Annotated in this window: 410 protein-coding genes, 1 tRNA gene and 26 pseudogenes; 254 read left to right on the top strand and 183 right to left on the bottom strand. The window is 57.8% G+C overall.

Features of this window, described 5'->3' with window-relative positions:
* Window positions 1-178: 178 nt before the first annotated feature.
* A complete protein-coding gene (locus ACP7BS_RS10125) occupies window positions 179-2,080 on the bottom strand; it encodes a potassium transporter Kup (protein ID WP_426230594.1) in 1,902 nt (633 codons plus the stop codon).
* A gap of 358 nt (window positions 2,081-2,438) precedes the next feature.
* Between ACP7BS_RS10125 and ACP7BS_RS10120 the strand changes: the two genes are divergently transcribed.
* Together ACP7BS_RS10120 and ACP7BS_RS10115 are read left to right on the top strand one after the other, a co-directional pair.
* Window positions 2,439-2,678, top strand: a complete 240-nt coding sequence (locus tag ACP7BS_RS10120) for a helix-turn-helix domain-containing protein (RefSeq protein ID WP_426230592.1) — start codon at window positions 2,439-2,441, stop codon at window positions 2,676-2,678.
* Entirely contained in the window at window positions 2,671-3,924 is a 1,254-nt protein-coding gene (locus ACP7BS_RS10115) for a type II toxin-antitoxin system HipA family toxin (protein WP_426237899.1), read from the top strand. Before ACP7BS_RS10120 ends, ACP7BS_RS10115 begins: the two co-directional genes overlap by 8 nt.
* Window positions 3,925-4,689: 765 nt before the next feature.
* On the opposite strand, the gene ACP7BS_RS10110 is transcribed toward ACP7BS_RS10115, so the two are convergent.
* The 5 genes and pseudogenes from ACP7BS_RS10110 to ACP7BS_RS10090 all read right to left on the bottom strand — a co-directional run bounded on the left by ACP7BS_RS10110 (window position 4,690) and on the right by ACP7BS_RS10090 (window position 12,591).
* A complete protein-coding gene (locus ACP7BS_RS10110) occupies window positions 4,690-5,160 on the bottom strand; it encodes an acyl-CoA thioesterase (RefSeq protein ID WP_426230765.1) in 471 nt (156 codons plus the stop codon).
* Between the two features lie 164 nt (window positions 5,161-5,324).
* A pseudogene (locus ACP7BS_RS10105) lies at window positions 5,325-5,649 on the bottom strand (acyl-CoA thioesterase); the annotation flags it as partial.
* Window positions 5,650-5,846: 197 nt separating this feature from the next.
* On the bottom strand, window positions 5,847-7,988 hold the full coding sequence (scpA, locus tag ACP7BS_RS10100; protein WP_426237897.1) for a methylmalonyl-CoA mutase: 2,142 nt from the start codon (window positions 7,986-7,988) through the stop codon (window positions 5,847-5,849).
* Window positions 7,989-8,930: 942 nt separating this feature from the next.
* Window positions 8,931-10,952, bottom strand: a complete 2,022-nt coding sequence (locus ACP7BS_RS10095) for an acetyl-CoA carboxylase biotin carboxylase subunit (RefSeq protein ID WP_426237895.1) — start codon at window positions 10,950-10,952, stop codon at window positions 8,931-8,933.
* A gap of 106 nt (window positions 10,953-11,058) precedes the next feature.
* Window positions 11,059-12,591, bottom strand: a complete 1,533-nt coding sequence (locus tag ACP7BS_RS10090) for an acyl-CoA carboxylase subunit beta (RefSeq protein WP_426237893.1) — start codon at window positions 12,589-12,591, stop codon at window positions 11,059-11,061.
* 124 nt (window positions 12,592-12,715) lie between these two features.
* On the opposite strand from ACP7BS_RS10090, the gene ACP7BS_RS10085 reads away from it, so the two are divergent.
* The gene (locus ACP7BS_RS10085; protein WP_426237891.1) at window positions 12,716-14,134 is read left to right on the top strand and encodes a helix-turn-helix domain-containing protein; all 1,419 of its coding nucleotides are present in this window, start codon (window positions 12,716-12,718) and stop codon (window positions 14,132-14,134) included.
* Between the two features lie 232 nt (window positions 14,135-14,366).
* Here ACP7BS_RS10085 and ACP7BS_RS10080 read toward each other — a convergent pair whose 3' ends face one another.
* Window positions 14,367-15,317, bottom strand: a complete 951-nt coding sequence (locus ACP7BS_RS10080) for a LysR family transcriptional regulator (protein ID WP_426230580.1) — start codon at window positions 15,315-15,317, stop codon at window positions 14,367-14,369.
* A gap of 96 nt (window positions 15,318-15,413) precedes the next feature.
* Here ACP7BS_RS10080 and ACP7BS_RS10075 point away from each other — a divergent pair, with 96 nt between their 5' ends.
* The 11 genes and pseudogenes from ACP7BS_RS10075 to ACP7BS_RS10025 all read left to right on the top strand — a co-directional run bounded on the left by ACP7BS_RS10075 (window position 15,414) and on the right by ACP7BS_RS10025 (window position 26,325).
* Window positions 15,414-16,283, top strand: a complete 870-nt coding sequence (locus ACP7BS_RS10075) for a dioxygenase (protein WP_426230578.1) — start codon at window positions 15,414-15,416, stop codon at window positions 16,281-16,283.
* Window positions 16,280-17,338 carry a maleylacetate reductase gene (locus tag ACP7BS_RS10070; RefSeq protein WP_426237889.1) on the top strand — a complete coding sequence of 353 codons (1,059 nt, stop codon included), beginning with the start codon at window positions 16,280-16,282 and terminating at the stop codon, window positions 17,336-17,338. The genes ACP7BS_RS10075 and ACP7BS_RS10070 overlap by 4 nt, the downstream gene beginning before the upstream one ends.
* A 54-nt stretch (window positions 17,339-17,392) precedes the next feature.
* Window positions 17,393-18,673, top strand: a complete 1,281-nt coding sequence (locus tag ACP7BS_RS10065; RefSeq protein WP_426230574.1) for an ABC transporter substrate-binding protein — start codon at window positions 17,393-17,395, stop codon at window positions 18,671-18,673.
* A gap of 159 nt (window positions 18,674-18,832) precedes the next feature.
* A complete protein-coding gene (locus ACP7BS_RS10060) occupies window positions 18,833-19,552 on the top strand; it encodes an ABC transporter ATP-binding protein (RefSeq protein WP_426230572.1) in 720 nt (239 codons plus the stop codon).
* Entirely contained in the window at window positions 19,552-20,271 is a 720-nt protein-coding gene (locus ACP7BS_RS10055) for an ABC transporter ATP-binding protein (RefSeq protein WP_426230570.1), read from the top strand. Before ACP7BS_RS10060 ends, ACP7BS_RS10055 begins: the two co-directional genes overlap by 1 nt.
* A complete protein-coding gene (locus ACP7BS_RS10050; RefSeq protein WP_426230568.1) occupies window positions 20,258-21,121 on the top strand; it encodes a branched-chain amino acid ABC transporter permease in 864 nt (287 codons plus the stop codon). The genes ACP7BS_RS10055 and ACP7BS_RS10050 overlap by 14 nt, the downstream gene beginning before the upstream one ends.
* Window positions 21,122-21,130: 9 nt before the next feature.
* Window positions 21,131-22,216: a branched-chain amino acid ABC transporter permease gene (locus tag ACP7BS_RS10045; RefSeq protein ID WP_426237887.1), complete on the top strand. Its 1,086-nt coding sequence runs from the start codon at window positions 21,131-21,133 to the stop codon at window positions 22,214-22,216.
* A complete protein-coding gene (locus ACP7BS_RS10040; protein WP_426230565.1) occupies window positions 22,209-23,963 on the top strand; it encodes an FAD-dependent oxidoreductase in 1,755 nt (584 codons plus the stop codon). The genes ACP7BS_RS10045 and ACP7BS_RS10040 overlap by 8 nt, the downstream gene beginning before the upstream one ends.
* A gap of 7 nt (window positions 23,964-23,970) precedes the next feature.
* Window positions 23,971-24,864, top strand: a complete 894-nt coding sequence (locus ACP7BS_RS10035; protein WP_426230764.1) for an intradiol ring-cleavage dioxygenase — start codon at window positions 23,971-23,973, stop codon at window positions 24,862-24,864.
* A gap of 128 nt (window positions 24,865-24,992) precedes the next feature.
* A pseudogene (locus ACP7BS_RS10030) lies at window positions 24,993-25,259 on the top strand (carbohydrate ABC transporter permease); the annotation flags it as partial.
* A 19-nt stretch (window positions 25,260-25,278) separates the two neighbouring features.
* Window positions 25,279-26,325: an NAD(P)-dependent alcohol dehydrogenase gene (locus ACP7BS_RS10025; protein ID WP_426230563.1), complete on the top strand. Its 1,047-nt coding sequence runs from the start codon at window positions 25,279-25,281 to the stop codon at window positions 26,323-26,325.
* Between the two features lie 162 nt (window positions 26,326-26,487).
* Here the strand turns inward: ACP7BS_RS10025 and ACP7BS_RS10020 are convergent, their stop codons facing one another.
* Window positions 26,488-27,615, bottom strand: a complete 1,128-nt coding sequence (locus ACP7BS_RS10020) for a helix-turn-helix transcriptional regulator (protein ID WP_426230562.1) — start codon at window positions 27,613-27,615, stop codon at window positions 26,488-26,490.
* Between the two features lie 338 nt (window positions 27,616-27,953).
* Between ACP7BS_RS10020 and ACP7BS_RS10015 the strand changes: the two genes are divergently transcribed.
* Window positions 27,954-28,394, top strand: a complete 441-nt coding sequence (locus ACP7BS_RS10015; RefSeq protein ID WP_426230560.1) for a DUF1810 domain-containing protein — start codon at window positions 27,954-27,956, stop codon at window positions 28,392-28,394.
* A 1,309-nt stretch (window positions 28,395-29,703) separates the two neighbouring features.
* Here ACP7BS_RS10015 and ACP7BS_RS10010 read toward each other — a convergent pair.
* Together ACP7BS_RS10010 and ACP7BS_RS10005 are read right to left on the bottom strand one after the other, a co-directional pair.
* Window positions 29,704-29,979 (bottom strand): hypothetical protein, encoded by a 276-nt coding sequence (locus ACP7BS_RS10010; protein WP_426230559.1) that lies wholly within the window; start codon window positions 29,977-29,979, stop codon window positions 29,704-29,706.
* A gap of 155 nt (window positions 29,980-30,134) precedes the next feature.
* On the bottom strand, window positions 30,135-30,344 hold the full coding sequence (locus tag ACP7BS_RS10005) for a cold-shock protein (protein ID WP_027687039.1): 210 nt from the start codon (window positions 30,342-30,344) through the stop codon (window positions 30,135-30,137).
* A gap of 459 nt (window positions 30,345-30,803) precedes the next feature.
* On the opposite strand from ACP7BS_RS10005, the gene ACP7BS_RS10000 reads away from it, so the two are divergent.
* From ACP7BS_RS10000 to ACP7BS_RS09990, 3 genes are all read left to right on the top strand, one after another.
* Window positions 30,804-31,175 (top strand): response regulator, encoded by a 372-nt coding sequence (locus ACP7BS_RS10000; RefSeq protein WP_426237885.1) that lies wholly within the window; start codon window positions 30,804-30,806, stop codon window positions 31,173-31,175.
* 217 nt (window positions 31,176-31,392) lie between these two features.
* On the top strand, window positions 31,393-32,394 hold the full coding sequence (locus ACP7BS_RS09995) for a sensor histidine kinase (protein WP_426230763.1): 1,002 nt from the start codon (window positions 31,393-31,395) through the stop codon (window positions 32,392-32,394).
* 548 nt (window positions 32,395-32,942) lie between these two features.
* Entirely contained in the window at window positions 32,943-33,347 is a 405-nt protein-coding gene (locus tag ACP7BS_RS09990; RefSeq protein WP_426230557.1) for a host attachment family protein, read from the top strand.
* Between the two features lie 312 nt (window positions 33,348-33,659).
* Here ACP7BS_RS09990 and cysE read toward each other — a convergent pair whose 3' ends face one another.
* From cysE to ACP7BS_RS09970, 4 genes are all read right to left on the bottom strand, one after another.
* Window positions 33,660-34,502, bottom strand: a complete 843-nt coding sequence (gene cysE, locus ACP7BS_RS09985; RefSeq protein ID WP_426237883.1) for a serine O-acetyltransferase — start codon at window positions 34,500-34,502, stop codon at window positions 33,660-33,662.
* Between the two features lie 58 nt (window positions 34,503-34,560).
* Window positions 34,561-35,913, bottom strand: coding sequence for an LLM class flavin-dependent oxidoreductase (locus tag ACP7BS_RS09980; protein ID WP_426237882.1), 1,353 nt, complete (start codon window positions 35,911-35,913; stop codon window positions 34,561-34,563).
* 388 nt (window positions 35,914-36,301) lie between these two features.
* Window positions 36,302-36,730 (bottom strand): DMT family transporter, encoded by a 429-nt coding sequence (locus ACP7BS_RS09975; protein WP_426230552.1) that lies wholly within the window; start codon window positions 36,728-36,730, stop codon window positions 36,302-36,304.
* Window positions 36,727-37,209 carry a DMT family transporter gene (locus tag ACP7BS_RS09970; RefSeq protein ID WP_426237880.1) on the bottom strand — a complete coding sequence of 161 codons (483 nt, stop codon included), beginning with the start codon at window positions 37,207-37,209 and terminating at the stop codon, window positions 36,727-36,729. The genes ACP7BS_RS09975 and ACP7BS_RS09970 overlap by 4 nt, the downstream gene beginning before the upstream one ends.
* Before the next feature lie 440 nt (window positions 37,210-37,649).
* Between ACP7BS_RS09970 and ACP7BS_RS09965 the strand changes: the two genes are divergently transcribed.
* Both ACP7BS_RS09965 and ACP7BS_RS09960 read left to right on the top strand, forming a co-directional pair.
* Window positions 37,650-38,978, top strand: coding sequence for a DUF3300 domain-containing protein (locus ACP7BS_RS09965; RefSeq protein ID WP_426230549.1), 1,329 nt, complete (start codon window positions 37,650-37,652; stop codon window positions 38,976-38,978).
* Between the two features lie 23 nt (window positions 38,979-39,001).
* Window positions 39,002-39,955 carry a DUF2950 domain-containing protein gene (locus tag ACP7BS_RS09960; protein WP_426230548.1) on the top strand — a complete coding sequence of 318 codons (954 nt, stop codon included), beginning with the start codon at window positions 39,002-39,004 and terminating at the stop codon, window positions 39,953-39,955.
* A 140-nt stretch (window positions 39,956-40,095) separates the two neighbouring features.
* Here ACP7BS_RS09960 and ACP7BS_RS09955 read toward each other — a convergent pair whose 3' ends face one another.
* The gene (locus ACP7BS_RS09955; protein ID WP_426237878.1) at window positions 40,096-41,160 is read right to left on the bottom strand and encodes a LacI family DNA-binding transcriptional regulator; all 1,065 of its coding nucleotides are present in this window, start codon (window positions 41,158-41,160) and stop codon (window positions 40,096-40,098) included.
* A 241-nt stretch (window positions 41,161-41,401) separates the two neighbouring features.
* Here ACP7BS_RS09955 and ACP7BS_RS09950 point away from each other — a divergent pair, with 241 nt between their 5' ends.
* The 7 genes from ACP7BS_RS09950 (at window position 41,402) to ACP7BS_RS09920 (ending at window position 49,072) form a co-directional block, all read left to right on the top strand.
* Window positions 41,402-42,379, top strand: coding sequence for an autoinducer 2 ABC transporter substrate-binding protein (locus ACP7BS_RS09950; protein ID WP_426237877.1), 978 nt, complete (start codon window positions 41,402-41,404; stop codon window positions 42,377-42,379).
* Window positions 42,380-42,477: 98 nt separating this feature from the next.
* On the top strand, window positions 42,478-43,992 hold the full coding sequence (locus ACP7BS_RS09945; protein WP_426237875.1) for a sugar ABC transporter ATP-binding protein: 1,515 nt from the start codon (window positions 42,478-42,480) through the stop codon (window positions 43,990-43,992).
* Window positions 43,985-44,986: an ABC transporter permease gene (locus tag ACP7BS_RS09940; RefSeq protein ID WP_426230542.1), complete on the top strand. Its 1,002-nt coding sequence runs from the start codon at window positions 43,985-43,987 to the stop codon at window positions 44,984-44,986. The genes ACP7BS_RS09945 and ACP7BS_RS09940 overlap by 8 nt, the downstream gene beginning before the upstream one ends.
* Window positions 44,983-45,978: an ABC transporter permease gene (locus ACP7BS_RS09935; protein ID WP_426230540.1), complete on the top strand. Its 996-nt coding sequence runs from the start codon at window positions 44,983-44,985 to the stop codon at window positions 45,976-45,978. The genes ACP7BS_RS09940 and ACP7BS_RS09935 overlap by 4 nt, the downstream gene beginning before the upstream one ends.
* 4 nt (window positions 45,979-45,982) lie before the next feature.
* Window positions 45,983-46,831: a sugar phosphate isomerase/epimerase family protein gene (locus ACP7BS_RS09930; protein WP_426237873.1), complete on the top strand. Its 849-nt coding sequence runs from the start codon at window positions 45,983-45,985 to the stop codon at window positions 46,829-46,831.
* 37 nt (window positions 46,832-46,868) lie between these two features.
* On the top strand, window positions 46,869-48,374 hold the full coding sequence (locus ACP7BS_RS09925) for an FGGY-family carbohydrate kinase (RefSeq protein WP_426237871.1): 1,506 nt from the start codon (window positions 46,869-46,871) through the stop codon (window positions 48,372-48,374).
* Window positions 48,371-49,072 carry a class II aldolase/adducin family protein gene (locus tag ACP7BS_RS09920; protein ID WP_426237869.1) on the top strand — a complete coding sequence of 234 codons (702 nt, stop codon included), beginning with the start codon at window positions 48,371-48,373 and terminating at the stop codon, window positions 49,070-49,072. The genes ACP7BS_RS09925 and ACP7BS_RS09920 overlap by 4 nt, the downstream gene beginning before the upstream one ends.
* 175 nt (window positions 49,073-49,247) lie before the next feature.
* Here ACP7BS_RS09920 and ACP7BS_RS09915 read toward each other — a convergent pair whose 3' ends face one another.
* Window positions 49,248-49,457, bottom strand: a complete 210-nt coding sequence (locus tag ACP7BS_RS09915; RefSeq protein WP_426237867.1) for a hypothetical protein — start codon at window positions 49,455-49,457, stop codon at window positions 49,248-49,250.
* Between the two features lie 470 nt (window positions 49,458-49,927).
* On the opposite strand from ACP7BS_RS09915, the gene ACP7BS_RS09910 reads away from it, so the two are divergent.
* Window positions 49,928-50,140: a hypothetical protein gene (locus ACP7BS_RS09910; RefSeq protein WP_426230532.1), complete on the top strand. Its 213-nt coding sequence runs from the start codon at window positions 49,928-49,930 to the stop codon at window positions 50,138-50,140.
* Window positions 50,141-50,269: 129 nt separating this feature from the next.
* Here ACP7BS_RS09910 and ACP7BS_RS09905 read toward each other — a convergent pair whose 3' ends face one another.
* Window positions 50,270-51,133, bottom strand: coding sequence for an SDR family oxidoreductase (locus ACP7BS_RS09905; RefSeq protein WP_426237865.1), 864 nt, complete (start codon window positions 51,131-51,133; stop codon window positions 50,270-50,272).
* Between the two features lie 340 nt (window positions 51,134-51,473).
* Here ACP7BS_RS09905 and ACP7BS_RS09900 point away from each other — a divergent pair, with 340 nt between their 5' ends.
* Window positions 51,474-51,899: a DUF4112 domain-containing protein gene (locus tag ACP7BS_RS09900; RefSeq protein WP_426230530.1), complete on the top strand. Its 426-nt coding sequence runs from the start codon at window positions 51,474-51,476 to the stop codon at window positions 51,897-51,899.
* A gap of 175 nt (window positions 51,900-52,074) precedes the next feature.
* Here the strand turns inward: ACP7BS_RS09900 and ACP7BS_RS09895 are convergent, their stop codons facing one another.
* Window positions 52,075-53,163: an extracellular catalytic domain type 1 short-chain-length polyhydroxyalkanoate depolymerase gene (locus ACP7BS_RS09895; protein ID WP_426237863.1), complete on the bottom strand. Its 1,089-nt coding sequence runs from the start codon at window positions 53,161-53,163 to the stop codon at window positions 52,075-52,077.
* Window positions 53,164-53,539: 376 nt separating this feature from the next.
* Between ACP7BS_RS09895 and ACP7BS_RS09890 the strand changes: the two genes are divergently transcribed.
* Complete coding sequence (locus tag ACP7BS_RS09890; protein ID WP_426237861.1) at window positions 53,540-55,309, top strand: calcium-binding protein; 1,770 nt, start codon at window positions 53,540-53,542, stop codon at window positions 55,307-55,309.
* 226 nt (window positions 55,310-55,535) lie between these two features.
* On the opposite strand, the gene ACP7BS_RS09885 is transcribed toward ACP7BS_RS09890, so the two are convergent.
* Window positions 55,536-56,366 carry an N-acyl homoserine lactonase family protein gene (locus ACP7BS_RS09885; protein WP_426230527.1) on the bottom strand — a complete coding sequence of 277 codons (831 nt, stop codon included), beginning with the start codon at window positions 56,364-56,366 and terminating at the stop codon, window positions 55,536-55,538.
* A 136-nt stretch (window positions 56,367-56,502) separates the two neighbouring features.
* Between ACP7BS_RS09885 and ACP7BS_RS09880 the strand changes: the two genes are divergently transcribed.
* Window positions 56,503-57,378 (top strand): helix-turn-helix domain-containing protein, encoded by an 876-nt coding sequence (locus ACP7BS_RS09880; protein WP_426237859.1) that lies wholly within the window; start codon window positions 56,503-56,505, stop codon window positions 57,376-57,378.
* 8 nt (window positions 57,379-57,386) lie between these two features.
* Here the strand turns inward: ACP7BS_RS09880 and ACP7BS_RS09875 are convergent, their stop codons facing one another.
* From ACP7BS_RS09875 to ACP7BS_RS09865, 3 genes are all read right to left on the bottom strand, one after another.
* Complete coding sequence (locus ACP7BS_RS09875; RefSeq protein ID WP_426230524.1) at window positions 57,387-57,656, bottom strand: hypothetical protein; 270 nt, start codon at window positions 57,654-57,656, stop codon at window positions 57,387-57,389.
* Window positions 57,657-57,668: 12 nt separating this feature from the next.
* On the bottom strand, window positions 57,669-58,064 hold the full coding sequence (locus ACP7BS_RS09870; RefSeq protein WP_426230523.1) for a hypothetical protein: 396 nt from the start codon (window positions 58,062-58,064) through the stop codon (window positions 57,669-57,671).
* 78 nt (window positions 58,065-58,142) lie between these two features.
* Window positions 58,143-58,481, bottom strand: coding sequence for a hypothetical protein (locus tag ACP7BS_RS09865; protein WP_426230522.1), 339 nt, complete (start codon window positions 58,479-58,481; stop codon window positions 58,143-58,145).
* Between the two features lie 270 nt (window positions 58,482-58,751).
* Here ACP7BS_RS09865 and ACP7BS_RS09860 point away from each other — a divergent pair, with 270 nt between their 5' ends.
* The 5 genes from ACP7BS_RS09860 to ACP7BS_RS09840 all read left to right on the top strand — a co-directional run bounded on the left by ACP7BS_RS09860 (window position 58,752) and on the right by ACP7BS_RS09840 (window position 68,207).
* Entirely contained in the window at window positions 58,752-58,997 is a 246-nt protein-coding gene (locus ACP7BS_RS09860; RefSeq protein WP_426230521.1) for a hypothetical protein, read from the top strand.
* Entirely contained in the window at window positions 58,945-60,315 is a 1,371-nt protein-coding gene (locus ACP7BS_RS09855) for a glycosyltransferase (protein ID WP_426237857.1), read from the top strand. Before ACP7BS_RS09860 ends, ACP7BS_RS09855 begins: the two co-directional genes overlap by 53 nt.
* A 73-nt stretch (window positions 60,316-60,388) precedes the next feature.
* The gene (gene glf, locus ACP7BS_RS09850) at window positions 60,389-62,740 is read left to right on the top strand and encodes a UDP-galactopyranose mutase (protein WP_426237855.1); all 2,352 of its coding nucleotides are present in this window, start codon (window positions 60,389-60,391) and stop codon (window positions 62,738-62,740) included.
* The gene (locus ACP7BS_RS09845; protein ID WP_426237853.1) at window positions 62,737-65,967 is read left to right on the top strand and encodes a glycosyltransferase; all 3,231 of its coding nucleotides are present in this window, start codon (window positions 62,737-62,739) and stop codon (window positions 65,965-65,967) included. The genes glf and ACP7BS_RS09845 overlap by 4 nt, the downstream gene beginning before the upstream one ends.
* Window positions 65,964-68,207, top strand: a complete 2,244-nt coding sequence (locus ACP7BS_RS09840) for a glycosyltransferase (RefSeq protein ID WP_426237852.1) — start codon at window positions 65,964-65,966, stop codon at window positions 68,205-68,207. The genes ACP7BS_RS09845 and ACP7BS_RS09840 overlap by 4 nt, the downstream gene beginning before the upstream one ends.
* Window positions 68,208-68,565: 358 nt before the next feature.
* Here ACP7BS_RS09840 and minE read toward each other — a convergent pair whose 3' ends face one another.
* From minE to minC, 3 genes are read right to left on the bottom strand one after another with little or no spacing between them, the layout of a single operon-like run.
* A complete protein-coding gene (minE, locus tag ACP7BS_RS09835) occupies window positions 68,566-68,829 on the bottom strand; it encodes a cell division topological specificity factor MinE (RefSeq protein ID WP_426230517.1) in 264 nt (87 codons plus the stop codon).
* Window positions 68,826-69,641, bottom strand: a complete 816-nt coding sequence (gene minD / locus ACP7BS_RS09830; RefSeq protein ID WP_426230516.1) for a septum site-determining protein MinD — start codon at window positions 69,639-69,641, stop codon at window positions 68,826-68,828. The genes minE and minD overlap by 4 nt, the downstream gene beginning before the upstream one ends.
* A 34-nt stretch (window positions 69,642-69,675) precedes the next feature.
* Window positions 69,676-70,410, bottom strand: a complete 735-nt coding sequence (gene minC / locus ACP7BS_RS09825) for a septum site-determining protein MinC (protein WP_426238069.1) — start codon at window positions 70,408-70,410, stop codon at window positions 69,676-69,678.
* A 721-nt stretch (window positions 70,411-71,131) separates the two neighbouring features.
* On the opposite strand from minC, the gene ACP7BS_RS09820 reads away from it, so the two are divergent.
* The 5 genes from ACP7BS_RS09820 (at window position 71,132) to ACP7BS_RS09800 (ending at window position 77,904) form a co-directional block, all read left to right on the top strand.
* Window positions 71,132-72,346, top strand: coding sequence for a GTP-binding protein (locus ACP7BS_RS09820; RefSeq protein WP_426230515.1), 1,215 nt, complete (start codon window positions 71,132-71,134; stop codon window positions 72,344-72,346).
* A gap of 30 nt (window positions 72,347-72,376) precedes the next feature.
* Window positions 72,377-72,685, top strand: a complete 309-nt coding sequence (locus ACP7BS_RS09815) for a hypothetical protein (protein WP_426230514.1) — start codon at window positions 72,377-72,379, stop codon at window positions 72,683-72,685.
* Between the two features lie 31 nt (window positions 72,686-72,716).
* Window positions 72,717-74,861: a peptidase domain-containing ABC transporter gene (locus tag ACP7BS_RS09810; RefSeq protein ID WP_426230513.1), complete on the top strand. Its 2,145-nt coding sequence runs from the start codon at window positions 72,717-72,719 to the stop codon at window positions 74,859-74,861.
* Window positions 74,858-76,267, top strand: a complete 1,410-nt coding sequence (locus ACP7BS_RS09805; RefSeq protein WP_426230512.1) for an HlyD family type I secretion periplasmic adaptor subunit — start codon at window positions 74,858-74,860, stop codon at window positions 76,265-76,267. Before ACP7BS_RS09810 ends, ACP7BS_RS09805 begins: the two co-directional genes overlap by 4 nt.
* 221 nt (window positions 76,268-76,488) lie before the next feature.
* Window positions 76,489-77,904 (top strand): LLM class flavin-dependent oxidoreductase, encoded by a 1,416-nt coding sequence (locus tag ACP7BS_RS09800; RefSeq protein ID WP_426230511.1) that lies wholly within the window; start codon window positions 76,489-76,491, stop codon window positions 77,902-77,904.
* 252 nt (window positions 77,905-78,156) lie between these two features.
* Here the strand turns inward: ACP7BS_RS09800 and ACP7BS_RS09795 are convergent, their stop codons facing one another.
* On the bottom strand, window positions 78,157-79,179 hold the full coding sequence (locus ACP7BS_RS09795) for a LacI family DNA-binding transcriptional regulator (protein WP_426230760.1): 1,023 nt from the start codon (window positions 79,177-79,179) through the stop codon (window positions 78,157-78,159).
* A gap of 277 nt (window positions 79,180-79,456) precedes the next feature.
* On the opposite strand from ACP7BS_RS09795, the gene ACP7BS_RS09790 reads away from it, so the two are divergent.
* The 7 genes from ACP7BS_RS09790 to ACP7BS_RS09760 all read left to right on the top strand — a co-directional run bounded on the left by ACP7BS_RS09790 (window position 79,457) and on the right by ACP7BS_RS09760 (window position 86,680).
* Window positions 79,457-80,794, top strand: coding sequence for an ABC transporter substrate-binding protein (locus ACP7BS_RS09790; RefSeq protein ID WP_426237851.1), 1,338 nt, complete (start codon window positions 79,457-79,459; stop codon window positions 80,792-80,794).
* Between the two features lie 97 nt (window positions 80,795-80,891).
* Window positions 80,892-81,839 (top strand): carbohydrate ABC transporter permease, encoded by a 948-nt coding sequence (locus ACP7BS_RS09785; protein WP_426230509.1) that lies wholly within the window; start codon window positions 80,892-80,894, stop codon window positions 81,837-81,839.
* Entirely contained in the window at window positions 81,836-82,777 is a 942-nt protein-coding gene (locus ACP7BS_RS09780) for a carbohydrate ABC transporter permease (RefSeq protein ID WP_426237850.1), read from the top strand. Before ACP7BS_RS09785 ends, ACP7BS_RS09780 begins: the two co-directional genes overlap by 4 nt.
* Window positions 82,774-82,962: a hypothetical protein gene (locus tag ACP7BS_RS09775; protein ID WP_426237849.1), complete on the top strand. Its 189-nt coding sequence runs from the start codon at window positions 82,774-82,776 to the stop codon at window positions 82,960-82,962. The genes ACP7BS_RS09780 and ACP7BS_RS09775 overlap by 4 nt, the downstream gene beginning before the upstream one ends.
* A 2-nt stretch (window positions 82,963-82,964) precedes the next feature.
* Complete coding sequence (locus ACP7BS_RS09770) at window positions 82,965-84,062, top strand: ABC transporter ATP-binding protein (protein WP_426237848.1); 1,098 nt, start codon at window positions 82,965-82,967, stop codon at window positions 84,060-84,062.
* Entirely contained in the window at window positions 84,055-85,050 is a 996-nt protein-coding gene (locus ACP7BS_RS09765; RefSeq protein WP_426237846.1) for an ABC transporter ATP-binding protein, read from the top strand. Before ACP7BS_RS09770 ends, ACP7BS_RS09765 begins: the two co-directional genes overlap by 8 nt.
* 10 nt (window positions 85,051-85,060) lie before the next feature.
* Window positions 85,061-86,680, top strand: a complete 1,620-nt coding sequence (locus ACP7BS_RS09760; RefSeq protein WP_426230504.1) for a dihydroxyacetone kinase subunit DhaK — start codon at window positions 85,061-85,063, stop codon at window positions 86,678-86,680.
* 318 nt (window positions 86,681-86,998) lie between these two features.
* Here ACP7BS_RS09760 and ACP7BS_RS09755 read toward each other — a convergent pair whose 3' ends face one another.
* On the bottom strand, window positions 86,999-88,474 hold the full coding sequence (locus ACP7BS_RS09755; protein WP_426237844.1) for an amidohydrolase family protein: 1,476 nt from the start codon (window positions 88,472-88,474) through the stop codon (window positions 86,999-87,001).
* 168 nt (window positions 88,475-88,642) lie between these two features.
* On the opposite strand from ACP7BS_RS09755, the gene ACP7BS_RS09750 reads away from it, so the two are divergent.
* The 7 genes from ACP7BS_RS09750 (at window position 88,643) to ACP7BS_RS09720 (ending at window position 97,423) form a co-directional block, all read left to right on the top strand.
* Window positions 88,643-90,208 carry an ABC transporter substrate-binding protein gene (locus ACP7BS_RS09750; RefSeq protein WP_426237842.1) on the top strand — a complete coding sequence of 522 codons (1,566 nt, stop codon included), beginning with the start codon at window positions 88,643-88,645 and terminating at the stop codon, window positions 90,206-90,208.
* Window positions 90,209-90,832: 624 nt separating this feature from the next.
* Window positions 90,833-91,801 (top strand): ABC transporter permease, encoded by a 969-nt coding sequence (locus tag ACP7BS_RS09745; RefSeq protein ID WP_426230502.1) that lies wholly within the window; start codon window positions 90,833-90,835, stop codon window positions 91,799-91,801.
* A gap of 17 nt (window positions 91,802-91,818) precedes the next feature.
* Window positions 91,819-92,769 (top strand): ABC transporter permease, encoded by a 951-nt coding sequence (locus ACP7BS_RS09740; protein WP_426230501.1) that lies wholly within the window; start codon window positions 91,819-91,821, stop codon window positions 92,767-92,769.
* 5 nt (window positions 92,770-92,774) lie between these two features.
* Window positions 92,775-93,968, top strand: coding sequence for an amidohydrolase family protein (locus tag ACP7BS_RS09735; protein WP_426230500.1), 1,194 nt, complete (start codon window positions 92,775-92,777; stop codon window positions 93,966-93,968).
* Window positions 93,968-95,461: an amidohydrolase family protein gene (locus ACP7BS_RS09730; RefSeq protein WP_426230499.1), complete on the top strand. Its 1,494-nt coding sequence runs from the start codon at window positions 93,968-93,970 to the stop codon at window positions 95,459-95,461. The genes ACP7BS_RS09735 and ACP7BS_RS09730 overlap by 1 nt, the downstream gene beginning before the upstream one ends.
* Window positions 95,454-96,437 carry an ABC transporter ATP-binding protein gene (locus ACP7BS_RS09725; RefSeq protein ID WP_426237840.1) on the top strand — a complete coding sequence of 328 codons (984 nt, stop codon included), beginning with the start codon at window positions 95,454-95,456 and terminating at the stop codon, window positions 96,435-96,437. Before ACP7BS_RS09730 ends, ACP7BS_RS09725 begins: the two co-directional genes overlap by 8 nt.
* Window positions 96,434-97,423 carry an ABC transporter ATP-binding protein gene (locus ACP7BS_RS09720; RefSeq protein ID WP_426230495.1) on the top strand — a complete coding sequence of 330 codons (990 nt, stop codon included), beginning with the start codon at window positions 96,434-96,436 and terminating at the stop codon, window positions 97,421-97,423. The genes ACP7BS_RS09725 and ACP7BS_RS09720 overlap by 4 nt, the downstream gene beginning before the upstream one ends.
* Before the next feature lie 8 nt (window positions 97,424-97,431).
* Here ACP7BS_RS09720 and ACP7BS_RS09715 read toward each other — a convergent pair whose 3' ends face one another.
* On the bottom strand, window positions 97,432-98,109 hold the full coding sequence (locus ACP7BS_RS09715) for a GntR family transcriptional regulator (protein WP_426237838.1): 678 nt from the start codon (window positions 98,107-98,109) through the stop codon (window positions 97,432-97,434).
* A 131-nt stretch (window positions 98,110-98,240) separates the two neighbouring features.
* On the opposite strand from ACP7BS_RS09715, the gene ACP7BS_RS09710 reads away from it, so the two are divergent.
* Window positions 98,241-98,870, top strand: a complete 630-nt coding sequence (locus ACP7BS_RS09710) for a flavin reductase family protein (RefSeq protein ID WP_426237836.1) — start codon at window positions 98,241-98,243, stop codon at window positions 98,868-98,870.
* 23 nt (window positions 98,871-98,893) lie between these two features.
* Window positions 98,894-99,616 (top strand): aspartate/glutamate racemase family protein, encoded by a 723-nt coding sequence (locus tag ACP7BS_RS09705; RefSeq protein WP_426230492.1) that lies wholly within the window; start codon window positions 98,894-98,896, stop codon window positions 99,614-99,616.
* Between the two features lie 98 nt (window positions 99,617-99,714).
* On the opposite strand, the gene ACP7BS_RS09700 is transcribed toward ACP7BS_RS09705, so the two are convergent.
* Entirely contained in the window at window positions 99,715-99,942 is a 228-nt protein-coding gene (locus ACP7BS_RS09700) for a DUF6894 family protein (protein WP_426238067.1), read from the bottom strand.
* A 92-nt stretch (window positions 99,943-100,034) separates the two neighbouring features.
* Entirely contained in the window at window positions 100,035-100,271 is a 237-nt protein-coding gene (locus tag ACP7BS_RS09695; protein WP_426237834.1) for a DUF6894 family protein, read from the bottom strand.
* 310 nt (window positions 100,272-100,581) lie between these two features.
* Here ACP7BS_RS09695 and ACP7BS_RS09690 point away from each other — a divergent pair, with 310 nt between their 5' ends.
* From ACP7BS_RS09690 to ACP7BS_RS09650, 9 genes and pseudogenes are all read left to right on the top strand, one after another.
* Window positions 100,582-100,800 carry a hypothetical protein gene (locus ACP7BS_RS09690; protein WP_426237832.1) on the top strand — a complete coding sequence of 73 codons (219 nt, stop codon included), beginning with the start codon at window positions 100,582-100,584 and terminating at the stop codon, window positions 100,798-100,800.
* Between the two features lie 385 nt (window positions 100,801-101,185).
* Window positions 101,186-101,932, top strand: coding sequence for a GntR family transcriptional regulator (locus ACP7BS_RS09685; RefSeq protein WP_426237830.1), 747 nt, complete (start codon window positions 101,186-101,188; stop codon window positions 101,930-101,932).
* Window positions 101,933-102,070: 138 nt separating this feature from the next.
* Window positions 102,071-103,575: pseudogene (locus ACP7BS_RS09680) on the top strand (putative N-acetylmannosamine-6-phosphate 2-epimerase).
* A complete protein-coding gene (locus ACP7BS_RS09675) occupies window positions 103,572-104,900 on the top strand; it encodes an ABC transporter substrate-binding protein (protein ID WP_426237828.1) in 1,329 nt (442 codons plus the stop codon). Before ACP7BS_RS09680 ends, ACP7BS_RS09675 begins: the two are co-directional and overlap by 4 nt.
* A gap of 142 nt (window positions 104,901-105,042) precedes the next feature.
* Window positions 105,043-105,924: a carbohydrate ABC transporter permease gene (locus ACP7BS_RS09670; protein WP_426237826.1), complete on the top strand. Its 882-nt coding sequence runs from the start codon at window positions 105,043-105,045 to the stop codon at window positions 105,922-105,924.
* Window positions 105,921-106,742, top strand: coding sequence for a carbohydrate ABC transporter permease (locus ACP7BS_RS09665; RefSeq protein ID WP_426230486.1), 822 nt, complete (start codon window positions 105,921-105,923; stop codon window positions 106,740-106,742). The genes ACP7BS_RS09670 and ACP7BS_RS09665 overlap by 4 nt, the downstream gene beginning before the upstream one ends.
* 22 nt (window positions 106,743-106,764) lie before the next feature.
* Window positions 106,765-107,832 carry an ABC transporter ATP-binding protein gene (locus ACP7BS_RS09660; protein WP_426237824.1) on the top strand — a complete coding sequence of 356 codons (1,068 nt, stop codon included), beginning with the start codon at window positions 106,765-106,767 and terminating at the stop codon, window positions 107,830-107,832.
* A gap of 599 nt (window positions 107,833-108,431) precedes the next feature.
* Window positions 108,432-108,674, top strand: coding sequence for a type II toxin-antitoxin system ParD family antitoxin (locus ACP7BS_RS09655; RefSeq protein WP_426230484.1), 243 nt, complete (start codon window positions 108,432-108,434; stop codon window positions 108,672-108,674).
* Complete coding sequence (locus ACP7BS_RS09650) at window positions 108,671-108,964, top strand: type II toxin-antitoxin system RelE/ParE family toxin (protein WP_426237822.1); 294 nt, start codon at window positions 108,671-108,673, stop codon at window positions 108,962-108,964. The genes ACP7BS_RS09655 and ACP7BS_RS09650 overlap by 4 nt, the downstream gene beginning before the upstream one ends.
* A 124-nt stretch (window positions 108,965-109,088) precedes the next feature.
* On the opposite strand, the gene ACP7BS_RS09645 is transcribed toward ACP7BS_RS09650, so the two are convergent.
* From ACP7BS_RS09645 to ACP7BS_RS09620, 6 genes and pseudogenes are all read right to left on the bottom strand, one after another.
* Entirely contained in the window at window positions 109,089-110,159 is a 1,071-nt protein-coding gene (locus tag ACP7BS_RS09645) for a L,D-transpeptidase family protein (RefSeq protein ID WP_426237820.1), read from the bottom strand.
* Between the two features lie 379 nt (window positions 110,160-110,538).
* Window positions 110,539-111,474 carry a diguanylate cyclase gene (locus ACP7BS_RS09640; RefSeq protein WP_426237818.1) on the bottom strand — a complete coding sequence of 312 codons (936 nt, stop codon included), beginning with the start codon at window positions 111,472-111,474 and terminating at the stop codon, window positions 110,539-110,541.
* Entirely contained in the window at window positions 111,471-113,729 is a 2,259-nt protein-coding gene (locus tag ACP7BS_RS09635; protein WP_426230480.1) for a sensor domain-containing protein, read from the bottom strand. Before ACP7BS_RS09635 ends, ACP7BS_RS09640 begins: the two co-directional genes overlap by 4 nt.
* A gap of 971 nt (window positions 113,730-114,700) precedes the next feature.
* Window positions 114,701-116,144: pseudogene (locus ACP7BS_RS09630) on the bottom strand (CHAD domain-containing protein).
* A gap of 233 nt (window positions 116,145-116,377) precedes the next feature.
* A pseudogene (locus ACP7BS_RS09625) lies at window positions 116,378-116,727 on the bottom strand (hypothetical protein).
* Window positions 116,728-117,009: 282 nt separating this feature from the next.
* A complete protein-coding gene (locus tag ACP7BS_RS09620; RefSeq protein ID WP_426230478.1) occupies window positions 117,010-117,324 on the bottom strand; it encodes a hypothetical protein in 315 nt (104 codons plus the stop codon).
* A 554-nt stretch (window positions 117,325-117,878) separates the two neighbouring features.
* Here ACP7BS_RS09620 and ACP7BS_RS09615 point away from each other — a divergent pair.
* The gene (locus ACP7BS_RS09615) at window positions 117,879-118,043 is read left to right on the top strand and encodes a hypothetical protein (protein WP_426230477.1); all 165 of its coding nucleotides are present in this window, start codon (window positions 117,879-117,881) and stop codon (window positions 118,041-118,043) included.
* Window positions 118,044-118,110: 67 nt separating this feature from the next.
* On the opposite strand, the gene ACP7BS_RS09610 is transcribed toward ACP7BS_RS09615, so the two are convergent.
* The 16 genes from ACP7BS_RS09610 to ACP7BS_RS09535 form a co-directional block, all read right to left on the bottom strand.
* Entirely contained in the window at window positions 118,111-118,656 is a 546-nt protein-coding gene (locus ACP7BS_RS09610) for a YidB family protein (protein ID WP_426230476.1), read from the bottom strand.
* A 324-nt stretch (window positions 118,657-118,980) separates the two neighbouring features.
* Window positions 118,981-119,301: a hypothetical protein gene (locus tag ACP7BS_RS09605; RefSeq protein WP_426230475.1), complete on the bottom strand. Its 321-nt coding sequence runs from the start codon at window positions 119,299-119,301 to the stop codon at window positions 118,981-118,983.
* Window positions 119,298-120,803 (bottom strand): siroheme synthase CysG, encoded by a 1,506-nt coding sequence (gene cysG / locus ACP7BS_RS09600; RefSeq protein WP_426237816.1) that lies wholly within the window; start codon window positions 120,801-120,803, stop codon window positions 119,298-119,300. Before cysG ends, ACP7BS_RS09605 begins: the two co-directional genes overlap by 4 nt.
* Complete coding sequence (locus ACP7BS_RS09595) at window positions 120,775-123,432, bottom strand: molybdopterin-dependent oxidoreductase (RefSeq protein ID WP_426237814.1); 2,658 nt, start codon at window positions 123,430-123,432, stop codon at window positions 120,775-120,777. The genes cysG and ACP7BS_RS09595 overlap by 29 nt, the downstream gene beginning before the upstream one ends.
* A 212-nt stretch (window positions 123,433-123,644) precedes the next feature.
* Window positions 123,645-123,980, bottom strand: a complete 336-nt coding sequence (gene nirD, locus ACP7BS_RS09590) for a nitrite reductase small subunit NirD (protein ID WP_426230759.1) — start codon at window positions 123,978-123,980, stop codon at window positions 123,645-123,647.
* A gap of 5 nt (window positions 123,981-123,985) precedes the next feature.
* Complete coding sequence (gene nirB / locus ACP7BS_RS09585) at window positions 123,986-126,436, bottom strand: nitrite reductase large subunit NirB (protein WP_426230472.1); 2,451 nt, start codon at window positions 126,434-126,436, stop codon at window positions 123,986-123,988.
* Window positions 126,437-126,441: 5 nt separating this feature from the next.
* Entirely contained in the window at window positions 126,442-127,239 is a 798-nt protein-coding gene (locus ACP7BS_RS09580) for an ABC transporter ATP-binding protein (RefSeq protein WP_426237812.1), read from the bottom strand.
* An 11-nt stretch (window positions 127,240-127,250) separates the two neighbouring features.
* Window positions 127,251-128,144, bottom strand: a complete 894-nt coding sequence (gene ntrB, locus ACP7BS_RS09575) for a nitrate ABC transporter permease (RefSeq protein ID WP_426230470.1) — start codon at window positions 128,142-128,144, stop codon at window positions 127,251-127,253.
* Between the two features lie 63 nt (window positions 128,145-128,207).
* Window positions 128,208-129,506 carry a CmpA/NrtA family ABC transporter substrate-binding protein gene (locus tag ACP7BS_RS09570; protein WP_426237810.1) on the bottom strand — a complete coding sequence of 433 codons (1,299 nt, stop codon included), beginning with the start codon at window positions 129,504-129,506 and terminating at the stop codon, window positions 128,208-128,210.
* Between the two features lie 365 nt (window positions 129,507-129,871).
* On the bottom strand, window positions 129,872-131,173 hold the full coding sequence (locus tag ACP7BS_RS09565) for a CmpA/NrtA family ABC transporter substrate-binding protein (RefSeq protein ID WP_426237808.1): 1,302 nt from the start codon (window positions 131,171-131,173) through the stop codon (window positions 129,872-129,874).
* 46 nt (window positions 131,174-131,219) lie between these two features.
* Complete coding sequence (locus ACP7BS_RS09560; RefSeq protein ID WP_426230467.1) at window positions 131,220-131,810, bottom strand: ANTAR domain-containing response regulator; 591 nt, start codon at window positions 131,808-131,810, stop codon at window positions 131,220-131,222.
* Window positions 131,811-132,008: 198 nt separating this feature from the next.
* On the bottom strand, window positions 132,009-133,580 hold the full coding sequence (locus ACP7BS_RS09555) for a response regulator (RefSeq protein ID WP_426237806.1): 1,572 nt from the start codon (window positions 133,578-133,580) through the stop codon (window positions 132,009-132,011).
* A 7-nt stretch (window positions 133,581-133,587) separates the two neighbouring features.
* On the bottom strand, window positions 133,588-134,154 hold the full coding sequence (locus ACP7BS_RS09550) for a chemotaxis protein CheB (RefSeq protein ID WP_426237804.1): 567 nt from the start codon (window positions 134,152-134,154) through the stop codon (window positions 133,588-133,590).
* Window positions 134,151-134,990, bottom strand: a complete 840-nt coding sequence (locus ACP7BS_RS09545; protein ID WP_426237803.1) for a CheR family methyltransferase — start codon at window positions 134,988-134,990, stop codon at window positions 134,151-134,153. Before ACP7BS_RS09545 ends, ACP7BS_RS09550 begins: the two co-directional genes overlap by 4 nt.
* Window positions 134,987-138,418, bottom strand: coding sequence for a response regulator (locus tag ACP7BS_RS09540; RefSeq protein WP_426237801.1), 3,432 nt, complete (start codon window positions 138,416-138,418; stop codon window positions 134,987-134,989). Before ACP7BS_RS09540 ends, ACP7BS_RS09545 begins: the two co-directional genes overlap by 4 nt.
* Window positions 138,419-138,430: 12 nt before the next feature.
* The gene (locus ACP7BS_RS09535) at window positions 138,431-138,643 is read right to left on the bottom strand and encodes a hypothetical protein (protein ID WP_426237799.1); all 213 of its coding nucleotides are present in this window, start codon (window positions 138,641-138,643) and stop codon (window positions 138,431-138,433) included.
* A 198-nt stretch (window positions 138,644-138,841) separates the two neighbouring features.
* Between ACP7BS_RS09535 and ACP7BS_RS09530 the strand changes: the two genes are divergently transcribed.
* Together ACP7BS_RS09530 and ACP7BS_RS09525 are read left to right on the top strand one after the other, a co-directional pair.
* Window positions 138,842-140,284, top strand: coding sequence for an ATPase domain-containing protein (locus ACP7BS_RS09530; protein ID WP_426237797.1), 1,443 nt, complete (start codon window positions 138,842-138,844; stop codon window positions 140,282-140,284).
* Entirely contained in the window at window positions 140,281-141,321 is a 1,041-nt protein-coding gene (locus ACP7BS_RS09525) for a sensor histidine kinase (protein ID WP_426237796.1), read from the top strand. Before ACP7BS_RS09530 ends, ACP7BS_RS09525 begins: the two co-directional genes overlap by 4 nt.
* A gap of 309 nt (window positions 141,322-141,630) precedes the next feature.
* Here the strand turns inward: ACP7BS_RS09525 and ACP7BS_RS09520 are convergent, their stop codons facing one another.
* Both ACP7BS_RS09520 and ACP7BS_RS09515 read right to left on the bottom strand, forming a co-directional pair.
* The gene (locus tag ACP7BS_RS09520) at window positions 141,631-142,383 is read right to left on the bottom strand and encodes an alpha/beta hydrolase (protein WP_426237794.1); all 753 of its coding nucleotides are present in this window, start codon (window positions 142,381-142,383) and stop codon (window positions 141,631-141,633) included.
* Window positions 142,384-142,432: 49 nt separating this feature from the next.
* Window positions 142,433-144,211 carry a cytochrome c biogenesis protein DipZ gene (locus ACP7BS_RS09515; protein WP_426237792.1) on the bottom strand — a complete coding sequence of 593 codons (1,779 nt, stop codon included), beginning with the start codon at window positions 144,209-144,211 and terminating at the stop codon, window positions 142,433-142,435.
* 320 nt (window positions 144,212-144,531) lie between these two features.
* On the opposite strand from ACP7BS_RS09515, the gene ACP7BS_RS09510 reads away from it, so the two are divergent.
* The 6 genes from ACP7BS_RS09510 (at window position 144,532) to ACP7BS_RS09485 (ending at window position 149,700) form a co-directional block, all read left to right on the top strand.
* Window positions 144,532-145,575 (top strand): alpha/beta fold hydrolase, encoded by a 1,044-nt coding sequence (locus ACP7BS_RS09510; RefSeq protein WP_426230457.1) that lies wholly within the window; start codon window positions 144,532-144,534, stop codon window positions 145,573-145,575.
* Between the two features lie 98 nt (window positions 145,576-145,673).
* A complete protein-coding gene (locus ACP7BS_RS09505) occupies window positions 145,674-146,414 on the top strand; it encodes a response regulator (RefSeq protein ID WP_426230456.1) in 741 nt (246 codons plus the stop codon).
* Complete coding sequence (locus ACP7BS_RS09500) at window positions 146,411-147,730, top strand: sensor histidine kinase (RefSeq protein WP_426237790.1); 1,320 nt, start codon at window positions 146,411-146,413, stop codon at window positions 147,728-147,730. The genes ACP7BS_RS09505 and ACP7BS_RS09500 overlap by 4 nt, the downstream gene beginning before the upstream one ends.
* A 161-nt stretch (window positions 147,731-147,891) precedes the next feature.
* Window positions 147,892-148,308: an organic hydroperoxide resistance protein gene (locus ACP7BS_RS09495; protein ID WP_426230454.1), complete on the top strand. Its 417-nt coding sequence runs from the start codon at window positions 147,892-147,894 to the stop codon at window positions 148,306-148,308.
* Window positions 148,309-148,335: 27 nt separating this feature from the next.
* Window positions 148,336-148,461: a hypothetical protein gene (locus tag ACP7BS_RS09490; protein WP_426230453.1), complete on the top strand. Its 126-nt coding sequence runs from the start codon at window positions 148,336-148,338 to the stop codon at window positions 148,459-148,461.
* Between the two features lie 1,017 nt (window positions 148,462-149,478).
* Window positions 149,479-149,700: a DUF2798 domain-containing protein gene (locus tag ACP7BS_RS09485; RefSeq protein ID WP_426230452.1), complete on the top strand. Its 222-nt coding sequence runs from the start codon at window positions 149,479-149,481 to the stop codon at window positions 149,698-149,700.
* A gap of 192 nt (window positions 149,701-149,892) precedes the next feature.
* Here the strand turns inward: ACP7BS_RS09485 and ACP7BS_RS09480 are convergent.
* The 8 genes and pseudogenes from ACP7BS_RS09480 to ACP7BS_RS09445 all read right to left on the bottom strand — a co-directional run.
* Window positions 149,893-150,570: pseudogene (locus tag ACP7BS_RS09480) on the bottom strand (FAD-dependent oxidoreductase); the annotation flags it as partial.
* Window positions 150,571-150,733: 163 nt separating this feature from the next.
* On the bottom strand, window positions 150,734-150,970 hold the full coding sequence (locus tag ACP7BS_RS09475) for a tautomerase family protein (protein WP_426230451.1): 237 nt from the start codon (window positions 150,968-150,970) through the stop codon (window positions 150,734-150,736).
* Window positions 150,971-151,033: 63 nt separating this feature from the next.
* The gene (locus tag ACP7BS_RS09470) at window positions 151,034-151,747 is read right to left on the bottom strand and encodes an SDR family NAD(P)-dependent oxidoreductase (RefSeq protein WP_426230450.1); all 714 of its coding nucleotides are present in this window, start codon (window positions 151,745-151,747) and stop codon (window positions 151,034-151,036) included.
* Between the two features lie 131 nt (window positions 151,748-151,878).
* Window positions 151,879-153,194, bottom strand: a pseudogene (locus ACP7BS_RS09465) (epoxide hydrolase family protein).
* Between the two features lie 23 nt (window positions 153,195-153,217).
* Window positions 153,218-153,601, bottom strand: a complete 384-nt coding sequence (locus ACP7BS_RS09460; RefSeq protein WP_426238065.1) for a cupin domain-containing protein — start codon at window positions 153,599-153,601, stop codon at window positions 153,218-153,220.
* A gap of 80 nt (window positions 153,602-153,681) precedes the next feature.
* Complete coding sequence (locus ACP7BS_RS09455) at window positions 153,682-154,278, bottom strand: VOC family protein (protein WP_426238063.1); 597 nt, start codon at window positions 154,276-154,278, stop codon at window positions 153,682-153,684.
* 125 nt (window positions 154,279-154,403) lie between these two features.
* Entirely contained in the window at window positions 154,404-155,210 is an 807-nt protein-coding gene (locus tag ACP7BS_RS09450) for an SDR family NAD(P)-dependent oxidoreductase (RefSeq protein WP_426237788.1), read from the bottom strand.
* Between the two features lie 53 nt (window positions 155,211-155,263).
* Complete coding sequence (locus ACP7BS_RS09445) at window positions 155,264-156,358, bottom strand: enoyl-CoA hydratase/isomerase family protein (RefSeq protein ID WP_426237786.1); 1,095 nt, start codon at window positions 156,356-156,358, stop codon at window positions 155,264-155,266.
* Window positions 156,359-156,632: 274 nt separating this feature from the next.
* On the opposite strand from ACP7BS_RS09445, the gene ACP7BS_RS09440 reads away from it, so the two are divergent.
* Window positions 156,633-159,482, top strand: a complete 2,850-nt coding sequence (locus ACP7BS_RS09440) for an ATP-binding protein (protein ID WP_426237784.1) — start codon at window positions 156,633-156,635, stop codon at window positions 159,480-159,482.
* Between the two features lie 85 nt (window positions 159,483-159,567).
* A pseudogene (locus ACP7BS_RS09435) lies at window positions 159,568-160,086 on the top strand (prolyl oligopeptidase family serine peptidase); the annotation flags it as partial.
* A gap of 96 nt (window positions 160,087-160,182) precedes the next feature.
* Here the strand turns inward: ACP7BS_RS09435 and ACP7BS_RS09430 are convergent.
* Complete coding sequence (locus ACP7BS_RS09430) at window positions 160,183-160,374, bottom strand: hypothetical protein (protein ID WP_426238090.1); 192 nt, start codon at window positions 160,372-160,374, stop codon at window positions 160,183-160,185.
* On the opposite strand from ACP7BS_RS09430, the pseudogene ACP7BS_RS09425 reads away from it, so the two are divergent.
* Together ACP7BS_RS09425 and ACP7BS_RS09420 are read left to right on the top strand one after the other, a co-directional pair.
* Window positions 160,306-161,009: pseudogene (locus ACP7BS_RS09425) on the top strand (IS5 family transposase). The gene ACP7BS_RS09430 and the pseudogene ACP7BS_RS09425 overlap by 69 nt on opposite strands.
* 99 nt (window positions 161,010-161,108) lie before the next feature.
* Window positions 161,109-161,411, top strand: coding sequence for a hypothetical protein (locus tag ACP7BS_RS09420; protein ID WP_426237782.1), 303 nt, complete (start codon window positions 161,109-161,111; stop codon window positions 161,409-161,411).
* Window positions 161,412-161,486: 75 nt separating this feature from the next.
* On the opposite strand, the gene ACP7BS_RS09415 is transcribed toward ACP7BS_RS09420, so the two are convergent.
* Both ACP7BS_RS09415 and ACP7BS_RS09410 read right to left on the bottom strand, forming a co-directional pair.
* Window positions 161,487-162,317, bottom strand: a complete 831-nt coding sequence (locus ACP7BS_RS09415) for an NAD(P)-dependent oxidoreductase (RefSeq protein WP_426237780.1) — start codon at window positions 162,315-162,317, stop codon at window positions 161,487-161,489.
* On the bottom strand, window positions 162,314-163,237 hold the full coding sequence (locus ACP7BS_RS09410; RefSeq protein WP_426230444.1) for an SDR family NAD(P)-dependent oxidoreductase: 924 nt from the start codon (window positions 163,235-163,237) through the stop codon (window positions 162,314-162,316). The genes ACP7BS_RS09415 and ACP7BS_RS09410 overlap by 4 nt, the downstream gene beginning before the upstream one ends.
* A 105-nt stretch (window positions 163,238-163,342) precedes the next feature.
* Here ACP7BS_RS09410 and ACP7BS_RS09405 point away from each other — a divergent pair, with 105 nt between their 5' ends.
* Window positions 163,343-164,248: a LysR family transcriptional regulator gene (locus tag ACP7BS_RS09405; RefSeq protein WP_426237778.1), complete on the top strand. Its 906-nt coding sequence runs from the start codon at window positions 163,343-163,345 to the stop codon at window positions 164,246-164,248.
* A gap of 56 nt (window positions 164,249-164,304) precedes the next feature.
* On the opposite strand, the gene ACP7BS_RS09400 is transcribed toward ACP7BS_RS09405, so the two are convergent.
* A complete protein-coding gene (locus ACP7BS_RS09400) occupies window positions 164,305-164,703 on the bottom strand; it encodes a DUF305 domain-containing protein (protein ID WP_426230442.1) in 399 nt (132 codons plus the stop codon).
* Window positions 164,704-164,772: 69 nt separating this feature from the next.
* Complete coding sequence (locus ACP7BS_RS09395; RefSeq protein ID WP_426230441.1) at window positions 164,773-165,297, bottom strand: cytochrome P460 family protein; 525 nt, start codon at window positions 165,295-165,297, stop codon at window positions 164,773-164,775.
* 509 nt (window positions 165,298-165,806) lie between these two features.
* Between ACP7BS_RS09395 and ACP7BS_RS09390 the strand changes: the two genes are divergently transcribed.
* Together ACP7BS_RS09390 and ACP7BS_RS09385 are read left to right on the top strand one after the other, a co-directional pair.
* Entirely contained in the window at window positions 165,807-166,463 is a 657-nt protein-coding gene (locus ACP7BS_RS09390) for a response regulator transcription factor (RefSeq protein ID WP_426230756.1), read from the top strand.
* 77 nt (window positions 166,464-166,540) lie between these two features.
* Complete coding sequence (locus ACP7BS_RS09385; protein ID WP_426230440.1) at window positions 166,541-166,927, top strand: response regulator transcription factor; 387 nt, start codon at window positions 166,541-166,543, stop codon at window positions 166,925-166,927.
* A gap of 3 nt (window positions 166,928-166,930) precedes the next feature.
* Here the strand turns inward: ACP7BS_RS09385 and ACP7BS_RS09380 are convergent, their stop codons facing one another.
* Complete coding sequence (locus ACP7BS_RS09380) at window positions 166,931-167,413, bottom strand: winged helix-turn-helix transcriptional regulator (protein WP_426230439.1); 483 nt, start codon at window positions 167,411-167,413, stop codon at window positions 166,931-166,933.
* A gap of 115 nt (window positions 167,414-167,528) precedes the next feature.
* On the opposite strand from ACP7BS_RS09380, the gene ACP7BS_RS09375 reads away from it, so the two are divergent.
* Both ACP7BS_RS09375 and ACP7BS_RS09370 read left to right on the top strand, forming a co-directional pair.
* Window positions 167,529-168,866, top strand: a complete 1,338-nt coding sequence (locus tag ACP7BS_RS09375) for a glutamate-5-semialdehyde dehydrogenase (protein ID WP_426230438.1) — start codon at window positions 167,529-167,531, stop codon at window positions 168,864-168,866.
* A gap of 154 nt (window positions 168,867-169,020) precedes the next feature.
* Window positions 169,021-169,427 (top strand): annotated as a pseudogene (locus ACP7BS_RS09370) (DUF6130 family protein).
* 230 nt (window positions 169,428-169,657) lie between these two features.
* Here the strand turns inward: ACP7BS_RS09370 and ACP7BS_RS09365 are convergent.
* The 4 genes from ACP7BS_RS09365 to ACP7BS_RS09350 form a co-directional block, all read right to left on the bottom strand.
* Window positions 169,658-170,206 carry a carboxymuconolactone decarboxylase family protein gene (locus tag ACP7BS_RS09365; RefSeq protein WP_426230437.1) on the bottom strand — a complete coding sequence of 183 codons (549 nt, stop codon included), beginning with the start codon at window positions 170,204-170,206 and terminating at the stop codon, window positions 169,658-169,660.
* Between the two features lie 28 nt (window positions 170,207-170,234).
* Entirely contained in the window at window positions 170,235-171,182 is a 948-nt protein-coding gene (locus ACP7BS_RS09360) for a helix-turn-helix domain-containing protein (RefSeq protein WP_426237777.1), read from the bottom strand.
* 40 nt (window positions 171,183-171,222) lie between these two features.
* Complete coding sequence (locus ACP7BS_RS09355) at window positions 171,223-171,996, bottom strand: alpha/beta fold hydrolase (RefSeq protein ID WP_426230435.1); 774 nt, start codon at window positions 171,994-171,996, stop codon at window positions 171,223-171,225.
* 287 nt (window positions 171,997-172,283) lie between these two features.
* The gene (locus ACP7BS_RS09350; RefSeq protein ID WP_426230434.1) at window positions 172,284-173,105 is read right to left on the bottom strand and encodes a response regulator; all 822 of its coding nucleotides are present in this window, start codon (window positions 173,103-173,105) and stop codon (window positions 172,284-172,286) included.
* Between the two features lie 330 nt (window positions 173,106-173,435).
* On the opposite strand from ACP7BS_RS09350, the gene ACP7BS_RS09345 reads away from it, so the two are divergent.
* The 3 genes and pseudogenes from ACP7BS_RS09345 to ACP7BS_RS09335 all read left to right on the top strand — a co-directional run bounded on the left by ACP7BS_RS09345 (window position 173,436) and on the right by ACP7BS_RS09335 (window position 175,687).
* Complete coding sequence (locus ACP7BS_RS09345; RefSeq protein ID WP_426230433.1) at window positions 173,436-174,425, top strand: alpha/beta fold hydrolase; 990 nt, start codon at window positions 173,436-173,438, stop codon at window positions 174,423-174,425.
* Between the two features lie 170 nt (window positions 174,426-174,595).
* Window positions 174,596-175,222 carry a pyridoxamine 5'-phosphate oxidase family protein gene (locus ACP7BS_RS09340; RefSeq protein WP_426237775.1) on the top strand — a complete coding sequence of 209 codons (627 nt, stop codon included), beginning with the start codon at window positions 174,596-174,598 and terminating at the stop codon, window positions 175,220-175,222.
* 16 nt (window positions 175,223-175,238) lie between these two features.
* Window positions 175,239-175,687: pseudogene (locus ACP7BS_RS09335) on the top strand (DUF1348 family protein).
* Between the two features lie 273 nt (window positions 175,688-175,960).
* Here ACP7BS_RS09335 and ACP7BS_RS09330 read toward each other — a convergent pair.
* Window positions 175,961-178,258 (bottom strand): PAS domain S-box protein, encoded by a 2,298-nt coding sequence (locus tag ACP7BS_RS09330; protein WP_426237773.1) that lies wholly within the window; start codon window positions 178,256-178,258, stop codon window positions 175,961-175,963.
* Between the two features lie 328 nt (window positions 178,259-178,586).
* On the opposite strand from ACP7BS_RS09330, the gene ACP7BS_RS09325 reads away from it, so the two are divergent.
* Together ACP7BS_RS09325 and ACP7BS_RS09320 are read left to right on the top strand one after the other, a co-directional pair.
* Window positions 178,587-179,207, top strand: coding sequence for a glutathione S-transferase family protein (locus tag ACP7BS_RS09325; RefSeq protein WP_426237771.1), 621 nt, complete (start codon window positions 178,587-178,589; stop codon window positions 179,205-179,207).
* A 217-nt stretch (window positions 179,208-179,424) separates the two neighbouring features.
* On the top strand, window positions 179,425-181,041 hold the full coding sequence (locus tag ACP7BS_RS09320; protein WP_426237769.1) for a GAF domain-containing sensor histidine kinase: 1,617 nt from the start codon (window positions 179,425-179,427) through the stop codon (window positions 181,039-181,041).
* A 25-nt stretch (window positions 181,042-181,066) separates the two neighbouring features.
* Here the strand turns inward: ACP7BS_RS09320 and ACP7BS_RS09315 are convergent, their stop codons facing one another.
* A complete protein-coding gene (locus ACP7BS_RS09315; RefSeq protein WP_426237767.1) occupies window positions 181,067-182,056 on the bottom strand; it encodes an alpha/beta hydrolase fold domain-containing protein in 990 nt (329 codons plus the stop codon).
* 264 nt (window positions 182,057-182,320) lie between these two features.
* On the opposite strand from ACP7BS_RS09315, the gene ACP7BS_RS09310 reads away from it, so the two are divergent.
* On the top strand, window positions 182,321-183,199 hold the full coding sequence (locus ACP7BS_RS09310) for an MBL fold metallo-hydrolase (protein WP_426237765.1): 879 nt from the start codon (window positions 182,321-182,323) through the stop codon (window positions 183,197-183,199).
* 385 nt (window positions 183,200-183,584) lie between these two features.
* On the opposite strand, the pseudogene ACP7BS_RS09305 reads toward ACP7BS_RS09310, so the two are convergent.
* Both ACP7BS_RS09305 and ACP7BS_RS09300 read right to left on the bottom strand, forming a co-directional pair.
* Window positions 183,585-185,050 (bottom strand): annotated as a pseudogene (locus ACP7BS_RS09305) (MFS transporter).
* Window positions 185,051-185,347: 297 nt separating this feature from the next.
* Entirely contained in the window at window positions 185,348-185,485 is a 138-nt protein-coding gene (locus ACP7BS_RS09300) for a hypothetical protein (RefSeq protein ID WP_426237764.1), read from the bottom strand.
* Window positions 185,486-185,523: 38 nt separating this feature from the next.
* Between ACP7BS_RS09300 and ACP7BS_RS09295 the strand changes: the two are divergent.
* Window positions 185,524-185,856: pseudogene (locus ACP7BS_RS09295) on the top strand (hypothetical protein); the annotation flags it as partial.
* A 369-nt stretch (window positions 185,857-186,225) separates the two neighbouring features.
* Here ACP7BS_RS09295 and ACP7BS_RS09290 read toward each other — a convergent pair.
* The 3 genes from ACP7BS_RS09290 to ACP7BS_RS09280 all read right to left on the bottom strand — a co-directional run bounded on the left by ACP7BS_RS09290 (window position 186,226) and on the right by ACP7BS_RS09280 (window position 188,842).
* Window positions 186,226-186,381, bottom strand: coding sequence for a hypothetical protein (locus ACP7BS_RS09290; protein ID WP_426237762.1), 156 nt, complete (start codon window positions 186,379-186,381; stop codon window positions 186,226-186,228).
* 181 nt (window positions 186,382-186,562) lie between these two features.
* On the bottom strand, window positions 186,563-187,612 hold the full coding sequence (locus ACP7BS_RS09285) for a class I SAM-dependent methyltransferase (protein WP_426237760.1): 1,050 nt from the start codon (window positions 187,610-187,612) through the stop codon (window positions 186,563-186,565).
* A 171-nt stretch (window positions 187,613-187,783) separates the two neighbouring features.
* Window positions 187,784-188,842 (bottom strand): alpha/beta fold hydrolase, encoded by a 1,059-nt coding sequence (locus tag ACP7BS_RS09280; protein ID WP_426237758.1) that lies wholly within the window; start codon window positions 188,840-188,842, stop codon window positions 187,784-187,786.
* 433 nt (window positions 188,843-189,275) lie between these two features.
* On the opposite strand from ACP7BS_RS09280, the gene ACP7BS_RS09275 reads away from it, so the two are divergent.
* The 7 genes and pseudogenes from ACP7BS_RS09275 (at window position 189,276) to ACP7BS_RS09245 (ending at window position 196,072) form a co-directional block, all read left to right on the top strand.
* Window positions 189,276-190,277, top strand: coding sequence for a LacI family DNA-binding transcriptional regulator (locus tag ACP7BS_RS09275; RefSeq protein ID WP_426237756.1), 1,002 nt, complete (start codon window positions 189,276-189,278; stop codon window positions 190,275-190,277).
* Window positions 190,278-190,448: 171 nt separating this feature from the next.
* Entirely contained in the window at window positions 190,449-191,483 is a 1,035-nt protein-coding gene (locus tag ACP7BS_RS09270) for a sterol desaturase family protein (protein ID WP_426237754.1), read from the top strand.
* Complete coding sequence (locus ACP7BS_RS09265) at window positions 191,480-191,791, top strand: MocE family 2Fe-2S type ferredoxin (protein WP_426230421.1); 312 nt, start codon at window positions 191,480-191,482, stop codon at window positions 191,789-191,791. Before ACP7BS_RS09270 ends, ACP7BS_RS09265 begins: the two co-directional genes overlap by 4 nt.
* Window positions 191,792-191,866: 75 nt before the next feature.
* Window positions 191,867-192,811, top strand: a complete 945-nt coding sequence (locus tag ACP7BS_RS09260; protein ID WP_426238061.1) for a substrate-binding domain-containing protein — start codon at window positions 191,867-191,869, stop codon at window positions 192,809-192,811.
* A 54-nt stretch (window positions 192,812-192,865) separates the two neighbouring features.
* Complete coding sequence (locus ACP7BS_RS09255) at window positions 192,866-194,071, top strand: NAD(P)/FAD-dependent oxidoreductase (protein ID WP_426237752.1); 1,206 nt, start codon at window positions 192,866-192,868, stop codon at window positions 194,069-194,071.
* A complete protein-coding gene (locus ACP7BS_RS09250; RefSeq protein WP_426237750.1) occupies window positions 194,068-194,907 on the top strand; it encodes a sugar phosphate isomerase/epimerase family protein in 840 nt (279 codons plus the stop codon). The genes ACP7BS_RS09255 and ACP7BS_RS09250 overlap by 4 nt, the downstream gene beginning before the upstream one ends.
* A 58-nt stretch (window positions 194,908-194,965) precedes the next feature.
* Window positions 194,966-196,072, top strand: a pseudogene (locus ACP7BS_RS09245) (S-(hydroxymethyl)glutathione dehydrogenase/class III alcohol dehydrogenase).
* Between the two features lie 354 nt (window positions 196,073-196,426).
* Here the strand turns inward: ACP7BS_RS09245 and ACP7BS_RS09240 are convergent.
* From ACP7BS_RS09240 to ACP7BS_RS09210, 7 genes and pseudogenes are all read right to left on the bottom strand, one after another.
* Window positions 196,427-196,917 (bottom strand): annotated as a pseudogene (locus ACP7BS_RS09240) (BA14K family protein).
* 307 nt (window positions 196,918-197,224) lie between these two features.
* Complete coding sequence (locus ACP7BS_RS09235; RefSeq protein WP_426237748.1) at window positions 197,225-197,803, bottom strand: flavin reductase family protein; 579 nt, start codon at window positions 197,801-197,803, stop codon at window positions 197,225-197,227.
* 385 nt (window positions 197,804-198,188) lie between these two features.
* The gene (locus tag ACP7BS_RS09230; RefSeq protein ID WP_426237747.1) at window positions 198,189-199,838 is read right to left on the bottom strand and encodes an ATP-binding protein; all 1,650 of its coding nucleotides are present in this window, start codon (window positions 199,836-199,838) and stop codon (window positions 198,189-198,191) included.
* Window positions 199,835-200,632: an alpha/beta fold hydrolase gene (locus ACP7BS_RS09225; protein WP_426237745.1), complete on the bottom strand. Its 798-nt coding sequence runs from the start codon at window positions 200,630-200,632 to the stop codon at window positions 199,835-199,837. The genes ACP7BS_RS09230 and ACP7BS_RS09225 overlap by 4 nt, the downstream gene beginning before the upstream one ends.
* Window positions 200,633-200,789: 157 nt before the next feature.
* Window positions 200,790-201,041, bottom strand: a complete 252-nt coding sequence (locus tag ACP7BS_RS09220) for a hypothetical protein (RefSeq protein WP_426237744.1) — start codon at window positions 201,039-201,041, stop codon at window positions 200,790-200,792.
* Between the two features lie 504 nt (window positions 201,042-201,545).
* The gene (locus ACP7BS_RS09215; RefSeq protein WP_426237742.1) at window positions 201,546-202,064 is read right to left on the bottom strand and encodes a hypothetical protein; all 519 of its coding nucleotides are present in this window, start codon (window positions 202,062-202,064) and stop codon (window positions 201,546-201,548) included.
* Window positions 202,065-202,159: 95 nt separating this feature from the next.
* A complete protein-coding gene (locus ACP7BS_RS09210; RefSeq protein ID WP_426230411.1) occupies window positions 202,160-202,846 on the bottom strand; it encodes a TetR/AcrR family transcriptional regulator in 687 nt (228 codons plus the stop codon).
* 234 nt (window positions 202,847-203,080) lie between these two features.
* Here ACP7BS_RS09210 and ACP7BS_RS09205 point away from each other — a divergent pair, with 234 nt between their 5' ends.
* The 10 genes from ACP7BS_RS09205 (at window position 203,081) to ACP7BS_RS09160 (ending at window position 216,132) form a co-directional block, all read left to right on the top strand.
* Window positions 203,081-203,704 carry a malonic semialdehyde reductase gene (locus ACP7BS_RS09205; protein ID WP_426230410.1) on the top strand — a complete coding sequence of 208 codons (624 nt, stop codon included), beginning with the start codon at window positions 203,081-203,083 and terminating at the stop codon, window positions 203,702-203,704.
* 531 nt (window positions 203,705-204,235) lie between these two features.
* Window positions 204,236-205,300, top strand: coding sequence for an efflux RND transporter periplasmic adaptor subunit (locus ACP7BS_RS09200; RefSeq protein WP_426237740.1), 1,065 nt, complete (start codon window positions 204,236-204,238; stop codon window positions 205,298-205,300).
* A gap of 1 nt (window position 205,301) precedes the next feature.
* Window positions 205,302-206,399 (top strand): efflux RND transporter periplasmic adaptor subunit, encoded by a 1,098-nt coding sequence (locus ACP7BS_RS09195; RefSeq protein ID WP_426230408.1) that lies wholly within the window; start codon window positions 205,302-205,304, stop codon window positions 206,397-206,399.
* Window positions 206,396-209,449: an efflux RND transporter permease subunit gene (locus ACP7BS_RS09190; RefSeq protein ID WP_426237738.1), complete on the top strand. Its 3,054-nt coding sequence runs from the start codon at window positions 206,396-206,398 to the stop codon at window positions 209,447-209,449. Before ACP7BS_RS09195 ends, ACP7BS_RS09190 begins: the two co-directional genes overlap by 4 nt.
* Before the next feature lies 1 nt (window position 209,450).
* Window positions 209,451-210,734, top strand: a complete 1,284-nt coding sequence (locus ACP7BS_RS09185; RefSeq protein WP_426238059.1) for an alpha/beta hydrolase — start codon at window positions 209,451-209,453, stop codon at window positions 210,732-210,734.
* Between the two features lie 39 nt (window positions 210,735-210,773).
* Entirely contained in the window at window positions 210,774-211,385 is a 612-nt protein-coding gene (locus tag ACP7BS_RS09180; RefSeq protein ID WP_426237737.1) for a TetR/AcrR family transcriptional regulator, read from the top strand.
* A gap of 793 nt (window positions 211,386-212,178) precedes the next feature.
* Complete coding sequence (locus tag ACP7BS_RS09175) at window positions 212,179-213,162, top strand: ABC transporter substrate-binding protein (protein WP_426237735.1); 984 nt, start codon at window positions 212,179-212,181, stop codon at window positions 213,160-213,162.
* A 26-nt stretch (window positions 213,163-213,188) separates the two neighbouring features.
* Window positions 213,189-214,058 carry an ABC transporter permease gene (locus ACP7BS_RS09170; protein WP_426230403.1) on the top strand — a complete coding sequence of 290 codons (870 nt, stop codon included), beginning with the start codon at window positions 213,189-213,191 and terminating at the stop codon, window positions 214,056-214,058.
* Window positions 214,055-214,783, top strand: coding sequence for an ABC transporter ATP-binding protein (locus ACP7BS_RS09165; RefSeq protein ID WP_426230402.1), 729 nt, complete (start codon window positions 214,055-214,057; stop codon window positions 214,781-214,783). The genes ACP7BS_RS09170 and ACP7BS_RS09165 overlap by 4 nt, the downstream gene beginning before the upstream one ends.
* Before the next feature lie 11 nt (window positions 214,784-214,794).
* Complete coding sequence (locus ACP7BS_RS09160; RefSeq protein WP_426230401.1) at window positions 214,795-216,132, top strand: LLM class flavin-dependent oxidoreductase; 1,338 nt, start codon at window positions 214,795-214,797, stop codon at window positions 216,130-216,132.
* Between the two features lie 148 nt (window positions 216,133-216,280).
* Here ACP7BS_RS09160 and ACP7BS_RS09155 read toward each other — a convergent pair whose 3' ends face one another.
* Window positions 216,281-217,147, bottom strand: coding sequence for a transglutaminase-like domain-containing protein (locus ACP7BS_RS09155; RefSeq protein WP_426237733.1), 867 nt, complete (start codon window positions 217,145-217,147; stop codon window positions 216,281-216,283).
* A gap of 248 nt (window positions 217,148-217,395) precedes the next feature.
* Window positions 217,396-219,168, bottom strand: coding sequence for an adenylate/guanylate cyclase domain-containing protein (locus tag ACP7BS_RS09150; RefSeq protein ID WP_426237731.1), 1,773 nt, complete (start codon window positions 219,166-219,168; stop codon window positions 217,396-217,398).
* A 576-nt stretch (window positions 219,169-219,744) separates the two neighbouring features.
* On the opposite strand from ACP7BS_RS09150, the gene ACP7BS_RS09145 reads away from it, so the two are divergent.
* Window positions 219,745-220,275 (top strand): GNAT family N-acetyltransferase, encoded by a 531-nt coding sequence (locus ACP7BS_RS09145; protein WP_426230398.1) that lies wholly within the window; start codon window positions 219,745-219,747, stop codon window positions 220,273-220,275.
* A 510-nt stretch (window positions 220,276-220,785) separates the two neighbouring features.
* On the opposite strand, the pseudogene ACP7BS_RS09140 reads toward ACP7BS_RS09145, so the two are convergent.
* The 4 genes and pseudogenes from ACP7BS_RS09140 to ACP7BS_RS09125 all read right to left on the bottom strand — a co-directional run bounded on the left by ACP7BS_RS09140 (window position 220,786) and on the right by ACP7BS_RS09125 (window position 223,370).
* Window positions 220,786-221,202, bottom strand: a pseudogene (locus ACP7BS_RS09140) (cupin domain-containing protein).
* A gap of 47 nt (window positions 221,203-221,249) precedes the next feature.
* Window positions 221,250-222,227, bottom strand: a complete 978-nt coding sequence (locus tag ACP7BS_RS09135; RefSeq protein WP_426230397.1) for an NADP-dependent oxidoreductase — start codon at window positions 222,225-222,227, stop codon at window positions 221,250-221,252.
* Between the two features lie 259 nt (window positions 222,228-222,486).
* Complete coding sequence (locus tag ACP7BS_RS09130) at window positions 222,487-222,936, bottom strand: carboxymuconolactone decarboxylase family protein (RefSeq protein WP_426230396.1); 450 nt, start codon at window positions 222,934-222,936, stop codon at window positions 222,487-222,489.
* Between the two features lie 8 nt (window positions 222,937-222,944).
* Window positions 222,945-223,370, bottom strand: a complete 426-nt coding sequence (locus ACP7BS_RS09125; RefSeq protein WP_426230395.1) for a cupin domain-containing protein — start codon at window positions 223,368-223,370, stop codon at window positions 222,945-222,947.
* Window positions 223,371-223,471: 101 nt separating this feature from the next.
* Between ACP7BS_RS09125 and ACP7BS_RS09120 the strand changes: the two genes are divergently transcribed.
* Window positions 223,472-224,890: a PLP-dependent aminotransferase family protein gene (locus ACP7BS_RS09120; protein ID WP_426230394.1), complete on the top strand. Its 1,419-nt coding sequence runs from the start codon at window positions 223,472-223,474 to the stop codon at window positions 224,888-224,890.
* 874 nt (window positions 224,891-225,764) lie between these two features.
* On the top strand, window positions 225,765-226,724 hold the full coding sequence (locus tag ACP7BS_RS09115) for a GlxA family transcriptional regulator (RefSeq protein ID WP_426237729.1): 960 nt from the start codon (window positions 225,765-225,767) through the stop codon (window positions 226,722-226,724).
* A 9-nt stretch (window positions 226,725-226,733) separates the two neighbouring features.
* Here the strand turns inward: ACP7BS_RS09115 and ACP7BS_RS09110 are convergent, their stop codons facing one another.
* Both ACP7BS_RS09110 and ACP7BS_RS09105 read right to left on the bottom strand, forming a co-directional pair.
* On the bottom strand, window positions 226,734-227,384 hold the full coding sequence (locus tag ACP7BS_RS09110) for an HD domain-containing protein (RefSeq protein ID WP_426230392.1): 651 nt from the start codon (window positions 227,382-227,384) through the stop codon (window positions 226,734-226,736).
* A 331-nt stretch (window positions 227,385-227,715) separates the two neighbouring features.
* Window positions 227,716-228,675, bottom strand: coding sequence for a LysR family transcriptional regulator (locus ACP7BS_RS09105; protein ID WP_426230391.1), 960 nt, complete (start codon window positions 228,673-228,675; stop codon window positions 227,716-227,718).
* 129 nt (window positions 228,676-228,804) lie between these two features.
* Here ACP7BS_RS09105 and ACP7BS_RS09100 point away from each other — a divergent pair, with 129 nt between their 5' ends.
* From ACP7BS_RS09100 to ACP7BS_RS09085, 4 genes are read left to right on the top strand one after another with little or no spacing between them, the layout of a single operon-like run.
* On the top strand, window positions 228,805-229,524 hold the full coding sequence (locus tag ACP7BS_RS09100) for a nitroreductase (RefSeq protein ID WP_426237727.1): 720 nt from the start codon (window positions 228,805-228,807) through the stop codon (window positions 229,522-229,524).
* Window positions 229,521-230,069 carry a DUF4863 family protein gene (locus ACP7BS_RS09095; RefSeq protein WP_426237725.1) on the top strand — a complete coding sequence of 183 codons (549 nt, stop codon included), beginning with the start codon at window positions 229,521-229,523 and terminating at the stop codon, window positions 230,067-230,069. The genes ACP7BS_RS09100 and ACP7BS_RS09095 overlap by 4 nt, the downstream gene beginning before the upstream one ends.
* A 30-nt stretch (window positions 230,070-230,099) precedes the next feature.
* A complete protein-coding gene (locus tag ACP7BS_RS09090) occupies window positions 230,100-230,576 on the top strand; it encodes a carboxymuconolactone decarboxylase family protein (protein WP_426230388.1) in 477 nt (158 codons plus the stop codon).
* 21 nt (window positions 230,577-230,597) lie between these two features.
* Window positions 230,598-231,233, top strand: coding sequence for an HD domain-containing protein (locus ACP7BS_RS09085; protein ID WP_426230387.1), 636 nt, complete (start codon window positions 230,598-230,600; stop codon window positions 231,231-231,233).
* A gap of 1,299 nt (window positions 231,234-232,532) precedes the next feature.
* Here the strand turns inward: ACP7BS_RS09085 and ACP7BS_RS09080 are convergent.
* From ACP7BS_RS09080 to ACP7BS_RS09065, 4 genes are all read right to left on the bottom strand, one after another.
* A complete protein-coding gene (locus tag ACP7BS_RS09080; RefSeq protein ID WP_426237723.1) occupies window positions 232,533-233,024 on the bottom strand; it encodes a c-type cytochrome in 492 nt (163 codons plus the stop codon).
* Window positions 233,025-233,074: 50 nt separating this feature from the next.
* Complete coding sequence (locus tag ACP7BS_RS09075; RefSeq protein WP_426230386.1) at window positions 233,075-233,302, bottom strand: hypothetical protein; 228 nt, start codon at window positions 233,300-233,302, stop codon at window positions 233,075-233,077.
* A gap of 85 nt (window positions 233,303-233,387) precedes the next feature.
* Window positions 233,388-233,723: a DUF983 domain-containing protein gene (locus ACP7BS_RS09070; RefSeq protein WP_426230385.1), complete on the bottom strand. Its 336-nt coding sequence runs from the start codon at window positions 233,721-233,723 to the stop codon at window positions 233,388-233,390.
* Between the two features lie 148 nt (window positions 233,724-233,871).
* Entirely contained in the window at window positions 233,872-234,276 is a 405-nt protein-coding gene (locus ACP7BS_RS09065; RefSeq protein ID WP_426230384.1) for a DUF983 domain-containing protein, read from the bottom strand.
* A gap of 223 nt (window positions 234,277-234,499) precedes the next feature.
* Between ACP7BS_RS09065 and ACP7BS_RS09060 the strand changes: the two genes are divergently transcribed.
* Window positions 234,500-235,876, top strand: coding sequence for a PLP-dependent aminotransferase family protein (locus ACP7BS_RS09060; protein WP_426237721.1), 1,377 nt, complete (start codon window positions 234,500-234,502; stop codon window positions 235,874-235,876).
* Window positions 235,877-236,120: 244 nt separating this feature from the next.
* Here ACP7BS_RS09060 and ACP7BS_RS09055 read toward each other — a convergent pair whose 3' ends face one another.
* Together ACP7BS_RS09055 and ACP7BS_RS09050 are read right to left on the bottom strand one after the other, a co-directional pair.
* Window positions 236,121-237,011 carry a LysR substrate-binding domain-containing protein gene (locus ACP7BS_RS09055; protein WP_426237719.1) on the bottom strand — a complete coding sequence of 297 codons (891 nt, stop codon included), beginning with the start codon at window positions 237,009-237,011 and terminating at the stop codon, window positions 236,121-236,123.
* 30 nt (window positions 237,012-237,041) lie between these two features.
* The gene (locus tag ACP7BS_RS09050; RefSeq protein WP_426230381.1) at window positions 237,042-237,950 is read right to left on the bottom strand and encodes a LysR substrate-binding domain-containing protein; all 909 of its coding nucleotides are present in this window, start codon (window positions 237,948-237,950) and stop codon (window positions 237,042-237,044) included.
* Between the two features lie 109 nt (window positions 237,951-238,059).
* Between ACP7BS_RS09050 and ACP7BS_RS09045 the strand changes: the two genes are divergently transcribed.
* From ACP7BS_RS09045 to ACP7BS_RS09015, 7 genes and pseudogenes are all read left to right on the top strand, one after another.
* The gene (locus tag ACP7BS_RS09045; protein ID WP_426237717.1) at window positions 238,060-238,734 is read left to right on the top strand and encodes a cysteine hydrolase family protein; all 675 of its coding nucleotides are present in this window, start codon (window positions 238,060-238,062) and stop codon (window positions 238,732-238,734) included.
* Complete coding sequence (locus ACP7BS_RS09040) at window positions 238,731-239,033, top strand: GYD domain-containing protein (RefSeq protein WP_426230379.1); 303 nt, start codon at window positions 238,731-238,733, stop codon at window positions 239,031-239,033. Before ACP7BS_RS09045 ends, ACP7BS_RS09040 begins: the two co-directional genes overlap by 4 nt.
* A 52-nt stretch (window positions 239,034-239,085) precedes the next feature.
* Window positions 239,086-239,991 carry a transporter substrate-binding domain-containing protein gene (locus tag ACP7BS_RS09035; protein ID WP_426238058.1) on the top strand — a complete coding sequence of 302 codons (906 nt, stop codon included), beginning with the start codon at window positions 239,086-239,088 and terminating at the stop codon, window positions 239,989-239,991.
* A 17-nt stretch (window positions 239,992-240,008) separates the two neighbouring features.
* Window positions 240,009-240,686: an amino acid ABC transporter permease gene (locus ACP7BS_RS09030; RefSeq protein ID WP_426237715.1), complete on the top strand. Its 678-nt coding sequence runs from the start codon at window positions 240,009-240,011 to the stop codon at window positions 240,684-240,686.
* Window positions 240,687-240,711: 25 nt separating this feature from the next.
* Entirely contained in the window at window positions 240,712-241,488 is a 777-nt protein-coding gene (locus ACP7BS_RS09025) for an amino acid ABC transporter ATP-binding protein (RefSeq protein ID WP_426230376.1), read from the top strand.
* Between the two features lie 11 nt (window positions 241,489-241,499).
* Window positions 241,500-242,222, top strand: coding sequence for an MBL fold metallo-hydrolase (locus ACP7BS_RS09020; RefSeq protein ID WP_426230375.1), 723 nt, complete (start codon window positions 241,500-241,502; stop codon window positions 242,220-242,222).
* 223 nt (window positions 242,223-242,445) lie between these two features.
* Window positions 242,446-243,028: pseudogene (locus tag ACP7BS_RS09015) on the top strand (tyrosine-type recombinase/integrase).
* Window positions 243,029-243,158: 130 nt separating this feature from the next.
* Here the strand turns inward: ACP7BS_RS09015 and ACP7BS_RS09010 are convergent.
* On the bottom strand, window positions 243,159-244,049 hold the full coding sequence (locus ACP7BS_RS09010; protein WP_426230374.1) for an AraC family transcriptional regulator N-terminal domain-containing protein: 891 nt from the start codon (window positions 244,047-244,049) through the stop codon (window positions 243,159-243,161).
* Window positions 244,050-244,182: 133 nt separating this feature from the next.
* On the opposite strand from ACP7BS_RS09010, the gene ACP7BS_RS09005 reads away from it, so the two are divergent.
* The 3 genes from ACP7BS_RS09005 to ACP7BS_RS08995 are packed head-to-tail and all read left to right on the top strand — an operon-like array spanning window position 244,183 to window position 246,177.
* Window positions 244,183-244,950: an SDR family NAD(P)-dependent oxidoreductase gene (locus ACP7BS_RS09005; RefSeq protein WP_426230373.1), complete on the top strand. Its 768-nt coding sequence runs from the start codon at window positions 244,183-244,185 to the stop codon at window positions 244,948-244,950.
* 56 nt (window positions 244,951-245,006) lie between these two features.
* Entirely contained in the window at window positions 245,007-245,786 is a 780-nt protein-coding gene (locus ACP7BS_RS09000) for an alpha/beta fold hydrolase (RefSeq protein WP_426237714.1), read from the top strand.
* Window positions 245,743-246,177, top strand: coding sequence for a hypothetical protein (locus ACP7BS_RS08995; RefSeq protein WP_426238089.1), 435 nt, complete (start codon window positions 245,743-245,745; stop codon window positions 246,175-246,177). Before ACP7BS_RS09000 ends, ACP7BS_RS08995 begins: the two co-directional genes overlap by 44 nt.
* Window positions 246,178-246,243: 66 nt before the next feature.
* On the opposite strand, the gene ACP7BS_RS08990 is transcribed toward ACP7BS_RS08995, so the two are convergent.
* Together ACP7BS_RS08990 and ACP7BS_RS08985 are read right to left on the bottom strand one after the other, a co-directional pair.
* Complete coding sequence (locus ACP7BS_RS08990) at window positions 246,244-247,302, bottom strand: LLM class flavin-dependent oxidoreductase (RefSeq protein WP_426237713.1); 1,059 nt, start codon at window positions 247,300-247,302, stop codon at window positions 246,244-246,246.
* Window positions 247,303-247,487: 185 nt separating this feature from the next.
* Window positions 247,488-248,471 carry a LacI family DNA-binding transcriptional regulator gene (locus ACP7BS_RS08985; protein ID WP_426238056.1) on the bottom strand — a complete coding sequence of 328 codons (984 nt, stop codon included), beginning with the start codon at window positions 248,469-248,471 and terminating at the stop codon, window positions 247,488-247,490.
* Between the two features lie 329 nt (window positions 248,472-248,800).
* On the opposite strand from ACP7BS_RS08985, the gene ACP7BS_RS08980 reads away from it, so the two are divergent.
* The 11 genes from ACP7BS_RS08980 to ACP7BS_RS08930 all read left to right on the top strand — a co-directional run bounded on the left by ACP7BS_RS08980 (window position 248,801) and on the right by ACP7BS_RS08930 (window position 261,587).
* Window positions 248,801-249,865: an ABC transporter ATP-binding protein gene (locus ACP7BS_RS08980; protein WP_426230368.1), complete on the top strand. Its 1,065-nt coding sequence runs from the start codon at window positions 248,801-248,803 to the stop codon at window positions 249,863-249,865.
* Window positions 249,866-249,925: 60 nt separating this feature from the next.
* A complete protein-coding gene (locus ACP7BS_RS08975; protein WP_426237711.1) occupies window positions 249,926-251,161 on the top strand; it encodes an ABC transporter substrate-binding protein in 1,236 nt (411 codons plus the stop codon).
* A 145-nt stretch (window positions 251,162-251,306) separates the two neighbouring features.
* On the top strand, window positions 251,307-252,242 hold the full coding sequence (locus tag ACP7BS_RS08970; RefSeq protein WP_426230366.1) for a carbohydrate ABC transporter permease: 936 nt from the start codon (window positions 251,307-251,309) through the stop codon (window positions 252,240-252,242).
* 5 nt (window positions 252,243-252,247) lie between these two features.
* Window positions 252,248-253,102, top strand: coding sequence for a carbohydrate ABC transporter permease (locus ACP7BS_RS08965; protein ID WP_426230365.1), 855 nt, complete (start codon window positions 252,248-252,250; stop codon window positions 253,100-253,102).
* Window positions 253,099-254,844, top strand: coding sequence for an L-arabinonate dehydratase (araD, locus tag ACP7BS_RS08960; RefSeq protein ID WP_426237709.1), 1,746 nt, complete (start codon window positions 253,099-253,101; stop codon window positions 254,842-254,844). The genes ACP7BS_RS08965 and araD overlap by 4 nt, the downstream gene beginning before the upstream one ends.
* Before the next feature lie 10 nt (window positions 254,845-254,854).
* Window positions 254,855-255,658 (top strand): HpcH/HpaI aldolase family protein, encoded by an 804-nt coding sequence (locus ACP7BS_RS08955; RefSeq protein WP_426230363.1) that lies wholly within the window; start codon window positions 254,855-254,857, stop codon window positions 255,656-255,658.
* Window positions 255,659-255,668: 10 nt separating this feature from the next.
* Window positions 255,669-256,553: an SMP-30/gluconolactonase/LRE family protein gene (locus ACP7BS_RS08950; protein ID WP_426237707.1), complete on the top strand. Its 885-nt coding sequence runs from the start codon at window positions 255,669-255,671 to the stop codon at window positions 256,551-256,553.
* A 3-nt stretch (window positions 256,554-256,556) separates the two neighbouring features.
* Window positions 256,557-257,321: an SDR family NAD(P)-dependent oxidoreductase gene (locus ACP7BS_RS08945; protein ID WP_426237705.1), complete on the top strand. Its 765-nt coding sequence runs from the start codon at window positions 256,557-256,559 to the stop codon at window positions 257,319-257,321.
* A 32-nt stretch (window positions 257,322-257,353) separates the two neighbouring features.
* Window positions 257,354-259,345: an alpha-glucosidase gene (locus ACP7BS_RS08940; protein ID WP_426237703.1), complete on the top strand. Its 1,992-nt coding sequence runs from the start codon at window positions 257,354-257,356 to the stop codon at window positions 259,343-259,345.
* 2 nt (window positions 259,346-259,347) lie between these two features.
* Window positions 259,348-260,121 carry a TSUP family transporter gene (locus tag ACP7BS_RS08935; RefSeq protein ID WP_426237701.1) on the top strand — a complete coding sequence of 258 codons (774 nt, stop codon included), beginning with the start codon at window positions 259,348-259,350 and terminating at the stop codon, window positions 260,119-260,121.
* Entirely contained in the window at window positions 260,118-261,587 is a 1,470-nt protein-coding gene (locus ACP7BS_RS08930) for an NAD-dependent succinate-semialdehyde dehydrogenase (RefSeq protein ID WP_426237699.1), read from the top strand. Before ACP7BS_RS08935 ends, ACP7BS_RS08930 begins: the two co-directional genes overlap by 4 nt.
* A 48-nt stretch (window positions 261,588-261,635) precedes the next feature.
* On the opposite strand, the gene ACP7BS_RS08925 is transcribed toward ACP7BS_RS08930, so the two are convergent.
* The 4 genes from ACP7BS_RS08925 to ACP7BS_RS08910 form a co-directional block, all read right to left on the bottom strand.
* Entirely contained in the window at window positions 261,636-262,583 is a 948-nt protein-coding gene (locus ACP7BS_RS08925) for an aldose 1-epimerase (protein ID WP_426237697.1), read from the bottom strand.
* A gap of 7 nt (window positions 262,584-262,590) precedes the next feature.
* Window positions 262,591-263,541 carry an L-arabinose ABC transporter permease AraH gene (gene araH, locus ACP7BS_RS08920; RefSeq protein ID WP_426230356.1) on the bottom strand — a complete coding sequence of 317 codons (951 nt, stop codon included), beginning with the start codon at window positions 263,539-263,541 and terminating at the stop codon, window positions 262,591-262,593.
* A complete protein-coding gene (araG, locus tag ACP7BS_RS08915; RefSeq protein WP_426237695.1) occupies window positions 263,538-265,070 on the bottom strand; it encodes an L-arabinose ABC transporter ATP-binding protein AraG in 1,533 nt (510 codons plus the stop codon). Before araG ends, araH begins: the two co-directional genes overlap by 4 nt.
* A 67-nt stretch (window positions 265,071-265,137) precedes the next feature.
* Window positions 265,138-266,121, bottom strand: coding sequence for an arabinose ABC transporter substrate-binding protein (locus tag ACP7BS_RS08910; protein ID WP_426237693.1), 984 nt, complete (start codon window positions 266,119-266,121; stop codon window positions 265,138-265,140).
* A 205-nt stretch (window positions 266,122-266,326) separates the two neighbouring features.
* Between ACP7BS_RS08910 and ACP7BS_RS08905 the strand changes: the two genes are divergently transcribed.
* From ACP7BS_RS08905 to ACP7BS_RS08895, 3 genes are all read left to right on the top strand, one after another.
* Window positions 266,327-267,103: a FadR/GntR family transcriptional regulator gene (locus tag ACP7BS_RS08905; RefSeq protein ID WP_426237691.1), complete on the top strand. Its 777-nt coding sequence runs from the start codon at window positions 266,327-266,329 to the stop codon at window positions 267,101-267,103.
* A 72-nt stretch (window positions 267,104-267,175) separates the two neighbouring features.
* Window positions 267,176-268,324 (top strand): galactonate dehydratase, encoded by a 1,149-nt coding sequence (gene dgoD, locus ACP7BS_RS08900; protein WP_426237689.1) that lies wholly within the window; start codon window positions 267,176-267,178, stop codon window positions 268,322-268,324.
* Window positions 268,325-268,341: 17 nt separating this feature from the next.
* Entirely contained in the window at window positions 268,342-269,121 is a 780-nt protein-coding gene (locus tag ACP7BS_RS08895) for an SDR family oxidoreductase (protein ID WP_426237687.1), read from the top strand.
* A 510-nt stretch (window positions 269,122-269,631) separates the two neighbouring features.
* Here ACP7BS_RS08895 and ACP7BS_RS08890 read toward each other — a convergent pair.
* Both ACP7BS_RS08890 and ACP7BS_RS08885 read right to left on the bottom strand, forming a co-directional pair.
* Window positions 269,632-270,486 carry a Hint domain-containing protein gene (locus ACP7BS_RS08890; RefSeq protein ID WP_426237685.1) on the bottom strand — a complete coding sequence of 285 codons (855 nt, stop codon included), beginning with the start codon at window positions 270,484-270,486 and terminating at the stop codon, window positions 269,632-269,634.
* 481 nt (window positions 270,487-270,967) lie between these two features.
* Window positions 270,968-271,219, bottom strand: coding sequence for a hypothetical protein (locus ACP7BS_RS08885; RefSeq protein WP_060511140.1), 252 nt, complete (start codon window positions 271,217-271,219; stop codon window positions 270,968-270,970).
* Between the two features lie 487 nt (window positions 271,220-271,706).
* Between ACP7BS_RS08885 and ACP7BS_RS08880 the strand changes: the two genes are divergently transcribed.
* Window positions 271,707-272,150, top strand: coding sequence for a hypothetical protein (locus ACP7BS_RS08880; RefSeq protein ID WP_426237683.1), 444 nt, complete (start codon window positions 271,707-271,709; stop codon window positions 272,148-272,150).
* A gap of 66 nt (window positions 272,151-272,216) precedes the next feature.
* Here the strand turns inward: ACP7BS_RS08880 and ACP7BS_RS08875 are convergent, their stop codons facing one another.
* From ACP7BS_RS08875 to ACP7BS_RS08845, 7 genes are all read right to left on the bottom strand, one after another.
* Complete coding sequence (locus ACP7BS_RS08875) at window positions 272,217-272,402, bottom strand: hypothetical protein (RefSeq protein WP_426237681.1); 186 nt, start codon at window positions 272,400-272,402, stop codon at window positions 272,217-272,219.
* 441 nt (window positions 272,403-272,843) lie between these two features.
* Entirely contained in the window at window positions 272,844-273,236 is a 393-nt protein-coding gene (locus ACP7BS_RS08870) for a DUF1236 domain-containing protein (RefSeq protein ID WP_426230346.1), read from the bottom strand.
* Window positions 273,237-273,551: 315 nt separating this feature from the next.
* The gene (locus ACP7BS_RS08865) at window positions 273,552-274,199 is read right to left on the bottom strand and encodes a response regulator (protein WP_426230345.1); all 648 of its coding nucleotides are present in this window, start codon (window positions 274,197-274,199) and stop codon (window positions 273,552-273,554) included.
* A complete protein-coding gene (locus ACP7BS_RS08860) occupies window positions 274,196-275,596 on the bottom strand; it encodes a sensor histidine kinase (protein ID WP_426237680.1) in 1,401 nt (466 codons plus the stop codon). The genes ACP7BS_RS08865 and ACP7BS_RS08860 overlap by 4 nt, the downstream gene beginning before the upstream one ends.
* Window positions 275,597-276,270: 674 nt before the next feature.
* Window positions 276,271-276,519: a DUF982 domain-containing protein gene (locus ACP7BS_RS08855; RefSeq protein WP_426237678.1), complete on the bottom strand. Its 249-nt coding sequence runs from the start codon at window positions 276,517-276,519 to the stop codon at window positions 276,271-276,273.
* Between the two features lie 199 nt (window positions 276,520-276,718).
* A complete protein-coding gene (locus tag ACP7BS_RS08850; protein WP_426237676.1) occupies window positions 276,719-277,054 on the bottom strand; it encodes a hypothetical protein in 336 nt (111 codons plus the stop codon).
* A gap of 411 nt (window positions 277,055-277,465) precedes the next feature.
* Window positions 277,466-277,912: a BA14K family protein gene (locus ACP7BS_RS08845; protein WP_426230753.1), complete on the bottom strand. Its 447-nt coding sequence runs from the start codon at window positions 277,910-277,912 to the stop codon at window positions 277,466-277,468.
* A gap of 412 nt (window positions 277,913-278,324) precedes the next feature.
* Between ACP7BS_RS08845 and ACP7BS_RS08840 the strand changes: the two genes are divergently transcribed.
* From ACP7BS_RS08840 to ACP7BS_RS08830, 3 genes are all read left to right on the top strand, one after another.
* On the top strand, window positions 278,325-280,121 hold the full coding sequence (locus tag ACP7BS_RS08840; protein ID WP_426230341.1) for an acetate/propionate family kinase: 1,797 nt from the start codon (window positions 278,325-278,327) through the stop codon (window positions 280,119-280,121).
* Window positions 280,122-280,362: 241 nt separating this feature from the next.
* Window positions 280,363-282,774: a phosphoketolase family protein gene (locus ACP7BS_RS08835; RefSeq protein ID WP_426237675.1), complete on the top strand. Its 2,412-nt coding sequence runs from the start codon at window positions 280,363-280,365 to the stop codon at window positions 282,772-282,774.
* A 415-nt stretch (window positions 282,775-283,189) separates the two neighbouring features.
* A complete protein-coding gene (locus ACP7BS_RS08830; RefSeq protein ID WP_426237674.1) occupies window positions 283,190-284,584 on the top strand; it encodes an Ig-like domain-containing protein in 1,395 nt (464 codons plus the stop codon).
* 482 nt (window positions 284,585-285,066) lie between these two features.
* Here ACP7BS_RS08830 and ACP7BS_RS08825 read toward each other — a convergent pair whose 3' ends face one another.
* Together ACP7BS_RS08825 and ACP7BS_RS08820 are read right to left on the bottom strand one after the other, a co-directional pair.
* Window positions 285,067-285,801 carry a DUF2270 domain-containing protein gene (locus ACP7BS_RS08825; RefSeq protein WP_426237673.1) on the bottom strand — a complete coding sequence of 245 codons (735 nt, stop codon included), beginning with the start codon at window positions 285,799-285,801 and terminating at the stop codon, window positions 285,067-285,069.
* Window positions 285,802-285,887: 86 nt separating this feature from the next.
* Window positions 285,888-286,361, bottom strand: coding sequence for an SLC13 family permease (locus ACP7BS_RS08820; RefSeq protein ID WP_426237671.1), 474 nt, complete (start codon window positions 286,359-286,361; stop codon window positions 285,888-285,890).
* Between the two features lie 281 nt (window positions 286,362-286,642).
* Between ACP7BS_RS08820 and ACP7BS_RS08815 the strand changes: the two genes are divergently transcribed.
* Window positions 286,643-288,634 (top strand): AI-2E family transporter, encoded by a 1,992-nt coding sequence (locus tag ACP7BS_RS08815; RefSeq protein WP_426237669.1) that lies wholly within the window; start codon window positions 286,643-286,645, stop codon window positions 288,632-288,634.
* A gap of 378 nt (window positions 288,635-289,012) precedes the next feature.
* Here the strand turns inward: ACP7BS_RS08815 and ACP7BS_RS08810 are convergent, their stop codons facing one another.
* On the bottom strand, window positions 289,013-290,185 hold the full coding sequence (locus ACP7BS_RS08810; protein ID WP_426237667.1) for an FAD-dependent monooxygenase: 1,173 nt from the start codon (window positions 290,183-290,185) through the stop codon (window positions 289,013-289,015).
* A gap of 48 nt (window positions 290,186-290,233) precedes the next feature.
* On the opposite strand from ACP7BS_RS08810, the gene ACP7BS_RS08805 reads away from it, so the two are divergent.
* On the top strand, window positions 290,234-290,839 hold the full coding sequence (locus tag ACP7BS_RS08805) for a TetR family transcriptional regulator (protein ID WP_426237665.1): 606 nt from the start codon (window positions 290,234-290,236) through the stop codon (window positions 290,837-290,839).
* Window positions 290,840-291,334: 495 nt separating this feature from the next.
* Complete coding sequence (locus ACP7BS_RS08800) at window positions 291,335-292,195, top strand: Ku protein (RefSeq protein ID WP_426237663.1); 861 nt, start codon at window positions 291,335-291,337, stop codon at window positions 292,193-292,195.
* Window positions 292,196-292,207: 12 nt separating this feature from the next.
* On the opposite strand, the gene ACP7BS_RS08795 is transcribed toward ACP7BS_RS08800, so the two are convergent.
* From ACP7BS_RS08795 to ACP7BS_RS08785, 3 genes are all read right to left on the bottom strand, one after another.
* Window positions 292,208-293,008: a Ku protein gene (locus tag ACP7BS_RS08795; RefSeq protein ID WP_426237661.1), complete on the bottom strand. Its 801-nt coding sequence runs from the start codon at window positions 293,006-293,008 to the stop codon at window positions 292,208-292,210.
* Window positions 293,009-293,397: 389 nt separating this feature from the next.
* Window positions 293,398-293,667: a DUF2442 domain-containing protein gene (locus ACP7BS_RS08790; RefSeq protein ID WP_426237659.1), complete on the bottom strand. Its 270-nt coding sequence runs from the start codon at window positions 293,665-293,667 to the stop codon at window positions 293,398-293,400.
* Between the two features lie 26 nt (window positions 293,668-293,693).
* The gene (locus ACP7BS_RS08785) at window positions 293,694-293,891 is read right to left on the bottom strand and encodes a hypothetical protein (RefSeq protein WP_426237657.1); all 198 of its coding nucleotides are present in this window, start codon (window positions 293,889-293,891) and stop codon (window positions 293,694-293,696) included.
* A 787-nt stretch (window positions 293,892-294,678) separates the two neighbouring features.
* On the opposite strand from ACP7BS_RS08785, the gene ACP7BS_RS08780 reads away from it, so the two are divergent.
* The 7 genes from ACP7BS_RS08780 (at window position 294,679) to ACP7BS_RS08750 (ending at window position 298,316) form a co-directional block, all read left to right on the top strand.
* Entirely contained in the window at window positions 294,679-294,888 is a 210-nt protein-coding gene (locus ACP7BS_RS08780; protein WP_037062590.1) for a cold-shock protein, read from the top strand.
* Window positions 294,889-295,002: 114 nt separating this feature from the next.
* Entirely contained in the window at window positions 295,003-295,221 is a 219-nt protein-coding gene (locus ACP7BS_RS08775; protein WP_426237655.1) for a hypothetical protein, read from the top strand.
* Between the two features lie 290 nt (window positions 295,222-295,511).
* A complete protein-coding gene (locus tag ACP7BS_RS08770) occupies window positions 295,512-295,895 on the top strand; it encodes an HWE histidine kinase domain-containing protein (protein WP_426237653.1) in 384 nt (127 codons plus the stop codon).
* 370 nt (window positions 295,896-296,265) lie between these two features.
* Window positions 296,266-296,571, top strand: a complete 306-nt coding sequence (locus ACP7BS_RS08765; protein WP_426232113.1) for a hypothetical protein — start codon at window positions 296,266-296,268, stop codon at window positions 296,569-296,571.
* A 1,164-nt stretch (window positions 296,572-297,735) separates the two neighbouring features.
* Window positions 297,736-297,882, top strand: a complete 147-nt coding sequence (locus ACP7BS_RS08760; protein WP_426232112.1) for a hypothetical protein — start codon at window positions 297,736-297,738, stop codon at window positions 297,880-297,882.
* The gene (locus ACP7BS_RS08755; protein ID WP_426232111.1) at window positions 297,879-298,013 is read left to right on the top strand and encodes a hypothetical protein; all 135 of its coding nucleotides are present in this window, start codon (window positions 297,879-297,881) and stop codon (window positions 298,011-298,013) included. The genes ACP7BS_RS08760 and ACP7BS_RS08755 overlap by 4 nt, the downstream gene beginning before the upstream one ends.
* Before the next feature lie 27 nt (window positions 298,014-298,040).
* Entirely contained in the window at window positions 298,041-298,316 is a 276-nt protein-coding gene (locus ACP7BS_RS08750) for a hypothetical protein (protein WP_426232110.1), read from the top strand.
* 123 nt (window positions 298,317-298,439) lie between these two features.
* On the opposite strand, the gene ACP7BS_RS08745 is transcribed toward ACP7BS_RS08750, so the two are convergent.
* Together ACP7BS_RS08745 and ACP7BS_RS08740 are read right to left on the bottom strand one after the other, a co-directional pair.
* Window positions 298,440-298,512, bottom strand: a tRNA-Arg gene (locus tag ACP7BS_RS08745).
* 416 nt (window positions 298,513-298,928) lie between these two features.
* Complete coding sequence (locus tag ACP7BS_RS08740) at window positions 298,929-299,198, bottom strand: hypothetical protein (RefSeq protein WP_426237651.1); 270 nt, start codon at window positions 299,196-299,198, stop codon at window positions 298,929-298,931.
* Window positions 299,199-299,601: 403 nt separating this feature from the next.
* On the opposite strand from ACP7BS_RS08740, the gene ACP7BS_RS08735 reads away from it, so the two are divergent.
* Window positions 299,602-299,769 (top strand): hypothetical protein, encoded by a 168-nt coding sequence (locus tag ACP7BS_RS08735; protein ID WP_426232108.1) that lies wholly within the window; start codon window positions 299,602-299,604, stop codon window positions 299,767-299,769.
* 288 nt (window positions 299,770-300,057) lie between these two features.
* Here the strand turns inward: ACP7BS_RS08735 and ACP7BS_RS08730 are convergent, their stop codons facing one another.
* The 3 genes from ACP7BS_RS08730 to ACP7BS_RS08720 form a co-directional block, all read right to left on the bottom strand.
* The gene (locus tag ACP7BS_RS08730; RefSeq protein WP_426237649.1) at window positions 300,058-300,423 is read right to left on the bottom strand and encodes a response regulator; all 366 of its coding nucleotides are present in this window, start codon (window positions 300,421-300,423) and stop codon (window positions 300,058-300,060) included.
* 500 nt (window positions 300,424-300,923) lie between these two features.
* Complete coding sequence (locus ACP7BS_RS08725; RefSeq protein ID WP_426237647.1) at window positions 300,924-302,018, bottom strand: hypothetical protein; 1,095 nt, start codon at window positions 302,016-302,018, stop codon at window positions 300,924-300,926.
* A gap of 61 nt (window positions 302,019-302,079) precedes the next feature.
* Entirely contained in the window at window positions 302,080-302,694 is a 615-nt protein-coding gene (locus ACP7BS_RS08720; protein WP_426237645.1) for a hypothetical protein, read from the bottom strand.
* Window positions 302,695-303,172: 478 nt separating this feature from the next.
* Here ACP7BS_RS08720 and ACP7BS_RS08715 point away from each other — a divergent pair, with 478 nt between their 5' ends.
* The gene (locus tag ACP7BS_RS08715; protein ID WP_426237643.1) at window positions 303,173-304,984 is read left to right on the top strand and encodes a putative bifunctional diguanylate cyclase/phosphodiesterase; all 1,812 of its coding nucleotides are present in this window, start codon (window positions 303,173-303,175) and stop codon (window positions 304,982-304,984) included.
* A 680-nt stretch (window positions 304,985-305,664) separates the two neighbouring features.
* Here ACP7BS_RS08715 and ACP7BS_RS08710 read toward each other — a convergent pair.
* Window positions 305,665-305,865, bottom strand: coding sequence for a hypothetical protein (locus ACP7BS_RS08710; RefSeq protein ID WP_426232102.1), 201 nt, complete (start codon window positions 305,863-305,865; stop codon window positions 305,665-305,667).
* A 160-nt stretch (window positions 305,866-306,025) separates the two neighbouring features.
* On the opposite strand from ACP7BS_RS08710, the gene ACP7BS_RS08705 reads away from it, so the two are divergent.
* Window positions 306,026-306,451: a hypothetical protein gene (locus ACP7BS_RS08705; RefSeq protein ID WP_426238087.1), complete on the top strand. Its 426-nt coding sequence runs from the start codon at window positions 306,026-306,028 to the stop codon at window positions 306,449-306,451.
* Between the two features lie 59 nt (window positions 306,452-306,510).
* Here ACP7BS_RS08705 and ACP7BS_RS08700 read toward each other — a convergent pair.
* From ACP7BS_RS08700 to dinB, 3 genes and pseudogenes are all read right to left on the bottom strand, one after another.
* Window positions 306,511-306,747, bottom strand: a pseudogene (locus ACP7BS_RS08700) (transposase); the annotation flags it as partial.
* A gap of 38 nt (window positions 306,748-306,785) precedes the next feature.
* Window positions 306,786-307,571 (bottom strand): exonuclease domain-containing protein, encoded by a 786-nt coding sequence (locus ACP7BS_RS08695; protein ID WP_426237641.1) that lies wholly within the window; start codon window positions 307,569-307,571, stop codon window positions 306,786-306,788.
* A gap of 3 nt (window positions 307,572-307,574) precedes the next feature.
* Window positions 307,575-308,663: a DNA polymerase IV gene (gene dinB / locus ACP7BS_RS08690; protein WP_426232131.1), complete on the bottom strand. Its 1,089-nt coding sequence runs from the start codon at window positions 308,661-308,663 to the stop codon at window positions 307,575-307,577.
* 160 nt (window positions 308,664-308,823) lie between these two features.
* Between dinB and ACP7BS_RS08685 the strand changes: the two genes are divergently transcribed.
* Together ACP7BS_RS08685 and ligD (ACP7BS_RS08680) are read left to right on the top strand one after the other, a co-directional pair.
* Window positions 308,824-309,132 (top strand): hypothetical protein, encoded by a 309-nt coding sequence (locus tag ACP7BS_RS08685; protein ID WP_426232100.1) that lies wholly within the window; start codon window positions 308,824-308,826, stop codon window positions 309,130-309,132.
* A 60-nt stretch (window positions 309,133-309,192) separates the two neighbouring features.
* On the top strand, window positions 309,193-311,865 hold the full coding sequence (gene ligD, locus ACP7BS_RS08680; protein ID WP_426237639.1) for a DNA ligase D: 2,673 nt from the start codon (window positions 309,193-309,195) through the stop codon (window positions 311,863-311,865).
* Here ligD (ACP7BS_RS08680) and ligD (ACP7BS_RS08675) read toward each other — a convergent pair whose 3' ends face one another.
* Genes ligD (ACP7BS_RS08675) through ACP7BS_RS08665 form a run of 3 tightly spaced genes read right to left on the bottom strand, consistent with a single transcriptional unit; the run spans window position 311,866 to window position 314,612 of the window.
* Window positions 311,866-312,900 (bottom strand): non-homologous end-joining DNA ligase, encoded by a 1,035-nt coding sequence (gene ligD / locus ACP7BS_RS08675; protein WP_426237637.1) that lies wholly within the window; start codon window positions 312,898-312,900, stop codon window positions 311,866-311,868.
* Window positions 312,897-313,709: a Ku protein gene (locus ACP7BS_RS08670; protein ID WP_426232097.1), complete on the bottom strand. Its 813-nt coding sequence runs from the start codon at window positions 313,707-313,709 to the stop codon at window positions 312,897-312,899. Before ACP7BS_RS08670 ends, ligD (ACP7BS_RS08675) begins: the two co-directional genes overlap by 4 nt.
* A 12-nt stretch (window positions 313,710-313,721) precedes the next feature.
* A complete protein-coding gene (locus tag ACP7BS_RS08665; protein ID WP_426232130.1) occupies window positions 313,722-314,612 on the bottom strand; it encodes a Ku protein in 891 nt (296 codons plus the stop codon).
* Window positions 314,613-314,811: 199 nt separating this feature from the next.
* Between ACP7BS_RS08665 and ACP7BS_RS08660 the strand changes: the two genes are divergently transcribed.
* The 6 genes from ACP7BS_RS08660 (at window position 314,812) to ACP7BS_RS08635 (ending at window position 321,921) form a co-directional block, all read left to right on the top strand.
* Window positions 314,812-315,000 carry a hypothetical protein gene (locus ACP7BS_RS08660; RefSeq protein WP_426232096.1) on the top strand — a complete coding sequence of 63 codons (189 nt, stop codon included), beginning with the start codon at window positions 314,812-314,814 and terminating at the stop codon, window positions 314,998-315,000.
* Window positions 314,997-315,764: an exodeoxyribonuclease III gene (xth, locus tag ACP7BS_RS08655; protein ID WP_426237635.1), complete on the top strand. Its 768-nt coding sequence runs from the start codon at window positions 314,997-314,999 to the stop codon at window positions 315,762-315,764. Before ACP7BS_RS08660 ends, xth begins: the two co-directional genes overlap by 4 nt.
* A gap of 352 nt (window positions 315,765-316,116) precedes the next feature.
* On the top strand, window positions 316,117-316,869 hold the full coding sequence (locus ACP7BS_RS08650; protein WP_426232094.1) for an ImuA family protein: 753 nt from the start codon (window positions 316,117-316,119) through the stop codon (window positions 316,867-316,869).
* The gene (locus tag ACP7BS_RS08645) at window positions 316,790-318,301 is read left to right on the top strand and encodes a Y-family DNA polymerase (protein ID WP_426232093.1); all 1,512 of its coding nucleotides are present in this window, start codon (window positions 316,790-316,792) and stop codon (window positions 318,299-318,301) included. Before ACP7BS_RS08650 ends, ACP7BS_RS08645 begins: the two co-directional genes overlap by 80 nt.
* Window positions 318,298-321,558: an error-prone DNA polymerase gene (locus ACP7BS_RS08640; protein ID WP_426237633.1), complete on the top strand. Its 3,261-nt coding sequence runs from the start codon at window positions 318,298-318,300 to the stop codon at window positions 321,556-321,558. Before ACP7BS_RS08645 ends, ACP7BS_RS08640 begins: the two co-directional genes overlap by 4 nt.
* Window positions 321,559-321,606: 48 nt before the next feature.
* On the top strand, window positions 321,607-321,921 hold the full coding sequence (locus ACP7BS_RS08635) for a hypothetical protein (protein ID WP_426237631.1): 315 nt from the start codon (window positions 321,607-321,609) through the stop codon (window positions 321,919-321,921).
* Here ACP7BS_RS08635 and ACP7BS_RS08630 read toward each other — a convergent pair.
* The 3 genes from ACP7BS_RS08630 to ACP7BS_RS08620 form a co-directional block, all read right to left on the bottom strand.
* Window positions 321,888-322,214: a hypothetical protein gene (locus ACP7BS_RS08630; protein ID WP_426237629.1), complete on the bottom strand. Its 327-nt coding sequence runs from the start codon at window positions 322,212-322,214 to the stop codon at window positions 321,888-321,890. The genes ACP7BS_RS08635 and ACP7BS_RS08630 overlap by 34 nt on opposite strands.
* Entirely contained in the window at window positions 322,215-322,928 is a 714-nt protein-coding gene (locus ACP7BS_RS08625) for an SOS response-associated peptidase (RefSeq protein ID WP_426237627.1), read from the bottom strand.
* 321 nt (window positions 322,929-323,249) lie between these two features.
* The gene (locus tag ACP7BS_RS08620) at window positions 323,250-323,447 is read right to left on the bottom strand and encodes a hypothetical protein (RefSeq protein ID WP_426232088.1); all 198 of its coding nucleotides are present in this window, start codon (window positions 323,445-323,447) and stop codon (window positions 323,250-323,252) included.
* Between the two features lie 289 nt (window positions 323,448-323,736).
* Here ACP7BS_RS08620 and ACP7BS_RS08615 point away from each other — a divergent pair, with 289 nt between their 5' ends.
* The 5 genes from ACP7BS_RS08615 (at window position 323,737) to ACP7BS_RS08595 (ending at window position 326,080) form a co-directional block, all read left to right on the top strand.
* Window positions 323,737-324,225 carry a ferritin-like domain-containing protein gene (locus ACP7BS_RS08615; RefSeq protein WP_426237626.1) on the top strand — a complete coding sequence of 163 codons (489 nt, stop codon included), beginning with the start codon at window positions 323,737-323,739 and terminating at the stop codon, window positions 324,223-324,225.
* 54 nt (window positions 324,226-324,279) lie between these two features.
* On the top strand, window positions 324,280-324,570 hold the full coding sequence (locus tag ACP7BS_RS08610; protein WP_426237624.1) for a hypothetical protein: 291 nt from the start codon (window positions 324,280-324,282) through the stop codon (window positions 324,568-324,570).
* Window positions 324,567-324,881, top strand: coding sequence for a hypothetical protein (locus ACP7BS_RS08605; RefSeq protein WP_426237622.1), 315 nt, complete (start codon window positions 324,567-324,569; stop codon window positions 324,879-324,881). The genes ACP7BS_RS08610 and ACP7BS_RS08605 overlap by 4 nt, the downstream gene beginning before the upstream one ends.
* A gap of 172 nt (window positions 324,882-325,053) precedes the next feature.
* Window positions 325,054-325,539, top strand: a complete 486-nt coding sequence (locus tag ACP7BS_RS08600) for a hypothetical protein (protein WP_426232084.1) — start codon at window positions 325,054-325,056, stop codon at window positions 325,537-325,539.
* A 181-nt stretch (window positions 325,540-325,720) separates the two neighbouring features.
* Window positions 325,721-326,080 (top strand): response regulator, encoded by a 360-nt coding sequence (locus tag ACP7BS_RS08595; RefSeq protein WP_426237621.1) that lies wholly within the window; start codon window positions 325,721-325,723, stop codon window positions 326,078-326,080.
* Window positions 326,081-326,326: 246 nt separating this feature from the next.
* Here the strand turns inward: ACP7BS_RS08595 and ACP7BS_RS08590 are convergent, their stop codons facing one another.
* The 8 genes and pseudogenes from ACP7BS_RS08590 to ACP7BS_RS08555 all read right to left on the bottom strand — a co-directional run bounded on the left by ACP7BS_RS08590 (window position 326,327) and on the right by ACP7BS_RS08555 (window position 335,445).
* Entirely contained in the window at window positions 326,327-327,964 is a 1,638-nt protein-coding gene (locus tag ACP7BS_RS08590; protein ID WP_426237619.1) for a sensor histidine kinase, read from the bottom strand.
* 269 nt (window positions 327,965-328,233) lie between these two features.
* Entirely contained in the window at window positions 328,234-330,819 is a 2,586-nt protein-coding gene (locus tag ACP7BS_RS08585; RefSeq protein WP_426232129.1) for an ATP-binding protein, read from the bottom strand.
* Between the two features lie 183 nt (window positions 330,820-331,002).
* Complete coding sequence (locus ACP7BS_RS08580; RefSeq protein ID WP_426237617.1) at window positions 331,003-332,130, bottom strand: sensor histidine kinase; 1,128 nt, start codon at window positions 332,128-332,130, stop codon at window positions 331,003-331,005.
* Window positions 332,131-332,335: 205 nt separating this feature from the next.
* Window positions 332,336-332,488, bottom strand: a pseudogene (locus ACP7BS_RS08575) (YidB family protein); the annotation flags it as partial.
* A 53-nt stretch (window positions 332,489-332,541) separates the two neighbouring features.
* Window positions 332,542-333,507, bottom strand: a complete 966-nt coding sequence (locus ACP7BS_RS08570; RefSeq protein ID WP_426232080.1) for a magnesium and cobalt transport protein CorA — start codon at window positions 333,505-333,507, stop codon at window positions 332,542-332,544.
* A gap of 97 nt (window positions 333,508-333,604) precedes the next feature.
* A complete protein-coding gene (locus ACP7BS_RS08565; RefSeq protein ID WP_426232079.1) occupies window positions 333,605-334,564 on the bottom strand; it encodes a DUF808 domain-containing protein in 960 nt (319 codons plus the stop codon).
* Between the two features lie 113 nt (window positions 334,565-334,677).
* Window positions 334,678-335,073: a KUP/HAK/KT family potassium transporter gene (locus tag ACP7BS_RS08560; protein WP_426238054.1), complete on the bottom strand. Its 396-nt coding sequence runs from the start codon at window positions 335,071-335,073 to the stop codon at window positions 334,678-334,680.
* A gap of 129 nt (window positions 335,074-335,202) precedes the next feature.
* Window positions 335,203-335,445: a hypothetical protein gene (locus ACP7BS_RS08555; RefSeq protein WP_426232078.1), complete on the bottom strand. Its 243-nt coding sequence runs from the start codon at window positions 335,443-335,445 to the stop codon at window positions 335,203-335,205.
* Window positions 335,446-336,313: 868 nt separating this feature from the next.
* Here ACP7BS_RS08555 and ACP7BS_RS08550 point away from each other — a divergent pair.
* Together ACP7BS_RS08550 and ACP7BS_RS08545 are read left to right on the top strand one after the other, a co-directional pair.
* Window positions 336,314-337,117 carry a glycosyl hydrolase 53 family protein gene (locus ACP7BS_RS08550; RefSeq protein ID WP_426237615.1) on the top strand — a complete coding sequence of 268 codons (804 nt, stop codon included), beginning with the start codon at window positions 336,314-336,316 and terminating at the stop codon, window positions 337,115-337,117.
* Between the two features lie 42 nt (window positions 337,118-337,159).
* Window positions 337,160-338,032 carry a hypothetical protein gene (locus ACP7BS_RS08545; protein ID WP_426232076.1) on the top strand — a complete coding sequence of 291 codons (873 nt, stop codon included), beginning with the start codon at window positions 337,160-337,162 and terminating at the stop codon, window positions 338,030-338,032.
* A gap of 27 nt (window positions 338,033-338,059) precedes the next feature.
* Here the strand turns inward: ACP7BS_RS08545 and ACP7BS_RS08540 are convergent, their stop codons facing one another.
* Window positions 338,060-338,287 (bottom strand): hypothetical protein, encoded by a 228-nt coding sequence (locus ACP7BS_RS08540; protein WP_426232075.1) that lies wholly within the window; start codon window positions 338,285-338,287, stop codon window positions 338,060-338,062.
* A 376-nt stretch (window positions 338,288-338,663) separates the two neighbouring features.
* Here ACP7BS_RS08540 and ACP7BS_RS08535 point away from each other — a divergent pair, with 376 nt between their 5' ends.
* The 4 genes from ACP7BS_RS08535 (at window position 338,664) to ACP7BS_RS08520 (ending at window position 341,861) form a co-directional block, all read left to right on the top strand.
* Complete coding sequence (locus ACP7BS_RS08535) at window positions 338,664-338,984, top strand: PepSY domain-containing protein (RefSeq protein ID WP_426232074.1); 321 nt, start codon at window positions 338,664-338,666, stop codon at window positions 338,982-338,984.
* A 32-nt stretch (window positions 338,985-339,016) separates the two neighbouring features.
* Window positions 339,017-339,631 (top strand): general stress protein, encoded by a 615-nt coding sequence (locus ACP7BS_RS08530; RefSeq protein ID WP_426232073.1) that lies wholly within the window; start codon window positions 339,017-339,019, stop codon window positions 339,629-339,631.
* A gap of 558 nt (window positions 339,632-340,189) precedes the next feature.
* On the top strand, window positions 340,190-340,873 hold the full coding sequence (locus tag ACP7BS_RS08525) for a winged helix-turn-helix transcriptional regulator (RefSeq protein WP_426232072.1): 684 nt from the start codon (window positions 340,190-340,192) through the stop codon (window positions 340,871-340,873).
* 136 nt (window positions 340,874-341,009) lie between these two features.
* Window positions 341,010-341,861 (top strand): class I SAM-dependent methyltransferase, encoded by an 852-nt coding sequence (locus tag ACP7BS_RS08520; RefSeq protein ID WP_426232071.1) that lies wholly within the window; start codon window positions 341,010-341,012, stop codon window positions 341,859-341,861.
* 268 nt (window positions 341,862-342,129) lie between these two features.
* On the opposite strand, the gene ACP7BS_RS08515 is transcribed toward ACP7BS_RS08520, so the two are convergent.
* From ACP7BS_RS08515 to ACP7BS_RS08505, 3 genes are all read right to left on the bottom strand, one after another.
* Window positions 342,130-342,939, bottom strand: a complete 810-nt coding sequence (locus ACP7BS_RS08515) for a DUF1206 domain-containing protein (RefSeq protein WP_426237613.1) — start codon at window positions 342,937-342,939, stop codon at window positions 342,130-342,132.
* 148 nt (window positions 342,940-343,087) lie between these two features.
* On the bottom strand, window positions 343,088-344,068 hold the full coding sequence (locus tag ACP7BS_RS08510) for an alpha/beta hydrolase family protein (RefSeq protein WP_426237611.1): 981 nt from the start codon (window positions 344,066-344,068) through the stop codon (window positions 343,088-343,090).
* Between the two features lie 32 nt (window positions 344,069-344,100).
* A complete protein-coding gene (locus ACP7BS_RS08505; RefSeq protein ID WP_426232068.1) occupies window positions 344,101-344,859 on the bottom strand; it encodes an SDR family oxidoreductase in 759 nt (252 codons plus the stop codon).
* A gap of 98 nt (window positions 344,860-344,957) precedes the next feature.
* On the opposite strand from ACP7BS_RS08505, the gene ACP7BS_RS08500 reads away from it, so the two are divergent.
* Window positions 344,958-345,857, top strand: a complete 900-nt coding sequence (locus ACP7BS_RS08500) for a cupin domain-containing protein (RefSeq protein WP_426237609.1) — start codon at window positions 344,958-344,960, stop codon at window positions 345,855-345,857.
* A 47-nt stretch (window positions 345,858-345,904) separates the two neighbouring features.
* On the opposite strand, the gene ACP7BS_RS08495 is transcribed toward ACP7BS_RS08500, so the two are convergent.
* Window positions 345,905-346,795 (bottom strand): LysR family transcriptional regulator, encoded by an 891-nt coding sequence (locus tag ACP7BS_RS08495; protein ID WP_426237607.1) that lies wholly within the window; start codon window positions 346,793-346,795, stop codon window positions 345,905-345,907.
* Window positions 346,796-346,902: 107 nt separating this feature from the next.
* Between ACP7BS_RS08495 and ACP7BS_RS08490 the strand changes: the two genes are divergently transcribed.
* The 3 genes from ACP7BS_RS08490 to ACP7BS_RS08480 all read left to right on the top strand — a co-directional run bounded on the left by ACP7BS_RS08490 (window position 346,903) and on the right by ACP7BS_RS08480 (window position 349,023).
* Complete coding sequence (locus ACP7BS_RS08490; RefSeq protein WP_426237605.1) at window positions 346,903-347,772, top strand: SDR family oxidoreductase; 870 nt, start codon at window positions 346,903-346,905, stop codon at window positions 347,770-347,772.
* A gap of 39 nt (window positions 347,773-347,811) precedes the next feature.
* Entirely contained in the window at window positions 347,812-348,285 is a 474-nt protein-coding gene (locus ACP7BS_RS08485; RefSeq protein ID WP_426232064.1) for an SRPBCC family protein, read from the top strand.
* A 69-nt stretch (window positions 348,286-348,354) separates the two neighbouring features.
* Window positions 348,355-349,023 carry an NAD(P)-dependent oxidoreductase gene (locus ACP7BS_RS08480; protein WP_426237603.1) on the top strand — a complete coding sequence of 223 codons (669 nt, stop codon included), beginning with the start codon at window positions 348,355-348,357 and terminating at the stop codon, window positions 349,021-349,023.
* Window positions 349,024-349,239: 216 nt separating this feature from the next.
* Here the strand turns inward: ACP7BS_RS08480 and ACP7BS_RS08475 are convergent, their stop codons facing one another.
* The gene (locus tag ACP7BS_RS08475; RefSeq protein WP_426237601.1) at window positions 349,240-350,142 is read right to left on the bottom strand and encodes a LysR substrate-binding domain-containing protein; all 903 of its coding nucleotides are present in this window, start codon (window positions 350,140-350,142) and stop codon (window positions 349,240-349,242) included.
* Window positions 350,143-350,234: 92 nt separating this feature from the next.
* Between ACP7BS_RS08475 and ACP7BS_RS08470 the strand changes: the two genes are divergently transcribed.
* Window positions 350,235-351,251: an NADP-dependent oxidoreductase gene (locus tag ACP7BS_RS08470; RefSeq protein WP_426232061.1), complete on the top strand. Its 1,017-nt coding sequence runs from the start codon at window positions 350,235-350,237 to the stop codon at window positions 351,249-351,251.
* 58 nt (window positions 351,252-351,309) lie between these two features.
* A complete protein-coding gene (locus ACP7BS_RS08465) occupies window positions 351,310-351,609 on the top strand; it encodes a putative quinol monooxygenase (protein ID WP_426232060.1) in 300 nt (99 codons plus the stop codon).
* A 178-nt stretch (window positions 351,610-351,787) separates the two neighbouring features.
* On the opposite strand, the gene ACP7BS_RS08460 is transcribed toward ACP7BS_RS08465, so the two are convergent.
* On the bottom strand, window positions 351,788-352,678 hold the full coding sequence (locus tag ACP7BS_RS08460) for a LysR family transcriptional regulator (RefSeq protein WP_426237599.1): 891 nt from the start codon (window positions 352,676-352,678) through the stop codon (window positions 351,788-351,790).
* 196 nt (window positions 352,679-352,874) lie between these two features.
* On the opposite strand from ACP7BS_RS08460, the gene ACP7BS_RS08455 reads away from it, so the two are divergent.
* From ACP7BS_RS08455 to ACP7BS_RS08430, 6 genes are all read left to right on the top strand, one after another.
* Window positions 352,875-353,876, top strand: a complete 1,002-nt coding sequence (locus tag ACP7BS_RS08455; RefSeq protein WP_426237597.1) for a LacI family DNA-binding transcriptional regulator — start codon at window positions 352,875-352,877, stop codon at window positions 353,874-353,876.
* A 37-nt stretch (window positions 353,877-353,913) separates the two neighbouring features.
* Entirely contained in the window at window positions 353,914-355,239 is a 1,326-nt protein-coding gene (locus tag ACP7BS_RS08450) for an ABC transporter substrate-binding protein (protein ID WP_426237595.1), read from the top strand.
* Window positions 355,240-355,313: 74 nt separating this feature from the next.
* On the top strand, window positions 355,314-356,159 hold the full coding sequence (locus ACP7BS_RS08445; RefSeq protein WP_426237593.1) for a carbohydrate ABC transporter permease: 846 nt from the start codon (window positions 355,314-355,316) through the stop codon (window positions 356,157-356,159).
* Entirely contained in the window at window positions 356,156-356,989 is an 834-nt protein-coding gene (locus ACP7BS_RS08440; RefSeq protein ID WP_426232055.1) for a carbohydrate ABC transporter permease, read from the top strand. The genes ACP7BS_RS08445 and ACP7BS_RS08440 overlap by 4 nt, the downstream gene beginning before the upstream one ends.
* 29 nt (window positions 356,990-357,018) lie before the next feature.
* The gene (locus ACP7BS_RS08435) at window positions 357,019-359,172 is read left to right on the top strand and encodes an ADP-ribosylglycohydrolase family protein (RefSeq protein ID WP_426237591.1); all 2,154 of its coding nucleotides are present in this window, start codon (window positions 357,019-357,021) and stop codon (window positions 359,170-359,172) included.
* Window positions 359,159-360,229 (top strand): ABC transporter ATP-binding protein, encoded by a 1,071-nt coding sequence (locus ACP7BS_RS08430; protein ID WP_426232053.1) that lies wholly within the window; start codon window positions 359,159-359,161, stop codon window positions 360,227-360,229. Before ACP7BS_RS08435 ends, ACP7BS_RS08430 begins: the two co-directional genes overlap by 14 nt.
* Before the next feature lie 39 nt (window positions 360,230-360,268).
* Here the strand turns inward: ACP7BS_RS08430 and ACP7BS_RS08425 are convergent, their stop codons facing one another.
* Complete coding sequence (locus ACP7BS_RS08425) at window positions 360,269-361,264, bottom strand: LacI family DNA-binding transcriptional regulator (RefSeq protein WP_426237589.1); 996 nt, start codon at window positions 361,262-361,264, stop codon at window positions 360,269-360,271.
* Window positions 361,265-361,448: 184 nt separating this feature from the next.
* On the opposite strand from ACP7BS_RS08425, the gene ACP7BS_RS08420 reads away from it, so the two are divergent.
* The 4 genes from ACP7BS_RS08420 to ACP7BS_RS08405 all read left to right on the top strand — a co-directional run bounded on the left by ACP7BS_RS08420 (window position 361,449) and on the right by ACP7BS_RS08405 (window position 366,564).
* Entirely contained in the window at window positions 361,449-362,381 is a 933-nt protein-coding gene (locus ACP7BS_RS08420; protein WP_426232127.1) for a sugar ABC transporter substrate-binding protein, read from the top strand.
* A gap of 59 nt (window positions 362,382-362,440) precedes the next feature.
* On the top strand, window positions 362,441-364,015 hold the full coding sequence (locus tag ACP7BS_RS08415) for a sugar ABC transporter ATP-binding protein (protein ID WP_426237587.1): 1,575 nt from the start codon (window positions 362,441-362,443) through the stop codon (window positions 364,013-364,015).
* A 50-nt stretch (window positions 364,016-364,065) separates the two neighbouring features.
* Entirely contained in the window at window positions 364,066-365,028 is a 963-nt protein-coding gene (locus ACP7BS_RS08410) for an ABC transporter permease (RefSeq protein WP_426232050.1), read from the top strand.
* Window positions 365,029-365,463: 435 nt separating this feature from the next.
* A complete protein-coding gene (locus ACP7BS_RS08405; protein ID WP_426237585.1) occupies window positions 365,464-366,564 on the top strand; it encodes an aldo/keto reductase in 1,101 nt (366 codons plus the stop codon).
* A gap of 1,073 nt (window positions 366,565-367,637) precedes the next feature.
* On the opposite strand, the gene ACP7BS_RS08400 is transcribed toward ACP7BS_RS08405, so the two are convergent.
* The 5 genes and pseudogenes from ACP7BS_RS08400 to ACP7BS_RS08380 all read right to left on the bottom strand — a co-directional run bounded on the left by ACP7BS_RS08400 (window position 367,638) and on the right by ACP7BS_RS08380 (window position 372,148).
* A complete protein-coding gene (locus ACP7BS_RS08400) occupies window positions 367,638-369,182 on the bottom strand; it encodes a hypothetical protein (RefSeq protein ID WP_426237583.1) in 1,545 nt (514 codons plus the stop codon).
* A 150-nt stretch (window positions 369,183-369,332) separates the two neighbouring features.
* A complete protein-coding gene (locus tag ACP7BS_RS08395; RefSeq protein ID WP_426232047.1) occupies window positions 369,333-369,665 on the bottom strand; it encodes a hypothetical protein in 333 nt (110 codons plus the stop codon).
* A 598-nt stretch (window positions 369,666-370,263) separates the two neighbouring features.
* Window positions 370,264-370,628, bottom strand: a pseudogene (locus tag ACP7BS_RS08390) (CbbBc protein); the annotation flags it as partial.
* A 538-nt stretch (window positions 370,629-371,166) separates the two neighbouring features.
* Window positions 371,167-371,565: a DUF983 domain-containing protein gene (locus tag ACP7BS_RS08385; protein WP_426232046.1), complete on the bottom strand. Its 399-nt coding sequence runs from the start codon at window positions 371,563-371,565 to the stop codon at window positions 371,167-371,169.
* 118 nt (window positions 371,566-371,683) lie between these two features.
* Window positions 371,684-372,148 (bottom strand): DUF1348 family protein, encoded by a 465-nt coding sequence (locus ACP7BS_RS08380; RefSeq protein ID WP_426237582.1) that lies wholly within the window; start codon window positions 372,146-372,148, stop codon window positions 371,684-371,686.
* A gap of 366 nt (window positions 372,149-372,514) precedes the next feature.
* Here ACP7BS_RS08380 and ACP7BS_RS08375 point away from each other — a divergent pair, with 366 nt between their 5' ends.
* From ACP7BS_RS08375 to ACP7BS_RS08315, 13 genes are all read left to right on the top strand, one after another.
* A complete protein-coding gene (locus tag ACP7BS_RS08375) occupies window positions 372,515-373,039 on the top strand; it encodes a Dps family protein (RefSeq protein ID WP_426237580.1) in 525 nt (174 codons plus the stop codon).
* Between the two features lie 106 nt (window positions 373,040-373,145).
* Window positions 373,146-373,769: a response regulator transcription factor gene (locus ACP7BS_RS08370; RefSeq protein ID WP_426232044.1), complete on the top strand. Its 624-nt coding sequence runs from the start codon at window positions 373,146-373,148 to the stop codon at window positions 373,767-373,769.
* A gap of 219 nt (window positions 373,770-373,988) precedes the next feature.
* Window positions 373,989-375,008, top strand: a complete 1,020-nt coding sequence (locus ACP7BS_RS08365) for a flavin reductase (RefSeq protein WP_426237579.1) — start codon at window positions 373,989-373,991, stop codon at window positions 375,006-375,008.
* 3 nt (window positions 375,009-375,011) lie between these two features.
* Window positions 375,012-376,016 (top strand): agmatinase, encoded by a 1,005-nt coding sequence (gene speB, locus ACP7BS_RS08360; RefSeq protein WP_426232042.1) that lies wholly within the window; start codon window positions 375,012-375,014, stop codon window positions 376,014-376,016.
* Window positions 376,017-376,112: 96 nt separating this feature from the next.
* Window positions 376,113-377,624, top strand: coding sequence for an aldehyde dehydrogenase (locus tag ACP7BS_RS08355; RefSeq protein WP_426237577.1), 1,512 nt, complete (start codon window positions 376,113-376,115; stop codon window positions 377,622-377,624).
* A gap of 25 nt (window positions 377,625-377,649) precedes the next feature.
* Window positions 377,650-378,723, top strand: coding sequence for an LLM class flavin-dependent oxidoreductase (locus ACP7BS_RS08350; protein WP_426232040.1), 1,074 nt, complete (start codon window positions 377,650-377,652; stop codon window positions 378,721-378,723).
* On the top strand, window positions 378,720-379,514 hold the full coding sequence (locus ACP7BS_RS08345) for an alpha/beta fold hydrolase (protein ID WP_426237575.1): 795 nt from the start codon (window positions 378,720-378,722) through the stop codon (window positions 379,512-379,514). Before ACP7BS_RS08350 ends, ACP7BS_RS08345 begins: the two co-directional genes overlap by 4 nt.
* 5 nt (window positions 379,515-379,519) lie before the next feature.
* Window positions 379,520-379,924 carry a carboxymuconolactone decarboxylase family protein gene (locus ACP7BS_RS08340; protein ID WP_426232038.1) on the top strand — a complete coding sequence of 135 codons (405 nt, stop codon included), beginning with the start codon at window positions 379,520-379,522 and terminating at the stop codon, window positions 379,922-379,924.
* A gap of 28 nt (window positions 379,925-379,952) precedes the next feature.
* Window positions 379,953-380,228, top strand: coding sequence for an NIPSNAP family protein (locus ACP7BS_RS08335; protein WP_426232037.1), 276 nt, complete (start codon window positions 379,953-379,955; stop codon window positions 380,226-380,228).
* Window positions 380,229-380,298: 70 nt separating this feature from the next.
* Window positions 380,299-381,486: a quaternary amine ABC transporter ATP-binding protein gene (locus ACP7BS_RS08330; protein WP_426237573.1), complete on the top strand. Its 1,188-nt coding sequence runs from the start codon at window positions 380,299-380,301 to the stop codon at window positions 381,484-381,486.
* On the top strand, window positions 381,479-382,405 hold the full coding sequence (locus ACP7BS_RS08325; protein WP_426232035.1) for an ABC transporter permease: 927 nt from the start codon (window positions 381,479-381,481) through the stop codon (window positions 382,403-382,405). Before ACP7BS_RS08330 ends, ACP7BS_RS08325 begins: the two co-directional genes overlap by 8 nt.
* Window positions 382,406-382,443: 38 nt before the next feature.
* A complete protein-coding gene (gene proX, locus ACP7BS_RS08320) occupies window positions 382,444-383,472 on the top strand; it encodes a glycine betaine/L-proline ABC transporter substrate-binding protein ProX (RefSeq protein ID WP_426237571.1) in 1,029 nt (342 codons plus the stop codon).
* A 110-nt stretch (window positions 383,473-383,582) separates the two neighbouring features.
* Window positions 383,583-384,980: an aminotransferase gene (locus ACP7BS_RS08315; RefSeq protein WP_426232033.1), complete on the top strand. Its 1,398-nt coding sequence runs from the start codon at window positions 383,583-383,585 to the stop codon at window positions 384,978-384,980.
* Window positions 384,981-385,024: 44 nt separating this feature from the next.
* Here ACP7BS_RS08315 and ACP7BS_RS08310 read toward each other — a convergent pair whose 3' ends face one another.
* Window positions 385,025-386,809: a helix-turn-helix domain-containing protein gene (locus tag ACP7BS_RS08310; protein ID WP_426237569.1), complete on the bottom strand. Its 1,785-nt coding sequence runs from the start codon at window positions 386,807-386,809 to the stop codon at window positions 385,025-385,027.
* Between the two features lie 134 nt (window positions 386,810-386,943).
* Here ACP7BS_RS08310 and ACP7BS_RS08305 point away from each other — a divergent pair, with 134 nt between their 5' ends.
* The 3 genes from ACP7BS_RS08305 (at window position 386,944) to ACP7BS_RS08295 (ending at window position 389,974) form a co-directional block, all read left to right on the top strand.
* Complete coding sequence (locus ACP7BS_RS08305; RefSeq protein WP_426232031.1) at window positions 386,944-387,525, top strand: amino acid synthesis family protein; 582 nt, start codon at window positions 386,944-386,946, stop codon at window positions 387,523-387,525.
* A gap of 8 nt (window positions 387,526-387,533) precedes the next feature.
* A complete protein-coding gene (locus tag ACP7BS_RS08300; protein WP_426232126.1) occupies window positions 387,534-389,021 on the top strand; it encodes an aldehyde dehydrogenase family protein in 1,488 nt (495 codons plus the stop codon).
* A gap of 143 nt (window positions 389,022-389,164) precedes the next feature.
* Window positions 389,165-389,974 (top strand): hypothetical protein, encoded by an 810-nt coding sequence (locus ACP7BS_RS08295; RefSeq protein ID WP_426237567.1) that lies wholly within the window; start codon window positions 389,165-389,167, stop codon window positions 389,972-389,974.
* Window positions 389,975-390,128: 154 nt separating this feature from the next.
* On the opposite strand, the gene ACP7BS_RS08290 is transcribed toward ACP7BS_RS08295, so the two are convergent.
* The 5 genes from ACP7BS_RS08290 to ACP7BS_RS08270 all read right to left on the bottom strand — a co-directional run bounded on the left by ACP7BS_RS08290 (window position 390,129) and on the right by ACP7BS_RS08270 (window position 392,536).
* On the bottom strand, window positions 390,129-390,359 hold the full coding sequence (locus ACP7BS_RS08290; RefSeq protein WP_426237566.1) for a hypothetical protein: 231 nt from the start codon (window positions 390,357-390,359) through the stop codon (window positions 390,129-390,131).
* 138 nt (window positions 390,360-390,497) lie between these two features.
* Window positions 390,498-391,229, bottom strand: a complete 732-nt coding sequence (locus ACP7BS_RS08285; RefSeq protein WP_426232028.1) for an aquaporin — start codon at window positions 391,227-391,229, stop codon at window positions 390,498-390,500.
* The gene (locus ACP7BS_RS08280; protein WP_426232027.1) at window positions 391,211-391,543 is read right to left on the bottom strand and encodes a nitrile hydratase; all 333 of its coding nucleotides are present in this window, start codon (window positions 391,541-391,543) and stop codon (window positions 391,211-391,213) included. The genes ACP7BS_RS08285 and ACP7BS_RS08280 overlap by 19 nt, the downstream gene beginning before the upstream one ends.
* Window positions 391,536-392,201, bottom strand: coding sequence for a nitrile hydratase subunit alpha (gene nthA / locus ACP7BS_RS08275; RefSeq protein ID WP_426237564.1), 666 nt, complete (start codon window positions 392,199-392,201; stop codon window positions 391,536-391,538). Before nthA ends, ACP7BS_RS08280 begins: the two co-directional genes overlap by 8 nt.
* Entirely contained in the window at window positions 392,198-392,536 is a 339-nt protein-coding gene (locus tag ACP7BS_RS08270) for an SH3-like domain-containing protein (protein WP_426232025.1), read from the bottom strand. Before ACP7BS_RS08270 ends, nthA begins: the two co-directional genes overlap by 4 nt.
* 1,288 nt (window positions 392,537-393,824) lie before the next feature.
* On the opposite strand from ACP7BS_RS08270, the gene ACP7BS_RS08265 reads away from it, so the two are divergent.
* From ACP7BS_RS08265 to ACP7BS_RS08225, 9 genes are all read left to right on the top strand, one after another.
* Window positions 393,825-394,034: a CbtB domain-containing protein gene (locus ACP7BS_RS08265; RefSeq protein ID WP_426232024.1), complete on the top strand. Its 210-nt coding sequence runs from the start codon at window positions 393,825-393,827 to the stop codon at window positions 394,032-394,034.
* Between the two features lie 10 nt (window positions 394,035-394,044).
* Window positions 394,045-394,791, top strand: a complete 747-nt coding sequence (locus ACP7BS_RS08260; RefSeq protein WP_426237563.1) for a CbtA family protein — start codon at window positions 394,045-394,047, stop codon at window positions 394,789-394,791.
* A gap of 297 nt (window positions 394,792-395,088) precedes the next feature.
* Window positions 395,089-396,600, top strand: coding sequence for an ATP-binding protein (locus ACP7BS_RS08255; RefSeq protein WP_426237560.1), 1,512 nt, complete (start codon window positions 395,089-395,091; stop codon window positions 396,598-396,600).
* Window positions 396,601-396,714: 114 nt separating this feature from the next.
* Window positions 396,715-403,386 (top strand): AAA family ATPase, encoded by a 6,672-nt coding sequence (locus ACP7BS_RS08250; protein ID WP_426237558.1) that lies wholly within the window; start codon window positions 396,715-396,717, stop codon window positions 403,384-403,386.
* 104 nt (window positions 403,387-403,490) lie between these two features.
* The gene (locus tag ACP7BS_RS08245) at window positions 403,491-403,898 is read left to right on the top strand and encodes a carboxymuconolactone decarboxylase family protein (protein WP_426237556.1); all 408 of its coding nucleotides are present in this window, start codon (window positions 403,491-403,493) and stop codon (window positions 403,896-403,898) included.
* A 21-nt stretch (window positions 403,899-403,919) separates the two neighbouring features.
* Complete coding sequence (locus tag ACP7BS_RS08240; RefSeq protein ID WP_426237554.1) at window positions 403,920-405,542, top strand: Na+/H+ antiporter; 1,623 nt, start codon at window positions 403,920-403,922, stop codon at window positions 405,540-405,542.
* Window positions 405,543-405,749: 207 nt separating this feature from the next.
* Window positions 405,750-406,760, top strand: a complete 1,011-nt coding sequence (gene tehA / locus ACP7BS_RS08235) for a dicarboxylate transporter/tellurite-resistance protein TehA (protein ID WP_426232018.1) — start codon at window positions 405,750-405,752, stop codon at window positions 406,758-406,760.
* Window positions 406,761-406,820: 60 nt separating this feature from the next.
* Window positions 406,821-408,398, top strand: coding sequence for an aldehyde dehydrogenase (NADP(+)) (locus tag ACP7BS_RS08230; protein WP_426232017.1), 1,578 nt, complete (start codon window positions 406,821-406,823; stop codon window positions 408,396-408,398).
* A 133-nt stretch (window positions 408,399-408,531) separates the two neighbouring features.
* Window positions 408,532-408,834: a hypothetical protein gene (locus ACP7BS_RS08225; RefSeq protein WP_426232016.1), complete on the top strand. Its 303-nt coding sequence runs from the start codon at window positions 408,532-408,534 to the stop codon at window positions 408,832-408,834.
* A 249-nt stretch (window positions 408,835-409,083) separates the two neighbouring features.
* Here ACP7BS_RS08225 and ACP7BS_RS08220 read toward each other — a convergent pair.
* Window positions 409,084-409,224, bottom strand: a pseudogene (locus ACP7BS_RS08220) (cold-shock protein); the annotation flags it as partial.
* Between the two features lie 245 nt (window positions 409,225-409,469).
* On the opposite strand from ACP7BS_RS08220, the gene ACP7BS_RS08215 reads away from it, so the two are divergent.
* Window positions 409,470-409,751, top strand: a complete 282-nt coding sequence (locus ACP7BS_RS08215) for a hypothetical protein (protein WP_426237552.1) — start codon at window positions 409,470-409,472, stop codon at window positions 409,749-409,751.
* A 110-nt stretch (window positions 409,752-409,861) separates the two neighbouring features.
* Window positions 409,862-410,101: a helix-turn-helix domain-containing protein gene (locus ACP7BS_RS08210; RefSeq protein ID WP_426232014.1), complete on the top strand. Its 240-nt coding sequence runs from the start codon at window positions 409,862-409,864 to the stop codon at window positions 410,099-410,101.
* 156 nt (window positions 410,102-410,257) lie between these two features.
* On the opposite strand, the gene ACP7BS_RS08205 is transcribed toward ACP7BS_RS08210, so the two are convergent.
* A complete protein-coding gene (locus ACP7BS_RS08205) occupies window positions 410,258-410,746 on the bottom strand; it encodes a cytochrome P460 family protein (protein ID WP_426232125.1) in 489 nt (162 codons plus the stop codon).
* 271 nt (window positions 410,747-411,017) lie between these two features.
* Between ACP7BS_RS08205 and ACP7BS_RS08200 the strand changes: the two genes are divergently transcribed.
* Complete coding sequence (locus ACP7BS_RS08200; protein ID WP_426237550.1) at window positions 411,018-411,419, top strand: hypothetical protein; 402 nt, start codon at window positions 411,018-411,020, stop codon at window positions 411,417-411,419.
* 19 nt (window positions 411,420-411,438) lie between these two features.
* Here the strand turns inward: ACP7BS_RS08200 and ACP7BS_RS08195 are convergent, their stop codons facing one another.
* Together ACP7BS_RS08195 and ACP7BS_RS08190 are read right to left on the bottom strand one after the other, a co-directional pair.
* The gene (locus ACP7BS_RS08195) at window positions 411,439-411,702 is read right to left on the bottom strand and encodes a hypothetical protein (RefSeq protein ID WP_426237548.1); all 264 of its coding nucleotides are present in this window, start codon (window positions 411,700-411,702) and stop codon (window positions 411,439-411,441) included.
* Window positions 411,703-411,898: 196 nt separating this feature from the next.
* Window positions 411,899-413,263 carry a cyclic nucleotide-binding domain-containing protein gene (locus ACP7BS_RS08190; RefSeq protein WP_426237546.1) on the bottom strand — a complete coding sequence of 455 codons (1,365 nt, stop codon included), beginning with the start codon at window positions 413,261-413,263 and terminating at the stop codon, window positions 411,899-411,901.
* A 608-nt stretch (window positions 413,264-413,871) separates the two neighbouring features.
* Between ACP7BS_RS08190 and ACP7BS_RS08185 the strand changes: the two genes are divergently transcribed.
* From ACP7BS_RS08185 to ACP7BS_RS08120, 14 genes and pseudogenes are all read left to right on the top strand, one after another.
* Window positions 413,872-414,801, top strand: coding sequence for a hypothetical protein (locus ACP7BS_RS08185; protein ID WP_426237544.1), 930 nt, complete (start codon window positions 413,872-413,874; stop codon window positions 414,799-414,801).
* The gene (locus tag ACP7BS_RS08180; RefSeq protein ID WP_426237542.1) at window positions 414,779-415,036 is read left to right on the top strand and encodes a hypothetical protein; all 258 of its coding nucleotides are present in this window, start codon (window positions 414,779-414,781) and stop codon (window positions 415,034-415,036) included. The genes ACP7BS_RS08185 and ACP7BS_RS08180 overlap by 23 nt, the downstream gene beginning before the upstream one ends.
* Complete coding sequence (locus ACP7BS_RS08175; RefSeq protein WP_426238085.1) at window positions 415,033-415,314, top strand: hypothetical protein; 282 nt, start codon at window positions 415,033-415,035, stop codon at window positions 415,312-415,314. The genes ACP7BS_RS08180 and ACP7BS_RS08175 overlap by 4 nt, the downstream gene beginning before the upstream one ends.
* Window positions 415,242-415,634, top strand: a pseudogene (locus ACP7BS_RS08170) (radical SAM protein); the annotation flags it as partial. The gene ACP7BS_RS08175 and the pseudogene ACP7BS_RS08170, both read left to right, overlap by 73 nt.
* Window positions 415,635-415,812: 178 nt before the next feature.
* Window positions 415,813-416,394, top strand: a complete 582-nt coding sequence (locus tag ACP7BS_RS08165) for a hypothetical protein (RefSeq protein WP_426238083.1) — start codon at window positions 415,813-415,815, stop codon at window positions 416,392-416,394.
* Between the two features lie 98 nt (window positions 416,395-416,492).
* Window positions 416,493-416,924, top strand: coding sequence for a hypothetical protein (locus tag ACP7BS_RS08160; protein WP_426232007.1), 432 nt, complete (start codon window positions 416,493-416,495; stop codon window positions 416,922-416,924).
* 274 nt (window positions 416,925-417,198) lie between these two features.
* Window positions 417,199-417,477, top strand: a complete 279-nt coding sequence (locus tag ACP7BS_RS08155; RefSeq protein ID WP_426237540.1) for a hypothetical protein — start codon at window positions 417,199-417,201, stop codon at window positions 417,475-417,477.
* Window positions 417,478-417,777: 300 nt separating this feature from the next.
* Window positions 417,778-418,050 carry a peptidoglycan-binding protein gene (locus ACP7BS_RS08150; RefSeq protein WP_426237538.1) on the top strand — a complete coding sequence of 91 codons (273 nt, stop codon included), beginning with the start codon at window positions 417,778-417,780 and terminating at the stop codon, window positions 418,048-418,050.
* Between the two features lie 192 nt (window positions 418,051-418,242).
* Window positions 418,243-418,635, top strand: a complete 393-nt coding sequence (locus ACP7BS_RS08145) for a DUF305 domain-containing protein (RefSeq protein ID WP_426232004.1) — start codon at window positions 418,243-418,245, stop codon at window positions 418,633-418,635.
* Entirely contained in the window at window positions 418,632-420,005 is a 1,374-nt protein-coding gene (locus ACP7BS_RS08140; protein ID WP_426237535.1) for a YncE family protein, read from the top strand. The genes ACP7BS_RS08145 and ACP7BS_RS08140 overlap by 4 nt, the downstream gene beginning before the upstream one ends.
* Before the next feature lie 140 nt (window positions 420,006-420,145).
* A complete protein-coding gene (locus ACP7BS_RS08135) occupies window positions 420,146-420,742 on the top strand; it encodes an ATP-binding protein (RefSeq protein WP_426237533.1) in 597 nt (198 codons plus the stop codon).
* On the top strand, window positions 420,742-421,395 hold the full coding sequence (locus tag ACP7BS_RS08130) for a response regulator transcription factor (protein WP_426232001.1): 654 nt from the start codon (window positions 420,742-420,744) through the stop codon (window positions 421,393-421,395). Before ACP7BS_RS08135 ends, ACP7BS_RS08130 begins: the two co-directional genes overlap by 1 nt.
* Before the next feature lie 34 nt (window positions 421,396-421,429).
* On the top strand, window positions 421,430-421,807 hold the full coding sequence (locus ACP7BS_RS08125; protein ID WP_426237531.1) for a response regulator transcription factor: 378 nt from the start codon (window positions 421,430-421,432) through the stop codon (window positions 421,805-421,807).
* A 163-nt stretch (window positions 421,808-421,970) separates the two neighbouring features.
* Entirely contained in the window at window positions 421,971-422,369 is a 399-nt protein-coding gene (locus tag ACP7BS_RS08120) for a DUF6130 family protein (RefSeq protein WP_426231999.1), read from the top strand.
* 303 nt (window positions 422,370-422,672) lie between these two features.
* Here the strand turns inward: ACP7BS_RS08120 and ACP7BS_RS08115 are convergent.
* From ACP7BS_RS08115 to ACP7BS_RS08090, 6 genes and pseudogenes are all read right to left on the bottom strand, one after another.
* Window positions 422,673-425,844 (bottom strand): annotated as a pseudogene (locus ACP7BS_RS08115) (efflux RND transporter permease subunit).
* Window positions 425,841-426,992 (bottom strand): efflux RND transporter periplasmic adaptor subunit, encoded by a 1,152-nt coding sequence (locus tag ACP7BS_RS08110; protein WP_426237529.1) that lies wholly within the window; start codon window positions 426,990-426,992, stop codon window positions 425,841-425,843. The pseudogene ACP7BS_RS08115 and the gene ACP7BS_RS08110 overlap by 4 nt, the downstream one beginning before the upstream one ends.
* A 189-nt stretch (window positions 426,993-427,181) precedes the next feature.
* On the bottom strand, window positions 427,182-427,730 hold the full coding sequence (locus ACP7BS_RS08105; RefSeq protein ID WP_426237527.1) for a carboxymuconolactone decarboxylase family protein: 549 nt from the start codon (window positions 427,728-427,730) through the stop codon (window positions 427,182-427,184).
* A gap of 46 nt (window positions 427,731-427,776) precedes the next feature.
* Window positions 427,777-428,724 carry a helix-turn-helix domain-containing protein gene (locus ACP7BS_RS08100; RefSeq protein WP_426231997.1) on the bottom strand — a complete coding sequence of 316 codons (948 nt, stop codon included), beginning with the start codon at window positions 428,722-428,724 and terminating at the stop codon, window positions 427,777-427,779.
* Between the two features lie 40 nt (window positions 428,725-428,764).
* Entirely contained in the window at window positions 428,765-429,532 is a 768-nt protein-coding gene (locus ACP7BS_RS08095; RefSeq protein ID WP_426231996.1) for an alpha/beta fold hydrolase, read from the bottom strand.
* A 235-nt stretch (window positions 429,533-429,767) separates the two neighbouring features.
* Window positions 429,768-430,601: a response regulator gene (locus ACP7BS_RS08090; protein ID WP_426237525.1), complete on the bottom strand. Its 834-nt coding sequence runs from the start codon at window positions 430,599-430,601 to the stop codon at window positions 429,768-429,770.
* Window positions 430,602-431,125: 524 nt separating this feature from the next.
* Here ACP7BS_RS08090 and ACP7BS_RS08085 point away from each other — a divergent pair.
* The 6 genes and pseudogenes from ACP7BS_RS08085 (at window position 431,126) to ACP7BS_RS08060 (ending at window position 440,909) form a co-directional block, all read left to right on the top strand.
* Window positions 431,126-432,094, top strand: a complete 969-nt coding sequence (locus ACP7BS_RS08085; RefSeq protein WP_426237523.1) for an MBL fold metallo-hydrolase — start codon at window positions 431,126-431,128, stop codon at window positions 432,092-432,094.
* Between the two features lie 36 nt (window positions 432,095-432,130).
* Window positions 432,131-432,544 (top strand): DUF302 domain-containing protein, encoded by a 414-nt coding sequence (locus ACP7BS_RS08080; protein ID WP_426231993.1) that lies wholly within the window; start codon window positions 432,131-432,133, stop codon window positions 432,542-432,544.
* A gap of 135 nt (window positions 432,545-432,679) precedes the next feature.
* Window positions 432,680-433,300: pseudogene (locus ACP7BS_RS08075) on the top strand (glutathione S-transferase family protein).
* A gap of 260 nt (window positions 433,301-433,560) precedes the next feature.
* Window positions 433,561-434,391, top strand: a complete 831-nt coding sequence (locus ACP7BS_RS08070) for an alpha/beta fold hydrolase (protein WP_426238052.1) — start codon at window positions 433,561-433,563, stop codon at window positions 434,389-434,391.
* 205 nt (window positions 434,392-434,596) lie between these two features.
* Window positions 434,597-435,343: an SDR family oxidoreductase gene (locus ACP7BS_RS08065; RefSeq protein WP_426231991.1), complete on the top strand. Its 747-nt coding sequence runs from the start codon at window positions 434,597-434,599 to the stop codon at window positions 435,341-435,343.
* Window positions 435,344-435,434: 91 nt separating this feature from the next.
* Entirely contained in the window at window positions 435,435-440,909 is a 5,475-nt protein-coding gene (locus tag ACP7BS_RS08060) for an AAA family ATPase (RefSeq protein WP_426237521.1), read from the top strand.
* On the opposite strand, the gene ACP7BS_RS08055 is transcribed toward ACP7BS_RS08060, so the two are convergent.
* Window positions 440,866-441,378: a PAS domain-containing protein gene (locus ACP7BS_RS08055; protein ID WP_426237519.1), complete on the bottom strand. Its 513-nt coding sequence runs from the start codon at window positions 441,376-441,378 to the stop codon at window positions 440,866-440,868. The two genes, ACP7BS_RS08060 and ACP7BS_RS08055, sit on opposite strands and share 44 nt — an antisense overlap.
* 242 nt (window positions 441,379-441,620) lie before the next feature.
* On the opposite strand from ACP7BS_RS08055, the gene ACP7BS_RS08050 reads away from it, so the two are divergent.
* The 8 genes and pseudogenes from ACP7BS_RS08050 to ACP7BS_RS08015 all read left to right on the top strand — a co-directional run bounded on the left by ACP7BS_RS08050 (window position 441,621) and on the right by ACP7BS_RS08015 (window position 446,789).
* Window positions 441,621-441,959, top strand: a complete 339-nt coding sequence (locus ACP7BS_RS08050) for a DUF2934 domain-containing protein (protein ID WP_426231988.1) — start codon at window positions 441,621-441,623, stop codon at window positions 441,957-441,959.
* A 222-nt stretch (window positions 441,960-442,181) separates the two neighbouring features.
* Window positions 442,182-443,084 carry a LysR substrate-binding domain-containing protein gene (locus ACP7BS_RS08045; protein WP_426237517.1) on the top strand — a complete coding sequence of 301 codons (903 nt, stop codon included), beginning with the start codon at window positions 442,182-442,184 and terminating at the stop codon, window positions 443,082-443,084.
* 282 nt (window positions 443,085-443,366) lie between these two features.
* Complete coding sequence (locus ACP7BS_RS08040) at window positions 443,367-444,116, top strand: SDR family NAD(P)-dependent oxidoreductase (RefSeq protein WP_426237515.1); 750 nt, start codon at window positions 443,367-443,369, stop codon at window positions 444,114-444,116.
* A 279-nt stretch (window positions 444,117-444,395) separates the two neighbouring features.
* Window positions 444,396-444,614, top strand: a complete 219-nt coding sequence (locus ACP7BS_RS08035; RefSeq protein WP_426237513.1) for a winged helix-turn-helix transcriptional regulator — start codon at window positions 444,396-444,398, stop codon at window positions 444,612-444,614.
* Window positions 444,615-444,709: 95 nt separating this feature from the next.
* Window positions 444,710-445,054 (top strand): hypothetical protein, encoded by a 345-nt coding sequence (locus ACP7BS_RS08030; RefSeq protein ID WP_426237511.1) that lies wholly within the window; start codon window positions 444,710-444,712, stop codon window positions 445,052-445,054.
* A gap of 2 nt (window positions 445,055-445,056) precedes the next feature.
* Window positions 445,057-445,254 (top strand): annotated as a pseudogene (locus ACP7BS_RS08025) (class I SAM-dependent methyltransferase); the annotation flags it as partial.
* Between the two features lie 345 nt (window positions 445,255-445,599).
* Window positions 445,600-446,280: pseudogene (locus ACP7BS_RS08020) on the top strand (DUF599 domain-containing protein); the annotation flags it as partial.
* A gap of 77 nt (window positions 446,281-446,357) precedes the next feature.
* Window positions 446,358-446,789 (top strand): OsmC family protein, encoded by a 432-nt coding sequence (locus tag ACP7BS_RS08015; RefSeq protein ID WP_426237509.1) that lies wholly within the window; start codon window positions 446,358-446,360, stop codon window positions 446,787-446,789.
* 433 nt (window positions 446,790-447,222) lie between these two features.
* On the opposite strand, the gene ACP7BS_RS08010 is transcribed toward ACP7BS_RS08015, so the two are convergent.
* Window positions 447,223-448,119 carry a LysR family transcriptional regulator gene (locus ACP7BS_RS08010; protein ID WP_426231982.1) on the bottom strand — a complete coding sequence of 299 codons (897 nt, stop codon included), beginning with the start codon at window positions 448,117-448,119 and terminating at the stop codon, window positions 447,223-447,225.
* 121 nt (window positions 448,120-448,240) lie between these two features.
* On the opposite strand from ACP7BS_RS08010, the gene ACP7BS_RS08005 reads away from it, so the two are divergent.
* The 3 genes from ACP7BS_RS08005 to ACP7BS_RS07995 all read left to right on the top strand — a co-directional run bounded on the left by ACP7BS_RS08005 (window position 448,241) and on the right by ACP7BS_RS07995 (window position 450,428).
* Window positions 448,241-449,227 (top strand): MBL fold metallo-hydrolase, encoded by a 987-nt coding sequence (locus ACP7BS_RS08005; protein ID WP_426237507.1) that lies wholly within the window; start codon window positions 448,241-448,243, stop codon window positions 449,225-449,227.
* 110 nt (window positions 449,228-449,337) lie between these two features.
* Entirely contained in the window at window positions 449,338-449,952 is a 615-nt protein-coding gene (locus ACP7BS_RS08000; RefSeq protein WP_426237505.1) for a pyridoxamine 5'-phosphate oxidase family protein, read from the top strand.
* A 2-nt stretch (window positions 449,953-449,954) separates the two neighbouring features.
* A complete protein-coding gene (locus ACP7BS_RS07995) occupies window positions 449,955-450,428 on the top strand; it encodes a DUF1348 family protein (RefSeq protein WP_426237503.1) in 474 nt (157 codons plus the stop codon).
* Window positions 450,429-451,546: 1,118 nt separating this feature from the next.
* On the opposite strand, the gene ACP7BS_RS07990 is transcribed toward ACP7BS_RS07995, so the two are convergent.
* The 4 genes from ACP7BS_RS07990 to ACP7BS_RS07975 all read right to left on the bottom strand — a co-directional run bounded on the left by ACP7BS_RS07990 (window position 451,547) and on the right by ACP7BS_RS07975 (window position 453,806).
* The gene (locus tag ACP7BS_RS07990) at window positions 451,547-451,789 is read right to left on the bottom strand and encodes a hypothetical protein (protein ID WP_426237501.1); all 243 of its coding nucleotides are present in this window, start codon (window positions 451,787-451,789) and stop codon (window positions 451,547-451,549) included.
* Window positions 451,786-452,079 carry a hypothetical protein gene (locus tag ACP7BS_RS07985; RefSeq protein ID WP_426231978.1) on the bottom strand — a complete coding sequence of 98 codons (294 nt, stop codon included), beginning with the start codon at window positions 452,077-452,079 and terminating at the stop codon, window positions 451,786-451,788. Before ACP7BS_RS07985 ends, ACP7BS_RS07990 begins: the two co-directional genes overlap by 4 nt.
* A gap of 65 nt (window positions 452,080-452,144) precedes the next feature.
* Window positions 452,145-452,945 carry a Ku protein gene (locus ACP7BS_RS07980; protein ID WP_426237499.1) on the bottom strand — a complete coding sequence of 267 codons (801 nt, stop codon included), beginning with the start codon at window positions 452,943-452,945 and terminating at the stop codon, window positions 452,145-452,147.
* Between the two features lie 3 nt (window positions 452,946-452,948).
* Complete coding sequence (locus ACP7BS_RS07975; protein WP_426237497.1) at window positions 452,949-453,806, bottom strand: Ku protein; 858 nt, start codon at window positions 453,804-453,806, stop codon at window positions 452,949-452,951.
* A 169-nt stretch (window positions 453,807-453,975) separates the two neighbouring features.
* Between ACP7BS_RS07975 and ACP7BS_RS07970 the strand changes: the two genes are divergently transcribed.
* Both ACP7BS_RS07970 and ACP7BS_RS07965 read left to right on the top strand, forming a co-directional pair.
* A complete protein-coding gene (locus ACP7BS_RS07970) occupies window positions 453,976-454,305 on the top strand; it encodes a hypothetical protein (RefSeq protein WP_426231975.1) in 330 nt (109 codons plus the stop codon).
* On the top strand, window positions 454,302-454,532 hold the full coding sequence (locus ACP7BS_RS07965; RefSeq protein ID WP_426231974.1) for a hypothetical protein: 231 nt from the start codon (window positions 454,302-454,304) through the stop codon (window positions 454,530-454,532). Before ACP7BS_RS07970 ends, ACP7BS_RS07965 begins: the two co-directional genes overlap by 4 nt.
* A gap of 115 nt (window positions 454,533-454,647) precedes the next feature.
* On the opposite strand, the gene ACP7BS_RS07960 is transcribed toward ACP7BS_RS07965, so the two are convergent.
* Both ACP7BS_RS07960 and ACP7BS_RS07955 read right to left on the bottom strand, forming a co-directional pair.
* The gene (locus ACP7BS_RS07960) at window positions 454,648-454,932 is read right to left on the bottom strand and encodes a hypothetical protein (protein WP_426231973.1); all 285 of its coding nucleotides are present in this window, start codon (window positions 454,930-454,932) and stop codon (window positions 454,648-454,650) included.
* 581 nt (window positions 454,933-455,513) lie between these two features.
* A complete protein-coding gene (locus ACP7BS_RS07955) occupies window positions 455,514-455,699 on the bottom strand; it encodes a hypothetical protein (protein WP_426231971.1) in 186 nt (61 codons plus the stop codon).
* On the opposite strand from ACP7BS_RS07955, the gene ACP7BS_RS07950 reads away from it, so the two are divergent.
* On the top strand, window positions 455,698-455,952 hold the full coding sequence (locus ACP7BS_RS07950; protein ID WP_426237495.1) for a hypothetical protein: 255 nt from the start codon (window positions 455,698-455,700) through the stop codon (window positions 455,950-455,952). The genes ACP7BS_RS07955 and ACP7BS_RS07950 overlap by 2 nt on opposite strands.
* Window positions 455,953-456,265: 313 nt before the next feature.
* Here the strand turns inward: ACP7BS_RS07950 and ACP7BS_RS07945 are convergent, their stop codons facing one another.
* A complete protein-coding gene (locus ACP7BS_RS07945) occupies window positions 456,266-457,279 on the bottom strand; it encodes a LysR family transcriptional regulator (RefSeq protein WP_426237493.1) in 1,014 nt (337 codons plus the stop codon).
* Window positions 457,280-457,519 lie beyond the last annotated feature (240 nt).

Genomic DNA, 457,519 nt, shown 5'->3' with positions numbered 1-457,519 from the left:
TTGATTGTTCTGCCATGATGGGCCTGCACAGCGAGCACCCGAACCATCCTTCCCGCCGTCGGATGTTGAAATAGCCGCTGCGGTCGGGATGGCGGCGCAGTGTCCTGTCCCGAGGCCAAAACACTCTTTTTTGGAACTACGAAGGCATTCAACCTATGCCTTCCCAGCGGCGGCGCTCCTATATGGTAACGTGTTCGCCAATCTCCACCACCCTATTCGTCGGCAGATAGAAATAGTCGGACGGGTCGATAGCCGTCTCGGCCATCGCGATATACAGCCGGTCCTGCCAGCCAGGCAGTCCGGAATTGGGGTCGCTGACCAGCTTGCGCCGACCTAGATAGAACGATGTCGACATAATCTCGAACTTGAAGCCGGCTTTACGGCAAAGGCCCAGCGCTTTCGAGACATTCTGCGTCTCCATGAACCCGAATGTGAGCTCCAGCTTGCTGAAGCGCTCGGAAAGTTTGGTAATGACGAAGCGCTGTTCGTCGGGAACAACGGGAATGCCGGCCGTCTTGATTGTCAAAATGACATTTTGCGCGTGAAGCACGTGGTTGTGCTTGATGTTGTGAAGTAGCACGCCTGGCACCTTGTCGGGAACGCTCGTCAGGAAAACGGCCGTGCCGGGCACTGCTATGGGGGCGTGCTCCGACTTGCGTTCGATGGACGCGATGAACCTGTCGAGAGGAACATGGTTGCGTGCGGATTTGTCGCGCAACAGCAAAGAGCCCTTTCGCCATGTCCACATCATTACCATGATCGTGGCCGCAATCATCACCGGAACATAGCCGCCGTCGTGAATCTTGAGGAGGTTTGCTCCCAGGAATATGCATTCGAGCAGGAGAAGCGGAAGCAGAATCACCACTGACGTCAGTGCAGACCAGCCCCACAGTACTCGAACAAACTGGAAGGCCAGCAGCGTCGTGACCACCATGGCGCCCGTTACCGAAATGCCATAGGCGGTCGCGAGAGATTCAGAATCGCCGAAAACGAAGATGAGAAGGAGGACACCGGAAAGCAGAAGCGTATTCACGGCCGGGACGTAGATTTGACCCGTATTTGTTTCAGACGTGAAGCAAATTTCCAGGCGCGGCAGGAACCCTAGGTGAATTGCCTGACGGGCGAGCGAAAAGGCGCCAGTGATCACTGCCTGACTGGCGATGATTGTCGCAGCAGTCGCCAAAATCACCACGGGCAGCAACGCCCATTCCGGGAACATGAGATAGAACGGATTGCTTGCCGTGGATGGGTTAGAAAGCACCAAGGCCCCCTGGCCGAGATAGTTTAGTGCAAGAGCCGGAAAAACGATGATGAACCATGCCCATTGGATCGGCCGTCTGCCAAAATGGCCAAGGTCGGCGTAAAGTGCCTCAGCGCCGGTGACGGTCAGAAAGACCGCGCCAAGCACAACCAATCCGACGAAGCCTGCCTTCCACACGAACCAAAAGGCGTAGATGGGATTTAGCGCGTTTAGTATTGTGAGGTCGTCAGCAATATGCGCAATGCCACCGGCAGCCATGACCAGGAACCACAGCACCGTGATTGGACCGAAAAAATTGGAAACTGCCGCCGTTCCCCGGGATTGAACGGCGAACAACACGATCATGATCGTGGCAGAGATTGGCAATACGTAGTCGGCAAGTGTAGGCGTTACAAGCTTCAGACCCTCGACCGCAGATAATACCGAGAGGGCGGGGGTTATCATCGCATCACCGATAAAAAGCGCTGCGCCGATGATCCCCGCGAAAAACAGTATCGTCGTGTAACGGCTGGTCTTTTTCATGAGAAGGGCCAGCAGCGACAATGTGCCGCCTTCGCCATCATTGTCTGCTCTCAGCAAAAACAGGACATATTTGAACGTCACGATGATCGTCAGCGTCCAGATCATCAACGAGATGACGCCAATGACCTCGTCATGCGTCACGCCGTCGTGAGCAAACGGCCGCAGAGCTTCTCGGAACGCGTAAAGCGGGCTGGTGCCGATGTCGCCATAGACAACGCCCACCGATCCGAGAAAAAGGACAAGAAACTTTCGCGTGTCTGTTATGAGGCCAGGCGCCTGGCCGGCGGACGAGATCATGTTATCTCCAGGTCATTCAGAGCCATTTTGTGCGGCGCAATGCAGGCACATATGAAGCGTTCTGACTGGAACCGCAATAACTCCCTTGAAGTGGCTCCCGCTTGGTCGAAGAGGCGATGAAAGAAAGGGTCTCCAGGCGCCTCAATCCACTTTGATTTAACAAGCGTGATCCTTAAACATATCTTTTCACCGATATTGATCCTTTTACGCATCATAGTCCCGATTAACGATTGTAAAAGATATCTCTACGTATCATACTTCAGTAAATGAACCGTTTGGGGATCTTTTTGTGAAATCCGAGTCAGAAGCTTTGCTCGAGATCGGGCGCCTGTTGAGGACAACGCGCATCGCAGCGGCAATGACCCAGGAACAGGTCGCCGACATGGCCGGAATATCGCGCCCTCGATACCGCGACATAGAAACAGGGTCCGCGGCAGCGCGCACGACAACTCTGATCAATATCGCGCGCGCGCTCGGACTGGAGATGATGCTGATCCCCAAGGTAATGGTCCCAGCCGTCGAGGCGTTGATGCGCCCATATGACGATGACGATTTGCCCGCGTTTGTTTCCACAGCCGAAGATAACGATCATGGCTGAGATGTTTCAGGCTCCTAAAACCATATCATCGCTGGACGTGCTGCTCAATAATCGGAAGGTTGGCACGATAGTGAGGACACCTGGGGATTTCAACGCGTTCAGCTTTGACGAAACGTACCGCAAGACAGGCGGCTTCCCCGTTCTCAGCCTGTCCTTTCGGGCAGCAACAGGAGACTTACGCAAGAATCCCAAGCCTGTTGCTGGAGCCCTGCCGGCATTTTTTGCCAACCTTCTTCCCGAGGACAAATTGCGCGAGGCGATGGAGAAACATCATGCAGGCAATGTACGCACCGGAAATGATTTCGATCTGTTGGCTGCACTCGGGTCCGATCTGCCCGGTGCTGTCCGTGCCGTGCCGAGCGAGGGCACCATAACTTCTTTGAAAGAAGCCTCCAGCCCAAAGCCGAAAGCCCGGTTCTCGCTCGCAGGTGTTCAGATGAAGCTCTCTGTGATCAAAAATACCGGCAAGGGCGGTGGCTTGACCCTGCCAATGGGCGATGGGGAGGGAGCGTACATCGCCAAATTCCCATCGACCTCGTTTCCTGGGGTCTCCGAGAACGAATATGCCAATCTCGCTCTGGCCGAAGCGATCGGAATGGAAGTGCCGGAGCGTGAACTTGTTGCGGAGGCCGAGTTTGAGGGGATCCCGGAAGAATTCCGAACGCTGTCGGACGGCAAGGTACTTCTCGTCAGACGCTTTGACCGTGCTATCACGGGCGAGCGCATCCACATCGAGGATTTCGCTCAGGTATTCGGCATCTATCCCTCGCGCAAATATGACGGTGCCGCCTATCATGATATCGCCTCGGCACTTGGCATTGCCGTCTCTTCTGCCGCGTCGCTTGAATTCGTGCGCCGACTGGCTCTCGCGGTCATTACCGGTAATGGCGACATGCACCTAAAGAATTGGTCCCTGATCTACCGCGGCATCGGCAACAAGCCGGCGCTCGCGCCGGTGTATGATGTGCTCTCGACGATCCCCTATATTCCGGCCGATGCCATGGCACTGTCGCTGGCAGCTGAGCGCTCATTTAAGGCACTGACCGCGCAACGGTGGAAGGCTTTTGCCAATCGTGCGCGATTGCCGGAGCCGGCCGTTCTCAACGCGGTGGTCGACGTTACCGAACGCGTGAACCAGCATTGGTGGACCCTGCCCGAACGCACAGTCATTCCCGAGCAGGTGCTTGAGCGAATCGACGCCCATGTGAGCTTGATGACACCGATACTGGGAACCTGTGCCGGTTAGCATCAACGACGCGTTCAGCAGAGATCAGAGATGAATGCCGGCCTGAGGTCGCAAGGTCAAACCAGATGGGAGCAGAGGTCCCGTCCGCGCTATCCTGCCTATTGTCTTTGGATATGCAGATTTTGAGTCCCGGTGAAGCCGGCATTGCAAGACGTTCATGCCGCGGCGAAATATCGAACAAAGGTTAGGAGTGGTCGCGATGTTCCCGCTCCGAGAGAATTGCATACTCTTCCGCAAGGAAATTCAGCAACCTGCGCACCGAAGGTAACAGGCCGCGGCGGGAAATGTAGCATGGGTGGTGCGCTGGATAAGCCTGACGCCGAGATTGTCTTCCAGGTGCGTTATCCCGCAGCTCAGTCGCGAACGCGGCATGTCCAGCTTCTGGCGGCAGCAGAGAAACCATGCTGCTCGACGATTTCGACGAACAAGCTGAGATCGTTCAAGTCTGCCATGTCGTATCTAGCATACTGCCGATCTACGGCCGGCCTACACCAGATTTACGGTCCTTTCACAAAACCAACAACAGGACTTACGCGGGCCGTTGCCAATGACGAATTGCAACGGGCGTCCAAGAGAGCGTGTTGAGAGCAGTTGTCGGCACATATAGCAGCGCACCGACCCAATGGGTTGGTGACGGCTTTCCGGTTGTGATGACCGGTGGCGCGCAGCACCGGGTGGATGATGGTTCCCAACTGAACCGAGTGCCACGCGGCGTTGCAGGCCCAAGGGGCCGCAAGTTTCGTGGGAGCGGTTCAAAAACCATGCTCAGGAATTTCCGTCGCCTGAGCCAGAGCCTGCCGCCTGGAAGCGAGCCTCGAATTCGCGACGCAAGTTGCGCCTCACCTGCGCGGCCTGCTCGCGGCGTTTTCCGACTGCACTGTCCGGTTGATGCAGGGGGACAGTGGTCGGGCGCCCTTCGGCGTCGACGGCGACCATGGTGAAATAACAGGAATTGGTATGCCGGCGCTCGCCAGTCCGAATGTTTTCGGCTTCGACCCTGATGCCGACTTCCATGGACGTGCGACCGGCATAATTGATCGAGGCCCGAAACGTGACAAGTTCGCCGACATGGATGGGTTGACGGAAAACCACCTGATCGACCGACAGGGTCACGGCATATTCCTGCGAAAACCGCGACGCACAGGAAAAAGCCACCCGATCAAGCAGATTGAGGAGGGCACCGCCATGGACCTTGCCGCTAAAATTCGCCATGTCCGGCGTCATCAGGACAACCATCTCGAGCTGCGTCGTGTCGTGACCTGTTTCCAAAATCGCCTCCTGGTTGTGTTTGCCTTGTGATCGGATGCCACCGACGATGGCCCCGTAATTTCTGCGTTCATCGATCGAACGGGACTGTCATCCGTAAACGATGGGTCCTGGCTGACGGCATCCCCTGCTTCTGGAACGGCTGTCGGACGGCCGTTGTAGTCCAGCGCCACCATAACGAAAATGGCGTCGGTTACTTTGTCGATTCGGTCGGAGAGATATTGGCGAGCCCAGGCTTCCACCTTCAGATTCATCGAGGCGCGACCGACGGCAATGACCTCGGTGTAGATCCACAGCGTATCACCGATCTTGACCGGTAGCGCGAAGGCCATCTCCTGGACGGCGGCCGAGACCGCGACCCCGGGCACGCTCCGCCGCCCTTATGCCTCAGGAAACGTCCATCTGGGCCATGACCCATCCCCCGAAAATGTCGCCTGCGGCATTGGCGTCCGCCGGCATGGCCAATGTTCGCAGGGTCAGTTCGCCGTTTGGGTGTCTGGAAGGTGGCAGTCGTTCGAACTCCGGTCGTCACAATAAGGGAAAATTACAGGCAGCTGCGATACGTGCGCTACGCGCTGTACTTCCATTGCCGCAGGGAAGGGGCCGGCTGTGACCGCGCGCAATGACAGACCCGGGCTGCGTTCGAAACCGAATCCTCACGCATTGCGCAGCTTGCCTTCCATGAGGTCGAGCACGGCGCGGCCAGCCTCCATGACATTGGTGCCGGGACCGAAGACGGCAGCGACGCCATGGTCGAGCAGGAACTGGTAATCCTGGCGCGGCACGACCCCGCCGACGACGACGATCACATCGCCTCCGCCCTTGGCTTTCAGCGCCTCGATCAGTTGCGGTGCCAGCGTCTTGTGACCGGCGGCCAGCGACGACATGCCGATGACGTGTACCTTGGCATCGACCGCCATGCCGGCTGCTTCCTCCGGCGTCTGGAACAGCGGACCGGCCAAGACGTCGAAGCCGATATCGCCAAAGGCCGAGGCGATGATCTTGGCGCCGCGGTCATGGCCGTCCTGACCAAGCTTGGCGACCATGATCTTCGGCTTGCGGCCGGTGGTGCGGGAAAAGTCGGAGAGCCGGGCAGACAGCGTCGCCAGTTCTGGCTCGTCCTTATAGGCTTCGCCATAGATATCGCTGACGACTTCCGGCACGGCAGTGTGATCGCCAAAGACGATGCGCATCGCATCGGAAATTTCGCCGACGGTGGCGCGGGCGCGGGCCGCTCTCACGGCCGTTTCGAGGATATTTCCGTCGCCGGTACGGGCGACCTTGGTCAACGCTTCCAGTGCTGCCGTCACCTCGGCGGTGTCGCGGCGCTTGCGGGTCTCCTCGATGCGGCTGATCTGGGCGACGCGAACGGCGGCATTGTCGATATCGAGAATGTCGAGATCGTCCTCGGTCTCCAGCCGGTATTTGTTGACGCCGACGATGACCTCCTCGCCCTTGTCGACGGCAGCCTGGCGGCGGGTGGCGGCCTGCTCGATCAGCCGCTTCGGCAGGCCGTCGGCCACCGCCTTGGTCATGCCCCCCAGCGCTTCGACCTCTTCCATCAGCGCCCAGGCCTTGTTGGCAAGCTCCGCCGTCAGGCTCTCGACATAATAGGAACCGGCCAAGGGATCGACCACCCTGGTGACGCCGGTCTCGTGCCGCAGGATCAGCTGGGTGTTGCGGGCGATGCGCGAGGAGAATTCCGTCGGCAGCGCGATCGCCTCGTCGAAAGAATTGGTATGCAGCGACTGGGTGCCGCCGAGCACCGCCGACATCGCCTCGAAAGCGGTGCGGATGATGTTGTTGTAGGGGTCTTGTTCCTGCAAAGAGACGCCGGATGTCTGGCAATGGGTTCTGAGCATCAGCGAGGATTGCTTCTTCGGGTGGAAGCCTTCCATGATCCGCGTCCACAACAGCCGTGCGGCGCGCAGTTTGGCGGCCTCCATGAAGAAGTTCATGCCGATGGCAAAGAAGAACGACAGGCGGCCGGCGAATTCGTCGACGCTCAAGCCCTTGGCGATGGCGGCACGAACATATTCACGGCCGTCGGCGAGCGTGAAGGCCAGCTCCTGGACCAGTGTCGCGCCGGCCTCCTGCATGTGATAGCCGGAGATCGAGATCGAGTTGAATTTCGGCATTTCGCGGGCGGTGTAGTCGATGATGTCGGCAACGATCCGCATCGAGGGTTCCGGCGGATAGATATAGGTGTTACGGACCATGAATTCCTTGAGGATGTCGTTCTGGATCGTGCCGGAAAGCTGCGCGCGCGGCACGCCCTGCTCCTCGCCCGCGATGATGAACGCGGCGAGGATCGGGATGACGGCGCCGTTCATGGTCATCGATACCGAAATCTTTTCGAGCGGAATGCCGTCGAACAGAATCTTCATGTCCTCGACCGAATCGATCGCCACGCCGGCCTTGCCGACATCGCCGACGACGCGCGGATGATCCGAATCGTAACCGCGATGGGTGGCGAGATCGAAGGCGACCGAAACACCCTGCTGGCCGCTGGCCAGCGCCTTGCGGTAGAAGGCATTCGAGGCTTCGGCAGTGGAAAAGCCGGCATATTGCCGGATGGTCCAGGGGCGGCCTGCATACATGGTGGCGCGCGGACCGCGGGTGAACGGCGCAAGGCCGGGTAGCGAGCCGAGATGACCGGCGGCTTTGAGATCGGCCTCGGTATAGAGCGGCTTGACGGCAATGCCCTCCGGCGTCTGCCAGGTGAGACTGTCGGGCGAGGATTTGAGCTCGCGTTCGGCAAGCGCTGCCCAGTCGGCGAGGGTTTTTTTATCGGACATTGGAAAGTCTCCTTGCATCGATCGGACGTACACCCTCCCCTTGAGGGGGAGGGTCGGCGCGCAGTGCCGGGGTGGGGTGACGTTTGAAACGTCCCTGACCGTCACCCCCACCCGCCGCTTTGCGGCGACCTCCCCCCTCAAGGGGGAGGTAGAAACATGCCTCAACCGGCTTTGACCACGTGCGAAGCACTCGCCGTGGGTTTGCTGGAACGATACTCGGACGGGGCGCTGGAGGCTGCCGCGAGTGAGTAGAATAGATGGCACCCTTTAGCGCCCCGTTCAGCGGTTTTTGCCTGCGACCTGGGTCGCTATGAGGTGGCTCGCCAGAATGGTGTTCGTCTGACCTGATGGAGCCCGGCCGAACCAATTTATCGGCAACACTCCACACGGCCGCCGCCGGTGTCTCCGATCTCCCCGTCGCCGGGGTAGATCCGAGGATCAACCCGAGACGCAGCTGAGGAATCGGACGGACGTTCGGCACGTCCGGCGAAACCATTCCGTCTGCCGCCCTGTGTGCCGCACAGGCACGCCCGGCGCGCTCTTTCGGGCATCCGAAGCGCAAAGGCCGATCCGCAGCCTGTCCGCTTCTCCCCTGTCGCCGGAGGGAGACCATTTTCAGCAGACCCCCGATGTCAGGGTTTACGTCATCCCCTTGCACCAAGCGCCAGTCCCGCCTCACTGCCACGCCTGGCAGCGTATCCGATGACGGGGAACGAGTATGGCACGGGTGCTTTGGACGGGGAAAAAAAGCCATTCGGTTTTCTCTAAGATATCCGTTTTTCGAGAACGGGTAGAACTCCCTCCTACCCCTCACCAACAAACTCTAAGACTTAGCTAAAGCTAAGATCTTGATTTTGTATCCTCTCCCGCAAGGGGAGAGGTAGAACGCAAAGCTTCCTGCATCGTACCTCTCCGTCTGCAGGTGAGGGGTATTTATTGCCCCTATTCGAACTCCAGGATCAGCTCGTCCACGGCTAGGCTGGCGCCGACGGCGGCGGCCACCCGTTTGACCACGCCCCGCCGTTCGGCGCGCAAGATATTTTCCATCTTCATCGCTTCCACCGTCGCCAGTGCCTGGCCAGCTTCCACGGTCTCGCCCTGAACAACCGTGATGGTGGTGATGACGCCCGGCATCGGGCAGAGCAGCATTTTCGAGGTGTCCGGCGGCAGCTTCTTCGGCATCAGCCGGGCAAGCTCGGCAATGCGCGGGCTGCGCACATGGGCGGCGATATCGATGCCGCGCCAGCGCAGGCGGATGGCGGTGCCCGAAAGGTCGATCTTGACGCCCATGGCCGTGCCGTCGACATCGAACGTGGCGTGGCTGCGTCCGGGCGTCCAGTCGCCCGCAGCAGTAAAGACGCTGCCGTCGGCCAGCCTGACAGTGGCGCCGCCGGGGGATGTGTCGAGCGTCACGGCATGCTCCTGTCCGGCGAATGTGACGACCCAGTCCTTGCCGATTACCCGGCGATGATTGCCGATGGTGCCGGAAATCTGCACGGCGCGGTCCTGCAGCACCTGATGCACCAGCGTCGCGACGGCCGCCAGTTTCCGCGCCGATGCCGGATCAGGCTCGACACCGTGGAAACCATCCGGGAACTCCTCGGCGATGAAGGCCGTGGTGATGTTGCCGGAGCGGAACCGCTCGTGCTGCATCACGGCGGACAGGAAAGGAAGGTTATGGCCGATGCCCTCGACCTCGAAATCGTCGAGTGCCGCCGACATGGCGTCGATGGCCGTGAGCCGGGCGGGTGACCCGTCGTTTTCCGGTGCCCACGTGCAGAGCTTTGCCACCATCGGGTCGTAATACATCGAGATTTCGCCGCCCTCGAAGACGCCGGTATCGTTGCGCACGATGGTGCCATCGGCGGACTTGCCTTCGACCGGCGGCCGGTAGCGTGTGAGACGCCCGATCGAGGGCAGGAAGCTGCGATAGGGATCCTCGGCATAGAGCCGGCTTTCGATCGCCCAGCCATTCAGCTTGATCTCGTCCTGGCCGAAGGCCAGCTTTTCGCCGGAAGCGACGCGGATCATCTGCTCGACCAGATCGACGCCGGTGATCAGCTCGGTGACGGGATGCTCGACCTGCAGGCGGGTGTTCATCTCGAGGAAGTAGAAATTGCGCTCGCCATCGACGATGAATTCGACGGTACCGGCAGAATGATAGCCGACCGCCTTGGATAGCGCCACGGCCTGTTCGCCCATGGCGCGGCGGGTGGCCTCGTCGAGGAATGGTGACGGGGCTTCCTCGATGACCTTCTGGTTGCGCCGCTGGATCGAGCACTCACGCTCGCCGAGATAGAGCACGGTGCCGTGTTTGTCGCCCAGCACCTGGATTTCGATATGGCGCGGCTGGGTGACGAACTTTTCGATGAAGATGCGGTCGTCGCCGAACGAAGCCTTGGCCTCGTTCTTCGAGGACTGGAAACCCTCGCGGGCCTCAGCATCGTTCCAGGCGATGCGCATGCCCTTGCCGCCACCACCCGCAGACGCCTTGATCATCACGGGATAGCCGATGGAGGCCGAAATCGTCACTGCCTCCTCGGCACCGGCAATCAGGCCCATATGGCCGGGCACGGTGGAGACGCCGGCCTCTGCTGCCAGCTTTTTGGAGGTGATCTTGTCGCCCATCGCCTGGATGGCGCCGACCGGCGGGCCGATAAAGGCGACCCCCGCCTGTTCCAGCGCCTGCGCAAACATGGCGTTTTCCGAGAGAAAGCCATAGCCCGGATGCACCGCATCGGCGCCGGTCTTTTTGATCGCCTCGAGAATCTTGTCGATGACGATATAGGACTGGCTCGACGGCGACGGCCCGATGTGCACGGCCTCGTCGGCCATCTTCACATGCAGCGCATCGGCATCCGCATCGGAATAGACGGCAACGGTGGCGATGCCCATCTTCCGGGCCGTCTTGATCACCCGGCAGGCGATCTCGCCCCGATTGGCGATAAGGATTTTCTGGATCATTTGCTTCTCGATCTGTTCGATCTTGCTCTTGTTTCCGTCATCCCCGGTCAAGCCCGAGTACGGTTGGCCCGAGGATGACGATTGTGGGGTCAAACGCCTGCGAAGGCTATAGCGGTATCGTGTCGTGCTTGCGCCACAGTTGCTCCTGCCGTTTGCCGCGCAGTGATGCAAACGCCCTTGCGATCCTCCGCCGTGACGAGTGCGGCATGATCACCTCGTCGATAAAACCGCGTTCGGCGGCGACGAACGGATTGGCGAAGCGTTCCTCGTATTCCTTCGTCCGGGCAGCGATCTTTTCCGGGTCGCCGAGTTCGGAGCGGTAGAGGATTTCGGTCGCCCCCTTGGCGCCCATCACGGCGATTTCGGCGGTCGGCCAGGCATAGTTGACGTCGGCGCCGATATGCTTGGAGGCCATGACGTCGTAGGCGCCGCCATAGGCTTTTCGGGTGATCAGCGTCACCATCGGCACCGTCGCCTGTGAATAGGCGAACAGAAGCTTGGCGCCGTGCTTGATGACGCCGCCATATTCCTGCGCCACGCCGGGCAGGAAGCCGGGCACGTCGACCAGCGTCAGGATCGGGATCGAGAAGGCATCGCAAAAGCGCACGAAGCGGGCAGCCTTTCGCGATGAGTCGATATCCAGGCACCCGGCCAGCACCATCGGCTGGTTGGCGACGACGCCGACGCTCTGGCCTTCGAGCCGGATGAAGCCGGTGATGATGTTACGGGCAAAGGCTTCCTGAAGCTCGAAGAAATCGCCTTCGTCGGCGATCGCATGAATGAGCTCCTTCATGTCGTAGGGTTTTGCCGAGCTGTCGGGGATCAGCGTGTCGAGCCGGTTTTCAAGGCGGGCCGGATCGTCGTGGAACGGGCGGACCGGCGGTTTCTCGCGGTTGTTGAGCGGCAGAAAATCAAACAGCAGCCGGACCTGTTCCAAGGTCTCGATGTCGTTTTCATAGGCCGCGTCGGCGACCGAGGATTTCTTCGTATGGGTGCCGGCGCCGCCCAGCTCTTCGGCCGTGACGATCTCGTTGGTGACGGTCTTGACCACATCCGGGCCGGTGACGAACATGTAGGAACTGTCGCGCACCATGAAGATGAAGTCGGTCATCGCCGGCGAATAGACCGCACCGCCGGCACAAGGCCCCATGATCACGGAGATCTGCGGGATGACGCCGGAGGCCTCGGCATTGCGGCGGAACACTTCGGCATAACCGGCAAGCGAGGCGACGCCTTCCTGGATGCGGGCGCCGCCGGAATCGTTCAGGCCGATCACCGGCGCGCCGTTGCGCACGGCCATGTCCATGATCTTGCAGATTTTCTGCGCATGGGTTTCGGACAGCGAGCCGCCGAGCACGGTGAAATCCTGAGAAAAGACATAGACCTGGCGGCCGTTGATCGTGCCCCAGCCGGTAACGACGCCGTCGCCGGCCACCTTCTGTTCGGCCATGCCGAAATCGACGGCGCGGTGGGTGACGTACATGTCGTATTCTTCGAACGAGCCTTCGTCGAGCAGCACCTCGATGCGCTCGCGCGCCGTCAGCTTGCCCTTGGCATGCTGGGCATCGATGCGCTTCTGCCCGCCGCCAAGACGCGCTTCAGTGCGGCGCACACCGAGTTGGTCAAGTATTGAACGCATTCTCACTCCATCCAGCTGCTTCAACGTCACCGTTCATACGGCCTTGTCATGCTCTAGAAAACGGTTGATCGTGTGGCATTGCTTAATTTAGGTTGTTGCAAACCCTTTTTTGCGAAAGTGCAACATGGCGATGCGGAAGCTCTTTATCGGCCGAAAAATCCGGTCCCTGCGTGAAGCCCACACGGCCACCCAGAGCCAATTTGCGGACCGGATCGGCATTTCAACAAGCTATCTCAATCAGATCGAAAACAACCAAAGGCCGGTTTCGGCCTCCGTTCTGCTGGCCTTGGTCGACAAGTTTCAAATCGATCTGGGCGAGCTTTCGGCGGGCGAGGGCGATCGGCTGCTGTCGGCGCTCTCGGAAGCACTGACCGATCCCTTGTTCGAATCGTACAACCCCAATCTGCAGGAGCTCAAGCTCATTACCCAGAACGCCCCGTCTCTGGCGCATGCGCTGGTGCGGGCCCACCAAGCCTACAGGCGAAACAGCGAGCAGCTTGCGAGCCTCAATGACAGCATGGGACGATCGACACAGGCTGCGGAAGCGACGCCATACGAAGAAGTCCGGGACTTCTTTCATTTCGTCGACAACTATATTCACGACCTGGATGTGCAGGCCGAAGAGCTTTCGATCGAGCTGGGGCTGGCACACGACGATCGCCATGCCGCGCTCACCAGCTACCTTCAAAGGGTGCACAACGTCAAAATTGCCCGGGCAGAACCCGGACGGGACATTCTGCGCCATTTCGATCCGGCGACGCGGGTCCTGTCTCTCAACGCCTATATTCCAGCGACCAGCCGGGATTTCCAGTTGGCATTGCAGATCGCTCAATTGCAGGCCGCCGATACGGTCGATCGGGTGGTCAAGACGGGGAACTTCCGGACCAAGGAAGCCGCAGACATCTGTCGCATCGGCCTGCACAATTATTTTGCCGGCGCCCTGCTCTTTCCCTACCGGGCGTTCCAGGCTGCGGCGACGTTGCTGCGCCACGATCTCGAACTGCTTGCCTCGCGCTTCGGCGCCAGTTTGGAGCAGGTCTGCCACCGGCTCAGCACATTGCAGAGGCCAGTAGAGAAGGGTATCCCGGTGTTCTTTGCACGGGTCGACAGGGCGGGGAACATCACCAAGCGGCACAGCGCGACAAAACTGCAATTTGCCAGATTTGGAGCAGCCTGTCCGTTGTGGAATGTCCATCAGGCATTCGAAGCCCCCGGGCGGATCATCAGGCAACTGGCGGAAACACCGGACGGTGCGCGCTTTCTGTGCCTGGCGACCCAGATCACCAAGGGTGGCGGCGGCTTCAAGAGTTCCCAGCCTCAATACGCGATCGCATTTGGCTGCGAAATTTCCTATGCCCCGGCTTTCATCTATGCCGACGATCTGGATCTTTCGCAGCGTTCGAGCTTCGACCCGATCGGAATTTCCTGCCGTATCTGCGAGCGGACGCAATGTTTCCAACGGGCCGTCCCACCGCTCATGAGAAAACTCCATGTCGATCACGATATGCGCACGGTTCTCCCCTATCGCATCGAGGACAGTTGAAGCTGTCCGGACCGCGCCGCATCAGACAAGCCGATCCGTGATATGCAGGACCATAGTCTTTTTACCTATATTTTCGGCAGAGCGGGCAGCTCTCCCATCGCGGCCTGAACCACGCGCCAGCAAGGGCAGCTGTCACCACCAGGCTCGCCATGGCCGCTTTTCCGATCAGGCGACGGCACGCCAGACGGGTCTTAGGCCCCGCCAAGGCGAATTGGCAATTTTTCGCCGAGGACTACGATTCCCACACCACCGACTGCTCGTGCCGCTTGATCAGATGCTTGAGGTTATCGAAGCTGGTGCGGATATGACGGGCGAAATGATCGACTGCGGGTGCGCGGGCGGCGTCGGCCCGCTTGAGCAGGCCAAGGGCGCGTTCCGGATGCGGGATTGAGACGGGGAGGGCTGTAATCGACTTTTCGTTGCGCAAGCCAAACACGACACTGTGCGGCATGATCGTCAGCGCGTCGGCGGCCCTCATATAGTTGACGACGCTCATCAGAGAACCGCCGGAATAACGGATCTTGATTTCGGTTGCGCCGAATGAGAGCAGCATGCTGCGTAGGTCGGCGAGCAGCGGGCTGCCCGGGGGCGGCGCGACCCAGGGGAAATCGAGCAGGTGCGCCGGCTGCGGCTTGCGCTTCATGAGCAGGGGATGGGTGACGCGGCAGGCGATCACATTGCGGCCCGGGAGGATCTGCTGGAATTCAAGCCCGGAGCCTTCGTCGAGAATATCGGTCGGGCAGATGGCCAAATCGATCTGGTCGGCGTTGAGTGCTGCCCGCAGGTCCGGGAAATAGCCATAGGTCTGGTCGATACGCACGTCTGGATGCAGATTCTGGAACTCGGCGATCATGCCGGCAATCAACGCATCCATAAAGAACGGCGTGCCTCCAACCCGCACGACGCCGCTTTTGCCGACCCGAAAGCTTTCGACGACATCGGAAGCCTTGCGCGATGCAGACAGCATGGTCTGGCCGTGATCGGCCAAGGCTCTTCCCAGCGACGTCGGCTGCAGTGGTCTTCGGCCCTTGACGAACAGCGCCTCGCCGATCCGGGCTTCCAGCATGGATAGCGTCCGCGAGACAGCCGGTTGCGACAGGCCAAGCAGAGCCGCCCCCTCGGTGACGCCACCGGTTTTGACCACGGCAGCAAGCTGGACAAGATGGCGTTCATCTATCTTCATAGCGATATGGTATACTAATTTCGAATAAAATCATCAAAGACATATCGCATCCGGGTTAGATTGATCTTACCAGCTACGCCTTGGAGGAGACGCACGATGTTGGGTCCGACGGCGCTGAATTTCAGCGAGAGAACCTCGCACGACATTTTCGCGCAACGACTTTCGCAATCGAAAGATGACAGCCTGCCGAAAGTCTTGGCGGTGGCCGTGTCGCATCTGCATGCCTTGATCCGCGAATTGCGCCCAACCCCTTCGGACTGGCGCAAGGTGATCGCGTTTCTCACCGAGGTCGGCCACGCCAGCGACGATCGGCGCCAGGAATGGGTGCTACTGTCGGATCTGCTTGGTGCTTCGGCCCTGGTCGAGGAAATTAACTCGCGCCGGCCAAAAGCGGCGACGCCCAACACCGTGCGCGGCCCTTTTTTCCGCGCCGATATTCCGCAACTGGCCCTTGGCAGCACCATCTCGCTCGATGGTATCGGCGAAAGGCTGGACGTGTCCGGAGGCGTACGGGATCTCGATGGCAATCCCATTGCAGACGCGGAGATCATCACCTGGCAGGCCAACGCTCAAGGCCTGTACGAGAACCAGCAACCGGACCTGCAGCCGGAATTCAACCTGCGCGGACTGTTCCGCACGGATACGGAGGGACGTTTCCACTATCGAACCATCAAACCCTGCGGCTACGGCGTGCCGGACGATGGGCCTGTCGGCGAGCTTTTGCGGCAGGCGGGCTATCCGCTGCACCGCCCAGCGCACCTTCACTTCATGATCAAGGCACCGGGCTTCGAAACGATCGTCACGCATATCTATGACGGCAGCGATCCGCACCTGGCCGAGGATGCGATCTTCGGTGTCAAACCCGAGCTGGTGCACAGTTTCGAGCGACAGGGCAAGGGCGCACCGGCATGGAAGCTGGACCTGACCTTCGTGATGGTTCGCGCCAGACAGGGAACCGAAACATGAGCCGGGATTTCACCTATGGCGGCAGTCCAGCCCATATCGTCTTTGGCCAAGGCAAGAGCGCCACCGCCGCTGATTGGGTAAACAAACTTGGATGCAGCCGGGCGCTGGTCCTGTCGACGCCGCAACAGAAGGGGGATGCGGAAGCACTCGCCGCAAAGCTCGGACCGCTGGCTGCCGGCGTCTTTGCCGGTGCCGTCATGCATACGCCGGTCGATGTGACCGAAACGGCAATGAAGGTCGTGGCCGAGACCAGGGCGGATTGCGTCGTGGCGCTCGGCGGCGGATCGACCACCGGGCTCGGCAAGGCGATCGCCTACCGGACAGACATGCCGCAGATCGTCATTCCGACAACCTATGCCGGATCGGAAGTGACGGCGATCCTGGGTCAAACCGAAGGCGGGCGCAAAACCACCGTGCGGCATGAAAGCATCCTGCCGGAAGTGGTGATCTATGACCCGGCGCTGACGCTGGGCCTGCCGGTCGGCATGAGCGTCACGTCGGGCCTGAACGCCATGGCCCATGCGGTCGAGGCGCTCTATGCCCAGGATCGAAACCCGATTTCGACGCTGATGGCGGTCGAGGGGCTGCGCGCCTTCAAGACCAGCCTGCCGGGGATCATCGCGACGCCAGCGGCGCCGGATCTGCGCGGCGATGCGCTCTATGGTGCATGGCTTTGCGGCACGGTGCTCGGCACAGTCGGCATGGCGCTGCACCACAAGATCTGCCACACGCTCGGCGGCACGTTCGATACGCCGCATGCCGATACGCACGCGATCATGCTGGCGCACACGGCCGCCTACAACGCCGTTTCGGTGTCCGATCTGCTGGCGCCTGTCGCCGGGATCTTCGGCGGTTCGGTGGGCGGCGGACTGTGGGACTTTGCCAGGGAGATCGGCGCGCCGCTGGGCTTGCGGGATCTGGGGCTCACCGAGGCCGACCTCGACCGGGCGGCTGAGATCGCCACGGAAAATCCCTATTGGAATCCACGGCCGATCGACCGGAAATCCATTCGTGCCCTGCTGCAGGATGCCTGGGAGGGCAGGCGGCCGGAATAGACTGAACGCAGACACGTCAATCTCTGGGAGGAGAGGACAATGGGTGGAGGAAACATGTTTACGAGACGCGATTTTCTGAAGACGACGGCTGCAACCGGTGCACTGGCAGCGACATCCGGGCTTGCCGCCCCTGCGATCGCTCAAGGCGCGGCCATCAAGCTCGGCTATGTCAGTCCGCAGACTGGACCGCTTGCGGCGTTCGGCGAGGCCGACAAGTTCGTCATCGACAGCTTCCTGGCAGCCACCAAGTCGAAGGGCCTCAAATACGAGGTCGTCGTCAAGGACAGCCAGTCCAATCCGAACCGGGCGGCGGAGGTCGCCAAAGAACTGATCGTCGATGACGAGGTAAACCTCGTTCTGGTCGCCTCGACGCCGGAAACAACCAATCCGGTAGCGACCACCTGCGAGGCTGAGGAAATGCCGTGCATTTCTACGGTCGCCCCCTGGCAGCCATGGTTCATAGGCCAGCAGGGCAATCCGGGCGACCCGGCCTCGTGGAAACCATTCAACTACGCCTATCACTTTTTCTGGGGCCTGGAGGACGTCATCGCCGTCTTCACCAATATGTGGGCGCAGATCGAGACCAACAAAAAGGTCGGCGGGCTGTTCCCCAACGACGGCGACGGCAATGCCTGGGGCGACAAGACCGTTGGTTTCCCGCCTGTCCTGGAAAAGATGGGTTACGGCCTGGTAGATCCTGGGCGCTACCAGAACATGACCGACGATTTTTCCGCGCAGATCAACGCCTTCAAGTCCGGCCAGTGCGAGATCATCACCGGCGTCGTCATCCCGCCGGATTTCACCACCTTCTGGAACCAGGCCAAGCAGCAGGGCTTTGCGCCAAAAATCGCCTCGATCGGCAAGGCACTGCTCTTCCCCCAGACGGTGGAAGCGCTGGGCAATGCCGGACATAATCTCTCGTCGGAAGTCTGGTGGACCCCGAGCCATCCCTTCAAGTCGTCGCTGACGGGGGAGAGCGCTGCGCAGGTGGCGGCAGCCTTCACCAAGGCGACAAGCCGGCCCTGGACGCAGCCGATCGGCTTTGCCCATGCCCTGTTCGAACTGGCGGTGGACGTGATGAAGCGCGCTGGCGATCCGACCGACGGTGATGTCGTTGCGCAGGCGATCGCCGCCACCAAGCTCGATACGCTGGTCGGACCGATTGCGTGGGACGGCAAGGGTCTGCCGCCGTTTGCTGCCAAAAACATCGCCAAGACCCCGCTTGTCGGCGGCCAATGGCGGCTGAAGGACGGCGGCGGGTATGATCTTGTGATCACCGACAACAAGACGGCGCCGAACATTCCGGTCGGCGGAAAGATGGAAGCGATCGGGTGAGCGCATAGCCCTCATCCGGCTCTCCTTCGAACAAGAGGGCAGCCATCTTCTCCCCGCTTGCGGGGAGAAGCGACGAAGCGGCGCCTCCCCACTCCCATTTGATCTCCTGAGAAAAGCGGGAAGTGAGAGGCAATGCGGCAAACGGACTGGAACGGAACCATGGCTATTCTTGAACTTGAAGGGATCTCGAAGAAGTTCGGCGCGCTGACAGTCGCCGAGCAGATCTGCTTTGCCGTCAACGAAGGCGAGGCGTTGGGCATCATCGGGCCAAACGGCGCCGGCAAATCGACGCTGTTCAACTTGATCACCGGCAATATTTCCGCCGACAGCGGCAGCATCCGGTTTCTCGGCAGCGATGTGACGCGCACGCCGCCGATGGCGCGCTGTCTGTCCGGCATGGGCCGGACATTCCAGATCCCGCAGCCGTTCGAGAAACTGACGGTGTTTGAAAACCTGCTGGTGGCAGGGGCTTTCGGCTCGCGACAGACCGAGGCCGCCGTTTCGGACCGATGCGCCGAAATTCTCGTGGATACGGGGCTGATCGACAAGGCGAATGTGCTGGCCGGCGGCTTATCGCTTCTGCAGCGCAAGCGGCTGGAATTGGCCCGCGCGCTGGCAACTGAGCCGAAGCTGCTGCTGCTCGATGAAATTGCCGGCGGACTGACCGAAGGCGAATGCCGCTCGCTGGTCGCTACCATCCGCGCCATTCACGCCCGCGGCGTCGCCGTCATCTGGATCGAGCATGTGCTGCACGCATTGAATTCAGTCGTCGAACGTCTGCTGGTGCTGCATTTCGGCAAGGTCATCGGCATCGGCAAGCCCGACGATATCATGGCATCGCGCGATGTCCGCGAAATCTACCTGGGGATCGAGATCTGATGGCACTGATCGAGACTAAAGGGCTGACTGCCTCCTACGGCGATTTCCAGGCGCTGTTCGGCGTCGATATCATGGTCGGCGCCGGCGAAACCATCGCCATCATCGGTGCAAACGGCGCGGGCAAGACGACGCTGATGCGCTCGATCTCGGGCGTGCTTGCCAATGCACCGGCGTCGATCCTTTTTCGCGACGAGCCGATCGGAGCGCTGGCGGCGCCGGATATCCTCGCGTGCGGCATCGCGATGGTGCCGGAAGGGCGAAAACTCTTTCCGTCTCTCAGCGTCGAGGAAAACCTGCTGATCGGAAGGTATGGCCGAAGGATCGACGGGCCGTGGACGCTTGACAGTGTCTTCGCGCTCTTTCCGATCCTGAAGGAACGGCGCAACAACCCCTCCACGGCGCTCTCCGGCGGGCAGCAGCAAATGGTGGCGATCGGCCGCGCGCTTATGTCCAATCCGCAAGTGCTGCTCTGCGACGAGATCAGCCTCGGGCTGGCACCGGTTGTGGTGCGCGATATCTACGCGGCCTTTCCGCGCATCCGAGACACCGGCGCCTCGATCGTCATCGTCGAGCAGGATATTGCACAGGCACTGAGGGTGGCCGACCGTGTCTATTGCATGATGGAGGGGCGGGTGACGCTCTCCGGCCGTGCTGCCGATCTCAGCCGCGACGACATCCACAGGGCCTATTTTGGGACGGACCATCATGAATTGGCTTGATACCATTCTCCAGGGCGTACTGCTCGGCGGGCTTTATGCCCTGTTCGCGGCAGGCTTGAGCCTCGTCTTCGGCATCATGCGGCTGGTCAATCTCGCACATGGCGACCTGATCGTCCTTGCCGCCTTCCTCGTTTTGGTGCTGGTGACGACACTCGGGCTCAACCCGTTCATCGCCGCACTCGTCGCTATGCCGCTGATGTTCGCCATTGGCTGGGGCCTGCAGTATTTCCTGCTTAATCGCACCCTGGGCAAGGACATCCTGCCGCCACTTCTCGTTACCTTCGGCCTGTCGATCGTCATCCAGAATGGCTTGCTCGAGAGTTTTTCCGCCGATAGCCGCCGCATCTTCGCTGGCAGTCTGGAGAGCGCCTCGGTCAATCTCGGCCCCGTCACCGCTGGCATCATGCCTCTAATGACCTTCTTTTCGGCCGTTGCCGTCATCGTCTGTCTCAACCAGCTGATCTACCGTACCTCCGTTGGCCGGGCGTTCCGGGCGACGTCGGACGATCCGGTCACGGCCGGGCTGATGGGCATCCGGCCGCAGCGCATTTTCGCGATGGCAACAGGGCTTGCCATGGTCGTGGTGACGATAGCCGCACTCTATCTCGGCACGCGCGCCAACTTCGATCCGACCTCCGGACCCTCGCGGCTGATCTATGCCTTCGAGGCGGTGATCATCGGCGGGCTCGGCTCTCTTTGGGGCACGCTGGCCGGTGGCATCATCCTCGGCGTGGCGCAGACGGTGGGGGCGGCGATCAATCCCGAATGGCAGATCCTTGCCGGACATCTGGCATTCCTTGCCGTTCTTCTGTTCAAGCCGCGCGGCCTTTTCCCGCGCGCGGTCGATTGAGGTGCGACGATGACCATGGCCATTCCCTCCTTCACCGTCGAGACGCGAACTCGGACATCCGCATATTCGGCTATAGCTGTCGCCGCTCTCCTGGTGCTAGCCTTTGCCGCGCCCTTCATTGTGTCACGCGGCGTCATTCAGGACCTGTTCTTCATCCTCACCATGCTGGTGCTGGCGCAGAACTGGAACCTGCTCGCCGGTTATGCCGGGCTGATCTCGGTCGGTCAGCAGGTTTTCGTCGGTTTTGGCGCCTATACGATGTTCGGCGCCGTCACCCTCTTTGGCGCCGATCCGGTCGTGGCCATTCTGATCGCCGGGCTGTTTTCCGTCGCGCTTGCCATCCCGACCGCGTTCTTCACTTTCCGGCTTTATGGCCCCTATTTCGCCATCGGCACCTGGGTGGTGGCCGAAGTGGTGCGCTTGCTGCTGGCGCAATGGAAGGCGCTTGGCGGCGGCACAGGCACATCGCTGCCGCGCGATGCGACCCGCGACATGATGGGTGTCGCATGGATGCGTGATCTCTTCGGCATGAAGGCGTCACAGGCAGGCGACGCCCTGACCTATTGGCTGGCGCTGATCCTCGTCATTGCCACCATCGGCTTCATCTATGGACTGCTGCGCAGCAAGCAGGGTCTCGGGCTTGCCGCCGTCCGTGACAACGAACAGGCGGCCCGGGCCGTCGGTGTCGATGCGCGGCGGATGAAGACACTTGTCTATCTCGCAACCGCCTTCATCACAGGTGTCGCCGGGGCGCTGATCTACGTGCAGAAGGCGCGCATCTCTCCGGACGCCGCCTTCTCGGTTACCGACTGGACAGCCTATGTCATCTTCATCGTCGTGATCGGCGGCATTGGCACCATTGAAGGCCCGATCCTCGGCGTCATCATCTTCTTTCTCTTGCAGAATCTGCTCGCCGACTATGGCTCCTGGTATCTGCTGGTGCTGGGTCTGCTCGGCATCGCCATCATGCTTTTTGCACCGCGCGGCCTCTGGGGATTGTTCTCCACTCGCACCGGCATCCAGCTTTTCCCGGTTCGCCGCGTTCTCAAGGGCGGACCGCTCAATCTCACGCATAAGGGAGGGCCTCATGGCTGACATTACCACCGACATCCTCATCATCGGCACCGGCCCGGCGGGCTCTGCCACCGCCGCCCTGCTTTCCTCCTATGGGATCGAAAACCTGGTGATCAACCGCTACCGCTGGCTCGCCAGCACCCCGCGTGCCCACATCACCAACCAGCGTACCATGGAAGTGTTGCGCGATCTCGGACGCGACGTGGAGGACGAAGCCTATATGTTCGCCGCCGAACAGGATCTGATGGGCGAGAACGTCTTCTGCACCTCGCTCACCGGCGAGGAAATCGGCCGGATGAAGAGCTGGGGCAAACACCCGCTATCGCGCGCTGAGCACCAGCTGTCGTCACCGACCCATATGAACGACCTGCCGCAGACCTTCATGGAACCACTCCTGTTCAAGACGGCTTGCTCGCGCGGCAGCCAGCCGCGCATGTCGACGGAATATCTGAGCCATGTGCAGGATGAAGTGGGCGTGACGACGACCTGCCTCGACCGGTTGACCGGCAAGGCGTTCACCGTCCGCTCAAAATATCTTGTCGGCGCCGATGGCGGCAATTCCAAGGTAGCGGAACATGCGGGCCTGTCGTTCGAGGGCAAGATGGGTGTCGCCGGTTCGATGAACATCCTGTTCAAGGCGGACCTTTCGCGCCTCGTCGCCCACCGGCCGTCGGTGCTCTATTGGGTGTTGCAGCCTGGCGCCGATGTCGGCGGCATCGGCATGGGGCTGGTGCGCATGGTGCGGCCATGGGACGAGTGGCTGATCGTCTGGGGCTATGACATCAACCAGCCGGCCCCTGCAGTCGATGAAGCCCATGCGAAAAAGGTGGTGCGCGATCTCGTCGGCGACCCGGATCTCGAAATGACCATCAAGTCGGTCTCGACCTGGACCGTCAACAACATGTACGCAACCACGCTGTCCAACGGCCGCGTCTTCTGCATGGGCGATGCCATCCACCGCCATCCGCCGTCGAACGGGCTCGGTTCCAACACCTCGATCCAAGATGCCTTCAACCTCGCCTGGAAGCTGGCTTTCGTCCTCAAGGGGACCGCTGGCCCCAAACTGCTCGACAGCTATCAGGCCGAACGCGCCCCGGTCGCCAAGCAGATCGTTACCCGCGCCAACAAGTCGATCGAGGAGTTCGGCCCGATCTTCAAGGCACTCGGTCTCTTGGATTCCATCGACCCGGTGAAGATGCAGCAGAACATGGATGCCCGTTGCAATAACACGGTCGCCTCCGAAGAGCAGCGTGCGGCAATCCGCAAGGCCATTGCCGACAAGGTCTACGAGTTCGATTGTCACGGCGTCGAGATGAACCAGCGCTACCGCTCTGCTGCGGCGATCACCGACGGGCAGGAGGAGCCGGCCTTCACCAAGGATCCGGAGCTGCATTGCCAGCAGACGAGCTGGCCGGGCGCGCGGCTACCGCATGCCTGGGTGTTCTCTGTCACCGGCGAGAAGGTCTCGACGCTCGATCTCGCCGGCCATGGCAAATTCACGGTGCTGACCGGCATCGGCGGCCGGGGCTGGATCGATGCGGCCCGCAGCCTTGGCAAGGAGTTCGGGATCGATATCGCCGCCCATCTCATCGGGCCGCGCCAGCAGTGGCAGGATTTTACCGGTGACTGGGCCAATATCCGTGAAATCCGCGACGGTGGATTGCTGCTGGTCCGCCCGGATCATCACGTTGCCTGGCGCAGCGTGGCGATGGTCGATGATCCGGCCGCCGAACTGCGCCGCGTGCTGACCGCTGTTCTGGGGAAGTAGGACGATGATCGACGCACACGAAAACGGTTTCTTCACCGAACAGAACTCCGTCGAGGTCGTCACCGGCCGCAACAAGAACGCCCAGGATGCACGGCTGAAGCAGATCATGGAAGTGGTGACGCGCAAGCTGCATGAGGCGGTCAAGGAGATCGAGCCGACCCAGGACGAATGGATGCAGGCGATCCTGTTCCTGACACGCACCGGACAGATGTGCAACGAGTGGCGGCAGGAGTTCATCCTGCTGTCGGATTCGTTGGGTGTCTCGATGCTGGTGGACGCCATCAACAACCGCAAGCCATCGGGAGCATCCGAAAGCACGGTGCTTGGGCCATTCCATGTCGACGGCGCGCCGGAGCTGGAGATGGGCGCCAATATCTGCCTCGATGCCAAAGGCGAAGACATGGTGATCGGCGGCCGCATTCTCGACACGGCGGGGCAACCGATCAAGGACGCCGTGATCGACGTCTGGCAGGCCAATGACGAGGGCTTCTACGATGTGCAGCAGCAAGGCATCCAGCCCAACTTCAACCTGCGCGGCGTCTTCCGCACCGGCACCGACGGCCATTACTGGTTCCGTGCCGTGAAACCGAAATACTATCCAATCCCTAACGACGGCCCGGTCGGCCAGATGCTCGATCATCTTGGCCGCCACCCGAACCGGCCCGCCCACCTGCACTACATCATCAAGGCCGATGGCTTCGAAACGCTGATCACCCACATCTTCGATCCTGACGATCCCTATATCAATTCGGACGCGGTGTTCGGCGTCAAGGAAAGCCTGCTGGCCGACTTCAAGCGCACGCACGATCCGGATCGCGCCATTGCTTACCAATTCGGCGGGGACTTCTGGGAGGTCGAGCACGATTTTGTTCTCGCCCGTGTCGGCGAGAAGCGGAGCTAGAACGCGAAAGCCTGCCCGTTTCCCGAGGGCCGCCCAGGCAATCAATTGAGGCGGCACGGCAGCCGTCGGACCTGCTGCCTATCCCACTTTACACGTTACCGAATGGGCGGTCCGCTGGCCAATCCACCTTCCTCATCGCCCTGCCGATCACCTTGCTGGCGCTGATCGGGGCGGTCGCCTTCAGCTTTGTTTCGGTCTGGAACGGCTTCCTGATTGCGCTGATGCTGACCGCGTCCGAGACGCTTCCGATCGTGGCTTCGAAGCTCACCCAACTGGGGCGCAACGTGCCATGGGGCATTCTCAATGCCCCGGTCGTGCTATTGTCGATACCGCCTCTGTTCATCGGCGGTCTCAGCGGCATGCTCAACAGTATCTTCAAGCGCAAGACATCCTGAAAATTCAAAGGAATATACAATGAAAGCGTTGGTTCTCGAGCAAAAAGGCGTGCTCAAACTGCGGGAGATCGATCTTCCACTGGATGTAGGTGCCGATGACGTCAAGATCGCCATTCACACCGTCGGCGTCTGCGGCAGCGACGTGCACTACTATACGCATGGTGCCATCGGTCCCTATGTGCTGCGCCAACCCATGGTGCTTGGCCATGAGGCGGCCGGAACGATCGTCGAGATCGGCAGCAATGTCCGCGATCTGGCCGTCGGGGACCGCGTTTGCATGGAACCCGGCGTGCCGGATCTGTCCTCACGGGCGTCAAAGCTCGGCCTCTACAATGTCGATCCGGATGTCCGCTTCTGGGCGACGCCCCCGATCCACGGCATCCTAACGCCCTATGCCGTGCATCCGGCTGCCTTCACCTACAGGCTGCCGGACAATGTCTCCTTTGCGGAAGGTGCGATGGTCGAGCCTTTTGCCATCGGCATGCAGGCGGCGGCGCGGGCACGTATTGCGCCGGGGGATGTTGCCGCCGTCATCGGCTGCGGGCCGATCGGCATCATGGTGGCGCTGGCGGCTCTGGCCGGCGGCTGCAGCCGGGTGTTGATAGCGGATTTCAGTGCCGAAAAGCTTGCCATCGCTGGCCGATATCCAGGCATCGCGCCGGTCAATATCGCGGATCAATCCTTCGCGGACGTCGTGCAGCGGGAAACCGCAGGCTGGGGTGCGGATCTGGTGTTCGAGGCAAGCGGCAGCCCCAAGGCGTTCAACGGCATCTTCGATCTCGTCCGGCCCGGTGGCGCGGTCGTTCTGGTCGGATTGCCGGTCGAACCGGTCGCATTCGACGTGCCCGGTGCGATCTCCAAGGAGGTCCGGATCGAAACGGTATTCCGCTATGCCAACATCTTCGATCGGGCTTTGGCCCTGATCGCATCGGGAAAAGTGGACCTAAAGCCGCTGATTACCGGCACATTCGATTTCAAGGACAGTATCAAGGCGTTCGATCGCGCGGTGGCGGCCATTCCCTCCGACGTGAAACTGCAGATTCTGATGAATGATGGGGAGATTTGACGCCGCGCTTGAAGATAGTTCCGGTGGCGATGTGATTATCGGTGGCAAGACCGTCAACGACCTGCCGCATCTGTTTGACGCGCAGACTAGGCTCACGCTTTTGCAGAGATGAGGACACAGATGCGGCAATGTCTGGGGGACGGTTCGGCCCGCACTGCATCCTCAAGTGGCGTAGTGGGAGACCCGCATGACGCGGTTGAGGAGAGCCACGAGTTCGCCCTGGCGCGAAGTGGCTGTCTTCAGAAAGATATTGCGCAAGTGGGTGCGGGCGGTTTCATACGATACCCGGTGCTCAGACGCGTAATGTTGCAGGGAATGTCCCGACACGAGGACCGCTCCAAGTTCGGCTTCCTTTTGCGTCAGTTCGAACAACCCACGCAGGTGCTGCGAGAAGCCTGGTGCCACGCTTGGAGAAAGGTCTTGGACGAGGATAAGGGCCGCTCGCGCAACCGGCAGATCCGACGACATTTCCGAAACAAAGGGAACGATCGTCAAAGCCAGGCGCGGTAGTCCCGTGGCCAGGCATCGGATCAGGATGTCGCCACTCGTGCGCTGGTTTTGTCCACCGGCTCCACAAACAAGAGAGATCTCTTTTCGCAAGGCTTCCCCGCTCGCAGAGCCGGCGGCCGAAAGACGCCCGTGTGCCAGTACCAGATCATTCCCGGGTCGGGCAAGAAGTGTCTCGGCGCTGGCGTTCATGGTCAACACCCTGCCCAAGCCATCGACCACGATTTGACCCACCGCGCCGCCGCCGAGTGTCTCGTTCTTGTTCGCTATGTGGCCGAACCGGACATGAAATTCGGCTGCCCGGGCCATGACGGGGGCCAGTGCCCGAAAAAGGGATATGTCCCGGTCGTCAAAGTCCGGCTGTGATCCACCTCGCTGAACGGCTAGGACACCAAGGTTGCCGGCAACGGAGACCTTGCAGACGATGCTGCTATGGTCGCCTTGAGGCAGGTACCATTCGTTGAACAGCGCCGTCTTGCGGAATTCATGTTTTGGCATCACCGACTGGTCGGTGAATACAGTCAGTGAACCAACCTCGGTCAGATATGGCAGAAAGGGATTTTTGAGCTGCGGTTCAAGGAACGTCGCCTGGTAGTAAGGATCGCAGTCCCTGTGAAAGTGTTGCCAATCACCGTTGGAGCGTACGCGCGCAAAATGAACCTTCGAGCCGTTGGCGATCTTTCTCAGCCTCGCCATGGCCGGTTTCCATCTCCCGCCATCCAAAGCGGCCTGGTAGAAATCTTCAGCAAGCCGTGAAAGTTCGGCCTCTTTTGTATTCGGCATCCTAAAAACCTTCCCCTGTTTTTGCTTTCGCTAAATTTCCAGGCTGTCAGATACCATCATGACGCAACTTGATGAATTTTGGAAATCAGAGATGTCACGGCCCTGTCACGCCTCCGATGCCGGATCTCCGCTTGTGCGGTTACGACATCGTCCTCCAACGGTTACCCTAAGCGCGGTTTGTAATTCTGGCAGCCCGAGGCCTCCCCTTGGCGGCCTCGGAGCGCAATGCACTTGGATGTTTCCTTGATTCAATTCTCCGAGATACATTAGAAATGGTAGTATCTGCGGACCGCGCGCCGTAGCATTGCACAGCTCTTTATCGGGCTTGGAGTAAACCCATGAGCGACCCCTATCACCTCTTACGCTTCATCGAGGCACAGGCATCTGCCTATGACACAGCCCTTTGCGAATTGGAGAAGGGCCGCAAACAAAGCCACTGGATGTGGTTCATCTTCCCGCAGCTCGCTGGTCTGGGCCATTCTCCAACCGCGATCCGGTTTGCCATATCCGGGCTGGACGAGGCCCATGCATATCTCGCCCACCCGTTGCTCGGCGACCGTCTTGTCCACTGCACCCGCACGATTAACGCTGTGCGAAATCGGACTGCCCATGAGATATTCGGTTCTCCCGACGATGTGAAACTGCACTCGTCAATGACGCTGTTTCGGGAGACGGCCAACGATCCCGAGCCGTTCCGGACGGCGATCGAACTTTATTTTGGCGGCGAGGCCGATGCGCGGACGCTGGAACTCCTGGTAAAAGACAAAGCGCCTCCCTGAGTCGCTATATCGCAGCCGACATTGAGGGCGGGCGGGCCTACTTTCTAGCCCTACCGGATGGAAACCTCGTCGAACCAGAGAACAGGATGTCATCAGTCCGATATCACATAGCCTCTGTTACGGGCTGACGAATGTTCACCAAAGGCCGTGAAATCGGGGTGATGCGATCACATCTACGGGCCATCACCCGTTTCGATGGCTTGCCGCAGTGACTTCGTCGCGCGCCATGCTATCCGGTCTGCGAAGGGTGCTCTCCAGAAAAGGATCGAGCGCCCTTCGTGTTTGGTCCCCGAAATGCTGAGCGGGCGACCCGGTACTTGCGGCCAACCGCAGCAGACAACGCTAACTTGCGCCGGCCATATCATCCGTCACTCTTGAAACGATTAAGATGACAATGTCCCAAACAGCATCGGTTAGAACGCAACGTCCCGCTGGCGAACGCCGCGATGCGGACGATGAACGTTTGAACGACATAGTCGGAATCACTACTTTTTGACGAGGAATGCGGAGCAATACCTGAACTCCAGCTGGGATTCGAAATTTCGGACCCCATTTTCGCCAACGTGACACGCGGAAATTTCGGCGAGCGCTACGAGGCGATAAGGAGCCGTGCCGCGGCAGCAATCACTTTTGAGGCGGAGCATGGAAGGTGGAGCCTCCTTAGGCGTGAACATCCTTTCATGGAGATGCTAAATCGCTCCGGAGTTGTCGACCTGCGGTGCCCCGCTCCCTCAAAAGAGCTAACGGATGATTTTGCAAAGTTGACCACGAAAGTCTGAGGTTTTCCGAAAAAAACTCGGGTGACAAATCGTGTAAGTGTCTGTTTTCCATAAAGCCTGTTGGGAACGGTAGTCTGACGGGCGTCAGTTGCAGTCCAGCCGGGCATCCTTGGCCGCATCGAGAATGACCAGCATGTCGTCTTCAAGCAGGGCGTGGAAACGGAACGCCGTCTCAAGCGGTGTCGATCGGACGCCGAGACCGACCTCCGCCTTGAAGAACTGCCGGGTCGTATCGAAAAGATTGACGACTGCGATGGTGGTGCCGCAGACGCGACGCGAGCGAGCTCGTCAAAGTCCTCTTCGCGGGGCGTATCGAGAACATCGTAAGCGTGACGCGCTGCGGATCTGTCGGCCTCGATCGAATTGACGTTGGCGTGAGGAACACGTTCTCATATAGGGCGCGGGACCTAGATTTACCCCGCTTCGGCGGTGCGGGTCTGCAGCATCCCCGGAATGCGATTGAAGCCGGGCCTGAGAGCCTGCCGGCCTATGCGCGATCGGCAAGCGACGGCAAGGCGCCAGCGAGCCCGTCAGACCCGATCGTAGGTGAACGAGGTCAAGAGCGTCGTCACGAAATTGCTCGCCTTTTCCTTGACCAGAACTTCGGTCCATTCGTCCGTGCCGCGCAGCATCAGCCCAGTGTAGATGCTATCGACTGCTGCCTCTTCGATGCGTTTGATATGCGCACTGAAAGACGCCTCGTCTCCAGACTTGTACAGGTCCCGGACGACCATCCTCAGGATTTCCTGAATGGCGATCTGCCATGCGGTATTGATTGCTTGAAGCTCGTTGGCTTGGTCCGTCATCGAATCCTCCTGTCACAGCCGGCTGTATCGCCAGCCAGCGCGTACCGCACGGCGGTCAGGCACAAAAAAAAGGCCAGGCAATCTGCCTGACCTCGCTTGGTCGTTTGCTTTCAACAGTGCCAGTACATCCGTGGTCAAAGGAAAGCAGTAACCGATTATACGGCCTGCAGGTTGCAAGCAGACATCTTGCCCGACTTGTTGTCGCGCTCGAGGTCGAAGCCGATCTTCTGGCCTTCTACGATTTCGCGCATTCCAGCGCGCTCGACGGCAGAAATGTGAACGAAGGCATCAGCGCCGCCGTTGTCAGGCTGAATGAAGCCGAAGCCTTTGGTGGAATTGAACCATTTAACTGTGCCAGTGGTCATGATGAACCCTTTCATAGCAATATAAGTGACCGCGGCGCGAAAACGCTGCGGATGATGATAGCGATTGTTTTAAAGGGAGGGTTCGTTCAGGGCGCGGTGCTAATCGCGCAATAACCAAAGCTCAGCAAGAAAATATCGACGAACACAGACATACGCTGTTTATCGGAGCCCGTCAACTTTTAGTTTTCGCACAGGCCAAACTCCACGAACGGATGTGGCTCAAATGCTAGCGCTTCTCCCGTCTTCATAGTGGTTGCGGTGCATATTGCCGCACGCCAAGGCAATGCACCGGCATGTACTATTCTGCGTGACAACATCCTTCATTGAGCGCGGTGGTCCGGTTTCATCGAAACATCGCCGGACCGCCGGATCATTTTAAGGTCCCGCGCGTTACCCGTGTTCGTCCAGCTTATTAAAAAAAGACATACTGCGGCACAAAAGGGCATGGGATGGTGAGGGATGGCTTATAATGGGATCACGGTGCTTGTTGTCGAAGATGAGTTGCTCATCCGAATGGATATTGCCGCATTCTTGGAGGACGAGGGCTTCAAGGTGCACGAAGCATCGAATGCGGACGAAGCTATAGCTCTGCTGAATGCCAGCCCGGACATCAAGCTCATGTTTACCGACATTGACATGCCGGGCACAATGGATGGGTTAAAACTGGCAGCGGCGGTGCGCGATCGGTGGCCACCGGTGCAGATTATCGTAACATCAGGCCACCGGCAGTTGAGCGACGAACTGCTGCCAGTTCATGGCCGGTTCTTCAGCAAGCCGTACGATCACGCCCGCGTTATTAATGCCATCAGGGAGATGGTGGCGGCGGGTTAGAAGAAGCAACGCATAATAGACGCTCCCCTTCGAGAGCGCTGGACCAGCAGTCCAAGCCTCAGGCGGCCTCTCTCGCTTAGATCTGGAGTGAAGTCGCGAAAATGGCCGTTGTCGCACTCGTCTGAACACAGTCGATCTCGCTTTGAAATCGACGAGAAAGGATAGTCTTTTGGCTCCTGGGATAGTAAGTGAAACAAATATTCTTGGAGACGCCGCGATGCCATTCAGCGACCCACACCATCCTCTTTGGAAACCAGAGAACCTGCGTCGCGCCATCCATGCGGCGGGGGTGGCGCTTTGGTCATGGGACGTCACCAACGATCGTTTTGCAATGGACGAGCAGGCCTTCAAGCTGTGGGGTCTTGTCAAAAGCGGTGAAGTGAAATTCGAAGACCTCTCGGCCCACATTCATCCTTCCGACCGGGATCGCGTACGGGCTGCATTTACAGCGACGCGCGGGATCGTTGGCGCCTACGAGATCGATTTCCGCATTCTGGTGGCAGACGAAATTCGGTGGATTTCCGCACGCGGTCTGGGCGACGACGCCGCGCTCCACAACGGCCAGATGTTCGGGGTGTTCTTGGATGTCACCGGACGCAAGCAAGCTGAAGAGGGCAACGAACTGCTCGCCGGCGAGATGAGCCATCGGGTCAAGAACCTTTTGGCCATCGCCATGGGTCTCACCAATATCACCTCGCAATCGACCACCACCGCCAAGGAAATGGCGAAGGAGCTTACCGGACGACTGGCTGCCCTTGGCCGGGCGCATGATCTTGTACGCCCAATTCCGGGCGGGCAGGGGCACGCCACCTTGCTGGGCGACCTGTTGTCCGTCCTGCTGTCGCCCTATGAGGATCTGGGGGCGTTCAAAGGACGTATCAGGGTCGCCGTGCCCCGCATGGGCGTGGGCGAAGCCGCTGCAACCGCATTGGCACTGGTTTTCCACGAACTCGCGACCAATTCCATGAAGTATGGTGCGCTTTCCGTCGACACGGGGACGTTGGATCTTTCGGGCTCGACCGAGGACGACGAAGTGATGTTGACCTGGACGGAACGCGGCGGGCCTGCCGTTGAAGATCCAGACGGCGCGCAGGGCTATGGAAGCAGGCTGCTCAACCGAAGTGTCTCCGGACAGTTGGGAGGATCGATTGCATACGACTGGTCGCCCAAGGGTGTCGTGGTCGTTTTGAAGTTGAGTGGCGAGAGACTGGCCAAGTGAACGGACTACGGATTTTAACAAGGCATTCAATGGCCTGACCTTGTCGTCAGCAATTGGCGCTCCTATCTCATTTGCACCACACTGATGGAGCGGCGAGATGGCGGAACTTGTAGCTGATTTTGTGTTCGACGCGGCAGTCGAGATCATTCCTCCGAAACATTCTGGCGACCGGGCTCATACGCGTACTTGTATATGCTGCCAGCGCCCGAGCGAATTGATAGACGACGATGGTTGCGGCATCTGCGATGAGTGTCTGGCACCTGCCTCGTCGTGCACGCCGCTGCGCGCTGGCCGCTACGAAGGGTAAGCAGCCTTCAATAGATCGCCGCGGGGGCAACAGTTTGCACTGACCTGAGCTTGGCAGAGAAAACGCTGCAGGACCCACCTGTGCCAGTGCACGGCCCGGGTGAAAGCCGCCGGCGGTCGCATCATGCCGCTGAACGATCGAATTATCTCGGAACATTAGTCCGGCTGAAACGGTTGACGCAGAGCTGAAAAAATATTCGGCCGTCCCGCCAGCATAAAGCCGGCAAAACGTGGAGACCAAAATGAACCTTCCCGAGAACACCGTTATCGCCGTGGCAGACGGAGAAAAGTTTAGCCTGTTTCAAAACGAGGGCGACGCTTCCAATATCAAGCTCAGGGCAATGGCGGAGCCTGATATCGACAGCTCGAAAATATCCTCCGGTGGTCGCCATTCCAGCAGCGCGGCCAACCCGGATGACAGCCAGCAGGAGGAAGATGGCTTCGGCAGGGGCATTGCTGAAATGCTGAACAAGCAGGTTCTGGACGGCAAGATCAAAAACCTTGTCATCATCGCAGCGCCGCGGACACTCGGCGAACTTCGCAAGGGCTACCACAAATCCCTGTCCGAAATCCTTGTCGGCGAGATCGACAAGGACCTGACCGGCCATTCCATACAGGATATCGAAAAGGCACTGGCAGCTGCCTAGTCGATTTGCAGACAGGATTTGCCGGGTCGTTCCTGAGGTAAACTCTGCAATTCTCCCCCAGGCCTACTACGGCCTGGGGGAGAATCTCGATTCGCGAAGTGAGAAGCTTGAACTGGCAGGAACGGTGCAACCGCTCCGGAGCGACAGCAAGTTTACTACAGATGTCAGCGCGTTGCCGTCCGGGCAGTTCTGGGAAATAGCCGCAGTGCCGGATATCCGTGTCAGGCACGAAAAGTACCGCTGTCGAGATTGGCGCAGCTACTGGGTGCGGGAATCGCCGAGCGTTACCATAAACAAGTACTGCAGCCACGCTCAGATCACGTATTCCGGCTCCGGCAGGGCCTGATCCATGGTCACGCCCGGCAGAACGGAATGGCGCTGGCCGATTGGGCGGGCCGGGACGCCGACCACGGAGGTATAGGGCAGCACGTGCGATACCACGACGCTGCCGGCTCCGACCTTGGCGCCGGTCCCGATCTCGATATTGCCGAGAATATTGGCACCCGCGCCGATCAACGCGCCGCGCCGGATCTTCGGATGACGGTCTCCGGTGTCCTTGCCGGTACCGCCGAGCGTGACGTTCTGGAGAATGGACACATCATCCTCGACTACGGCCGTTTCGCCGATCACCAGGCCGTTCCCGTGGTCAAGCATGATGCCCTTGCCCATCTTGGCGGCGGGATGAATGTCGATACCGAAGACTTCGGAGATACGGCTCTGCATATGGCGGGCCAGATGAGGCCGATCGCCAAGCCAAAGCCCATGCGCCACGCGATGCGCCTGCAGGGCCGGAAATCCCTTGAAATAAAGAAATGGCGTCAGAATTTCAGTATTGCTCGGATCGCGATCTTTTACAGCCTCCAGATCAGCCGCCGCCGCGTGGAGCAGCTCCGGATCGGTCAGGAACGCCTGATGGATCAAAGACAGGAGCTCTTCCTGGTCCATATCGTGATTGGCGAGTTTCAATGCCAGCCGGTGGGCAAGCGCATAGGCGAAGCTGGAATGATAGAGCACGGCGGAGTTCATCGGCCGCACCAGCGCCGCGTCCTTTTTTGCCGCCGCCGTCGCCTCTTCGCATAAAGCTTCCCACAGCCGGTGCACGGCCGGCCAAGTGTCGGTCTTCAGCACCGTTAGGGTGGTTGGCTTGGTTGCCATGGTGAAGATCCTTTCCTGGGGGCATTCTTGATGGTGCGACAGGGTGGTTGGCAGGCCCTCAGCCCGGAGCCTGTGCGGCGCCTCTCTTATCGAAGAAACGGTTGGCCGGCCGGGGCAGTCCGAGATGTTCGCGCAGCGTCGTACCTTCATATTCGCGTCTGAACAGGCCGCGCCGTTGCAGTTCGGGTACCAACTTTTCGGCAACGTCGGTCAGCCCCTGTGGGAGATACGGGAATACCACGTTGAACCCGTCGCAACCGTTTTCGAAAAGCCAAGTCTCCATCTCGTCGGCGATGCTGGCTGGCGTTCCGACAAAGGAAAGGCCCGAATAGCCGCCGTAGCGCTGCGCGAGTTGCCGCACGGTCAGGCCCTCCCGCTCCGCCAGCTGCAGAACATGCGCGCGCCCGGTCTTGCTGGCGTTGGTATCGGGAATGTCGCGCGGCAATGGTGCGTCGGGATCGAAGCTTGAAGCATCGTGTCCAAGCGCGATGGACAGCGAGGCAATGGCGCTCTCGTAGTGCACCAGGCTGTCTAGATGGGCGCGTTTGGCCTTTGCCTCGTCAATGGTATCGCCGACGACCACGAAGGCACCCGGCAGCACTTTCAGATGATCGCGGTTGCGTCCGATCTTCTCCATGCGGCCTTTGACATCGGCATAGAAGCTCTTGCCCACCTCCAGATCCGGCGAAGAACCGAAGATCACCTCTGCCGTTTCGGCTGCAAGCTGGCGGCCCGGCTCGGATGCTCCGGCCTGGACGATCACCGGCCAACCCTGCGGCGGCCGGGCGATATTGAGCGGACCGCGCACTGAAAGGTAGTCGCCCTTGTGGTCGAGGACATGCAGTTTTTCCGGGTCGAAATAGAGCCCGGAAGCCGCATTGCGGATAAAAGCATCGTCGGCAAAACTGTCCCATAAACCGGTGACGACATCGTAGAATTCGCGGGCACGACGATAACGTTCCGCGTGCTCGACATGATCCTCAAGCCCGAAATTGAGGGCAGCATCCGGGTTCGATGTCGTGACGATGTTCCAGCCGGCGCGCCCCTCGCTGATATGGTCGAGTGAAGCGAAGCGGCGCGCGATATGATACGGCTCATCGAACGTCGTCGATGCCGTCGCCACGAGCCCAATCCGGCTGGTGGCTGTCGCCAATGCCGATAGCAGGGTGAAAGGTTCGAAAGATGTGACCGTATGGCTGCGCCGTAACGCATCGATCGGCATGTTGAGAACGGCGAGGTGATCAGCCATGAAGAAGGCGTCGAATTTCGCGCGTTCCAGCGTTTCCGCAAAAACCTTCAGATGACGGAAATTGAAGTTGGCATCCGGATACGCGCCGGGATAGCGCCAAGCGGCTGTGTGAAGGCTGACCGGCCGCATGAAGGCGCCGAGGTGAAGCTGGCGGGTTGGCATCGACTTTGTCTTTCGAATGAACGGTTATGCGTGGTGATGTGACGACGGCTTCCCGGAAGCAGGGCACCGGAGCACCCGCGGTCGCTTGGAGCCGTTCGTCAGACTGTCGCTGCCTTCACTTCAGTAATCCGTTCTGCCGCGCGCGCAGCCGACCATCCCTGTCCGGCCAAGGAGAGCGGTCCGGCGCCATGCTCCTGTGAAGGTGGGAGTAAAGTTATCGGATGCGCGCCATCAGTTTGATATGGTCCACATCAATTGTAGAGTAATTCTGTTTCTTAGATGGGGTCTTCGGGAAACAAATTTACCTTTTGCGACATGGTAGCGGAGCCTGATGGACCCGCCTCGCACGGATTGTCTTTTCGTCCGGCCATCGCCGCAGACCCGCTTGTCAACCCTTGGTCCGGCGTTGCGAGATGACCATACCGCTCATGATGAGGACGACCCCAAGGCTTGCCAGCCAGAATGCCGATGTCGCCGACTGCAGCAGGTTTATCGCCACCCCACCAGACATTTGACCTCCGATGATCATGAGAGCGGTATTCGTGGCGCCGATGCGCGTGATCAACCAGCTGCCGGAGGCAACGAAGACAACGCCGACAGGGCCGCCAAGATAGGCATACCACGGGGCCTCAAAGGCGCCGCCGGGTATGAGCCCGCCGATGGAAAGCCCGATAATCGTCAGAAACCCGAAGCCGACGGCGTGGTTCCAGAAGGATGCAATGAGGGGTGACGTGGACAAGCTGAGCCGCCCATTGAGTTGCCGGCTGAGACCGATGAGGATGCCGGCCATACAGGCGTAGAAAACGAACAGGGTCATATCGAACTCGAAAAAATGATGAGCGTGCTGCCTGAAAGAACAAGGGCGAGCGCGACGAAATCCCGCCCTGCCAACGGCCGTTTCGGCAAGCCGAACAGACCCCATTTGTCTGCGGAAAAGCTGAAGGCCAGCTGACCGGCAAGGCCAAGGGCCAGGGTGCCCGGAAGTCCGACCGGCGAATTGACGGTAAGAGAAGACAGGCTGACGGTCGCAGCGCCCGATATGCCTCCAAGATAAGCCCAGAAGGGCGCAGGGGGGTTCATCCCGCTTTTTCTCGCAATCCGGTAAAACACGGCAAGAAGCACAAGCGCTGCAACCGTTCCGGTCCCATGAGCAACCCAGGATGAAAAAAGCGGATTGCCGAATTGGGCGAGCTCGCCATTCAAATGCACCATCAAGCTCAGCAACCCACCCGTACCAAGCGCGATTGCGAAAACAAGCGGATTGGCCTGGATGGGCCGGCTCTCTAGGGTCTTCATGGTGCGTTCCGGGTTCGATCGTATCGGTGCCGGTAATGCAATGTTCCCGGATTGCTTTCAAGCCTTCGTCATCAGGTCTCCATCTGGAACACCCGAACTGGCAGATGGATCAGCCATCCGCGCGATTGAACAATGGTGGCACAACGTGGTCCTGGGTATCCAGCCGCGCCTCAAAGGGGCTGAATGAAGGACTTCACCAATGCCCGATATGGCATTGACACACGCCCGGAAAAGGAATTGCCTGACGGTTGGCAGCATCGGAGGATGCTTTTGAACATCCAGTGGCAGAGACACGTTTCGCTTTTCGCATTTCGGACACGATGTCAGCACCTGGATTTATCACGGGGGGAGCCTGGGGAACCGGATCGCCGTCCGAAAACGCAGCGTCGATCGAGGGCCATTGCGGCTTGATCGGCTGGAGCAGAATAGGAGCATTTGAGATGACCGGACGGTATCGACTGCTAATCGCCACGGGACTGTGCCTGTCTCTGGCCGGAATACCGATTGAACGCTTCGGATGGCCGTCGGCCTTCGCCCAGGATACCGCTGCAGCCGTTTCGGACGCCACGCAGGATGACACCCCGGCTCCGCTGACCGAGGACGAACTCGAGATCCTCGTCGCGCGGATCGCGCTTTATCCAGACGAACTTGTTGCACTGATTTCATCAGCCTCGCTCTATCCCTTGCAGATCGTTGAGGCGGCCCGCTTTCAAGGCCAGCTTAAAAAGAACGCCAAGCTAAAGCCGAAGTCGACATGGGATGGCAGTATCGTCTCGCTTTTGAACTATCCGCAGATCGTCACTATGATGAGCGATGATCTGGACTGGACGCAGTCGCTCGGAGATGCGCTGTCCTACCAGCAAAAGGACGTGCTGATCGCGATCCAGCAATTGCGCGACAAGGCTGTCGCCGATGGCATCATCAAGACCGATGACAAGATCAAGGTCAGCCAGGAAAACGACAACGTCGTTATCGTGGCGGCGAACCCGGAGAAGATCTACGTCCCGCAATATGAGCCCGAGATGCTCTACCAGCCGGGCTACGTCGCAGCGCCGATCGCCTATTATCCGGAACCCTATCCGAACTACTACTACCCGACCGCAACCTTTTTCGCGGGGGTAGTGACAGGAGCGGTTTGGGTCGCAGCCGTTGACTGGAACCGCTGGGGCGTCGCGGGGGGGCGCTGGAACGGCAATGTCGATATCGATTGCAACAACTGCTTCAACAACATCAACGGCAAGGTGAACATCAACGATCTTGATTGGAAGAACGTCGATCGCAGCAAGATCAAGTTCGACAAGAACCAGTTCAACAACATCGATCGAACGGCCTTCCGTAACAACATCCAGGCCGACGGCAACCGCAACAAGGGCAACATCATCGGCAATGACCGCCTGACGAACACCCGTAACAAGCCGGGCAACATCAGCGTCAACGACGTCCGCAAGAGCAAAATCGACGCCGACCGGATCAACCGGAACCGGCCGGAGAAGAAAGCGGCTCAAGCAGCTCAAAACCGCAGGCCGGAAGCCAAGGTCAACAAGGCCTCCGGAAAAATCAAGCCGCAGCCAAACGCCAAGCGCCCGGTGGCTAAGGCCAAGCCCGCAGCCCGGGTAGACAACCGAGCAAGGAGACCCCCCGCCCTTGGAAATGTGGACAGCGGCAGGCGCGCGCAGATCCAGTCCAACCGCGGCAGGCAGGCCATGAGTGGCGGCAACCGCGGCGGCGGCAATCGCCAGGTCCACCGTGGCGGTGGCCGTCGCCGCTGACCGCACAAACAAGGAAGACAGCCATGACAATGTCCTTCAGAAACGTGGTCCTGGGTCCGATATTTTCGGTGATCCTGCTCGGGCCGGCAGCCGTTTCGGCAGCGGCCGAACCATCGGACGCAGCATCCATTTCATCCTTTGCCTCTCCGACCGATCCACCCGTGTTCGATACACCTGAACAAGCTGTCGATGCATTGAAGGCCGCGCTCACGGCCGACGATTTCGACAGGTTCGCGGCGCTGCTCGGCCTTAACCCAGCCAAGTTGAAGGCGGGTGAGGGCGTTCTGGACACCTATGCGGAGATACGCGACGGCGCGAAGATCAAGTCAATCATCCAGGAGATCGATGGCCGGAAGATCGTCGAGATCGGCGAGAAGCTTTGGCCGCTGCCGTTCCCGGTCGTCAAGGGCAAGGACGGCAAGTGGTCGTTCGACACCTATGCCGGCTTCGAGGAGATAATCAACCGCCGCGTCGGCGAGAACGAACTGCAGACGATCGAAACGATGCGGGCCTATGTTGACGCACAGAAGGAATATGCCGCCGCCGACCACGACGGGGACGGCGTGCTGGAATACGCGCGAAAACTAATCAGCAGCCCGGGCAAGACCGACGGGTTATTCTGGTCGCCAGACCTCGGTGAGGGCGAAAGTCCGGCCGGCAATGCGCTCGACGGCAATGCCGCGCTCGATAAAGCCAAGGCCGGGGAAGGCTATTACGGCTACCGCTACAGGATCATCGAGAGCCAGGGACCGAACATCGCCGGTGGCAAGTTCGACTACGTGATCAACGGCAATATGATCGCCGGATTTGCCCTGATCGCCTGGCCGATCCGGTACGGCGAGACCGGCGTGCACACTTTCACGGTGAATGCGAACGGGACGGTGTACCAGGCCAACCTTGGTGAGAAAACGGAATCGATGGCGGCCGGCATTAAAACGTTCAATCCAGACGATCATTGGGAGGTCACCGCAGACTAAGATCCGTGCCATCAGGCCGGCGATCCGAGCACGGGGTCTTTTCGCAACGCGCATTCTTGCGTCCGCTCGGAATCCTCCAGGATGTTCACCAAGGGAGGTCCTTCCAACGATAAGGCACCGCTTTTTATGGCGGCGGCGGATCAGGCGTCGATGTCACGGATGGAATCGAGCGGCCCCTTGAGGGCCGTGCGGGGATGGACAAGTTCGGGCTGGATCAGGTGGATCTTCACGGCAGGACGAACTTCTTCGATGAGTTCGAAGGCTTTGGCCAGCATGCTTTCGCTGTCCTGTCGGATCATGATGACCGGGAAGGGCAGGAAAGAGCCGAAGGGATCGTAGTCATAGCAGCCGACGACGATGTCGGCGAAGGTCTCGTGCGGGTGCTGCGCCATGAAGCGCAGCAGGCCTTCGAAGTTAATTGAAGAGTTGATGAACAGTCCGCGCGGCAGTTTTCCTTCGCGCTCGTAGAAAGCCTCGAAAGCCTTCTGCGTCATGTTCGGCGAATAGCCGGTCGGCTGGATACAGGCGTCGCTGTCATGGCCGAGCAGTTCGGTCTTGATATCGCGAAAACCCTTGATGCGCTCGCGGCTGGCATGGTCGTTGCGCCCGCCGAACAGGAAAAGCTCCTCCGGCTCCAGCGGCATGGCAGCATCGTCGAACCGCTTGATGATTGCCTGCGTCAGCATTCGCGCGCCCTGGTAGTTGTCGCTGATCACCGACGGCGCCTTGGTCCCGGGAAGGTCGATATTGATGTGGCGAATGCCGGCGGCATCGCAGAGGTCATGAACGCTGTCGGGATCGGTGGCGCCGGCGATGAACAGTTCGTCGATCGAATAGGATATCAGCGTTGCGACTGTTGCCAGTTCTTCCTGCGGATCGCGCGAGGCGCTAACGACGACCGGGCATTTGCCGTGGCTGCGCACCTGCGCCTCGAAGGTCTGCGCCATCGAGGAGAAATAGCGGTTGTCGTGTACGGGTAGAAGCAGGCCGACTAGGCCGGAGCGGGAACTGCGCAGGCCTCTTGCCTGCAGGTTGGCGGTATACTGGTGCTGTTCGGCAAGGTTCTGGATCAGTTCTGCCGTGCTTTCCTTGATCCGCCGCTTGCGCCATGTGCCGTTGAGAACGGCGCTGACGGTCGAGGCAGAACAGCCGGACAGGACCGAAAGATCGTAGATCGTCGCCTTCTTTTTGCCCTGGTGCTTCATCCAATCCTCCGTTCATCTGCTTAGTGCCAATTTCCCCTTGACGAAAGTTTAAAACCAAAACATATTATTTGCACCATCGATTGTGCAAAAAGAAATATCGATTGTGCAGCGAGGTCCGCTTGAGGAGGCGGCAACGTGGAGGATGCGATTTCCAGCGCCGACCTGAGGTGAAATGACTGCGACCGCAATTGTCGCGGCCTGGTCCTGTTGCCTGCGCGGAAACGTTTGGAGGAGGAAGAGCATGAAAAAGTTTATGTTTGCAGCGCTTGCTGCATCGCTGTCGCTTGGCGTGTCGTTTGCAGCGCTGGCCGCTGACAAGGTGGGCGTCGTCGTCAAGATCGGTGGTATTCCTTGGTTCAACGCCATGGATGCAGGCATCAAGGAGCAGGGTGCCAAGCTCGGTCTCGATGCCTTCATGGTCGGTCCGACCAGCGCCGACCCGGCGCTGCAGGTGCGTGCTATCGAGGATCTCATCGCGCAAGGCGTCAAGGTCATCGGCGTCGTGCCGAACGATGCCAAGGTGCTTGAGCCGGTTCTTGCCAAGGCAAAAGCAGCCGGCATTTTCGTCATTACCCATGAATCGCCGAGCCAGAAAGGTGCGGACTGGAATTTCGAACTGGCCTCTTCGACCGGTTTCGGCGAAGCGCATGCCAAGCTTCTGGCCGAAAAGACGGGCGGCAAGGGCGAATATGCCGTCTTCGTCGGCTCACTGACCGTTCCCCTGCACAATGCCTGGGCCGATGCAGCAGTGGCCTATCTCAAGGCCAACTATCCCGACATGAAGCTCGTCGGCGAACGCTACGGCGTCGCCGAGGATGTCGACAAGAGCCGATCGACGGCGCTCGACCTGATCTCCGCTCATCCGGATCTGAAAGGCTTCCTTGCCTTCGGCAGCCAAGGTCCGATCGGGGCCGGCCGTGCCGTCGAAGAGCGCCGCAAGACCGGTGAAATCTTCGTGCTCGGTCCATTCTCGCCCGGCCAGGGCCAGAAATTGATCAAGTCCGGAGCAATCTCCGGCGGGTTCATGTGGAATCCAAAACAGGCCGGTGAAGTCTTCGTCACCATGGCCGATCGCCTGATCAAGGGCGAAAGCGTCAAGGAAGGCGACGACATTCCTGGTCTCGGCGTGATCAAGCCGGCCGGAAACGACATCATCGTCGATCAGCTTTTGCCGATCAACAAGGATACCGTGGACGAGCTTGCAGGCATGGGCCTGTAATTTTTCCAAAAAGGTTCTCCCGGGCTGCTGGGCTGACTTCGGTCGGCTCGGCGGTGCCCGGAAGTTCTAAAAGATCCGCATTTTCACAGGTTGATCCGATGACTGGACGCGAGAGCGCTAAGAGTGGCCAAAAGCCGCTTCTGTCCCTGCGCAACATCAACATGACGTTCGGTGGCGTCAGAGCCTTGAAGGATGTCAGCTTCGATGTTCTGCCGGGCGAGGTGCATTGCCTGGCCGGTGAAAACGGCTCGGGCAAGAGCACGCTGATCAAGATCATCACCGGCGTTTACCGCCCGCAGGATGGCGCGGTGATCGAGTTCGACGGGCAGACCTATTCGCATATGTCGCCGGTGACGGCGCAGAATTCCGGAATCCAGGTAATCTGGCAGGACCTGGCGCTGTTTCCGGAAATGACGGTTGCCGAAAACATTGCATTCCAGACGCTGCTCGGCCGCTGGCCGCGTTTCGTCAATTATAGCAGCATGCGAGAGAAGGCGATCAAGGCTCTGGCGCGGCTCGGCGTGACGCTCGACGTCGATCGGCCCCTCAAAGATTATGCCATCGCCCAGCGCCAGATCGTGGCGATCGCCCGCGCCCTGGTCGGCGAGGCAAAGCTCGTCTTCATGGATGAGCCGACGGCATCGCTGACCCAGTCGGAGACCGACCATCTTCTTGAAATCGTTCGCACGCTCTCTGCCTCCGGCGTCGCCGTCGTTTTCGTCAGCCACCGGCTGGCCGAGGTGCTGGAGATTTCCAGCCGGCTGACGGTGCTGCGCGACGGTGCGCTGGTCGGGGCTTATTCGACCGAAGGCATGACCCAGTCGCGCATTACCGAATTGATGACCGGCAAGACTTTCGACCAGACGGTGCGCGCCCGTAATGTCAGCGCCAATCCGGTGGTGCTGGAGGTGGAGGGGCTGTCCCGGACCGGCCAGTTCGAGGACATTTCCTTTACCGTGCGGCGGGGCGAGACACTCGGGATTACCGGATTGCTCGGGGCCGGGCGCACCGAACTGGCCCTGTCTCTGTTCGGCATGCTGAAACCGCGGTCCGGTACCGTCAAACTCGAAGGCAAGCCGGTTCATTTTTCGTCCAACCGCGACGCCATCGAGGCGGGGATCGCTTATCTCTCCGAGGACCGGCTGTCGCTTGGGCTGATCCAGCCGCAATCGATCGCCGACAATCTGGTCATTGCCTCGCTCGACAAGATCACCTCCGGTGGGCTGTTGTCCGACAGCCGCAAGCGCGATCTTGTCGCCCGTTGGATCGCCGATCTCGGTGTCAAGATCGGCAAGCAAGGCGATGCGATCTCTACTTTGTCTGGTGGTAACCAGCAGCGCATTGCCATCGCCAAATGGCTGGCGACCGATCCGAAGCTGCTCATCCTTGATGCGCCGACCGTCGGCGTCGATGTCGGCGCGCGGGCGGGCATTTTCGATATTGTCGCCAAGCTCGCCGAGACCGGTCTCGCGATCGTCCTGATCTCCGACGAGGTGCCGGAAGTCTATTTCAATGCCGACCGCGTGCTGCAAATGGCAAAAGGGCGGGTCGTCAACCAGTTCATGCCGGCGGACTGCTTGCTCGCGGATATAGAGGCAGCCGTCTATGCGTAAGGCCGTTCAATCCCATGCGACGGAATTCGCGCTGCTCGCCGTCATCGCGATCATCAGCATCATTCTGTCCGTCATCACCGACCGGTTTTTCTCGCTCGGCAACGCGTTCGATCTGCTCAATACCAGTTCGGTCAACATCATTTTCGCCGTCGGCCTACTGGTTGTGCTGATTGCCGGCGGCATCGACATTTCATTTGCGGTGGCCGCCTCCGTTGTCCAGTATATCGCAGCCCTCGCGCTCGGCTGGATGGACGGAGGAGGTTGGATCAGCGGACTTTTGATCGCCGGAGCACTCGGCGTGCTGCTAGGCGCCATCAACGCCTTCCTGATCCATAAATTCCGGATCATCTCGATCGTCGCGACCATCGCCACCTTCAATATCTATTTCGGCCTGTTGATGTTTTTCACCCGCGGGGTGTCGATCTACAATCTGCCGGACTGGCTGACGTCGCGCGTCGTGCTGTTCGAGCACGAAATGGCCGATGGCAGCTGGATCGAGATCACCCTGCCGGTGCTGGTCATGCTGATCTGCGTGGTCGCCACCTGGGTGTTCATCACCCGCACCACGACCGGGCGCCAGCTCTATGCCTTCGGTGACAATCCGGAGGGCGCGCGCCGTTTCGGCATCAACATCGGCGCGATGCAGTTCATTGCCTTTGGGTGGCTTGGCCTGATGGCCGGGATCGGCGGGCTGATCCAGGCGCATTATGCGCAGGAAGTGGTTCCGAATGCGCTTTACGGCCGCGAACTGGATGTGTTGGCGGCGGTAGTTCTGGGCGGTGCCCGGCTCGGCGGCGGCAAGGGATCGGTGCTCGGCTGCGTGCTCGGCGTGCTTTTGATCTCGATCACCCAGAACGGGCTCAATCTGGCGGGTGTTTCCCCCTATGCGTTCAAGATGATCGTCGGCGCCATCATCCTCGTCGCCATCACCCTGTCCAATACCAGCATCGAAAAACTGCTGCCGTTCATGCGCCAGGAGGAGGGCCGCAAATGACCGCAATCCTTAATCGCATCAGGACGGCGCTGGGGCCGGACATGGCCGGGCCGGGATTTGCGCTGATCGCCGTGCTGGTAGTTTTCAGTCTTGCCTCGCCGCAATTCTTCAGCTGGGCAACCTTCGGCTCCGTCGCTTTCCAGCTGCCGGAACTCGGTCTTTTGACCCTTGCGATGCTTTTGCCGGTGCTGACCGGTGGCCTCAACCTTGCCATCACCTTCACCGCCAATATTGCCGGACTGACGGTTGCCTGGGTGCTGCAGCAGAATGGCGGTGCCGATGCCGGCCCGTTCGCCTTCTTCCTCGGCTCCGTCCTTGGGATCGGCGTCGGGGCGTTGAGTGGCCTGGTCATGGGGCTGGTGATCGCCTATACCCGCGCCCACCCGATCCTTGTCTCTCTGTCGATGATGATCTTTCTGCGCGGGCTCGGCGAATTCTTGACGCGGGGCGGCGACGTCTCCGGGTTTCCAGCATTTCTGCAGCCGCTTGGCCATGGCAGCATTTTCGGCTTTCCAATCCCGCTCCTTGTCTTCTTCAGCTGCGTCTTGATCTGGCATCTTCTGCTGACGCGGATGAAGCTCGGTTTCAACACCTATATGATCGGCTCGAATATCGAGGCGGCGCGCTACTCCGGTGTCAATACCCGCAAGGTGCTGGTGCTTGTCTACGCGCTTTCAGGCGCGATGTGCGCGATTGCCGGCATCATTATGCTTGCCCGCTTCAACTCGGTGCGCGTCGGCCACGGCGAATCCTATCTGCTGATCACGGTGCTTGCCTGTTTCCTTGGCGGTGTCAATCCGTTCGGCGGTTTTGGCCGGGTCATTCCGGTGGCCGTGGCGCTGCTGGTCCTGCAGCTCCTGTCCTCCGGCCTCAACATTCTCGGTGCCAACCAGCACCTGGCGACAGCCGTCTGGGGCATCCTGCTCATCACGGTGATGATCCTGCGTTTTGCCGCAGGCCACTTCAAATCTCTCAAGCGAAAAAAAGGATAAAACCATGGAAGGTTTTGGCGTTCATACCAGCATGTGGACCATGACATGGGACCACGCAGGGGCGGAAAAGGCGATTGCCGCCGCCGTCAAATACGAGATGGATTTCATCGAGATCGCGCTTCTCGATGCGCCGGCCGTCGATGCCGGGCATAGCCGCAAGCTCTTGGAGAAACATAAGCTGCGTTCTGTCTGCTCGCTTGGCTTGCCGGAACATGCCTGGGCCTCGGTGCATCCCGAAAAGGCCGTCGAATATCTCAAGGTCGCGATCGACAAGACGGCGGACATGGGTGCCGAAGCCTTGTCCGGCGTCATCTTCGGCGGCATCGGCGAGCGCACCGGCGTTCCGCCGACCGAAAAGGAATATGACAACATCGCCCGCGCCCTGCAGGCGGCGGCGAAACATGCCAAGACCCGCGGCATTGAACTCGGCGTCGAGGCGGTCAACCGCTACGAGAACCACCTGATCAACACGGCCAAGCAGGCCGTCGACATGATCGAGCGCGTCGGCGCCGACAATGTCTTTGTGCATCTCGATACCTATCACATGAATATCGAGGAGAAGGGTGCCGGCAACGGCATTCTCGATGCCCGCGACCACATCAGATATATCCACCTCTCAGAAAGCGACCGGGGGACGCCCGGCTACGGCAACGTGCCGTGGGACGAAATCTATGCAGCGCTCGCCGCTATCGGCTTCAAGGGCGGTCTTGCCATGGAAAGCTTCATCAACATGCCGCCGCAGGTGGCCTATGGCCTTGCCGTCTGGCGGCCGGTCGCCAAGGACGAAGCCGAAGTGATGGGCAACGGCCTGCCGTTCCTGCGCAACAAGGCGCGGCAATACGGTTTGATATGACGATCGAGGCTGTTCGCGCAATCGCGAGGACAGCCGCATGGGTATGCGGGCGCGGGATACGGACATGGCGGACGGGCTACGAAACGATCGAAGGGATGGCTTGCAGCCGGCGACTGTCGCTGTCCTCGATGTTGGCAAGACCAATGTGAAGCTTAATGCCGTCACGGCATCCGGCACGATCCTTGAGACTTTGTCCATTCCCAATCCCGTGCTCCCGGACGGGCCGTGGCGTCATCATGATCTGGATGCGCTCGGTGACTGGGTGTTCGACAATCTCGCAGGTCTTGCCAAACGCCATCCGCTGACGACCTTCGTCTCATCGGGCCATGGCTCCGGGGGAGTTCTCGTGGGACCGGATCCCGATGCGGGCGATGGCACCGCCTTGCCGATGATCGACTACGAGCAGCCGCTTCCGGACGATATCCGCATGCGTTACTCGGCGTTGTCCGGTTCGTTTTTTGACAAGGGCAGTGCGATGATGCACGGCGCCACCCACCATGCCCGCCAGATGTTCTGGATGCAGCAGGCGGAGCCGCAAGGCTTTTCCCGGGCGCGCTGGTTTCTCGGCGTGCCGCAATACTGGGCCTGGCGTCTGTCGGGCGTGGCGGTGTCGGAGGCGACTGTGCTTGGCGCGCAGTCGCATCTGTGGAATGTGGTCGAACGGCGCTGGTCGCCGATTGTTCACTCGCAGCGGTGGAGAGACCTGCTGCCGCCGTTTGCCAAGGCGTGGGCAACGGTCGGGACGATCCGGCCGGTCCTGTCCGATCGCTATGGGTTGCCGGCCGGTATCAAGGTTCTTGCAGGCATTCATGACAGCAGCGCCAATTTCTATCGCTACCAGGCGGCCGGGTTCGATGAGGCGACCGTGGTTTCCACCGGCACCTGGATCGTTGCGCTCAGCGGAAAGACGCCGCTTGACCGGCTGAATGAACACCGGGGCATGACCTGCAACAGCGACGTCAACGGCAACCCTATCGGCGGCATCTTGACGATGGGTGGACGCGAATTCACCCATGTCGCCGGTGACGACGATCATCTCAACGCCGATGCCGCACTGGTCAGCCGGATGATCACGCAGGGCACCATGGCGCTGCCATCCTTTGGCGATGACGACGGCCTGTTTCCCGGCAGGGCCGGCGAGGGGCATATTGCCGGTCCGCCGCCTGCCGATGCGGCCGGGCGCAAGGCGTTGGCGGTTCTCTACACCGCGCTTTTGACGGTCGAATGCCTCGATGCGCTGGGAAGCGGCGGACGCGTCATCCTAGACGGCAGTTTCCTGCGCGATCCGCTCTATGCGGGGCTGGTGGCAGCCTTGCGGCCGCAGGGCGACACGGTTTCCAATCTCGACACCTATGGCGTTGCCTCCGGCACCGCGCTTCTTGCCAGCCACGGAACCCGGTCAGCGCGTGCGGCGATCGCACTCGAAAAGCCGCCGGTTTTCCAGCATCCATCCGCCGATCTGGCGGCTTATACCCGTCATTGGCGGGACAAGGCCAGTCAGGCCACTTATTTCAGCACGATATATGAAAGGTCCTCCCAATGAGCTCTCACCATACGGATATCGCGGCGCTACGCGGCGATATGGTCGAAACCTGCCGCAGGATGAATTCCAGCGGCATCAACCAGGGAACGGCAGGAAACCTGTCGGTGCGCACACAAAATGGTTTCCTCGTCACGCCGTCCTCGCTGGCCTATGACACGATGACCCCGGACGATCTGGTGGAGATGGATTTCGACGGCAGCTATACCGGCCGCCGTCCGTCGTCGGAATGGCGCTTCCATCGCGACATCCTGAAGAACCGGCCGGATATCAATGTCGTGCTGCATTGCCATTCGATCTATGCCACGACATTGGCCTGCCATCACAAGACGATACCGAGCTTTCACTACATGACAGGTGTTGCCGGCGGCACGACGGTACGCTGCGCTGAATACGCCACGTTCGGCACGCAGGCGCTGTCGGATCATGCGCTGGTGGCGTTGAAAGACCGGCTGGCCTGCCTCTTAGGCCAGCATGGTCAGATATCGCTTGGCAAGACATTGGAAGCCGCACTTTGGCTGGCGATCGAGATCGAGACCCTGTCGCGCATGTATGTGCAGGTCCTGACGCTCGGTGAGCCGCCGGTGCTGCCCGACGATGAAATGGCGCGGGTGATCGAACAGATGCGCAAGATGAGCTACGGCCATGCGCCGGATGCGGAAGGGGTCAGCGATGTTGCCCGGCAGCGAGCCGTATCCTGACCGGCATTGAAGCGTAGCCCTCGTTTTCGGGGCTTTGCTTGCCATAACGATCGGTCTTGGAGGTGGCACGACAGCCGTTTGCTCTGGCTCACTCCCAGGCAAGGCGGAATATAAAGTGTGGCGGGCAAACACTTCCAAAAGCGCCCACCAGATATCAGAGGCTCATCGCCCAAAGTCAGTGAGAATTGTTGCCGATGGGGATAGCGATCGGTCCCGTTGCCAATTGCCGTTCGTCGCTCCAGCCGAGCTGAAACATTTCCAGCAATTCTCCGGCGGCGGTATGAGCCGCAGCGCCGTCGGGGCTTATTCCGAGATATTTGCAGCGATGAATGAGTGCGCGTTTGAGCAGATCGATATCACTATCCGACAGAATACGATGGTCCATGCCGCCCCCTACCAAATGTTACAACAGTGTGTCGGCCCTTTAGAAAGGCTGCAATATGTTGAATCTAGCCTATAGCCAGACATCGTGTGTTTTCCACAGCAATCGCTTTGAAGAGATCCTCCGAGCGGACGATGGACGGTGAGCCGGCCCAGGCTTGGAGATTCCTGCGGACAATCCCTTAAGCACCATTATTTTGGCCGGGAGCGATCCTCGCGTCATGTCCCTGAGGGCCGGCTCGGTCCGGCTTTCCTGCCAAGGTCGTACCTAATTATTACGCTTATGGCCCATACGGGTGACGACATCAGCAACGACGTCGACGATGGTGGAGTTCTTCTTGAAGGATCCCGATCGCCGACGAGGGAAAATCAAGAGGCCTGCAAAGCGATTGCTTGGCCCATAGAGAAATTTAAATGCCGGGACAAACGAGCCTAGCTATTATTTTGGCAATAGTGCCGCAGGCGGAGGATGCCATGAACGCAACAAAGCCATCAAAGCTCAAGCTCGACGTCAGCTTCGTCAATGGAGTTTGGGAGGTTGTGATCTTCGCCGGCAATCACACCGAGCACAAATCGTTTCGCACAGAAGATGAAGCCAGGGAATATGGCGCTACCAGACTTGAGCGCCTTCGGTTGGCTAAGCCGAAATCAGAGGCGAATGGTTCCAAGGCCTCCTTATCTAGATGAGCACTTCGCATTGTCGTCTCGCCATCCCATCCAGCTTCATCTGATGGCCGTCTCCACGGCTATCAGGTTTTCCTGACCGCACGTCGGGTCAAGGCTGGTAACATGAGGGCGCCAATGTTGAATGGCAGCTCAAATCATGATCTCCCCGCCCGTGACTGGAATGACGGCACCGGTCATGTAGCTTCCTTCTTTTGACGCCAACAGGACGTAGGCTCCGGCAAGTTCGGCAGGTTGTCCAGCGCGGCCGATCAACGTTTTTTCACCGAACGATGCGGATTTCTCCGGCGGCATCGTCGAAGGGATCAATGGTGTCCAAATCGGCCCGGGCGCAACTGCGTTCGCACGTATGCCCTTCTCCGCGACCATTTCGGCAAGGCCAGCCGTGAAATTCGACACAGCACCCTTGGTGGCCGCATAGGCGAGCAGATGCGAGGAAGGTTGACGGGATTGGATTGATGTTGTGTTGATGATGGATGCACCGGCTTTCATGTGGGGGATTGCGGCTTTGCAAAGAAAGAAGGGCGCATAGATGTTGGTGCGGAATGTTTCGTCCCATTCATCCGCCGTGATTTCTGTAATGGAGGAATAGGTCCGCTGGAAGGCGGCATTGTTGACCAGAATGTCGATCCCGCCCAGCTCCCGCAAGGTTTGCTCGACGATTGCGTTGCAATGGCTCTCCGACGTGATGTCGCCAGGAACGACAATGGCTTTACTGCCCGCATCTTCGACCCATTTTGCCGTTTCTTCGGCGTCTTCATCCTCGCTCAAATAGGAAATGACGATATCGGCGCCTTCGCGAGCAAAGGCGATGGCCACGGCGCGTCCAATGCCGGAATCCGCGCCGGTAATCAGCGCAACATTTCCTTCAAGCTTGCCATTGCCTTTATAGCTTTTCTCGCCGTGATCGGGAACCGGTCTCATGAGCGAGGTCAGGCCGGGTGGAGATTGCTCTTGCTCGGGCTGAGGGGGCAGGGGGCGTTTCGGATCCGACATCTAAATCTCCTTTTGCTGATCGGAGAACGATGCAGATTACCGTTGGTTCCCTTTCACACACCACCGGATCTGTTTCCGTCACCGATGTTTCATCCGGTTCGGCGAAGCATTCCTCACCTGAAGAGGAACATTGCTCGAACTTTCTGGTTCTCCAGGAAGAGGAGAAACGCGATGATGGACCGCTTTGACCAGGAACACTGGTATAAAGCGGAAAAGCAAAAGTGAAGCGCATGGGAATTACCCCGGCGGATCAACCGGCGCTGGGAAACGTACCGACAGGCCCAGGTGAGATCCTGCTGCCTGAAAATAGTGAAACAGACGCAAGGGCCGTGACTTAAACATGACCAAAATCAATCACGACCAAACGATCATAATGCCACGCATCGTGCGTCTCGCCGCTATTGCCAGGGTGATGGATACGGCTATACAAATTCCAGGCACCGGTATCCGGGTCGGCGCGGATTCCATCCTCGGGCTGCTGCCGGGGATCGGCGACGCCGCCGGTGCGCTGATTGGCCTTTACATCGTCAACGAGGCCCGGGATCTCGGACTACCGAGGACGACGCTGGCCAGAATGGTGTATAATCTCGGCATCGACACGGTCTTTGGAGCCGTGCCTGTCGTTGGCGACGTCTTCGATGTCTATTTCAAATCCCACAAGCGAAATGTCCAACTCATCCTGGACCACTTTCAGGTCAAGGACGCAGATATCGCCAAGCATCGGGAAATCAGGCGCCGGCAATCTGAGCAAGGCCTGCCCATCTGATTTTTGAGCAGGTTCAAGTGGCTTATAGGTCGACTGCGCATAGGTTAACTGCGTCCCGACGTGCTCTTAAGATACAGGCAGCAAGTCCCCGGAATCCTCCCTGTCTGGGTTCGCCCTGTTATTCCGTCCAGAAGCTCACCACGCAGGTGGCGTCGATCGGAATAACCTCCGGGCGTTAGCGCATCAGTCCAGCCGAGCGCAGCGCACGTTCTATAACTGACGTGATAGCGTCAGTCCGTGCCGGTGGAGACGTTTGCGCAACATCGGCAGAACCCTCGTTACGGCCGTCGTTGGTGCTTGTTTCCATACGTTCGAAGGATGCTATCAGCCCCCAGGATCGCGCGATGTGCAAGGTCGATGAGAAGCCCACGTCGAGCATGAACGGAGCGGAGGTGCCGTAGCCCGTTTTTCCATCGATCGGGGTGCCGTGCGCCATTCCTGTAATCTGATAGAGTGTGATTGCATCCTCGCCACCGTGATCGCGCCACGTTGTGCACGTATGACCGCCGATTGACTCGGATGCAGCCGGTTTTGCGGCCGCGCCATGAACGCCGCGCCATTGTTCAACGGTCGCTGTCGCATTCGCCATCGCAACGGTCTGATCGCTGGAGCCATGCCAGATCGAAACGGTTGGCCAGGGCCCCTGGTGCGTCGATGCACTCTTCAGTCGCTCCTGCAAAACGGCAGTCCCTGGAAGACCATGCCCTCTCATCCGGTCGAATGCCTCCGGAACCGTTTCGGCGATGGCATACGGCAGACCTGCAATGATGGCCCCGCCTGCGAACAGATCCGGATAGCAGGCAAGCAGGACGTTGGCCATTGCGCCGCCCGCCGACAAGCCGGTGACGTAGACCCGTCTCTGGTCGATCGCGTGAGCCGCTATCATAGCAGCGATCATCTGCCGTATCGAAAGCGCCTCGCCGCTGTCTCTTGCGATATCGTCCCGATTGAACCAATTGAAACAAAGATTGGCATTGTTGGCGCGAGTTTGCTCCGGAAACAGCACCGCAAAACCGAAATCGTCGGCCAGCTTCGACCAACCGGACCCCGTGTCATAGCCAGCGGCGGTCTGTGTGCAACCATGGAGCACGACGACGAGTGCCGGCGCTTTCGGTAATTGAGACGGCACATGGCACCACCCGGAGAGCGCTCCGGGATTTGACCCAAATCCATCAAGTCGCTTCAGGCGCGAAGCGGGAGTTGGCCCAGCTTGCTTTCCCCGAAGCCGCGCAAGGCGCTCCAGCGTATCGGCCATCGATCTCATAAAATTCGCTCCGGCTTCCGACGTCTTATTGACGTATAATAAGGTAACGCGCGGACACAGATCTTGTTGCTGCGGTGCACAAATTTATTGTCGGCGCGACAGCTCCTCGATATCGGCGCGGCGGATGACCTTTTTTAACCCGCCGGACAACTTCCTTTTTCTCAAATACGATTTGCCCGGGCAACAGGTAAGCCTTTCGGCGGAGGGCACTTGAAATGTCGCGCATGAATTAGAAGGCGTGGACCTATGCTGTCCCTTTGCACAATATGGCAGGGTCGAAAACACGCTCCAGTGGATTCGAAGGCGGACACATGGCACGACCGCACTAACAGTCCAAGATCTTCGGCGTGCTTGCAACCATTGCAAGGGGGAGAAAATGGCATTTCTCGAACCGACGGAAACTCAAGTTGCGCAGTGGGCAGCGACTATTGTCCAAGGTACTGACAATCTGACCACGCTTGATTGGCTTGCGCGGACAGCACCCGTCAACGCTGTGATGATCGGCAGCAGCCGCAACGAGATTTTCAGTGCTGCGACCGAGGGGACATTGATCTTCGCGTTTGATGGTAACGATCGCTTGAACAACACCTTCAACCGGACGGCGCTGATTGCCGGCGGCGGCAATGATACCCTGGTCACGGATGTGCTCGTGCCGATAAACGGTGACAACGAAGTCGAAGGTCTTTCAGTCCAGTTCGGTGGTGCCGGTAAAGACAATATGAGCGCTATCGTGACGCTGCAAGGCGGGGTCACGACTGTGCTGGACCGGCAATTGCGCGCCGAGGTTCTGGCCGATGGCGGCGCCGGCAACGATACGATCAACGCAGTTGCCAAAGTGGCGCAACCGGTCTTTGCCAACGTGGCAGCCATAACCCATGTTCTTGGCGGCAGTGGTGACGACACGATCAAAGTCATCGCCAGCACACGAAACACCCTGGACGACAACTACGCCAAGAACGAGGTCGATGGGGGAGATGGAAACGACCACATCACCGCTCTCGCCGAAACCGAGTTTAACGGATCGACGGCCACTGCCATCAATATTCTAAGTGGTGGCGCCGGAAACGATATTCTTGAAGCCACGGCGAGAGGTGTCTCCAACTCCACGGAACTGGTGTCGAATTGGCTCAATGGTGGCGGCGGTGACGATGTGCTGCGTGCCTTTAGTTTCACAGATTCCAATTCCCGCTCCCCGGTCGGGATCAACAGCCTGTGGGGCGATGCGGGCAACGATACCTTGGAGGCGACGCAGACGACCGATGGTGAAAATGTGGTCACCAACGTCGTCAACCGGCTGGACGGCGGCACCGAAGACGATCATTTAAAGGCGGATGCCACGGCCCTTGGCGGCTTTGTCTCTGCCCTGAACGACTTGACTGGCGGCGACGGAAAAGATGTCCTGACGGCGCGCATAGTGGCCGATGCCCATGGCGGCCCCAGTTCTCTTGGCCTCAGCCTGTATAATGTGGTCAATCTACTCAGCGGCGGTATCGGCAACGACACGCTCGACGCCTTCCTGTCGATCATATCCGCGCCGTTCACCGCAGATGGTTCCCTCGCCGAGAACCGTTTGGATGGCGGTGCTGGCGATGATGTGCTGGTGGCAACGGTCGCCCCCGGCTCGTTTGGATCAAGCGTCCTCGCCGGCGGCGCTGGCAATGACCAACTCACCGTTTTCGGCGGTTCAGGCAATACCTTGAGCGGCGGAAATGGCAACGACAAACTGACCGGTGGGATCGGCAGCGACGATCTCAACGGTGGCGCTGGCAATGACATTATCAAGGGCCTAGCCGGCAACGATATCCTGACCGGCGGCGTCGGCAGTGACACATTTTTGTTCAACACGGTGGTGGATGCTGCAACCAACACTGATGTAATCACCGACTATAATGTGATCAACGATACGATTCAGCTGGAAAATGCAGTCTTCACCGCGCTAACCAGCACCGGTGTGCTTCAAGCCTCAGCGTTTGCGGCGAATGCAACCGGACTGGCCGGTGACACCTCCGACCGCGTCGTCTACGAAACCTGTACAGGCAAACTTTATTATGACGGGGACGGAAACGGCGGGTCCTATAGCGGGGTACATTTCGCGACGCTTACCGCGGGCCTGGCACTGACCGCGAATGATTTCGTCGTCATCTGAATGGGTCTTCAGCGATCCGCCACTGCGCCAGCCGCCGGCAAGAAAGACTATGGAGTGCGAAAAACGGAACTGCTTGCCTCAGCGGAGGTCAGGGTCGGTCTCAAGATCGAGCAATAAACCCGTATTTAAAACCGATTTCAGCTGAAGGAACCGAGAATGCTTAACCCATTCGCAACGCCTGGTAGCCAACCCGGCCAGCGCGTCGGCTGGCCGGGGTTTCGAATGTCTATTTGGCACTTTTCGGGAAAATCGGCAGCTTGGCGATATCGCGTGCATCGTGTTGAACGATGAGGGTGGCGTTGAGTGCCTTGGCAATGCCTGTCAGCCGCTCCATCGAAGCGAGTGTTTCCGCACGGTCGTGGTTGAAGGTTGGAACGCCCCGGCTCTCAAACTGCTCCTCGAAGTGCGCGACATCACCAGAGAGCACAACGGCACCGGTCTTTGCCAGGCGAACGAGAAGGCTCGTCTCGCCGGGTGTGTGACCAGGGGTGGACAGAATGGTGACGGTCCCGTCGCCGAAGACGTCACGATCGCCGGAGATGGCATCGATCTTCGAGGCGCCGTCGAGCCAGGGTTTGATGAATGCAGGATCGACAGCAAACGGAAGGGGATCAGCTTTGAACTGAGCGAGGTCCGCGGCGCCCATCAGCAAGGTCGCCTGTGGAAACGCCGCCGCCTGGCCGACATGGTCGAAATGGTTGTGGCTGATGCCGACCCGGCCGATCTGTCCGGCGTTCACACCGATCTCGGCGAGTTGGGCGGGAATATCCCGGGCAAGCGTTGGCGCCAGGACCGCGGTCGGATCCAGCTTCGCTCCCAGGAGGGCTGCCGGCAGTCCGGCGTCCCAAAGCATGTAGTCCTGATCATGTCGGATCAGGTAGCAGCTGTCGGTTAGAGTCCGCTTCTCCCCGGCATGATTGAAGGTATCGGAAAATAGCGAGAGGTCGCGGACCTCGATCTCGCCGCAATCAAGCCGCCAAAGTTCGACATCAGCGGAATGGGCGGTTGAGGCCATGGCGGCAAAGGCGCCGAATAGGATCGTGGCAGTTGTGTTCATGTCAGACTCCATTAACTGTACAGATAGGTTGTGACGTATCCTGCCGACGGCGGAGGCTCCGGTTCGATCGATTATGAGCCCGAAACGCTCGAGGATGCGGTTTTTTTCCGATTGGTCCTGCGGTATCGTTCCGGTCATGAACGTTCATGACAAACATGCTGATGACACCTATCTGCGTTCCATGCTGGTAGAGCGTTTGAGACCAATGATGGCTCCGAACGGAATCGCGGGGCGATACGCGCACGGCCGGCAGCTCTTTTCGTATTGCACGCTGGACCGGGAACGGCTGAAGGCGATTGAACTGCCTTGCCCTATCATTGGTATCCTGTTGCGCGGCCTGAAGGAGGTCTGGCTCGGCAATACGACCCATGTGTTCGAACCAGGCACCGTCTTCGTTTTGCCCGGACGGGTGCCGATGGATGTCGTCAATATACCGGCGGGACGGAGCGCGCCATATGAGTCCTTGCTGCTCGAAGTGCCGGCACTACCAGCGGGCATGGCACCACTTTTGGGAGACGAGAAGAAAAGCATGCGCAATGGCGACAGGCAGTTCCGCATCTCATTAGACCAGGATCTTGTAGATACGCTGGCTCACGCGGCCACGGCGATCGCCAGCGAAACACTGGGAGAAGCGGTCAAGGCAGTGCGGCTTACGGAAGTGCTGACAATCCTGCGGCCAATGCCCGCTGCCCGGCCTCTGTTTGAAGCGAGCGTGCCAGACGAGGTGGCCTGGTTGATCGGCAGCGCTCCATCAGAAGCTTGGACAGTGGAGCGCGTCGCCGCCCATCTTGGGCTTGGGGCCTCAACCCTTCGCCGAAGGCTTGCAGCCGAAGGCACGTCCTTCCGCACGATTGTGCTAAACGAGCGGCTTCGGGCAGGCCAAAGGGCCCTTGCCTCGGGAGCGTCCAGCTTTGCCGCCGCCGAGGCAGCCGGCTACTCTTCGCGTTCGCATTTTGCCCGTAGGTACAAAGAGAGCTTTGGCCAGCTACCAGGCGATCATCGCATCAAATGACAGCACACTTATCGCGTAGCTCCGTAGACAAAAGCAAGAAAGCCAATGATGATAGCCGATGTGAGCGGCTGCGCCCTGACGCGTTCGCGAACGTCTTCCATCGCCAAACGTCCCGCTCCAGATGCGGTTTCCCGCGCCGCCTCTTTCAAGCGTGCCACCTCCACCCGCAACGCTGTAAACTCTTCGTGGTCATCGGCCGTGCGGCCGGTTGCTGCGAGCGCTTCGTCTACGAGCGGCGCTGGCTCTACGTTCGGATCGGGTGTGAATTTATCGTCCATGCTGAAGACCTTCTACTGTGTTTTTTCGGTGCCCGCCGGGGCAGTGGATTGCGATTCGCCACCTGAACCGGATTCCGGCGTGGGATCCCTATCAGTCGGCGCAGGCTGCATTTTCTCTCCGGCAGGCGGCGTGTTATCGATGACAGTTTGATCCTTTGGCGTCACGACCGCGTTGATATCGCCCGTCGTGGTCTGCTTGCTGTCGGTGGCGGCGTCGTTGTCGATCGCCTCGCCGTAGCTGCCTGCCACCGCCCACGCTATCACCGCCAAAAGAAGGCCGCCGATCAACACCATCAATACCGGCCTTCCAAGCAGCCCCTGACGCGCCTGCACGGGAGTTGCCTGTACGACCTTTTCCGTTTGCGCACTTGAAACGGTATCGCCGCGTTCGTCTTTGTAAGTTGCCATCGTCATTCCTTTCTAAATACTGTGGCGCAACCGTTGACGGCGGCTAAATGTTCCGCACCCGGCCACGCACGAAGGCTGCTATTTCGCCGTAAAGAAGGTGAGCAGCACCTTGCCTTTTTCACCGACGAGGCAGACGAAACGATCGGCCTTCCCGGCGACACCCTTCCGCTCGATATAGGCCTCTCCGAGGATGACGGTCTTGATGGCAACGTCCTCGACATTTGTATCTGCTGCGCTTATGGCGAGACTTTCAGCATCGAAGACCAGCCCTGTGATCTCTGATGATTGGGCTTGTAGAGCGACCAGCCCGGTAGATCGACATGCCGTCACCGCCGGGTCCTCGGCCGTTTGTGCAAGTGCGGGTCCTACCATGAGCATGGACAACGCAGCTGCTGTCAGAAAGTTCTTCCTGGTCATTTTTTGTCCCTGCGGCGCTGAGGAAATTGGCGGGCCGCGCCGCCATCCTCAACGTTCCACGGGGCGGTCGGTTCCGTTCTCAATTTCGGTGTGCGAGAGCCTTAGGCGCGGGCGGGCGGAGACCGTGGAACAATTTGTTCGAGCGCCGGTTTCATGAGGCAAAACCTGCGCCCCGCGCGGCCAATGATGTGACGGTGAAGACGAGATCTTTCTTGGTGTTGAGTGTCCAACCGGTAAGCTTGCGCCCTTATCCAAGTTTCGAAAGGCGATATGATGATTGATCCTCCGAGCCAGCAGACGGGTCACCCAGAGCGGAAGGTAGAACTCGATCAAACCGTGGATTACGCAGTGCAGCTTCTCGTCGAAGAAGCACACCTTGTCGGCTGGACGCGCGTAGAGTTCCTCACTGCGATCGTCGAGGCCGCCACCAGCCGGATGGCCGCCATCGACGAGGAGCGCGAGCTTGATCAAACTGGATCGATCGGCTCTAAAGCCGATGAAATTCCCAGGCTGTGACCATCGCCAATTGCCCCGACGTCAAGTCGCCAGTTGCAAGCTTGCCAGCATTGCGATCCTCGGCTCCGGTCCTAGTGAAATTTACAAATCGCTGGCTGCCGATCGACGCGGTCGCGCTGGGTCGAAAGAGCGACAAGCGGGAGGTCCGAACCTTATCATGACGCACAGTACGAAACTCAGACGGCTTGTCGTCATCAGCGATTTTCAGGCAGGGGACACGTTTTCTGCAAGCGTGCCAACAATCGAAGAATTTTGCCATCAATGGGGGAGCGGTGCCCGCGGCCAGCCTGTCGATACTGTGAATGAGCGCCATGGTTTCGCAGTGGAGGGCGGATATATCGAGCGCCTGCCTCTGGCTTGCCTGAAAGCAGGCATCGTGGATGCGGTCGAGGTATGGACGCATTGGCGCGGAGATCACGCTCCACAGGCGGATCTGCGCGCCGCGCCGCGCCTCATCCGGCGCTCGTTTCAGATGAATGGCCCGGAAGAACCGATTTCTTCCAACGACATGATGGCTCACATCCTGACATTCGGGCCACCGGATATCCTTTGCGTCTGGGGACTTGGTGTTTCGCAAGACCTCCTCACGGCCTGCAAAAACAGTTTCAAAATCTATAACTCCATCGATGCGCCGGCATTGCGAATTCCGCCTGAGGTCAGTCGACATTTCGATCTGGTGCTCACCGGTGCCGCGTGGCAGTCAGACGAGGTAAGTAGCCGGCACCCGGGGATGAAGACCGCTATTCTGCCGATCGGACCGGAATTCGCATCTGACACTATGTTCTTCCCGATTGATGGTCCAAAGCCCTACGACATCATTTATGTGGCGGCGGCGCAAAACTACAAGCGCCACGACATCCTCTTTCACGCCTTGGCAAGGCTGCCGCGTTCCGTTCGCGCGCTGTGCGTCTTTGGCTATGGGGAAATGGCCAGTGATTTGCGGGCGCGCGCGAGCGACATGCAGATTAACGTCGACTTTATCGGTCCACCCGGAGTGCCATTCGTTGAAGTCAACCGCTTGATGAACCAGGCTAAGATCGGCGTCGTCTGCGGTATCGACGATGGGGCGCCCGCGATCTTGACCGAGTATATGCTCGCCGGCTTGCCAGTCCTTGCAAACAGCGCGCTCAGTTGTGGACTGCAATATATTACGCCACAGACCGGGCGAGCGGCCTCGTCTGATGAATTTCACGAGAGTATTTCGGAAATGCTGGCGACACTCTCCGTGTTTTCGCCAAGACAGATGGTCATCGACAACTGGACCTGGCCGCATTCGGTGCGAAAGTTGCAGGCGCTGATCGGTTTTGAAGCACATTAGAAATGTTTTAAGAAAACGCGGAACAAAGCTCCGGAAATACAGTTTGTCTCCGTCTCTCAACAGCGGATGTGCAATGAATCTCTCCAGTTCGTTTTTTCAAGCGTCGCACGCAGAATCTGACCGCAACGCGCCGCTGATTTGTTTCTCTCATTTACGCTGGGACTTCGTGTTGCAGCGTCCGCAACATCTGATGGGTCGCTTTGCCAGCGATCGCCAGGTCTTCTTCTTTGAAGAGTTCATTCCGACAGACCATCATCTTGCCTATCTGGAAATCCACCCTTTCGAAGGTACGACTGTCAAGGCCGTTCGTCCGCGTATTCCGCATGGGTGGAACGAATCCGATCGTGAAAAGGCGCTGAGTAAACTCCTTGATGACCTCCTGACGCTGAACAACGCGACACGTCCGATCCTGTGGTTCTATACGCCGATGATGTACAATTTTGCCCGTCATGTGGATGCGGCGGCGGTCGTGTACGACTGCATGGACGAATTGGCAAACTTCAAATTCGCACCGCTCCGCCTGAAGGAAACAGAAGCGGCCTTGATTGCCCGCGCCGATGTGGTTTTCACCGGAGGACACAGTCTGTACGAGGCCAAGCGCCATCTGCACGACAACATTCACCCTTTTCCGTCGAGCGTCGATGTCAACCATTTTCAAGCGGCCAGACGTGACCGCAAGGAGCCATCCGATCAAGGATCCGTCACAGGCCCGAAGCTTGGCTACTATGGTGTCATCGACGAGCGCCTCGATCTTGCCCTGATCGGTGCCGTGGCGAAATCCAGACCTAACATGTCGTTCATCCTCATCGGCCCCGTCGCCAAGATCGCTTCCGAGGACCTGCCCAAGGCTTCGAACATTCATTATCTCGGCCAAAAGAGGTATGATGAATTGCCGGCCTATCTTTCGGGATGGGATGCCGCCCTGATGCCGTTTGCCATGAACGAAGCGACAAAGTTCATCAGCCCGACCAAGACTCCTGAATATCTTGCTGCCGGACGTCCGGTCGTCAGTACCCCGATTAGGGACGTCGTGCGCCATTACGCAAGTTGTGAAGGCGTGTTCATTGCTGAAGATGCGGATAGCTTTGCAGCTGCGTGCGATGAGGCGCTTGCTCTGAAGACGTCCGGTACCGATTGGCTTGCATCGGTCGATACCATGCTGTCAGGTTCATCCTGGGACCAAATGTTTTTGGCAATGAATGCGTTGATTGACGAGGCCGTGACGCGGCGCCTCGTACCGGAGCAACCTGCAAAACGGAACTATCGCGATCGATCCGGGACCAAGCCTGCAGCCAATTACGATTACATGATTGTCGGGGCAGGGTTTGCCGGTTCGGTCCTGGCCGAGAGGCTTGCGTCCGCCGACAACAAGCGGGTGCTTGTCTGCGACCGGCGCCCGCACATCGCCGGTAATGCCTATGATTTCCACAATGACGACGGCATTCTCATTCACCAATATGGTCCGCATATCTTCCACACCAACAGCGAAGAGATTTTCAATTACCTATCGCGCTTCACTGCCTGGAGATCCTACGAGCACCGGGTACTCGCCGATGTTGGCGGTCGTCAACTGCCTGTGCCTATCAACAGAACGACGCTGAATGAGCTTTACGGCGTCGATCTCCGCGACGAGGAGCAGGCAGCACAGTTTCTAGCCGGCCGGGCCGAGCCCTGCAATCCGATCGTGACGTCGAAGGATGTGGTGGTGTCGCAGGTTGGCAGCGATCTCTACCGGACGTTCTTCGAGGGTTACACCCGCAAGCAATGGGGGCTAGATCCCTCGCAGCTCGACAAAGCCGTGACGGCGCGGGTGCCGACACGGACCAGTACGGATGACCGCTATTTTCTCGATACTTATCAGGCTATGCCGCTTCATGGTTATACCCACATGTTCGAAAAAATGCTCGACCACGAGAACATTACGGTCATGACCGGCACGGAATATGCGGACATCCGCAGAGAAAATCTGGCGGCGCATACGATCTTTACCGGACCGATCGACGAGTATTTCGATTATCGTTTCGGCCGATTGCCTTATCGCAGCCTGAAGTTCCAGCACGAAACACGCGACACCCGGCGCATGCTTCCGGTCGGCGTCGTCAATTTTCCATCGGAGTCCGTACCTTACACCCGGATAACCGAGTATAAGCACCTGACAGGGCAGGTTCATCCGAAGACCAGTATTTGCTATGAATTCGCCTGTGCTGACGGAGATCCCTATTACCCGATCCCCAGGCCGGAAAACCAGGCACTCTACAAGCAATACGAGGCGTTGGCTCGTGAGCGCAGTGACGTCACTTTTGTCGGCCGGCTGGGAACTTATAAATATTACAATATGGATCAGGTTGTGGGCCAGGCGCTGGCGACGTACCGCCGGATGACGAAGGCCGTGTCAAGCGATGCCGTGGCTGCCAACGTCCAATGACCAGCATACGTCCCCGGATTGTTCTTGCGACGGATAGCCTCGATCCATCCGGCATGGGCGAGCACATGCTGTTGCTTGGGCGGGCGCTTCAACTGCAATTCGACGTAACGCTGGCGGGCGTTGACGCCGAATTGCTCAGCCGAGCCGCTCGTTGCGGGCTTACGATCAAAGCTATCGACGACAACGACACCTTCACGGCTTGGCTGCGCTCCCATGGCGCATCTTTGCTCCACGTCCACGCCGGCATTGGTTGGGAAGGCCACGAGGTCGCCAGAGCTGGGGCTGCGGGCGGTATCCCTGTCATCCGCACGGACCATCTTCCCTATCTTCTGACCGATAGCGACCAGAAGGCAGACTACGAGCGCGAAAGCCAGATTCTCTCGCACCATATCGTCGTTTCAGACGCATCGCGTTCAAGTTTCACAAATAATGGTACCGACCCTCGTCGCATGACCGTCGTTCGGAACGGGATTTTCGCATTGGAAGCAGACGGCAGGCCAGAAAAGGCCGCGCCGGAGCTCGCTGGAAAAACGGTGCTTCTTACGGTCGCGCGTTTTTCCAAGCAGAAGGATCACGCTACTCTGATCAGGGCAATGCCAACGGTTCTTGCAAGATGCCCTTCAGCCGTCCTGCTTCTTGTCGGGAGGGGCGAGGAAATGGAGATTGTTCAGGCGCTCGTCGAGGATTTGGGACTCGACCCGCATGTCCGGTTTCTGGGGCATCGCACCGATATCGCCGAGCTGATGGCCAGTGCTGATCTCTTTGTCCTCCCATCGCAATTTGAGGGACTACCGTTGGCGCTGCTCGAAGCGATGTCGCTCGCACTGCCTGTCGTTGCAACCCGGATTGGCGGTACTGTCGAGGCACTGGGACCGGATTATCCGTTCTTTGCGGACAGCGGAAATCCCGCTTCTTTGGCTGGTGCGATCATTAAGGCTCTAGATCACCCCGATCAGGCGAAAACAGCAGCGCAAGACGCCCGGCAGTGTTTCCAGACCGAATTTTCAGCGCAGCGGATGGCGGATGAGACCGCCACCGTCTACCGGCGCTTTCTGTCAGCCCAAGAAGACGAAACACAAGGACATGCTTCCATGAACAAGATACGCATCGGCTTCATTGGCGTCGGTGGCATTGCCCAGCGGCACCTCGATATTCTGGCCGGTTTCGAAGATGTGTCACTGGTGGCCTTTGCCGACCCGGACTTCGAGCGTGCCGCACAAGCCGCATCTCGATTTGGCGCGAAGGCATTCGAAAGCCATAGGACGATGCTGGAACAAGAGGCGCTCGACGCGGTCTATATCTGCATTCCGCCCTTCGCCCATGGTGAGGCCGAACGGGATTTGATTGCCCGCGGTATCCCTTTCTTTGTCGAAAAACCGATCACGCTCGATATCGGCCTGGCCGAAGAATTGTCGGCCGCGATCCAAGAGGCAAAGCTGATCACAGCTGTGGGATACCACTGGCGATACCTCGATACCGTCGAAGAGGCGCGCACGCTTTTGGCCGGCAACCCTGCCCAGCTTCTTTCTGGCTATTGGCTGGACCAGACCCCCCCGCCGCAATGGTGGTGGAAGTCCGATCGGTCCGGCGGCCAGATGGTCGAGCAGACGACGCATATCGTCGATCTTGCGCGCTATCTGATCGGAGAAGTGACGGAGGTCTATGGTCGCGTAGGGTTCAAGGACCGCCCTGAATTCCCCGGCTTCAACGTACCAGCCGTCACTACGGCAAGCCTCACCTTTCAGTCCGGGGTGATTGCCAACATATCCTCGACATGCCTTCTCGGCTGGAGCCACAAGGTTGGCTTGAATATCTTTGCCGACCGGCTGGCAATAGAACTGACCGACCATGATATCATGGTCGATGTGGGTTCCGGCAGGCCCGTGAGGCATGCCGAAGGCGATCCGGTCTGGCGCGAAGATCGCGATTTCATCGATGCCGTGCGCGGTGGAGAAAATCACATTCGCTGCACCTACGAAGATGCGCTGGCAACACACCGGCTGGCGCTCGCAGTTGAAACTTCAGCACGCAGCGGCGAGCCGATCAGGCTCGACGCACCTGTCGTGGGCCGCAACTCGACCGCGCCGCTTCAGCACCAGGTACAAACGCAGGCTCCTCGAGGGCTGCCGCCCGGCCATCGTCATATTCGCTCGCTGGGGATCCAAAGCCCGGGAAGGGCATTCTTTACAGAGTACGAAGAGGGGCCACCCGCCGACGGCCAGGTCCGGCTGGATACGCTCTACACCGGTTTTTCCGCTGGAACCGAATTGACCTTCATGAAGAATACCAACCCATATTTCCACTCCCGTTTCGACGGCGGCCGTGGCGTATTCATCGAAAACCAGCCTGATCTGCATTATCCCGTTCCATTCCTTGGCTATATGGAAGTGGCCCGGGTATCGGAATCGAAAGCCACCGGTTTTGAAAACGGTGGCGTTCTTGCCACGACCTATGCGCACAAGAGCGGCCACACGGCCGATCCGTTCCATGACATGCTCGTGCCGCTGCCGGCCGACGTCGATCCCATTCTCGGCGTTTTCGTCGCGCAGATGGGGCCGATTGCGGCCAATGGCATTCTGCATGCCGATGCGGATGTGCTCGGGAGCAACGTTCACAGTCTCGGATCCGGTATTGCGGGCCGTCAGGTGGTGGTCCTCGGTGCCGGCACGGTCGGTTTGATGACGGCGCTGTTCGCACAGAAACTGGGCGCGTCAGGTGTCATCATCGCCGACCCTTCGGAGTTTCGACGCGGCAAAGCCAAGGCTATGGGCCTGATGGCCATGAGTGAGGAGGACGTCTGGCAGCACGCGAAAGCAAGCTGGCACAACGGTGGCAGTGACCGAGGCGCCGATGTCGTCTTCCAGACGCGCGCCCATTCCCGCAGCCTGCATGTGGCGCTGAAAGCGTTGCGTCTCCAGGGTACCGTAATCGATCTTGCCTTCTATCAGGGTGGGGCCGATGCGCTGCGGCTGGGCGAGGAATTTCATCACAACGGCCTTAACATTCGCTGCGCCCAGATCAATCGCGTGCCGCGTGGTCTGGCGCCGCTTTGGGACAGACGCCGGCTCTCAGGAGAAACCGTGCAACTTATGAGGAGCCACGGTAGCCTGATCCGTGAACATATGATTACCCATATCGTGCCATTCGACGACGGTCCAAGATTCCTCGCCGATCTTGTAGAAAACCGGCCCGAATTTTTGCAGATCGTTTTCAAGGTCCAGGAATGAGTCCGATCGAGCCGCCCATTCGTATCCTGTTCGTCTTCGCATGGTTGGTGGTCGGCGGCGAGGAAACCGAGGTCCGCCTCCTCGCCCGCAACCTCGACCGTGCCCGCTACAAGCTCGATGTTGTGGCGTGTTTCCGCAAACCAAACATGCCGGAACAAACACATGCACAACTGCAGGCACTCGGTGTTGACGTGGACACGACGCCCTACGAACTGTCGTTCCAGGATACGGTGTCCTATCTTGCAAGCAAGATATCGGGATACGATGTTGTCGTTTCCTGTCAGAATGTTGCCGACATCTATCCGGCGCTCGAACGCATTCACCTGCGCCCGCCTTTGATAGAGCATGGCGGCCTTGTGTCGGAAGCCCTCGCAGGGCCGAAGCATTTTACCCATCGCTATGTCGGTGTATGCCGGTCCATCCGCGACGCCGCAGCCTCGGTGATGCGGGGGCGGGAGAACGACGCTATCGAAATCCCTTCGATGGTCGATCTGTCGGAGTTCGATCCTTTTCAACGGGCTGGCATGCGCGCGTCGCTGGGCATTGCGGAAAGCGACATCCTAATCGCATGGGTGGGCCGTCTCGACCCCAAGAAAAACGTTGAGGATTTCATCGAAGCTGCGGCGATCGTGCATGTCCAAGATGTAAATGCGCGATTCATGATCGTCGGCGGACCGGACGCATTCATGCCGGACTATGCCGTGAAATTGAAATCGCTCGCAGTCGCCCGTGGATTGGCCGGCGTGCTGACTTTCCTGGGGGACCGCAAGGACATTCCGGCCCTACTGTCGGCCGCTGATATTTTCACCTGGCTGTCGAGGGGCGAGGGCATGCCGCATGTGATCGCAGAGGCTGGTGCTGCATACCTGCCAGTGATCGCAACGCCAGACAATGGCGCCTTGCAACAGATTGACGACGGCGTATCCGGTTTGTTTGTACCCTATGGAGATCCGGACTCCGTGGCTGCAGCTATGAAAAAGTTGATTTCGTCGGCCGCGTTGCGCAGCAGGCTTGGCCAGACTTTACGTTCCAAAGTGGAAACCTATTACAGTGCTGGCGCCGTCGTACCACAGTGGGAGAGGCTCATTGAGCAGGTTGCGTCAGAGCGAAAACAGGGTGGGCCAACCGGGCTTTTCAAGTCCTTTTTGCAAGGCGGATTCGAGTGTTCCACGCACCGGCTGCGTGCACGTGAGGGCGAGACGGTCGGAAAGCGGCTGGATGTGATCGCGGCAACCGGCCATGACGTCTACGCCGCAAGCGACTATTCGCAGCTTGCCCGGCACTCAATCCGCACCGTTCGAGACGGGCTGCGCTGGCATCTGATCGAAACGAGCGCTGGAGAATACGACTGGTCGAGCTTCCTGCCCATGCTTAAGGCGGCAAACGAGACCGGAACCCAGGTGATCTGGGATCTGCTGCATTACGGCTGGCCTGACGACGTCGATGTCTGGTCACCGAATTTCATCGCGCGTTTTGCGCATTTTGCCGGGGCTGCAGCAAGGGTCGTTCGCGACAATAGCGATGCGGTGCCGTTTTACTCTCCCGTCAACGAAATCTCATTTTTCTCCTGGGGCGGCGGGGATGCCGGTTACCTCAATCCATTTGCCAATGGACGCGGTTTCGAATTGAAGGTTCAACTGGCGCGCGGTTCGGTTGCTGCTATGGAGGCTGTTCTTGCGGTCGATCCGAGAGCCCGGTTCGTTCACTGCGACCCGGTCATCAACGTCGTCACCGATCCGGCCCGTCAATGGGAGCGGCGCGTTGCCGAAGGTCACCGTCAATCCCAATATCAAGGTTGGGACCTGATCGCCGGCCGGATGTGGCCGCAGATCGGGGGTGCGGAAAAATATCTCGATATCGTTGGGGTCAACTACTACCACAACAACCAATGGATTCATGGCGGGCCGCCTATCGACATGGATCACCCGCTTTACAAGCCGCTGCGGACGATCTTGATCGAAACCTACGCCCGGTATGGCAAGCCGGTCTTTATCGCGGAGACAGGGATCGAGGCGGAGCGGCGTGCAAGCTGGATTACCTACGTCTACGCCGAGGTCCGTGCGGCGATGAAGGCCGGGGTCCCAATCGAAGGCATATGTCTTTACCCCATTATCAGTCATCTTGGATGGGACGACGAGCGGCCTTGCGATAACGGCCTGTTGTCGGCGCAGTTCGAAAAATCAGGGCGACAGGAGTATGAGCCGCTGGCTCGTGCGTTGCGCGCGGCGCGGCAGCAATAAGATGCTGAATGGGGGAGGCTTGAAAGAACGGCAACGCGGCGCGTGGGACCCCTCAACGGTGAAAAGCCCCCCTCCACGCCTGGAGCTGAGGTCGATAACTGCAAAGCGCCCTGCGGGTGCTTTGCAGACTGTTCTTGCCTGGCATGCTCGGGGCACGGCGCGATTGACGCCGCAGAAATGCGGTATGTTAATATTTCGCTATCCAGCTGTGTCCCAGGCCGCGAGGGAGCGCTTTGTCTGCAGCGACGGAATCTAGCTGAAAAAGTAAATGCGACTGGACGGCGCCTTTTGGAAAGCTGCCATTTTCAGGAATTTTTCAGCGTTTCAGCGCGCCGGTGGACAGTGTAGTCGGCGGCCGTCAGGCCGCCTTCCTTGCTGCATCAAACGGAATTTCGACATCGACAACGAGCGTCGAGACCTGGATGCCGCGCTCCAATTTGACGCTGACTTTGTCGCTGTCGACCTGCATATGCTTGGAGATCGCACGAAGGATCTCGTCGCGCAACTTGGTGACGAGGTCTGAATCTCCGGTTGAGGCACGGTCATGGGCAAGAAGCACTTGGAGCCGCTCGCGAGCGGCAGGTGCAGATTGCGATCGGGAAAACAATCCGAAAAGGTTCATGCCGCTTTCCTTCCGAAGATCTTGCCGAAGAAACCTCGCTTCTCTCCCGGAATGGTGACCGGCAGTGTTTCACCTTTCAGCCGCCGGGCGGCCTCGAAATAGGCCATCGCCGGGGCGCTACGCCCATCCGCCAGAGTAACAGGAGCGCCCACGTTGGAGGCGCGCAGGACATCCATGCTCTCTGGGATGATACCGAGGAGCGGGATCGACAAAATCTCAAGCACGTCATCCACCTTGAGCATGTCGCCACGATCTGCGCGCGCCGAGTCGTAGCGGGTCAGCAGCAGGTGTTTCTCCATCGGCTCGCCATTCTCGGCTTTCAACGTCTTGGAATCGAGCAGACCAATGATACGGTCTGAATCGCGGACCGAAGAAACTTCGGGGTTGGTTACGACGATCGCCACGTCAGCATGACGCATGGCAAGGGTTGCGCCACGCTCGATGCCGGCAGGGCTGTCACAGATAACCCAGTCGAAAGCACTTCTGAGTGAGGAGATAACCTTCTCGACGCCTTCAGCAGTGAGATTCTCCTTGTCACGGGTTTGCGACGCCGGCAGCAGATAGAGTGTTTCCACCCGCTTGTCCCGGATCAGCGCTTGCGTCAGCTTGGCTTCGCCCTGGATGACGTTGACGAGGTCATAAACCACGCGTCTTTCCGCCCCCATCACCAGGTCAAGATTGCGTAGCCCGACGTCGAAATCGACCACCACGACCTTGTCGCCACTCTGTGCCAGTGCTGCGCCCAATGCAGCAGTCGATGTCGTCTTGCCGACGCCACCCTTGCCCGACGTCACCACGATTACCTTGCCCATTTACCTCTCCAATTCAGTAGGAATACGTCTTTGATTAGCTGAGAGCTTCAGCTTTGATCGTTTCGCCTTCGAGCCAGATGTGGACTGCTTTTCCGCGCAGCCCTGGCTCCATGTCCTCGGCAGTTAGATAAAAACCGTCGATTGCAATCAGCTCAGCTTCAAGTTTCCGGCAAAAGATGCGCGCCGAAGAATTGCCCATGGTCCCCGCCATCGCACGTCCACGCAGTGCGCCGTAAATATGGATTGATCCGCCCGCGACCACTTCTGCGCCCGAGGCGACCGAACCAACGATGGTCACGTCCCCTTCAGGGTAGTGGCGCGATTGTCCCGAGCGCACCGGTTGACTGACAACAATCGACGGCATCGCTTTGGGCAATGTCGGGGCACAGGTGAGCGGGTTTTCGGGAGGATCTTCCTTTTCAGCGTTTTCGCTGGCAGGTACTTCGACGTCTGAAGCCGGGCGCCCGTCCGTCATCGCGGGCGGTAGGTCCGGGCCGAGTAATGAGGATCGAGCGCCTTCGATCCCCATGATTCGGACATTCCGCATACCAAGCTGATTGACGAGATCTCGTAGCTCGGCGCGCTCGATCTCCAGTCCTTGCACGTCGAGTACAATCGGCCGGCGCAAGAAGAATCCGGCGGAACGGGCGGCTAGGTGGTCGAGCTGGACCAGCCAGGCGTCAAGCGGCAGTTCGGGTGTCAGCGCAAGCGCGAGGAAGGAACGTCCCTTGAGACGGATCGGTCGGGGTTCTGTTAACACATCATTCAACTTGGTAAATTTTCTGTTGCTCCGGTGTAGTGAGAAAGTGGTTAACGGAAGGTTAACGAGATATTGCGCGGTCTCTTTCGACGCTGTCATCAGAGCCATCGCTTACGGCCCTTTTGCTGCAAAATCGGCCTTGGCAGGCGTTCAAAAAAATCTCGTCATTCCGGGCTTTCTTTCCGGCGGAACGGATACGAGCGCCGACCCCGGGAACTGAAGCTGGCATGGGGTATCAACTAGCCCGCAGTTCCTCGAATCGACGCGTGTTCGAACGCTGCCTTTCCGGCGGCGATTTGACGTGTGCCAAAGCCGGGTTTCTCGCCTGGGCTGGTTTGCCATCGTTGTTAAGCTGGCAACCCTCATCACATCGGGGGATACCGACACGGTAGAGACTACTCCCGATTGGTGCGGTTCGCGAACGCGAGAAAGTTGGCAAGATAGGCGAAGTAAATCAGTCTCACACGGACCAGGGGGCGGTTCCACATGTTGAGAAGCCACGTGAAGAGTGACAAGCGTCTGAGTATGTCGGTAATGCCGGGACAGCTTTTTCACCTCCTGAACCACAACCGTCAATCCGGGCGGGCTTTCGTCATCTCTCGGCGGCAATCGTGTGTCCGCCTATGGAGCAGCCGGCCTGTTCAAGGCGGGCAGATATTGCAAATCGGACCCACGTTTATGCCACCTTCCGACCGAAGCGGGCGGCGAAACGAGAGAGGAACGGGCTCGGATGAACGGTGATAACCGGCTGCCTGTGACCGTCCTTGCAGGCTTTCTTGGCGCAGGAAAGACCACCATCCTCAATCATGTCTTGCGCAATCGCGATGGCCTGCGTGTGGCGGTTCTGGTCAACGACATGAGCGAGATCAATATCGATGCAGACCTTGTTCGCGACGGCGGTGCTGAACTTTCGCGAACGGATGAGACATTGGTCGAGCTTACGAACGGCTGCATTTGCTGCACTCTACGCGATGACCTGCTGAGTGAAGTCCGCCGGCTCGCGGTGGAGGGCCGGTTCGACTACCTGTTAATCGAGGCAACGGGCATTGCGGAACCCTTGCCGATCGCGGCTACCTTCTCCTTCCGAGATGAAACGGGTGCGGCACTTAGCGATATCGCCCGCCTCGACACGATGGTCTCTGTCGTCGATGCGGTCAATCTGATGACAGACTATTCCAGCGCCGACCTCCTCAGCGATCGCGGCGAAACGCGCGCTGATGACGACAAGCGAACGCTGGTCGATCTTCTGGTCGAACAGATCGAATTCGCGGATGTCGTCATTATAAACAAGATTTCCGAGGTGACCCAAGAGACGCGAAACGCTCTTCGCCGCGTCGTTGCGGCGCTCAATCCCGATGCGCGCGTGATCGAAACGGACTTCGGCCATCTGCCGCTGTCGGTGATTCTCGATACTGGCCTTTTCAGCGAGGCCAAATCGGCCCGCCATCCGCTGTGGCACAAGGAGCTTTACGGGTGGGGAGACCACGTGCCCGAAACTGAAGAATATGGCATATCGAGCTTTGTCTACAGGGCCCGCCGGCCTTTCGATCCGTCCAAACTCAAGGATTTCCTCGGCCGGGAATGGCCTGGCCTCATCCGGGCTAAGGGACACTTCTGGCTCGCCACCCGGCCCGACTGGATCGGCCTGTTGTCGATCGCAGGCGTGCAACATCGGATCGAATCGAAGGGGCTATGGTGGGCGACAGTTCCGAAGGGGCACTGGCCTCGTCATCCGCAATTTCTTGCGTTGCTGGACAAGAACTGGAGCGCCCTTTGGGGTGACCGCCGGCAGGAGCTTGTCTTCATAGGAGCGGGTCTTTGCGAAAGTGCCATCCGCGCTGCGCTCGATGACTGCCTGATCGGATCAGAGAATGGATTTGATCCGCAGGCCGCGCACGATCTCCACGACCCGTTCCCGCCTTGGGAGCACGCTCACGCCGCCTGAAGGACCTAACCCTCAACCTGGGAGACGACAATGAACAACGAACTATATGCCGATGGCATCGGTGAAATCACCGTTACCGGAACGATTGTGCGGATCGACCTGATGTCGCTTTCACCGACCGAACGCGATGCCAACAACAATCCCAAACCCGTCTTTCGCCAGCGGATCATCATGCCGGTAGACGCTTTCGCCAATGCCGTCGACCTCATGCAGAAAGCATTGGGCGGTCTGGTCGAGGCGGGTGCGGTTCGCAGGGTTGCAGACATCGCGCAAATTCCGCAGAGCGATGCCGCGCAACAACCGCCGCTGTCGGCAAACGCGTCCCCTAATTTCAACTGACCGGTAACAGAGCCATCGCTCAAGTGAGGCCATGAGTACACTCGCGCACACAAATCTCCAGTGCTTGGCACTGGTTGGCCGCCATCATGGGGTCGATCTTTCACCCGAAAGGTTGCTGCACGACTACGCCGTCGGCGAACAGGCGGTGCCCATGCGGCAACTCCTGCGGATGGCGAAAGATGCCGGGCTGAAAGCAAAAAACCTCAAAATGACCTGGCGGTCGCTGTTTCAACTCGGCGACGCCTTTCCGGTGCTTGCCGAGCTAGAAAACGGCAATTGGGTCGTTATCGCCGGCGCGACGGGCAGCGGCGAGGACGAGATGGTCCGTGTTCTCGACCCGTTGGCACAACGTCCGGAATTCCTCTTGCTGAACCAGGAGCAATTTCTCAAACACTGGCGCGGCTCAGCAATTCTGGTCAAACGCAACTATCGTCTGTCCGACACCGATCAGCCATTTGGCTTTCGCTGGTTTGTTCCGGAAATCGTGCGTCAGCGCAGCCTGCTTCGCGATGTTGCGCTGGCCGCGTTCGTCCTTTACGGGCTCGGTCTTGCAACACCGATCTTTTTTCAACTCGTCATCGACAAGGTTCTCGTCCATCAGAGCTACGCGACGCTTGCAGTTCTGACCATCGGCATCGCCATTGCTCTCGTCTTCGACGCAGCCTTCACTTTCCTGCGCCGCTATCTGCTGCTTTATGCCACCAACAAGATCGACATCAGGATCGCGACACGCACCTTCGGCCACCTCCTCAATCTTCCGATCGCGCTGTTCGAGCACGCCTCGGCCGGGGTACTGGTGAAGCATATGCAACAGACGGGACGTATCCGTGAATTTCTCACGGGCCGCCTGTTTCTAACGCTTCTCGACGCGCTTTCGCTTTTGGTCTTCATACCGATCCTGGTTCTCTACAGCGTCAAGCTGACCTTTGTCGTGCTGGGTTTCGCTGCGCTTGTCGGCCTTGTGGTCATGTTGCTTGTCGGACCGTTTCAGCGGCGTCTCCAGGCTCTCTACCAGGCCGAAGGCGAGCGGCAGGCGCTGTTGGTCGAAACCGTCCACGGAATGCGCACCGTCAAGTCTCTGGCGCTTGAACCGCGTCAGCGCCAGGTGTGGGATGACCGTTCCGCCCAGGCGATCTCCGTGCGCTTTCGCGTCGATAAGATTTCGACCGTCGCACAGGCACTGACGGGGCTTCTGGAGAAATTGATGAGCGTCGCCATCATCGGCCTTGGCGCGCTTGACGTGTTCAGCGGCACCATGACGATCGGCGCGCTGGTCGCCTTCAACATGCTTGCCGGACGGGTTTCCGGTCCGCTCGTCCAGATCGTCACGATGGTGCACGAGTATCAGGAAGTGGCACTCTCAGTGCGCATGCTCGGTGAAATCATGAATCAGCGCCCCGAACAGTTCGGGCGAGGCCGGGGGATCAGGCCCCAACTGAAGGGCCGCATCGAGTTTGACAAGGTGACGTTCCGCTACGGGCCGGATGGCGCGCCGGCGCTTGACGACGTGTCTTTCACGGTTCCCGCCGGCTCGGTCTTCGGCATCGTTGGAAGAAGCGGATCCGGAAAAACGACCGTCACCCGCTTAATCCAGGGCCTGTATCAGAACCAGCAGGGGTTGGTCCGGATCGACGGCTATGACAGCCGGGAAATCGATCTGGTCCATCTGCGCTCCAGCATCGGCGTAGTGCTACAGGACAATTTCCTTTTCCGTGGATCTGTTCGCGAAAACATCGCCGCCGCCAAGCCCGATGCAAGCATCGAAGAGATCATCGAGGTCGCGCGCATTGCCGGCGCCGAAGAATTCATCGAACGGCTGCCGCGAGGCTTTGAATCCATGTTGGAGGAAAATGCCTCGAACCTTTCCGGTGGTCAAAAGCAGCGCTTGGCCATCGCCCGCGCACTGATTACCAATCCAAAACTGCTGATCCTGGACGAGGCGACCAGCGCGCTAGACCCAGACAGCGAAGCGATATTGCGGCAGAATTTGAGCAAGATCGCCGAGGGTCGTACCGTGATCATCGTCTCGCATCGCCTATCGACGCTCGTCGATGCCGATGCGATTCTGGTGGTCGATCGCGGGAAGATCGCCGATATCGGCCGCCACGATCAACTCGTTTCTCGCTGCATAACCTATCGCCACCTTTGGTCGCAGCAAACAAGGCAATCCGCATGAACGCGCGCCCGGAAAAGCTCCATGAGAATCTCCCTGTTCCGGTCCCAAAGCCGGGCAGGGAAATCGTCAACAAACAGCCACTGCCGCCCGCTTTCGCTGAGTTCCAGTCCGACGCGGTCGAACTGGAGGAGCGCGTCCCTCCGAAAATTGCTCGAATGACGCTCTATGGCATCACAGCGCTGATCTGCACTGCCGTCACCTGGGCATCCGTCTCCAAGATCGACGAGGTGGTGATCGCGCCCGGTAAGTTGATTACCACCCGTCCGACCATCATCGTTCAACCGCTCGAAACCTCGATCATCCGCACGATCGATGTCACCACCGGCGAGATCGTCAAGGCGGGTCAGACGCTGGCAACGCTGGACGCAACGTTCAGCCAATCCGACGTCGATCAGCGGCGTGCCCAATATGCGGCCCTTGATGCCCAGGTCAAGCGGATCACCGCCGAGATCGGCCATGCGGACTACGCGAAATTGGCTGGAGGCTCCCCTGACGAACAGCTGCAGGTCCAGCTTTTTGCCCAGCGCCACGCCTTCTACACCGCCCAATTGCAGAATTTCGATCAGCAAATCGCTGGGCAGGCTGCCGCGATTGAAGCCGGTAAGAACCAAGAGACGGTCCTTACGAGCCGCCGCGAAAACCTGATCCTGATCGAAAACGCCCGCGAGACGCTCTACAAAAACGACACAGGGTCCCTCGTGGCGTTCCTCGTATCGCGCGATGCCCGGCTTGATGTCGATACGGATATCTCCGCGCTGCACGGCAAGGCTGCGGAGGCGGGGCATTCTCTGGCCAAGCTGACAGCCGATCGGCAAGCGTTCATTGAAGACTTCCGGCGCGCATCGATGGACAAGCTCGTTGAATTGCGCAACCAGCGCGATACGGTGGGCGAAGAACTAAAGAAGATGGAACTGCGCCGCAACATGGTCACGTTAACGGCGCCTGAAGACGCCGTCGTCCTGGACCTTGCGCAACGATCGGTCGGTTCCGTAGTGCGCGAAGCCGAACCGATCGTAACGCTCGTTCCACTGAACGTTCCACTCGAGGCGGAGGTCTCTATCAGTTCGCAGGATATCGGCCGGGTCGCCGTCGACAAGGAGGCGCGGGTCAAGCTGGATGCCTATCCATTCCAGAAATACGGTACCGTCACAGGCACGGTCAGGACCATCAGCCGCGATGCTTTCCCTCCGCCTGAAAAAGCAGCTGGCGCCGACCAGCCTGCAGGTACATTTTTCAAAGCGCGGGTCTTGCTTTCCAGCACGCTTCTGCAGGCCCCCGGCGAACCTGTCCGGCTTTTGCCAGGCATGACCGTCACGGCCGAGCTCAAGGTCGGGAGCCGTACGGTTATTTCCTATTTCCTGTATCCCCTGCTGCGCGGGCTGGACACCGCCATTCGCGAGCCTTGAAGCTTGCCATCCTCTTATCGTTTGTGCGGCACGACAGCACTGATGCGCCGGCGGCTCGGCCTCCTGAGCTTGCCGCTTTGAATGAGGTCAGGGTGAACTGGAAATCGATTTCACTTATTAGAGCATAAAAAACATAGATTGTCTGTATTGATGGACGTTTGTGGCTATTTTGTCCGGTTGTGGCTGCATTCGAATGCTGCCTTTGGAAACCGGAGATATCCATGGCCCGTCAAATCCGCTTCAACGCCTTCGACATGAATTGCGTTGGCCACCAATCGCCGGGATTGTGGTCGCATCCGCGCGACAAGTCGTGGAAATACAAGGATCTCGACTATTGGCAGGATCTGGCCCGCACGCTTGAGCGCGGCATCTTTGATGGTGTCTTCATTGCCGACGTCATCGGCTACTACGATGTCTACAAGGGCTCGAACTATCACGCGATCCACCAGGCGGCCCAGATTCCGGTGAACGATCCGCTGCAGCTCGCTGCACCGATCGCGCTCGCCACCGAGCACCTCGGTATCGGCATCACGGCATCGACATCGTTCGAACACCCCTACACCTTCGCCCGCCGGTTGGCGACGGCCGACCACCACACCAAGGGCCGGGTCGGCTGGAACATCGTGACGTCCTACCTGGAGAGCGGCGCCAAGAATATCGGCCAAGGCGGGCTGCGTGGCCATGACAATCGCTACGAGGTCGCCAACGAATATGTTGAGGTGCTCTACAAGCTGTTCGAAGGCAGTTGGGAGGAAGGCGCGGTTCTGCGCGACCGGGACAAGCGGATATTCACAGACCCGACCAAGGTTCACGAGATCGGCCACAAGGGCAAGTATTTTGATGTGCCCGGGTATCACCTCAGCGAGCCTTCACCGCAGCGGACACCGGTTCTCTATCAAGCCGGAGCGTCGGGACCGGGCAAGACTTTCGCCGCTGGCCATGCCGAATGCATCTTCGTCGCGGCCCCGACGAAATCGGTGCTCAAGGGCTATGTCGCCGACATTCGCGAACGCATCGCTCAGGCGGGCCGCGATCCGAACAAAGTGTTCATCTACACGCTAATTACCATCATTACCGACGACACCGAAGAGAAGGCGCAGAGAAAGTTCGAGGAATACAAGAGCTACGTCTCCTATGATGGCTCGCTGACCTTCATGTCTGGCTGGAGCGGCATCGATTTTGGCCAGTATGCGCCGACGGATGTAGTGGAGAAGATCGAGACAAACGCGATTCATTCCTTCGTCGAGCACATTGCCGGCGGTGACAAATCGTGGACGATCGATGAACTCGCGCAGTTCGGCGGTATCGGCGGCATGGGCCCCGTCTTTGTCGGCTCGCCTGAGCGGATTGCCGATATTTTGCAGGAATGGGTCGAGGATACCGGCGTAGATGGCTTCAACATCGCCTATGCTGTGACACCGGACAGCTTCGAGGATGTCGTCGGCCATATCGTGCCGGAACTGCAAAAGCGCGGTGCATATCCGACAGTCTATAAGCCGGGAACACTGAGAGAAAAGCTCTTCGGGGAGGGCCCCTATCTGCCTAAGACCCATCCGGCCGACGGCTACCGCGACATCGAGGCGGTCAAGCGGCGCGAGCTGCAGGCCGAGCACAAGCTTAAGACGGTGGGTGCGTGAGGGGCGACGCGCTTCTCGAATGGTGCGCAAAACTGGGCGATTTTGTGCAACACCACCCGGAAACAAGCGCAGGGACTGCAATGAGCCAGCCAGTCTGGTGCGGGACGCAGAGCCATTAACGCAAGGACCGAACTGGAGATGCGAAGTTTGAGGTTTTCGGAGCGCATTTGGACAAAGGCGAATTCGGCCGGCAATCAGGGGCAGGCGTCGCCGGCAGTAACAATCGGCTCAACGGTGAGCGGCACGGCAATCTCAGAGGTTCTCCTTCAGCAAGACTTCGATCCTGATTTTTTCCTGGGCGGCAATCGGGTCGCGCAGGTCGGCGCGGGCGCGCATGATACGGACAGCGCTGCGCACGGCATGGCCGGGGTCCTGCGCAATGATGGCGTCGATGCGGCCTGTGCGCAGGGCTTCCTCGCTGAAAGGTGTGCGTTCGTGAACGACGACAGTGACTTTTTGCAGGTCGGCGTGTTGCGAGATGGCCGAGACCGGAATCCGGCTTTCCGGACTGAGCACATAGGCAGCCCTGATGTCGTGATGGCGTTCGACGACATTTTGAATGATTGCCGCAGCCCGGCCCTGGTCACCATAGGTCTCAAGCGATGGCAAGGCGCGCAGGTGCGGGAACTGCTCGTTAATGATGCTGTCGAAACCGCGACGGCGTTCGATGCTGTCTCGTGCCACCATGGTTTCGGCGACAATCATGATCTTTCCGGGCTCGTTGCCGAGGAAGCGTCCGATGATCCGGCCGGCCGTCGCCCCGGCAGCGAAATTGTCGACGCCGACAAAATCGGCCGTCTTCAACTTTTCCTGGCCGGACAGAAACTGCACAAGATGAATTCCCCGCGTCATTAGACGGCTCAAAGCGTCGCGCACCTGCGGTGATTCCGGCGCCATGACGGCGACGCCATCCACTTCATCGGTTTCTATCGCCGCCAGATGCCGCGACAGCTGGTAGGGATCGTCGGTTGGAATCTGATCAACGGTAATTTCCGTCAGATCGGACTTGAGCGTCCGGCGGGCTTCGCTGACACGGTGCAGCAATTCCTGCAGATACTGATCTCCCTTGCTCGGTAAGACGAAGCGAAACCGGTAGATTTTATTGCGGGCAAGAGCCACCGCAGCAAGATTGCGGACAAAGCCAATTTTTTCAATGGCCTCATGCACCCTGCGCGCGGCCTTGGCACTGACATTCGGCCTGTCGTTCAATACCCGGTCGACAGTTGCCAGGCTGACACCGGCGGCTTCTGCCAGATCCTTCGCGGTGGGTCGTATCATCTGGTGTCTTCCGTTCTTACGCTTTGACCGATCTCGTTTTCCAACAGTCCGCGCAAAAAAGCAAGAAATTGAAGTGCGCACCTCAAAATCGACTTGCGTTGAGGTGCGCACCTCAGTTATACCATGACAACGACGGCGGCAAAGAGGGCCGACTGGCCGCAAAGCTGGTGTTGGAGGGAAGGTTTGGTCGCAGGGCTGGCCTTTGCATCGTGCTCGTCAAGAGCGCTCAGGCACGTGCCGATGGAGGTCGGAGTGTCACTAGGGAGGAGATTTCATGCCACGTTCATTTCTGAAATCGGCATTTGCGGCAGGCGTCGTGACCGGGCTTGTGTCACTGGGAGCCACAACTTCGGCGCAGGCGGAAGATTTGACTTTGTGCTGGGCAGCTTGGGATCCGGCCAATGCCCTGGTTTCGCTCAGCAAGGATTTTGAGGCCAAGTCCGGCCACAAAATGAGTTTCGAATTCGTGCCCTGGCCAAACTTCGCAGACCGCATGCTCAACGAGCTGAATTCCGGCGGCAAGCTGTGCGATCTGATGATCGGTGACAGCCAGTGGATCGGCGGCGCCGCCGAAAACGGTCAATATGTGAAGCTCAATGACTTCTTTGACAAAGAAGGCATCAAGATGAGCGATTTCATTCCGGCGACGGTTACCGGCTATTCCGAATGGCCCAAGGGAACACCGAACTATTGGGCGCTTCCCGCCTTCGGTGATGTCGTCGGCTGGAGCTACCGCAAGGACTGGTTCTCGCGGCCCGAGCTAAAGGCGGAGTTCAAGCAGAAATATGGCCACGAGCTCGCGGTCCCGAAAACCTTCGAAGAGCTGAAGCATATCGCGGAATTCTTCCAAGGTCGTGTGATTGACGGCAAGACGGTCTATGGCGCCGCGATCTATACCGAGCGCGGCTCCGAAGGCATCACCATGGGCGCGATGGACGTGCTCTACAGCTATGGTTTCGAATACCAGAACCCCGACAAGCCTTACGAACTCGAAGGATACGTCAATTCCGACAAATCGGTAAAGGGCCTGGAATTCTACAAGGAGCTCTACAATTGCTGCGCTCCTCCAGGCTCGTCCGACGCCTATATGTCAGAAAACATCGACGCCTATAAATCCGGTCAGGTAGCGTTGCAGATGAACTTTGCCTTTACCTGGCCTGGCATCAATGCCGACCCCAATGTCGGCGGCGACAAGTCCGGCTATTTCCCCAATCCCGCAGGCCCGGATGGCAAGCAGTTTGCCCAACTCGGCGGCCAGGGCATTTCGGTGGTCGCCGTTTCCGAAAAGCAGGATGCAGCCCTTGAATACATCAAGTGGTTTGCCCAGCCTGACGTCCAGGCCAAATGGTGGCAGTTGGGTGGTTATTCGGCTTTGCGTGCGGTGGTCGAGGATCCGGGCTTTGCCAAAAGTCAGCCTTACGCCCAGACCTTCCTCGATTCCATGGCAATCGTAAAGGACTTCTGGGCCGAGCCGTCCTATGCCTCGCTGCTGCAGGCATCGCAAAAACGCTTCCACAACTACGTAGTCGCCGGGCAAGGCACGGCCAAGGACGCGCTTGACGGGCTTGCCGCCGACTGGAAGACGATCTTCGAAGACGAAGGCAAATACTAGACACTGGCCGTGTGACCTCCCTGCGGGGTGTCTGTGCAGGACCGGCCGATAGCAGCCGGTCCTGCGAACTATGCTGCTTCTGACTTAGGGGAATAAGATGCTCGATTCACCGGCTGATCGGGCCGTGGGCGAAAAGTCGCCTGTCGTGTCCAAGCGCAGTCAAGGGCTTTCGGACAGAGCGATCGCCTGGCTGTTCGTAGCGCCATCGATCTTTCTGCTGCTCGCCGTCAACATCTTCCCTTTGATCTGGACAGTACGGCTGAGCTTTACCAATTTCCGCGTCAATCGCCCCAATGCCGAGGTCCAGTTCGTCGGGTTGAAAAATTACATCAGCGTCCTCACCGACGGGGATATCTGGCAGACGATGCAGGCGACGGCCCATTTCCTGATCTGGACGATCGTCCTCCAGGTCCTGATCGGCTTCGCACTCGCCTACCTCATCAACAAGAAATTCCGCGGCAACGACATGTGGACGACGATTATCGTCCTGCCGATGATGTTGAGCCCGGCAGTCGTCGGGAACTTCTGGACATTCCTCTACCAACCGCAAATCGGCCTGTTCAACTACGCGGTCGGCTACCTCACCGGAACGGATCCTTCCGCCTTCTCGATGATCGGCGACGTCTCCCTCGCGCCCTGGGCGATCATCATCGTCGATACGTGGATGTGGACACCGTTCGTCATGCTGATCTGCCTGGCGGGCCTGCGTTCCATTCCCAGCAGTATCTATGAAGCGGCCGAGTGCGACCGCGCCAGCAAATGGCGGCAGTTTTGGACAATTACCATCCCGATGGTGTTGCCGTTCCTGATGCTGGCGGTGCTTTTCCGCGGCATCGAAAACTTCAAGATGTTCGACCTCGTGGTTCAGCTGACCGGGGGAGGGCCGGGGTCAATCACTGAACTGACGTCCATCAACCTCAAGCGGGAAGCCTTTGAGAAGTGGCGCACTGGATATGCGTCGGCCTATGCGGTGATCCTTTTCGTAACAGTCTTCGGCCTCGCTTCGATCTATGTCAAAGCCCTGAACAAGGTGAAACAAAGATGAGCAGCTATTCCGCTACAGAACCTTCGGCTCGTCAGAAATGGGCTGCCGGAACGCTTGTCGTCATCTATGCCCTGATCACGATCCTGCCGCTGCTGTGGATCATCGCGACGAGCTTCAAGTCGCCGTCGGATGCCATTGCCTATCCGCCCAAGACCCTCTTCGAGCCGACCCTGGAAGGCTATGTCAACCTGTTCACCACCCGCACCCGGGCGACAGAGCAGGACTTGAAGGAACTCGGCGAGCCGAACACTTGGTATGACCGGATCGTGCGCAAGGATGGTTTCATCATAGCCGGACCGTCGCGCTTCCTGGAACGGTTTTCTAATTCCATGATCATCGGTTTCGGCTCGACCGTTCTGTGCATCGTGCTTGGCACGGCGGCAGCCTATGCCTTCTCCCGTTTCAAAGTCCCGCTCAAGGACGACCTGCTATTCTTCATCCTGTCGACGCGCATGATGCCGCCGATCGCCGTTGCCATCCCGATCTTCTTGATGTTCCGGTCTCTCGGGCTCAACGACACCCATGCCGGCATGATCCTGCTCTATACGGCCGTCAACCTTTCACTGGCGGTCTGGCTCCTCAAGGGGTTCATCGACGAGATTCCAATCGAGTACGAAGAGGCGGCGCTGATCGACGGCTACACGCGCTTCCAGGCGTTTTACAAGGTCGTGCTGCCGCAGGCGATGACCGGCATCGCATCGACAGCGATCTTCTGCCTGATCTTTGCCTGGAATGAATATGCCTTTGCGGTTCTTTTGACCTCAGGCACCGCCCAGACCGCACCACCTTTCATTCCCACCATCATCGGTGTCGGCGGCCAGGATTGGCCGGCCGTTGCCGCAGGCGCGACGCTGTTTCTCGTGCCCGTGATGATTTTTACAATTGTCCTTCGCAAGCATCTGCTGCGCGGCATAACTTTTGGAGCAGTCCGCAAATGACGGAATTCGTAAAGGGACTGCGTGGGTTTCGTCGCGGCGCCTGGGAGATGGTCGCATCGATTCTCATCGCGCTCGGCGTTTTCATGCTGATGCAGCCGTTCTCCCTGTCACTGTACTCCGCATCCTTCATCGTCACCCTGGTGGGCACAGTGATGTTCATCATCGTCAGTCATTTTCCGGAGTAACCATGGCACAGATCAGAATTCAGAATGTGCGTAAGGAGTTCGGAGCATTCACCGCCGTCCAGTCCTCATCTTTCACCGTGGAGGACGGCGAGTTCTTCATGCTGCTTGGACCGTCCGGTTGCGGCAAGACGACGACGTTGCGCATGATGGCGGGCCTCGAACTACCGACCAGCGGTGAAATCTATATCGATGGAGAGGAAGTCGGCATGAAGCCGGCGAGCCAGCGCGATATCGCCTTCGTCTTCCAGATGTTCGCCCTCTACCCGCATATGAACGTGCGCAAGAATATTTCCTATCCACTGCTCAGCCAAGGGATGCCTCGCGCCGAGGCGAGGGTACGGGTGGAAGAGGTGGCGCGCATCCTCAAGATCGAGGGTATCCTCGACCGCCCGGTTGGGGGATTGTCGGGCGGTGACCGGCAGCGCGTCGCGCTCGGCCGTGCCATCGTGCGCCGTCCGAAAGCCTTCTTCATGGACGAGCCTTTGGGTGCGCTTGACGCGGAGTTTCGCGAGCATATGGCCGAGGAACTGCGCGCACTCCACGATCGCATTGGTGCGACAACGGTTTATGTCACCCATGACCAGCTGGAAGCCATGCAGATGGGCGACAAAATCGTCGTCATGAACCATGGCGTCGTTGAACAGTTTGGAAAGCCACAGGACATCTATGATTGGCCGGCGACCAAATTCGTCGCCAAATTCATCGGTTCCCCGGCAATGAATTTCTTCGATTTTGACGGCATGATCGGTATCGGAAGCGATGCTATCGAGCTTTCCGGACACCGGGTTGCTGTTCCTGTGTCGCGGCAGGGTGCCAGCGGCAAGCTGACAATGGGTGTCAGGCCCGAGCATATCCGCTTCTCCGATGCGTCGACCTATCGCGGACGGGTGCTCGCCACGGAATATCTCGGCACGACGCAGATCGTCACAATTGCAACGCCCAACGGCGAGATCAAGGCACGCACTTCCGCCAAGCAATCGGTGAACACTGGCGAAACCATCGGGCTTGAATTCGATACGCAGACGCTGACCATCTTCGATGGCGTGAAGGGGCAGGCGATGCTGTCTGAGGCCAATGAGGGAATCCTGCGCCATGGTTGACGTCATCCTCGAAAACGTGACGAAGACCTTCGCCGGCCGTGCTGCGCTCGACAACCTGTCGCTGACGATCCCGAGCGGTTCCTTCGTCGTACTCTTGGGGCCGACCGGCGCGGGAAAGACGACGACGCTGCGCATGGTGTCGGGACTGGATAAGCCGGATAGTGGCGACATCTATTTCGCCGGCCGCTCTGTCAGGGATCTTGCGCCTGCCGAGCGAAATGTTGCGATGGTGTTTCAGCAATACTCCCTGTATCCGCATTTGACCGTGCGCCAGAATCTCGAATTCCCGCTGAAGTCACCACTGCTGCGGACGCCGAAGGCGGATATCGACCGCAAGGTGACGTCGGTCGCGGAGATGCTCCAGATTTCCCACAAGCTCGACAATAAGGCCACCAATCTTTCGGGCGGCGAGATGCAGCGTGTCTCGATCGGCAGGGCCTTGGTGCGCAATCCGCAGATTTACCTCATGGACGAGCCGCTCAGCTCGCTCGACGCCAAGCTGCGGGCCGACCTGCGCATCGAATTGAAGAGTATTCAGGCCAATTCCGGCGCCACCCTCTTGTACGTCACCCATGACCAGATCGAGGCGATGACGATGGCGACACATATCGGCGTCCTTCATGAGGGCAGGCTGGTGCAGTTCGGATCGCCGCGCGAAATCTATGAGCGGCCGGTGAGCCTCTATACCGCGACAAGGCTTGGTCAGCCTCGGATCAATGTTCTCGCCGCCGATACCTTTCCCGGCTCGCCGCCCAAGGCGGTGAACATTGGGATGCGCCCCGAACATATCACCCAAGGCGAGGGGCAGGAGGCACTGGTCAAACGTGTCGAGCATCTCGGTGATCAGACGCGTCTTCATTTGGAATTCAAGAAAAACGACATCGTCACCGTAACCGACGCCCATACCAGGCTGAAGAGCGGAGACATCGTCAAAATCCAGCCCGACAAGCCGCTCTATTTTGACGCGGACGGCATGCGCTTAGGTTAAGGGAGCAGAAATGGCACAGTTCATCAACAAGCGGGAAAACGTGGTCACCGAAGCGATCGATGGCCTGCTGGCCATCAGCGGCGGTTCTTTGGTGCGTCTTGACGGCTACCCGCATATTCGCGTGGTATTGCGTAGCGATTGGGACAAGTCGCAGGTGGCGCTGGTTTCCGGCGGCGGCTCCGGCCATGAGCCGGCTCACGCCGGTTTCGTCGGTAAGGGAATGCTGACTGCAGCGGTGTGCGGCGACGTCTTTGCCTCTCCGAGTGTCGATGCGGTTCTCGCCGGTATCCTGGCCGTTACAGGTCCGGCCGGATGCCTTTTGATCGTCAAGAACTATACCGGCGACCGGTTGAACTTCGGCCTGGCGGCAGAGCGCGCGCGTGCCTTTGGCCTCAATGTTAACATGGTCATCGTTGGCGATGACGTTGCTCTGCCAGAGCTGCCGCAAGCGCGTGGCGTGGCGGGAACGCTCTTCGTCCACAAGATCGCGGGCGCGCTTGCGCAGGCTGGCGCCGATCTTGAAACAGTAACGGCAGCCGCCAAGCGGGTGATTGCCGGGGCAAAGAGCATCGGCATGTCGCTCGATACCTGTACGGTTCCGGGATCGCCGAAGGAAGATCGTATTCCCGCCGGCATGGCCGAGCTTGGGCTCGGCATCCACGGCGAAGCCGGTGTTGATCAGATCGCGTTCTTCGACGCAAGAACGGCAATGGAGGCCGTGGTGAGCAAATTGGCCGCCGCCATCGAGGACCGGCCGCATGTTGCGCTAATCAACAATCTTGGCGGTACTTCGGCGCTTGAAATGTCGGTGCTTACGCACGAGCTGATAGCCTCGTCGATCGGAAACCGGATTTCCCATGTTGTCGGACCGGCGCCGATGATGACGTCGCTCGACATGCAGGGCTTTTCCATCTCCCTCTATCCGGCGGATGAAGCTGATATCCAGTCGTTGGGCTCCCCGGTCTCGATCGCGGCCTGGCCCGGATTGTCCGCCGTCAAGCCCATCGTGATTGACGTTCTACCGGACGGCTTGACGCCCATCACGCCGCAGCCGTCCAATCACCAGGAGACGCGGGACTTCCTCATCAATTGCTGCAAGGTATTGATCGCTGCGGAAGAGGACCTGAATGCACTGGATGCCAAATCGGGCGATGGCGATACTGGGTCAACGCTTGCAGGTGCCGCGCGTGCGCTCATCAATGCGATCGACCGGTTGCCGCTTTCAGACCATACCCAGCTTTATCGCGCCATCGGCCAGGAATTAAGCCAGACAATGGGCGGATCGTCCGGTGTCCTGCTTGCCATCTTCTTTGCAGCCGCAGGAGACGCAGCCTCAAGCGGTTTGCCGATGGCAGATTCCCTGAAGGCGGGGCTTGCCCGCATGCAGGAAATCGGCGGCGCCAACCTCGGCGACCGGACGATGGTGGATGCACTTTCACCGGCTCTCGATACGCTTGAAAAAGGCATTAAAACGGCGGCTGCGGCCGCACGCGCTGGTGCAAATCTTACGGCAACAATGGTCAAGGCTAAGGCCGGCCGTGCCGCTTACATCAATGCAAAGCAACTCAAGGGCCATATCGATCCGGGTGCGGAGGCGGTGGCGCGGCTGTTTGAACATCTGGCGGCGTAAAATCCGTAACGCCATTCGCGTGCACACCGCCAAGTTCTGCTTGTGCAGCCCATAATGTCTTCACCGGCGCGAGCAAGTGTCCATCTAAAGCGGCTTGGTCATGACATATTACCTTGGTAGAGATGACCATGGCACCGTGTTCCCGGCGCAGTTTGTGATGGACAGAACCTCAAGCTGAAGGCGGGATTGGAGGGCGGCGTCGGCATTGCATGCCGTTTGGAAGTCCGACGTCGGTACCAAGGCAGGGTCGGTGGCGATCTCCGTTGTGAACCGGCTACTAAAGTCGGGCGCAAATACGGACGCCGCATCCATTTTCCCTCAGCATTCTGGCGGTTGGGGCGGAATGACGGGTTCGTCGAAGGTGCGCTGGAGTTTTCCCCAGCCGGGTTCGTACATATGGGCGTGCAGCCCGGCACGCGCGGCCAGTGCCAGCGCCTCCTCCTGTCCAAAGGTGATCGCCGCCTTTACGTCGGTTGTCAGCACCTTGCCGTCTTTCATGAGGACCTTGCCGTCGACGATGACGGTATCAACATCGCTTCCCAACACCTGATGGACGAGCCGGTGGACCGGCATCCACATCGGCATCAGGTGCGGTTTGCGCATGTCGATAATGGCCATATCTGCCTTCTTGCCGATTTCGAGGGATCCGATCTCATGCTCCATGCCGATGGCGCGGGCCGCATCGATGGTGATCATCTCGAAGATCTTACCTGGCGGCAGCAGGTAGCGGTCATGGTTGTGGAGGAGATGCTGGGTAAACTGCGCTAATCGTGCGGTCTGCAGCATGTCGAAATGCCGGTTGGGGGCGGCTCCATCGGTGGTGATTGCCACCCGGATTCCCTTGGACATCATTTCCATGATCGGCGTCGAGCGTCCGGGAGGCGCGTGAGAGACGTGAGTGCCGGTTTCGGCCAGGATGTCCATTTCCTCGTGCGATATGCCCCAGCAATGCTGGAGGTGAATGTCAGGTCCCAGCAGTGCATTTTCCTTGTCCTGATAGGCCATGCGGATCTGTCCGGCAAAGGCATCGGAATGCAGGCGCACACCCCATTTGCGGGCGGTTTCACGCACGCGGCGCGCCTGGTACCGGTCATTTGCCGTCAGCTTTACCGCCTGATCCGGTGAGGATGCGTTCGACGGCTCGACCGACGGAACGATGGTAAAAGGGGTTAAGAAGACACTGATGCGGCCATCGGAGCTGCCGTTCAACGCCTCGATGACGGCTTCGCTGCCCTCGATCATCTCTTCGAAAGCGATGTGGCGGCGTTCGGGCTTGCCGCTTTCCCAGCGTGTTACCGGATGTGGCCAGGGCAGACCCGAAGGGCCGACGCAGATGATCTCGCGCAGTCCGATTTCGCTATAGGCGCGGGCATGGTTGATGGCAAAGATCGGGTCATCGGCGCGCGGCATCGATGTGATGATGCTGGCACCGGTGGTCACGCCGGCACGAAGCCGTTCGAGGCCGGAGACAAGGCCGTCGGCATACCAGTAGTCGCGGGTAACATAGTGATAATAGGTCGGTGTGACCACGCGCATCCACATCGCATTGGTGTCGGCCGCAACGCTGCGGATGAGGGCATGCCCCGCGTGGCCATGGGCGTCGATCAGCCCTGGGATGATCAGCTTGCCGCGGCAGTCTATGACTGTCTTATCGGTGTGACGGGGCTCAAGCGCCTCTGCTGTGCCGATGTCGACAATTCTGTCACCTGCGAAGGCCAGCGCTCCGTCTTCAATAATGCGACGCTCCGGATCGACTGTGACAATCGTGCCGTGAAGCAGTAGAAAATTTCCCATCCCGTTTCCCCCTATTTTCATAACCGCCGCCCCTCTGACCGGAGGGGCGACTTTTGGCTACGATAATTGTCAACAATATCATTGACAATAGAAATAGGTGAAACAATACTCCCTTCTGCCTGGGTGCTTGGATATGCAGGCGCATCAACGATCAATAAGGGGGGAAACATGTCCCATGTGAAAAGCTTCATTCTTGCCGCGCTGACTGCGGCTGCCATTGCTGCGCCTGCCAGCGCAGAAACGCTTCGCTGGGGCGGGCGAGCCGATATCTTCTCGCTTGATCCTTATTCGGTTCCATCGACGTCGAACCTCGCCTTCCTCAACCATGTTTATGAGGGGCTGGTGCGCTACGATCCGGACTTCAGGATCGAGCCGGCGCTCGCCACCGAGTGGAAGCTCATCGATGACAAACACTGGCGCTTCACCCTGCGCAAGGGTGTGAAGTTCCATGACGGCGCCGATTTCACCGCCGACGACGTGGTGGCCTCCTTCAAGCGCGCATCGGATGCGACCTCGCCGCTGCGCGGCAATATCCCGCTGTTCGCCGGCGTCAGCAAAGTCGATGACCACACTGTCGATATCGAAGTGACTGCACCGACCTCGCTGTTTCTCAACGACATCACCAATATTTTCATATTCGATGCGACGTGGCTAAAGGACAACAACAGCGAAAAGCCCACTGATTTTGCATCAAAGGTTGAAGGCTACACCACGCAGCACACCAATGGCACAGGCCCCTTCAAGCTGGAAAGCCGCGTCCCGGACAGCAAGACCGTTCTCGTCGTCAATGATGGCTGGTGGGATGAAAAGAAGCACAATCTCGCAGCCATCGAGTTCATGCCGATCTCGTCGGCTGCGACGCGTGTGGCTGCCGTTCTCTCCGGTGAGATCGACGTGATCGATTCCGCGCCGATCCAGGATCTGCCGCGTCTGGAATCCTCGCCGGGGATCACCGTCAAGAAGCGCACGGAATTGCGTACAGTGTTCGTCGCGTTCAACCGCCAGGAAAAGCTCGAAGACGGTCGTCCGAACCCGTTCAACGACCTGCGTGTGCGCCAAGCATTCGAAGCGTCGGTTGACCGTGATCTCATCAATAAAAAGGTGATGCGCGGTCTTGCGCGTCCTTCCGGTTCGCTCATCGCCCCGGAAATTTCCGGTTATGCCAAGTCGCTCGATACCTACAGCCCCGCCGATCCGGCGCGCGCCCAGCAGTTGCTGGTTGACGCCGGCATGAAGGATCTCGCCTTCACCTACATGTGCATGAACGACGAAAGCATCAACGAAGAAGATATCTGCTCGGGTATCGTCAACATGTTAAAGCGCGGCGGCTTCCAGCCGACCATGGATATCGCTCCGCGCGCCGTCCAGACGCCAAAACGCAGCAACGGTAAGGCCGACGTGTTCAATCTCAGCTGGGCAAACGAGCCGACGCTCGACGCTTACTCGCTGCTGTCGCAGGTCCTTTCGACCCGCAAGGGCGCGATGGGCGTCTCCAACTATGGCAGCTGGTCAAATCCGGAAATCGACAAGCTAGTCGATCAGGCAGCCCACGAGCCGGACAATACCAAGCGCCTGGCGCTGGAAGAAGCGGCCCTGAAGATCGCCAAGGATGAGACCATGCTTATTCCTCTGCATCAGCAGCCGATTGCCTGGGCCATGCTGAGCACGGTCAAGAGCGTCGATTTCCGCGCCGACAACAAGCCGCGTCATTGGCATACGATGATGGGCAAATAGTCGGCCAAAGACCAGTTTTAACAGGAAAGAGCGCTTCATGGACCCATGAAGCGCTCTTTTCATAACTACCAGCACAGCTGGTCTCCTACGCGGGCCGGCGCTCGGCCAACCGCCGTCAGGCCGTACCCATTTGACCGCGGGTCGGGTTCTCGCCTGGCGTAACGGTACGCCTCATCTCGTGCCACATGGCGCGATCGTCATGGAAGAGGGAGCCGTAATTTTGCCGGTCTCTCGCTTCTCCGCGAGTTTGTTCGCCGGATCAACTTCGGTGCCGCCCGGGCGGGGCCATATGCCGGTTAAGGCCTAGTTTACGCCAAGCTATCCGTTGCGGCCGGGTGGCGTCGGCAAAATGTAGAGGTGACGACGTTCGAAATCCACAAAATTGTCTACAATTACGTTGACAACTTTTGAAACCTTGTCTTAATGGGGGTGCGACGAGAACAGGGGAGGTTGTACGTGAGGAGCGTACGTCTCGTGGTGGTGCTGACTTGCGTCCCGGATACTGAAGGGCACGCCGATCAGCTTTGCATTTGCTGCCAAGCGGCCATCCCTGTCTGTAAGCGTCATTGATCTAACCATCCGGGCAGGGTCTGCCCGTGGCTGAAGCGAAGCGGAGAGGTCACCATGCTAGTCTTCATCATCAAACGTCTCGGGAATGCCGTTCTGGTGATGCTGTCCGTCGCCTTGCTCGCCTTTCTGATCTTCCGGCTTGCCGGCGACCCCGTCGAGTTGATGGTGGGGGAGCAGACGTCTCAGGCCGACCGCGCGGCTCTTCGCGAACGTCTCGGCCTGAACGACAGCCTGCCGACGCAATATATCCGTTTCGTCACCAACGCGGTGCAGGGTGATTTCGGTGTGTCCTACCGCAATGGCCAAAAAGTACTGCCCGTGATTGCCGAGCGGTTTCCGGCGACGCTGGAACTGGTTCTGGTCGCGACGGTCCTCTCCTTGCTGTTCGGTCTTCCGCTGGGCATCCTGACCGCGATCAAGCGCGGCAAGTGGTACACGGAAAGTCTGCAATTCCTGTCCATTGTCGGGGTATCCCTGCCGAGCTTCGTTGTCGGCATCCTATTGATCCTTGTCTTTTCGGTGATCCTGGGTTGGGCGCCCGCCTTTGGGCGCGGCGAAGTGGTGCAGATCGGATGGTGGTCCACCGGCTTCCTGACCTCCTCTGGTCTGGCGGCGCTGATCCTGCCCTCGATCGCCTTGTCGCTCTATCAGATCACGCTGGTGATGCGGCTGGTGCGGGCGGAAATGCTCGAAGTGCTACGCTCCGACTATGTCAAGTTTGCCCGGGCACGCGGTATCCCGCGCTGGCGCATCTACTTCCGTCATGCCTTGCGTAACTGTCTCATGCCGGTTGTCACGATGACAGCCATGAATGTCGGGGCGCTGATTGCCTTCGCGCTGATCACCGAGACAGTCTTTCAGTGGCCTGGCATGGGCATGCTCTTCATCCAGGCTGTGACCTTTCTCGATATCCCGGTCATGGCAGCGTATCTCTGCATTATTTCCTTCATCTTTGTTGTCCTCAACATGCTGGTTGATATCGCCTACGCGGTGATTGATCCCCGCCTGCGCAACGCACACTGAGAAACGGGGCCTGTTCGATGACCACTGAAGTTTCGCAAGCGGCCAAGGCCGTCCGTCCGTCTCTGTTCAAACGTATCCGCAACAGCGATCTCTGTTGGTCTTTCAGTCAGAGCAGATCAGCGCAGATCAGCGCCATTCTGTTGGCGGTACTCATCCTGACGGCAATTTTTGCGCCGTTGATCGCGCCGCAGAACCCGTATGACGGGGCACTCCTCGATATGTGGAAAGCTGAGCTGCCGCCGATCTGGCAGGACGGCGGCGAGTGGCCCTATTTGCTGGGAACCGACACGCAGGGCCGCGACATGCTCTCGGCCATTCTCTACGGCACGCGCATTTCGATCGTCATCGGCATCGCCTCCGTGGCACTGTCCCTGGTCATCGGTTTGACCGCCGGTCTGATTGCCGGATATTTCGGCGGGTTCATCGACAATCTATTGATGCGCATCGGCGACATTATGCTCTCTATTCCAACGATCCTCGTTGCGATCCTCGTTTCGACCGTCGTGCGCCAGATGCTGCCAGAAAGCCTGCGCGAGATCGGCGCATCGGCCGTGCTCGTCCTCGCCATCGCTCTTTCGGCATGGGTGCAATATGCCCGAACGGTGCGCGCCCAGGCGATTGTTGAGAGCGGCAAGGACTACGTGCAGGCGGCCAAACTCATTGGCGTACCGTCCCGGCGCATCATGGCTCACCATATTTTGCCCAATACGCTGACACCGATCATGGTCGCTGCCACGCTGAATTTCGGCATGGCTATCCTGACGGAGGCGACGCTGTCGTTTCTGGGTATAGGCATGCCGCCAAGTCAACCTTCGCTTGGAACGCTGATCCGCATCGGCAATCAATTCCTGTTTTCTGGTTCCTGGTGGATCGTCCTGTTCCCCGTCGCTCAACTCTGCCTGCTGGTCGTCACCGTCAATGTGCTCGGCGATTGGCTGCGCGATGCGCTCAATCCGAAACTGAGGTAAGTTCCATGCACGATCTCTTGCTCCGCAATGTCAGGCCGAAGGCCGGTGAAAGCTGCGATGTCCTGATCAAGGCCGGGAAGATTGCAGGTTTTGGAACGTTTGAGCCCGAGCCCGGCATGTCCGTCGAGGACGGCGGCAACGCCATCGCAGTTCCCGGTTTGATCGATGCCCATACCCATCTCGACAAGACCACCTGGGGCATGCCCTGGCATGTAAACAACCGCGCCGCAGTCCTGCGCGAACGGATCGATTTCGAACGGGAAAACCGGCTTGAAATCGGCATGGATCCGCATCGCCAGTCCATGCGCCACGCGATCGGGCTCGCCGCTAACGGCGGCACGCATATCCGTAGCCATGTCGATATTGATCCAACCCACGGCCTTTCGCTTGTCGAAGGTGTCTGGGAAACCCGCGAAAAGCTGAAGGGTGTCATCGATATCGAAATCGTTGCCTTCCCACAGTCCGGCGTGATGGTCATGGCCGGTACGGTGGAGCTTCTGGACGAAGCCCTGCGCCAGGGTTGCGAAGTGCTGGGTGGCATCGACCCGTGCGGCATCGACCGCGATCCGAAGGGCCAGCTCGACATCCTCTTTGCCCTTGCCGTCAAGCATGGCGTTCCGATCGACATTCACCTGCATGAAGCAGCCGATCTCGGCGCCTTCACCATGGAGCTGATTTTCGAGCGCATCCGTGCCCATGGCATGGAAGGCAAAGTTGCGATCAGCCACGCCTTCGCACTCGGCATGAATGACTATCTGCGCGTCGGCAAGCTGATCGACGAGATCGCCCGGCTCGATGTCGCGATTCTGACGACCGGAGCGCCCTCGGCCAACGTGCCTTCCATCATGCGGTTGAAGGAGGCCGGTGTGCGCGTTGGCGGCGGCTGTGACGGTATCCGCGACACCTGGGGTCCGTGGGGTCAGCCGGATATGCTGGACCGCGCCAAGGTCATAGGCATGAAAAACGGGCTGCGTTCCGACATCGAGCTTGCTCATGTTCTGCATGTCGTCTCCCAAGGGGGAGCCGACGTGATGCGGCTGGAAAACTACGGCCTGCAGATTGGATGCAATGCCGATTTGACCCTCTTGACCGGCGAGACGCTCGCCCATGCTGTGGTTGATATCGCGCCTCGGCCATTGGTCCTGAAGGCAGGCAAGGTCACTGCCCGTCAAGGCGAAGCCTTGGTGGAGATGCCGTGATGAGGAAAGACCTTGCATCCCTCGCGCTTGGCAGCCGTCCGGAACGCCGCACGCTTATTACCGCAAGCTGGGTGGTTGGCTATAAGGATGGCAATCACCGGCTTCTGCAGAACGGTGAAGTTGTTTTCGAAAATGGCGAGATCCTTTTCGTTGGTCACCGTTTTGCCGGAGAGGTAGCCCGCCGCATCGATTTCGGCAACGCGCTGATCAGCCCCGGTCTGATCGATCTCGATGCGTTGTCCGACCTCGACACGACCATTCTGGGCATCGACAATCATCCCGGCTGGACCAAAGGCCGCGTCTGGCCGCGCTCCTATGTCGAGGCAGGCCCTTATGAAATGTACAGCCAGGACGAGTTGGCCTTCCAGAAGCGTTTTGCTTTCGGCCAACTGCTCCTTAACGGCATCACGACAGCGGCACCCATCGCCTCGCTGTTCTATCGCGAATGGGGCGAAACTGCCGCTGAATTTGACGCAGCAGCAGATGCCGCCGGCGAGCTCGGCTTGCGTGTCTATCTGAGCCCGGCCTATCGCTCGGGCGGCATGGTTCTGGAAAAGCCCGGCAAGATAGTTCCGGTGTTCGACGAGGAGCGAGGCTTCCACGGGCTGAACGGCGCCATCGCCTATATCGAACGGCAGCACGGAAGCCATGGGGATCTCGTGCGCGGAATGCTGGCGCCGGATCGGGTCGAGACATCGACGCTAAACCTTCTGCAACGGACAGACGCCGCCGCACGCGATCTGGGCGTCAAGTTTCGCCTGCACATGGCGCAGGGCGCCATGGAGGTGGATACAGTCCGCATGCTGCACGGTTCGACCGCACCGGTATGGCTCGCCAAGGCTGGCCTCCTCAGCGACCGGCTGATCGCCCCGCATGCCACGAACGCCACCGAGGAAGACCTGGAGCTTTATGCGCAAAATGGTGTTTCAATCGTGCACTGTCCGCTGGTTTCCAGCCGTGGCGGCAGCACGCTGAATTCCTTCTCTGCCTGCCGCAAGCGTGGCATCAACATTGCCATGGGCACGGATACGGCACCTGCGGACATGCTGATGAACCTGCTCGTCGGGCTTATCACCTGCCGCATCAACGACGGTACACCAGATCATGTGAGGTCGGCCGACCTCTACAACGCTGCAACGCTTGGCGGTGCCCGTGCGCTCGGGCGTCCGGATCTAGGCCATCTTTCGCCGGGTGCCCGCGCCGACATTGCGGTCTTCGATCTCGACGATACCATTATGGCGCCGTCCATCGACCCCATCACGACGCTGGTAACCGGCGGCTCCGGCAAGGTCACCCGCGCCGTCTTCGTCGATGGCCGTGTCTCGATGCTGAACCGCAAGCTTGCAGGCATCGACATGGAGCAAGCCCGCGTCGAGGCGCAGACGCAGTATGAGGGGCTGATCGCCAAATATCCGGAACGGAGCTGGAACAATCCGCCAGTTTCCGAAATCTTCTCGCCGAGCTATCCGATCGAGGTTGATACCCATGGGTGAAGTAGAAAAATCGGTCATTGACGTCCGCAATCTTCAGGTGGAGTTTCCAGGCCGCCGTGGCACCGTGACACCGCTGTCGGATATCAGCCTGTCCATCCGTGCAGGCGAGATCCTCGGCGTCGTCGGTGAATCCGGCGCCGGTAAATCGATGACGGGTCTGGCGATTCAGGGCTTGCTCGAGCGACCTGGCCGGATTAGCGGCGGTGAAATCTGGCTCGGCGACCGCCGGATCGACACGCTCGACGATCGCGCCATGGAGCAGATCAGAGGCCGGGAGATCGGGGCGATCTTTCAGGATCCGCTGACGTCGCTCAATCCGTTGTTCACTGTCGGCTCGCAACTTACGGAAACGATCCGCCTGCATCTTTCAATGGGTAAGGTCGAGGCGCGCGCCCGAGCCGTGCAGCTTTTGCGCGATGTCGGCATTCCGGCGCCTGAGCTGCGGGTTGACCATTATCCGCACCAGTTTTCAGGCGGTATGCGACAGCGCGTGGTTATCGCGCTCGCCCTCGCGGCGTCGCCCAAGCTCATTATTGCCGACGAGCCGACCACCGCGCTCGACGTCTCGATCCAGGCGCAGATCATTTCGCTGCTTCGCAGGCTCTGCAAGGAGAAGCGGACGGCAGTCATGCTGGTGACCCATGACATGGGAGTCATTGCCGAAGCCGCAGACCGCGTCGCTGTCATGTATGCTGGCCGCCTCATCGAAATTGGGCCGGTCGAACAAGTGCTGCATGCACCGCGTCATCCCTATACGCAAGGGCTGATGGCATCGATCCCATCGCTTGGCGCACGCGTTGAAAAGCTCAATCAGATCGACGGCTCGATGCCGCGCCTGGACGCCATTCCCGCAGGTTGCGCCTTCAATCCGCGTTGCGTTTCCGTCGGCTCGCGGTGTCTGCGCCAGAGACCCGAACTCATAGCCATTGGCGATGGCGCCAGCGCCTGCTGGCTTAACGCGGGAGGAACAACATGACCGTATCTGCTCAGAAAAAGCCGGCCTTGACCGTCAACGGTCTGGTCAAGACTTTCGACGTTTCCGCCCCTTGGCTCAACCGGGTGATTGAGCGTAAGCCGCGCCAGTTCGTGCAGGCGGTCAACGATATCGATTTTACCGTGCCCGCCGGCGGCTGCCTCAGCATCGTCGGAGAGAGCGGCTGCGGCAAATCAACAGTTGCCCGGTTGGTCACGGGATTGCACAAGGCAAGCGCCGGAGAGATCAGGTTTGCGCCTGGCCGGACAGGGGCACCACTCTCCGCCCAGATGATTTTCCAGGATCCCTACGCTTCGCTCAATCCGCGCTGGCGGGTAAAGAACATCATCGCCGAGCCCTTGCGCGAACTGAAGCTGCGCGACACTGCTGCCGAAGTCACCGAGCGCGTCGAGGAGCTTCTCCTGACTGTCGGGCTTTCTGCGTCCGACGGAGATAAATTTCCGCACGAGTTTTCCGGTGGTCAGCGCCAGCGTATATCGATTGCCCGCGCTCTGGCAGGCGAGCCGGAATTTCTCGTGTGCGACGAACCGACCTCGGCGCTCGACGTCTCGGTTCAGGCTCAAGTTCTCAACCTCATGCGGCGTCTTCAGGATGAATTGGGCCTCACCTACCTCTTCATCAGCCACGACATGAGCGTGGTGCGACACATGTCGGATCGCATCGCGGTCATGTATCTGGGCCGCATCGTCGAAGAGGGCGATACCGAGGAGCTTTTTGCTCGCCCTCGTCATCCCTACACGCAGCTTCTGCTGCAGACCATTCCCAACATCGACGCGCCGCAGCGCGACCGGGAACTGGCAACCGGCGAAGTGCCAAGCCCGCTCAAACCGCCCTCCGGATGCACCTTCCACCCACGCTGCCCGATCGCAACGGCGCGCTGTTCGGCGGAAGTGCCGGCCGTTCGGGCACTTGCCAACGGTACGCGCGTCGCCTGCCATCTTGCGACCGATGCAACGGCGAGCGCCTGACCGGTGGCTCAGCTCAACGCTGCGCGCAGGTCGTGGGAAAGGTCGCGGATTTCGCTGAGATCGAGTTCGGATTCCACGTGGTCCAGATGATGGGCCATCAGATGGGTTGCCTTTTCAACATCATTGCTGGCGATCGCCTCGACGATCTCGGCATGTTCGTCCGGTCCGCAGTTGAAGCGGTTGGTATTGCGGTAGACGGCTGTAATCAGCGACGATCTGGAGATCAGGTCCCGCATGGTCGTAAATAGGAAGTCGGAGCCGACGGTCTCGGCGAGTAGCAGGTGAAAACCGCCCGAGAGTTTGATAATGTCGGTAGTGATATCCTGGGCGTTGGCGATGCGCTCCTTGGCGACATGCTCGCGCAGACGCTTCAGATTGGGCTTGGAGACCGATACGCACAACCGCTCGATGACGCAGCGTTCTACCGTTCTTCGCACGAAGAACACATCCCGGGCCTCTTCGACAGAGGGTTTGCAAATGAAGGCGCCCCGATTTGGAATAATCGTAACGAGCCCGTCTCGTTCAAGAACCGAAAGAGCCTGGCGAATTCTGGCGCGGCTGACATTGAAAATTGTAGCCAGTTGCTCTTCCTTGAGCTGGACACCTGGCCGCAGCCTCCGCTCGGCAATGGAGAGCCAGACTTTCTCGACAATCTGCTGCGTAGAAGGGCCGCTTTGTTCGGTCATCAAATTCACTCCCCATTGGGGTTAGACAAGCGTGAAACGGCAGAAAAAGTCAACCGTAACAGCAGAATTTTGATTGCAGGATTGTCAACAATATGAAATGATATTGTTGATTATTCATTTGGAGCGGCGCGATGGAATTTGACTTTACCCACCTTGATCCGCAAAGCCGCTACCGCCTGCTGACGAACTTCATCGGACCGCGGCCGATCGCGTTGGTGACGACACGCTCTCGGGCCGGACATAACAATGCAGCGCCGATGAGCTTTTTCAACGTATTCTCCCATGATCCGGCTATCGTTGTTATCGGCATCCAGCCGCGCCTTACGGGCGAGGAAAAGGATACGACGGCAAATATCCGCCGCACGAAGGAATTCGCCATCAACATGGTGGACATGGCTCTCTCGCAGCAGATGCTGGTCTGCGGCCTTGGCTTTGACAGCGAGGTGGATGAGCTGTCCATGGCCGGTCTCACCGCGGCCCCATGCACCAATATCGACGCAGCCTATGCGGCGCAATCGCCCTGCGTTTTTGAATCCAGGGTCGAGCGCTTTATCGACTACCCGCGCCGCACCCTCGTTCTGGGCGAAGTCGTTCATATGCACGTCCGGCGCGAATGCCTGGATCGCGAGGGACATTATGTCGACCCGGAACAGTACCAGCCGATCGCCCGGCTGCATGCCGACAACTACATCACCTCGGACCGCCAGTTCGTTCTGAAGGCTCCGCCAATAGCCGATTTCATCAAGCCGCAGGGCGATTGAGGGACGCTGAAAGGTTCCATTCCATGCATATCCGTCTTATCAATCCCAACTCAACCGCATCCATGACCGCTCAGGCACTGGCGAGCGCGCTGCGCGTCAAGCATGGGGATACGGATGTTTCCGCCGTCAATCCGCTTGGCACGCCGGTTAGCATCGAAGGTGGCGCCGACGAGGCCATAGCGGTGCCGGGCATGCTGGACGAAATCCGAAGGGGTGAACGCCTGGGCATTGATGCCTATGTGGTGGCCTGTTTCGATGATCCAGGTCTGCATGCTGCGCGCGAAGTGGCGCGCGGACCTGTCATCGGTATTTGCCAGGCAGCCGTTCAGGTCGCCATGACCATCAGCCGCCGGTTCTCGATTGTCACCACGCTGCCGCGCTCGATCCCTATCATCGAGGATCTGGTGAGCAACTATGGGGCGGAGCGCCATTGCCGCAACGTGCGCGCCATCAACCTCCCAGTACTTGGGCTAGAGGAGGATCCTGTCGAGGCGGAGCGTCTGCTGACAATCGAGATCGAAGCGGCCAAACGCGTGGACCGGGCGGAGGCCATCATCCTCGGCTGCGCCGGTATGTCGACCCTGTGCGACCGGCTGAGACACGCGACAGGCATACCGGTCATCGACGGCGTAACAGCGGCTATAAAACTTGCGGAGGCACTGGTTGGTGCCGGCTATACGACCTCGAAAGTAAACGCCTATGATTATCCCCGCATCAAGGAAGCCAAGGTCTCAGCCTGCGCCTGAAATCGGTCGTTCAAGAGGATAGCCGACCATGGGGTCAACGGGGATTCCAGCTCAGGCTACCGAATGCGCGAACCGATGAAGATTAGGAACGCTGACAATCAACTATGTAGCACGTCCTTGAGGCTAATGCTGAAGAGGGTAGAGCCTTGATCGTCGCAGACTTCGACTATTCCGCCGTTCGCAGGTAAGCGCATCGCAGCCGACTGGTTCAGCACGTGCCGAGCAGCAATTATGGCGGATTTCCGAGCTGATTCCATGTCCGGTGAATGTACGCCTACTGTGCCTTCCGCGAGGTAATCGCCGGAGCGTAGGTTATAGTAGAACATTGGCATGGGTCACTCCTTACCGTGTTCGCCATGAACTGTTCTACGGTCGGGAATGTTCCGTGGATTGCCCAGCCTGATCGGCACGGGCCGCCTCAGCGATGCACGATGTCGCGGAATGCCAACTTGAAGTGCATAAAGCCTTCCTCGTCGGTCACCTCGAATGACCGATCACCAACGGGCAAGCCGGTGGCAATTTCTTCGATGATCAATTCGTGCAGTGCCAGCCTTCCCTGGCGACGTGCCTCATTGGAGTTCGGCAAATCGACACCTACGGTATCTTCGTCAAAACTGTCGCCATCTCTCAGATGGAAAAAAAACTTTTGCGCCATAACTGCACCCCCTCCGGTTGAGGCGCAAACGCCGAAAAGTGCGGATTGTTCCATTTTATTTTAGAAAATGTTAATATATATTGCCGTCTCTTTCCCATGAGTACAATTCTAATGATCAGGGTAAGTCCGACTTCAGTGTTTAGCCGCTACTCCATTGCGTTATGGCGCCTTTACCAGCGTTCGCTGGCTGCAGGACAGGACAGATCCCCTGCAGTTACTCGGATTGAAATTCTCACCCGATCCACGTGTTAATTAGGTGTGTCTAAAATATTTTTTCGGTAGTTCAGCCTTGTTTCAACGGATGTCTCAAATGATTGTAGATGTGAATAACCCCAAGCTGATCAAGTCGCAATTGACACTGCTGTCGAACGATCCACTGCGCGGTTCGCTGGTCATGGATACCGACAAAGGGCAGGCGCGTGTCGAAATTGACGAGGACAGTGCAAACGATCTTCTGGACGAGATTCTTTCACTCTTTGGCGTGCCGCGCCCACCATCGGCGGGTTTGAAGACCAGCGCAGGTCTATGACGCCAATTCCCGTCGCGCAGCAGAACCGCTCCAGGAGGAGTATTGTATTACGGCTGCTTACGCGGATTGGACGGATCTTGCATCCGAAGGCCTCCCGGGATGCCTCCGCACGTTTCATGCTAAGGTCATTTTGTGTCACTGGTTTGGCGCGGGTAAGTCCGGTCTAGCAGCAAATCAAAAACAGCGTGACCCGGGCAAGGCTTTCGAAGAGTGCGATTGAACGCCTTGAATGGCATTGGCCAATCTGGCCAAATCTCCCATCGACAATGCCGGACCAATGTGACCGCGCTGCGAATTAATTTTCGAAGAGACGACAAGAACAATACCAGTTTACCTGTAGAAAAAAAATTTGCATAAGAGTGCTCTCTTTTAAGTGAGTATTCCAATGGGTGACCAGACAACATTTGATCTTCTCAAACAGGCGCTCGCGATCGAAAGCAATGAGCCGCTTTACCGCAAGCTGGAAGACGGCATCAAGGCGGCCATCGGGGCGGCACAGATTAGGCACGGCGCCGTTATCCCGAGCGAACGCATGTTATGTGAGGCGTTGAATATCTCGCGTGTCACGGTACGCAAAGCAATAGATGGTCTGGTCTCCGACGGCTTTCTCGATCGCCGCCAAGGCGCCAAGACGGTGGTTTCTTCGCGCCTCGAAAAGTCCCTGGCTACGATGACGAGCTTTTCAGAAGACATGCGCTCGCGCGGCCTCGAGCCCGGATGCAGGTGGATTTCGCGCGATATTTCACGCCCATCGCCGGCCGAAATGATGGCGCTGGGTATTTCCGGCAGCGAAAAGATCGTTCGTCTCCGGCGCCTGCGTACAGCGGACAACGTCCCTATCGCCATCGAGACAGCGACCTTGCCGGCTCGCTTTGTGCCGGATCCGCATTCGATCCAGGACTCGCTGTATGAATACCTGGAAGCCAATGGCGCGCTCCCCGTTCGCGCCCTGCAGCGCATGCAGGCAAAGCCCGCAAGCGAAGAGGAGCGCCGTCTGCTCGGTACGCCCGAAGATGCGAGTTTGTTGATCATGGAGCGCCGTTGCTTCCTTGCCGATGGCCAGATTGTCGAATTCACGCAAACCAAATATCGCGGTGATGTCTACGACTTCGTCATCGAGCTAATGCGATAATACCAGTTAAAGTCCTGTTGCAATCTGGTCTTGTCCTGTTACCGTGATGGCACAACAGGAGAGCCGGACGTGGCGCTTGACATTCAGGCCTTGAAAAATGGACTTATCGTATCGTGCCAGCCGGTGAAGGGCGGCGCGATGGACAACGCCGCAATGGTCGTCGGCTTCGGGCTGGCGGCGCTGGATGGTGGCGCTGCGGGGCTGCGTATCGAATCGGCAGATTATGTCCGGGCTGTCCGTGCGGCCACCGACAAGCCGATTATCGGCTTGGTCAAGCGCGACCTTGAAGACACGCCGGTGCGCATCACACCCTGGCTTGAGGATGTCGATGCTTTGGCAGCAGCCGGCGCCGATATCATTGCCTACGACGCGACGCAACGCATCCGTCCGATCGATACCAAGACACTGGTCGACCGAATTCATGCACACGGCCGCATCGCCATGGCCGATTGCTCGGTTCTGCCGGACGCTGAACAAGCGATCGCCGAGGGCGCCGAGATCGTCGGCACCACGCTTGCCGGCTATACCGGGCCGGTTGAACCCACGGAACCGGATTTCTCGCTGATCGCTGAAGCTTCAAAGCTTACGCCTCACGTCATCGCCGAAGGCAATGTTCGCACGCCCGAGCAGGCGTCCAAGGCGCTTGCGAGCGGCGCTTTCATGGTTGTTGTCGGCTCGGCCATCACCCGGCCGGAATACGTGACCTCATGGTTCCGAGCCGCCCTCGACGAAACCCTCACTACCATCAAGGCATGACCGGTATGGCGTCCCCTGACACTGTTCTCGCACTCGATATAGGCGGCACCAAGATGCTCGCTGCACTGGTACGCGGCAGCACGGTGCTGGACGCCCACACGCTACCCACACCGCGTAGTGGCGATCCCGCACTGTGGCTTGAGGCGCTTTTTGCAGCGATCATATCCTGGCAGGGTCGATACGCCACTATCGGTGCCGCCGTCACTGGTATCATCGATGACGGCCATTGGTCGGCGCTCAACCGAAACACGCTCGACATACCCGATCGGTTTCCGCTGAGAGAGACAATCATGCAGCTTTCAGGCGGAATGCCGGTACTTACGGCCAACGATGCTCAGGCCGCAGCCTGGGGCGAGTACCGTTTCGGTGCTGGCCGAAACGAAGACATGGTCTTCCTGACAATCTCGACAGGAATCGGCGGTGGACTCGTCGTCAATGGCAAACCCATGTTTGGGCTCGCCGGTCATTTCGGACAGTTCCGCGTCGCCGACAATGTTGCCGGCACACTGGAAGATCAGGTTTCCGGCCGCTGGATTGCCAGCCAAGCGGCAGATCATCAGCCGGATGCCACTGCACGCGAGGTATTCGAAGCTGCAGCCGCTGGTAAAGAATGGGCAAAAAATATCATCAATGCGTCTGCACGCCAAACAGCCCAGCTTTGCCGCAATGTCCACCTTGCACTCGACCCCGTTCGCATCGTCATCGGCGGCGGCATCGGGCTTGCACCTAACTATCTCGACACCGTCCGGCACGCACTTGAAGGCCTGCCGCCGCGGCTTACACCGAAACTCCACGCCGCCGCACTTGGGGAAAGCGCTGGCGTCGTGGGCATCGCCGATCTTGCAAAAAACCAACAGAAAAATCACCATAGAGGAGAACTAAAATGATATTTTCGAGGATCAGAAAGGGCGGCCTTCTCGCAGTCGCCATCGCCGGGCTTCTTGCAGGCCCCGCATTTGCCAAGGTGACAGTACTCGGCTGGCCCGGCGGCCCCGAAGAAACAGCATTGCGCGCCGCCGCAGATGTCTACAACGCCAAACCCGGAGTCTCCGAAAATGACAAGGTCGAGCTGTTGTTCTTCAACCGCGATGGCTTCTGGGACAAACTTCAGGCAGACCTTGCCGCCGGCTCCAAGGCCTTCGACGTCAATCTGCTCGCAACCTATTCCATTGGCCGCTACGCGCCGTTCATGGAGCCGGTCGCGTTGTCAGAGGAGGCTGCGTCCGTTTATGGCGATGCCGTGCTCAAGACGATGCAATACGAAAGCAAGCAGTTCGGCGTCCCGACCGACCTCTCGCTGCACTTCATGTATTATCGCAAGGACCTGATTGACGGCCTTATGAAGGACGACGCGGGCAAGGCCAAGTACGCAGAGATTTCTGAAAAGCACCTGGGCAAGAAGCTTGAGCCGAAAACCCCGGACGAATGGACCTGGGACGACTATGCAGCGACCGCGCTGTATTTTACCCAGTCCGTCAATCCGGATAGCCCAACGCGCTACGGCACGGTCCTGCAGCTCAAAAACCTGCTGTTCAACATGATGGTATTCCAGTCCATACCACGCGCTTATGGCGGCAACTGGATGGACGATGCCGGCAAGATCACGGTCAATTCCGATGCCTATCGCAAAGGCCTTGAAACATACAAGCTTCTCTATGATGCCGGCGCCACGCCACGCGATTCACTGTCCTATGAGTTTGCCGAAGCCAACGCCGCCTATACGTCGGGCCAGGTTGCCGCGATGATGCAATGGAACGCCGCGGCCTCTGATCTGACAAACAAGGAAAAGTCACCTGCCGTTGCCGATGTGACCGACACTGTCGCCCCACCGGCCGGCCCCGAAGGCCGCTTCACGCACATTCACGGCCTGGGCTTCGGCCTGAACAAAAACGCCGAAAACAAGGCTGGCGCGCAGGCCTTCATCAAGTGGCTCTCCTCGAAGGAAGCAGCTCTGACCTACGCGAGGCATAACGGCGCCCCAGCACTAACGCCGGAAGTCGTTACCGAAGTCGCAAAGGAGCGCCCTGACCTCGTCAAGCTCGGCGAATTCGCCTCAAAATACGGCTATGTCATGAATGGTGGCACCTCAGCCAAGGCGCTCTCCGTCTACGAACTGCAGGCCAAGGAGTTCACCGGTTACTGGTCCGGCCAACAATCTCTGGATGAGGCCCTTGCTCACACTGAACAGGGCATGGCCGGTTTGCTCAAATAGCCAAAACGGATAGCGGCGGTATCGCCGCTATCCCCCCGGCCGGACGCCGGCGTAGCGGCGTTGGGCGAGCAGGCAATCTCTTACCGAATGGAAAAGTCCAGATGATCGCTTATCCAGTTGCCACCAGATGCAGACCGGTTTGATGACCACACAACGCGCCAATATTTCCGAGTTTAGACTGCTGGCCACTCCGTTGGTGCTGTTCTTGCTGCTATTTCTCGGCTTTCCGGCGATCGTCAACTTGATCTATTCGATCTCTGACGTGTCGTTTGAAACGCTACGGCAGCCCAAGATCACCGGCCTGTCCAACTTCGCCGCTGTTTGGAACGACAGCGCGTTTTGGCAGGCAAGCTGGTTTTCGCTGCGCTTCGGCGCGCTGACAGCTCTGCTCGAATGCACGCTCGGGCTGTTTCTAGCCATCTTTCTCTCCCCGCTGATCGAAAAGCGGAGCTGGTTAATGGCGATCCTGATGATGCCGTTAATGGTGGCACCAGCACTCATCGGCCTGATGTACCGCCTTGTGCTGCACGAATTCGCTGGCCCGGTGCCCTACTATCTCTGGGCGTGGTTCGGCGCCAGTGTTTCCTTCCTCGGCCCAACCTCGGCATTCTGGACCCTCATCATCGTGGAAACCTTGCAGTGGACGCCGTTTGCCCTGTTGCTGTTCTACATGGCCTATAGAGCGATCCCGACCGAGGTCGTCGAAGCCTCTGCAATGGACGGAGCCCGCCGCTTCCATTTGCTGTGGTATATCGAACTGCCGCTGATGGCGCCGACGATCGTCGTTGCCCTCCTCATCCGTTTCATCGATGGTTTCCGTGTTTTCGACAACGTCTATGTTTTGACCGGCAGCGGTCCCGGCGGCTCCACAGCTTCACTTTCAATCTATATTTATGAAGCTTTCTTCAAGCAGGGCGCCATCGGCAAAGCAGTGGCCGCCTCGGTCATCCTGTTTGCGGTCTCCTTCACAGTACTTTACGGCCTGAATATTATTGCCAGCCGACGTAAGGGAGCGCTCAAATGATCAATGCTCTTCGCTGGCTCGTCTTCGCCGTTGCTGCTTTTGCGATGAACTTTCCGATCCTGGTTACGGTTGTCACGTCCTTCAAAAGCACGCGCGAACTATCGGCCAATTCGGGCCTGTGGGTGGAGGCACCGACACTGGACAATTATCTCGCAGTCTTTCAGGTGTCCGACAGGTTGAATATCTTCCTCTACCTGTTTAATAGCATCACGGTTGCCTTCATTGGCACTACGCTAGCGGTTTTTCTCGCTCTCCCGGCAGCATATGCGATTGCCCGTGGCAGGATCGGCGAACGAACGCTTTTGCCCTTCATCGTCAATTTGCGCGCCATGCCGCTCATCATCTTTGCCATTCCGCTCTACATGATGTTCCAGTGGCTGGCGCTGCTGGATACCCGCCTTGGCCTTGGACTGATCCTTACGATCGTCAATCTGCCACTGGCACTTGTTATCCTGGTCAACGCCATTCGCGACCTGCCCGGCGAACTCGACGAAGCAGCCCTGATGGACGGGGCCAGCCGGACGCAGATTCTTCTGCACGTAATCGCGCCCGTTTGCCGCCCAGCCATCGTCACCAGCTTGATCTTCGGTTTCATCACCGCGTGGAACGAATTTTTGTTCGGCCTGATGCTGACCACCTCCAAGGCTGTGCCAATTACCGTTGGGGCCTCGTTCTTCTTCGCCGCCAGTGGCGGCGGCGTGCAATGGGGTGTTGCGTCTGCAGTCATGATCGTCGGCGCACTGCCCCCGGTCCTTTTGGGCCTCATCATGTATCGCCAGATCAGCGGGTCGATGACGGCCGGAGCGGTCAAGGGCTGACTTGTTTCTTTAGGAGATAACCATGGGTACGATTTCACTGCGCAAGGCTGGCAAGCAATACGGCACCGTTGAGATCATCAGGGATCTCGATTTGGAGATTGCCAATGGTGAGTTTGTCGTGATCGTCGGCCCATCCGGCTGCGGAAAATCCACCCTTCTGCGGATGATTGCGGGGTTGGAGCAGACAACGTCCGGCCAGATCCTCATCGACGGCGACGACGTCACCGCCGCCTCACCGGTCGAGCGCAAGCTCGCCATGGTGTTCCAGTCCTACGCCCTTTACCCGCACATGACCGTTCGTCAGAACATGGGATTTGGATTGAAACTCGCCAAGCTTCCGGCCGGCACTGTCAAGGCAAAAGTGGATGCGGCAGCCGATACGCTAAAGTTGACTCCGCTGCTAGACCGTTATCCGAAAGAGCTTTCCGGCGGCCAGCGCCAGCGCGTTGCCATCGGGCGGGCGATCGTGCGCGAACCGGTCGGCTTTCTGTTCGACGAACCGTTGTCAAATCTTGATGCGGCCCTTCGCGTCGATATGCGGCTTGAGATCGCCAAGCTTCACCGGACGCTTGGTGCGACCATGATCTACGTCACCCACGACCAAGTCGAGGCGATGACATTGGCAGACCGTATCGTCGTACTGAAAGACGGCAGTGTCATGCAGCAGGGAACTCCAAACGAGCTGTATCAAAAGCCGGCCAATCTGTTTGTCGCTCAATTCATCGGTAGCCCCAAGATGAACGTTCTGCCCTGCCGTCGAAACGGCCATGGCCAGATTGATCTGTCTGGCGAAGGTCTGATTGAGGTGCCTCTGACAAGCAATGCGGCTCCTGTGCAACTCGGGGCGCGACCCGAACATTTGTCGCTGGTTGCCCCAGAAAGCGGCCACTGCCGTGGAACAGTCGAGGCAAGCGAATATCTTGGCGGCACGACTTCCGTGTTCGTGCGTAATCCCAAGCTTGGCTTGATCAATGTCAGCGCGCCAGCTGATAACGTCTACGGCATTGGCGAGACAGTGGGAATTCGTATCGACGATCTCCGCTTGTCGCTTTTTGATGAGGTCGGAGCGGTTATCACAGCTGCCTGTTAGTGGTCTGGTCTCTCCAGCCTACAATGTTGGCGGCAGTTTTCGACTTCGGGCATGTCGCGACTTTAGGTCAGATCCATCACGAAATCTAAGCTGGACGGACATTGCGGCGACGTTAACAACGATCGCGACCCGACTGATAAATGTCGCGCAGCCATACGATCCATCCCACCGCCGAAAGCAGCCTGATTAGCCTGGGTCATGGCTTATGCACTAAGACTCATTCCACCCGCTCGGAGTTCTCAGAAAGGTTCTCCGATGCGGGCCGCTACGGACTGTCGCGATCATAGCCGGCTCGATGGCGGGAGGAATATCGAAGCGGCCTTCTCTGCGGCCGCTGGCAGCAATTTTTTGTTGCTTTGGCGATCTCCCCGTCAACGCGCGTGCGGTTCTCCCATCCAGCGCATTTCCGCTTGGTGTCGTCCCGAACGTGTGCCCTATGATCTCCGACTACGCCTAAGGTGCTCGGGAAAGCTGGTGTGATTTGATGTCCGATCCATCATCACAGCGGTAAGCGTTAAGGCGTTGGTATGTTGAGCCATTCGAACTTTTTGACAAACTTTGCCAAAATCGATAATGGTGTCTTCAAATGGAGGTTATCGATGGCCACGATGAACGTATCTCTTCCAGAACCGATGAAGGACTGGGTAGAGGCCCAAGCCAGGACCGGGCGATATTCCAACGCTAGCGACTACGTGCGCGACCTGATCCGACGCGACCAGACACGAAACGACAAGATTGCCGCCATGCAAAGTTTCGTGGAGGCCGGGTTCCAAAGCGGCGTTGGCATTCGATCAAAGGATGAACTCTTTGCTGAGGCGATGGCTCGTGCCAGCAAGTCATGAGTTTTAAGCTTTCTGTCGAGGCGGAAGAGGACATTATTGCGATCGCCGAGCAAGGTGCCCGCATGTTCGGAGTAGACCAGGCAAAGCGCTATCACGATGAACTTTTCGCATTATTTGATCTGATATCTGTCAATCCAAGCATCGCGCGCGAACGGGATGAGATTGATCCGCCCGTTAGAATTCATCCCTTCAAAGCGCATCTAATCATTTATCGGATCGATGACGATGAGACAATTTTTGTAGTACGAATTCGCCACGGGCATGAAGATTGGGCAAGTAATTCAGTTTAGTGCACCTTGATGGAGCTGTGGGATTTGGTGTGTCTGCGGTTCATATACTTTCAGGGCGAGCAGTCGTTCTTTCGCCTCAGAACCGCAACTGGGATCGTCCCGATCAGCGGTCCGCGGCTTAGGCTCACATAAATTCAACCGGAACGTCTTTTGTCAGCAATTTGGCAAGCTCTTCCGCATCCCAATTGGTCAAACGAACACATCCGTGCGAGCCTGTCTTGTCGATACGGCTCGGCTCCGGTGTACCGTGAATTCCGAAGGTTGGCTCAGACAAGTCGATCCACACGGTTCCAACCGGGCCATTGGGACCAGGAGGAAGGGTCAGGACAGTGTCGTTGTTTCCCTGTTGAAAGTTGATTTTGGGATTGTACGTATAGTCAGGGTTCACGACGACTGTCTTAACCGTATGCGTTCCGGATGGCGAAGGGTTGGTTTCGCTGCCGATTGTCGCGGGATATGCAACCAGCAACGATCCGTCAGCCGCGTAGGCTCTAACCTGGCCTCGGGCTTTGTCGACTTCAAGCCTGACCGCCTTGCCCGTTTTGTTTCCCCCAAGATCAGCAACGAATATCGTTTCGCCTTCGACAAATCGAGCGCTTGAATTGAGTGCCGTCAGAAGATCTTCTCCCATGTGAAACCGTTCGGCCAGCCCCTCGGTCACGGTTGCATAGCCTAGATATTTCATATTTGCCATTTGCGCATAGTCCTTGGGGATCGGACCGACAACCGCAGAAATATCCTTGCTTGTAATGACATAGCTGCCGATCACCTGGTTGGGGTCATCGATGGCAGCAATTACCTGCGACCCGATTTTGCCATCTGCAGAAAGACCGTGCATGGCTTCGAATGCTGAAAGCGCACTCCGCAAGTTCCCCCCATCCAGCCCATCGATGATGCCCGGAGACGCTCCGGCGCGGTCAAGCAGGACCTGAAGACGCGCGACAGACGCGGATGGCGTGTTCGTGTCGAACGGTAGTGCAACTGCATCCGCATCGACAGATACCGGCGTTATGCCGGCCGTAACCACCGGATCGATCTCTTTTGACATTGGCGTGTAGATCGCGGGAATAACATCCAATGGTGCAGTATTGATCGCTTCTGGCGTCAAAGAACTCGCTGCCGCAGGGAATACAGCGCCCATAGACACCCACAGCATTGCACCTCTAAAAATCAGCGAGCCGAGCGATGGCGACATGGTCGTATTCCTCTGGAGCAGGCGAAAACCGCCCAACGAATACAGTCATTGGAAATGGTTAATGGTTCGATAACCCCAAAGCTCAAGGCCCATTCTACAAGGGTTGATAAGAGGACTACCAGCGCCGCTTTAATCCGCCCGCAATGATATCTTGGTCAATAACTCTTGCTTAGCTTCCGGATTTCTGACGTCCGTCTCCGGACAACTCCAGTTGACCGAACTGCTCAGGAGCGCAGTTTCAGTCTTTCGATCGACGGCGTTGGAGCATCGGTACCCTTGCCAAGAACAACCCATTCCAAGCAACTGTTCGGCCCGATGCCCTCCGCGACGCAGATGCCAAGATTGTTTACTAAGTATCAGAAAACTCACCACTTCCACTTCAGGTCGTTGAAGACGTCCGCAAGTCCTCCTGCCTCACGCAATTTCTGCCAGCGCGCTTAGCTTTGTAAAGGGCCCTGTCCGCGCGGGCCAATGCCGTATCTATCGTCAGATCTTCAATTCTGATTTCAGCGACGCCAAAGCTAGCAGTGACGGAAACTACCCCGCCGTCAATCTCGATAACGCTTTCCTCTACCGATTTGCGGAGTGTCTCTGCGAGGACGGCAGCGTCCATCACACCGGTCTCGGGCAGCAGGATGATAAACTCCTCCCCTCCGAACCGAGCCATGACATCACTCTGCCGCAGACGTTCAAAGCAGCCACGGCTGATAGATTTCAGGACCTCATCCCCAGCCGGATGGCCGTGGGTATCATTGACCGTTTTAAAATGATCGACATCGATCATAACAAGCGAGGCCTTTGTGTAAAACATGTGCACTTTCTCGAGCTGGATGTTGGCCCTGTCCAGAAAATAGCGTCGATTGGGAAGCCCGGTCAAAGGATCCGTGTCCGCGAGCTTGGCGAGTTCGATTTCCAGAACCCGGCGACTGGTGATGTTCTCATGCGAAATGACCGCGCCCCCGTCTGGCAAGTTCAGCGGGGTCACGCGACCCAAAAACCATCTGAAGGCTGTCGGCGAATGACACGGATACTCCAACTGAAAAAGCGGAGTTCTACGGTCAAGGACCGCTCGCACGCCAACTGCAAAGTCGTCTGCCTCTATAGCGCCTGGCCCAGATGAGTTTCGACAAATCTGCAGGTAATCCTGCCCGATATCGGAAAACTCGACCCCATGCGCGTTTTCCGCGCCAAACTTTCGCCAGGCCCGATTGACTGCCATGATCACCCCTTGGCGATCCAAGACGCAAATGTGCGCCGAAAGGGCATCGATCACAGCGACCGCAAAGCCCGTTCTGTTTAGCGCTGAGGCCGTCATTCTGAAGCCTCGGTATCAACCTGCGGTCGCCCTGATGCTTGTACAGCGAGCAACGCCTCGATTGCCTTTGCGTCTACCGGCTTGCTGAAATGGTAACCCTGGATTTCGTCGCATTGGTTTTCGCGCAGGAACGCCAACTGTTCATCCGTCTCGACCCCCTCGGCAATGACTTTCAAATTGAGCTTCTGCCCAAGCGAGATGACCGCAGCGGCGATCGTCCTGTCGTCTTCGTCCTCGACCAGATTGCGTACGAACGACTGATCGATCTTAAGCCGGGAGACTGGTAAGTTCTTCAACGCACTTAAGCTGGAATAACCCGTCCCAAAGTCATCGATGGCGAAAGCAATTCCGGCGACCTGAAGATCTTTCATGGTTGCTATCGCCCGTTCAACGTCACGCATGACAAGGCTCTCCGTCAGCTCCAGCTCAAGGTATTTTGGATCCAGTCCGGTCTCGGACAAGGTGCGCAGTACACGATCTGTCCAGTTCTCGTCCTGAAACTGGCGCGCCGACACGTTGACACAGACCGTGATGGGCGCATGACCCTCATCCTGCCATTGTTTGTTCTGCCGACATGCTTCATGCAGCACCCAATTCCCTAGCGGCACGATTAGCCCCGTCTCCTCGGCAAGGGGAATAAACTGGATTGGAGATATGATGCCGAGGGTGGGATGGTGCCAACGGACGAGAGCTTCCACCGCGAACATCTTTCCAGATTTCAAGTCTACCTGGGGCTGATAGACCAAATGGAATTCGGAGCGCGCAATGCCTTGGCGGATACCGTCCTGTAGTGCCAAACGCTCATGTACCCGCGTGTTCATTTCGGCGGTAAAGAACTCGAAGTTGTCGCGGCCGGCATCCTTGGCCTTATACATCGCGGCGTCTGCGTTCGCGATCAACATTTCCGCCTCGGTTCCGTCATGTGGAAAGGTTGCAACGCCCATGCTGCAGGTGACATGTAAGACTTGGTCGTTGATGCTGATCGGTTCTGCTATCGCCATCTTGATCTGATGCAGGCTCGCAGAAATTGCGTCCGTGTTGGCGGGCATGTCAGTCAGCAAGATAATGAACTCGTCACCGCCGAGGCGGACCACGGCATCTGTTGAACGGACACAATCCAACATGCGTTGGGCAACTGTTTTCAGGACTTTATCACCGACGTTGTGACCAAGGCTATCGTTCACGAGTTTGAAATTGTCGAGATCGACAAAGACGACCGAAACCCACGGATTATGGCGCTCGGTCTGCAGCATGGCTTGAGTGAGACGATCCGTGAGCAAACTGCGGTTGGGAAGTCCGGTGAGCATATCGTGATGTGCCATGAAGCTGATCCGATCTTCCGCATGCTGCCGTTCGATAGCAATGGCGGCAATCCGCGTTGTCATTTGGAGAAGATTTTTCTCTGTTGTTCCGGGATGACGGGCAACATCGGAGTACATCGCTAAGGTACCCAGCACCGCTCCATGATGCGACAGGATGGGGCTCGACCAGCAGGATCGCAGATTAGGCCGTAGGGCCAGGTTCCGAAGATCCGTCCAGAGTGGATCGTCGGCAATGTCCGATGTAACCACGCTTTCGCGGTGAGGTGCGAACGTTGCGCCGATGCCCGAGCCGATTTCGTTGCCATCAAACGCTCGGCAGTACGCCATTGGCAGCGTTGGTGCTGCCCCGTGCCTTAGATATTTGCCCGATTCGTCCACCAACGAAATCGCGCCGAGAATACCTTCTAGCTGGCTTTCCATCAAAAGAACGAGCCGGTCTAAAATTGCCTCCAGCGGCAAGTTCAAGGCGATCATTTCGAGGACCGCCGCTTGCTCGTCCCTTAAAAAATCGTCCTTCTTGCGGGCGGTGATATCGCGGGAAATACCAACGAGGCCAACGACAACATTGTTCTCGTTGCGCATGGGCACTTTCGTTGTCGAAAGCCACTTTTTTGCGCCGGTGTTGGCATCGACGACAAGCTCTTCCATGTCGATCATCGCGTGGGTCGAGTGAATGACGTTTTGCTCTATGTCGAAAAATATCGCGGCACTTCCGGCATCATGCAGATCGAAGTCATTTTTGCCGATCAACTGCTCAGGCGTGTCGAAGCCGTGGATATGAACGACGGCTTGGTTCACCATGACAAAGCGGCCATCTAGGTCCTTGACGAAAAGGTAATCAGGCACCTGGTCGATCATGGCCCTGAGCAACTGGCGCTCGGCAAGCCAACCATCTTTTACAGGCTGGTGTGCCTCGGATTTCGACATCGTCATATGATCCCTTCTCGGTAAGTGCTGCCAAGCTGCCCAGGCAATCTGTGGCAGCGCACAAAGGAGTTTTGCGGCAGCACCTGCGCGTTATTCAAACCCAGCGGGAATCTTGCGGTTGCTTCTCAACCGCTTGAAAAATCCACGCGCTGCACGAATGTCTCGGCTTCTGTAGACCACCAAAGGTACAGAATCCCAACAGGTACAACGCAGGGTGACGGAAAATGATCCTCGGGAACAAAATAAACTTCCGTTCCCGCCGTTGTGGTTTGCGGAGGTCGCCGCTTTCCCGACGCTTGAGGCGGTACCGACCGAAATGGTCGGCAACGTCCGTAATGATATCTACCTAATAGGTGAAGCTCTCAAGCTCCTCACGGCCGCACCTCGCTCGATCTCGTGTTGGCGCGCTGATTGACCGCTCCCTCCGCTCCGGGCAAAGCCGGTGTGGTAGGCGCCGACTGCGTCAGCCCCGAAGCTGAACCTTTGCAGAACAACGCCTTGGACGAATATTAGACTGGCCATAGACCGAGATTGAGCTGAAGTCGTGCGGAACGTGCGTAGTCGCGATTATCTTACAAATTGTAGCAAGATGTTCAATCCACAGGACGGTGAACAGATGAGCGGGAGACGCACACCGGAACTGAGTTCACAGCGACTTTTAAGCGTTCTTTGGTGACTCCAAGCCTCCGGCCTTAGCTACCTTGCGGCGTTGTTGTCGCATCACACCAGGCTGACATCAGGCATTCACATAAATTAGTAATATTGAATGTGGCCTAGGGCGGACCTTTGTAAGCGTGGCCTTTTCAGCACGAAAACCTTCAGCCCTTCTCGCCCTCTCCGAGAAGGGCTATTCGGACTTTAACAGCTATCCAAAAAAAGACCTCGCAAACGCGAGGTCCAAATGAATGGCACAATGAAGGGGATGTGCTCCCCTTGAATTTACCGCGTATTTGCGACCGCTCAATGACGGGTGACTGTCACTTCCAGAACCTCTTGGCGTCGAGCACGTCGTCGAGCGCGTCTTGAGCCTTATGAATGAGTGCTGACTTATCAGCATGAGAGACAAGCCGATCGGCCTCTGGGTGATCGCGCAATCCATACTTGTCCAGAACGTCGGGTCCAGTGGCGAGATCGTTCAACGCGCCAAGTTGGTCCTGGAGCTTTTCCACAGCATCAATAAAACGCTTGTATCGACGAGCTGCCCGCTTGCCGGCAAACAGGGAGCCGAAAAACTCGGCGGCGTAACGAAGTTTCTTTGCATTCTTTCGCGCCTCGTGCCGGTGTTCATCTTCCCCCTGCAAGATTGCGTCCACGTTTCTTCAGTTTCCTGCGTAGCCTGTCCATCGCCTCGCACGCAAAATCGGTCGCTGAGCTGCGCGGCGCCTCTAGCACAGCGGCGGAGGCTAGATACTCGCCGCATTGCAGCCATTCGTTGAAATCCACCATGAGTGCCCTAGCACGAAAGGAGGACAGAGCGTCTTCAACATCCGCATAGGCGGCTGTGCCGGCTTCAACAAGCCGATCCCGCAGCTCGTGTGCCTGCGCAGTCAGGACGTCGAGGTTGCGGGCTTCGCCAAGCACGCCAGCGAGCCAGCGGAATTCGTCCGACATCCGTTTTGCTGTGTCATCTGTAAAGATCGGCGTGAACAAAGAAATTGCCGAGCGCAAACGTCTGAGCGCCACGCGCGCTTGGTGAAGCGCCGCGGCATTCTTTCTTTCCAGCAATAGGGTCTCGTTTAAACGGAACTGTCTGAAACACGACGCGGCGATCGCTTGGAACGCTTCGGTCACTGATGAGCCGGGCTCCAGCTCGATTGGCTCGGCTTTGTAAACGGACAGCTGCGCCTCCAGCAATCGATAGCCTCGCTCTGCTTTGGAAAGCACGGCGAATTTGAACGATGCGACCGCTTCTATTTTCCGTGCGAAAGTGAAGAGATCACGTGCGTTGCCATCCTTAAGCTCAAGCTTTAATTCGAGAATGGATGTCTGACGATCCCACGCATCGACGTGCCCCGTGTCGATAACAGCCTCGATATTAGACCCATCCTCAGTCAAGCTCCAGACGCGCCTGTGGATCGAGATTTCATACTGCGGTGATAAATCCGCAGCGACCGGTCCGAATTCGTTAAGGAGTGGAGTGGAGTGATCAAAGACTGGCATGTCGCGTGTGATAGACGTCTCCCATTCACTGCGGGCAAACAGGGAGGCACCTGGCCCTGTCGCCTTCACCGTCTGCACGCTTTGGCCTCCCGAACGGCGAATACGAAGACTAAACCCAGCGGCGCGAAGACGGTGGTCACCCGTATCGAAGTAAGTTGAATCCTGCCTGATGCTGTCGGCTGGTTCGCCGAGCAGGTCGGATCCTAGCAATCTTTCAATGTCGGCCGGGAGGAATTCGAGTTTTAACTCTGTTTCGGTCATATTCGCACCTTCCTGTTATCGGCATTGGAACGCTCACGACCACTATAAGGTTCATGGTTCCGTACTTCGATGACAATGGCGGCACGATCGGCGGGCTTTTGGGCAATCTTTACGGCAGAGCGCCGGCCTCTACGGCCTCTGCTCCCGGGAACGCTGAGATTACCGTCCGCAGGCCGTCGAAATTAGCATGCGCGGGGCCAAGTGGCGGGTATTCAAACCACCGCAGACAATATTCACGCTTTCCTCACACCAAGGACAGCGGCGACCGCTCTTTCCACGCAGCGAGTCCAGACTGATGTTACTGCTTTTTTCGATGATCGCTTGCTTGCTTTGGGGGCGCCGACCATGCCTGTATCCGGCTCCTCCATATCGTCCTTCGACCAGGGATCGAGACGGTGCTTGATGGCGAGCGCATAAACTGTGTGAAGTATCTTCGCGTCTTTCAAATAGGGTCACTTAACGCCAGCAGCGACGCCTTCACGATCTTCTTGCTTGTCGCCTTGGGACACTCTTCAACAACGTGTTGAAATAGGGCTTTGTCACTCCGCCCAGCCTGAGCGCCATCGACCAGCGCGTGATGGATTTAATTCGTGTTGTCCGACACTTTCACAATTTTTTTCATGCTTGTTCTGAGAAGAAAATGTCATTTAACCGTCACAATCAAATCTTGGCATTGTGTCTAGGGTTCGCAGATCAGCCTAAGCTGTTTTGGGTTAGTTCGACTTGGCCCAAAGAGGCGAACCCAGAGTGCCAGCGCGCCCACGCTGGTAGCCCTTGACCTGAACATCTTCATTGACGTCCTCGCCCGTATGGCTGTCGTCAAGCCACGTTGCAAAATCGGCCCGATACCACGTCAAACCGTTGGCTATCGCTGGTCTTCCGCCATGAGGCGGTTGATCTCGGTTTCCAGGTCGAAGGGCTGTTCAGGCTCCGCTCCGCTCGCCGTCTTTGTTTTTTGCAAGATCTCAGACAGGTGAGGAGCGGTGCCAGCACGACGGGCGGCCGATCGTTCGATGACTAAGGCACGGTACCGCATTGCAACTTCCGGCATCGTCATTCGTCCGGAAATCCATTCCTCGATCCACGTGTGGAACCTTTGATCCTGCTCAATAACATGGCCGGCCTGCTGCGCACGTTGAAACGCGTTCTCCGCAGCGCGTCGTCTGACTTCCGCTGACATCTATCCCTCACGTCGGTGTTCGCTTGGCAGACATAGGTGCTGCCGTTCGAATTTCACTATCCTCTACCAAACGGGGCTATTTGATGATGCGGGCAGTGGTTCGAGCAGATGGCGCCCACGCTTTATTGCGCATCGACGCAGCAACGCTTCTACTTGACTGATGCGCATCCAAATCGCGTTCATTGAGATGCGTTGGGAGTACCTGAGAAGCGACCAATAAGGCCGGCTCTGCGTTTTATCTGGCTGGCCCGATCTCCCCTGCAACCATGTTAAAGCACGGCGCTGACGAGGCGGCGTAGAGCAGTTTGTGCTGGTGGTTTCAACGGCGCTTTTCCACCAGGTCGACCTTGCACACCGTCGTCGCCGATGATCAGGCAGACCATTGCCTTGCAGAGCGTCCAACCCTGGGCGCGACGTCGCTTTGGAGGGCGCGCGTTGAAACCGCACGGACCAAGGAGCCGCCACGACGGAACAAGGGAACGCTGTGTGGAGAGTGCGTATCGTCGCCACCCGTTCCCATGCTATCGAAAAAGCGATCTTCGAGAGGAACCAGCATGAACGACGATAACATTGTAAAATTCCAGCGCCCGAAACCGAAAAAGCAGCCGAGAACAGTCTCTTCCGGACAGAAAAAGACGCTGATCTGGCTCGCTGCGATCGCGGTCGTGCTTATCGTATGGGCTTATTACCAGTATGTTGCAGTGTCGCCGGGTCAATGACCCGGCGCAGACTGTTGTTTTGCCCGCAATACCCGCTCGGTGGAGATTTCCGCGATGAGTTGCCTGGTCAAACCATTTGCGGCTTTATGGGAGGTACGGACGTCATCGCTGTCGGATTCAAATCGTCTACGTCGTCTGCCGGCAGTTGACCACCGGGCGTCATGTCGTCCACTGCCTTGGGCAGATCGCGGCTCAGGCGGCTGAGAATTTCGTCGCGCGACAACCCCGTCTTGGCCGCCAGGTCATCCAAGATCTCCGGCCCGAGGACTTCGGAAAGCTGGCTGTCGTCGATGTCTTTGTTTGGGCCGGGCTCGACCCACGACTTTGCCGTTTCGCCCTGACCTTTTTGTTCAAATTGCTTGAGGAGGTCGCCCAGTCCGCCGCTTAGCGATCCGCCACTCGCACCACCTCGGAAAAGGTCGCCCAGCCCACCCAAACTGCCTCCGGACAGACCGCCCAGAATATCCCCAAGCCCCCCCGATTGAGTTTGGCCGTCGGGGCCTAGTTGCGATGGATTACGAAGGCCGCGAAGTATTTCCGTGATCTTGTCCCGGTTTTGGTAGCCAGCGACGGCTAATACGCCGAGAAGTGCTTTCAAAGCATTGCTTGCCATTGTTTTCTCCCTTTCCTTTCGAATGGCCGGGCAAGTCGATGCCGGTGGCCATGGTGTTCAGCGTGAACTAGGGCTCGGAAGCGGTATGTCATCGGCTTTTCGAGATTCAGTCGGAGAAAGCGATAGAAATTCCTTTGGGTCATACGTGTTCGCCGTCACAAACACGGTCGCCTCAGCAATTGCCGCATTGCTCATATCGACCTACCTCGCCAAGAGCCCGGGCCTGCAAACAAGGAACAGTGACAGGCAAATGTGTTCCGTTGCCTGGAAACCGGTTAAGGTACCCACTTGGTAGGACATCCCAGGATTGAACATTTCTAATACTCAAGCCATAATGGACAGGTGGAAAACCAAAAGGGCGCCAGCTAGGCTCAGGGCGAAGACCTTTGGTGGGTGCACGGGAGACTTTTCGAGTAGTACTCCCAAAAACAAACCGCTTGCTGCAACAATTCCCATAAGTCCAGTAGATTCAGCATTGAATGCCATTCCTAATGAGGTTACGCAGATTGCACTCGCCAGCGTTGTCACCGGCGAGCGCAGCGTGGCTTCGCTGGTCGCGCGCGAGAAAATTGGACGAAAACCTCCCCAGCTCAACCCGATTGCCAAGCTCAGGGCGAAGGGGGCAACAGTGTCCAAGAGGATCATGCGCGCTCCCCCACGACTTTGTATTTTCCCGATCGCCGGTGCTTCGTTGACGCCTTGTGCGCGGATTCTAGCTGAGCGAATACATGCCCCACTCCGATCAGGATCGGATGGTCGACGCCCATGCCCACGACGGCTGAAGCCAGATCGTTCAATCGTCCACACCATCGGGCTTCATTGTTGCGGGTCACTGCACTGACGACTACAACGGGTGTGTCAGCATTCATCCCGGCTTCCAACAGCCGGATCCGGATCTGGGCTGCGGTACGACCGCCCATGTAGAAGATCGTCGTTGTCCGTGCATGAGCGAGATCGTGCCAAGCCATGTCGGCTGGCAAGGAGCCGAACCGCGAGTGGCCTGTGACGAAACGGACCGCCTGCGCATGGTCGCGGTGCGTCAGCGAGACGCCGAGCCTTGCTGCCATGGCGCTAGCCGAGGTGATGCCGGGTACGACATCGACGGGGATGCCCGCCTCTTCGAGACAGGCGATCTCCTCGCCAGCGCGGCCGAAGATCATTGGGTCGCCGGATTTCAGCCGCACGACGCGCTTGCCGGCCTTGGCAAGCGTGACCATCATGGCGTTAATGTCTTCCTGCTTGCAGCTCGTCCGGCCGCCGCGTTTTCCTACTAGCATTCGCTTTGCCTCGCGGCGGGCGAGTTCCAACACCTCATCGGAGACCAGATCATCAAACAAGATGACGTCGGCGGCCTGAAGGGCGCGCACAGCTTTCAGCGTCAAAAGTTCCGCATCGCCAGGACCGGCGCCGACGAGGGTCACGCGCCCGATGGGCGATTTCATGTTGTGGACACTGCGGCGAGCGTTGGAGATCAGATTGGCCTCCGTGTTTGCCTCTGGCGGCGCGCCGAAAGCGCGATCGACGAAGCTTTCCCAGAAGGCGCGTCTTGGCGCTCCGGGGCTTACCTTAGCATTAACCTTGTCGCGGATGGAATGCGCCAGCGCCACCCATGATTTTAGCGACGGCGGCAACAATGTCTCGATCCGGCGGCGGATGGCTTGGGCCAGGATCGGGGCCGCGCCGTCGGTAGAGATGGCGACGACTACAGGGGAGCGGTTGACGATCGCGCCGAACTGGAACTGGCAGTATCTTGGTTTGTCGATGACGTTGACCGGGACGCCGGCCTTGCAGGCGGCATCGAAGAAGGCCGCGGCTGCCTCACCGTCTTCGCAGTCGGCGATGGCAATGACCGGATCGCCGAACGCAGCGGCATTCCACTTATGGGCGTGATGAACAAACCGTCCGTTTTCGGATTCCGAACCCCGAGCGATGAGGGTTGAAAACGTCTCGCTCAGGTCTTCGGCGTAGACATGGACCTCGGCGCCGCAGGCGGCCAGCAACTCCGCCTTCCAGGCGGCGGCGTTCGATCCCCCGGCGACGAGGACGCGTTTTCCGTTGAGCGCCCAGAAGACCGGCAGCTTGGCAAGTGGCGCCATGCGGGCGGGGGCGTCGTTTCGGTCACTCGGCAGCAGCTGCAAGACATCCATCGATGATCCCCCTGATTTCCGCGCGGCACGAGCCGCAATTGGTTCCGGCGTTCAATTCCCTGCCGACCGCCTCGACGCTGTGACAGCCGCCGCGCACGGCCTCGACGATCTGGTTGACGCCGACGGAGAAACACGAGCAGACGGAGGCCCCCGGATCCATGCGTCCGGCACCGGGACGTCCCGCGACGACGGCGAAGCGTTTGGCGAGTTCGGTATGCTGGACGGTGAGCTGCTCAATCGCCCAGTTGCGGGCGACGGCGACGGGGCGGCGGGCGAGGAAGAAGGCGGCAAGTAGCCGGCTGCCGTCGAAGAAAGCGAGGCGCAAGTTGCCGGATTGTGAGTCCGCATAACCGAGCGGTTCGATATGATCGGGAATGCCGAAATGGGCTCGGCACCATTCCGTCCAACTGTCCGGTGCTGCATCGAATGCAAGCTCCAGCCGCCAGCCGCCGACCGCCTTCGCCAGAGCCCAGTAAGCGGTGTCGAGGTTTTGCGGTTTGGCGAAGGAGACGGCAAAGCCGTAGCTTTCCACCTTCAGCGGCCGGGCAGCGATGGCGACGTTCTTGGAAGCCGGCTGGCCGGATATAGGGTCTGTCACTGGCGCGACGACCGCGTCGATACGGGCTTTCGCGGCAAACTGGTCGTTCCAGTGCATCGGCACGAACAGGCTGCCGCGCGCCTGCCGGTCGGTGACCAGGGCACGCACTACGGCCTTCCCGTAGGGGCTTTCGATCTCGACGAGCGACGCGCTGGAGACACCGATCTCCATTGCGTCGCGCGGGTGGATTTCGGCGAAGGGCTCGGCGATATGGGCGGAGAGGCGGGCGCTTTTGCCGGTCCGCGTCATCGTGTGCCACTGGTCGCGGATGCGGCCGGTATTGAGCGTCAGCGGGAAGTCGGCATTGGTTCGATCGGAAACGGGAGCGCTAACGGCAATGAAGCGCGCCTTACGATCGGCGTGGAAGAAGCCGCCATCACTGAAGAAACGCGTGATCCGCGCGTCTGTGTCTGCCTGCTGCGGCCATTGAAACGGTGCCAAGGCGTCGTAGGTAGCAGTATCGGTCCTCGCGTGAGCGCCGATATCGAAATCCCGGCTGCCGTCGTTTTCGAAAGCCGAGAGGGCAGCGTGCTCGGCAAAGACATCGGCTGCGGCGGGGAAGGAAAAGGGGTCGGCAAAGCCCATGCGACGTCCGACTTCGGCCATTTGCCACCAGTCGGGCTTGGCTTCGGCAAGCGCGGGAAGAAACGTACGTTGGCGGGAAATGCGACGTTCGGAATTGGTGACCGTGCCGTCCTTCTCGCCCCAGCCGAGAGAAGGCAAAAGGACATGGGCGTATTGCGTCGTGTCGGTTTCCTGAAGGACGTCCGAGACCACGACGAAGGGACAGGCAGCGATTGCAGCGGCCACCGCATTCGCGTCAGGCATCGAGACAACCGGGTTGGTGGCCATGATCCAGAGCGCCTTGATCCTGCCATCGGCCACGGCGCGGAACATCTCGACGGCCTTGAGGCCGGGTTTGCGGGCAATGTCTGGCGATTTCCAGAAGCGCTTGACGCGGTCGCAATCTTCAGGACTTTCGATCGCCATATGGGCGGCCAGCATGTTGGCCAGACCGCCGACCTCGCGACCGCCCATAGCGTTCGGCTGGCCGGTCAGCGAGAACGGGCCCATGCCTGGCTGGCCGATGCGTCCTGTCGCCAGGTGGCAATTGATGATGGCGTTGACCTTGTCGGTGCCCGATGCCGACTGGTTGACGCCCTGGCTATAGCAGGTGACGACTTTCTGCGTTTCTTGAAACATCCGGAAGAACTGGCGCAACTGCATGGAGGGCAGGCCTGTGCGCTCCATCAGGTCTGCGATGCCGAGGGCCGATGCAGCAGCAAAGGTTTCGGCAAAACCGTTGGTGTGCGTTCCGATATAGTTCTGATCGATCGCAGAAGTGCCGGCCAGATGGGCCAGCAGGCCCATGAACAGCGACACGTCGCCATCCGGTCGGATGGCCAGATGTAGGTCGGCGATATCGGCCGTCATCGTGCGGCGCGGGTCGATGACCACGACTTTCATCGATGGGCGGGCGGCCTTGGCGGCGGCGAGGCGCTGGTAGATCACCGGATGGCACCAGGCGAGGTTGGAGCCGGTTAGGATGACGAGATCTGCAAGCTCGATATCCTCGTAGGTGCCCGGCACGGTATCGGCGCCGAAAGCACGGCGATGGCCCGCGACGGAGGAGGACATGCAGAGCCGGGAATTTGTGTCGATATTGGCCGAGCCGATGAAGCCTTTCATCAGCTTGTTGGCGACATAATAATCTTCGGTCAGCAACTGGCCGGAGACGTAGAAGGCCACCGAATCCGGGCCATGTTCTGCGATGGTTTCCGAGAAGCGCGAGGCCACCAGATCCAGCGCCTTGTCCCAGCTTGCACGCTCTCCACTGATTTGCGGGTGAAGAACCCGTCCGTCAAGATCGACGGTTTCGGCCAGCGCCGAACCCTTGGAACAGAGCCTTCCGAAATTGGCTGGATGATCCGGGTCACCCTTGACGCTGACCGTGCCGTTGGCGTCGATTTTTGCGATGACGCCGCAACCGACGCCGCAATAGGGGCAAGTGGTCTTGGTCTCAGTGGACATGAGAGGTGCCCCGTATCCGCATTTCGAGGTTGAGGTGCGTTACACCCCTCTGTCCCTCCGGGACATCTCCCCCACAAGGGGCGAGATTGACCGTACGCTTCTTGCGTCCCTCGCTTACTAGACCAAGAGGGAATAGAATGATCTCCCCCCTTGTGGGGCAGATGTCAGCGAAACTGATGGAGGAGGGGGCTGCCGCAAACTCTGACATAGGCCTATTCCGCCGCCATCATCAGGCTTTCGAGCGCGATGGAGAGAGCACCATTGTCGTTGCGCACCCGGATCGTTCGTACCTCGCCCTGATCGGCGCCTAGCGCCTTGCCGGTTTCGAGCGAGATGACCCAGTTGTGCAGCGGGCAGGTGACAGCCGTTCCGTGAACGATACCCTGGCTGAGCGGCCCGCCCTTGTGCGGGCAATGGTCCTCGATGGCAAACACTTCATTGTCGGCCGTACGGAATACGGCGATCTTGCCTTGCGGGGTCTTGACGCAGCGCGCGCCACGCAGCGGGATTTCGGTGATATCGCCGATACCAACCCAGTTCATGTCCATCTCCATCATTCCGCCGCCTCCGGATAGCCGACCGTCGCCATCGGCCGGAATTCATGCTTGTCCTTACCGGAGACGCGCTCCGACCAGGGATCGACCTGGGCGAACTTCTGGGAAAATACGAAGCGCTCGTAATAGGCCTGGCGCTTGTCGGCATCGCCCATGATCTGGCGGCGGATTTCGTCCAGCCCGATGCGTTTAGCCCATTTATAGATGCGCTCGAGATAGCGGCCTTGCTCGCGGTACATCTGCGTCAGCGCCACGATATAGCGCAGCGCCTCGTCCTCGGTTTTGACGAGGCCAAGTACTTCCGTGCCCTTGATGTCGAGACCGGCGGCACCGGCGAAATGGATCTCGAAGCCTGAATCGACGCAGATGACGCCGATATCCTTGCAGGTCGCCTCGGCGCAGTTGCGCGGACAGCCAGAGACGGCCAGCTTCAGCTTCGCCGGTGTCCAGGAGCCCCACATGAACTTCTCGATGCGGATGCCGAGCCCGGTCGAATCCTGCGTGCCAAAGCGGCACCAGTCGGAGCCGACGCAGGTTTTTACCGTGCGCAGGCCCTTGGCATAGGCCTGGCCGGAGACGAAGCCGGCCTTGCCGAGATCAGCCCAGACGGCGGGCAGATCTTCCTTCTCGATGCCGAGCAGATCGATACGCTGGCCGCCGGTGACTTTCACCATCGGGATCTCGAACCTGTCGACGACATCGGCGATCGCCCGCAGTTCGCCCGCATTGGTCACGCCGCCCCACATGCGCGGCACGACGGAATAGGTGCCGTCTTTCTGGATATTGGCATGGACGCGCTCGTTGATGAAACGCGACTGATAGTCGTCGGCATACTCATTCGGCCAGTCGCAGACGAGGTAATAGTTGAGCGCCGGTCGGCATTTGGCGCAGCCGCAGGAGGTCTTCCACTCCAGTTCCTGCATGACCGCCGGAATGGTTTTCAGCCCCTTGGCCATGATCAGGCGGCGCACGTCGTCATGGCCGAGATCGGTGCAGCCGCACATGGGTTGCACGGCCTTCGGATTGTAGGCGTCGCCCAGCGTGATGCTCATCAGCTGTTCGACGAGGCCGGTGCAGGAACCGCAGGAGGCGGACGCCTTGGTGTGGGCGCGCACCTCGTCCAGCGAGGTCAGGTCCTTGCCGGCGATTGTCGATGTGATCTTGCCCTTGCAGACGCCGTTGCAGCCGCAGATTTCCGCATCATCCGGCAAGGCTGCAACGGCCGCCGTAGGGTCCAGCGGGGACCCTCCCTGGTAGGCCTGGCCAAAAATGAGCGTTTCGCGCATTTCGGAGATATCAGTGGCTTTTTTCTTCAGGTCGTTGAACCAGGCGCCGTCGGCGGTTTCACCGTAGAGCACCGTGCCGATGATACGGTTGTCCCTCAGTACAAGCCTCTTGTAGACGCCGGCGGCGGCGTCGCGCAGCACAATCTCCTCACGGTCTTCGCCTTCGGAAAAGTCGCCAAGCGAGAAAAGGTTGATGCCGGTGACCTTGAGTTTCGTCGGCGTGTCCGAATGGACGAAGGCGGGCGTGCGGTCGCCGGCCAGATGCGATGCGGCAATACGCGCCATTTCGTAGAGGGGCGCGACGAGACCGTAGACCATGCCGCCGACTTCGGCGCACTCGCCAAGCGCCAGGATATCGCCATCCGAGGTCTGCATGCCGGAATCGACGACGATGCCGCGGTTGACCGCAAGGCCTGCTTCCTTGGCAATTGCCGCATTCGGGCGGATACCAACGGCCATGACAACGAGGCTTGCCGGCATGATCGTACCATCGTCCAGCTCGATGCCTTCGACCTTGCTGTTGCCGACGATCTGCTTGGTGTTGGCCTTGGTGACGACCTTGATGCCGCGTTCCTCGAAGGCGCGCTGCAACAGGTAACCGGCCGCCGGATCGAGCTGGCGGTCCATCAGCGTCGGCATGACATGCAGCACGGTGACGTCCATGCCGCGCGAATTGAGGCCTGCCGCCGCTTCGAGGCCGAGAAGGCCGCCGCCGATGACGATGGCCTTTTCGCGCGACTGGGCGGCCAGTAGCATGGCTTGCACGTCGTCGATGTCACGATAAGTGATGACACCCGGCAGATCCTTGCCGGGTACCGGAATGATGAAGGGCATGGAGCCGGTGGCGATCACCAGCTTGTCGTAGCTCTCGGTCACGCCGTGATCAGAGGTAACGGTCTTGGCGGCACGGTCGATCGCGATGATCTTGTGACCCTTGTAGAGGGTGATACCGTTTTCGATGTACCAGCCGTCACCATGGATGACGATTTGCTCGTAGGTCTTCTCGCCGGATAGGACAGGCGAGAGCATGATGCGGTCGTAGTTGACGCGGGGCTCGGCGTTGAAGATCGTGACGTCGTATTGGCCGGGTGCCTGTTCGAACAGGTGCTCCAACATCCGGCCGGGCGCCATGCCATTGCCGATGATGACGAGTTTCTGGGTCATGCCGGTCACTCCGCGGCTTCGACGAAGCGGTGGCGCTCGTAGAGGAATTTTAGCACCGCCTCGCGGCATTTGAGATAGGTCCGGTCGGAGGCAAGCTCGATACGGTTGCGCGGCCGGGCGATCGGCACATCGAGCACCTCGCCGATGCAGGCAGCAGGACCGTTGGTCATCATGACGATGCGGTCGGACAAGAGTACGGCCTCGTCGACGTCGTGGGTGATCATCAGCATGGTGTTGCCGAGACGGAGGTGGATCTCCATCACCGCATCCTGCAGATGTGCCCGCGTCAGGGCATCGAGCGCGCCGAAGGGCTCATCGAGCAGCAGGATCTTCGGCTCCATGGCAAGGGCGCGAGCGATGCCGACGCGCTGCTTCATGCCACCAGAGATCTCGGATGGCCGCTTGTCCTTAGCGTGCGCCATCTGGACCAGGTCCAGATTGGCAATCACCCAGTCATGGCGCTCGGTCTTGCTCTTGGTCCTGCCGAAAACCTTGGAGACGGCGAGATTGACGTTTTCATAGACAGTCAGCCAGGGCAGCAGGCTGTGGTTCTGGAACACGACAGCGCGTTCCGGACCGGGCGCATTGACCTCGCGGTTTTCCAGCAGCACGGCGCCGGACGAGACCGGCGTCAGGCCGGCGATAAGATTGAGCAGTGTCGATTTTCCGCAGCCGGAATGGCCGATGATCGACACGAACTCGCCTTTGGCGACGGTCAGGTTGATCCCCTTAAGCACTTCGGCGCGTTGGCCGCCCCGGTCGAAATGCTTTTCGATATGATCGAGTTTCAAATAGGCGTTCATGATCGGGTCCCTCAAGATGCGGATGCGCCGCGGGTTACGATGGTGCCGACGGCTGAGACCAGCTTGTCGAGGATGAAGCCGACGACGCCGATATAGGCCAGCGCGACGATGATGTCGGGCAGGCGCGACGAGTTCCACGCATCCCAGATGAAGAAGCCGATGCCGACGCCACCGGTGAGCATTTCTGCCGCGACGATGGCAAGCCATGACAGGCCGATGCCGATGCGAAGGCCGGTGAAGATGTAGGGGGCCGCCGACGGCAGCATGATCTTGAAGAAGAATTCGAACTGATTGAGGCAAAGCACCTTGGCGACGTTGCGATAATCCTGCGGGATGTTGCGGACGCCGACGGCGGTGTTGATGATCACCGGCCAGATAGATGTGATGAAGATGACGAAGATGGCCGAGGGGTTCGAGTCCTGGAAGGCCGCCAGAGATAGCGGCAGCCAGGCGAGCGGCGGAACGGTGCGCAGGATCTGGAAGATCGGGTCGAGACCGCGCATCGCCCAGATCGACTGGCCGATCAGGGCGCCGATCAGGATGCCGGCGACGGCTGCAAGCCCGAAGCCATAAGCGACGCGCTGCAGCGAGATCAGCACTCGCCATCCAAGCCCGATATCCTGCGACCCGTATTTGAAGAACGGATAGGCAATCAGGTCGTAGCTTTCCTGCCAGACCTGCGTTGGCGGCGGCAGTGTAGCGCCCGCTCCCGAACAGAGAACTTGCCAGATCACCAGAATGAAGGTGAGCACGGTCAGCGGCGGCAGGACGTTGCGGGCAGCGGCAAGCGCGACCTGTTTCGGCTTGAATTTTGAGGCCCGCCGGCCGGGCAGGGCGACGACGCTTGCACTTTTCTTTTGCGATACGGCAGGTGCGATTTTTTCCGTGCGGGCCAGTGCTGGCATGGAATGTCTCCTGAAGGTAAAGAGGAATCCGGCGCAAACGGTCATGTGCCGGGATTGTTTTGATCAGGACGTCGCCTTGATCGACAGGCTATCGAGATAGGCAGCCGGAGTTTCCGGATCGAAGACCTTGCCGTCGAAAAAGGTTTCCTTGCCGCGGGAGGTCGTGGCCGGGATGTCGGCGGTGGCCACGCCCAGATCGGCGGCGGCGGCACGCCAGATGTCTTCGCGGTTCACCTGATTGACCAGCGCCTTGATGTCGGTATCGGGCGCCAGTTTGCCCCAACGGATGTTCTCGGCCATGAACCAGGTGTCGTGGCTCTTGAACGGGTAGGATGCACCGTTCGCCCAGAACTTCATGTAGAGGTCGGTGCCGTGCACCACCCGACCATTGCCGTAGTTGATGTCGCCCTTCAGCCGGCCGATGATGTCTTTCACCGGAACGTTGAACCATTGGCGCTTGCCGACGATCGCCGCCATCTCGTCCTTGTTGCCCATGCTTTCGCACCATTGCTGGGCTTCCATGACGGCCATCATCAACGCCTTGGCGGCGTTCGGGTTCTTCTCCACCCAGTCGGCGCGCATTCCGAGGGCCTTTTCCGGATGCCCCTTCCACAGCTCGCCCGTCGAAGCTGCTGTAAAGCCGATGCCCTGATTGACGAGCTGCTCGTTCCAGGGTTCGCCGACACAGAAGGCATCCATGTTGCCGACCTTCATGTTGGCGACCATCTGGGGTGGGGGTACGACAATGGTGGAGACATCTTTGTCTGGGTCGATGCCGCCGGCGGCCAGCCAATAGCGGATCCACAGATCGTGCGTGCCGCCTGGGAAGGTCATCGCGACCTTCACTTCGCCGCCATCGGCTTTCTTTTTTTCAAAGGCGGCCTTTAGCTTGGTTGCGTCGAGTTGGACGCCGGTGTCGGCATATTCCTTGGCGACGGAAATCGCCTGGCTGTCACAGTTCAGGCGTGCGAGGATCGCCATGGGAACCGGAACATTGTTCTGAGTCACCTTGCCGGTGTGCATCAAGTAGGGCATCGGCGAGAGAATATGGGCGCCATCGATGCCGTTGGCTGCGCCGCCGAGCACGAGGTTGTCGCGGGTCGCACCCCAGGATGCCTGCTTGGCAACTTCGACATCCGGCAGTCCGTGCTTTTCGAAAAAGCCCTTTTCCTTGGCGATGATCAGCGCCGCCGAATCTGTTAGCGCGATGTAGCCGAGTTTTACACCGGTCACTTCCGGGCCGGCCGTGGCGGCAAAGGCGCCGGAAGGAAAAGCCGTCTTGACGGCGGCGAAGAGTGCTGCGGTCGTGGTCGTCTTGAGAAGGTTGCGACGGGTGATGCCGTTGCTCAAAGTCATCGTCATGAACAGGTTCCCTTAAACAGTGGCCGGTTGGAATTTTGGTCAATAAAAAACGCCGCTCGGAGATTTGCGTCTTCGGGAATTAAGAATCCCGGACTGCAAAACCCTTGCGACGTCGATGTCTTTGCGAGCGCCTGTCTTGGGCTCGGCTTACTGCGATCGCCATTGACCGCAGCGAATTATACTAAGCAAAGCCTGTGCCAGTTTCTATGGAAAGTGTTAGCCTTTTGAAATTGAACGTTTATTCATCGATCGCGGGGTCGCGCGTAAATTTTGATCATGTCCTGCATGTGCAAAAAATTTCAGCGTCTGCTTTGGCGCTCTCCCATCCCGGTGGGAAATTTTGTGCAATGCAAAATTCGCCGCCGTCAGTTTTCCTCGGCGCGCGACCCGCTGCGCATAACGCTTTTGACGGCAAATCCGGCGATATAGTCTGCGATCCGGGCCGGATCGAAAACGTGCCCGTCCATGAACCGGTCGCCATCGACGGCGCCTTCGACGCGAATATCGTCATCCAGCAGAGGTGCTGCGTCCGCTCCAAGCGCCAGGCGATAGATATCGGGCCGATAGGCGGCCGCCGCCGCCGCCATGCCGGTAGACGAAAGATTGGCCTGGCCCCAGCGGATCATCTGGCTGTAGATCCACAGCGCCTGGCTCGGACGCGGATAGTTGGCAAAGCCGTCATGAAACTTGAAATAGCCATCGATGATGCGTCGATTGCCTTGATCGTCGAGATTGAATTCGCCGGCCAGCACGCGACGAATGATATCGACGGGAGCCGCGAGGTAACGGGTATCCGCCAACGCCTCCGATAATGCATCATGATTTTCCGGGCGGTCGCACCAGCGGGCGGCTGCATCCAGCGCGACGATCAGTCGGGAGACGGTTTCCGGATGCGTTTCGGCCCATTCCGGCCGCATGCCGATCACCTTTTCCGGAGCGGATGGCCAGATATCCTGCTTGGCGGCGACGATGCGGCCGACGCCGCGTTCTGAGGCGACCATGTTCCACGGCGCGCCGACGCAGAAGCCGTCGATGGCGCCAGCAGCGAGCGCGTCGGCCGTCATCGGCGGCGGCACGACGACCAGCTTGACGTCGCGGTCCGGATCGATGCCGCCGGCTGCCAGCCAGAAGCGGAATTCGTAGTTGTGCGAGGAAAAGGGATATGTGACGCCAAGTGTCGGCAACGGCTCGCCGCGTGCTTTCATCCCGAGGATGACCTTTGCCAGTGCCTGTGCGTTTTCCAGCGCGCTCTCCGTTTCGGTCAAGGACGCCTCTTGCCGCATGCGGGCGTAGAGACGCGTCGACAGTGTGATGGCATTGCCGCCGCCGCCGAGAGAAAACGGCGTTATCGTCGGCGACGGATTGGAGCCCAGGCCCAGCATCGAGGCAACCGGCATGGGCGACAGCATGTGGGCAATGTCAAATTGGCGGAAAGCAAGCCGGTCGCGCACATTGGCCCAGGAGACATCCTTGACCAGATCGAGGACGATACCTTCCTTCCGCGCGAAGCCGAATTCGGCGGCTGCAATCAGCACGGACGCATCGACGAGCGGAATGAAGCCGGCACGCAGTGTTCGCGAGCCTTCGCCAGCCAATCCTGCGGGCGCGGCAAGTCGGCTGTCGCCGCCGCGCGGAGCATTGGCCGTACGCGTGGTTTTCGTGACCATATTCACTCCAATGCCTCCCACCGAAAAATGTCCGACTGGTGCCTGCTCATGACGTCAGCAACCCGGCCGCAGTGACGACACTCTGCGCGATGTCCGACATCTTCTTCTTTTCGTTCATGGCCGTCTGGCGCAGCAAGGCAAAGGCCTGCTCTTCTGAAATGCCGCGCATCTTCATTAGGATGCCCTTTGCGCGTTCGACAATTTTGCGCTCCTCCAGCGCCGACTTGGCGTCGGCCAGTTCCCGTTGTAGCCTCGAAAAGGCGTTAAACCGGCTGACGGCCATGTGGAGGATCGGTTTGACGCGCTCTTTCTTCAAGCCGTCGACGATATAGGCGGACACGCCGGCGTCGACCGCTGCCTCGATCGATGCTGTGTCCGATCGGTCAACGAACATGGCGATCGGCCGGCCGACCGTCCGGGTCAGCTGGAACAGGTGCTCCATCATGTCGCGATTGGGATTTTCGAGATCGATGAAGATCACATCCGGTTGCAGCGTCTCGATGATGCGGGCAATACCGTGCACTTCGTGAACGACAGTGACCTTCGCATGCCCGGCCTCTCGCAATCCTTCCTCAATGATCGAGGCGCGAATTGTGTTCTCGTCGATCACAAGAATGGTGAGATCCAGATAGGTCATCGCTCATTCATGCCGCAGTGCTGCAGATTGCGCAATATTGATTGGTCTAAAAAAGTGGCACAATGCAGATTGATTAATAAATAGGCTCGGCTGACGGCTGAAGAAATGCTTGCGCGTTCGCTTACATCGTCAAAGCGGAGTTTGGGTATACGGCCCGTGAGGCATCCGAGTCCCTGCCAGCGTATCCGCCGCCAAATTCTATGGTACGCTCTCGCCTTGCGCCGACTCCGTCGCAGCGTTGGAGAGGAGTTTTTCAAGATCCTCGAATGCCACGGGCTTCGTCAGATGATGGTTAAACCCCGCTTCGCCAGCTAATGCTTTGTCCCGGCTTTGACCCCAACCCGTCTGGGCGATGATCGACGTCGTCTTGAACAGCTCATCCTTGCGAAACGCGCGGCAAACCTCATAGCCGTCCATGCCGGGTAAGCCGATATCAAGTAGGATGACATCGGGTCTATATCGCTGTGCGGCTTGAAGGGCCATTGGCCCATCGTGTGCAATCTCGAAATCATGTCCCATTTCTTCAAGCATCAGGCCGAGCATGAAGGCGAGCTCTCTGTTATCATCGACGACCAGGACCTTGCGAGCACCTGATGATGAAGGGTTTAACGGAGCCTGTGAAGAAGTGGCTTCCGTTCCCGGGTTTACCGACAGTGGCAAGCGGATGCTGAAGACGCTGCCGCTGCTATTATCGCGGCCTCTTGCTTCAACGGTTCCGCCATGCAGGCTAACAAGTTGTTTGACCAGAGAAAGACCGATTCCCAGGCCACCCTGGGCTCGATCCAGGTGATCCTCGACCTGAGTAAACAGTTGGAACACTTCCGATCGCATTTCGGCAGGTATTCCGATGCCGTTATCAGAAACTTCAATGACGACCTCCCCTCCAGTAGCTTGAACCGATACGCCAATCCGGCCGCCGGTTGGTGTGTATTTAGTGGCATTATTGAGAAGGTTAGCGACCACTTGTGAAAGACGCGTATGATCGGCGTCAAGCCACAACCGCTGTGGGGGGATATGGACGGTAAGCGAATGCTGCGCCGCATCGATCAGGGGACGGCTGGCCTCGATGGCCGATCGCACGACATCCTCAACCGCGATCAGACCCTTGCGAAGTTCGATTTTTCCTTGACTGACACGCGAGACGTCCAACAAGTCGTCAATCAACCGCACGAGATGCAACATCTGGCGATCCATCATATCGCGAATATCGCCAGCGCCTTGCCCATTGGGATCTCTGCGCAGGAGATCCAATCCGTGGCGCAAAGGCGCGAGCGGATTTCGCAATTCGTGCGCTAGGGTTGCCAGGAACTCATCCTTGCGGCGGTCGGCCTGCTTCAACGCCTCCGCTTGAGCTTCCAACTCATCGCGTTGAGCTGAGATTTGCTGGCGCTGCCGGTAAAGCTCGAAAAACACATCGGCCTTACTCCGCAAAATGTCAGGCTCAATCGGCTTCTGGATAAAATCAACAGCACCGGCCTCATAGCCGCGAAACCGCCGTTGGCCATCGGTACTGCCAGCTGTAACGAAGATGATCGGAACACGTCGCGTTCGTTCGTTTCCGCGCATCAGTTCAGCGAGCTCGAAACCATTCAGCCCCGGCATTTGAACGTCGACAAGGGCCAGAGCTACATCGTTTTGAAGAAGCAACTCAAGCGCCTGATCTCCGGAACGTGCCTTTAGTAGAACAAGACCCTCGCGCCGTAACAGCGCTTCAAGCGACAGGAGATTTTCCTCAAGATCGTCGACTAGGAGAAAGGATACGGACTTCATCTTCGGGTTAAACCTCATGCAAAAATGATAGGATGGCATCAAGCGACATAATGTGGGCGGTGGGGCACATCTTTATCGCCGCCTCCGGCATCGCGGACGCAAACGCGCCCTTCGGCGTTTGAACAATTGCCGTTCCGCCTGCGTTAACGACGGCACGCAGGCCGGAAGCGCCGTCCTGGTTGGCACCCGTCAAAACAATGGCAATCAGGCCAGCCCCATAGGCATCTGCCGCACTTTCAAACATGACGTCGATAGAAGGGCGCGAAAAGAGAACGGCCTCGTCACTGGACAAAGAAAGGCTTCTGTTAGCTTCGACGAGCAAATGATAATTTGGCGGTGCGAAGTACGCAGTGCCACCACAGATCGGTTCCTTGTCGTCGGCCTCTAGAACAAGAATTTTGCATTTTGCCTGGAGGAGTTCTGCCAGGACGCTGCGTTTATCGGGCGGAATATGCACAACCACGATGATTGGAAGATCGAAGCTCGCGGGCAGGCCGGGGAGGATCACGGACAAAGCCTCCAGCGCGCCTGCTGAGGCCCCAATTACAACGGCCTGGGCTCGCCCTTCGGTCATTCGCCCGCCCTCTGATAGATTTTTTCCTCACGGACGAAATCCTTGAAGGATCCTGAATGATCAGAAAATCGCAGGCTTTCCTTGGCACCCAAGCCCAGAAAACCCTTCCTTGCGAGCGAATGCTTGAACAGACCGATTGCACGATCTTGGAGTGGCCGGTCGAAATAGATCAATACGTTACGGCAGGACACAAGGTGCATTTCGCCAAAAACTGCGTCGGTCACCAGACTGTGGTCGGAGAACACCACATTCTGACGCAATGTCTTGTCAAACGACGCCCTCCCGTAAGCGGCACTGTAGTAGTCGGACAATGATGACTTTCCACCGGATTTCCGATGGTTTTCCGTAAATAGTTGGATGCGGTCGAGTGAATAGACCCCCGCTTCGGCAGTGTGGAGCGCTTCCTGACTGATGTCTGTGGCATAAAAGATGGTACGGCTCTCAAGACCTTCCTCGCGGAACAGAATAACCATTGAGTAAACCTCCTCGCCACCACTGCATCCAGCAATCCAAATTTTTAACGAAGGATAAGTGCGCAGATGTGGGACCACCTGTTCCCGAATGGCTTGGAAATAGCTTGGATCCCGGAACATCTCGCTGACCTGTATTGTCAGGTATCCCAACAGCCGGGGGAGCATTTGCTCGTCATGCAACATTCTTTCCTGTAGCGCAGAAATGGTCGCGAATCCCAATTGTTCGCGGGCCTGCCTGAGGCGCCGCTTGATCGAAGCCATCGCATAATTGCGGAAGTCATAGTGATAGCGGACATACAGCGCTTCCAGCAAAAGCCGGATTTCAATGTCCTCTATCTTTTCAGGAGTTGAGATCTCCTTCACCGGGGCATCCAGACACGAACAAGCGACAGGAGTTTTTCGACGTCCAGCGGTTTGGCCATGTAGTCGTTAGCGCCAGCATCGATACATCTCTTCTGGTCGTCAGGCATGGCTTTGGCTGTCAGGGCAATAACAGGTAGCTTTTTCCAATCGGTGTTCTTTCGAATCTCGCGTGTGGCGGTTAGTCCGTCCATGACCGGCATCATAACATCCATGAGGACGAGATCGATCGCGGAGCCTTGCTGCCTTGCGTTTGCGAGCGCGTCCAGTGCCTCTTGACCGTTCCTTGCGATCTCGATAATCGCGCCGCGAGGTTCAAGGATATTGGTAAGCGCGTAGACGTTTCTGACATCGTCCTCGACCACAAGAATGCGGCGCCCTTCGAGGAGGGAGTCTCTGTTTCTCGCCTTGCGGATCATCTTCTGCTGTTCGTCTGGTAGTTCGGCGACAACCTGATGGAGGAACAGGGTAACCTCGTCAAGAAGACGCTCCGGAGATTTCGCGCCCTTGATAATGATCGACTTGGAATAGCGCCGCAGCTTTTGTTCATCATCGGCCGAGAGTACGCGGCCCGTATAGACGATGACCGGCGGGAAAGCGTAAGCACTCTCTTTGCTCAACGTCTCCAGTAGCGAATAGCCCGACGCGTCCGGCAAGGAAAGATCCAGCACCATGCAGTCGAAAGTCTGCTCCTTGAGAAGCGTCAGGCATTCCGCAGCCGTGCCGGCGACAACTGTCTGGACGTCGTGGGAGCTCAAGAGCTTTGCCACAGCATCGCGTTGGATTTCGTTGTCCTCGACGACCAGAACCCGGTGAACGCGCTGCGACAGCTTCGCTTCGAGCTTTTGCAAAACCTCGGTCAGTTGCTCGCGCTTCACAGGCTTGAGCATATAGCCAACCGCGCCGAGAGAAAATGCTGTTTCGGCGTGATCGTCGGCGGAGACGATGTGTATGGGAATGTGGCGCGTGCGGACGTCACGTTTCAGCCTGTCGAGCACAGAAAGGCCGGACTGGTCCGGAAGCCCAACATCCAGAACGATCGCGCTCGGCATGAACTGCGTTGCGAGGTCAAGGGCCTCATGTGCTGTTCCCGCGACCAATGTTCTGAAACCCATTTCGCGGGACAGGTCGCGAAGGATTGCTGCAAACGTTTCATCGTCTTCGACAACAAGCAGGATGCGTTTTTCGTCAGAAGGCGCGGCACGGTCATCCTCAACCAAACTGCGCCGCTCGACCGATACAACGTGGTGTTCTGCCTGAGGCGGAACAGCCGGCAAAGCCAAAACGCTGCTTCCGCCATTGCGCGGCGCGACGGTGGCGGGGTTGTATGATTGCGGGATTGTGATCGTGAAGGTGCTACCTTGGCCCTGACGGCTGCTGAGGTGGATCGCGCCGCCAAGCAAGCGAACCAGTTCTCGCGAAATCGAGAGGCCAAGGCCAGTGCCGCCGTATTTGCGGCTGATCGTGCCGTCCGCCTGGTGGAATGCCTCAAAAATACTGCGCTGTTGTTCCTCGTGTATCCCTATGCCCGTGTCTGAAACAGCAAATGCGATTTGCCCGTCAGCAGCTCTCCGGATGGATAGCCCGACCGTCCCGGCCTCAGTAAACTTGAAGGCGTTCGACAGCAAGTTCTTCAAAACCTGTTCGAGCCGCTGCAGATCGGTCTCGATGATGGCAGGGCATTCCGCCGCTACGTCGATGTCAAACTTAAGTCGCTTGTTTTCAGCGACCGGAATGAAAAGCTGCCTGAGGTTATTGCACAACCGCTCAACAGAAATGGCTTCCGGCCGGATATCGACATGGCCCGCCTCAATCTTCGAAAGATCAAGAATGTCGTTGATCAAATTCAACAGGTCATTGCCCGACGACTGAATGGTTTGAGCATATTTGACCTGCTCCGCCGTCAAGTTGTCGTCGGGATTGTCCGCCAAAAGTTTGGCAAGGATGAGGGACGAGTTAAGCGGCGTCCTTAACTCATGGGACATATTGGCGAGGAAGTCCGACTTGTACTGGCTCGCCTGTTCGAGTTCTCTAGCCTTGAGTTGAACAGAAGCGTTCGCGCGCTCCAGGTTATCGCGTTGCCCTTCCAGCTGCTGGGTTTGCTCCTCAAGCTGCGAGTTTGTCTGCTCCAGTTCTACCTGTTGCTGCTCGAGACGCGCTTGAGACTCCTTCAATGCCCGGCTTTGTTCCTCCAGCTCTTCGTTCGAGACACGCAGCTCTTCGCTCTGGACCTGTAGCTCTTCGGATTGCCGCTGTGTTTCCTCGACCAGGTTCTGAAGCTCCACGCGATAGTTTGCGGAGCGTATCGCTGTCCCGATCGACGAAGAAACTTGGCCCAGGAGGGCGAGAACGCTTTCATCGACAGAACGCAAGAAGCCGAGTTCGATGACCGTATTGACGTTACCGTCCACACTGGCAGGAGAGATGATCAGGTGGCGCGGCCTGTCCTGTCCAAGTGCCGATCCAAACGTGATGTAACCATCGGGAACCTCGCTGACGACAACTTGCCGCGCCTCGACAGCAGATTGTCCAAGTAGGCCCTCTCGCAACTTGAATTGTGCCGGGACGGTCGAAATCTGCGAAACCCCATATGTCGACGCCCGGCGGTACACGCCTTGATCTTCAACGAAAACTGCACCGGCGATCGCCCCGGTGTATCGCGCCAAAAACTCAAGTATGCTGTCGCCAAGCTGGTCGGTTCGTTTATCGCCTATGATCGCCGAACCTAACCCGACATGCCCGGACTGGAGCCATTCCTCGCGCCGACGAGCGAGTGTTGTCCTTCGGATCAGAACTCCGATCGCGGCCGTCAGGAGAATGCCAAGGAGGCCAGAGAGAAAGCTGCTTGCGAATGCAGTGCTGTAGGCGCTGTTCATTTCTGCAAGACGTTGCGCGCGCAAATCGGCCTCTTCCTTGCCCATAGCGGCAAGTTGTGCGCGAATCGCATCCATTTCGCCCTTGCCGCGGTCTGAATTGACCACCGCGACCGCAGCCTCAATGCTCTGGGTCCGGCGAAGATTGATCGTCTCCTCGAGTTCGGCGAGCTTGGCCTGCACATGGGTTTGAAGCGTTCCCAGCCTCCGTTGTTGTGCGGTGTTGTCCCGCGTCAGTTCAATAATTTCATTGAGTTTTTGCGGGATCGCAACCAATGCAGAATTGTAGGGTTCGAGGTATCGCTCGTTGTTTGTCAGCAAAAATCCCCGTTGTCCCGTCTCGGCATCCTGAGTTTTCGATAGCAACTCATCCAACGCGACAATGACATCGTGGGAATGGACGACCTTCGCGTTGTTTTCCCGCAGGCTCTGGAGATTGAGGTAAGCAACTGCCCCGCTGATCAGGAAGAAGGCGATAGCACCCATCAGGCTGAACGCGACAATCGGATCCAGACCCAACTCTCGATTGGAAGCGTCGGGTGTTTTAGTCTGCTTCATGAATGGTCTCGGTCAGTATTGGAGGAACATGTTGATATTGGGCAGGTCGTCATACGAAAGCGCAACCCCGTCGATCGCAAACGCACGATTATTTTCATTACTACTATTGCCATCAGCAACTTGCCCCGCGCCATGTAGCGCGTGGAGAAATATGTTCAAGCGGGGGAGGGGCGCTGCAGAAAAACGCACGGCGGCAACGTTGTCCGGCGTGAGAACTGTCGCCATGTGATGCTGAACATCTTCAGAAACAGAACTATAACTGCCCGTCCTCTCTCCATCATGCCCCACCGAGCGCCAACGTCCGCAAGCGCCACGCGTAGTCATTGATGTTTTTAAAAACCCAAATATAACAGCGGGGCATTTATCATCGATGATGCGCGAATTCTTTCGGGAATACGCAAACGACTTTTTGGAAGATGAGACATGCCAAAACGGAAAATCCCCGCTGTCGCCAGCACCGGCATTACAGGACTGAATGAGATCCTGCGAGGCGGCCTGCCGGCATCCAATCTCTACATGTTGCAGGGGGCGCCGGGCTCAGGAAAAACGACCGCCGCGCTGCAGTTTCTTCGCGCAGGCGTGGAGGCAGGCGAAAGCTGCATTTATGTGACGCTGTCGCAGACGAAAGCCGAGCTTGAAGCAATCGCTGTTTCGCATGGCTGGACGCTGGACGGTATTCGTGTCGAAGAGCTGGCGACATCCGGCACGGTCAGCGAGGCCGACGACCAGAGCATATTCCTCACGGCAGACCTTCGGCTCGACGAGACGCGTAAGGCGATCGAGGCCGCAATCGAAGAACACAAGCCGCGTCGCCTAGTCTACGACTCGCTTCTGGAGATCCGTTTGATCACCGGTGATTCTCCGCGGTTTCGCCGCGAGTTGATCGGCTTCAAGTCCTTTCTGGCAAAACGCAGCGTTGTTGCACTTTTGCTAGACACGCAAACACCTGCCTATGACCGTAGCGGCGAGGAGGTTGAAGGTTTGGCCCACGGCGTCATCCGCTTCGACAAAGCGTTGGAAGAGTATGGCGGCGTCCGCCGTCGTGTCGAGGTGTCCAAAATGCGTGGCATTCCCGTCGCCGACGGTTACCACGACATGGCCATCCGCGAAGGAGAAGGCGTCGTCGTTTTCCCCCGAATCATGCCCAACATGGTATCGGAAACGATCAAGCCAGAATTGATCAAGTCCGGCGTCGCGGCACTGGACGACATGTTCGGTGGTGGCCAGGAGGCCGGAACCACGACGCTGGTGATCGGACAGTCGGGCACCGGAAAGTCTACAATGTCGTCGCTCTACGCGACCGCCGCACTCGAACGCGGCGAGAGTGTCGCGTTGTTTCTGTTTGAAGAGCGGCTGGAGACATTCTTCCGCCGCTCCGAGGGTTTGGGCATGCAACTCAGGCAATTCCACAAGGACGGAAAGCTCATTTTGCGTGACTTCAATCCGAATGAAATCTCGCCGGGTGAGTTTGGCCAGATCGTTCAGGACGCCGTCACGCAGAACAAGGTCCGCGTCGTTGTCATCGATAGTCTGACCGGATATCTGAACTCCTTGCCGCACCGCGAAAAAGCGGTGCGCGATATACAGTCGTTGCTCAAATTCCTCGCTCGTTCGGGCGTGCTGACAATGCTGATCGTTGCACAGCACGGTCTGATCGGCCAGAATGTCGGTATCGATGTCGATGTCAGCTTTCTTGGAGACACCGTTCTTCTGTTGCGGATCATGGAACACGAAGGCCGCTTGCGTCGGAACATTACCGTGGTCAAAAAACGCCATGGTCCGCACGACCTTAACATCCAAGAGCTCCTGATCGAAAGCGGAAAGGTCAGTGTCGTTTCTTATAACCCACTTCCCGATCCCAAATGAATGAGGCGCCAAGCGGAAACGCGCTGGATTGGGTGCTCGTCCTTGCTCCGTTTCGCAAGGATGCAGACTATATCGCGGCGTTCCTGCGTGAGCAAAAGGTGGCAGTCAACCATGTCAGGGCAGACGAGGATTTGGTTCCGCATCTGGCTTCCTCGCCAGGCCTCATCGTCATTACTCACGAGGCTCTGAGCCCGGGGGTCGTAGCGGCAATCGCTAAACATCTGGCAGCGCAGCCCGACTGGTCTGAAGTGCCGGTTCTGGTTTTGTTGGAGCGAGCGGCCCCTGTTGTTCGCATCCGTAGCCAGCTCGAACGCAAGTGGCCGGGCGCACGGCTCGTATTTCATATGCGCCCGATTGCGCAATTAGAGCTGGTCAACAGCATTCAATCGAACCTGCTTGTGCGGTTGCGACAGAAACAGGTTCGTGATGCCATCGATCGCGAGGTCGAACTGCGTCTGGAGCTCAATCATCGTATCAAGAATATTCTCGCCAGCGTGACGTCGATTTTTCAAATGACGCGCCGCGGTGCTTCCACCATTGACGATCTTTCAAAGGATTTTACCGGCCGGTTGCAAGCACTCGCCAGCGTCCACACGGCGGTCTTTGAAGCCGGCGGTGAAGAGGTTTCTCTGTCGTCTGTCACAGATCTGATTGTGTCACCATACAACAGCAACGGACTAATCCGTATTCATGTAAGCGGACCAGACGTCGCCGTCAGCCGAAACGCCGCGACGACGATTGCTCTTTGTATCCATGAACTGATCACCAATGCCATCAAGTACGGTGCGCTTCTTGAAAAAGATGGCAGCGTCAATATTGCCTGGACGATCTCAGGACATTCCCCGCCAATGTTCTCGCTGCATTGGACTGAAACTAACGGCCCCAAGGTTATCGAGCCGACCCGCCAAGGGTATGGCACAAGGTATGTTCGCTCGGCACTAGGCTCCTTGTTTGGTTCACCCCCTCAGATCGCTTTCGATCCGAGCGGGTTTCAATGCGGTGTTGCCGGACCCTTAGATAGGCTCCGCCAGAGCTGACCTCACTGAGCAGGCCTCATAGACAATAGCGCTGCCCGTCAGCTGTTAAATGCCGGATAGTCGAATGGAGATTTGACGTCTTTGAAAAGCCGGCAGGGTTCAGCGGCCCGGTTTTGCCCGTTCGCCCTGCGCTGCCGAGCAAGGCGCTCTGGACGTGTACTCGTCGCCGCAGCCACCCGGACTAGGCGGCGTCGCGTAGGTGGCGTCGAGGGCCGCATGGTCATCGATCATTCGGCGGGACTTGAAGCGGATGGACACCGCGGAGTGTGAGGCGGCCTGTTGTTCGGGCCGCCCCTTTGCGGATCAGCACTACAGTGCCTTCGCCGCCGTTTCGATGACGTCGGCAACCTTCTCGGGCTGCGACGCGAACACGGCGTGGCTTGCCTTGATCTCGGTCACCACGCTGCCGGCCCGCTTCGCCATCTCGCGTTCCAGTTCGGGATTGATGGATCGGTCCTCGGAAGCGACAATTGACCAGCTCCGCTTTTTCTTCCAAGCGGGATCCCCGACCTTGGCGGAAAAGGCTTCCTTCGAAGCGAAGACCTGCGACCTTGCCAGAAACGACGCGTCGTCTTTCGGTAGGTCCGCAGAGAAGTCGTTGGCGAACGCGGCGGGGTCGAGATAGAGATATTTCCCGTCCTTCGTTTCGCAGATATTCATGCCGCCAGCTGGCCTGGAGCTAGCAAGGCTGAGCAGGCTTTCCCCCTTGTCCGGCTGGAAAGCTGCGACGTAGACGAGGCCCGCGACAACAGGGCTGTGGCCAGCTTCGGTGATCACCATTCCGCCATAGCTGTGACCGACGAGAAGCGTCGGGCCGTCCTGCAGGTCGAGCACGCGATTGGTGGCTGCGAGATCGTCGGCAAGCGACGTGATCGGCTCTTGTACGATCGTGACGTTGAAGCCGCGTTGGACGAGGATATCCGATGCCTTGCGCCAGCCCGAACCATCGGCAAGTGCGCCATGGACGATGACGATATTTTTGACTTCGGCGGCCTGTGCTGCGAAGGCAATCACGCTCGTGGCAAAGGCGAGAGCGAGGGTCGAGATGTAGTGACGGTTCATGGGTTTGACTCCTGTCGTTTGTGGGTGGTTGGGCAAGGGAGATGAGGTTTCAGCCGAAGGTGAAGGCGTAGGCTTCGACGCCGGGATCGAGGAAACGGATTTCGAACGTCCGTTCCTCCACGTCGCCGGACTGGCGGACGAGCTGGTAGAGTTTTGTTGAGGTCACCGTGCCGTAGCCGTCGGCATCGGTATCGGCGCCATGACTGGTTCCGGGAGCCCTACCGTCGATGGTCACCTGGAAGCGGATAGGTTTGCCGGCGGCGCTGGGTCCAAGGACCAGATGCAGGTCGCGGGCGCTGAAACGGTAGACAATGCTGCCATCCGCCTGGTCCAGCACGGCCTGTTCAGCGCCGACTGTCCATGTTCCGGAGAGGCCCCATTCGTTCAGGCCCGGTTCGTCGATGGAATACGCATTGGCGGCGTCAGTACGCAGGCCTTCCGGGGAGACGAAGCTCGCGGCGCGTTTGTAGCCGAGATAGGTTTCGCCAGAACGGACATTCTTGAGGTCGGGGCTTGCCTCGGCACCTTTGGCGTCCGGCGTCACTGGCGCAGTTGAGCCCATCTCGCTGCCGACTTCTTGCAAAAGGTCCTGGATTGCCTGCTCGGTCTGGCGATAGTTGCCTTCGCCGAAATGATGGTAGCGGATCTGGCCCTTGGCATCGATCAGGTAGTGTGCCGGCCAATAGCTGTTTTCGAAGGCGCGCCAGATCTTGTAGTCGTTGTCGATCGCAACCGGATAGCCGATCTTGAAATCGTTGACCGCCTTTTTGACATTTTCGACTTTCTTTTCGAATGCGAATTCCGGGGCATGCACGCCGATCACAACCAGGCCCTGATCCTTGTACTTCTCAGCCCAGGCGCGGACGTAGGGCACGGTGCGGATACAATTGATGCAGGAGTAGGTCCAGAAATCGACCAGCACGACCTTGCCGCGCAGCTGTTCCGTCGTCAGCAGCGGCGGCGAGTTCAGCCATTCGACGGCGCCATTCAAAGAAGGTGCAGGGCCTTCGATTGGCAAATTGCTGCGAAACGGCTGCGTTGTATCGACGACAGCAGACATCATGCCATTGCTGGCGAACTCGGACGATGGTTTGATTGCAGGCTTCTCGTGCAGTCGATCAAGCACGGCCTGTTCGAGAGATGATGTACTGGTATAGGAAAGTCGAGCCAAAAGGCCGGTATCAAGGCCTAGTGCAATGACGGCTACACCGGCCAGAACTGCGGCACCCAGCACCTGGCGAATACGCTCGCTGACGCCGAGCGACCGCCTCATGCCGGCAAAGATTTTACCCCCAACAAGAAGGGCAATGGCCAGCGATGTCGCGGCACCTACGGCATAGGCGACGAGCAGAAAAGTTGTCTGGAGACTGGCGCCATTTAGTGCCGCACCCGTCAGCACGATGCCGAGGATCGGCCCGGCGCAGGGAGCCCAGAGCAGCCCGGTCGCCACGCCGAGTATGAAGGAGCTTGTTGAAGTCGATATGGACCCGGGTTTGCCCGACGCATTCAGCAGCCTGTTGCCAAAGTCAACGACCGGCTGGGTGATTATGCTCGCAGCGCGTGGCGACAAGAGGCTGACCCCGAAGACGGCAAGCAGCAGGATAGCGGCGAGGCGGCCGTATTCATTGGCATGGATCACCCAGCTTCCGCCGACCGCTGCAAGCGTCGCGACCAGCGCGAAAGTCACACTCATGCCGATCAGCATGGGCAGCGTGCTTCGGATAAAGGGTTGTCCCGCCCGGGCAAAGACGAAGGGAAGAATGGGAAGGATGCACGGGCTAAATATGGTCAGCGCCCCTCCGAGATAGGCAATGATGAGAAGTGTCATCTACGTTTCCTTGAAACCGGTTAGTCGGGTTCTGGACGGCGATGGGCACGTCCAGCAACGAAGCCAGTCTGGTCGGCGCGACGTATCCCGGATGTGTCCGGCTTCAATGAGAAGTGTACCGCTGTGTAACAAACTGCCGGGTCGATGGAAGTGTGACACAAATCCCCGGAAGCCCGGGCCAGCGGGAGGGCTGATTGTATCAGACTGTATCGAGGGCGCCGGATGCTACATCCGCTTTCAATTCCGGGCTTAACGGAACATGTGGGGGATACATCCGGCCGGCTTTCTTGCAATCACGATCAATCGAGATGGAGAGAACGATGTCCCCTGAATTCAATCACCAGCGCCGCCGCTTCTTCGGTATCGCCGCGATGACTGTGGCTGCCGCCGAATTCGGCATGGCCTCGATAGCCAATGCCCAGTCGTCCGGCGCAACGTCGGGTTCCGCCAACGCGGTAGCGCACACTTCCTTCGCAGCGCTGAAGCAGATCAAGGCAGGCGTGCTGGATATCGGATACGCAGAAGCCGGCCCAGGGGATGGTCCCGTCGTCCTGCTGGTTCACGGCTGGCCATACGACATCTACAGCTATGTCGATGTCGCACCGATCCTGGCCGATGCAGGCTACCGCGTCATCATTCCCTACCTGCGCGGGTACGGTACGACGCGCTTCCTTGTCGACGAGACGCCGCGTAACGGCCAACAGGCGGCGCTGGCCGCTGATATGATCGCCTTCATGGATGCGCTCGGCATCGAAAAGGCGATCCTCGGCGGATATGACTGGGGCGCGCGCACCGTCAACATCATGGCAGCTCTCTGGCCCGAGCGCTGCAAGGCGATGGTTTCCGTCAGCGGCTATCTGATCGGCAGCCAGGACATCAACAAAAAGCCTTTAGCCCCGAAGGCAGAGCTCTCCTGGTGGTACCAGTTCTATTTCGCCACCGAGCGCGGCCGGCTCGGCTATGCCGCCAACACGCACGAGTTTGCAAAGCTGATCTGGCAGACGGCCTCGCCAACATGGAAGTTCGACGACGCGACGTTCGATCGTTCGGCTGCCGCATTCGATAATCCGGACCACGTGGACATCACCATTCATAATTATCGCTGGCGGCTTGGTCTCGCCGAAGGCGAAGCGAAATACGATGCCTACGAGAAACAGCTCGCGTTGGGGCCGATCATCACTGTTCCAACGATCACCATGGAAGCCGATGAAAATGCCGCGCCGCATCCGCAGCCATCGTCCTATGCGAAGAGGTTTTCCGGAAAATACGAGCATCGAAATGTAACGGGTGGTATCGGGCATAATTTGCCGCAGGAAGCGCCGCAGGCGTTCGCCCAAGCCATCCTTGATGTCGCGACATTCTGAACCGTCAGGCTGCCGAGAGAAACCCCTTTACTCGCGGCTTCCGACGCGCACAAATAACGGCTTCAAAATGGCCAGTAATATTGTTTGAAAGACAAAAGATGGAGCATATCGACCATATCCTTATCGTCGATGACGACCGGGAAATTCGCGAATTGGTATCGAGCTATCTGACGAAGAATGGTCTTCGGACGGCGGTTGCCGCCGACGGCCGCCAAATGCGCAGCTTTCTCGAAGGCAACACAGTCGATCTGATCGTGCTCGATGTGATGATGCCGGGCGATGACGGCCTCGTGTTGTGCCGGGAGCTTCGCGCTGGCAAGCATAAGGCGACACCGGTCATCATGCTGACAGCACGAGACGACGAGATGGACCGGATCATCGGGCTCGAAATGGGCGCGGACGACTATCTGCCTAAGCCCTTCGCGGCACGCGAGCTTCTCGCCCGCATCAAGGCGGTGCTGCGGCGCACCCGAATGCTGCCGCCAAACCTTCAGATCAGCGAGGCAGGGCAACTGCTGACGTTCGGCGATTGGCGGCTCGACACTGTGGGCCGGCATCTTCTTGACAGGGACGGGACGGAGATTGCGTTGAGTGGTGCTGAATACCGGCTGTTGCGGGTTTTCATCGATCATCCCCAACGTGTGCTGAACCGTGACCAGATCCTGAACCTCACACAAGGCCGCGATGCCGAACTGTTTGACCGCTCGATCGACCTCCTGGTGAGCCGTCTGCGCCAGCGGCTCGGCGACGACGCACGCGAGCCGACCTACATCAAGACGGTCAGGGCCGAAGGCTATGTGTTCTCCGTACCGGTCGAGATTTCGGTGCCCAGGACATGAATGAGGCCGGCAAGTTCAATTCGGGCTGGTGGCCAAGCACGCTGCGCTCGCGGCTGTTTGTCATCCTGTTTGCCGGACTGGCGGTTGCCTATGGCCTGTCCTTCAGCATTCTTTTTGCAGAGCGCTACATGTCGGCCAAGGCAGTCATGCTCGGGACATTTGAAAGCGATCTGGCAACGTCGATCGCAGTTCTTGACCGGCTTCCCGCCAACGAGCGGGCCGAATGGCTGGATCGCCTGAGCCGTGGCAGCTACCGCCTTGTTCTGGGGCCGGGACTTCCCGGTGTGCCGGATTTGTCGGGCCGTGGTTCCGAGATTGCAGACCGGATCGAGGAGGCGGCAGGCTACAAGTTCCCGCTCCGCGTCGAAGCCATTCCAGGTGACGGAAAGCGGCTGCAGGGGCATCTGACGCTTTCGGACGGTTCACCACTCACGATCGACGTGACGCCGCGCGGAGTGATGCCCTTGGCCGAATGGCTGCCTTATGTCTTTGCCGCACAGATGGTTCTGCTCATCTTCTGCACCTGGTTTGCCGTGCGTCAGGCAGTTCGTCCGCTTGGCGATCTCGCCGCCGCCGCCGATGCGCTCGATCCCAGCAAGAAAGGTTCCCCATTGAACGAAGGTGGACCGAGCGAGGTCGCCAATGCGGCGCGCGCCTTCAACGCCATGCGCGACCGTATCGCCCATTACCTGGAAGAACGGGTGCAAATCCTCGCGGCGATCTCGCATGACCTGCAGACGCCGATCACGCGCATGCGGCTGCGCGCCGATATGGCGGACGATAGCCCCGAAAAGGACAAGCTGATCAGCGATCTGCGCGAGATCGGGCGACTGGTGCAGGACGGTATCGCCTATGCGCGCAGTTCGCACGGCAATGGCGAAAACACATCTCGTATCGATCTTGCTTCCTTCATCGACAGCATTGCCTACGATTACCAGGACACCGGCAAGGCGGTCACGGTTGCAGGCATCGTCCACGGCACGGCCGTGACGAAACCGCATGCGTTGCGGCGTATCCTGACCAACTTCATCGACAACGCCCTCAAGTTTGCGGGTGCTGCCGAGATCAGCGTCGAACGGACGGGTGAGGGAAATATCATCATTACGGTGACAGACCGTGGGCCAGGTATTCCGGATGATAAACTGGAGGCGGCCATGCAGCCGTTCTACCGGCTTGAGACCTCACGCAATCGCAACACAGGGGGCACAGGGCTTGGCCTGGCCATCGCTCAGCAACTCGCCGTCTCGGTTGGCGGTGCAGTGCGAATCTACAACCGCCCGGGCGGGGGACTTGCCGCGGAGATATCGTTACCTTGAAGAAGGGTCTCGTTGGTATTTGTATGAAAAGGTAGCTTGTTCCAGCAGCCCCTACGCTCTGACACAATTCCGACCTTTTCGAAAACATGCCGGATACGTCAAGGCGGCAAACCACTCCGGTCAACAACGTCGCCCTACGCGACAGAACGAAGGAGTGTTCCATGACGACGATCGAGAAGGTCCTCTATACCGGCAAGACCCATACCACGGGCGGTCGCGACGGCTCGGCTAGAAGCGACGATGCGCAGCTTGACGTCAAGCTGTCGCCTCCCGGTAGCGGCAAGCCCGGTACTAATCCCGAACAGCTCTTTGCCGCCGGCTGGTCCGCCTGCTTCATCGGCGCCCTGAGCCTGGCTGCAGCCAAGCGCAAGATCCGGTTGCCGGCCGAGACCGCAATCGACGCGGAAGTTGATCTCGGCATGACCGGAGACGCCTACCACCTGCAGGCACGATTGAACATCAGCCTGCCAGGCCTTGATCCGGAGCTCGCACGGGCGCTGACGGATGAAGCCCACCAAACCTGCCCCTATTCGTTGGCCACGCGTGGCAACATCTCGGTCGAGCTGAAGCTTGCCTGAGCAGTCTCAGAATCCATGGAGTGTACGATGAAACGCTTGATCGTTGGCATGCTGGCGCTTGCCGTCTTTGCAGCGCCTTGCGTCTATGACGTGGTCTCGCCGGAACCATCGCCTTTGGTCGCTGTCGCCACAGCCGTTGGCCTTCAAGGGTAGATAGACCGGAAACCGGAGAGGGAGCGACTGCGGAAACAGCCGCTCCCATTTACCGTCAGGACTTGTGGGCTTCGTCCTCAAGTACAACCGCAGCCTCAAGCCTCGAGGAACCGGCTGTGAGAAGAAGGTAGTCGAGCATTGATTTCGAGGTCGGATACAGAGGGCGGCGGCATCATCAGACCCGTCGTGCTCCTGTCTGACCGCCCCACCCGGCTGCAAGTTACCCGCAGTGCGACGTCGGAAATGTCGAGAAAAATAACGGCGACGTACTGACGGCGATCATTGGAATCCTTCACAACCCATTGGTGGATTTGATCGCATTGGGCATCCGGCCGAGACGATCCAGCGGCTCCATATTTCGACGCCGCTCACCTCGCCTAAAAAGATGCAGGCTATCGCCCATCTCCTTACACCTGCCGTAGCCGCCGGAAGCTGATGCGCGGCAAACTACTCAGGTTCGCCGTTGGATCAGGACTAGGCACATACTGCTCTAGACCTTGAAGGCAATGTAAGCCCTTTTAACAATAACTTGCATCCAACGGACGCTAAGAGCCCATTGTTTTGTCGACCAGTTTTATGTGTTGCTGGCGAAATCGTATCTCATCAAGAGCATGGGTTAAGCGTGCACCTTGCGGACTTCAGGATGATCCACGAACTGTAGGTTAGCAGGATTCATGCAATAGGATTTTTCATGAGCGCCTAGCATCGCGCGCCCTCGCGGCCCGCCCTGCAGCTTCCCTCGCTTGAATTGCACCAAGCGGCCCAAAAGCATTCCGGGCACTACGCAGCGCCAAGGCCATGCTGTCTCCGACGCCCGGCCTTGGCTGCCTACAATGTGTTACATAACTGGCGAGCTCTGACATACCCGGGATACGTCACACCAGCTTAATGCGGCTATCGAGCGCTATTTATGACATCGGTTTCGGCAACCGCCGAAACCGGAGGTGAATCCACTCGTCATGCTGTGATCGATGGCACTGCCCGTCCTTTCAACAAGTCTAAGTCATGGAGAATTCAATGAGCACACAACTGAAACGAAAAATTGCCTTCGCGCTTTTGATGGGCGTCGTGACGACAGGGATCATCTCGTTCGTCATCCTCGCGTTGAATTTGGGTTTCTCTGAAAAATTCGCCCTCGCGTGGCTGCGTTCATGGGGCATTGGCTACGTGATCGTCATCCCCGCGATCCTACTTATCGGCCCGCGCGTGCAAACCCAGGTCGAGCGCCTGATCAAGTGAACCGCTAATTGGTTATCGAGGTATTGCCCATGTCAAAACTATAACCTGTGTTGGCGGAGTACGTCTGCCGCGCCCGACAAACCGCGACCCGCCCGTTCTCCGGCTTCACTCAGCGTGAACGCTTGTTTAGCCGGTGACACGATACAACGCAGATATGCGCCTCTCTGTGCGGACCTGAATTCCCTCTGCCTAAAGGATTACCCGAATAGCTTCGGAAGTGTCCTCGTCCTCGCGCGAAGCCACATGGATTGCGCGCTCGTTCACGGTGACTGACGAGCCGAACCGTCGATACATCTGCGCGAACTCCAGGCCAATATAGCTGCCGCCTATGACAGCGAGGTAGCGAGGCAGGGTGTCGAGGTCGCGGATTGAAGTACTGGTCAGGTAGTCGATGTCGTTGTCTCCAGGGAAGTCTGGAATGACCGGGTGAGCTCCGTCGTTGGGGAATATCTGGGGGGCGGTGAGGTTCTCGCCGATGACGCTGACACTGTCGGCTGCCTTGAACCGAGCGTGGCCATTGACGATGGTAACGCCATCCATATTGCCGAGCCAATCTTCCAGACCATTGCGCGCATCGAAGAACCCTTGTTTGCGCGATGTCGAACGACTTGCATATCGGCCGAGACTGCGCCCTCGATTTTTGATCCCCAACTCTGAGCGCGCCAGCTGGTGTAGGCCGCGCGGGCGCTTCCAACCAGCGTTTTCGTAGGCGTGCGAACGGCATTGACACAGGTTTCGCCGAGAAACCTTCGTTCAATAAGCGCAACCTTCGTGCCGCGTTCGGCCATTCGCGCTGCTAGAAAAGGGGTAGGCCCGACCAGCGCCAATGAAAATCGCATCGAACCGTTGCGTCTCAGTGCTCCGAACTATCGAGACGTTGATCCTCGAGGAAGCGTCTCGTCGCAGCTTTTCGCTACAGACCAAGTTATCACACTACATTGTCTGTCCTGGCGCACCGACCATGCACTCGAAGCAACACCGGTTTTCGCGCAAAAGGTTCAAGTGGGGTGTCTGCTCCACGCAGGACAGCTGTTCAAGGCTTGGCGGCGGCGCGCAGCTTGCGATACTGCGCTGTCGGAAGCCCGCCCCAACCCCAGTTATCGAGCTCGACCTCTTCGATGACGACGTAGGTCGATTCAAGTGGCTTGTTCAGTACGTCGAGTAGAACCTGACTAACGCCCGCGATAATGGCCGCCTTTTCCTCGGCGGATACCGAATTGCGACCAGGCGCAGTTCCCTCGCGGGTGACCTGTACGGTGACGATAGGCATTGTAGTCTCCTTTTCGAACTCTTGATGTGTTGTTCGGCACCTGACCGCACTACCATCAGGTGCTCACCAGCGTCCGGCGCTCTGGCCGCCATCGACATGCAGGATCTCGCCGGTGACGAAGCTCGCCGTCTCCAAATAGAGGACGGCATCGACGATATCGTGGATTTCGCCCATTCGCCCGACCGGATGAAGGCCGGCTAGGGCCGCGTGCGTTTCGGGCGGGTTCATCGGCGTCTTAATGATCCCCGGCGAGACGGCGTTGACGCGGACGCCGCTCTTGGCAAACTCGATGGCAAGCTCTTTGGTAACGGCGTTCAGGCCACCCTTGGTCAGGGACGCAAGCGCTGCTGGTACACCAGCAATTGGCTGATTGACCAGGCTTGTGGTGATCGTGACGATATGGCCGGAGCCCTGTTTCAGCATTTCGGCGGCGACGCGCTGGGTAATGTGGAAGAACCCGGCGACGTTGACACCCATGTTTCTGTCGTAGTCTTCCTGGGTGAACTCGACGAACGGCTTGGCAACGAAGACACCCGCATTGTTCACCAGCGTGTCGATACGGCCGAAGTGCTCCAGCGCTTTGCGCACAACGCGCTCGGCAGTCTCGGGCTTGCTGATATCGCCGGGCACTGCGAGAATATCAGCGTCGGAATAGGCCTCGACGGATCGGGAGGTGGCGATGACGCGGTAGTTCCGGTCGCGGTAGGCGCGCACCAGGGCTGCGCCGATCCCTTGCGAAGCGCCGGTGACGATGGCGATTTTCTGTTCAGTGCTCATAATCTGATCCTTTCACGGAGGTTGAGTGCATCGTCAGTTCGATGCATGTTTGTTGGGGGCGAAGCGCAGCAAAGAGCTTGGGGTTTTGTGCCAATTGGTTTGCGCTTCCGGTACTCGTCGATTGCGGGCGCTTAAGGCCGCATAGCCTTGAATGCGGCTCTAATCTCTTGGCTAAACAATTCGGGTTCCTCCCAAGCTGCAAAGTGTCCGCCCTTGGAAACCTGGTTGTAATAGACGAGGTGAGGGTAGGCCTTGGAAAGCCATTTCTTCGGTGGCTTGTAGACTTCGCCGGGAAAGACGGTGACTCCGACGGGAACTTTGATGGGAGTCAACTTCGCTCCAGACGCGGTGTTCTCCCAGTAGATCCGTCCGCTCGAAGGGCCGGTATTCGTCAGCCAGTACAGCGTGATATTGTCGAGCAATGCGTCCTTACCCAGGGCAGTCTGCGGATCGCCCGCCGTAAAAACCCAGTCGGCTATCTTGTCGTACAGCCATGCCGCAAGGCCCACAGGCGAGTCCGCGAGTCCGTAGCCTATAGTCTGGGGACGAGTATTCATGATGGCAGCGTAGCCGAAGCCGTTGTTCACGAAATCACGAACCTCTCCAAAAACCATCTTTTCTTCCGGCGAGAGAGTGTCTGGTGCTGGTGCGCCGTTCATGAGCGCCTGTGCTGCTGCGGTGGGAAACGTTGTCGCGCGTTCGACCCGGTTGACGTGGATGCCCAAGAGACCAACGGGTGCGTGACGGCCAAGGGCATCACTGATGATAGCGCCCCAGTCGCCGCCTTGGGAGACGTAACGGTCATAGCCGAGACGCTTCATCAACATGTCCCATGCGGCAGCGATGCGTGAGGATTCCAGCCCGTACTGGTCGGTTTCTGCGAAAAACCAAAGCCGGGTATCGACGGGAGCACCAGATGGAACGCTTCGTCTGCCTTGCCGCCATGCGCCGTCGGATCGGTGAGTGGCCCGATAACGTTCAGGAGTTCGAAGACAGACCCTGGCCAGCCATGCGTCATTATGAGCGGCAGGGCGTTTTCATGTCTTGAACGTACATGGATGAAATGGATGTCCAGCCCATCAATGTTGGTCAAGAACTGGGGTACCGCGTTGAGCTGCTCTTCGGCCTTTCGCCAGTCGTAGGACGTCCGCCAATAATTGACGAGCTCCCTCAGTTGCGCCGATTGCACGCCCTGAGACCCGTCGATCACCGTTTCGTCATGCGGCCAGCGGGTCACGGCAAGACGCTGCCGCAAATCGGTGAGTGCGGTCTCAGGAATGACAGCCTGGAACGGCCGGATCGCCCCGGCGGCGGGCACTGCATCGACCGCGTCAGCTGCGATTGCCACCAGTGGGAGGATGGCGGTGGACAGTCCTATCGCAGCACTGCCGACCAACAGAGAGCGTCGGGACATCTGCAGTGCATGATTTGATTTTTGTACTGTCATGGCTGCCATCCTTCTTTTGGGGCTTATTTGACCAGTTCGACGAGGGCGACGCCCTTACTGACGATGTAGGTGGCAAGTTCCGACGCCTTGGCGGCACCGACGTTCCTGGCGGAATGCGGTGTTCCAGCAGGAATGAAGAGCGACTGGCCTGCTCTGAGCGTGACAGGCTTTTGCCCCTCGAGCTCGTACTCAAGCGTACCCTCGATTACATAGGCGACTTCCTCTCCGGGATGCCTATGGCTGACCGCGAAGACGCCTGGCGCGAAGTCGACCCTGACCTGGACAACTTCCTTTCCGGGGACGCTGATGTCGCTTTTGATGAGATCGGTTCGCTGCACCTGCAATTGCTGGGCCTGGACCGTCGAAAACGGCATAATGGACAGCGCAATGGCTGAGATGATGATCATGTGAGTGTTCATTTGTTTTTACCTTTTAGGTTTCAGATGTTGCGGATAGGACGGCGAGGGCGGGTTGCCCAAGCTCTGTCTCAGAGCGGCAGGGGCTGACCGGCCTGTTCCGCTACGATGTATGCGGCGTACCAGTCTGACCAGTTTGCATCATGTTGATCACCGTTCCGCTTTTCGTGTTCGCCGTGTGCGGAGGCGGCGCGTCGAAGCGCCGCCGCAAGCTCGGTCGATGACGTGAAGATCGTTGTGTTCGTGTCCACGCGGCCTGGCAGCCTGTCGGTCACCTCCTGCAGGAGCCAGGTGTTGCCGTCCGGGTCACTGAATGTGGCGAACGACCCGTAGCTGCGCCGCTTCGGGTCTCGGCCGCTGATCGCAGGCTTTCCCGGACCTGCACGGTGAAACACGTCGCTTACCGCGACGCCGCGGACTATAAGCTCGGCCCGCGTCGTCTCGATGTCAGAGACGATAAGAAAGAGGCCCTGAGCTGAGCCTGGCTCAGCTGATGTAGCATTCGTTCCAAAGTGCACGGAACTGGGTGAGCCGGAAGGTGTAACCTGCACGACCCTGAACGCATCTCCGACAGTAAAGTCGGCATCCAGTCTCCAGCCAAGGTCTGTGTAGAAAGTCTTGGCGCGTTCCACATCCGAAACCGGGATGGTGACGACCTCGAGCTTCATGTCCAGAGATCGGCCGTGTGCGGTCTCAATTGTGGGTTTGGAATTTTTGTCTCCCTGATGGGCTTCTTCTAACTGTGGCATTGTCGTTTCCTCTTCTCTTGTTGGTTGGTTGATGTGCATCGGCACTAAACGGTGGCCGGGGTGCGGTAGCGAGCCGACGGGGTGCTAAGGGAAAGGCTCGGGATCAGTCTTTGCCGTGCCGCTTCGTATGCGTCCCAATCGGCCTCATCCGGAAGTGAGGGAATCGTGACGTGTTCGCCCTGGTCCAGGCCGGCAAGTGCTGCATCGACGAGGTCATCCGATTGCATGACCATCTTGCTGGGCAGGTGTTCCAAGGAGCCACCGGCCGCGACCCAGAATTTGGTCGCGGTGGCTCCGGGGAGCACGGTTTGGATACGGATATTCCTGTCGGAAAGCTCCTTGTGAAGGGATTGGCCGAACGCCAGTACAAAGGATTTGGTACCGCCATAGACTCCGTTCAAAATCTCCGGCGCGATGGCGACGGCCGAGGAGATGTTGATGATCGTGCCACGTCCGCTGGCCACGAAAGGCGGAACAACAGCGTATGTAAGCCGTGTCAGCGCGATGATATTCAAGGCGATCATCGCCTCCATCTCATCGACGTTTGATTCAAGCAGCGATACCAGGGCGCCGACGCCGGCGTTGTTGACCAGCATGGTGATGGCGGGATTGGTGGCCAACAGCGTCTCGATTCCCTTCAGATCCGCCTTGTCGTTGAGGTCGGCAGCGACTGTCTGCACGTTACGATCCGTTGCGCTGACCAGGCGGTGGGCCACGTCGGCCAACGCGCTTTGGTTGCGTGCCACGAGGATGAGATCGTACCCGCGATGCGCCAGGCGATCGGCGTAGATCGCTCCGATACCCGCCGAGGCGCCTGTGATCACGGCGATACCTTTTTTGGAGGTTGTCATTGGAAATTCCCCTGTTTGATTTGCGTGGTTCGATCCGTCCGAGGAACCGACAGTTAGTCCTGGGTGAGGGCCTCGGTGTAATGACCAAGCTTGCGTTCGATCTCGCCGTTGGTTTGCAGGCCCAGTTTCATAAGTTGGGTGATTTTGGCTTGCGCCTCAGGACGTTGAACGGATGTTATGAATGCATCCCATCCAGCGGCGATCTCCGGATCACTGGGAAGGCTTGCGAAATCGACCAGCCGCTTGGTGTCGGCAATCGCTTTGCCGTCAAAGTTCGAGATGCGCATGGCGAGCGCATTCACGAAACCGTCAAGCTGATCATCCGGCATCGAGCGGTTAACGTAGCCATATCTCTCGGCCAGTTCGCCGTCGATGTCGTCGGCGCCTAGCAGAATTTCCAGTGCCCGCCCGCGGCCCACCAATCTTGGAAGCCTTGCCATCGGTCCGCCACCCGGCACGAGCGCCGCGCCGACTTCCCATTGAGACAGGATGGCCTTTTCGCGGCTTGCGAAACGCATATCGCTCGCTAACGCAAGTTCGCTCCCGACACCGGTCGCTCTTCCACGGATCAAACTGATCGATACGACCGGCGCCCGAGACAACCGTACCAACATATCTGGGAGAGGATGAAGACCTGTAGGCCCGGAGGGCAAGCCAGTGGAATCCGACAGCGGAGGAACAAAATCATAGTGGGTGAGGAAGAACCCGGGAACCGCGCTATCGAATACGACGACCTTGAGGTTCGGATCATTTTCGATCGCGGTGATCACGGTGTTAAGCTGCGGGATGGTTTCCGGGCCGAAGATGTTGAATGGCGGATTATTGAATGTTACGCGCCAGTAGGAAGGCGTGCGGCGCTCCACAAGAACCTGATTTGTGGATGACGTCGCGCTTTGGGGCATAGTTTTTGCCGTCACTTGGGTTGTCGCGATTTGAGCGAGTGCGGTAGCGCTCAATTCCGCGCCGACCGCCGGGGCCGCGCTGGCACTCATGATGGCGACGGCCAATATTCCTGCTGAGACAGCACTGTGTCGGTTTGCTCCAATGAAGTTTCGCTGGGTCGGGACATTCTTCTCTAATGCTGCGGCACGAAGCGGCGACTTCTCCAATCGCCCGTGCGGTACAGTTGAAAGTGATACTGATGACATGTCGCGCTCCTGTATTGAATCGCCAACTCTCAGACGGTTACGTTGGAATCTTCGGTGGCCGGCGGCCCGTTTTCGTGATGAAGAGATGGTAGGCGCAGTTCAATTGGGGCGCCACTTAAGCTCCGTGAGCAAACCTGAAATATCCTGAAACCGTCTGATTGTTGCCGATAGGGGTCGATACCGTTCCATGCACGCGATAAGCGGCGGCCATTGCGCGTAAGCGATGCCTAAATTATAAATTGGCGGACCTGAACAAATTGAGACGGTCATCGTGGTGGGACAGATCGAACTACGCGTGTTTGAGTTCCGCGGTTGGGAGGTCGATCTCGCGCGTCGAGAATTGCGCTCTTTTGGCTCCGTGGTACCGATCGGCAGCCGCGCCTTCGAGATTATCGAGACATTGTTAGCTTCGGACGGCGAACTGGTAACGAAGGACGATTTGATGAAGCGGGTGTGGCCCGGTCTCGTCGTCGAAGACAACACGATTCAGGTCCATATTTCTGCGATCCGGAAGGTTCTCGCCGACGATCGAGATATCCTCAAGACAATTGCCGGCCGGGGCTACCGGCTGCTCGGCGACTGGACCGCGCGGCAAGAAAATACTACCACGCAGCACCATCTGCACGAGCGGGCGCAGTCCCCGGTGTTTCCCTTCACGACCAATATTCCGATGGCAACATCGCCGCTCGTAGGGCGCGAGACTGCAGTCGAACAACTCAGCGACCTTGTCTCAGCCCATCGTGTAGTGACACTGACCGGGCCGGGCGGCATCGGAAAGACAGTGCTGGCATCGGAAGTTGGACGCAGGTTGTTTCCAAAGTTCCAGGGCGACGTCTTATTTATTGAGCTAGTGTCGTTATCAGATCCCGACTTGGTTCCGTCGACAGTTGCTCATGTCCTCAATTTGCAAACACACGGTGAAAATCTCTCGCCGGAATTGGTGGCCAGGGCGATCGGCGACAGGAGGGCCATGCTGGTCTTCGACAACTGCGAGCACGTCATCGAGGCCGCAGCCGCGCTTACCGAAAACATCGTTCGCGGGTGTCCGAATGTCTGCGTGTTAGCGACCAGCCGGGAGCTCCTTCGCATCGACGGTGAATTTGCCTACTCCGTGCTTGCACTGGAGGTGCCGGCATTGGAATTTGAGGGCTCGCAGGACGCTTTGGATCATAGCGCCGTGCAATTGTTCGTTGCTCGGACGCGTTCACTGCGGACAGATTTTGAGCCGTCGGGTGAGAAAATTTCGGCGATGGCTTCGATCTGCCGTCAACTCGACGGCATTCCACTCGCTATAGAGTTAGCAGCTGCTCGGGCGGCAACGCTCGGTATCCAGCAGGTCGCAGGACGCCTTGACGATCGCTTTGCGTTGCTTACTGGCGGCCGTCGCACCGCCCTGCCGCGACATCAGACGCTACGCGCGACGCTGGATTGGAGTTACGATCTCCTGCCCGAGGCCGAGCGCCGGCTCCTTCGGCACCTTGGAATATTCCCTGCGGGGTTCACGATCGAGGCGGCCACCGCAGTGGTTGATGAGATGGAATCGAGTGTCGCACTTGGTATTTCCAGCCTGGTTTCCAAGTCACTGGTAGTGCTGGAGGGATCGGAGGCGGCACGACGGTGGCGGCTGCTCGAATCCGTTCGAGTTTACTCGCTCGAGAAGCTTGCGGCCTTAGATGAACATGGGCGGGCCATGCGCCGCCTCGTGGAATTTTGCCTGCTGCTGTTTTCACCGCTAGCATTAGGGAGCGAGTCCGACGTGATGGTCGACGACCTTGAAGAGTACCGCCGCGAGATTGGCAATCTTCGTGCGGCGTTAAATTGGGCGTTGTCGCCTGGTGGAGACGCTGCTCTCGGAGTTGCGCTTGCAGCCGCTGCAAGCGATTTCTGGCTCGGTGTTTCGCTGGTCGCTGAGGCAGGCGAGTGGGCTGGAAAGGCGCTCGGACAGCTCGGCGACGCCACCGGAACCCGCTCGGAAATGGTTTTGCGATGCAGCCTCGGCTACGCCCTGATCTATACTCAGGGGATGAGCCCTCACGCGCGCGACATGCTTCTCGGGGGTCTGGCGCTTGCCCATGCATTCCAGGATTTCGACTACCAGCAGCGCGCCAGCGGTGGACTGTGGCTATTTTCCGCTCGCTCGATGGCATTGAAGGACGCGCTCGCCTTTGCTCGCAAGTATGAGAAGGTTGCCGGAGGAGATTACCTCCAGTCTCACGCAACGGCTGCTTGGATGATTGGAATACCGCAAACCTATATGGCGATGCATGGCGAGGCCAATGAGCGGCTGCAGCGGGCGATTGACCATTATCCTTCCGCGAGGCGGCGGCGCGATATGATGCGCCTTGGCGCCGATGTGCGAACGTCGGCAAGAGCGCACAATACCGTCAATCTTCTGTCGCAAGGTTTTTTGGATGCAGCGTCTCGAACGGCAGACAGCGCGATTAGTGAGGCGCGTGAGACAAATCAACCATTCGTGCTATGTGTGGCCCTTGCGTGGGCAGCCGGCTTCGTCGCGTTAAGCCTTGGCGAATTTGACAAGGCAAGAACCTTAGGCGAGGAACTCGTGCATCTCGCGTACAAACACGGGTTGCGCCCGTTCTACGCAGTAGGTCTCTGTATCCGAGGCAGCCTGGCGGCTAGAAGTGACAACCCAGAGGCGGGGATCGACCCTCTCCGCTCAGGCCTCGCGGAAATGCAGCAAACAACTTATCTTCTGTTCTATCCCTTTTTTTCCACGGAGCTTGCCGCCGCATTGGGAGCGATCGGTCGGTTCGACGAGAGCCTTGAGGAAATCGGCAAGGCGCTGCGCTTTGCGGTCGAGACGGAATACCGCTGGTTCGTGCCTGAAATTCTTAGGGTACAAGCTGGACTTCTCGTCCTGCGGGGTTCCGGTGATCCGGCGTTGATCGAGAGTCTCCTACGCCAATCCATGGCGCAGGCTAGTGCGCAGCAAGCGGTTTACTGGGAACTGTCTGCGGCTGTGTCTTTGGCAGAGCGATTGCGAGTTGTGCAAAAACACGACGAGGCTCTTGAGGTCCTTGCGCCTGTATATGGTCGTCTTAGTGAGGGATTCTTTGCGCCGAGGGTCAAACTGGCCAAAAAACTATTAGACGAACTGACATAATTCGTGTCGTTCCGCAGTCGAAAGATACCTCAGGATGGAGGTCGATTTGGCTTTCGAACCTGGCGCTAGTCGGTGGGCGACCGGCGACATCGAGAAGGTTAGATCGAACGGCATTCCGAAATTGATCGAGGAAGGAAGGACGTTCCCCTTCCTATTTTCGCCTCAGAATCCGAGTGAGGAACTGCTGTATCCGATCGAGAAAGTGGAAGCGGCCCTTGACGAGGTCATGTCTAAATACCAGGTCGATCGCACGCGGGTCTATGTCGTGGGCTTCAGCCGCGGCGGTTTCGGGACTTTGGGGAGGGCGGAACAGTTTCCAGATAAATTTGCCGCTGTCGTTCCGATCGCTGGTGGCGGCAATCGCCACTATCTGAGCAGAACAAATGAGAAGGCGGCCTTTTGGGTGTTCCACGGCACCAATGACGACGTCATTCCATTGTCGGATTCGGTCGTGCTTTACGAGCGTCTTGTCGGCCTGAAGCGCAATGCTCGTTTGAGTGTTCTGGAGGGCGTGGACCACTCGGGCGTCGAGTGGGCCGCCTTAAACGATCCTGCGCTTTGGGATTGGCTTTTGAAGCAGCGCCTTGAGATCGCGCCACAGTAGACCTGTGAATCCTTTCGATAGTCATAAGGAGAGTGATGAAAGCTGCCGTTCCAAATTCTCATCTCTCGCGTTGTCGACTACCCTGTTCCTCTAGGGCTAAAACCCACTCAACACATTGATCTGGATTGACAATTGTGATTCAATCGCTCCACAAGAGGAGTTTTGGTCATGGCAGGTGAATTCTGGCTTGATGATCGGCAGTGGTCCAACATTGCGCCTTTGCTTCCAATCAACCAGCCTGGCGCTCATCGCATCGATGACCGCCGGGTCATCAGTGGCATTATTCATGTGCTGCGGTCGGGTTGCCGGTGGCGGGATTGCCCTGCCTGCTACGGACCGCCAACGACAATCTAAAACCGGTTCCATCGCTGGTCGGCACGCGGAATATGGCGGCGATTGTTTGACGCCTTGGTGCAAACGACCGACCGGGATATCCACATGATTGACAGCACCACGTCCAAGGCCCATCGATCGGCAGCAGGAGGAAAAGGGGGGCGGATGGCGAAGCAATCGGCCGCTCGCGGGGCGGTAGATCGACAAAAATTCATGCTGTTGTCGATAGTCGCGGCCGTCCCGTCGCACTCAGGATAACTCCGGGCCAGCGAGGCGACGCACCCATTGCCGTGCCTCTGCTCGCAACCCTGCCGCCAAGCCGCCTATGCGCCGCTGACACGGCCTATGACAGCAACGCCCTGCGCGCCTTCCTCATCGCGCGCGGCACCGAACCTGTGATCCCCAACAATCCAACCAGAAAACGAATCCAGCCTTTCGATCCTGTGGCGTACAAACGTAGAAACATCATCGAACGCACCTTCTGCCGCCTCAAGGATTGGAGACGCGTCGCAACTCGATATGACAAGCTTGAAACCAACTTCACAGCAACATGCTACATCGCCGCCATCTTCATATGGTGGGCCGATTGAGTCTCGACCCTAAAGCAGCGGTCGTGATCCTGCCATGCTTTTTCGCGATCACCCACGCCACGCCGAGGCGTGATTCTGAATGATATAAGGAGTTTTGATTTGTTGAAGACCACGTTTGCCGCCACCGTCGCCGTAGTTGCTTTGACCCAAGTCGCCAGCGCTTCCAGCGACAGCGCATGGAATGCCTTGTTCGCCAAGGCGAATGGCACCTGCATCGGCCAATCGCGAATGGTGTCTCCCGAAGCGACCGCGCCGGTGGTCTTCGACGATGCGGCGGGCAAGATTGCGATTCTTCTTCGTGAGAAGATCGGTAAGTCGAAGAAGGTGGTGAACCTCATCTGCCTGTACGACAAGAAGTCCGGCAAGGCGTCCATCGCAGAGTACCAATGGCTGGGACAGTAAAAAACAATGGCCCGGCGATTTCGTGCAAGAAATCGCCGGGCGGGGAACGAGGCTGACGCCTCGTTCCCCGCACTGCTACTGCAGTCTCTGCACCAACGCCTCCAGCGCTTCCGGACCCTTTGTCGCCCATTCCTGGATCGCCGTCGGATCGACGCCCTTCCGACGCATTGCCTCCGCGAATTCGTCGACGTCCACCCGGTTCAACTCGGCGATGTGTGCCGCATTCCCGACCGTCACTCGGGTGCCCAGAGTCTGCAGGATGAAGCTTCCGCCGCTGCTGTGCGCGAACGCGTCGCGGAGGCCAGCGAGGGAGACGCCCAGCTTGTCAGCCATTGCGAACACCTCGACAACGTTTCGCATGTTCGAGACGGTGAGAGCGTTGTTGCATAGTTTCGCCATCTGTCCGGATCCGGCCGCTCCCATCGCCACGATATGCTTGCTATGGCACTCGATGACCGGCCGGGTTCGATCCAGCGCATCGGTCCGCCCGCCGACGAAACAGGTCATGGATCGCGCCTCCGCGCCAGGACGCCCGCCGCTGACCGGCGCGTCCAGGAAATGCACGCCCTGTTCTTCGGTCATTCGTTCGAAGCCTTCGGCCTCGGCGGGATCGCCGGTCGCATGGCTCACGACTGTCCCTCCCTTGCCTAATGCGGGGAGCAGGGAGGGGTCAGACAGAAGGTCATGCAGGTCGGAATCGCCACGAAGGCACAGGCAGAGAACGTCCACCTTTCCTGCAAGTTCGACAGGATCGTTCTCTTTCATGTGCCGGGCGCCCCGAAGCCCGTCATAGGAGACGGCCCGTCGCGCCCAGACGTGCAGATCGAACTTCTTCGCGATCGCTATGGCCATCGGCGCACCTTGATCGCCGAGGCCGATGAAGCCTACCCGAACGGCGTCGCTCATTTCGCTTCCCCCACGATCCGGAGCGCCATTTCCCACAGTCGATCCGCATTGGCGCTGTCGAGCGCGTAGGGCGCGACGCCTTCGAGCTTTCCATCCAGCCGCCGAGCGATCACGGGCGCCTCTTGGCAATTGTCGAAATATCGGCCGTTGACGCCCTCGACGAGGGGCGACGCTGCAAGCAGCACGGACGTCGAGGCGCCTTGCTCAGGGTTCTTGCGAAGGTGTTCAGGAGTCTTGAGACCACCGGTGTGCCTCTGAAGGTTTGTTGCGATGGCACCAGGATTGAGGGAGTTTGAGACGATGCCATCGGACGACCATCGATCTTTGATCCCAACCGACAGAAGGATGCAGGCCGTTTTTGATTGAGCGTATCCCAGCAGCGGATTGTACTGTGCGAAGTGGAAGTGCGGATCATCCCAGATGACTGGGCCAAAGAGGCTGCCGTTCGAGCTTACGGATACGACTCGAGCGCCGTTGGCGGCGGCGAGGTAACGACGTAGCCCGACCGTCAGCGCGAAGTGGCCCAGGAAGTTCGTGCCGAACTGAAGCTCGCATCCTTCATCGGTCCGCTCGAGTTCCGGCACCATCATGACGCCAGCATTGTTCACAAGAGCGTGAATTGGTTTGTCCCAGTCGGACACGAACCTGTGTACCGACTGCAGGTCGGCGACGTCTAGCGGACGGACGTCAATTTTCGAGTTGCCGGTCTCCGCCCTCAGGCCGCTTGCAACTTCCTCAGCGGCGTCGACACGCCTTGCCGCTATGGTCACAGACGCACCCGCCGCAGCGAGGCTCTTCACCGTTTCAATGCCTATGCCGCTAGCCCCGCCAGTCACGACTATTGTCTTGCCGAACAGATCGACGCCAGCGAGAACCTCAGATGCGGTCGATGTGAAGCCGAATGGAATTTGCTTAGACATTTTAGTTCCTTTCGTTGGGTTGTGTTTGAGATAGCATTTAGTCATTGTGCTGATTAGATGGACAACGACCAACGGCATGCTGAGAGATTTCGAACGGTAGGCGCCTTGTCGCCCGCCGAGCTGGCAGCTTTCGCTGGGGTCGCGGAGTACGGCGGTTTTCGAGCTGCGGCTCGACGAAGCGGTCTCAGTCCTTCCGCTCTCAGCCACAGCGTCGCGAGCCTGGAGACCCGCCTCAATGTGCAGCTTTTCCACCGCTCCACCCGCAACGTATCGCTCACCGACGCCGGCAGACGATTTTTCGCCCGACTTCGCCCAGCACTTGCTGAGATCGCCGACGCCGCCGACGAACTTGGCGAGTTCAGTTCCAAGCCTTCTGGAACGTTGCGGATCAACGCGGATGCGGCGGCCGCAGAGCAGGTCCTGGCTCCTTTGATGCTCGAATTCATGGCGGCGTTTCCTGACGTGCGGGTCGAAATCGTCAGTGAACGACGGCTTGTCGACATCGCTGAAAACGGGTTCGATTGCGGCATCCGTTCCAGCGAAATCATCTCGGAGGACATGGTCGCAATCCCAGTCGGGCCGATGCAGCAGCATATCGTCGTCGCCGCACCAGGGTATGTTGCAGGCCGTCCTGCGTTACGATCGCCAGCTGACCTACAAGACCATCGTTGCGTTCAGCTACGAATGCCCGGAGGCGGCCTGTACCGCTGGGAGTTCGAACGGAGAGGGGAACCACTGGTCGTCGAAACAACGGGCGGCCTCGTGCTTGACAATTCTAGGCTCATTCTTGCAGCGGCGGTCCATGGCTACGGCCTTGCATACGTGACGAAGTGGATGGCTTCACCCGCCCTGGAAGCCGGAGCTCTGGTGGAACTGCTAGGAGAGTGGACACCGCCCTATCCGGGACTGCATCTCTATTACCCCAGACACCGCCATCTGAATGCCTCCATGCGGGCATTCGTCGCTTTCCTGCGCGATCAAAACCACCCCGAGAGGATGGCCCGGTCCTAACATCACCTGACCGCTGACCGGCCGCTACAAATCGGCGTGGCGATTTCGATCCGTCACTACGGGAGAGATTGCGCGCATGTGGTCGCGCAGGTCGCGCCCTCTGCCGAAGGCGACGCGGGGTCGCCGACTGCGAGCTTCATTGCAGCTATCTCCTGCCGCTGATCGGCGATGATCTTCTGCGCGATCTCTCGAATCCTCTGGTTCTTGCCGTGTTTCACGACCGCGGCCGCCATGTCGATGGCGCCCTGATGGTGCGGCGTCATCATTGCCACGAAGTCGCGATCAACGTCTCCCGTCGGCTTCACATCCATCTCCGTCATCATCTTGCTCATCGCGGCCGCATTTTCGGCCATGTAGGCCGCTTCGTGTCCGCTGACATTCATGTGCGCCATGCTGCCATGGACCGCGTCTTCGGCAGCGACGGGATTGATGAAGAGGGTTTCGGCGGCAAGCATGGCGAGGATGATCCGCAGGTACTTCGTTCGCATTGAACTACCTTTCTCTATTGACGTCCGCGTCCACGCTCACGGGGAGTAGTGGCTGAACACGAGGTCCTTCGACCCGTTCAGTTTCTGGTGACAGGCAAAACAGCTCTTCAAGAGCGGCTCGCTTCGGTTGGCGATCCCATTTTCGAATTGTCCGTAGCCCCAGCCGCCGCTTTCGGCATATTTCTTCGAGTCCTTCACGCTGATCTGGACGTTCGTCGGATCGCCGGCGACAAAGGATTGGGGCGCCGGAAATACGGCGTCGTTTTCCGGCGACGACTTGTAGACGTATGCCAGGCGGGCGATTATCGAACCGTCTGGAAAAGGCTTCTTGCCCGAGCGGAACGCCTCATAGGCGACGTCATTTCCAAGGATAGCGCGAATGTCGTTGTTCTTGCCCGCCTCGTGGGCGACGGTAATCATGCGCCAGTTCCGGTACCCTCCGGGAAGACTGACGCCGTAGACCGGCGAAACGTTTTCCACCGCGCCGCCGATGGCCGCTGCGGCGATCGAGACCGCGGAAACGCCCAGGAACGATATCCATAGTCTTGGGGCTTTCTGCATTTTAACCTCCGAATCAGAGTGAGTTCACGCTGACGGCTCCAACCGCGTGTATTTGAGGGGTGTTCTAGCGATCTCCATTCCTGAGGCTCCGAACCCCATTCCGAGCACACTATGGTGGGAGTTCGCACGCATATTTCGAATTCGTGCGATGATGGCCCATGCGCCGGGAAAGGAGACGCGCGCGAAATCGTACGCTTTCGATAAACGCAGGTCGGGGGCGTCGTCATGATGAAGTTAGGCCCAACTAGGATCGCTCATGACCTACAATCCAGAGATGCTTGCTTCTCGAGTTTCTCGTAAACGTCGGATCATTTGGTCGATCATAAGGGGCGGCCTGGCCCTTCTCTTTGGCCAGGTCGCCGAACATCTCCTCGCTCGACGGCCCACGGACCATTTGCATCATGGAATACCAAACGCATGACGCCGACGATGTCCGCTCTGGCGTTCAACACGTTCCAGGCATAGCATTCTCACCTTTCGACCCGGGTGTCTGGAGCGATGGGGGACACATGAGCCAAAGACAGGGTGGGGAAGGTTCTTCGCTGGTGGTCGTCATCGAGGACGACCGGGGCGTTCGCGAGTCTCTCGTCGGCCTACTCCGGTCCATGAGGTTCGACGTGGAGGCATTTTCCTCCGTGGGTGAGTTCTGGGCGAAGGGGCAACTGGCATCTGTGGGATGCATGATCCTGGACGTCAGGCTTCCCGGCCAGAGCGGCATCGAATTCTACGAGGAAGTGCGCTCGCGCGGTTTCCTCAAGCCGGTGATCTTCATGTCCGGGCATGCCGACGTGCCGATCGCCGTTCGCGCAATGAAGGCCGGCGCGGCGGAATTCCTCACCAAGCCCGTCAGAGAGCAGGATCTGCTTGATGCCGTCCATGCCGCGCTGAGACGAGAGAGCGGCTCGGTGAAGAAAGAGGCGGCGGCCGCGGGCGCGCGCGCCAACTTCGACAGGCTCACGAAGCGGGAGCAGGAGGTCCTCGTGCTCGTCGTGGAGGGAAAGCGCAACAAGCAGATTTCATCGATGCTAGGTATCACTGAAGCGACAGTGAAGTTGCACCGCGGAAACGTCATGCAGAAGATGCATGTGCAGACGCTACCCGAACTCGTACGCCACTATGACCTTCTCGAGCTGGGCGGGAGAGGCAGCCCATCGATTGGAAACTAGCATTCGACCCACGTGCGCTCGCACGTGAGTTGGCAGCGGGCGCCCCACCCTGGGGATCGGGGCAACAGGATCGTTCGATGACTGAAACTGTCAATCCGCCTCTCGTAATCTGCGTCGAGGACGACGCGTCGGTTCGCGACGCCCTCAGGGGCCTGCTGCGGGCATCCGGGTTTCGCGTAGCCGCATTCGCCTCCGCCGAAGAGTTTCTCGCCTCGGCGGAACTGGCCGCCGCGCGTTGCTTGATCACCGATATACACCTTGCCGGGATTTCAGGACTGGATCTGCTCGACAAGCTTTCGGACATGGCGCTCACCATTCCATCGATCCTGATAACCGCTCACGCAGACGCCGCGAACGGAAGCCGATCTCGCAGCTCCAGCGCGACCAACGTGTTCCTCAAGCCGGTCAATCCTTCCGATCTGCTTGACGCCGTCCGGGTCGCATTGAAGGCCGACCCGGTATAAGGCCTAACGCTTCAAAGCGTAGCGTTGGCGTACGTCTTCCGCGGCCGCAGGCCCTGCCGTCCAGCGGAAATTGGGGTGCGACATCGGTCGACCGCTCACGGCGTCCGTAAGGACGGGTTCCGCCTCCGCTCCGGTCTCGGCGTCGACGATCACAACGCTCTTGCCCTCGGGGGCGAAGTGCCGGTTGCCAAACGCGAGCATGGCATGGAGAACCGTCTCGAAGTCGCGGCATCGTTCTGTGGCGATGTATTCGTAGCGGGGCGGCGACGCGCTGTAACGACGGCGCTCGAGCATCCCCGCTTCGACCAGAGATTTAAGACGTCTGGCGAGCATGCCCGGTGCAATTCCAAGGCTGCGCTCGAACTCCTCGAAACGCGAATATCCGTGCAGAGCGTCGCGGAGGATCAGCATCGACCACCACTCGCCAAGCTGCTCGAGGCTCCGTGCGACGGGGCATTGCATGGTCTCAAAACTCTTGTGCTTCAAGGCGAAGTCCAGACTTGAAAGGCATGCGTGGGAAGGCTAGGAGTTAACTACTATTATGGTAGTTACTACGAGACGTTGCTAGGGAGCAAGGTCTCGGTGATCAACGGAGCGATAAATGCTTGAGATGCGCGAAACCATGGTTAGAGGTGAACCGTCTTCCGGCGCGAGGGCTGCGTCGGACCGCCGACCGTCGGTTTCCGATCGGGAGGCGGACGCACTTGTTGCCGAAATGGGAAAACGAGCAAGGGGCGCATCGGCAATCCTGTCGCTAGCGCCCACCGTACAGAAAGCGGAAGCGCTTCGAGCCGCAGCTCGTCTGACCCGTGAGGCGAAGTCGGATATTCTTGCCGCGAACGCCGAAGACGTCCACGAAGCCGACCAGGTTGGAATCACGCCACCTATGCGGGATCGGCTGAAGCTGGATGCAGCCCGCGTCGAGCAGATCGCGGCCGCACTCGAGTCCGTTGCCTCGCTCGACGATCCCGTCGGAAAGGTGATCGACAGCAAGGTGCAGCCGAACGGGCTGTTGCTGAAGCGGATCAGAGTTCCGCTCGGAGTGGTCGGCATCATTTTCGAAAGTCGCCCGAACGTCACCATGGACGCCGGTGGTCTCGCCCTGATGTCTGGCAATGCCGCGTTGCTGAGAGGAGGCTCCGACGCCGAGCGCACCAATTTCGCGCTCCATGCAGCCTTGACGGATGGCATCGTCGAAGCAGGGCTGCCGCGCAACGCGGTTCAGGTGGCGCCGACGACTGATCGCGCGATAGTAGGAGCATTGCTGCGAGCACAAGGTCTCATCGACGTAATCATCCCGCGCGGTGGGAAAGGGCTCGTCGAGCGGGTACTGGCAGATGCGCGCGTGCCGGTCCTCGCCCATCGTGACGGCATCAATCACTCCTTCGTCCATGCCGCAGCCGATCCGGACATGGCCGAAAGGATCGTCGTCAACGCGAAGATGCGGAGAACGATCGTATGCGGTTCAACGGAGACCCTGTTGATCGACCGCCGATATCCTTATGCGCGCAAGCTTGTCGCCGCGCTTGCCGACGCCGGCTGTGCATTGCGCGCCGACGACTTGTCAATCGACCTGGACCCCCGGATGGTTCCAGCGACGTCTGAAGACTGGGATACCGAGTATCTCGACGCGATATGTTCGGTCGCGATGGTCGATGGGGTGGAAGGGGCGATCGCGCATATAGGGCGGCATTCATCTCAGCACACAGATGCGATCATCACAGCGGACGAGGAGGCCGCGTCTCGCTTCCTGTCGGGTGTCGACAGCGCGATCGTCATGTGGAACGCTTCGACCCAGTTCGCCGACGGTGGCGAATTCGGGCTGGGCGCCGAGATCGGCATCTCGACCGGGCGTCTCCACGCGAGAGGCCCAGTCGCACTCGAGGGGCTCACGACGTACAAGTGGCAAGTCATCGGCACAGGGCAATCGCGGCCTTAGGACGGTCGCAGCCGTCTCCAAGCGTATACCACGGTCTCTCACGCGAACTCTTTCGACTTTGACGGCTACAAGGACGACACTCGGCCATGAGATGGTTGCCGCTTAGGGAAGGTCCCGGCGGTCGCCGATCCGGCAAGTCAGTTTGGAGATCGTCATGGCCCGAGAGACAGTTACAACACCCAGCGCTCGCGACATACGCGGTCCGTGCCCGCTGATCCCCATCGAGGACGAGCCAGCGCCGGAACTCATTGTCGACCAGCCGTTGTCCGATCCTCTGTCGCGCGGCTAGGTGTTCATTCAGTACTGGGCGGAAAACCTTCGTATCGTCCCAGTCTTCGGAAGGGCCGCCCTTCAGGTCTCGCCGCGGATCGGTCACGTTCAAGTAAGGTCGACGATCTGCCCTGGCACTTCGTCGACGCCAGCGGCGAGACTTTGATCATCGTCGGTCTCCGGCGGGGCAGGCATAAGGTTTTCGTCGAACTCGCCGATCCCAGTCATCGTGTCCTCGCGGCGAAGACGGTCAGCTTCGACATACCGGAAGGGTCTAGTCCGAACATCTAGCTCCACGGAGATCGCTCGCGGAACCCGCCAACCACGCACCGCCTGATCCCCTAACAGGCCGCGATCTCCGAAAGCAGGCCCTCGCGATCCCCCACCGCGAGGGCCTGTTCTTTTGCGACCGGTCTGGAGTCGTTGCATCTCATATGCCTGAATCGTGTCCATCGCCAAAACCCCGGCAGGCGTTGGGCGCCTGCCGGGGTTCTATTTTCAAGATATTGGCGGAGGAGTGGTCACGCGGCGTCGCGTTCCACTTTCGGGAAATCGATGTCCGTCTTGAAGACTTCGTTGAGATAGTTGGTGAACGTGTTCGCGGCGACATGCGCGACGATCTCCAGCAGCTCGCCGTCGTCGAATCCTGCTGCCTTTACGTCATCGACGTCCTCAGTCGAGATGCCACCTCGCGCCTCGGCGATCCTCACTGCGAACTTGACTGCGGCGCCGGCTCTCGCCTCAGACGACCCGCCGCGCCTCGCGGCCGCGATCTCCTCGAGGCTAAGCTTGGTGACATGCGTCCCGGTGTAGGTATGAGCGGCAAGACAATATTCGCACCCGTTTTTTTGCGCGATGGCCAACGCGATCCGCTCGCGGATCTTCTTGTCGAGCCTACCTTTACCGAGCGCTCCGTTTAGCGCCACGTAGGCGTCCAGGACCGCAGGACTGTTGGACATCATCCTGAAGACGTTTGGAAGCGAGCCGATCTGCGTCCTGACCGCCTCTAGCGTTGCTTTCGATGCTTCCGGTGCAGCCTCCAGGGTGGCTGGGATTGGAATGCGTGCCATGATTTTCTCCTTCCGTGGGTTGTGCGTTCTAGTGAAGATCGGAGGCAGGTTTGCCATCTGGCTCATTCCGCCGGTGATCGATGACGAGCGGGGGACGCCGAGCCGGGCCATCGGCGGCTGGGCCTGGCCCTCGACGGCTGTCCCGCCATCTGCCAGGAGTCACCGACATAATCCTTCTGAAGACAGTCGTGAAATGCGGCTGGTTTTGAAAACCGGTCTGCAGCGCCACCTGAACGAGGGCGAGATCCGAGAAGGCAAGCAGCCTCATCGCCGCTTGGATACGCATTCTCAGCAGGAACTCGTGCGCGCTCACTGAGGTGGCCGCCTTGAAGGTCGCCGCGAAATGCGCGCGGGAGAAACCGGCCACGTCTGCCAACTCCTCCAGTGTAATGCGCTGGTCCAGACGCGTTTCCGCATAGCGCCGGACGCGATTCAACCTCCACGCCGAAAGAGGATGGACGCGAGGGAGGGACGAGTAACGCTCGAATGCCAGGCGCGCGAACTCTCTCGTCAGTTCCGTCCGTTTCTCTGCGGAGCACTCAGTTATCTCGGCAACGAGTTCGGCCAGACGCAAGTCGCGAAGGTTGAACCGTCCGCCAGTGACGGAGCAAGGTCCGCCATGCGGCGTCTTGAGGAACGTCAGGACGTAGAGGCAGGCGTCGGAGTGAAGTTCGACGGTGATAGGGGCCGGCCCTTCGACGAAGGACACGCTCTCCTCGACCATGAGTCCTTGAAACAGAACGCGCCCCCTCTGTTCGAGGCGCAGTTCTGAGTCCTGCGCCGCGACCACGAAAGTCCCGGCCCCCGACCCCAACGACGTCGTGATTGCCGTGTGCCCGTTCTCCCGCGTCAATTTCGAGAGGGAGATGTTGGGATCGGGGACGCGAAAATGTTCGACATGCAGGCAGTCGTCGATGGTTCCGAATGCGTTCCTTATCAGTCTTAAGCTCACCTTTATGGCGATACTGGTCTGCATTTCATGCTCCATTCAGGATGTTGGGTGCAGCGTAGCGCGCCTATTTGTCCTCTGCTGCGCGTTCGATCATCGCCGACACCATGTCCGGATGTGAGATCATCACGACGTGTGACGCGCCTTCGACGGCGATGGTCTTCTTGGCCTTCGCACGTTTGGCCATGTATTGGTGGAGGTCAGCAGGAATGTTGTTGTCGGCCGTCCCGTAGATGAAATGCGACGGCAGCCGCTTCCACGACGGTTCGCCGGACTTCTCATCGAATGTCTCGACCGTAATGGGGCGTTGGGCTGCCGCCATGAGCGACGCTTTCTCCTCCGGCACGTCCGCAGCAAACTGCTTCCAGAACTTACTCTGCTGAATGTACACGTCGTGCTTCCCGTCCGGCTGAAGAACGGGGGTGGAAAGCGTCGGGCCCAAGGTCCCCGTAGGAAATCGCTTGCCTAGTTCGCTTGCGGTTTCTCCCGCGTCGGGAGCAAACCCAGCGACGAAGACCAACGACTTGACGCCCGTACCTTCGGTTTCGACGTCCGTTATGACCGACCCCCCATACGAGTGGCCGACCAAAACAATCGGTCCGTCGATAGATTTAACGACCGCCGTCACGTAGTCAGAATCGAACTTCAGTCCCCGCAGAGGGTTTGCCACGGCGATCACCGGATAGCCGTCCTTCAGAAGCTTCTCCGCGACGCCGTCCCAGCTTGCGGACTCGGCAAACGCGCCGTGGACGAGGACAATGGTCGGCTTGGACGCAGCCTCCGCGCCCGTCGTAAACAGCAGATAGGCCAGGATAGCCGTACTTGTGAGCCACTTGTTCATCGCATTCACCTCGCTTGGTTTTGGAGCCGACATGGCGTCTAACTCATCTGCCCACGAGGTTACTACGGGTCGGATTCCATCGGTGTGAGTTGTCACGATGCATTGTGAGATCCGGTGGGGACGCGCATGAACAGCCGCGTTAATCAGCGCTCCACGCGCGTGCATCTTGAACGCGCTGCAGGGGCAAGTGTGCAGCGTTGTTGCAATGCGAAGCTGTGCAAAAAGGGAGCCGGCCGACAACTGCTGCGGGCTCCCCTTTGCATTTCGCTCCCCGATTGTCCGTCGCGTCAGCGCCCGACCGCGCTGTCCACCGCAGTCAGCAGATCCTGGTGCCGAACCGGCTTCGTCAGGAATTCCACCGCTCCGGCCTTCATCGCGCGCACCGACATCTGGATGTCCGCGTGACCGCTGATGAAGATGATAGGGCAGAACAAACCCGTCTTTAGAAGATCCGCTTGAAAGTCCAGACCATTCCGTCCGGGAAGACAGACGTCGAGGATCAGGCAGTCCGGGCTTTCATCCTTGCCGCGATCTTGGAACGACTGCACGGATTCATACGAGCCAACTCGCAGACCTACCGACCGGAGAAGCGAGGAGATGGCGCGGCGGACGCTTTCGTCGTCTTCGATCAGTGCGACTAGAGGGGTGTGAGGCGTCGCCACCGGGGTCGGGGCGGCCTTCAAAAGCGTCGGCAAGGGTGCGATTTCTATTCCGGGGCTACGGTCGCCGGAGTCTTCTCGGATCAGCATGTAGCCCCGTCTTACGACAGTCTTGATCTTGTCGCCGTCGGGGCCGAGCGCCCGCCTCAGCGACTTCACCTGGAAGCGGAGGTTGCACTCTTCGACGATCATCGAGGGCCAGACCTTGTTTAGGATTTCGTCCTTGCTGACTATGCCGCCGTTCGATTTCAGGAGCACCATGAGTAGGTCAAAGGCGCGGCCGCCGATCTCCTGAGGTCTTCCATCCATCAGGAGCTGCCGGGAATGAGGGATGGCGCAGAAGCGCCCAAATTGGATCGCGCCGTCCATACCGTCTCGTGACTGCTCGCCCGATGATCTGTTCGAATGTTCGTAAGCCGTCTGCCGGCGCGTATCGAACTGGACTTGCATGGCTGTCTCCCCGCCTTCTGCAAATGTTCACTGCACTGCTGTCATGCAGGAAACGTACGCGCGCGTTCGAGGCACGACAATTCGCCTTATGGCCATGCTAGGTCGGAGTAAGTCGTGAAAAACTATACCATCGTCTAGGAATTTCCCTGTCTGGTCGACTCCGGGCGACAGGACTTCACGGGAACTCACGTCGGCTTACCGCAACTTGCTCGTCCTTCAGCTTCATTGAGCGTAGCAATCCAACAGGCGTCCCGAAGAACCTACTCCCGGAGCCGACCGACGAACTAGATGGGTTTGGACCATCGTTAAACACTCAAATCGGAGGATACTATGCAAACCATGATCTTGAGCCGGACAGCGTTGGCGTTCGCATTGGCCTTCTCCGCATCCACGGCCCTGCCCACTATCTCCTATGCCGCGAAGAAGGTTGTTGCTGAAGAAAAGCTCGTCGTTCCCCAGGTCACCTACCATACCGCCGACGTTGACGGGACGAAGGTTTTCTATCGGGAGGCCGGCCCCGCGGACGCGCCGGTCGTGCTCCTGCTGCACGGGTTTCCGACGTCGTCGCACATGTTCAGAAACCTCATCCCGATCCTTGCCGACAAGTATCACGTGATTGCTCCGGACTATCCGGGCTTCGGCCAGAGCGACGCTCCCGACCACAAGCAGTTTGCCTACACGTTCCAGCACTACGCCGACATCGTCGACAGCCTCCTCGGCCAGTTGAACGTCAAGGAATATGCAATGTACGTGATGGACTACGGCGCCCCAGTGGGTTACCGCCTCGCGCTCAAGCATCCTGACCGCGTCTCGGCGTTGATCGTTCAGAACGGCAACGCGTATGAAGAGGGACTGACTGCGTTCTGGGATCCTATCAAGGCGTATTGGAAGGACGATACGCCGGCCAACCGCGAAGCTCTTTCAGTGCTGGTAAAGCCTGAGACTACGAAGTTCCAATATACGGACGGCATGAGCGACCTCGCGCATATCGATCCTGACAACTGGGGACATGACCAGCCGTTGCTTGATCGTCCCGGCAACCGCGACATCCAGTTGGACCTCTTCCGCGACTACGGCACCAACGTCCCTCTCTATCCGGCATTTCAGAAATTTTTTCGAGAGAAGAAGCCGCCGACCCTGATCGTATGGGGCAAGAACGACAAGATCTTCCCCGCCGACGGGGCCTCGCCCTATCTGCGAGACCTGCCGCACGCCGAGATGCATCTTCTCGACACCGGCCACTTCGCTCTCGAGGACAAGCTTCCGGTGATGGCGCCTCTCATTCACGATTTCCTCGATCGAAAACTCGGCCGGAACTAGATCGAGGATACGCCACCACGCATCCTCCCTGCGTGGTGGCGCCCCTCAGCTACGTGATGCCGGAAATGTTAGAGCACGAACCGAAACTCGCCCGCCTTGTCTACGGGGGTGTTTGATAGGAGACTGCGGAACCGCAGCGCTGCGCTGCGCGCGTAAAACGAGCAGGATCAATGGACGCGGACACACACTACTCGAGCGACGTCGCTTTCACTCCCTCCGTGAAAGAGATACAGACCCGAAAAGGGTCGCGACGGTCCTACGCCCGTGTTGAGGAACGCGGTGGATGGGCGACGGCGATCACGCCGGAGCTGAAGGTTTTCGTCGAAAGCCAGATCAGCTTCTTCATGGCGACCGCCAACAAGGACTGCCAGCCTTATATCCAGCATCGAGGCGGACCGCCGGGGTTTCTCAGGGTTGTCAACGATAAGACGATCGCGTTCGTCGACTACGTTGGCAACAGGCAATACATCACACAGGGGAACCTCGCCGACAACGACAAGGCCTATCTGTTTCTGATCGACTATGGCAGCCGGTCCCGCGTCAAAATTTGGGGAACGGCAAGCGTCGTCGAGGGAGACCAGGCGCTAATCAACCATCTAATGCCCAAAGGTTATCAGGCACGACCCGAACAGGTCATCCAGTTCAACGTCGACGCCTGGGACGCGAACTGCCCCCAGCACATCCCGTTAAGGTTCGAGGCGAACGAGGTGCTGAAAGCAATGGAGAGCAGGGACGTCCGGATCAAGGAATTGGAAGCCGAGATCGCAGCGTTGAAAGCTGCCGCGTCCAAAAGGTGAGCTGCGAGGATTGAACATGACGCGTCCGCCGCTCGACCATTTGACATTGCAGTCCGCCAGGCGGAGGACGGCTGGAATTCCCGCGATCCCCACAAGGTGTCGCTTGCCTACAGCGCCGACAGCCACTGGCGGAACCGCGACGAGTTCGTCCACGGTCGCCCGGCCATCGAATCCTTCCTCGCCAGGAAATGGGCGAGGGAGCTCGACTACCGCCTCATAAAAGAGCTGTGGGCTTTCCGTGGAAACCGGATTGCGGTGCGGTTCGCCTACGAATTCCATGTCGATAGCGGTACGTGGTTTCGAGCGTACGGCAACGAAAACTGGGAATTCAACGCCGACGGCCTCATGACCTATCGTCACGCCTCGATCAACGAGCATCCGATCGCGTCCGAGGACCGCGCATTCCATTGGCCGCTCGGCAGAAGGCCCGACGGACATTGGGGCCTTTGTCACTATGGATTCTGAAGACAGCGCGATGCGGCTTCGACCACTCGCTCAACAATTCGCCCGACCGATGGACGCCTGTGGCGGCCAAACCTTAGAGACATGATGTCAGTCTGGTAACCGCCGGAAGGAGTCGGCCGTGGCAGGCTTCAGCTCCGCACGACTACGGCGCTCCGGCTCGAATCGGTCTGCGGGCCGTTCGTAAGTCTAGGTTTCGAGCAGGAGCAGTGCTTCGGCGTGTGCGAGCTGAACGGCCGCATGCATCTCTCCTATACGAGTTTCGATCCCCACCCCCTATCCTGCAGGAGCTTCGGATTGCCCTGTCACGGATGGCAGACGCTGCAGTGTAAAGCTGAACGTCGTGCCCTTTGCAGGCTCGCTCTCGACCCAGATCCGACCGTCATGAGCTTCGATGATCGAACGACAGATCGACAGTCCCATGCCAATTCCGGTCGCCTTTGTGGTGAAAAAGGACTCGAACACTCGCTCCGCCGTTTCCGGCGCGAGCCCGACCCCATTGTCAGAGACGCTTATCTGGGTAAACCCGTCGGGTCGCCCCTTCGACGCGACGTTGATCGTACGCTTGTCGCCCGTGCCGGCCATGGCGTCGGCGCCGTTCATAATCATGTTGATAAGAACCTGCTGAAGCTGTACGCGGTCGCCGCTTACTGCATCCGCGGTGTCGTCGATATCGATGAGGATCTCCACGCCGCGCTGACGTAGCTCGCTCCTTGTCAATTGAAGGACCTCGTCGATCACGGACCTGAGGCTCAGTCTTTCGATCGTGGGTCGAGCGTTGCGGGCGAGGGTCATGATCCCGCGCAAGACCTCCCCGGCGCGATGTCCGTCCTCGATGACCGATCCGATTGCCTCCACCGCTTCCTTGATGTCCGGATCACTGTTTTGAAGCCAGGCTCGGGAGGCTGCAGCGTTTGTGACGATCGCCATCAGAGGCTGGTTCATTTCGTGGGCAATCGAGACAGCCAGTTCTCCAACGGCCGTCAGGCGCGCCATTCTCGCCAGATCCTCGTGCGATCGCCGCAGAGCTTCCGCGATTTCGTTGCGCTGAGTCATGTCGCGGAACACGATTACAGCACCTTTCAGTTCGCCGTCAGCATCGATGATGGGCGCTCCCGAGGCCTCGACGACGAGGTTTGAACTCGTCCTCCTGCGAAGCTCGTAATGAATTTCATGGGCGGGATCGACCTCCTGTCGCAGAAGTTTGGAAACTGGATCGACGACGGTTCCCCGTCCCCGGTCAACGAGCCGGAAGACGTCTTCGACGGGGCGTCCTACCGCATCTTCGTGGTTCCAGCCCGTGAGGCGTTCGGCAACGGGATTGATGAAGGTAAGGCGATTTCGGTCGTCGGCGGAGATGACGGCGTCTGCGATGCTCGACAGGGTCGCCGCATAACGTCGCTCGCTTTCCCGAAGTCTGTTCTGAGCAAGTCGGTACTCCGTGACATCCCGCACTGTCCCAACATAATCCGTGACGTGGCCCTTGTCGTCACGGACGATGCGTATGCGACTTTCCGCGATGGTCGTGAGCCCCGTGGGAAGTACGACCCTTAGCTCGTTATCCATCTCCTCGATCGAGGGATCGAGAGAGTTTTGAACCGGCCCCGGCCTGTCGTGGGGATGCAGTCTTTTGAGCATCGCCTCGAAGGTTGGCGTGTCGTCCGGTTCCAGCCCGAAGATGCGTGCGCACTCGGTGGAGCACGAGAACACATCGTCTTCGCAACGCCACGACCAACTTCCCGTGTGGCTTATCTTTTGCGCCTCCGCTAGCGCCTCCGCGGTCTTGGCGATTTCGCGCTGGGCCAGCTTCAGGTCCTCGACATCGGTGTTGACGCCGTACCAGCGGATGATAGTCCCATCTTCGTCGCGTATAGGAACGACACGGATCAGGAACGTACGGATCGTACCGTCCGCCCCAACCATGCGGCTTTCGGCTTGCCCAGGGAGCTCTTTGGATATCGCCTCGATCCAGATCCCCATGACCCTTTCATAGTCGTCGGGATGAAAGATGTTATGATATCCGAACTCCGCGACTTTCTGGTCCTTCAGACCAAAGAACTCAGCAAAAGCCTCATTTACCGCCACGAGGTTTCCATTGGGTTCGCAATGCCAGGCGTGGGCGGGTAGCGTGTCCCAAAATCGCCGACGTTCGAGCTCCGCGATGCGGACCTTCGCACTTTCTTCCTCCAGTTTGAGCGCGAGGTCGCACCTTTCCAGGAGCGCCGCCGCGTACGACGCAAGGAGCTCGAACGCGGTGGTGGCGTCGGTACTGAATGGCGAATGGCCGTGAAGTTTCAAGATCGCCAGGATGGTGTCGCCGACGACGAGCGGGACGAACAGGACGGTCACCGCATCGCCGAGCGTTGCAACGACGGGCATCCGGCTGCTCCGAAGGGACAATAGGGCTGACGTCGGCACGTCCGGAGGCGAAAAGGTATCGGGAAGGAATATCACGTCCGCCTGACTGACGGCATCCGAGCTGAGACATGCTTCGACGAGAGCGGCGGCTATCGTCTCGCGATCTCCGACCGCCGAAAGGTCGCGGAGCCTCCGCAGGCCTGCAATGCTGTCCATGATCGTTCCACCCGAAAATTTCAAGCTTAACGTAGCAGGACGCGAACTATCGGCAATACGGCGGACTTCCTCAAAGTACGATTGCGTGCCGGCTTTCCAAGATGATCCTCGACACGGGTACTCTGGGCGTGAACTCGCAGGCCCGCCCGGTTCGACGAGATCCAGCACTCGATAGCGGACGTCGCCTGTGGCTCCTTCCTCACCAGGGCCGTCGTACGACATAGCAGCTTCCTCATAACGGACTTTTTCGAAAGACCGTCTCCGTTCCCAAAGCTACTCGGGATCCGGAGGGCGACACACCGCCCTCACTCTTAACTGGAGGACGCCGATGCAACTCTATCACAACCCTCGGTCGGGTCACTCGCACAGGGTAAGGCTGCTGCTCTCCTTGCTCGAAGTGCCTGTGGAATTGGTGCTGGTCGATTTTGCAAAAGCCGAGCAGAAGTCCTCGGAGTTTCTGAAGTTGAACTCGTTCGGCCAGGTTCCAGTACTCGTCGACGACGGAGCCGTTGTTTCGGACTCGAACGCCATCCTCGTCCACCTCGCGATGAAGTATCGCAGGGACGACTGGCTCCCCGGAGATCCACTCGGGGCCGCGCAGGTTCAGAAATGGTTTTCGATCGCCGCCGGGGAAGTGGCCTACGGTCCCGCTGCTGCGCGGCGTGTCAGCCTGTTCGGCAGGAAGCAGGTCCCCGAGGACGTGCTGGGCCGATCCTATCGACTGCTGAAGTTGCTGGACTCCGAGCTCAAGCAAGCGGACTGGCTCGTTGCAGGGCGTCCCACGCTGGCAGACCTATCGCTCTATGGATATGTCGCCCGCGCGCCGGAAGGCGGCATCGACCTGATCGAATTCCCCTATGTCGAGGCATGGCTCGGAAGGATCGAAATGCTTCCTGGGTTCGTGCCGTTCGAAAAGGCGACCGTCGGCCTCAAAGCGACCGCCGCTTAGGCCTCCTGGCATGGAATGCTGTCAATGCACGCCGAGGAGCTGAACTCCGACATCCTGGCGCTCGTCGATCCTGAGCATCGGCGCCCTTCCGACAAACCTCACGGAATCTCACTGGACATTGCTTTTCTTCGGGCACAAGGTCGCGAATATTTCGCCGGAAGGAGCGGGCACGACGGGTCCGTTGAGTTTCCGGCGTCTTGGGGGCCTGGAGCGTCGAATGATCGAGACGGACAACGACCTGCGCGACCTGATAGGTGCATCGCAGGCCCTGTCGCAGGAAATGGTACTCGATCGTCTGGTCGAAAAACTGACACTGACGGCCATGCAGCACGCAGGAGCGTGCCGTGCCGGCCTGCTGTTGCTGCGGGCCGGGCAGATGCAGCCGGTCGCCAAGGGTGAGGTTTCCGCCGGTCAGGTTCTTTATCTTGAAGACGGTACTCTCTCCGAGTTGCCTACCGCCGTGCTGACGCGGGTCGCGGAAACCAGACAGAGAACGGTGCTTGATCTTCAGCCGGACCGGGCATCGCTAGGAATTACGTCCTCCGTAACGGCGAGGGCCGCGATCTGTTTGCCACTCGTCGCACAGAAGCGGCTGGTGGGCTTGATTTACCTCGAGTCCGAGAAGCAGCCTGCGTGGTTTACGGAACAAAGGCTATTGCTTCTCGATCTGCTTGCCTCGCAAGGCGCGATCGCGATCGAAAACGCGGTCTTGTTTGAGAGCTTGCAGCGGGCGGAGCAGGAGGCGCGTCAGGCACGCGACGAGCTGCAGCAGGAGTTCGATCTCACTCCGGTTCAAGTGTGGCGCACTGATGCGAACGGCGTCTTCGAGGCAGCGAACAAGGAGTGGTGGGACTATACTGGCTACACGACGTTCGAAGAGGCCTTGAACCATCAGGAGACATGCCACCCGGACGATCGCGAGAAGGTTTTTGGGCTGTTCGCGCGGCTGCGCGACGCCGGCGTCCCTGGACAAGTCGAATGTAGGATGCGTCGGTTCGACGGCGTCTATCATCACGTCCTCGCTCGGGCTGCGCCGCTGCGGGACGAGGACGGCAACGTCATCAGATGGCATGGCACGACCGTGGACATCGAAGAGATCAAGCGGGCCGAACAGGCGCAGGCCGCTCTCTCCCGCGTGGGGCGGTTGACCGCGCTGGGCGAGCTCGCGGTTTCGATCGCGCACGAGGTCAACCAGCCGCTGATGGCAATCGTTACCAACGCCGCCGGGTGCCTCCGCTGGCTCGAAGGCTCACCGCCCGATATCGCCGAGGCGCGTGAAGCCGCGGAGCGCATCATTAATGATGGACATCGGGCCGGCGAGGTCATCGCCAGCATACGCTCGATGGCCAAGAAGGCGCCGCCTAAGTTCGTTGAGATCGACGTCAACGAAGTGATCAAGGAAGTGCTCGCCATCGCGGCTAACGAGCTCGACCGACACGAAATATCCCTCCGGAAGTCATTTGCAGAGGAGGGGTGTCTCGCGAGCTGCGACCATGTGCAAGTCCAGCAGGTGATCCTTAATCTTATCATGAACGGTATCGAGGCGATGGACGCGGAGAGCTCTCCTCGCATCCTCTCCGTTTCAACGGAGCACATCGAAGAGGGACGCATTGAAGTCGCCGTCTCGGACAACGGAAAGGGCCTTGCAACGGAGGAGGCCGACCGTGTGTTCGACGCTTTCTTCACCACGAAGGTGAATGGCATAGGCATGGGCCTGGCGATCTGCCGGTCCATCGTTGAAAATCACGGCGGTCGAATAACGGCGTCGCCAAACGCCCCTCGCGGATGTACCTTCCGCTTTCAGCTACCCGGCCTGTCCACGCCTCGGAACTGACGTGACGGGTATTGCCACAGGAACATCAGCTTCCAAGGTGCCGTTGGAAGAATTCGGCGCCTCTTCCGATGGCCGTCCTGGATTCCGGCGTGTCGCCGAGAATGCCCGCGAACGTGTGCGGCATGCCTTCATAAATATCAAGGACAGCTTCGTGTCCCGCGCCTCGGATGCCTTGATACAGCCTCACAAAATCGCTGAACAGCAATTCGCGAGTGCCACCTTGGATGAGCGTCGGCGGATAGGCGCCCCCGAAGTCGCCATACACCGCGCTCACGAACGGTGTTCTTTGCTCGGTTGGATCGGCGTAGGCCTCGGCGCATGCCGCCATCAGTTCGGCGCTTAGCGCGGGATCCCAGTCCTGCAGCGTATCGCGGCTGTCTCCGGCGCCGCTGAGATCAGCCCACGGCGAAAGAAGCCAAAGAGCGCCGGGTAGGGGCAATCCTTGCTCGCGCATCATCAGGACGCTGCCGGCCGCAAGCCCGCCGCCCGCCGACTCGCCCAGCAGACCGACGGATGAAGGCTCAGTCCCGCCAACGATCAGTGCCTGGCAGACGGCAAGGACCTCGTTCGTCACGGTCCGCCAACGTGCCGCGGGCGCGCGGGTGAAGTCGACCGACACGACCTCAGCGCCAGTGGCCTTCGCGACACGCGCCGGCGTGCCCACCGTGCTCGCAGCCGACAGGAACACGTGGGAGCCGCCGTGCAGATAGACGAGGGTACGTCCACCTGGCTTGTAGCCCTCCGGATACAGACGCAAGACCGGCACGCCGCCAAGTTCGCCGCGCTGGATCAGGGTCCCAAGCTCCTCGGCGAGCCGCGCGTTCGGCGCGCCAAACACGGTCTCCATTTCTTCGTGAAGTCGCTGGAATTCGAAAGCCGACCGAGGCGTCGCAATTGGCGGGAGATCTCGCCCGGCATCGTAGATCGTTCTGAGAACCGCAGCGGCCTCGGGAGAAACCGTTGCAGGCACGGAGAACCTCGTCATCTCCGAAACGTGCTGTCGAGACTTGGCCATGCCACCCTCCCTGGATCATGTCCGGGATAACCCAGTTTGGATCCGGCGTCTGCATGCGTTTGCGCTCTTTCACGGCAACTCACAGGCTCTCATCCAAACTCCTTGGTGCTCGACAGGCAACGGGCATAGCCTCCTCCGACATCAGTTGGGAACAACGTGAGAGTTCATGGAAAGGCGATCCGCTTGCTTGGTAACCCCCTGATGGGCGATGGCTTTCTAAAAGTGGACAGGCATAGTCCGAGAGCGTGAACAAAGGAGACCCTTATGACTTCCGAGAAAACGACGCTTCCACCGGGCGTTCCCGCAGACGGCTTTCACAAGTTGAAGCACGGAAGCTTCGACGTCTCCGTATTGAGCGACGGCTTTATAACACTCCCATCAAGCATACTAATGCCGGATGCCGACGCCGAGGAGGTGGAGCGTGTCCTCGGGCTCCTGGGTGGAACGCACGACAGTTCCGCGCTTCAGACGAACATACCTCTTGTCAGACACGGGGATGACCTCATCCTTGTCGATAGCGGGGCGGGGACGAACTTCCAGCCGACCGATGGAAAGTTAGCGGCCAACCTCGCATCGATAGGCGTCGACCCGGCGTCGATTACGAAGGTAGTCTTCACCCATGCGCATCCGGATCATTCAGGGGGAACCACATTGCCCGACGGCTCCCTGCTGTTTCCGAACGCCCAGTACTACGTCAGCGAAGCCGAGTGGTCGTTCTGGACGGACCCGAGCTACGAGACGTCCATACCGGAAGCGCTGCACGCCTTTGCCCGTGGGTCGCAGCGCGACCTGTTCGCCGTGAGGGACAGGCTGACGCTCGTCAAGCCGGGAGATGAGATCGTGTCAGGGATGAATGTCGTAAGCACACGCGGCCACACTCCAGGCCACATCTCGCTGGAGCTGGCAGGTAACGGAAACTTGCTGATAGCGGGCGACGTCATCCCGAACGAAATTGTCTCTTTCGGCAATACAAAATGGCACTTCGGCTTCGACACCGAACAGGAAATTGCTCTCGCGAGCCGTGCGGCACTGTTGGACAAGGCAGCGAACGAGAAACTTCGTATCCTTGGCTATCACTGGAGCTATCCCGGCGTCGGTTACGTCGAGCGCGACGGCACGGGATACCGGTTCGTCGCGGGATGAACGCGAAATTGCGAGCCGCGTATTTGAGCTTGTGGCACTTGCTCCATAACGCTGGAATATTGCGTGCAACGAGGATGAGAAGCGGGGATTTCTGGCGCTCAACTTACTTGGTCTCGCGGCGTATGCAATTACCGATACAGTGGTCCGTAGTCTTCGCGTCCTCTATGGCGCGCAGAAATGGCCAGATACTTTGCCAACGAGCTAGACTTTTTTCTCGGTGCTGAGAAACAACGGGTCGTTGGTTCGAACTGGATCAAGGCGAGTGAGTTTGACAGCAAAGGGCCGCTTGTAACGTAGGTGGCGAAAATCGCATGGCGCGTAGTTCGGCTAACACGAGAGGCCTGGGTCCTGCTTCAGCTGTTCTAGGAGCCCTTTCCGAAGGAGATCACGCATTTTGCTGAATTCCTCGGCGGGCGTCGTGCCTTGGAACAAGCAGGCAGACGGGCACGATCAACACAGCAATCAACAGCATCACCACGAATGTGGAATGCAGCGCGTGCTGCAAGGCAAGCCGAATTGCTTCTCTTTCAGCCATGATTGCGCCAGTTCCATTCAGGAGACCTCGCAGTTGCTCCGGCGTTGTCGGCTGGCCATTGGTGGAGTGTGCAAGGCCATATGTCATTACCGCGCCGAGCACTGCCGCGCCTAGCGTGCTTCCAAGGTTGCGGGAAAAGACGTTTGAAGCAGTGGCACTGCCGCGCTCAGACCAACTCACGCTATCCTGGGTGAGAATCAAGGCGCTGATATTGAGCAATCCCATACCAAAGCCCATGACAAGCGAACCCGCACCAGCCAATAACGCCGAACTCGAGGAAGTAAGCAGGACGAGCAAGCACGTGCCGGCAGGAATGCAGATACTGCCGGTGATCATGATCGGTCGCAAGCCAAAGCGTGCAAACGTGCGTGATGCGATTGTCGCACCGCATGGCCAGACTAGGAGCAGCATTGTCAATGCAAAACCTGCCACGAGCGGTGAGCGGTTGAGAACAGTCTGGACGTAAATCGGCAAGAAAGTCGTTAACCCCATAATCGACATGCTCGCGAAAAACACAGCCAAATTCGCAAATGCTATCGGCCGCTTCAGCCATAGGTCCGGCGCGACCATCGGCGCTTCTGCGCGGCGCTCCTGCCAGATGAAAGCAGCAAGAGCGATGACAAAGACGGTAAGGGCCACGATTGCATAACCGGACACTGTCGTCTCCATTTCCGTCAACGCAATCATCAGGGCAGATATGGAGATGGCGAACAGTCCGGCTCCGAGGATGTCGATCGATACAACCCGGGTTCTCTTTTCTTCATGCAAAAAGAACATGAATGCAAAGGCTGCAAAAATTCCGACCGGTACGTTGATCCAGAAAACCCATGCCCATGGGAGATTATGGATGATGAGGCTGCCGAGAAGCGGCCCAACAACGGCAGACAGCGCCCAGACACTAGCTAGATAGCCTTGGACCTTGCCTCTCTGATTGCCGGGAAAGAGATCGGCAACAACCGTCATGGCGACAGGTTGAATTGCCCCCGCTCCAATCCCTTGCAGGAGACGGAAGGCGATCATCGACGGCATCGACCATGCGAACCCTGCGAGTACCGAGGCAAACAGAAACAGTGCGATGCCGATAAGGATCATCGGTTTGCGACCATAAATATCCGCGAGCTTACCAAAAAAGACGGTCGTCGCTGTTTGGGTCAGCAGGAAAGACGAAAAAACCCAGGAATAGAGATTGATCTGTCCAGGTTGGGCAGCAATCTGCGGCATTGCCGTGGAAACGACGTTGCCTCGATAGCGATCATCGCCATGCTTGCCATGACCGCGACAACAACAAGCCCGCGATGGGGACTTTTCTCTGACATGGATGAGCTTTCAGACTGACGGAGGGCCTTGCGCGAACTCGACGCCGATGGCGGGGCGGTTGAATACCTACTATCCAGGTGAATTCCGTCAAGCGGATTGTCGACTGTTTTTCAAGCGTGTCAGTTCTAAACTGGCTGGACCATCCAAGCTTGGCGGGGCGACGTTTTATTGTGGAAGTCCGGACGGCGCTCCCAGCTCTAGGCGCGCAGGCAACACATTGTCAGGATCGATCGCTGCCGCCGCTCCTTGGACATATTGTCTCGATCACCTGTGAGACTACACCAAAAGTAACGTGATTATCGCTTGGGTTCTCTGCCGGACCTTATTGGATGCGGGCGCAAAGAGGTCGCATCTACCTCGACGAAGAGTTCCGTAACATTGACGCCAAGAACACCTGCCAGTGCGTCTAAGGCGGAAACGGTAACGTTCTCCATGCCCCGCTCGATACGCCCCACATAGGAGCGGTCGATGTCTGCTCAAGCGCCATCGTTTTCTGGGAAAAGTCGGCTTCCACGCTAAGCCTCCGGGCGTGCAGTTGTTTGTCCTTTCCACACGACGGGTCGAACTGACCGTTGCGGGTGAAACCTTCCATGGAAAGTGGGTGTGGATCTTGAGCGATATCGATATGGGTGCGCAGGCGACGGGCGCCACTGCCGGCAAGACACTGCGCAAAATCAGGATCGGTACGATCTATCCGGCAACGATCGGTGTATTGCCGGCATTCCTGTCGAAAATCGCCCGCAAGTATCTGGACATCCAGCTCCAGATCCAGAGTGGCTCGACCAGCGACATCATCTGTAGCCTGGGGTCCAGGATGAGATTTCCACTGTTTAATTAGGGGAAAGCGTTGGCGCCAAAATTGCAACGAGCACAGCTCGCCGCAAAGCGAAAATCGACACCGCAAGTTTTTCAACACAATCCGCTAATAGCGATCACTCAATAGCAGCGACATGATTGGCTTTAAGGAAACGTCTAAGAGCGAATCGGGTCGTCGCGTTGGACGACGTCTCGTTCGTTTGGCTGAGGCAGTAAAGCGATACCAATCACGACCAAGGCGATCCGACAAGATTGCTTGCCGAATAGGCTTCCCCAAGGGATAGGATCGCGATTGCCAGCGACAACAATAGTTCGCAGCCGAGGATAAACGTTATGGCATAGCCGAGTTAGGCTTGCTTTAGTGCCTCAACCTCGAAATAGGCGCCTGTTGCAAAAAAAGTGATGGTGATTGCTGGTAGCGACGGCGTGCCCCCATCGTTTTCATAACCAGATTCGCGAGCATGAAGCAAAAGCCTGCCCCGGTGATGGTTGCGACAGCGATCAGGGTATGCATGAAACGCTCCCTACCCAAAGCATGCTAACTTGGCGGTTCGGAAGTTCGCCACGAGGCCGAGGCTATTGCCGTCGCCTTGCAGTGGACGGAATCTCCAAATAGCCTCGTTGAGACAATGCGGTGCGCCTAGAAAGTCCCTCGGGCAAATCGCGCTACGGAACCGCCACGCGCCATCGCTGCCTCAGGTGGCTTCGAGAACCATGTTAAGTGGAGTCGCAGCCGCCCGCCGAACATGTGTGAAGCCACCTGACCGGATCACCTCTGCCAGCCGCTTCTCGCCCGCCTGGGCACCAAGCGCGAGCCCGGTCTCTTGCGCCAGAGACGTGGGAACGCAGATCATGGTGGAGGCAGAGTAGTAAAGTCGCCCGATGGGATTAATGTTGTCTTCCAGCTTATCCCCGGCCATCGGCTCAACCACCATCCACGTGCCGTCGGCCTTCAGCGCCTTGCGTATATGCGTTGCCGCTGCCTGGGGGTCGCCCATGTCGTGCAGGCAGTCGAAGCAGGTAATAAGATCGAAGTCGCGCCCGCCGAAGTTTTGGGCTCGGCCCACTTCGAAATTCAGGTTCATCAACCCATGCGATCGGGCATGCGCGGTCGCAGCAGCGATCGAACCCGCATGAAAATCGTAGCCCGTGAATTGGGAGTTGGGGAAGGCTTGTGCCATCAGGATCGTCGACAGTCCGTGCCCGCATCCCACGTCGGCGACATTTGCCCCGGCCCTCAGCTTGTCGACGACGCCGTCCATCGCCGGAAGCCAATCCTGCACTAGGGCGTTGACATAGCCCGGCCGGAACAGCCGTGCCACGGCGCAGAACATGCATCCGGCCTGCTCGCTCCAGGCAACGCCTCGCCCGGTCTTAAAGGCTGACTGCACCTTCGGCTGGTTTTCGACCATCGCAGCAGCGGTATCGAACGCGCCGATCAGGTTGGCGGGGCTATCGGGTTCAGCAAACACGAATGCCTGCTCGGCAGTCAGTGAGAACCGCCCCTCCGCGTAGTGCACGTAACCCGAGGCCACTTGGGCCGACAGCCACTCACGCATATAGCGTGGCGAGCATCCCGCTGCATCGGCAAGCTTTTCCGATGTCGCCGGTCCGATCTCCTTGAGGGTCTTGTAGAGATCGAGGGCATCGCCGATCCGCACCAGCGGCACGCTGACTGCACCACCCAGGTCGCCAAGCACGCGCCCCACGAGTTCATTGAGAGCTCCTTCGTTAAGTTCAGTCATGTGGATTCCTCCGGTTTCCCGACGGCGTCCTGCCGCCCACAACCGGAGCATGGGCGCCATCCGGGTGGATGGCATGAGGCGTAAGTCCCGTCCTGGTGAGGAAATTTGTTCACATGGGGGACAAATGTCCCGTTCCGCCATACGAAGAAAGACGGCCGGCCCTGGCGCCCGCTATCTGGACAGCGCAATGACGATAGCTTGCGATCGGCTGCGAACGCCAAGCTTGCCAAAGATGATCGACAGTTGGTTGCGTACCGTCTTCACGCTCTTGCCGACACGCTCGGCGATCGTACGGTTGTCGAGCCCTTCCGCCACCAGGTCGAGCAGTGTCGCCTCGGCTTGTGTCAGACCCGCCTCGCGGACCGCACGTGGACGCGTGGGCTTATCCTGCCCAAGGAAGGCAGCCAGTTCGGCCTGAAAAACCATCCAGGCGGGTTCGTCCGGCAGCAATACGTGGTTCTTGCTCTCAAGCGGTACGAAGCGTACTCCTGGAACCGCGGCTGCGAGCTTGCAGCCCTGTTCGAACGGGACGCGCATGTCGCCACGGCTATGCGCGATCAAGGTCGGGACGCGTAGCTTCGCCGCGACGTCCAGCACATCGATCCCCTGCATGTTCCAAAGCAGTTGCGCAGCAACATCGCCTGTTGCCGTCTGGCGCTCGAGATCGCCCCACCAGCGATGCTGTTCAGGCGTCCCGTCCGGGATGAAAAGATTGGTGAAGAACTGCGCGAACGCCGGATTGTCGCGTCCCCAGCCAACACGAATGAAATTGACGAGGGTCTCTGCTTCCAGAAGCTCCCCGTCCGTCTGTGCCCTGGTCCGGGCCCCTTGGCCGTAGGCATTCAGCAGTACCAAGTGCGATACCCGCTCGGGATGCCTTGCGGCATAGGCGATGGCTAGAGCGCCGCCCTGCGAAAGGCCGAGGAGGACGAATTGAGGCTCCCCGATCGATGCTGCCACAGCGTCGAGGTCACTGTGCCAAGCGTCAACCGAGAGGTCCGCGACATACCGATCGGACAGGCCGCAGCCACGCGGATCGTAACGTACGAACTGGTTGCCGGCCGAAAGCGCATGGACCCACGGTCGCCATACGGGGCTCTGGAGATCGTAGTCGACATGGCTGAGCCAGTGCGCAGCCCGCAGGATCACAGGTCCCTTTCCGCAGGACGCAACGGCGATCCGGGTGCCATCTGCCGAATTGCAGAAACCTATGGTCTGGGTAAGTCTCATGGGGTGAGAATATCGCAGCGGATAGTTCCATAACAGGATTTTCTTACCCGCCATGGGCCGCAGCCGTCAGTGGCACTCCGTGTGGTTTGTAAGGTATGACCGGGCCAGTAGGACGGCAGAAGACCTCAGCGGTAAGAGCTTCGATGTCCGCTGTTCCTGTTGAGTGTCGCCGGTGCGGACAGTTCGAACTCAGCCCCGCACCTGTCAGCAGCCGAGAGCGGAGATTATTTCCGCTTCGCGCCCTTATTCCAGCCTTCCACGCTACCCGTTGCGAATCCTTACAGCAGCCAGTCTGGTGTGCGGGCGTTACGCACCCGGCGGGAGTTACCGAGGAAAAACGTCGGCTGGTTATTACTGCCACCACAAGCTAAGTTTCAATTCAAGCTAGGCGCCGCGTGATGTCGGCGACAACCGATGCTTCGTGAGAGTACAAATGGGCAGGCCGAATTATCAGGACATCGCTGCGCTGGCCGGGGTAGGCACGGCAACAGTCGAACGGGTTTTAAATGGAAGAGGCGGTGTCCGATCGGAGCTTATTGAAAAGGTCACGCTGGCCGCGCGGGCGTTGAATTACCCACGGATCATCCCTGACGCCTACCACAAGATGTTGCGCATCGAGGTGCTCATGGTGCGTCCGGAGACGACGTTCTATCGGCGCCTGTCCCATGCATTCGAGGCGATTGCAGCAACGCTCGATCCTTTCGTACTCGTGCATCGAAGCTTTACAGACGAGATGAACCCTGAGGAGATTGCGAAACGAATCCTCTCCGTCGATAGCTCGCGTGCCGGCCTCATCCTTGCGGTACCGAATAGTCTCCAGGTCAGCGCCGCTGTGGAAGCGGTTGCAGACCGTGGTGTTCCGATCGTGCACGTGGTGACAAGAGCGTCGGAGACGATCGGAGAATTTGTCGGGATCGACAACTATGCAGCGGGACGAACGGCTGGGTATTTCATAACTCGGATGGCACGGCAGTCGGGGCCGGTCATCGGACTTTGCCACCCGATTTATCAGGTCCATCGGGAACGTATGCGGGGGTTCTCTGATTACTTTCGCGAGTATCCTACTGGCGTTAGCTTCGAGTGGATCGGTTTCAGCAGGGACGAAGAGCGGTACGGTAAAGAGTCGCTGTCTTATGCCCTCGAACAGTATCCAGATTTGGTCGGGATCTATAACGCGGGCGGCGCCAATTCTGCTCTGATTGACGTATTGGGACGAAATCAGCGCGGCCGCGACATACTCTTCGTCGCCCACGAATTAACGGACTATACTCGCTCCGCCCTCCGCAATGGGCTCGTTGACGTCGTTCTTGATCAAGCACCTGAAGCCCAGGCTCAACGTGCGCTTGACTGGATACTCTTCCGAATTGGCCTGACGAAGATCCACCCGGACGAAAAACCGATCCGCTTCATCACCATCACGGCCGAAGGGCTTTGATCTAATCTGATCAACGAAGTCTTCGGCGTTTGGCCCTCCTGCTGGTAATTACGGCGCAAGGGAGGAGGGCAGGAAGTTTATCTGAACAACTGCAAAAGGCGTCATTCGCTCTCCTCCAAATGAAACTTTGTGCGGGCACGGGAAACGTGATTTCGCCTCAGGGAGAAGCTAATGGATGATCTCAAGTATGGAAGGCGGAACAAGCGCGGCGACTGGGCACCGACGCAGCCGGTTCAATATGCACCCCTGTTTCAGTTCCCAACCCGGATCATGGCGATCCTGAAATGGTTGCCCCATTATTTCTTTCCGTGGAACGCGATTTTCGCGGCTTCCGCGGTCGCATATTGGGCCTGGCTTATCCCCTCAGTTGAAACCATGCGCACGCTCGGTTTCGGCTGGATCGGTTGGCTGTATGCCGTTAATGCCGTCTGCGTATTCCTGTTTTACGGAGCATTTGAGCTGCATCTGTACGTACTGAAGCGGCAGGAAAACCGCTTCAAATATAACGGAAAATTTCCGTCCGAGCATAAAAACCAGGCATTCTGGTTCGAAAATCAGAACAAAGACAATATTCTGCGCACGTTTTTGTCAGGCCTCACCATCTGGACAGCCATCGAAGCCGGAATGCTCTGGGCCTACGCCAATGGCTACGCGCCTTGGCTGACCGTGGCCGAAAACCCCTGGACGCTGGCTCTTGTCGCGCTCGTCGTTCCAATCATCCATGAGTTTCACTTTTTCTGCGTGCACCGGCTGATCCACACGCCACTGCTCTATAAGTGGGTCCATTCGGTCCATCACAACTCGGTCAATCCGTCGCCATGGTCGTCCCTGTCCATGCATCCGGTCGAGCACTTGCTCTACTTCGGGACGGCATTTTACCACCTGATACTGCCGTCTAACCCCATCCTGATGCTGTACCAGCTTCACTACGCAGGCTTCGGGGCGATCCCAGGCCATGTCGGGTTCGACAAGGTTGAAGTTGGCCGGGACAAGCTGGTCGATAGCCATGCCTATGCGCATTACCTCCACCACAAGTACTTCGAGGTGAACTACGGGGATGCGCTGATCCCGCTCGATAAGTGGTTCGGCACCTGGCATGACGGCTCGCCGGAAGGTGAGGCACAAATGCAGGATCGCTATCGCAAACGGAAAGAGAAGCTGGCAGCACGCAAAACGCGTGGGAGTGTCGGGGAGGCTGCGGAATGAGCTGGGTTTCCGCGTGCCAACTCGAAGACATCGAACAAGAGGGTGCCATTCGCTTCGATCACGGCGGACGCTCCTATGCGATCTACCGTGGCCCGGATGACAGCGTTTACTGCACCGCCGGTCTTTGCACTCATGAAGCTGTCCACCTTGCCGACGGCTTGGTGATGGATTTCGAAGTGGAATGTCCCAAGCATTCCGGCGCCTTCGACTATCGCACTGGCGAAGCCATTCGCCTGCCTGCCTGTGTGAACCTGAAAACGTTTCCCGCCGAGGTGGTCGATGGAGAAGTTCGCGTGGCTTTGAACTAAGGCCACCGAAACATCAGGGCCCCGTGGGCCTCCGGAACGTACATGGGTGATCCGGCGCCCATTTGGGAGGAAGACATGAAATTAGCTTTATCAGCGGCCGTAATGGCCGGACTTATGACGGGTACGGTTTCGGCCGAGACCCTCGGCATTTCTATGCAGAGTTTTGATAACAATTTTCAAACGTTGCTCCGGGAGGGCCTGCAGGCGCGAGCTTCCGAAGTGAAGGGCACAAATGTTCAGTTCGAAGACGCCCAGACCGACATTTCCAAGCAGCTCAACCAGATCAACAATTTCATTGCTGCCGGCGTGGACGGAATCATTCTCACCCTTGCAGACGCGTCTGCAGCGCCGGGGATTAGTGAAGCCGCTCAGAAAGCCAACATTCCCCTGGTCTACCTCAATCTCGAACCCGGCAATGTCGGCCAGCTTCCTGACAAGCAAGCCTATGTCGGCTCGAAGGAAACGGACGCTGGCACACAGGCAGCACAAGCCGCGTGCGACCTTCTGAAGAAGAATGGCAAGGAGAGCACAGCCCAGGTCTATATCCTGATGGGCGATCTCGCTCATCAAGCCTCGCGCGACCGCACGTCCTCTTTCAAGGACACACTGGCCGCCGGAGACTGCAAGGGTGTAACCATCGCCGATGAACAGTCGGCCGCCTGGACACGGACCAACGCAATGGACATGACCACGAACTGGATCACGGCCGGCCGGCCGATCGATGTGGTTTACGCCAATAACGATGAAATGGCCCTTGGCGCGATACAGGCGCTCAAATCTTCGGGTGTGTTGATGGACGATGTCATCGTCATCGGCATCGACGCAACGCAGGACGCTCTGGCAGCCATGACGGTGGGCGATCTGGATGCAACGGTGTTCCAGAATGCGAAAGCCCAGTCTGCGAGCGCAATTGATGCGGCGGTAGCCCTCATGAGCGGAAAGCCGTTGGAGAAGCAGGTGATGGTGCCATTTGAGCTCGTCACGCCCGCAAACATGAACGAGTACGCTCACCGCAACTAACCATTACTGACTGGCGCGTTTCGCGCGCCAGTCCCTTCGGGAGAGGAGCAAACTATGGGCGGTTTCATTATTGTCGGAGCGGGAGAAGCGGGAACCAGAGCGGCTTTCACGCTTCGGGAAGCGGGTTATTACGGGCCCATAAAGCTGATCGGGGCGGAAACTCACTTGCCTTATGAGCGCCCACCTCTTTCAAAGCCGGACAACGGCGCCTTAGCGATGAAGGTGATTTGTTCTGACGAGGCTCTCTTGAATGCGGGTATTACCTACCTTTCCGGCGCGGAAGTAGCGGAGCTCGATGTTTCGGGGCAGGCTATAATCCTGAGCGATGGCCGGTCGTTGGCTTATGACAAACTTCTCTTAGCCACCGGTGCACGTCCCCGGAAGCTGTCATGCCCTGGCGCCGGACGAGCGCTGGACTTCCGCACCTATGATGATGCGAAGGTCATTTTCGACAGCGCCTACGCCAGCCAGAGTGTCGCGATTATCGGAGGTGGTTTGATCGGGATGGAGCTCGCAGCGATGCTGCGTGGCAAAGACGTGATCGTCAGTGTCATCGAAACAGCACCGAAACCGCTCGGCCGAGCCGTACCACTGCGATTTGCCGCAAAAATGCACACGCGTCATGTTGACGAAGGCGTCGACTTTCATCTCGGCGTCGGCATTTCCGAAATTCTTGATAACACGGTCCTTCTAAGCAACGGTGCGGAAGTGCCAGCGGATGTTGTTGTTGCCGCAATCGGCGTCCAGCCGGAGATTTTTCTGGCTGAAAAAGCGGGCCTCGCGACCGGAAACGGGATCCTGACCAATCCATTCCTGCAGACGAGCTATCGCCATATCTTCGCTGCTGGAGACTGCGCCGCGGTCGAACAGCATGGCGGTGGGTATGTTCGGTTCGAGAGCTGGCGCAATGCTAGGAGCCAGGCCCAGACCGCTGCACGAAACATGGCTGGGGCCGGTGAAGCATTTTCGGCCATCCCCTGGTTCTGGACAGATCAATATGATCTGGGTCTTCAGGTCGCTGGGTTACCGCAGCCTCATCATCAAAGTGTGGTGCGCGCTCTGCCGATGGGAGAGCTTGAGTTTTATCTCGATGAGGGAACGTTGGTAGCGGCCGCCGGTCTCGGGATAGGAAACAGCGTTGCGAAGGACATCAAGCTCTCCGAGATGTTGATTGCTGCTGGCGTCAGCCCAGACCCGGCCGCTCTGGCCGATCCTGGGGTCAATCTGAAAACCATGCTCAAAACCGCGAAATCTGCATGATGCAGAAACTGAACGTTTTCCAGTCGCTCTGGGCCATGGAACGACGCCATACCGACGGCTTTGAACGCAGTCTTGACGAGAACATCGCCATGATCGCGAAAGCCGGATTTGACGGGGTCAGTGCCCATTACACTAACCGAAAAGACGTGGGGATATTGAACCAGACTATTGCCGGAACCGCCTTGAAGATCGAGGGCGTGTGCTTCCCGCGAAAGGTGGAAGACCTGATCCTTCCTCTGGAATTGGCAGCCGAGTATCCCGTCAGCCATATCAATCTGCAACCAGATGTCCGGTTGCGTCGCATCGAGGACTGCCTGCCGCTGCTCGACGGATGGATGCGACTCGCCGATGACGCCGGCATTCCGGTCTTCATTGAAACCCATCGCGATCGCATGACCACCGATCTCTTTTTCACGCTCGATCTGCTCGATCAACGGCCCGGTCTTCCGCTGCTAGCCGACCTTTCGCATTTCCTAGTCGGACGAGAATTTTCATTTCAAGTCGATGAAGAAAATCACGGGTTCATCCGCCGTATTCTGCAAAATGCGCGTTCCTTTCATGGTCGAGTTGCATCTCGTGAACAGGTGCAGATCGAATTGTCATTTCCACATCACCGCCCTTGGGTCGATCTGTTCCTCGGCTGGTGGGAAGAAGGCTTCCGGATCTGGCGCTCCCGCGCCAGGGGTAACGCAGAATTGGTTTTTACCTGTGAGCTCGGTCCCAAACCGTATGCAATTACGGGCAGGGACGGCAACGATTCAACGGATCGGTGGTCCGAGGCGCTTCAGCTTAAGGACATGATCCACAAGCTATGGGCAAGCACGGCACCACTTTAAAATACGAACAATGACCTGCGAAGCGTCCAATCTCTTCGCGAATGGAATGGGTAATATCATGAAATCACGCGCCGCTGTCGCCTTCGCTCCTGGAGAGCCTCTGCAAATTGTCGAACTGGATGTTGCCCCCCGGAAAAGGGCGAGGTCCTTATCAGGATTACCCACACGGGGGTTTGCCACACCGATGCTTCACGCTTTCCGGGGCGGATCCAGAAGGCATCTTTCCCATTGTACTCGGCCAAGAGGGTGCTGGCATCGTGGTCGAGGTCGGTCAGGGCGTGACGAGCGTCCAGGCCGGCGATCACGTGATACCCCTATACACGGCCGAGTGCCGCGAGTGCCTATTTTGCAAGTCGGGGAAAACCAACCTTTGTGTTGCAGTACGCGCAACTCAGGGGAAAGGCCTGATGCCAGACGGCACAACGCGATTTTCCTACAACGGCCAGCCGATCTACCACTACATGGGATGCTCGACCTTTAGCGAGTATACGGTGGTCGCCGAGGTTTCCCTCGCGAAAATCAACCCTGAGGCAAATCCCGAACATGTCTGCCTCCTAGGGTGTGGCGTCACTACCGGAATTGGTGCCGTCCATAACACTGCCAAGGTGCAGGAGGGGGACAGTGTCGCGGTGTTCGGTCTGGGAGGCATTGGCCTAGCTGTCATTCAAGGCGCGAGACAGGCCAAGGCAGGACGTATCATTGCGATCGATACCAATCCTTCGAAGTTCGAGCTGGCACAGACTTTTGGTGCAACCGAATGCATCAATCCAAGGATCACGCCAAGCCGATCCAGGAGCTTATCGTCGATATGACCGGATGGGGTGTCGATCACTCTTTTGCGTGCATCGGTAATGTTGGCGTCATGCGAGCTGCGCTGGAATGCACTCATCGGGGTTGGGGACAGTCGGTCGTCGTTGGTGTTGCTGGCACCGGTCAGGAGATCTCGACCCGAACATTCCAGCTTGTGACTGGTCGAACCTGGAAAGGGACGGCATTTGGCGGGGTGAAGGGCCGTACCCAATTGCCTGGAATGGTCAAGGATGCGATGAGAGGCGATATTGAACTGTCCGCGTTTGTCACCCATACGATGGATATCGAGGCCATCAACGACGGCTTCGACCTCATGCATGAGGGCAAATCCATCCGTTCTGTTATCCATTATTGATGCCGCAAGAGTTTACCGACCGTGCCAACCTCCACAGGTTGCGGTCAAGGGAGAGGTGGCCAGAAGGCCACCTCTCTTGAATGGTAATTGTCGAAACCGCGAGATCGTGTTCGCAGAAGATGACTGGTAGCTCAGAAGGATCTGGAGTGAGCACTTCACGCCGAACTGACATTCACAGGCAATCCTTGGGTGACTCCTACGACGCGGAAATCATTTCCGCTTCCGCCCTTATTCCCGTCATTCCGAAAGCTTTGGCGACCGCCCGAAAGCAGACGTAGCTCCGGAGAAAGCCGAAGACCCGATAGCCTGCGCGTGCAGGAAAAGCGCGAGGTGGCCCGCCAACTACTCCTGAAATCAATAGTAGGGGGAGACGCACGCCCGTCGCGGTCCGTGGAAGGGCTGGAACGTGTTGTCGAAATCCCTGTAGGACCGGTAGCGGGCATAGCACCAGCGCGCATGTGTGTTGCCGCCATACTGGACCTGGCGGTTATAGCGTGGCACGTAATAGCGCGGACGGTAATAGGTCGACCCGTAGTAGCCCTGATCGGAGTAGCTGGGGCCATAATACCTCGGCTGTGCCAGCAATCCGCCGATGATTGCGCCAGTCGCGAGCCGCCGAGTGCCCAAGCCCAATCGTCACCACCATGGTGGTGTCCATACCCGCGGTAGCCTCGATAGCCGCCCCGATATCCACGGTTGTAACCGCCGCGGTAACGCCTGTACTGGACCGGCTGCGCCTCTTGGAGTTCGATCTTCGGCACGGCAACGGTGGGAAACGCCATGGCCGGCGGGACGCTCGTCAGCGCCGTCAACATCGACAGGGCAAAGATTGCGAACCTTTTCATTGGCTTCACCTTTCCTCTAAGCGCCTCGCGTCGAATACGGCGCGCAAGGACGCTGTAGCCCTTTAAGTGCGCTGCCCAATTTACTCTAAAATAGATTTTGATTCGAGAACTTATGCACTAGCAGGAAAGCTTTCTTTCAAAATGGTCCATTCGCGGTGGCCATCGCCGCGCGCGAAGAACGCATTTTATTGATCGCGAACGCCCGTATTGTGGGTCCTCTTTCCATCCGGTGCGGTCCTCCCCGACTCATTTAGAGGAGTGTGCGCATGCGCCGGCTGCAGCTTTGTTGAGCCGCCCTCGGTACTACTCACAGATCTTTCGCGTTCCTTGCTTCCCCGATCGCATAGAACTGGCCCCCTGCGACGTGGTGGATGCTTCGAAACTTTGGATCGGACGTCTCGAAGTGCCATCGCCCGTTGCGGAACACGCGATCGTCGGCCCAAGCCGCCGTCACCTCTGCGACAAAAAGATCGTACTCCTCCTGCATGTGAGGCTCAGGGATCAAGCTGCATGCGAGCCACGCTGAGCACCCGGTCAAGAATGGCATTTCATATCCAGGCATTTCGAAGAAAGAGGCGCCGGAATGCACAAGTTTGTCCCGATCGTCATACAGGCTCATTGTACCCAGCTTGTTGGTCAACCCAACTTGCTCGATCGTAGGCACCTGCACGACGAAACGCCCGCTATTCTCCACAAGCGTCCGGGTTTGCGCGGTCTTGTCCAAGACAACCGTGAGCTTCGGAGGATCGAAATCCAACCCGCAGCACCAGGCAACGGACATCACATTCTCGACGTCGTCATGTCTCGCGGAGACCAACACCGCCGGCCCGTGATTTATCAATCGGCCCGCTCGATCGAGGTCTACGGGTTGGATATGACTTTGCATTTCGGGCTCATCGCGCTGTTGAACAAATCTCGGACTTTTTTGCAGCTTGACCCTGCAAGGTCAACTCGGTGCCGCTCTGCTAGCGACTGCGGTGGAATCTTTGTTACCCCACGCACAGCTAGGCCCGTCAATGCCGCTGACTGGCGCAGGTGAAAGCAGAACTCGAACCCTCGGGATACCCCTCAACACAGTCCCCGCGCTTCTGGCGCGGGATGGCGCTACGAGCGCGAATCGAGTGATGGGGCCGGATTACTAGTTACCAGGATCGGCGGTATGGAGGCAAACAGATCGATTAAGTAGCGGGGGTGTTGTCGGAGTTTAATTGCGGAGTACGAGAACCTTGTCAATCGAGTCGTGTGAGACAGCGATCGCTTTCTGTCTCACTTCACGCATGGAGCACGGCACGAACTTTCCGTGCAAGATCGCCAAGCGTCGCCGGCTTTTGAAGGAAAATGACTCCTGGATCCAGCACACCGTTATGGACGACCGCATTGCGGCTATATCCAGTTGTAAACACCACCGGCAGTCCCGGTCGCTTAATCCTTGCCTCGTCCGCAAGCTGGCGGCCATTCATCTGCGCCATGACAATGTCGGTGAACAGCACCGCCACATCTGGGCGCTGCTCGATAGTGGCGAGAGCCGCAATGGGTCCGTCGACGGCAATAACCGTATAAGCGAGCTCTTCTAGCATTCGAGTGTGGACCTCCCGGACGCTGGCATCATCTTCAACCAGAAGAACGACTTCGCTTGGAGACCCACGAGGTACGCTGTCGTTTCTCACATGTTGCGCAATGTTGTCCATGCCGTATTCACGTGGCAGGTAGATCTTCATCGTCGTGCCGATACCCACTTCGGAGTATATCTTCATATGCCCGCCGGACTGCTTCGCAAATCCGAATACCTGGCTGAGGCCGAGGCCCGTTCCCTTGCCCACCGGCTTCGTCGTGAAAAATGGGTCGATCGCCTTTTTGATAATGTCCTGCGGCATTCCGCAGCCCGTGTCAGTAACGGCAATCATGACGTACTGGCCAGGTTCGATTTCATGATCCGAAGCATAGGCATCATCGATATGGGCATTAGCCGTTTCGATCGTCAGTTTGCCACCATCTGGCATGGCGTCGCGCGCATTGACAGCGAGATTGAGCACAGCGTTTTCGAGCTGGTTCGCGTCGGCCTTCGTGGGCCACAGTCCTGAGGTCAGAACAGTCTCTTTCTGGATAACCTCGCCAAGAGTAGAGGCAAGGATCTCCGCCATGTTCGCCACCAGCTTGTTGGCATCTACGGTTTCTGGCGAAAGTGGCTGCTGCCGCGAGAAGGCCAGAAGCCGCTGTGTCAGCGTCGCGGCACGGTTTGCGCCATCCAGGGCGGCTGCTAACAATTTAGGAACTTCGTCAAGCGCGCCACGATCGATACGGCGTTGCGCCATGTTAAGGCCGCCGATTACTACGGCGAGCATATTGTTGAAATCGTGGGCAACACCACCGGTGAGGTGACCAAGCGCCTCAATCTTCTGAGCCTGATGCAATGCAGTTTCAGCGGCGACTTTTTCCTGCACTGCCTTCGCGATACGCTCCTCGAGGCTTGCGTTCAGGTCTTTCAGCGCCGTTGCCGCGCGCTCTGCCACCGCTCTAGCTTCGAGGAGTTCTTTTTCATAGCGGCGCCGGTCGGTCGCGTTAAAGATGGTAATCCGAATAAACCGGACAGCTCCCTCTTCTGCAATCCGTGCGACAGCGTTCACGAGCACAGGTAGGCGAGTCCCATCCGCCTTTACCATGTCGAGAGCGACTTCGTTGAATGCGCCCTGCATCGTCACCAATGGCGCGAAATGGGTCTCGAAGTAGATCTTCCCAGGCATGGTCAGGAAATCGATGAACCTGCGGCCAACGATCTTATCTCTGGATAGGCCGAGCCAAGAAGACAGCGTTCTGTTGGCAAGCATGATGCGCCCGTCAGGTGCTGCCGAGATGTAACCGCAAGGCGCGTTCTCGAAGAGATCGACGAGATCGTCGACCTCGCTGCCAATCTGCTGGTTCATTCGATGTTCACAAACGACCGAATGGCCTCAGTCGTCTCTTTGGGATGGCTAAGGTTAGGGCAATGACCCGTTGCTTTCATCAAGACCAGCTTACTGTCCGGCAGTTTGGCATGCAGGTAGTGACCGACGGATACGGGAGCGATCACATCCTCAGCACATTGCAGGATTAGGGAAGGAACCGTCACGTTGTCGAGATCGGCTCGATTGTCGGCCATGAAGGTCGCTCGTGCGAAATGCTTGGCGATTTCCGGGTCAGTCTTGCAAAAACTGTTGGTCAATTCCTCCGACAACTCTGGATGCTCCGGATTGCCCATAATCACAGGCGCCATCGCCTGCGACCAGCCCATATGATTGCTGTCCAGGAACTCCAACAATTCGTCCACTTGTCCCTGGGTAAAGCCGCCGTGATAGTCACCGTCGTTGATATAGCGCGGCGATGGGCCGACCAGCACGAGCCTGGAGAACATGTTCGGTGCCCTCGACGAGGCGAGCACGCCCATCATGGCACTCACGGAATGGCCGACGAAAATGCCGTCGTGGATTCCTAGCTCATGCCCGAGCTCAACGATGTCGGAGGCATATCCCTCAAGCGTCCCGTACTTATGAAAATCATAGGAAGAATGGTCGGAGCCGCCGGCCCCGACATGGTCGAAGGTGACGACACGGAAATCGTCCTCAAACTGTGGTGCTACATAGCGCCACATATTCTGATCGCAACCGAACCCATGAGCGAACACCATTGTACGGGTACCGTTGCCGGTAATCTTCGCGTTATTGCGGCGGGAAAACGACATAGATGAGACCCTTCGTTTGTTCGAAAGATAATAGGTTCTGCCGCTCGGGTGACGTAAGCCTCTGATATTCGCAGAGACGTGTATTAGTCAAGCCAGCCATGCGGCCCCCCCAAATCCAGCTCTGAACATGGCTGTCCCTTGTCCGGCCGATGTCGGCTTACGCAATTTCATAAAGGAAGTCGCAGACGAGATCCGCGATGAGACCGGCTTGGGCGTCGCTCATGTGGGCGGCCGTTTCCACTGCGGTTGCCTCCACGTCACCCCGATCGACGGCGATCAGGTCGAGTATTCTTGCAAACTTGATTGTCAGTTCAGGATCGCAAGCGAACTCGTCGATTGTCACGCTCAGCAGGCTTTCGGTCGCGTCGATCAGCCGGGTCTGAATACTTTCAGGAGATGAGGCTAGCACTCGGACCGCTTCAAACAGAAGGGGCCGTGCTTTGGGGTATCTAATGTCCATCTTGTGTATCTTTCTTCTGGGGCCAGACCTCAGTGTGATGCACGGCGCGGATATGCGTGTCGTTGCTGTCTATCAGTCCGTCGATGTCCAATAAGATTGGCCTTGACTCGCAGTCTGTTTACGCTTGAAGCGCTTGAACTGCAGCTACGAGACGCCGTGGGTCAGGCCGAAGAACCGAGCGAGCGCTCCGGACCTGGGGCTCCGCTTTTTTAAACTCCCGGCATTCTTACACCAGAATTTCAAGGCTGCAATGCGCCCGCATCGCGGCCGTAGAGCGCAACCTAGCCGCATCCCGAAAGCGGACATCCATAGTCTCGGGCTCGGGATATATCCGGGATCTGCACATCGACACCTTGAAGGTCAAGGCGCGAAATTTCCGCTGAAGAACGTTGCCCAAGGCATTTGGTGCCTGTTGGGCGAACTTCCGGTTCCTGGCAGCGCCGGCGATGTGTTTCAGTGAGCTGATGAAAGGGAAGGCATGGGATGATAAGCGTTTTCTCGCCCACGAGCTTCATTGAATCCCGCCGCGGAGGAGGCTGCCCGCCCGCTTGCCAATTCTTCGCGGCAAGCCTCGCCAAAATCGAGAAGAAAATTCATCGCGCCGGAATGCGCGAGATCCCGCATTTCAGAGAGGGAGCGATTGGGGGTCAGGTAGGTTTCTACAATTCGCTCCATCGCCAATTCCGCTGCCTCCACAACTGGTCGAGACGAGATCAGACGCATTTGTGCGACCAGTGCATAAAGCAGAACGAGATCGGAGACGTCGTCCTTCTGGTGGCCTAGTGCGTCACCATACAGCCTCGTGGCTTCAGCTATGAAATCCGAAAACAGCTTCTCGCGCTTGGCGACCTCGACCTCGCGAAGCTTTTCCCTCACCTGTGACCGATGCGTCATCCAGGCAGTGGCGAACGAGGCTAGCCCGCCGATCGCGACGCCTGCGAGACCCGTCAGGGCAGAGATGTATGCTTCCATGAGAATTCTCCTCTCGGAACGATCCCGGCGGCACAGAAAATCGACGAGGCCGCTCGCCGCAGGCTCCGCGGCCGACGGGATCAACATCGGTTCTGCTACCCTTCTAGCGGAGGCCCCACCCAGATACCTTCCGGCACTGCCGGGATGCTGTTCACCAGTCCTTCGAGCATTCCTTGCAAGACGCTCTCGGTGAGTTCCTCCATCTTGTCGCCGGGACCGACGAGGCGGTCAACAAGCAACAAAGTTAGACCGTGCATCTGGGACCAGAAAACAAGGATCGCCCCATCGATTTTGTTAGTATTGGCCTGGGTGTCAGCAATTTGATGCCCGAGAGCGCCGTCGGAGATCGCGCTAACGATGAGAGCTTTCATATTGTAGGCCGCGGTTCTTTCGATCACCGGACGGCTCTCGCCCTGTCCGGCAAGGTAGCCACCGAACATCAATCTGTAGAGCGCCGGATTGTTGACGCCCCCGAAGACATATGCTCGCGCCATTGCTGAAAGTCTCTGACGAGGACTATCGAGTTCCCTGGTCGCTTCAGCCATGCGCTTCGCCAGCAATTCAAATCCAATTGCCGAGACGGCGGCCAGCAGTTCGCGCTTGTCGGCGAAGTGCTTGTACGGGGCGTTGTGACTGACGCCCGCCCGACGCGCGAGCTCCCGAAGCGAAAACTCCGTGCTCTGGGACTCGCTGAGAACGTCCAGCGCGGTCTCGACGATCACCCTGTGAAGGTCGCCGTGGTGATAGGGCCGCTGTTCCTTAGTGGAAATGTCTTGGGTCATATCCGTCCATTTATGTTTCTAAGTTGCTCATGTCAACTTTTTTCGCAAACGAAGTTGACATTGCCAACACTAAGCATTAAGTGGGCGATGTCAACATTATTTACCGACCAATACTGCAAATCATCCGCCACGCTGGCCCCATCCGTCATGACGCGCAACGAGAGTGACGTCGTCTACGACCACCTCGGAAACTGAGCACTCCTCACGGATCCTCAAACCGCAAAGGAAAACAAAATGAATGTCAATGTCGAAAGCCACGGTCTACGGCGTGGCGAACCGCTTGGAGCCGCCGCCATGGCCCAGCTCTTTACAGAAGCGCGGACCTACAACGCTTTTCACGAACTTCCCGTTCCTGACGCGCTCCTGCGCAAAGCGCTCGACCTCGCGAAGATGGGGCCGACCTCGGTGAACCAGCAGCCGCTACGCGCGCTTTTTCTGCGCTCGACGGCAGCCAAGGAGCGACTGCGTCCGGCGCTCATGCCCGGCAATGTCGAAAAGACCATGGCTGCACCGGTCGTCGCGATCATGGGCTATGATCTGGAGTTTTATGAACACCTGCCGTTTCTTCTTCCGCACGCCGATGCGAAGAGCTGGTTCGCTGGCAATCCGGACCTGGCTGCGCGAAGCGCCGGGCAAAACGGCACCCTTCAGGTCGCCTATTTCATTCTCGCGCTACGCGCCCTGGGCCTGGATGCGGGGCCGATCGGCGGCTTTGACCCCGCCAAGGTCGAGCAGGAATTCTTTCCCCGCGGCAAGATCAAGGCCAACGTCGTTATCAACATTGGGTACGGCAACGACGCCAAGCTGCACCCTCGCAGCCCGCGGTTATCGTTCGACGAGATGGCGACGATCCTATGAGCTTGCAACCCAAAGAGCGTCCGGAGGTAGGACGCCGATCCCATATGTGCAACTCACTCGCCTTATAACCACCTACCTCCGCAGCGGACGGCTGATCGTCGATCCGTCCGAGCTGGGAGTTGGTCGGGGCGGGCAAGCTTCGGCAAATGCCGCCCAGTCTGCTGCGGGACATATTCGTAGGATCGGCCGAGGAGCGGACAGCCCGCGCGGATTGGCCGACACCTCCGCTCGACAACACGGATCAGCGTTCAAATTGGATCACGGAGCACGACGGCATGCCGGTCGTCAAGGTCGCTGTTCTGGAGATCTCGAGCGATCTTCAATTGTAGCGCTGATTTGTCGGAAGAGGCTCGGCACCCGTTTTTTCGAATGAGTGTTGCTCCTGTCAACTTTTCGGCTCAACAATGTTGACATTGTCCACTCGGGAGCGTAAGTGGTCGCTGTCAACATTAGATGCCTCGCTAAACGCGTCAAATTTGAGCTGCCGGACAACCCGGCTCTCTCTGTGACCCAAACCATACCGGAGCAAAAATGCAGTCCTTTCGATTGCTGGGAATTGGTCTCGTCTGCGCAGTTCTGGCTGCCTGCGAGGAGAAAGCCGAAGTGGCGCCGCCGCTGCAGCAGGTCCGCGCCGTTGCGGCGGCGGCGGCCCGGTATCAGCCGGGAGCGGAAATCACCGGCGAGGTCAAGGCACGGGTCCAGACCGAACTTTCCTTTCGGGCCAGCGGCCGAGTTCTTGAGAGAAAGGTGGAGGTGGGATCGCATGTCAGAGCCGGCGACATCCTTGCGCGGCTCAACGACACGGAACAACAGGCGGATGTCAGCGTGGCCCGCGCCGCACTGGATTCGGCTCAGGCGGTCCTCGCGCAGAGGACACTGGCTTTCAACCGGGCGAGGACGCTCCTGCAGTCGGGGGCTGTTCCGCGGTCGATCCTTGACGATGCGCAACAGGAGTTGCTGAGCGCGCAGGCTGCCCTCGAGGCCTCCGAGGCCGCCCTCGCGATGGCTGAGGACGCGCTGTCCTACACCGCATTGAAGGCGACCGCGGACGGTATCATCACGGCCCGCGGTATTGAAGCGGGGCAGGTGGTCTCAGCGGCCCAGTCCGCCTACACGCTCGCCCACGATGGTCCGAGAGATGCGGTGTTTGATGTCTTCGAGGCGTTCTTTCTGGATGGCCAGCCGCTGAGCGATGTGGATGTCGCTTCGGTCTCCGACCCCTCGCTCGACATCCACGCCAGCATACGCGAGGTCTCTCCCGTCATAGACACGAAGGAGGGCACGATCCGGATCAAGGTGGGGCTCCAGGAGGGCACGCCATGGTCCCTTGGGACGCCTGTGGTCGGCGAGCTACGGGCCTCGCCGCGTGACGGGATCGTGCTGCCCTACACCGCGATCGCATCAGCCGACGGCGAACCAGCCGTCTGGCTCGTCAACACCAAAGACCAATCCGTTTCGCTCCGGAAGATTTCTGTTGGCCGATACCGCCAGGGCGACTTCGTCGTCACCGCCGGCATCGCGGCACAAGACCTGATCGTCACCGAAGGCGGAAAGTTCCTCAAGGAAGGCCAGGCAGTCGCCTGGAAAGGCAAGTGAGATGATCCTCAATCGCATATGCACCTCTCTCCCTCTTCTTCTGTCAGTGTCGCTACTTGCGGGCTGCGACCAGAACTCTGTCGCGGGAGAGCAGGCGGTGCCCCGTCCCGTGAAAGTCGTCATCGCTGCGGCCGAACAGGACAAAGTAGCAAGCTCGCCCGGCGTGGTGCGCGCCCGCATCGAGACCGACCTGGCGTTCCGAACGCTCGGACGGATGATGTCTCGCAAGGTCGATGTCGGCGATCTCGTCCACAAGGGTGATGTTCTCGCGGAGATCGACCCTCTCGCTCTGCAACTCGCGGTCAGGAGCGCGGAAGCCGAACTGCGCAACGCCCAGGCGCAGTTGGCGAACGCTGCGACGAACGAAACGCGCAAGCGAAGGCTCATCCAGAGCAAAGCGGTGAGCATTGCCGACCACGATCTTGCCGAACAGCAGCTCAAATCCGCTACCGCCAATGCTGCAAAAGCGACGGCCAGCCTCGCCAAGGCGCACGAGCAGCTAGGCTACTCGGAGCTGAGGGCTGAGTTCGATGGTGTCGTGACCGCCACCTCCGCGGAAATGGGCCAGACCATCTCGGCCGGCCAGCCGATCCTGAAACTGGCGCGCCTCGAGCAGCGCGACGTGGTGGTCGACGTGCCGGAAGCGCAGTTCAGTAACATCCGCCTGGACGACCGCTTCAGCGTCGCCCTCCAGCTCGATGCAAAGATTCAGATCATTGGCGCCGTCCGCGAAATCTCGCCTCAAGCCGATACCAATACCCGCACCTATCGGCTGAAGATCGCCATCGATCGTGCTCCGGATATCTTTCGTCTCGGCGCTGTGGTCACCGCGAAGCCGCTTGTCGAAGAAAAGAAGCAGACGATCGCGCTACCCCTCTCGGCCATCCGCCATGAAGGCGGTGCCAGCCAGGTCTGGGTGCTGGATCGCTCCACAGCCCAAGTGGCCCTGAGGGCGGTTGAGCTCGATGGCCCGGCATCCGATGCCCCTTCCGTCAGGATTCTATCCGGGTTGCGGGAAGGGGAAGAGATTGTCGTCGCCGGTGTTGATGAACTTGTCGATGGACAGAAAGTGAAACTAGGTCAGGAGCTACGCCCGTGAATAAATTCAACCTTTCGGACTGGGCGCTCGAGCATCGGTCTCTCGTCTGGTATTTCATGATCATGTTCGCGGTAGCGGGCGCCTTTGCCTATCTCGGACTCGGCCGCGAGGAGGATCCGTCTTTCACGATCAAGACGATGGTGATCCAGGCCCAATGGCCCGGCGCTTCAGCCGAGGAAGTGACACAGCAGGTTACCGATCGTATCGAAAAGAAGCTCCAGGAGCTCGACAGACTGGAGCATAGCCGAAGCATTACGACTGCGGGCCAGACGATCGTCTTCGTCGATCTGCTGCCGGATACGAACGCGCAGGACGTAAAGCCGACCTGGTCGCGGGTCCGCAACCTGGTCGACGACATCAAGCACGAATTCCCGCAAGGCGTGGTCGGCCCCTTCTTCGATGACCAGTTCGGCGACGTCTACGGCAATATCTTTGCCTTCACGGGCGACAACGGACTTAGCCAAAGGGAACTACGCGACTTTGCCGAGAACACACGGACGCAGATTCTCAGCATCCCCGATGTCGGCAAGGTCGATATCGTCGGTGCGCAGAACGAAGTGATCTACCTTGAATTCTCGACCCGCAAGATTGCCGCCCTGGGCATCGACCGCGCCGCCATCATCGCCACGTTGCAGGCGCAGAACGCCGTCACCCAGTCCGGCTTCGTCGAAACAGGACCGGAGCGCGTCGCGTTGCGGGTCGGCGGGCGGTTCATCTCCGAGGACACGTTGCGTGGTATCAATCTGCGGGTAAATGACCGCTTCTTCCCGCTGACGGATGTCGCCACCATCACACGTGGATACGTCGATCCGCCGATGTCACTCTTCCGCTTCAACGGAAAGCCGGCCATTGGGCTCGCGATTGGTATGAAGACGGGCGGCAATGTGCTTGCCTTCGGCGAATCGCTTGAAAAGACGATGACCAAAATCACCCAGGAGCTTCCGGTCGGTGTCTCCGTCGAACAGGTCTCCGACCAGCCAAAAGTGGTTGAGGAGGCAGTCGGCGGCTTCACAAAAGCTCTGTTCGAGGCGGTCGCCATCGTGCTTGCGATCAGCTTCATCAGTCTGGGGATGAGGGCAGGCCTGGTGGTGGCAATCGCGATCCCGCTCGTTCTCGCCATCACCTTCATGGTCATGTTCTACACCGGCATCTCGCTGCAGCGCATCTCGCTCGGAGCTCTGATCATCGCGCTCGGCCTCCTCGTCGACGATGCCATGATCGCCGTCGAGATGATGGTGGCGCGACTGGAAATGGGTGACAGTCTCACGAAAGCCGCCACCTACGTCTACACATCTACGGCCTTCCCGATGCTGACTGGCACGCTTGTCACCGTCGCGGGTTTCATCCCCGTCGCTTTCAACAAGAGCAACGCGGGCGAGTTCACCTTCACCCTTTTTGTCGTCATCGCGGTTTCACTCATCGTTTCGTGGGTGGTCGCAGTTGTGTTCACGCCCCTGATCGGCGTGACCATTCTACCGAAGACGATGAAGAAGCATGCCGAGCACAAGGGTCGGTTTGCCAAGGCGTTTTCGAGCCTGCTGCAGTTCTGCCTGCGCTGGCGCTGGATGACGATCATCGCAACAGTCGTTCTCTTTGCTGGGTCGATCGGCGGCCTATCGATGGTGCAACAGCAGTTCTTCCCGAGCTCCGACCGCCCGGAACTGATCGTCGACTGGAACCTGCCGCAGAACAGTTCGATCACTGAGACCAGCCGCCAGATGGCCCAGTTCGAGCATGAGATGCTGGCTGACAACCCTGGTGTCGAGCACTGGTCGACATATGTTGGCAGGGGTGCGCCGCGCTTCGTACTTTCCTTCGACGTGCAGCCGGCTGATGTGTCTTTCGGCCAGACGGTCATTGTCACCAAGGGCCTCGATGTCAGGGACAAGGTGAAGCGCGAGATGGAGACCTACCTTCAGAAGACTTTCCCGGGAACTGACGCTTACGTGAAGCTTCTGGACATCGGGCCTCCGGTTGGCAAGCCGATCCAGTACCGTGTGTCCGGCGAAAATCTGCAGACGCTGCGCAACCTGTCACAGAAGCTGGGTTCGATCGTCGGCACATATCCGTCCCTCAGGAACATTGCCTTCGATTGGAACGAACCGGCCCGTGTCGTGAAGATCGACGTGCTGCAGGACAAGGCCAGACAGCTCGGTGTCTCCTCCCAGGACATCGCGACGGCGCTCAACACCGTCGTTCAAGGGAATGCCGTGACGCAGGTCCGGGATGACATCTACCTGGTCGATGTCATCGGCCGTGCCGCGGAAAAGGAGCGCGGCTCGATCGACACCCTGCTTGACCTGCAACTGCAGAGCAGCAGTGGTCAATCTGTCCCGCTGTCATCGGTGGCAACCTTCCGCTACGAACTCGAACAGCCGACGATCTGGCGGCGCGATAGAGTTCCGACCATCACGATCAAGGCCGGGATCGGCGATGCGACACAGCCGGCGACCGTTGTGAAGGCGCTCTCCGACAAGGTTTCGGCCTTCGAAAAGGCGCTGCCGGCGGGGTATTCCTTGAAGGTCGGGGGCGCGGTCGAGGAAAGTGCCAAATCGCAGGGGCCGATCGCCAAGGTCGCTCCGGCCATGTTCGTCATCATGGCGACGCTGCTGATGATCCAGCTTCAGAGCTTCCACAGGCTGTTCCTGGTCTTCTCGGTAGCGCCGCTGGCCCTGATCGGCGTCGTCGTGGCGCTGCTTGCGAGCAACTCTCCGCTGGGATTCGTCGCACTTCTGGGGGTCCTTGCGCTGGTCGGAATCCTCATACGCAATTCTGTGATCCTGATCGTCCAGATCGAGGAGTTGCGTGCCGAGGGGATGTCCGCGTGGAAGGCGGTGGTGGAGGCGACCGAACACCGCATGCGGCCGATCATGCTGACCGCGGCGGCCGCGACCCTGGCCCTGATCCCCATCTCGCATGAGATTTTCTGGGGTCCCATGGCCTACGCGATGATGGGCGGTATCGTCGTCGGCACGGCGCTGACGCTTCTCTTCCTGCCGGCGCTCTACGTCGCCTGGTTCCGGATTCCTCGTGAAGTCGAGCAAAACTGAGATGACAACTTTGCACTCCTTCCTTGGGCGAATTGCCCAGGGTCTCAACGGGCATGGATTCACCAAGGCGATTGCCGGCCGCATGGGCCGAGCCGTTCCGGTCCTTCTAGCCCTATCTCTCGTAACATCGGGTTGCGCCAGCCGGGTGCAGGATGTCCTCCAACCTCTCGCCGTGGCCCCGAAGGATACGAGCCGGGTCACCATGCTCGTTGCCACGACACGAAAACCTTCGGAGGATCCCGGCAAGCTCTATTCGGGCGACCGCGGAACGGCGATCTCGCTTAACAGTGTCGACGTATCCATTCCGCCCGATCGGAACCGCAAGATCGGAGAGGTCCAGTGGCCGTCTCGCATGCCGCCCAACCCACAAAAGGAGTTTGCGGTCACCGAGGTCGCCAAGGTGCAGTCCGAGAGCCACGTCCTGGACTGGTACCGCAGGAACCGAAATTCAAAGCATCAGGTCATTATTTTCGTACATGGATTCAACAACACCTACGCCGACGCGGTCTTCCGCTTCGCGCAGATCGTCCACGACTCGGGAACCGACGCCGCGCCCATCCTCTTCACCTGGCCCTCAAGGGGACGTGCCTTTGACTACCTCTACGACAAGGAGAGCGCCAATTATTCCCGTCGCGCTCTGGAGGATCTAATACTGCAGGCTGTGAACAGTCCCGACGTATCCGACGTGACCATCCTCGCCCATTCCATGGGCGGCTGGCTTGCGGCCGAAGCGCTGCGCGGCGTCGCTATGCGCGAGAAGTCGGTCCCGGCGAAGGTCAAGAACGTCGTTCTCGCATCGCCAGACATCGACATCGATGTGTTCCGTCGTCAGTTCACCGAGATGGGGCCTAAGCGGCCGCACTTTGTGATTCTGACATCGACACGCGACAAGGCACTGGAGGTCTCGGGCTGGCTATCGGGCGGCGTCAATCGCCTGGGCAGAACCGATCTCAGACCCTATGCGCCTCTTCTCGACGAACTTGGCGTTTCCGTCATCGACACCAGCGGTGTCGCGACGAACGATGCGCTTGGGCATAACGCCTTCGCCGACAGCCCCGAGATCGTGCGCCTGCTCGGGCGGCGGCTGGCCGGGCAGAGCCTTGAGGGCGGAAAGACAAGCGTTGCCGATCAGATCGGCGTGACTGCGGCCAATTTCGCCGGCACGGCGGCGCGTTTCGCCGTCGCGGCGCCAGCCGCTGTCATCAGCCCGGAGGCGCGAGAGATCCTGAAGGAGGAGCTCTCCTCCGACGGTGCAGGCATCAAGGACGGGCAGATAGCGTACTGAAACCTTAACCGCCAAGCAAGGATTCGTGAGGATCGAAAGATGGAAATCGCCACGACTGAAAGACTCCCGCCGGGGCCTGAATACGTGTCGCGGATTGTAGAAGCCGGCACGGCCGCGTGCCGGCTTTACGGGCCGTCGAAGACAAACGTTGCGGACATCGCGCGGCTTCTCGGGAAGTCCCCGGCCAGCGTATACAAAATCTTTCCCTCCAAGGCTGCGATATGGGATGCCATCGCCGGAAATTTCCTGGAGACCTCTCTGCGCGTGCCTGCACTTGCTATTGGTGAACGAGGCGACGCGGCGAGATGCCTTGAGAAAGCCGCTCTCGGTCAACTTCGATTGATGTCGGAGGCACGCAATGGCGACGCCCAAATGTTCAGCCTTGTTGTTCTCGCTGCAGAAGGAAGTTGGCCGTCGTTCATCCAGTATCTCAAGGGACTCGAGGCCGATGTGGGAAAGTTGATCCGCGCCGGGGTCACAAGCGGAGAATTCGCGCCGTGTAATGTCGATCTAGCCGCATCTTGCTTTTGCGCCTCGGTCATCTCCTTGTGGGACCCACGGTTAATCGGAGCTCCTTCGACAGCGGATAAGATATCTGCTCATGCTCTGGTTTCGTTTGCAGTGGCAGGACTTCGCAATCACCCCGGATAAGGCACGAAGCGTTAGTGCGACAACTGTTTCATGCTTGTTCTAATAATGGTCAGGCCTTGAAGCTAAACCCGCCTTCCGGCTCTTCAATCGCGAGTGAAAGCGCCATGTGTGATTGCTGCGATCGATGGAACTGCTAGCGATCAAAGCGCCCTACCGTCACGATCCGCCCAGAGGGCAACCGTTCAGAAGGACAGCTCGTCACATGACATTGGCTCATCGGCCCGAAACCTGGGGGCCAGCAAACGGCCCCAAGTCGGAATAAATTCCGCATTGCGCCCGCGTTTCGGTCGTTCGCACCACCCGATGAAATTCCTGGAAGCGGTCCGTCCGCTTCTCTGACTTAGCCACGTTCGGAACCATCCGTATGTCGCTGCTAGGAACGGTCTGCCAGCCAATGCCGAAGGCAAGCATCGGATATCCGCCAATAGCCGAGAGCGGAAATTGTTTTCCGCTTTGGGCCTGTGTCCCCCGTCGTTCGCGCAACCTCGAACGATTCGCGGGGGAGGAAAACGGCAACCGCGGGTTAAGGCGACGAGTAGATGGCAGACCCTTTAATGCAAACGGAAAACTCAGGGGCTTGAGGCGCTTCGGCACATGCGGCAATCTCAAAGCGACGATCGAATTTGGAACTTGTTATCCGAGCCGCCCATCGCTGAGGAAATAATCTACTGGCAATTTCGCGGTTTCGAGCACGTCAATCTAAATGTATTCTATAGTGATTATAGACATTGAAATGCAATTTCTCGGCTTATATGGTTTTGACAGAAATACGAAAATCAAATGGGCCGACGACATGAAACGTAGAATTTTCTTCCACTTGGTGGCGTCGATCGGTTTCTTCGCGACGGCAGCAAATATGGCCATCGCCGCCGAAACGGTTGACCCGACGACAAAGCTGATCGTCGCCGACCAGAGCGAATTTCTTCGCAATCTTCTGGAGGCAAGCGGCGAGCGCGATAAGCTGAAGTTCCAAGTCGAATTTCCAAACTTCGCTGGCGGACCAGCGATCTATGAAGCGATCAGGGCAGGGGCTCTCGATATTGCTTATGTCGGCGACACGCCACCGATCCAGGCGCGCGCGGCTGGTACACTGCTTCCGATCGTTGGCACCTTCACGCGCGACGTCGCACAGTATCGTCTCACCACGCGACCCGGACTGGTCATCAACAAGCTCTCCGAACTCAAGGGCAAGAAGGTGAGCTACATAGAGGGGTCGGGGCGGCAGGTATTCCTGATCGAGGCTTTGAACCGGGCCGGACTGACGTTGAAGGACGTGGAGCTCGTCAAGCTGCGCGTCGCCGATCTGCCCGATGCGATCCGGGCCAGTGCCGTGGATGTCGCCGTTCTCCAGGAACCGCACGTCACCCGACTGGTCAAGCAGGTCGGAGCGTCCCACGTCCTTGATCCGGAGGAGCGGAAGCTTTTGCCAAGTACCTCATACTTCTACGCGCGGCCTGAGGTGCTCGCTGATCCCCAGAAGGCAGAAGCGATCAAAGCCTTCCTCGGAGCATTTGTTCGCGCCGGGAAATGGAGCAACGATAACGAGGCCGCCTGGTCGAAGTTCTATTACACCGACTTCCAGCGCGTGTCGCCGGAGGACACTGCAGCCATTCTCGAGGGACAGTCGCCTCTCGTGTTCCAGACCTCGATCGAGGCGATCCCGCATCATCAGAAGCTCATCGATATTCTCTACCAGGCCGGCTCGATCAAGGAGCAGTTCGACGCGAAACAATCATTCGTAAGTGATTTCGATCAGGTCGTTCTGGACGCCCGGTAATCTCCAGACATACTTCAGGAGCTGATATGACGGACGCGACAAATCAGGACTTCATAGGGTCGTCTGCCAAACATTGGGACAGCGCTGTCAGGACGGCCGAACCCGTGCGAGCCAGCAAGGGAACCCGTCTTACACCAAAGCGGCTTCCGGCGGGCGTCAGATTGCTTGGACCCGTGTTGGTACTTCTGGCTTGGGAAGCTGCTTCGCGCCTCGGGTACTTGTCGCCCGCAACGCTCGCGGCACCGTCGACTGCGTTGAAAACCGGATACGAGATGTTTGCGGATGGCAGCCTCTTGCCTCATCTGCTCGCATCAGCCGGACGTGCCTACGCAGGACTTTTCCTTGGGATTGTCGTCGGCGTCGTGCTCGCGCTGCTTGCAGGTTTGACGCGCAGCGGCGAGGCGCTCATCGACGGCCTGGTCCAGATTAAAAGGGCCGTCCCCACGCTAGCTCTTATCCCGCTGGTGATCATCTGGCTCGGGATCGGCGAGGCGATGAAGATCTTTCTGATTTTCACGGCGGTCCTGGTCCCGGTCTACATCAACACGCATGCTGCGCTCCGCAGCATCGACATCGGTCACGTCGAGCTGGCAAGAACGCTCGGGCTAACTCGCAGCGAATTCGTGCGCCACGTTGCGTTGCCAGGAGCGCTGCCTGGATTCTTCGTCGCGCTGAGGCTTGCCGTGGCCTTGTGCTGGACGGCGCTCGTCGTCCTTGAGCTTATCAATACCCAGACCGGGATTGGCTACTTGATGAACCGCGCACGCGACTGGGGTCAAACTGAAATCATCGTGGTCGGCATCATCATCTACGCCGTCCTCGGGCTTGTGTCGGATGCCGTCGTCAGGGCAATCGAGACACGGGCGCTTTCATATCGAAGGGCGCTCGGATCATGAACGTCTATCGGCCCTATTCACCTTCGGTCGTTTTGCGGGAGTTGTCCCGCAGTTTTAAGGGAGAAATGGTCCTCGACCGGATATCGCTCGAGATACCGCACGGCCAGTTCGTCGCATTGCTCGGCGAGTCGGGGTCCGGCAAGACAACGCTGTTGCGAGCGCTCGCTGGGCTGGACGACGAGGCCGAGACACAAGGCAGCTTCACCAAGCCGGACAGCACATCGGTTCTGTTTCAGGATTCGCGGCTTCTGCCATGGAAGACTGTGATCGACAATGTCACTCTGGGCCTCCGTCGGCCAGATGCGAGATCGGCGGCAGTGGACATATTGGGCCTGGTCGGTCTCGCCGACAAGGTGGATGTCTGGCCATCGACATTGTCGGGTGGGCAAAAGCAGCGGGCATCTCTGGCGCGATCTCTTCTTCGGGAGCCAGAGTTGTTGCTCGCCGACGAGCCTTTCGGGGCGCTGGACGCTCTGACGCGGCTTCGCATGCAGAATCTACTGCTGAAACTGGTCGAGCGCCGCAGGCCTACAATCATTCTGGTTACGCATGATGTCGACGAGGCGCTTTTGCTTTCGGACCGAATCCTCGTGCTGAAGGATGGCGGGATCGCCGAGGATCATCTCGTCTCCCTACCGCACCCGCGGCGCAATTATCAAAGTGAAATCTCAACCCTTCGCGCTAAGCTGCTGAAAAGTCTTGGCGTCGAGGCGGACACTGTTTGAAAGGAACCGTCATGTCGCGACAGTTGCACCTCAATCTGTTCTTGATGTCTCGCGGCCACCACGAAGGCGCATGGCGACATCCGGCATCCAACCACAAGGCGCTCACCGACCTCGACTTATACGTCGAGGCGGCTCACATCGCGGAAGCCGCGAAATTCGATGCCGTATTTCTCGCAGACACGCTTGTTGCTCCCAACAGCAGCGGGTTGGCGGCATCCGGCTCGCTTGAGCCGATCGTCCTCCTCTCGCTTCTGTCTGCGAAAACTCAAAAAATCGGCCTGATCGGAACGGCGTCCACGACATATAGTTTGCCGTACACGCTGGCACGGCAGTTCGCCACGCTCGATCACCTGTCAGGCGGCAGGGCGGGCTGGAACATCGTCACATCGTGGGCGGCTGAAGCCGGTGCAAACTACGGCTTGCAGCAAAACATCGAACATGGAGACCGGTACAAGCTCGCCGAAGAATTCGTCGAGGCCGTCGATGCGCTTTGGCGGAGCTTTCCGTCGGACGCCGTTTTGGATGACCGCGAACGCGGCCAATATCTGGACACAGACCGGGTCATCCCCGTGAACTTCGAAGGCGAGCATTACCGCACTAAGGGTCCACTGAATGTTCCTGGCAGTCCGCAGGGACGCCCTGTTTATATCCAGGCAGGCCAGTCCGATGCCGGTAGAGCCTTTGCCGCACGACGGGCCGAGGCGATCTTCACTGCGCATATGACTAAAGAATCCGCGCAGACGTTCTATTCTGACATCAAGAACCGCAGTGTGGCGTATGGGCGTCGCCCACAGGATATCGTCATTCTGCCAGGTATCAGCGCGGCAATCGGATCTACGAAACGCGAAGCCGAGCTGGTCTGGGAAGAGCTCGACGCACTCACGAGCACAGATGTCGGGCTGGCGCGCCTGTCCGCGAGATTCGGCGGGCATGACTTCACAGGTCTACCGCTTGATCGTCCGCTGAAGCGGGATGATTTTCCGGATCCCAACCAGGTCGAGGCGTCCAAAAGCAGAGTGATTGGCTACGTCGACATTTCACTGCGGGAGGGACTATCGCTCAGGCAGCTTTTGCGCAAGCTCGCAGGCGCGCGCGGGCATTTTGCGGTCGCAGGCACCCCGGAGGAAATTGCTGATATTGTGGAAGACTGGTTCGCCTCGGCTGCGGCGGACGGTTTCAACGTTATGCCGCCGATCATCAACAGCCAACTGGAACTGTTCGCCCAGGAGGTGGTACCTATCCTTCAGAAGCGAGGGCTGTTCCGGAAGGAGTACCAAGGCACCACACTACGGGATCATTTCGGACTGGCTCCCGTTGCGGAAGCGAAAACATTCGCTCAATCCGCCTGAGGATTTCGGCGATTTAAATTCTAGGCGAATAAATCCGCCGCGTTGTTCGGATGACCAACGTCCGGATTGCGTCTGCACAGCGGTCATTGGAATCTGCGGTCGCATAGTACCCGAGCATGCAGAACTTCAGCCGACGAGCTTTGAGTACCTACTGCGCGACCGAAACCGTCTCACGAACCTGCCTGACAGCATTGAAGACCTCTCCAGGCATGCCGAACCCTGGAGCGCCATAGAATAAACGGAGCTCTTCCCTATGACGGTCGGGGTCGAGCAGGACCTCCGCCAAATGATCGAAGCGTCGCAGTTCCTCGGTGCTGCTCTCCGCGTCTGGGGATGGCATCGCCCCCCAGTCGTCCCACGGCAGCATCTCGACCTTGTTCAGGCTGGCGAGGTCACGGATCATATTTGAGGCGATGAACCAGAAGCCGCCTTCATCGAAGATGCCAAAGCGATTGGGGTCGTCCTCGCCACGCCGGCAGAGTTGCCAGGCCTGGGCGGCCAGCAGGAACTCACCCGACGGCAAGTCGAGAGTGTCGAAGACCAGCCCCAGTTCTGCACGCTGAAAGTCATCGATCTGAAAATCGACCATCCGCCAGCGATCACCATTCCAGACCTCCACCACCCAGTGGTCGATCGCCTTGTCGGGAGCAAAATAAGTGCCGAAACCGCACCGCGACCTAGCCGCACGGCCGTTCGCTCGCAAGGCCGACACCGCGAGCAGCGAGAAATGGCTGCAGACACCAACCGCGCGACCCGCAGCAGGACGGTGTGAATTGCCCCCCGCAAGGAGGCCGTCCAGTACGGCGTCCACCGATCTCCTTTGCGAGAGTTCACGCCGCTCCGGGGTCAGCTCTTCGCCATATCTCGACGCCCAGTGTTCGTGAAGCATTCTTCCCTGAATCCAGGCGGCTAGGTCGGCGATGTCCGTTGGAGCGCCTGCCAGCCCGACCTTATTCTTCTTCGCCGTGGAATGCGGGCCCGGCTCTCGGAAGTAGTCCAGCGTAACCATGTCCATGAGTATTCTCCAAGGCCGGATGATCCAGCGAGGGCGCATTGGTGTCAAGCGCACGGCGAACGCCCGCTTCCGGCCGACTGCCGTCATGGCTCGAAAGCGCCCCCACGTCGGCCATAGAGGGTGGTTTCGCAGCTTCCTGAAAGCAGATCTTGCTGGCGATCACGCTGGAGGTCGTTGTTGCGCCGGCACTGACTATTTCGTCCTCTGTGCAAATGGGCAACAGTTTCAAGATCGGACATTAATCACCGTCATTGTACGACACCGGCCTTGCGTAGCCCCTCCATGACGAGCTCGAAATCGGCGGGGTTCTTGAAGGGCAAGACTTTGCGACGGTATTCCAAGGAGTAGTCGGGATTGACGTGGAGCACCTCTTGCCACGTCGCGCGAGCCTCTTCGAAACGGCCGAGGTGCCCGTAACAGGCAGCCAGAAGCGCGCGCGAGACATCGGTGACGGGGTTGCGGCTCACGCGCTGCAGCAACAGTTCGACGGCCTCTTCGTACCTTAGCAGTTGAAACAAGGCCCAGGCCTGAAAGTGAAGAACGATATCCGGAAAGTAGGGGTTCAGGACCCTCGCCCGATCGAAATAGGCGAGTGCCTCCTCGGATCTGCCTGAATAGACAAGTGCCTCGCCGAGGCTGACCTGCCCTTCGGCGAAGTTCGGATTGAGGACTATCGCACGCTCGGCCTCGCTGATGGCTCCATCGTGCTGTCGCGAGTAAAGGTTGACCAGACTCAGCGACCAGTGCGCCACGGGATCGCTATCATCCCGCGCTACCGCCAGCGTCGCAGCCTCTTCGGCTTGCTCGATCGAGCGCTGCGGCAACGCGCTCCACCGGTTCAGGTAGTCGAGCGCGTGGGTAAGGGCGAGGACCGCGTGCGCCGAGGCGAAGTTCGGATCAAGTTCGACGGCACGTTGCAAAAGGTCGCGGGCGTCGCTGTTCGTTTGCTTCGTCAGCCGGTGCCACAGTTCCCGGCCACGCAAGAAGCAGTCATACGCCTCGGGGTGCCGGGTCTGCCCCGGCGCAAGTCTTTGCCGGTCGCCCTCTGTCAGGTTGACCGCCAGCGCGCCGACGATCTGCTGCGTGACATCGTCCTGAACCGCGAATATGTCGGTGAGGTCGCGATCGAACCGTTCCGCCCATAGATGCCCGCCGGTGGTCGCGTCGATGAGCTGCGCGGTGATGCGTACCCTGTTCCCCGATTTGCGTACGCTGCCCTCAAGCACATACCGCACGCCCAGCCTCGTGCCCACCTCCTGCACATGGACGTTCTTGCCCTTGAAGATGAACGACGAATTGCGAGCGATGACGAAGAGCTGCGACAGCTTCGATAGCGCTGTGATGATGTCTTCCGAGATGCCGTCGGCGAAGTATTCCTGTTCGGCGTCACCGCTCATGTTGGCGAAGGGCAGGACGGCGATCGACAGCTTCGGCGACGCTGCCGTCGCCGGCTGGCTCGTCGCGGTTTCCGAGGTCGCGGCCAACTTGGTCCCTGCGCTGCCGACTTGCAGCGAATAGATCCGGATCGGCTCGGCGATGTTCTTGAGCTGCGTGCTGCCGAGATCGCTGACCGAGAGGTCGAGCCTCGCCTTGACTTGGCGATAGGCATCCTCGGATAGGCAGATCGCGCCCGCCGCCGCGACGCCCTCCAATCGCGCGGCGATGTTGACGCCATCGCCCATCAGGTCGCCGTCGCTTTCCTCGACGACGTCGCCCAAATGAATACCGATCCTGAACTCAATGCGACGGTCCTGCGGGACGCCGTCATTGCGCTCCGCCATACCGTTCTGCACCTCAATGGCGCAGCGCACGGCGTCCACCACGCTGCGGAACTCGACCAGCGCACCATCGCCGGTGCGCTTCACCACCCGGCCATGGTGCACGGCGATCGTCGGATCGATGAGATCGCTGCGCAGTGTCCGCAACCTCGCCAGGGTAAGGTCCTCCTCGGCGCCGGCAAGCCGGCTGTACCCAACCACGTCCGCGGCCAGGATTGCAGCCAGCTTTCGGTTCTCGCTCATGGCGCTGTCTCCTAACTTCCACGATAGCAGGGAGACAGAGGGCAAGAAAGAACTTTAGCCGCTGCTCAGAGCGATCTTGGTTGCGATCGAGTTGGCCATGGCTCATGTGGACGCAGCCGACGTTGTAGCCCCACGCAATGACTGCTCTGTAATACTCTCGGGGCGTCCAACGCGGTCGTTCGTAAAGCCCACTCAGGGTCAGGTTACAACGATGTCCGTGCCCACCCGAACGTCCGTTCTTTGAATATCCGCAGCCTGAAGTTGCCAGTCCGCTGCTGGCCGAACTGGGACCACATCGCCAGATGTTTGGATGTCCGCTCTCTCCCTTCCGCACTCCAACATCGGACGGTCCCCTCACGGCCCCAGACTTGCCGACCGATCCTGGCTTTAGCAGCCGGTCCGAAACGCGCCTTCATGCCGGTCGTCCACAGCACGCGCTTTAGTTCCTGGAAGCAGTCAGTCTGCTATTCGAGCGGTCACGTCCGGACCGAGCGAATTGCGGTCATTCACGAGACGCTACGACAGCCGTGGGCGTCTCTGGTAAGCTACGTTGGGAGCTTTTGGGGAGGCATGCAAATGTCGAGGGACGTAGTCATCTCTGCCACGACGAGCCAGCACTATCGCGAGTTTGCGACGCTGATACGCGAGTATGTCGACTGGTGTCGCGAACGATATGCCGCGGATAGTTGGTTCGTTGACGCCGCGTTCAGCCATCAGTCGCTTGAGCAGGAATTGCAAGAGTTGTCGTCCTACTACGGTCCGCCGAGCGGCCGAGCGTTTCTCGCGCTCTCACGAGACGAGGTGGTTGGGTGTATCGCCTACCGGGAGCTGTCCGACACTGTGTGTGAGATGAAGCGGCTTTTCGTTCGGAAGGGCGGTCAGGGTCGCGGCACGGGGCGACGGCTTTGCATGGCATCGATCGATGCTGCACGAAGCGACGGCTACGCACTCATGCGCCTCGACACCGCCAACTTGTTCAACGAGGCGATCGCTTTGTATAGGTCGGTCGGTTTCCGCGACTGTCCCGCCTACAACGATTATCCCGACGACCTCATGCCCTACATCGTCTTTATGGATATACCTATCAGACCAGGCAAGGCGGGCTAGAATTGAGCTCCGCTACTTTGGCAGAAGGGTGAATGTCCGCAGGCCCCCACGCCGCTTCAGGCCGGCAAGCCGGCAAGACGTAGACCAGCGCGTAGGCGCTCCACATCCTTCGGCTCGCGCAGATATGACACATCGATATGCCAGTCGACGTATTCCGCTGGTCCTGCGACGGGGTCACCGATCCACAGAGTGCGCACTGCCTGGACAAATACGTCCCCACACCCCTTCGCCTCTTCGATCCTGCCTAGATGACCATAGGCCGCCGCCCGCCAAGTCATGTCTCGCGGATGCCTTATCGGGGGAATCGAAGGTTCTCTGCTCGAGAAGCACAGCCGCCTCACTGTAAAGTCCGAGTTGGAACAGGATGTCCGCGGATTGATCCTCAAGGCAATTTGGGCAGCAGGCAGCCCACAGTGCCGACCAACGGCTGTTGCATAAAAGGCAGGCCCGCCGTGCGGCCCTGCAATCCGAGCATCGGATTCAGTGTCGTGCCGAGCGGCCGTTCGACTGCTAGCTGGCGTCTGGTGTTGTCAGCGCCGCATCACCGGCGTCGACGATGAACACTGCGAGAAGGCTCGCGGGAACCGTCTCGCTCGCATTTTCACTGACGGTGTGGTGGGAGCCAGGGTTCTCGAAGAAGGTCTCTCCGACCTTATAGACCTAGATTTCGCCGCCATCGACCTGACTGCGAATCTCGCCAGAGAGAACGTATGCGAAGATGAACGCCGAGCTCGCATGCCTGTGCGACGGCGACTTCGCCCCTGGAGGATAGCTCACCAGTGCCGCGGTCAGGTTCTTGCCTTCAACATTTGGCAATGCCTTGTTGAAGACGGGCGTCACAGTCTCGGCCTTGGGCTCCTGCGCGAAAAAGGCGAACGCCGTCCCGGAAAGCGCTAAAGTCATGATTGCAAGCGATCTGAGGAGGATATTCATCGGTATCTCCCTTCGGTTACATCGTTATGTTGAGGCTAAAGTCAGTGCGGTATTGTGAGGACGATCTTTCCGGGCTTGTGCCGCTTTCCCTCGAGCATTTCGTGCGCTAGCCGAGCGTTCTTCAATTCAAGGACGTCTCCGACACGGGTTGCGATCTTGCCACCGCCGATCATTTCGGCAATCTTTTCCAGGCCGGGTGAATTAACCCGGACCAGGTGGAAGAATGCATCCACGTTTTTCTGTTTAGCGATTTCCCGATCAGGCACGGAAACTGCAGAGACGATACGGCCTCCTGATTTCACCCAGTTGAAGCTGTCCGGGAGGGACTGTCCCCCGACCGCATCAACTACGAGGTCGACTTGTTCAATGGGTTCGGGTAACCCTGCCGCGGTGCTTTCGATCACAACGACCGCGCCCAGCCTCTTGACGTATTCGACCTTGTCCGGCAACGCTGATGCCAGCACCCGCGCTCCAGCCTGGGCAGCGAACTGCACAGCGTATGCGCCAACATTACCTGCTCCTCCGAGGACTAACACTGTCGTTCCTGTCACCGCACCGCCGCGATCAAACAGCATCTGCCACGCAGTCGAGGCAACGACGGGGACGGACGCGGCCTCCACAAAACTCAGTATGCCTGGCTTCTTCGATATCATGTTCGCGTCGGCAAGCGCGTACTGTGCGTAGGCGTTGGTAAACCGTGGATTGGTCACGCCGAAAATCTCATCTCCAACGGCAAACGCAGTCACGTCTGGGCCAAGCTGCACGACGGTTCCTGCGAGATCGGAACCCAAGGTCAATGGTAATGGCTGCGGCAGGACACTATTGCCGCTTCGGATCCAACCGTCCCATGGGCCGACGCCAGCCGCGGCTACTTTCACGAGAACCTGCCCGGCGGTCGGAACAGGACAGTCGATTTCTTCTTCATTCATCGCGGAAATTCCGCCGAACTCATGGACGCGGACCGCCCTGATTTTGGAAGGCAAAGAGTTCTGGGGGGCGGCAGCTCGGTCATCATTCATGACAATCTCCCATTTCTAATGTGAAACAGTGTTTGGTCTCGGCCCGTTTCTGCTTCGTGCAGCGTGACCGAATTAAATTGATCCAACCTCGGTGCAGCCGGCATCTGCAGCCCCGGCACCACGCAAAATGCGTCGATACGATCTTGTCTCAACAGGCGTAAGCGCAGTCGTGAATTCACAATAATAGAATCACGTTGTGGGGCGGTAGTCGATGCCTCGCTAATTGTGGACGAGGCATCCGAGGCTCCGGCCCGATCAGCTACTCGGCCGCAGCGGGCGTCGTGCGAAAGCTGATGGCCATGCGATTGTACGTATTCATCAAACCGATGGCGATCGTCAGGTCTACAAGTTCCTTTTCCGTGAAGGCCAAGGCAGCTTCGTCGTAGGCGGCATCCTCAACGTGGGTGTCGCTGACGCGGGTGACGGTCTCGGCCCACTTCAGAGCGGCCTTTTCCTTTTCAGTGAACAGGCTGCCACCTTCTGCCCAAGCGGGAACAAGGACGAGCTTCTCGACCGTGGTACCGTTCTTGATCAAATCGCGCGAATGCATGTCGATGCAGTAGGCGCAACCGTTGAGCTGTGAAATCCGGAGGTAGACGAGGTCGACGAGCGATGTCGGCAAGCCGCACTGGCTGACGTAGCCGTAGACGGATCCGAGCGCCTTCATCCCACCAGGGGCGATAGCCGTGTAGTCCATACGAGCGTTCATGGGTCGGTTCACTTCTTGTCTGGAGTTGTGAGCTGGTTGTCGTCGACATCGAGGACGAACACCGCGAGCAGGGATGCCGGCTGTTCGTTGCTGGCATTCTCGCTGATGCGGTGATGGCTGCCGGGGTTCTCGAAGAAGCTTTCCCCGGTCTTGTAGACCTTGGCTGCCTCGTCGCCGACCTGGCTGCGGATCTCCCCGGAGAGGACGAATGCGTAGATGAACGCCGAGTTGGCGTGAGTGTGGGATGGCGACTTTGCACCAGGCTCATAGCTCACGACCGCGGCAACGATGCGTTTGCCGGGAATGTTAGGGAGTTCCTTGTTGAACACCGGTGAGACGGTCTCGCTCTTGGCTACAGGATCGTGCGCCTGCGCCGACGTCGTCGCCATCAGGGCAATGGCGGCAGTCCCGATTATATTAGGGAATGTACGCATGTCTTGTCTGTTCCTTTCGCTGATCTTGTGACGAGACATTCAATCTTCCAGGGTGCGAAAAACAGCACCATGACTTGAGAGAAATCCTGTACCATCGCCACATGAAACCGACGCTGCCGTTCTTCCTCGATCAGTCCTTGAAGTCGCCGTTGGCTGGCCAGATCTATTCCGGGATCCGTGATGCCATCTCGGACGGCGTCATGCAGGCTGGCAGCCGGATGCCGTCCTGGAAGGATCTTGCCGTTCAGCTTGGCGTTTCGAGGGGCACCGTGCGGGTGGCTTATGAACGACTGATCGACGAGCAGCTCATCGTCTCCCGTGGGCCTGCCGGCACGTGGGTGGCGGAACATTCATTTGGAGGGAAACCAAGTGCCCCCACTGCGGTACGTCCTCCACTGCCACAACTCTTCTACGACTTCGGCACCGTGCCCTTGCCATTTCAGATGGGCGTGCCGTCACAGGATGCCTTTCCGTTTAAGCTGTGGTCCCGGCTCATGGCGCGAAGCGCGCGCATAGCCGCGGCGTCTCCGGTCAGCTATCCCGATCCAAGAGGTGATATTGACCTGAGAAAAGAGATCGCAGCCTATCTGGCTATAGCCCGGAACCTCCATTGCAATCCGTCGCAGGTTATCGTCACCGCCGGATTTTCAGGAGCGCTTGGTCTGATCGCCGGAGCGTTGCGTCTCGAAGGGAGGATAGCATGGTTCGAGGAGCCTGGCTTTCCGTTGACCCGGATTGCACTCGCCCATTTGGGCGTAGACGTCCGCGCCGTTCCCGTAGACGCCGACGGCTTGAGCGTGGCCAAAGGCAGGCAAGTCGCTGGCGAAGCCACACTTGCCTTAGTCACACCGGGGCAGCAAGCTCCTCTTGGCGTTACGATGTCCGCATCTCGCAGGCACGAGCTTCTGGAGTGGGCCGGCGAACGCGATGCCTGGATCATCGAGGACGACTATCTCGGCGAACTCCAACTTCAGGGCAGGGCGGCACCCGCGCTAGCGTCCGCTGACAAGAACGGACATGTCCTCCATATCGGCACTTTCAGCAAGACGATCTCACCTTCCTTGCGGCTGGGATTCCTAGTCGTACCAGTGCGCGCAGCGGAGTTGTTCGGTGAAGTTGCCGCTTGTCTGGCACCTTCACCTAATTCGGCTGTGCAGTGCGCCGTCACGGAATTTATGGCCGATGGGCATTACCTTCGTCACCTAAGGCGGATGAAGCGTCTGTACCGGTTTCGACAAATAGACGTCGCCAACCGACTGGATAAGTTGTTCGGTCGTCCGGTACACCGAATAAGCGGATTGTCGGTTCGCCTCGACCTGCCTGACACTTTCGATGACGCGAAAGCGGTACTTGAGGCGCTGCCCTTCGGCCTCGCTCCCGTACCGCTGTCACCGTGGTACATGGGCGACACGCGACGTAAGGGTCTGCTGCTGGGCATAACAAATGTTCACGAGAGAAACGCGGAAAAATCCTGCGAGCGGCTGTATCGCCTCATTGCGTCACGGATTAATCCAGTATAATCGCGCTATTGTGTAGCAAATGCGACCAACGAGCTCTGGCTGCGAAATCCATCGATAGGGTTTGAACCCGACATGATTCAAGTTCGCAGCTCTCCTGTTGTCGTATTGATAGGGTAAGCGCTTAAAATTCCGCTTCCGCACAGGGAGGGGGATGCCGGAAGAGCTCGCCCGCCCGCCGTGTTGCCCTACGGATCGGAGCACAGCCCGCGTACACTGCCACTGACGGTCCCATCTCGACTAAACGTGAGGTAGCCCGCACAGCGCGTGAGCGGTAAATCCCAACCGTTCTTCAAATTATGAAAAAATGGGGGGGTCGCGCAACGAGCTCATTGAAATCGAAGCTTATGGGCCTTCTGCTTTGCATTTCCCTCCTTGCTTTTAACCGCGTTCTATTCGCTAATGCTTAGCTACAGGCCCGGCCATTAGGCAGGCTAACGCTGTCGTTACTCCCACTCAACTCCTGAAGCTACAAGTGGGAACGCGCGACGCCTAATGTCCGACGGCCGTCCCCCTCCTGATTCCAACAGAGTTTTGTCCTGTAGCGTGGTCGATTGGTGATGAGCCAGGTTTCGACATCCCGCAAAAGCCAAACGACGGGGCCCGTCGGACTGTAGTTCATCACGCGCCTCTTCGGCAGCCTCCAATTTAAGGACACCAGATTGCAAATTTTGTCCCTCTCTTGAACAAAGACACTCTTTAACTCGCCGTGCCGAGCCCTTGTCCGACGACACCATCGGTCGACGCGGCTTCGAAATCCGCGAAGAAATCGAGGGACGCACGTACCCTCCTTGATATTGGTCGCCAAAATTCAAAATTGAACGCCGGAACGCTTGGTTGTATTGGCGTGTGGATTGTTTTACGAGAGGACGCGTCGATGAAGACAATCGGCATGCTAGTTTTTGAGGGCGTCCAATCACTGGATGTTGCCGGACCGCTGGATGTCTTTGCCGAGGCCAACGCTTTTATCGAGCCGGATCAGCATTATGAGATTAGGACGATCGGGCCGTCCGATCGGTATGTTACGGCTTCGAATGGCATGATCCTAGCGTCGAACCTTGGCTATGCGGAAACCAAGGGTCGCATTGATCTGTTTCTCGTGCCGGGTGGCCCGTCATTGCCGACCTCTGAGGCAGCGGCCGAAATTGTCGATTGCATTCAGCGTCTGGCAGCGCTCAGCGGGGTTTATGGCTCCGTGTGTACCGGCGCTTTTTTGCTTGGCGCGGCAGGCCTTCTCGATGGCCGGAAAGTCACGACCCATTGGCAAAATGCCAAACAACTGGCCATGCGATATCCATATGCAGATGTCGATTATGACCGGATTTACCTGCGTGACGGTCCTCTGGTGACGTCGGCTGGGGTGACTGCAGGCATCGATTTGGCGCTGGCATTGGTTCGTGAGGATCATGGACCGGCCGTCTCACTGGCTGTAGCCAAGCGGCTTGTCGTAGTTGCTCAGAGATTGGGTGGGCAGTCGCAGTTCAGCCCTTACATCGAATTCACTTTGGACGCCGGATCGCCAATTTCCGGGGTCATTACTTACGTCATGGGACACCTCGGTCGAGATCTGTCTGTCGGCGAACTCGCAACTGCAACCGCGATGAGCGAGCGTAATTTTGCCAGGGCATTCGTCGCAACGACCGGCTCCACACCGGCCCAGTTCGTTGAAAGAGCGCGCGTCGATGCGGCGCGCTCCATGCTGGAAGGAACCAGAAAACCCTTGAAACTCATTGCCCACGAATGCGGATTTGGCAATCCCAAGCGCATGCGCGAGGTCTTTGTAAAGCGCCTCGGAATCCTGCCCACCCAGTACCGGGATCAGTTTTTGATCAAATGACGATGCCAATCAGCTTTCCCACTTCGAGTTCAGGATGAGATCGACAAAGTTCTCGCGCTTGTAGGTTGGGTCCATGTAGCCGAGCACGTCGGCCTTCACATTGCCGAATGTGGTCTCCGGCTTTCTCATCGTGCCCAGGCAGAAGGAAGACAGAATGCCGTGCTTGAACTTCAGTCCGCGCGGATGGCATGTGCAGACCTCGTGGCGCTGCGCATCGGTGAAACTGTCATAGGCAATTCCGAGAACGTCCATTTCGACGCCGGCGGTCACGAGCGCGACCGTCGGTCGCTTATGCTGGGGAATTCCCGGTGTCGTGTGCAAGGCGATCGAGTCCCAGACGTCATCGACGTCGCGTTCCGACATGGCGTAGCCCGAGAGAAAGTCACGCGCGGCATTGGCGCCGTCAACTTCGAAACGTTCGGTGTCGCTGGCATACTGATCCATGATCCCCATGTCATGGAACATCGCTCCGATATAAAGAAGCTCGGGATCGTAGTTAAGCTTATTGCGTTCGCCAGTCAGGGCGCCGAAAAGGAAGACGCGGCTGGAGTGATGGAAGAGAAGATCCGTCTCGGTGTCGCGGACCAGTTCTGTTGCAGCTTTCGCCATCGCGCTATCAGGGATTTTAACGCCGGCGACGACCTTGGGTTCGTTTGTCATTGGAAAACCTCCTGTTTTTAAAGGTGAGCGGCACACCTGCGCCGGGGCGGGCGATCAATCGCCGCCAACCCTATATTCCGTCTGTTTAGGGTGTTCGATCAATTCGCTTCAGGGGCTCGATCCTGCCATTGAGGGGCGGAAATCTGCCATCAAGCCTCCGTATCCACGTGACGGGGCGAGGTGACATTGTTGGAGCTGGATCTCTACCCCCGCGCGATTGATCGCTGTTGTCAGCCCGGAGTGACGGTAGCTGCAATGGAGAAAGCCTATCCTGGGGGTAGGAGAGGGAGATCGGGATCGCCAGTTCGGAACCCGGCGGTCAGTTCGTCCTCTACACCAAATCTCCCTCTGCCCGCGCCGCTTCTGCAAGCTTGGATCGCAGCCATAGATGCGCCGGATTTTTGCTCAGTCGGTTGTGCCATATCATCTGGACTGAAGCAGCCGGCGCGGTCCAAGGAAGTTCGCAGACCGCCACCAGACCCGATTTGCGAAAGACATCCGCGAGCCTCGCCGGCGCAATCGCTACTGCTGAAGTCCCTGAGACGAGCGCCGGCAGCGCGAGGAAATGGGGCTGGACAAGCCGCAGGTTGGGGTTCGCACCAATTTTTGCAAACTGGGCTTCCAGCGTGGTTCGGTCGAACATCTCCATGCGGCGGATCAAGCCGCGCTCGGAGATGTGCCCATCCTCAGTGCCACCGGCAGCCACCACGAACAATGGCAGCGCGGAAAGCTGCTCGATCGTGACAGGCCCGCCAGCAAGCGCATGATCGGGAGCCATAATGAGCACATCCCGCTCATCGAAAAGCGACTGCGCGCGGAGGCGATGGGGAATATCGAGGAAGGAGCCAAGAGCAAGGTCTACGCGTCCGACATCAATCTGCGCCGTTAGGTCGATTCTCGTTGCGGGCAGGATCGTGATTGAAACGCCCGGCGCGCTGTCCAAGAGGTCTCGCAGGAATTGTGGAAGCAAAACCGCAGTTATGTAGTCGGTAGCGGCGAGGCAAAAGGTGCTGGTTGATGTATCGGCTCTGAACTCCGGCGGCCCAAAAGCTCTGTCGACCGTTACGAGCGCGTCTCGGATGAGAGGTGCCATCTCGCTCGCGCGGGCCGTCGGCACCATCCCAGCGGCTGTTCGGACAAACAAATCATCATGCAGGATGCCGCGAAGCCGGGACAAGCCGTGACTGACGGCTGACGGGCTGAGCCCAATCGATTGTCCGGCGCGCAGCACATTCCGCTCCCGCATGACGGCATCGAACACCGTCAACAGATTGAGGTCCAGGTTTTTCATGGGCAATGTCTCTTTGGTCCCGCCTAACCATAATGCATGCCATGCATTTTCATATTGTCAACATTGCACTTCCTGAAACGACTCTCGGGGTCAATCATGCGTTGATCCAACCAAAGATGGACGACGATCATGAGCAGCGACGCAGCAAGTATTTCTGATACGGTAGTGACTGTCGATGGCGTCATGCGGGGTCGATTTGCCAATCGCTTCTATCTCGATCGTCCCGTGGATCCTGCAACGGATATCATCGAGGTTTCACGCTATGCTGGGACCGGGGCGAACGTGCAGCCGTGGCACGTGCATGTGGTGTCAGGTCTTGCAAAGGCGCGTCTGATCGAAGCGCTGGAGGTAGCGCACGAGACGGAGCCCGCGGCACATACCTCGGAATACACTTACCTTATTTCAGATCTTTCCGAACCTTACGCGTCGCGTCGGAAAGAATTTGGCGCCGTCTTCTATGGCGCGCTTGGCATCACGTCCGACGACCATGCCGCGCGCGCCATGCAGACGGCAAGGAACTTGCGTTTCTTCGACGCGCCCGTGGGGCTGATTTTCACAATCGATCGGCGCCTGGAAAAGGGTAGCTGGCTCGATCTCGGGATGTTCATTCAGAACGTGATGCTGGCGGCTCGGGCACGAGGCCTGGACACATGCCCGCAGGAGTTCTTCTCCCGCTATCACGCCGTCATTCGCCGAGAGCTTTCTTTGCGACCGGAGGAAATGGTGGTCTGCGGCATGTCCATGGGGTTCGGCGATCCGGAATGGGCCAAGTGCCGTCCGCACAAAAGCACCAATCGAAGACATCGCATCGCTTTACGGATTCTAACAATTTTTGGAGAACCACAATGACGGAACGGGATGAATTGATCGAAGCCGCTGTCGCCTTTATCGGGACGATCAAGCACAGGACACCCGGCGAGGATATGGAGCGCTGGTTGAATGGTACGCACCGCCCCGGTAGCCCCGTCTACGAAGACTTGGCTGTCCGAGTGAGGCGGGGAGTGGAGCATGGATGGGCGGCCAATATTGAGATAGCGGGCCGGCACTACCGTCGTAGCCGTCTCCTTGAACCCTGCGAACGATCGCACTTTTTCAGCCTGACGACGGTCTATATGGACAGCCGTGGCGGCAACCTTGCCCCAGCCCGTGTTGGTGAACATGAGCCTGTCTTCAGGGGAGACTACCACCTTCACCCTTATGGCGAATTCAATCTCGTCGTCCCGCTGGAGCCGTCGGCCGAATTAATGGGGCCGCTTGGATGGTGCCATGCCGGATGGACCGCTCCTGCGCCCGGAAGCCATCACTATCCCGAGGCGAGAGGCGGCGCGCTGATAGCATTCTTCTTTCTTCCCTCCGGACGGATTTCTTACGACATCGAGGCGCCGCAGGGGTGATCAACCCACTGCCATCAAGGAGACCATCCAATGACCCAACGTTTGGACTACAACGCTGCCTCGCCGGCGGGAGTGAAGGCGCTCGCCGGCGTTTACGGGCACATCACTCGATCGGCACTTCCAAAGTCGCTCGTCGAGCTCGTTTACCTGCGCATTTCGCAGATCAATGGCTGCGCTTACTGTATCGACATGCATTCACGTGACCTGCTGAAGGATGGGATGAATGTGGAGAAGCTCGTGCTTGTCCAGTCCTGGCGCGAGGCGGGAGGCCTGTTCAGCGAAAGCGAATGTGCGGCGCTGGCATGGGCAGAAACCGTGACCTGCGTTGCGCAGACCGGCGTCCCCGACGACGAGTTCGCCGAAGCCTCTGTCGTATTCGATGGCCAGCAGCTCGCCGATCTCACTATCGCGATCGGTCTGATGAACGCCTATAATAGATTGGCGATCAGCTTTCGAGCGCCACCTGCTGCGGTCACCGATGCCGGTGGTCAAATCGCCACGGCATGAACATCAGGAGACGGTGAAACCATGACCAATACCAGTGTGACTATTCCCGACAGCAAGCTCGCGCGGGACGTGACGCAGTTCATCCACGATACGGAAAGCGATCTGCTATTCTTGCATTCAAGTCGCGTTTTTTTCTGGGGAGCCATCAAGGGGCAACGGATGGACCTAAAGTTCGACGCGGAGTTGCTTTATGTCGCCGCCATGTTCCACGACATCGGTCTGACCGCCGGCTATCATGACAGTCAGCGCCGGTTCGAGGTGGACGGCGCCTTTGCCGCTCGCGATTTCCTGCGCGCCTACGACATCCCGGAACGCGACATTGAGAAGGTCTGGAACGCTATCGCTCTTCATACGACGCCTGGCATTCCAGAGCACATGCACCCTGAAATATTCCTCGTCCAGTCGGGCGCGGGAATGGATGTGGCTGGTCGGGGCTACGATGAATTCAGCGCAGAGCAGCGTGACACGGTCGTGACCGCCTTCCCTCGGGGCGCCGACTTCAACAGCAGGATGATTGACGCGTTCTATGAAGGGATGAAGAATCGTCCCCACACGACGTTTGGAACGTTCAACGATGACTTCCTGGCACTCAAAGACCCGGATTTTAAACGCGTCGATCTTTGCAGCATCATCTATCATTCCCCTTGGGATCATTAACTGGCAAATCACTGAAATATACGAGTGAAGAACTTAAACCTGATCCATCTGAGCTTCATGAAACGGACCTCGACAAGTAATTTACGAGCGACATCCCGGTGGTCGGCGCCGAAGGCGTATCGCATATGGGGGCACTACCGCGGTGGTAGCGCAAAGTGGCACCAACACTGAGCTCCGGCGCAAGCAGATCGTGCTTTTCGGCAAAGACGACGAAAATGCTACGTGCGGTCTCAGTTTTCGATGTCGCCGCTAAGGGCCGCTCGGCAGGCGTGCCTTTTACCTGCCGCTGATCGCTTCCGTGGCAAGGCGGATTAGAAAATTTGGTTCGCCAGCATTTGTCACAGCAGCGCGAGGTCTGTGCTTCAGCGAAAGGCAGCTTTAGTCCGTTCGCCTCCAGAACCCGCCAGGCCGCACCCGGCCCCGTTATGGGAGTGGGAACTGCGCGTTCTCCCTCTGTCCAATGGTGGCCCTTGAACTGGCCGAGCGGACGGAAATCTGAAGAGGAGCGGCCCCACGCGTTGTGGGGCCGCGTCCTTGTGCTCAGAGAGCCTCTCGCTGGGTTCGATCAGCTTTGCGCCCTCAATATCGTCATAGAGATTGTTTCTCGGCCTCCCAAGACCTGCCCTCCACTCGAACGTTCGAAGCTGCGCGCCATGCAGCATCGGTAGCCGCAGCCGTAGGCGTCGCGTGTTCATTCCGCTAATCATGGCGGTGCCGCCATCCCCGCGGCATCACCGGCATGAACGTCACTTCATCCGGCGTCATCCCCTGTTTGAGCCGGGCGTAGAATAAGGCTTGGCTTACACCTCGTGATGCGGCAACCGGCCAAGCTAATCGACCGTCAGCGAGGAATGTCGACAGCTTAATCGATGGCCGCTGTGGCGGTGATCTTCTCTGCCGTAGGGGAGCGGGATGGGTAGCTGCCTTTCGGCCGGACCAGCGAATGCTAAGCCGATGGTAGAAGACCTCAAGTGTAACACCGTTGGCCTCCGCCACGGGCCACGCTAGCTGTCCGTCATCCATCATTATAGAAAAGTGAGGTAACCTAGGATCTTCGAAAGGCTCCGTCATTGCTCCTCCTATTGAGTTTGCCTTTGCAGCGATATTTCGTGCAACCTCAGCTATCTAGCAGATGTGCTGATACCGGCAAATTCAATAGCTTTGCGAGCGGGCGGCATCAGGAACAATAGCGTCCGGTTGCGCGCCGTAGTTTCGGTCGCGGAGGTCGTTATCAGGGCAGCCACATAGTTTGTTGCAAGACCTTGTCTTCTATGCGTCAGAAGCGGACGTCGAAGCGGATTACTTCAAGCTCTTCAGATAGGCCATTAGGTCGTCGATTTCGGAGCGCCGGAGTCCCCAGAAGCGCATCTTGGATCCCGGCACCTTTTTCTTGGGGCTGTACAGGAAATCGCGCAGCGCCAGCTCTTCCCATACGAGGCCTGCCTCGCTAGCAGCTCTCATGGCTTGGGAGTAGGCGTAGTCTGGAAGTGACCCGGCCCTACGTCCGATGATTCCCTTTAGGTGCGGGCCAAACACATTCCGTTTCTCGTCGAGAACATGGCAGGAGCTGCACCGTTCGTAGATGCGCCGGCCTCGTTCAGAGTCTGCCGCAGACACTGGCGCGGCTGTCGCTAGAACCAGGAGGATCGACGCCACTCTCCTATCGCGGATCTTTGAGAGAAGGCTCGGACACCGAGGCGGGCTGCCGTCACGATACCGAAGCCAGCCACGGCCAATGCTTCTGATCAAGCAAGTGTCCGGTTCCTGTCGCTTGTCGACGTTCCCGTTCAAGGGTCGTTCCCGCATTCCCGCGCGACGCAGCCGCATTGGGTGTGGTGCCGTCAAGGCAGGCTCAAATCCAAACCAAGCATTTTGCTGAGGACATATACAATGATCCCCACGACCAGAAGCAATAGAAGGAAGACCACGGCCAGCATGCCGCCCGTGCGCAGGACGGCTCGCCGTTCCTCCGTCCCCGCCTTATCATAGTGCCACTTGACTGCGAAATACATGCCAATGCCCAATACCAGCGCCTTGAACGTGCCAAAGACAATAGGTGTCCACTCCATAATATGCTCTCATGTAGATTAGCGACGCGCTATGACTTACTCCGGGCAAGCCATAGCCATTCAAATGCGATGCTTAGGTGTATCGTCAGGCGGCTGCTCGAATATTCACGCCGCTTGCTTTCTCCGGAATTTCGATACGTTCCGCTTCATCCTTCATGCAGAGCCGGCTTCCTGTGAGCCAGCCTTTCAACAGCAGAATTGGCAGAAGACAAGCAAGAAGCACAGGAGGGAAAGCGATGACAAGGTGCGCCCAGACAGAGGGCGAGTAAGCAATCTGTATCCAGCACACCAGCGCAACACCGACTATACATATGAAGCAGATCACATAGATACCCAGACGATCCTTTGGCTCGGTTGGGGATTGTACCGGGCCATTAAACCCGGTCTTGCCCGGCGACAGCGGAAGCGATTTGTTGGTCATTGCTTTTATTCCCAAAGATAGGAGGCGGTGAAGGCGAACTGGATCCCCACCAGCATCTGCAATTCAAGACCCGGAAACGCCATGGCGGTATCCGGCCGAAACAGCGTCGGCGGATGAGGAGCGGTAGCCGAGGCTTCTCAGTTCTGCCTTACGCGGTGGGCGGCGTTTTCGGCCTGACATAGTCGCGGTCGATCTTGCCCTCTTCCGCCTTGTAGAAAAACTGGCTGTTGACGAGCCAGCCCTTGAGCGGCCTCAGCGGCAGAATGCACGTCAGCAGGAGGAGCGGGGTTGACGTCAACAGGTGGACCCACCACGCGGGCGAGTAGACAACTTCGATGTAGACCGCGATGGCGACGACCGGGATGCAGGTGAAGCAGATCACGAAAAAAGCGGGGCCATCGGCAGGGTCGGCAAAAGAGTAATCCAGGCCGCAGGATTCGCATCGCGGTTTCAGCGACAGGAAGCCATCGAAGAGATGGCCTTGTCCACAACGGGGGCAAAGGCCTTTAATGCCGGTACGAATGGGGGGAAGCGGTGGCCACTCGGTGGTCATGTCGTTATCCTCGCAGGACGAATTGATTACATACAATACACATACAATATTCCTAACAATATGGTAATTGTACAAACCGTCGCAGGCCTGGATGACAGGCTGACGGCTACCAAAGATGAATTGGTAGCTAATGTTCGCAGCCTCTTTTTTTGCTGGTCGTTTAGTTGTATCGAGTTAAACGAACCATATAATTCAGATTGATAGGATCACGGCGGACCCTCCCATGGCTGCGACATCATGGATACCGAAGCTCGGCTCCAGGGGCGGGCCGATCTACCTTGCGATCGCTGACGCGCTAGCTGCCGACATTGGCAGTGGACAGCTTACCGAGGGTGCTCGCCTTCCGACGCAGCGCAGGCTTGCGGACGACCTCGAAATCGACTTTACGACAGTAAGCCGCGCCTATGCGGAGGCTCAGAGTCGGGGGTTGATCGAAGGCCGCGTTGGCCAAGGCACTTACGTGAAGGCGCGGCGACACGCTCCAGCTCGCGCGCAGCCTTCAGGGCTGGTCGACATGAGCATGAACCTGCCGCCGCGTTTCCAGAACCGCTCCCTCACCCACCGGATGTGGGAAACTGTCAGGGACCTCGAGGATCAGGGTCTCGACCTTCTAATGCGCTACCAGGAGCCGGGAGGGATCATTGAGGACCGGATGATCGCGACGTCCTGGCTGTCGCGCAGACTTCCGGATGCCGCTCCTGATCGCGTCCTCGTCGCAGCAGGTGCTCAGGGTGCGCTGAATGCTGTGCTGAGCGTTCTGACAGAGCCGGGCGACACGGTCTGCGCGGAGCAATTGACCTATCCCGGATTCAGGTCCGTCGCCTCGCATCTGAAGCTGAAGCTCGTGCCGCTGGAAATGGACGAGCATGGCTTGCTTCCTAAGGCATTCGAGCGAGCCTGCCAGAATGGAGAGCCGAAGGCGCTCTACTGCATGCCAACGCTCCACAACCCCACGACGCGGACCATGCCGCTCGCCCGGCGTCGCGAGTTGGTTGAGCTAGCCCGATTGCATGATGTCCCAGTGATAGAGGACGATGCCTATAGTGCCCTGGTTCCCGACGCGCCTCCGCCGCTCGCCGCTCTCGCACCAGATATCGTCTACCATGTGGCGAGCTTGTCGAAGTGCCTGTCTCCCGCCCTGCGCGTCGCCTACATCGCTGTACCGGAAGGACGATCTCTCAGGCTCGCCAGCGCCATCCGCGCTTCGGCTTCCATGGTTTCTCCGCTCACCAGCGCGGTTGCCTCGCGATGGATCGAGAACGGGCTCGCGGACATGGTGCGCGACGAGATCATCCGGGAGAGCGCCGAGAGGCTGCAAGTCCTGAACGCGACGCTGCACAAATATGCCGAGACCTCATCTGGAGGGTTCCACGTCTGGATGCACGTCCCGAAACCTTGGACACGCGGCGAACTCGTTTCGAGACTTCGTTCTGTCGGCGTCGCCGTCGTCGCCAGCGACGCCTTCGCTGTCTCAAGCTCTCCGGAGGCGATCAGGATCGGACTTGGCGCTCCGGAAAGCTTAGAGGAAGTAAAGCGGAGTATGGAAGTGCTCGCCGACCTGTTGTCACAACAGCCGGCGATCTCGACAATGGTGGTTTGACGCTCCGCTTCGGGGCCGATAGCGGACTTCGGCGAACCGCGGCGGTCCGGCTGCTTTCGTCTCTTGTGTTCGAGAAGCAGTCAGACCGCAGGCGGCCCCGAGCCGGTCGCTGGCTTTGGCCGTAGGTGATGCTTTTGCTGAATAACTCGCTCGCCAACGGATTCAATTTAACCTGATCGGCAGTTCGAGTCTGTCTGAGACCTCGAGTGTTTTATTCAAACGCATTGAATGTTCATGTGGGCATTCAAGGCATTGCTGCCTCCTCGATTAGCCAATTGATGAACGAGTTCACTTCGGCAGTCTCCCTTCTTGTTTCCGCGCAAATGCAATAATAATTGTGAAGGGCAGGGACACTGAGTTGAAGGGGTTGAACAAGGCGCCCTTCATTGAGATCGCGCGCCGAAACGACCTCGTCGCTGAGCGCCACGCCAAAGCCATCTCGGGCGGCCTGGAGCACGATGCCGAAGTCGTCAAAGTGCACGTCGGACTCACCAGCGTAAGGAATGCCGGCTTCAGCCTGCCAGCGTCGCCATTGCGAACCGTCATCCTCATGCAGCAGTCGATGATAGGCGAGATCGGAGGGTTGGCGGATGGCGTTCGGTCCACGCAGGAGCTGGGGGCTGCAAACTGGAGTCATGCGGATTCCGTGAAGCAGGCGACACCAGAAGCCCGGCCACGGTGGCATGCCATAAACGATCGCGACATCGGTCTTGCGCCAGTCGACGTCGTGGAAGCGGCTGGAGGTGAGAACCTTCAAGTGGAAATTTGGGCTTTCCTCCATAAAAGTGAAAAGTCGGGTGGCGAGCCAGGCAACGCCATGAACTTGTGGGATGGAGATGGTCAGCGCCCGCTTTGGTGCTCCGCCATATTTATGCGTCGAGAGCTGGCGCACCCCAGTGTGAATAGCGTCCATGGCACTTGCCACAGAGCGCTGGAGCTGGCTTCCGCTCGGGGTCAAAGCCAATTGCCTGCCGCGTTTTTGAAATAGATCGACGCCAAGCGTCACTTGGAGAGCGCGGATTTGCTGGCTGACCGCACCGGGCGTCACATGCAGCTCCGCCGCCGCCGCACTGACATTGCCGAGCCGCGCGACGCTCTCGAAGACACGAAATGCATGAAGGGGTGGCAGCGACATAGAACTCTTCCTCAATCGGCGTTCGACGGATCAAGCATTTTGATCCCGCCCTGGACGTAACTCCTCTACCACGCGATCGGCCAGCGTTCGCAGGACGGGGTCGTTCGCGCGGTCAACCGCGCAGACAATATAATATTCCCGCGCCGCATTGATCGTAGTGGAGAACGGCTGGATAAGCCGCCCCTCGCTGAGGAAGTTTCGCGTCAGCACATCCGAGACGAGCGCCACGCCGCGGCCCTGAACGGCGGAAGCGATCGCCTGCGCCACTGAGCTCACCCGGACACGAGTATTGCCCTCAAGGGCGATCCGGGCCGCGATGGACCATTTCGCCCATTCCCCACCGTCGTCTTCGTGCAGCAGGGCGACGGAGCTCAGCTTTCCGTCCCGATTGCGCAGGTCAAGTCGGGGGAACAAGGTCGGCGAGCACACGGCACAGAGCCGGACCTCGCTAAGCGAGCGCCAGTATTTTCCGGTGAACGGCGGATTATCATAGACGATCGCCAGATCATTGTCCGCCCAATCGACCTCTGCGGCCGTGATCGCCTCGTTAATGGTGAGGTTGGAAATGCCGTGCGCCTGAGCAAAATCGACGAGTGTCGCTGTCAGCCATGCGATCCCGAGCGCAGTCGGTACGGAAACCGATAGCGATGCGGGATGGTCGCTGGAGGTCAGCTTCCGTGATGCCCGCGTCGACGTATCGAGCTGACCCAGGGATATGGCGACTGTCTGCGAAAAATCCCTGCCCGCCTGGGTGAGAGCGACATTCCGGCCCGACTTCTGAAGCAGGATGATGCCCGTCGCAACGCTCAGTTTCTTGAGTTGCAACGAAATCGCGCTCGGACTGAGGTTCAATTCCTCCGCCGCCTGCCTCACGCTGCCGAGGCGCGCAGTCGCTTCGAAAGCGGGGAGATATTGGAGGTAGGGCGGTAGGCGGCTCATCTGGATATCCGGTTGATCGTTTAGCTTTATAGAACGATATTGGTGATTTTAAATTGATTTTTTCAAACTGTTAAGAGTGTTATTCCATCGCCAAAGAGGAGCCTATTTCATGATCTCGGCAACACCATTCGACTACCCCTATGATGACAATCTTGATGCGCGCACGACGGCGCTTGTTATCATCGACCTCCAAGAAGATTTCCTCTCCACTACGGGTTATTTCGCCCGGCAGGGTTATGATCCCGCGCCGCTTCGCGCGATCCTTCCCGCGGTGAATCAGCTCATTGCCGCCTGCCGCGAGGCCGGCATCCGGATCATCCACACGCGGCAGGGCTATCGCGCAGACCTTGCCGACATGACCCCTTATGAAAAATGGCGCCGGCAGCGGTCTGGCCTCGATGGAACGAATGCGCTGCTGCGCTCCAGCCCCGGCTTCCAAATCGTTCCCGAACTCGACGTGCGCCCGCAGGACATCATTGTCGACAAGACCTGCAACAGTGCCTTCACCTACACCGATTTCGAGCATGTTTTGCGTGCGCAGGGCATCACGCATTTATTGTTCACCGGTTGCACCACGGATGTCTGCGTTCACACTACGCTGCGCGAAGCCTGCGACCGCAATTTCCAGTGCCTAACGATCTCCGACGCCTGCGCCAGCGGCGATCAATATGCCCATGAGGCCGCACTCCACATGGTCACCGTTGAGAACGGCATTTTCGGCGCCCTAACCAATACTGCGGCCGTGCTTGAAGGGCTGAAAAAGCTTGGAAAATCTCCGCAATGAGCGAGACTCAGAAATACGTTTCGTTGATGCGCCTGACGCAAAAGGGGCTTGCCGAACTGACCGACAGCGCCAAGCGCCGCAAGGTCAGCGAGGATCGCGTGGCCGCTCTAGGGGGGAAATCGATCGCCTTCTACGCCCTACTAGGGACCTATGATTTCATGCAGGTTTTCGAGATGCCGAGCAATGAAGCGATGATGCAATACGTGCTCACGGCGCGCCGCGATGGCCATGTCGAGCCGCTCATCCTTCCGGCCTTTGATACCGACAGTTACGGCCAGATCCTCAATGCGGTGGGCTAGGTCAATTGTTTAGTTATTCTGCGCTTTTTTAACTTAAAAGTTTAGCTTGTCTGTGAAAGGCGTTCGTATACGACTTCATAGAAATTCGATCCAAGAAGCAAAAAAAGGGAACATAGCAATGATGACTGCAATACTAGGAACGAGAACGACTTTACTGGCAGGCACTATGCTTGCCGTCCTCTTTGGCGCGGGCAATAGTCTTGCCGGCGACCAGAAGCCTGATTTCGTATCGGGCGGTGTTTTGAAGGTCTGCACCAGCGGTGAATTTCCGCCGATGGAATATTATGAAAATCCGGGTGACAAAGACCTTGTCGGCTTTGAGGTCGATGTCATCGACGCGATCGCCAAGCGCTGGGGCGCGAAAGCGGAATATGTGGTAGGCGACTTCAAGGGATTGCTGCCATCACTCGATTCCAAGCGCTGCGATCTTGTCGCGAGCGGCATCCTGATCACGCCGGCCCGCCTCGAAAAATACGATGGAATTCCGTATTTCGGTTCTCACGTCGTGATGGTCACCGCGGCGAGCGACACGGAGACGAAAGTCCCCGCGGATGTCAGCGGCAAGGTGATGGCAATCGAGGCCGGCACATCTTACGAAAAGATGGTTGCCGATCTCAATGTGGAACTCGAATCTTCCGGCAAGGCGCCGATCCAGGCACAGACTTATCCCTCCGCGTCCGGCGTCATTGAGCAGATCCTGGTCGGCCGGGCGACGGCGACGATCACGCAGGATACGACTGCTGCCTATCGAATGCTTCAGGTTTCCGGTCGGCTGAGCATCCCCTACACCTACGATGAAAGTGAAAACTACGGCATCTATCTTAGGAAGAGCGATGGCGACCGGCAAATGCTGAAGGAGGCGATTGAAGCCCTGCAGGCGACCGGCGAGATGAAGACGATTCTACAGAAATGGAACCTGCCGGAAACAGCGACTGATGTTTCCCATGACGTCAACTGACGATAGGGCGTTACAAAGTGTTCCAATTTGACCTCTTCCTGCAGGCGATCCTCAGTGCCCCCCTATTTAAGGGGGCACTCCTGACGATAGGCCTTTCGCTGTGCGTCATGGTCGTGTCCCTCGTGTTCGGCATGGCACTCGGCTCCTTGGCCGGCTCGCCGCGACCGGCGGTCCGTTGGCTGGTGACGCTCTACGTCTGGCTTTTCCGCGGTGCACCCGCGCTACTCGTGCTGCTGTTCGTTTGGAATGGATTGCCGCAGATCTCGGAAATCTTCCGCGCCGGGTGGTTTACACCTTTCGTTGCTGCATTCCTGGCGCTCTCACTCATCCAGATCGCCTATCTGGCGGAAATCCTGCGCAGCGCATTTGCTGCAGTCGGTCGTGGGCAACAGGAAGGGGCCGCAGCGCTCGGCATGCATCGCTGGCAGATCTTTCTGGTCATCACGATGCCGCAGGCCCTGCGGATCGCGGTTCCGGCGCTGATGAATGAATTCATCTCGCTTTTGAAAACCACGTCGCTTGCGACCGTGATCTCCCTCAAGGAACTGATGACCGTCTCGCAGTTCGCCATCGCGACGAGCTTTCGGTTTCTCGAATGGTATGGCGCAGCGCTCGTCTACTATCTCGCCATCGTCTCGGTGCTCACGTTCGCCCAGAACCGCATCGAATATTTTCTCTCGCGCGGCTATCGCTAATCCCCGTTTCACCCACGAGTTGGATATGAACACGCAAATGACGAAGACCGATTTCCCGAAGCCGGGTCCGCAGGCTGCAATCCAGGTGGCTGGCGTCAGCAAATGGTACGGCGCTTTCAAGGTCCTGAAGAACATTGATCTCACGGTGAACAAGGGGGAGCGCATCGTGATCTGCGGCCCGTCCGGCTCCGGAAAGTCGACGCTCATCCGTTGCATGAACCGTCTGGAAGTCCACCAGGAAGGTTCGATCGTCGTCAACGGCATCGAGCTCACCAATCAGCTCAAGCGCATTGACCGCGTTCGAAGCGACGTGGGCATGGTCTTCCAGCATTTCAACCTCTTCCCGCACTTGACTGTTCTGGAAAACTGCACGGTCGCCCAGCGGTGGGTGCGCAAGCTGCCGAAGAAGCAGGCGACCGAGATCGCAATGAAATACTTGGAACGGGTGCATATTCCGGAAAAGGCCGATAAATATCCGGGCCAGCTATCCGGCGGCCAGCAGCAGCGCGTCGCCATCGCGCGCGCCCTTTGCATGAACCCCAGCATCATGCTGTTCGACGAGCCCACGTCGGCGCTTGATCCTGAAATGGTCAAGGAGGTGCTGGACACTATGATCTCGCTCGCCGCCGACGGCATGACGATGGTCTGCGTCACCCACGAGATGAATTTCGCGCGCGAGGTTGCGAGTGAGGTGGTCTTTATGGATGGCGGCCAGATCATCGAGCGCAACAAGCCCGACATCCTGTTTTCCGCACCGACGCACGAGCGCACAAAGCGCTTCCTCGGCAAGCTGCTGCATTGAACGAGGCCATCTTGACCAACTCGAACTGGTTTTCAAAGGAAAAAATCTCGGACCGGATAACCCGCATTTGGGAGCCTCATGTCCATAGGTTCTTCCAGGCCAACATGTTCCATGTCGTCGGCAAGGATGCCGACCTCGTCATTGATTTCGGCATGGGCCTCGCCAATCTCGGGGGCGTGTTAGATATTCATTTGGGTAAACCCGTTCTCGCGGTAGCGACTCACGTTCACGTCGATCATGTCGGCTCGTTCCACGAGTTCGAGGCGCGGCTTGGCCACGCAGTCGAAGCCGGGGCTTTCGCGCTTATGCCGGATGCGCACACGCTCGCCGATTATTTCCGCAATCAGCCGAACGCCCTGACCGCAATAGCGCCCACGGGGATGACGTTGGAATCCTACAAAATTTCGCCGGCACCTCTCACCAGGATTTTGGCGGAGAACGACGTCATCGATATCGGCGGCGCCTGTTACACGGTTCTGCATCTTCCCGGCCATTCTCCCGGTTCCATCGGCCTGCTCGACCAGAGGACGGGGGAATTTTTTAGCGGGGACGCCATATACGAGGGGGGCCTCGTGGATAATTTGCCGGGATGCAATATCGAAGCCTACAAAGCCACCATGAAACGCTTGGCAGAGCTTGACGTTGATCTCGCTCACGGAGGTCATGGACTGGCGTTTGGCAGAGACCGGCTGCGCGAGATCGCCGTGGGCTACTTGCATTCGAAAGGATGCTGAAAAGACCAACTTCCTGCGCAATGAAAGTCCGAGAAAGCCCGGGCATCGTGAGCACTGCAGAGGGCGCGCGTACCCAATGGGTCAACTTCGACCATTAGCGCAAGCCGGTCGCATAACCGCTTTCGCATTGTGCACTCCAAGAGCAGTTAGTCCGGAGACGGCCCAGGCAACCCTGAGCCCATGCATTCTCCTAACGGCCAATGCAGGCCGAAGGAAGAATGAAATGGGAATTGCACAATACGATCCTACCGCACTGGGCCGTCCGGCGTGGAACGCCGGCCGAAAGGTCGGCGTCAAGAAGCCGCTGAAACAGCGCCAGATTTGGGCGATCCGCTTTTTCCTCGACCGGGAGGGACGCATGCGCGATCGCGCGTTGTTCGACCTCGCAATCGACAGCAAACTCCGTGGTTGCGATCTCGTGAAAATGAAAATCGGAAGTCTCGTGACAGGAGCGGAAATTCGAAGCCGTTCCATGGTCATCCAGCAAAAGACCGGCCGTCCGGTGCAGTTCGAAATCACGGCGGACGTGAGGGCAAGTCTGCTTGCGTGGCTCGAAAGGAGAGGTGGAACAGTTGATGACTACGCCTTTCCCAGTCGCATCGACCAGTGACCGCAATTGGTCTACGACGCGACGACTACGGCACGCACTCGCTTCGGCGCACCAAAGCCGCAATGATTTACAAGGCAACAGGAAATCTTCGCGCGATCCAAATCCTCCTCGGCCACCCTAAGATCGAAATACCGTCAAGTATTTAGGAGTGGACATTGAGGATGCGTTGGAATTAGCGGAACATATTGAGATCTGAGAGCGTGCGGCCTCGCGCAAAGCGGGGCCGCACGTGTCAACATAGGTGTGCTCTTCTTGGAGATTGCTGCCGCACCGCTATGCGCCTCCAGAGCCGTCATGCGCTTGTTTCAGCGTGCGCGCTGAAACAGTCAGGCCGACAGAAGCTTTCCGATGTCTCGGCGTGGCGGAGCCCCGAACAGCCGGGCATATTCCCGGCTGAACTGTGAGGGGCTGGCATAGCCCACCTCAAAGGCGACCGTTTCCGCCGACATTTCGCGCGACAACATCAGCCGACGCGCCTCCATCAGGCGGATCTGCTTTTGAAACTGCACCGGCGTCATTGCGGTCATTGCCTTGAACTGACGATGGAAGGCTGTCGGGCTCAGGCCGGCGAGCGCGGCAAGATCATCGACGCGCACCTGCTTGTCGAAATTGCCCCGCAATGCGTGGATCGCTTCGACCAGACGCCGGTTTCGCTCCGCGCCGACGACCATGCGGGCGAAGACAGCGCCATGTGGCCCGGCCAGCAGGCGGTAGCAGAGTTCGCGCTTGACGCCGGGATAGAGCAGCGGGATTGCCTGCTGCTCGCCAAGCAGGCTGACGGCACGGGCGGCGCAGCCGAGGATCGCCTCGTTGAGCTCCATAACGAAGGCGGCGGCATGCCCGTCGGAGGCCGGAGTGGGCGGCGCCTCCATACTTTCATAGACTTCGCGTAGGATTGCCTGGTCGAGTTCGATGACGGCGCTGAGATAGGGCGCATCCGGCGCGCCGTGCACCACCTGGCTTGCACCAGGCATCTCGACGCTGACGACCATGGCCTGGCTGGTGCGATAGTGGAGCCTCCGTTCGCCGAACGTCGTCCATTTCGCGCCCTGCACCACGATGCAGAGCGCCGGCCGGTGGATCAGGTGGTTCGGATGCCGCTCGGAGAACGATCGGAGCAAGGCCAGTCCGTCGATCGCGGTGAAATAGGGGCTCTTGTTTCCATGAGCCGCAAACGCGGCGACGACGGCATCATGCAATATCGAAAGAGTGCTCAATCGGATTCCCCGAAAATCTGGAATTCCACATTAACGCCGGAGGCAGGATCAGGCAAGAAAGAAGCCGGTTCCGGCATGTTCGCCCGTGCTTCGCCCTCTTATGTTCACCGTCATCAATCAAAGGAGAACGGCGATGACACAGAATTCTGAACGCAAAATCGCAATCGTCACCGGCGGCAGCCGCGGGCTGGGCCGCAACACCGTGCTCAACCTTGCCAGACGTGGTGTCGACTCGATCCTCACCTACAATTCCAGCAGGGCGGAAGCCGAAAAGGTCGTGGCCCTGGTTGCTGAAGCCGGCGCCAACGCCATTGCCCTCAAGCTCGACACCGGCGACGCCCACGGTTTCGACCCTTTCGTCGACGCCGTAAATCGGGCGCTTGCCGATCTGGGCGCCGAGCGCTTCGACTACCTCGTCAACAATGCCGGAACCTCGCACCACAACAGCATCGAGGCGACGACGGAAGATGAACTGGATCTGCTTTACAATGTGCACTTCAAGGGCGTTTTCTTCCTGACGCAGAAGCTTTTGCCGCTGATCAACGACGGCGGCCGGATCGTCAACCTGTCGAGCGGCCTGACTCGCATCATCGTTCCTGGCAGTGCTGCTTACGGTGCGATGAAGGGAGCGGTCGAGGTGTTGACCCGGTACATGGCAAAGGAACTGGGACCGCGACGCATCGCCGTCAATGTCGTCGCGCCTGGCGCCATCCAGACCGACTTTAGCGGCGGTATGGTGCGCGACAATCCGGATCTGAACCAGCGTGTCGCCGAAATGACGGCGCTGGGCCGCGCCGGCCTGCCCGACGATATCGGTCCGATGATTGCCTCGCTGCTCTCTGAGGACAACCGCTGGGTCAATGCCCAACGCATCGAGGTCTCTGGCGGCATGTCAATCTGAGATGCGCTTCGGACCGGATTCAAATAATTCTACAGCTTCGCAAACGATGGAGATTCATGATGATGAACAGACGCACATTTTCGAAAACTTTGCTCGTCGGTGCTGCCACGTCATTTGTTGCGACACATGCCGGCCTGGCCGCCACACACACGCCTCCAAACGCGCGCAATGTCGTTCTGGTGCATGGACTTTTCGCCGACGGATCATGCTGGGCCGAGGTTATCACCCGGCTGCAAGCGAAGGGCCTAAACTGCACGGCGGTACAGAACCCGCTGACCACGCTGCCCGATGCCGTGGCGGCCGCCCGGCGCATCCTCGACCGGCAGGACGGTCCGACTGTCTTTGTCGGCCACTCCTTTTCGGGGATGATCCTCACCGAAGCAGGCGTACATACGAACGTCTCTTCACTGGTTTATGTCGCTGCCCGAGCACCGGATGCAGGTGAGGACTATGCAGCTTTGGCAAAAATCTACCCGACACCACCCGCAACCGCGGGCATTGTCTTCGACGGCGACGAAGGACGGCTGACGGAAGAAGCGTTCCTGCGCGACTTCGGGGGCGATCTTCCCGAGGCAAGGGCGAGGGTTCTCTATGCCGTTCAACAACCATTCCAAAAGGCGTTGCTCACCGGCAAAACCTCAAACGCTGCTTGGCGTTCCAAGCCAAGCTACTACGCCGTTTCGACGCAAGATAGGACGATAAATCCAGACCTGCAGCGTTTCATGGCCAAACGCATGGGCGCTAAAGCCATCGAACTCAAATCCAGCCATCTGTCTCTCATTTCGCATCCAAATGAGATCACCAAGCTCATTCTGGAAGCTGCCGGGCGATCATGACATTGGATCCCCTGACGCCGCGCGAGCCGATATTCCGAGCCTGATCGCTGCCGGCAAGGCCAACGGGGAGATCGTCGAGGCACTCGGAAAAACGCCGGCCCGGATGGCCGCGAAGGATGACGAATTGCGGCGCGGATATCAAAGCCTGAAGCTAGAGTTGGAGTCGACAAACGAGAGCGGCATGGAGGAATATCTAGCCCAGAACGCACCGTTCATCGATGCCGTGGTAAGACCACCACCAAAGACGTTATCACGGATCCGTGTCGGCAACGGCCATGGCCAGGCCGCCTGCAGGAAGGGCCGCTATTTGACCTTCCCGCTCCGAAACTTGCTGGTCCCTTCACGGCCCAAATCAGCCATTTCAGATGGGCCAAGTGAATGCTTTAGTTAGAAAATCTAATAAAGACGGAAAGAAACATCAGGATCTTCAGTTCTAATTGGATCAAGGCGAGACCTGTCAAAGCGGCCCGTGGTGCAAGCGCGGCAGAACGTGGCGCGCGAACAGATCTGCCTCAGCCGCATGCGGATAGCCCGACAGAATGAAAGCCTCTATACCCTCGGCGCGATACGCCTGCAGTTTTGCTAGAACTTGATCGGGATCGCCAACGATCGCTGCACCGCAGCCGGAACGTGCGCGGCCGATACCAGTCCAGAGGTTGTCCTCCACATAGCCCTCGTTGCCGGCCTGTTCGCGCAGTTCGGCCTGGCGCCGGACGCCAACCGACTGGCTGTCGAGTGATTTCGCCCGGATGACCGCTCCAGTGGCGTCATCGAGTTTTGACAGTAGGCGATCGGCAGCCAGTCGTGCTTCGGCCTCGGTTTCGCGCACGACGACATGCACGCGGTAGCCGAACCGGAGCGCGCGGCCGCGCTTTTCTGCTCGGCAGCGAAGATCGGCGATCGTGGCACGGACGGTTTCCATCCGATCCGGCCACATCAAATAGATATCGGCACCTTCGGCTGCTGCGTCGCGGGCGTCCTCCGACAGGCCGCCGAAATAAAGCTGCGGGCAGCGTCCCAACAGCGGAGCGACCCGCGGCGGATCGATCTTCAGCTTCCAGAACGCGCCATCGTGATCGAGCGGCTTTCCGTCAAGCAGCGTGCGCAGGATCGACATCGCCTCGATGGTGCGGGCATAGCGCGGGCCGCTCGGAAGGGTTTCGCCCGGCATCTCGCTGGAGATGATGTTGATCGACAAGCGGCCATTGGCGATGCGGTCGATAGTGGCGATCTGGCGTGCCAGTTGCGGTGGCCAGTTTTCGCCGATGCGAACCGCCATCAGGAGTTTGATCCTGCGGGTTAGCGCGGCCATAGCCGACGCAAAGGATGTCGTATCGATGCCCAAGGCATAGCCGGAAGGCAGCAAAACATTGTCGAAGCCACCGCTTTCGGCCTGCAGGACGATATCGCGACAGTGTTCGAAGCTCGATTGAAGCCTCGGATCCGGAACCCCGAGGAACTCGTAATCGTCGTCACAAAGCGCGGAAAACCAGCTTACTTCGCAGGCGGTGGTCATGAAGGGATCTCTCCGGTCCTGTCGGCGCATTCTTGCGCAGCATTTCTCTAACGGCTCTGTCTCCGGCGCAAATGTCTCTGGTAGCAGCCGTTCCTTGAGTAGGAACGAAAGGCACGTTCGCGTTTTCCCCGTTCAGTAGGTCAATTTTCGAAGCGAAGTGACAGCGCTCGGTGAATTGTCATCGCTTAGCTGCTTTGGCGGTGAAGCAGCGTGAAGCGGGTATCGATGATAATGGGCGTCCTCTCGGGGCCGTGAGCGATGCGCTCTAAGATCAGGCGCGCGGCCTCGGTTCCGATAAGATCGCCTGGCGGGCGTATGGTGGTGAGCGAGGGATTGGACGCGGCACTGAAGCTGAGATCGCCGAAACCGACAATCGAAAGCTGACCGGGAATGTCGATCCCAAGCCGCTGGCATTCGAAGATCACGCCCAACGCCACATGGTCGTTGGAACAGGCAATGCCGTCCACCTGCGGAAATTTTCGCATTGTCTCGCCGAGCAACATCGCGCCCACTTCGGCGCTTGACGGCGCGGGATGCTGGATGATCTCGGCGGTGACGCCTGCGGTTTTGCGGGCTTCCTCCACAAATCCCTCGGCACGGTGTGTCGCCCTTTGGTCTTCTTGCAAGCGGGCGCCGAGAAAGACGAGTTTGCGGCGATTTCGCTGCACGAGATGTGCGGCGGCCGAGCGCCCGACCTGTTCGTGGTGGAAGCCGACGGCCATCTCGATGGGCTCAGAGCCAAGCTCCCAAATTTCGACGACCGGAACGCTGCTTTCGCGCAAGAGCTTTCTGGTGGCGTTGCTGTGGGAAAGCCCCGTCAGAACGATTGCAGCGGGTGCCCAGGAGAGCGCCATGCGCACAAGGTTTTCCTCCTCGCGCTCGCTGTATTCAGTATGGCCGAGCATGACCTGTAGCCGCTCCTTTCCGAGTTCAGCCTGCATCGTGGCCACGGTTTCGGCAAAAAAGGCATTGCGGACAGAAGGCACAATGATGCTGACTGCGCGCGATGAGGCGGCCGCAAGGCCGCCGGCCATGAGGTTAGGTACGTAATTGAGCGCCTCTATTGCTTTGGCGATCGCCTCACTTGCCGCGGCTGAAACCGCATCCGGCTTTCGCAGATAAAGGGAGACCGTGGAGGGTGATGTCTGGGCCCGCGTCGCAACGTCCATCATGGTCACGCGCTGCATCTTGCGGCGTTTGCGCGTCGGCTTCGCGGTTCGTCCGGTATTCAACATTCTTCCTGTCTATATAATAGCGCTATTATTTACGGGCATCATAACGCATGGTTTTCCACCGGACAATTCCTCCTTTCCGCAAAAGGCCAATTTAACTGGAGTATCTTGATTTTCCAGTTGATAATCGGTTTTGATCGGGGTTCTTCAGCGCCTCAGCGGGGTGATTTTAGAGCGCCCGCTTGCCAAACTTAAATCGTAGCGCTATTATATCCGCAACAAATAGCGATCGGCACTGGATGGGTTGCCGCTTTCGGGAGGTTGAAATGGCGGGAGTGAGCCTGCGGGCGCTGGACAAGAGTTACGGCGCCCTTCGGATCGTCAAGGGAATTGATCTGGAGATCGCCGACGGCGAGTTCGTGGTTTTCGTCGGTCCTTCGGGCTGTGGGAAGTCGACCACCTTGCGCATGGTGGCCGGTCTGGAGACGATCACGGGCGGCGAGGTCATGATTGGCGATCGTGTCGTCAACCGGTTGGCGCCGCGCGATCGCGATATCGCCATGGTCTTCCAGGATTACGCGCTCTATCCGCATAAGACGGTTCGGGAAAATATGGGGTTTAGCCTCAAAGTGCGTGGGATTGCCGCAGGAGAGGCTGCGGCACGGGTCGATGAGGCGGCCAATATGTTGGGTATCTCCCATCTGCTGGATCGCCGGCCGGGCCAGCTGTCTGGCGGTCAACGCCAGCGCGTCGCCATGGGTCGCGCCATCGTGCGCCGTCCGAAAGTGTTTCTCTTCGATGAGCCGCTGTCCAATCTGGATGCCAAATTGCGCGGCCAGGTCCGCACCGAAATCAAGAAGCTGCATCAAACGATCGGCACGACGATCATCTACGTTACGCACGATCAGGTTGAGGCTATGACGCTCGCCGATAGGATAGTCATCCTGCGCGGTGGAGAGATCGAGCAGGTGGGGACGCCGGACGAGGTCTACAACCGTCCGGCCAGTGTCTTCGTCGGTGGTTTCGTCGGGTCGCCTGCGATGAATTTTGCGAGAGCCAAGGCTGATGGCAGCAATCTGTTATTTGCCAATGGAGACCGTTTGCCTATGTCGGCGATCCAGGCTCGCACTGACAAGGGCCGGGATTTCATCGTTGGAATCCGACCAGAGCATTTCACCGCGAACCCGTCCGAGGTCTCGCTGACCTGTCACGTTCAGGTCGTCGAGCCGCTTGGATCCGATACGCTGCTCCATTTCGCCGTCGGCAACGAGACGCTGACCGCCCGGATGCCGCCCGAAACGCGCGTCAAGGCCGGCGAAACGCTGCAGATCGGCGTGGATCCCGCGAAAATACATCTTTTCGACGCCGCAACTGAACGCGCCGTCCATTGACGACCCCGCGCGGGGAGGATGCCAAGGCCGCGCGACCAAACACCCAAAGGGAGGAAAATCATGACCTTTAAGAATTTATCCGGTGCATTACTTTGCGGCACGATGCTGGCTTTCGCGATGCCGGCTTCGGCGCAAACGGCGCTGAACGTCTATATCTCCAGCCAGCACCAGCCGGACGTCTGGCGCAAGGCGCTCGACAAGTATGAAGCGGCCAATCCCGACGTGAAGGTCAAGATCGAGACCGGGGGCAACACGTCCGAAGCGCAGGCACAGTATCTGAATACTGTGATGTCGGCCAAGGATACCTCGCTCGACGTCCTCATCCTCGACGTTATCCGCCCCGCGCAATTTGCCGCTGCCGGTTGGACCAGCGATTTCGCGGATAAGGACATGGCCTCCTACCTGCCAGCCTATGCGGGCGCCAACACAGTCGATGGCAAGGTGATCGCGCTTCCGGCTTTCGCTGACTCTCAATTTCTTTACTACCGCAAGGATCTTCTGGAAAAGTACGGCATCGAGCCGCCCAAGACTTGGGACGAATTAAAGGTGGCTGCCAAGAAAATTGCCGAAGGCGAGGGCAATGCCAATCTGCAGGGCCTGTCCTTCCAAGGCAAGGCGATCGAGGGTGCGGTCTGCACCTTCCTTTTGCCTTATTGGAGCCAGGGCAAGATGCTGACCGACAACGGTCGCCTTACCTTCGATCGCGATGCGGCCATCAAGTCGCTCAGCCTCTGGAAGAGCTTTGCCGACGAAGGCGTTGCCAAGAAGAACATCGCCGAAGTCGGCACTGACGATACGCGCAAGGAGTTCCAGGCCGGCAACGTGATCTTCGCGGTCAACTGGTCCTATGCCTGGGCGCAGTCGCAAGGTGCTGAATCCGCAGTTGCCGGCAAGGTTGGCGTTGCCAAGCTGCCGGCGATGACGGGTGGCGAGCAGGCGACCTGCCTCGGCGGCTGGGAATGGGGCGTGTCCGCATATTCCGAGCACCAGGACGAGGCCAAGAAGCTGGTCGAATATCTGTCGTCTGAGGACGTTTCGAAGTTCATGGCCATCAATGCCTCGCTGCTGCCGACCTATGCCAGTCTTTATCAGGACGCAGAGGTGACGAAGAGTGCGCCGTGGTTTGCCAATGCGCTGCAGGTGGTTCAAACCGCCAAGCCGCGCCCAGTGACGCCGCGCTACAACGAAGTCAGCGAGGTTATCCGCACCACCGTCAACGCGGTTCTCGCAGGCGTCACGTCGCCGGAAGATGGCGCCGACCAGATCGAGGCACGCCTGAAGCGCATCCTGCGGTGAGGAGCCCTTAACTCCTTGCTCAATCCCCTCCTTGCGCTGCGGGGAGGGGAGACCTTCTCAAGAGATGTGACGAGCTGCCTTTCGGCGGTGCCGGGCAAGGAATAGGCCTTGCCGTCCAGACCTCTCAACGTTTCGGAACGAAACCATGGCGACGACAACCACATTCAAGGCAACGGACATACAGGAGGCCCCGCCTGCAGGCTGGACACGCTGGCTCGATCTCAGCGACCGTTCGCTGGCCGTGCTGCTTCTGGCGCCGGCCGCGATCCTTCTCGCGCTGATCATCGTCTATCCGGTCTGCCGGCTGGCCTATACGAGTCTTTTCAGCCTGTCCCTGACATCGGGGTTGCCGGCTGAGTTCGTGGGGCTGGAAAACTACCGGTTGATGATCGACGATCCGGTCTTTTGGGAAACCACCTGGAACACGGTCCTGATCACGCTGATCACTGTTCCTGGCGCTTTGCTGGTCGGGCTTTGCCTTGCGCTCATGGCGAACCTTCCGTTTGCGATGCAGTGGCCCGTCCGCCTGTCGCTGTTGATCCCATGGGCGCTGCCGCTGTCCTTCGCCGGTCTGATCTTCGCCTGGTTTTTCCATTCGGAGTATGGCGTCGTCAACGACGTGCTGAACCGTTTCGGGTTCGAGGGCATCATCTGGTTCAACTCGCCGAACTGGGCCTTTGCCGCGATCTGTCTCACCATCATCTGGAAGACGTCGTCCTTCATGGCGCTGATCATCCTTGCAGGCCTGCAAACCATCCCGCGCTCGCTCTATGAAGCAGCGGACGTGGACGGCGCCGGGCGTCTACGGCAGTTTTTCGAAATCACCCTGCCGCTGCTGAAACCATCGATCGTCGTTGCATTGATCTTCCGCACCATCACCGCTCTGCAGACCTTCGACATTCCTTACATGATGACGGGTGGCGGACCGGGCACGTCCACCTCGACGCTTGCCATGTACATCCACCAGAACACCGTGTCCTTTCTCGATCTCGGCTACGGATCTGCGCTCGCCGTCGTCATGTTCGCGCTGTCGATGTGCGTGACGGCCGTCTATCTCCGCATGATCCGGACCAAGGAGTAATCGCCATGAGCACGCTAGCCGCCCCCGGTTCGACATCCTTACTGTCCGGCAAGCCGTTGCGGTTCATCGCCGCCGGCATTCTTCTGGTGAACGGCATGTTCCCGGCGCTCTGGATCCTGTTCACCTCGCTCAAGACCGAGGGCGAGCTGACCGCCAAGCCGATCACCTGGATTCCGCATGCCCCAACCGTGCAGAACTATGTGCAGGCCTTTTCCGACCAGCCGTTGCATGTTTTCCTCTTCAACAGCTTCATGGTGGCGCTGCTTTCGACCGCGCTGACGCTGCTCGTCTCGGTACTGGCAGCCTATGCGCTCGCCCGGCTCAACCTGACCTATCGCGGGCTAATCCTGTCGCTAATTATCGCGGTCTCGACATTTCCGCTGGTGACACTGCTGGTGCCGCTGTTCGAAATCATGCGGACGCTCAATCTTTTGAATAGCTGGACGGCGCTGATCCTACCCTACACGGTGCTGAGCCTGCCCGTCTGCACGCTGATGCTGGTCTCCTTCTTCGAGGGCATTCCGCGCGATCTGGAGAATGCCGCGATGATCGACGGCTGTACGCGCATGGGAGCGCTGTTCAAGGTGGTGGTGCCGCTTTGCGCGCCGGGCGTGTTCACGGCGGGGATCCTTGCATTCGTCAACGCGTGGGACGAATTCCTGCTGGCGCTGTCCTTCAATTCCAATCCGTCGTTGCGCACTCTGCCGGTCGGCATCCAGCTCTATCAGGGCGAGTTTGCCTTCCCCTGGCCGGTGATCTCTGCAGCGTTGGTCGTCGGGATCGTACCGGTGGCCATCCTCATTGTCATCTTCCAGGAGCGCGTCGTCTCCGGCCTGACAGCGGGCGGCATCAAGGGATGAGCGACGTGAAGAAGAGACGCGATCTTTCGGAACTGCGCAGCCAGCGCTGGTTCGCCTCCGACGACATGCGCGGCTTTGCCCACCGGCAGCGCACTCAGCAGATGGGTATGCGTCGGGACGAATTCATGGGCCGGCCGGTGATCGGTATCATAAACACCTGGAGCGAGATGAGCCCCTGCCACGCCCACTTGCGCGATCGGGCGGAGGCGGTAAAGCGTGGCGTTTGGCAGGCCGGCGGCTATCCGGTCGAGATGCCCGCGCTCTCCGTCGGCGAAGTCATGGTCAAACCGACCACCATGCTCTACCGCAATTTTCTGGCGATGGAATGCGAGGAGCTTTTGCGTTCGCATCCGGTCGATGGAGCTGTGTTGCTTGGCGGCTGCGATAAGTCCACGCCGGCGCTGCTGATGGGCGCGATCTCGATGGACATTCCTATAATTTATTGCCCTGCCGGGCCGATGTCGAACGGCCAGTGGCGTGGAATCAAAACCGGGGCAGGCACTCACACCAAGAAATACTGGGACGAGCTGCGCGCCGGCAACATCACGCAGGACGACTGGGTCGATCTCGAAAGCCGGATGACCCGCTCGGCGGGCACCTGTAACACTATCGGCACGGCCTCGACTATGACCTCGATCGTCGATGCGATGGGGCTGACGTTGCCCGGCGCGTCGTCGATCCCGGCGACGGATTCCGGCCATCCGCGTATGGCATCCTTATGCGGCGTGCGGATCGTCGAGATGGTCTGGGAGGATTTGAAACCGTCCGACATTCTCGACAAGGCCAGCTTCCAGAACGGCCTCGTCGCCTACATGGCGCTCGGTGGGTCCACCAATGCGGCCGTTCATCTGGTTGCCATGGCGCGCCGGGCCGGGGTCGATCTGTCGCTCGACGACATGGCGGCGATGGCCGGCAGGGTTCCTGTCGCTGTCAACGTGTTTCCCTCGGGCGAATACCTCATGGAGGATTTCTACTTCGCCGGCGGTCTCCTCGCGCTTTTGAACAAGTTTTCACGTCATCTCGATCTCACCCGGCCGACCGTCAATGGCCATACGCTTGGCGAAAACATCGCCGGGGCGGAGTGCTGGAACGATGATGTCATTCGCGATGAGGACAATCCGGTAGTGCCCCTGTCGCGCGGCAAGACGCTGGAAGTTTTGCGCGGTAATCTGGCGCCGAACGGCGCGGTGATGAAGTCCTCTGCGGCAAATCCGAAATTCCTGAAACATGTCGGCCCGGCCATCGTCTTCGACAATCCCGGCGTCATGAACAAAACCCTGGACGACCCTGATTTGGATATCACCGAGGATACGGTGATTGTTCTGCGCAATGCCGGTCCAGTCGGTGCGCCCGGGATGCCGGAATGGGGTAATTTGCCCATCCCAAAGAAGTTGCTCAAGCAGGGAGTGCGCGACATGGTGCGCATCTGCGATGGCCGCATGAGCGGCACGCACTACGGCACTTGCATTCTGCACGTTTCGCCCGAGGCCGCCATCGGCGGACCACTGGCACTGTTGAAGACCGGCGACCTGATCGAACTCGACGTAGCGGCCGGGACCATCAACATGAAGGTCGATGAGCCGGAAATCGCCCGCCGACGGGCCGAGTGGAAACCCTCCCCGCGGGTCTACCAGCGGTCTTTTGCGGCACTTTACCAGCAGCATGTGAGCCAAGCCGACCAAGGCTGCGACTTTGACTTTCTAAGCGGAACGGCCGTCGTGCCGGATCCCGCGATCTATTGAGGAGACGACAATGAGCCTGACAAACCCTTTCAAGGCATGGCTTGCAGAAAAAGACCGGGCAACACCACTCGGTACATGGCTGATGGCCGCGGCACCTGCAACGGCCGAGGCGCTCGGTTATGCCGGCTTCGATTTCCTTGTCGTCGATATGGAACATGTCCCGGTCGAGGTCTCGGATGTCGCAGGGATACTGCGTGCCATCGGCTGCACGCCGGCCGAGGCGGTAGTACGGCTTGCCTGGAACGATCAGGTTCTGGTCAAGCGCGTGCTCGATGCAGGTGCCCGCACCGTCATGCTCCCCTTCGTGCAAACCGCCGAGGAAGCGCGCGCGGCCGCGTCCTACACCCGCTATCCGCCGCAGGGCATTCGGGGCGTTGCCGCCGTTCATCGCGCATCGAAATTCGGCACGATCCCGGACTATCTGAAGCGCGCGAATGACGAGGTCTGCACCATTGTCCAGCTTGAAACACCTGAGGCGATCGAGCGGCTGCCGGAGATCGCGGCCATCGATGGTATCGATGCGCTGTTTGTCGGTCCGGGCGACCTGTCCGCCGCCATGGGCCATATCGGCAATATCGCCCACCCCGAAGTGCAAGCACTGATCGAGAAGGCGGCGAAGGACGCGCGCGCTGCCGGCAAGCCGGTGGGCATCGTCGGTCCCAATCCCGATATGGTGAAGCGCTTCCTTGGATACGGCTACGATTTCGCAGCCATCGCTTCTGACATCGCAATGATGACCGGTCGCGCCAACGACTGGCTCGGCGCCCTGAAGGGACAGGCGGCTCCGGTTGCGGCACCAGCCGCTGCCTACTGAGGATATTTTCGTGCAAACCGGCTTCAACCTCGTTTTCGACGCAAAGACGGCTCTCGGCGAATGTCCCTTGTGGTCGGCGGCCGAGCAGGTGTTGTATTTCGTCGACATCAAACGCTGCAGCATCCATCGTTTCGACCCTGCGACGAGCGATTTGAAGACCCTCGAACTTTCAGAGGAGGTTGGCTGCATCGGTCTTGCCGAAGGCGGCGGATTCGTCGCGGGCCTGCGGTCGGGAATCTGGCTGGTCGATGCGGATGGCAGGCCGTTTCGCAAGCTGGCCGACAATCCCGAGGATCAGGAGATCAGCCGCTTCAACGACGGCATGGTCGATCCGATGGGCCGGTTCATTGCCGGAACCGTCGATGAAAGCCGCGAAAAAGGCATTGCAGCACTTTACCGGTATGACCGCAACGGACTGGCGAAATTGGCCGGTGGTCTCCTGACGTCCAACGGTGTCGCGTTCTCGCCCGACGGAAGCCGCCTCTATCACGCCGATACGCTTCGCTACACGCTCTACACGTATGATTACGCACCGAAAACCGGGACCGCATCCAACCGGCAGGTCTTCGCCCGGTTCGGCAGCGACACTGACAAGGGTCGCCCGGATGGCGGCGCGGTTGATCTCGAAGGCTGCTACTGGACGGCGCTGTTCGAGGGCGGGCGGGTACAGCGCTACAACCCGAACGGCGCCTTGCTGGCTGAGTATCCGGTGCCAGTCAAATGCCCGACAATGGTCAGCTTCGGCGGTGCGGATATGCGCACGCTGTTTTGCACCAGCGCCAGTGTCGGACGCTCCGATGCAGAGCTTGAAGCATTCCCTCTGTCGGGCGGCCTTTATGCCATGCGTACCGATGTCGCTGGGTTGCAAAAACCTCTTTTTAATCCGGAAGCCTGATCCATGCCATCCACCTATGACACTGTCCGCTATGCATCTCTTCAGGGCCGTACCGTGCTGATCACCGGCGGCGCTTCGGGGATCGGCGCTGAAATGGTCAAGGCATTTTCGGTGCAGGGCGCGAATGTCTCCTTCATCGATATCGACGCGGTCGAAGGGGGAAAGCTTGCTGCAGAAACCGGTGCCACCTTTTCCACCTGCGATATCACTGACATTACAGCCTTGCGGGTTGCCATCGCCGAGATTGAACAGGCGTGCGGCGGTATCGACACGCTCGTTAACAATGCAGGCAAGGACGATCGTCACGCGATGGCCGATGTCGAGCCGGAGAGTTGGCGCCGGGCGATGTCGCTCAATCTCGATCACCAGTTCTTCGCCACGCAGGCCGTCAGCCGGCGCATGGCGGAGAAGGGGGCGGGGTCGGTCATCATGCTCGGTTCGATTTCCTGGATGCGTGGGCGTCCGGGTATGGTCGGCTACACGACGGCCAAGGCGGCCATCAATGGCATGACGAAGACGCTTGCCCGCGAACTCGGCCCTTCCGGAATACGGGTCAACTGCATCGTACCCGGTGCGATCGTGACCGAGCGACAAATGAATCTGTGGACCTCTCCGGAGCAGAACCAACAGTTCATTGACCTTCAGGCGCTGAAATTCAGGCTGGATGCGACCCATGTGGCGCGCTTGGCGCTGTTTCTCGGTTCGGACGAGAGCGGCGGCTGCACAGGCTCGAATTTCATCGTCGATGCCGGCCTGACCCAGAATTGACCCCGACGATGCAGGACTTGAAAGACACAACCATGAAACTCGAAGAGACGGAAACCGGATTTACGCTGTCGATCAACGGACGGATGATCCTCGATCATAGTACAAGTGCGCCATGCATCTTTGCTGGCATCGGGGAGGAGCGCATGGATATGTATCGCGGCAACTTCGAAATCGAGGATTATGTCATCGAGCGTAGCCGCCTTGCACATGCGCACGTCGATGGAAACCGGATCGCTCTTTCGGAAAAGCCCGGCCAGAAGCCCCGACTGGTGCTGACAGTCACAGAACGCTCCATCGAATTCGAAGCAATGGACCCGTTACTCAATCGGCTCTGGATTCGTGTCGTCGCTGATACCGAAGAGCACGTCTGGGGCGGCGGCGAGCAGATGTCCTATTTCGATATGCGCGGCCGCCGTTTCCCGATGTGGACATCCGAGCCTGGCGTCGGGCGCGATCGGACCAGCGAGATCACCTTCAAGTCTAACGTCAAAGATCGGGCGGGTGGAGATTATTTCAACACGAACTATCCCCAGCCTACCTATGTTTCCTCAGCCCTCTACGCGCTACATGTGGAGACACCGGCCTATTCCGTCTTCGATTTCCGTCGCAAAACCTTTCACGAGATTGAGGTTTGGGCGATCCCTGAGCGGATCGAACTTTTCGCCGCGCCGACATTCGTCGAACTGGTCGAGGAGTTATCAGACCGTTTCGGCCGGCAGCCGCCGCTTCCCGATTGGATCTATAACGGCGCGATCATCGGCCTCAAGGATGGGGAGAGTTCTTTTTTACGGCTTCAGAAGATGCGCGATGCCGGGGTTGCTGTATCGGCGCTCTGGTGCGAAGACTGGGTGGGTCTGCGCCAGACCTCTTTCGGCGCTCGGCTTTTCTGGGACTGGCAGGCCAACGAGGATCGTTATCCCGGTCTGCGTCAGAGGATTGCCGAGCTGAATGATGACGGCATTCGGTTCCTGGGCTATGTGAACCCTTATCTTTGCGTCGACGGCCCGCTGTTTGAGATTGCCGAAGCGGCCGGCTATTTTGCGACGGATGCGGCCGGCAAGACCGCGCTCGTGGATTTCGGTGAGTTCAATTGCGGCGTTGTGGACTTCACCAACGAGGCTGCTGCGGAATGGTTTGCCGAGGACATCATCGGCAAGAAGATGCTGGACTATGGGCTTTCCGGATGGATGGCTGATTTCGGCGAATATCTGCCGATCGACGTGCATCTTTCGAATGGCATCGACGCCAAGCTGATGCACAACATTTGGCCAACCCTCTGGGCCGAGGTCAATGCGAAGGCGGTTGCAAGCCGCGGCCAGACCGGTGAGGCGCTGTTCTTCATGCGTGCCGGCTTCACGGGTGTTCAGAGACATTGCCCGCTGCTTTGGGGCGGCGACCAGTCGGTGGATTTTTCCCGTCACGACGGGCTCGTCACCGTCATCTGCGCTGCCCTGTCTTCCGGTCTGCTCGGCAATGCGTACCACCATTCAGACATCGGCGGTTATACGAGCCTCTTCGGCAACGTTCGCACGCCGGAGCTTTTGATGCGCTGGGCCGAAATGGCGGCGTTCACGCCCGTCATGCGCAGCCACGAGGGAAATCGCCCGCGCGAAAACGTGCAGATCGATCAGGATCCGCAGGTGTTGTCACACTTTGCCCGGATGACGCAGATCTACACACATCTTGCGCCATATCTTAAATCCCTGTCCGATGAGGCGGTTGCGCGGGGTTTGCCGGCGCAGCGGCCGCTGTTCCTGCATCACCAGGACGATCGCGAGACCTATGCGATCCAGGATAGCTACCTCTACGGTGCCGACATGTTGGTCGCGCCGGTCTGGGAGGCCGCGCAGGCGGACCGTGTGGTCTATCTGCCCCGGGGCGAGTTTTGGGTTCACGCTTGGACGGGTGAAACCTTTGCCGGCGGCGAGAAGCTTCGGATTGCCGCGCCGCTCGGGCAGCCGCCCGTATTCTATCGGGCAGGCTGCGCAAACGAGGCGCTGTTTGCCGGACTTCGAGGCCTGTAGCGATGAACGCTGCCGGTCTTGCGGGGCTTCTGGTGCTGTCTGGCATTGCCGCCTATATGCAAACCCTGACCGGTTTCGCCTTCGGATTGATCCTGATGGGCGGCATCGGGCTGTTCTCGCTGATGCCGCTGCCGGAGGCAGCAGTGCTCGCCAGTTGCATGGTGCTCGTCAATGCCGCGCAGGTTCTGGCCCGCGGCTGGCGCGATATCGCCTGGGCTGAGTTCTGGCCGGTCGTCATTCCAAGCCTTGCCGCTCTTGCTGCCGGATACTGGCTACTGGACGTGATAGCATCGGCGTCGATCGACTGGCTGAAGCTTGTGCTCGGCGTCGTCATCATTGCGTCAAGCCTGCAGCTCGCACTGAAGCCTCAGCCGCTGGCTCTGCGCTCGTCCAGCGCGTCTTTCGTATTTTTCGGCGCAGTTGCGGGTCTCATGGGCGGCCTGTTTTCCACCGCCGGCCCTCCGCTGGTCTACCATCTCTACCGGCAACCTTTACCGGCGGTGAGCATCCGCGAGACGCTGGTGGCGGTCTTTGCCGTCAATGCCGTAATCCGGCTCGCGATGGTCGCAGCCGCCGGCGCTGTACCGCATAGCGGCTTCTGGTGGGGGCTACTCTGTATTCCGGTCGTAGCGATCGTGACCTTCGTTGCAAAACGGTGGCCACCGCCGCTGTCTGCCCTGTCCATCCGCCGCATGGCCTTTGGCCTGCTTCTCATGTCTGGCCTGTCCCTGGCTATTCCCGCCCTATTCAAGATCATAGGAGATTACGTATCATGACCGAGCGCCGCACACTTGCCCTCAGAGACCCCGCCCTTCTGACAGACAAAAGTTTCGTCGCTGGCGAATGGATCACAGCACCCGATGGTAAGTCATTTGCAGTGACCGACCCCTTCGACGGAGCGTTGATCGCCCATGTGCCGGATCTCGGCCAGGCGGTTGTCGCACAGGCGATCGATGCTGCGGCGGACGCGCAAAAACTCTGGGCAAAGCGCACCGCCAAGGAGCGGGCGCAGGTGCTCAAGCGCTGGTACGAGCTTATCATCGAAAACGCCGACGATCTGGCGCTGATCCTGACGACTGAGCAGGGCAAGCCGCTAGCGGAGGCGAGGGGTGAGGTCGTCTCCAATGCCGCCTATCTCGAATGGTTCGCGGAAGAGGCAAAGCGCATCGACGGGGATGTAATCCCCGGCCCCAATGCCAGCCAGCGCATCTTGGTGCTGAAGCAACCGGTCGGCGTCTGCGCAGCGATCACGCCATGGAATTTCCCGAACGGAATGATTACGCGCAAGGCGGGCCCGGCACTTGCCGCCGGCTGCAGCATGATCCTAAAACCCGCTTCGCAGACGCCGCTGTCGGCGCTAGCGCTCGCGGTTCTGGCCGAGCGAGCCGGCGTACCGAAGGGCGTGTTTTCTGTTGTGACCGGTGAGGCCAAGCCAATCGGGCTTGAGTTCTGCCACAATCCGAAGATCGCCAAGATCACCTTCACCGGCTCCACTGGCGTTGGACGTTGGCTGATGAAGGAAGCGGCGGACGGCATCAAGCGCCTGTCGTTGGAGTTAGGTGGTAACGCGCCGTTCATCGTTTTCGACGACGCGGACCTGGACGCCGCCGTAGAGGGGGCGATGATCTCCAAGTTCCGCAATGCCGGCCAGACCTGCGTCTGCGCCAACCGCATCTACGTACAGGAGAGTGTTGCTGCCGCCTTCACTGAAAAGCTCCTTGCCAAGATTTCGAGTCTTGCGCTCGGTCGCGGCACCGAAGCCGGCGTCAGCCAGGGGCCGCTGATTGACGAGAAGGCAGTGGCGAAAATGGAAGAGCATGTCGCCGATGTGCTCGCAAAGGGCGGGACCGTGCTTGCCGGCGGCAATCGCAGCGCCCTCGGCGGCACATTCTTCGAGCCGACGGTCGTGACCGGCGTGACACAGGCGATGAAGGTGGCGAGGGAGGAAACCTTTGCGCCGCTGGCGCCGATCATTTCCTTCAAGGACGAGGCAGACGTCATTGCCATGGCTAATGAGAGCGAATTCGGTCTCGCCTCGTATTTCTATGCCAAAGACATGGCTCGTATTTGGCGTGTTGCGGAAGCGCTTGAAGCTGGAATGGTCGGCGTCAATACCGGCATGATCGCCAATGAAATGGCGCCCTTTGGCGGCGTCAAGCAGTCCGGTACCGGGCGCGAAGGATCGAAGTATGGCATAGAGGGCTTTCTGGAGTTGAAGTATGTTGCACTAGGGGGTCTCTAACAATCCCCATGACAAAGACCGATGCAGTCTGGAGAGGGCGGCAACACCTCATCTTGTACCGACCTCTAAACGTTGGTGAGCATTCTGTTGCTCGGCTTCATGTTTATGAAGGATGGGTGGCGGCAGCGCGGCAGGATGCAATCGCATGCTGCCGGCAAGGTTTTGCTCGGGCATTAGCGTCACCAACCCTCCGCTCGCGATCATGTTGTGAGCATTGGGCAGATGGCTCATGGGCTCGAAGCAGAAGAAGTCGGCATGGGCATCCGGAGAATAAATCATGAAGCACCTGAAGATGCTGTCGGCGGTGAGCGAGAGGCACAGCCCGTCCTCGGGCCATTCCATCCATGCCGTGCCGTTCCAACCGTCAAAGGCATTGTTAATCCAGTGCGCGGGGAGAGGCCGTGAAGCCGCAAAATCCAGTCCTTCGGGTACAGAAATGGACACGTCAGGCAAATGCCCGGCCCGCTCAGTCCAATATCGCCCGGCTTGTGCCTTTAGCCGTGTTCGCGGTGTGCGAGGGAAGAAGGGATGGAAGCCGAGGCCATACGGCAGGGGGATGTCGGATTTATTAGCAACGCTTAGCGAAATTGCCACACCATCGTCCGCGAGTTTCACGGTCTGGATCGTCTCATAGGCGTAAGGGCTGGACGGCTCGCTACAGTGCACATAACGCAACGTTGCCAGGCTGCTGGTTTGTGATATGACCTCCCACTCGGCGAGCCAGCCGTCGCCGTGCAGGCAATAAGGATCGGCGGTATTTGGCTGCATCAAAAACCGCTTGCCACCGAAATCGAAGGCATTCGCCTCGATCCGGTTACCATATGGCACCAGCGGGAAGCTTGCCTCCGCTCCGAGCAAGCGTGAAGCGAGACCTGCCGTTGGCGTCGGCTTTAGGAAGAATATGCCACGATAGCTTGCAGACAGAAGCGAGCCGCCGAAGCGGCTCACATCGACCGAGAGATCGCCATTCCGCAGATGCAGAACGCCCTCGTCCATCCGCGGCTCACCCACGCCGGCCGGCAGCCACGGAGCGCAGGTTATCGAGCAGAACCGCAAGCAACAGGATCAGTCCTCGCACCACATATTGGTAGAAAGCCTGAATGTTGAGGAGGTTCATGACGTTTTCGGCGATGCCCATGATCAGCACGCCGACAATGACTCCAGCCATGGCGGCGCGGCCGCCTGCCAGCGAAACACCACCGAGAACGCAGGCTGAAATGACGGAGAGCTCAAGACCAGTCGCAGCATTCGGCTGACCAGAAGTGATCCGCGAAGCGAGCAGCACGCCAGCGATGCCGCATACCAGTCCCTGCAGCATGAAGATCCAGATGCGCATACGGGCGACATTGACGCCGGCCAGCCGCGATGCCTCCGGATTACCGCCAATCGCCAGCGTGTTCTTACCGAAGACGGTGCGGTTGAGCAGAAAGCCGAAAGCAAGGAAGAGGAAGCCCATGACCCAGATGGGCGTCGGCACACCAAGGAACTTTGACAGGGCCAACTGATAGAAGCCGGGATCATTGATACCAACGGCGCGACCATCGGAGGAGATTAATGCCAGGCCGCGAACGATCTGCATTGTCGCAAGGGTGGTAATCAGCGCATTGATGCGAAAACGGGCGATGACGACACCGTTGACCAAGCCGACGAAGCTGCCGCAGACCAGTGCTGCCAACAAGCCGAGGACGATCGAACCGGTGGCGTTCGACGCCATGACGGCAATCATGCCGGAAAATGCCACTGTCGAGCCGACGGAAAGGTCGAAATCGCGGGAGGCCAGGCAGAACATCATCGTACAGGCAACGATGCCGATGGTGACCACGGATTGCAGGAGGCCAAGCATGTTGCGCTCGGTCAGGAAATTGGGAACCGACAGCGAGACGATCGCGAAAGCGAGAGCGAAAATGACGACCAGTCCCTGTTCGCCGAGAAGAAGTTTTTTCAAGGATGTCATCGGCTCTGTACCTGTTGAATGGAAAGTTCGGCGCAATTCGAAACGTCCGGCAGGGCAGCGGCCAAGATGCGCCGATCGTCGAAATCAGGTCGCTCAATCTCGGCAGCAATGCGGCCTTCGCACATGACGATGATCCGGTCGGTAATGCCCATGATCTCCGGCAGTTCACTGGAGATGACCATGATTGCCATGCCTTGTGCGGCAAGCTCATAGAGGATTTCGTAGATTTCTGATTTGGCACCAACGTCGATGCCGCGCGTCGGCTCGTCGATCAGCAGAACCTTGACGCCCTGCTCGGAAAGCCAGCGGCCAAGGATCACCTTCTGCTGGTTGCCACCGGACAGATTGATGATGTCCTGCTTGCGTGACGGTGTGCGCACGCGCAGCTTGGCGATAAAGGTTTCGGCCAGCTCGCATTCCTTCTTTGGGTTGAGCAGGCCGAAAGGCGAAAAGTGCCGGCGCGAGGAAATCGCCATGTTCTCTTCGATGGACCGGCCCTGAATGATGCCGTCGAACTTGCGATCCTCGGGGCACAGAACAATGCCGGCGCGGATCGAATGTGCGGGGCTATCAGCCGTGACGGTTGCTCCATCGACGATTACCGTGCCCGTTGAGCGCGCATCGGCGCCATACAGAAGCCGCGCCATTTCGCTACGCCCAGCGCCGATCAGCCCGAAAAAGCCGAGGATCTCGCCTTTCCGCACCGTGAAATCAATGGGATGGAGGAGTTTTGGGCCAGTGATATTCCGGGCCTGCAGTCGCGTGTCACCAAGCGGCCGGCCCCGCCATCCCCAGATATTGGCGATTTCGCGTCCGACCATCTCGGCGATGATGTGTTCGCGCGTCACCGCAGAAATATCAGCATGATGGGCGGCAAGCTTGCCGTCGCGCAGAACCGTCAGGCTGTCGCAGAGGCGAAAGATCTCGTCGAGACGGTGCGAGACATAGAGAATGACGGTGCCGTTCGCCCGCAATCGGTCGATCAGCGAGAACAGGATTTCGCTTTCCCGGGAAGACAAGGAGGAGGTTGGTTCATCCAGTGCGATAACGCGCGCATCGACCATAACTGCCTTGGCGATTTCGACCATCTGCCGTTCGCCGATGGACAGCGAGGCGACTTTCGCCGCCGGATCGACATCAATGCCCATCTCGGTGAGTTTTTCAGCCACAACACCGAGCAGCTTGCGCCTGTCGAGCACGCCGGCTTTTGCCGGGAAACGGCCGAGCCAGAGGTTCTCGGCAACGGTCAGTTCGGCGACCAGTTGCAGTTCCTGGTGGATGACGATCACACCGGCCTGAAAAGCATCGCGGACGGATTTGTAAGCTTGCGGTTCGCCATCGATGTGGATCTCACCGGTATCGGCAGCCTGATCACCGGACAGAATGCGGATCAGGGTGGATTTTCCGGCGCCATTTTCGCCCATTAGGCCATGAACCGTCCCTTTCCGTACGGAGAAAGAGACATCGGACAGGGCCTGAACGCCTGGATAGCCTTTTGATATGGATTTGAATTCGAGAAAGTCTAGCATAAGCGGCGCTCCGAATAGGGGCGCCCGGCGGCTGAAGGCCGCCGGGCGTTTTTCGATGATGCGACGATTACTCGATACCCAGCTCTTTGCGGACCGCTTCATAATTGTCGCGCAGCGCGACTTGGCCAGCCGTCAGGATCAGCTTTTCCGGCTCCTTGCCGTCAGCAACCCAGTCATACATGTTGAGCGCAGTCTCGTAGCCGTGACGCTTCGGCGAGATGATGATCGTACCGAAAAAGCCGGTTGCTGTTGGCTTCTTGAACTCATTAATCGCTGAATCCGCGCCGCCGATGCCGACGCCGATCATGCTGTCAGCCGTAATGCCGACAGTTTCAGTGGCGCGCACGGCGCCGAGAACGGCTTCGTCATTGAGTCCAACCGCGACCCATTTTTTGATATTGGCATTCTTGTTGAGAACGACAGTCGATGCGTTGAGCGCTGCTTCAGTATCGGTCTTTGCTTGGGGTGCATCAAAGATATTGGCTTCCGGGAAGCCATTGGCCTTCAGCACCGAAAGAGCACCTTCGATACGATCGACGGCCGTCGGAAGCTGATCGTAGGACACGCGGATCGCGCCCACTTCGGTCATGTTCCAGCCGCGTTTCTTGATTTCGTCGGCGATCGACTGACCGACGGCTTCGCCGATCTTAGTGGCGGAAATGCCCATATGCGGCACATCTTCGATCGGGCTGCCGTCGGCGTTGACCAGCCGGTCATCAACCGTCATCAGCTTGAGATCGTTGGCAGCAGCCTTGGCGATGATGCCGGGGCCGAGCTTGACGTCGGGGGTGCAGATAATGAAACCCTGCGCCCCCTGTGCGCCGAGGTTGTCGATAGCGGACTGAACTTTTTCGCCGTCTTCGGCGCCGATCTTGACCAGCGTGAAGCCCTTTTCCTTGGCGGCAACTTCAGCAAACTTCCATTCGTCCTGGAACCAGGGCTCTTCAGGCTGTTTGACGATGAAACCGATTTTCACATCAGCAGCATAAGCCGACGTGGCAGCGAAAACGGCGACTGTGCCAGCCAGGATGGCTGCTCTTAAAAAGCGCATGGTCTCTCTCCCTAGATCAAACTGCTCCCTGCAGTGTTCATTTGTGTAGGACGAAACATCATACTGGTCAATTGCCTTTGTATGATGATTAAAATAACTATGTATGATAATGAGAATGAGCGTGATGGTCCGTTCGCGACGGTCGCCATGCAATTCAAACTGCGATATGCATCGCCGAAGGCTCGTTGAGCATGCGGCGACGGGGATGGAGATGTCGGTGGAAGGACTACAGGAACGATCAGCGGATGAGGCCGGCGACAAGGCCGTCCGGCGGCCGCGTGTCCAGAAAAACGTGACGAGGGCCATCGCCGCCGATATTTGCGCCGACATCTTCTCGGCCGGCGACTTTCTTCCAACGGAAAACGAACTTTGTGAACGCTACGGCGTCAGCCGCACGGTCATCCGTGAGTCCCTGAAAATCCTCGAATCCAAGGGCCTCGTGCGAGGGCGCTCGCGGGTCGGTACTGTTGTTTGCCGCAAGGACGAGTGGAACATTCTCGATCAGCAGGTGCTGGAATGGATCGGCCCCCGGATCTTTGAATTTGACCTCTTGAACTGCATCCTCGAAGCGCGCCGTGCGATCGAGCCGGCCGCCGCCGAACTCGCGGCCGAGCGGGCGACGGTACAGGAGATCGCAGATGTCGAACGCGCCTGGCATGAGATGCGCGATGCAGACGGCGATATCGAGCGCTTCACAAAGGCTGATGTCGCCTTTCATACCAATCTCCTGAAAGCCAGCCACAATCAGGTGTTTCTGCAATTGGCGAGCATTATTCAGGTAGCCTTGGAGTTCTCGCTGCATGCGTCCAACGAAGCGGTGGATACGCGCGACGAAGCAGTGGATATACACCGGCAACTGGTGGAAGCGCTGCGTATGCGCGACACCGCCGCCGCCCGGAACTGCTCGTTGCAATTGCTGTCTCTGGCCGCACGCGATCTTGCTGTCGCCGTTAAACGGCACATTCCTCAGTCCTCCTCCTAGAAGTCCGGCGCATAAGCGCTCTGGCGCGAAAATTCCGGACCGACACTTCCCTTCGACACAGGACCTTCGCTGATGAAGATCACCAAACTGACCACCTATATCGTTCCGCCGCGCTGGCTGTTTTTGAAAGTCGAAACAGATGAAGGCATTGTCGGTTGGGGCGAACCGGTAGTCGAGGGGCGTGCCCTGACGGTGCAGGCTGCCGTTCACGAACTGGAAGACTATCTGATCGGCAAGGATCCGTTCCTGATCGAGGACCACTGGAACGTCATGTATCGTGGCGGTTTCTATCGTGGCGGCGCGATCCACATGAGCGCGATCTCCGGCATCGATCAGGCGCTCTGGGACATCAAGGGCAAGGCGCTCGGCCAGCCGGTTCACTCGCTGCTCGGCGGCCAGGTCCGTGACAGGATCAAGGTCTATTCCTGGATCGGCGGCGACCGCCCGGCCGATGTGGCCAACAATGCGAGGGACGTCGTCTCCCGCGGTTTCAAGGCGATCAAGCTCAATGGCTGCGAGGAGATGCAGATCGTCGACAGCTACGACAAGGTGGAAAAGGCTGTCGCGACCATCGCGACCATTCGCGAAGCGGTCGGTCCCTATATCGGCATAGGCGTCGACTTCCATGGCCGCGTGCACAAGCCGATGGCGAAGGTGCTGGCCAAGGAACTCGATCCCTACAAGCTGATGTTTATCGAAGAGCCGGTTCTGTCGGAAAACAAGGAAGCCCTGCGCGACATCGTCAATCACACTTCGACTCCGATCGCGCTCGGGGAGCGGCTCTATTCCCGCTGGGACTTCAAGCAAGTCCTGTCCGACGGTTTCGTCGATATCATTCAGCCGGATCTTTCCCATGCCGGCGGTATCACCGAATGTCGCAAGATCGCGACGATGGCGGAGGCCTATGACGTGGCGTTGGCGCCGCATTGCCCTCTTGGCCCGATCGCCCTTGCAGCCTGCCTGCAGGTCGACGCCGTCAGCTACAATGCCTTCATCCAGGAGCAGAGCCTCGGCATTCACTATAACGAGAGCAATGACATTCTCGACTATATCTCCAACAAGGAGGTCTTCCAGTATGCCGACGGGTTCGTCTCGATCCCGCAGGGACCCGGCCTCGGCATCGAAATCGATGAGGCCTACGTGATCGAGCGCGCCAAGGAAGGCCATCGCTGGCGCAACCCGATCTGGCGCCATGAAGATGGCAGCTTTGCCGAGTGGTGATGCAAGGGACTGATGCGATGACGAACCGGCTCAAGGGCAAGCGGATCATGATCACCGGCGCGGCGCAGGGCATCGGCCTTGCGATAGCGCGGGCCTGCGCCAGTGAAGGCGCAAGCCTGTTTCTCGTCGACCTTGATGGCGGCTTGCTGGAGGCAGAGGCCGAGACTTTGAAGGTGGGTGGGGCGACCATCGGATATGCCGTTGCCAGCATCACCGATGCGACGGCAATTTCCGCGGCCGTCGAACGCGCCGCCGCCGAGAGCGGCCCTATCAACGCGCTGATCAACAACGCCGGTGTCAATGTCTTTCACGAGCCGCTGGAAACCAGCGACGCGGAATGGCAGCGCTGCTTCGATATCAACCTGAAGGGCGCCTGGAACTGCTCGAAGGCCGTGCTGCCCGGCATGATCGGGGAGGGCGGCGGCGTGATCCTCAATATCGCCTCGACCCACGCTTTCACCATTATTCCGCACACGTTCCCCTATCCAGTGGCCAAGCATGCCCTGTTGGGCATGACCAAGTCTCTCGGTATCGAATATGCCTCCCAAGGCGTGCGAGTGAATGCGATGGCGCCGGGCTACGTCCGGACCAAGAAGGCGACAGAATACTGGAACAGTTTCCCCGATCCCATTGCAGCTGAGGCCGCGACAATGAAATTGCATCCCGGCGGCCGCATCGCCACGGCGGAAGAGATCGCGCTGGCAGCCCTGTTCATGATCTCCGACGAATGCCCCTTCATGAATGCGGCATGCCTTACGATAGACGGTGGATTGAGCGTCCTGAACCACCCCGTCTGACCGGGCGGCGCTGGAGCGGCGCGCCATGCGCCTGAACCGTTTGCCCAGGAGCGGATCGATCGGCTCATCAGGGAAGCATTCGTCAGTTGTTAGACTTAACTGCCCGACAGAATATCTCGAATTGGCCCGGTCAACCGCTCCGCATTAGCCGCAGTTTCACTTTACTCCGTTTGGATCGAACCAACCTTTGGGGAACCTTCTATCTAACCCAGGGTTTCCAATGCGAAGGAGCACAACATGCAAATCCCCCCACCGACATATGAACTTGGCGATATGCAGCGTACGATGGAGTGCGAAGAGCTTGTCCACCCGGTTGTGAACGCGATTGTATCCGCGGCCGCAGCATCCGGCTGGACCGTAGACGAGGTTTTGGTCGCTGTGGAGGAAGTAGTGAAGGATATCAGGACAACCAAACCCAACGTGTAGACAGATAACAAAGCCGCGGTATACGTACGCAAGTACGCTTCATCTTACTTGCAGCCGCGCCAGCGAATTAAGCTGTTCCCGTGGTTACAGAGGGGCCTCCTCGTGAAAGAGCTCACGATGAGCAACAAAAAACGCGCGAGCCGCGATTTTTTCATAGTCATCGTATATCACGTCATTCCTCACGACGAGGCTCGCCGCAATACGTAACAAGGCTTTTAGATGCTTTTTCCCTCCGTAACCAACGATCGGCGCAGCAGGCTTCATTGGAGTATCGAAAATCCCCGGAAAAAGCTGCCGCAGTTCAGCGAAATTCGCGAAGTGCTCGTCATTTTGCCCTTCTAAAAGCAGAGTTTCGGTTGGTGCACCCTGAGCAAGGATTACTTGATGACCATCGAGCAAAATATGGAAGTATTCGATGGTATCTGTCCCCTGAGGCAGAGCTGGGGCAATGGAGGCCCCATTCACGAGGTCCATGACCCGGATCAAAACCCCGTCAACGAGCAAGGCATGCCCCGGCGATAAATAGAGGTCTGAATGAGGTACTTGCCCGTCCAAGGCATGTCGCCGGATACGAATGGGCATCACGTTTCCGGCCGTAGGGTAATGAGTTGACTTGTAGTTCCGACGACCAATCCATCGGATGGGCATCGCCTCCCCATGCAACGTCGTTATCAAGTCCCCGATGGAAAGCTCTTCAACTTTTACTTCGCCGGTCGATGTGGAAAGGGTGGTTCCCCGCAGAAAACAATTTGAACCGTGTTTTCCTTTCCCCCTATGCTTGCCCCAGTTCCTCCCCATGCTGTTGGCGTCTGAAGGTGCTGTAATCGCGCCTGCCGCGCCTGTTACTGCGGCAAGCCTGGCGCCCGCAGCTGCAGCAATGCCCAAGAAATGGCGCCGCGCCAGCTGCGTTTTGATTGAGCGATCGCTACGATTGGGCATTTTTTTCTCCATCGTTAATGTTCGAGAACGATAGCTGCCTTACGTCGAGAATATAGCCTCTTAAAAGTGCGTACGGTTATCATCCGACTGAGCGATTAGATGAACCGTTGGGCGATATCCCAAATTTGGACATCCAAAAGGTGGCTTGACGTCGCGGACTAAAGTCCATCGTGGGCTGGCATAGGTCCTGTGTGCCGTCGGAGCCGAATTTCAACGGTTCAGCCTTCACCGTGGATCGCAGAGAGACGGTTGCATGGCTACCCCAGCCAGGCCCCTCGTTCGTTTTCGAGCGGCGGGTCATCGTATGTGATAAGAGCTGGTAGCCAAATGTCTTCGCCAGCGATATTTGGGCTGGGGTTCCACCGGGAGTTTGCGCTTAGCAGATAACAGCCGCAGTAAATCTTCGGCTGTAGCCGGCTAGCTTTTCGAGTGACCGGTAACAAGTCCACTCTCTTCTAAGGAGATTCGCTGCTGCCTCACTTCAGGTAACGTCACCGGGCCCGTAGTAGACTTTTGTCCAGACGACGGACCATTCATCCGAGCCACCTTCATCATAGACGTAGCGGCCATCCCCGGAAAGCTCTTCGCGCCAGGGATCCATGGTCAACCATGCCGGAGGTGCTATTCCGGGTAGCTTCAATAATTGAAGTACGTCGTGAAGTTCCGGCAGCGTGGTGACCTTTTGTACGTCCTGCAAACCGCTAGCCCTTATTGTCCAGGCATAATGCGTCATCGTGAGATTTCCTTCCAGACAGGTCTGCGCGGGGCCGTGCGTTGGGGGAAGAGGCTTCTACGAAACGTAAATCCGTCGGGCATTTCAACCTCGTGATACACCGGCTTTTTCTATTCAGCCCAGCGGCTGAGCAACACAGGCCTAATGTTGATATAGCTCTCGTGGGTCATCCATCCATCCGGCTTCAGCCGTCCAACGAGCTAAGACTTTCGGAACGAAATCAAGGCAAAGGTCCTACTAAGCAAGCGGACAACGAGTTTTGAGACCAAATCCGTGTAAACTACAGGTTCTTCTGGTGTCGCGACATTCAACCCTGCCAGAAAACGGCTTGTGCCTGGACGAGATTGAGAAAAGGCGGGGATGAGGATAAATACGATTAGGTCCGTTGACGACCGGCGCGTCAAATTCAGAGTATAAAGCGCTACTGCACGCATGCCTGCGTTCTTTGAGATGATGAGCGTACAGGTTCGCTCGCGAGGAGTCCCACATGACGACGTGCCGAAAAATTGTTCAGTCTCAACTCGGCATTGTTTTTAGCGTATTGATTGCGGCGACCCCTTACACAATGAAGGTTTCCGATTTCACCCTTGAGCTTACCCCCCAGTCTCTTTTTGCAAAAGACGGCAACAACGGAAATGGAAATGGCGGGGGAAATGGAAATGGCGGGGGAAATGGAAACGGCGGGGGCAACGGAAACGGCGGCGGGAATGGCAATCAGGGCGGGGGCAAAAGTGAGACGCGAGGAAATACGCAAGGTGCGAAAGAACAGGGTGCCAAAGGAAACAGCGCGGGACTATCTGTTCGTCATAGCGACGGGATCAGCGAGTTCGTTCGCGATGGCCGATATATTATGACGGACTCCAAAGGTCGCACCATCGTGAACCGCCGGGCCACCCTCGCAGACGAGATCCGTCTGCGGTTTTTGCATTAAAATCTGATCAGGTGCGTTGCAACGGCATTGGGGTGGCCTCGAACGCGCGATTGCAGCAAATTGGATTTATTGTTTGCCGATCGCACCTTCAAGTTTTGCTTGGAGAAATGCTAACGGCTCCTGGATCGTAATCGGCCCTCCAGCCGTTAAAATCCGCGTAAGTTTGTGCTCATCCACCGGATAAATGACGATGAGCTGAGTAACGTTCACGTAAATTTTTTCATCTGTTTCAGATGTCAGCTCAAGCCACATTTTAGTGCTCCTAGGTCGTGTCGATGAACCACTCTCGACGCTGGCGACGCGAGGGCGAGCTGTGAATGCTGCAAGCTATTTCGTCTGGTCCAAGTGAGTACTGCCAAACGGCAAGACCACATTAACCTGTCGTTTGGGCGGTCCGGCCATGCTTATGGAGAAGACTGCCAAGGTCATTCCAGCCATCAAAAAAAATATAAAGAAGAAAACCCCGCTTAGTGAGGAACTGGACTTTGACGTAGATTGATAAGACATTTCTTGATCTCATTGGGGGGGCGAGACGAGGCAGGGCGGTACGTGGCGTATCGCCCTGCTGTAAAATTCAGGCGAAGCCCAGAAATGACAGGATAACCCCGATGATGACAATTGCTCCAACAAGCCAGATTAAGCTGTTCATCGTTTATCTCCTTCATGGCTACAGTGTTGGTGGGGTAGCTACCGTTACTGGATCACCTGGACGACGTTGCGTGTCTGCGGATCGACGATGACACGCTGCTCATTGACGATGGTGTAGGAGTAACGGGGATCTTCCGCGATCGGCATCAAAACCACCTCTTGTGGCAAAGGCTTCCCAACGACGACAGCCTGTTCGACGACGACTGAACGCTGTACAGGTTGCTGTCGAACATAGGTGACAACACGTTCCGGCGGGGGATCAATGACAGCGCCTGCGATCGCGCCGGCGACGCCGCCAACTGCAGCGCCCACGGGACCGCCTACGATTGCACCAGTGATAGCACCACCAGCCGCCCCGGTAACTGCACCGTCTTCTGCAAAAGCGGCGCCGCTGAGCACAGTGGCGAGGGCTGATGCGAGAATGAGTTTCGTTTTCATGACAGGCTCCTTTTTCCGTTTACAGCAGCACAACGTCATTCAACTGAAGCTGTTCCCCCCTAGGGCTAGAGTCTCGTTTCCGTGAGACGAACGCAGGAACATGGTAGGGCTAAAGTCCTGTATCGCCACAGTAAACGTCGGCCGTAAGCCGCCCGCAGGGAACAAACCCCGGCGCGTTCCATTCACGCTGGATTGGACATAGGAGCCGACGATGGACACTAGTTTGCGTGAAGCCCGCTGGCTTCTGATACCGGTCGTGGGACTGATCTTTGCAACGCTCGCAACTGGCCTACTGGCAGGGTGAACCGTAGATCGCTAGACGATAGTGCGATTGCGGAGGACCATCGCAGCTTCCGTTCTGTTGCTGGTGCCGAGTTTTGCAAAAATATGGGTCATATGCTGTTTGATTGTCTTTTCGTGGACGCCGAGCCGGAGCGCTATGCGCTTATTGCTGAGTCCTTCCGCAACTAGGTCGAGGACCTCCTGCTCGCGGCTCGTCAAGTGGTTGATCGGGTTGGGCTGCTTTGCCAAGGCTGCGGCCGATGACATGTCGGAGAGCAACCGCGCCGACAATGTCGGGGAAACATATGTCTCTCCGGCAGCGACGGATGTTACTATGTCGGCAAGCACACGCGATCCGACACCCTTCAAAACATAGGCCTTTGCCCCTTTGTCCAGGGCGCTCATGACGTCGTCGCTTGTTTCTGAGACTGTCAGCATCATTATCTTTTGCTCAGAGTTGATATCCAGGATAGGCAGGATTGCATTCAACCCACCCCCTGGCATCGAAATATCCATGAGCAGGATATCGGGCTTCAGGGTAGCGCAGATCTCAAGCGCGTCCTCCCTTGTTGAGCCTTCGCCGACTATTTTGAAACCTTGGATTTCCGTAAGAATCCGCATGACGCCTTCACGGAAAAGCGGGTGATCGTCGATGACCGCAATTGTTATCTCTCCCATCACGAGGGCTCCATTTCATCTAAGTTTAAGGACATACACAGCTCCGTTCCCCCGTCCGATGTCTTCAGTTCAAATGTTCCCCCGAGGCTTTCAACCCGTTCTCGCAGACCCGACAAGCCAAGGCTGGACGGCTGGATTTTAGTTGGGTCAAAGCCTGGACCGCTGTCGCCAACTTTAACAGCGACAACCCGCCCGTCGTAGGTCTGGATGACATATTGCCCAACGCCACCCCCGTGACGATACCCGTTGTTGAGCGCCTCCTGCAGAAACCGAAACACGCAGATTTTCGCTGAGATCGAGAGCTGAGGAGACGTGGGTGACAGGGAAAGTTCTACCCGTGTGCCTGTGCGCTCAGAATGGGATTTGAGGGCGCGTTCGATTACTTCCCGCAAATCGGCTCCTTCGATCTGGGGCAGGACGAGACCGCTGCAGATCGTGCGGATTTCCTGCATAGCGTCGTCCAGACTGGATTTGATTGACGCGATCTCGCCGTCCCGTACCTTACGCGAAGTTCGAGGGTTGCTGATAATCTCGCTGTCGACCTTCAGTGCGGCCAAGGCGACCAGCTGCGCCGGGCCATCGTGGAGTTCGGCCCCAAGGCGTCTGAGGTACCGTTCATTGAGGGCCGTCGTGCGCTGGCTCGCCCGTTGGAGCTTCGCGCTTAGCTCGCCGTTCTGCAATAGAAGTTCAGACAGCTCGTGGATGCGACGCTTCAGCGCCTTATCTTGGCTGTCTATTATCTTGCTACCTCTAAACACGAGGGCCGACAAAATTGCAAAAAATGACATCGTGAATGCTACGACCGCGAGCCAGCTCTGCAAGCGTGCGTGGTTCAGACTGTGCTGAAACTCGGTGGCGATTTCATAAAACTCCAAGACGCCGACGACTTCACCCGACCATGGTTGGAGGACCGGATTGTAAATTTCGAGCACTGGCAAGCCACTATTTCGCACGGCTTCACTGCCAACATCGTCGGCATGGTCGTATTCGGCAACCATCGTCCCAGTTAACGCTGTTTGCAGCCCGTCGCTAATCGGCAGCTTTCTTCCGATTAGCGCTTTTTCGTTTGAATACAGAATGGTGCCATCTGCACGCCACAGCCGAAACGACATTAGGCGTCTCCCTAGGGTACCTTGGCCCAATGTCTCGTCCAGCGCTCTTTGTACCGACTCGCTAAGATTATTGTTGGTTTGCATGTCGGGTAGAAGGGGCGCAATGACACTGTCCACGTAGAGAGCGGTCGCAGCCCCGGTATTCCTAGTGACTGCGGCTTCAATCAGACTGGTAACGAACGCTCCGACTATGATCGTCGCGCCAAGAGACACCAAACCTCCGATGAGGAGAAACTGCTGGGCCAAACTGGGGGTATTCCAGCGGTAACGCTCCGCGAACAACCGCATGATCGATTCAGCTCCCAAATGCACGCTTTAATCTTGGCGTGCCATCTATCGTCCCAAGTAAGGCGCGACGGCTGTTCGTCAATAATGCAGGCCTGATAGAAAACGGAATGTTGGTGCGACGTCGAAGGGGAAAATTGCGGAGCCGAGGCTGCCGTCTTAAATTTGGGTAGAAGCGCAGGCATCAACTTTCGCTACATTCAACGTCTCGAGTTCCGAAAGGGCGGGTCACCTTCAGTAGACTAGTTGGTGCGGAGGATCGCTTCTACCGGCAGATATTACTGTTGTGTCTAGCTCTGATCGATATCCGCCAAAGGTCCGACACGCGTCCAAAGGAGAAGCTCCCACTGACCATCCTAAGAAGACCGATGCGCGATGAGCTTTGTCCGTCTCGCCACCCGCGAATGAAAGGTGCGATGGCTAAGTCTACGCCATCGGGACCAGCGGTGCTAGGCGACGGATGTTACCCAGCGGTTTCGGCCTCCCGTGTACGGACCTTGAAGAAGCGCTACTGTAAACTTGCTTCTTTTCAGTGCGGCTTGACGGCGCCCAGCCACACTGGCCGTTGACGCTGTTCCCATCGGTCAGGTCTGCCGACTGAGCGGCCCCAGCGGCACTCTAGCGGAGAAAACGCAGTGAGCAGACAGGTAGTATACACAGGGACAGGAGGTCCGCCGTCAGTGCTGCCGGAGGATACCAGCTTCACGCGCAGCGAATTCAAATGCAGCGCGGGCCTCGGCGTTCGTATTTGTTCCCGCCAGAGCACCCAAGCAAGCACGCCGGGCAGTGGCCTGGCTGGCTCCCCTACCTTCCGGCCATTTAGACAGCAGGTAGGCGAGAGCGTCGCGCGGATTTCGAATAACGTCAAAATGATCCTCGCACTCTTTTTTCAGCTCGACGTTCGCATCCCAAATTGTTGTGTTCATAAAACACTCCATTGGCTAGTGCTTCAAGCATGGTTGGCTCGCCATCTGACGAGGCTCGTCGAACGTGTTTCCTCATCGCAATGGGGCGCTGGTCTAGGTATCCGCGGATATTTTACGTACATGGACAAATGGAACTCGGTAGACGTTTTGAGACTGTCGGCTTTCTCGACTGACTCCAGGTCCCTACGCGAACTCCGATTTACGTTTGAGGAGAAGTCGTATACGCCTCAAGGCAAGGTTGCGGAGAAGATACCCTGACAATTGACGACCGGTTTAAGAAGGTCGGCCGATCGATTTGGCCATCATAATATGGCTGGGGCGCCACATTCAGTGGATCTTCTGGATACAGACCTCCGGCGAAGGCGAGGCGCAATCTCATTAGTATTTCTTGCATGGCCTGTATGGTCTCGACTGACTCCCACCCTTTCCTGGTCGCTTCGGCGATGATCTCCTGCATGACGACTTCTACGCACTCTTGACATTGCAGGTCACGATCAGGATGGTTTTCGCATAGTTTCGGGGCTTCGATATTCATGTGCTCCTCCTTGAATTCTGTAACACAAGTGATCAATTCTGCTTCCTCGCAGACCCAGTAAGAATACCTTCGGTGCAGGGCCCATCCTGCAGTGACGAACATTACCGATACCGCGCAGCCCGATCCGCCTCTAGGAATGTTTCGCGGTTGTCTTCGTGAAAAGTCTTTCCCTAATTATGGGCTACGTGCCGCAGCGAACTGTCCCCCGGCGTTTCAATTGTTTAAGTTCCTCTGCGCGGCCATGAGAAAGCGCTCGCCATAACCTTGCGTCACCCCGTCTACAATCGGGATGTCGCAGACTTCGGTCCGCAGAGAGGCGACCGGTTCGGAACGTTCTTCGGAGAGTAAAGGGTTCCGTTCCGGCCGGAGTGTGCCCCCGGCCGTTCCTGGTTTTATGCATATTGACGCTGATCAATATGGTGAATTGCACTGTCGTCTTGGCCCGTTGTAGGGCTGGTATGTGTTGTCGTACGTTCTGTAGCTGCGGTAGCGATTTGCGCACCATTCCACGTGACTGCCACCGTATCGAACCGGCCGATCTGCAACCGCTCCTCCAATAATGGCGCCGGCGGCAAATGCACCCAACGGGAACCATGCGCCGTTATATCGACGATACCCGCGGCGACGTTCGTAGTATCCACGGTGGCCGTTGTAGTAAGTCTCATTCCCACGACGGTAATATCCGTGACGTCTGCGCAAGTCATCGCCATCGAGTCGGCGATATTGCACGACATCAACGCCTTGGCCTAGTTGAGCAATTTGGTTGGGGCGAGGCGCTATAAACGCTTCTGCAGGAGCGAATGAGGTTGCGAGCATTGCTACCGAGAGCGCCAGGGGCGAGATATTCAAACCTAATATTTGCATCGTTTTAATCTTTCCATTTGGCGATTACTCCATCGCCAAATGAACGACCAGCCACCGTCTATGTTCCGTAAATCCAGCATCTGGGACCTTTGCGCTTTGACACAAGACCTTAGTCCCGGTGTGGCATCGAACGATGCCGCTGCTTGGTAATCGCAGGGCCCGACCCGAGCTAACCCGGGCTAGACAAGCGCGATGACGAAGTCGCGCGTTGGACGCGAAGAGGATCACTACAGAACTACCTGCTTCCCTCATGCGCACTAAGCGCTAGATTGTGTGTGGAGACATGAAAGCGATACGAATGCCGGGCACACCCTAAGGTAATGACGGCAAATCTGCTGTCGTGACTATGTCAGGTGGCGATCGGTTGGCTCTCGACTATGAGCCGAACTCGTTTGAAAGGCGATCTGTGAAAATACTTGTGTTGAACTGCGGCAGTTCCAGCCTAAAAGCCGGCGTTTTCGAGATTGCCGAAAAGGCGACTGAAATCTTCAAAGCGACTTACGAGAAATTTGAGGCGGGATGCTGTTCCTACAAGATCACCAAGGGCGGGCGGACAGAAACCGGGCAAGCGTCACTTGGCGACATTGCCGCCGCCTTGGTTGCTCTTCCGCAAATTCTTGATGATCACGGGATTACCAAACTGGAGGCGGTTGGCCATCGTATCGTGCACGGGGGCGAAAAGTTCCGAACCACAGCGGTCCTCGACGAATCGACGATTGCAGCGATCGAGGCGCTGACGCCGTTGGCGCCGCTGCACAATCCCGCCAATCTGCTGGCTGTGCGCATTGCGAAGGAAGTCTGGCCGAGCCTGCCTCAGGTCGCGGTCTTCGACACCGCATTCCATGGCACCAATCCGCCACGCGCAACGATCTACGCCGTGCCGAAGGCTTGGCGCGATGCCGGTCTGCGGCGTTTTGGATTTCATGGCACCTCACACAAGTATGTGGCCATGCGCGCCGCAGAGGAGATTGGCGTACCCCTGCGTGATCTCCAGATTGTCAGCGTGCATCTTGGCAATGGTGCCAGTGTCTGCGCGGTCAACCGCGGGGAGAGCATTGATACCTCGATGGGCATGACACCGCTCGAGGGATTGGTGATGGGAACGCGCTCCGGCGACGTTGACCCAGGCCTGTTTGGATTCCTGTCACGGCAACGTGGCCTTTCGATCGCGGAGGTAGAGGACGCTCTCTATTCGCAGAGCGGGCTGAAGGGACTAACGGGCTCATCCGACATGCGCGATGTCGAAGATCGGGCCAGTAAAGGTGATACCGAAGCCCAGCTTGCCATCGAATTGTTCGCCTATCGTGCTCGGAAATACATTGGTGCCTACGCGGCGGCGATGGGTGGCCTTGATGCTGTCGTCTTTACCGGAGGCATCGGCGAGAACTCCCCGTCAATGCGTCGGCGCATCTGCGATGGACTGGAGTTCATGGGTTTGCGGCTCGACCACGACCGAAACCAGTTTGTCGAACTTGCTAAGCATGCTGCACCGCAGATCCAGGCCTATGGCGCCAGGGTACGGGTCATCGTCACAGAGACTGCCGAGCAATTGATGATCGCCCGGGAGACGGCCGCCGCTTTGGCGCCGAAGGCAACAGTGCCTGAACCGATCCCTGTCGCGGTATCGGCCCGTCACGTTCACCTGTCCCGACCAGCGGTCGAGGCCCTGTTTGGTGCCGGATACCAATTGACGCCTGCCGTTCCTCTGCGCCAGCCCGGACAATGGGTCGCAAGCGAGCGCGTCACGTTAGAGGGGCCCAAAGGTCGCCTGGAGCGCGTCGCCATCCTCGGCCCCGAGCGTCTGCGGACGCAGATCGAAATCTCAAGAACGGATGGTTTTGCGCTCGGCATTGATGCGCCCGTTCGCGATAGTGGCAAACTCGATGGTACGCCAATGGTTCGCCTCATCGGCCCCGTCGGGAACCTCAATACCGATGGGCTGATCGTGGCCGCGCGGCATCTTCATACCAATCCGGATGATGCCGAACGCCTGGGCCTTGCGGACGGTATGCTGGTGGACGTTCACATCGGCGATGAAGAGCGCGGGCTGGTGTTTGGCAAGACGCTTATCCGCGTCAGCGCGGACGCCGTAACCGAGATGCATATCGACACCGATGAGGCAAACGCCGCCGATATCCGCGTCAGCGGTGAAGGATCGCTCGTTCCCGATCTTCGCGCAGTCGCAGTGGCGAACAGAGAATAAGGCTCTATTGTAGGCCTCTGCTCCCTTGCCGAAACGAAGGGCACGCTGGAGATGCTCGCCGGATATGCGACCCCTGGCCGCACGGGTTATGTCTGTCGGCTCGCGTTTGTCTGGGACGAATGGACCCAAGGTCCGCTTGATGCGTTAGCGTCTATAGAGACGCCAAGAACGGTGCTTCGAGTTCGCAGCCGAATCCGCCTCCACTACGCAAATTTCTAGGTCTGCGAAACCAGGAGCCAATATGAGCGATCCCCTGAATGCAGCTATTGAGTCTGAACGTCTTTCGCAGCGCGAATTGCATGACATCAACGCGTACTGGCGAGCGGCAAATTATCTGACGATCGGCCAGATATATTTGATGGACAATCCACTGTTGCGCGAACCGCTTCGGCTGGAGCATGTCAAACCAAGACTCCTGGGCCACTGGGGTACATCGCCGGGCCTGAGCTTCATCTACGCACATCTGAACCGGGTTATCCGGACCCGTGACGAGGACGTCATCTACGTCTGTGGGCCTGGCCATGGCGGCCCTGCCATGGTCGCCAACACCTATCTCGAAGGAACCTATAGCGAACTCTATCCAGACATCACGCTCGACGAGGCGGGAATGCGAAAACTGTTCCGGCAGTTTTCGTTTCCGGGCGGGATACCGAGCCATGCGGCGCCCGATGTTCCCGGTTCCATACATGAGGGTGGCGAACTCGGCTATGCACTTTCACATGCCTTTGGCGCTGCTTTTGATAACCCAAATCTCCTCGTCGCCTGCGTCGTTGGCGATGGAGAAGCGGAAACCGGGCCGCTGGCGGCCGCGTGGCATTCGAACAAGTTCTTGAACCCTGCGCGCGACGGCGCCGTTTTGCCGATCCTGCATTTGAATGGCTACAAGATCGCCAATCCGACTATTCTGGCGCGCATACCAGAGGACGAACTTCGTGCGTTGTTCATCGGCTACGGCTACGAACCGCTGTTTGTAGAGGGGCACGAACCAGTACTGATGCACGAACGAATGGCCGTTGTGCTCGACCAGGCGATGAACAAAATTCATGACATTCAAAACGCAGCGCGGGGCGGCTCTAAACAGTCCTCGCGTCCCAAGTGGCCGATGATCGTCTTGCGGAGCCCAAAGGGCTGGACGGGACCGAAAGAGGTCGATGGCCTCAAAACAGAAGGGTTCTGGCGGTCGCATCAGGTACCGCTTTCGGGGATCGCGGGAAATCCGGATCATCTGAAGCTATTGGAGGAATGGCTGAGAAGCTATCGGCCAGAAGAGCTTTTTGACGCGACAGGCGCTCCCTTGGCATCAATCCGTGAGACGGCGCCGCAAGGCTTGCGTCGGATGAGCGCCAACCCACATGCCAACGGTGGTCTTCTGCGCAAATCCCTCAATCTCCCCGGATTGCACGATCATGCAGTGGTAACCGGGCAGCCAGGGATTACGAAAGCCGAATCCACAAAAGTGATGGGCGATTTCCTGCGCGCCGTGATGGAGCTGAACGATGCTGCCAAGAACTTCCGCATCGTTGGTCCCGACGAGACCGCGTCTAACCGGCTACAGGATGTCTTTCAAGTGACAGAACGCGCCTGGATGGAGACAATCCTTCCGGAGGACGTTCACCTTGGGCGCGAAGGCAGAGTTATGGAAATCCTATCCGAACACACCTGCCAGGGCTGGCTCGAAGGCTACCTCCTCACCGGCCGGCACGGGCTGTTTTCCTGCTACGAGGCGTTCATTCACATCGTCGATTCGATGTTCAACCAGCACGCGAAGTGGCTGGATGCGTGCGAGGATATTCCGTGGAGGAGACCCGTCTCGTCGCTGAATTATCTGTTGTCGAGCCATGTCTGGCATCAGGAACACAATGGTTTCAGCCATCAAGATCCAGGGTTTATCGATGTCGCCCTCAATAAGAAAGCTGACATCGTGCGTGTCTACTTGCCGCCGGATGCAAACACACTGCTCTGCGTGACGGATCATGTCCTGCGCACGTGGAACCGTATCAACATCATCGTCGCCGGCAAGCCACCGTCGTGGCAGTGGCTGTCCATGGACAAGGCGATCGTTCATTGCCGGGCGGGGATAGGCATTTGGGACTGGGCGTCGACCAATAGCGAAAGCGAGCCCGACTTGGTTCTGGCGTGTGCCGGCGACGTTCCCACGCTGGAGACGCTTGCCGCAGTGCAGATCCTCAAGGGGGTTGCGCCGGATCTGGCCATTAGGGTTGTGAACGTCGTGGATTTGATGACGCTGCAGCCAAAAGAGCATCATCCGCATGGCCTCTCAGACAAGCAGTTCGACGCGCTGTTTACCACCGACAAGCCAGTAATCTTCGCCTACCACGGCTATCCCTGGACTATCCATCGTCTCACCTATCGTAGAACCAATCATAACAACATCCATGTGCGCGGCTACAACGAGGAAGGCACGACGACGACGCCCTTCGACATGACTGTGCTGAACGGGCTCGACCGTTACCATATTGTGCATAGCGTGCTGGATTGGGTGCCGGAACTGAAAAGCGTCCGCGTCGGGTTAAGGCAAGTGATGGACAGCAAATTGCTTGAGCACCGGGCGTATATTCGCGCGCATGGGCAAGACATGCCGGAGATTCGCGATTGGCAGTGGGTGGATGAGGGCGCGTCGATCAGTGGCTGAGGCGTAAGATCGTCGGATACCCCTGCGCATTCACTTGTGGAAATATTGTGATCGCGCAGGAAACGAGAACTGTCTCGGCTAGGTGGGGAGGGCTGCCAGAAATTTCAGTGCTGGCAGCTCTTTTGCACTCACTGCAGCAAAGCGCTGGAGCCGTTCCCCTGGATAAGACACAGCTGCTCACCGGCAAGTCGAAGTAGAACCTTTTTGCGTGCAGTTTCGTGCGAGCTGGTCGACATTCTCGCTAAATTGTGTGTGCTCTTCGTCACAATTTCGTATCAGATTGGTTCAACCATTTACGGCGTATTATCGACCGCAACCAACGCCTGCGGGGTCTGGGCTTTTCGTCATAATGTCACGAGGGGTCCATGATAACAGGGACGTTATGTCGCCTCCTTCGCAGCCAAGGAAGATGCTGATGCCGGTACTGAGCAATGGAAATGAGCTTTCCGTCTGGGAAGACGTGAATAATGAAAGCCCGGACGCAATTCTCTTCACGATAACCGACGCTGCGGGTGAAGTGGTTGGCCCGATAGGCGCACAGCCCGACTATTTTTTCGGGTCAGTCGATGTCGCCTCAGTCGATGTCTTCGAAGGTTTCTTCACCGTAACGAGCTTTACCAATGACGGCAGGAACGAGATCTTCTCAAGGGTAGAAACGCATGTCTTCGACAATGAGGGCAACTATATTCGTACCCTGTCCGCCCAGGCTGCCTATCTCTCCACAGACATCGTTTCCGTCACGGCCGAAAGCCCCGACGACATTACGGTCACCTATAGTGGTGCAAACGAGTATTTTGGCGGCGAAAACACACAATACGGTGAGCATCAGATCATTCTAACGGATGGCCTGCTTCAACCTGATACATTTATCAATCATTCCCCGACCGTTACTGACTTGACCTTCACGCTTTCTACTGGGGAGATCCTCGACGATATTAAGTTCAGCTCTTCGGACAAAGACTTCGACCTGCTGTCGTTCGTCATTCTCGATGGACCCGACCATGGGAGAGTGGTGCAAGAAACCCGCTTCGAGCCCGGCTCCTATCCGTTTCCGCAGGGCGAATACGGCGGAAGTGTTCATTACCATCAGGATTTCCTGAACGGCAACTTCTTCGATTACCTGCCGGATGTGGGTTTTTCTGGCACTGACACGTTTACAATCTATGCCACGGACGGCCAAGGCAACAGCAATGTTGCAACCATTACCATCATGATCGCGCCACCGGCAGAGTTTATTGTGCTGACGAATGGCAGGGACACGGTCAGTTACAAGGCCTTCGATCATGCGGTTGTGGTCGACGCCAAGGAAGGTAGCGACAGCATTACCGGTAGCAAATTTGACGACATAATGGATGGCAATAAGGGACACGACAATCTGCGTGGGGGGGCTGGCGATGATGTCCTAACCGGAGGATTGGGCAATGATCGCATATCGGGTGGTGTTGGTGATGATGTCTTGAACGGTGGTTTCGGCCTCGACTTTCTGACGGGTGGAAAGGGCCACGATGCCTTCGTTTTCGATGTCACACCGCGTGTGGCCGATCTTGACTGGATGACTGATTTCCGCTCCTCGGACGACGAGATTCGCTTGGACAACTTAGCATTCACCGGACTTGTTGAAGGAACTCTGGACGCTAAAGCCTTTATTACCGGCAAGGTTGCCCTAGACGCGGATGACCGCATTATTTTCAACAGGGTTACGGGTGTTTTATCGTTCGATGTCGATGGTGTGGGCGGACTGGCGGCAGTGAAGTTTGCGATGGTAACCTTTGGAACGGGATTGGCTGCTGGCGACTTTTTTGTCGTCTAATCTGTTCGTCACGTCAGGAAGCAGACGTGCCTTGATATGTCAAAGTGAGTAAAACGTGTGTCGTGCCTTTTGGAGTTGCCCCCGCAGGGTGCCCGGCATTCGAAATGACGTTGTGTGAACAAGGCAGAAGCACGGGCGAGAAAAAGATATCCGATTAGACGGTCTCAAATTTGATTTCGTTCTTCGCGAACGAAGCGAGCCTGACCTCCATATCTGCCCTTTATACGAGACTATACGGTGGCCCTGTCAAAGGGCTGATAGTGAAGTTAAACGCCGATCGTGCGTTAGTCTGCGGGATTGATGAAGATACGATTTATCGCCTTCGGCGCTGACATCAATCGATTTCTCGACAGTAGCGTTACTGGCTAAAAATCGCCGGTGAGCGGTTCGAACGGGTGAGGGCGGTGGAAGCGGAAATTTCGCTCGGAGGGTGTGGTAGCGTTTTGCCTTCCGCACTTCTACCGGATAACAGTTGAGCGAACCTAGACATGTGCCTCACCGAAGGCGAACTCGCCATCATCCGGCTCATTGTATAGCGATGCAAAAAAGACGGCCGCGTATAAAACCCCCACCAATGTCAACACGATCCATCCCGCAACAGGCCCGAGAGCTGCATTGTGGATCAGGTCACTCCATTTGCTGACAACCTGCGCATTCGTATCGTCTGGAAGCAATACCGGTGAGGAGATTTTTAAACCCCATGCCAAGATCAAGATAAGATACATCCAACAGTAGTTGCGCCGAATGCGCCGAATAAGCGCCTCTCGGTAGCTGATAAGAAAAGTCGGCTTGCGAAGGCTCTGGGCAATTGCGGCCGCCCAATCCGAATTCAGCTCAGCCTGCGGGCTTAGAACCTGTGCAAAGTAGTAACGCTCTAGCTGGCGCACGCGACCCCTGTAAATGTCGAAGAACCGATAGCGCCGAGCTTCGATGATCAAGAGCAATGATACTAGTAGCATACCGAACAGAATGACGCCGTGGTGGGAAGTCGGCGTCGATAGCGAGATCGACAGCAATGCGGCAACAACCGTGATGGCCCAATTTGAGGTCCGGTCCAAGCGATCTCGCCAACCGGTCATGCGCCCCATCTCCCCACGGTAGTAGTGGATGACCGCATTTATCTTTTCGGATGAGGTGGTCGGAAGTGGAGGCCCAACCTGATCTCCCAGCGCTTGCCCCGCCAGTGGCTTTTGGTTCAGTCCGATCAGCGGTTCCATATGTACCTCCTCCGATGTCAGTATGGGATTGAAATGTCGGAGCCAACTACGGCCTGCCAACATGCAGTATCATCCTGCTATATCGGTCAAACAAAGCAAGAGCATCGGCACTCTGACAAGCAGGACGATAATTGAAAGAGGGAGGCCCCACGGGGGTAATCCCCGAAGCGATAACCGCTTGGTCCCATAACCGCAGTGTTGCACTGGTGACCGACCGGGGTCGGGAAGTCGTAGCCGGCTCCGATGGCGACAGCCGTCAAGAACGCATCCGGTTGAAAGCCGAGGTTTTCCGCAAGAGGGGCGATCGGAAGCATGACCAGCACTGTTGCGGCGTTGTTCAGGAATGGCGCAACTGCAAGGCGGCAACTAAGATACGTGCAAGAGCCCCATAAGGAGGCAGCATCTCCGCGGTTCGAGAAAGCAAGTTGGGCGATCACATCGGTTGTACCGGTCGTCTTCAGCGCGTCGCTGATCGGGATCAAAGCAGCGAGCATGATGAGCATAGGGGCGTCCAGATGACTGTAGATGTCGCGTAGTGAAACCGATCCAGTCACAAACATGAGGAAGGCTGCTCCGAACAACGCGGTCGCTAGTGGCACAAAACCGAAGGCGTCGCATCAACAAGATTAAGAAACGGAACTATGCCATTACGAACACTTCCAAATTTTAGATGCTCACCGACTGCAAAAATCCCCATCCGCGTAGCAAATTAAGCAATTTTTACGGGTCTTTCTGCAATACAACGAGATCGCCGTTGCGGATCTTGATCTCGCCTAACGTACCGTAAACACCTATATTTTGGTTGCCGTCTCGATAATGCTCGATACTGCCGTATCTAACCATGCATGTGTCAAATAGTCGTGGCATCCAAATCACGAGGAGGCGCCCATTGAGCGCGGAACCATCAAAGGCCATAGATAACCGCAGCGCGGTTCCAGGTCATGGTCCATTGGCAAACACGGCATTATCGGGTCGGATGATCCTCATTCTGGTTGGTGTTGCGGTCACCTTGCGGGTCGGCCAGGAAATATTCGTGCCACTGGCCCTCTCACTTCTCCTGACCTTTACGCTTGCGCCTATCGTTTCATTTCTCAGGAAGCGATACGTGCCGAAAATTGCAGCGGTCATTTTAGCGGTCGCGTCCGCATTCTTTATGATTGCTGCATTCAGTTTCGTCGTAGCCGGACAGGTTTCGAATTTGGCGGAGAATATTCCTACCTATCAGCGCAACATCGTCGACAAAGTGCATGCCCTCAGCCAAGCCGGATCGGGAAATGGAGTACTGGCGCACCTGAGCAAGGTAGTGGAGCGGGTCGGAACCGAGATGCAGAATAGGGCGGCGGAAAATAGAGATCCGTCTACGACCGCCCCGACAAATCCCGAACCCCTACCAGTTGAGATTGTTACGCGTTCCAAGCCAATCGAAACGCTTGTGAATGTCATTCTCCCGCTAATCAGCCCTTTCGCGACTGCCGGCCTCGTCATCGTTTTGGTCATTTTCATGTTGTTGGAACGAGAGGAGCTGCGGGACAGGTTCATCCGCTTGGTCGGTCTGGGCGATCTTCATCGAACAACGGCGGCACTTCAGGATGCAGGCAAGAGAGTAGGAAAGTATCTTTTAATGCAACTGGTAGTAAACGCCCTGTATGCTGTCCCGATTACTATTGGTCTATGGCTGCTTGGTATACCAAACGCTGTCCTGTGGGGACTGTTGACGCTGGTTTTACGATTCGTGCCGTATATCGGCCCGGTGATCGGCATGGTCCTGCCGCTGTTCCTGGCATTGGCGATCTCGCCGGGCTGGTCGCTCGTTGCTTGGGTCGCCGCGCTGTTCATCACGACCGAGCTGATCAGTAACAACGTGATCGAACCATGGCTCTACGGCAGCCATACAGGTCTGTCTCCGCTGGCAATCATCATCTCAGCAATCTTCTGGTCGTGGTTATGGGGTCCCCTTGGTCTGATGCTGTCGACGCCACTGACGGTCTGTCTGGTCGTCCTGGGAAGGTACGTTCCACAGTTCAGCTTTCTCGACGTTCTCCTTGGAAATGAACCTGTCCTCCAGCCTCAGGAGAAACTCTACCAGAGGTTGCTTTCTGGTGACCCGAGCGAAGCCACGGACAACGCAGAGGAGTTCCTCGAGAACGAATATCTTGTCGACTATTACGAAAGGGTCGGCCTCCCGGCTTTAATGCTCGGCGAGTTGGATCGCCAGCGAGGAGTCATGACCGAACAGCAGATTGCTTTGGTTGCTTCCAGCACTCAAATACTGATCGGCAATCTCGCCGATATTGCGGAGGAAGAAGAGAACGAAGAAGAGGAAGAAAAGCTGGATGAAGGCAAGCCGGTTGGAGACGGCCTGGAACTTCCCGACGGCAAAGGCCGGTCGATAGTATGCCTCGGTGGAAGAGGCGTCTTGGACGATGCCGCAGCTGGGATGGTGGCACAGGTCTTGGCTGTTCAGGGTGCAGAAGTTGTTTTGGCCGAGTACAGCGTGAGTGGTGGTCGCAATCTAAACGCTTTGACAACTAACGGAGTAGATACGGTGCTCGTCACATTTCTCAATGGGAACTCAAAATCGCATGCGCGGCAGATCGTCCGGCGGTTGAAGCGTTCCAAGCCATCCTTGCGGGTCGGGATATTCATGCCGATGGCAGATGGCGAACGGCAAATCCGAATCGAACCTGAGGAGATCAGTGCCGACTTCGTTTCCATCAACCTTACTGAAGCTGCCCGAAGCACTCTCGGTGAATCTGATGCGGTTATGCTAAAATCCGCAGCAAGGAAGTTGGCAAGACCGCGACCACGCAGCGGTCGGACCATCGCCGCCTGACCGACGAATTTCATTTGTTTACCTCAGTGCCCCGGTCACGCCTTGATCATGAGAAATTTGACTACGATATGAGCCGCCATGCATCTTGTGCTGCCGCAAGCAGACGCCCTTAATCAATCAGAGTCAGTTTCTCGACGGAAGCAATTTCGGGAAATGGTTGTCACGCGATAAGGACGAAGATTTATCAATTCAGATCTTTCCAAGAGCATAGACTGCGTCCGTACCTGTCGTGACGGGTTTTCGTGCCGGAACTTCCGACCGTGCAACCTTCCGCTAGGATCGTATATCCACAGCAGCTTTGTTCGCCTTACTACAGACGTCGCCTCGGCGTTACCCTCTCTCTCAGCTAGAACGTGAACCCGCTTGGTTTCGAAGCATCTAGTCGCGCGGAAGAAGGCTGTACCGTGCGCGCCCAAGTCCTGAAAAGCTGAGCGCCAGCCCGCGCTTGAACGGTGGCACATGATTGAGGACGCGCAGTACGAGGTTGCGCAGCCGGCGCAGTGGCACCGAATGGACCGTGGCAATCCGTGTCAGGCGCCCGGCCAATGCCAAGACGTCCGCTGCCGCAGGTCGGCGGATGCGGGCATAATCGTCGAGTAGCGTTTCGGGTTCATGGTCACGCACCACGCGTGTCAGCGCCTCGCCGAGCACGATCGCGTCGACCAGGCCGGTGTTCATACCTTGTCCGCCCGCCGGGCTGTGGACATGCGCGGCATCACCGATCAGCAGGAACGGCCCCTTGCGATAGGTCTCGGCGAGCCGGTGGTGGACACGGAAGCGGGAAGACCAGCCGATTTCAGTGACGCGTAGGTTCTTAGCCGGTCCGCGGGCATCAAGCAGCTTTTGGATGTCGTCGATACTGGGCTTTTCTGGCGCATCGTCCAGTGTCGCGACGACGCGGAAGGAACCATCTGGAAGCGGCGCGACAACCACAAGTCCCGCCGGCGAGAGGAACATCGAGACCTCGCGAGTGCCAAATGGCCAGTCCATCCGTACATCGGCGAGTATGAGGGGCTCGCCCGATGTGCTGCCCTCGAAGCCGATCCCGGCCGCCTCGCGGATCACGCTGCGCATTCCATCGGCGGCGACAACGAAGCGCGCGTGGATGCTCTGTTCGCCCGTCTTAGTTTTGACGCGAACGGTTGCGCCGCCCGCTGTGGCCGTTGCGGCGAGCGCGGCGGTGCCGCGATGCACCACACCGCCAAGGCGTATTGCAAGCAGTCCTTCGGTAGCCGATTGCGGTATCATCAACAGGTGGCGGAAGTGCGAGGGCAGAGAATCGAAGGTTAGATCGAGCAGCGCCTGGTCGCGGTCACGCACCGTGAAGTGGGAGACTGGCAGCGCCTGTGCCTCCATCATGCTGGCGGCGTCGATCGTCTCCAGCATTTCCAGCGTATGTGCGTGTACGACCGCGGCGCGCGAGGTGTTCCGTGGGCCTTCCAGTGCATCGATCAACAGGTGATCCACGCCGGCCGCCTGCAGTCGGGCGGCAAGGGCGAGGCCGGTCGGACCGGCACCAACGATCAGGACTTGAATATCAACGGGCAGCATTGAACGGCTCCTTTAAATTTGCCAACAAGTGTTGACTAATTTAGCCACTTGATTTTGTCAACATCTGTTGGCAAATTAACTCCCATGACAGTACAACGCGCCACTCCCAAATCGATTCGTACCCGCAAGGCGATTGAAACCGCAGCCAGAGAACTGTTTTGCACCAACGGGTTTGAAAGGACCACGGTCCGCGACATAGGCGCCCGCGCCGGCATCGATCCGTCCATGATCATCCGATATTTCGGCAGCAAGGACGCATTGTTCGCGCAGGTCGCGGAGCCTAATCTTCAATTGCAGGATCTCGACATCATCGACATGGACGGGATCGGCGAGGCACTGGTCCGCCATTTTCTCGCACAATGGGAAGGAGAACAGGCGGGCAGAGGGCTGCCGGTTCTGTTGCGTTCGGCGGCGTCAAACGACGACGCGGCCGGCCGGATTCGCGATATTTTCCAGGAGCAGGTTTTCCCAGTGATCTCTCGCGCAGGTCCGCCCGAAACGGCGCCAGATCGTGCTGGGCTGGTGGCGACCCAACTCCTTGGCCTTGCTTTGGCGCGGTACGTTCTCCAGATCCCGCCTGTGGTTGCCATGTCGTCCGACGTCATCGTCAAGACCATCGGCGAGACGGTACAGCGCTATGCGACCAAGGGATGATCGGGGACATCGAGCGTGTTTCCCTGTGTTTCGAGCTCGCGAAGAAGCTTGGGCGCGATCACGGTGCCAAGCGGGGACAAGATCACTTGCGGACCGTCCTTCAGATGAGGATAATGCGTCTACGCATCGCCGGCTCCAGCTGCGGCGTTGAAGCCGATTAAGGCCGCTGTCCGTGTCAGGTATTCATACTATGAACGGCCCGGAAATTGATTGCCAGCCCCTTTGCCGGTGGTGTCGGTTGGCGGTCGGCTATTGAGACCGTATAGATTGCAAGGTTGTAGTCTACGCACCTCCGAAATCAATTGAAGCGCTACGACCGAGTAGTTCTGTCGATCGGCGCGACGAGCGTGTAGGGGTGAATGGTTTCGTCCAGCTTCAAAATGCGGCACAGTGTTAGTGGAATTTTTGCAAGTGCATCGTCTCATGCAACTGAAGCGCCTCGAAGGAACTAAAGCTGTTGGCGGGCATTTTTCTCTTTTACAGGGGAGACTACAGATGGCACCACGCTCGAACTGGAAAGGGTTTCTCAAGATCGGTCAGCTTACTTGCGCCGTCTCCCTCTACACTGCAGCTTCGACATCAGAACGAATTGCCTTCCACACCCTGAACCGTAAGACTGGAAACCGCGTCCGTCGTGAGTTCGTTGACAGCGAAACCGGTAAGGTGGTGGAGCGGGATGATCAGGTTAAGGGTTATGAAGATTCCAGCGGGCACTACGTCGTATTCGAGCCTGAAGAGGTCGCCGCAGCGGTCCCAGATGCTGACAAGACGCTCGACGCGGACATGTTCATCGGTTGCGATGAAATCGATGATGTCTACTTCGACAAGCCATACTACCTCTCTCCGTCGGATAAGCAGAGCCTTGAAGTCTACACTTTAATCCGCGACGGGCTCGAAAAAAAGAAGGTGGCCGCCATCGCGGAGACCGTGCTGTTCCGCCGCATTCGCAAGCTTTTGATCAGACCGCATGGAAAAGGGCTGGTCGCATCAACTCTCAATTTTGATTACGAGGTTCGCTCGGCAGAAGAGGCGTTTAGCGACACGCCGCATCTGAAAATCGAAAAGGAACTGCTCGATCTTGCCGACCACATTATTGGTAGCAAGATGGGCAAATTCGATCCCAGTAAGTTTGACGACCGCTATGAAGAAGCGCTTACGGAAGTCGTCGAGGCCAAGCTTGAGGGAAGGGAGATCAAGCCTCGCCCGGCTCCGGAACCCACGAAGGTCGTGAATCTGATGGATGCCTTGCGACAGAGTGCGGGTCTCAAGGCTGAAGCCAAAAAGCCGAGCAAGAAATCAACAAAGAGCGCTGACAGTCAATCAAAGAAAAAGGTTCCGACCCGGAAGGCGAGCTAACGGTTCATGACGTCATCTTTTCTTCTTTGACGCGTCCAAGCTCTTTTTAAGTGCACCCATGATGTTGATGACGTTGCTAGGCCCCAAGCTCTCGGCTTTGGGGGCGGTCTTCGTCTTCGGTTTGCCCTTTTTCTTGGCCGCGATCATATCCAGAATGCGGTCTTGTACCGGATCGTCAACGATGGAAGGGTCCCATGGCGTTGAGCGCGCCTCGATAAACTTTTCCATGAGCTGCATGTAGTCGGATTGGGATTTTTTGGGTCCGATCGCTTTAAAGTATTCCGTCGGGTCACGTACTTCGTCGCCATAACGAAGCGTCCATAGGACGATCCCATTGTCGCGGGGCTGGAGCATCACGGCACGTTCGCGCCGATACATAACAAGGCGAGCTATTCCGAAAACACCCTTGGTTGCCATCGCCTCCCGGATGACAGCGAACGTTTCCTCTCCGACCTTGTCGCTTGGGGTCAGATAATGTGGCGTGTCGTACCAGATCCATTCGACGGAATCTTTTGGGACGAAGGTCTCGATATCTATCGTGCGGGTGCTTTCTAGGGCGACGGCGTCAATCTCATCGTCTTCAAGCATCACGTATTCGTCTTCGTCGCGCTCAAAGCCTTTGACCTCGTCATCTTCATCAACCTCGCGGCCGGTCACGGAATCAACGTAGCGGCTGACGACACGATTCTCCGTGGCTCGGTTCAGGGTGTGAAACCGTACTTTTTCACTCTCGGTGGTCGCTGGGACCATGGAGACCGCGCAGTTCACCAGAGAAAGCTTGAGGTAGCCTTTCCAGAATGATCGAGGTGCCATGCAAGATACTCCGTGGGAATTCTTCGTGAACGGCGTGATGCCGCGTTTGTTCCTCTTTGGGGGCACTTTCGATTTATTGGGAAGGACGCGAGGAAAAGGGAGACAGCCGCATCTGCCTCGGCTCCGGGCGTTGAACAGGTTGGATGAACGACGACGGCTGCGTCATCTGCGATGAATGCCTCATTGCCTGATGTATTTCGCTTGGTCGTCGATGTACTTCCAATGCAACCGTCGTATCCCCCTGGACCTCCACAAATCTTCTGGCTGTCACCTGTTAAAGCAACCTGTGATGGATCGTCTACCGGCTTCGGTAAGGACCATGCTAGAATCGGCGCTGACAACAAGTATCAAAGCAACTGCGCAATGAGTTAGCTACTGCCACCAATGAATTACTCTGCCGGCTGGACCACCTGAAAAGGTGGCCTCAAGGAGGGACTATGCAGCGAAATTCTTCTTTGGGCGACCTCCCTTAAGCCATTAAGTCTCGATGAAGCGGCCTTCGCGCCGGACGTTACCTTCCCACCGGTCGAACCCAATTGGGCTTCCATCCACTTCCTGGATCCCAAAATTCCGTCCATCAGAGATGGAACATAGAGATCGGCATCGATATCCGGCCAGTGAAGCCCAAGACCCTTGGCCGCGACAACGACGTTGTTCAATTGCGAAGCGGTGGCACCTTTAAGCCCTAGCAGTTCTCGACGGGAAAACCGACGAAAGATCCGTTGTTAAGCACCACAACGATGGCGTCATGCTCAGCATCGTAGCGGGCCGACGTGGTGTATGGCCCCAACTGCGACTTCATTCCGCTCATGTTGGCTATGTCGAGCTCAAGATCAGAAATCTCCATATGCCGCGCCATGCTTCGCATGTACCGTGCGCGCATCGTCCAAACTCCTTGCCATCCTACCGGGTTCTGGTTTTCCGAACCCTCTGTTCTCTCTAACTCGGGCGGCCCATCAGGGCAGTTCATGAAAAAAACCGCGGAGCAGTCGTTGCCAATGAGGTGTACATGAGCAGGCCATGATCGTTGGGATAAACGACCGTTCGGGGTCTTCTTATAATCGCTGACGAATTGCCCTTCTACCGCGACGTTTTCGGTCTCACTGAGATTCCTTGCCCGAACTTACCAGTAAAGGGTGCTGGCTCGCCTGCGGAGGGCTTCAAGTACACCTTGTCGTTTACCCGGAAGGCACCTTCCGGCGGACCCCGACTATCGATCGAAACGAATGGCATTTCGCGTTCCTCACCTCTGATTTCGATGGGGTGGTGGACAAGCTAAATTCCTTTCGCTTCAGCGCCAACCTCGCCGAGGGCTGTCGCTGTTCGGTTATTCAAAGCCTGCCGCACCTCCTCGCGCGGCAGGCTTTTTCGTTTGCATTTCCGCCAGCACAGGATTGCCTCCCAAGATGAACCGCTGATAGTTTCCATGGATCAAGCGAATGCCTCAGTGTGCGTTCGAAGTGTTCGGCGCATATTGCAGGTGAAACTAAAAGTTGACCTCGTTCGCTATATGGGCTATCAGTGGTTTATCGATCTTTTGCTTGCTGAACTTTGGTTGCCGCGCGATTAGCACCGCGCCTGAACGAACTTCCCTATCAAAATCAATCGCTATCACCATCCGCAAGACACCAATCCTGCGGTCGCTTAACATTGCTTTGAAAGGGTTCATCATGACCACAGGCACAGTAAAATGGTTCAATTCCACCAAGGGCTTCGGCTTCATCCAGCCTGACAATGGCGGCGCTGATGCGTTCGTTCATATCTCAGCCGTCGAACGCGCCGGAATGCGCGAAATCGTAGAAGGCCAAAAGATCGGCTACGAACTCGAGCGCGACAACAAGTCGGGTAAGATGTCAGCCTGTAATCTCCAGGCTGCTTAATTTGGACTGCTTCCGCTTTGACCACGGATGTACTGGCACTGCGGGAAGCTAGTTTTTTGAAGGCCGGACGTTTGTCCGGCCTTTTCATTTTCAGCCCACTCGATTGGAGGACAGATGTCCGGATATAACTCCCGCGAACACGCCGAAGCCGCCTTCGGTCATATTCAGTCCCAATTTTTCGCGCGCGGAAACGCGTTTGAGGAGATTGATTATGTGACGACGGCCCGAGAAGAAAAGACACTCCGCCTACGCGAGGCGCGGCTTGCCAAAGAGGATCAGGATCGCCTGAGCGCCTCGACAAAGCCTGCCTTGAAAACCCGCAAGAGGGCCTGATCATGTCCGAGGATCACAGCTACGATCATTCCGATTGGTCGCCCCGCGAACTTCGCGGTGCGCTCGGGGCGGCCGAGTGGCTCTATGGTCCTGGCGGGTGGATACCGATGCACTTCTCATGGACAGTCATGGCTACACGCTTTGGGATGTCACCAAAAAGCGACCTCTGACCTTCGAGCGGCTTTCGGAGAAAATACATCCCGCCCGACCGAGACAGGGTTCGGGCGGCGTTTACGGCGACCAGGGGCGTCATCGGTCCGTACGAGATCGATTTCCGGATCATCGTCGACATGGAAGTCCGCTGGATATCCGCACGGGGACGCGGAAACGACGTTGGCATCAAAGACAGGAAGATGACAGGTATATTTCTGGACGTGACGGGCCGGAAAAACGCCGAGGAAAGGCATGAGCTTCCTGCAGGCGAAATGAGCCATCGGGTGAAGAACCTTTTGGCTATCGCCTCAGGCCTGACGCAGATCACTTCGCGGTCTTCGGCCTCTGTCGAAATCATGACTAAACAGCTTACTGGTCGTCTGACGGCACTCGGGCGCGCTCATGACCTGGTGCGACCGCTGTCAAACGGGCAAGGCAATGCGGCACTGCTCGGCGACATTTTTACCGTTTGTTCGCACCATATGATGATGATGGAGCGTTCGCAGGGCGGATCAGGGTAGCGGTGCCCCGACTGGGTGTCGGTGAGACGGCCGCCACGGGGCTTGCGCTGGTTGTCCACGAGCTTGCGACAAACGCCGTGAAATACGGCGCGTTATCGTTGCTCGAAGGAACACTTGACGTATCGGGCACCATTGTCAGTGACAATGTGGAAATCCAGTGGACTAAAACGCGGCGGACCCGAAGTGAATAGACCAGACGGTCCTGGCGGCTACGGTAGCAAACTTCTAAAGGTGACCGGCCGGATTGCTACCGCGCTGGCCTACGGGCCGCGGGTAGCTTACAAATCGGGACCTCGGCGAACCGGGCGGTTAAGCCCGACTCTCCAAGAAGTTCACAATCACCACATTCCCATATGGCGTTCGGAATCCTATGAGCAAACCTATATTCGACACTCTGACTGGCATGTACTTCACGGTCGATGACCCCGATGGAAGCTATGGCACGGGGCAAATTATTCGCCTCGCTGCGGAGGGGGTCTACTTTATCCGCTTTGACGGCAACGAGGTGCCGCTCCCCTTGGAACTAGTTTCAATCGGCGAGATGCTGGAGGCCACCGATGAGGAGTACAAACGTTGGCGGTTCTTCGACACGGTCGAGGAACGAGACAAATGGATCGAGTGGCTGGATGCTCCATCGAAGCCTCGCGTCATTTCTCTCGTGAGGCCGACAAAATGAGGGATCAGTCTCGTTCGCTAGCAGTGAAGGCGCGGGGCTAATGGAACGTAATGAACGCCCACCAAGGCCTACATAAATACCCCGCGTGGAACGCAAGGCTTCGGCCAAGGCAGGCGATGCGTACAGGATGGAACGGTTGGGCATCCCCCAGCCTTCTCAGGCAACGACTGCCTGCCTTCCTGATCTTTGCCCTCTCGGACCCGAAGGCCAGGCGCTCACAAGGACTTCTCGCCACGCTTAACCGACTGGCAGGAAACGCGCATTTACCGGTCTGCGCTGAGTAGGTCTGTTTCGGTTGACCGTATCCTGATTGATGCGCCCTACTGCCGGCCCAAGAGTTTACGAGGACCGATTTCAGGCAGCCGTCGCCCGATCTGCAATTCATCCGGTGATCATTGCCACCGGACCAGCCAACAGAGGGCTTCTATCCGCCCGCGTCTCTATGGCTGCACTCTGGTTGTGGGACAGACATTGAACCTGCGGCCTTCAGGTTATGAGCCTGACGTAATTAGCGGGCTGCTCTACTCAAGGCGCTCATCGACTGAGACCGAAGTGTAATTGGCCCACACGCTCCGAGATATTTCCTCCATCGTCGCATATTCGGCGTCGTCGTCGTCAAGCAGCGTCAGAAAACCGCTATTCGCCTCAATGTCACCAGGGGTGATGAATCCCCATTCACATTCCTCGCAGTGGCCGTAAATATCTTCTGTCGCCAAGTTGCGAAAGAGAAACAGTCGACCTTGGCGACATGATGGGCAGTTTCCGGCGTGGTAGCTGAGCATACTCTTCAGTAGGGCAAAGATAATTCGATATCCACCGCTGAGACCCGTTTGGCTACGCAAAGCGAGGTGTCAGGCCACTCCACTCCGACTTGGCCGCCCCAAAGTGATCGGCGTTTACCATGTTGGTTAAACCGGTGGTAACCGCCACGGGCTGTGATGCTCGCAAACTGCGTTTGGAGGATTCACAAATGCCGTACGGTTGGATGTTCATTGGGGCGCTGGTCGCTTGCGCGCTAAGTCTCCTGGCGATCGAACATGATCCGCCGGACCTGACACCCTCGCCCTCGCTTGTCGTTGTCAAACAAACGCCCTAACCGTGCGACTTTCCAGCGTTTCGGAACTTTCGACGATCAATTGGGTTCCCCCGTGGAGGAGACCCACGATGGATGACGAAATTCTCGCAATCGGGCTGATTAACCTGGTTTTTGGCGTCGTGGCTCTGGCGCTTGGATACCTTTATACGCTTCCCCGAGACCACCTACCCGCAGAAATTTCAGCGCCGCTCGCTTTAGCGATAGGCAATCAATGACCGCGCGAAACGTGTTGTTCTTGATCGTCGCAGCGTTCTTCGCTGTTTCGATTCTGCTGATCTACAATGCCTACTACAAGCCCGTTTCGATGAGCGGCGTAGGCTTGCCAGCTGTCACCGATCAGAACTAAATTCCCTAACCAACGAAGGAGAGAGATGTGAGATATTTTGTCGGCTTTGCGCTGCAGGTGAAAGACCGCCCGCATCCAATTATCGAGACCGATGGCGCAGCTCCCGGCTTTTCTGCCGGTCAACTGGTTCGCGTGGAACAGCTGGGACAAGGCTGGTTTCAAGTTCAGCAGGTCTACACCGAGGTCCTACCTGAACAGATCAACACCACGGTTCTTCTTGGCACCCTCGCGCCTGCCGGCGCTTTATCTGCCGATGAGGCTGTTCCAATATTGGATGCGGATATTTGGAAATCCACGATCTAAATTCTGTGACAGCCGTACCTTGCATCGCCACCCAAATGGAGCTTTCCGGTTGATATCTGCACCCAACCGGCGGACAACGTCTGAATGCCCCACTTGAGACGATGGGGTTCGACTAGGGCAGATTGGTTGCGGAGCAGGATTCGAACCCTGCGACATCCAGCAGGTCTGGCGAGCTACCGGGCTGCTCTACTTCGAATGTGGATTGAAAATTCAACGCCGAGCTCCATTTCATTAATTGGAAATTACTTAGGAGGATCCAGCATGAACCGGAATACCCTTATTGGCCTTGCAGTTGCCGCCGTGGTCGTTGTCCTTGCGCTTATTTTCATGATGCCAGGGAGCAATGACACTGCGACAACAACAACTACACCGCCGGCTACGACGACCGAGCCGTCAACCACGACTACGACTCCGACGACAACTCAACCAACGACAACTCAACCGACAACAACACAACCGACAACAACGCAGCCTTCGACCACGACACCAGCTCAGTAAAAGCAAATTGAACGCGACCATCCTACCGCGTATGACGGGGTGGTCGCATTTACTGTCCCGCCGGATGCCTTGAGGAGGCCTGGGGTTCCAATCACGTCGGGCAAGGGCCCATGATTATGAAGCTTGGAGTTCGCCCTGGCACTCGGCAGCCGTCACAATCTCCGTTAAATGCGCAAAACCGATACGTGCTTTCGTGAGAATCGACGAACTGGCCATCGCCAGCATCATAACGTCGTCCAGCACCTCTTTGAGATATTCGGCCGCTCGCCGCTCCGGCATAGTCGACGAGGAGCTGGCAACTATCATCACAACAAGACCAAACATGCGGCGGTAGCTGATGGGCTGGCGGGCCTCTCTCAGCCACTCGATACGATCGATGTCCATGCGTTTCCCCAATATTGCTGGTGGCAAACGCGATAGGCCCCCTAAAGTTTCAAGGGGATTCCTGCATGGTAAACACTCAGTTAACGCGCGCCAGGTGCCGAATGCGGTCCTAACAGGACACTGCGGGCGACCGACAAAGGCGAGCCGCCATCAACGCACCATTTTAGATTGAAAGAACCAGGGAACTTTTGCCGTAAGTCTGAGTTCGTTGTTTGAAGGATATCCCAATGCGCAACGGCAAACTAATAGCAGCCCTAATCGTCGCTCTCGCCGCCGTCCTTGCGCTTGCGCTAATTCTTCCCGGCCACGGCGATACAACGCCGGGACAACCATCGCCTCATGCAGTCGAACAGTCTCAGCAGAGACCGCACCTCGTATTCGAGCAGTTGCGCAGGACATGACTATGGAAAAGTCAGAAACGGGACTAGCCCCATCGAATGACACGCCCGCAAAGAACCGGCGCAAGGTTATTGCTGGTGGTGGTGTGGTTATGGTGATCGGCGGCATCGCAGTTGGCGCGTTTATTCTGTACGCGATCATCATGATGTACGGGATTTTCTATTCCCAGTAAGTGGCTCAAAAGGCATACCATCACCAGATGGAAGAACGCATATTTGCGTTCTCTGGATTTCGTCGGCGCCGAATTGACGCAAATCAGCCGAAGTCGCCCTGCCCAATTATACTTACGCAGCAACAAGTTGATCAAAAGCTATATTCACGGAACGTTCTTTGCCAAAGAGTGATATCAACACCTTTGCAACCGAACCCTGGCTGGGCATCTGGGCGGGGGCCTCGAATACGACTGATTGAGAGAGGGCTTGATTTTAAAGTTGCGGATCGATGGAAGCCGACTGTCGTCTTAGCAAACGGATGAGCCTACGCGAAGGCTTGGAAGCGCTTTACGATAATGTAGACGTCGTACGGCTTTGGTCAGCACTTCGCCGAGGGCGGCAGCTCGATCGTCCGGCCTGACGCGTCTTGAGGCGATAATGGATTCCGGCCCTGGAAAGCGAGTTGCCACCTTATGCGCGAGGTCGATACCTGAGTGCTGGCCGGGCATCTGGATATCCGTGAACAGGAAATGGGTCGTCTGTTTTTCGATGATATCGAGGGCTTCATTGGCAGTTCCTGCTTCGATCACGACAAACCCAGCGTCTTCCAATGCGTCAATGACAGCCATTCGGATGAGAACTTCGTCGTCGTGTCGCGGCATTCCGGCGATCATCGGATAAAGCGCCTGTTCGTTGACGAGGCAAAGTCAAAGCTTGTCCGATCCGTTCACTGCCTCAGCTGCCTTGTAGGCCATCTGGGCACACCTGAACGGGATCTTATTTCGATGATACTGCGAGAGGTTCCAGATCGCGTTCACACCTTAGTTTCCGGCCGCCGCAAGCCGCTCGACTTACAAGAATTGTCACCAAAGCTTTTTTCGCGAAACGTCCGACTTCGGTCATCATTTCCATCACCCCCGGTATCCCGTCTCAACAAGGGGACATGGCTGCGACAGGTCGTCAACCAAGTAGACATTGCAAAGTTTCATTGTGCCATCATCGTCGGAATTGCTGGTATCCTATCATCGACAGTCCTCCGTGGCACGCCCCCAACTCCAGGAGCCGCTGGAGCCACGGTCTCATAAGGAAGGACTTGTATGTGGATCCGTGGTTGTCGGCGGAACTTGCGCAAGTCACACTCAGCAAAGCCGCTCGCTACGAGCAAGCCGCGGCCCTATTTCCAGCTGGTATAGTCGGCGGCAACGCATCCGAACGGGGCTCGATCCTGACCGAAACGCTTCTTCAGCTGATCGCATCCCCATTCGTTCAATGGCGCCGGCATCAGGTTGTTAATGTCCATGCCCGGAGACTGAAACTGCGTTTCGGAGCTCGTCACATACCAAAGCCAGAAGCCGAGCACGCCGACGATAATGAGGAGCAGCACCCCGAAGATAGTTTGAAGTCGCCTCCAGAGCGAGATGGTTTTGTTCGGCGTATCGACTAGAACCAGCCGCTGACCGTTGACATCGCGATCAGCAAACGGAGCCAGTGCAGCCACTCGCTCTTCATTTGCCAGCGAGACGCGGTGGAGACGATTATCGAGCAGCACCGGCAAGGCCGTTTTGCCGTGCCTGACGGCTAAGCCGATGGAATGGCCATTGACCGACCCAATGATCAGCGGTTGTTCGCCGTGCTTCATGCGGGTGTAGGAAGACCGTCCGGTTTTATCGCTGGCAATCTTATCATTGTAGGTAATTGAGAGGACGTCGCGTTTGCGATCGAATGCAGTGATCTCAACCGGCACTGGCACTAGAAACGCCGGGTTGCGCAACTGCCCTTTGACCCGCCAGATGCGCACGGCAAAAAATATCATTCCAACACCCATCCCGCCCAAAAGCACGGTCAAGACGGCCAGCGTGATGATCCGGTTCCAAAGCTTATCCAAGCCGAGGCTCATGGTCGCCAATTCCGGGTGTTCTGCGGAAATCACCAGGCCGGTTTCATAGTCGCCCATATGGAAATCGACGAACATGATCTCGACATCGGTATCGTAATTTTTGCCGTTGTGGCTGTAGACCAGACGCGCTTCGCAGTCGGTGAAGATAGCTTTGCGAGTGGTGCACCGGCCATTTTGAACGTCACCGCTTTCCAATACCAGCGGGTTTTGGCTTATTTGCAAGTCGCGGTAGACGCCCGGTGCTTCCCAAATAAATATGAACACTGTCAGCGCCAGGATGATTGGCGTGGACCAGAAATAAGCCCGCGGTGTCGAGATCACGTCGCGTGCCAGGGAGAGGGGGCGTTTAGGGAGGCTAAGTGCGTGCGTCAAAATTGGGGCCTTTCAATGTTTCTGCTCATAAATCACGGAAGACCAAAGTTCGGCCACCAGGCTAGCGCCTTGGATGAGGGAGCATCTCGACGAACCTGTCGAACATTGCAACGTCGTATCGGAATGGGTTTGTTGCGCCGTCTGTTTGAGGGAGCCTCTGCGGCAATTCCCACCGGACAAGATCTTGCATGACCGCCGCGAGCGTTTCGTACCACAGCACCAGTGAGTTGCTCAGTCTAAGGTGTAAGTCAAAGTTGGGCCGCGATCTGCTGGCGTCGTGGTCTCGTTGAGCCTGAGCGACGTCAGGATCAATTTTCTTGAACAGGTAGCGATCTGCAAAGCCCAGGCGCTGATGATAGAGCGCCAGCCGGGTAAACTTTAGCTGCGCAATCCAATGAGGCTCAGCGACCTCTCCCGTCTGCCACATCGCCCAGATGAAATGTAGCTTCAACGGATCAGTGTCACAAACAGCGACACCGTAAGCTCGCTCCATGGCAACTGCTTCCGACCAACGCCTGGAGTTCCAATCCGTCCATATCCGGGCGGCCTCTCCGGGTCCAGCTTGCCGATCGGGCCGCTTTGCGGGGTAGCTTTCCTTGACTAAATACTGTGCGGCGTGGTGTTGGCACCATGTAGTTTTGCCCGCAGCACTTATGCCTTCGACGACGATGATCATGTATGTTCAGCACTTATTTCAACGAGTGGTTTTCGGTCCGCGACGTTTTTGCCGTAAAAGGCATATTAATACAACGCCAACCAACCGGAAGTGACCTTCAATGCGACGAGGAGCGCCCCTGTTTGGAAACATGCGGCCTATTAGGAGCGGCGCGAAATGAACGTTTCCGCGGCATTTCCGGTATACCTAGAACTCACTTATGAGCGCATCCCAGCCGTTTAGGACTCGTTAACCATAAACACTTAAATTAACGGCTTCGGCAGGCTCTCCTCCCACGCTGTCGAAGTAAAAACTCGGGCCTGAGACTTGTTCTCGGGCCCTTTTTTCGTTCTGCGCCCTGGCGACGACCTCAACTAGCTTCGAGACGTACAACCAGCCATTGGGAACAACCGTCGCTTCATAAGTCTTTACCTAAATTGGTAACCCGAAAAGAGGGTTGCATTGGTAAATTCCGCCTTCAGAAAAGAATTCATTTGTCATGACCCTGGAACTGCAGAACGTAATTCTGGAAATGATCGCCCGCGGCGAAGCTTTGCAGGCAACGATCGAACGACTGTGCCTTGAGGTAGAAGCTCTGGTCCCGGGCACCGTTTGTTCGGTATTGTCAGTGGACGCAGGACACCTTCATCCTCTTGGAGGGCCGTCTCTCCCTCACTCCTATTCGGCCGCGCTCGACAATCTACCCATCGGGCCGCTGGCGGGATCCTGTGGAGCCGCTGCATTCCGAGGGGAAGCTGTTTCCGTTACGGATATCGAGCACGATCCTCGCTGGGTAAACTTCAAGGATCTGGCTCTGCCGCTCGGCTTCAAGGCCTGCTGGTCTACGCCGATATTCAGTGGCGACCGTGTCGTCGCGACATTCGCCTTTTACTTTCGAGAATGCAGGAGGCCTAACGACCTTGAACGGCGCATCGTCGATGCCTGCATTCATCTTTGCTCTATTGCAATCGAGCGGGAGGAGCGGGTCTGCGAGCGCCAGCGTTTGACCTATACCGATGTCCTGACGGGCCTGCCGAACCGTGCGAAGTTCAATCAGGTTTTGTCTGAGCATGCAAAGCACAGGGAAGGCGGTTGGGGAGTTCTCCTCGCCGATCTGGACAATCTGAAGGTCGTCAACGACACGTTCGGACACGGCACTGGCGACGAACTCATCCAGGTCGTCGCAACAAGAATTGCCTTGGTGGCGGGCATTGGGCGAGCATTCAGGATCGGTGGCGACGAATTCGCAATCGTGGTTGACAAGGATCCGGCATCTTCATTGTCGATGCTGGCAACAAGGATACTCGAGGTCATCAAGGAGCACGCCCATTGCTGCGGCCACGTCATCGTTCCCGGCGCCACGCTGGGTGGGTGTCTTGCGGGCCCAGGTGAAACCCCCGACCAGGTTCGCCAATGCGCCGATGTCGCGTTGTACCACGCGAAAGAGCGGAGTCGGGGCCAATTCATCGAACACAGCTCGGGGCTCGGTACGACCTTCACGAGACGCTTCCGGGCTATTCGCGATGTCAGTCTTGCGCTTGCCGAACACCGTATACACGCTCATTACCAGCCAATTGTACGGCTCGATTCGGGCGAGGTGGTGGGTTTCGAGGCTCTGTGTCGTATGACGACGCGGTCCGGTGAAATCATCTCTGCTGCCAACTTTCACGAGGCAACTAAAGATGCCCATGTTGCCGCCGAACTGACGCATTGCATGCTCTCGCGTGTTGCCAGTGACATGCGCAGCTGGCTCGACAGCGGACTGCCTTTCCAGCATGTCGGCATCAATCTTTCGGCTGCGGACTTTCATGCCGGCCATCTGCAGGAACGGGTTTGTACGGTATTTGCGGAAGCTGGTGTTCCACTTAAGCACGTTATCCTGGAGGTGACAGAATCGGTTTATCTCGGCCAGCGTGATCATGTGGTCGCCGACGAGATCAAAGCGCTGCGTAACCGCGGGATGCGTGTTGCGCTTGACGACTTCGGAACAGGGTTTGCCTCGCTAACCCATCTCCTGACGGTCCCGGTCGATATCATAAAGATCGACAAGTCCTTCATCGAACGGCTGGTTCCAGGCGACGGCGCCGTCGTCATTGTCGAGGGTTTGCTCAACATTGCCAACAAGCTAGGCCTGCGTGTCGTGGCCGAAGGGATCGAAACTGATACACAGCTTGAGCAGCTGGTGTCTTTCGGATGCAAACTTGGACAGGGATATCTGTTTTCGAAAGCTGTCGATCGGGATGCGGCCACATCGCTACTAGCCCGCTACGGCCAGCATGCGGCGATTGATTGCCTTCCGCTCAGAGCTTGATGGCGATCAGGCGGCGCCAGTTCGGCCACCGCCCGTCTTAGGTGCTGGGCCGTTTCGTTCTACCGAATATGCCGGTCGCTGTTTCTCTTGCTGCGCTCTGCCATAAGTTTACCGATCTCCGGCGCCAGCAGATCATGTCTTTCAGCGAAGGCGACGAATATCCGCGCCAATCTGCTTGTCGATCTCAACCGATATTCCTTGAATGGCGCCCCGCCGGAACGCCAGGTCTTGTCGGGAAGGGAAAGTAGACAGCTCCGCTGTCACAAAACTCTATTGGGAAATTCAGACGCCGCCTTTGATAAAGATTTCAAGACGGAACGTTTTTGCCGGGGGCAGTCGGGTCCCGCCTTCCGCGTTGCGGCGCTTCTCTAATCGGCGGGTTGAGGTCAAGCGCTTTCGCGCTTACTCAAAGCGAAACGAGTTCGAGCAAAGTCCGGTTTCGGCCCAAAGCGGCCCTACCACATTCACTGCAGGCGATGGGGCGAGCAGTCCCTCGATCGCGTCTGCCCGCGCATCCCTCTCGACGGCTGTTCCAAGCCGTCGAGCGACATATTGAGAGCCAAGCTCTGCAGCATCACCGCGTCGGCCGTCAGTCCATGATCGATTGAAATTTGCGTCCGCACGGAGGTGGGCCGCTGCAGCGGTCAACAGGATTGTTGATGAGCGCGTATCGCAGGCGCTTACTTCATTGTTGCCGGATAACCCAGCAGTTTCAGGCACTCTTCCATGAGTTGACGAGCACTGGCTTCGTCGATGATAAGTCGAACCTGATCTCGTTCCGTTTGGATCGTAAGCATGCCCAACTCGGGCGTCTCCGAAATCGTAACAATTTTGGAGCGCAGAACTTTAATTGCCTTGGGCTTCTTCTTCTTCCAGAACATCGGTAGATTTTAGCGGTCCTGAGAAATCCTTCAAGACCGTTTCTATATTAGACTTCGGTTCCAAATTCTCTAAGGCTGGTGGTCTCCCGTAGTCACGGCCAATATCTGGCGTGGCTTGGCGCTCTCTGGTAACCTGCAGCTCATCGATAGAGGTGCTTTCGTGATCCGGCCATTTTTTAAGCTTGCGTTGATTTTGTCTGTTATCGCACCGTCCCTCGCGCACGCGATGTTCGTTGCCAACTATGCGAGTTGGAAAAAGGGCCCTCCAGAGGTCCAACAGGCCTATTTGGTTGGCGTGATCGATGACTGGGCGGGAACATCCACCCCCGGAGAGCCGCCGTGGATGAAAGCCCAACGCACGGGGGTTATCAAGTGCATTAGAGAGCGGGGAATCAGCGCCACCATGCTCGTGGACCTTGTGAATACCCATTACAAAAACTACACGGCCGATTGGCGCGTTCCCCCAGCAATTGTCGTGAAAGATGTTTTGATGGCCACATGTCTGGCTGACGTTAACATCGAGCGGGAGAAAGCCGGGTTCAGCCCATGGGAGCGAAAGCCCGCCCAGATTTCCCGCGATAACTGACCGCGTAGGCATTTGAACTTAGGGTGGGGGGCTTGTAATAGGCCCGAAGCCGAATTGACTTGCAGCCAACACCACTTCACCACACGGGTCATCATCGACTGGGCGGCCTCGTACAGCAGCGTTCGCATCATCGCATCTCCGCGGTGAGAAACATGGCCAACTCGGCTGACTTCACCTGATTGATTAAGTACGGGTGTGAGCCCAAGCACGGCTCCGACCGATCGCGAATGGCGGAATCGACTGGGAATATCGACTGTCGGGACATAGGCGAGCGAGACGATAGGTCCGACACCAGGCGAAAGATTATGTGGCAGTATCCGAAGCATTGGTCACATCACAGAAGTGTCCGTTGCACTGGTTCGCTGAGCTGAGGCTGGTCAGGGTCTCCACGCCGCGTCAGTTCGGTTTGTGCGCTAAACCGGATTTCGACATCCCGATCATGAATGAATTCTCGCAGCGTCGTATCGCTCAGGCGATCCCAACCCTTGCCGCGATCCGGACCGGATGGAACGCGGGGCAAAAGGCCGGGCTCATTGCTCCACGCCAAAAGGTTTTCTAGCGATTCTCTGTTGAGAAGATCCCGCAGATGATGGGCCGTGACATAGGCGTCCGGCATTGCGCGGTGAGCGGGCAATCCAGTCTCGTGGTTCAGACCTTGTGGCATGCGTTGGTAGCGAAGCATCTGGTTGGAGAAGCGCGGAAGTTCCGGCCATACACGCATCGCACATTTCCAGGTGCAGATCCAAGGAGTGCCTCCGGTAAAGCGCGGGGTGCAGTACCGCTGCTCGAAGGATGCACGGTGGGCCGCCAACGCATCGATGCGCCCTGCCGGACGAAGAATGCGGGAGGCAACCTGTTTCCAGTAGGGTGCGTCCGCCACGTCTGCGTCTAGAATATGATGCACCGCCATCGTGTCCGGCGAGATCAATCGCCCGGGATTGATGAGCAGCGCGCCGCGCTCATCTGTTACCTGCCAACCGCCGTCCTCATCGGCGATGACGTCCTGCCATCCGATCTCGCAGACGTCGTTCGGTCCATTACCACCGGTCTCCAGATCGATGACGCGAACTCTTGCGTTAGAAAATTCGGCGATGCCTACCTGCCTTTCAAAACCGGGCACTGCTCAGAAATCGAGACCGAGCTGCGGTGATCTCTCGGCCACGGCAATTTCGTTGTTGGTCAGCGAGGAAAGAGTGACCCCAAGCAGTCGAACCGATCGCTTGAACGGAAAAACAGTCGCCAGCAGGCCAGACGCGGCTTCGAGAAGCTCGTGCATCCCTGCAAAGGGTAACGCGACCGACCGGCTTCGCGTTGCCTGGGTGAAATCGGAATATTTGATCTTCACGGTCACGGTCTTGCCCGCGATGCGGTTCGTATCGCAGTAGCGCCAGACTTTCTCTGCAAGCGCCGCTAACTCGGCCTTGGCCAGATCGAGGTTGTTGATGTCTTGGGCGAACGTGTCCTCGGCACCTACGGATTTTCGGATCCGATCCGAGCGGACCTGGCGTTGGTCGACACCGCGGGCAATGCCGTAAAAATAGGGACCCGACTTGCCGAAGTGCTCGGTGAGGAACTGCAGCGACTTATTCTTGAGATCGGCGCCGGTCTCGATCCCGTATTTCCTCATGCGTTCGGTTGTAGCCGGACCTACCCCATGAAATTTTTTGACCGGCAGGGACTCCACAAAGCCCGGTCCGTTCTTCGGGGTAATTACTGCCTGGCCATTGGGCTTGTTGAGATCGCTCGCCATCTTGGCGAGGAACTTGTTGTAGGAAATCCCGGCAGACGCATTCAGTCCGGTCGCCTGCCTGATCTTTGCGCGGATCTCCAGCGCAATCTCGGTGGCAATTTCCATGCCTTTCAGATTTTCAGTCACATCGAGATAGGCTTCGTCAAGCGAGAGAGGCTCGATCAACGGCGTGTATTCTGCAAAAATCCCGCGGATCTGTTGGGAGACGGCTTTGTATACATCAAAGCGTGGGGACACAAAGATAAGGTCGGGGCATTTGCGCTTGGCAGTGATCGACGGCATTGCCGAATGGACACCGAATACCCGCGCCTCATAACTGGCTGCGGCCACCACGCCACGAGCAGCCGACCCGCCTACTGCAAGCGGTTTCCCACGCAAATCGGGGTTATCCCGCTGTTCGACTGACGCGTAAAAAGCATCCATGTCGACGTGGATAATTTTTCGCACTGTGGTCTGCATCATTGCACTCATGGGTCAATCAATCGGTATGGAAACAAAAAGGGAACATAGCAGTTTTCGCAGAAGAATTCCAACATTAATGCTGTTTGGACGCACGGACCGCGCAACCACCAGGGTGTTTGCGGCGTTTGTTGCCATAACGCTAGAAACAGGAGATAGGCACATGGCAGACGACAGCACCACGACAATCCGGGCGATTTTCGAGACGCGAGCAGCCGCCGACCTTGCCGTGGAACACTTGGTTCAGCAGCACGGCATCTCTAGACCGGATATTTTCATCCAGTCCGCGACGGACGAAAATACATCCGGTTCAAAGCCGTCGGGTGGTGATGTTTCCCATGAGGGCGGCGATCGCGACGACGCTGCACTTGAGGGGGAGATTGAGGTCTCAGCCGACATCTCAGCCAGCCAGATCGCTGCTGTCCAACGCAGCTTAGGTGAAGCTGGCGCGATCCGCGTCTCTGGTCGATGAGCATGTTCGCAGCCGGCACTGTTTCGGCTTCGAACTCGTATGCGTAGAGGACAATCACCAATGGCCGACAGCCTTTCGACTTACCGCGCCAAGCGCGACTTCAAGAAGACGGAGGAGCCGAGCGGCGAAGCCAAGGTCAACGCCTCGAGCCGCCGGCGGTTCGTTATCCAGAAGCATGATGCCACGCGCCTGCACTACGACTTGCGGCTTGAGCTTGATGGCGTTTTCAAATCCTGGGCCGTAACCAGAGGGCCCTCGCTCGATCCGCACGACAAGCGATTGGCCGTCGAGGTCGAAGACCATCCGCTCGACTACGGCGACTTCGAGGGCACTATTCCGAAAGGTCAATATGGCGGTGGTACTGTCATGCTGTGGGATCGCGGCTACTGGGAGCCGGTGGGTAACAAAACGCCAGAAGAAGCGTTGGCCAAAGGCGATTTCAAGTTTACCTTGGAGGGCGACCGCCTGCATGGCAGCTTCGTCCTGGTGCGCATGCGCCATGACCGCGACGGTGGCAAGCGCACCAACTGGCTTCTGATCAAACATCGCGATGAAGCAGCCGTAGAAGAGAGTGGCGCAGCAATCCTCGACGACAACGAAACTTCGGTCGCATCGGGCCGGACGATGGAAGCCATCGCTGCAGGCAAGGGGAGAAAACCGAAGCCGTTCATGCTCGAGGGTGGGGCCGTGGAAGCCGACGCTGTCTGGGACAGCAATCACGGCCTTGCGGCTGAAGAGCGCGAAACTGGTACAAAGTCCACACTGAAGACTAAGGCGACGAGGAAAAAGCCGACCATTTCGCGCAGTAAGAAATTCGCCATGCCCGACTTCGTTGCGCCACAGCTGTGCGACAACCTCGCGCGTCCACCATCGACCAGCGGCTGGATCCATGAAATCAAGTTCGACGGCTACCGCATTCAGATGCGCATCCAAGGCGGTGAGGTTACGCTCAAAACCCGCAAAGGCTTGGACTGGACGGCGAAATGGTCTGCCATCGCCAAGGCTGCCTTGGCACTCCCCGAGTGCATCATCGACGGCGAAATCTGCGCCCTCGATGAACGGGGCGCACCCGACTTTGCCGCGTTGCAGGCAGCACTGTCGGAGGGAAAAACCGAGGATCTGGTGTATTTCGCATTCGATTTGCTGTTCGTTGGAGAGGAAGACCTGCGGGATTTACCTCTGGCTGAGCGCAAGGACCGTCTGGCAGCACTGTTAGTCGATGCCGGGGAGGACCCGCGTCTGCGCTTCGTCGAGCATTTCGAGACGGGTGGCGACGCTGTGCTGAAATCAGCCTGCCGCCTATCGCTCGAGGGCATTGTCTCCAAGCAGGCTGACGCACCCTACCGGTCGGGCCGGACCGACACCTGGGCAAAGTCGAAATGCCGCGCCGGCCATGAAGTGGTGATCGGTGCCTATGCAAAGACCAACGGCAAATTCCGCTCGCTGCTTGTTGGCGTCAATCGCGGCGAGCATTTCGTCTACGTCGGGCGGGTCGGCACGGGATACGGTGCCAAAACCGTCAAAACGTTGCTACCTAAGCTCCAGGAGATGGAAACTGCCAAATCGCCGTTCACTGGGCTCGGCGCACCGAAGAAGACCGCGGATATCGTCTGGCTGAGGCCGGAGCTTGTGGCTGAAATCGAGTTCGCCGGCTGGACCGCCGATGGCCAGGTCCGACAAGGCGCATTCAAAGGCTTGCGGGAGGACAAGCCGGCGGCGGAGGTCGAAGCTGATGAGCCCGCGTCTCCTTCACAAGCTGACGTGCCCGATCCGGAGACCGACAAGCCACCGGCCAAGCGGTTCCGCAAGGGCGCAAAAGAAGAGGTCATGGGGGTGATGATCTCTAGCCCGGAGAAGGTGCTTTGGCCTGACGCCGGTGAGGGAGAACCGGTCACAAAAGTCGATCTAGCGCGCTACCATGAAGCCGTCGGATCCTGGCTGATCGACCATATCAAAGGCCGTCCGTGCTCGATTATTCGAACCCCCGATGGCATCAGCGGTGAGCAGTTTTTTCAGCGCCATGCCATGCCGGGCACCTCGAACCTGCTGGAGCTCGTGACAGTCTTCGGCGACAAAAAACCCTATCTTCAGATCGACCGGGTCGAAGGCCTTGCTGCCATTGCCCAGATCGGCGGGATCGAACTGCATCCCTGGAATTGCGAACCGGGCCAGCCGGAAGTGCCGGGCCGTCTGGTCTTTGACCTTGATCCCGGCCCCGATGTGGCATTTGATACGGTCGTCGAAGCCGCACGCGAAATCCGCGATAGGCTGGAAGAACTTGGCCTTGTCAGTTTCTGCAAGACGACGGGTGGCAAGGGCCTGCACGTGGTCACCCCGCTCACTGTACCCAAAGGCAAGAAGCTCAGCTGGGATGAGGCCAAGGGCTTTGCGCATGATGTCTGTCAGGAGATGGCACGCGATAACCCAGACCTCTATCTGATCAAGATGGCGAAGGCCCAGCGCGAGGGGCGGATCTTTCTCGACTATTTGCGCAATGACCGGATGGCGACAGCTGTGGCACCGTTATCGCCGCGGGCACGACCGGGGGCGACCGTGTCCATGCCGCTCAACTGGACGCAGGTTAAGGCCGGCCTTGATCCAACACGTTTTACCATCCGGACAGTACCCGGTTTCCTCAAGAAGAGCACGGCCTGGCAGGATTACTGTGACGGTCAAAGACCGCTGGAGCAGGCCATCAAGCGGCTGGCCAAGGCGAAGAAGGCGGTCGCCTGATCAGCGGTCGGACATATTGAAGACGGCGGCGTTATCCTGGGCTTCGCGAAGACCTTTGTAGGAAGCATGACGCAAATTGCCCTCGTCGGTCCACCCCCGAAACTCAATCTCTGCAATTAATGTCGGTTGCGAAAAGACAAGATTCTTGCCCTTCAGCGGCACGGCCGGCGTTTTGATCCGAAGCTTGTCGAGCGTCGCCTTCAGGTAGACCGCGTCCTTCTGCTTGAAGCCAGTGCCGACGGCCCCGACAGAGATCCAACCGGTGCCGCGGCGAGCGGCAAGCAGAAGGCTGCCCAGTCCGCCACGGGCAGATGCCGATTGCTCATAACCCACGACGATGAAACTTTCGCTCTGGATACATTTGATTTTCAGCCAATCGCCATGTCGGCCGGATCGGTAGGTGCTGTCCCGGCGCTTGGCGATAATGCCTTCAAGACCGAGGGAGCGGGCATTTTCAAGAAGTTCGCCGCCATCTCCGTCAACCTCCTCCGAGAGCCGGATCGTGGTGCCCGCGTCATCGAGTAGATCCTCCAGCAGATGGCGTCGGACCGAAAGCTCCGTGCCCGTCAGGTCATGGCCGTCGAAATAGAGGAGATCGAAGGCAAAGAGGACGGCCTCCGTTGACGCCCGCTTTCCACCGCGGCCGCCGAGCGACCGCTGCAACGCGCCGAAATCGGAGTGCCCATCATCGTTGAGCACCACGGCTTCACCGTCCAGAATTGCGGTTCCAACACCGAGCTTGCCGGCCGCGTCGGCAATTGCCGGAAAGCGATGTGTCCAGTCGTGGCCGCCGCGGGTGATGATCCGCACGCCCTTCGGCTCGATATGGATGGCAAGTCGATAGCCGTCCCACTTATTCTCAAACGCCCACTCTGGTCCTCCCGGCGCTGTTGGTTTCAACAAAGCCAGGCATGGCTCGACACGGTCCGGCATGAGATCGAAGGGTAGGTTGGGTTGCGCTGGATCGCGCTGTCGGCGAGGCTTTGACTTGGCGACCTGATTATTCTGCAGCAGCGGTTTGGCGCATTGCCTCATCTGGTAGCTCGTGTTTCGGCGGCGACGGATTTCTTTAGAGCATCCATGATGTTGATAACGTTGCTGGGTCCAGGGGACGACGCGGGTGTCTTGGTCGTGCCTTTTGCCGGTTTCTTCAGGGCTCTCTTCTTGGTCATGATGATATCGAGCAGACGATCTTGGACAGGATCGACCACCATCTTGGCATCCCAGTGCTGGGTCTTCTTCTTGATCAATTGCTGAATAAGGGGCATCAGGTCCGAATCTGCTTTCTCGTCGCCAACGATTTCGAAATAGCTGTCCTGGTCGCGGACCTCATCACCATAGCGCAGGGTCCACAGAACGATACCCTTGCCACGTGGCTCGAGCATGACGGCGCGTTCCCTCCTCGAAATCACCAGCCGTGAAATGCCGACCATGTTCTGCGATGCCATGGCGTCGCGGATAACCGAGAACGCTTCCTGGGCAACGGTCTCGTTCGGGGAGAGGTAGTACGGCGTATCGAGCCATATCCATTCAATCGTCTCACGTTTCGTAAAGGTTGAGATATCGATGGTGCGGGTGCTTTCGAGCGCGACGTTCTCAAGCTCGTCGTCCTCGAGAATGATGTATTCGTCCTCACCGCGCTGGTAGCCCTTGACCTCGTCATCTTCCTTGACGTCCTTGCCCGTAACCGAATCCACATAGTGGCTGACGACACGGTTCTGGGTTTCGCGATTGAGCGTGTGAAACCGGACTTTCTCGCTCTCGGATGTCGCCGGCATCATTTGCACCGGGCAGTTCACGAGTGAGAGTTTCAGGTAACCCTTCCAGTAGGGACGGACAGCCATTGGGTTCTCCTATCAGCCGGCGCGGCGGGTTGGTGCTGCTGCAGTTTTCGCGTTAGCGGGTTTGGCTTTCGCCCGACCGACACCCTTGTTGGCATTGGCTGCCGCCCGATTGGGCTTCTCTTCCTTGGCGCCGAGGCCAGCGCTTTCGCGCAATGCCTGGAGCAGATCGCTCGACTTCGAGACTATCGGAGCCTTCTTTTTTGGCAAGGATCGGCCCTCGATCTTCGCTTTGACGAGTTCAGCTACGGCCTCCTCGTAGCGGTCGTCGAAGGTGCTGGCGTCAAAGCTACCCTTCTTCTTGCCTATAATCAGTTCCGCGATTTCGAGCAGCTCCGGATCGCTTTTCATATCCGGCAGGTCTTCGAAGGCCTCCTCTGACGAGCGGACTTCATAGTCGAAGTTGAGGGTCGAAGCGATAAGCCCCTTTCCGTGCGCGCGGATGAGGACCGTGCGCAAGCGGCGGAAGAGCACCGTTTGGGCGATTGCCGCAACCTTAGCCGCTTTCATACCGTCGCGCAGAAGCACATAAGCATCGGTGCTCATCTTGTCCGGTGCCAGATAATAAGGCTTGTCGAAATAGACATTGTCAATTTCGGAGCAGGGGATGAAAGACTCGATTTTCAGGGTCTTGTCACTGTCTGGGACTGCGGCTGCGACTTCGCCCGGTTCGAGCACGATGTATTGGCCGTTCTCGACCTCGTAGCCCTTGACCTGATCATCACGCTCGACTGGATTTCCAGTCTCGCTATCGACGAATTCACGTTTGACCCGATTACCGGTCTCTCGGTTCAGGGTATTGAATGCAATGCGCTCAGACGATGAGGCCGCCGTATAGAGCGCCACAGCGCAAGACACCTCTCCGAACTTTATGAAACCTTTCCAATTTGCTCGTGGGGCAACCATGATACGCGTACTCCTGATACAACTGACGCGATTCAACGGAATCAAGAACCGAATCGTTCCGAGGCAAAATGAATCATTTTCAGTGACTTAGCTGGGAGCGAGTTCGCGTTTGACAAGTCTGGCCTAGCGTCCTGATTTGAATGCATCTTTTGTCGCTGACGCGCGTTTATCGAGACGACAACCACAAAGGAGTCCTGTCATGACAAAGCGCGAATTGATCGATACCGGCACTGATAAGCGTTATGTCCGCCGTGATGAAGACGGCAAGTTCAGTGAGAGCGTCGATGTCTCGCGTTCCCTCTCGGCGGATGCCCGACACGAAGCCAAGGATGACGCGAAACCCGGCAACGGTGACAAGGGCGATCGCAAGCGCGGATCTGGCCGGTGAAACTCGCCACCTACAATGTCAACGGCATCAATGGCCGCCTCGACGTGCTGATCCGCTGGCTCGCCGAGGCGGAGCCAGACGTTGTATGCCTGCAAGAATTAAAGACGCCAAATGACAAGTTCCCACGCAGGGAAACCGAGCGCGCAGGCTACGGCGGGATCTGGCACGGTCAGAAATCCTGGAATGGTGTGGCTATTCTTGCGCGAGACAGGGAACCAGTCGAGACGCGGCGTGGCCTGCCCGGCGATCTCCACGATAGCCACAGTCGCTATATTGAAGCCGCAATCGACGGAATGGTCGTTGGTTGCATCTATCTCCCCAACGGCAATCCGGCTCCAGGGCCCAAGTTCGAGTACAAATTGCGCTGGTTCGAGCGCCTGCAGTCCTATGCTGCAGAGCTACTGGAGCTGGATGTCCCTGTCGCTCTCGTTGGCGACTTCAATGTCATGCCAACGGACCTCGACGTTTATAAGCCTGAGCGCTGGATTGACGACGCTCTGTTTCGTCCGGAAGTGAAGGCGGCCTATGCCGACCTGGTCGCACAAGGGTGGACTGACGCCATCCGGCATCTTCATCCCGATGAGCGCATCTATACTTTCTGGGCATATTTCCGCAATGCATTCGCGCGGGATTCCGGCCTTCGGATCGACCATTTCCTCTTGAGCCCACTCCTTGCTGGAGATTTAAAAGAGGCTGGCGTCGACAAATTTGTCAGAGGGTGGGACCACACCAGTGATCACGCTCCTGTATGGATCGAAATCTAGCCATGCGAAAAAGAGTTCTGTCGCTGCGCCCAAAGTCCGACGTAGCATCGATCGGTATCGTGCGATGAACAGCTCATTTCCCGGTAACAAGAGTTTCGACTGGCCTGGGTTCCACCCTCGGTCTTCAAACATCGATACCCCAAAATTATTTTAATCGCGCAAGGACTTGAATCATCTACTTACCGCTCTGATTCGGCTTATGAATCTTTCGACCTTTTAAATCTGAAGGACAAAATTCCTATAACCCACCCGCTTGACTCTGGCGCCGCTCGGGAACAGAACGTGAACTTCAGGAATTAAAGCGGCATGAAGTCGTCCTTAGTACACACGAACCGACAGGATTCCGTGAGCGATGATGGCTGCCCGCGAGCATGTCATAGCCGATCTACGCAGCCGCATCGCATCCCTCGCGAGTGGCCCTGCGAAGCAATTGGACTGTCTCCCGTTCGGTGTTGGCGAGATCGATGCAGTGCTGCCTGGAGGTGGCTTGGCGCGCGGTGCCCTTCATGAGTTCGCAGGGGGTGGCGCCGGTACGGTCGATGGAGCAGCGGCAGCCCTGTTTGTTGCCGGAGTCGCCGCGCGGACGAAAGGCAAGATCGTCTGGTGTCTGACGCGGCCGGATCTGTTTTTCCCAGCACTTGCACAGGCCGGCCTAAATGCAAACCGGGTCATATTTGTCGAGGGCGACAAGGAAGAGGACGTCCTCGCGTCCATGGAAGAAGCCTTGTCCTATGGGGGCCTCGGCGCGGTTGTGGGGGAACTCGTCCGGCTGCCGATGCTGGCAAGCAGGCGCCTGCAGCTCGCGGCGGAAAAGAAGGGAGGCCTTGCCCTCGTTGTTCGCAGATGGCGGCGGCAAACTGAAGCCAACGACTTTGGCCAACCCACCGCATCGACCACGAGATGGCGCGTCAGCGTGTTGCCATCGGCGGAGTTACCGGTGCCCGGCATCGGGCGGGCAAGATGGTTGCTGGAGTTGATGAGATCGCGTGCGGGCGAGTGTGCTGAGTTTATCGTTGGAGCGTGTGATGACCAGGGTCGTATCGATCTTTCTTCCCGATCTGTCGACGGATCGCATTCGTCGGGCCGATCCCGCCATTCCGGTTGAGCAGGCCATTGCCGTGATTGCAAAGAGCGGATCGAAACGCTGGGTCTCTTCGGCCGATGCTTCTGCAAAGAAGGCAGGTGTCCGCATTGGCATGCCAGCCGCAAAAGCCCAGGCCCTGTTCCAGGGACTGCTGATGATCGACGCAGATCCACGAGCCGACGCCGCAGCGCTCGAACGCATCACCCTTTGGGCGCTCACCCAATATTCCCCGATCGTCTCCGTCGATGCCCCCGACGGTATCGTCATGGACACGGAAGGTGCAGACCATCTCCAGGGCGGGGAGCTTGCGATGCTGACAGGCATCGCCAATCTGTTCAGAGGCAGGGGTCTGATGACACGTGTCGCCATCGCTGACACATGGGGTGCCGCTCATGCCTGCGCGCGCGCGATCAGCCGGGACACCGTCATCGTCCCCCGGGGCGAGACCGTGCGAGCCGTCGAGCGCTTGCCCGTCGCCCTGTTGCGGCTACCGGAAAAAATCGTCAGCGATCTCAGAACTCTCGGATTCCGCACAATCGGGGAGCTTTCGGCGACACCGCGGGCACCGCTGACACTGCGCTTCGGACCTGAGATCGGGCGCCGGCTGGACCAGATGTTTGGTCGCGCCAGGGAGCCCATCGACCCCATCCGCAGTCCCGAGCAGATTGAGGTCAGCCGCTCTTTCCAGGAACCGATCGGGGCCGCAGAGACGATCGATAAATATGTCGGGCGTCTTGTCATCCAGCTCTGCCACGAACTTCAAAGAAAAGGGCTCGGCGTTCGACGTGCCGACCTCATAGTCGATAAGGTCGACAACACCCGCCAGGCGATCCGCGCAGGAATGGCAAAGCCCGCAAGGGACGTAGCGTGGATGACCAAGCTGTTCAGGGACCGCACGGAAAAAATCGAGCCAGGTTTCGGCATCGAGAAGCTGACCCTCGTGGCCGTGATGTCGCAGCCGCTCACGGAGACACAGACGGCATCGTCGTTTATCGAGGATGTCGTCGAAGATATCACGCCCCTCGTCGACATCTTTGGGAACCGCGGCCAACGGGTCTACCGCCTTGCGCCAGTCGCGTCCGATGTCCCTGAGCGCAGCGTCCAGCGTATTGCTGCAACCGCTGATGATGTCGATGTCTTCTGGTCACATCAATGGCCGCGCCCGGTTCGTCTCCTTGCCCATCCGGAACTGGTCGAGGTCATCGCGCTGCTTCCCGACCATCCGCCCGTTTCCGTGACATGGCGCGGCAAACGCCGACGGGTCAAAAGCGCTGATGGTCCCGAAAGAATTTTTGGCGAATGGTGGCAGCGTACGTCTGAATGGGCTGCCGTTCGCGACTACTTCATCGTTGAGGACGACGCAGGCGAGCGGCTCTGGATCTTCCGGTCCGGCGATGGTGTCGATGGCGGGACGGGCTCTCACAAATGGTTCGTGCAGGGGATTTTCGCATGAGATATGCCGAGCTCCAGGCGACGACACATTTCAGTTTTCTAAGGGGCGCAAGTTCGGCGCAGGAGCTGTTTGTGACGGCGAAAGAACTGGGCATTGAAGCGATTGGAATTGTCGATCGCAATTCACTGGCCGGGATCGTCCGTGCTCTCGAAGCCTCCCGTGAAACCGGCGTACGGCTGGTCGTCGGTTGCCGCCTCGATTTGGCTGACGGTATGCCGATCCTGGTCTATCCGACCGACCGGGCAGCCTATTCCCGTTTGACCCGGCTGATCACACTTGGCAAAAGCCGCGGCGGCAAGAACAACTGCCTCCTGCATCTGGACGATGTTGCAGCCTATGCGGAAGGCCTTATCGGCATCTTAATCCCTGATCTCCCCGACGAAACCTGCGCTGTCCGTCTTCGCAAGATGGCCGACATTTTTGGAGATCGCGCCTACCTTTCATTGTCGCTCAGACGACGGCCAAACGATCAGTTGCGGCTGCATGAGCTGTCCAATACGGCCGCGCGTTTTAGGGTGAAGACCGTTATCACCAATGATGTGCTGTTTCACGAGCCGGGCAGACGGCAGCTTCAGGATATTGTCACCTGCATCCGCAACAATACCACGATCGACGAGGTCGGATTCGAACGCGAACGTCATGCTGACAGGTTTTTAAAGCCGCCGGAGGAAATGGAGCGTCTGTTTCCGCGCTATCCGGAAGCGCTGCGGCGAACGATGGAGATCGTTGATCGCTGCAAATTTTCGCTTGAGGAATTGACTTACCAATATCCGGAAGAAGCCATTGTTCCTGGGAAGTCGGCGCAGCAATCCCTCGAGCATTACGTCTGGGAAAGTGTACCGGATCGTTATCCGGAAGGCCTGCCGCCAAAGACCCTGCAGATCGTCCGCCACGAACTCGATCTGATCCAGAAGATGAAATACGCTCCATATTTCCTGACGGTGTTTTCGATCGTCCGTTTCGCCCGATCGCAAGGTATTCTCTGTCAGGGGCGCGGATCTGCGGCAAACTCTGCCGTCTGCTACATCCTCGGCGTCACCTCTATTGATCCGGAAACCAACGATCTTCTGTTCGAGCGCTTCGTCAGCCAAGAACGCGATGAGCCGCCCGATATCGATGTCGATTTCGAGCATGAGCGTCGCGAGGAAGTCATCCAATGGATCTACAAAACCTATGGCAAGGAAAAGGCAGCGCTGTGCGCCACGGTAACGCGCTACCGCGCCAAGGGTGCAATCCGCGACGTAGGCAAGGCGCTCGGCCTGCCGGAGGATTTGATCAAAGCGCTGTCGTCCGGCATGTGGTCCTGGTCAGAAGCGGTCAGCGACCGAAACGTCAAAGAGCTCAATCTCAATCCGGACGATCGCCGGCTGGTGCTAACTCTGCAACTGGCACAGCAATTGATGGGCGCACCACGTCACCTTGGACAGCATCCCGGCGGCTTTGTCCTTACGCATGACCGCCTCGACGATCTGGTTCCCATCGAGCCTGCGAGCATGAAGGACCGCCAGATCATCGAGTGGGACAAGGACGATGTCGAGGCGTTGAAGTTCATGAAGGTCGACGTGCTGGCGCTTGGCATGCTGACTTGCATGTCCAAGGCCTTTGATCTGATCCGCGAGCACAAGGACGACGACCTCGATCTGTCGAAGATCACACAGGAGGATCCCGCGACCTATGCGATGATCCGCAAGGCCGACACGCTCGGGACTTTTCAGATCGAGAGCCGTGCGCAGATGGCGATGCTGCCGCGCCTGAAGCCACGGACATTTTACGACCTGGTCGTTCAGGTGGCGATTGTGCGTCCAGGCCCAATCCAGGGCGACATGGTGCACCCCTATCTGCGGCGGCGCGAGGGCAAGGAAAAAGTCGAATATCCCACGCCGGAGCTGGAAGCCGTGCTTGGGAAGACGCTCGGCGTCCCCCTGTTTCAAGAGTCGGCCATGCGCGTTGCGATGGTCTGTGCCGGCTTTACCGGCGGCGAGGCTGATCAATTGCGCAAGAGTATGGCGACGTTCAAGTTCACCGGGGGCGTCAGCAGGTTCAAGGAAAAGCTGGTTTCCGGCATGGTGCGAAACGGCTATACCGCAGAGTTTGCGGAGAAGACGTTCAGCCAGCTCGAAGGCTTTGGCTCTTACGGCTTCCCGGAATCCCATGCGGCATCCTTCGCACTGATCGCCTATGCCTCCAGCTTTGTGAAATGCCACCACCCGGATGCGTTTTGCGCAGCCCTGATCAACAGTCAGCCCATGGGATTTTACGCCCCCGCCCAGATTGTCGGCTGCGCTCGTGCCCATGGCGTCGAAATTCGCCCGGTATGCGTCAACCAGTCACGCTGGGACTGCACCCTGGAGCGGATCGGCAATACCGGGGGTCATGCTGTCCGGTTGGGCATGCGGGTCGTGAGAGGCCTGGCTGTCGCTGACGCCGCCCGGATTGTCGCCGCACGCATGAACGGTGAGTTTGATTCCGTCGACGACATGTGGCGTCGGTCGGGCGTTCCCGCCGCCTCGCTGGTTGAACTTGCGCAAGCCGATGCGTTCCGGCCGACCCTGCAGCTCGAAAGACGCGACGCGCTGTGGGCAATCAAGGCATTGCGTGACGAGCCGCTGCCCTTGTTTGCCGCTGCTGCCGATCGCGAAATGCAACCCATCGCCGAGCAAAGGGAACCCGACGTCAAGCTCCGGCAGATGACCGAAGGCCACAACGTGGTTGAGGATTATGGCCATACCGGGCTCACGCTTCGCGACCACCCTATCGCCTTTTTGCGAAACGATCTGGTGAAGCGCAGTATCGTGACCTGCGAAGAGGCCATGACCGCACGGGATGGTCGATGGGTCATGACCGCAGGCCTGGTGCTCGTGCGGCAAAAACCGGGCTCTGCGAAAGGTGTGATGTTCATCACGATCGAGGATGAGACCGGCCCCGCAAATATCGTCGTCTGGCCAAAACTATTCGAAAAGCGGCGGCGGATCGTGCTTGGAGCGTCGATGATGGCGATTAACGGACGCATCCAGCGGGAAGGCGACGTCGTCCATCTCGTCGCCCAACAACTGTTCGACTTGACCCAGGACCTTTCCGGGCTCGCAGACAGGGACATGGAGTTCAGACTGCCATCCGGTCGCGGCGACGAATTTGCGCATGGCTCGGTCGGCGGTGGCGATACACGCGATCGGGCACCTCCGCCTAAGCCCCGGGACATTTTTGTCCGTGACCTCCATATCGACACGTTGAAGGTCAAGGCGCGGAACTTCCAGTGACGGTCATCTGCTTGCCTGTCGTTTGGTCGCAACCTATCGTGCGGCATGATGAATGATCCTGCACACGATGCCTTCGAGCGCGCAATGGAGCGGTTTGCCGATGGCTATACCCAAGGCCTGTTCGAGGGCCGGACATGGGGCGTGACCGTGAAACGGTCCGCGGATCGCAAACGCATCTGGCTCTACGCCGAACACTTAGCCGGATCCGACATTGTCAGCTTCAATCTCTATCGGCTGCAAGGTGCAGGCCTGGAACTAAAGCCGTGCGAGATGTCGTCCGAAAAGGCCGTCGCCTTCGTGCTCGGCTTCGACAGCACACAGCAACCTGATCAGCCGTTGATGCCGGCCCACCACTCAGCATAAGGCGTGTTTTTGGCAAGCTTGCGATTGTAGTCTGCTGCGGCGTCATCCCACCAGACAAGACCGCGCTCTCCAAGGGCGATTTTGGAGTCCTCGACCCGTTTGCGCGCAGCGGCTGTTGCGTCCTTGTCTCCCCTGGCATCCCGAACGGTCCGACGTGCCGCCATCAGTTCGCTTACGAGATTGACGCGTTTCGTCTCATCAAGGCCGGGATCGCTTTTACGCCAAAGCCTACCCCGGACCACGAAATATCGACCGTCGGGAGTGTCTGGATATGCTCGCTCGTCTTTTGTCATTCAAAGCTGCGCAGAGAATAGGTCCGCGGTCTGGCTGGGATGCCCGCCCAGGCCGCCAACCGCCGTGTATCGCGGCAACACCGTCATCCTCTCTTCCGGAAGTGGCCTCTGGAGATTCTTGGCCTCCTTCCAGTCCGCAGTCATCCAGATCTCGCATTCTTCGCGCGTCGTCAGCAGGACAGGCATGGCCTTGGGATGGATTGGTTTGACGACCTCGTTGGGATTGGTCGTCAGGAACGCGTAGATATCGTGCTCGCCCTCACGCGGCGCTTTGATCGGACCACGGGCACCGGTCCATTTCGTGTGAATGCCTGCAAGCGCTAACACCGGTTGGTCTTCATTCACCACGAACCAGCGCAGGGGCTTCTTGCCAGTTTCAGGATCGGCCACCTGCTCGTACTCACTGAACGCTGTCGCCGGTACCAGGCAACGGTGCCCGACACCAAGCCATTGCTGCCAATGCGGGATCCATGTCTTACGAACATTGGTAACGCCCTTGTCCGGCTTCCCGTCAAGGTGCTGCTCCGGGGTTGGCATGCCCCAGACAGACATGGCCAGTTCGCGTTCACCATTTGCATCGACCCGAACGATCGGGCCGGGACGGTCAGGATGGACGTTCATGGAGGGTGGCAGATTGCCCTCGCGATATCTGGTGATATCGACGAAATCCCGGATGGCTTGCTGATTGCTCGTCAGATTGTAAAGGTTACACATAGAGCCCCTCCCGCTGGCACGAAGATAGACGATCCTGCTCGACTATCAACGCACAGACACCGAACGCGTTGCATCCAGGCGGGCGCCTGTAGTCCCTGCATTACAGGAACCGGCCGTTGGCACGCCGATAGTAAACGTGCTGCGCGAAAGGTCTGCCAATTGCAGCAGACCGGCAAACGAATGGAGCGGCCTTAACGCCTGAACGGCCTGCGCTTCTTTACACTAAATTTACACATCAAAAGCCCCCGAAGGTTGATGTCCAACTTTCGGGGGGCATTTACCGAGGCCGGGGTCCTCGACTACAAGCGGCCGTTTAGCCCGCTAGTGCGTGGTGCTGGATATGAGTGCGTCGATGAGTTTGATCTGCGAGCGATTGCCGCGCTTATATTCGTTGATCAGTATCTTCGCTTCCGCAGTCGCATCCTTGCGCAGAATGTGGTGCTGAGTACACCAGGCATCGAGGACGGACTGGAGCATAGTAAGGTCCATTGGCGGTATTGCGATATCGGATTTATGCATCATTTTCCTCCCAAGGATTGACATCTTTTTGGTGAGAAGCCGCCTCCCAGCAGCCTCCAGCGCATTCAACCGTAGTCTAATGTAATAGGTGCACAAGATAAAAATGTGACATTTAAGTTGAGGTACGTAACCGATTTCTTTCTGCAGCGATCACCAAAGCGTGCGGGCTCATGAGGGTGCAACCGGACCACACACATGATGCGTGGCAAGACGGAACATTGGTTCCGCCAATGGGTTGTTAGCACACAATTGCCCGGCTGTCGGTGCAATGTTCCAAGGAAACAATCCCATGGCTAAATTACTCGAAGACCTCTTCCTGGACACACTCAAAGACGTCTATTTTGCGGAACAGAAGATTGTCGACACATTACCCGACATGGAGCAGGCAGCGACGAATACTCAGCTGAAGTCTGCTTTTCGCAAACACCTTGATGAGACCAAAATCCACGTAACGCGCTTGGAAGCCGTCTTCAATGTGATTGGCGAGGAGCCAGAGGCGAAGACGTGCGACGCCATCCTCGGCATTACCGACGAGGGTGCCGAAATCATGGAAGAATACGAAGGCTCACCTGCCCTTGATGCCGGCCTTCTGGCTGCTGCTCAGGCCGTCGAACATTACGAAATGTCACGCTACGGCACGCTACGCACGTGGGCGCTGGAACTTGGCTATGAAGAAGCCGCCGAGATTCTACAGTCCACTCTCGATGAGGAACAAGCCACCGATCTTGCACTCACCGCGATCGCCACGTCCGTCGTAAACCAAAAAGCCGAAGGCTGATCATTCGTCGGGGTCTGACAGGTGTCAGTCCCCGACTTTTGCCAGATAATCGTTATGTCCAAAGGATTTACATATCTGCTCGCAAGACTGCGGGGGACCGAGCTGTTGGTCGGCTCAGAAGCGCAGACTATTGACGAGATCAAGTCGTTGCTTGTTGAGAACGGCGTGCCAATTGAGAGCGGCTTGGCCGAGCTTCACCAGGTCGGGAAATTGAAAATCGGCAAACAGACCTCTGAAGGACTGATCGAGACGATTCTTTTGGTGAAGCCATACAAAGGCGCTGAAGGATCGGGGGCGGACGATCCCGCAAGCCTACCGCAGAACAAACAGGAAACAAAATTATGAGCGCTCGTAAGGGAGAACTGACTGCGGCTGACATTGACCGCGGTTGGCCATTTCAAATCGCGCTGGATGGCGCTCTTTGCACGGGCCAGCACAGCGCGGTCCAGGCCGAATTCTGCAAGGGCCTTTCGCGGTGTGTGCGCGGCCATTCTCTGTTCCACGATGACAAAACGTTCATCGTTCAGTGCTTTTCGCTGAAAGAGGATGCCGAAAAATTCATGAACCGTTTTGGTGGCGAGTGGTTTGATCCACGAGAGCGTGGTCGAGGAAACCAATGGAATAAATGCCCCAAGGTAAAATTTGCCGGACGATAAATGTGAGCGGGAACGATCCTGTACTTAAGCAACTTGTACTGGAAACGAAGGCAAGATCAGATCGTTGGAGGTATTTGGAGCCATCATATCGCAATGATGGAGGGCCCTTAATTAGCTCGCCCTAAATACGACTTGCGAGTGTGCAAAGTCCGACCTGCACAGAGGACGTCCCATGAAGAACTGGCTTTCAAACAGAGCATGCGCTCCCCGCATTTTTGCAGCAGCGACGTTTTCATTCGCCGTACCAGCCCAAGCTGAATGTCGCTCAGCCCTCAACAACCCCGAATGGCCCAGGATCGCACACTCAGTTGCCGCACTGCAATTGTGCGAACAAATACCGGTCGGCCCCAATCATACCGCCAGATTTCAAGTTATTTCGGTGGACATGTGCTCCTTTCCGAGTGGCATCGATTCCGTAACGGCCAGAGCGTTGCTGACCTGCGAATCCGGCGCGGACTCGCTGATCCAGATACCTTCACTTGACAGTGAGGTCTTGGCGACAGTGACTTTTGACACCAAAGCATGTCGTCTTGTGGATTCTGATCTTCAAATCAGCGGTGAGATTGGAGCACTCATGTCTGGCCTAGAAGACACGCAGCAAACTGCTCGCGCCTGGGCCCAGTCCGAATTATCGCACCTGTGCGCATTACAGCGATGAAGCGCAGTGTTCGGCCTATTGATAAGGGTGATGCCTGAGAGTTCCTTGGGACCGGCTACCGTCTGGTGTCTTGGCGACAAATCGGTTAGCGCTGCGATTGTGTTTTTAGCCGCAAATCACACTTGAACCCCAACATTGGTTCGATTAACTCAGAATCGGGTTTGTCGGAGGGATTAACCGGATGGGCACTGGGACAAATCGTACGCTGCTTATCCTTGAGGATGAGCCTTTCATCGCGCTCGATGTGGCGGACGCTCTCCGCAACACGGCCTATAATGTTGTGACGCTGAGATCATGCTCCGACGCGAAGAATTGGCTGCAAATTCAAACGCCTGCAGTGGCGATTTTAGATATCAGTCTGCAGGACGGCGAATGTGCCGAAGTCGCTGCGACCCTTGTTGAACGACAGGTGCCGTTTGTCGTCCACTCGGGTTACGTCGATGGGGCAAGCGAAGTGTTTTCGCATGGCAGATGGATCGATAAGCCGACGCAGCCGCATGCCCTATTGGATGCTGTGAATGCTTTGAATCCCGTACACTGAAATTCGCCGGCGTTTGATGCGATGGCAACCATTTGGCACGCGCACGCCATCTCTACACACGGAAACTGAGGGGATCAGACCGAACTCCTAGATGCAGTGGCCCTCAATGAAGCCGTTTGGCTTGCAGGATGATTTCGACCGATCCATCAACGGAACATCCTCAAAGCTTTGGGGAAGCGATCAGATGGTGATTTCGCTGTTTTCGGTTCGTGTTAAGAGATACCGGATGCCCTTGGTGTTCATGACCTAAATGTCCTGACTTTTCTCAGTGACCACATTTCTCCCAGTTTTGGCGTCCCTGTCGGCGATTGCCCATTCAGTCCCCGTTTTGGTTTGAGCTGGCTCCGCCATCTCAATAATGTCCATCTCAGCCGTAAAGTTCGTCCCGTCATTCCTTTGGTAGATGAACTCGCCCTGCAGTTGCGACACGACCCCCTTGATGAGACGAGAACCCATTCCCGAGTGCATGTTTTCGCGGTCGAACCCCACACCGTTGTCACTGATGACCAGGCATGCCCTGCGCTTGGACAACGCCTTCAACGTCACGGCGATTTTCCCGCCCTGGGTATTTAGGAACGCATACTTGAGGCTGTTTGTGACGACTTCGTTGGCGAGAAGCGCCAAAGGCGTGGCCGTGTCGGCCGAGACATCGATGTCCTCAATGGCATATTCGACTTCGACTGAGGCCCCGTAGGACTTGACGAGCATATCGACCACCGCAGTGAGGAGATGCTTAGCCGACACCTTTGCGTATTGATCACGACTGTAAATCTGCTCGTGGACGGCTATCATCGCGGCGATGCGGTCGAACAGGGACTTCTGCACTTCCGAAGGCAGCTGCTGCATCCTAATCAGCGACTGCACAGACTGGAGGTTGTTTTTGACGCGGTGATGGATTTCCCGAAGTAGTAGCTGGTTTTCTTCTAAAGCTATTGAAAGGGCCGTCGAACGGGCGATGTCTCGCGATAATAGGTGCCTGATCCAGCTTGCAGCCGCGATCAGCCCGATCGCCGCGAGGCACAGCACTCCGACAGCGATCAACATGTCGTTCCAGAAGGACCGCATGCCCGCCTGATATCCGGCGGAACTTACCGCGATGAAATCAGTCCCGTCAACCGACCGATAACCAACGGTCCGGGCGACGCCGTCAGCCGGAGAAACCGCGAAATATGTTCCGGTGGGAGATTTGGGAAGATAGTCCGTGAACAGGACATAGCCGCTCATGTCGAGTGGCCCCCTTGCCAGCGGAAACCGAGCTACGAGCTGGCCATCGCGACGGATGATTCCAACCGTTGAATCGGGCCCCAAATCGGCGGACTCCAAAATGTCCGCGAAAATATCGACCTCGAAAGAAACCATCGCGGCGCCGACAAACGCGCCATTCCGTTCAATGCGGCGACTAAAGACGAAAATCTGCTGACCGTTCTGACGACTGACAAGCAAAGATGAAACGTGTTTCCGCGCGCCCTTTTTAAGCTCCGCGAAATACGGCCTGTCCGTTATCGGAACTGGCTTGACCACAGGATCGGTGGAAAGAAGCGTCGTTCCGTCCCGGTCAACGACATAAGCCTCCACCTGACCAGGAAGGTTTTCCACCGCCTCATTGATGTCCCTTACCTTAGATTTGTCCCCGACGCGGACATCGGAACCAAGCGACTCATCGATGCGCTGAAGGGCTTGCCAGGCGAGGGCGTCAATCCACTTCGCATTGGTAGCAACGATCTTGGAGGCGGCGACGGCTTGGTCCTCCGTCCGTTGCTGGGCGGAGGTCCAGCTTTCGTAGAGCCATAGTCCCAGTAGCAGCAGCAACCCTACAAACATCGTCCCCATGACGGCGGTCGCGGCTTTCGACACGGTCGCCGTGTGTAACCCCTCGAATTTCATAGTCGCCCATCACCCCTTGCGATGCGATCCGTCGCGCGCGTAACCACAGTAGCGAAGCTGTGACGACAGTTCTAGCGACGTGCCGAGGGCGGGAACTTAACCGTCGGCGATCACAAAGACAATCCAAGCCATGGGCGGATAGCGGACGCGGGGCGGTTCGACATAACGCGCGACGACCCGACGACTGGCTCACGTCGGGCACATGTCCCCATGGGCATTCCTCTCTCAGTTGCCTGGCCCCATGCGGGGTCACAAAAGACACCTTCAACTCAACCCCCGCTAATCATTGCCTTTACGCGAAGGGCAAGCGCTTCACTCGTGAAGGGCTTCGTCAACACCTGCATGCCACGGTCAAGGTGGCCGAAGTTGAGCACGGCGTTTTCAGCATACCCGGTAATGAAAAGAACTTTGAGCCCAGGCAACGTTCCGCGCATCGCATCAGCGAGTTGGCGACCGTTCATTCCGTTTGGAAGCCCCACATCAGTCAGAAGCAGATCGATGTCCGTTCTTGTGCGAAGCACCGCCATAGCGGTTGGGCCGTCTCCGGCCTCGATTATCTCGTACCCTAGTTCCTCGAGAGTCTCGACCGCGACCATCCGGACGAGGGGTTCGTCGTCGACGACAAGGATAGTTTCGCGCTCGGCCGCGCGTGGGGCAACGGTCGTCTCCAGCGTTTCGTCGTCAACGTGTTTACCGACAAAACGCGGTAGATAAAGGCTAATCGTCGTGCCTTTCCCGACCTCAGAGTGAATTTTCGCGGTGCCCCCAGACTGGCCCGCAAACCCATAAACCATCGACAGCCCAAGTCCCGTACCCTGACCCGTAGGCTTTGTGGTGTAAAAGGGGTCAAATGCGCGCGCGACCACGTCCTTTGTCATACCTGTCCCGGTATCGCTCACACCAAGCCAGACATACGCCCCAGCCGACAGTCCCGGTTCCCTCGCTCCTCGTTCGTCGAGCATTCGGTTTCCTGTCTCGATAGTGAGTTGCCCGCCGTCAGGCATGGCGTCCCTCGCGTTGATGCAGAGGTTCAGAAGGGCGTTTTCGAGTTGGCCGACATCGACGAAGGTGGTCCACAGCCCGTCCGTTGCAACGGTCTCGACTTGAACGGCCGGTCCAACGCTTCGGGATATCAGGTCGTACATGCCTGAGACGATCCGATTAAGGTCGGCCGCCTTGGGATCTAGCGTTTGCCGCCTTGAGAACGCGAGAAGCCGCTGGGTCAGACCCGCAGCTCGCTTAACAGCGGATTTCGCCCCGACCAGGTAGCGGTCAATATCGGCAATGCGTCCCTGCGTCAGCCGCGTCGTTATCAACTCGAGACTGCCGCCTATCCCTGCCAGAATATTATTGAAGTCGTGCGCGAGGCCGCCCGTGAGCTGGCCGACGGCTTCCATCTTCTGGGAGTGACGAAGAGCTTCCTGCGCGTTCAGGAGCGCCTTTGTCCGTTCTTCGACATGAGCTTCAAGGGAGGCGTTGAGCTCGGCCAGAGCCGCAGCGGTTTCACGCAGGTTGGCCTCTGACCTGACGCGCTGGATGTGCGCCCACGATCGCTCGGTCACCTCTCTGATCAATGCCAGTTCTTCGTTCGACCATACGTGCGGCACCTTGTCGTGGATTGCCATCAGCGCCGTTAGCCTGCCCTCCCTGATTAAGGGCATGCAGATCGTCGCCGCGATTCCGATATCCTGAAAGGTCTTGGCCTCCTCGGGCGCAATTTCAGCAATATTATCGTTGATGATCAGGGGGAATCCCCGGCTGAGGTTCCAGACAGCAAGCTTACCAAAATCAGCAAGGCTATAATGACCAACGATGGACGGCGAGCCCTCCGCCGCCCAGTCGCCCCGAATTGTGAAACCGTCCTCGTCCTCGTCCATGTCGGCGTAGGCGCAGTTTGAAAGTGAAAGATGCTGACCGACCATTTTTGTCGTAATAGCGAGGATGGCGTCGGCGTCGCGACGCATTCCAGTTTCTCGCGCCAGGTCGTCGAGAAACCGCAATCGGGATTCTGATTGCCGAAGGGCGAGGTCGGCCGCTGTGCGCTCGGTGACGTCCACGCCCGACAGGAAGATGTCCGTGACGTTCCCGGAACTGTCCTTAACTGGTTGACAGGCGAAATCGACAAAGCGGTTCTGGACAACGCCGCCTGGCATTGCATGAACAGAGAAGAGTGCTCCGTCAGCTGAATACGGCTCGCCAGTTTTTCTGATGTCGTCTAGTATTGCGAGATAGCCCTGTTCAGCTACTTCGGGCACTGCATCTCGCAACGACCTGCCGACAACATCCCGGTGGCTGACGAGTTCGAGATATGCCTGATTGGCGTACTGTATAATATGATCGGGCCCCGACAGCATTGCCATGAACCCCGGTGCGTTCGCGAACATCTGGCGATAGCGCTCGGTCTCGGACAGAAGCCGTTGCCGCCCCTCGACCGCTTCCGTCGTTTCCACGACGGTATCGATAATTCCGACGACTGCACCACTCTCGTCACGGATCGGGCTGTAGCAGAACGTGAAATACGCAGTCGCCACCCGACCGTTTATCGTCGTCTGTAGAGGGAAGTCCTCAAAATATACGGCGTCACCGCCCATAGCTTTTTCGGCGATCGGCTTAAGTTCGTCCCAGATTTCCCTCCAGCCGGCGCGCAAAGGCTTGCCGAACGCTTCTTCTTTGGCACCCAGCAACGGCAGGTAGCCGTCGTTACAGATCGCGATCAGATCAGGCCCCCAGAACAGGCACTGCGGAAACCTGCTGGCGATCATAGCGTCGACGGTGATCCTGAGGGCGGGAGACCATTTATCAATTGGTCCCAGCGACGTCTGGTCCCATGGAAACGCGCGCACCTTGTCAGCCATCACGCCAGTGGACGAAGGAAATGAATTCACCGGAATCGCGCCCCGATTAAATGATTGAGGCATTAAATAGAGAAGCTCGAGGCAAATGGAAGAGTGGACAGTTGGGGCATGCACCAATGGCTATGCAGTATTTCTTGCGGGTCCTCTCAGCACGGATGTTCAGTGCCGACGCCAACATATCTATCAGTAGTGCAAGCCTGACCGGGACGCGGCTGGAAATCTCACCGAAAACCGTGTGCCATTGTTGCCCTCCGCGTTAGCAGCATTAAGCTGGCCACCGAGCTGCGCTGACAACGCCCGCACCACTCTCATACCAAGACCACTGAGCGATTGGGAGACATCGAAGTCGTCGGGCAACCCTTTACCTCGATCGGAAACCGCAAGTTCCTGCATTCCTGACTGCTCGTGGTAGGACACAGTAATCGGTCCAGCCCCGTGCTTGACGGCGTTCATCACGAGTTCATTGACGATCAATCCGATCGGTTGAATGAACGCATGCGATATCATACCGTTACCGCAGACCAGCTGGACCGGTGCGCTAACAATACCGGAGATGTCTTCGCAAAGTCGCCCGAGGTATTCGGATGCCAACATGTCACCAGCGACGTCCTGAGCATATGCGTGACGGTGGACGCGGGCCACGGCAGCAACTCGGTTGGCCGCATCTTTGAGTTCGGCAACAGCTTGCGAAGCGTGCGGTAATTTCCCTTGCATGGTCAGCATCGAAGAGACGAACTGCAAGCTGTTCATCACCCTATGGTCGATTTCCTTGGCCAGCATTTTCGAGGTCGCGATCGCCCGTTGTGCTGACAGTCGCAATTCAAGGTGATCCATGACGACAGATGCCAGGTCTTTCAGGTCGTCAATCTGCTTCTGGTCGATGGCCCGCACTTGCTTGTCGATGATGCAGAGGGTTCCAAGGTTGTAGCCATCAAGCGTCCGCAACGGCACGGCAGCATAGAAGCGCAAGCCGAATTCTCCGGCGACGAGGGGGTTGGCGAGCGACCGAACATCCTTGGCTGCGTTTTCCAAGATATATGGATCGTCACCAAGGATTGCGGAGGCGCAAAGTCCAGGATCGCGATCGATTTGTTTTACCGGAACACCGTGGTGCGATTTGAACCAGATGCGATCGGTATCAACGATGCTGACGATAGCAATCGGCACATCAAACAGACGAGCCGCCATTGCGGTGACCCGGTCGAACATTCCGTCTGGAGGCGTGTCCAGGATATCGTACCGGCGCACAGCGGCCATGCGCGAAGCCTCGTTGGATGGAACGATGCTCGGATCGACTTGGAATTGTACCACGCTTGAAGCTCCATTCACGCCTTCCGCCGGCGAAGTCCAAATTCGGTTCGAAGTTATTGCAATCATGACCAAACGTGCGGATTCCGAATGTGTTCCTAGCAGGTTCGCCGCAAACCACGGAAATGAACATTATCGAAGGCACAGATTGGCGTCCCCCGGATTCAAAGATATCGTCATCGGTTGGGACTGTACCGTTCGAAGTCAGTTAATCGATAGCCTTAGGGAGGTCGCGGCTTAGACGGCTTAGTATTTCGTCAGGCGAAAATCCTGTTCTCGCTGACAGATCGACACGCACCTCCGGTCCGAGTGCCTCCGACAACTGGCTATCGTTGATTTCGAACCCGGTTTCGACCCACGATTTCGCCGTTTGTCACGCGGTAGCGTCAGCGGCGTAGTCTTCAGATATACGGGCTAAAGCCAGCCAGTCTTTTTAAAGCGGTAGAAGAGTACGCCGCACAGGGTAACGATGACCCCCAAGACCACGAAGTAGCCATACCTGCTTTGCAACTCGGGCATGTTTTGGAAGTTCATCCCGTAGATACCAGCGATCGCGGTGGGTACCGCAAGAATGGCGGCCCAGGCGGCGAGTTGTCTGGTGATTGTGCCCTGCCGTTGTTGCTCGAGGAGATTGCTGGCCTCGAACACTGAGGTAATGACGTCCCTGAGGCCGGACATCATCGTCTCGACGCGTTTTACGTGATCGAGGACGTCGCGAAAATACGGTTTGGCGTTATCGTCTACGCACGGCAGCTCAAGATGCGTCAGTTTTCCGACGACCTCCGCCATTGGTCCCAGTACACGCTGGAACAGGATGACCTGACGGCGCATCCTGAAAATTCGCCTGATCTGCTCACGTTCGAGAAAAGAAGCGAGCATGTGCTTTTCCATTGCGAGCACGTTGTCTTCCATTTTTTCGACCATGGGCAGGTAGCCGTCGACGATGAAGTCGATAATCGCATGCAGAATGTAATCGGGGCCATGGTTCAACAGGTTCGGCGACTGCTCGAGCTGTTCCCTCAATTCCTTGTGCGCGCGTGCCGATCCGTGACGGACGCTGACGATGTGATGCTTCCCGACGAAAATGCAGGTCTCTCCGTAGACGATCTTGTCGCCCTCCAGATGCGCGGTCTTGGCTACGACAAAAATCTGCTCGCCGTAAACGTCAACCTTAGGGACCTGGCGGCCGTTGAGCGCATCTTCCACTGCCAACGGGTGCAGTCCGAACATTGCTTTGAGCTTGTGCATCTCATCTGCCGTCGGTTCGGCGACACCGATCCAGGCGAACTCGCCGTCTTTCGGTTTGAACGGCTTTTCACCCAAAGGCAGTTCGTCTGCGCGATTTCCGCCGCGGTAGATGTAGGAGGCAACGACTGTCATGAGATGCATGTGCTTTCATCGATTAGGGATCATGGCCAATTCCTGCGGCGGCGCGATGCCCGGCAAGAGGCTCGTGCGTGCCGAAACTTACAGGCAATTAACTTTGAGTTCTCAGGCGCTTAATCAAGGGAGCCGAAGCGCGAACGAGGACGATGGTGAAGCCGCCGATTACTATGGCGAGAGCCGCCTGAATCGCCGATGTCGTTGTCCAATGAAGGATTTCGCGAAAGTAAGCGGACACGGTACCAATTCCCGTTGCTATGCCTTCGATGAAATGCTCGGGGCCATGATAGCCGAGCTCGGCCATACCATGCACCAGAATGCTCCCTCCGACCCACAGCATTGCGGCCGTACCGATCATTGCCAGTATGCTGAGAAAGACAGGCACTCCCACGACGAGCCCGCGCCCGAACGACCTCAGTAGTCCGATGGGCGTGCCAGCAAGCGCCAGGCCCAGATCGTCGGCCTTCACGATGAGCGCGACGACGCCGTAGACGGCCAACGTGATCAGGATACCAACGGAAGCGAGCACCGCCGCCTGCGTATAGATATTGGACGCGGCAACGTTGGCCAGCGTCAATGCCATGATTTCGGCGGACAGGATGAAATCCGTCCTGATTGCGCCTGAGACCTTCTGGTTCTCCAGTGTGGTTGGGTCGGTTGTTCCCGATACGGCAGTTTCGTGGTCGTGAGTGTCATGAGGCACAAAGGCTTCGTAAAGCTTCTCAGCGCCTTCGTAGCAGAGATAGACGCCGCCAATCATGAGCAGCGGGGTGATAGCCCATGGCGCGAAATAACCGAGGAAAAGTCCGGCTGGCAGGAGGTAGAGAAGTTTGTTTTTTAGTGACCCGAGAGCAATCCTGGCGATGATCGGCAGCTCGCGCGCCGGGGAAAGGCCGACGACATATCGCGGCGTCACCGCCGCGTCGTCGATTACGACGCCTGCCGCTTTCGCGCCGGCCTTTGCAGTCTGCGCGGCAATGTCGTCCAGCGATGCTGCGGCCAGTTTGGCAATTGCAGCGATGTCGTCAAGGAGCGCGATAAGTCCTGTGGCCATGTGAGGTTCCGTTAGTTTTTGAAAGGAGATATTCTTTGGTCGCGCCCATGTCCAGATGGGTGACGCCTGCTCTCTGAGAACAGTCCTCGCCGACTTTGTTGCGAGATCCGAATTCAGATCGAAACTTGCTCCCCGATTTCAACCACGCGGTTTGCCGGAAGCTTGAAGTAGGCCGACGGATCGACACCCAAGCCAGCAAAAGCGATATAGAGGTTTTCCCGCCATCCCGGCAGACCGGAATTGGGATTACCGATCAACGTCCAACGCCCGAGGAACGAGGTCTGCATGAGGAACAGCACGTACTTGAAAGTGACAATGATCGTCAGCGTCCAGACCATCAGCGAAATCACACCAACGACTTCCTGCTGACTAATACCGTCGTGGGAGAACGGCCGAAGGGCTTCCCGAAAGGCATAGAGCGGGCTCGTACCGATATAGCCGTAAACCACCCTGAACCAAGAAGGAGAGACACTTTCACGTATCGGATTCTGGGAAGGGTCGGCGGTGATGGCTGTGATGAAAGCTCCAGCGGCGCTTGGCGCTTTGCAGTGCGTTCACGCTATATGGTGCACCGCAGCGTTCGCGGCAACTATCGCATCTGTCTGGGCTGAATGACGAATGCGCGCGGGTTGCCCTGATTAGCTTTCAGTGCTGTCACGTGTGTCCATGGCCATGTCATGGAGCGCTTGCGTGTCTTCGGGATCGTATTCCGCGGACAGGATGACACTCAAAAACGCCGCGCGGGCAATCTCCTTCTTCGTGGCTTCCGGATGCCGCTCCTTTACCGCGGCAATCAGCGCCTTGGGTTTCATACCCGGCGTCGCGAGTTGCCTGATCGTTTCGGCAATGCCTTCGATCTCACGAAGTTCTTTCTCGCGCATGAGCATCTCCGATGGACAGTTGCCTCGCACACATGCCATTTTTGAATGAGAGTTTCATGACTGTGCCAAAAAGGCGGCCCATCATATCGCACTGCCGCCCTGGAGGGCGTTGCCGCCGGATGCGGCGATCAGACATCCAAACAATCTGAGGAGGTCAACCACGTCCGCTTGGCCACGTGTCCTTCGATTTTTTGCCATACACCCGTGCTTGGCGCCAATGGAAAAGTTCTTGGCCTCTTCGGGGTGTGCGTCGAGACGACCGCGAGGGTCGCATCCGACCGGGCGGCACTGGCCACGGTGGATCGCGAGCGCTCCCGACTGTTCGAGATGACCCGCGACTTGTTCGGGGTCGCGACGTTCGACGGCCGGTTGCTCTCGATCAACCCCGCCTGGTCGCGGCAGGCCGTTCGATCAGACGGGTTCCTTTTGAATACGCCCTTCTCGGAAATCATCCATCCTGACGATCTGGCGGCAACCGGGGAGGTCATCAATGCGATGATCGCGGGGAAGCCCGTCCATCAGTTCCATGTCCGCCTTCTCCGAACAGACGGAACGCCGATAGCCTTTGCATGGTCAGCGATGCCCGAGGGACCTGGCAGCGATCTTTTCCACACCGTCGGCCGGGACATCGCTGAGGAGGTGGCCTCCGCCTCCGCGCTCGCCAGAGCACACGCTCGCCGAAATTGCTTAAGGAAAGAACGGCGAGGAGTGCTACGGAAGGCTGATGGACCTGACTCGACAACTGCCCCTCCCGCTCCGACCCGCTGCACTTTTCCGCAGTCCCATCATGGCAGGCTTCGAATGCGGCCTCGTCCATCGCGGTCGCCACGACCTTCTAATCACGACCGGGCACACGGCGGATAGGCGGTTGGCCGATCATTTCCGTATTGTTTGCGAGCACGGACTTCTCACGATCCGTGACGGCCTTGTTCCTGGACATCACGCGCTTGAGCGCCTCGTCGCTGCACGGCACGCGGGCGTTCAGGCGATCTGGGATCTTTCCCACTATCATCGCAATCAGGATCCAGTGCGATGCGCTCGCATCGCGTCCGAGGCCGCCCTTTCGGCGAATGGCGATGAGAAGCTGTGGCTCTGTCCTGTGAACGAGCCTTCGCTCTACCCAATGATCACCGGAATGCCGCGCCACGATGCCATCGAGATGGCGGTCCTCATGGCCAGGGTAGCCCGCGACCATCATCCGGATGTCGGGATCCTAACGAACGACCCCATTACCGGGGTGGGCGAGCGTCAGTTCGAGGCGACGGACGCGATCGTCTCAGCGGTCGACGTGGACGTCGTCGGAGTAAACTATTACCCCCACACGGCGCGAACCTCGCTGGTGAAGGTCCTGCTCGCGACATGGAGGCGTTACCGCAAGCCGATCATGGTGTCGGAGACAAGCTGGCACGACGGCCATCCCGTCCACCACAGTCGGTATCCCGGCTTCAACAAGGGTGGGTGGCTCCGGCACGTGCTGGAGCAAGTCGATGTTGCAGCGTTTCATGGTGCAATCATAGCCGGGGTCTGCTGGTATCCCATCGTTGACTGCCCACCGTGGCACCGGCCATTCTCCGCAGACCGTTGGAGCCATGGTCTCATACGCTCGGACCTGTCGGTTGACCCGGACCTGTCGGTTGAGCTTGCCTCGCTACGCGTTCGCGCAGCGGCTTAGTTTGATTGGAAACCTGACCGGCAGACGCGCGTTATAATATCCATGAGCCACGAAGCTACACCAGACAACGTCGAGCGGACGACTGAAGACGACACTAAACCCGGTGCCGATGTCCGCTTTCTGTTCGACAGAATGACTGTGGAGCGGTTCCGGAAACGTTTTCCCCGCGCCCGGTGGAGTGACTCTCGTCAAACATGGTTTGTGCCAGGCCGCACTGCCTCCGGTCGGTTCACTCGATGGCTGGCAGAAATGGAGGCAGAAGCCGACGCGTTCGGTGACGCGAAGGGCAGGGACGCGTTCGATTTCGATCCGATCGCCAGCATATACTTGAAACTCGTAAGATCGGGCTTCCATATCAAGACTCCTTACTCGAGAACTGTCGTCGACAGGCTCCGGGAGGTTCCTTACTCACGATGGGACAGCGACCGCAAGCTATGGCACGTTCCCTTTCAATCGTTTCAAGATCTCAAAGATCGATGGCCGGAAATCGAGAAAGCAGCACGCCGGAACGAGCCTGAGCAACGCCGACGCCGCGCCGATGAGCGAAAGGGCACCGAGCAGGAAGCGAAGTCGAAAGCGCGGACGGCCGAAAGGAAGCGACGACGCTATCCATTGAACAGCGACGACCTGCCGCCCGTGGGCCGGGTCGTCGCGATCCAGTATGGGCTCGTGGTCTTTGAAGGAATGACCGGAGAGCTCGTTGATCCAGAAGTCGTCGGCGAATTCTACCTCAGCATCACCGACGACCATGTCTGGGGAATTTGGCGGAAACCTACCTTTGAAGAACTCTTGCAGGCGTGGCCGTCGAAAACGCCTCCGGCCCATGGAGCGGGATGGTGGCAGCCGACTATCGAGGAACTCCGGCCGGCTCGGCGGGCGGCAAGCCGGAAGAGGGCGCAACAACAAACGCTGTAGCTTCACCCGGTCGGGCTGATGGCGCTGTTATCGGCGCTTGAGGATCGCCAGGTCGCGGTCCAGGTCACGATTCACTATCATGCCAAGCATCAGATGGTCAGCCAGTTCGACCAAGGCGGCGGCTATCTCTTCTGGGTTCCATCCAGCCTCCACTGCAGAAAGTGCGACATCTGTAAACGGATCGGCCATGGCCTCTTGGCAGCGAAGAAACCGGTCGGGATGGTTGTCGGTCGACGGTGGGGTTATTTGCTTCATCAAAGGGAGATGTCGTTAAACCCCGCACCGTCAAGGCCCCGACCCGGTCTACGTTATAGAAACCGTGGCGAGAGACGTGGAACCTCTCAGTGGTCGTGCCGACTGTTAGAATCTCTTTTAGTGATATTGCCGGAGAGCCAGTAGCGTTTGTCTTCCTGGGAGACGACATTCGAACCAGGCGAGGGCCGGGCTTGGTAGGACGGACGTGGTCGTGATTGGCGAGATTTTTCGGAGCCTCCTGAGACACCGGCCTCTAGGACTTAACACACGCATTCGGTAGTTTTTTCGGCTGGTGAGTCGGTCGGTTTTGGAACTTAGTTGCGTCCGCAGTGTTCTGGGCATGGGACGGTTAACGATCCCGAAGCAGGAGAATCCCATGAACAAACTTCTTATCGCAACGGCTGTAATCGCCCTTTCCGCAACCTCGGTATTCGCACAGGAAACCAAGCCGGCCGCCAACCCCGACGGCGACACCCCGGCAGTCGCGACGCCTTCCGAGCAGAACTCGACCGCACCCGTCGAAGGCGCGAACAGTTTCACCGAAGAGCAGGCCAAAGAGCGCATTGCCGAAGCCGGATATGCCGACGTCACCGACCTGAAGCTCGACGACAAGGGTGTCTGGCAGGGCAAGGCTACCAAGGATGGCAAGCCTCTGATGGTGTCGATGGACTACCAGGGCAACATCGTCGCCAAGTAAGCGCAGTTCAAGAACAAACGAGGAGTAGCAATATGACGAAAACAGTGACCGGTCTTTTTGACACGTATTCAGATGCAAGCTCGGCGGTCGACCAGCTAAAGGCGGCCGGAATCGCCGACGGCGACATCAGCATCGTCTCCAATAATTCGGACGGACGTTACAACGACAACGATAATGACGCTGCCGAAGATGCGGGCACAGGCGCTGGCATTGGCGCTGCCGTCGGCGGCGTTGGCGGGCTGCTGACTGGCCTTGGTATCATGGCGATCCCAGGTGTCGGCCCGGTCGTCGCCGCAGGTTGGCTTGCGGCCACGGCTGCTGGTGCTGTTGCTGGCGCGGTCGTTGGTGGTGCTGCGGGTGGCATTGTCGGAGCATTGACGGACTCCGGTGTCGCTGAGCGCGACGCCCATGTTTATGCCGAGGGCGTCCGCCGCGGCGGTACTTTGGTGACTGCCAAGGTCGAAGATGCCCGCGCCCCGGAAGCCGAGGCGATCCTTCAGCGCTCGAACTGGGTCGATCTTCCTACCCGCCGGACGGCCTATGAGGGGCAGGGTTGGACCTCCTTCGACGACAAAGCCGATCCATACTCGCAGGCGGAAATCGATGCCGAGCGTGCGCGATATGCAGGTCGTGCCTCGTCTCTCTGACGGCTGGTCAACGCTTGTCATGGAACGGGGCCGATACGATATCGGCCCCGTTCGCACGTCACGCCGTCCTCCGATCAGGTCGCCTGCGGTCAAAATTCGTCCCAGTCCGACGCGACGGCGGCCGCTCACTGGTTACCAGCCAAACGGTCCCCCGGGGTACGGACGATATCACGTGGTTTTCCTGTTTAATTTCGCGCCGCAGCCGCATCCGCATGGTTGCTGCCCGTCTTGAACCGACCTCGCGATGCGCACCCAAGCGGCTCGGTTACCTGAAGATTTCGGCACCTGCGGTGATGGAGCGTGAAGCTTTCGCTCCGGGGCGCAGTTAAGAAGCCAGCAAGCGTCAGGGCGGCCACACGGTTGTCATTCAATGATTTGGACGGCATCGACGCGCAACTACTCTAAAATGTTAGACCCCGGCTCAAGGCCAGGCTGGGAATTACGAACAACCTCGCAACGATATTTGCCCAGCCAAACAAACCTCGTGAGCTCGCTACACTTTCTGTACTGGACGGATTTCCATTGAAGTCGCATAGTTTCGTCGCGGAGGTGATCCGAATGGCAAATGACGGCTATAACCATTTTTGTCCGGTGGCGAAGGCATGCGAAATGCTAGAACCCCGCTGGACGCTTCTTTTGTTGTGTGAACTTTGGTCAGGCTCGACCCGGTTTAACGAAATCCGGCGAGGCGTCCCTGGCATGTCACCGACGCTGATGGCCAAACGTCTGCGCGAGATGGAAACGCGCGGTCTCATCACCCGCATAGAAAATCGGGCCACGGGTGAGATCAACTACACGACAACCGCAGTCGCCGATGAACTCGAGCAGATTGTTCACGCGCTTGGCGAGTGGGCCCACCGGAATGTCGATGCCGAGGTGACGCTCGAGAACCTCGACGCGCGACTGCTCATGTGGAACATGCGTCGCAAGATCGACGCGAGGGCATTGCCAAGCACGAAACGAAGCGTCATCGAGTTCACGTACCCTGAATTGCCGGAAGATGAGCGAAACTACTGGCTGATCGCGAAACCCGGTGTTTTTGTCGACTTATGCTCAATGGATCCGGGCCACGACGTCGACCTTTTTGTTTCGGCTGATCTTAAATCCATGACGTCGGCCTGGATGGGGCTTTCCAGTCTGCAGTTAGAAATATCCGAAGGCAGAATCTCATTGATTGGAGATACGGCGATTGCAGCCTCCGTGGACAAATGGCTGGTGCGCAGTTCCTACGCGAGGTGTTAAACCACCTTGGCGTTTGATCCAGAAAGTGTATCAGGGCCGCTACACTTTCTACACTGGCACCTTACCACACGTGGGCGCAGTCTTATCTGGCGAACCAAAGAGCCTTGTGGCCCTATTTTTTCCAGAGGAGGAAGTCATGCAGCCAGCCGTTCCAGTTTCACCGGACTTAACGATCGTTGCGTCCCCTGATCTCAATGCCGTGAAAAATCGACAACAGGTCGCGTGGGCGTCGGGCGACTATGCCGTCATCGGAACCAGCCTTCAGATTGTCGGCGAATCCTTGTGCGAGGCCATCGATATCCGGGCAGGGCAGTCCGTGCTGGATGTCGCTGCTGGAAACGGTAACGCCACGCTGGCGGCCGCCCGACGCTGGTGCGACGTCACTTCAACCGACTACGTACCCGCACTTCTCGAGAAAGGGCGCGCAAGAGCCGCAGCAGAAGGATTGACTGTGACCTTCCAGACTGCCGACGCAGAAGCATTGCCGTTCGAGGACGCATCATTCGACGTCGTCCTTTCCACCTTTGGCGTGATGTTTACGCCGAACCAAGACACCGCCGCCGATGAGATGGTTAGGGTATGCAAACCTGGCGGAAAGATCGGCCTTGCCAACTGGACACCGGATGGATTCATCGGCCAGCTCTTCAAAACGATCGGCAAACACCTGCCGCCGCCAGCGGGTGTAAAGCCGCCATCGCTGTGGGGAACACAGCAGCGCCTTGAAGAGATGTTTTCCAAGAACGGCGCGATTGCGGCGTCGCCGAGGACGTTCACTTTTCGCTATCGATCGCCCGCGCATTGGATCGACGTCTTCCGTACATGGTACGGGCCCGTCCACAAGGCGTTCGCTGCGCTGCCGCAGGGACAGCAGGACATGCTTGAACGGGACCTTCTTGGCCTCATCGGCCAGTTCAATCGCGCCAACGATGGCACCATGGTCGTCGCAAGCGACTATCTCGAGGCCGTCGTGACACGACCGGCAACATAGAAAATCTGGAGGTCGGGGCGGGTGAGACGAGTGATGCAACTCACACCGGAGCTAGTCGAGAAGTGCCATCGGCGTGAGGTCGATCAAGACCGCCACACGGCCTCACCCCTCTGGAGGACGCCGACTATCTGCTATTGATCGACAAGCGTGTCGAACCGATCCCCGAATTCGTGAACCTCACCGGAGGCTTACCTTGACGATCTGAGAACCGGAACTGGAAGACTGACATGTCATTCCGGGCAGATCCCTAAGGCTGCTTTTTATTCCGTTATGGGACAATCTGCACCGCGCTGATAGTCGGCGGCCGGATGCGCCTGTAAGCGGCCTCGACAAACCCGTAGAGACCAAAAGCAAGCAGACCAACGGCAGCAACGGCATAAAGTATTGCACCGAATGGAAGCTGTCGGACCCATGCCAGGGCGTCCGATATTCCCCCCGCCTGATCGGGATCGACCGTGACGGCCGCATAGATGAAAAACACTCCTGTGATGACAAAGACTGAGCCGCGAGCGGCCAAACCGTAGACGCAGATCCAGTCGATCGCAGGTGCGGCCGTGGGCGGGATTTCAAGATACTTTCGGTATCCATGCCCGACACCCTTGGTGATCTGAGCGATCCCTGCACCGATGACAGCCAGACCGACCCCTCCAAGCATATAGCGGCCGAACGGTTGTTCGACCAGCCAAGCACTGACACCCTCTTCACCATTTGATCCGCCTTGTCCGCCAAAGCGCAAGGCCAGGCTTGCCGCGTAGAAAGCCAGGCTGCTGTAGACGGCAGCGCTGATCAGGAGACCGAAACGGATGCCGTAGCCTTTCAGCGTGTCGGGGTGGCGATCGGCGTTCGCGAAGGCCTGTGCCAGACGCCAGGCGATAAAACCAAGCAGGCCAACAGCGATCAACCCGAGCCAGATTCGGCCAAATGGCTGTTGAAGGACGACGTCGAGTGCTGATTTGGAGTCAGGATTTCCGCCGCCGAAAGAAGAAAACAAGGCAAGCGCGGCAACAAGGATGTAGACGACGCCACGTCCCGCGTAGCCAGAGCGGGCAAGCCATTGGAACGGTGATTGGGTTTGCATGTTGCCTCGTCGGTGGAGGGGTCGGGGGAACTATCACTAGCCACGCCTCAACTCCGCCGCAGCCAGCATGTTCCCCTCACTAAGGCAAATTCAGCTGTGGCGGAAACAGCGACTGTCTGTCGATTCAACTCCTAATATAAGAATCTGTTCATTCTTGTGGCAGCCAAAGTCCGCGCAACAGCGGATCTCGTCCGGCCTTGTGCGAAACGACAAGAGGGGCCGCTCTACCCTGGAGCGCGAGGCACGCTCTGCGCCATGCACCTTCCTCCGCTCCCAGCGCCGTCTGAAGCCAGGCAAGCGTCAGGCGTTTCGTTGCTTCCAGCGCGTCGGGTGCCTCGATTTCTGTTTCCTTTGCGTCAAGCCCGGCGATCCCGCCAAGACCGTGCCCAACGGCATTGATCATCAACAGTGCCTCTGCCCCGGGCGCATCGTGAAACGCGTCCGCATGCCATTCAGGCCCGCGGTGTGTGAAATGCGGATTATCCCGCTCGCCACAGACTACAAGGCTGGGCGTCGTCAGCATGGCGAAATCCACGTCGAAGAACGGAAAGCGGGCAGCATTCTCGTCCGTCATATCCTTCCCGCCGCGGCCAGGAGCGGCGAGCAGAATGCCCGCCGAAATGCGAGGGTCGGCGAAATCCTCCCCATTCAACTGCGCACCCAACAGCAGCCCGACGGTGTGGCCGCCGAAAGAATGGCCGGCCGCTGCTATCCGTGAGTAATCCAGCCTGCCCTCAACCGCAGGCGCCTGGCGTTCCACCTCTGGCAGTTGGTCGAGGATCGCCTTCATCTCCTCCACACGCTCACGCCAGAAGAACGGCGCGCCGGGTGCGTCGCCGGGCAGTCCTCCGACGCGGGAGCTCGCATGCGTCGGCTGGATCACCGCGAAGCCGCGCTCGGCCCAAAATTGCGCGAGTGGAGCGTAACCGTCTTTTGACGGGATATAGTTGGAGGGTCCAAAGCCATGCGATAGCAGCACGATGGGCAAGTTGTCGCCCGCCGCAGGTGCAGTCAGACGCAGTTCCAGGGGTTGGCGACCGGGCATCGCAAGACGGATCGGGGTGTAGGCCACCGTAAGGGTAGCGTCAGGCGAGGGAATATCGCCAGCTAGGTCGATCAGATTGTTCATTTGAGATGTCCTATGTAGGGCGGAGCAGGGGTCTACTCAGCGCAGTGGCACGCGTCGCGAAACCAGGCTTGCGCATCCGCACCAGCTGGGATTTTCATCGGCGCTTCCGGTTCGGTTATGGCACGCCACACGGCCTCGGCCACGTCCTCCGGCGTCGTGAATTCTGTGCCGGAACGCAGCGTTGTCAGGTAGTCGCGGACGAATGCATCGTATGGCTCGGGGATCTCCATCCCCATGCGCGCCACCGCATTTTTGCCAAACCCCGTGGTCGGCGCCGAACCCGGAAGGACAAGTTTCGCACGCACTCCGAACAGAGCGGCCTCCAAAGCGAGACTCTCGGTGAAAGCGTTCAGCGCTGCCTTGCTGGCGCTGTAGACGCAGAGTGCGGGCAGCGGCTTGAAGGTGACGCTGGAGCTGATGTTGACGATAACGCCTGACCGACGGATACGCATTTGTGGAAGAACGGCTTTGGTCATCGCCATTGCGCCGAACACGTTCGTTTCGAACAGCTCGCGGACCTTCGCTATCTCGGCGCCTTCCAGCACATTGAGCATGCCGACACCGGCATTGTTGACCAGCGCGTCGATCGGCCCCGCCGCTTCGACCGCATTCATGATGCTGTCCTCGCTGGTAATGTCCAACGCCAGGATTTTGAGTCTTTCATTTTGGGGCAACAGGTCGGTCTGCGGAGTGCGCATGGTCGCGACCACGTCCCATCCTGCAGTCACAAATGTTTGCGCTATGGCGAGACCGAAACCGGATGAGCAACCGGTGATGAGAATGTTTGGCATGTTCTGTCTCCCGACAATTGACTTGCCAAGAGATGGACCTGCGATCCCGGACTTGCTATATTTGATTGTCCGATATGTTTTAGCATGAGTCCGAAACCATGACCGATCCAATCGCCGAAGTCGTTTCCCTGCTCAAGCCAAGCCCGTCAATCTCAAAGCTTGTGACGGGCGGCGGTCAGTGGCTCGTCGGGCGCACGGAACTTGGAAACCCCTTTTATTGCGCCGTGGTCGAAGGCCATTGCCGGATGACGATCACCGGTCGTGAGCCAATGTTGCTGACGGCCGGCGACTTCGTGCTGGTTCCGAAAATCTTCTCGTTCACGATGAGCAGCCTGGAACCGCCGCCGCGCGGAGCGCTTGCCCAGCGTCTTGAGACCAGCCCGGGTGTCTTCCGGCTCGGAGACCCAGAAGCGCCCACGGAGATCAAGGCTATGGTCGGCCATTGTGCCTTTGGATCGGATGACAAGGCTCTTCTCGTCTCGCTGCTGCCAGAAGTCATCCATGTCCAGGGCGAGGGCCGGCTGATGATGCTGGTTGGGATGATAGACGACGAAACGAGAGCCGACCGTACCGCCCGTGAGATGGTGCTTCACCGGTTGCTGGAGGTGCTGTTGATCGAAGCGTTGCGCTCAACGGCAAGCGCAGCGGTCCCACCCGGTCTCCTGCGCGGCATGGCCGATCCGCTGCTGGCGCCGACCTTACGCCGGATTCACGCGGATTCGGGCCGCAGCATGACGGTGGAAACACTCGCGCGGGACGCCGCCATGTCTCGCTCGACCTTCTTTGATCGCTTCCGGAAAGAAGTTGGCGTGGCCCCGATGGAGTACGCGACCGGCTGGCGCATGGCGCTTGCGAAGGAGCTGCTTCGCAAGGATGTTGCCACGGCGCAGATTGCGCAACGCGTTGGCTATGGCTCTGCAAGCGCCTTCAGCGTCGCGTTCAGCCGGTATGTGGGGATGCCGCCCGGCGCATATTCTCGATCTAACGCTGCTGAATAGCGGGGCAGCGCGATGGCGAAAGCGGTCGCCAGACTATATTCCGGTTTTCACCTATCAATATAGGCGGCCAGTTCATCGGGCGTCCCGTTCGGAAAGGCCTGCTTTAGAAAATCCAGGAATGCCGACACGCGAGCGCTCAGCAGGCGTCGCGATGGGTACAGTGCCCACAGCGCGATCTCGGAACCATCTATATCGCCCCAGTGCAGCAAAGTGCCGTCCGCAAGGTCGTGGCTCACCAGCGAAATCGGCAGGCGTGCGGCGCCGACGCCGGCTCGTACCGCATCCCGCACCATGATAAGCGACGACAATGCGAGGATCGGCTCGATGCCGATCTTCCAAGCTCCCTTTGAAGTCGTCACCTTCCAAGTCTGCCGAATACCTGCCCCCCGGACCACGCCGGGCACTGGGTGGTCTCCCGCCGGACGGACGAGCTCGGGGCTTGCCACAACAACGAGCCGGTCGCGCAAAAATACTCGACCGACGAGTGCTTCGTCCGGATCTGGATTGACCCGGATGACCAGATCATAGGCCTCCTCGATCATATCGACGGCCCGGTCTTCCGTGGTGATTTCCAGCCTGACATCCGGATATTTCAGCGAAAAGCCCGCCGCGATCTTACCCATGGCGGTCTGTGACAGAAGAAGCGGTGCGCTGATGCGCAAGCGGCCACGCGGCTTCTCCGCGCCGGAAGCAATCGCCGCCGCTGTTTCGTCCAGCTCCGTTAGCAGAGCGGCTGTGCGCTCATGAAGGGCGCGCCCTTCCTCTGTGAGTTTCAGGTCTCGTGCGCCGCGCTCGAACAGCCGAAGCTCGAGGGCAGCCTCCAATTCCGTAACTCGACGGGACAGGGTGGCTTTGGGGCGACCTGTCGCTCGTGCGGCTTTGCCAAAGCCGCCATAACGCGCGACGAGATTGAAATCAGCGAGGGCAAGGAGGTCCATAAGCGTTCCAACTGTGGGACGGCGCGTCTAAAAAGATGGCCTATTGGACCAACCATGAACCATTCATATTCGGGGTGTCAAGCAACAGCAACCCTGGAGAAATTCCCATGACCATTCTCGTGACCGGTGCCTCAGGCAATGTCGGCGTCCAAGTTATCGAACATCTCATCAACCGCGGCGCTGATGTCCGCGCTCTCGTCCGCGATCCTTCAAAGGCCAATTTCCCGGCGGGTGTTGCCGTCGTAAAAGGCGACTTCCTGGACCCCGACTCCCTGCGCAGGGCCTTTGATGGCGTGTCTACGCTGTTTCTGTTGAATGCTGTTGTGTCCGACGAATTCACCCAGGCTTTGATCGCGCTCAATGTTGCCCGGTCGGCAGGCATCGAACGGATCGTCTATCTGTCGGTGATCCACCCGGACGTCTATGTGAACGTGCCGCACTTCGCCGGCAAGTACGGCGTCGAGCGGATGATCGAACAGATGGACTTTCACGCCACCATTCTACGCCCGGCCTACTTCATCCAGAACGATCTGATGATTAAGGATGCCATCACCGGCTACGGCGTCTATCCGATGCCCGTGGGCGACAAGGGGCTCGCCATGATCGACGTGCGCGATATCGCGGAGATCGCAGCCCTTGAGCTTCTGCATCGCGAACACGCTGCACAGCCGCTTCCGATCAATCGCATCAACCTGGTCGGCCCACAGACGCTCACCGGCCGGGACATCGCCGCCATCTGGTCAGATGTTCTTGACCGTCCGATCAACTATGGCGGTAGCGATACTGCAGCCTTCGAGCAGAACCTCAAGCAGTTCATGCCGCCGTGGATGGCTTACGACATGCGCATGATGGGCGAGCGTTTCCTAACCGATGGAATGCTGCCTGAAGGCGGTGACGTCGAGCGACTGACAACGCTTCTCGGCCGCTCGCTCCGCTCTTATCGCGACTTTGCCTTCGAAACCGCTGCCTCTGCCTGATGCAAGCGCCGTCCACCACTTAAAACAAGGACCGTCATTATGATCTATTCGACCGCAACTATCCCGGTGAATCCGGAAGGCGAAACCAAGCTCTCCAGGGAACAGGTCTGGAAGGGCCTTGAGCTGAAGGCGCGCGATGCGCGCCTCTTTCTCCCGCCCGGCCTCTGCACCCGCTGCGACGTCGTCGAGGAAAGTGCTGCCCACTTCGTTCGCGAAGCCACCATCGCCGGCTCCGACATCAGGGAGATCATCACCCTCGAGCCGCACAGCAAGGTCACCTTCTTCCAGGCAACCGGCCCCCGTGAAGGCGCCATCATCAATGAGCTGTTCGAGGACGAAGCCGGCGCACTGCAGCTGAAGTTCTACTGCTACCTCGGCCTGCGCGGTAAACAACCTGATGGCCTAGAGGAACAGGCCGAGCAGAAGCAGTTCGACAGTGACCAGGGCTACAAATCGGCCCTCGTATCGACGCTGAAGCGGACCCGCGAGCTGCTCGCAGAAGGCCGGCTCTGATTAACGATCGCAACAACCAGTCCGGGCTGCCTCCTGAGAGGTGCCCAGCCTTTCAAACGGAGCATAGACATGACCACATCCACGACTGACAAAACTCTCGCCGCTGCGCCGAAGATCCTGGTGCTCGGTGCCACGGGGCCGACCGGCCGCCATATCGTCAGCCAGGCGCTCGCCCGCGGCTATGATGTTACTGTCCTGTTGCGCTCGCCGGACAAAGCCACCGATCTGATGGGCGCGAAGATCGTTGTCGGGGACGCTCGGGATGAGAAAGCATTGCGTCAGGCTGTTAAAGATCGAGATGCCGTGATCAGCGCGCTCGGCACACCCGCAAGCCCGTTTCGTGAAGTCACCCTTCTCTCAACCGCAGCCCGCGCGCTTGTCAATTCCATGAAGACGGAACACGTCTCGCGTCTCGTCACCATAACTGGTATGGGCGCTGGCGACAGCGCTGGACACGGCGGCTTCCTGTTTGACAATGTGATCTTCCCGCTGCTTCTGCGCAGGGTTTACGTCGACAAGAACCGACAGGAGGCGATCATCAAGGGCAGTGATGTCGACTGGACCATCGTCCGTCCTGCGATCCTCAACAACAAGCCCGGGCGCGGCACGGCCCGGACACTCACGGACCTGGGCGACTTCCATGGTGGATCGATCTCGCGGGCAGACGTGGCAAAGTTCACTCTCGATCAGGTCAACAGTGATGCTTGGCTGCGCAAATCGCCGCTAATTACTTGGTGATGCACTGGGGCCGGCTGGATAGGCGTCGCCGGACTGAAGGCGGCGCCTCCTCACCTCGCAAGTGCCAGGCTAGCCATGGCACCCTTCAATGATGGGCCGGCATTCCGGCATGATGGTTCACCTTCAAGAGAGCGGCGGCGCGGCAGAAAATGGCATAAAGTTATGCGTCGATCTCTGTCCCATCGGCATCGCCAACTCTGATATAAGTCAACCCAATCAACACACGTCGATCAGCATCGTCAGGAAAGCCCGAACAGCAGGATTGGCGCGACGGCTTACCGGCCAGAGCGCCGTGATGTTGTCGCGCTCAACAGCGAAATCGGGCAACACTGGGAACAGTTTTCCGCTCTTTACCCACGATTCGGCAACGAAACTCGTGCTCATGCCAATACCAGCGCCGGCCGCCATCGTTGCCATGACACCTTCGCTCGCATCGACGACGATACCTGAGGGCGGCACGATTTCGACTTCGCGATCGCCGATCCGGAAGGGCCATCGAAACATCTGGCCCGTGCTTTGATAGCGCAGGTTGACGGTTTCGTGTTCCGAAAGATCGTTAGGATGCATGGGAGCACCGTGTTGGGCCAGATAACCGGGCGACGCATAGCAGCAGAGCCGATGCGGTGAGAGCCGGCGCGATATAAGGCGAGAGTCGGCGAGATCACCGATCCGCACAGCCAAATCGACGCTTTCTTCAACCAGATCGACGATTTGGTCGCTCAGCCGCAGGTCAATCGTCACCTTGGGGTAGAGTTCGCGAAACCGCGGAAGTGCGGGCGCGATCACGTGCAGGCCAATCGGCAGCGATGCCGCAATGCGCAAGCTGCCCGACGGCTCCGCCCGTGCCGCCTTCGCCACCTGCTCGATCTCTTCGGCATCGCGCAGCAGACGAAGCGCACGTTCATGCAGATCGCGCCCCTCCGAGGTGAGCGTCATCGATCGTGTCGTGCGGTTGAAGAGCTGAACACCGAGATGCCGCTCGAGCCGCTGGACACTCTTGCTGATGGCCGAGGGCGAGACGGACAGGGAGCGCGCAGCGGCGGTGTAGCTTCCAAGTGACCCGGCACGGGCGAAGGCGATCAACCCGGTCAGGCGTTCGAATACTATTTGTTCCTTCATGGCACAATTAAACGGAATCACGCAGCCATTATCAACCCTGACAAACGGTCATATCTCTCTCTTTGAAACGACAGCTTTGAATGGAGGTTGAGATGACTGAGATGATGAAAGCAGTGCTCCTGCACAGATTTGGTGCTCCGGAGGTCTTGCGCTACGAGGACGCACCTCGACCAACGGCGGCAAGCGGCGAAGTTCTGGTCCGGGTACATGCGGCAAGTCTCAATCCGCCGGATCTTTATCTGCGTGACGGCTATCGTGCGCTGCCGCCAGAATGGCAGCCCGATCCTATATTTCCGTTGATCCTGGGCACCGATGTTTCGGGCGTGGTTGCGGCGGTTGGCGACGATGTTTCGGGATTCAGCGTCGGCGACGACGTGTATGCGATGGTGCGTTTCCCGGAGGATCTTATGAAAGGCAGCGGCGCCTATGCCGAATATGTCCGAGTGCCGGTATCTGAACTGGCGTTGAAGCCGGCAGGGATTGATCATGTTCAGGCGGCCGGGGCGCCCATGTCACTGCTGACGGCCTGGCAGTTTTTGGTTGACCTCGGCCATGACGCAGCAAACCCCTTCCAGCAGTTCCGTCATGCGCCAATCCCGCTCGATGGCAAAACGGTGTTGGTGAACGGCGCTGGAGGCGGCGTTGGACATCTGGTGGCCCAGGTGGCGAAGTGGAAAGGGGCGCGCGTAGTCGCTGTCGCGTCCGGCAAGCATGAGGCACTGCTGCGTGAACTGGGCGCAGACGCCTTCATCGATTACACCAGATCGGCCGCAGAAACGGTCGCAGAGGATGTCGATCTCGTAGTCGATGCCGTCGGCGGTGCGAACATGGAACGCTGGTTGACGGTCCTCAAGCCGGGCGGAGCTCTGTATCTCGTCAATCCTCTGGGGTTTTCGGGCCATGATAACGCGGCAATGCGCGGTATCACGGTTTCCTCGACACAGGTTCGCTCCAGCGGCGCGCAGTTGGCCGAGGCTGGTCTCTTGCTGGAGAACGGCACGATCCGTGTCGTCGTTGACAGCACCTATCCGTTGGCAGACACCGCGATTGCGCATCAGCGTGCCTCTCTCGGCGGCGTTCAGGGCAAGATCGTGCTCGTCGTTTCCTGATCACTGGGGCGCCGATTGCAAGCAAACCGACGATCAGGGCCACCATAAGGAATGCCTCATGCTCATCGTGACCGGATATGTGCAGGTCGAGCCCTCTGAGCTCTCGCAATTTTATAATGAGTTTCGCGTTCTCGCGACGGCTACGCGACAACGGACCGGCAACCTCTCCTATGATGGCGCTGTGGACGATCCGCAAGCCGGTCGGTTTCTCGTGATAGAGAGGTGGGAAGATCAGGCGTCGCTCGGCGCTCATCTGGAGGCCGCCGACACGGTGGCTTTCGTCAACCGATGGCGAGTCCGAATGTGGGGCGACATTCAAAAATATGACGCTTCAAAAGGGCGTGGCCTCATGGACTGACGGAGGACTGAACTGATGGGCAGATGCTCCTTCCGCCGGTATCGGAATAATGCCTGCTTCGTGCTGTGGTGGTGCCTACGGAGGCGGTCACTTCTCTTCTTGGGCAGGTTTACGATGGTGTAGCACAATTGGTGAATGCTTAGGAGGTCGGCTCCGGAACAGGAGGTTCCGGATTTCTTTAGTCATACCGCAATGCCGCAATTAGCGCTCTGAGTGCCGGTGGTGATTGTCGCCGGCTTGGATGGTAGAGACGAAACCCCGGAAAGCTCGGGCACCAGTCTTTGAGAACTTGTACCAGCGCACCCGAGGCGATGTCTCCTGCTACATCATGTTCCATGATATAGCCAAGCCCGACGCCGGCCCGCACGGCTGCCAATGGAAGATCGCCGTCATTGGCAATCAAAGGTCCGCTGGTGCGGATCTTGATATCCTTGCCGTTCTTTTCGAATTCCCACGGCAGCAACCCGCCCGATGTAGTCAGTCGATAGCCAATGCAGGCATGGCGATCGAGATCGTAGGGCGTTTGCGGCGGTGCAATCCCCTCGAAATAGGAGGGCGTTGCGACCACCACTGTTCGGAGGTCCGGGCCGATTCTGACAGCAATCATGTCTTTCTCAACGGTCTCGCCGAGCCGGATGCCGGCATCGAAGCCGGCCGCGACGATATCGGTCAAGCTGTCATCGATGTTAACCTCGACCCGAACCTCCGGATTGGCAAGCAGGAAAGCCGGCAGCTTTGGCACGAGCACCATCTTTGCGGCATAAGCAAACGTGGTCAACCGCACCGTGCCGGACGGATTATCGCGCCATTCCGCCAGCGCGCCCAATCCGCTCTCAATATCTGCAAAGGCAGGATTGAGAGATTGCAGCAGCCGTTCCCCGGCTTCGGTCGGCGATACGCTGCGGGTCGTACGCGCTAGAAGGCGCACTCCCAGCCGCTCCTCTAACCCGCGCATCGCATGGCTAAGCGCAGACGGCGACATGGCCAGGATGGCCGCAGCCCGCGTGAAGCTGCGTTCGCGTGCGACCGCAGCAAAAACCATGAGATCATTGAGGTCGTTTCGTTCCATTGCTGCATGATGCTCATAAGTTCATGCGGCGGGCAACGCTGATCCCTGCAGGTCATCAGCGGTGCATGTAGGCATACAAACGCTTTTGCTTCTGAACGGAAGCGAATGGGTTCAATGAAGATCATTTTCGGTGGTTGACACTGGTTTGATGCCGGGATACTTATACGTATAAGTGATACGTATCAGCGAGGGACAGGTGAAGCGCGCAACGCAAAAGGATGTAGCGGTTCTGGCCAGAGTTTCTCAGGCTGCAGTATCAATGGTGCTGAGCGGGGGCGACGTCTCGTCTGTGTCGGCCGACACTCTTGTTCGTATCCGGCAAGCGGTGCGCGACCTAGATTATGTTCCAAACCGATCTGCCCAAGCATTGAAAACCAACCGCACCATGACGGTGGCGTGCATTGTTCCGGACATCACGAACCCGTTCTATCCGTCTCTGTTGCGAGGCGTCCAAACAATTTTGGAGGCGGAAAACTACGACGTCATCTCGATCAATACCGACGGATTGCGAGATCGCGAACAGCACTTTCTGGAGTGGCTGAGGCAGGGGCGGGTGGACGGAGTGATCGGCGTATTTTGGACTGTGCGTGCACCCGAATTTGCCCCACTGATTGAAGCAGGCTTACCTATCGTTCGCATCGAGTCCGCGAAAAAGACGGGCGGATCGCTGGCGATTGATGACATTTACGTCGATGGTCGTTCGGCCGCGCATGACGTCACCCGGTACCTTGTAGAAAAGGGGCATCGCCAAATTGGCATGATTGCGGGCCATGGCGGTCCGGAGTCGGTGCGTGTGGAGGGCTACAAGACGGCGCTTCAGGCCGCCGGACTCGACGCACAAATCGTGGTCGATGACGTTTTTACCGAGGAAGGTGGATTTCGCGCAGCACTGGCTCTTCTCGATGGCGTCCTTAGACCGACTGCGATTTTTGCCGCAAACGATCTGATGGCAATCGGAGCCATGCAGGCGATCCGCGAACGTGGCCTAAGCATACCTCACGATATTGCAGTCGTCGGCTTCGACGACATTTCCGCGTCCAAGCTTGTATCGCCGCCGCTGACTACCGTCGCCCAGTTTCAAAGCGGGATTGGCATGAAGGCGGCAGAAATCTTGATGGAACGCCTGTCCGGCAGAAAGACAGGTGCAGGAACGGTGCTGGAAATGCCGTTTCGATTAATTGAACGCGGATCAGCCTGATTGTCAGGCTGTTCAAAAATCCTTGGAGGAGGAAACTATGAACGCACGTACTCTCATAAAGACGTTTGCCGCGTTGTTGTCGGCGAGCGCGATTTGCAGCACTGCGCTTGCGCAGGACAAGAAGCCCGTATCCTGGTGGTATGAAAACGCTGCACCCGAAAACCAGCAGTTCCTCAAAGATCTACTTGTGAAGCCGTTCAACGAAGAAAGCTCGGATGCGGCGCTGTCGATTGATTTCCGTGGGGCTGAACTCGACAAGCAGTTGCGTATCGCGATGCTGTCGGGCAGCGGGCCGGATGTCGTCTACACTGCTGGCCCGAGTTACGTTGCCAGCATGGCGCAGGCCGGACAGCTTCTTCCACTGGACGACTATGCAGCAAAGATGGGATGGAACGATCGGATCCTGCCTGTGTTCCTTGAGCTCGGAAAATACGACGGCAAACTGTATGCACTGCCCAAGACGTACGAGACCCTCGGCCTTTTCTACAACAAGACGCTATTTGAGAAGAACGGCTGGACACCGCCCAAGACTATTGCCGAATTCGAGGCGCTCGCTGAGGCCATGAAAGCCAAGAACATCGTGCCGTTCGGCGCGGGAAATGCCGATTGGCGTCCCAGCAACGAGCACTACGTTTCCATCGTGCTCAACTCCGTTGCCGGGCCGGATAACATGTACAAAGCACTGAAGGGCGAGATTCCATGGACTTCTGAACCCTTCGTCAAAGCAGTTGATACCCTCAATAAATGGTGGCAGGCCGGATATTTCGGGCCAAATTATTTCTCGCTGACCGGTGAACAGGCCTTTGCCCAAATCGCAACGGGCGCAGCGGGCATGGCCCCCACAGGCACATGGAATTTCACGAACGTTCCTAAGTATTTCAAGGAAAACAATGCCGAACCTGGCTTCGTCGGCTTTCCAAGCGGAGAGGGCGTGGCCTATCCGATCTATGCTCTTGGAATCGGATCGACGTTTTCCATCGCGGCGGGCTCGAAGAACCCGGATGGTGCGGCGGAAGTCGTGAACTATGTATTTAGTGACAAGTTCTACGGGGACATGAATACAGTCTGGCAGGGCGAATGGAACACACCGCTCCGTGATCTTAGCAAGGTGAAGGTGGGCGACGCCGTGCTGCCGCTTTACACCGAGACGATGAAAAACCTGGCGGACTCGGTTAACAAAAACCAGTACGGCTACACCACTTGGACGTTCCTGCCACCAGCGACTGATACATATCTTGTTAGCGGCATCGAGGAACTTTGGCTGGGTAAAACAACCACGGCCGAATTTCTTACGAAGCTCGATGCAACTTTCCAGCAGGAAAAGGCAGCGGGTAAAGTCCCTGCTATCCCAGCCCGCCAGTAAACCAAGACCCTTTCATAAAGCACGATCTGGAGACGGTAGCGGCAGATGCCGCTACCGTCAGCCTGGAGACGAGCATGCATAGACTCTACATTTTACCGACACTTGCCATCAACGCGATCATCATTCTGGTGCCCGCGATGCTCACCGTCACATTGGCGTTTTTCCAATGGGACGGAATTTCTGCCCCGATCTTTGCCGGGCTCGATAATTTTCGCGCGTTATCCGATGACGGCGTGTTCTGGAACGCGCTTACCAACAACCTCATCTGGACAGCAATCTTCTTGATTGTGCCCGTGGCAATGGGGCTATTGGCGGCCACAATGCTGTTGCTTGTCGATCGAGGCCGGACATTTTTCCAGGTCGTCTACTTCCTGCCCGTTATCATCGCAACCGCGATCACAGCGCGGGTCTGGCAAGGGATGATCTATAGTCCGGTCACAGGCGTGTTCGGCCTGCTGCAACATACTGGGCTCCCGATCACCAACCCGTTATCGCAGCCGTCCATGGCGCTGTTCGGAGTGGCGGCCGTCGATCTTTGGCATTGGTGGGGTTTCCTGTGCGTCATCTTCTTTGCAGCGCTAAGGCAGGTGCCACAGGAGCAAATCGAAGCAGCCAGGCTCGAGGGTGCAACCTTCTGGCAGATGATGCGGTACGTTTTGCTGCCCGGAATCCGTCCCACCATAACGCTCATGATGATCATGACGGTCATATGGTCCTTCCTGGTTTTTGACTTTGTCTACATCCTCACCCAGGGCGGTCCGGCATTCTCAAGCGAAGTGCTTTCCACGCTCGCCTATCGCAAGGCTTTCTACGACCTGAACGTCGGCCAAGCTGCGGCAACATCGCTCGTCATCAGCGTATTTGGCCTGATCGCCACGTACTTCTACATCCGAATTCAGTCAAAGGAGACCGAACAATGAGACTGGTCGAAAGCCGTCGCACGTTGACGGTCACCTATATTTGCCTGGGAATCGCAGCGTTCATTGCGCTTTTCCCTATTGCCCTTCTGGTTCTGAACTCTCTCAAATCGGCGCAGGAGATCGTCCTCAATCCGCTATCGTTTCCAAAAACCATCCGATGGGACAATTTCAGCCGAGCGTGGGCTGACGCACACTTCAGCCAGACCTTCCTGAATTCCGTCATGCTGACTGCTACGACGATCATTATGGTCTGTACAACTGGATCCGCAGCGGCATACGTGCTGGCCCGCAAGAAAATCAGACGATGGAAGGCGGTTACAGGATACCTACTGGCGACTACGACTGCACCGATCCAGCTCTTCCTGTTCCCGTTGTATTTCGCCTTTGCACGGCTTGGATTGATCAACAACATTTTCGCGGTCGCTCTTGTGTACACCGCCATCTACAGCCCGTTCGCTATCATGCTTCTTAGGACCTACTTCCTGGCCGTGCCCAAGGAGCTGGAAGAAGCCGCGTTGATCGACGGTGCGACGCACTGGCAAGTGTTCACAAAGGTCATGCTGCCAATGGTCTCACCAGGCATCCTGACAGTCGCACTCATTATTGGGCTTTATTCCTGGAACGAGTTCCTGATCGCCACGACCTTTCTTCAGCAGCAGGACAGCACGACCGCCGTGGTTTCGTTCTTCCTCCTTAGCGGCCAGTACAGCTCCGACTGGGGCGAGATCATGGCCGCCGCTCTCATCATCGTACTGCCAATCGTCATCCTGTTCGTCTTTCTGCAGCGCCGCTTTATTGAGGGCATGGCAGGCGGATCGGTAAAGGGCTGATCCGCGACAACACTTTTAAGGTGAAATCTATGACAATCCCAAACGACTATCTGGAACGCGTCTACGCAGGCGTACTGGGCAAGCTGATCGGCGTTTATTTGGGCCGACCGTTCGAGCAATGGACCCACCAGCGCATTATGAGGGAGCTCGGCCCAATCGAGTATTACGTAAATGAGCAACTAAATGAACCCCTCGTCGTTACCGATGACGATGTAGCCGGGACTTTTACGTTCGTGCGAGCCCTTGAGGATTATGGCATCACGGCAGACCTCTCAGCTGAAGATATCGGCAAGGCGTGGTTGAATTACATTGTAGAGGAGAAGTCGATCCTGTGGTGGGGCGGCAATGGCAACTCGACCGAACATACCGCCTGGCTCAATCTCAAAAATGGGATTCCTGCACCTCACAGCGGGTCGATGGCAACCAACGGATCAACCGTCGCCGAACAAATCGGGGCGCAGATATTTGTCGACGGCTGGGCGCTTGTGTCACCTTGTCAACCACAATTGGCTGCACAACTGGCGCAAAAGGCTGGCAGCGTGAGCCACGATGGTGAGTCCGTATATGCGGCCATGCTGTGGGCGGCGATGGAGGCGGAGGCCTTTCGTTCCGCTGATATCAATCACCTCATCGATACTGGTCTATCGGTAATCCCGAAAGACAGTCTGATTGCAAAGCTGATTGCCGAAATTAGAGATTGGCGCAAAACTGACGACGACTGGATGGTGACGCGGCAGCGTATAGAAGACCAGTACGGGTACGCACAGTATCCGGGAAACTGCCACGTTGTGCCGAACCACGCCCTGATGATCATGTCTTTGCTATACGCCCCCGATGATTTCCAGCGCGCGCAGATGATCGTCAACACCTCGGGGTGGGACACAGACTGCAACGCGGGTAATGTCGGCTGTTTGATGGGAATTATGCTCGGCTTGGAGGGAATTGACGCTGGGCCTGACTGGCGCGGCCCCATCGCAGACCGTCTCCTGATTTCGTCTGCCGATGGTGGTAACTCCATCAACGATGCAGTCCGGATGGCCTACTATCTGGCCAACCTCGGACTGACGCTTGCGGGACATGCGCCACTCAGTGCTCCGAAGGCAGGTGCGCAGTTTCATTTCTCCCTACCGGGCAGCACGCAGGGCTTTAGGTCGCAGGATGGTCAGATTCGTTTGTCTGTCACAAACATTGCGACTGAGCACGGACGAGCGCTTGCCGCACGGTTCGAGGCTCTTGGCCCTGGCCAGGTTGCTGCGGTAACCACCCCGGTCTTTTCGCCCCGCGAAGTTTTGCAGATGAAGGTCTACGATCTCATGGCGACACCGTTGATCTATCCGGGGCAAGATCTCGAAGCGGCCGTCGCCGCAGACGTAAGCAACATAGGTGCGCTGTCAGTGACCTTGAGACTGCGGGTATACGATGAGTACGACAATCTCAGAACCCTCGATAGCGCTCCGGTCGCACTTCAACCCGGCGATAGTTCAGTGCTTCGATGGACGATTCCTGATTTGAGAGGTCAACCTATCGCCGAGATTGGCGTCGCCTTCACTGCATCAGGCAAGCGTGCCGACGGTTGCATCGTCATTGATCACGTTCGTTGGAGTGGAGCGCCGCAACTCACTCTGCAAAGGCCCGAAGGGGAGGGTACCTTTTGGCGCATGGCTTGGGTCAACGGAGTCAGTTTCTTCTCCAAACGTTTTCCGCCGAGCTTTCGCATCTCCCAGGATCGCGGTGATGGGATCATCATTCACGGAACCCGCCAATGGACGGACTACACCGTCGAAAGCGACGTCATGTTGCATCTTGGAACTGCAGGGGGACTTGCCGCTCGGGTTCAGGGCCTGCGCCGCTACTACGCGCTCCGACTTGTGCGCAAAGGAAGACTTCAGATTATCAAAGTCTGCGACGACGTCACCACCATTCTTGCGGAGGCAGCGTTCCCCGTAGAACTCGAAGTCACGGTGAGCATGAAACTGACGGTCCTCGGAACGCGGATACTAGGAGAGGCGGATGGAACTGCGATTGAGGCGTGCGACGACGGCGACCAAGCGTTCCTCGATGGTGGTATCGGTCTCGTTATTTCCGACGGCGCGATATCAACGCCCAGCATTACTATCGGTGCGGCGGAGACGATGATCGCAGACGTGGACACCGCAAAGGAGACTTCTGATGTCCTTCGTTGAGATCAACAATGTCAAAAAGTCCTATGGCGCACACCCGGTTTTGCATGGCATCGACGTCGCCATCGACGAGGGCGAGTTCGTGGTTCTGGTTGGACCTTCGGGCTGTGGAAAGTCCACTTTGCTGCGCATGATCGCCGGACTTGAAGATATTTCGGGAGGGACGATCGGGATCGCGGGGCGAGTGGTCAACCACCTTCCACCCAAAGAGCGAGACATCTCTATGGTGTTTCAAAACTACGCACTTTACCCACATATGACCGTCGCCGAAAACATGGCATTTTCGATGACATTGGCGGGAGCTGCGAAAGCTGAGAAGGCAAAAAGAGTTGGTGAGGCTGCCGAAATTCTTGGTCTCACACCGTTGCTCGATCGCTATCCGCGGCAGCTTTCCGGCGGACAGCGTCAGCGCGTCGCCATGGGGCGGTCAATCGTGCGGAAACCCCAGGTGTTTTTGTTCGATGAACCGCTATCGAATCTCGATGCCAAGCTCCGAGTAGCCATGCGCGCCGAAATCAAGGCGCTTCACCAGCGCCTTGGGACGACCATTGTCTATGTGACGCACGATCAGGTCGAGGCGCTAACAATGGCGGATAAAATCGTCGTCATGCGAGACGGCCACGTCGAGCAAATCGGCGCTCCGTTGGATCTGTATGATTTTCCGGACAACACATTCGTCGCAACATTTATCGGCTCCCCGTCGATGAACCTAATTGAAGGGACCATTCGCAGTGGCGACAAGGGAATGATCTTTGTTGCCGACAACGGTGATAAACTTCCGCTTGCAGATCGTAAACTTCCAGATGGAACCAGAGTAACTTATGGAATCCGGCCCGAACACCTCGCTCTCTCAGATGCGGAGCGCGGGATAGCAACCAAAATCGTCCTCGCCGAGCCGATGGGTTCGGAAACCCAGGTGCTACTGGCGCTGGGTGGTGTGAAGGTAGTCGGCGCCTTTCGGGAGCGAACATCGTACGTTTCCGGGGAAACCATGTACGTGGCGCCGGAATTGAACAAGATTTGCTTGTTCGCCGCCGATACCGGTAACCGCATTGCGTGACTGTATCGTACAAGGGCCGAAGTGAGAACGAAGTGTGGCTCAGGGAAAGCAAGCCGTTGACTCCCTTACGACGATACGAGGGGAAAGCAGGATCGGCCCGTCTATTGCTCCCCGCCCCAATACGGCTCGTATAGCGATTTCCGCAATTTCCTGGATGGGCTGTCTAACCGTTGTCAGTCTTGGCAGAACAAGGGATGCAAGCGGTATGTCGTCGAACCCGATGATCGATAAGTCCTCCGGCACTCGGATGCCCATATCCCGTGAGCATCTAAGAAGCCCGATAGCCTGCTGATCGTTGGCTGTAGCGATAGCCGTTGGCCTTATCTCGACCGGAACCGAAAGGAGTTTTCTGCCCATCTCCTCGCCGGACTTGTAGTCGAACTGACCCTCGACGACTGTGAGCTCAACGTCCTTTCCAAATCGTCCGGCGGCTGTTGCGATCGCATCGCTGAAACCTTTCAACCGCAACAGCGAGACCTCGGTTGTCCTTGGACCGCCAATGTAGCCGATGCGGATGTGCCCGAGCGTTAAAAGATGTTCGGCCGCCAGCCTCCCCCCTTCGATGTTGTCTACCGATACAAGCGAGTGTCCGGCAAGCGGGCGGTCAATCGTCACGCAGACCATGTCTTTGGACAACCGTTCACTGACGAGACTATTGCTGACGGGAGCAATCACAATTCCCGCAGGCACGCGTCCGAGGAGACTCTTGATCTGGGTCTTTTCTGCTTCTGGGTCATCGTGGGTATTGGCAAGCAATACGGAATACCCAACCGCGGACGCCAAGACTTCGAGATGCTTTGCAAGGTCCGCAAAAAACGGGTTGGTTATATCAGGTATCACCAAACCAATTATGTCTGATTTGTTCAGCCGCAGGCTGCGTCCAAGACTACTAGGACTGTAGCCCAGCTTCTCTATCACCTCTTCGACCCGGAGCCGAATGGCTCGGTTCACGGTGGCGTTCTTGCCAAGAACGCGAGACACGGTTCCAAGCGACACTCCGGCATCTCGTGCGACATCTTTAATTGTCGGCTTCAAATCTGTTCTCCATCATTCCCGGCAGGACGAATAACATATGTGATGAAAAGTACCAGTTCTCGCCATGAAACGTTTCATATTGACCTTCAAGATTTTTCCCATTACCAAAATGTAACGTTCTCATAGAATTTATGAAACGTTTCACCGATGGCTGGAGGGCTGTCGGACCAATGGAGGAATGGTCATGAAGATTTTCACTATCGCATCGATTCTTGCGCTCTCTATCACGACAGCGCTGCCAACACTTGCCCAGGCCGCCGACAAGCCCGTTGTCGGTCTCGTCATGAAGTCGTTGGCCAACGACTTTTTCAAGAACATGCTCGAGGGTGCAGAAGCCCATAACAAGAAGCGCGGTGACTACGAGCTCAAAGCTATCGGAATGCAGAACGAGACTGATTTCGAGAGCCAGGTGAACGGCGTCGAGAACTTCATCACGCAGGGTGTCGACGCAATCGTTATCGCCCCGGCGGATTCTCGTGCCATGGTCGCTCCTTTGAAAAAGGCTATGGATGCAGGCATCACCGTCATCAATTTCGACGTCTCGCTCGACGAACAGGCGAAAAAAGACGCTGGGATCGATCTGGCTTTCGTCGGACCTGATAATCGTGCCGGCGCCAAAATGGTTGGCGAGGCCCTGGCCAAAGAACTGGGTGAGGGCGGCAAGGTCGTAATCATCGAAGGCAACCCCGGTGCGGACAACGCCGCCCAGCGGAAACTCGGTTTTGAAGATGCGGTTGCGGCTGGCAAGTTGGAGCTCCTGGATTCGCGCACCGCGCATTGGGAAACCGAGGAAGCCAATTCGGTCTTCTCGAACATGCTGACTGCTCACCCGGACATCCAAGGCGTTCTCGCCGCAAATGACTCGATGGCCATCGGTGTTGTCAAAGCTCTGGATGCAGCGGGCCGCAAGGACATTAAGGTCGTCGGTTTCGATAACGTTCCAGCCGTGGCTCCTCTCCTGAAGGATGGCAAACTGCTTGCGACCGTTGATCAGTTTGGCTCGCAGATGGCAGCGAACGCCATCGACAAGGCGCTTGCAGTCGTCGCAGGCGGACCAAAGCTCGAGGGCTGGATCAAGACGGACATCGAATTGGTGACGAAGGCCAACGTGAAGTAACTCCTGCAAGCGCAGCCGTGCCGGACTGTTCCGGCGCGGCATTTTCCGGAGGTTCTTCGATGATCATCTCACAATCAAACTCGACGTCACCTTCCGCTCAGGGGGATATGACGACGAAGCCAGTTCTTGAGTTGCAAGACATCAAGAAGAGCTTCGGGGCTACAGTCGCGCTTAATGGCGTGAACCTGTCTGTAAACAGCGCGGAAGTTCACGGTCTCATCGGCGAAAACGGCGCAGGAAAGTCAACACTGATTAAAACGCTTTGCGGTATCGTCAAGCCAGACTCTGGCTCGATAAAGCTCGCGGGCGAGGCTTACACACCCCAGACCCCAAGGGACGCCAAAGCGAATGGTTTGCAGGTCGTACACCAGGAATTCAATCTGCTTCCCTACCTTTCCGTCGCAGAAAACATCTTCATCGAACATCTGCCTCGCAACATTTTGGGCGTGGTGAAGCGGCGTGAGATGAACGAGCGCGCTCGTGCAGCACTGGATGCGATCGGTCTCAGCGACATCGATGTGCGCTGGCCAGTTGAACGGCTAGGGATTGCTCACCGACAGCTTGTAGAGGTTGCGCGTGCTTTGATGACGGAAAGCCGAGTTCTAATTCTGGACGAACCAACTGCAACGTTGACGTCACGCGAGACCGAGCGGTTATTCGCCATCATTGGAGGCCTCCGTGCCCGCGGCGTCGCAATCATATTCGTTTCTCACCACCTCGACGAAATCTTCCGTATGTGTGACAGGGTGACAGTTCTGAGGAACGGCGAAACAGTATTTTCTAGTGCTATCGACGACACCGACCAGGATGAGCTCGTTCGCAGCATGGTTGGTAAGCAGCTACAAAAGGAAATGGCTAGTGACGTTGCTTCCAGCGCCGGAAGCGAAGTTGTCCTCTCCCTCAAAAATTTCCGGCATGTTCAATCTCCGCATCAGGACGGCGTATCCTTCGACTTGCATAAGGGCGAGATACTCGGGGTCGCTGGGCTTGTCGGCTCGGGCCGGACGGAACTGCTGCGTGCGATATCGGCAGCCGAGCTCCCTTTGTCCGGGCAATTGACACGGGATGGGAAGGTTGTTGCGTTTCGCTCGCCTAAAGATGCCATCGAAGCGGGAATTGGATTTGTTACCGAAGACCGGAAAGATCAGGGTCTCATCTTGTCCATGACGATCGCCGCAAACGTGACGCTAGCGTCTCTGCAGAAGGTGTCCAGCATGGGACTGCTCGACAGGAACGCCGAAAATCTGGTGACCCAGCGGTTGGGATCGGATCTTCAGCTTAAATATGGAGGAGCCGGCTACAACGTTTCTACGCTGTCTGGCGGAAATCAGCAGAAAGTCGTTCTTGCCAAGTGGTTGGCGCGCAACCCTTGCGTTCTCCTGTTGGACGAGCCAACTCGTGGCGTCGATGTTGGAGCGAAAGCGGAAATCTATGCACTTATCCGCCGACTTGCTGAAGATGGCCTAGCACTTCTCATTGTCTCTTCGGAACTCCCCGAGTTAATGACGCTTTGCGATCGCATCCTTGTAATGTCGCAGCACCGGATCGTCGGCGAAGTTCCCCGACCGGAGTTTTCGGAAGAAAAAATATTGACTTACGCCTACCAGGGCGAACGACGAAAGGCGGAGCATTGATCATGGACGCAGTTGGAAACCCGCCTTCGACAGGCAGCAAAGAGAAGCCCATGACGAAGATTTCGATGAAACTTGTACTTCGGGACGCAGGGATCGGCATCGCCCTTTTGGTTTTGATCGTTTTTTTCTCGCTGAGCACGGAGCATTTCCTTAATCCAAATAACATCTCAAATATCCTCACGCAGATAACCATCAATCTGATCCTGGCCATCGGCATGACCTTCGTGATTCTCATCGGGGGCATAGATCTGTCCGTCGGATCAATGCTTGCGTTATGCGCGGTAGTCGGCGGAAGCGTGCTTACGATTCCTGATCTCGCGGTTTGGCAGGCCGTAGTCCTCGCAACCGTCGCTGCAGTGGCGACAGGCGTCATTTGTGGGTTCTTGAACGGGTGGATCAGCGCGTTCTGGGGGCTTCCGTCGTTCATCGTCACTTTGGGTATGCTCAACATCGCCCGTGGCGCCGCATTGCAAGTGACCGACGCGCGGACGATCTATTCGTTTCCGCAGACATTCAACGACTTTGGATCGAAAATGTTGTTCGGTATTCCGGTCGTTTTCCTGATTGCTTTGGCCCTGGTCGCATTCGCGTGGTTTGTACTTTCCAAAACCGTTTTTGGCCGACTGCTATACGGTATCGGCAACAATGAGGAGGCTGTGCGACTGGCTGGCCATTCACTTATGTTCTATAAAGTCGCCGCGTTCACAATTGCAGGAGCGCTCGTCGGGATCGCGTCTATCATCTACATGGCGCGCCTGAACATCGCGAGCCCGATTATCGGCATTGGATTCGAACTCAATGCAATTGCTGCGGTTATTATCGGCGGGACCAGCCTAAGTGGGGGCCGGGGCACGGTTATTGGAACCCTGCTCGGAGCTTGCATCATTGGTGTGTTGGCGAACGGCCTAATTCTATTCGGCCTGAGCGACTTTCTGCGCCAGATGATCACGGGCGTTGTCATCATCCTCGCCGTGATCATCGATAAATATCGCGAGCGTATCACAGCGGTTTAACGGAGAGCCGAACGGTGTGCCCAGCCAAGGCGGCGCACCGTTTTGCTTCCATGACCTGCCAAGGCAGTGTGATACTTGTTAACCCGGCAAGAACGCCCTCAACGGCCACGCCTGGCGCCCCTTGATGCAGCGGGGCGGCACATTCCAGAATATCTAAATTGATAAATTCGGAGCGGGGCGTACGCGCCAGAACGCGCACTCCCAGCCCCTCCTAAAACCCGCGCATCGCATGGTTAAGCGCGGACGGCGACATGGCCAGGATGGCGGCAGCCCGCGTGTAGCTGCGCCCGTGCGACCGCAGCAAAAGCCATGGAGATCATTGAGGTCGTTTCGATCCATTGCTGCATGGTGCTCATAAGTTCATGCGGCAGGCAACCGCTAATCCCTGCAAGCCATCAGCGCTACATATCCTCATACAAATGAAGGAGAATAAGCATGGATTTGACCAGCTATCGTACACTTGGAAAATCGGGCCTGATCGTTAGCCCATTGGCACTTGGCACCATGACCTTCGGCGCGGAGCGCTGGGGTTCTGGTGAAACTGCATCGCGCGCTGTTTTTAACGCCTATGTCGATAAAGGCGGGAATTTTCTCGACACCGCAGATGTATATTCTGGCGGCCGCAGCGAAGAGATGCTCGGCGGCTTTCTGGCTGACAGCGGTCTGCGTGACCGGCTCGTCGTCGCCACCAAGTCCGGCTTTCCGCGCGGCCAGGGCACACCGCTTTGGGGTGGCAATGGCGCCAAGAATATGCGCATTGGTATGGAAGGCTCACTGAGGCGCTTGCAAACAGATTATATCGACATGTACTGGATGCATGTCTGGGACCGCACGACACCAGCGGAAGAAGTGTTGCAAACGCTGACGGATGCGGTGAGGTCGGGAAAAATCCTGCATTACGGTTTTTCCAATACGCCTGCTTGGTACGTGGCGAAAATCGCTACACTGGCCGGGGTGCATGGCCAGCCAACCCCAATCGGCCTTCAATATGCCTATTCGCTGATCGACCGCGGCGTGGAACAGGACCTACTCCCGGCTGGTTCCGAATTGGGGATGGGCATGGTGCCATGGAGCCCGCTCGCTGCCGGACTGCTGACCGGAAAATACGGTCGCGATAAGATTGCTGATGCCGGGCGGGTCAACGCTCTGCCTGATAAGGCCTCGGTGGCAAGCGATGCCGAGAGTGACGGACGTTTGAACGGCGATAATCCATTCGGCGGTATGCTGTTTACCGAGCGCAATTTCGATATCGTGGATGTCGTGAAGAGCGTGGCAGCCGAACTCGGGCGATCGCCGGCGGAAGTCGCACTGTCTTGGGTAGCGAAGCGTCCCGGTGTCTCGTCTGTCTTGATCGGAGCCAGCCTCGTCGAACAGCTGCTCCAGAATATCGCATCGCTCGAAGTCGTGCTAGACGACAGCCAACTCGAACGTCTGCAGCAGGCGACGGCTCTGCCGCAGCTAAACCCCTACTTTATCTTCGAAATGCCGACGAACCGAATTTTCGGAGGACAGGCGGTCGAGGGTTGGCGCGCCTGATATAGACAGCTTCCACCGCCTTCGCAGTGCGAGGGCGGTGGAGAAACGCTCCCCTGATCGTGTCAAAACGATAGATTGAATTTCACGTTTCTTCTGGGCATCACGTTAGAGGCGAGAGACACAGTTGATCCGAGGCAACTCCGGGCATCCGTGACGTCAATCAGAGAACGCATGTGGCAAAAGGTGTCTACCGCCTATTCCGTCCCGCGTTGTTGGGTCGATATCGGACACTCAGAGTGTCCCCATTTGGGACCTCCTTACGACAACGGATCTTTCTTCGCCGGTAGTCTGATTGGTAAAATGTAAGCAATCCTACGGGATTACTGTCACCGCCATCCCCTCGAACGAACTGGCGCGCGATAGGTGCAAATCGGCAGCATTGCTCTTGTCTTCCTGTTCTCTAGGCCATGCAGTGGAAGGCCTTACACTGGAAGCATCGGAGGGCAGTCCGATCAGCGATCGTTGGTATTAAAACGGTGGCGACACGCACTGAGCTCGCACAAGCCATCTCGTGTGGACACCATCTTCGTTTCGCGTCCTTCATCGAATGCGCAGAAACCTATATCTGCGACGTAGCGGTCATAAAGCGTCAAGCCTGGCGACCTGCTTGATGGATAGCGCACGATAATCGCACCCTTAGCGTCGATCCTTTCATTAACTTGGGCACAAGATTGATCCTGTCCGTTTAAGCGATCGATCGCAGACGCTGAAAGCGGTATGAGTGCCGCAACGACACATAGGCAGCGTCCGTACCATAAGAGCATTTCAAGTCTGGTCATTGTCGCGCCCCTAGCTACAGAATTCAGTAATTTGCTAATTTGTGATCGTAGCTTGCTTTTTCCTTGATCCGGGGGAGATCCAGGAAGCTGGCGTGAGTTGTGGTAAGAAACAGTATGGAGTCTGCGGGCGCGCAGAGCTGGGTCAGAAATTTTGGTCAAAATTCAGTCAGCCTTCGTTCGTCCGGCCCGGCGGAAAGACCCCCATTCAAGAAGGCTGGCCGCCGTGCGGTGGGCATTTGACGGGTGACATCGATCCTTGAGGGCTCGCCAGCGCTCCCTTCGGCTGATAGCAATTTACGCGTGGTCTCTTGTCAAGCGAAGATCGATCTCACGGTCCATAAAGCTCCATTCAATGGTCGATCTTAATTGGCCGAGCATCTCCTCAAATGCCGCCTCGTCCGTAGGCGCGTAATCGAGAAATCCTAAAAAATCGAAAGGGGCTTCAGTTCCCATGTCTCTGCAATGAAGCAGCCGTCGGGCAACAGCTGGGAGATAACGGAGTCCGATCGCAATATGGTGTGACTGTTCCTCAAGGATGGAGCGGCGTTCATCTTGTGCGAGGGCCCACCAATTCGCGTTTTTGCGTAAGAGAATTAGCGCTGCATTGGTCGCCTCAGCCCGGCCGATGGGGGCCTGCTTTTCAACCAGTTCGAGCTTTTCCGAACGGGTTGTGTATCGTTCATTTGTTGCGACCCCGCGGAGTACCCAAGCGGCATCGGTTGAAATCACCGGTCGATTGCCGGAAATCATTGCCAACCGGGAAACTAATGCTATGGGGGAACCCCGAAGAGTGCAATGGGAGGTGACCGACCATTCGCCTGTGTAGCCGCCAACAAATGTCGTGGTTCTCCGATCTATTGTGTCCGTTTTATCAACATCCGTCATTGTATCTCCCAGTAGTTCAATGCCGATGCGGCAAGAAACCACCTTGCCGCTGGACAAGCACCGCATCATTTCTTGCTTCCTCGGAGCAGGAGATATTACAGACGAAACCATATTTCTTTCGAAAAGGACCGGTCGCGTCGTTACAGATCCTAACGCAACATGATGGGGAGCCCCGTCATAGTTTATGCCACCTTGATCTTCTGACGACCACAGAAGCCCCTTTGCAGGCGTCCCCGATATGGCATCGTAGTCGGAGAACGAACGGCTTTTTCGCTCCTGGATACGGTAGTTGCGCCGGTCGTCCCACGACATTTTTGCTCCTCCCGAGCTGTTTCGTCGGTTCAGACGAGATATCAGAAGACCTGTCTGAGCAGGTGCGGATCCTTGGCTACGCTTGCTGAAATGGCGCCGTAGCTCATCGGTAAATGAACGCATTTTCTCTTCGAACAAGGCTACAGCGGCGGTGACCTGCTTCCGCGCGGCGGTCACCACCATCTTCTTGTTACGGGCGAGGGTCATTTCCTGGACCGTCAGCTTCGCGGCTGCGAGCGTTCGAGAATTGAGGCGATATCCTTGGTGTCGATCTGAGCGCCGATCCGCATGCGCTCGAGAATTTCTTGCCGGGAGCCGACGTCGGCTGCGACGAGCGCCTTCATCACAGTGAACGAAGCGCGCCTTGCGTAGGATTTCCTCCGATCCTTTCAGGGCCCTTGAAAACCCGACGTAGGTCGACAGTTCCAGGGCAGGGAGATTGCAGCGCGCTTTCAAGAAATGTTTTGCTTCGGCCGGCGGGACGGCTTCCATTAGTTTTTCGACCTCGGCCGCCATCTGCAGAACCTTATCAGTCATCTGCTCCTGAAGCTGAAGGATCCGGTTGCGTGCCGTGGAAAGTGCTTGTGCCTTGACGTCGATATCGCTCTTTCGATGTGTCCATTTAGGACGTCCATACGGCATCGGATATTTCAGGGCGGGTAATCGGATTGGTACAATGTGAGCGATCGCACAGGATTCAACGTCGTTGCACTCATCGCCGATTTGTGCAAGCGCCCGAATACATCAGATAGCATTGCGCTGTGCCTGCGTGTCCGTCAGTAGGCCATCCGCTCAGCGATCGTTGCTGTGAGACCTTTCGCGGCAGGCACTGAGCGAACACATCCCATCGCGGGTGGATATTGCCGTGGACTGAAGCAATTCATCGGATTCGCAGAAGCCGACATCTGCCACGTAGCGGTCATACAGCGTCAAGCCTGGTGGCCTTTTCGACGGATAGCGCACGATAACCGCGCCATCGGCTTTGACCTGCTCATTCACTCCGTCACAGGAATAATCCTGGGCGTTCAAGCGGTCTATGGCCGCCGTTGGAAGGGGCATTAGGGCCGTAATGACCCCATAACACAGGAAGCGTGCGTTTATTGAGAATATTTTAGTTATCGTCATTGTCGCGTCCCTTGTTCCTGAATTGAGGAATTCCTGATGCATGATCGTAGCTTCGCTGTCGCGTTGATCCGAGGAAGATCGGAGAAGCCGGCGTGAGTTTTGGTTAGAATGGCCTTGGGTGTATGGGCGCGCATTTAGGTGCGCCGTTCCTGCAGAGCCGGGCGCTGTGTCATTTAGCTTGAGACTGAGTTCGACGAGCCGCAGGCGGCATCGAAGGCTGCGATACCGAGATTGCCCAGGGATTCGGTTAAACTGAATTCCGCTGCTGCCTATCTTGAAGTATACGGCGTCTGTCACCCACCAGGCTGACCGGCACACAATGAGCAAATCGGGTTCGACACCACAGGGATCGTGTCGGATCTCAACGCGCAGACTGGAGGGTTTCACTGCGGGTTTGGTGGCTGCTCAACGGCCATTAAGCGTGGTCTCTTAGCAATCGTATATCGATCTCACGATCCATGAAGTTCCATTCAATGCTCGCCCTCAGTAGCCCAAGCATGTCTTCAAAAGCGGCCTCGTCGGCAGGGGCGTAGTCGAGAAACCCTAAAAGGTCGAAAGGCTTCCGATCCCATGTCTCTGCAATGAAGCAGCCGTCGGCGGACGTTGCCTCGCGGCACATGTTCGAGCAATCAGGGAAATTGTTCGTTCCAAAGGCTCGAACAAAAGTCTAATAGAGGAAAGCCGCTTCATTGGAGGCCCGGCCAGAGGTGTAGAATTCGGCCTGGTTCGGGTCTTCCAGTTTTGACAGTTCCGCCCCGATGAGCTCGAATGCATCATCTTACGAAATCGATCGATATTTGTCCGTTTCGGCGTCGTATCTGGCTGGTTCGCCTTCAGAAAGGTCGCAACGCCTTGAGCGATGACTTGTTGCTCGGCCAGTACCTTTGCCACCGCCTGCAATGCACCCCATCCGCCCGCGGCAGCATCATAGGCTTGGACCCCGTCCGGCCGTACGTCTGGCATCGAAATCTTCCTCAGTGAAAGCGAACCATGCACAGGTGCGAAACTAAATGGTTGCGGCTGCTCAAATTCGTGGGTTCAGTTCGTGACGGTGGTGGAGACCGCGAAATTGTCTTCCAGCATTTGAAACTTCGAGATCTTTCCTCCCAATATCGTGAGGATAATCGCGAACTCAGATATGACCGATTTGCCGGATTTCATCGACAGCGTCTCAATATTACCAACGATGACGGCTCGATTTTCGCTGGAATACTTTCGACCTCGAACTGAGCGGATTCGATGATCTGACGGGTCTCGTTCAGAAATGAGACCCGTCCATTTCGGCCCTGGCATAAGTCTGCCCAAGAAAGTGCCTTTTGATCACCATGAATTTCAAAAATGAGGTCATCATGGAACGCCTCAGCGATCTTGCCGGGGTCATCGCCTCGTCCAATGCATCTGATCAGATCTCGAGCGATCACAACATTGTACTTTTGGCTCATCTTGTCTGCTCCGAGCTGCATTGTCTGGGGCAACTTCAGGACCGAGAGCAACTTGGCTATCAGCCCTCCGTCAGATCGTTTGGGCGATACAGTTTTCCTTCCTCGGCCTTGTAGAAATACTGGCTCGCAACGAGCCAGCCCTTGAGCGGCCTTAGGGGCGGAATGCACGTTGCAAGCAAGAAAGGCCCCGTTACAAAGAGCTGGGTCCAGATGGACGCGTTGAACCGCACTTCCAGCCACACTGAAAGCAGTACCGTCGGCACGCACGCGAAACAAATGACGAAGAACGCTGGGCCATCTGCCGGATCAGCGAATGAATAGTCCAAGTCGCAGACCTCGCATTTCGGCTTCAACTTCAGGAAGCCTTCAAAGAGGTGTCCCTGTCCGCATCGAGGACACAAGCCGCGAATTCCCGTCTGTACGGGCGGGAGCGGAGGATAGTCCCTTTCTGCGTTCATTAACTCATCCTTCGCGTTTCGCTTTTTTGGGATATCTACCAACGTAGGTTGGACCGCTCTACCTTCGGAGCAGTTGACCGAGGGCAGGGTTCCGTGGCCGGCCTGCCGCAGGCACATCTTAAAATCCGAAGGCTGTCAGGCCAGGATGATCATCCGGCCGTCGGCCGAGCGGCCAGTGAAATTTCCGATCACCTTCGGCAATCGGATGCTCATTTATGCTGGCGTGGCGATGCCGCATCAGGCCGTCGTCTCCGAACTCCCAGTTCTCATTTCCATAGGCGCGCAACCAGTTTTCGCTGTCATCGCGAAACTCGTAGGCATACCGAACTGCGATACGGTTCCCATCAAAAACCCAGAGATGCTTGATAAGTCTGTACTCCAACTCCTTGGCCCATTTGCGTGTGAGAAACTCCTCCACAGCGGTACGGCCCACAATGAATTCGGCTCGATTGCGCCACCTCGTGTTCTCGGAGTAGGCGAGCGCAACCTTCGCCGCGTCACGGGAATTCCACCCATCTTCCGCAAGTCGAACCTTCTGAATTGCCGTTTCGAACGAATATTGGGGAAGTGGAGGGCGCGTCATGGAAAATTTCCTTTAGACTCTCATTTGCTCCAGGTTTGCAGGCAGTTTGTCGGCAAGCCACCGGAAAACTAAAGGTCCTTTCGGGTGAAAGTTAACACATCCCTTTGAATGCGCGCCCAGCGTCTCATCGCGTTCACCGCACTATCACTGGCCGAATGTCAGTTCGGAAGCGAGACGTCATAAGACGGCGTGAAAATTTGTTAGCGCCACCGAAGCAACCGAGGTGTCGACGCCGGCAGATTGTCCGGCGGACCATGGCGCCTCGCACGACAACTCACGCCGTTTGCCGACGTCTAACAGGACTTGCTCATCGGGAAGATGTAACCGTCCAACTGACACCCCGCTAACGTCAAAGGAAAATTCCTCATGAGTATCAACCGCGAAGAAGTCGAGCGTCGTCGCATGCGCCCACTGGCAACTCCTACTGATCTTTCCAAGGAAGCAAGTGCCGATACGTCGGCCTCGCTGACGACGCTGCTAGCCGATGTATTCTCACTCTATGTAAAGACGAAGAACTTTCACTGGCACATGTCGGGTCCTCATTTCTGCGAATACCACCGGGTGCTGGATGAGCAGGGGGATGAGCTGCTTTCAATGACCGACGCCCTCGCTGAGCGCGCCAGGAAGATCGGCGGCGCCACGATTCGATCCGTCGGTCACATTTCCCGGCTGTCGCGCTTGTCGGACAATGATGCAGATTTCGTGACCCCCAAGGACATGATGGCGGAACTCTGCCAGGACAACAGAGCGCTCGTGGCAGCTATGAGGGCGACGCACGACCTCACCTCAGAACTCAGAGACGTGGCGACAACGAGTCTTTTGGAAAACTGGATCGATCAAGCCGAGCGGCGTGCTTGGTTTTTGTTTGAAACCGGACGTGACGTTCAGTAGCTCCATCAGGCCTCCCAACAGCGAGATCCGTCGCTGATGAACCGCAGCGACGGCGTCATTTCAGTCTGGAAATAAACTTTTGAGGGCGCTACTCGAGGGTACTCAGATGAAAATTGTAAACGTTGAGAAGCCTGTCGTGCGAGTGGTGGATGACGACACTGCGGTCAGGGCCTCTCTTGTCGGGCTCATGCGGTCGAACGGGTTGAATGCGGCTGGATTCGGGACGACCCGCGCGCTCCTCGAGGCGGATGACCTTAGCAAGCCGGGCTGTCTCATTCTCGACGTTCATCTCGAAAACGAATGCGGATTGGAGTTCCAATCCTATCTCAAGCGGTCCGGAAATAAGACCCCCGTCATCATCATGACAGGTCACGGCGACATCCCCATGACGATCCGGGCGCTCAAAGGTGGCGCGTCGGATTTCCTGTGCAAGCCGATTCCCCATCGAGACTTGATGGAAGCCGTGTGCAACGCGATCGAAGCGGATCGTCGAAATAGGCGGGAGATTGAAGCGTTGGGGGAACTCCACGAACTGGCGGGACGACTGACCCCGCGGGAGCGGGAGGTCATGGACGCTGTCGTCGGCGGATTAATGAACAAGCAGATCGCGGCAAAGTTTGGGATTAGCCTTGTGACGGTGAAACTTCATCGAGGGAAGGTCATGCGCAAGATGGAGGTTCGGACGATTGCCGACTTGGTCAAAAGGGTGGAGCTAATTAGGTTTCGCTAGCACAATCAGGTGCGGGCTTGTTGGCTCACCAATCATTCGGAATTCGAAGGGGCTTTTGTTCTCTGAAACCTTGGTCCGACAGTGCTGCCCAGTAGTCACGCGAAAGGTAGAGTCGCGTTTCCGAGCAATGTTTTCAAGAGTTCTCCTATTTTTGAAGGAAGATCGACGTGGTTCCATCCCCCATTGTCGATGCACGTTAAAAGCGACGGGGTGACAGCAGTGGGCCAGCCGACCGAAGTACTCAACGATCAAACGATAAATCCAATCGAACTGCGCAAGGCTTTCGGCACATTCGTCACCGGCGTGACGATCGTGACCACGCGAGACCAACCAGGGGCGCCCAGGGGAATGACGGCGAACTCGTTCACGTCCGTCTCGTTGGATCCTCCCCTTGTGTTGATCTGCATCGGTAAATCTGCCCTGAGCTGCGAGGCGTTCGAGAAATCATCTTCGTTCGCTGTGAACATCCTCCATGAGGGTCAGAACCAGCTCGCTGCGGTCTTCGCGTCCAAGTCGCTTGACAAGTTTGAGAACGTCGCCTTCGACACGGTACACACGGGCTCGCCCGTTCTGACCGACAGTCTCTCTTGGTTTGACTGCTCAGTTTACAGCAAAATCGACGCGGGCGACCACGTCATCCTCATTGGAATGGTGCGAGCTTTCGGCACGAGCCCAGCAGCTCCACTAGGGTTTTGCAGGGGCAGATACGCCCATGTCAAAGACGCGCTACCCGATGGATGGCTTCCGTCCCAAGGCATGGTCATGGGCTATCTGATCGAGAAAGACGGCAAAATCTTGCTCCGCTCGGACGGCAAAGGAATGTTCGGACTTCCAGTCTCCAAGAAGCGAAAAACGGGAAGTTTCATCGAACTTGCCGGCGGGAACGAGATCAAGGTCATCCCTGAGAGCACTTTCCTTTACTCGGTGTTCGATGTCTCCGACGGCGATCCGGGCTACATTGTATACCGGGCCTCGCTCGCATCGGACTTCGATCCGGCGGCCCTAGCGCCTGAACTTCAATTTTTCTCGATCGACCAGCTGCCACTTCAAGAAGTGGCAACTCACGACCTTCGGGCCGTACTCAGGAGATATATCCGCGAGCACGCAGATAATCGCTTCGGCATCTATATGGACCATCCAGATGGCGGGCGGATCGCGATGCTGGAGTCCGAGATGTCGAGCTCGTGCGTCAACACTGACACCGCACACAACTTCAAACATGTCGCTGCGGGAGTTTGAGCGATGGACAATGCGAAAATTCCTCTGACAACGCCTACAGCCACTGACAACGCGGTCTTTGGAAAAAAGCTCTATGGCGGATCTCATGAACCCGTTTATGGCGGCGCGCTATCATTCATGCGTCGCCGCTTTTCCCGCGATCTGACTGACATCGATGTGGCGATTTGGGGCATTCCCTTCGACGCCGCGGTTTCCAACCGCCCCGGCGCGAGGTTCGGTCCACAGGGCGTTAGACGCGCATCTTCGATACTTGAAGGCGACCCCCAGTATCCATTTCGGAGAGATCCATTCGAAAATCTCGCCGTCGTCGATTACGGGGACTGCGCGCTTGATTTCAGCCGGCACAGCGAGGCCCCGTTTCACATGGAGGCTCAGGCACACGAGATCGTCAAGACTGGAACGACCCTGCTGACAATCGGCGGCGATCATTTCATCACGTGGCCGATGCTCAAAGCGCACGCCCGACGCCACGGACCAATGGCCCTGGTACAGTTCGACGCTCATCAGGACACCTGGCTCGACGACGAAGGACGGATCTCGCATGGCTCATTCGTTGCCCGCGCGGTTCACGAAGGCATCATTATTCCAGAGAGCTCCATTCAAGTCGGTATAAGGACCCACGCGCCTGATACTTGCGGCCTTGAAATCTTGTACGCGGATGATGTGGAGCGACTTGGGATTGACGGCGTCGTCAAGCGCGTCCGAGACCGTGTAGGGGATGCGAAAACCTACATTACCTTCGATATCGATTGTCTCGATCCTGCTTTCGCCCCGGGAACTGGGACCCCTGTCGCCGGCGGCCTTTCCTCACGCGAGGCGCTAATGATCCTGCGACGGCTTGGAACGCTCGACATCGTTGGCGGCGATGTCGTCGAGGTGGCTCCCGCCTACGACCATGCGGATATTACGTCCATCGCGGCCGCCGCGGTCCTGCAACATTACCTTTGCCTTCTCGCAGAAAAGAAAGCGGGCGTGCTTGGTTTTGAGGTTTCGGCTGGTTTGTGGTGACAGGAAACAGCCAAGGAGCCCCGCCAACTCACCAACAAAGCAGCAACCGCATTACGTCGCACCTAAAGCGAAACGTCAGTATTGAATGAGATGTCCATGAAAAGAGCAGTCAGCACGATCGAAGGGTCACGGCAGAATCTCTACATTGGGGGCAGATGGGTAGAACCCCATAGCGGCGTTTACGTGAAGAGTTTCGATCCGACAACGGGAATGCCATGGTACGAGTTTGGCAATGCCGACGCGCAAGATGTCAGCGATGCGGTCGACGCCGCGCGGGCGGCATTCGAAAACCCGCAATGGCGTCGCATTACCCAGACGGACCGCGGAAAGCTCGTTCGAAGGCTCGCGGAGCTCGTTCTTGAGAACGCCGACGTCCTTGCGGAAATCGAGACCCGCGACAACGGGAAGCTGCTGAAAGAAATGCGCGCCCAGATGCGAGCGTTGCCAGACTCCTATACCTACTTTTCCGGAATGGCTGACAAGTTGCTGGGTGAGACCGTTCCCGTCAACAAGCTCGATATGCTGAATTTCACGATGCGGGAGCCGATCGGCGTGGTTGGCATGATCACGCCGTGGAACTCGCCCCTCATGATGCTGACGGGCACTCTTGCACCCTGCCTGGCGATCGGCAACACCGTCGTCATCAAGCCTTCCGAGCACACGTCGGCGTCTACGCTTGCTCTTGCCGAGCTCATCGAGGAGGCGGGCTTTCCTGCAGGTGTCGTGAACGTCGTGACCGGCGGAGGCAAGACGACCGGTGATGCGCTGGTGCGGCACCCTGGACTGTCCAAGATCGTCTTCACCGGGAGCACGACCACAGGCCGGACAATTGCTGCGAACGCTGCCCAGAACCTGATTCCCTGCCAGATGGAATTGGGAGGGAAATCCCCGCATGTCGTGTTCGGAGATGTGGACATAGACCGCACGGTCAACGGCGTCGTGGCCGGGGTGTTCGCCGCTGCCGGGCAGACGTGTGTGGCTGGATCCCGTTGTTTTGTCGAAGCGAGCATCTACGATCGTTTCGTGGAGGCTTTGGTCGAGCGGACCGGTCGCATTATGGTTGGACATCCCATGAATGACGCGTCGGACATCGGTCCGCTGGCGATACCGGAGCAAATCGGCAAGCTCAAGCATTACGTTGCGTCTGGCGTCTCCCAGGGAGCACGCATCGCAGCAGGCGGCAAACAGCCTAGCCGGGAAGACCTCGCCGATGGCTGGTACTACGAGCCGACCGTAATGACCGAGGCGACGAACGACATGACGTTCATGCGCGACGAGCTGTTTGGCCCCGTCGTCGGCATCGTCCCTTTCTCGTCTGAGGAGAAGATGATCTCGCTGGCGAACGACACACGCTATGGCCTTGCTTCAGGGATCTGGACCAAAGACATCGACCGCGCGATGCGTTTCGCCAACAAGGTCAATGCCGGAACGGTCTGGATCAACACATACCGCTCGGCCGCCTTCATGTCCTCGATGGGGGGCTTCAAGGAGAGCGGATACGGCCGAAGGGGAGGGTTTGACGTGATGCGCGAGTTCTCAAGGGTCAAGAACGTCGTCCTCGATTACTCCGGCGCAATGCAGGATCCCTTTGTCATTCGTCTGCGCTGACACGCTTCAATAATCGGAGAAAAAAATGAAGTTCTCAGTTTCCCTTTATCTTGAACGAAAATCACCCCAGATGCAGATGGGGGAGGTGAAGCAGAATCTGCTTGATCTCGCGAAGATGGCAGACCAGGGTGGGTTCGAAGCGATCTGGACTGCGGAGCATCACACCATCGAGCTCACCGTCGCCCCAAATCCATTCACTGTGCTGACATGGCTTGGGCAGCACACAGAACAGATACGGTTGGGCACTGCGACCATCGTGGCACCTTATTGGGACCCGATCCGCCTGGCCGGTGAAGCAGCGCTTTGCGATCACCTCACGAACGGGAGGCTCGAACTCGGTATAGCGCGAGGATCCTACCAGTACGAGTTCGACCGGATGGCTGGCGGAATTCATCAACAAAAGGGCGTTGCCTACATGAAGGAACTGCTGCCTGCGGTCCGCAAGCTGTGGGAGGGCGACTACGCGCATGACGGAGAGTTCTGGAAATTCCCGACTGCGACATCAGTTCCAAAGCCACTACAGCAGCCGCATCCCCGGATATGGGTCGCCGCTCGGGATCCTGGCACGTTCGACTGGGCCGTCGGGCAGGGGGCAAGCATTCTCTCGACGCCTCTCGCCGCCCCGAACTCCGAGATCGCAGTCCTGGGCGCGAAATTTGACAAGGCAGTCGCGGATCATCCGGAGGTGGCCCGTCCAAGGTTTATGATGCAGCGTCGGGCCTGCGCATTTGAAAAGCCTGAAGACAAGCAAGTGGCGATCGAATGCAGCGTGGAATATGGGCGTCTATTCGAAAACCTCTTCCAGAACCTCGGAAACATCAAGAATGGTTTTCCAGAACCGGTCCCGTATGACTCCGTGTCCGGGAAGGAGAACTACAATCCCGAGAGCATCGCACGGAATTTCCTATTCGGCACCCCGGACGAACTGATTGAAAAGCTTCTGATGTACGAAGCGGCTGGCGTCGACCAGGTCAGCCTCGGAATAAACTTCAATCTGCCCGTGTATCTTCAGAAGAACACGATCCGGTTGTTCGCAAAAGAAATCATCCCGTTCTTCGCCGATCGTGAACGACGGGTGAGGTTGGACGCAGCGCAATGATGGAACGTCAATTCGCAACGAAGGATGCGGTGCTGAGCTACCGGATCGACGGTACAGGGGAACGGCCGCTCCTGTGTATACACGGGGTCGGGTCATCGAAGGAAGCGTGGGCCGATGTTATCACGCTTCTGTCGAGCGAGTACAAGATAGTGACTTTCGACTTGAGAGGACATGGCCAGTCCACAAAGATCAAAGGGCGCTACGAAATCGACCACTTTGTCGACGATGCTCTTTCGATCGCTGATGCTGTGGGATTCAAGAGATTTCATCTCGCTGGCTTTTCGCTTGGTGGTCTGATCGCGCAGCGGATAGCCTTGATGCACGATGAGAGGGTCGAACGACTTTATCTGCTTTCCACTGTCGCTAACCGAACGGATGAGGAACGGTCGAAAGTCCTTGCAAGGCTCGCTGCATTACAGAGTACCGAGCGCGGTTCGCACTACGATGCGTCCATGGTTCGGTGGTTTTCCGACGAATTCAGGGAGACCCATCCAGAACTGTTGGCTGAGTTGAGAGATCGCAATGCTCAGAACGACCCTGAATGCTATGCCGCGTCCTATCGGGTTCTGGCGGAAACCGATTTCGGCGGCCTTCTTGATCAGATTCGATGCCCGACACTGATCGCGACAGGCGAGGGCGATGTAGGATCAAATCCTCGTATGGCACAGTCGATGCACGAAGCGATCCGCGGATCGGAACTGCATATACTGCCGAAATTACGTCATTCCATCTTGACAGAGGCGCCTGAGCAGGTGGCCAACCTTATCCGAAACTTCGCAGCAGAGGGTTGACGAACGTGGACGGTCAATTGAAGCGGGATGGCGAGAAAATCCGGAGACAGGTCCTGGGGGACAAGTATGTCGAGCGGGCGATCAACGACGCCGACGCTTTCTCAGCGCCGTTCCAGGATATGCTCAATGAATATTGCTGGGGCACTTGCTGGACCGATGACGGCCTCGATCTCAAGCAGCGGAGCCTTCTAAATCTTGGTATGCTCGCCGCGCTGGGGCGAATGCATGAATTCAGTCTTCATTTCCGAGGGGCGATTAGGAACGGCCTTTCAGAAGAAGAGCTTCGATCAGCGTTGATGCAGATCGCGGTCTACTGCGGCGTTCCCGCGGGCGTTGAGAGCTTCAGGGTCGCGCAGCAGGTACGTAACGAACTTGAGATGGAGTCCAGCGAGGTCCCCAATGATCTTTGAGGAGCGCATCTACAGGATCCGAAGCGGAATGATGAGCAGCTACCTCAAACTTGTCGGCCAGGAGGGGCTGGCGATACAGCAACCCATACTTGGAGATTTAATCGGTTACTTCGTGACCGAAATCGGCGACCTCAACCATGTCGTCCATCTGTGGCGCTTTCAGAGTTACGAAGACAGATCGCTCCGTCGGAGGCGTCTATCGGAAAACGAGTTATGGCAATCTTTCACGCCGCGTCTATCGGCCTGCATTGAGACAATGGAGAACCGAATTCTGACGCCAACTGATTTTTCGCCGTTGCAGTAGAGAGGCCGTGGAGCAACAACAGCCGCATCGGGAGAGGAAAATCCGCTGCGGACAATCTGGGAACAACAACATGACTGAACGGCTTAGAATCGAGAACCTCTACAAGGTCTTTGGCGGTAGTCCCGAGCGAGCGATGTCGCGTCTCCGGAGCGGTTCGACCAAAGAGAAGGTGCTCGCCGACACCGGCCTTGTCGTCGGCTTGAACAATGTCAGCCTATCGGTTCCATCCGGGTCGATATACATGATCATGGGACTATCGGGCTCTGGAAAGTCAACCTTGGCCCGTTGCATCAATCGCCTGAATGAGCCAAGCGCCGGTAAGATCCTGCTGGACGGCGAGGATCTTGTCGCGCTCGGTGAAAGACAGCTGCGGGAAGTCCGTCGCACCCGAATTTCCATGGTCTTTCAGCACTTCGCGCTCCTCCCCAACAGAACGGTGACGGAGAATGTGGAGTTCGGTCTCAAGCTTCGCGGGATATCGCCAGCAGTCCGTCGCCGGAAGGCGGAAGAAATCCTATCGATTGTCGGACTTGCCTCTTGGTCCCATCGCCTACCTCACGAACTGAGTGGAGGGATGCGGCAACGCGTCGGTCTCGCACGCGCACTCGCGACCGATGCCGACGTTCTGATAATGGATGAGGCGTTCAGCGCTCTCGATCCGTTGATCCGCGCTGAAATGCAGGAAGAATTGCTGCGTCTGCAACGAACCTTCCAGAAGACGATCCTCTTCATCACGCACGATTTTCAGGAGGCTCTCAAGCTCGGTACTCGCATCGCGATCATGGCAGACGGTGAACTCATGAGGGAAGGCGAGCCACAGGAGATCGTGCTCGATCCCCAAAGCGACTATGTGACTTCCTTCACGAAGGACGTCGATCGGTCTCGTCTGTTCGACGCGAGAGCGGCGATGAGACCAGGAGAGGTCCAGACCATCCGTGGAAGCCAATTCGCGCTCTGCGAATACGGGGCGATAGCACTGGACAGCGGCAATCGTGTCAAAGGTCACATTGCACTCAAGGACATCGACAGGCTTCGCGCCGGCGACGACATGTCCACGCTTTTAAGTGCTGACTTCAAAACGGTCCCTCCGGACGCAAAACTTCTCGATGTTTCCCGTCTGTACAAATCTGGACGCCCGCTCGTCGTAACGGATGAAGATCAACGCTTCATCGGTACGGTCTGCGCCGAATCCATTCTGAGCCAGATTGCAGCCCTGCCCACCGGATCGGCATCTGCGAGGAGAAACCCCAATGTTTGACGCCGATGATCTTGCAGTTTTCCCTGTCGCTGACTGGATCCAAACGGGAGTCGAATGGCTTTCTTTCAATTTCCGTCCGGTGTTCGTGGCGATCAAGTGGCCGATCGAAAGTATTCTGATGTTCAATCAGGATGTCATGCAGTCTGTCCCGTTCCCGGTAATGGTGATTGCGATCACGCTGGCGGCCTATCTGCTTGCTACACGGTCTACTGCAGTTTTTACCGCTGTTGCCTTGATCGTCATTGCTGGCCTGGGCGTCTGGGTGGAGGCAATGACGACACTGTCCCTCATCATGACTGCGATCGTTCTGTGCACGATCATCGGAATACCGATTGGGATCTGGTCTGCCAAAAGCGATCGAGTTTGGAGCGTGGTCCGGCCAATTCTCGACGTCATGCAGACGACGCCGACTTTCGTGTACCTCGTCCCGGTCGTCATGCTGTTCGGCGTAGGAACGGTCCCCGGCGAAGTGGCGGTCATAATCTCGGCAGTGCCGCCGCTGATTCGCTTTACCAACATCGGCATTCGACAGGTTGATATCGAGATCGTCGAGGCTGGGCATGCGTTTGGCGCCGATCCACGGCAACTGCTCTGGGAAATCCAGTTGCCCCTCGCCATTCCCACAATCCTCGGCGGCCTGAACCAGACTGTTTTAACAGCGATGGTGATGTCGGTCGTCGTGGCCATGATCGGAGCCGAGGGTCTGGGCCTCGTGGTCATGCAAGGTCTCGGTCGGCTTGATGTCGGCAGCGCCGCGATCGGCGGCATCGCGATCGTACTTCTGGCGATGATCCTCGACCGCATCACCCAAGAAATGGCGACGAAGAAGTCCGCTACGAGGACACCCAGCGCCATGAGCAAGGCGCTCAAGCGCCTGCTTTTCCCGGACAAACTAGAAAAAGCGGCAAACCTGTCCTGAGCGAAACGCACATCCAACAACACAAAAAGGGGAATAAAATGAGACGTTTTAACCACTTCACGGTCCTTGCCGCGGGCTTTGCCGCAGTCGGTTACGGGGCGATGGCGAATGATCTTCCAGGAGAGGGGAAAACCGTTCGGTTTGCTCGCGGCGACAGTCTGGGCGCTAACTACATTCAGGACGAGATCCTGATCGCAGGGCTGAAGAAGCTTGGCTACGACGTCAAGCTATCGACCGTCAGCACCAATGTCTTCTTCCAGGCAGCAGCGCAGGGCGACCTCGACGTCGCAGCGGACATCAACATCCCGCAGGAGGTGGCCGCCTACACCCCGGTAAAGGACAGGGTCGATCTCATAGGCGACGGAAACATCGTCGGAGGGGGTACCAATGGATATCTCGTCGATAAAAAGACCGCGGACGAATATCACCTCACAAGTATCGATCAGCTTAAAGACCCCAAGATCGCGGCGCTGTTTGACACGAACAGCGACGGCAAAGCTGATCTGGTAAACTGCGATCCGGGTTGGCAGTGCGGAGACGTGGTCGACTACCAGGTGGAGAAGTTCGGGCTATCTGATACGGTCAAGACCGTTCGCGGCAAATACGAAGTGCTCCTGGCTGAGACATTTGCCCGGTTCAAGCGTGGCGAACCGACCTTGGTGTATACTTGGCAGCCGTCTTGGGTCACCGACACTTTGAAGCCGGGAACGACCACCGTCTGGCTTCCCATTCCTTTCGACGCTCTGCCGCCCGGCATCGAGGCCAAGAACGGACACCTCGTCAAGGGCGTCGTCGGTTGCGCCGGTGGACAGGATCCATGCCGCATGGTGACCGGGTCCTGGAACTGGATGGCCGCCGGAAACAAGAAGTTTCTTCAAGAGAACCCATCCGTCAGGGCATTCCTCGCGAAAACTGTTTGGCCGACCACCACATGGGCCGAGTGGGAATCGACGTTGAACGACAACAGCACTGATCGCGCGATCAAAAAAACCGCAGAAAAGTGGATCGCCGAAAATCAGACCGTGTTCGACAATTGGGTTGCTGAAGCGTCCACGGCGACCAACTGACCACCCACGTTAATCGATCCTCCGTACGCTGGATCCGGGCGGAGACGACCACGATGGCGACAGAGGTTTCGGCGCCTCCCGTCGTGAATGTTAGAGGAAAAGGATTTCAGATGAACATGGAACTGCGACCGAATTGGAGCGACAATGAACTGAAGGATGCGGCCAGCCAGCACCTCATCAGCCCATCGGAAGAGATGGCGAAGCTCGGTCAGGGCGATCGCCCTCTATTCAGCCGGGCCGATGGCATCTACATCTGGGACAGCAACGACAAGCGTCTGATCGACGGGCCGGGCGGAATGTGGTGCGCGCAGGTGGGCTACAACTCAAAGGAAATCGCGGACGCAATCCACGATCAGGCTCTCAAATTGAGCTACGCATCCCCTTGGTATTTTCACAATGGACCTGCCGCCACTCTCGCTCAGAAGATTTCGGAGCTCGCCCCCGGAGACCTGAACCACACATTCTTCACGACTGGCGGATCCTCGGCGGTCGATTCGGCACTTCGCTTCATGCAGTTCTACAACAATGTTCTCGGCCGTCCGAGCAAGAAGGCTATCATCTGCCGGGTGGATGGTTATCACGGCAGCACCCAGCTAACTGCAGCCTGCTCGGGCCGCGCATGGAACAGGCCGAATTTCGATCTGGAATCCGATCTCATCTCTTTCATATCAGCTCCGAACGTCTTCCGTCGTCCGCGTGGCATGACCGAAGACGCGTTCCTGGACTTCCTGGTCGATGAGTTTCGTAGCAAGGTCGAGGCTTTGGGGCCGGAAAACGTAGGAGCATTTCTTGCCGAGCCCCTCCTTGCCTCCGGCGGAGTCCTCATCCCACCTAGGGGCTACCACAAGCGCATTCTTGAATTCTGCCGAGCGCACGACATCCTGTACATCTCGGACGAGGTGGTGACGGGCTTCGGACGCTGCGGGCACTGGTTCGCATCTGAAGATGTCTTCGATATCGTTCCAGACATCATCACTTTTGCCAAGGGGGTGACTTCGGGATATGTCCCGCTTGGAGGCTTCATCATATCCGACGCCGTCCTATCGCGAGTGAGTGGTACCAACTCCAAAGGTAGCTTCTTCACCAACGGCTACACTTACAGCGGACACCCGGTGAGCTGCGCAGCGGCGCTCGCAAATATCGACGTCATCGAGCGCAGGAATATTCTGGAACACGTCCAACATATTGCGCCGTACTTCCAAGCGAAGATAAATGCTCTCGGAGAGCTCCCGCTTATCGGGAATGCCAGGGGGACGGGTCTGCTCGGATGCGTTGAATGCGTGACGGATCCTTCCGCTGATGCAGCCACGAAACTAGACGCCGAAGTCGCTCTGAGGATTGACAAGGAATGCTACGAAGCCGGTCTCATCGTCCGCCCGATCGGCAGCATGTGTGTGTTATCTCCAGCGTTGGTGATCACCCGTGACGAGATCGATCAGATGATGACCATATTGCATGACAGCATCGTCAGGGTCGAAAACGAGCTGCGCTCGGAAGGCAAGTTCTAACTTAGGCGCCCTCGCAACCGATTTAGTGTGACTGCGAGGGCATTTCAATCATTTAGCAACTTGAATATGCGGACGGCGAGTTCGAGTTCGAAGCGTCTGCTGGACGTGTCCAGGTCGAGCTTGAAGAGATCGGTCATGCGCGTCAGCCGATACCGCAACGTCGTGACATGGATACCAAGTCGATCGGCACATTGCTGGTTACGGTAGCCCGCGTCCATGAACGCTTCCAACGTCTCAAAAAATTGCGTTTCGTTCTCGGCGTCATGCTGCAAAACGGGGCCTAGCACCTCTTTCGTAAATACACGCACCTGGGCGAGATCCGCGGATACGAGAAGCATGCTGAGCGGCCCGAGCATGCTTGTCGACACGACGCCGCGCTTTCCGAGGGAGACGGCGATGGAAAGGACGCTCGCCTGTTTCCTAAATTGATCGCGGTATTGTGCGAGGTCGCTGCATACGTCCCCGACGACCATAGTGGGAAGTTCGTGACTGGCGCGTCCCAGCTCCTGTACCAGCCGGTTCATCAGCGGTTTAACAACCTCAAGGCTTTTCGAGCTGCCGACGGGAAGTATAAAGATCATCGCATCCGGGCGGGCTATCACGACGGCTCTAGGGTCAATATGCTCGGCCAAAAACGATAGTCCGCGCAACATGCTGTTCCATACGGTCTCGGGAATCCTATCGGCGTCAACGAACGAAATCATGATCATTCGGTTCGGGGAGTTCAGCTTCAGACCGTATTTCAACGCCCTTTGAGCAACGTCGTTCTCCGACTTCCATGTTCCCTCGATAATTTCAAGGAAGAGCGCGTCGAGCGAACGTTGTTCGAACTGGAAGCGGATGAGGTTTCTCATCAGCTGGACGCTCAATGCCTGCTTGGCACTCTCGATCAGCAACAGATCCATCTCTTGAATGTCTTCATCGCCGAGCAGACAGAGCGCTCCGGCTGATTGGCCGTCGATTTCCAGGAGACGAAGTCGCGCGATCGTACTGAAATTTTGCGTGCCTCTCGCATAGGAGAGGTCGACCTTGGCCGACGTCGCGTTCTTGAGGCCTTCCCGGCAGACCGACTGTATCCTAGTCGCCAGCTCTCGCTCGACGTACTCGCCCCACTCCCGATCGTCGAAATATCGCGGGTCTGGTGATCTTCCAGGGAGGACCGTATTGGTGGTGGAGTCTATGACAAGCATGGGCTGGTTGAGCGCCGGACCGATCACGGCGGCAAGATTCTTGACAGAATCATCCGAGAGCGCTTGTTCCATCCACTGCGTGTGTCTAGCGAGCACTTCCTGCTTCTGCTCGACCGCCTTTTGTTGATCAAGAATGTTTCTTTGCTTTTCGAGCGCGATAGTGCCGAGCTGAACGATGAGTTTGATAAGAGCCAGGTCGTCAGGCGAAAGCGACTTGATCTCGCGCGACACCAGAGTGAGCACGATCGGCCGGGAGTCGATGTCGGTGCAGTTCATCGGAACGACCAGGACGCTGCTGTAGTTCTTCTCGATCGATTCCTTTTGAAACCCAGGAAATTCCGCCGATGTCTTCGCGTTAGATATGAATACCGGCTCATTGTATCGGAGGGCTACGAGAGAGGGGCTCGTCGCAAGGGCCCAGTTTGCGGCTCCCGCATTGGGAAGCAGACTGGGATCGTACCGAACCGTGACGTAGGCGTATCCACTCGCGAGATCGATACTCATGATCGTTCCGCGGTACCAGCCAAGGTGTCTACATGCAGCAGCTATCATCTGACGGAGGATGGTGTCCGTATCCCGCTCGGCATTGATTAAACTCGCTATGTCGCTCAACGTCGCGATCAATTGCTTGGCGTCCAAGTGTCCCACCTCCAAAATCCGGTTCGTCCTCACTTTCAACAATGAATGGCTCAAGTCTTCCTCAATTTCAATGAAGATGCACTGCGGCTTTTCCTTCAGATGTTCACCCAGAGCGTTCCAACCTTGGGGGAAATATGCGTCCGAAGATCCGCAAAATCGTAACAGTGGTTGAGGAGCTGTTCATTGAAGGCGGGAGAGCCGCTGACAAGCCTGTAACGGCGGTCGCGGTGATAGCCGTATTAACCAATCCTTGGGCAAATCTGCCTTTTTCAGATGATCTGAGACCCGTAATTGACGTCTACGCCCCGGCGCTTGGACAGGAAATGACCCGTCGCTTGATTGCGGTGATGCCGGCTTCCTGTATCGAAGCCTATGGAAAGCTTGCAGCAGTAGGTCTCGACGGCGAGATCGAACACGGCTCAGCGCTGATCCACACGCTTCGGTTCGGCAACATCTTTCGTGAAGCGTCCGAGGGAACCACCTACCTGAGTTTCACAAATACAAGAAACACTGCTGGCGCGCTCTTATCGCTTCCGATGACACATAAGAGCGTCGCGGGTACGCGTTCCCACTTTCTCACAATGAATCTGCAGGTGTCGGACGCACCGCGACACGACGAAGTTTTGATTGCCATTGGAGCTGCGGACGGCGGGAGACCTCACGCCCGTATCGGCGACCGTTTCAAAGACATGGAAGAAATGGGGATCAATCAGTGAGCATATCAATGTTTAATCATGGGTCACTCAATGTCGGCAGCGCTGGGGGAGCGGGGGCACCTCAGGTGCTGGACAGAAGATGCTTCTACATTAACGGCGAGTGGCGTCCTGCGCAGGAGGCAGCGACAATTGTCGTAACCAATCCTGCCAACGAAGGGGCCTATGCCGTCGTCTCTGCCGGATCGCCTGCAGATATCGACGCTGCAGTTAAGGCTGCCAGAACTGCTTTTGACGATTGGAGCCGGCTGGCTCTGAATGAGAGAGTGGCGTTCATCCGTCGCATTGCGACGTTCTACGAAGAGCGCATCGATGAGATGGGAGCGGCAATCTCAAATGAGATGGGAGCGCCCATCTCCATTGCAAGGAATTCGCAAGCCGGGTCAGGGCTTTACCATCTCAAAGCCTTCCTGACCGCGCTTGATGACTTCAAATTCGAGCATCTCTTGCGTCCAGGCCTCGATAACCAGCAGATAGTTCATGAGCCGATTGGAGTTTGCGGACTTATCACGCCGTGGAACTGGCCGATGAACCAGCTCGCACTGAAAGTTATTCCTGCGCTATTGACGGGATGCACAGTCGTCCTGAAGCCTTCAGAAATCGCGCCCATCTCCAGCATGTTATTCGCAGAGTTTGTAGATGCAGCCGGGATTCCAAAGGGGGTGTTCAATCTCGTCAATGGCACGGGTGCGACGGCCGGTGCGGCGCTGTCGGGCCACCCAGATGTGGACATGATCACTTTTACGGGCTCTACCCGAGCTGGTACCGCAATCTCCCGCGCCGCGGCCGGCAACATAAAGCGTGTTTCCCTGGAATTGGGTGGCAAGTCACCGATGCTGGTATTTGCTGACGCGCCGCTGGAGGAAACGGTTCGACGATGTGTCGCTCAATGTTTCGACAACACTGGGCAATCGTGCAACGCTCCGACCCGGATGCTCGTCGAACGTCCAGTCTATGAGCAAGCAGTATCCATCGCGAAGAAAGCCGCCTTGGCGGCTAAAGTCGGCGCTTCCGATGTTGAAGGTGATCATCTGGGACCAGTCGCCTCCTTTGCGCAATTTCGGAAAATCCAGGAAATGATCCATGTGGGGATAGAGGAGGGCGCGCGGCTTGTCGCAGGGGGACCCGGCCGACCGCCTGGCTTTTCTTCGGGCAACTACGTCAATCCCACGGTATTCGCAGACGTGGACAATAAAATGCGGCTAGCTCAGGAAGAGATTTTCGGCCCGGTTCTCTGCATCATACCCTTCTGCACGGAGGAAGAGGCGGTTCTGATCGCAAACGACAGCCCGTTCGGTCTAGCGGGTTATGTCGAAACGGCGGACGCCGAACGTGCCAAGCGCGTAGCTCGACGTCTGCGCACGGGAATGGTGCAGATCAATGGCACTGCAAAAGCGCCGGCCAGTCCGTTCGGGGGCTATAAACAGTCCGGTAATGGACGCGAGGGGGGAACGTGGGGATTGGAGGATTTCCTTGAGGTGAAGCTGATAAGCGGTTGAACCAATAGCTCGACCAACATGTAAAGCAGGGGTCTCAAAAAATAGGCCAAAAGGGACGGGATGAAAGTGCAGGTTGCAGCAGCTCGCTCCCCGTCTTTAACGTGGACACTGATGCCCCGGCTGCGATATGACGCTCCAGCTGAATGATGGCTAAAGATTTGATGATGAAAAAGATCCCGAAATCCGGTGCGCCCATCACCGGACGAGTTTCGCCGTCGTCAGCCACACTTCGGCAGCTCTACATGTTGTCTGGAAACCTCTGCGCCAAACCTACCTGCAATACCGTTCTGCTCAATGCGAATGGAACCATAGTAGGGGAAGTGTGCCACATCCGCGCGGAAAAGCCGGGCGGCGCCAGATACGACGCCACAATGAATGAAGAAGAGCGTCGGGCTCCCGCGAATCTCATCTTGCTTTGCAACGTTTGCCACAAGCTGGTGGATACTGAGCACAAGAAGTACACGGTAAATATCCTGAGCAGATGGAAATCCGAGCGCGAGGAAAAATTCGAAGCCGTCGGTGACACGCTTCGGCAACGCTACGCCGAGCAAATCGAGGATGAGGCGGAGACCGTCGATTCCAGTTCACCGAAGTCACTCAAAGGTCTGATCAAACATCTCGATGACCAAAACGTCGTCCATCTAATCGATCCAGCTACATACCAAGAGATCACATCGTACTGTGGCAAGCTCAAGCATCTATCGGCTCCGGATCGATCGCTAATGAGAGCGATCGTGGAAAAGAGCCTTTCATTGGGAGGCCGTCGAGAAAATGATTACGGAATTTCCATTCACCCTAACGATCTCAAAACGATCAAAATTGACGGCAAGCGACTGTCCGAGTACCGCATAAATAAATTGGCGGGCACACTCGAACGGCATGGCCTTGGCTCGCTCGACTGCGACTCGGAGCCAGCTCTGTTCGTCTCTGCTCCAGATGAATCTGTTGCGTAGTCCGATTTCCAGGCGTATGTCGCGAAGAGCGGTCGATCGCTCAGAGATGTCATCGATGACCTCAAATTTGGTCTCCTCGACAAATTAGAGTCTGGTCCGGTGTCCGTTCATCCGATACAGCATCTCGAAATTGCCTCTACTCGCCGATAATCGACTACATGGCGGCTGCCAGTCGGGCGACGATCTTTTGAACCGCCCGGTCTTCGACGTCCACCTTCTCCGTGGCAGCTTCCACCACCTGTGGCAGGTAGACTCCGACGTGTGACGGATGTGACCCAGGGATTGCCTCCCGGTAGCAGAGGATCATCAAAATCAAGACTATAGAAAACACCATCGGGGCTCCGATTGTGACAACTGGGGATTCTTCATCTCCAAAATCCTTCATGCTGATCTCCTTTGTTTCGGCTAGGTGAGTGACCCCGATGGGCGCGCGACTGGAGGACCGCTCCGGAGAGAGGTTGGTGGTGACATTCGAAACCTGGCTAAGACAAGTAAGTGGCGGCGTTGGCTAGATCGTGCCCAACTACTTCAAATTGGATGAATCCCGGAGTGGATAGAAGAATGTTGCCAGCAAAAGTGCTGCCAGACCTCCGAGAAATTGGGCGATGACGAAGGCGCCGACTGCGACGGGCGACGGCCCATACGACGACGCGACGAGGGCGATCGTCACTGCAGGGTTGGCGAGCGAACCAGTCGGGGTCGCAAGTATTCCTCCGCACAGCCAGGCGCCGACTGCAAATGGCCCGGCCTGCCGGCTGCCATTCCTGCTGCAGCAGAGGACGACCATCATCAGGGCGAACGCAGAGACAAACTCACTTAGAATAAGTCCGGGATCTGGAATGCCACCGGAGGCAAAACGGGGGGGCAGGTCGAACATTGCCAACGAGATGATTGACCCTAGGGTAGCTCCAGTCGTCTGGGCAACGATATATGCTAGGGCGCAGTCCAGACGCCGTGTCCCAGATTTCCATTGCAAAAATGAGATCAGGGGATTGAAATGCCCGCCTGACACAGGCCCGAAAGCGATAATCAGCGCGACCAGACTTGCGGAGATCGCGGCTGCCGACGCGAGGGCGGCCATGTTCGGATCTTTGAACTGATGTGCAACCGCGGCCGAGCCCGAGATAGCTATCATCAGAAGCATTGTGCCCAGTCCCTCGGCGGCGGCGCGAGGTGGTATGGAAGCATGCAGTGAGGACTCGACAAAGCAGGCACGGCTCGACCGAAAGGAAACCGTTACGGCGTCTCGTTCCATCTCGCTTCGACCTCCTGCATTTTTAGCGCTAGCTCCTCCGGCGTGAGGAGTCGTTTCTGGAAAGCGATGTTGGCGAACGTAGCAATCCAGCGCTCGTAGTAAGTAAGTTTTCCGACCAGGTCAGAACCGAGGGACTCCACCCCGCGCCGTTTCTCCTCGGTGTTTATGATCTTGTAGTAGTCAAGGACGTCAGCGAGCGCGTGGCATCGCTTCTCCCAAGGCTCAAGCACGTGATCGACCTGTTCAATCCGGTCAGCAGACAACCCACCGATGTCGTTGGGCAACCGTTTCAGAAGATGCTCGGTGTCAGTCATCAGAGAGCCCTCCAAGTGGGGTTGGAACCTGGATCACCCCGATCATCGCGTCGCGTGTGACAAGAGCAGCCAACTGTTCTTCGTTGAAGCCGTCGGTTCCAGCGGGTCGCATTGGCAGTACCAGGAACCTCTGGATAGCAGTGGAATCGCTTACACGAACCTCGACGTTGTCGGGGATGTTCGTGCCAAATTCGGCCAAGACTTTTCGGGGCTCGTAGACCGCCCGTGCCCGATATGGCTTCAGCTTGTACCAATCCGGGGGTAGGCCGAGGACCGGCCTCGGATAGCAGGAGCAAAGGGTGCAGACGATCAAGTTGTGAACGGAGGGGGTGTTCTCCAGGACGATGAGGTCGGTGTCGTCATAAAAAGTAATCCCAAACTCTTCGCAAGCTGCCCGTCCGTCGTCCAAGAGCCGCGCACGAAAATCAGGGTCGGACCACGCCTTCGCTACAACCTTTGCGCCCAGTGCGGGGTTCCGAGAATCGAGTAGTTCAATCTGGTGACGAATATCGTTCGCTGTGAAGAACTTTTTCTCGATCATGAGTTCTTCGAACGCCCGTTCCATGATGTCGTAATAGCCTGGACGTCCTTCAACGATCGCTGCGTGCGGGTGATCGTGGTCGTGGTCGTGGTCATGATTGTGATCTGAGCTGCTCATGTAGCTTCTCCTTTCAACCAGGTCTCGAAGACCTCAATCCTTAGGCTGTCAGTCGGCGCGCCCTCGTACGTGCTCCAGATCGTGTTCATCGGAATGGCGAGCCTGTAGTAGTGTCGGAGGGATCCTGCGTTTCGTCCGAACCCTTCTTCTTCATTGTTGACGGCCTTCCGCTTGATCACTTTCTCCACGGTGGCGAGTTTACCGCGAAGGTAGTTCGGGACGCGGTAGTGACCGACGGGAGCACGCTCGTCGATCCGCACGGTTGCGCCCGGAAGAAACACCGGAAGCTCCCCTATCGCATCGACAACGCCGATGGTGTTGTGACTGTTGTTCATCTGGTGACTCCAATTTAGGCTCGAGAGGCGTGGTTGGATGCTATCAAAGATGCGTTCCATGGAATTTCCGTTTCGTCCGAACACGGTGGAATCCAGCGTGCAGAGACGTAATTTAAGCCTCTGGGTTGGGTTGGCTCCCCACGATCAGTCTTTTTGAGCGCCGCACATGCCATGGAAAGAGGGGGTACACACACGGTTCTAGCCCACACAACTCGAACGTTCCAAGCACTGCTTCTGCGGCGCCAGCTCGTCTGCCATCATCGCTGTCCACCAGGCGGATCGTAATATAATTCGTGTTGGCATGGCGCACTCGATAGGTGCCTCCGCCACCCTCCAACGTGTCGCCGGTTCGAAAAAGTTCAAAACCGAGGACATGTACGCATCCATTAGAGAGCCTATCGGCGCCCGATGGGCAGGTGGCCAACCCCTCGAACATGGAGCCCTCGATGAGGACTCGGCCCTTCCTACGCAACTTGAGGGAGGTGTGTCTTGTTGCAACGACAACAGTGCCGTTGTCAGCTCCGAAGTCGAAAAGCTGGGCTGTCACGTCGAAAGAGCGTGCGACGCCACCCATCGAGACCAGTGGATCCAATGAGTTCACGAAAGACATCTTTCGTCCCAAACTGCAGGCCAGTTCTGCCGTTGCTCGCGACAGCGTGCGATGGCGATACGGCAGGAAGTTCCGTGTTGCATCCATCGGGCGAGATCCTTCTGCAACCTCAAATGATTGCGTCAGGCTATGCGAGGAAGCGGTCTCTTACTATCACACTGAGGTACAGTGGTGACCTGACGAACCACTGAACGCCGGGCGAAAAAAAGGCCGCTCCCCGGCGAAGGAGCGGCCAATTTGGGTCATCTGGACCCTGTCTCCAAATGCCTAGAGGGGGAGGGCATTTGGCAGTGGCAGCGCGGAGACAGCTGCCCACATCGTCTGGGAGGATAAGACGACGTGACCCGTATACTGTAGGCCATTCTAAAATGCCGTGTCACTGGACTCTGGTATAGCATCCAGACGGAACCCATCCTGGTGAGCTACTTCCTCTCAAACGCGGTTTTCCGCGGTCACAATCATGGGATCGAAGAGTCTTCGCTTTGACGACTTAGCTTCGATTTTTCCCGTACCACAAATTCGATCAGGCAGCGTGTGCCAACTTGGAACTGGGAGACTGGTTCCTTCCCGGTTAGAACGCTTTCGTCACATCATCGTACGAATTCGATAAACCCGCTCCTTCACTGCGTTCATCATGCGGTTTTCGATTTTCCAACACCTTTTGCGAAGGAGTAGTTCATGACCCACATCGTCACTCGCCCATCGTTGTCACCGTCGCCGGTCTCAGTGGAAGACCTAATGCCATGGGCTGCGTTCGTTGGAATCCTTCTTCTTATGGTGCTTTATTTCGTCGGGGCAGAGCAGGGTGCGACCGCGCTCCTGCCTGGCAGCGATGTGCACGAGTTCGTTCACGACAGTCGGCACTTGCTGGGTTTCCCGTGCCATTGAGGAGTTCGCCATGATCCAGAAACTGCTCATTGCCGGTATGCTGTCGGGTTTCCTGATCTCGCTTGCGGCGTTCGGCTATGCGAGGCTATTTGCGGAGCCTACAATCGAACTTGCCATATCGATGGAACAGGATGCCGACGCCCACGGCACCCATCCACATGAGGAAACTATAAGCCGAAATGTTCAGCGGAACGCCGGTCTGTTCACAGGCATCGCCAGCTTCTCCGTCGCGCTTGGTGGGCTGCTGGCGATCTTAGTGGCATTCACACACGGTCGAATAGGCGTTGGGACCCGCGCAAGCGTCTGGCTGGTCACCGCTGCGTCCTACGCTTCCGTCGTCGTGCTTCCCCAACTGAAGTACCCGGCAAGCCCGCCAGGCGTGGGAGCGGCAGAAACGATCGGGAGCCGAACTGAATTGTTCTTCATCGCTGTTCTGGTATCAATCGCATCCGTGATCCTGTCGATATGGGTGACCCTTCAGCTCGGGCGTTACCTCTCATTTTCCAAGTCCGCCTTGGTGGGAACTGTTGTATTCATCGGACTGGCGTCGTTGGCACACCTTGCCCTCCCGACGGTAGACGAAGTTCCAGACGCTTTCCCGCGCGAACTGCTTCAGGAATTTCGCCTTCACGCCTGGATTCTTCAGGTTATCATCTGGGGCGGCCTAGGGGTCGTTTTTGCAGAAATGGCCAAATATCTGGTCGATAATAGCGACCTGGACAACCACGCGGTGCGCTACATTTCGCCCAATGCGTAACCGCCAGAACGCGGTCCGTCTTCCCTGCCTTTCACAGCCGATCTCACAAGATCTAACTGGACTTCACACCGATTTACTCGCAGACTTTCAACTGCTTGTCCGTCAAACAGAGAGGACCGTGCCGGTGGGCTGCAGGGTCACAGCCGGGGGTAGATAGACAAATTGAAGGCGTTTTCGGCGGCGGATGCCATATTCTGGTGTGAATGCCTCGCTTCTCGGAGGTAGTCCCGCCGACGACTGAGGGAAAAGGAATGCTCTGCCGGCAACATCCTGCCGCAGGAGCTGGGAAGATCCTCGATGACACCTGCTAGGATACTTGTCGTTGAAGACGACCGGGTCGTCTCCCGAGACATCCAGCTGAAACTATGCCGAATCGGTCACGCGGTCGCAGGTCACACTGCGAGGGGCGAGGACGCCGTTTCACTGGCAATCGAGACGAGAGCGGATCTCGTTCTCATGGACATCCGTCTTGAAGGAGCCATAGACGGTGTCGAGGCCGCCCGCCAAATACGCGACGTCTGTAGGCTTCCCGTTATATTCCTGACTGCATATGCTGACGACGAGACGGTCAAGCGTGCGAGCCTCACCGAACCTTTTGGATATCTCTTGAAACCCTTCGACGACTCACAGCTCCGGACTGTTGTCGAAATGGCGGTCTACAAGCATGGAGCGGAGCGACGTCTTCGCGAGAGCGAGCGACGCTACGCCACCACTCTTTCGAGCATCGGCGATGCCGTGATTGCGACCGATGAAAGCTCGATTATCACCTTCATGAATCCAAGCTCCGAACTTCTAACGGGATGGCCTTCACTGCAGGGCGTGGGGCGTCCATTGGACGAGGTGTTTCGCGTGACGAGCGCGACGACACGTCGACCGGTCAAGGAACCGGTTGCGGAGTTCATGAGTTTCGGGGCGGACGCCGGGTTCGCAAGGCAGACAATCCTTGTGACAAAGGATGGGCGGGAAATTCCGATCGAAGACAGTGGGTCCCCGATCATTGGGGATACGGGGGAGTTGACCGGGGCCGTCGTCGTCTTCCGAGATGTCTCGGAACGAAACAGGGCTCAAGAGCGGCTCAGGAAAGCTCACCAGGAACTTGCCCATGTCGGCCGTGTGGCGACGATTGGCGAGCTTACGGTGTCGATCGCCCATGAAATCAACCAACCTTTAATGGCTATAACGACCAACGCCGCTGCCTGTATGACCTGGCTCGCAGGCGCGCAACCTAACATCAATGAGGCGAAACAGGTTGCCGAGCGTATTATCCGGGACGGCCATCGGGCAGGCGAAGTCGTCGCCAGCATACGCGCGCTTGCTCGAAAATCGGACCCAACGATGTCATCGGTCGATCTAGGCAGTTTGATCCTCGAGGTGGTGCTGCTCCTGCAGGGAGAGATGCGCAGATTCGCGATTTCGGCTGAAACGCAGCTTTCAAACACCGCACTGCGTGTGCGCGGGGATAGAGTTCAACTACAGCAACTTGTCCTCAACCTGCTGATGAACGGTATGGATGCCATCATAGCGGCGCACAACGAGCCACGGCTTCTACGGATAACGACGGAGGAGAACGCCAACGACTCGATCACCGTCACCGTGTCAGATACAGGTGTCGGGCTTGCTGAAGGCACTGCAACAAAGGTGTTTGACGCCTTTTTCACAACTAAGCCCGACGGCATTGGAATGGGACTTTCAATCTGTAGATCGATTGTCGAGGCCCATGGAGGTCGACTTTGGTGCTCGAATAATCGTGATATGGGAAGCAGCTTCCACTTCACTGTCCTCAAAATGGCAGAGGCGACAAGGGCGTGAGTGATCTCGGGGTGCAAGAGCGCATATTGAAATTGCCCTGGGCGACTGACGATTTTCCCGTTCGAGCTGGCCCGGTGCTCGTCGCAGGCCTTACGACAACGATGAGGTGGGTGGATGGATAGCTCCGCGTACACGCTCACGGAACTGTGCAAAGAGGCTGACACGACGCTCTATCGTGGTCATGGTGGCATCGCGTCGGCGCCGTTTCTCCTTGTCGTCGCCAACATTGGCAGGCCAGATGCCGCCGGAAGGATAGCTCGTGAGTACGGGTTGGCGCATGGACTGGATAGAGCATGGGCGCTACGTCCCCACGAGCTGACGTCACATGACGGAAGAGGTGCACTGGTCCTCGAAGATCCGGGTGGCTGCCCTCTTCAATCGCTTCTCGCAAAGCCCCTTGAGGTCGCGTCGTGCCTTCGGTTAGGCCTCGGGATGGCGTGGGCATTGCGGCAGGTTCACGGCAGCGGCATAATTCACCTCGATCTTCGGCCATCCAACATATTCATAGGCGCGGACCATGCGGTTCGGTTAACTGGGTTCGGGTCTGCCTTGCTGACGCGCGAAAAGGGTGGCGATGACAATGCCCAAGGCTTTGTTCCCGGCCACTATGAATACATGTCTCCCGAACAGTCCGGGCGAGCGCAAAGAGCGCCGGATCAACGAAGTGACCTTTATGCGCTTGGCGCGATCATGTACGAAATGCTGACCGGGGCTATTCCATTCAACGCGTCAGACGCAACGGAATGGATCCACTGCCATATCGCGCGGCAACCGGTTCCACCGAAAACAAAACGCGAAGACGCGCCTCTCGCACTCTCGGATATAATATTGAAGCTCCTGGCCAAGTCTCCGGAGGAGCGGTACCAAACCGCCGCGGGACTTGAACATGATCTGAAGTACTGCCTATCGGAATGGAGCGCGACAGAAGAAGTGGGCATGTTCGCGCTCGGCGTGCACGATACGGCCGACGCAATGGTGTTACCCCGGAATCTATACGGAAGAGAAGGCGAGCTTGAGGCCCTGGCCACGTCATTCAACCGAGTCGCAGAAGAGGGGGGAGGCGAACTATTCCTGATATCCGGATACAGTGGTGTGGGAAAGTCTTCGATCGTAGACGCCTTCCTCACGTCAGTGGGCCAATCCGACGCGATCGTGGCGTGCGGTAAGTCGGACCAATATAGATCGGATATTCCCTACTCAACCTTAACTGCAGCCTTTGCGGAAGTGGTGGATAAGTTGCTCAGGATGAGTGACGGCGAACTTGCACCATGGCGTGAAGCGATCTTGGAGGCGCTTGGACCGAACGGCCAATTGATGGTGAGCCTCATTCCGCAACTCGAGCTGGTGATTGGCGTCCAGCCGCAAGTCGCACAAGTGTCACCTTGGGACCAGCAAGCCCGGTTCCAGCGTGTGTTCCGTCGGTTCATCGACGTGTTCGCCCGAAACGGACGACCTCTTGTGCTCTTTCTTGATGATCTTCAGTGGCTGGACGCAGGGACGCTGGCGCTGCTCGAGGCACTGATTTCGGACGGTGGCATGCGAAATCTCCTGGTCGTTGGCGTGTACCGGGAAAACGAGATCGGAAACGATCATCCGCTTGCAAGTGCATTGCAGCGCATTCGCCTTTCCGGCCGCCCTATGGTCGAGGTCACGCTCTCTCCGCTGACGAAAGCTCACTTGACCGAGCTTGTCGCGGAAACGCTGACGACATCTGCGGTACACTCTAAGCAACTCGCTGAATTGGTGTTCGAAAAAACAGAGGGAAACCCATTTTTCGCAATTCAGTTCCTTCATTTGCTTGCCGACCAGGGACTGTTGAGATTTGACCACTCCAACGGGCAGTGGCTGTGGGAACTCGGAAGCATTCGCAAGCAGGCCATCACGGAGAACGTTGCCACGATACTCGCAGCGAAATTCGAGCGTTTGGCTGAACCTACGCAAGTAGCTCTAGGGATCATGGCCTCTTTCGGCAGTCCGGCCGAATTCCGGACGTTGAAAACAATCTTGGGAGGGAGCGACGAGGAATGCAGGGCGGCGCTTCAAATGGCCGTGAACGCGGGCTTTATACATCTGAACGGCGAGTTCTACGAGTTTCTGCATGATCGCCTCCAGGAGGCGGCTTACTCGTTTATCCCGGTTGAAAAGCGCGGAGCAGTGCACCTTAACATCGCGCGAGCGATGTTTTCGTCCCTGTCCGCGGTCGAGCTCGACGAGAATATTTTCGCCGTCGCTGGACAATTCAACCGCTGCCAGTCTTTGGTTACGGCAGCATCCGAAAGGGAGCTGGTTGCCCAGCTTAATCTGTTTGCGGCGAAGCGCGCCAAGATTTCGACGGCTTACCTTTCGGCGCTCGAGTACACTAAGGCAGCTGTTGCCATGCTCACCGCAGAACGGTGGGAGATGCAGTACGACCTCACATTCGCCCTCGCCATCCTAGAGGGGGAATGCAAACTCTTGATCGGAGCGTTGGCCGACACATTGCGCCTGGCTGAGATAATCAAGCCAAACTGCCGTACGAAGACTGACCAGGCGCTGGTCTGTTGCCTGCAATCGGACGTGCACGTCATCCGGTCCGACTACGCCTCAGCGATCAAGGTGACATCTGACTGCTTGGTCCTGTTCGGAATCGATATCCCCGCTGATCCGACGCGCATGGAGGTCGACAAGGCTTTCGCGAATATATGGACCATTCTCGACGGGCGTTCGATCTCGGGTCTGGTCGATTTGCCAAGAACAGAGGATCCCGACGTCGAAGCTACAATGCGTATCTTGCAAGCCCTCTTCACGCCGGCTGGGCTTCATGATTCAAACCTGCTTTATCTGGTACTCTGCAACATGGTGGAGATTACGGTGAAGCACGGCACGACGCCTGCTTCACCGATCGGTCTCGGCTGGTTTGGGATGGCTCTCGGCCACGTATTTGGAATATACGGGGATGCGCTCCAATTCGGTCTTCTTGCATCCGCGATTGTCGAGCGAAACAATTTTCTGGCAGAAAAGGCCAAGACTGATTTTTGCCTGCAGATGCTCTTGGTTTGGTCCAGGCCGGTATCTGAAGGCCTCGACACTGTGAGAAGTGCCTTTACCACGGCAACTTCTACCGGCGACGTGATTACGGCGTGCTTTAGCGCCGTTCACATCGTCGCAGACCGCCTTTTGCGGGGCGATAACCTCCAAGCGATCCTGGAGGAAATACGTCAAACGTTGGCATTCGCTCGAAACGCTAGATATCGCGACGTCATCGATTGCATCGTCATTCAAGAGCGGTTTGTACAGACAATGCGCGGTGAAACGCCATCCTTTTCGTCCTTTGATGGCGAAGGATTCGACACCGAACTTTTCGAAGCCCAGTTTACACCCGACCGCATGTCGATGATGACGTTCTTCTATTGGACCTCTAAAGGTGCGGCGCGCTATCTATCGGGAGACCTCGACGAGGCGGCTGAAGCCCTGCAACATGCCTTGGAACTCGTCCCGAAATCACACGGGCACATACAAAGAGGTGACATCGCATATTACACAGTACTCACCAGAGCGGCTTTGCTGGAGTCTGCGATCAGTCCGGACGACGTCGCCATTCACCAACAGGAGATCGAATTCCACGCCGACTTGCTGCAGAAATGGACGGGTACATGCCCCGAAACGTTCGCGGACCGAAATGCCCTCGCGCATGCGGAGATTGCGCGTCTCAAGGGGCAAGAGTTAACGGCAATGCAACTGTATGACGACGCGATTGAGTTATCTCGGAGGAATGGCTTTATACAGAACGAAGCCATCGGCAATGAACTCGCGGCGAAATTTCACCGTTGTCGAGGTGCGGCAACCATCGCCGACGCCTATCTTGCAAAGGCTCGTGAGTGCTATTCGGAATGGGGGGCACACGGCAAGGTGCGCCAGCTGGACCAACTCCATCCGCGTAACAGCGATGGAAAAGCTTTGCCCACATTGGAGCGGGTGACGCTTAACAGTTTCGAAAGGCTCGATCGCTCGACGATCATCAGCATCTCGCAGGCAATATCCAGCGAGATTGATCTCAGGAAGCTGATAGAGGCCTTGATGAAGGTCGCGCTCCAAGACTCCGGTGGGGAGCGGGCCGTGCTCGTCCTCGTGCAACAAGCCGACTTGCAGATCGAAGCTGAAGGAAGAATTGTCGATGGGAGCATCGGCGTCAGATTTCCAGAGACCCCAGTGGTACCGACAGACCTTCCGATGTCGATACTTCGTTACGTGATGCGATCGGGGGACAGTGTGCTGATCGATGATGCCGTCGACCGCAATCCTTACGCAGCTGATCCATACTTCACGGGAGAAGCATTCCGTTCCGTTCTTTGCGTACCCATCGTCAAGTATCAGAAGGCGATCGGTGCTCTCTATGTTGAGAACAACCACCTATCGCGCGTGTTCACGCCCGAGCGGCGTGAAATACTCTCACTTGTCGGCCTGCAGGCAGGCATCTCACTAGAGAATGCCCGCCTTTTCCGCCATGTCCAGCAAATAACAAGCGTCAGTCGGAGGGCGGAGAGCGAACTCAAGCATTCGATTGATCTAATCCCTGCGTTGGTATGGAGCGTGTATTCCTCCGGCCGCGGCGCGGTGTTCAACAGGCAGTGGCACGACTACACGGGGATTTCGCCGGAGGTCGCTAGAGACGGTGGCTGGATAGCGTCGTTCCATCCTGACGACCGAGAAAAGGTGATGGTGAAATGGCGTGAACTCGTGGACCACGAGATAGCTGGCGAAGTCGAGGCCCGCCTTGTTCGTACCGACGGTACATCGCGCTACTTTCTGGTCAGGGCCGCCCCTTTGCGAGACGACGAAGGCGTTGTCGTCAAATGGTATGGAACGAATACAGATATCGACGATCTGAAACGCTCCGAGCAGTTGGTCTTCGAGGAAAGGCGGCTGCTCGAGATGGTTGGTGCGGGAGACGCGCTGCCGCGGATTATCGACGAGCTTAGCCTGGTGCTTGAGCGATTTATCGAGAGATCTGTCGCACTCGTCATTCTTTTCGATCCAGAGAGCCGTAGAATTGTGCAATGCCAAGCGCCAAGCGCCGAGGAACGGTTCGCGCGGACAATTCTTGAACGAAGCCAAGCTGGAATGGGTGCGTCGCTCTGGGAACAGTGGGCCATACGCCAAGAGACGACTTTTTGCGCTGCCGTCGAGGATCAGCCTACGACATCGCCCTTCCGCGACCTAGCGTTGGAAAATGGCTTTCGGGCTTGCTGGTCCACGCCGATACTGTCGTTCGACCGTCGACTGCTGGGTCGGTTTGGCGTGCTGTTTCGATCTTCACGGGGGCTGATGCCTCATGAGATAAAAATCGCCGAGCAACTCGTTCGATTGGCGGGCATCATCATTGAGCGGAAGCAGGCCGAGGATGCGCTCAGAAAAAGCGCGACCCTGCTTGCGGATGGTGAAATGATCAGTCATGCCGGAAGTTGGACGTGGAATGCCGCAACGCGCCGTGTTTCGTGGTCCGCTGAATGCGCGCGCATTTTCGGGTTCGCTCCCGATGAGCGCGGATTGCCCTATGAGGCAGTTCTACAGCGTATCCACCCGGACGATAGACCGCTGATTGAAGCACGGCGGGCCGCGACCCAGCCCTCCGGCGACGCAAGTTTCGAGCATCGGATATTGTTATCGGACGGATCAGTAAAATTGGTCCACGCCCGAGACAAGGTGAGCTTCGATAGCACTGGAGCGGTCGCCGAATACTTCGTGACGGTCCTGGACATCACTGATCGAAAAAAGAACGACGATGAGATGAGGCGGTTGGTTTCTCTGATCGAGAACAGCAACGAGTGCATCGCTTATGCAGCTTCAATATACGACATCACCTACGTGAACGATGCGTGGCGTCGGACGATCGGGCTTGACCTCGACGAAGACCTCGCGTCTTACCAGATGGGTGATTTCCTGACGGCCGAAGCGTTCGCAGCACTTACGGGACACGTGCTTCCCATTCTCTTGCGAGAGGGGCATTGGCAGGGCGAGTGCTCCCTTCGCCACCTGCTGACCGGTGAGGTCATCCCTGTTCACAAAACGATTTTCTTCATTTTGGATTCCAAGACAGGTGAGCGCAACGGCATCGCCACAATTTGCAGAGACATCACCGAACAAAAGCGGATGAACGGCAACCTTCAAGCATCGCTCAAAGAGAAGGAGGCGCTGTTGAAGGAGGTCCACCACCGAGTGAAAAACAATCTTCAGCTCATAAGCAGCTTGCTTAGTCTGCAAGCTGAACGGATAGACGACGCCGGCGTTTCGGAACTGTTTGCCGAGAGCCGGGATCGTGTTCGATCAATGGCGCTTGTCCATGAAAACCTTTACCGGGCGGGTAACTTTGCGAATATATCTATGCAGACACATGTCCAGAACCTTTGCGCCAATCTCATGCATGCCTACAGTATGAAGGGGCAGAATGTTGAGTTGGTCACTTTTGTTGACGACATGGAGCTCGACCTTGACCGGGCGGTATCAATTGGCTTGATCATCAACGAGCTGGTCTCCAATTCGCTCAAGCACGGCTATCCGGATGGCCGGCGGGGCCGTGTCGAAGTCCAATTAAAAGCATTAGAGGACGGTTCAAGCGTCCTGTCGGTGGGAGATGACGGCGTCGGGATGCCCGAAGATTTTGACAGCGATCAGGCGGATACGCTGGGCCTGCAACTCGTTCACGACCTAACTGATCAGCTTCACGGTACAATCGAGGTTTTTCGTCAAAGCGGAACTATATTCACAGTGACATTCGGTCCTCTGCCAAAGGCGGCTCACTCCATCTAACGCGAAATCACAGCCTTTCCTGCCAAAGGAGAATACAATCAGAGACTTGCGCCGTAGTTGCAAGATCATGCTTTGAATTCAGATCGGCGGGGAGAACGAGCGTTATGGCGCAGAGTGTGGTCGATCTCGGACAACGTCGATACGAGCGTGGCAGGCAGATCGTCGATAAGCTTGACCGGGACGCTGACGACAAAGTTATTGCGGCACTGTCCGACATAGCTCCCGATTTTTCCCGATACATTTTCGAATTCGCATTTGGCGATATCTATAGTCGTCCCGGACTAGATTTGCGTTCACGTGAAATCGCAGCCATTGCCTCCTTGGCAGCGTTGGGAAATGCGTCGGCCCAACTTAGGGTTCAGATCGAAGCGGCTATGAACATCGGGTTGGATCGCGACGAAATAATCGGACTGATCATCCAAACGGCCGTTTACTCTGGTTTCCCGGCGGCTATGAACGAATTGCTTGTTGCCAAGGAAGTTTTTTCCGCGCGATCGCGTCCTCTTGAATAGGCTCTGCGTGAGCGTCTAACGATGATTGAACAGTGTAGGAGCGGGATGGACCACTCAGGAATTTTTCTTGCATTCGCGCTTGTTGGAGCAGTCGCATTCGTGGGCGCGATCGCGAAGCGCTTCAACATCTCCAGCGTGATCGCCTTCGTCATCGCGGGCGTCGCCATCGGACTTGTTCCGATCGTTCCCGTGGTACATATCGAGCCCGAAATCGTTCTGATGCTGCTCCTTCCCCCGCTTCTCTATAGCGCCGGCGTTGGAATGAGTTGGCGGGGCTTGAAGTACAATATCGGAACGATTTCATTTCTTGCGATCGGCGGGGTCATCTTCACCGCTCTCGGCGTCGCCTACGTTCTCAATACACTTTTCGGGATCGACTGGCTCATAGGCCTCTTGCTTGGCGCGATCATTGCGCCTCCAGACGCCGTTGCGCCGATGGCTATCGTCAAACGGCTCGTGGTTCCGGACCGGCTCGTCACGATCATCGAGGGCGAAGGGCTAGTTAATGACGCGACCGCGCTCATCCTGATTGGTTTCACGGTCAGCGCTCTGCAGGGCGGAGACCTCTCGCTTCTGTCCGCCGCGGGGCGCTTCACCCTTATCGTAGTCGGCGAGATCGCCTGGGGAATGGCTGTCGGCAGGCTTCTTCTCGAGTTACGCAAGCTCGCGCGTGATCCACATGTCGAAATCATTCTCTCGCTGATGACGCCCTTCCTTGCCTTTTGGGTGCCTCAGGCAATTGGCGGTTCGGGTGTCCTGGCTGCCGTTGCTGCCGGGGTCTACGTGTCGTGGAACGGTCCGAGATACATCGCTCCAGCGACCCGGCTTCAGGGTTACTTCGCTTGGGATCTCGTCACATATGTGATCGAAGCCGTGGCGTTCTTCCTAACCGGCCTCCAAGTCCGCACCATCATCGAATCCGCTGACATGGGCATATGGACCCACTACCTTGCGGTGGCCGTGACGACCGGTCTGATTGTGATCGTGCTACGCTTCCTGTGGGTGTTTGCAGGCACCTTCCTCCCAAAACTCGCGGCCAGACGGTTCGGGTTCGGACCCACTTTGCGATGGAGATACGCAGCAGTGATAAGTGTGACCGGAGTTCGCGGCGTCGTGTCGCTGCTAGCGGCGCTCTCAATTCCAGACCTAATCGCTTCCGACGGCTCAAACGCCAAGCCGATGCTGCTCGTTGTAACGCTGTGCGTGATCATCGCCAGCATGATCGGCGTCGATGCGGTTCTCCCTTCGATCGTCCGTCGGTTGGGATTGGCAAACGAGGGTGCCGCTGAAGCCAGCGAGAAGCGGTCTCGCGAAATCCAGGCACGCCTGGACGCAGTTCAAAAAGTTCTAAGCGAGCTTGAGACCTTTAATGAGGGGACGTGGACAGCCGAGTCTCTCGCCGAGCTCAGACGGAAACATGAGGACCGCCACATCCTTTATAAGCGCATTCAGCACAACCGCGAGGAGGGCAGGGCCAATTCTGATTATCCGGAGATTCAGCTGAGGCTCATCGAGGTTGAGCGCCAAGAGATCGCGTCTCTCTATGCCGAACAGCGACTAGACGATGAGGCGAGGCGCCGAATCGAGAGGGAGCTCGATCTCGAGGACACAAGGCTTCGCCACATTATCCAGGGGTCCACCTGATCATCCCATCGCGTCTAACTGGATCTCACAGGAACATGCTCGTGCTTCGGCGGATAATTCGTCACATTGGCCACGAGTTGATCCTTTCAATCTTTCTAAGGCTTCTCCCGCGGACCTCGGGAGCGCAAGAACAACCTTATCGATCTGTCAGAGCTAAGATGCCGCCCTTCAGGTTGAAGGCCTAGTGACAGAGGACAGGAAACCAAGATGACTTTGCCGCTAGTCCCCGCGTCCTTTTTCGGAATAGTGCTGGGTCTGGCAGGGCTCGGGAGTGCGTGGAGAGCCGCCTCCAAACTTTGGGGGCTGCCGCCGGTGATCGGCGAGATAATCAGCCTGGCCGCAGTGGCCGTCTGGATTTTACTTGCTGTCCTCTATGGCCTGAAATGGATTTTAGCAAAGCACGAGGCGCTGGCGGAGGCGAGGCACCCGGTTCGGCTCTGTTTTATCGGGCTGGTCGGCGTCTCGGCAATGCTAGTCGCTCTGGCTTTGCTTCCGTATTCCAAGGCAGGCGCATGGACGTTCTTCATCGCCGGATGCTCCTTTGCGTTTTCATACGCAATCTGGAGCACTGGGCGCCTATGGCGGGGCGCTCGTGACCCGGGCACCACCACCGCCGCACTCTACCTTCCAACGGTTGCCACGTGTTTCGTTTCCGTCATCCTTTTAGGCGTGCTTGGACACCCGGATTGGGGACAGCTCGCCTTCGGGGCAGGGATGTTTACCTGGCTGGCGATCGAATCCGTGCTTCTCCAACGAATGCTGACCGTTGCGGAAATGCCGGAGGAGATGCGTCCAACTCTCGGCATTCAGCTTGCCCCGCCGGCTGTAGGATGCGTTGCCTACCTCAGCATCACCACCGGTCCGCCGGACACGTTTGCTCACATATTGCTGGGATATGCGATCCTGCAAGCCCTACTACTCTTCCGACTTGGAGGTTGGATATTGGCGCACCGTTTCGCAGCGTCCTACTGGAGTGTCGCGTTCGGTGCCAGCGCGCTTGCGTCCTCCGCGGTTAGGATGGTCGAACGCGGTGAAGTGGGAGCCGTTGCTACACTGGCGCCATATCTTTTCTTGGTCGGTAATGTGATTGTCGGGCTCATCGCGGCGGGGACAATATACCTAATTGCAAAGGGACGAATGACACCGATGTCGCCAATGGTGAAACCGGTAGGGGGCGAAATCATTCGTTTGACCCGGTCGGCCAAAGACGTGCAGTGATGCTCTGGCAGTCGCCGACTGGCCATACCAAATCTTCACAGCAGTCAAAGAGGACGTTCTATGACAACTGAAGTCACCGGAGAAATCCTGATCGGACAGTCTACAATGACCGGGCAGGGGAAGCCGATGCATGCCGTCAACCCGTCGACGGGGGCTCGCCTTCAACCGCCGTTTTCAATGGCGAGCGCTGCCGACGTCAATCGAGCCTGCCAATTGGCGGATGCAGCCTTTAATGCATATCGAGCGTTGGATTTGGAGGCCCGAGCGGTATTTCTCGAGACGATCGCTGCCAACATCGCCGATCTCGGCAGTTCGCTGATCGATCGTGCGATCGCCGAGACGGGTCTGCCTGCCTTTCGGCTCGAGGGAGAATTCGACAGGACCGTCAAACAGCTCCGGCTTTTCGCGTGGGTAGTGAGGGACGGGGAGTGGCTCGATCTCAGGGTGGACCCCGCGATGCCGAACCGAAAGCCTCTGCCCCGCCCCGATATTCGCCTGCGTCAGATTCCCCTGGGGCCTGTCGCAGTTTTCGGCTCAAGCAATTTCCCGCTGGCGTTCTCGGTTGCTGGAGGGGACACGACTGCTGCCCTCGCCGCTGGCTGTCCAGTCGTTGTAAAAGGGCATCTGGCCCATCCTGGAACTGGTGAGATGGTCGGCCGTGCAATCCAGGCCGCCGTAACCTCCTGCGGTCTCCCGGAAGGTGTCTTCTCACTCGTGACCGGTCCGAATGAAACCGGGGCAGCGCTTGTCCGCCATCCCGCAATGAAGGCTGTCGGCTTCACTGGCTCTCGGATAGGCGGTCTTGCCCTGCAGGCCATCGCCGCCGCGCGTGCCGAACCGATCCCCGTCTATGCCGAGATGTCGAGCGTGAACCCGGTATTCCTGCTTCGACAAGCGCTAGCGTCAAGAGCGGAGGAGATGGCGACTGCCTTTGTTGCCTCGTTTACTGTGGGGGCGGGCCAACTGTGCACCAATCCAGGCTTGCTGATCGCCATAGACGGCCAGGATGTCAACCGCTTCACCGGGGCTGCCGCAACATCTCTCAAAGAGAACGACGCCGGACCAATGCTGAGTGCAGGCATCCATGACGCATTTTTAAACGGTGTCGCGAGACTGGCCGGACACACCGGCGTCTCGACTGTTGCGAGAGGCCGCGACAGCGACGGCGTCAACCGTACGGCCGCAGCATTCTTCGAAACGACTGCCTCGCAGTTTTGCGCCGATCCAAGTCTCGCGGAAGAAGTGTTTGGAGCGTCGGCCTTGTTGGTTCGATGCGCCGATTTCTCTGATGTCCTTGCGGTCGCGAATGCGCTCGAAGGGCAGCTGACAGCAACCCTTCACCTCGATGACGGCGACCTCGAAGACGCTTCAGAGCTATTGCCGATCCTCGAACGGAAGGTCGGACGAATCCTTGCGAATGGATGGCCGACCGGCGTGGAGGTGTCTGATGCAATGGTGCACGGCGGGCCTTTCCCGGCTACGTCGGACAGCCGGACAACGTCGGTCGGGACGATGTCGATCCGACGCTTCCTGCGTCCTGTTTCGTATCAGAACCTTCCTGCCGGTCTTTTGCCGCAGGAACTCAGACCGGGCATAGTGGGATCGATGCCGCATCTTTTGGACGGCAAGAGAGCTTGACCCATTGTTAGAAAACTGAGCTGGAGGGCGAGCCGACTTCACCGGCAACGTTGCCGGGCGCCTTGTTTTCGCCTCCTGTGTCGTCAATGACGGCGTCGCGCCAAGTGGCGCCGATTTTCATAAAGGACATGTCATGATTGGGAAATTCGCTATCGCCGCACTGTCGCTGGTCGCCGCCGCTCAGGCCGCGCATGCTTCAAGCGGCAAGGCCTGGGACGCACTTTTTGCGAAGGTGAACGGGACTTGTATCGGTCAGTCGAGGATGGTTTCCCCAGAAGCTTCCGCGCCGATCGTGTTCGATGACGCGGCTGGCAAGGTCGCAGTCCTGCTTCGCGAGTCTGCAGGCAAAGGAAAGTCCAAAACGAATGTGATGTGCCTCTACGACAAAAAGACGGGTCGGGCGTCGATCGCTGAGTATCATTGGCTCGGTAACTAACCCAGCTTACGACTGCGCCGTTCATCATCGACGGCGCAGTCGGCAAACCTCATTTCACGAGAATGGTCACATGACAGTGGGACTTCATTCCCGTGACGAGGATCTGATCATCAAAGGCCACGAACCCACTTTCGCGTGCGCCGCCTTTTAAGGGCACAGAGGATCCAGCCCAAAGCTGGATTAAAATCAAACTTCGCGAACGTTCTCCGCTTTGGCTTTTCAAGTCTTTCGATCCTGGCCCACTTCTTAGCTCACCTTCTGTCCCTCCAGCAGGCAGCCGCCGCCTTGAAGGGCCGATACGTGAACAAACAAATCCTGACCTCCGTTTTCCGGTGTGATGAAACCGAAACCCTTATCATTGTTAAAGAACCTAACGGTACCTGTAGCCATTCGAAATCCCTTTGTTCTGTGGGGGCGCGTCGGCAAGTCGAGACAGGCCTTTGCTAGCCAGGCAGCTCGCTAAAAGCGCTTACTCTTGCATCAGATGCCCAGCAGCTGTGCACTGGGGTCATGGTCCGCCGATTGTATAAGGCAATGACCGCTCCCATATCCGCTATCAGTAAACACCTTCACGGAAATGTTGCGGCGAACATCCAGCAATCTGCTGTACGAGGTCGCGCGCGTAGGAGCGTTGGATGCATACGATACCGAAAAGTTTGAGCGAGATGACGTCTAAGGAGCGAGCTAGCTTGGTGACCGTGGTCGTGCAGGCGTTGCGCTCGATGGCGGATGACGCCTTCGAGAACGGCAATGCGCCGTTGGCAGCGAACGCTGTGTCCATCGCATACTCGATCATTGGATGTTCGACGGAGCGCTCCGATACGCATGTCGAAGCCGCAAGTCTGCTGTTGGAGCAGGGAATGCATTTCATGCAGGCATACGAGCACCCTGCTTCGGATCGCAAGCTGTTCCACTAAAGAATGTTGGAAGCCTTGATATACGGTCATGGGACGCCGCGAACCGAGTTTCGACCCGGCCGTCTAAATTGAGCCTGTCGGCTCACAACCAAATATACGAAGGACATCCCATGACCATGTCGATTAGTAATCTGAAGGCTTTCTCACCTGCCAAGACAGTGCAGGGAGAAGCTGGTCAAATTGTCAGGCGCGCGCGCGAAGCACTCGGCTACTCGGTTGACGACCTTGCTGAGACTTGTGGTCTGACGACGCAAGAAATCGACACAATCGAACTCGGTGCAGACGCCGATCCTGTACGGCTTCGCCGCGTGGCAGCCGCTCTGCAGATCGATCAGTCGATTTTTGAGTGAACCAAAGGGACAGAGCGGCGGCAAAGATTGGATGCCGCCCTCGCACTCTGTTGCCGCCCGCGAAAAAAACCGCTCGACGCCGCCACCCTTCATGGATCGGGTCAAATCTCGGAATCTCCATATGACAGTGCCAGTGCATCGAGAGGACTGCGCGGTTCATGGCGAATAATGGCTGAAGACTAGATCGTCGTCGGACTTAAGCTTGGTGTGACAGGTGAAACAGGAGTTCATAAGCTCCTTGCTGGGATTGGCATGCCCATTTTCGAACTGCCCATAGCCCCAACCTCCAGTCGATGCGTACCTGGTTGAATCCTTGACGCTTATCTGAACATTGGTGGCGGCGCCCGCCACAAACGACTGGGGTTGTGGAAAAACGGCGTTGTTTCGTGGGGAGGATTCGTAGCGGTACGCCAGTCGCGCAATCACCGTTCCGTCCGGAAACGGGCGCGTCCCGTCCCGGAACGCTTTCAGCGCGATGTCATTTCCCAGTATCGCGCGTATATCGTTGTTTTTACCGGCTTCGTGCGCGACCGTTATCACCTCCCACTTTCGGTATCCGTCGGGCAGTCTGACTCCGAAGATGGGTGAACTGGAGGCGCCATCATCTGCGATGGCAATCGAGAGCGAAATCAAAACCGCTAGCATTCCCAATGACAAAGGCCATGCGTAGTTGACTTTCATTGCTCTCTCCCGCGCTTTCCGATTGGGACTGCGCTTCTGGGCGGGCTCCTTCGATGGAGCTCGTCGCAATCCGTGTGGCGGGATTGTAGGTCCAATACTTTATTGTGCCGAGCGAGTTCGCGTGAGGTGGAGTTAAATTGAGCGAGCACCACTTACCCGCCAATTCTGGCCTGTTGGCGAAATCTCAACCTTAGAGAGATATGATGATAGCTAGTGATCGGATTTGGATTTGGAGATGTATCGACTGGGCTTCTTTTTGGTGTCATTTTTATCCATCGCCGGGCAAGACATGAGATCGACTTCCCACGCGCAGGACCTCCCAGTTCTTGCTGGTATGGCAACCCGCTCTGGTTCTTGCGAAAAACTGATTATGGCTGGTCGGAGTTTTTCAGAACACTGCAAGGGAAAAATCGTCCAGTCCATCTACACGACCGGGAGGACGGGATTTACAGTAGTCATCGGCGACGAGGGCGCTGTCGCGACCTTCAGCGCGATGGAAGGTGAAAGGCCAGACGCCGACAGTCAGTTGCAGAGCCTAGACAAGGCCATCTTCAATCTCGGGATTGAGGGATCGATCCCAGTGTGCAAGAACTTTCCGGCAATTGTGCCTACAGTAATCCTTACAAGGGACCAATGATCAATCAGTGCTGGGTCGCTCAGTCTGCGAATGTTGCCCTCGCGCCAAGATATTCGCGCGCCAGCTGTCGGATCGCATCAACCGCGACGCTCACGGGCCATCCTACGCTCTCCGCCCTTCCAGCAAGATGAATGAAGACCTCCGGCGTTTCAGGTCCGGCAGCAGCTTCCACGCTTACATCGGCTAGCAAAATGAGATCATTAAATGATGGTCGTATCGCTTCGACAGCCTTTTCTAAGTCGATGGGGCCATCAGGGCGAGCGATTGATTGCATGGGTGCCATGAGACGGTTCTCCTGGTTAAAACGGGGTTGACGGAGATCGCGGCTTTGAAAAGACTTGTTCATATATCGGTTCGGCGGCGGATCTTGGCAAGGACCCAAGGTTCCCCTCGTCGTTTTCGGGTCGCTATAGAGGTACCGCTTCTAATGAAGAAGCCGCCAAGAGTCGTTTCCCCTATTTGCCGTATGTGTAACAACTTCAGCTATGAGGTTTTTCTGACATCTTTCGCAGGAACCCCCGCAGTTTCGAAAGAAACATTTCTGGAGCATTGATGTGTTCGTCTTGGTGCCCAACTACGTCGGCACGCTGCATGAGTTGACCCCGTCGGGCCAACACTTCTAAGCTCTGAACGAGTTCCGGCTTCCGTGCGATTGCATCCGACACCGCCGCTTTGTCCAGCCTGTACGCAGTTACTGGTGTAAGTGCGGACGCCGTAGCGGCGTAAGGTCGCCCCGTGATCATGCCTATCGCACCCAGACTTCCACCCGGACCTAGTCGATAGATCACTCTGTCGCTCGCAACGCTAGGATCCGTGATCTGCACACTTCCTGATGCAATCATGAATATGGAGTGGGACTCATCGCCCTGCTTGATCAAAATTTCATCGGCCGCGAACCAGACCTCTTCCAGGTGCTCCGCCAGCAGCGCACGATCTTCAGCTGCGAGAATGCCGAACCAGTCCGATTCCTGAAGCAGGATGGTTGTGGTGGGGACTTCGGGACTTGTCACGCTTTGCGTGCCAGCAACTGCCAAAGAGATCCCCGCATGGCGAAGATGGTTTTGGACGTGGCCAAGCAACTCGGTACGCGCGTCAACGAATGCTTCGATACTCGGAATAGCAAAACTGATGTCGTAGGCGACGCCGTCACCCCGTAGTTCGCTTCGGGCCACCGAAGGCGGTGGCTTGTCAGCCAGCAGCGTGCACGTCTTGACCGCGGCGGTGAGGACGGACATGCATCGATCTGGTCGCTCGTTGGCCGCTAGCATGACTGTGATCGAAACCCCGCGGATGGTCGTCGGCAGACTGTGATTAACCAGACGAGCCTTTGCCATCACGTTATTTGGGACGATCGCTACATCTCGGTTGAGCGTTGCAATGTGGGTCGAGCGCCAGTTTACCTGCATGACGCGCCCTTCGATGCCACCTTCGACCCATATCAGATCGCCGACGCTGTATGGGCGCTCAATTCCCACCGCAATACCGGAGAACACGTCCGAGAGACTGCTTTGAAGTGCGAGCCCAAGTACGATGGCGATAACACCGGAGGTCGCCAACAGTCCGCCGATCGGTACGGAGAAGACCAGATCGATTATGGCGAACAAAGCAACTAGGTAAATGACTGCGGCCAGGAGGTCAGAAACGATGCGGCTCTCGCGTGGCTTGGTATCGAACACCACGAACAATCTTGTCAGGCCGATTGCACATTGGGCCGTCACGATCCACCAGCCAGATTCGATCACCTGTTGCCAGGCGCGTACATCGGGCTGCTGTAGATCGTACTGGGGAGCTAAGGGAGAGCCGAGGGCCTTGTGCACGAAGAATGTCAGCACGACGAACGCCATCACGCGCCATGCTGCCCGTGTCCAGAGCGCCCAGCGCGATATGAGCCAAGGAACTACGGCTGTCGCGAGTAGTAACAGGGTTGAGCCAACGAGAGCGGCGTCGGTGCTTAAAATCATCGTGATCCGCCCGTTGATGGCTCCGCAATGCCCACCGCGAGCACGGTCACATCCGGAGGCATGTGTTGCATTCGACAAAGTGTTCACGATAACTCGCTAGGACCAGCAAAAGCCAGAGGCAAGAAAGCATCTCCCACGGCTTGCACCGCGTTTACCGATGACGAATTTTCGCCTTGCCGATCCCGCGCAACCCAATACGTTCTCGTTTGACGGGTCCGAATCAAGATTTCAATCATGAGTAACCTCTTTGCTGTGCGGGCGACATACTTGGGTGTGACGATCGTTTCGACTGTGCTGATTGGGGGAGTGCCGCAACCGCACAATCGCTCTCCGGCGTCACCATTGGCAGCGACAAAGGCGCTCTCAATCAACTCGGCGTCGCTCAGACCTCATCTCATTCCCTGGGGCCACACTCCGCGGTGAATTTTGCATTGCCGGGCGGCAATGATCTTTCCGCTACGTTTCTACGGTCTAGCGGCAGGATCGTGTACTTGGAGACGGATTGGGGCGGACAAGGGGGCGGGGCGTATTCCGACTTCGAAGGTTTCAAGTATGGGGAAACTTCGCTTTCCGCAATCCGCATGCGGTTCGGTCATAACGGACTTATGTTCGACGCGAGGCCCCCCGTGTCATTGGCCGGTGACGGGGCACTCATTTTCTTCAACTACTACGAAATATCGGGAAAACGCCAGGTGGCGACGTTCGTGACGACGGTCACTGCCTCTGTGCTGGCCGAGCTTCAAGCGTCACATGGAAACGAAAAGCTCGGCGACTTCATAGCCCCTTATGCTAAACTCAGCGCTGTTATACTGGCCGAACAAGACTACGCGGACACGATTTGGGGCGCGAAGAAACCTTACGATTCTGGCTACGGGCCTATTAATTGGGGTGGCGAACCGTCCGGGATCAGTGGTCAGAACCGGCTCTCCAATGTTTCTCCTGACGATTATAGCGTGGAGGATATCTTCACGGGAAAGACAAAGCTTCCCGATTTCAAAGCGCGTGACGCAAAGTTCAACAGCTTCCGAACTCGTATCCGCAACGCTTTAAACGGGGGCCTAAACTTTGCCGGCGAATACTCTGTCGTTCAGATCGGGTGCGGGAAAGGATGCACATTCGTCGTCGTAGCGAGCAATCGCACGGGACAACCATTCAACTTCCCTCGCGGTGGCGAAGATAGCATGTACCTGAGCTTGAAGTATCAGCTTTCGAGCAGGCTCTTCACTACCCAATGGGCGTCCTACGACGAAAGCAATGCTACCTCGAATTCTTCGAGTTCGACCAAGGGAATTGGAAAGCGCTCTCCAAACGCTACGTCGGCCCACGGGAGGCGTGATACAAGACGATTGACGAAAATCTCAATTGACCTTCGGGCAACTTTAGCGCGGGAGGCGAAAAATGATGTTAAGAAATTCACGTAAAGTCTTGGTCGAGTTGGTGTTTTTGCCGTTTCTGGAAGATGCGCTCGCGCGTTTTGCGTATCTAAATCCCACAGTCCAGGTGGAAATCGGTCCCCCGATCACGCTTGCGGGTCCCGCCGGTCTAGACCTTGCCGAAGCCGTGCGCGATTTCCAGTTCACACTTTGCCGACAGAAGATCTACGCAGAAACACAATCGGTTCGGAGTGCGCTGATCCATGGAGTGATGGGCCGATGAATGTATTCCCATTGAAATTCGGCCGGCTTTCAGATGGCAACCTTCTTTTCACGTACGATGCGGGCGGATATTTCAAGTCAGGCGAAGACTTTCTTGGGCGCTATGCGAGGGACAGGCTCGATGACCGCGATCATGAGTACTTGGCACAGAATGGTCACTCGTACGTTGGCGTCGACGACCCGTCCTTCAACGCGTTCATGTATCGGTGGGCAAACAGACTGTATGCTCCCGTTGGGCTCGACTACGTCATTCTCGTGCCGACCCGCGCTGCAATCTAGCCTGTGGCTATTGTCAGGTTTCCCGCGTCAACGAGAATACACCGGGATTTGATTGGGACGAGGCGACGCTCGAAGTCGTCCTGAAGTTTTTGGATAGCCTGACGACAAAGCGTCTTAAGGTGGAATTCCAAGGCGGAGAGCCCCTGTTACGGCTGGACTTGCTTGAAGGCGACCGTGCCTTTTGTCGTCAACGCTTCGAGCATGCCGAGTGTGTTGTCTGTACAAACCTGCAATTGCTCGGTCCCGCTGAATGGGATTTCATCTCTGCAGTCGACACTCACGTCAGCACCTCGCTCGACGCGGATAGAGAGATCCACAAGCACCAACGCACGGTCACCGACGTGCGAACCGAAGAATTTTTCCAAAATCTGCGCCGCGTCACTTCAGAACTTGGTTCTTCCAAGCTGTCGGCGTTACCCACACTGGACATCCGAAATCTGCCTGAACCTGTCTCGGTGATTGCAAGCTTCACTTCCCACGGCATGCGATCAATCTTTTTTGAGGCCCGTAAACTATCAAGGATTCGCGAGGAAGCAGTTTCAGGCGCTGAAGAGCGCGAAAAAGTGGAACGCCTATCATTCGTCCTTCATCGATGCCGTCGTCGAGTACAATTGGACCGCACTCGAGCCGATCGAGGAGTACTATCTCGTTCACTGTCTTCGGCGCGTGCTGAGGGCAGGGCATAACAGACACTCCGATCTTCGAAACCCGAACATTCTTGGAGACAGCTACCTCGTTATCGACCACGACGGGGTGTTCCATCCTACCGACGAGGCGCGAATGGTCTCACGCATCGGACAGATTGATCTGTCGATGGGAAACCTGAGGACTGGATTGGATCGGAGCTTGTTGACCGCACTCAATCAGGCATATTGCGGCGTCGACCTCGTCGATGATCTTTCGCGCTACGGCCGGATCGATCTCCCCAAAAACCTCACGGACTTCTGTCAGCGCCATACCCATATTTTCGATAAGGTGTTCGAACTGATTTATTCAGAAGACCCGAAGGTGCAGAAATCTGTCGCGATATGGGCGGGCATGCCTGAGTTCGACACTGCGCTTGCGAAGGTGCACTCGTGATCGACTTGAGGCTTAAAATCGACCCCCTGCGACTTGTTGAGCCCCTTGTCGTAAGGCTCTGCAACGTTGGCGCAGCCGCAACTGATCATGACGCTGTCTTGATTGGACGTGAAGGCGAACTTCACGAATATGATTACTGTGGTTTCTCTCTGATCGTCCACTCGCCCCCAAACACCGAGATTGGCGGTGACGTGCTGCTCCTTCTGCCGGGTCAGGCGAGTGCACATCGTCTCACAAGGGCAGATTCCAGGCACAACACCTTACTCGTCACGGAGCAATGCGATCAGCTCTGCGTAATGTGCTCTCAGCCACCGCCGAAGAAACAGCATTCCGACCTCTTCGACCAATTCGCCACCGCGGTAACGCTCGCGCCGAATGATTCGTACGTCGGCATCTCAGGGGGCGAGCCGATGTTGCACAAGGAGCGGCTGTTTACATTCCTCGAGACGTCGGCCGCTCTGCGCCCCGATGTCCGCTTCCACATTCTGACCAATGGCAGCATTTCGAACCAGGCGACATCGCGCGGCTGAGTGAGATTGGCCTGGATCGAATCCTTTGGGGGATTCCTTTGTACGCCCGGACCGCCACCCTTCACGACGAAATCGTCGGCAAGCGAGGAGCTTTCGTGCGCCTTGAGGAAACGTTGTCGATGCTGATGCTCGCCGGCGCCTCAGTCGAATTGCGTACCGTTGTGATGCGGCAGAATTTCTCGGACTTGCCCGCACTCGCAAGGCATATTCATAACCGACTTCCGTTCATCTCCGTCTGAGCGCTGATGCAGTTAGAGCGAATTGGCTTGGTCGCATGAACTGGGACACTAGCTTCATCGACACGTCGAAAGATTTCGATGCGTTAAAGTCGGCGGTTAACATCGCCATCACCCACGGAATTGAAGTCTCTCTTTACAATTTTCCGCTTTGCTCGGTGCCTGAGCCGTACAGGAGGTTGACGCCGTCCACCATTTCCGACTGGAAGAGAAAGTATCTTGACGTTTGTGAGACATGCAACTCGCGCGATGCTTGTGGTGGCTTCTTCGAGTGGTGTAAGCATTCAGAGGGGTTTGGGGAGATTTCGCCTTTATGAAAACGCGGTTGTTTACGATTCCGACGCTGCTCGCGGCTGGCTTCATACCGAGTAAGCTCGACGCGGCGCCGATCAGCGCCATGATGTCGAAAAGCGATCTTTCGTTATCGATCTTCCAACGCCTCCAGCTACAGCACGTTTACACACTCGCTGGCCATCGCTCCCATTCCAGTCATCGGTCGCATTCGAGCCACCGATCTTTGGGCGATGGCGGATATGTGGCGCGGACACCTCGATTTTACAGCTCCGAGCCAGTCCTACCAAAGGTCCCCACTTTACCGGGTGCAGCCGGACACGACCGTGACCACGCCGGGCTCAGCAGCCGGGATCATGGACCCAAGCTACTATCCCGCAGTCCCGTTGAAGCAGGAACTGAAGGTTCTTTTCAGACAGATCGTTATCCAGGTGCAAAAGGCACTGAGCCTCTTTGGCTACTATGACGGCGTCATCGATGGAAAAATCGGACCCCAGTCTAAGGTGGCACTCGCCAAATTACAGGAGGACTACGGTTTGAAGGTGACAGGCACCATCACGCCCGAGGTGTTAAATTCGCTGAACATCCGCGCCTACTGACGGCGAATAAGTTTCGGCTGTCTGAATGATCAGCACTCTTGCCGATCAAGTACCCGTGCGGTGCAAATTGGCCGGACATTTCGGCTATCTACGCCGACAACTCACAGCGTCTCACGCCAGCTAATCCGATCTCCTTGGCGCTGTCAGTCTCAAGAATGCTAAACCGGCGTCGATATTCCGAAGGAAACCGACATGCGCCGCGTTCTTCCTGTCCTCGCCCTGCTTGCCTGCGCCACGCCAGCGGCTGGCGACCAAATAAACCATCATGCCCACGCCGGTTCGACAGACCAGCCACCTACGACGCCGTTTTCGATGTCGATGAGGCTCTCGATGTCGAAGATGCACTCCGCCATGATGTCTGCGCCACAGTCTGGAATTCCAGAACGTGACTTTCTGGAGCAGATGTTGCCACACCATCGAGGAGCCGTTGACATGGCGAAGGCTGTTCTGTTGGCCACGTCCGATATGGAGATCCGAAATCTAGCCCAGTCGATAGTCACCGAACAGGAATATGAGATTCAGCTCATGACTATCATGCTCGAGAAGATGTCAGCGCGGGTGTCTACCGAAGGGGCTGCGCGATGAACCGCTCGATCTTAATGTTGAGCGCGCTTCTCCTCGCGCAGGATGCGTCGGCCGATCCGAGCTCGAAAGACCGTGTCTACGCCGCAGATCAAAACAGCAACACCGTAAGCGTGGTTGATCCATCGACGAACCGGCTTCTCGGCTACATCAAGCTTGGTGATCCGCGGCCATACGTCCTCAGCGCCTTATACAAAGGGCAAGTCAACGTACATGGGCTCGGATTCTCACCCAATCACCGGACGATTGTCGTCGTATCGACCATTACAAATTCAGTCACCTTCGTTGATACCGCCACAAACCATGTGAAAGGGACCGCCTACATTGGTCGAAATCCCCACGAGGCATTCTTCACTCCGGATGGGAATGAGGTATGGGCGACGGTTCGTGGCGAAGATTACATATCGGTGATAGACGCATCGACCTACCTGGAAACCGCCCGAATTCCCACAACCTCTGGTCCGGGAATGGTCATGTTCTCGGTCGATGGAGAGCGGGCTGTGGTGTGCAATAGCTTCAACCCCGTCGTCGAAGTGTTCGACGTCAAGACCCGAAGACTTTTGAAATCGATTCCGGTCGTTTCGCCGTTCTCACCGTTCATCCAAGTGACGCCCGATGGACGGGAGGCGTGGCTTACCCACAAGGATGTCGGAAAGGTGACGAGGGTGGACCTCAAGTCCCTGACGGTGGCGGGCGTCATCGACACCGGCCCGATAACGAACCATTTGGCTTTTGCAAAAACAGCCGAGGGACTGAGAGCCTACGTCACGGTTGGAGGCGAAAATCTTGTCAAAGTCTATAGTGCTGATCAAGCGTCGGACCTGGTGACGACTATCGCAGTTGGCGCGCTGCCGCACGGCATCTGGGGTTCCGATGACGGTAGCAGGATCTTTCTTGCTCTCGAGAACGGAGACGGGGTCGATGTGGTGGAAACGGCCACCAATACAAAAATCGCCCACATACCTTCCGGGCAGGCACCTCAGGCCCTGATCTATGTCTCCAATGCCGTCCCTGAAGGCAACGGTCTGCAAAATCTGACCCCAAGGAAAGATGCCCCCGAAAACTCAACAGCACTTTTGAAATCTCAAGACGGCAGGGGCGGCAGAGGTTTGATCGTTTCCCGAAATCTCGGCTTGATCGACACCGTCGATGTAAGTGTCTACAATTTGCGGCCGGCGACCGATTACGAAGTCTTGTTCGACGGCAAACTTCCACCGGTAGCGGCGTTCACGACAGACGCCAAGGGGAACGCAATGGCTAGCGCTCTCGGGCCGACCAGAAAAATCACACCGGCCTCGAATCAGGATACGAAAACGGTCGTGAGCGTCGTGGTTCCCGGTGACACGAGTCGGCCAGTCCTTCTTGGAGAATAAATGCCAGCGCAGAAAGTGGGTTGGAGGCTGAATTCGTACCATTTCGATAAACAAAGCGAACTCGCTGTGGTTTTCTCAGGTTGGGGCTCCGGACGCACTTCTATGGCTGGTTGCGGAATCGATTTCGAAGCAAGGCCGCAATGGACGACTTCTCGAAGGCTGCTACGCCGGACCAGCCATCTGTCACGACATTGAGAGGCGAGCTCCCAACCCATCTTGACGCTCGTTTATGGACCGGTTTTGCGCTCGGTGACCGCACTTCCAGCGATGGGCGTGATCCGCGGCGGAAACGGATTGGAACTGTTTTCCGAGGCCGAAGACGGTCTGGAGCGAAGCTGCGCAGCCGCCAAATCGAGGCACGCCTATTTCTCGGTACGCCGATGAGATCTGTCAGTTGCGAAAGATTCCTACTCCAGCAGGTGCTTTCAAAAATTATGCTGACCGCCGCTGAGGCGATCTCCTGTGTGGAATGCCCCCGCAAAATCTGCTTGGTAACGCAAGAAAATCAACGTGGACATGTTAATGTGCGCCTAGAAGACTACGGCCTCAGACAAGACCCTGTTGCTTTCGACCAGGTTTTTGAAGCATTCTACTCCACCAAACCCGATGGCAAGGGAATGGGTCTCGCAATATGCCGATCGATCGTAGAAGTGCACGGTGGCAAGATCATTGCACATCCCGGACCGTCGGGAGGAGCCTTCTTCGAGTTGACGATACCATGTGCAAGGGGGCATTAATGAACAACGCGTCTGAGACAACTGCACCGCAAGTTGTCGTCATCGAAGACGACGTAGGTGTTCGGGAATCGCTTGTCGGGCTCCTGCGCTCGATGAAATTCAGCGTCTCGGCCTTCTCATCCACCTCGGAGTTTTCCTCAAAAGGCAAGCTGGACGAGGTCGGCTGTATGATTTTGGATGTCCGGCTGCCTGGTCAAAGCGGGATCGAGTTTTACGAAGAGGCCCGTTCCAAAGGGTTCCAAAGGCCGGTCATCTTTATGAGCGGCCACGCCGACGTTCCGATTGCCGTTCGGGCGATGAAGGCCGGAGCCGTCGAATTTCTTACCAAGCCGGTGCGCGAACAAGATCTCCTTGACGCGATCCACGCTGCTCTGAAACGCGATACGCGCTCCTCTCGGATGGAGCAGGCGGCGTCAGATGCTCGAGCGGGATTCGAATCGTTGACGAAGCGAGAGCAGGAGGTGCTAGTTCGGGTTGTCGAGGGTCAGCGCAACAAGCAGATTTCTGCGGCTTTGGGAATAACAGAAGCTACCGTGAAGTTGCACCGCGGTAACGTCATGCAGAAAATGCACGCGCAAACGCTGCCGCAACTGGTGCGTCATTTTGATTTGTTGGATTTCGGCGATCAGGTAGCAATTTCCTCATCGGTGTAGCCTTACGTCACCAGATTGGATTAAAGGATCTAGGATGGTCGGGACCACGAAGTCATCGCTCGTCGCCTGCGTGGAGGATGACGAGCCTGTTCGGGACGCTCTACGAGGCCTTCTGCGCGCATCCGGGATCGACGTTGCTGCCTTTTCTTCAGCAGAAGATTTCCTTGAGTCCGAGGAGCTTCAGAAAACAGCTTGTCTTGTCACGGACATCCAGCTCGGCGGGATTTCTGGTCTTGATCTGCTCGAAAGACTATCGGGAAGCTCACTGCGCATTCCCACGATCCTTATAACCGCACATTCCGACGTCGCCGCTGGCGATCGGGCCAGGAACTCCGGCGCGATAAGCATCTTCTTGAAGCCTGTAAGTCCGACCGCCTTACTGCGGGCGATTCAGGCCGCCTTGTCGTCCTAGCGCGGACGACGCGAAGGCCCCGTGGAAGCGGCGGACCAACGACAATCAACGGCGCCTCACGGCATCTCGCTGGAACCGAAGCCCAATCAATACGATCATGCGTGCCAGACCAACGAAGCGAGAAAACCGTCTCCGTCATCGAGGCCTTATTTCGGAGGTTGTCATGACGAACTCAGTCGATGTCACCTTTCGGTCCGCCATGTATTTTAAAGGACCGTCCCCCCTTGTCGCGATCGGCGACGAACCGGCTCCTCGATTGATCGTGGACCCGCCGTTGCCTGGCCCACTTGCCCGCGGGCATGTGTTCATACAGTACCGAACCGAAAACATCAGGATCGTTCCGGTGTTCGGGGAAGGGGCTCTCGACGTGTCACCACGAGTTGGTCACCTTCATATAACCGTCGACGACCTTCCGTGGCACTTCGTCGATGCAAGTGGCGAAACACTAATCGTGGTCGGACTGGCCGCCGGCAACCACAGAATCTTGGTTCAGTTGGCGGACCCGATTCACCGTGTACTCACGGAAACGTCCGTCGCATTCGTCGTCCCGGACATGGGCTAAGCCTCACCGCTACAAGGTGATCGCTAGCGGAATCCTCGCCGCAACCTGACGCGCCCAGGCAGCGATCTCCTGGAAGAGGTCCTCGCACTCATAACGTCGCAAGGACCTCTTTCTTCCCAAAAAATGCTAGGCAAACCCGCAATGATGTAGCGACTTCAGCAGTCGCTAATCATTGCGGATAAAACACGTCCGCACCAATCACGGCCTCAAAGTCTAGCCAACGGTTGCAAAGCTCCGTGTGAAGCCGCTTTCGACGCTTGGTCCGAGAACCGGACCTGGCTCGCGGACTTCTCCCAATTTTTTTCAAACGCTGCGTTGCGCCCCAACCCCAACGGCAATTATCGGTCCTTTTCGCATCGAGCGCAGTACAACATAGAAAACAGGCGTCAGAAACAATCCGAAGACGGTCACGCCAAGCATCCCCGAGAACACCGCCGTCCCCAAAGACTGCCTCATCTCGGCGCCTGGTCCGGTGGCCAAAGCAAGCGGGAGGACGCCAAAGATGAAGGCGAACGCCGTCATGAGGATCGGGCGCAGACGAAGGTGACTTGCCTCGACCGCAGCGTCAACGACTGACTTGCCGTCTTCTTCCGCCTGCCGGGCAAACTCCACGATCAAGATCGCGTTCTTTGCGGCCAATCCGATCAGAACGATCAAACCGATTTGCGTCAACACGTTATTGTCCATTCCCCGGAGTGATACCCCGATCAAGGCAGCGAGCACGGCGAGGGGAACGATCAGGATGATTGCCAAGGGCAGCACCCAGCTTTCGTACTGAGCGGCGAGCGCCAGGAAGACAAATATGACCGAAAGCGCAAAGATGTAGACCCCGGCATTTCCTGTCCGGGTTTCCTGATAGGCAAGTTCGGTCCATTCGAACGAGACGCCGGGCGTCAGTATCTTGGCGGCGATAGACTCCATTTTCTTGATAGCGGTACCAGTCGAGGTGCCGGGAGTTGGGTTTCCTTGAAGCGGAACGGAGACATACATATTGTAGCGTTGGACAAGAGTGGGGCCGCTTGTATCTTGGATCCATCAGCGTCCCGAGCGGGACCAAGGCGCCCTTTGCCGATCGCACCTTCAGTGCCAACATGGCATCCTTGTCCATCCGAAACTGTCGATCAGCTTGAGCTCTTACTTGATAAACTCTTCCGAAAGCATTGAAGTCATTCACGTATGATGTTCCAAGGTTGATCGACAACGCGCTGAAGACGTTGGTGACTGGAACGTTTAGGTAGCGGGCTTTGTCGCGGTCGACTGCCAAGTAGTATTCGGGGCTGGAATTCGAGAATGTGGTGAAGACGCCAGTCAAGCCTTCGGTGGATGCGGCCTCCGCCATGATCTCGCGGGCGAGCCCTAGCGCTCTCGTCATGTCGGAGTTCTCTTCATCGAGGATCTGCATCTTGAAGCCGCCGGCGTTTCCGACGCCGCGCACCGAAGGGGGCGGGATCGCAATGATGAAGGCTTCCTCGATTTCCTGAACCTTCTCGTTAAGCTCTGCGATGATCTTGTTTGCCGTAGCGCCGATTGGCTCGCGCTCCTTGAACGACTTAAACGGCGTAAACACCAATCCCGAGTTTGACGCTGCGGTAAACGTTGCACCGCTGAAGCCGGGAAACTGGATGGCATTGCGAACTCCGGGCACCGCTTTGGCGATTGCACCGACCTTCTTTACGACTTCGTCGGTGCGGGCGAGGGACGCGCCGTCCGGCAACTGGATGACGAGGATCGCATAGCCTTGATCCATGACGGGGACGAATCCCGAAGGAACGATCGTCGTCATGAACCACGTCGCGACAAGTAGTGACGCGAAGGCGATCAACGCCGCAGTGCGGCCGATCCAGCCCCCGACGAGCTTGCGAATGATCCATGAGTAGCCGTTGCTGACCTTGTCGAAACCCGTGTTGAACCCGTTTGCCAGAACCGCGCCGGCCCGGCTCGCGATGTTCCTCGGCTCCCTTATACTATCGTGGCTTCGGAGAAGGATGCCAGCGAGAGCGGGTGACAGCGTAAGCGAGTTCAACGCCGAGATCGCCGTGGTCACGGAGATGGTGACTGCGAACTGATTGTAAAATTGACCTGAAATGCCCGGAATGAACGCCGTCGGCGCGAAGACCGCGATCAGCACCAGCGAGATGGCGACCACTGCTGTCCCTACTTCGCCCATGGTAACGTGAGATGCCTCCTTGGGCGTCATGCCGCGCGCCAGGTTTCTCTCGACGTTTTCCACCACTACGATGGCGTCGTCGACGACGATGCCGATTGCGAGGACAAGTCCGAACAGTGTCAGCATGTTCAACGAAAAACCGAATGCGAGAAGGAATGCGAAGGTCCCTATAAGCGATACAGGGATGGCGATGATGGGGATCAGGGCGTTTCGCCACGACTGAAGGAATATGACCACAACGATTGCGACGAGCATCGCGGCCTCGGCCATTGTCCGATACACCTCGAAAATCGAGTCCTCGATGAACTCCGTCGTGTCGTAGTTGATCTGATACTCAAGCCCCTCCGGGAAATTCTTGGCCAGCCTCGCCATGATGTCGCGGACCTGTTTGGCGGTCGAAAGCGCGTTCGTGCCGGGTCGCGCAAAGATGCCGAGGGCGATGGCGGGATCGTTCGTGAGGTAGCTGTTGGTCACGTAGTCCTGCGCCCCCAACTCGACCCTCGCGACGTCTTGCAATTCGACCAGCCGGCCGGTCGCCGTCGATTTGACGATCACATAGCGGAATTCCCGGACGTCCGAAAAACGCCCGCTCGATCGGACAGTATACTCGAAGGCATTCTTGCCCAACGCTGGAGGTGCTCCGATGCGCCCTCCGGAAATCTGCACGTTCTGCTCGCGTAACGCGCTGACGACATCGTCGGAAGTCATGTTGTATGCTGAGAGCTTCTCGGGATCGAGCCAGATGCGCATGGAATATTGACGGTCGCCGAACGACTGGATATCGCCGACCCCGTCAAGCCGAAGCAGCAGGTCACGCACCTTGCTGCGCGCATAGTTCAAGACGTAGAGCTGATCGTAGCGATGGGTCGGCGACAAGAGGTGAACGACCATCATCAGATCCGGCGAACTCTTGTCAGTGGTGACGCCGATCCTTTGCACTTCCTGGGGTAGGCGGGGCAGGGCGATCGCCACGCGGTTCTGGACAAGGACCTGAGCTTTATTGAGGTCCGCCCCAAGCCTGAAGGTGATCGTCAGGGACATCGCGCCATCGGCGCTGGAATAGGACGACATGTAAAGCATGTCCTCGACGCCGTTGATCTGCTGCTCGAGAGGCGTCGAAACCGTGTCGGCGATCGTCTGAGGATCGGCGCCAGGATAGGACGTCCTGACGATGATGGTGGGTGGAGCGATTTCAGGGTATTGCGCCACGGGAAGCTGCGTGTACGCGATGCCGCCGACGACCACGAGAACGATTGAGATGACCGCGGCAAAGATCGGGCGATCAACGAAAAAATGAGCGAACCTCATCGTGCGACCTCCGGCTCTTCGACCGACAGTGGCAGGTCGATGAGTTTGGGCGTCACCTTCGCGCCGGCACGAACTCGCATCAGACCATTGATCACAACCTTCTCGTCGCCTTCGAGTCCTTGGCGGATGACGCGATAGCCATAAAGGCGAGGGCCGGGCCGAACCGACTTTGTGGACACCATTCCGTCATCGCTGACCACATAGACGATGCGCTCGTTCTGGTTCGTGCCGATGGATTCATCGGGGACGAGAACTGCTCGGTACGTGTTTGACGCCTGCACCTGGATGCGGCCAAACAGTCCCGTTTGCAGTGTAAGGTTGGGATTGGGAAACCGGGCTCGAAGCCGCATCGTGCCACTGTCGGCGTCGATGCGGTTTTCGGCAAAATTCAGCTTCCCGGCATATTCTTTCTCGGAGTTGTCACCGATTTTCACCTTGACCGCGACGCCTCCGCCCGAGGCCTGAAGGTCGGCGCCGCGCGTTTTGGCTGTCTCCTGAAAGTTAAGAAGCCTGCGTTCATCCACATCGAAATAGAAGTCGATCGGATCAAGCGTGACGATCGTGGTTAGGACGGACGCGTCGGCTTGAATCAGATTGCCCGGTGAAATCAGATGGCGATCGATGCGGCCGCTTATGGGTGCGGTTATCTTTGTGTATTCGAGGTCGAGAGATGCTCTATCCAGAGCTGCCTGAGCGCCGCGGACGTTGGCCTGCGCCGATGTCCATTCGCGGCGTCGGTCGTCAAGAATGCTGAGCGACTGGCTGCCGCTTTGCGAAAGGGCCTGAGCGCGCTTGTGCTGGGCTTCCGCGTAGGTGAGCGTGGACTGTGCGACTTCGAGGGCCGAAGTCGCCTCGTTGTAGGCGCTAAGGTACGGTCGTTGGTCGATGACAAAGAGGAGGTCGCCCCTGTTTACCAACGCGCCGTCTTCGAAGTGGATCTCCTGAAGATAACCTCCAATGCGGGACCTGACGGTCACTTGCTCGACCGCGTCGAAGCGTCCAATAAACTCGTCGTTGTCGACGACGTCTCGCACCACGGGTTTTGCAACAGTAACCCAGGGGGGCGTGTTCTGGGCATTGCCGGGAGCGATCAAGGCTAGAAGCAGGGGGCCTCCAACACTCAGGGTCCGAAGCAAGGAAGTCCTCATGTTCATCTCCATCGGGGGCACGCCGGTCGGTTTGACTTCCCGTCGCAAATGAAGATTTTTCAGGCCCGATTTTGTGAACGAGAAGTGCAGCGGGCGGGTCCGCGTGCCCGAGGAGAGACGACCGACATTCACAGGCTTGGGCCGCACTAGGCAGGCATGCGGATATTGTCCGCTTGTCGACGACTTCCTTCAGTTGGCGTGGTGGTCCACCTTCGGGAAATCGACTTCGGTTTTGAAAACCTCGTTCATGTAGTTGGTGAACGTGTTAGCGGCGACATGGGCAACGATCTCGAGCAATTCGCCGTCGTCAAATCCGGCCGCCCTCATCGTCTGGAGCTCTTCCTCCGTGACGCTCCCGCGCTCCTCCGCCACCTTGACGGCGAACTTCACGGCGGCGTTCGCTCTGGCGTCCGAGGAGCCCCCCCGACGAGCTGCTGCAATCTCGTCGATGCTGAGTTTCGCGACGTGCGTTCCGGTGTAAGTGTGTGCGGCGAGGCAGTATCCGCAACCGTTTTTCTGGGCTATCGCCAGTGCGATCCGCTCTCGGATCTTCTTGTCGAGCTTACCTTTTCCGAGCGCACCGCTCAGCGAGGCGTAGGCTTCAAGGACGGCCGGACTGTTCGCCATCATCCTGAAAACGTTCGGGACGCTGCCCATCTGTTTCTTTATGGCTTCGAGTGTGGGCCTGGCAGCCTCCGGCGCGGCTTCGATGGACGGGTGAAGTGGGATGCGTGTCATACTGGACTCCTTGGGAAAAAGCCGGTCTTGCGGCGCCTGCGTTCTCTCAGTGCATGTCGTGGCGTAACTGCCCGCCAGTGTCTGGTGGAATATCGCGAACTGCACTCTGTCGGTATTGCAGGTAGAGAATAGAGGAAGCCGGCAGACCGCGACGGGCGTCCCGCCATCTACGCGGCGTGGCCATCGTCATCTTCTTGAAGACCGTCGTAAAATGCGGCTGGTTCTGGAAGCCACATTGAAGCGCGATATCGACGAGCGGAAGATCGGTCTCATGCAGAAGCTTTGCCGCGGACTGGATGCGAAGGCGGAGCAGGAACTCATGCGCACTCATGGAGGTGGCCGCTTTGAAGGTCGCGGCAAAATGCGTTCTTGAGAACCCTGCGACGTCGGCAAGCTCTTCGAGAGTGACGCGCCGGTCTAAACGCGCTTCTGCATAGCGCTTGACGCGGTTTAGCCGCCATGCCGAAAGGGGGTGGACGCGTGGAAGCTCCTGGTAGCGATCAAATGCGACGCTTGAGAAGTTCTGCGTGAGTTCGCTTCGGCGTACGACAGAACTCTCGAGGATCTCACCCATGATCTCTAACAGCCTTGGATCCCGGATGTTGAATCGTCCGCCCACCACTTCGCCGGGCCACCGGTGGCGCTCGTGCAAAAACGTCAGGACGTAAAGACAGGCGTCGGACTGCAACTCGACCGATATGGGATCGGGGCCCTCGACAAAGGCCACGCTGTCTTCGATCATGACGCCGTGGTAGAGAAGCCGTCCCTTTTGCTCGAGGCGTAGTTCGGAGTCGCGCGCGGCCAGTACGAATGTTCCGGCACCCGATGCGAGTGAGGTCGTGATGGAAAGGTTGCCGTTCTCGCGGGTGAGTTTCGCGAGGAAGATGTTAGGGTCAGCGACTTTGAGGTGTTCGACGTGAAGGCTCTCTTCGAACGTCTCGAACACGTCACCCGCCGTACCCAAGCTCACCTTGATGGCGCTATTGGTCTGCATTGGATGCTCCATGATTTCAGAGGCGTGGCACGAGCGAGCGCTATTCGTCGCCAGCGGCTCGCTCAATCATTGCGGAGACCAGATCCGGGTGCGAAATCATCACGACATGCGAGGCGCCTTTTACCGCGACGGTCTCTTTCGAGCCGGCGCGTTTTGCCATGAATGCGTGGAGCGTCGGAGGGATGTTCTTATCCTCCGTTCCGAAAATGAACCGTGAGGGAAGGCTTTTCCAGGCGGGGCTGCTCGAAGGATCTTCGAAGGCCTCGGCGGCGATTGGCCGCTGTTCAACGCCCATCACTTCGGCTTTCGATTGCGGGACGTCGGCGGCGAACTGCTTCCAAAATTTGCTCTGGAGAATGTATAGGTCGTGCTTTCCGTCGGGCTGCAATACCGGAGGAGCGAGGGTTTCACCCAACGTGCTGCCGGGAAACTTCTTTCCCAGAGCGCTTACGCTTTCACCGTCTTCGGGCGCAAGTCCAGCCACATAGACGAGGGATTTCACGTTCTTGCCTTCGACGTCGGTGATTACAGACCCGCCATAGGAATGCCCTACGAGTACGACCGGACCGTCGATCGTTTTAACGACGGTCGATACGTAGTCTGCGTCGTACTTCAGCCCGCGCAATGGGTTGGCGACCGCGATCACGGGGTACCCGTCTTTGAGAAGCTTCGCGACGACCCCGCCCCAACTTGCAGATTCGGCGAATGCACCATGCACAAGGACAACCGTCGGCTTTGACGCGGCCAGTGCCGATTGGCTGAGAAGCAATGCGCCGACCACCGCCGAAATGGAGAGTATTTTGTTCATGGAGAGTAACCTCGTTTGGCCCTGGACTGCTTTCCGAAGGGGCTGGTTTCGCTTCCATGAACCTACAGTGCGAATACTCGGACATGTTGTGAGATGTCGAGATGTGGCGTGAGTTGTGGTGGGTGGGAATTCCTTGAGCAGTATGCATCACACGCGTAGCGGGATTCAGCTATTTCGACAGAGAAACGCGCACCCGGAGGCACGCGTTTGTTCGGCTAGACTGATATCAACGATACTAATAAACGGCCCCCTCTGACCTGCCGATTGCGATATTGACGGCAGTGAGCAAATCCTGATAGCGCACCGGCTTTGTTAAAAACTCAAGTGCGCCCGCTTTCATTGCCTGGACACACATTTGCACGTCGGCGTGACCGCTTATGAATATGATTGGATAAGATAGCCCCTTTCTCTGGAGCTCGGCCTGAAATTCCAGACCGCTCGTGCCGGGCAGGCAAACGTCGAGGATGATGCAAGATGGCGCTTGTGGCAAAGTGCTCTCTTCAAAACTCCGGACAGAAGAATATGAGGTTACGTCCAGTCCCACGGAACGCAGCAGGCTTGAAATCGCGTCGCGGACCCCTTCATCGTCCTCAATAAGCACGATCGCCGAGGCCGTCGCCGGCTTAACGGTTGTGAACGATGGATCAAGAGAAATTGCGTCAGAAGGAACGAGGTCGTCCTGGGAGCCTTCGCGGACCAGCATGTATCCCCTGCGAACGACAGTTTTCACTATTTCTCCGTTATCGCCCAGAGCTCTTCGGAGCGATCCAACTTGGAAGCGAAGGTTGCATTCTTCGACGACCATTGACGGCCAGACCTCGTTGAAGATCTCGATCTTTGTGACGATCCCACCATTCGACTTCAAGAGGACCATGAGAAGATCGAAAGCTCTTCCGCCGATTTCCCTTGGCTTTCCATCCATCAAAAGCTGTCTTGAATGCGGGATTGCGCAGAAACGACCGAAACGAATTGCGTCGCCTCCGATCTCGCCTATCGTCGCCAAGTGCGCTGACGTCGATCCGTCCGCTGGTTGGAGATCGTCGATCGCTGAAGACATCTGGACTTGCATGGCTCACTCCCCGTCGGCTGCCAAGTTCCGTCGTATTGATTTAGGTGACTCCGTATCCTCCTCCGCGACGCGCGGAAGACGAGTTCCCGTGATGCGATTTTAAGCAATCGTAATGAAGCGGGGGGAGCTATTCAATTCGACTTACGTAAGAACATGCGCAAATACGGCGATGAAAAACTAGACCAAGGTCTAGGTCGCGAAGCGCTTGGGCATAAAAATGGAAGGTGCCTCACGGCATCTCACTTCGCCTTACGACAACTAGCTCGCTCCCAAGAGTGGATATCGGTACCAGTAAGGCAAGGCCATCAACGGTTTACAACGCTACAAAGACTGTAAGATGAGGGAGAGGGTGCTGCCATAGATTAAGGCGCAGTATTTCTTCTTTTTCATTCAGCTTTGACGATGGCAAGCGGCAACGTCCTCGACTGATAAGTCAGCCGATCAGGTCGAGGCGGCCGCCACGCGGGCCTCCCCTGCGTGGCGGCACTCATTCATCAACGCTCGTTCAACAGATGGAGCCTCACATGACAAAACATTCGAACGCTCTCTCCCGACGTGGATTCTGCTTGTGCTGCCTCGGCGCTGCGACATTCGCGACGACCGGCGGATGGTTGACTCCGCGCGAAGTCTTTGCCGCGGCGGAAAGCCAGGTCAATATTATCCGCCGGGCGGCGGTGACAGCGGACATCACGACCACAAAGCTGAGGGGCGGCGTCTCCGTGCTGACGGGTTCCGGAGGAAACGTCGGCGTCATCGCAGGGAAGGACGGCAAGCTTCTTGTCGACGCCGGCATAACGGCCACCCGTACACGTATCGAGAAGGCCCTTTCCGACATTGGTCCGGAGCCGATCACCCACCTTGTCAACACACATTGGCATTTCGACCACACCGATGGAAACGAGTGGCTGAACTCCGAGGGTGCTGCGATCTTGGCCCATCCAAACACCCTCAAGCACCTTGCCTCAGCGGTACGTGTAGACGACTGGAATTTTGATTTTCCTCCGTCGCCGAAAAGCGCGTTGCCAACGCAAATTATGAAGAACGACAAGGAGATGCTGAGGCACAACGGGCAATCGATCGCGTTGAAATACTACGGCCCAGCCCACACCGACAGCGACATCTCCGTTTTCTTCGAAGAGTCCAATATCATCCACGTAGGCGACACGCTGTGGAACGGCATTTATCCGTTTATCGACTACTCGACCGGCGGCAGCATCGACGGGCAGATCAATGCCGCCGAGGCCGACATTAAGATGATTGACAAGGAAACCCTCGTCATTCCTGGCCACGGCGACATCGGCAACAGGCAGGATCTGATCGTCTGGCGGGATATGCTCGTTGGCGCAAGAGAAAACGTCGCCAAGCTGAAAAAGGATGGACGTACGGTCGAGGAGACCATCGCGGCCAATCCGACCGAAAAGTGGGATGCGAAATTCGGGCAGTGGGTCATCCCGCCAGCGCTGTTTACGCGCTGTGTATACGAGGGCGTTTAAGCCGGAAGGCGACCCGAGCCACTGAGGAGTTCGCACATGCACTCGAAACCGATCGAACATCGTACGACGCATACTTTCGACGACACCTTGTCGGCGATCATGATGGCCATCAACAAGGCAGGCCTGACGATCTTTGCCGAGATCGACCATGCGAAGGTAGCTCGGGAGAACGGTATGGCGATGCCGGAGACCCGTGTTCTCATATATGGAAATCCCAAGGCGGGGACGCCCGTCATGCTCGATACGCCTCTATCCGCATTGGACTTGCCATTGCGGATCCTCGTTCGCGAGCTCCCAGGGGGCAGATCTGCGATAGCGTTCCACTCGCTGTCAGAAGAACTGGGAGCGCTAGGCGTGAAGGAACGCGACGCCGGCCGTCTTGACGAGGTCCAACAGATGATTGCCAAAGCGGTCGATTACTTCCGGGTATCCGCGACCGCTGTAAAATAAGGGTTTTCGCCCGACGTTCTCGAAAGACCGGTTCAACTCTGGCAGCGACAATCACGTCGAACGATGAGTTCGACTTGAGGTGAGCCACCCCGAAAACTTGCGGTCATATATCCAACAAGTCGTTTAGGAGATGAAATGCGCCTCTACCACCACCCAATATCCGGCCATTCTCATCGTGTTCTCCTGTTCCTTGCACTGTTGAAGGAACCAGTCGAGCTGATTGAAGTGGACATTCTCTGCGGAGAGCAGAAGACGAAGGAATTCCTGGAACTCAACAAATTCGGCCAGGTGCCAGTGCTCGATGACGACGGAATCGTTGTGGCCGATTCAAACAGCATACTTGTCTATCTCGCAATGAAGCTGAAGAGGCACGACTGGCTTCCCGCCGATCCTTTGAGGGCGGCTGAGGTGCAACGATGGCTCTCTGTCGCTGCGGGCGAACTCGCCTACGGCCCGGCAGCGGCGCGCCGGATTAAGCTGGTCGGCGACAGGGCGGTCTCCGACGAGATAATGCGGCGATCGCAGGCATTGCTGGCCGTCCTCGACAATGAGCTCGGGAGCCTCGACTGGCTCGTGGCCGATCGTCCGACGTTGGCTGACGTGGCGCTCTACAGCTATGTCGCACGCGCCCCCGAAGGCAACATAGATCTGACTGACTATCCGTATGTGCAAGCGTGGCTTTAGAGGATCGAATCCCTCGAAGGTTTCGTGCCGTTTGTGAAGACGCCGATCAATCTGACAGCAGCATACGCCTGAGCCAGCCTCATGTTGAGGATGAGACCGGCGGCAAGTCACTTGCCGACGAAGAACCGTTGTCGCCATTTCGCTTACTTTGAGAATGAACAGAAACGCATAACGGCTTGGGATTGGAGAATAAAATGACATCTGAACTGGCCTTACCCCTTACCCGACGCGATGCGCTCATTGCGGGGTCGGCTGCTGCACTCGCTCTTGCTGTCGCCCCATCGGCGAAGGCTGCGACCAAACACAAAGCATCACAAATGGAGAACGAGCCAATGGGTACCGTGAAAGTCCAAGACGGAACAGAGATCTTCTATAAGGACTGGGGAAACAAGGATGCGCAAGCGATCATGTTCCACCATGGCTGGCCGCTGAGCAGCGACGACTGGGATAACCAGATGCTCTACTTCATTAGCCAAGGCTATCGCGTGATCGCGCATGACCGCCGCGGCCACGGTCGGTCCTCACATAGCCGTACCGGGCATGAGATGAATACGTACGCGGCGGACGTCGCCGAAGTCGTCGAAGCACTCGATCTTAGGAACGCGGTTCACGTCGGTCACTCCACGGGCGGGGGGGAAGTGGTGCATTACGTGGCTCGCGCGAAGCCCGGCCGTGTGTCGAAAGCTGTGATAGTAGCTGCGGTTCCGCCCGTGATGCTGAAGTCCGATAAAAATCCGGGAGGCCTCCCGATGGAGATCTTCGATGGCCTTCGAAAGGCCTTGGCCGACAATCGCGCGCAATTCTACATCGACGTGCCGACCGGCCCATTCTACGGCTACAACCGCCCAAACGCCAAGATTTCGCAGGGGCTCATCAACAACTGGTGGCACCAGGGCATGATGGGGGCGGCCAACGCACATTACGAGTGCATCAAAGCATGGTCGGAAACCGATTTCACGGAAGACCTCAAGAAAATCGAGGTCCCCGTTCTGGTGATGCACGGGACGGACGACCAAGTCGTTCCATATGCAGATTCGGGACCGCTTTCCGCAAAACTGCTGAAGAATGCGACCCTCAAGACCTACGAAGGCTATCCGCATGGAATGCTTTCGACGCACCCGGAAGTCTTGAACCCGGAAATCCTCGCCTTCATCAAAGCCTGAGAAAAGCGCGGCGGGCGGCAGGTTTCGCCCGCCTCGTTCCCAACTGTCAGAAACCGCTGGCACCTATCGCGGTCCGATGACCCATCGGAGAGCTGCGAGGTTGTGTCTCACCGAAACTCACAGGCTCTTGCGCCAACTTATTAGCTCTGTAGGCGCGACGAGCGTATTTTGGCGGACGTGCCGCCACACCACAAAGGATAAAGACATGCGACTTCAAGGAAAGATCGCCGTGGTCACCGGCGCAAACAGCGGCATTGGGCTCGCCACCGCGAAGCGATTTGCGGAGGAGGGCGCCAAAGTGTTTATGACAGGCAGGAGACAGGATCAGCTCGATACGGCCGTCGGGGAGGTTGGAGGCGACGCTGTCGGAGTTCAAGGTGACGTCTCCAACCTTGGAGATATAGACCGTCTCTTCGAATTAGTGAAAGCCCAGGCGGGGCATATCGACGTTTTGTTTGCGAACGCGGGCAGTGGCGAGTTTGCTCCGCTGGGACATATTACTGAGGACCATTTTGATCGAACCTTTGCCACGAACGTTAAGGGAACGCTGTTTACTGTTCAGAAGGCGTTGCCGCTTCTGAAGGAGGGATCGTCCGTTATCTTAACCGGTTCGACGGCAGCGTCGACGGGGACGCCGGCGTTCAGCGTCTACGCTGCAACAAAGGCGGCAATTCGGAGTTTTGCTCGCGGGTGGATCGTCGATCTTGGTCACCGCGGCATCCGAGTTAACGTTCTTTCTCCTGGTCCGACTTCGACGCCGGGATTCCATGGTTTGGGATCGACCGAGGAGGAGAAGCGCGAGATGATGCGTATGACCCTTGCCGGCGTCCCTCTCGGGAGAATGGGAAAGCCTCGGGAAATTGCAAACGCAGCGCTTTTCCTAGCATCCGACGAGAGCAGCTTCGTTACGGGCACCGAGCTTTTTGCGGACGGTGGCGTGGCTCAAGTCTAGCATTGCTGCCAGTTGTCAAAGGCTTTGCTTTCGCGCAGGCGAAATGATTTGATCACGATCCGGCTTGTGGGAAGCCGATGGGAGCGTCGTGATGATTGTGTCTCAATCATTATTGGAGCCACTGGTCGAGGGCGGAAGTTCCGCCCTCTACCGCTATGTCTCGCATGAGGGGGGCACCTCGGTTTTGATGGTAACGCCGACGTCGCGCATAGCCCCAAAAGATGCAACGCAATTCCTGAAGCGAGAGCTTGCAATCACCGACTGGTTAGATGCCTCTTGGGCGGCCAAGCCGCTGGGCATCGAACTTCACGATGGAAAGCCGTTCCTGATCCTTCACGATGCAGGCGGACAACCCCTGCGAAAATTTCTGCGCGATCCTTTTGAAATCGGACGGTTCTTGTCTGCAGCAGTCAATGTCGCCGCCGCCGTCGCAAAAGCACATGGACGCGGCATCGTCCATAAGGACATTCGACCAGAAAACATTCTGATAGATGACGCAGACTGCGTTCGGCTGGCGGGTTTTGGACGAGCGTCGGTGGTGACGGGCGATCTCGATCTGGACGACGCATCCGCGGGAAAACCCGACACGCTACAGTACATCGCACCGGAACAGACTGGCAGGATCAAGAAAAATGTCGACGCCCGCAGCGATCTCTATTCGCTTGGCGTCGTATTTTACGAAATGCTGACGGGTGAACTTCCCTATGTGGCTTTCGACCCTGCGGAATGGATCCATTCTCACGTGGCGAGGCGGCCGATCCCGGTCAATCAACGCGTCGATGGGGTGCCACCAGTTATAGCGGCAATCGTCGAGAAACTGCTGTCGAAGAACTCTGACGACCGTTACCAGAGCGCGGTCGGCCTACAGGTGGATCTGCGCCGGTGCCTTGATGCTTGGATGGCGACGGGTAGGTTAGAGAAGATCGAAGTATCGAGCGAAGAGCCGCGGAACCGTCTCAAAGCTCCAGGCGGACTGTATGGCCGCGCCGAACAGTCCGCGGAAATCAAATCGGCATACGACCGGGTCGCGACAACCGGACGGACGGAGGTAGTCCTGATTTCGGGTTCGGCAGGTGTCGGAAAGTCTTCGATCGTCTATGATCTGCGTGAGACTGTTCAGGCCGCCGGGGGCATGTTTGCTTCTGGAAAGTACGACCAATACACTCGAGATATCCCGTATGCGACCATCGCCGAAGCTTTCCGACGGCTGGTCCACCGAATACTCAGCTTAGGCGACGTCGAGCTGGCTCGTTGGCGCGGCGATCTCCTCGATGCCCTCGGCCCGAACGGGCAACTCATGACTAATCTCATTCCTGAGCTTGCGTTGATAATTGGCGAACAGCCTCCGCCGCCGCCTTTGCAGCCACATGAGGCTGGAGAGCGCTTTCATCTTGTGTTCCGTCGGTTCCTTGGAGTTTTTGCTCACTCGACCCATCCCTTGGCTTTGTTCGTTGACGACGTCCAATGGCTGGATCATGCCACGATTGAACTTCTTGAGAGGATAACAACAGACACTGAATTGCGCCATCTACTCGTAATTTGCGCCTACCGCGATGATGAAGTGCCGCCAGAGCATCCGTTTGTTGCCGCACGGAAGGCCATGTGCGTCGGCGTTGTCGGGCTAACTGAGATCAGACTGACATCTCTTGATCGCGTAGCGATTGGACAACTGATTGCCGATATGCTTGGAGCAGACCCACCCGCAGTAAGCTACCTAGCGACAGTCGTCGAAGACAAAACCGGAGGGAATGCTTTTTTTGTGTTGCATTTCTTGGAGGCGATTGAGGCGGAGGGACTGATCAACGTCGATATGGAGACCGGCGTCTGGCAGTGGAACGAGGGCCGGATACAGGCTTCGCGCATAACGGATAACGTCGCCGACCTGGTTGTGAAAAAGCTGACAAAACTTCCGCCATTGACGTTGGAAATGGTCAAGGTGCTCGCTTGCCTCGGAACAAGCGCGACTGCTGAGATCCTCAGCATTGTCACGGAGAACTCGACCCAGCAAGTCGTGGGGATCCTTTGGGAAGCGGTGGGTGCGGGTCTTTTGTTCCGCATCAACGACGCGTATGTCTTCGCGCACGATAAAGTTCAAGAAGCCGCCTATCGCATGGTCTCGGAAGACGAAAGGGACGCCGCTCATTTCAGGATCGGGAGCGCGTTTATTTCGAAGATCTCGCCGGAAACCCTCCGACAAAGAGCGTTCGAAGTCGCCGACCAGGTCAGCCGCGGCATTCGGTCATTCGCTTTGAGTGAGATTCGTTTCGAAGCTGCTTACGTCTGCCTCGAAGCCGGGAAGAGAGCGAAAGCGACTGCCGCCTACCTTTCCGCGTTAAAGCATCTTCGTACCGGTCTGCTTATCGTGGGGCAAACTGGATGGCAGCGCTATTCGCTGAAATTTCAACTGGAGCTTCAGCGTGCTGAGTGCGAGTATCTTTCGGGCCGGCATGAGGTTGCCGAGAAGCATCTGATGGATTTGGCGCGTCATGCACGAACACGTATAGATCGCGGAGCGGTGGTCGGCCTGCGGTCGTCGCTCTACCTGACGCTCGGTGACCAGGCGAAGGCCGTAGACGTTGCTTTGGAATACCTGCGGGATTTCGGCATCGAGTGGACTGCGCATCCATCCGACAGTGAGGTTCGGGCGGCGGTGGATGATCTATATCGTCTCTTACAGGGACGACCTATCGAGCAACTTGTGGAATTGCCCAAAATGTCCGACCCGGAATGGCTCGCGGCTATGGAGGTGCTCGCCTACACTATTTTGCCGGCGATCCTCACAGATGCAAACCTAGAGGACATCATCTATACACAGATGGTCTCCTTGAGCTTGAGACACGGCAACTGTGACGCTTCATGTTATGCCTACGTCTCCGTTATTATTCCGCTGGGTATTCGGTTCGGTGATTACGCATCGGGCGGCAGATTCGGACAGCTCGGTCTGGAACTTGTCGAGACCGAGGGCATGGCGCGTTTCAAAGCACGTGTCTACTCGTGCTACGGGTGCTTTGTTGTCCCGTGGACGCAGCACATGGCGCTATCGGAGCGATTCTCCCGCAATGCAATCAAACTCGGAGAAGCGACCGCTGATCTCGTTTTCAGCGTCGCTGCCGCTCAAGCCTTGGTATCACAAATGCTGATCTCGGGGACCGAACTCTCGTCGGTGGAAAACGAGGCGCAAAACTTTTGGGAGGACGCGAAAAGGACGGGATTTCTGCTCGCGGCAGACGCAGCCGTTGGCCAACTCCTTTTTATTGAAGACCTTCGCGGGGAAGATGATTCCCAGCACGCGCTCAAACTCCCAGATAGGAAATCCTACGAGCAATACCTTCTGACCGCAGGCGAACGGTTGAAGCTCGTACTTGCCTGGTATTGGATTCACCGGCTGCAAGTTCTTTTCTTACAAGGCGACTACCATGGCGCGCTGGACGCCGCACGAAAAGCGGGCAAGAACACGAGCGCTAGATCATTCATCGAGGTTGCGGAATATCATTTTTACAGCGCGCTCACCCACGCCGCGGTGGCTAACGACGTCCCGACGACGGAACGACAGATACACCTCGACGCGCTCCGTATTCATAAGACGTACGTTGACACCTGCACGGAGGCCAGCCCGGAAAACTTTAGCAATCGAAGCCTTCTTTTGGCCGCTGAGACGGCGCGTCTTGAGGGTAGGCAGATAGAAGCTCTCAGCTTATACGAGCAAGCGGTTTATTCGGCAAGGCAATATGGTTTCATTCAAAACGAAGCTGTTGCAAACGAGATGGCGTGGCAATTTTGTGCAAAAGCCGGCTTGGCAACGTGTTCAGCAGCGTTTTTACGAAAAGCCCGATCCTGCTACTTGGCCTGGGGAGCGATAGGGAAGGCTCGAGATCTAGGGCTCCGATATGAAAAAACAGCAGACGAGCTGCGAGAGGAAGCTGCCTTGTCCGAGTTCCAGCAACCGGATGTTGCCGCGGTCTTGACCATGGCGCAGGCCGTGTCCGGCGAGATAGTTCTTGAGCGGCTCATTGAACGGTTGATGATAACGGTGCTGGAGCATGTTGGCGCCGAGCGGGGCGTTCTTCTACTTCGGGAAGAAGGTCGCTTGGAAGCAGTTGCAGAGGCAACAACGGCGCAGGAAGGGATCTCGGTCGTGACCAAGCGCTCGGGTAGCGTGGTTCTACCGCATGCAATTCTGCAGTTTGTATCGCACACGCAAGATGTTGTGATCTTAGACGATGCATCGAAGTCGGACCTCTTCAGTGCCGATGACTACTTCAAACATGCAGGGTCGGTTTCTGTTCTTTGCCTGCCTTTAATCAGGCAGAAGCAACTCGTTGGCGTGCTCTATCTCGAGAACAGTCTGTCATCCCACCTATTCACTCACGACCAGGTAGCAGTGCTCAGAGTGCTTGCTTCGCAAGCAGCGATTTCGCTTGAAAACGCTGGCCTTTATCGTGACGCCCAGAACAATCAGGAGCTGGCTCGGAGGGCGGCTGAGGAACTTCGCGTCTCCTACGACATGGTTCCTGCTCTTGTCTGGAACACGCAGCCGGACGGCAGCTACCCTGTTTTCAACAAGCGGTGGCATGACTACACCGGAATCTCTGAGGAAGCTGCGCGCGAAGGTGAGTGGGTGGCCTCGTTCCACCATGAAGACAGGGAGAAGGTGGTCTTAAAATGGCAGCATCTCCTCGAGGCTGGAATCGCAGGTGAGATTGAAGCCAGGATCTTGCGATACGACGGACAACCGCGCTCGTTTCTCCTTCGGGTCGCTCCCCTCAGAGACGAACATGGCGCGACGCTCAAATGGTTCGGGACAAGCACCGACATCCACGACTTGAAACGCATTGAGGAGGCACAGGAACTTCTCGCTCGCGCAGGTCGATTGACTGCCTTGGGAGAGATGACCGCGTCAATTGCCCACGAGGTGAACCAGCCCTTGATGGCGATCGTCACCAACGCGGCGACATGCATTCGTTGGCTCAGCCACGACCAGCCCGACATTGAAGAGGCCCGGCAAGCGGCCGAACGTATTATCCGCGATGGTCATCGCGCCGGGGACGTGATCACAAGCATTCGAGCGTTGGCACGTAAATCGCCACTGGTGATGGAGAACGTCGATGTAAACAGCATGATCGAGGATGTTCTCGCACTAACGCGTGGCGAGTTACAAAAAAACAGAATCCAGCTTGAGGCCGTACTGAACCCAGCGACCTCATCGGCTATCGGCGACAGGCCCCAGTTACAACAGGTCGTGTTGAACCTCATGTTAAACGCCGTTGAGGCAATCAATGCCTCAGGATTCGCCCCAGGGAGAATCCAAGTGCGATCCGATCGGCTCGACAGCGGCGACGTACGCATCATGGTGACGGATAATGGTCCCGGCGTCGTAAACGTAGACCAGTTGTTTGACGCGTTTTACACCACCAAGCCAGGCGGGTTAGGAATAGGGCTTTCCATATGCCGCTCCATCGTTGAGGCGCACGGCGGCAAGATCTGGGTAAGTCCTGCAAAACCACTCGGAAGCACGTTTTGCTTTACGTTGAAGGCGGGGGAGGTGGTGGATCCAGCGCTAAGATGACCTCGGAAAGCCTCAAAGCGACGTCGCTTCGCCCTAGCTGCTCCGCCAGCAATGCGGCGCCGACACATGCCTTGACCAGTCGGTCATAGTCGGTTGGCGTCGGCTCAATGGGATATACGATGCCAGCAAATTGCGTCAGCTCGCGATTGTTGGTGCGAAAGCAGCGTCCGAAAGATGCCACCGGTCGAAATTCGTTCCCAATGCCGCGTACACGATATTCGCAACGATAACCCCCGTCCATCGTTATTGCATTGTGGATTTCAAGCGCTACCCGACTCAGGTCGTCCGGGTGAACACGGTCGAGGTAGCAAGCCATTCGCTGTCCTTCAAGAGCGCTCCTAAGGCTGAAGCCAAAGAGCTCGGCCACTGCGCTATCCCCAAAAACCAAGTCTGCGCCGAGATTCCACGTGAAGATTCCGGCCTCTGCAGAATGTGAAATAATGGCATTGTACAAGTCATTTTCAGGCATCGAGAGCGATCCCAACTGCGGTGAAGCGCAGGTGTTCTAACAACTCCTAGAGGAAAATTCAACTTAAGGATGATTGATCTCACAAGATCTCTCACCAACACGCTGGTCGATAGGTAACGTGGCGGACGCCATTTGAAGGCACCGAGAGCCGCGACCATTATGCAATCGTGCTTTTCGGAAATCCGCTCGACTTTAACTGAAGTACGATTGTTAGGAAGGCCTGCATCAGAAGGAGAAGCTCGATGGCTAAGGGTATTCGGACATCGCGAGCCGGAACGAAGTCCGGTAAATTTACACAAAGAGAGCTCGGCTCAGCGGAAGAAGCCGCCGAGCGAATTAAGCGCCGCGCCTACCGGATATGGGAAGCCGAGGGTAGCCCGGACAACCGCCATGATGAACATTGGCTGCAAGCGGAGCATGAGGTGATGCACGGGTTTGACATTCTCGAGGGAGATGACATTCCCAATCTCGCGGCGCTACGGGAAGCCGCGCGCGAGCACACCGACGCATTCATCGTTGCAACTGATCTGATAGATGCTGATCAGCGCGAGGCGACGCCGGGGATGCGCGAGCAGCCTTGACCCTGAGGGCTGGCTTGCTAGTCGAACGAGACAAAGGGCGCCGTTGTCGAGTGACTGGCCATGAAGGGGCCCGACAGATGAGCGCTAAGGGGAACATGCTGAACGAACGGGTTGCTAGCCGAAAACCCAGCGAGTGACTAATGACGCGCGTTGACGTAGGGGTCTGTAGCGACAACGGATTTCCCCCCGTTTTTCAGTGATCAAATATCGCGGTGACCTTTAATGGATAATCTCCTCGCAATGCGAGCGTTTGCGCGAGTGGTACAATCTGGCAGCTTCACCAAAGCTGCTCACACAATGAACATTCCGAACTCGACCCTCACCAAACTCGTTCAGACGCTTGAGAGCGAGCTGAAGATGAAACTTCTAAACCGCACGACGCGGCGAGTAGTCGTCACGCCTGATGGTGAACGTTATTATGACCGACTACTTCCGCTTTTGAGCGACTTCGATGAACTGAATGGCAGCGTCTCGTCGGTGCAGTCGAGGCCCTTGGGAAGAATCAGGGTCGAGATGGCTTCTGCCACCGCTCAGTCCATCGTCATTCCCGCGATTGCCGAGTTTCTCTCCGATTATCCCGACATTGTCGTCGAGTTAAAGATTTCAGATGCCCAGGCAGATTTGATCGGTGACGGTATCGACTGCGTTGTCCGGGCAGGGGCGCTGACAGACCCTTCCTTGATCGTCCGTCACCTCGCGGACCAAAAAATAGTCACGTGCGCGTCCCCTGCTTACTTGTCGAGGGTCGGGACACCCAAGACTCCGCGTGATTTGGAACAGTTCCATGTAGGGGTCGCTTACATGAACGCCCATACTGGGGCCTACTTCCCTTTCGACTTCTCTAAGGATGGGCAAAAGGAAGTTATCAGGTGTAACCAGCGCATAGCCGTCGCTGAGGGTGGAGCATATGTTTCCGCCGGGCTGGCAGGCCTTGGCGTCATCCAGGTACCTCTTCACATGGTGAGCCAGCACCTGCAGGAGGGCAAGTTATCGCAAATTTTGGAGGAATGGCTCTCGGATGTCCGGCCCTACTACTTGGTATATACCCCGAATAGGCATGTCAGCGTCAGGCTCCGTGTGTTCATTGATTGGCTATCCCGAACCTTTGCGAATCTTGAAATTTAAAAGTATCTGCGTGTGAGGCCGCCATCGCTTGCTGATGGCGGCTCCAGCCGGTGGACGAGGCCAAGTCCCACTGAAAAGCGAAACTGCCACCCCTCCAATCGAAAAATCCGCATCGATTTTTCACGCCCGTGAAAACTGATCCCACGATGAGAAGCCTAATCAATCCGGCAAACAATACGCATCTAGCCAATACCATTCATGTGAGTGGCGATAGGGCCTTGGCTCGGGCGATCGGACGTCTCCGCATGGCCTCATAGCCAACGTAAGCTAAAAGGAACGTTCATGGGACAGCTTGCTGGAAAAATTGCCGTTATCACCGGCGGTAACAGTGGTATTGGCTTGGCGACGGCGAAGCGGTTTGCCACTGAGGGCGCCGAAGTGATTATCACGGGAAGGCGACAGGCCGAACTTGACAATGCCGTAAAGGAAATTGGCGGAACCGCGATTGGTTTCTGTGGGGACGTTTCATCACTGGACGATCTCGACCGACTATTTGCTTTGGTCAAAAAGCAGAAAGGGCGTCTCGATATCCTTTTCGCTAATGCAGGTTCGGGTGAATTTGCAGCCCTCCCAGACATTACCGAGGCGCACTTTTCCAAGACGTTCGACGTCAATGTAAAGGGTACGCTTTTCACGGTTCAGAAAGCGCTCCCGCTCATGAGCGCTGGCGGCTCCATCGTTCTGACAGGTTCGACGACCGCTAGCGAAGGCACGCCGTCATTCAGCGTGTATGCCGCTACAAAGGCAGCTATCCGGAGCTTCGCTCGCAATTGGATACTTGACATCAAGGGCAGCGGAATCCGCATCAATGTACTGACCCCCGGCGCGACTTCAACGCCAGGCCTTCACGGCCTCGCAACCAATTCCGAGGAAGACAAAGCATTCACGGAATTTTTGGCAGGACGGACGACAGTTGGCCGTATTGGCCAACCCGAAGAGATCGCGGCTGGTGCGCTTTTCCTGGCATCCGATGAAAGTAGCTATGTCAACGGTATCGAACTTTTTGTCGACGGCGGTTCCGCTCAAATCTGAGGTGTCCATCCCATAAAGGATCAAAACTCAAGATGTCGATCCCGGCGACTAGGGTGAGGATCCGAGAGTGCAGTGGTGGGTCGGGGCAATCTCCGACCCGACACCTGCGCGGTGAAGATCCCTTCTGACTGTACAGCTAGTTGGACCGTGACCTAGTTGCACATGTCCGGCATTTCAGACAAAGCTTCTGGTCGTAACCACTTGTCGCTTTTTGCTAGTCATCTGCCAAATGTTTAGCAAGTTTCGCTAGCTCTTGAAGTCATTACCGCCAGGGGCAGGATGGCCAGTGTCAGTTGCTACCTGATACCGATTAAGACTATTGTCGTCGCCCCATACTCGGTGCAACTTCGGCTCCCGCCTCACGTTGAGTACGAGCTGACTGACTTTGGCCACAGGCTAGCCAGAGTTCTCGCCCCGTTGCGCGAATGGGGCACACGCCACTCGTCCGAGGTCGCTATCATCGTTCAAAATCGACGCCGAGCGTCAGAGGCGGCATAGCGCCTTCATTTCGGTCACCACAAGCAGCCATTCTGTTAGGGAATCACGAATGTCGGTAATGAGGTATGTTCAGGAGGTTAGCTGCATCCGGGTTCATGGGCAACGACACGTCAACGGCCAGGTTTGAGCTCTCGCCCGAACAAGGGGCGGTCTTCGCGATCGATGAGAGCCCAGTCAACATGATCGGCGGATACATGGCGCTGGAAGCGGTACATACGGATCGCAGGAAACTACCTACGCCTTTCGTTATGGCGGAGGTTTTTCATGAACTGATCGCTGCAACTGCATGTTTTGTCGCACAGATCGCTTCTTCTGGCTTGGCTACAAGGCCAATCTCGTTGAAAAAAAACTGGCTCCCATCGTTTGAGGGCGTCGTCGAAGAGCTTGAGCGCAGTGCTTTGGTTGCGGATGTCGGCTGTGCTTTGGCTCGTCGACCCTGATCATGGCAGAAGCGTTTCCCAACTCGCGTTTCATCGGCATCGATTTTCACGCCCATTTAATCGAACATGCGAAGCAACATACCAAGGGATTGGCCAGTGTGCAGTTCCAGACAGCAAGAGCTCAAGACTTCCAACTCTCCGGTTTTGATCTCGTCACCATGTTCGACGCGCTCCATGGCATGGGCGACCCGGTCGGAGCCACTCGCCATGTCGCCAAATCCCTGAAGCTGGATGGCGTTCTGATGCTCGTCGAGCCCCTGGCAGGCGAAAGTCTCGCTGACAACCTCAATCCGATAGGGCGGATCTTCTCTGCCGCTTCAGCCAATACCTGCGTCCCTGCAATACTGGGCCAAGAGGTAGAACCGCATTGGGCGCGCAAGCCGTCGACGCAAGTGCCAAGTGAAGGGTGGTCGCCAACCATCCAGCACGATTGTTTCGGAGCGCAATGTGCGGTCGTTCGCCGCGGGATTCCAACTGATCCGTTGACGAGAACCCAATCGAACCTTCTACTGTCTCGGAAATGTAGGAGGCAGTTCGTGGAATATCTGGATTGGATTGCGATCGTCTTCTTCCTGATCGCCTGGATCGGAATAGAGCCTATGATGGCGGTCGGCTGGCCTCGTCGGACAAACAGCCTCCTTCTCGACATGGCACGTGTGCGCAAAGCCTGGATGCGCGAAGTCCTGACACGCGATAACAACTTCATCGGTGACGCCGCGATCCTTGGCCATACCATCAATTCGGCCTCATTTTTTGGATCCGCCAACCTGATCGTCATAGTCGGAATGAGCAGCGCGCTGTTCAGGGAGCCCAATCTTGGCGTAGATACCGGTATCATTGCCAAGTTTACGGATGCCGGTCCGACCTGGTTGTTTCAATGCAAAGTCGTACTCGTCATGACAACCTTGCTGCGCGGATTGTCGGATTTCATCTGGGCCGTCCGCCAAATCAACTATTGTCTTGCCGCCATCGGTGCGAGCCCCTCAAGGGAGGAACAACGCGACATCGAAGCGTGGACGGAAGCGCTGACCCTGGTCGTCAATCCAGCACTGCGGTCTTTCAGTGTTGGCGTTCGTTCCTACTATTTCACCGTCATCGCGGCTCTATGGTTCCTTGGACCGATTGCTTTCATCGTTGCCACGATTTGCGGCGTCGGGCTCCTGATTTGGCGGCAAAGCTGGTCCGACGCCGCCAAAGGCATCATGGCTATCCGCAAGTTGCTGGATGAAAATCCTTCGCCTCCGCCCATCGCAACAATTTCCAAAACTAAAGAGCAAGCCCAACCAAAGATAGGAAAACGGAAATGAAAATCGAACGCACAGCTTCAGCACATTGGACTGGAGGCCTGAAGGACGGGAAGGGTGCTATCTCTACCAAGAGCGGTGCACTTAATTCCTACCCATATGGATTCGCAAGTCGCTTCGAGGGTATCGCTGGAACAAATCCAGAGGAACTCATCGGTGCGGCTCATGCCGGATGCTTCACCATGGCACTTTCTCTGATACTTGGAGAGGCAGGCCTTACGGCGGAAAGATTGGATACCACCGCCGCGGTGACGCTTGAAAGCGTCGACGGTGGCTTTGCCATCACCGCGATTAACTTAAAGCTCATCGCCAAGGTTCCTGGAACCGATGAAGCGGCGTTCAATGACCTTGCGAACAGAGCAAAGGCCGGATGCCCGGTTTCGAAAGCATTGGCAGCGGTTCCAATCACGCTTGAAGTCAGCTTCGGGTGATCTGAGTTTCCCGACTTGGCAATGTGTCCGGGCTTTCACTTATCGTCGGTGACGAAGGCATCGGAGAAACGATCGGGCGTGGGCGCCAGGGGATCTACGATGTGGCCATGGAAGCTTAGGACATGACCGCGCGATCATGAAGTGCTGGAAGCGTTGAACCACGCTTTGGCAAGTGATCACGCTCGGCGCGAAGAGCAAAACCAACGGCTGCATTGCGCCGTCATATCAGCCATAAAGGCAAATCATCGGACTGCCGGCGAGCAGGCATCGGCCTGGCTGCGGCGTGACGTCGCCTGTGCACCAACGCGTAAGTTAACTCGCCGGTGGCGGATGTCCTTTCCGATCCGCGAGGGCATGCGATCGTCAATGCAGGACGATCGACTACCAGTGAGCCGGACCGCCATTGACGGAGGCGCGTCTAATAGGCGGAACGCTAAAATGACATCCGCGCGCGCAGGCGCGGGCCGATCCAGTCAAGGAAGCGCCGCACCTTCAGCGACAGCGGATCGGCTGGTCCGCGAATAACATTTACTGGCAGCGGCTCCGGTGCGAACTCCGCCAACAATTCCTGCAGAGCGCCAGAATGCAAATGTTCGTTGATCTGGTAAGAAAGCACCCGAATAATGCCGATGCCGGCCAGCGCAGCCTGAATGGCAGCCTCTGTCGTGTTGACCGCGAGTTTGAGGCGTGGTTCGACGGCGAAGGCCGCGCCGTCCCGGCGGTATCGCCACTCCGGGGCGGTCGCGAACCCCTGAAAGCTTATGCCATCATGCGAGGCGAGGTCTTCCGGCTGACGAGGTACTCCTCGGCGGGCGAGATAGTCGGGGCTGGCGCAGATCACCCGGCGGACGGTACCAACCCGTGTTGCAATAATCGCGCTGTCCGGCAGGTGTCCGATCCGTAGGGCTACGTCGACGTGCTCATCCGTCAGACTTAGCTGCCGATCAGTGAGAGTCAGCCGCATGCTGATATCGGGTTGTTCCTTGAGGAACTCGAGCACAATCGGCAGCAGATGGCGCTCGCCGAAGGCAATCGGCGCGGTCACGTGCAGCCCGCCACGCAGCGCTCCATAATCGCCGCTGGCCTGCCGTTCCGCCGCGTCCAGTTCCTCGAGAATGTGACGTGACGCGGCGATAAAGGCGCGTCCCTCATCCGTCAAGGCAAGGCCGCGGCGGGTGCGCAATACCAAGCGAACGCCAAGATGCCTTTCAAGATCGGCCACCTTGCGGCTGACCGTGGCCAGCGGCGCATTCAGCCGCCGTGCCCCGGCAGATAGACTGCCGGCATCGACCACGACCAATAGCACCGCCATCGCGTCAAAACGATCCATCGAAGCCTTCCATTAAATGAGAAGAATGTTTCCACAATACCAAGATACCCAGTTGTTTGTGGATGTCATAGCCTTCGCGTCGCCATAGGAACCATCTGCTACTGATACGGAGGAAGATGTCATGCCCCAACTTTCACGTCGCGCTTTCGCTGGCGCCCTGCCTCTCGGCCTCATCGGTGGAAGCCTCCTCGGTCCAGGCCTGCTCGGCGGCTCCCCCGCCCTTGCGGCGACGCAAGTCGCTGCCAAGGCGCCTGTTGCGGTAAACCCGTTCGCGCAGATCCGCATCGGCAGGTTTACTGTTACGGCGCTGACGGACGGCTATGCCGACATGCCTTATGACTACTTTCCGGGACGCTCGGCGCCCGAGGTCGAGAGAGCGGCAACCGCACAATTTACCGCCCGGCCAAGTGGGGTCCGGTTCCTCTTCAACCAATATCTCATCGAGGATGGCGAGCGCCGGATCCTGATCGATGCCGGTGCGGCAGGTTCGATCGGGCAAACGGGACAGTTGCCACAGGCACTCGCCGCGCTTGGACTGCAACCCGAGCAGATCGACGCGGTCATCGTAACGCATATGCACCAAGACCACATGGGCGGGCTTGTTCTGGGGGGCAAGAACAACTACCCTGGTGCCGATCTTTTTATCGATCGTCGCGACGTCGCCCACTGGACCGATCCAGCCAAGCGTAACGGCGCACCTGATTACCTGCAGACGAGCTTCAGGATGGCGGAGGAGGTCGTGCGGCTATACCCGAGGCTCCAAGCGATCGACAGAGAGCGCGAAATCATGAGGGGTGTTTCGATCGTCGACCTGACCGGCCACACACCCGGTCATATCGGCGTTCGGGTCGAAGATGGCGGGAAGAGCATGATCATGGTTTCGGACATGATTTTTCCCGTTGTGCATCCGGCCGCGACCGATGTGTTTTTCCTGTTTGAACAGGACCGTGCTGCTGCGAAAGCCATGCGTGATCGCTTCTATCCGCTAGCCGCGTCAGAGGGTGCGCTCATCGCTGCCACGCACATGCCTTTCCCTGGCCTTGGCCGTATTGTCGCCGATCGTGGGGAGATGCGTTGGCAGGTCGCGGACTGGGCCCTGCAGGACTGACGTAAGCGATCAGCGGTCTGGACGCTAAAATTGCCAAGAACTAATGGGCTTAACAAGATAGATCGCACCGTAAGACAGTGATGGGAGCTTGCCGGAACAGGGGATTAATGATGTCATATCGCTTCCTTGAGGTTGCTGTGACGCCGAGCGTCAGAGCCGCTCAGGCGGACATGGGTGTGGAACAGATCCGGTTGGGTTCTGACAGCCGGCCAGACGCTCTCACAGAAGAGGAGGTCGCCTTCATCGCGGCATGTAACAGTTTTTTTATGGCATCCGTCTCCGAAACGGGCTGGCCGTATGTTCAACATCGTGGAGGAAAAGGCGGCTTCCTCAAGATCGTCGATCAGCAAACATTGGCCTTTGCCGACTACAGGGGGAATCGCCAATATATAAGTGCCGGCAATTTCGCCGCCAACGATCGGGCCTGTCTATTTTTGATGGACTACGTGCGACGGGCTCGGCTCAAAATATATGTCCACGTTGAGCGGTTGACGCTCGGCGCCGACCAGAGCCTTACCGAACTCGTGTCCGATCCCACCTACAAAGGCCGAGCAGAGGCGATTTTCAGGCTTCGGCTTGAGGCGTACGACTGGAACTGCCCTCAGCACATCACCCCGCGCTACACCGAACAGCAGGTTGAACAGGCAGTCGCTCCTCTTCGTGAGCGACTGCAGCGATTGGAAACAGAAAACGCGACGTTGCGAGCCCAGTTGGGAGGACCTTGAAGATGAGCGAAGCTCCGCGACCACCAGTTCCCCCTTTCACGTTCGAAAGCGCAGTCGAGAAAGTGCGGCTTGCCGAAGACGGATGGAACAGCCGTGACCCAGCTAGGGTTGCGTTAGCGTACACCGTGGACAGCCAGTGGCGGAACCGTGCGGAGTTTGTCACCGGGAGGGAAGCGATCGTCGCGTTCCTTTCGGCAAAATGGCGGCGGGAGCTCGACTACCGTTTGATCAAGGAACTCTGGGCGTTTAGCGACACTCGGATCGCCGTAAGGTTTGCCTATGAATGGCACGACGACAGCGGGAACTGGTTCAGATCGTTCGGGAACGAGAATTGGGAGTTTGACGGCAGCGGCCTGATGCAAAAGCGCTATGCCTGCATCAACGACTTGCCTATCCGCGCCGACGACCGTTGCTTTCAGTGGCCGCTTGGTCGCCGGCCTGGTGATCATGCCGCGCTCAGCGAACTCGGTTTTTAGTCGATCCTGACCGTTCTCTTTTCATTTGGGACTGAAAGGTCGCGGCTCAGGAGCCAATCTTGTATCCAAGTCTTCAGAACGCTCATTTCCAGAAAAGGAAGACGCCATCGAGGTCAAGGTCTTCGCGCGGAACCGACGCCGGAGAGCTTCCCGTGCACCGCAGCTCGGCCGATCCCAAATCTCTTGACCGAGGTTCCGGATGTGTCCTGCATTGACAATTTTGGCAACGGACTGTCTGTCTCCGGCCCCAAAGGACCTGATCGCCCGTAAACCCGAAAATACGCGCAGCCGCCGAGCGGCCCGGATATCGCTTAATTCACAACGAAAGTCCGAACAGGCAAATGAATTGTGAAATCTCCCACGTCACTGGCGCGCGTTAAGGAAAACCAGCCCGTCTAATGGCATTGCCAATACCGGTCTATTTGGAACATCCGCCAAACCCATCCCACAGTCGCTTGCCAGCTGCTCTAGGCATCGCGTTTGTTTTTCGCGGGCGCGCATCACGTTGAATGCCTTCGTTGGCGTACGGACGTAAACAGATATGGCGTCAATCAATTACCTCAGTCTCGCCATCAACCTTGCTCCACGTCAGCGCTCGATCACAGTTTGTGTTGCTTAGCACGGGAGAGTGAAAAGCACGTCGCGGAACCTTCCCGTATTTTCCAGGTTATGAATATGCCGTATCGAGTACGCGCGGCAATTTTTATCACCTAACCCTTTGGCCCGCTGTGCACCCACGGCGGGCCTTTTGTTCCTGCTCCAACAGATTCGGCGGTTTCCCCTGGTGGCTGATCAGTCGCAATCGAGTTTCTGGCGAACAATTGCTCCCACTCAAATTGCCAGTCTCTGCCATGCGGGCATATAGCAGCCTCGGCACTGTCCTGGGGCGATGCCGAGGCTTAACCATACCACGAGGTGCGACCGCTGGCCGAGCAGTGGGCCGGTCAAAGAAAAAGGCCACCTTTTACCGACCTTACCCAGTCGCCGCAGAGCAAGTGCCAGTACATCCGTGGTCAAATCCTGTGGGCGAGCTCTGTGACCCAATATGGACTGATGATGTGTTGGCTTCAAGTCGATCAACAGCTGTAGGGAGCCACCTCATGTTGTCCGAACTTGGCTCAATCGATAACCTCAGTCTCGTCATCAACCTTTGTCCACGTCATCGACCATTCGTCCATACTACCCCCGTTATGGGTATAGGTGCCGTGATCATGCACCTCGGCATCTAGCGAGACGAACTCTGGCGGCGCTACGCCGGGAAGATCCAGTACGCGCAGATACTCTCGAAGTTCGTCCAGATCGCTAACCTTTTTGATATCCTGTCGGCCGGGTTTCGAAATCGTCCACGCATAAAGGGTCATGATTTTTTGCTCTCATCCACATATGCTTTGACCAACCTGTCGGCTGAGGGGAACGCACCGAAATCGGTAGCATCGCCGCTGTCTGCCGCGTCCTCGTCGGGATTGGGATGATCCGTGTACATAATGCGCAGATTTTTCAAAACTTCTTCCATGGCGTTGATCGTCTCGATCGTGCCCCAGCCATGGGTCGTTGCTCGATCGAGTATATCTTGCAGGGATCCCTCAACCTCTTCCTGACAGAGCAGATGACGATCCTCGTGGGATACCGGATATTTGGGCGTATTAATCATTTTTGTCCTCCAATCGTGCAGAACTGGAGTTTGATCTCGTTTGTTCCACAGCATGGCGCGCCGGGTTAACTGCTGCGCCGCTTGCTCTCTTCCAAGCTTTGCTTCAACGCAGCCATGATGTCGATGACGTTGTCCTTGGGCCCGGTCGGAGATTTCTTCACAGCCGATTTCTCAGGTTTTTTCATCGCCTTCTTCTTTTCAGCGATCAGCTCAAGCAAGCGATCCTGGATTGGATCCGTGATTGGTAACCATTTCTTCGTTTGCTGTTTGATCAGCTGTTTCATCAGAGGGGCAAGGCCGCCCTCGGGTTGCGCCCTGATGTTTGAGAAATAATCTTCCGCGGGTCTCACCTCATCGCCGTAGCGCAGCGTCCATAAGACGATGCCGTCGTCACGTGGCTCAAGCATCACAGCGCGCTCGCGCTGGCCGAACACCAGGCGGGAAATCCCGACGACATTCTCTGAGCGCATGGCGTCGCGGATGACGGCGAAAGCGTCTTCCCCGACCTTGTCATTGGGAACGAGGTAGTGCGGCTTCTCCAGCCAGATCCACTCGATGGAGTCGCGCGGGGTGAATAGATCAATCTCAATAGTCCGGACGCTTTCAAGAGCCACCGCGTCCAGCTCTTCCTCCTCAAGAACGATGTAATCGCCTTCGCCGCGCTCGTATCCTTTCACCTCATCGTCCGGATCAACCTCCTTACCGGTGAGGCTATCGACATAACGAGAGGCAACGCGATTGCCGGTCGCACGGTTCATGGTGTGAAAGCGCACCTTTTCGCTGTCGCTGGTGGCGGGAGATAGGGCAACGGGGCAGGTGACCAACGATAGTTTCAGATAGCCTTTCCAGTATGGTTTGACGGCCATGGCTTAGCCCGCCTTCTTGCGAGCAGCCGGCCGTGCCGCCGGAGTTGCCCGCTTTGCTGCAGCTGCCCGGGGTTTGGTTGCCCGCGCCGATCCAAAGCCAGCACTCATGCGTAGCGCTTCCATGAGGTCGGTTGAAGGCTCGACCTTTGGCTGTCTCTTCACCGCAACCGACCTGCCTTCCAGCTTCGACTTCACGAGCTCGGCCAGTGCGGCGTCATATCGATCGTCGAAGGTTCGAGGATCGAACAAGCCCGCCTTGGTTTTGATAATGTGCTTTGCCAAGTCGAGCATCTCGCCCTCAATCTTCAACGCCGGGATATCGGCGAATGCGTCCTTCGCCGAGCGCACCTGATAGTCGAAGTTCAGAGTGGTCGCGATAAGCCCATCGCCGTGAGCGCGGATCAAAACTGTTCGAAGCCGTCGAAAAAGCACTGCCTGGGCAAGTGCCCCGACGTTGGATTCCCGCATTGCGTCGCGGATCAAAACAAACGTTTCCTCGACGATCCGATCGGGAAGGAGATAATAGGGCTTGTCAAAGTAAAGGTCATCGATTTCGCCAACCGGCACGTAGGACTGAATTCGGAGCGTCTTGTCGCTCTGGGGGACAGCTGCGGCCAGCTCTTCCGGCTCGAACAAAACGTAGCGATTGTCATCGACCTCATAGCCTTTGATCTGATCCTCTTTTTCAACGACCTTCCAAGTGTTTATGTCGACATATTCGCGCTTCACGCGGTTGCCAGTTTTTCGGTTGAGGGTGTTGAAGCTCACGCGCTCTGATGTAGACGCAGCGCTATGCAGCGCAACAGGGCAACTGATCTCGGCAAACTTCAGAAAACCCTTCCAAAGAGCACGTCCGGCCATATTGATCTCCCGATGAGCGCGGATCCCATGAGGGCAGAGTACGTTTGTTCCGGTTAATACGCGAATCAATTGTGGCATTTAGCATTCTGTCTATAGTAAGATGAACCAATCCACGGGTATTGCGTTGAAGGAGTCTGTTTCCGCAATCCCATGACAGGAGGGTGATGCAATGAATGCGCAACTCCATATCGACGGGTCGTTCCAGGCCATGCGACAGGCCTTGGATGAGGCCAACCGGGAATTCGCGAATACAGGCGCGGATCGTCACAGAGACGCCTTGCAGCACCTCGGCCGCGTGGTGATGAACTCGATCGCTGCTATCATAGAGACCGACGGCGGAACCGACGGATATCTGTACGATGCAGATGGCATCGCACAGGATATTGAGGCTGGCTATCACAAGTTGCTTGAACAAGAAGAGGCCGCCGAGCCTGACCTCGCGCCGCAACAATCAACTCACGGAACGTGGAACCTTAGTCAGCAGGGGGTAGGTCGATGATCACTGGCACGGATTTGCTGCAGATTTCTCTTGCCCGCGTCAATATGGATCGGACCGATCTGGAGACAGCCGGCGTAATCGAACGAGGGGAAGCGGGCGACAAAGCTTGGTCTAACTTCGGTCGAGATATGGATACCTTCATTCTAAAGCTACCCGAAGAGCGCCGTGCCGCTCTGGCGGCAGCAATCCAAAGGCAATCCGGTGAAAGTTTAGGGCTATCTCACTAATCCCCCGAATGAGGGATGCTTGAGCTAAACCGAAAGTGGTATTGATTTGGCCGTGAGTGCGGCGCGACCTCACCACCCCGCGCATCCGGTTTCGCGGGGTGGACTGCGACTTGGCTTATTTCGTTACCGTCCCTGTGTCAGCGTCCAGCGGTTCTTGATCGAGATGCTCCACCGCCTGGACTGCAAGTTCCTTGGATGCTGCATAACCCTGGCGGACCCCGAGCCGGCTGATGTCATCTCGGGTTCGGTTTGACCACTGCCACGCACCTTCCGCGCCCAGCCTTCCCTCCAGCGTCACTCTTCCGATTTTTCTCTCGCCGTCGTAGCCTACAAAATCATAGTCGGGCGAGAAGTAAGTTGGTAGCCATCGATAATCGTGTTGTACAATCTTCGGGGACATCGCTGTCCACTCCTTCCCGTGAGAAATTTGTCCAAGGTCGCCCGGCCCCATTTACGATTGAGGGCGGCAAAATGCGCCTCCGTGAAGCAAAAGGAAAGTTGTTTTGGTAACTCCTTGCGGCGGCGAGGATTTTCCCAGCTGGCTAATACGCCACGACATCCCCCTCAGTTCCGCGCCTCCGACAGCCCATTCCAGTAGTCTGTCGCCAAATGCTCGATGCAGCGCCAGTCAGTTTCTCCGCTGCCGCGCTCTTTCCCGAACGATCCCCACTTCACGCACCCCTCATGACCGCACCAGTGCTCGAAATGCACCGGAGAGTTGGGGTGAACATTTGACCTGTCGTCGCTCATGGTCGATCTTTCATTTGACGACTTTGGCCGGGTAGGACCCGCACCTGGTTTCCCGGCAGCAGCTCTATGAGCTTCTCTTGATCCAAAGCTATCAGGGCGTTAACAATCTCGTGCTCGCCGAAACCCTTGCCAACCATGGGAACGCCCACACCGTAAAGACTTGTAGCTTCAGTTCCGAGCCCTTGCAGGATATCCAGTAGTTCCGTCCTGATCTCGTCGTAGCGACTCACATCAATCCTGCGCGATCTGCATATTGAAGGTGATGCGCCGAATCTGAAGAACATCTTCAAGGGCACTGATGGCGTCGTGCTCGCCCAGGCCTTGCGCCATCAAACTGTCGATTGCCTCGGCGACCAATATCGAAGCGATACTTCGGCTTTCCCACTGCCGGTCGACACATTCAAGATTGTCAGGCATGAGCATTCTCCTCTACAAAGTCCTTAATGTCAGCCAGAAGGGTTCCAATGGTGGCGCGCACGTCGCCACTATGGAAGGCGAGGGCGGCGGCGATATCATCGACCGGGCCGGAAAATTGGATATCATGCGCGGCGGCGCTGATCGTAGGCATGGATTATCCTTTTCCATCGCCGGAGCAATGGATCAAACGTGCATAAATTTCAGATTGGCGTTCCGCATCCGCCGTGGATGTTCCTATTATGTTCTTGATTGAGGGAGAGTCAAGGCCATCCGAAAAGCTTCGCGATCGATGTGCTAAGTGAGATCGAAATAGCGACTACGGCCGCGCACCGACGAACAGATAAAGAATGATGTCGAAAATTTTGCCACCCATCCACAACTCCGGAATCAAAGCATTTTACGCGTCGGTGGGAAGGTAAGACTTAACGTTCGTGGGATGCCAATGAAATCAACGGGCTGTTTTTAGCACCAAGGCGTAGATTTCAGGGATACCCATACTCATGGCGTAGATGGTCGGACATCTCGGCCGTTAGTGGCAGCATCCGGGCAAGGGGCAGGGTGCTCGATCAGGGTTCGATTCTTCGTTGCGGAAGCCATGAGCTGTCTGGCAACGATAGAGCAATGGCCTTACATTGATGGCTCGAGCGAACACCGCGCGGATTATAATTTGTCAACTTCGTTGTTCGATCACATCTACGCCAGAAAGCATGGTGATTAACTGGTCCTGTTTGAGACGGCGTATGGCCTCTTCTGCGCGAGACCATGAATGTTAATGGGCGAAGGTGCCATGCATACCGATCGACCTCGACGAGCGTTCCATTGGCGAGATCGTCGGCGACGAGGTCTTCTGGCATATGTCCCCAGCCTAATCCAGCCTTGAGCAGGTCGTGTTTTGCTCCCAATTCATTGACCATCCAACGCCTTTCGCCAGCGACCGACACAGACGATTTCTCAGCATTGGGCTGGTTGTCGGTTACGACAATCTGGACATGCCGGCCGAATTCGTCCCGCGACGCCGCACCATCGAAACTGGCGAGTGGGTGCGATGGGGCGCAGACGGTCACCATGACTGCATCGCACAGTCGGTGCCTCTCGATCGCGCTCGGTTTCAACTCCGGAACATCAGCGGCGGTAATCGCGAACACGCATTCGCCTTCAAGAACCAATGCCTCTCCGCCCTGCATCGTCGTCATTCGAAGGTTCACCACCGCGGTGGGCGATTCCAGGCTGATCTGTTGCAGGCATGCGATCAAGTGTTTGCGTGGAAAATAGACATCGACGGCGATCGAGAGTTGCGGCGCGCCTGACTTAAAGATCGAACGGGCGCGTGTCTTCATCTCTTCGGTGCGCGCGATCACAGCCCTTGCGTCAGGAAGTAAACTCTTGCCCGCGGGACTTAGCGTTGCGCGCCGCGTATCGCGTTCGAAAAGTTCGACAGACAGCGCCGTTTCCAAAGCGGAGACGGCATGACTGACCGCAGACTGCGCACGACGAAGGCTTTTCGCCGCCTCGGAAAAGCTCCCGGCATCACACACGGCCACGAAGGTACGAAGCTGGTTGATAGTCACGCTGTCAAGCATTGGCTTATCCAAAGAGTAGATCGTTAGCAGCGATATTACGTCAATTACATAGATAAGATAAAGCGCCTAAATACTTCTCACGACGTCGCCACTCTTAACTTGGAAGGCCATCCGATGGCTCTGTAATGGCCCCATAAAAATCCGGACACGATCTCCCACTTAACAAGTGTGCGAGGTAATGTGCCCATTATGACTAGTCACAATCCGAAGATAGAAGTCCTGCCCGGTCCTGAGCGCCGC

It is taken from the genome of Pararhizobium sp. DWP1-1-3, assembly GCF_049896125.1.
Taxonomy (GTDB): domain Bacteria; phylum Pseudomonadota; class Alphaproteobacteria; order Rhizobiales; family Rhizobiaceae; genus Pararhizobium.
Note: the sequence above shows the minus strand (reverse complement) of the source record. Positions and strands in the feature narration are given on the sequence as shown.

Bases quoted from the DNA above. Each gene is read 5' to 3' on its own strand.
- ACP7BS_RS09255 (WP_426237752.1), top strand. From the start codon at position 192,866: ATGGGCGGTTTCATTATTGTCGGAGCGGGAGAAGCGGGAACCAGAGCG.
- ACP7BS_RS09525 (WP_426237796.1), top strand. From the start codon at position 140,281: ATGAATGAGGCGCCAAGCGGAAACGCGCTGGATTGGGTGCTCGTCCTT.
- ACP7BS_RS09720 (WP_426230495.1), top strand. From the start codon at position 96,434: ATGACCGTATCTGCTCAGAAAAAGCCGGCCTTGACCGTCAACGGTCTG.
- ACP7BS_RS08735 (WP_426232108.1), top strand. From the start codon at position 299,602: ATGGAAAAGTCAGAAACGGGACTAGCCCCATCGAATGACACGCCCGCA.
- ACP7BS_RS09280 (WP_426237758.1), bottom strand. From the start codon at position 188,842: ATGAGACTTACCCAGACCATAGGTTTCTGCAATTCGGCAGATGGCACC.
- ACP7BS_RS09920 (WP_426237869.1), top strand. From the start codon at position 48,371: ATGAGCTCTCACCATACGGATATCGCGGCGCTACGCGGCGATATGGTC.
- ACP7BS_RS09105 (WP_426230391.1), bottom strand. From the start codon at position 228,675: ATGAAAAACCTGGACCTCAATCTGTTGACGGTGTTCGATGCCGTCATG.
- ACP7BS_RS08585 (WP_426232129.1), bottom strand. From the start codon at position 330,819: ATGGCTGACAAGGTGCGCGCGTTTCCATGGGACCAGACGTCGCTGGGA.
- ACP7BS_RS09780 (WP_426237850.1), top strand. From the start codon at position 81,836: ATGAGCAGCTATTCCGCTACAGAACCTTCGGCTCGTCAGAAATGGGCT.
- ACP7BS_RS09540 (WP_426237801.1), bottom strand. From the start codon at position 138,418: ATGAAGCAGACTAAAACACCCGACGCTTCCAATCGAGAGTTGGGTCTG.
- ACP7BS_RS08685 (WP_426232100.1), top strand. From the start codon at position 308,824: ATGGCAGACGACAGCACCACGACAATCCGGGCGATTTTCGAGACGCGA.
- ACP7BS_RS09955 (WP_426237878.1), bottom strand. From the start codon at position 41,160: ATGAAGCACCAGGGCAAAAAGAAGGCGACGATCTACGATCTTTCGGTC.
- ACP7BS_RS10080 (WP_426230580.1), bottom strand. From the start codon at position 15,317: ATGAAGATAGATGAACGCCATCTTGTCCAGCTTGCTGCCGTGGTCAAA.
- ACP7BS_RS09815 (WP_426230514.1), top strand. From the start codon at position 72,377: ATGAACAACGAACTATATGCCGATGGCATCGGTGAAATCACCGTTACC.
- ACP7BS_RS10075 (WP_426230578.1), top strand. From the start codon at position 15,414: ATGTTGGGTCCGACGGCGCTGAATTTCAGCGAGAGAACCTCGCACGAC.
- ACP7BS_RS08050 (WP_426231988.1), top strand. From the start codon at position 441,621: ATGGCTAAGGGTATTCGGACATCGCGAGCCGGAACGAAGTCCGGTAAA.
- ACP7BS_RS09260 (WP_426238061.1), top strand. From the start codon at position 191,867: ATGAAATTAGCTTTATCAGCGGCCGTAATGGCCGGACTTATGACGGGT.
- ACP7BS_RS09155 (WP_426237733.1), bottom strand. From the start codon at position 217,147: ATGGACATGGTTACGCTGGACTACTTCCGAGAGCCGGGCCCGCATTCC.
- araG (WP_426237695.1), bottom strand. From the start codon at position 265,070: ATGCTAGACTTTCTCGAATTCAAATCCATATCAAAAGGCTATCCAGGC.
- ACP7BS_RS09320 (WP_426237769.1), top strand. From the start codon at position 179,425: ATGATCGAGACGGACAACGACCTGCGCGACCTGATAGGTGCATCGCAG.
- ACP7BS_RS08130 (WP_426232001.1), top strand. From the start codon at position 420,742: ATGAACAACGCGTCTGAGACAACTGCACCGCAAGTTGTCGTCATCGAA.
- ACP7BS_RS08500 (WP_426237609.1), top strand. From the start codon at position 344,958: ATGACCGATCCAATCGCCGAAGTCGTTTCCCTGCTCAAGCCAAGCCCG.
- ACP7BS_RS10010 (WP_426230559.1), bottom strand. From the start codon at position 29,979: ATGACGGACCAAGCCAACGAGCTTCAAGCAATCAATACCGCATGGCAG.
- ACP7BS_RS10085 (WP_426237891.1), top strand. From the start codon at position 12,716: ATGGCGATGCGGAAGCTCTTTATCGGCCGAAAAATCCGGTCCCTGCGT.
- ACP7BS_RS09550 (WP_426237804.1), bottom strand. From the start codon at position 134,154: ATGACCGAAGGGCGAGCCCAGGCCGTTGTAATTGGGGCCTCAGCAGGC.
- ACP7BS_RS08610 (WP_426237624.1), top strand. From the start codon at position 324,280: ATGTCCAAAGGATTTACATATCTGCTCGCAAGACTGCGGGGGACCGAG.
- ACP7BS_RS09880 (WP_426237859.1), top strand. From the start codon at position 56,503: ATGAACGTTCATGACAAACATGCTGATGACACCTATCTGCGTTCCATG.
- ACP7BS_RS09270 (WP_426237754.1), top strand. From the start codon at position 190,449: ATGGATGATCTCAAGTATGGAAGGCGGAACAAGCGCGGCGACTGGGCA.
- ACP7BS_RS09915 (WP_426237867.1), bottom strand. From the start codon at position 49,457: ATGGACCATCGTATTCTGTCGGATAGTGATATCGATCTGCTCAAACGC.
- ACP7BS_RS09100 (WP_426237727.1), top strand. From the start codon at position 228,805: ATGAGCAGCGACGCAGCAAGTATTTCTGATACGGTAGTGACTGTCGAT.
- ACP7BS_RS09000 (WP_426237714.1), top strand. From the start codon at position 245,007: ATGATGATGAACAGACGCACATTTTCGAAAACTTTGCTCGTCGGTGCT.
- ACP7BS_RS08515 (WP_426237613.1), bottom strand. From the start codon at position 342,939: ATGCAAACCCAATCACCGTTCCAATGGCTTGCCCGCTCTGGCTACGCG.
- ACP7BS_RS09660 (WP_426237824.1), top strand. From the start codon at position 106,765: ATGGGTACGATTTCACTGCGCAAGGCTGGCAAGCAATACGGCACCGTT.
- ACP7BS_RS08885 (WP_060511140.1), bottom strand. From the start codon at position 271,219: ATGACGCATTATGCCTGGACAATAAGGGCTAGCGGTTTGCAGGACGTA.
- ACP7BS_RS09315 (WP_426237767.1), bottom strand. From the start codon at position 182,056: ATGGCCAAGTCTCGACAGCACGTTTCGGAGATGACGAGGTTCTCCGTG.
- ACP7BS_RS08525 (WP_426232072.1), top strand. From the start codon at position 340,190: ATGGCAAATGACGGCTATAACCATTTTTGTCCGGTGGCGAAGGCATGC.
- ACP7BS_RS08315 (WP_426232033.1), top strand. From the start codon at position 383,583: ATGAACATGGAACTGCGACCGAATTGGAGCGACAATGAACTGAAGGAT.
- ACP7BS_RS08645 (WP_426232093.1), top strand. From the start codon at position 316,790: ATGACCAGGGTCGTATCGATCTTTCTTCCCGATCTGTCGACGGATCGC.
- ACP7BS_RS09965 (WP_426230549.1), top strand. From the start codon at position 37,650: ATGACCGGACGGTATCGACTGCTAATCGCCACGGGACTGTGCCTGTCT.
- ACP7BS_RS10110 (WP_426230765.1), bottom strand. From the start codon at position 5,160: ATGGTTGTCCTGATGACGCCGGACATGGCGAATTTTAGCGGCAAGGTC.
- ACP7BS_RS09745 (WP_426230502.1), top strand. From the start codon at position 90,833: ATGCTAGTCTTCATCATCAAACGTCTCGGGAATGCCGTTCTGGTGATG.
- ACP7BS_RS08450 (WP_426237595.1), top strand. From the start codon at position 353,914: ATGAACGCACGTACTCTCATAAAGACGTTTGCCGCGTTGTTGTCGGCG.
- ACP7BS_RS09595 (WP_426237814.1), bottom strand. From the start codon at position 123,432: ATGTCCACTGAGACCAAGACCACTTGCCCCTATTGCGGCGTCGGTTGC.
- ACP7BS_RS09285 (WP_426237760.1), bottom strand. From the start codon at position 187,612: ATGACTGAACTTAACGAAGGAGCTCTCAATGAACTCGTGGGGCGCGTG.
- ACP7BS_RS09055 (WP_426237719.1), bottom strand. From the start codon at position 237,011: ATGTCGCTGCCACCCCTTCATGCATTTCGTGTCTTCGAGAGCGTCGCG.
- ACP7BS_RS08615 (WP_426237626.1), top strand. From the start codon at position 323,737: ATGGCTAAATTACTCGAAGACCTCTTCCTGGACACACTCAAAGACGTC.
- ACP7BS_RS08060 (WP_426237521.1), top strand. From the start codon at position 435,435: ATGATTGTGTCTCAATCATTATTGGAGCCACTGGTCGAGGGCGGAAGT.
- ACP7BS_RS09470 (WP_426230450.1), bottom strand. From the start codon at position 151,747: ATGAGCACTGAACAGAAAATCGCCATCGTCACCGGCGCTTCGCAAGGG.
- ACP7BS_RS09290 (WP_426237762.1), bottom strand. From the start codon at position 186,381: ATGCATACCCTGATCGCTGTCGCAACCATCACCGGGGCAGGCTTTTGC.
- ACP7BS_RS08465 (WP_426232060.1), top strand. From the start codon at position 351,310: ATGCTCATCGTGACCGGATATGTGCAGGTCGAGCCCTCTGAGCTCTCG.
- ACP7BS_RS07975 (WP_426237497.1), bottom strand. From the start codon at position 453,806: ATGGCCGGACGTGCTCTTTGGAAGGGTTTTCTGAAGTTTGCCGAGATC.
- ACP7BS_RS09870 (WP_426230523.1), bottom strand. From the start codon at position 58,064: ATGGCAACTTACAAAGACGAACGCGGCGATACCGTTTCAAGTGCGCAA.
- ACP7BS_RS09925 (WP_426237871.1), top strand. From the start codon at position 46,869: ATGGGTATGCGGGCGCGGGATACGGACATGGCGGACGGGCTACGAAAC.
- ACP7BS_RS09675 (WP_426237828.1), top strand. From the start codon at position 103,572: ATGATATTTTCGAGGATCAGAAAGGGCGGCCTTCTCGCAGTCGCCATC.
- ACP7BS_RS10125 (WP_426230594.1), bottom strand. From the start codon at position 2,080: ATGATCTCGTCCGCCGGCCAGGCGCCTGGCCTCATAACAGACACGCGA.
- ACP7BS_RS09740 (WP_426230501.1), top strand. From the start codon at position 91,819: ATGACCACTGAAGTTTCGCAAGCGGCCAAGGCCGTCCGTCCGTCTCTG.
- ACP7BS_RS08110 (WP_426237529.1), bottom strand. From the start codon at position 426,992: ATGAGGACTTCCTTGCTTCGGACCCTGAGTGTTGGAGGCCCCCTGCTT.
- ACP7BS_RS08760 (WP_426232112.1), top strand. From the start codon at position 297,736: ATGGATGACGAAATTCTCGCAATCGGGCTGATTAACCTGGTTTTTGGC.
- ACP7BS_RS09775 (WP_426237849.1), top strand. From the start codon at position 82,774: ATGACGGAATTCGTAAAGGGACTGCGTGGGTTTCGTCGCGGCGCCTGG.
- ACP7BS_RS10025 (WP_426230563.1), top strand. From the start codon at position 25,279: ATGAAAGCGTTGGTTCTCGAGCAAAAAGGCGTGCTCAAACTGCGGGAG.
- ACP7BS_RS07970 (WP_426231975.1), top strand. From the start codon at position 453,976: ATGAATGCGCAACTCCATATCGACGGGTCGTTCCAGGCCATGCGACAG.
- ACP7BS_RS09760 (WP_426230504.1), top strand. From the start codon at position 85,061: ATGGCACAGTTCATCAACAAGCGGGAAAACGTGGTCACCGAAGCGATC.
- ACP7BS_RS09820 (WP_426230515.1), top strand. From the start codon at position 71,132: ATGAACGGTGATAACCGGCTGCCTGTGACCGTCCTTGCAGGCTTTCTT.
- ACP7BS_RS08545 (WP_426232076.1), top strand. From the start codon at position 337,160: ATGAGCCACGAAGCTACACCAGACAACGTCGAGCGGACGACTGAAGAC.
- ACP7BS_RS09185 (WP_426238059.1), top strand. From the start codon at position 209,451: ATGACAACTTTGCACTCCTTCCTTGGGCGAATTGCCCAGGGTCTCAAC.
- ACP7BS_RS09520 (WP_426237794.1), bottom strand. From the start codon at position 142,383: ATGAACCGTCACTACATCTCGACCCTCGCTCTCGCCTTTGCCACGAGC.
- ACP7BS_RS08375 (WP_426237580.1), top strand. From the start codon at position 372,515: ATGAGTATCAACCGCGAAGAAGTCGAGCGTCGTCGCATGCGCCCACTG.
- ACP7BS_RS08030 (WP_426237511.1), top strand. From the start codon at position 444,710: ATGGGCAACGACACGTCAACGGCCAGGTTTGAGCTCTCGCCCGAACAA.
- ACP7BS_RS09685 (WP_426237830.1), top strand. From the start codon at position 101,186: ATGGGTGACCAGACAACATTTGATCTTCTCAAACAGGCGCTCGCGATC.
- ACP7BS_RS09580 (WP_426237812.1), bottom strand. From the start codon at position 127,239: ATGAACGCCTATTTGAAACTCGATCATATCGAAAAGCATTTCGACCGG.
- ACP7BS_RS09115 (WP_426237729.1), top strand. From the start codon at position 225,765: ATGAAGACAATCGGCATGCTAGTTTTTGAGGGCGTCCAATCACTGGAT.
- minE (WP_426230517.1), bottom strand. From the start codon at position 68,829: ATGAACCTTTTCGGATTGTTTTCCCGATCGCAATCTGCACCTGCCGCT.
- ACP7BS_RS09770 (WP_426237848.1), top strand. From the start codon at position 82,965: ATGGCACAGATCAGAATTCAGAATGTGCGTAAGGAGTTCGGAGCATTC.
- ACP7BS_RS09510 (WP_426230457.1), top strand. From the start codon at position 144,532: ATGTCCCCTGAATTCAATCACCAGCGCCGCCGCTTCTTCGGTATCGCC.
- ACP7BS_RS09375 (WP_426230438.1), top strand. From the start codon at position 167,529: ATGCTTGAGATGCGCGAAACCATGGTTAGAGGTGAACCGTCTTCCGGC.
- ACP7BS_RS08330 (WP_426237573.1), top strand. From the start codon at position 380,299: ATGACTGAACGGCTTAGAATCGAGAACCTCTACAAGGTCTTTGGCGGT.
- ACP7BS_RS09635 (WP_426230480.1), bottom strand. From the start codon at position 113,729: ATGACGATGTCGAAATCCGAGGCACACCAGCCTGTAAAAGATGGTTGG.
- ACP7BS_RS09230 (WP_426237747.1), bottom strand. From the start codon at position 199,838: ATGAACCAGCAGATTGGCAGCGAGGTCGACGATCTCGTCGATCTCTTC.
- ACP7BS_RS08200 (WP_426237550.1), top strand. From the start codon at position 411,018: ATGTATCGACTGGGCTTCTTTTTGGTGTCATTTTTATCCATCGCCGGG.
- ACP7BS_RS08505 (WP_426232068.1), bottom strand. From the start codon at position 344,859: ATGCCAAACATTCTCATCACCGGTTGCTCATCCGGTTTCGGTCTCGCC.
- ACP7BS_RS10095 (WP_426237895.1), bottom strand. From the start codon at position 10,952: ATGATCCAGAAAATCCTTATCGCCAATCGGGGCGAGATCGCCTGCCGG.
- ACP7BS_RS08970 (WP_426230366.1), top strand. From the start codon at position 251,307: ATGGCGACGACAACCACATTCAAGGCAACGGACATACAGGAGGCCCCG.
- scpA (WP_426237897.1), bottom strand. From the start codon at position 7,988: ATGTCCGATAAAAAAACCCTCGCCGACTGGGCAGCGCTTGCCGAACGC.
- ACP7BS_RS08240 (WP_426237554.1), top strand. From the start codon at position 403,920: ATGATTGAACAGTGTAGGAGCGGGATGGACCACTCAGGAATTTTTCTT.
- ACP7BS_RS08475 (WP_426237601.1), bottom strand. From the start codon at position 350,142: ATGAAGGAACAAATAGTATTCGAACGCCTGACCGGGTTGATCGCCTTC.
- ACP7BS_RS09695 (WP_426237834.1), bottom strand. From the start codon at position 100,271: ATGGCGCAAAAGTTTTTTTTCCATCTGAGAGATGGCGACAGTTTTGAC.
- ACP7BS_RS08005 (WP_426237507.1), top strand. From the start codon at position 448,241: ATGCCCCAACTTTCACGTCGCGCTTTCGCTGGCGCCCTGCCTCTCGGC.
- ACP7BS_RS10065 (WP_426230574.1), top strand. From the start codon at position 17,393: ATGTTTACGAGACGCGATTTTCTGAAGACGACGGCTGCAACCGGTGCA.
- ACP7BS_RS08770 (WP_426237653.1), top strand. From the start codon at position 295,512: ATGGAAGTCCGCTGGATATCCGCACGGGGACGCGGAAACGACGTTGGC.
- ACP7BS_RS08555 (WP_426232078.1), bottom strand. From the start codon at position 335,445: ATGCGCGAGAAAGAACTTCGTGAGATCGAAGGCATTGCCGAAACGATC.
- ACP7BS_RS09725 (WP_426237840.1), top strand. From the start codon at position 95,454: ATGGGTGAAGTAGAAAAATCGGTCATTGACGTCCGCAATCTTCAGGTG.
- ACP7BS_RS09350 (WP_426230434.1), bottom strand. From the start codon at position 173,105: ATGCAAGTCCAGTTCGATACGCGCCGGCAGACGGCTTACGAACATTCG.
- ACP7BS_RS09950 (WP_426237877.1), top strand. From the start codon at position 41,402: ATGAAAAAGTTTATGTTTGCAGCGCTTGCTGCATCGCTGTCGCTTGGC.
- nthA (WP_426237564.1), bottom strand. From the start codon at position 392,201: ATGAGCAGCTCAGATCACAATCATGACCACGACCACGACCACGATCAC.
- ACP7BS_RS08100 (WP_426231997.1), bottom strand. From the start codon at position 428,724: ATGCAGACCAATAGCGCCATCAAGGTGAGCTTGGGTACGGCGGGTGAC.
- ACP7BS_RS10120 (WP_426230592.1), top strand. From the start codon at position 2,439: ATGACCCAGGAACAGGTCGCCGACATGGCCGGAATATCGCGCCCTCGA.
- ACP7BS_RS08490 (WP_426237605.1), top strand. From the start codon at position 346,903: ATGACCATTCTCGTGACCGGTGCCTCAGGCAATGTCGGCGTCCAAGTT.
- ligD (WP_426237639.1), top strand. From the start codon at position 309,193: ATGGCCGACAGCCTTTCGACTTACCGCGCCAAGCGCGACTTCAAGAAG.
- ACP7BS_RS09170 (WP_426230403.1), top strand. From the start codon at position 213,189: ATGACGGACGCGACAAATCAGGACTTCATAGGGTCGTCTGCCAAACAT.
- ACP7BS_RS09910 (WP_426230532.1), top strand. From the start codon at position 49,928: ATGAACGCAACAAAGCCATCAAAGCTCAAGCTCGACGTCAGCTTCGTC.
- glf (WP_426237855.1), top strand. From the start codon at position 60,389: ATGAATCTCTCCAGTTCGTTTTTTCAAGCGTCGCACGCAGAATCTGAC.
- ACP7BS_RS08325 (WP_426232035.1), top strand. From the start codon at position 381,479: ATGTTTGACGCCGATGATCTTGCAGTTTTCCCTGTCGCTGACTGGATC.
- ACP7BS_RS08795 (WP_426237661.1), bottom strand. From the start codon at position 293,008: ATGGCACCTCGATCATTCTGGAAAGGCTACCTCAAGCTTTCTCTGGTG.
- ACP7BS_RS09980 (WP_426237882.1), bottom strand. From the start codon at position 35,913: ATGCCAACCCGCCAGCTTCACCTCGGCGCCTTCATGCGGCCGGTCAGC.
- ACP7BS_RS08190 (WP_426237546.1), bottom strand. From the start codon at position 413,263: ATGGCGTTCGTCGTGCTGACATTCTTCGTGCACAAGGCCCTCGGCTCT.
- ACP7BS_RS10015 (WP_426230560.1), top strand. From the start codon at position 27,954: ATGAGCGACCCCTATCACCTCTTACGCTTCATCGAGGCACAGGCATCT.
- ACP7BS_RS08280 (WP_426232027.1), bottom strand. From the start codon at position 391,543: ATGACTGACACCGAGCATCTTCTGAAACGGTTGCCCAACGACATCGGT.
- ACP7BS_RS09500 (WP_426237790.1), top strand. From the start codon at position 146,411: ATGAATGAGGCCGGCAAGTTCAATTCGGGCTGGTGGCCAAGCACGCTG.
- ACP7BS_RS09930 (WP_426237873.1), top strand. From the start codon at position 45,983: ATGGAAGGTTTTGGCGTTCATACCAGCATGTGGACCATGACATGGGAC.
- ACP7BS_RS08135 (WP_426237533.1), top strand. From the start codon at position 420,146: ATGGACGACTTCTCGAAGGCTGCTACGCCGGACCAGCCATCTGTCACG.
- ACP7BS_RS09090 (WP_426230388.1), top strand. From the start codon at position 230,100: ATGACCCAACGTTTGGACTACAACGCTGCCTCGCCGGCGGGAGTGAAG.
- ACP7BS_RS08430 (WP_426232053.1), top strand. From the start codon at position 359,159: ATGTCCTTCGTTGAGATCAACAATGTCAAAAAGTCCTATGGCGCACAC.
- ACP7BS_RS09200 (WP_426237740.1), top strand. From the start codon at position 204,236: ATGCAGTCCTTTCGATTGCTGGGAATTGGTCTCGTCTGCGCAGTTCTG.
- ACP7BS_RS09555 (WP_426237806.1), bottom strand. From the start codon at position 133,580: ATGAAGTCCGTATCCTTTCTCCTAGTCGACGATCTTGAGGAAAATCTC.
- ACP7BS_RS08945 (WP_426237705.1), top strand. From the start codon at position 256,557: ATGCCATCCACCTATGACACTGTCCGCTATGCATCTCTTCAGGGCCGT.
- ACP7BS_RS08825 (WP_426237673.1), bottom strand. From the start codon at position 285,801: ATGGAACCGCTGATCGGACTGAACCAAAAGCCACTGGCGGGGCAAGCG.
- ACP7BS_RS08035 (WP_426237513.1), top strand. From the start codon at position 444,396: ATGGCCAGTGTCAGTTGCTACCTGATACCGATTAAGACTATTGTCGTC.
- ACP7BS_RS09475 (WP_426230451.1), bottom strand. From the start codon at position 150,970: ATGCCTATCGTCACCGTACAGGTCACCCGCGAGGGAACTGCGCCTGGT.
- ACP7BS_RS09645 (WP_426237820.1), bottom strand. From the start codon at position 110,159: ATGTCGCCATCGCTCGGCTCGCTGATTTTTAGAGGTGCAATGCTGTGG.
- ACP7BS_RS08495 (WP_426237607.1), bottom strand. From the start codon at position 346,795: ATGGACCTCCTTGCCCTCGCTGATTTCAATCTCGTCGCGCGTTATGGC.
- ACP7BS_RS08730 (WP_426237649.1), bottom strand. From the start codon at position 300,423: ATGATCGCCGGAATGCCGCGACACGACGACGAAGTTCTCATCCGAATG.
- ACP7BS_RS10055 (WP_426230570.1), top strand. From the start codon at position 19,552: ATGGCACTGATCGAGACTAAAGGGCTGACTGCCTCCTACGGCGATTTC.
- ACP7BS_RS08155 (WP_426237540.1), top strand. From the start codon at position 417,199: ATGAACTGGGACACTAGCTTCATCGACACGTCGAAAGATTTCGATGCG.
- ACP7BS_RS08180 (WP_426237542.1), top strand. From the start codon at position 414,779: ATGATGTTAAGAAATTCACGTAAAGTCTTGGTCGAGTTGGTGTTTTTG.
- ACP7BS_RS07960 (WP_426231973.1), bottom strand. From the start codon at position 454,932: ATGTCCCCGAAGATTGTACAACACGATTATCGATGGCTACCAACTTAC.
- ACP7BS_RS08105 (WP_426237527.1), bottom strand. From the start codon at position 427,730: ATGACACGCATCCCACTTCACCCGTCCATCGAAGCCGCGCCGGAGGCT.
- ACP7BS_RS09650 (WP_426237822.1), top strand. From the start codon at position 108,671: ATGAGTTTTAAGCTTTCTGTCGAGGCGGAAGAGGACATTATTGCGATC.
- ACP7BS_RS09690 (WP_426237832.1), top strand. From the start codon at position 100,582: ATGATTGTAGATGTGAATAACCCCAAGCTGATCAAGTCGCAATTGACA.
- ACP7BS_RS09860 (WP_426230521.1), top strand. From the start codon at position 58,752: ATGATGATTGATCCTCCGAGCCAGCAGACGGGTCACCCAGAGCGGAAG.
- ACP7BS_RS09125 (WP_426230395.1), bottom strand. From the start codon at position 223,370: ATGCGTACATTCCCTAATATAATCGGGACTGCCGCCATTGCCCTGATG.
- ACP7BS_RS09935 (WP_426230540.1), top strand. From the start codon at position 44,983: ATGACCGCAATCCTTAATCGCATCAGGACGGCGCTGGGGCCGGACATG.
- ACP7BS_RS09025 (WP_426230376.1), top strand. From the start codon at position 240,712: ATGAACACGCAAATGACGAAGACCGATTTCCCGAAGCCGGGTCCGCAG.
- ACP7BS_RS09355 (WP_426230435.1), bottom strand. From the start codon at position 171,996: ATGAACAAGTGGCTCACAAGTACGGCTATCCTGGCCTATCTGCTGTTT.
- ACP7BS_RS08890 (WP_426237685.1), bottom strand. From the start codon at position 270,486: ATGCCCAATCGTAGCGATCGCTCAATCAAAACGCAGCTGGCGCGGCGC.
- ACP7BS_RS08800 (WP_426237663.1), top strand. From the start codon at position 291,335: ATGGCACCACGCTCGAACTGGAAAGGGTTTCTCAAGATCGGTCAGCTT.
- ACP7BS_RS08205 (WP_426232125.1), bottom strand. From the start codon at position 410,746: ATGCTAGCGGTTTTGATTTCGCTCTCGATTGCCATCGCAGATGATGGC.
- ACP7BS_RS08385 (WP_426232046.1), bottom strand. From the start codon at position 371,565: ATGAACGCAGAAAGGGACTATCCTCCGCTCCCGCCCGTACAGACGGGA.
- ACP7BS_RS09445 (WP_426237786.1), bottom strand. From the start codon at position 156,358: ATGTCATCAGTATCACTTTCAACTGTACCGCACGGGCGATTGGAGAAG.
- ACP7BS_RS08880 (WP_426237683.1), top strand. From the start codon at position 271,707: ATGACGACGTGCCGAAAAATTGTTCAGTCTCAACTCGGCATTGTTTTT.
- nirB (WP_426230472.1), bottom strand. From the start codon at position 126,436: ATGACCCAGAAACTCGTCATCATCGGCAATGGCATGGCGCCCGGCCGG.
- ACP7BS_RS08265 (WP_426232024.1), top strand. From the start codon at position 393,825: ATGACCCACATCGTCACTCGCCCATCGTTGTCACCGTCGCCGGTCTCA.
- ACP7BS_RS08285 (WP_426232028.1), bottom strand. From the start codon at position 391,229: ATGGAACGAGACGCCGTAACGGTTTCCTTTCGGTCGAGCCGTGCCTGC.
- ACP7BS_RS08995 (WP_426238089.1), top strand. From the start codon at position 245,743: ATGAGATCACCAAGCTCATTCTGGAAGCTGCCGGGCGATCATGACATT.
- ACP7BS_RS09765 (WP_426237846.1), top strand. From the start codon at position 84,055: ATGGTTGACGTCATCCTCGAAAACGTGACGAAGACCTTCGCCGGCCGT.
- ACP7BS_RS09040 (WP_426230379.1), top strand. From the start codon at position 238,731: ATGAGCGAGACTCAGAAATACGTTTCGTTGATGCGCCTGACGCAAAAG.
- ACP7BS_RS09735 (WP_426230500.1), top strand. From the start codon at position 92,775: ATGCACGATCTCTTGCTCCGCAATGTCAGGCCGAAGGCCGGTGAAAGC.
- ACP7BS_RS08015 (WP_426237509.1), top strand. From the start codon at position 446,358: ATGAAAATCGAACGCACAGCTTCAGCACATTGGACTGGAGGCCTGAAG.
- ACP7BS_RS09700 (WP_426238067.1), bottom strand. From the start codon at position 99,942: ATGTTCTACTATAACCTACGCTCCGGCGATTACCTCGCGGAAGGCACA.
- ACP7BS_RS09430 (WP_426238090.1), bottom strand. From the start codon at position 160,374: ATGAATAATGCCACTGATGACCCGGCGGTCATCGATGCGATGAGCGCC.
- ACP7BS_RS09495 (WP_426230454.1), top strand. From the start codon at position 147,892: ATGACGACGATCGAGAAGGTCCTCTATACCGGCAAGACCCATACCACG.
- ACP7BS_RS08815 (WP_426237669.1), top strand. From the start codon at position 286,643: ATGCATGTGTCAAATAGTCGTGGCATCCAAATCACGAGGAGGCGCCCA.
- ACP7BS_RS08925 (WP_426237697.1), bottom strand. From the start codon at position 262,583: ATGGACGAGGGCGTTCTGCATCTGCGGAATGGCGATCTCTCGGTCGAT.
- ACP7BS_RS10060 (WP_426230572.1), top strand. From the start codon at position 18,833: ATGGCTATTCTTGAACTTGAAGGGATCTCGAAGAAGTTCGGCGCGCTG.
- ACP7BS_RS09615 (WP_426230477.1), top strand. From the start codon at position 117,879: ATGAACGACGATAACATTGTAAAATTCCAGCGCCCGAAACCGAAAAAG.
- ACP7BS_RS08940 (WP_426237703.1), top strand. From the start codon at position 257,354: ATGAAACTCGAAGAGACGGAAACCGGATTTACGCTGTCGATCAACGGA.
- ACP7BS_RS08420 (WP_426232127.1), top strand. From the start codon at position 361,449: ATGAAGATTTTCACTATCGCATCGATTCTTGCGCTCTCTATCACGACA.
- ACP7BS_RS09895 (WP_426237863.1), bottom strand. From the start codon at position 53,163: ATGAGATCGATGGCCGATACGCTGGAGCGCCTTGCGCGGCTTCGGGGA.
- ACP7BS_RS07995 (WP_426237503.1), top strand. From the start codon at position 449,955: ATGAGCGAAGCTCCGCGACCACCAGTTCCCCCTTTCACGTTCGAAAGC.
- ACP7BS_RS08095 (WP_426231996.1), bottom strand. From the start codon at position 429,532: ATGAACAAAATACTCTCCATTTCGGCGGTGGTCGGCGCATTGCTTCTC.
- ACP7BS_RS08090 (WP_426237525.1), bottom strand. From the start codon at position 430,601: ATGCAAGTCCAGATGTCTTCAGCGATCGACGATCTCCAACCAGCGGAC.
- ACP7BS_RS08895 (WP_426237687.1), top strand. From the start codon at position 268,342: ATGACGAACCGGCTCAAGGGCAAGCGGATCATGATCACCGGCGCGGCG.
- ACP7BS_RS09050 (WP_426230381.1), bottom strand. From the start codon at position 237,950: ATGAGCCGCCTACCGCCCTACCTCCAATATCTCCCCGCTTTCGAAGCG.
- ACP7BS_RS10040 (WP_426230565.1), top strand. From the start codon at position 22,209: ATGGCTGACATTACCACCGACATCCTCATCATCGGCACCGGCCCGGCG.
- ACP7BS_RS09135 (WP_426230397.1), bottom strand. From the start codon at position 222,227: ATGAATGATGACCGAGCTGCCGCCCCCCAGAACTCTTTGCCTTCCAAA.
- ACP7BS_RS08480 (WP_426237603.1), top strand. From the start codon at position 348,355: ATGACCACATCCACGACTGACAAAACTCTCGCCGCTGCGCCGAAGATC.
- ACP7BS_RS09940 (WP_426230542.1), top strand. From the start codon at position 43,985: ATGCGTAAGGCCGTTCAATCCCATGCGACGGAATTCGCGCTGCTCGCC.
- ACP7BS_RS08775 (WP_426237655.1), top strand. From the start codon at position 295,003: ATGTCCGGATATAACTCCCGCGAACACGCCGAAGCCGCCTTCGGTCAT.
- ACP7BS_RS08620 (WP_426232088.1), bottom strand. From the start codon at position 323,447: ATGCATAAATCCGATATCGCAATACCGCCAATGGACCTTACTATGCTC.
- cysE (WP_426237883.1), bottom strand. From the start codon at position 34,502: ATGGCAACCAAGCCAACCACCCTAACGGTGCTGAAGACCGACACTTGG.
- ACP7BS_RS08010 (WP_426231982.1), bottom strand. From the start codon at position 448,119: ATGGATCGTTTTGACGCGATGGCGGTGCTATTGGTCGTGGTCGATGCC.
- ACP7BS_RS08345 (WP_426237575.1), top strand. From the start codon at position 378,720: ATGATGGAACGTCAATTCGCAACGAAGGATGCGGTGCTGAGCTACCGG.
- ACP7BS_RS08245 (WP_426237556.1), top strand. From the start codon at position 403,491: ATGGCGCAGAGTGTGGTCGATCTCGGACAACGTCGATACGAGCGTGGC.
- ACP7BS_RS08055 (WP_426237519.1), bottom strand. From the start codon at position 441,378: ATGCCTGAAAATGACTTGTACAATGCCATTATTTCACATTCTGCAGAG.
- ACP7BS_RS10090 (WP_426237893.1), bottom strand. From the start codon at position 12,591: ATGCGTTCAATACTTGACCAACTCGGTGTGCGCCGCACTGAAGCGCGT.
- ACP7BS_RS09945 (WP_426237875.1), top strand. From the start codon at position 42,478: ATGACTGGACGCGAGAGCGCTAAGAGTGGCCAAAAGCCGCTTCTGTCC.
- ACP7BS_RS08470 (WP_426232061.1), top strand. From the start codon at position 350,235: ATGACTGAGATGATGAAAGCAGTGCTCCTGCACAGATTTGGTGCTCCG.
- ACP7BS_RS09750 (WP_426237842.1), top strand. From the start codon at position 88,643: ATGTCCCATGTGAAAAGCTTCATTCTTGCCGCGCTGACTGCGGCTGCC.
- ACP7BS_RS10050 (WP_426230568.1), top strand. From the start codon at position 20,258: ATGAATTGGCTTGATACCATTCTCCAGGGCGTACTGCTCGGCGGGCTT.
- ACP7BS_RS08855 (WP_426237678.1), bottom strand. From the start codon at position 276,519: ATGAACACAACAATTTGGGATGCGAACGTCGAGCTGAAAAAAGAGTGC.
- ACP7BS_RS09900 (WP_426230530.1), top strand. From the start codon at position 51,474: ATGACCAAAATCAATCACGACCAAACGATCATAATGCCACGCATCGTG.
- ACP7BS_RS09275 (WP_426237756.1), top strand. From the start codon at position 189,276: ATGGGCAGGCCGAATTATCAGGACATCGCTGCGCTGGCCGGGGTAGGC.
- ACP7BS_RS08905 (WP_426237691.1), top strand. From the start codon at position 266,327: ATGGAGATGTCGGTGGAAGGACTACAGGAACGATCAGCGGATGAGGCC.
- ACP7BS_RS08045 (WP_426237517.1), top strand. From the start codon at position 442,182: ATGGATAATCTCCTCGCAATGCGAGCGTTTGCGCGAGTGGTACAATCT.
- ACP7BS_RS08230 (WP_426232017.1), top strand. From the start codon at position 406,821: ATGACAACTGAAGTCACCGGAGAAATCCTGATCGGACAGTCTACAATG.
- ACP7BS_RS08625 (WP_426237627.1), bottom strand. From the start codon at position 322,928: ATGTGTAACCTTTACAATCTGACGAGCAATCAGCAAGCCATCCGGGAT.
- ACP7BS_RS08535 (WP_426232074.1), top strand. From the start codon at position 338,664: ATGAACAAACTTCTTATCGCAACGGCTGTAATCGCCCTTTCCGCAACC.
- ACP7BS_RS08355 (WP_426237577.1), top strand. From the start codon at position 376,113: ATGAAAAGAGCAGTCAGCACGATCGAAGGGTCACGGCAGAATCTCTAC.
- ACP7BS_RS08740 (WP_426237651.1), bottom strand. From the start codon at position 299,198: ATGGACATCGATCGTATCGAGTGGCTGAGAGAGGCCCGCCAGCCCATC.
- ACP7BS_RS08300 (WP_426232126.1), top strand. From the start codon at position 387,534: ATGTTTAATCATGGGTCACTCAATGTCGGCAGCGCTGGGGGAGCGGGG.
- ACP7BS_RS09390 (WP_426230756.1), top strand. From the start codon at position 165,807: ATGAGCCAAAGACAGGGTGGGGAAGGTTCTTCGCTGGTGGTCGTCATC.
- ACP7BS_RS08600 (WP_426232084.1), top strand. From the start codon at position 325,054: ATGAAGAACTGGCTTTCAAACAGAGCATGCGCTCCCCGCATTTTTGCA.
- ACP7BS_RS08080 (WP_426231993.1), top strand. From the start codon at position 432,131: ATGCACTCGAAACCGATCGAACATCGTACGACGCATACTTTCGACGAC.
- ACP7BS_RS08650 (WP_426232094.1), top strand. From the start codon at position 316,117: ATGATGGCTGCCCGCGAGCATGTCATAGCCGATCTACGCAGCCGCATC.
- ACP7BS_RS08910 (WP_426237693.1), bottom strand. From the start codon at position 266,121: ATGCGCTTTTTAAGAGCAGCCATCCTGGCTGGCACAGTCGCCGTTTTC.
- ACP7BS_RS09530 (WP_426237797.1), top strand. From the start codon at position 138,842: ATGCCAAAACGGAAAATCCCCGCTGTCGCCAGCACCGGCATTACAGGA.
- ACP7BS_RS09515 (WP_426237792.1), bottom strand. From the start codon at position 144,211: ATGACACTTCTCATCATTGCCTATCTCGGAGGGGCGCTGACCATATTT.
- ACP7BS_RS09410 (WP_426230444.1), bottom strand. From the start codon at position 163,237: ATGTCTAAGCAAATTCCATTCGGCTTCACATCGACCGCATCTGAGGTT.
- ACP7BS_RS07990 (WP_426237501.1), bottom strand. From the start codon at position 451,789: ATGACCCTTTATGCGTGGACGATTTCGAAACCCGGCCGACAGGATATC.
- ACP7BS_RS09210 (WP_426230411.1), bottom strand. From the start codon at position 202,846: ATGACCCAAGACATTTCCACTAAGGAACAGCGGCCCTATCACCACGGC.
- ACP7BS_RS09310 (WP_426237765.1), top strand. From the start codon at position 182,321: ATGACTTCCGAGAAAACGACGCTTCCACCGGGCGTTCCCGCAGACGGC.
- ACP7BS_RS09875 (WP_426230524.1), bottom strand. From the start codon at position 57,656: ATGGACGATAAATTCACACCCGATCCGAACGTAGAGCCAGCGCCGCTC.
- ACP7BS_RS10005 (WP_027687039.1), bottom strand. From the start codon at position 30,344: ATGACCACTGGCACAGTTAAATGGTTCAATTCCACCAAAGGCTTCGGC.
- ACP7BS_RS08595 (WP_426237621.1), top strand. From the start codon at position 325,721: ATGGGCACTGGGACAAATCGTACGCTGCTTATCCTTGAGGATGAGCCT.
- ACP7BS_RS09485 (WP_426230452.1), top strand. From the start codon at position 149,479: ATGAGCACACAACTGAAACGAAAAATTGCCTTCGCGCTTTTGATGGGC.
- ACP7BS_RS09640 (WP_426237818.1), bottom strand. From the start codon at position 111,474: ATGACGGCCTCAGCGCTAAACAGAACGGGCTTTGCGGTCGCTGTGATC.
- ACP7BS_RS08195 (WP_426237548.1), bottom strand. From the start codon at position 411,702: ATGGCACCCATGCAATCAATCGCTCGCCCTGATGGCCCCATCGACTTA.
- ACP7BS_RS09215 (WP_426237742.1), bottom strand. From the start codon at position 202,064: ATGGAAGCATACATCTCTGCCCTGACGGGTCTCGCAGGCGTCGCGATC.
- ACP7BS_RS09345 (WP_426230433.1), top strand. From the start codon at position 173,436: ATGCAAACCATGATCTTGAGCCGGACAGCGTTGGCGTTCGCATTGGCC.
- ACP7BS_RS09110 (WP_426230392.1), bottom strand. From the start codon at position 227,384: ATGACAAACGAACCCAAGGTCGTCGCCGGCGTTAAAATCCCTGATAGC.
- ACP7BS_RS08530 (WP_426232073.1), top strand. From the start codon at position 339,017: ATGACGAAAACAGTGACCGGTCTTTTTGACACGTATTCAGATGCAAGC.
- ACP7BS_RS08460 (WP_426237599.1), bottom strand. From the start codon at position 352,678: ATGGAACGAAACGACCTCAATGATCTCATGGTTTTTGCTGCGGTCGCA.
- ACP7BS_RS09180 (WP_426237737.1), top strand. From the start codon at position 210,774: ATGGAAATCGCCACGACTGAAAGACTCCCGCCGGGGCCTGAATACGTG.
- ACP7BS_RS09365 (WP_426230437.1), bottom strand. From the start codon at position 170,206: ATGGCACGCATTCCAATCCCAGCCACCCTGGAGGCTGCACCGGAAGCA.
- ACP7BS_RS09805 (WP_426230512.1), top strand. From the start codon at position 74,858: ATGAACGCGCGCCCGGAAAAGCTCCATGAGAATCTCCCTGTTCCGGTC.
- ACP7BS_RS08350 (WP_426232040.1), top strand. From the start codon at position 377,650: ATGAAGTTCTCAGTTTCCCTTTATCTTGAACGAAAATCACCCCAGATG.
- araH (WP_426230356.1), bottom strand. From the start codon at position 263,541: ATGACATCCTTGAAAAAACTTCTTCTCGGCGAACAGGGACTGGTCGTC.
- ACP7BS_RS08670 (WP_426232097.1), bottom strand. From the start codon at position 313,709: ATGGCTGTCCGTCCCTACTGGAAGGGTTACCTGAAACTCTCACTCGTG.
- ACP7BS_RS09235 (WP_426237748.1), bottom strand. From the start codon at position 197,803: ATGCAAAGTCATATCCAACCCGTAGACCTCGATCGAGCGGGCCGATTG.
- ligD (WP_426237637.1), bottom strand. From the start codon at position 312,900: ATGAGGCAATGCGCCAAACCGCTGCTGCAGAATAATCAGGTCGCCAAG.
- ACP7BS_RS09300 (WP_426237764.1), bottom strand. From the start codon at position 185,485: ATGGAGAACGTTACCGTTTCCGCCTTAGACGCACTGGCAGGTGTTCTT.
- ACP7BS_RS09395 (WP_426230441.1), bottom strand. From the start codon at position 165,297: ATGCAGAAAGCCCCAAGACTATGGATATCGTTCCTGGGCGTTTCCGCG.
- ACP7BS_RS09130 (WP_426230396.1), bottom strand. From the start codon at position 222,936: ATGAACGCTCGTATGGACTACACGGCTATCGCCCCTGGTGGGATGAAG.
- ACP7BS_RS10115 (WP_426237899.1), top strand. From the start codon at position 2,671: ATGGCTGAGATGTTTCAGGCTCCTAAAACCATATCATCGCTGGACGTG.
- ACP7BS_RS09385 (WP_426230440.1), top strand. From the start codon at position 166,541: ATGACTGAAACTGTCAATCCGCCTCTCGTAATCTGCGTCGAGGACGAC.
- ACP7BS_RS10020 (WP_426230562.1), bottom strand. From the start codon at position 27,615: ATGCCGAATACAAAAGAGGCCGAACTTTCACGGCTTGCTGAAGATTTC.
- ACP7BS_RS08485 (WP_426232064.1), top strand. From the start codon at position 347,812: ATGATCTATTCGACCGCAACTATCCCGGTGAATCCGGAAGGCGAAACC.
- ACP7BS_RS09085 (WP_426230387.1), top strand. From the start codon at position 230,598: ATGACCAATACCAGTGTGACTATTCCCGACAGCAAGCTCGCGCGGGAC.
- ACP7BS_RS09095 (WP_426237725.1), top strand. From the start codon at position 229,521: ATGACGGAACGGGATGAATTGATCGAAGCCGCTGTCGCCTTTATCGGG.
- ACP7BS_RS08445 (WP_426237593.1), top strand. From the start codon at position 355,314: ATGCATAGACTCTACATTTTACCGACACTTGCCATCAACGCGATCATC.
- ACP7BS_RS09670 (WP_426237826.1), top strand. From the start codon at position 105,043: ATGACCACACAACGCGCCAATATTTCCGAGTTTAGACTGCTGGCCACT.
- ACP7BS_RS09535 (WP_426237799.1), bottom strand. From the start codon at position 138,643: ATGGCGACAGTTCTCACGCCGGACAACGTTGCCGCCGTGCGTTTTTCT.
- ACP7BS_RS09665 (WP_426230486.1), top strand. From the start codon at position 105,921: ATGATCAATGCTCTTCGCTGGCTCGTCTTCGCCGTTGCTGCTTTTGCG.
- ACP7BS_RS08250 (WP_426237558.1), top strand. From the start codon at position 396,715: ATGGATAGCTCCGCGTACACGCTCACGGAACTGTGCAAAGAGGCTGAC.
- ACP7BS_RS08660 (WP_426232096.1), top strand. From the start codon at position 314,812: ATGACAAAGCGCGAATTGATCGATACCGGCACTGATAAGCGTTATGTC.
- ACP7BS_RS10070 (WP_426237889.1), top strand. From the start codon at position 16,280: ATGAGCCGGGATTTCACCTATGGCGGCAGTCCAGCCCATATCGTCTTT.
- ACP7BS_RS09785 (WP_426230509.1), top strand. From the start codon at position 80,892: ATGCTCGATTCACCGGCTGATCGGGCCGTGGGCGAAAAGTCGCCTGTC.
- ACP7BS_RS08935 (WP_426237701.1), top strand. From the start codon at position 259,348: ATGAACGCTGCCGGTCTTGCGGGGCTTCTGGTGCTGTCTGGCATTGCC.
- ACP7BS_RS08210 (WP_426232014.1), top strand. From the start codon at position 409,862: ATGACCATGTCGATTAGTAATCTGAAGGCTTTCTCACCTGCCAAGACA.
- ACP7BS_RS08040 (WP_426237515.1), top strand. From the start codon at position 443,367: ATGGGACAGCTTGCTGGAAAAATTGCCGTTATCACCGGCGGTAACAGT.
- minD (WP_426230516.1), bottom strand. From the start codon at position 69,641: ATGGGCAAGGTAATCGTGGTGACGTCGGGCAAGGGTGGCGTCGGCAAG.
- ACP7BS_RS09490 (WP_426230453.1), top strand. From the start codon at position 148,336: ATGAAACGCTTGATCGTTGGCATGCTGGCGCTTGCCGTCTTTGCAGCG.
- ACP7BS_RS08640 (WP_426237633.1), top strand. From the start codon at position 318,298: ATGAGATATGCCGAGCTCCAGGCGACGACACATTTCAGTTTTCTAAGG.
- ACP7BS_RS08140 (WP_426237535.1), top strand. From the start codon at position 418,632: ATGAACCGCTCGATCTTAATGTTGAGCGCGCTTCTCCTCGCGCAGGAT.
- ACP7BS_RS08785 (WP_426237657.1), bottom strand. From the start codon at position 293,891: ATGCGCGCACGGTACATGCGAAGCATGGCGCGGCATATGGAGATTTCT.
- ACP7BS_RS08335 (WP_426232037.1), top strand. From the start codon at position 379,953: ATGATGAGCAGCTACCTCAAACTTGTCGGCCAGGAGGGGCTGGCGATA.
- ACP7BS_RS09265 (WP_426230421.1), top strand. From the start codon at position 191,480: ATGAGCTGGGTTTCCGCGTGCCAACTCGAAGACATCGAACAAGAGGGT.
- ACP7BS_RS09890 (WP_426237861.1), top strand. From the start codon at position 53,540: ATGGCATTTCTCGAACCGACGGAAACTCAAGTTGCGCAGTGGGCAGCG.
- ACP7BS_RS09070 (WP_426230385.1), bottom strand. From the start codon at position 233,723: ATGACCAACAAATCGCTTCCGCTGTCGCCGGGCAAGACCGGGTTTAAT.
- ACP7BS_RS09810 (WP_426230513.1), top strand. From the start codon at position 72,717: ATGAGTACACTCGCGCACACAAATCTCCAGTGCTTGGCACTGGTTGGC.
- ACP7BS_RS09250 (WP_426237750.1), top strand. From the start codon at position 194,068: ATGATGCAGAAACTGAACGTTTTCCAGTCGCTCTGGGCCATGGAACGA.
- ACP7BS_RS09455 (WP_426238063.1), bottom strand. From the start codon at position 154,278: ATGAAGCTCGAGGTCGTCACCATCCCGGTTTCGGATGTGGAACGCGCC.
- ACP7BS_RS09605 (WP_426230475.1), bottom strand. From the start codon at position 119,301: ATGATCCTCTTGGACACTGTTGCCCCCTTCGCCCTGAGCTTGGCAATC.
- ACP7BS_RS09205 (WP_426230410.1), top strand. From the start codon at position 203,081: ATGAATGTCAATGTCGAAAGCCACGGTCTACGGCGTGGCGAACCGCTT.
- ACP7BS_RS08405 (WP_426237585.1), top strand. From the start codon at position 365,464: ATGGATTTGACCAGCTATCGTACACTTGGAAAATCGGGCCTGATCGTT.
- ACP7BS_RS09325 (WP_426237771.1), top strand. From the start codon at position 178,587: ATGCAACTCTATCACAACCCTCGGTCGGGTCACTCGCACAGGGTAAGG.
- ACP7BS_RS09075 (WP_426230386.1), bottom strand. From the start codon at position 233,302: ATGGAGTGGACACCTATTGTCTTTGGCACGTTCAAGGCGCTGGTATTG.
- tehA (WP_426232018.1), top strand. From the start codon at position 405,750: ATGACTTTGCCGCTAGTCCCCGCGTCCTTTTTCGGAATAGTGCTGGGT.
- ACP7BS_RS08835 (WP_426237675.1), top strand. From the start codon at position 280,363: ATGAGCGATCCCCTGAATGCAGCTATTGAGTCTGAACGTCTTTCGCAG.
- ACP7BS_RS09175 (WP_426237735.1), top strand. From the start codon at position 212,179: ATGAAACGTAGAATTTTCTTCCACTTGGTGGCGTCGATCGGTTTCTTC.
- ACP7BS_RS09160 (WP_426230401.1), top strand. From the start codon at position 214,795: ATGTCGCGACAGTTGCACCTCAATCTGTTCTTGATGTCTCGCGGCCAC.
- dgoD (WP_426237689.1), top strand. From the start codon at position 267,176: ATGAAGATCACCAAACTGACCACCTATATCGTTCCGCCGCGCTGGCTG.
- ACP7BS_RS08630 (WP_426237629.1), bottom strand. From the start codon at position 322,214: ATGACAAAAGACGAGCGAGCATATCCAGACACTCCCGACGGTCGATAT.
- ACP7BS_RS08955 (WP_426230363.1), top strand. From the start codon at position 254,855: ATGAGCCTGACAAACCCTTTCAAGGCATGGCTTGCAGAAAAAGACCGG.
- ACP7BS_RS08860 (WP_426237680.1), bottom strand. From the start codon at position 275,596: ATGCGGTTGTTCGCGGAGCGTTACCGCTGGAATACCCCCAGTTTGGCC.
- ACP7BS_RS08120 (WP_426231999.1), top strand. From the start codon at position 421,971: ATGACGAACTCAGTCGATGTCACCTTTCGGTCCGCCATGTATTTTAAA.
- ACP7BS_RS09065 (WP_426230384.1), bottom strand. From the start codon at position 234,276: ATGACCACCGAGTGGCCACCGCTTCCCCCCATTCGTACCGGCATTAAA.
- ACP7BS_RS08255 (WP_426237560.1), top strand. From the start codon at position 395,089: ATGACACCTGCTAGGATACTTGTCGTTGAAGACGACCGGGTCGTCTCC.
- ACP7BS_RS09060 (WP_426237721.1), top strand. From the start codon at position 234,500: ATGGCTGCGACATCATGGATACCGAAGCTCGGCTCCAGGGGCGGGCCG.
- ACP7BS_RS08410 (WP_426232050.1), top strand. From the start codon at position 364,066: ATGACGAAGATTTCGATGAAACTTGTACTTCGGGACGCAGGGATCGGC.
- ACP7BS_RS09560 (WP_426230467.1), bottom strand. From the start codon at position 131,810: ATGACCTATCTGGATCTCACCATTCTTGTGATCGACGAGAACACAATT.
- ACP7BS_RS08665 (WP_426232130.1), bottom strand. From the start codon at position 314,612: ATGGTTGCCCCACGAGCAAATTGGAAAGGTTTCATAAAGTTCGGAGAG.
- ACP7BS_RS10045 (WP_426237887.1), top strand. From the start codon at position 21,131: ATGACCATGGCCATTCCCTCCTTCACCGTCGAGACGCGAACTCGGACA.
- ACP7BS_RS09620 (WP_426230478.1), bottom strand. From the start codon at position 117,324: ATGTCAGCGGAAGTCAGACGACGCGCTGCGGAGAACGCGTTTCAACGT.
- ACP7BS_RS08260 (WP_426237563.1), top strand. From the start codon at position 394,045: ATGATCCAGAAACTGCTCATTGCCGGTATGCTGTCGGGTTTCCTGATC.
- ACP7BS_RS08990 (WP_426237713.1), bottom strand. From the start codon at position 247,302: ATGACCACCGCCTGCGAAGTAAGCTGGTTTTCCGCGCTTTGTGACGAC.
- ACP7BS_RS08520 (WP_426232071.1), top strand. From the start codon at position 341,010: ATGCAGCCAGCCGTTCCAGTTTCACCGGACTTAACGATCGTTGCGTCC.
- ACP7BS_RS09905 (WP_426237865.1), bottom strand. From the start codon at position 51,133: ATGTCGGATCCGAAACGCCCCCTGCCCCCTCAGCCCGAGCAAGAGCAA.
- ACP7BS_RS08635 (WP_426237631.1), top strand. From the start codon at position 321,607: ATGAATGATCCTGCACACGATGCCTTCGAGCGCGCAATGGAGCGGTTT.
- ACP7BS_RS10000 (WP_426237885.1), top strand. From the start codon at position 30,804: ATGGCTTATAATGGGATCACGGTGCTTGTTGTCGAAGATGAGTTGCTC.
- ACP7BS_RS07985 (WP_426231978.1), bottom strand. From the start codon at position 452,079: ATGATTAATACGCCCAAATATCCGGTATCCCACGAGGATCGTCATCTG.
- ACP7BS_RS07945 (WP_426237493.1), bottom strand. From the start codon at position 457,279: ATGCTTGACAGCGTGACTATCAACCAGCTTCGTACCTTCGTGGCCGTG.
- ACP7BS_RS08395 (WP_426232047.1), bottom strand. From the start codon at position 369,665: ATGACGATAACTAAAATATTCTCAATAAACGCACGCTTCCTGTGTTAT.
- ACP7BS_RS09225 (WP_426237745.1), bottom strand. From the start codon at position 200,632: ATGTCGTTTTCCCGCCGCAATAACGCGAAGATTACCGGCAACGGTACC.
- ACP7BS_RS08710 (WP_426232102.1), bottom strand. From the start codon at position 305,865: ATGTTCTGGAAGAAGAAGAAGCCCAAGGCAATTAAAGTTCTGCGCTCC.
- ACP7BS_RS09655 (WP_426230484.1), top strand. From the start codon at position 108,432: ATGGCCACGATGAACGTATCTCTTCCAGAACCGATGAAGGACTGGGTA.
- ACP7BS_RS08510 (WP_426237611.1), bottom strand. From the start codon at position 344,068: ATGAACAATCTGATCGACCTAGCTGGCGATATTCCCTCGCCTGACGCT.
- ACP7BS_RS09150 (WP_426237731.1), bottom strand. From the start codon at position 219,168: ATGAGCGAGAACCGAAAGCTGGCTGCAATCCTGGCCGCGGACGTGGTT.
- ACP7BS_RS08085 (WP_426237523.1), top strand. From the start codon at position 431,126: ATGACAAAACATTCGAACGCTCTCTCCCGACGTGGATTCTGCTTGTGC.
- ACP7BS_RS09840 (WP_426237852.1), top strand. From the start codon at position 65,964: ATGAGTCCGATCGAGCCGCCCATTCGTATCCTGTTCGTCTTCGCATGG.
- ACP7BS_RS08400 (WP_426237583.1), bottom strand. From the start codon at position 369,182: ATGCCGTATGGACGTCCTAAATGGACACATCGAAAGAGCGATATCGAC.
- ACP7BS_RS08295 (WP_426237567.1), top strand. From the start codon at position 389,165: ATGATGGCTAAAGATTTGATGATGAAAAAGATCCCGAAATCCGGTGCG.
- ACP7BS_RS09005 (WP_426230373.1), top strand. From the start codon at position 244,183: ATGACACAGAATTCTGAACGCAAAATCGCAATCGTCACCGGCGGCAGC.
- ACP7BS_RS09790 (WP_426237851.1), top strand. From the start codon at position 79,457: ATGCCACGTTCATTTCTGAAATCGGCATTTGCGGCAGGCGTCGTGACC.
- ACP7BS_RS08290 (WP_426237566.1), bottom strand. From the start codon at position 390,359: ATGAAGGATTTTGGAGATGAAGAATCCCCAGTTGTCACAATCGGAGCC.
- ACP7BS_RS08540 (WP_426232075.1), bottom strand. From the start codon at position 338,287: ATGAAGCAAATAACCCCACCGTCGACCGACAACCATCCCGACCGGTTT.
- ACP7BS_RS09710 (WP_426237836.1), top strand. From the start codon at position 98,241: ATGGAATTTGACTTTACCCACCTTGATCCGCAAAGCCGCTACCGCCTG.
- ACP7BS_RS08605 (WP_426237622.1), top strand. From the start codon at position 324,567: ATGAGCGCTCGTAAGGGAGAACTGACTGCGGCTGACATTGACCGCGGT.
- ACP7BS_RS09505 (WP_426230456.1), top strand. From the start codon at position 145,674: ATGGAGCATATCGACCATATCCTTATCGTCGATGACGACCGGGAAATT.
- ACP7BS_RS09865 (WP_426230522.1), bottom strand. From the start codon at position 58,481: ATGACCAGGAAGAACTTTCTGACAGCAGCTGCGTTGTCCATGCTCATG.
- dinB (WP_426232131.1), bottom strand. From the start codon at position 308,663: ATGATGCAGACCACAGTGCGAAAAATTATCCACGTCGACATGGATGCT.
- ACP7BS_RS09610 (WP_426230476.1), bottom strand. From the start codon at position 118,656: ATGGCAAGCAATGCTTTGAAAGCACTTCTCGGCGTATTAGCCGTCGCT.
- ACP7BS_RS07980 (WP_426237499.1), bottom strand. From the start codon at position 452,945: ATGGCCGTCAAACCATACTGGAAAGGCTATCTGAAACTATCGTTGGTC.
- ACP7BS_RS08065 (WP_426231991.1), top strand. From the start codon at position 434,597: ATGCGACTTCAAGGAAAGATCGCCGTGGTCACCGGCGCAAACAGCGGC.
- ACP7BS_RS08570 (WP_426232080.1), bottom strand. From the start codon at position 333,507: ATGACAGTCGTTGCCTCCTACATCTACCGCGGCGGAAATCGCGCAGAC.
- ACP7BS_RS08930 (WP_426237699.1), top strand. From the start codon at position 260,118: ATGACCGAGCGCCGCACACTTGCCCTCAGAGACCCCGCCCTTCTGACA.
- ntrB (WP_426230470.1), bottom strand. From the start codon at position 128,144: ATGCCAGCACTGGCCCGCACGGAAAAAATCGCACCTGCCGTATCGCAA.
- ACP7BS_RS07950 (WP_426237495.1), top strand. From the start codon at position 455,698: ATGAGCATTCTCCTCTACAAAGTCCTTAATGTCAGCCAGAAGGGTTCC.
- cysG (WP_426237816.1), bottom strand. From the start codon at position 120,803: ATGGATGTCTTGCAGCTGCTGCCGAGTGACCGAAACGACGCCCCCGCC.
- ACP7BS_RS08440 (WP_426232055.1), top strand. From the start codon at position 356,156: ATGAGACTGGTCGAAAGCCGTCGCACGTTGACGGTCACCTATATTTGC.
- ACP7BS_RS08965 (WP_426230365.1), top strand. From the start codon at position 252,248: ATGAGCACGCTAGCCGCCCCCGGTTCGACATCCTTACTGTCCGGCAAG.
- ACP7BS_RS09960 (WP_426230548.1), top strand. From the start codon at position 39,002: ATGACAATGTCCTTCAGAAACGTGGTCCTGGGTCCGATATTTTCGGTG.
- ACP7BS_RS07965 (WP_426231974.1), top strand. From the start codon at position 454,302: ATGATCACTGGCACGGATTTGCTGCAGATTTCTCTTGCCCGCGTCAAT.
- ACP7BS_RS07955 (WP_426231971.1), bottom strand. From the start codon at position 455,699: ATGCCTGACAATCTTGAATGTGTCGACCGGCAGTGGGAAAGCCGAAGT.
- ACP7BS_RS08985 (WP_426238056.1), bottom strand. From the start codon at position 248,471: ATGGACGTTGCGACGCGGGCCCAGACATCACCCTCCACGGTCTCCCTT.
- ACP7BS_RS09800 (WP_426230511.1), top strand. From the start codon at position 76,489: ATGGCCCGTCAAATCCGCTTCAACGCCTTCGACATGAATTGCGTTGGC.
- ACP7BS_RS08215 (WP_426237552.1), top strand. From the start codon at position 409,470: ATGCATACGATACCGAAAAGTTTGAGCGAGATGACGTCTAAGGAGCGA.
- ACP7BS_RS09885 (WP_426230527.1), bottom strand. From the start codon at position 56,366: ATGAACACAACTGCCACGATCCTATTCGGCGCCTTTGCCGCCATGGCC.
- ACP7BS_RS08720 (WP_426237645.1), bottom strand. From the start codon at position 302,694: ATGATCATCGTCGTCGAAGGCATAAGTGCTGCGGGCAAAACTACATGG.
- ACP7BS_RS09045 (WP_426237717.1), top strand. From the start codon at position 238,060: ATGATCTCGGCAACACCATTCGACTACCCCTATGATGACAATCTTGAT.
- ACP7BS_RS08850 (WP_426237676.1), bottom strand. From the start codon at position 277,054: ATGAATATCGAAGCCCCGAAACTATGCGAAAACCATCCTGATCGTGAC.
- ACP7BS_RS09990 (WP_426230557.1), top strand. From the start codon at position 32,943: ATGAACCTTCCCGAGAACACCGTTATCGCCGTGGCAGACGGAGAAAAG.
- ACP7BS_RS09400 (WP_426230442.1), bottom strand. From the start codon at position 164,703: ATGCTTGCCGCCGAAACCCTCTTCATCAATCCCGTCGCTGCCGAAGAC.
- ACP7BS_RS09970 (WP_426237880.1), bottom strand. From the start codon at position 37,209: ATGAAGACCCTAGAGAGCCGGCCCATCCAGGCCAATCCGCTTGTTTTC.
- ACP7BS_RS08715 (WP_426237643.1), top strand. From the start codon at position 303,173: ATGACCCTGGAACTGCAGAACGTAATTCTGGAAATGATCGCCCGCGGC.
- ACP7BS_RS08590 (WP_426237619.1), bottom strand. From the start codon at position 327,964: ATGAAATTCGAGGGGTTACACACGGCGACCGTGTCGAAAGCCGCGACC.
- ACP7BS_RS08435 (WP_426237591.1), top strand. From the start codon at position 357,019: ATGACAATCCCAAACGACTATCTGGAACGCGTCTACGCAGGCGTACTG.
- ACP7BS_RS08370 (WP_426232044.1), top strand. From the start codon at position 373,146: ATGAAAATTGTAAACGTTGAGAAGCCTGTCGTGCGAGTGGTGGATGAC.
- ACP7BS_RS08175 (WP_426238085.1), top strand. From the start codon at position 415,033: ATGAATGTATTCCCATTGAAATTCGGCCGGCTTTCAGATGGCAACCTT.
- ACP7BS_RS08000 (WP_426237505.1), top strand. From the start codon at position 449,338: ATGTCATATCGCTTCCTTGAGGTTGCTGTGACGCCGAGCGTCAGAGCC.
- ACP7BS_RS08125 (WP_426237531.1), top strand. From the start codon at position 421,430: ATGGTCGGGACCACGAAGTCATCGCTCGTCGCCTGCGTGGAGGATGAC.
- ACP7BS_RS09975 (WP_426230552.1), bottom strand. From the start codon at position 36,730: ATGACCCTGTTCGTTTTCTACGCCTGTATGGCCGGCATCCTCATCGGT.
- ACP7BS_RS09145 (WP_426230398.1), top strand. From the start codon at position 219,745: ATGTCGAGGGACGTAGTCATCTCTGCCACGACGAGCCAGCACTATCGC.
- ACP7BS_RS08820 (WP_426237671.1), bottom strand. From the start codon at position 286,361: ATGTTTGTGACTGGATCGGTTTCACTACGCGACATCTACAGTCATCTG.
- ACP7BS_RS08565 (WP_426232079.1), bottom strand. From the start codon at position 334,564: ATGGCCACAGGACTTATCGCGCTCCTTGACGACATCGCTGCAATTGCC.
- ACP7BS_RS08830 (WP_426237674.1), top strand. From the start codon at position 283,190: ATGCCGGTACTGAGCAATGGAAATGAGCTTTCCGTCTGGGAAGACGTG.
- ACP7BS_RS08980 (WP_426230368.1), top strand. From the start codon at position 248,801: ATGGCGGGAGTGAGCCTGCGGGCGCTGGACAAGAGTTACGGCGCCCTT.
- ACP7BS_RS08755 (WP_426232111.1), top strand. From the start codon at position 297,879: ATGACCGCGCGAAACGTGTTGTTCTTGATCGTCGCAGCGTTCTTCGCT.
- speB (WP_426232042.1), top strand. From the start codon at position 375,012: ATGGACAATGCGAAAATTCCTCTGACAACGCCTACAGCCACTGACAAC.
- ACP7BS_RS09330 (WP_426237773.1), bottom strand. From the start codon at position 178,258: ATGGACAGCATTGCAGGCCTGCGGAGGCTCCGCGACCTTTCGGCGGTC.
- ACP7BS_RS09460 (WP_426238065.1), bottom strand. From the start codon at position 153,601: ATGATCATCATCTCAGCCATTGCGCTGTCCATTATGCCGTTTTCGACG.
- ACP7BS_RS08070 (WP_426238052.1), top strand. From the start codon at position 433,561: ATGGGTACCGTGAAAGTCCAAGACGGAACAGAGATCTTCTATAAGGAC.
- ACP7BS_RS08875 (WP_426237681.1), bottom strand. From the start codon at position 272,402: ATGTGGCTTGAGCTGACATCTGAAACAGATGAAAAAATTTACGTGAAC.
- ACP7BS_RS09450 (WP_426237788.1), bottom strand. From the start codon at position 155,210: ATGACAACCTCCAAAAAAGGTATCGCCGTGATCACAGGCGCCTCGGCG.
- ACP7BS_RS09565 (WP_426237808.1), bottom strand. From the start codon at position 131,173: ATGGTCACGAAAACCACGCGTACGGCCAATGCTCCGCGCGGCGGCGAC.
- ACP7BS_RS08765 (WP_426232113.1), top strand. From the start codon at position 296,266: ATGAGCAAACCTATATTCGACACTCTGACTGGCATGTACTTCACGGTC.
- ACP7BS_RS08415 (WP_426237587.1), top strand. From the start codon at position 362,441: ATGATCATCTCACAATCAAACTCGACGTCACCTTCCGCTCAGGGGGAT.
- ACP7BS_RS08780 (WP_037062590.1), top strand. From the start codon at position 294,679: ATGACCACAGGCACAGTAAAATGGTTCAATTCCACCAAGGGCTTCGGC.
- ACP7BS_RS09995 (WP_426230763.1), top strand. From the start codon at position 31,393: ATGCCATTCAGCGACCCACACCATCCTCTTTGGAAACCAGAGAACCTG.
- ACP7BS_RS09165 (WP_426230402.1), top strand. From the start codon at position 214,055: ATGAACGTCTATCGGCCCTATTCACCTTCGGTCGTTTTGCGGGAGTTG.
- nirD (WP_426230759.1), bottom strand. From the start codon at position 123,980: ATGGACATGAACTGGGTTGGTATCGGCGATATCACCGAAATCCCGCTG.
- ACP7BS_RS08870 (WP_426230346.1), bottom strand. From the start codon at position 273,236: ATGAAAACGAAACTCATTCTCGCATCAGCCCTCGCCACTGTGCTCAGC.
- ACP7BS_RS08225 (WP_426232016.1), top strand. From the start codon at position 408,532: ATGATTGGGAAATTCGCTATCGCCGCACTGTCGCTGGTCGCCGCCGCT.
- ACP7BS_RS08270 (WP_426232025.1), bottom strand. From the start codon at position 392,536: ATGAACAACAGTCACAACACCATCGGCGTTGTCGATGCGATAGGGGAG.
- ACP7BS_RS09705 (WP_426230492.1), top strand. From the start codon at position 98,894: ATGCATATCCGTCTTATCAATCCCAACTCAACCGCATCCATGACCGCT.
- ACP7BS_RS09570 (WP_426237810.1), bottom strand. From the start codon at position 129,506: ATGACGATGACTTTGAGCAACGGCATCACCCGTCGCAACCTTCTCAAG.
- ACP7BS_RS09755 (WP_426237844.1), bottom strand. From the start codon at position 88,474: ATGGGAAATTTTCTACTGCTTCACGGCACGATTGTCACAGTCGATCCG.
- ACP7BS_RS09340 (WP_426237775.1), top strand. From the start codon at position 174,596: ATGGACGCGGACACACACTACTCGAGCGACGTCGCTTTCACTCCCTCC.
- ACP7BS_RS09715 (WP_426237838.1), bottom strand. From the start codon at position 98,109: ATGACCGAACAAAGCGGCCCTTCTACGCAGCAGATTGTCGAGAAAGTC.
- ACP7BS_RS09195 (WP_426230408.1), top strand. From the start codon at position 205,302: ATGATCCTCAATCGCATATGCACCTCTCTCCCTCTTCTTCTGTCAGTG.
- ACP7BS_RS08145 (WP_426232004.1), top strand. From the start codon at position 418,243: ATGCGCCGCGTTCTTCCTGTCCTCGCCCTGCTTGCCTGCGCCACGCCA.
- ACP7BS_RS09415 (WP_426237780.1), bottom strand. From the start codon at position 162,317: ATGAGCGACGCCGTTCGGGTAGGCTTCATCGGCCTCGGCGATCAAGGT.
- ACP7BS_RS09730 (WP_426230499.1), top strand. From the start codon at position 93,968: ATGAGGAAAGACCTTGCATCCCTCGCGCTTGGCAGCCGTCCGGAACGC.
- ACP7BS_RS08305 (WP_426232031.1), top strand. From the start codon at position 386,944: ATGCGTCCGAAGATCCGCAAAATCGTAACAGTGGTTGAGGAGCTGTTC.
- ACP7BS_RS08810 (WP_426237667.1), bottom strand. From the start codon at position 290,185: ATGCTGCCCGTTGATATTCAAGTCCTGATCGTTGGTGCCGGTCCGACC.
- araD (WP_426237709.1), top strand. From the start codon at position 253,099: ATGAGCGACGTGAAGAAGAGACGCGATCTTTCGGAACTGCGCAGCCAG.
- ACP7BS_RS09120 (WP_426230394.1), top strand. From the start codon at position 223,472: ATGAAACCGACGCTGCCGTTCTTCCTCGATCAGTCCTTGAAGTCGCCG.
- proX (WP_426237571.1), top strand. From the start codon at position 382,444: ATGAGACGTTTTAACCACTTCACGGTCCTTGCCGCGGGCTTTGCCGCA.
- ACP7BS_RS09845 (WP_426237853.1), top strand. From the start codon at position 62,737: ATGACCAGCATACGTCCCCGGATTGTTCTTGCGACGGATAGCCTCGAT.
- ACP7BS_RS08380 (WP_426237582.1), bottom strand. From the start codon at position 372,148: ATGACGCGCCCTCCACTTCCCCAATATTCGTTCGAAACGGCAATTCAG.
- ACP7BS_RS08975 (WP_426237711.1), top strand. From the start codon at position 249,926: ATGACCTTTAAGAATTTATCCGGTGCATTACTTTGCGGCACGATGCTG.
- ACP7BS_RS09360 (WP_426237777.1), bottom strand. From the start codon at position 171,182: ATGCAGACCAGTATCGCCATAAAGGTGAGCTTAAGACTGATAAGGAAC.